Below are 461,373 nucleotides of genomic sequence, written 5' to 3'. Positions count from 1 at the left end.
ATTTTCCTTCTGCTCGGTTCCCGGTGCCGCTTCTTCATTCTTTCTTTCAGGCTTAAGCGGCTCAGGCTGTTCAGCTTGCGCCGGCTCCTCAGGCGGCAGTTTGGAAAACTGAAAAGACAAATCGAGAGGCTTCCCGGTTTCCTCCTCCGGCGGCGCCATCTTCCTTACCTCAATTTCAAACCCTTCTTCATCATGAGCCTCTTCTTCAAGCAGCTTAGGAGCGCTGTAAAACTCCTCTTCCTGCCGTTCCGGAACGAACTCGCGATAAACGGGCGCCTGCTCCTCTTGAAAAACCGCAGGCTCATCTTCGTCTTCTGCCGCCTTATGATCGCTCTGACGGAGAAGCGGCTCGGCCTCTGGCTGCTCTTCTTTTTGAAGGAAGGGCTGTTCCGCAATTTTTGGTTTTTCTGCATGCGGAGTCAGAGTGAAAGCAGGGAAAACCGGTTCGATATCATCTTTCGGCTCTTCCTGCACTTCTGCTGAATCATCCTCAAATACGGGTTCATTCCTCACAGCTGACATGATTGCAGGCTCCTCAGCTTCTTCCGGCTCTTCTTCGTGCTGGAAGGAAACGGGAGGAGGAGGCTCAGTAAAGGAAACAGGTTTAGGCACCTCTTCTTGCTCCCTCAGAATCGGGGCTGCTTCCTGCTCTTCTTCTTCTTGCTCCCTCAAAACCGGGGCTGCTTCCTGCTCTTCTTCTTGCTCCCTCAGAATCGGAGCTGCTTCCTGCTCTTCTTCCTGCTCCCTCAGAATCGGGGCTGTTTCCTGCTTTTCTTCTTCCCGCTCCCTCAGAATCGGGACTGCTTCCTGCACTTCTTCCCGCTCCCTCAGAATCGGAGCTGCTTCCTGCGCTTCTTCCTGCTCTCTCAGAAGCGGGGCTGCTTCCTGCGCTTCTTCCTGCTCCCTCAGAATCGGGGCTGCTTCCTGCTCTTCTTCCTGCTCTCTCAGAATCGGAGCTGCTTCCTGCTCTTCTTCCTGCTCCCTCAGAATCGGGGCTGTTTCCTGCTTTTCTTCTTCCCGCTCCCTCAGAATCGGGGCTGCTTCCTGCTCTTCTTCCTCCTGCCTGAGTAAAGGCGGGATTTCTTCCTCGTTCTTCTCTGTTTCTTGTGCTGCTTCTTCTGATACAGTCAAAGGTATTTCAGGCTCATGGCGTATCATTAATTCTGGTTCATTTTCGTCCTCAGAATGATGTCCGGCAAGATTGATCATTTCTTCTCTGGCAAATTCAGGCGCCACGTACAAAGGGATCTCCGGCTCTTTCGGCTCGGATTCCTCAAGCAGCCCTTCAATTGCCAAATCAGCTTGAATGGTTAAGATCCTTGAATCCGTCAGCTGATAATCAAAGGCATCAATAAATACGAAAACATCATTGAGGTGGCTCACTTTATTTTTCGGAATCGTGATGTCCACCGGGAAACAATGAATGAGCTCGGCCGTGCCATCCTCCCTCGCCCTCACTTCCTCTACATGCCTCAGCTCCCTATCAAGCTCTTCAAAATGACTGCTGTGATCTATGTTGTACTCGCCAGTAAGTTCTAATGATCCTTTAATTGAGACATAATCATTTACTTCCTGCACCCTGATGTCAGGGTCTAATGAAATCGAAAGTAATTCAGAAACTTCCTGTCCTTTTTGGAAACAGATTGATTCTTCAACAGAAAATTGCAATCGGTGATTATGCGGCAAGTTCATATCCTCCTTTCATCTAATCCATACAATTAGATGTCACTAAAGGTGTATGCCGCAATCCGGGAAAATATGATAATGGAGGCATTGAAAAAAGCCGATACAAGTCTTGCTTGCATCGGCTTTTCGGTATCAGCGGCTGATCGCCTGGAACACTTTCTCAGCGGCTTGAATGGTATTTTCAATATCCTCCATTGTATGCGCAGTGGAGAGAAACAATCCTTCAAATTGAGACGGCGGCAGAAATACGCCTGCGTCGGCCATCCCTTTATAATACTTGGCGAACAGCTTTAAATCAGAAGATTTGGCTGCTTCATAGTTAATGACAGGCTCATTGGTGAAAAAGAAGCCGATCATTGACCCCGCCCGGTTAAACGTGTGCGGAATGCCGTGTGCTGCAGCTGCTTTTGAAATGCCTTCTTCAAGCATATCGCCTTTTTTCACAAATTCTTGGTAAGATTCAGGTGTGAGCTGCTGTAACGTCTCAAGTCCCGCTGTCATGGCAAGCGGATTTCCAGACAATGTTCCCGCCTGGTAGATCGGACCGCTCGGCGCGATTCGTTCCATAATGTCAGCTTTTCCGCCATACGCACCGACAGGAAGACCGCCGCCGATGACTTTGCCGAGACACGTTAAGTCAGGCGTCACGCCGAAATACCCTTGCGCGCAGTTATAATCCACGCGAAAACCGGTCATGACCTCATCAAAAATGAGCAGCGCGCCATACTGTTCCGTAATGTCGCGAAGTCCTTGTAAAAAGCCTTCCTGCGGCGGAACAACGCCCATATTGCCTGCTACCGGTTCAACAATGACCCCGGCAATATCTTCACCGTACTCCCGGAATGCGAGTGCAACGCTTTCCAAGTCGTTGTATGGAACGGTAATCGTATTCATTGCTATTCCTTCCGGCACGCCCGGGCTGTCCGGCAGGCCGAGTGTCGCCACTCCGGATCCCGCTTTGATCAGCAGCGAATCACCATGGCCGTGGTAACAGCCTTCAAATTTCAAAATTTTGTTGCGGCCGGTGTATCCTCTTGCCAGACGCAGGGCGCTCATTGTCGCCTCTGTGCCGGAGCTGACCATCCGCACGATTTCAACAGACGGCACACGGTCAATGACCAATTTGGCCAGTTCGTTTTCCACTTCAGTAGATGCCCCGAAACTTGTCCCGTTCTCGGCTACTTTTTTCAGGCTTTCAACGACCCTGTCGTTCGTGTGGCCCAAAATGAGCGGCCCCCAGCTCAGGACGTAGTCGATATATTCATTGCCGTCAATATCAAAAATTTTCGATCCTTTTCCGCGCTGCATAAAGATCGGATCCATATCAACTGATTTAAACGCGCGCACCGGGCTGTTCACTCCGCCCGGCATCAGTTTCTGCGCTTCTTTAAAAGCGGCTTTTGATTTTTCATAGCTTCTCATCTGCCTCAGCTCCCGTCAAATGAAATCGTTACTCAGCAAGCCATTTTGCTGCGTCTTTTGCATGATACGTCATAATCAGATCGGCTCCTGCACGTTTCATGCCCGTTAAAATTTCCAGCACCATTTCTTTTTCTTTAATCCAGCCGTTTTGGGCTGCCGCTTTCACCATGGAATACTCCCCGCTCACATTATATGCGACCAGCGGCAGGTGATGGCGGTTTTTCACATCACGCATAATATCTAAGTATGACATAGACGGTTTGACGATTAAAAAGTCAGCGCCTTCTGCCGCGTCTGATTCAGCCTCACGTAGCGCTTCCAGGCGGTTGGCCGGATCCATCTGATATGTTTTTCGGTCACCGAACTGCGGCGTGCTGTCAGCCGCGTCGCGGAACGGGCCGTAAAATTCACTTGAATATTTCACGGCATAAGACATGATCGGAATATTCGTGAATCCTTCTTTGTCGAGCGCTTCCCTGATCACTGTGACAAAACCGTCCATCATATTTGAAGGAGCGATGATGTCAGCGCCGGCTTTAGCCTGGCTGACGGCTGTCTGCGCCAGCAGCTCAAGCGACTCGTCATTGAGGATTATTCCGTCTTTCACGACGCCGCAATGGCCGTGATCCGTGTATTCACAGAGACATGTATCAGCGATGACGATCATTTCAGGATAATGCTTTTTAATTTCAGCAATCCCTTTCTGCACAATGCCATGATCGTGAAAAGCCTGGGTTCCGCAGGCGTCTTTTTCTTCCGGCACGCCGAAAACGATGACCGACTTAATGCCGAGCGATATCAGCTCAGCCATTTCATCCTTTAACAAATCGAGTGATACATGATAAACCCCCGGCATGGAAGGAACTTCTTTTTTTCCTTCGAGTCCTTCAACGACAAATAACGGGTAAATAAAATCTGAAGGGTGAAGACGTGTTTCTTTTACTAGATCTCTCATCGCAGCGTTCGCGCGCAAACGGCGGTGTCTGTTAAATGTTTGATTCATCATTATCTATCCTTTCCCGACATGCTGCACATGACGTCCAGCATGCCTTCAATCGTATAGGTGTCAGGCACATGGGATGAGATCCCGTATTCCAAGAGCGCTTTCTCTGTCAAAGGGCCGATGCTGATATAGCTCGCACCGCTGTTTTCCCACGCTTTTTCTCCGTCTCCGACCGCGTGCATAAACGTATGCACCGCCGATGAACTGGTAAACGTAATAAAATCAAAATGAGAGCGGGATGCAGCCCGTCTCAGCTCGTCCATGCCTTTTTCATCCTGAATGGTATTGTATAACACCCATTCCCTTATTTGATAGCCAAGCGGCTCAAGCTCCGCTTTTATGACATCGCGTGATAAATTGCCCTTTATCAATGAAACGGGTTCGGCAGCTGATGCGTGCCGTTTTAAAGTATCAGCCAGACATTCCGCCACATACTCGTCAGGCATCGCATCCGTCCGGGCTCCCCGCTCTTTCAGGGCGCGCGCTGTCTTTTCACCGACGGCTGCGATTTTTTTCCGTTCCGGAAGCGCAAGGCCATGCTGATCAAGGTAGGAAAAAAAGAACCGGACACCGTTTACGCTTGTAAACACAAGCCAGCCCGGTTCAGAAAGGTCTTCCCGCAGACTGTCCGCACATTCATCCGGGAGCGCTTCCTGAAAAGCGATCAGAGAGGCGGAAACAGCCGTTCCGCCGAGCGCCTCCACTTTTTTTCGAAACGGTGCTGCCTGTCTTTTGTTCCGGGTGACGAGCACGGTCTTTCCTTGTAAAGGAAGGTCATTTGCCATCCTGTTCGAGCTCCTGTTTCACGCTGTCGATTAGTGCTTTGGCTCCTTTTTCAGACATCATCGCCGCACAGCGTTTCCCGATTTCTTCCGGATCATGTCCCGCCGCTGTTTCTTTATAAATCGTCTTTCCGTCCGGAGACGCGACAAGACCGACCAATTCAACCTCATCCCGGTCATTGACGGACGCATACCCGGCTATCGGCACTTGGCAGCCGCCTTCCATCGCGTGTAAGAAAGCCCGTTCGGCTGCCACCGTGCGCTGCGTATACTCATCGGTAAATTGCGCAAACAGCTTCAAAAGCTCTTCATCCGACTCTCTGCATTCAATGGCAAGAGCGCCTTGGCCGACCGCAGGCAGACAGCGGTCCGGTTCGAGGAATTCCGATACGACATCATCTTTCCAGCCCATTCTCGAAAGCCCCGCAGCCGCTAAAATAATAGCATCGTAATCTTCCGTTTCAAGCTTTTGAAGTCTCGTATCGATATTGCCTCTGATCCACTTAATTGTAAGGTCAGGGCGTTCAGCAAGAATCTGGGCGCTTCTTCTTAAACTGCTGGTGCCGATGATGCCCCCTTCTTTTATGCCGTCCAGCTTTTGATGCCCTTTTGAAATGAGCGCATCACGCGGATCCTCACGTTTCGGTATGCAGCCTATGACAAGACCCTCAGGCAAAACGGCGGGCATGTCTTTCATGCTGTGAACCGCCATATCAATCTCCTGATGCAGCAGCGCCTGTTCAATCTCTTTGACAAACAAACCTTTGCCGCCCACTTTTGACAGTGTAACATCGAGGATGCGGTCGCCTTTTGTGACAATCTCCCGGATTTCAAAGTCATAGGAAGGATTCAATTCCTTCAGTTTGTTAATCACCCATTTTGTCTGGGTCATAGCCAGTTTGCTCCGTCTGGAACCTACCTTAATCGTTCTCATTTTCTTTCCTCCCGAATCTGTTTGGGCGCGTGCGTTAACTGAACCAATGGAATTGTGACAGGCTTCCGAGCAGGAAGTAATTAATCATCAGCACGAGAAAACATGCTGAATTCCATAACGCCGCCACTTTCCCCTGCAGTTCCTTAATCATTCTGATATATAAATAGTAGCTGTATAAAAGCAGCACAATAAACGAGCCGAGCACTTTTGAATCAAACCAGTACAGCGTTTCCAGCGACACATACGCCCAGATCACGCCTAATATCAGGCTCAACAGCAGCATCGGAACCCCGATGACATTTAAAACGTAAGCCATATAATCAAGTTTTGACAAATCTTCAATTCTCAACAGCCATTTTCCCCATTTTTTCTTCTTTAATAAAGAATATTGAAACTGATAAAGAAGCGAAAAGACAAAAGAAAGGGAAAAAGCGCCGTAAGACAGAATCGCCATTGTAATATGAATGACCAAAAGCTCTGAGACCAGCTGGCCGGAAAAGGCGGCCGAATGCTGATCCGTCGGTGAAAACGTATGGATCGCAATCATCGAGAAACCGATGACATTCGTGAAAAACACGATAAAATCAACCCGCAGAATCTGCGTGACCACAAGTGAAAGCGTGACAAGCACCCACGCATAAAAGTAAAGGGCCTCTGTAATATTCAAGACCGGAAATCTGCCCGTCTGCCACATGAAATAAGAAAGATAGACAGTTTGCAGAGTCCAGACAATAGAAAGCAACCAGAAGGCTATTTTTCCAGCCTTCCGGTTGTGTTGAAGAAAATCTATAAAGTAAAAAAGGACGCTTACTGCATAAATAACAATTGTCGCTTCATTAAGTCTTGCCATTGCTGTATCAATCATACAGCCCTCACTCACTTACAAGCGGACGTAAGCCCGTTTTTGCTTCTGCCTTTTGAAACGAATGAACCGTCTGGCGGTTATCCAGGCTTTTGTCCAGCTGGCGGCCGGCCTCTTCCTCAATATCGAAAATCTGCATAAACAGCTTCAGCTTTTCATCTGAATCCGCTTCAGCCGCAAGCTCTTTCGCTTTCAGAATCGGGTCGCGCAGCATTTGGTTAATGATGCTTTTCGTATGTTTGCTGAGAAGTTTTTTCTCTCTTACCGTCAGATGAGGCAGCTTGCGCTCAATGCTCTGCATCGTATCGGACTGGATGGACAGCGCCTTTTCACGCAGCGCCGAAATAACCGGCACGACGCCGAGTGTATTAAGCCACTGCTTAAACTCAACAATTGCCGCTTCAATAAACAGCTCGACTTTTTCAGCGGTTTCGCGGCGTTCTTGTAAGTTGGCTTCAACGATTCCTTCAAGGTCATCAATATCGTACAGAAAAACACCTTCAAGATCGTTAAGCGCCGGATCGAGGTCTCTCGGCACAGCGATATCCACCATAAATAACGGACGGCCTTTCCGCTGTCTGCCCGCTCTCTCCATCATTTCTTTAGACACGACGAAATCACTTGCGCCTGTCGAACTGATTAAAATATCAGCTTCAGCAAGTGCATGTTCAAGCTGGTTTAAGCTGCGCGCTTCTCCGGAGAAACGGTCAGCAAGCGCTTTTGCCTTCAAAAACGTTCTGTTGATGACCGTTACTTTGCCGATACCCTGACCGTGCAGGTTTTCTGCGGCGAGCTCGCCCATTTTTCCCGCACCGAGAATCAAAATGTGCTTATTTGACAATGAGCCGAAGATTTTTTTCGCGAGTTCAACGGCGGCGTAACTGACGGAAACGGCATTGGCGCCGATATCGGTTTCGGCATGCGTGCGTTTGCCGACGGTCACCGCCTGTTTAAACAGCTCATTGAAAATGGTGCCGATCGTCTTTTCTGCCTGCGCCGTTTTAAAGCTCGAGCGGACCTGGCCGAGTATTTGCGTCTCTCCGATGACCATGGAATCTAAACCGCACGCCACACGGAATAAATGCTCGATCGCCGCGTCGCTCTCATAAAATTTCAGAAACGGAGACAGCTCTTCTTTCGGCAGCGAGAACCATTCGGATAAAAATGTCTTTATATAATAACGGCCGGTATGAAGCTGGTCGACCACCGCATATATTTCGGTGCGGTTGCAGGTTGACACGATAATGTTTTCTAGAACGCTTTTTTCTTCTTTTAAGCGGAGCATCGCTTCTGCAAGCTCATCCGGCTGAAAACTTATTTTTTCGCGTATTTCAATAGGGGCGGATTTATAATCTACTCCCACAACAAGAATATGCATCGCTTTCATGCACCCCCGTACATCGCAATTTATTTATAATCATTCTAACATAGAATTTATTATTTATAATAATTATAACATAGTTTCTTCGGGAAAATGTGAACAGATTTCAAAAATGTTATGCTATAGTATAAAAAGCTCGTTCCCACTGTAATCATCATACTAAAAATCCTTTACTGCGGGTAGGTGACAGGATGAAAAAAACATCAATTTTATTACCGGGACTTCTGCTTGCCGCTTCATTATTTGCATGGCTTCAGAGCGGACAGGTTCACCTGTTTGCGAATCAGGGGGAATGGCCGGTGCTCCTTATGCTCTTGGGGGCCGTGCTCTTGTATCAGGGCAAAAAGGAAGCGGCCGGGCCTCACGTCCTGATCGGCATGCTTCTTTTCGGCATAGGTTTACACTTTTTCGCCAAACCTGAGCTCTCATGGTGGCCGGGAGATTTTGAAATGATTCTCTTCGTCTTCGGATTCTCCTTATTTGCGGCTGCCAGAAAAGAATATGTATACGAAGCGGCTGCCATGATTGGTTTTTCCCTCTTTTTATACTTCTTTAAACAAATTACGGCGTGGCTGGAGTCCGTCCATATTCCGACGGAACACTTCAAAACATACTGGCCGTATGTTTTCATCGGAATCAGCCTTTTATTATTGTTTATCAAGCGGAACAAAACTATACGATAAAACCCAAAACGCACTGCGTTTTGGGTTTTTCATTACCGGCTGATCATTTTTTTAATGGCTCCCCATGCTTCATCTTTGCCTTTTTTCGTTTCAGAGGAAAATAAAATCAGCTCATCTTCAGGATCCATATCAAGCGTCTGTTTGACAACCTTTAAGTGCTTGTCCCATTTTCCTTTTGGAATCTTATCCGCTTTTGTCGCAATGACGATGACGGGAATGCCGTAATACTTCAGGAATTCATACATGTTCACGTCTTCAGCAGACGGCGCGTGTCTGAGGTCGACAATCTGCACGCAGGCTTTCAGCTCTTCACGGGTCGTCATATAGGTTTCAATCATTCTCCCCCATGCTTCCCGCTCGCTTTTGGAAACCTTCGCAAATCCGTACCCGGGAACGTCGACAAAATGCAATTCATCATTGATGATGTAAAAGTTTAAAGTCTGTGTTTTCCCCGGTTTTGATGACGTTCTGGCCAAGTTTTTCCGATTGATTAATGAATTGATAAAAGATGACTTTCCTACATTTGATCTGCCCGCCAGCGCGATTTCCGGAAGCCCCCCATCAGGGTACTGTTCGGGTTTGACCGCGCTGATCACGATTTCTGACTTTGTGACTTTCATTTCTTCTCTCCTACTAAGGCATGTTCCAAAACGTCATCCAGGTGAGAAACGAATATAAACTTCAGTCCTTCTCTGACGCTTTCTGGAATATCCTCTATATCTTTTTCGTTATCTTTAGGCGCAATAATAGTGGTCAGGCCCGCTCTGTGCGCGCCGAGCGCCTTTTCTTTCAGTCCGCCGATCGGAAGCACGCGCCCCCGCAGCGTGATTTCTCCCGTCATACCGACTTCGCGTTTTACCGCACGGTCCGTTAATGCTGAAACGAGCGCCGTGGCCATCGTAATTCCGGCAGAAGGGCCGTCTTTCGGCACCGCTCCTTCAGGGACATGGATATGAATGTCATACTTCTCATGGAATTTCGGGTCGATTCCGAACTGTTCCGCTTTCGAACGGACATAACTGAAAGCGGCCTGCGCTGATTCCCGCATGACATCTCCAAGCTTCCCTGTCAGAACCAGCTTTCCTTTTCCCGGTGACAATGACACTTCGATTGACAGCGTATCTCCGCCGACCGTCGTATACGCGAGCCCCGTGACAACCCCGATTTGATCTTCGGTTTCCGCCTGTCCGTATCTGAATATCCGTTTTCCGAGATAGTCGGCCAGATTTTTCTCTGTAACGGTAATGCGTTTTCTCTCCTCAGACACAATGGCTTTCGCAGCCTTTCGGCAAATGGCGGCAATCTGGCGTTCAAGCGTTCTCACGCCGGCTTCCCTCGTGTAGTAGCGGATGATGTCCGTAATCGCCTGATCCCGAATCTGCAGGTTGCTCTTTGTGAGCCCGTGCTCTTTGATTTGTTTCGGAAGCAGGTGATCTTTCACGATCTCCAGCTTTTCGTTTTCAGTGTAGCCTGACAGGCTGATAATCTCCATTCTGTCTCTGAGAGGGCCAGGGATGGAAGCAAGGTTATTCGCAGTCGCGATAAACAGTACTTTCGATAAATCGAACGTCTCTTCAATATAGTGGTCGCTGAATGTGCTGTTTTGTTCCGGATCCAGCACCTCAAGCATCGCCGAAGACGGATCGCCTCTGAAATCAGACGACATTTTGTCGATCTCGTCGAGGAGAAAGACCGGATTTTGTTTGCCGGCTTTTTTCATCCCCTGTATAATACGGCCCGGCATCGCCCCGACGTATGTGCGCCGGTGCCCGCGGATTTCAGACTCATCGCGCACTCCGCCCAGTGAAATTCTCACAAAACGGCGTCCCATGCTCGTACTGATTGATTTTGCAAGAGATGTTTTACCGACTCCCGGAGGTCCGGCGAGACAAAGAATCGGCCCTTTCAGCGTTTTCGTCAGCTGTTTCACGGCCAAATACTCCAAAATCCGCTCTTTCACTTTCTCTAAGCCGTGATGCTCTTTATCTAAGATTTCCCCGGCTTTTTTAATATCAAGTTTATCTTCTGTTTCATCCGACCACGGAAGGGCGATGAGCCAGTCAATATAGTTGCGGATAACAGAGCTTTCCGCTGAGCTTGACGGCACTTTTTCGTAACGGCTTAATTCCTTAAGCGCCGTTTCTTTGACACGCTCAGGCATGCCTGCTTCTTCTATCTTTTCCGTGAGCGACTGAACTTCGCCGGTTTTTCCTTCTTTGTCGCCAAGCTCCTTCTGAATGGCTTTCATCTGTTCGCGCAAATAATATTCCTTTTGAGTGCGTTCCATCGAACGTTTGACGCGCTGACCGATTTTTTTCTCAATCTCCAGCACTTCTTTTTCATTATGAATGGAACGAATGACCTTATTCAGACGTTCTTTAATATCCGCCGTTTCTAAAATGTCCTGCTTGTCCTTTAATTTCAGCGGGAGATGAGAAGCGACGATATCCGCCATTCTGCCGGGCTCTTCAATATCAGTCACAGCCGCATACGTTTCTGCGGAAATTTTTTTAGAAATTTTTATGTACTGGTCAAAATGGTCCAGCAGCGTCCGCATAAGCGCTTCGTCTTCCACGTCTTTTGAATCATCCTCATGCATCAGCTGTATATCGACCGAAGTATAATCTTCGAGTTCGGTGTATTCAAGGATCTGCGCCCGCTGAATTCCTTCTACAAGCACTCTGATCGTACCGTTGGGCAGCTTCAGCATCTGTTTAATTTTTGTATAAGTGCCGACGGCGAAAATATCCTCTTCACCCGGTTCGTCTATCGAAATATCCTGCTGAGTGGCTAAAAAAATCATATGATCATGCATCATTGCCTGTTCAAGAGCCTGAACCGACTTGTCACGGCCTACATCTAAATGTAAAACCATTGTCGGGTATACCAATAAGCCTCTTAAAGGGAGGAGCGGGATGCTGCGTTTTGTATCTTCTGCCATGTGACTGACACCTCCGTGACTTTAGTATGAACCATTATAATACAACTTTTTCATCGTTGTACAATTCCGGGATCGGGCTTTAATCGGCTTATCCGCCTGCCCTGTATATAAAACAGTCTCTTCGTAGTATACCCTTTCTTTCTGTTCTGAAAAAGGAAAAGATGTCCTCCATAAAAAAAACCCCATTATAAAAATGGAGTTTATACGGATTCTTTATTCATTTGAATATCAAACGGTTTTTGTTCTGAAGGAGGGTCAACCAATATGACGTCAAGCACTTCCTGGAACGTTTTTACCGCTTTAATGGTGATTCCGTCTATTCGTTTCAGAATGGACTGCTGATTTTCATATGGGATAATGACCGTTTTTGCTCCGGCCTGTTTTGCGGCTTTAATTTTCGGAATGACGCCGCCGATCGGTTTGACAAGCCCCGTCAGGCTGATTTCTCCCGTCATCGCCACCGTATGGTCGATCGGGATGCGGTGAATCGCGGAAAAAATCCCCGCGGCCATCGCGATACCTGCTGAAGGTCCGTCAATCGGGCCTCCGCCCGGAAAATTGACGTGAATGTCATAGTCTGAAGGTTTGATGCCCATTGTGCGGAGAACCGTCAGCACATTTTCCACAGATCCCTTCGCCATGCTTTTGCGGCGGATCGACTTCGATTGGCTGCCGATGCTTTCTTCCTCTGCAATTCCCGTGATATTCAGGCTTCCTTTGTCCTGCGCAGGTGTGACATTCACTTCGATTTCCAGCAATGCGCCGCTGTTCGGCCCGTAGACGGCAAGTCCGTTCACGATGCCGACTTGCGGTTCATCGGCGATTTTCTGCTCATTTTTAGGTGTGAGCTGACTGGAATGAACAACCCATTCTATATCTTCAGTCGTGATTTCTTTTCTGTCCTCAGTCACCGCCATGCCGGCAGCGATCTGGATCATATTGACGGCTTCACGTCCGTTTCTCGTATATGCGGTCAGCACGCTGAGAGCTTCGTCAGAAATCTCTTTCTGAATTTTGTCGGCTGCTTTTTTTGCAACGATTTTAAGTTCATCCTTTTCCAGCTCGCGGAAAAATACTTCAAGACAGCGCGAACGGATGGCCGGAGGAATTTCAGTCGGCATTCTCGTTGTCGCACCGATCAAACGGAAATCCGCCGGAAGCCCATTTTGAAAAATATCATGGATATGATTCGGTATTTGCGTATTTTCTTCACTGTAATACGCACTGTCTAAAAATACTTTTCGGTCTTCAAGCACCTTCAGCATTTTATTCATCTGAATCGGGTGAAGCTCGCCGATTTCATCAATAAACAATACCCCGCCGTGAGCATGGGTCACAGCCCCCTGTTTCGGCTGCGGAATGCCTGCTTGGCCCATCGCACCCGCTCCCTGATAAATCGGATCATGCACTGAACCGATAAGCGGATCGGCAATCCCCCGTTCATCAAATCGCGCGGTCGTCGCATCAAGTTCAACAAAAACAGCCTGCTTTTGAAACGGTGACTGTTTATGCTTTTTCGCTTCTTCCAATACCAGCCGCGCCGCAGCCGTTTTACCGACTCCCGGAGGACCGTAAATAATGACGTGCTGCGGGTTCGGTCCGCAAAGCGCTGCTTTTAACGCTTTAATTCCGTCTTCCTGGCCGACAATGTCCTGAAAGCTTTTCGGCCGCACCTTTTCTGATAAAGGTTCTGATAAACTGATGGCGCGCATTTTGCGCAGCTGTTCCATTTCCTTTTTTGATTCTTTATCTATCGTCACTTTTTGTGTTCGCTGGTTTTTGAGCAGATTCCAAAAATATAGTCCGATGACTATCCCGAAAAACAGCTGTACAAATAATGCGATCCCTGTCCAACTCATGCTGGTCCCTCCTAAAAAAACGATTTATGTATCCAATTCATTCCTCTGTCCGCTAGTATCTCCCAGCAAAGCCCGGAATAAACATTTTCAGAAGGGTCAGGACAAGAAAAAAAACCTCCTGATTAATTCGGGTCAGGAGGTTTTGTCGTGTTATGCTGATGTTTTATCTTGGCCGACAACAGTGCCGTCTTTTAATACAAGACGCGGCGCTTCACCGTCTGCGACTGTCGCTCCGGTAATGACACATTTTTCAATATCATCGCGGGACGGCAGATCAAACATGACGTCAAGCATGATGCCTTCAATGATAGAACGCAGGCCGCGTGCGCCTGTTTTACGCTCGATCGCTTTTTTCGCAATTTCAGATAATGCCTCGCCTTCAAATTCAAGCTCGACATCATCAAGTTCTAACATTTTCTTGTATTGTTTGACGAGTGCGTTTTTCGGTTTAGTCAGAATTTCAACCAGTGCCGTTTCGTCAAGCTGCTCAAGGCTTGCAATGACAGGAAGACGGCCGATGAATTCAGGAATCAGACCGAAACGGAGCAGGTCTTCCGGAAGAACTTTAGAAAGCAGTTCTTCTTTTTCCAGGTCTGCCGCTTTATTATCAGAGCCGAAGCCGATGACTTTTTGTCCGAGACGGCGTTTGATGATTTGTTCGATCCCGTCAAATGCACCGCCGCAAATGAACAGAATGTTCGTCGTATCGATCTGGATGAATTCCTGATGAGGATGTTTGCGTCCTCCTTGAGGCGGCACGCTTGCAACCGTTCCTTCAAGAATTTTCAGCAGCGCCTGCTGAACGCCTTCGCCTGATACATCGCGTGTAATGGACGGGTTTTCAGATTTTCGCGCTACTTTATCGATTTCATCGATATAGATAATGCCTTTTTCTGCTTTTTCCACATCATAGTCTGCTGCCTGAATCAGCTTGAGGAGGATGTTTTCTACGTCCTCACCGACATATCCGGCTTCAGTCAGAGATGTAGCGTCCGCGATCGCAAACGGAACGTTCAGAATACGCGCAAGCGTCTGGGCAAGAAGTGTTTTCCCGCTTCCAGTCGGTCCGATTAAAGAAATATTACTTTTAGAAAGCTCAACATCATCCACTTTACTGTTGGAATTGATGCGTTTGTAATGGTTGTATACCGCAACCGCAAGTGATTTCTTCGCCTGATCCTGTCCGATGACATATTCATTCAGAATCTCACGGATTTCCTGCGGCTTCGGAACGTCTTTAAATTCGACTTCTTCTTCCGTACCAAGCTCTTCCTCTACGATTTCTGTACAGAGCTCAATACATTCGTCGCATATATATACACCCGGTCCTGCAACCAGCTTACGAACCTGATCTTGCGTTTTTCCGCAGAACGAGCATTTCAATTGTCCTTTTTCCTCGTTGAATTTAAACATTCTTTCACCCCTTAATCTTGTCTCACTTTTTCTTTTACCTGAAGGGCAAAAGAAAACGGTTCTTGCTACGATCGAGTATGTATTGCATTTTACCATACTTTCCAGTAAGACGGTAACAATGTGTTTCGCACTTGCACATTCTATATGTATGACGAAAAACAGCCCGGCAATGACTATCTTGCCCCAAGAAAAAGAGTTATATCATAATTGTACAAAACAAGGCACGAATTAATCGCGCCCTGTTTTATTATGTCTATTATTATGAACCATATTAACGGTTTTCTACAAGAAAATCAATTGCTTTTCGAACTTTTAAGTCTTCTTTCATCGCGTCAGTTGAACCGATTGCCTGCTTGATGTTTTCAACCGGCATGTTGTAAGCTTCAGCCATTTTAGTCAGCTCAGCTTCAACTTCTTCGTCCGTTACTTCAAGGTTTTCTGCTTGAGCGATCGCTTCAAGAGTCAGGTTTGATTTTACGCGTTTTGCGGCATCTTCTTTCATTTGCTCTTTTAACGCGTTTTCGTCTTGGCCTGAGAATTGAGTGTAAAGCTCAAGGTTCATGCCTTGCATTTGCAGACGCTGTTCGAATTCTTTCAGCATGCGGTCAAGCTCAGTGTCGATCATCGCTTGAGGAACATCAGCTTCAGCGTTTTCAGATGCTTTCAGAACAAGCTCTTCACGCAATTTAGCGTCAGCTTCGTTTTCTTTTGCTTCTTCAAGGCGTTTTTTTGTTTTCTCAGTTAATTCAGCAAGCGTTTCAACTTCTTCGTCAATGTCTTTTGCGAATTCGTCGTTAAGCTCAGGAAGCTCTTTCGCTTTGATTTCATGAATTTTCACTTTGAAAACAGCTGGTTTTCCGGCAAGCTCTTCAGCGTGGTACTCTTCAGGGAATGTTACTTCAACATCCTTTTCAGCGCCTGCTTCAAGGCCTGTTAACTGCTCTTCGAAGCCCGGGATGAATGAACCTGATCCTACTTCAAGTGAGTAGTTCTCAGCTTTTCCGCCTTCAAACGCTTCGCCGTCAACGAAACCTTCGAAGTCAAGAACGACTGTATCGCCGTTTTCAACAGCGCCTTCTTCTTTCACGACAAGCTCAGCCTGACGCTCTTGAAGCGCTTTAAGTTCGTTTTGTACATCTTCGTCAGTAACGGCAGTGTCATCTTTTTCGATTCCTAAGCCTTTGTAATCGCCAAGTTTCACTTCCGGTTTTACAGTCACTTTTGCAGTGAAAATTAAGCTTTCGCCTTTTTCGATTTTTTCAACATCGATTTCAGGGCGGTCTACAGGCTCAATGCCGGCTTCTTCAACCGCTTTAGGGTATTCTACAGGAAGTAAAATATCTAAAGCATCCTGGTAAAGAGCTTCAACGCCGAAACGCTGTTCGAATAAACCGCGGGGAACTTTCCCTTTGCGGAATCCAGGAATAGAAACCTGTTTTACTACTTTTTTAAATGCATCATCAAGAGCTGTTTTGAACGTATCCGCATCAACTTCAACCGTTAATACGCCTTCGTTGCCTTCTTGTTTTTCCCATTTTACAGACATGTGTTTCCCTCCAAAAATCTATTCAGGTTGTGTCGGTCTTCCATTCTAAAGCAATCCGCGGCTTTGTCAAAGAAAAAACCGCTTTGAATCAGAATCATTATGTAATGAACTGGCAGCCTGTCCAACCGTAATTCTCATTTCAGTTAAACCGCTATACATAAATACAACCACTATATTATAACATAACGCCTACCGCTTTCAACTATATGGTGTGATTTACAAATAAGAAATTTCTTCAATATCCTTAATCATCGTGCAGGCTTCTTCGAGTTCGCGGCTGTCAAACTCGTACATCATATGAAGTTCCTCCGGCTCAATGTCAATGCCGTGCATCTCGTAACCGACCTTATGAAGCGCCGCCGCCCATAAATCCGCGTTCAAAAACTTCGGCATAAAAGGGTGCAGGACGTACAGATGTCTTCTCCACAGCTCCTCGACGGCAGCATATAATGTAGGGTTTTCATTGCCCAGCGTTTCATCAAGCACCCGGAGAACGCGATGCAAAATCGGAGCCGCATCAGGCTGGACCGTTTCACTCGGTATCGCGGTCATTGAATCGCCGAATTTTGTAATATGAACCGGCTTACTGTAGTCGTGCTCCGCCATCAGTGTCAAAATCATTGTCTTAATAAGAGGATGCGCGCCCGGATCTTGAAGAATCGTTTTTAAGAGACCCGTGTATTTTGCAATATTGCGGTCTTTAAGAGAATGAATCAGATTCATTTGTTCAGCGGGGCTGTTCAGCACTTTTTCCGTATCAAGAATGTCCTCGTATTCCTCCTCCCACGCCTCCTCCTGCTGATCGGGATCGGTCATTTTGCGGCTGAATTCGAGCAGCCGGTAGAATTGCTCCGCACTTTCTGCGGGCAGCTGGTTTTCTTCCAGCACAGCTTCAATTGTGCTTTTGACTTCTTCATATTGTTTCAGCTGAATTAAAATGGTCATGTACACCTGCAGTACGGTGAAATAATGGCCGTACCCTTCATTCAGCATTTTCTCGCAAACTTGTTTTGCTTCTTCCAATTCCCCGAGTTCCAGAAAACAAATCGCCATGCCTAAATGTACGTCGGACTCGGTATCGCCGTGGCTTACCGCCTCTGAAAACAGTTCGAGGGCCTCCTCATACTGTTTATCCTTCATGGCGGCCATCCCTTTATCAACCAAGCGTTCTTTCAGACGGGGGAAAGGAATGATATCAGCTTTTTTCTTGTCATGCGTCATACTTTATTTCCTTTCAGGCGCTATTTTGTTCAAGTGTATCAACACGCGTCATGAAACACAAGAAAGGATGATGCACACGGTAAAAAAAGCCGCCGGACAGATGCCGGGCGGCTTTTTTCAGGCTTGAAGCCATGAACTTCTTTTCGATTCAAACTGCTGAATGTCGTCCTCCAGCAGAAGCGTTAATGAAATTTCATCATAACCGTTAATCAGCATTTCCTTCCAGTGCGGATCGACTTCAAATGAAATCTCTTTTCCTTCACTGTCGTGAATGAGCTGGTTTTCCAAATCAACCGTCATATTTAGAGACTGATTTTCATATTGACCGGCGAGTTTTTTCCACTGATCATACGGCATACGGATGGGAAGCATACCGTTTTTAAAACAGTTCTGATGAAAAATATCGGCAAATGACGGAGCAATGATGATTTTGAAGCCGTAATCATCCAGCGCCCAAGGAGCGTGCTCACGGGATGATCCGCAGCCGAAATTCTCTCCGGCAATTAATATGGACGCGCCTTCATAGACTTTGCGGTTTAATTCAAATTCAGGATCAGGCTCACCGTTCTCAAGGTATCTCCAATCAAAAAACGCGAATCTGCCGTATCCGGTTCTTTCAATTCTTTTCAAAAACTGTTTCGGAATAATCTGGTCCGTATCGACGTTGATCCGGTTTAAGACGGCCGCTTTTCCCGTATGCGTTTTTAAAGGTTCCATCTTTTCGCGCACTCCTTACACAACTGTTTTTTCTTGATAAAACTTTCTTACATCGACGAAATGCCCGTGAATGGCCGCCATTGCCGCCATCGCCGGACTGACAAGGTGTGTTCTCGCGCCTTTTCCCTGTCTGCCTTCGAAGTTGCGGTTGGAAGTGGAAGCGCATCGTTCCCCTTCAGGCACGACATCATTGTTCATACTGAGGCACATGCTGCAGCCTGATTCCCTCCATTCAAAGCCGGCCTCGAGAAACACGCGGTGCAGCCCTTCTTCCTCGGCCTGCTGTTTCACGCTTTGAGAACCCGGCACCACAATGGCTCTGACGCTGTCGGCGACTTTTCGGCCTTTGATCATATCCGCAGCCTGGCGAAGATCGGTCATCCGTGAATTTGTACAGGAGCCGATAAACACATGCTCTACTTTAATATCTTCAATTTTTTGATTCGGCGCGATCCCCATGTATTCGTAAGCGCGGATGGCTTCTTTTTTACCGTCTTCAGAATCAATCGTTTCCGGCGCAGGTATTTGGGCATCGACCGGAAGAACCATGCCGGGATTGACACCCCATGTTACCATTGGAGAAATCTCGCTGCCGTCTAACACGATGGAATGATCGTATACGGCGCCCGGATCGGTTTTTAACGCTTTCCATTCTGCGGCGGCTTTTTCAAATTCCTCGCCTTTTGGCGCGTATTTACGGTTTTTACAGTATTCAATCGTCGTGTCATCAGGAGCGATCAGTCCCGCACGGGCTCCCGCTTCTATTGACATATTGCAGACAGTCATGCGTTCGTCCATAGACATGTTTCTGAATACTTCCCCGGTGTATTCAATGACATATCCGGTACCGAATTTCACCCCGTATTTTCCGATGACCGACAAGATGACATCCTTCGCTGTCACTCCTTTTTGGAGCGTTCCGTCAACGCGGATTTCAAGCGTTTTCGGCCGCTGCTGCCATAATGTCTGTGTGGAAAGAACATGTTCCACCTCACTTGTGCCGATACCGAAGGCAAGCGCTCCGAACGCGCCGTGAGTCGATGTATGGCTGTCTCCGCAAACGATCGTTTTTCCCGGAAGTGTCAGACCAAGCTCAGGCCCGACCACATGAACGATTCCCTGATCTGCGCTGTGAAGATCCGCAAGACGGACGCCGAACTCCTCGCAATTCCGTTCAAGCGCGGTTACTTGGCGCTTTGCGACTTCATCTTTAATGTCAAAACGGTTGACGGTCGGAATATTGTGGTCCATCGTCGCGAATGTGTTCTGCGGCCGTCTGACCTTTCTTCCCTTCTGCCTTAACCCTTCAAACGCCTGAGGAGACGTCACCTCATGAATGAGGTGCAGATCAATATAGAGAAGGTCGGGTTTTCCTTCACCGCTTTTTACAACATGCCGATCCCAAATCTTTTCGATGATTGTTCGAGGCATCATCTTTGTTTCCTCCCTCTACCTATGAACTAAGACCGCTTTCTTTAAAGCGTCACACTATAGATTTTGTATTCGAGCCGGCTAATGCGGCTTTTACTTTTTCAGTAATGTCATGCGTTCCGGCATATTGGCCGTCCCGGGCGATATCACGTGTACGGCTGCCGTCTGCAAGCACCTTTGCGACCGCTTTTTCCACCGCCTGCGCTTCGTTTTCAAGTCCGAAAGATGTTCTCAAAAGCATCGCCGCTGATAAAATCGCCGCAAACGGATTGGCCATCCCTTTACCGGCGATGTCAGGCGCAGATCCATGCACGGGTTCAAACAAGTGAAGACCTGAACTTGATAAACTGGCTGACGGCAGCATGCCGAGCGAGCCTGTCAGCATGGAGGCTTCATCGCTTAAAATATCGCCGAACATATTCTCAGTTACGATGACGTCAAACTGGCTCGGAGCGTAGATGAGCTGCATCGCGGCATTATCGACAAGCATATGTTCAAGCGTCACATCAGGAAATTCTTTTGCGATTTCATCCGCCGTTTCACGCCACAGTCTGCTTGAAGAAAGCACATTCGCCTTATCAACGGACGTCACTTTTCCTTTTCTGCCGGCAGCCATCTTAAAGGCTTCTCTGACAACGCGTGCGATTTCTTCTTTCTTATAAAAAAGGGTATCGACCGCTTCCTTTTCTCCCGCTTCATTGACATACTGTCTGCTCGGTTCTCCGAAGTAGAGGCCGCCCGTCAGTTCCCTGACGATTACAAAGTCGACGCCGCTGATATATTCTTTTTTCAGCGGAGACGCCTCAGACAGGCTTTCAAATACGGTCACAGGACGCAGATTGGCAAACAGGCCGAGCTTTTTTCTGATGCCGAGCAGGCCTTTTTCCGGTCTGAGCTCCGGAGGATTTTGGTCCCATTTCGGTCCGCCGACTGCCCCGAGCAGGATGGCGTCGGATCTTTCACAAAGAGCCACCGTCTCCTCAGGAAGGGGGTTTTGATGGGCGTCAATCGCCGCTCCCCCGATCAGCCCGTTTTCAAATTCAAATTCATGTCCGAATTGTTCGGCAACTCTTTTCAATACATCTGCCGCTGATTCCGCCACTTCCGGTCCGATTCCGTCACCTGGAAGCAAAGCAATGCGTTTTTTCAAATCAAACGTTCTCCTTTCTATTACGAGCCGACCGCAGTCCGTCTCTTTAATCCGTCTATATTGCAATCCAGCACCAACTGCCGGTTCACGGCGTTCAGATAAGCTTTAGCAGAAGCTTCCAGAACATCCTGCGCGATTCCCCGCCCTGATGTTTCTTTTCCGTTCACGGTCACTCTGACATAAACTTGAGCCAGCGCATCTTCGCCTTTCCGGTTGGATTGGATGCGGTAGTCTGTCAGTTCAATATTTTTATCGATGCAGCGCCCGAGCGTATTATAAACGGCTTCTACGCTGCCCGCCCCCGTTGCCGCCTCTTGCATCAGCTGTTCGTTTTCCTGATTTTTCAAAGAGACTGTTGCAGTCGGCACCTGAGACGTTCCGTAATGCACTTGCAGAGACAGAAATTCATAGCCGATTTTTTTGTCCGTCACTTTTTCTTCTAAAATAAGAGAAATCAAGTCATCATCGGTGATTTCTTTTTTCTTTTCGGTCAGTTCTTTAAACATCGTAAAAAATTTATTGATTTCCTCACTATCAAACTGGAATCCAAGCGCATTCAGGCGGTCTTTGAACGCATGGCGTCCGGAATGCTTTCCGAGTACGAGCGCATCAGCAGTCACGCCGACAAGTTCCGGTGAAATGATTTCATATGTTGATTTTTCTTTCAGGAAACCGTCTTGGTGAATGCCGGATTCATGTGCGAAAGCGTTATCTCCGACGATTGCTTTGTTGCGGGGAACGGCCATGCCCGTCAGTTTGCTGACAAGATCACTCGTCCGCTTCAATTCATGAAGATTGAGAGATGAATCGGCTTGATGCGCGTCATTTCTGACATGAAGCGCAACGGCGATTTCCTCTAGCGCGGCGTTCCCGGCTCTTTCTCCTATGCCGTTAATGGCGCATTCAATTTGATCAGCGCCGTTCTCAATTGCCGAAAGTGAGTTGGCAACCGCCATTCCGAGATCATCGTGGCAATGGGCGGAGAGCTTTACCCGGCTGATATTCGGAACGTGTTCCTTCATATATTTAAAGATGTTTCCGTATTCAGCAGGCGTCAGGTAACCTACAGTGTCCGGCAGGTTGATGACGCTCGCGCCGGCATCAATCACTTCTTCTACGATTTCAGCCAGAAACGGAAGTTCGGTGCGGCAGGCGTCTTCTGCCGACCATTGAACGATCGGAAAGCGTTCTTTTGCATACTTCACCATTTCAACCGCTTTTTCCTTAACCTCTTCCCGCGTCATTTTCAGCTTATGCTTCAGATGAATGTCAGAGGTGGCGATAAAGATGTGAATGCGCGGGCTGACCCCGTCTTTCAGCGCTTCCCAGGCTGCGTCAATGTCACCTTTGACAGATCGGGCAAGCCCTGTTACCGAACAATTTTTAATCGTTCTTGCGATTTCCTGCACGGCTAAAAAATCACCTCGGGATGAAGCGGGAAATCCCGCTTCAATAATGTCCACCCCGAGTCTTTCAAGCTGCTTGGCTATCGCCAGTTTCTCCCGGGAATTGAGGTTGACCCCGGGAGATTGTTCACCGTCACGAAGGGTCGTGTCGAAAACATTAATTTTGCGCAACGGAGACCACCGCTTCCTTCTTTTTGCCTTGTTTGACAAACGGCATCATTTCACGAAGCTGTCTGCCGACCTTTTCAATCTGATGCTCGTTTTCGCTTGCATTGATCGCATTGAAACGAGGACGGTTCACTTGGTTTTCCACGATCCATTCTTTTGCGAATGTACCGTTTTGAATATCCGTTAATACTTGTTTCATCGATTCTTTTACCTTCGCATCGACTACGCGCGGTCCTGATACAAAGTCTCCCCATTGAGCCGTATCGGAGATAGAGTATCTCATGCCCGCCAATCCTTCTTCATACATCAAGTCTACGATCAGCTTCAGTTCGTGCAGACACTCGAAGTATGCGAGTTCAGGCTGGTAGCCGGCTTCTGTCAGCGTTTCAAAACCCGCTTTGACAAGCGCCGTTAAACCTCCGCACAGAACAGCCTGCTCACCGAACAAATCCGTTTCCGTTTCTTCCTTAAATGTTGTTTCAAGAACCCCCGCACGCGCTCCGCCGATTCCTTTTGCATAAGCAAGAGCCGTATCTTTCGCTTCGCCTGATACATCCTGGTAGATGGCAAACAATGCCGGTACGCCCGCGCCTTGTTCATATGTTCTTCTGACAAGGTGTCCAGGTCCTTTAGGGGCGACAAGGAATACATCCACATCAGCAGGAGGCACGATCTGATGGAAATGGACGTTAAATCCGTGTGCGAATACCAATGACTTGCCCGCCGTCAATTCATCTTTGATTTCAGCTTCATATACTTTTTGCTGCTGCTCATCCGGAAGAAGAACCATAATGATATCAGCCTGGGCAGCCGCTTCTCTTACCGAAAAGACTTTATGACCGTCTTCTTGGGCCTGTGTAAATGATTTGCCTTGTCTGACGCCGACAATGACATCAATTCCGCTTTCTTTTAAGTTCAGCGCGTGTGCATGACCTTGTGAACCGTAACCGATAATCGCTACTTTTTTACCTGCCAATACGTTCTCTTTGATATCACCGTTATAATATACTTTTACCATTTTAATCTCTCCCTTTTTTGTGTTATACAATTGAAATTGTTTTATTGGATGACGCCTTCTGCTGGGTTCCCCTTGCAAAAGCCGTTGTGCCCGTTCTCGCGATTTCTTTAATTCCGTAAGGTTTGAGAAGCTCTATGAGCGCTTCGATTTTATTAGATTCGCCGGTAACCTGAACGACGATGCTGTCTCTTGAGACATCAACGACGGAAGCTCTGAACGGCTCAATGATTCCATTGATTTCCGTTCTGGCCGACGGTGCGGAAACAACTTTGATTAATGCCAGTTCACGCTGTACAATCGATTGGTTTGTAATATCCGTCACTTTCAGGACGTCAATTTGTTTGTTAAGCTGCTTTGTCAGCTGCTCTACGTCATTTTCGCCTTCCACATGGACGACAAATGTAATCCTTGAAACACCGCTTGTTTCGGTGTGGCCTACAGTGATGCTTTCGATATTATAGTGTCTTTTTGTAAACAGGCCGGTGATCCGGTTTAATACCCCCGAGCGGTTGACCACCGTTAATGTGATAATGCGTTTCAAGGTTTCACCCCCACCATTTCATGAAGTCCTTTACCCGGCGCGATCATCGGGAATACTTTCTCGCTTTTGGCGACCCGGACGTCAATAACGGCCGGTTCTTTTGATGAAAGCGCCTTTTTAAGCTCTTCTTCCGCCTCTTCTTCCGATGAAATCCGAACGCCTTTAATGCCGTAGGCTTCTGACAATTTGACAAAGTCAGGCTGCGCCGAGAATTTGGATTCAGAATAGCGTTCTTCATAGAAGATTTCCTGCCACTGTCTGACCATGCCCAGACATTCGTTGTTCAAGATAACCACTTTGACAGGAAGATTCAGCTGCCGGATGACATCTAATTCCTGAAGGGTCATCTGAAAACCGCCGTCTCCGAGGATGGCAACGACCGTGGCGTTACGATCGGCCAGCTGCGCTCCGATGGCCGCCGGAAGGCCGAAGCCCATTGTGCCGAGCCCCCCCGAGGTCACCCACTTATCAGCCTTTCGGAAAGGATAAAACTGAGCCGCCCACATCTGGTGCTGGCCGACATCCGTCGCCACAATCGCCTCACCGTTTGTGAATTGGTGAATATACTCAATCAGCTTTTGGGGTTTCAAGCCCTCTTCTCTGTCGTCTGTATACCAAAGCGGATATTCTTCTTTCCATTCTGAAAGCTGCTGTTTCCATTCCTCTGTCTGTCCCTGTTTTCCGTTTTGCTTCAATAATTCCTGAAGGACGATTTTACTGTCGCCGACCACCGGAATCTGCGTTTCGATAATTTTTCCGATTTCAGCAGGATCAATATCGATATGCGCTACTTTGGCCGATTTTGCAAAATGCTTCAGATTTCCGGTCACGCGATCATCGAACCGCGCTCCGATGCTGATCAGCAAGTCACAGTGGTAAAGCGCCATATTCGCTGTGTATGTGCCGTGCATCCCCGCCATTCCCAGAAAAAGAGGATGGTCTGCCGGGAAACCGCCCAGACCGAGAAGCGTGTGCGCTACCGGAATTTGCTGCTGTTCGGCATAATTTTTTAAATCTTCTGAAGCTTTACCGTGCAAAACACCCGCTCCGGCTAAAATAACCGGCTTTTTCGCACTGCTGACAGCTTCCACGAGCTTTCGGGTCTGCAGATAGTTAGGCTCTTTTACCGGCTGATAACCCGGAAGATTGATCTCGTGATCATATCTGAATTCTCCTTCAAATGCTGCGACATCCTTCGGTATATCAATTAATACCGGGCCCGGTCTTCCCGTCGTGGCAATATGGAACGCCTCTTTAATCACACGGGGGAGATCTTCCGGACGGCGGACTTGGTAGCTGTGTTTCGTAATCGGCATCGTAATTCCTAAAATGTCGGCTTCCTGGAAAGCGTCGCTGCCGATGACCGAAGTGGCGACCTGACCGGTAAACACTACGAGCGGCAGTGAATCAATCATCGCATCCGCAAGACCGGTAACTAAATTTGTCGCTCCGGGTCCGGAGGTAGCAATCACAACCCCCGGCTTTCCGGAGACTCTCGCATACCCTTCTGCCGCATGAATCGCGCCTTGCTCGTGGCGGGGCAGGATGTGAACCAATCCTGATTGATACAGTTTATCGTAAATCGGAAGGACGGCTCCCCCCGGATAGCCGAAGATCATCTCGACATTTTCTTTCTTTAATGATTCAATCAGCATCAGAGCCCCGTTCATTGTTTTTGTACAATCGGCAGACAAAGAATCCGCCTGTACATTTGTGCCCATTTTCAGTTCCTCCTTTTTCAATGTTCCCTTCTAAAATCCAATTCATAAAACGCAGCGCCGGCTGACGCAAATAAAAAAGCCTTCCCACCCACATTCAGCCAAGCATTTCATGCGATAGCCAAAAGGGGCGAAAAGGCTTTGCTCTCCGCGGTACCACCCTTGTTTACGGTCATATGCAGACCGTCTCATGGATAATGATTATCCGTTTTGATAACGAGTAAACATTGCGTTCACTCGGCCGAGTCCTACTCTTTACATTTCAGACCGGCACTCTGAGGGGAGTTCACTTTGATTTGTTTTACCGGCTCTCAGCGTTACCGGCTCTCTGTGAAAAACTTCAGCAAAGCTACTTATCCTCTTCTGCGCTTTTTATTATGGCAGCTCTTTTATTAAAAAAGAACCTTCATTTGTTTGTTTTTTCAGTGTTTTATGATTTTTCTTTTTAGCGTGAATCATTTATTTATTTTTGTTTGAACTCATATTACGCCCGTTTGCAGACAGTGTCAACAGCATTTTTATAATTATTAGACAATTTAGATTAATCAATCTATTTTGTATACGCTTTCATTACTGATATAAAAGGATCGGCAAATGTTAAAAGTTTTTATATTTTTTTTATTAATCTCTCAAGATTACATGAAATTTTTCCGTTCATATACGAATATGTCACATTTTATTACGCGATTTTTCTCTGTCCTTCCGGCATGCTTGTCAGATATTCCGTTCGATTGAACAGGCTCTTTATACAGACATACGCATACACTGTTCTTATCTCGTAAGAAATGAGTGATGTCATGAATAAGATGTTATCAGGCATGCAGGGCCTGCCTCCTGGATTTCCGCCTTTACCGGTCTTACCGCCGCAGTCTTACTATCCTCCGGCCCCGATGCATACAGCACCATATCAAGGCGGCCCTTCTTTTCAGCAGGGATTTCCGCCATCCGGATACGGACAGCAGACCCCGCAAAGCACACTGTCATTCGCCGGACAGCAATTCGTTCCGTACCCTTATACATCCGGGTACTACGGCCAAACCTTCAGTGACGTCGGCGGAAGCCTCGGCGCCGGGGCACATCCCGGCGCGCTCGGGGGCGGTTTCAGCGGCCATGCCGGGGGCTTCAGCGCTCCGAGCGGATTCAGATGATACAAAAACCGGTCTCACACGGCCGGTTTCTTTTCTTATTCACAGAGTATAACGGTCATTCCACTGATTCATTTCCTGCTCCGTATAGTAATCAGCCCTTGAAACCTCAACAATGATTAAACCGCATTGAGTGATTAAAAATTGTTTCAGTTCCTCAAACAGCTCGTCTTTTCCGCAAAAGATCGTTTCTATATTGTGATTTTTATATGCAAATGCGTACTTCAAAAGCTAATTCCTCCTGCTGTCTTTCTATCAATCATCAACAAAACGTATGATAGAAATCAGATAATTTATCACTCAAGGGCGCCTTAAGTATCTTTATACATATATTTATTACGGTAAATATTACATTAAGTTTCATTTACATTAAAATTACTTTACAATTTTCATCAAATACGGGACTTTTGTTTCGTACAATAAAATACAAAAAAAACCTCAAGCCCATGGGACTGACCCCATAATATGAGACAAATAAAAACACCTTCAAGTTTGAATACGGATGATTGTTATCCGAAATTAGACTTGGAGGTGTTTTTTCTATGGGGACAAGAGTGAGTTATCCGGTTGAAGTGAAACAGAAGGCTGTAGAAATGAGATTGGCAGGCGTACCTATGAAAGAGATCCTGCAGGAATTGAATATAAAGAATAAGACGCAGGTGCAGACATGGGTCAGGTGGTATAAAGCTGGGGACACACATCGATTCGAACAACCTGTCGGAAAGCAATATTCTTATGGAAAAGGTCCGGAGTATTCTTCCGAATTAGAGAAACTGCAGGCAGAAAATCGTTATCTGAGACCACAGAATGAAGTGTTAAAAAAGTACAACGAATTGGAAAGGAAGCTGATAGCGAAACGCCAGTCGAGCTTGTAGAAGCATTGCGCAGCACAATGACCATAAAAGATATCTGTATTCATTTAGGTATCTCACGAGCATCTTATTATCGTTGGAAGAAGAATCTGATGAAAGATAACCCTAAATACCATTTAGAAAAACAAATCGGCACGTTGTGCCGAGAACACAAGTATCGATATGGCTATCGGAAAATCACAGCCATATTAAAAAAGGGAATGCGTATGAATCATAAAACGGTTCAGCGCATTATGCAGAAGAATCAGTGGCAATGCCGGGTTAAGGTGAAAAAGCGCAAGAAGAATGGGCAGCCATATGCCGTGGCCGAGAATATATTGGATCGGAACTTTCAGTCTGATCGCCCTCTGGAAAAGCTAGTAACGGATATCACATATTTGCCTTATGAGCAGAAACAATTGTATCTTTCCAGTATATTGGATTTATACAATGGAGAAGTGATTGCTTTTACGATTGGCGATAGACAGGACACAGACTTTGTCTTACACACACTTGATCAGCTGCCCGCACTGCCAGAGAACTGTGTGTTACATAGTGACCAAGGTTCTGTTTATACATCTTATGAGTATCAGAAAGCTGTTAAAACAAAAGGCATTACCATGAGCATGTCCCGCAAAGGGACGCCCGCTGATAATGCCTCCATCGAATCGTTTCATTCCTCACTAAAGTCTGAAACGTTCTACCTCGACAGGTTGGAAAGCACTACGACGACCATCGTAGAACAAACTGTCGAAACCTATATACACTATTATAACAACATTCGTATTCAAACGAAACTAAACAACCAGCCGCCGGTCACATACCGACAGCTGGCTGCTTAAAGGTGTTTTGATCCCTGTCTCAAAAACGGGGGTCAGTCCCTCAGGGCTTGAGGTTTTTATACGTCCCAGGAGAGATTCGAACTCCCGACCGACGGCTTAGAAGGCCGTTGCTCTATCCGGCCTTCACCCTTTACATATCGCTATCGTTACGTTCATGTATAACGGTCACTTTCCGAACTTTGACCGATTGACTTAATTTCTATTATATTTGCTTATACTGTACAGTTCAAGCATTCATATAGTAGAAAAAAACCCTATTGAAGAGGTAATACAGTTGTACTTAAATCTGCTATGTTAAAAGGTATAGATATTTATTTAAAGAAGTGGTTTCATGAGAGATAACAAAGAATGCTGTCCCTATTGCGATGCTGATGCAACCCACGATAATACCTGTAACACCAAGTCAGCCACGAAAGAACCGATGGATTCATTGTATTTCCGTGTATCCAACATGGCTTATCAATTACAACAATATGTGCTTCGATGTTCTGTGTGATATCTTTCCACTCGTTTAAAATCATCTCTTTGTTACGACCTAGCCTATCTAATGTATGTATAACGTATCTCCTTTTCGCAAACGCAATTTCAAAGCTTGGTATTGAGGTCTATTGAAGTCTTACACGCTTTGCTTATCGATATGAATATCACGCTCATCAATTCCAGGAGCATACACACTATTCAGTTGTCGTGCTTCATTTTGGTCTTTGCTGCTTACTCTAACGTATCCAAATTCTTTGTTGTCCATAATTGATTCCACCTTGAGGCAGCGGTATCTTTTCTTTGATATCACTTATAAGTCTCCACCTCTGCTATCGATACCATTATCGAACTTGAATAGGGTTTCACTGCAATTCTTATTACTTTATCATGCTAAATCATATTGATAATGTGGGTCGTGTCTGAAATTTACCGATTGCCAGTTTGTGAATGAGAGTGGTTCTGTATCAAACCAATACCCAACTTGGCATGTATGCAACCGTAAAAGACATCCAACTAACTTGGATGCCCTCTTACAACTATTTCACTTGCTCTTGTAGCACTTCTTTTAGTAATTCAATCGCATTTTCCTCAGTTGGGTCATTTGTTCCTAATTCACCTCGGAATGCTTTAGAAAGGATAGATTGCTTAAGTTCGTCTAAATTCTTTTCATCAGACACTAGGCTTAACGCAATTTCTTCTCTTTTAATCATTTCCTCTAATTTATTTACTATTTCAGCTTGTTCTTCAAGTGGAGGAATTGGCATAATTAAATTTCTACTTTGAGAAACAGATATATTACTTTGACCTACAACACCTCTGGTTTCATTGATTACATCTCTTAACGTTTCATCATATTGTAGACAGTAATAAAGGTATTTTGGTAATACATATTTTATTGGTCTAAAACGGACAATAGCTTGATTCATGTTCATTTCATAATATTCTTCTGGAATTATGGCTATTTTTTTTAATGGTGGACCAACTATATTCATAATTACATCATTGGCTTTCAAAATTGATTTCTTTAACTTTGATTTATGAACCTCTTTGGGAATATATTGAGGCTTATACGAAAAGGAAACTTTATTATTTACAATGTTATAAACTTTTAAAAATGGAATTTCTCCTTCTTCAGAAATATCTTTTGAAGGTGTACCTCCACAATTTATGTTATAACAAAACATATTTGCCTTTAAATACAACCATTCATTATTATCTATACATTCTTCTGTATTGAGTTCATCAAACATCTCTGTTATTTCTGATATTTCTTTCTTAGTTTCAGCAATGTAAAACCTTTCTTGTTTTATCAACTCAATCCTTTCTAATGCCGACTCGATAGATGAATTTTCTTCTCTCCACTTCCTAGTCAACTCTCCACGAAACGCCTTATCCAAAATAGCCGCTCGACGAAGTTCAAACGTTTCCTTCGCTTCCTCAATCAACTGCTTTGCTTCTTCAATTTTACTTAAAAGACGCTCCACTTTCTCAGCAATCCGTTTTTGTTCATTTAATGGCGGCAAGGGCATTTTAAAATAAGATAAATCATTTTTATTAAAACCCGACTGTGCAGAACGAGATATACCCATTAAAGGAATTTGAAAGTGTTCAGATTTCAATAGCCAAAATAAAAATTTCTTATCAACTTTTCCCTTTGGATAAACGACTTTTGCCAAAGCGACATTATAAGCACCACTTAGTCCTGTTAATATCCTTCCAATTGATGCACCATATCTTGCTATTAGAATATCTTCTTCTTTCATTTTTCTTAGCTTTTGAGTATTCGGAATATATGTCTTATATTTATCAGAAGAAAAGTCCCTAATTTGAACTAACCTAACGTATCCTTCTCTCTCTTCATCAACAAATTGGCTTTTTGGGGGCTGAGTGCCACCTTGTACATCAAATATGGAAGTGAATTTGAAATATACCCAGTTCTCAGGAACTTCATAAGTCTGCTCTTCCTTTGGAACTACAGCTTCTTCTAATAGCTCTTCAATGGTCTTTTTATTTTTGCTCACTGTTTGACCACCTCATCCTCTTCAACAGCACGTAACTCCTCAACTACTTCATTTAATAAATCCATTGCCTGTTGAAGTTTCACAATCGCTTCTTCTGCTGATGCAATTGGGTCTGGCAAGTTGTCGTATGAAGATAATGATTCATCTGCAATTAATCCAATATCTAAACTATCATCTTTTTTTGCGATATCTTCTCGTGTAAACACATTCCAACGCTCATCTTCTATCTTAGAACGGTCTTCAGCTACATATGCCTTCATGAAGTTTTCAAAATGAGCCATTGTTAGCTGATTACGTTTGCCAAATGAAGTCATATTTGTCCGAAGATCATATACCCATACATCCTTCGTGTTATCTTGGTCTGTTGTTCCCCTTGTAAAGAATAAAACATTCGTTTTTACACCTTGCGCATAAAAAATTCCTGTTGGTAAGCGTAAAATCGTGTGTAAGTTACATTTGTTCATCAAGTCACGACGAATTTGTGAGCCAATCCCGCTTTCAAACAAGACATTATCGGGCAAGATAACCGCTGCTCTTGCATTTCCATCATCTTTTAATGCGTTATAAATCAACTGCAAGAAATTCAACTGTTTGTTCGATGTTTCAAACGTTAAATCGTCACGGGATACCCGTTCCCCGCCTTTTTTTGTACCGAACGGCGGGTTTGTTAAAATAACATCAAAGTTCTTCATCCATTTCCCGTTACCCGATAAAGTATCGCCTTGTTCCAAACGTCCTTCGATATTATGAAGCAACGCATTCATGAGTGCCAGACGATGCGTATCTTTAACAAGTTCCATACCTACAAAAGCTTCTTTCTTTTGGAACTCGGCTTCTTGTGGTTCTATATCGAAGTAGTCATCTGTTTGATTCTTTAAATATTGGTCTGCAGCAATCATGAAACCGAATGTTCCAGCTGCAGGGTCAGCGCACCGCTCACCGATTTTCGGGTCGATTAATTGAACCATCACATCAATTAATACACGAGGTGTGAAGTATTGCCCCGCTCCTGATTTCTTTTCACTTGCATTCTTCTCTAATAGACCCTCATAAAGATTGCCTAGCCCTTCTTCTTTTGCATTGTACCAATCAAGGGCATCAATCGATTTAATAATCTTCTCTAAGTTTTTCGGCTCAGCAATACTTGTAGAAGCATCACTGTATATTAGACGCAGCCGCTCATTTTCACTGCTTCCTAATTCAAGTAACAATCGCTGATAAAATGTCTTTAATTCCAAACCTTCTTTATCTAACAAATCATCCCATCGATTTCCTTCTGGAATCACACCTTCTGTTTCCTGCTCCTTCATCATTTTGAGGAATAATAAGTAGGTTAACTCTGTTACATATTGCTGATAGGTAATCCCATCATCACGTAACACATTACATAAATTCCATAGTTTTTGAACGATTTCTTGGTTGTTCATTTTTCAGCCTCCTGCTAACTCCGAGTATATTTTAATGTTGGATTCTCATTCAAACCTCATTAAAGTGAAAATCAAAGATAAAGTAACTTATCTATTATAACTTAAAAAGTGCCCCTATGAAGAGGCACATTGTTAACTAATATAAAGGTTCTCATTTATAGTGGTAACAACCGTATCAATATAGTCACCGAACTCCCGCTTCAGCAATTTATAGCCGCCCGGAGTTTTAAATGGTTCTTCCGAGAATGCCTCTTCTGCAGTCGGTGCTAATACAGGCACTTTAAGTAATTGCTTTTCTATTCTCTCTAACCATTTCTTCTGTCTTGGAGTCCAATCATGCAGTGAATACACTTTTTGCATCGCCTGTTTAATACGTGCTTCATGGGCAACTAGCGCTTCACCTAATGCAGCTTGGCGAATAAAGCTAATAATGTCTGCTGCAATGTCTTCATTTTTTGTCTGCTTCCAAGCTGTCTGCAAATGCGATTGCTTAAAGCCTTTCGTTTCTAGAATGGTAATAAGTTCTCGTAAATCCTGCCTTGTTAAATCTTTCGGTCGTGTGCAAATAAGATGAAGAGCGGGAATTTCATTAATATTTTCTTGGATAAAACGAACGAAACCTTCTAAATAATCTTCTGGTCTCTTGTTTCCTTCACCATATCCCCGAACCACATCTGTTACTTCATCCTCTTTGTTGGAGATATATCGTTTCTCGCCTTTTACCCGATAGGCTTCCATATATTCAAATAACATGTTGTGCTGTTTTGCTTCTTGCGGAGTATATAACTGAATTTCTTTCGCCCACTCATCCACATTTTTTCCATTCGACAATTCTTCAAACTTTTGTTTTCCTTCTTCATTCAGCCTTTGCTTGCGACGCTGAATTTTCGCTGCCAATTGGTTACGATAAAACGAAGCTTCATCTTCTGCAGTAGCATTGGCAAGTGATTCATATAGTTCACCGATACTGTAATTTTGTTTCTTTACAACAGGTTTCATCTCCGTATAGCTTTGCAATTTATCGTAGATGCCCACTGCATCGTAAATGTTAAAGTGTGTTTTTCCAATGTCGGGACAAAGTCGGGTTGCACGTCCAAGCATTTGGTCATAAAGAATACGAGACTGTATACGCCGTAAGAATACTAGATTTGTTATTGGAGGAACGTCAATGCCTGTGGTGAGTAAATCAACCGTTACAACGACATTTGGCAGCCGCTCGTTCTTAAACCTTTTAATGGCATCTAATGGCTTATAGATATAGCCAGTAATTTTCATAATAGCATCATCTTCAATTTCATCGCCACGTTCTTTAAAGGCTTCCTTTAATAACCGAACAACCAAATCTGCGTGTTGGTCAGTGGCTGCAAAGATAAGAGTTTTCTCTTTTCCTGTCGGATCAATGTATTCAACCAGTTTGTTTAGAACCGCCCGATTAAAAGGTTCAGTAATTACCCGTTTATTAAACTGCTCAACCTCAAAATGAATGGTATCTTCCATTTTTTCTAGTTGAATCTCGCCTTTATCAACATCATACACTTCAACTTCTTCGTCTTTTTCAAGAGTAATGCCGACTTGTGAAAGTTCTGTCTTAAACAGATATGGTGGTTCATGGTCAACTAAGTAGCCATCCAGAACCGCTTCACTATAAGAATACTTAAAAATAGGCATACCAAAAATCTCTGTTGTATGAAGAGCTGGTGTTGCAGTAAGTCCTAAACATGCCGCATCAAAATAATCAATTACACGTCGATATTGGCTAATATAATCATTTTGGTCACGGAATTTCAATTCTTCCTCTGACATTTCTTTGTCACTTGTATAGCCACGATGTGCTTCATCTACAATGATGAAATCATACTGCCCGACACTTGGAAGCTTTTCGTTATCGCTATAGAAAAGTCTTCTAACCATTCCCTGCACCGTCGCAATTTGCACCTTCGTTTCAACTTCTGGAGACATGTCTTCTAAAGACTTCACATCGTATATATCAGCAAATGAGTAGCCTTCAATTTTTGTATCCTTAAGTGCATCCTCTGTCTGTTTTCCTAACGAATTACGGTCTACAAGGAAAAGAATACGACGACATTTTTTGGACTTAATTAAGCGATACATGAGGGCGATAGCTGTACGAGTTTTCCCAGTTCCAGTTGCCATTGCAATAAGCATTCTTCGTTGCCCTTCTTTTAATCCCTCTTCAGCGGAAAGTACCGCTCTTTGCTGATAATGACGCAAACCAAACTTCGTAATATCCTCTTCTTCTAACCGTTTATTCGCATCCTTATCATCTTGACTAAGAAGAAGCTGCAAGTCGTCAGGTGAATGCCAGCCTTCTAATGGGCGAGCATGTTCTAACGGTTTACGTGAATCCCAAAACCAGATGCCCGACTCTTCTTGAAGTTGTTTCAAGTATGGTCGGCCGTTCGTTGCGTATAAGAACGGCACCTTATATTCACCTGTTGTAGGTGTGATGACTTCATCTTCGACTTGTGCCGCATTTTTTGCATACACTTTTGTTTGACTTTCTAATGCGCCAGGAATCGTTTTCTTTTTTGCCTTAGCTTCAATAAAGCCAACAAGCTTTAAGCCAATAAACAACGCATAGTCAATCCTGCCGCCATTGACCTTCCATTCAGCAATTGCCATGTTTCGATTTTTCTCTGGCAGCGTTCCGTTCTTTTGATGATTTAGTACAGTTGTGTCTACTTCCCATCCAACAGCACGTAGTTTTCCATCAATAATCGTACGCGTTTCGGCTTCAGTTAATTGCTGTCGACGCATAAAGTTTTTGGATATTTTTTTACGCTCGATTTTTACCTCTTCTTGTTCCACTTCCGCCTGTCGACGAATTGCCTCTAATTCTTCTTCAAGCTTTTTGACTTTCTCCTCATATTCTCGCTGAAGTGTTTCTGTACTCTGTTCTACTTGTTCTTGAAGTTCTGTATACTCTGGTGCTTGAAAATCCCAATCACCATATACCTCCATGAACCAAATGGACAAGCGGAACGTTAATTGCAACAAAGCCTTTGCTTCTTCTACTTTTCCATAATCCGCTTCATGCATCGCTACATTCCCTTTGCGACGAAGAGCCTCTAATATATCAATTAATTCAGGCTCAAGTAACCTTTCCCGACGCAAAGTGTTAATGCGATCCACTTGCGTTGTACCATATGCCTCTTTAATATTTTCAGCGGCAAGAATAAATTTAGTTAGTGTTTCAGCGAACAATCGCAGTTTCATTACTGTTGTATGGGGGTCATGATATACATTTCTCTCAGCTGTCTCTCCCAAGTTAGCAAGTACATCCCATTTCCCTTGAAAAAATGAAAAGTTGCCACTCATTGTTATCACCGTTTTCCTAAAAGGTTGTTTGTGTCTATTATACTATAATCATGCAAAAATTAGGAATAATATGTATCGCTCTTTTTTCTACTCTGCTCCTTAGTTTAGGTTCATTCTTTAACCAAGTGAATAAAAGACGGGTTTTATTAGTTATTGTTTAAATATCGGAGCTGCGACATCAGATTTGATCGATAAAAAGAAGAGCCTCAATTAAGAGACTCCTACAAAGTTTGTGCCTTTTAGGTTATATAAATCGAATAATTGCCGCATCCGCTCCATATATAGATTCTGCAAGTGTAACCTCTTAACTCCCAAGTCATAGCCAGCAAAGTTATCTTCAAGTTCTTGCTGCGTGTAGAAAAGTCTAATAAATATTTCCTCTTCCTCAGTGGCAAATCCAATCTTCTGTTCCTTGTATTCCTGAAGCCTTTGCTTGTGACGTTTCTCAGCCTTTTTCATGATATTTACCCTGCGTTTTAGCACATAGTCAGCTTCATTTTCATTTTCTTTTGATCACAACAAAAAAACCTCCTATACCGAAAGTGATATAAGCCAATAACAGGTGTAATTTCTTACGTGACCGTTATACTGACCGTTTCACTAAACGATATAAGAGGTTGATTTGACGGGCTTTACACCCGATTTCTTAGCGTCCCAGGAGAGATTCGAACTCCCGACCGACGGCTTAGAAGGCCGTTGCTCTATCCGGCTGAGCTACTGGGACATGAAAAACAAATATCTGCTGATTATTTTACCATGATATCAGTGAATTGACAATATAGTCATCCGATAAAAAAGGCCAGCGGCATCAGTTTTCACTCTGATGTCACCAGCTCTTTTTTTGTACGTCCCAGGAGAGATTCGAACTCCCGACCGACGGCTTAGAAGGCCGTTGCTCTATCCAGCTGAGCTACTGGGACAGCTTTTGCTTTATGTATCAGCGACAAGATTTATTATATACAGGTTCAAATCATAAGTCAATATTTTTTTAAAAACTTTTGATGGGGAAGAATGAAATCTCCCCCATCACTTGTTAAAAACTGATTGTATTCCCCAAGTCCTTCAATTCCCGACCCGTTTCGTCGTAAAATGTCACGGCGCCTTCTCTTTCTGTAAGAGTAAGAATGGCATAGCTTTTCACATTGCGGACTCTCGGAAGACGGATGCTGCCCGGATTAATCAAAAGCTTGCCCCGAAGCACTTCACTCCCCGCAATATGTGAATGGCCGAAGCAGACGATATCCGCCCCAAGCTCTTCCGCCCGGTAAAAAACAGTTAAAAGTGACTGTTTAATGCCGTGAAGATGCCCGTGAACGGCCAGAATTTTCTTTGAACCGGCATCCAGAAGGAGTTCATCCTGAAACCCGCCGCCAAAGTCGCAATTGCCTTTCACCTTGTGATACGGCGTGAGTGCCGGATGTGCGGCGTCAAGCTCTGAATCACCGCAATGAATCATCAGATCCGCTTCGTCTTCGTGCCGCTTTGCAATCGTCTCCAGCTCGTCTTCAAGGCCGTGACTGTCACTTATTATCAGCACTTTCATTGCATACGCTCCCCCTTATGAATCAAGCAGCTTTGACAGTTTCTTGAGCGCCTCAGCCCTGTGGCTGATTTTGTTTTTCTCAGCGCTTGTCAGCTGGGCCATGGTTTTATCTTTATCTTTTACAATAAAAATGGGATCATAGCCGAACCCGTTATCTCCTTCGGGTCCTTCTGCAATATACCCTTCAACATGACCTTCGACCGTTTTTGTTTCCTGCCCCGGCATGCTGACGGCAAGGGCGCAGCGGAAACGGGCCGTGCGCTGCTCTTTTTCGATGCCTTTTAATTCTGACAGCACCTTGTCCATATTCGCCTTATCATCTTTTGCTTCTCCGGCATAACGGGCTGAATAAACGCCCGGTCTGCCTCCAAGGTTGTCCACTGATAAACCGGAGTCGTCTGCAATGACCATTTTGTTGACGGCTTTTGCCACGGCTTCCGCTTTTAAGATGGCGTTTTCTTCAAAGGTATGTCCGGTTTCCTCAATTTCTTCCGTAAATCCGATTTCCGCCAAAGAAGAGACGCTGTAGCCTTTCGGTTCGAGTATTTCCTTGAATTCTTTCACTTTTCCCTGATTGTGTGTCGCAATAATGACTTCTTTCACGCTGATCAGGCCTCTCTTTCTTATTTCAGTTCAGGCAATGTTTCTCCCAGCACTTCTTTTTGCTTTTGAATAAGCGTCTGGATTCCTTTTTCGGCAAGGCTTAACAGTCCGTTTAAATCTTCACGGGAGAATGTGGCTTCTTCGCCCGTCCCTTGAAGCTCTACAAAACGTCCGCTTCCCGTCATGATGATATTCATGTCGACTTCAGCCGCCGAATCCTCTTCATAATTCAGATCTAAAAGAAGGCCTTCTTCTTTATCCATCCCGACAGAAATGGCCGCGAGATAATCTGTCACGGGAGAGGTTTTGATAACGCCGCTTTTTACGAGTTTGCCGGTCGCAATGGCCATTGCCAAGAATGCGCCGGTAATGGAAGCCGTTCTTGTTCCGCCGTCAGCTTGAATGACGTCACAGTCGATCCAAATCGTCCGTTCGCCGAGCTTCTCCAAATCAACGACGGCCCGGAGCGCGCGCCCGATCAGCCGCTGAATTTCCATCGTTCTGCCGGAGACCTTTCCTTTTGAAGATTCTCTTATCGTTCTTTGATTCGTCGCGCGGGGAAGCATGCTGTATTCCGCTGTGATCCAGCCTTTTCCTCCGCCGCGTAAAAATGGCGGCACCCGGTCTTCCACAGATGCATTACAAATGACCTTTGTATTTCCCGCTGTAATTAAAACAGAGCCTTCCGGGTGAGTGATAAAATCCAAATCAAATGTGATAGGGCGCAGCTCATCGTGCTGTCTTCCGTCGTGTCTCATATTTTACCTCCGATTATATGTACATAAACCTTTTGTTCCGGATTGTGAATAAAGAAAGAGGCAGCCGGAACGCTAACCTCTTTTTTACTAGTATATCAAAAATCGCAAATTAAAAACTACCCGTATTCACTTGTGCCGGCCTCGAAACTGGTTTTGAAAGGGATTCTCCTTTTTCATTCACCAGTTCTGATTTTCCGTTTACTTTTATAGAAACACTTTTAATCGACGGCTGTTCGGTTAACGTGAGAACGATGCTGTCCAGTACGCCCGATGACACCATTTTTGTTTTTTCGTCGGCGCTTCCGTAAATAGAGCTGTTAAAGTCCAGTGTAACCTGGCCGTCTTTCACTTTCGGCTTGCTGAGAAGCTTAACATCGTTATTAAAGTCCGTCAAAAGCCCGCTTGCTTTGCCCGGTCCGTCGGTGAGCTGTTCAACGGCAGCGGTGATGTCATTTGTTTCCGAATTGTCAATCCGCTTTGTAACAGGCACGTAGTATTCGCTTGTCTCTGTTTCCGCCAGATAATATACAGTCAGCGGATGGGTGTCTGTCAGATCATTCACTCCGGCCGTTTCAATATTAATCCCGTCTTTTCTGCTTAAGTCGCCCGTAATCGGCGTGCCGCCCACAGGCATTTCTTTCAGTTCGTGCCCGTTGATTCTGATTTTGACTTTATCTATTGAGCTGAATTGGGTAAGCGTCCATGTAATCGATTGCAGGATTTTTTGTTCGTCTTCTTTTTTATAGTTTTTAAATTCCTTCGAAAAATCAGCGACGGCAGTGCCGTCTTTTTTAATATCGACATTTACCGTCGTATCCGCAGGGAGCACCGCTCTGAAGCCGTTCGGCAGGATTTCTGATACAGGCCCTCCCTGAACCAAGTACTCAAGGGCCTGCTTTGCGGTTCCCTCACTGTTCGGAAGAGGCAGTGTTTGTGCTGCGACATAGCCGTTTTTATCAATCAGATACAGTTCTCGCATGACTGTATTGGCCGGCTGGTCGGCTTTAGAAGTGCCGTTTTTCTCTGACTGCTTTGGTTTTGCCTGAATTCCCGCTTCATCCTTTACATATGAAATGTCTTGAGGCGGGTCAATTTCCCCGGCTGTTTTATCGGATTGAAATAAACCGCATCCAGATAATACAAAAGCCGAAGTAAGACATGTTGCAGCAATGACTGCAGGTCCTTTTTTCAGCATACTTTTCCCTCCTAAGGCTGTTTGTACTATGATGTATACGAGCCCTGTCCGGGAAATAGACCGGGAAGCGCAAAAAAACCCGCTGTAAACAGCGGGGTTTTTTTGATTTATTTTCTGACCGGCTCTTGAAGGGAGATGCACTCGACATGGCCGATTTCGTGACCGAACCAGTCTTCGGCAATTTTTGCGAAGCCGTTCCGCTCTCCCGTTGTAAGAAATTGATGCTCCGGTGCATGTTTCGATTGGTTTAACAAACCTTTATAAGACAAGATGGTGCTCACTTCTCTCGCCGTCTCGTCTCCGGAGGAAATGATTTTCACATGCTCTCCCATATAATTCTGAATCGGGTCTTTTAAAATCGGATAATGCGTACATCCTAAAATCAAGGTGTCAATTGATGTACCTTTTAAAGGTTCAAGCGATGCTTCAACCGCTTCCTCCGCTGATTCCTGAAGAAACCGTCCGCTTTCCACAAACGGCACGAGCAGCGGACAAGCCGTGTTCTCAACTTGAAGTTCTGCGTTTAACCCGAGCAGCGCCTGCTCATACGCTCTGCTTTTAATGGTATTGACCGTGCCGATGACGCCGATATGCTGGTTTTTCGTGACCTTTATCGCCGTTCTCGCACCCGGCTGAATGACGCCGACAACCGGAATATCCGTTTTGCGCTGAATATCCTCCAAGGCAATGGCCGTGGCCGTATTACAGGCGATCACGAGCATTTTGATATGGTGGTTTTCCAGCAGGTAATCGGTCATTTCCCACGTGTATTGAAGAACTTCTTCTTCAGGACGCGGGCCGTACGGGCAGCGTTTTGTATCTCCCACATAGATGATATTTTCCTTCGGTAGCTGTCTCATGATTTCCTTAGCAACGGTTAACCCGCCAACCCCGGAATCAATGACTCCTATCGGCTGTTCCAACAAAATCGCCTCATTTTCTTTTCATTTCATGCTGCAGTTTCAATAATGATTTTTCGAAAGCGGCTGTTTCTTCTTCGGAAAATGTCGCAAACATATCCCGCAAATAAGCCTGTCTTTTCAAAATCACTTCTTGGATAATGCGCTCTCCTTCAGCGAGAAGATGAATTCTGACGACCCGTCTGTCAGCCGGGTCTTTGACCCGCTCGACAAGCCTATTTTTTTCCATGCGGTCTATCAGATCCGTCGTCGTGCTGCAAGCCAAATACATTTTGCCTGATAATTCGCCTATTGTCATATCCCCCAATTCATAAAGCCATTGAAGCCCCACGAATTGCGGCGGTGTAATTGCATATTGGTTAAGGATTTCTCTTCCTTTTTGTTTAATGATCGCAGCGATATGGCGGAGTGATTTTTCGATATCCGCAACATGCTCTACAGATTTTGATGTCATTTGTCCATCCCTCACTCAAGGATCTTTCTGGGCTATGCGCTCCGTGTCTATTTTCCTTCTTTTTTTAAGAAAATGCAAGACTGACGGAGAAAAAGGAAAAACCGGGATTTTCACCGCATGCCCATCAGCCCGGGCGCCAACGCAAATAACCGGCTCCTTCTCGTAAAGAAGGAAAACCGGCAAGAATCAGAGCTCTAGCTCACCCATTCTAAGAAGCTCGACAACAGCTTGCGAACGCCCTTTCACACCTAACTTCTGCATGGCATTTGAAATGTGATTCCGTACAGTTTTTTCACTGATAAATAGCTCGCTTGCAATTTCCTTTGTTGTCTTGTCTTGAACGAGCAATTCGAATACTTCTCTTTCTCTTTTGGTCAGCAGCGGCTTTGATTGAAAATCTTTCTCCTTCAAGTATTGTAACCCTCCTTGCTAAGGTGAGAGCGAATCTGAAACGAATGGGTTTATATAGTCAAGATATCATATGTAAAGGGCGCTTCGGAGGTGACGTCTCTTAGAGAAATAGTTATCCGTTCAGGCGAGCAGAATGCCTTTCTCCCGCTCCGTCCAGCTGACCGCTTTGCCGCTTTTTTTCGACACTTGAACCATAACGACGGAACCTGTAAAGCACGGCAGGCCCGACTCATTTTCTCCAAGGTAATGAAGGGTGACGGACGCATTTCCGGCAGCGATTGCTTTCACATAAATCCGCAGATTTTCATACGGCATCACCTGACGCATATAGTCGCACTGCTGGCTTGCGACGACCGTCATCGTTTCCGAGTTTTGCGCCGTCATGCCCTGCTGTTTAAAATAAGCGATCCGTGCTTCTTCAAAATAGATGAAAGGGGTTACATTATTCATATGGCCGAACATATCCGTTTCTGAAAAACGAACCGATACTTCAGTAAAGAAAGAAAACGACTGTCTCCATTCTTCAAACGGGATATCAATATATTGCGGTTGTTTCATCACCTTCAGCTCCTTATAAAAAAACCTCTCCCGTGCGGAAGAGGCTCTTTTTCTCTTTCTTATACTCTGTCGCTTCCGAAGAAATTACGGAATGCTTGTAAATTGGTATCTCTGTTCAAAGCAGCGATTGAAGTCGTAAGCGGAATGCCTTTCGGGCAGGATTGAACACAGTTTTGTGAATTCCCGCAATCTCCGAGGCCGCCGTCTGTCATTAAAGCTTCTAAACGTTCTGCTTTGTTCATCGCGCCCGTCGGATGGGCATTAAACAGACGCACTTGTGACATCGGGGCAGGCCCCATGAATTTCGACTTGCTGTTGACGTTCGGGCAGGCTTCAAGGCAGACGCCGCATGTCATGCATTTAGACAATTCATATGCCCACTGGCGGCGTTTTTCCGGCATTCTCGGCCCCGGCCCCAAATCGTAAGTTCCGTCAATCGGCACCCATGCTTTCACTTTTTTCAGTGAATCAAACATTCTGCTGCGGTCAACCTGAAGGTCACGGACAACCGGGAATGTTTTCATCGGCTTCAGACGGATCGGCTGTTCCAGCTTATCAATCAGCGCCGTACACGACTGGCGCGGTCTTCCGTTGATGACCATGGAGCAGGCGCCGCATACTTCTTCAAGACAGTTCATGTCCCATGCGACCGGAGTGGTTTTCTCTCCTTTTGCATTCACGGGATTTCTGCGGATTTCCATCAGGGCGGAAATCACGTTCAGATTCGGGCGGTAATTGATTTCGAATTCTTCATCGTATGGCGCGCTTTCGGGCGTATCCTGGCGTGTAATGATAAACCGTATCTTTTTCTCACTCATGATTATTTCGCCACCTTCTTCTTCGAGTAGTCGCGTTTACGGGGCGCAATCAGTGATACATCGACATCCTGATATTCAAATTCCGGAGCTTCAAACGGACCGGCATGTTTAGCCATCGTCGTTTTGAGCCACTCATCGTCATTTCTTTCAGGGAAATCCGGTTTATAGTGCGCTCCCCGGCTTTCATTTCGGTTATATGCGCCGAGCGTGATGACTCTGGCAAGCTGAAGCATATTGGAGAACTGGCGGGTGAACATCGCCCCTTGGTTGCTCCATTTTGTCGTATCGTTGATATTGATTTTCTTAAAGCGTTCCATCAGCTCTTGGATTTTGTCATCCGTTTTCAAAAGCTTGTCGTTGTGGCGGACCACCGTGACGTTGGCCGTCATCCATTCTCCGAGCTCACGGTGAAGCACGTAGGCATTTTCGTCGCCGTCCATCTTCATGATATCGGCCCATTTTTCTTCTTCTTTTTTCACATAGGAATCAAATAATGAAGAAGACAGGTCTTCCGCTGATGTTTCAAGTCCGGAAACATATTTCACCGCATTCGGTCCGGCCACCATTCCTCCGTAGATGGCGGAAAGCAGAGAGTTCGCCCCTAAACGGTTTCCTCCGTGCATTGAATAGTCACATTCACCCGCTGCGAACAGTCCGCGGATGCTTGTCATCTGATCATAATCAACCCACAGTCCGCCCATCGAATAGTGAACGGCAGGGAAAATTTTCATCGGAAGCTTGCGCGGGTCATCGCCCATGAATTTTTCATAGATTTCGATAATGCCGCCAAGCTTAACGTCAAGCTCTTTCGGATCTTTGTGCGACAGATCGAGATACACCATGTTTTCTCCGTTGATGCCGAGTTTCTGATTCACGCACACGTCAAAGATTTCACGTGTCGCAATATCCCGCGGCACGAGGTTTCCGTAAGCCGGATATTTTTCCTCGAGGAAGTACCAAGGTTTTCCGTCTTTGTACGTCCAGACTCTTCCGCCCTCGCCGCGCGCCGATTCACTCATCAGACGCAGTTTATCGTCCCCCGGGATTGCTGTCGGGTGAATTTGGATAAATTCGCCGTTTGCATAATAAGCGCCCTGCTGATAGACGATTGATGCGGCAGATCCCGTATTGATCATGCTGTTTGTTGATTTTCCGAATACGATTCCGGGTCCTCCCGTCGCCATAATAACGGCGTCAGAACGGAATGACTCGATTTGCATATTGGTCAGATTTTGGGCTACGATACCGCGGCACGTGCGCTCATCGTCAAGAACGGCGCCGAGGAATTCCCAGCCTTCGTATTTTGTGACGAGACCCGCCACTTCATATCTGCGCACCTGCTCGTCCAGTGCGTAAAGAAGCTGCTGACCCGTCGTCGCTCCCGCGTAAGCGGTTCTGTGATGCTGTGTACCCCCGAAACGGCGGAAGTCCAAGAGCCCTTCCGGCGTTCTGTTAAACATAACCCCCATGCGGTCCAATAAGTGGATAATGGACGGCGCCGCTTCACACATCGCTTTTACAGGAGGCTGGTTTGCCAAAAAGTCGCCTCCGTATACCGTGTCATCAAAATGCTCAAACGGAGAGTCTCCTTCCCCTTTTGTGTTGACAGCTCCGTTTATCCCGCCCTGCGCGCAGACCGAGTGAGAGCGTTTGACCGGAACGATGGAAAACAATTTAACGGCCGTGCCTGATTCCGCTGCTTTAATTGTCGCCATGAGGCCGGCTAGACCCCCGCCGACTACGATAATGCTTGATTGACTCATGATAGCCCCTCTCCCTCTAGTAATCTAGTTCTCTTACACAAACGCAAAAATCGCTTTTAAACCTACGTATGAAAGCGCTAAAAATATAATCAGCGTCACGTAAGTCGAAATTCTTTGAGAACGCGGCGTAACCGTGATCCCCCATGTGACCGCAAAAGACCATAAGCCGTTTGAAAAGTGGAAAATGACCGATAAAACGCCTACAATGTAAAAACCGAGCATAAACGGCGAGCTCAGAATATTCGCCATCATATCGAAGTTGACTTCAGCGCCCATCTGCGCGGCAATCCGCGTCTGCCACACATGCCAGCTGACGAAAATAAGGGTGAGAATACCAGTGACACGCTGAAGCACAAACATCCAGTTTCTGAAATAACTGTAGTGGCCAGCGTTGTTTTTCGCAGTAAATGCTATGTACACACCGTAAACCGCATGATAAATTAAAGGTAAGAAAATAATAAAAATTTCTAACGCATACCTGAACGGCAGACTGTCCATAAAGCCGGCCGCCTTGTTAAACGCATCCGCTCCCCTTGCGGCAAATTGGTTGACGACTAAATGCTGGATCAAAAAGATGCCGACCGGAATAACACCGAGCAAGGAATGCAATCTTCGAAAATAAAACTCTCTGTTCCCAGACATTACTTTACCCCCTGTTTGATTTAAGTGCGAAATGTACTAAAATCTCTGCCCCCACTTCGTTTCAATTGTAAGCACTTTATTAAAATTTATTGACAATTTCATTTTACTCCTCCCTCAAAAGGGCGTCAAGAAAACGTGTACATAAATTATAATTTTCGGAATTGATTATCTGGAGGGAAAATTTTATTTTCCTGCGATATCTTTCTCACATTTTTTCGCGTGTTTTATAGGATCATCCTGTAATCCTCCCCCCTGTTTAAGCTATAATAAACGAAGGAGAGAGGGGAATACATAATATGAAGAATAATTATGAAGCAGCTTTAGAACCTTTAACTGAACTCGACGTCAGCGCATACGGCTACGAATTAATCCGGGAAATCGTGCTTCCGGATATCCTCGGCCCGGATCATTCATCGATGATGTATTGGGCGGGAAAACGCCTCGCCCGCAAATTTCCTCTTCAATCGTGGGAAGAAATCCCCGCCTTTTTTGAAAAAGCCGGCTGGGGAACTTTGACAAACGCAGGATCAAAAAAACAAGAATTGGAATTCGAACTGGAAGGACCGCTCGTGTCCAGCAGGCTCAAACATCAGAAAGAGCCTTGTTTCCAGCTTGAAGCCGGTTTTATAGCCGAACAGATTCAATTGATGAACGATCAGATTGCAGAATCTTATGAACAGGTAAAAAAGAGAGCGGATAAAGTCGTCCTGACCGTAAAATGGGATATGAAGGACCCTGTATAATTGAAAAAGGCGGTGACTCAAAAGTCCCGCCTTTTTGCCTGCCCGTTTATACGGCAGACGGCTGTTTAGAAAGCTCAAACGCGTCATGAAGCGCTTCGACCGCTTTCACCATATCATTTTCGCTGACAACCGCTGATACTTTTATTTCGGATGTGCTTACCATTTTGACTTGTACATTTTTTTCCGCCAGTACGGCAAACATGTCCGCGGCGACGCCGGGATTTGAAACCATGCCCGACCCGACAATGGAGACTTTCGCCAGTTTTCTTTCGGTTTCAATTTTTTCATAGTTAAGCGCGTTTTTATATTCTTCAAGTACGGCGACCGTTTGGGCGGCATCTTCCGTTTTCACTGAGAAAGAAATATCCGCTTCCCCATCATCCGACTGTGTCTGAATAATGATGTCAACGTTGATGTTTCGTTTTGCCAGCGCGGTGAAGATTGTTGAAAGTGTTGTCAATCCGCTTGCAAGGCCAGTGACGGACACCCTCGTGATCTGGTCTTCAAATGCAATTCCTCTGACGATTAAATTCTGCTCCATTGATGATTCCTCCTCAATTAATGTTCCGGCTTCATGTTCCGTGCTTGACCGCACTTCTAAAGGCACTTGGTAGTTTTTCGCGAACTCAACCGCCCGCGGGTGAAGAACACCCGCTCCGAGATTTGCAAGTTCCAGCATTTCATCATAAGAAATCCCCGCCAGTTTTCTCGCTGACCGGACATACCGCGGATCTGTCGTAAATACGCCCGGAACATCTGTATAAATGTCGCATTTATCCGCTTCCAGCGCTGCTGAAAGAGCGACCGCCGTCGTATCGGAACCGCCCCGTCCGAGCGTCGTGATGCCGCCGTCTTCCGTTACGCCCTGAAAACCGGCAACGACTGTAATCCTGCCTTCTGCAAGCTGCGAACGAATCGCCGTGATATCAATATCCGTAATTCTCGCATTGCCGTGAACGGCTTCCGTGCGGACACCCGCCTGCCAGCCCGTATAAGAGACGGCGTCATATCCTTTTTCCTGAAGCGCCATGGCCAAAAGCGAAATCGTGACCTGCTCCCCCGTAGACAAAAGCATATCCATCTCGCGTCTGCTTGGTTCAGATGTGATTTCAGCCGCGAGGTTAACGAGCGCGTCGGTTGATTTTCCCATTGCCGAAACGACGACTACGACATCATGGCCTTTTTGCTTTTCAGCAATGGCGCGATTTGCGGCATTTTGAATTTTTTCGGCAGAGCCGACGGAAGTGCCTCCGAATTTTTGTACGATAAGACCCATACTAGACCACCCTTTACATTTTGGTTCGTGCGGGTGAGGAGAAAAGAGCGTTTTGTCCACAATAAAAAAAGCAATGAGAGGAATAGCTCTCATTGCTTTTTCATATCAGTACGATTGATTATGAACAACGAGATAGCCCTCCAAGAAAATGAATTCTTGACAGCCTTACATTTATTTAATGCAAGGCCAGCAAATCACACCGATGGGATGTGATACACTTCGGCGACGCTCCCCTTTCAGCCTTTTTCGCAGAATCCATCATTCTCCAAAGGCTTACTATTGAAGTTCGCACCTCTATCTTCACCATATAACACGATCTTATGAAATTAGTTCACATTCTAGCAGATTTTTCAGAAAAGCACAATACTATTTTTTTAATTTTTCAAACAGCAGCTGGGCCGCCGCGGCCGGCACACCGGCTTTTTTGATATCGTCAAGGCTTGCTTTCTTCATCTTTTTGACAGATCCGAAATGTTTTAAGAGCATTTTTTTGCGTTTTTCGCCGATTCCGGGGATATCATCCAGAACGGATTGAAAGACGCTTTTTCCCCGGATCTGTCTGTGAAAGCTGATCGCAAAACGGTGAACTTCGTCCTGAATGCGCTGAAGCAGGTAAAACTCTTGGCTGTTCCGCTCCAGAAACACCGGTTCAAGCGGGTCGCCGATCAAAAGGTTCGATGTCCGGTGTTTATCATCTTTCGCCAGTCCCGCTACCGGGACATCAAGGCCGAGCTCATTCTCGAGCACGTCGCGCGCCGCGTTAATCTGCCCTTTTCCGCCGTCAATGATGATTAAATCCGGCAGCGGAAGATTTTCGCGGAGCACCCTCGTGTATCTTCTTCTGACGACTTCCCTCATTGAGCCGTAATCGTCCGGCCCTGTTACGGTTTTAATTTTATATTTGCGATATTCCTTTTTATTCGGTTTTCCGTCAATAAAGACAATCATGGCCGATACGGGGTTTGTGCCTTGAATATTGGAGTTGTCAAACGCTTCAATCCGATGCGGCGTGTAAATATTCAGTGCTTCGCCGAGCCGTTCGGCTGCACCGATTGACCGTTCCTCATCCCGCTCGATTAACGAGAATTTTTCCCGCAGGGCGATTTTCGCATTTTTGTGCGCAAGCAAAAGCAGCTCTTTTTTCGGACCTTTTTTCGGCTGATGCACGGCGGTTTCCAACAGCTCGCCGATCATGTCCCTGTCAACGCTGTCAGGCACCAGAATTTCCTTAGGCAGAAAGTGATTGTTTTTGGAATAGAACTGGCCGATGAAGGTCAGAAACTCTTCATCCGCTTCCTGATACATCGGAAACATGCTGACATCGCGTTCGATCAGTTTTCCTTGGCGTATAAAAAAGACTTGAACGCACATCCAGCCTTTATCGTAGGCATATGCAAACACATCGCGGTCCAGAAGGTCATTCATGGTCATTTTCTGCTTCTCCATCGTCGATTCGATGTGAGCAAGCTGGTCGCGGAATTCTTTAGCCCGTTCAAATTCAAGCTTTTCGGCCGCTTCTGCCATTTTCGCTTCAAGCTCTTTTTTGATTTCGTTATGCCCTCCCTTTAAAAAACGGGTGATGTCTTCAACAATCTCGCGGTTTGTCTCCTCAGATATATCCTTTACACATGGGGCGAGGCATTGGCCGAGATGATAATAAAGACAGACGCGGTCCGGAAGCTTTGAGCATTTCCTGAGCGGGTAAAGGCGGTCCAGCAGTTTTTTCGTTTCCCGCGCCGCCTGCACATTCGGATACGGGCCGAAATAGCGTCCCTTGTCTTTTTTGACATTCCGGGTGACAATCAGCCGAGGATGACGTTCATGGGTGATTTTAATAAAGGGATAGGTTTTATCATCTTTCAGCATGACATTGTATTTCGGATCGTATTTTTTAATCAGATTCATTTCCAAAATAAGCGCTTCAAGATTGGAGGAAGTCACGATATATTCAAAGTCCTCAATCTCCGTCACCAGCCGTTGGGTTTTCGCGTCGTGAGAACCGGTGAAATAAGACCGCACCCTGTTTTTCAAGACTTTCGCTTTCCCCACGTAGATGACTGTTTTCTGACGGTCTTTCATTAAATAACAGCCCGGCTGATCGGGAAGGAGGGCCAGCTTTTCTTTCAGTTGTTTATCCATACGTTACCCTTCCTTACATTCATTTCTCGTGTCCATTCAGTGTATCACGAACATTTGTTTTTCTCCATTCTCAGCTTTTGGAAGATCAAAAAAAGGCGACCCCTTTCAAAGGAATCGCCCTGCCGTAACGGAAGCTTTCGGCTTACAGATGTTTGTTTACAAGCTCTTCAAGAGCTTCTTTCGGTTTGAAGCCGACAGATGTTTCAACGACTTCTCCGTCTTTTAGCACGAGAAGTGTCGGGATGCTCATGACGCCGTATTTACCGGCAGTTTCTTGGTTTTCATCCACGTCGATTTTGACGATTTTCAGTTTGTCTCCCATTTCTTGATCAAGCTCTTCAAGAACGGGCGCGATCATTTTACAAGGTCCGCACCAAGGAGCCCAGAAATCAGCCAATACGACACCTTCACTTGTTTCAGCTGAGAACGATTGATCAGTTGCTTTTACGATAGCCATTTGTTATTCCTCCAATTGTCAAATGATGATTTTTAGTATAGCATCTCCCATTCGTTCATGCTAATTTAATGCTTATATTATTTTCCCCCGAACCCGCCGGAAATAATCTTATTTATACAGTGTATTATAACCGGGCGGCGGGCGTTCAAAACTTAAGATGGACCTGCAGGCAGCGTGATTAATACAATCGCCATCGGAGGAAGCTCCGCCTCAAGTTTTCCTCCCTTTTGAGCAAACCCGGAAAACGGCTTCGGTTTGACGTTTTCCGGACTGCTGAATGTATTGTGGGCATTCATTTTTTCCGCGTGCAGAATCGTTCCCGAAGGCGTCCCTGTCTTTTTCATGCCCCGCAGTTCAATCTTCACGTCAGCTTTGTGCAGATGATCGATATTGCAAATGCTGATATGTATGTCTCCGTTTTGCTGTTTGGACGCTGAAATGCTGACTTGCGGGAGCCGGCCGTCATTCCATTCGTACCCGGCTGCATTTGTTTCTGCCGCCAAAAGAGATGCGTCCTGGTGCACCTTAAACATATCGAACACATGATACGTCGGCGTCAACAGCATTTCTTTCCCTTCTGTCAGGATCATTGCCTGAAGCACGTTGACGGTTTGCGCGATATTGGCCATCTGTACGCGGTCTGCGTGCTGATGAAAAATGTGAAAATGCGCGGCGGCGACAAGGGCGTCGCGGATCGTATTCTGCTGATACAGAAAGCCCGGATTTGTGCCCGGCTCAGGATCAAGCCACGTGCCCCATTCATCAATGATCAGCCCGACTCTTTTTTCGGGATCGTACTGATCCATGATGGCGCTGTGCCTTGTGATCAATTCATCCATATGCGCCGCTTTTTTCATCGTGATGAACCATTCATCTTCCGTAAACTCCGTCGCTGATCCTTTCCCCTTCCAGAAGTCGCCCGGTATTGTGTAATAATGCAGGCTCAGTCCGTCTATGAGATCCGCGGCTTTTTTCATTAAAGTTTCAGTCCAGCGGTAATCGTCGACATTCGCGCCGCCGGCAATTTTATAGATTTCATTACCGCTGTAATTACGGACATAGGATTGGAAGTTTCTGTAAAGGTCAGCATAATACTCAGGATGCATGTTTCCGCCGCAGCCCCAGTTCTCATTTCCTATTCCGAAATATTTCAGCTTCCACGGTTTTTCCCGCCCGTTTTCTTTTCTCCAGTCGGACATCGGCGTGCCCGCTTCAAACGTCATGTATTCAATCCAATCAGCCATTTCTTTAACCGTTCCGCTGCCGACGTTTCCGGCGATGTACGGTTCGCATCCGAGCAGTTCACAAAGCATCATAAACTCGTGCGTGCCGAATTCATTAGAATCAATCGTCCCGCCCCAATGGGTATTCAGCATTGTTTTGCGTTTCCCTACGCCGTTTGCCCAATGGTATTCATCAGCAAAACAGCCGCCCGGCCATCTGAGGACGGGAATCTGAAGCTGCTTGAGGGCGGCGGCGACATCCGTCCTGACCCCTCCGGTATTCGGAATATCGGAATCTTTTCCGACCCAGATGCCCTCATATATGCCTCTTCCCAGGTGTTCCGCGAAATGTCCGTATATGTTTTTATTAATGGTTCCCCGTGTGATATCAGTTTGAATGACTGCCGTATTGTGAGACAAACTTGATCATTCCTTCCCCTTAATAAGAATGAAAGCACTACAGCCGATCTATCTGGGATGTATGCTGTATGGATAAGTTTGTAAGCGCTTTACAAAAGCTTATTACATTGGTTCGTACATGTCAATCTGTTGTTTTATTAATCTATAATTTGTACGAACTAATTAACACAAACCAAAACCCTCTGACAAATAAGCCAGAGGGTTTTGATTATGAATGAATATTGGCATTTTTAAATTCCTGAGTCAGAAGCGGAACCACTTCGAACAAATCGCCGACAATTCCGTAGTCCGCTATTTTAAATATTTCCGCTTCCGGGTCTTTGTTAATGGCAACGATGACCTTACTGTTTGACATGCCCGCCAAATGCTGAATCGCTCCGGAAATTCCGCAGGCGATATACAAATCCGGCGTGACGACTTTTCCCGTCTGGCCGATTTGAAGAGAATAGTCGCAGTAGTCCGCGTCACATGCGCCGCGCGAAGCGCCCACCGCTGCTCCGAGCACCTCGGCAAGTTCTTTTAACGGTTCAAATCCATCTTTGCTTTTTACACCGCGGCCGCCTGCTACGATAATTTTCGCTTCTGATAAATCCACGCCGTCCGCCGTTTTTTTGACTACTTCTTCAATGACCGTCCGCAAATCTGCCGGAGGCGCCGCAAGCTCTTCAATATCACCCGTCCGGTTCGCGTCTTTTTCTAATGCCTGAATATTATTCGGACGAATTGTCGCCAGAATGAAAGGATCGGTTGAAATCACCTGTTCAAAGGCTTTGCCGGAATAGATCGGTCTTGTAAAAACGATGTTATCTCCGGTAACGCTTACATCTGTGCTGTCTGAAATCAGCCCCGTTTCAAACCGGGCCGCAAGCTTAGGTGACAAATCTTTTCCCATAGAAGTGTGGCCGAAAATGACCGCATCAGGCTTTTCATTTTCGATCAAATCCCCGAGAATTGCGGCATATCCGTCCGCCGTATACTGAGAAAGCCCCGGCGAATCGGCCGTAAATACTTTGTCGGCGCCGTACTGAATGAGTTCTGATGCTGCATCAGCCGCGCCCTTTCCCATCAGCACGCCGATGACATCTCCTCCGCCGGAAATGGTTTTGCCTGCGGCTATGGCTTCAAAGGTGACGTTCCGTAAGGCGCCGTCACGAATTTCTCCGAGTACGATCACTTTTTTTCCCATTCTGACATCCCCCAGTTTCTTTAATATCAGTTTATACGACTTTGGCTTCTTTTCTCAGCAGTGATACAAGCTCCTTCGCCTGCTCAGCGGCTTCTCCTTCGATCAGTCTGCCCGCTTCTTTTTGCGGCGGCAGAAAACGTTCGATCGTTTTGAGCTTCGGTGCGGCATCATCTTCATCAATGCCGAGATCATCGAGCTCAAGTTCTTCCAGCGGTTTTTTCTTCGCCTTCATAATGCCCGGAAGCGACGGATAGCGCGGCTCGTTTAAGCCTTGCTGTGCCGTGATGACTAAAGGAAGTGAGGTTTTAATGATTTCGGTATCCCCTTCGTTGTCTTTCTCTGCCGCAGCTTCATCGCCGCTGATTGTCAGTTTTGTAATCGTTGTGACGCAAGGAGTGTTCAGCAGTTCGGCAAGCCTTGGAGCCACTTGGCCGGAACCGCCGTCAATCGCGACATTTCCGCCGAGAATCAGATCATATTCCCGGTCCTTGAAATAATGATATAAGATAGTTGAAACGGAGTATTGGTCAGGATCGCTCAGATCATCTTCAATATTGATTAACACCGCCTGGTCACAGCCCATCGCAAGGGCGGTTCTCAGTTCTTTCTCCGCATCTTCTCCGCCGACGGTTACGGCGGTCACGGTTCCGCCGTGCTCTTCCTTCAGCTGAATGGCTTCTTCAATGGCGTATTCATCATACGGATTAATGATAAATTCGGCCCCGTCCTCCTGAATCTTTCCTGCTTCAATGACGATTTTCTCTTCTGTGTCAAACGTCCGTTTCATCAGTACAAATAGATTCATATTCTTATCCCCTTTATCTTCGCCCACCGAATTGAGGCTTTCTTTTTTCGAGAAATGCCTGAATGCCTTCTTTTGCGTCATCTGATGCAAATGCTTCCCCAAAGCGCTTTGCTTCAAGCTTTAAGCCGCCGTCATAAGAATAGACCTTGTTTGAATAAAGGAGCTCAAGCAGAGAAGCCATCGACTGCGGGCTTTTTTCCGCAAACTTGCCCGCGAGCGTTTTCGCTTTTTGCAGCAGCTCTTCTTCATGTTCGGCGCCTATCGTGACAAGACCGAGGCTGAGCGCTTCTTCTCCGGTTACAGGTTCTGAAGTGCCGATCATTTCAAGCGCTTTCGCCGTACCGACGTACCGGGGAAGCCGCTGCGTCCCGGCAAAGCCCGGAATAATGCCGAGATTCAGCTCGGGCAGGCCGAGCTTTGCATCTAATGTAGCGATTCTGATATGGCAGGCCATGGCAAGCTCAAGGCCGCCGCCGAGCGCAGCGCCGTGAATCGCCGCGATAACGGGCTTCGGAAACCCTTCAATTCTTTCCATCAGCTGCTGGCCTTTATCCGCCATGGCAGAAGATTGCTCAAGATTTTCAAGCGACGTAAATTCCTTAATATCAGCGCCCGCCGAGAAAAATTTCCCCTCACCGCGAATAATGATGCTTCTGACGCTGTCATCTGTTTCACAGCGGTCGAACAGACCGGACAACTCATCTAAAACCGCGCCGGACAGTGCGTTGGCCGGCTGATGATTAATGGTGATCACCGCAACAGATTGTTCTACCGCCATCGAAAGGCTGTTCATCCGTCAACCCCCTTTAGTTTTGATGAATCCCTGACACCAACAGCTCCAATACCTTGTCTGACAAATCCGGAAGATCATATTTCTGATCGTTCATCACCCATGTTGTCACTGTTTCATCTATCGTCCCGAATATCATCTGCCGGGCGAGGCGGACGTCGAGATTATCTTTCCATTCGCCCGACTCGATTCCTTCGGTCAAAATGGTGTCCAGCATGTTTAAATAACCTTTTAAAATATCATTGATTTTCAGACGCAGCTTGATATTCGACTGTCTGAGCTCAAGCTGGGTCACAATCGCGAGGTGGCGGTCATTGCCGAGCAGTGTGAAATGCTGCTTAATAACGAGAGCGAGTTTTTCTTTTGCCGTCGTTTTTTCTTTCACTTCTTCTTCCATGCGTTCAATGAACTGGCCCATCTTTTCTTTAAAAAGAGAAATGAGTATATCCTCTTTGTTTTTGAAATATAAATAGATGGTGCCGTCCGCAACGCCGGCCTGCTTGGCGATTTTGGACACCTGTGATTGGTGATAGCCGTTTTCCGCTATGACTTCTACTGCTGCATCAATAATCTGCATATACTTTGGCCGTTTTTGGTTCAATGTCATCGTTCCTTCCTTCGATAAATGAATGACTATTCATTCATAACTTCATGATAAAAAGGAATCCGGATTTTGTCAAGTTTTTCTTTTAAGGCACCTTGTTTTCATGGGAAGCATCTTCCTCTTCGACTAAACGCCTTCTTAATATTTTTCCGACGGCCGTTTTCGGAAGCTCTTTTCTGAATTCGTACAGCTTCGGGACTTTGTACGGCGCAAGCCGCTCTCTTGCAAACGCATCAAGCTCATCGGCATCTGCCTCGGCGCCTTTTTTCAAAACGATAAATGCTTTCACCGTCTCCCCTCTGTAGGAATCAGGGACGCCCGCTACGACGATTTCCTGAACGGCTTCATGCTCATAAAGCGCCTCCTCCACCTCCCGGGGGTAAATGTTATATCCGCCGGCAATGATGATGTCTTTTTTCCTGTCGGCGATGTAGAAAAATCCTTCCTCATCCATATATCCCATATCTCCGGTAAACAGCCAGCCGTCTCTGATGACACGCGCCGTCTCCTCCTGCTTATTCCAATAGCCTTTCATGACCTGAGGGCCTTTTACGATCAGCTCGCCGTGTTCATACGGCTCCGCAAGCCCGCCTTTTTCTTCTGAATAGATTCCCGCATCGGTATTGGGCCAGGGACAGCCGATGCTGCCGGGTTTATTTTTTCCCCAGATGAAGTTTGAATGGGTAACCGGTGATGCTTCGGATAATCCGTAGCCTTCCACAAGCTTTCCTCCGGTCACTTTTTCAAATTTCTGTTTGACCTCAACCGGCAGTGCCGCTGAACCGCTCGGACAGCTTTCAATGGAGGACAGATCATACTTATTCAGCTCCGGGTGATGCAGCAGCCCGATGTAAATCGTCGGCGCCCCGGGGAAAACCGTCGGCTTCAGCCTGTCGATTGTTTTCAGTGTATCCAAAGGATTGAATTTAGGAAGAAGGATCATTTCACATCCCTGCATAATGGAAAAATTGAGCACGGCGGTCAATCCGTACACATGAAAAAAAGGCACGATGCCGAGCACCTTTTCGGCTCCCTTTTTCATTTTGTACATCCAGGCGGCGCACATTTCTGTATTGGCCTGAATGTTTCGGTGTGTGAGCATGACGCCTTTCGGATAGCCGGTTGTTCCGCCCGTGTATTGAAGCACGGCGATGTCATGCGCAGGGTCAATATCAAATGGCTCTGCTTCCTCTGCTTTTTCGTTTTTTAAAATATCCGCTAATTTGTGAATTTGTTCGCAGCCGTCATAATCAATATGCACCTGTTGCTTTTGCGTGAGCGTATAAAGCATATTTTTCGGAAACGGCAAAAAGTCTTTTATACTTGTTGTAATAATGCGTTCGACGAGTGATAACGTTTTCATTTTTATCACTTTCGGAAACAGCATATCGAGGGTGATGATCACGCGCGGCGCACTGTCTTTCAGCTGATACTCAAGCTCGTGTTCCGTGTAGAGAGGATTGGTCTGAACGACAATGCCGCCGGCAAACAATACGCCGTAAAAAGCGATGACCGACTGCGGACAATTGGGCAGCATAATGGCGGCTCTGTCACCTTTTTTCAGGCCTGTTTTGCGTAAAAAAGCGGCAAGCTTTAATGAATCTGTGAGAACGTCTTGGAATGTGAGTTTTTTTCCTAGAAAATAAATGGCGGTATGGTTCGGGAATTGAGCTGCGGAGTTTGTCAGATTGGATGGCAGGGTTTGATCGGTAAATTCAAGCTCATGCGGAATCTCTTCGGGATATTGAGAAAGCCATGGCTTTTCAGACTGCATAATACCTCTCCCTTCTGTTTTCCTATACGCTATTATTATAGCAGAAGGGTGATTGGAATGGGAAAGCGTTTCATGGGAAATTTCGAGTTTCAGGAGGTGTTGAGTTTTCTGGAAACGCTGCATTTTGAAGGGGGAGTTCCTATCCTGCGCCAGCTGCCGAAGCCGATTACGTCGGCCGCCTTTTTGCTCCATCCCTTTGTCCGGATGCCAGATGGTCGGGAAGAGCAAAAGCGCAAACGGCCTTATGAACATATGTATCCGAGTGATGAGGAGATCATCGCGATGGGCAGACCCGTTTCCTGGCAAACCGTCATGAGCATTTGCGGCCTGCGTTCTGAAAAAGAAACGGCGCTTGCGCTTATGACTGCTGTCACGGCATTGCGGGAGGAATATGCACATCCTGAATCCGCCGAGCGGTTAAATCGGCTCCATCATCCCGATCTGTACTTGCCGAGCGATGATGTCACTTCGCCATTTTTGATTCCGGGACTTTTGGATGTGTTCCGTTCAAAAGGCATAAAGCGCTGCACTTATTATGAGCCTGTCGAAGAGAAAGGCCTATTTTCACTCAATCAAACGGCGGCTTCGGATGTATGCGGACTGCTGCGGGCTGACATGATCATTGCCGATGAAAAACGGCGCGCCGCTTTTATGAGCATATATGATTCTTTTACGACACTTTTCTCATGGAAGAACAAGACATTCAGTCTGTCGTCCGCGCCATGAATTGGGAAGCCGTCATTTGCTCTGATACGGCCTGCATAAACTGGTATTCTCAATAAAAAAGGCCGCCGATTTGAGTTCGGCAGCCTTTTTTCAGTATTAAGATGTCATGACCAGATAAATAAGTCCGATGAACAGAAAAATCCCCGCTGCCGACAGCAGCACTTTCGCAAGCTTCTCCATTTTTCCCCGTCCCCTTAAATCCCGGCGGCCACCACAAATGACAGGCCGACTGAGATGACAAATGAAATAAAGCCGACAGCTCTGTTATCTTTTTCAATTTCTTTATCAATTTTAAACCGGGGCGTCAGAAATTCAAAGATAAAATAGCTGATTAAAAGCATAATAAATCCGTATACGCCCCAGCCGATCATTTGCAAAAGCGAATTATGCTGGGCGATGCTGTGCTGAAAGACATTTGCGATACCGAGAATTTTCCCTCCGGTCGCCATTGCCACCGCAAGATTGCCTTTTTGGATTTCCACCCAGTTTTTATAGGATGTCACCAATTCAAACACGGTCAGAAAAATGACGAGACACAAGACGGCAACACTGTAATAAGCCGCGATTTCGACAAGCTCATTTTCCCAAAAAGCATTCATGACGTTTTCTCCCTTTTTATTTTAGTTCGACAATCGTTACGCCTGATCCTCCTTCTCCCGCTTCCCCGAACCGCGAGCTTTTCACGCTGCGGTGGTTTTTCAGAAGATCCTGCACCCCTTTTCGGAGGGCGCCCGTGCCTTTTCCGTGAATGATGGACACTCTCGGATAGCCGGCGAGCACCGCGTCATCTAAATATTTTTCGACGCGGCTGAGGGCGTTTTCGTAACGCTCTCCCCTGAGGTCAAGTTCAAGGGATACGTGATAATCCTTCCCTTTTACGGCGGTGATTGCTTTTTCTTTTTTCGGTTCAGGAGCCGATTTGAGAAACTCAAGATCTTTTTCCTTCACCTTCATTTTAAGGATGCCGATTTGGACGTTCCATTCTTTCTCGCCGGTTTTTTCAAGCAGCGCCCCTTTTTGTCCGAATGTGAGCACCTTTACTTCGTCGCCCGGCTTCAGCTCGCGTTTTTTCTCTGTTTTTCTTTCCGGCTGCTTTGATTTTTCAAAAGCCGGCATCGCGTCTCCGAGACGTTTTTTGGCGTCAATCAGCTCGTGTTCCTTAAAGGATCTGTGTTCTTGCTTGATGGACCTGAGCTCGCGGATAATCTGTTCGGCTTCATTTGCGGCGGCTTCCAGTTTTTCCGCAGCTTTCCGCTCGGCTTCTTCCATCATTTTATCTTTTTGGGCATTCAGCTCAATGATTTGCTGCTGAAGCTCTTTGTGCAGTTTTTCTGCTTCTTTTCTGAGTGATTCGGTTTCAGAAAGCTCTTCATCCGCTCTTTTTTTGCTTTTTTCAAGCGATGCGATCATCAGATCGACTTCGTTATGTTCGGCGGTCATTTCTGACTTCGCCTGGCCGATGATATGCTCCGGAAGCCCAAGGCGTCTTGAGATTTCAAATGCGTTGCTTCGGCCCGGCACTCCGATCAGAAGTTTATAGGTAGGCGAAAGCGTTTCAATGTCAAATTCAACGCTGGCATTCATGACGCCTTGTCTGTTATATCCGTATGCTTTCAGTTCCGGATAATGGGTGGTCGCAAGCACTCTGGCGTTTGTCCGGTGAACTTCGTCAAGGATGCTCATGGCAAGCGCCGCCCCTTCCTGCGGATCTGTTCCGGCACCGAGTTCATCGAACAGCACAAGACTGTTTTCAGACACGTCTTTTAAAATATTGACGATATTGACCATGTGGGATGAGAACGTACTCAGACTTTGTTCGATCGACTGTTCATCGCCGATATCGGCAAACACATTGTCAAATACGGCTGCTTCCGATCCCTCATCAGCCGGTATGTGCAATCCTGCCTGCGCCATTATCGTCAGCAGCCCGAGTGTTTTTAACGTAACGGTTTTACCGCCCGTATTCGGTCCCGTGATGACGATCGTTGAATAATCTCCGCCCAGTTCAATATCGTTGGCCACGACTTGATCTTGGGGCAGCAGCGGATGGCGCGCTTTTTTCAGACGGATAAAGCCGTCTCCGTTCATGAATGGTTTTGTCGCCTTCATTGCTTTTGCGTATCTCGCTTTGGCGAAAATGAAATCCAGTGTCTGCAGCACTTCCACATTTTGAGCGATTTCTTGTGTGTGTTCAGCCGTATGCTCCGTCAGCATCCGGAGAATCCGTTCGATTTCCTGTTTTTCTTTTACTTTCGCCTGCTGAAGCGAGTTGTTCATATCTACGATCGCCTGCGGTTCAATAAACAGTGTCGCACCGGATGAAGATGTATCGTGGACAATTCCGCCGTAGCTTGATCTGTATTCCTGTTTGACCGGGATGACAAAGCGGTCATTCCGAATCGTAACGATGGTGTCAGACAGCATTTTAGAAGCGGAAGATGAACGCAGCATCGATTCAAGCCGGTCTCTGACTCTTGATTCAAGCGTCCTGAGCTGCGTGCGGATTCCCCTTAAAGCGGGAGACGCATGATCAAGCACTTCACCATGGTCATCAATGCAGGAGTTAATCTCCCTTTCCAAATTGCCTAATGTAATCAGCTCTTCTCCATGGGCCTGTATCAGCGGAATGCCGACGCCGTCTTCTGTCATCTGGCTGATAAAATGCTTCATTTGTTTAACGGCATACAGCAGCCCGGACAATTCGGTGAATTCCGCCGGCGTCAGCACACTGCCGATTTCCGCCCGCCGTAAAGCGGATCTTATGTCGGTCAGGCCGCCGAACGGAGCATGGCCTCTCAAGCGCATAACCGCGGATGCTTCTTCGACTTCATCCAGCTGTTTTTGGATGTCGGCGAGATCCGTCAAAGGTTTCAGCTGCAGAAGCTTCTCCCTGCCGAGCGATGAGGCGGCATGTGCGGTAATCTGTTCTTTTACTTTATGAAATTCAAGTGATGATAACACTTTTTGCTGCACGGTTTTATGGTCCTCCTTACTTAATCATTGCGCGTCAGAAATGCTTTGACCTCATGTAACGGCCGGGCGTTTAACACATGTTTTGTCTCCGTCCAGCCTTTGCGCGCAGCGGTCACGCCCGTTTTCATATCATCGAGCATCTCGATATTATGGGCATCGGTATTAATGACCAAAGTCACACCTTTTTCATTTGCTTTGATCAGATGCTCAGTCCGTAAATCGAGGCGCGCGGGGTTTGCATTCAGTTCAAGCGCCGTATTTGTTTTGGCTGCGAGCTCAATCAGCATGTCGATGTCGACTTCATAGCCGGCCCGTCTGCCGATCAGGCGTCCCGTCGGGTGGGCGATAATGTCCACGTGCTTATTCGTCAGCGCCTGTTCAAGCCGTTTCATAATGACATGCTCCGGCTGGCTGAAGCTTGAATGAATAGATGCGATGACAAGATCCATTTCAGACAGAACGCTGTCATCATAATCAAGCGAACCGTCGGGGAGAATGTCCATTTCTACGCCTTTAAAAATATGAAAATTTTCAAATTCAGCGTTTAACGCGTCAATTTCTTCCGCCTGTTTTCTGAGCCGTTCGGCCGTTAACCCGTTGGCTACCTTTAAATATTGGGAATGGTCGGTGATCGCCATGTACTGGTAGCCTTTTGCCATACATGCTTCTGCCATTTCTCTGATGGAAAAAGCGCCGTCACTCCAGGCTGAATGCATGTGGAGATCGCCTTTTATCGCTTTATGCTCCACAAGGTCCGTTTCTTCCCGGTACGTGTCGACCTCCTGCCCGCTTTCTCTGAGCTCAGGAGGAATAAACGGCAGACCGAAGTGGGCGTAAAACGCTTCTTCGCTCGGGAATGTTTTGACGTCTCCCGTTTCTATGGTTTCTACTCCGTATTCACTGATCCGTTCACCGCGCTCTTTCGCCAGCTGGCGCATTTTAATGTTGTGATCTTTAGAACCGGTAAAATGATGCAGTGTGGTGGCAAACTGTTCCTCTGTCACAAGCCGGAAATCCACACTCGTCTCATATTCAAATGTGAGGATAACGGATACTTTTGTATCCCCGCCCGCTATCACGTCTTTTACGTTCGGGAGGGAAAGAAGCTGTTCTCTGACAGCCTCCGGATGATCTGTAGCGATAATGTAATCCAGATCTTTTACGGTTTCCCGCGCTCTTCTGAGACTGCCGGCCCGGGAATATTTCTGAATATCCGTCAGCCGGGCCAAATGTTCTTCAATGACTGAAGCAATGCTGAGCGCATAGCCGATCGGAAACCGTTCCGGCTGTTTTCCGGCTTCTCCGAGAGCCTGAAGGATTTTCTCCTCCGTTTTTTTGCCGAAACCGGCGAGCCCCTGTACTTTTTGCTGCTCGCATGCTTCTTTCAGCGATTCCGCGTCATGAACGCCAAGCTCCTGGTACAGCTTGGCGATTTTTTTGCCGCCGAGGCCCGGAAGCTTCAAAAGAGGAACCAAGCCTTCCGGGACTTCTTTCTGCAATTGGAGAAGCGTGCCGGACACACCTTCCTGCATATATTCACGAATGACGCCGTAGGTGCCTTTTCCGATTCCGGATAAAGACATCATGTCGTCGATTTCCGACAGGCTGCGGTCATCCTGCTCAAGCGCCGCCGCCGCTTTTCGGAAGGCTGATATTTTAAACGGGTTGTCCCCTTTCAGTTCCATATAGACCGCAATCGTTTCAAGCAGCCTGATGATATCTTTTTTATGCATACTGTTAACCCCCAGTCGTTTCCTGCTTTTCATCATACAAATTTTTCTCTTCCGGCACAACTGACGCAGAGCTTGAAAAAAACTTCTCCGGTCAAGAGAAGTTTTTTATGCCCCGTACTGGGCCCACAGTTCTTGCAGGAGCCCCGACAGATACGGCGTATGATGTGTGATGATATTTGCAAGCGTCGATTGTGCGAGCATATCCTGAAGCGCGCTTACCGGCAGTACGGATGCGACGTATAACAGGATAAACGCAAATAAATAGACTTCCAGAAATCCAAGCACCCCGCCCAGCAGTTTGTTGATCTGTTTAATGACCGGAATGCCGGCGATGATATTAAGCGCCGCTCCGATAATCCGGAGCAGGATCTTTGCGATGATAAACAAAATGACAAACGCGATCGCGTTGTAATAAGCCGTCTCCACGTTTCCTTTAATAAAAGACAGAGCCGCCTGCCCGCCGGAAAAATCAGGGGCGGGTATAAAGCTCAGATGCGGGGCCAGGTTTTTGTAAAAAAGCGCCGCAAACGCAATCGAGAGGATGAAACTCGTCAAGTATATAAATTGGAGGATAAATCCTCTTTTTAATCCAAGCAATGTGCCCATTAAGAGCAGAACTAAGATGATGATATCTATCATATGGTGTTCATTCCTTTTCTTTAAGCTGCCGCTCCAGTATTTCATATTTTTCTTGCAGTTTCATATAATCATGCACGACATTGACCGCAGTCAATACAGCGAGCTTATTTATATCAAGATATGGATTTTTCTCGTTGATTTCTCTCATTTTATCATCAACCATTCCGGCCACATGGCGCATGTGCGCTTTGCTTTCTTCCCCGATAATGGTGAAGTGCTGGCCGTAAATGTTTACTGTCGTTTTGGTTTTTTTGCCGTCAGACAACGTTTCTCCTCCATTCCGCGAGAATCCTAGTTCCTATCATACCACGATTATCGTTTGAATGGAAAGACGAGCCTCGGGCTGTTATGATACACTGGTATATACAGTGAAAAGTGCCAAAAAAGGAGATTATATCGTGTCCCATTCTGTTATAAAAGTATCCGCTTCCGCTATGGAACAAATGAAACAATCCTATGCCGGCTCCCTTACTCCCGCCGTTCCGCAGGGCGCCGTCTTCCAGGCCAAGCCCCCGGGCTGTACCATTACAGCCTACCGCTCGGGCAAGGTTCTCTTTCAAGGAAAAAACGCCGGCACAGAAGCGGCCCGCTGGGGAACGGCTGAGGCGCCGAAGGCAAAGAAAACCGTCAAAAAAGCGGCCGACCCGGTTTACGCTCCCCCGGCGGGCATTGCCTCCATGTCAGTGATCGGCTCTGATGAAGTCGGAACAGGCGATTACTTCGGGCCGATAACGGTTGCCTGCGCTTACGCCGACAAAACAAAGCTTTCTTTAATGAAAGAACTCGGTGTGAAGGATTCGAAGGATTTAAAAGATCCGCAGATTATTGAAATCGCCAAACTGTTAATTAAAACCATTCCTTACAGCCTGCTTGTGTTGAAAAACGAAAAATACAATCAGATGCAGGAAAAAGGCATGAGCCAAGGAAAAATGAAGGCGCTCCTTCATAATCAGGCGATTTCCAATCTGCTGAGAAAAATGAACGGCGTTAAACCGGAAGCGATTCTGATTGACCAATTTGCAGAGCCCGGCATTTATTTTAAGCATCTTTCCGGACGGGATATCGTAAAAGAAAAAACGTTTTTCAGCACGAAAGCGGAAAGCATACATCTTTCCGTCGCCGCAGCCTCTATCATTGCGCGATATTCTTTCTTAATTGAAATGGATAAGCTTTCCCGTGAGGCTGGGATGACGATTCCAAAAGGCGCGGGGCCGCACGTCGATGAAGCTGCCGCCAAGCTGATCATCAATAAGGGAGAAGGTGCGCTCAGAACGTTCACCAAACTTCATTTTGCCAATACGCAAAAAGCGAAACGCCTTGTAGAACGGAAACGGTCATAATAAAAAAAGCTTGCAGAATGATCTGCAAGCTTTTTCTTTATCCTCTTAATACCGCCTGATACGTTTCTTCCAGCGCTTTCAGCACGTTTTCATGTACTTTTGTCACTTCTTCTTCTGTCAATGTTTGTTCAGGGTTAACATATTGGAGCGAGAAGGCGACGGATTTTTTGCCCTCTTCCATATGCTCACCTTCGTACACATCAAATACGGTGACTTCTTTCAGCAGCGCGCCGCCGGCTTCTTTGATCACGGCTTCGAGCTGTCCGCTTGTAACGGTTTTATCTGCCACAAGCGCAATGTCGCGCGTGACGGACGGGTACTTCGGAATCGGCGTATACACGACAGGTTCTGTTTCCTCGGTCAGAAGCGCGTGCAGATCAAGCTCGAACACATACGTTTCTTTGATATCCAGCTCTTTTTCCATTGCCGGATGCACCTGGCCGATAAATCCGGCAAGCGAACCGTTCAATAGAATGTTTGCCGTCCGGCCGGGATGCATGTTTTTGCGTTCAGACTGGACAAATTCAACCCGATCTGACACATTCAATTGATGCAGCAGGCCTTCAACGATTCCTTTGGCGACGAAGAAATCAACCGGCTTTTTCTCACCCTGCCATAAATTTTTACGCCACAATCCGGTTACAGCTCCGGCAACCCGTTCTTTTTCAACCGGTTTTGTGTTTTCTTCTTTCGTCAGAAATACAGAACCTGTTTCATATAAAGCAACGGAATCAGTCTGTCTGGCCAGATTGTATGAAACGGCTTCAAGAAGATTCGGTACGAGACTGTGTCTGAGAATGCTTCTTTCTTCGCTCATCGGCAGAGCAAGCATCGTGTTGAATGATTTTTCGATCGCAAAAGCGGCCGCTTTTTTATCATTCGTTAATGAATAAGTGGTCGCTTGTGAAAGACCCGCTCCTTCAAGGAAACGTCTCACTTTCCGGCGTTTTGCCTGATACGGTGTCAAGCCGCCTGTCGTGCCGGCCGTTTCCGGAAGCGTGGACGGAATATTGTCATACCCGTACAATCTCGCCGCTTCTTCAATCAGGTCTTCTTCTATTCTAATATCTCCGCGGCGGGACGGCACTGTTACGACGAGAACGTCTTCAGCTTCACCGACTGCAAACCCGAGGCGCTTGTAAATGCTGATGATTTCTTCTTTAGCGATTGCCATGCCAAGCACGGCGTTCACTTTTTCAACAGACACGTGAATGTTGTTTGCTTCGATTTTCAGATGGTTTTCTTCAACCGTGCCTGAGAGCACTTCTCCGCCGGCATATGCCTGAATGAGACTGCAGGCCCGTTCAGCCGCCAGCAAAACGCGGGCCGGATCAATGCCTTTTTCATATCTGGCGCTCGCTTCGCTTCTCAGTCCGAGGTCTCTCGACGCTTTGCGGACGGTCTGTCCGTCGAAATAAGCGGCTTCCAGTAAAATCGCAGTGGTGTCTTCGCGGACTTCAGACTCAGCTCCGCCCATGACTCCCGCAACGGCTTGCGCTTTTTTTCCGTTTGTGATGACCAAATGGCTGCTTGACAGCTTGCGCTCTTGTTCATCCAGCGTCACGATGGTTTCGTTTTCCGCCGCTTTTCTGACGACGACCTCTTTTGAACCGAACCGGTCGTAATCGAAAGCGTGAAGCGGCTGTCCGTACTCAAGGAGGACGAAGTTTGTAATGTCCACGACGTTATTATGCGGGCGGATGCCTGCATTCATCAGCTTCGTCTGCATCCAAAGCGGTGACGGGCCGATTTTGACGTTTTTAATGATTTTTGCGGCATAATGCGGATTGGCCTGCGTATCTTCAATCTTGACGGAAACAGCATCCGCCGCTTTTTCTGCCGCTTTTTCATATGAAGCCTCCGGAAGCTTTACCTCTGCGCCGAGGATAGCCGCCACTTCATAAGCCACCCCAAGCATGTTCATCGCGTCGGCGCGGTTCGGCGTTAAGCCAAATTCTAAAATCGCATCATCAAGCTGAAGGGCCGCCATTGCGTCAGCTCCCGTTTCAGCATCATTCGGAAAAACGAAAATGCCTTCCGCATATTCTTTCGCCACGAGCTTGCTTTCAATGCCGAGCTCCTGAAGGGAACAGATCATGCCGTGAGACGCTTCGCCGCGCAGCTTGGCTTTTTTAATTTTGAAATTGCCGGGAAGCACGGCTCCGACCGTTGCAACGGCAACCTTCTGTCCTTTATCAACATTTGGGGCGCCGCAGATAATCTGCACGGGTTCCTCCGCACCGATATCAACAAGGCATTTGTTAAGTTTGTCGGCATTCGGGTGCTGTTCACGCTCAAGCACGTGTCCGATGACAACGCCTTTTACGCCTTCCCCTTTATACTCGATACCCTCAACTTCAATACCGGCTCTCGTAATTTTTTCTGCAAGCACGGCCGGATCGATTCCCTGCAAGTCAACGTAATCTTCTAACCATTTATATGAAACAAACATGTGTATCCTCCTCTTACGCCTGTTTAAACTGCGAAATGAATCTGACATCATTGGTATAGAAATGGCGGATATCTTCAATGCCGTATTTCAGCATCGCGATACGTTCCACACCCATTCCGAAAGCAAAACCCTGGTATTCCTCAGGATTGAATCCGGCCATCTTCAGCACGTTCGGGTGAACCATGCCGGCGCCGAGAATTTCGATCCAGCCTGTTTTTTTGCAGACGGAGCAGCCTTGTCCGCCGCACTTAAAGCAGGTCACATCCACCTCGACAGAAGGCTCTGTGAACGGGAAAAAGCTCGGACGGAGCCTGATTTCACGGTCTTGGCCGAACATTTTTTTGGCGACCAATTCAAGCGTGCCTTTCAGGTCGCTCATGCTGATTTTGCGGTCCACGACGAGACCCTCGATCTGCATGAACTGATGGGAATGTGTCGCGTCATCGTTGTCGCGGCGATACACTTTACCGGGACAAATGATTTTGACGGGGCCTTTTCCTTTATGCTTTTCCATCGTTCGCGTCTGCACCGGTGACGTCTGCGTTCTCATCAGCATTTCTTCTGTAATGTAAAAGCTGTCCTGCATGTCGCGGGCCGGATGTTCCTTCGGCAGGTTCAGCGCCTCAAAGTTGTAATAATCCGTTTCCACTTCAGGGCCTTCTTCGACGGTATATCCCATGCCGATAAATAAATCTTCAATTTCTTCAATAACGACCGTCAGCGGATGGCGTCCCCCGATGTTTACCTGACTGCCCGGCAACGTGACGTCAATCGTCTGGCTGCTGAGTTTTTTATTCATCTCTTCTTGTTCAAGCTGTTCATTTTTCGCCGTAATGGCTGCTGCAATGCGCTCTCTCACTTCATTGGCGAGCGCTCCCATTTTCGGGCGCTCTTCGGCGGACAGTTTGCCCATGCCGCGGAGAACTTCTGTAATCGGCCCTTTTTTTCCGAGATATTGCACCCGAATGTCGTTAACTTCTTTTAATGAACCCGCCGCTTCTACTTTTTCTGCAGCTTCCAGTTCGAGCTGTTTAAGCTTCTCTTCCATCATGCATCCTCCTTTTATGTAAACCAAACCGTTCTATGCCTTTTTCAGAAAACAAAAAAACCCGCCCCTTGAGAGAAGGGACGAGTTGTGGCCGCGGTACCACCCTTTTTAAGGCAGACTTCATCTGCCGACAGCTTCATTGACATAACGGAAACGATCGTTCCGGTTCACCTTTACGCGCGTTTGGCACGGTCCCGGTGACAACTCGAGAGGTGAAAATCAATTTCTGTGCTGCGATAAAAATGCTCTCAGTCAGCGGCATTTTCTCCCTGGAAGGCAGCGTGTGCAAAAATTGACGTCCTCTGTCACGGTTTTTACATTATTGCTATCTATTATAGTGAAATCCAAGATTTTTCGCAACCTATCCTCTGAGATGATAAACGAGGATGGCGGCCGCTACCGCCACATTCAGCGATTCCGCCTGTCCGTACAGCGGAACGTACAGATTGAGATCGGTTTTTTGCAGAAGGCCGGCGTCCACTCCCGCCCCCTCGTTCCCAACGATTAACGCGAACGATTCTTCAGGCTTCACGCTTTGATAAGCCGCACCGTTTTCAAGCGCCGTGCCGTAGATCGCGACGCCTTGTGATTTCAGCTCGGCGGTAAACTCATCAAGCGGACGTTTTAAAATGGGAATATGAAAATGAGATCCTTGCGCTGAACGCAGCGTTTTTCCGTTGTACGGGTCTGCCGTTCCCTCACCAAGGACAACGGCGTCGATTCCCGCCGCATCTGCCGTTCTGATCATTGTTCCTAAATTCCCCGGGTCCTGTACGGCATCAATCAGAAGCAGCCGCTTCAGCTGATCAGGCCGCTTATCCGGCATATGGCAGACCGCGGCGATCCGCTGCGGCGTTTCCGTTTCCGTCACGGCTGAAAACGCGTCTTCGCTCAGCACGTAGCACGGAATGCTCATATCCAGATCGGCCGGAATGGCGCTCTCATCGTTTACGAGAATTTCTTTTACCGTTCCCTTTGATTTGAGCGCTTCTTCTGCCAGATGCTCTCCTTCTATCAGAAATGTATTCGTTTTAAGTCTCTCTTTTTTTGTGTGAAGTTTTTTCCAGTCCTTCACTTTTTGGTTTTTTGCAGAGTCGATTCGTTTCACTTTATGTCTGTGCTCTCCTTTTTTCATGCATGTTGTTATTATATCTCAAGAACAGCACATAATAAACCGCGTGCACGGTAAGAATATGCGTATCACATTCAGGAAAAAGGAGCGGTTGTAATGGATCTTAATTTACGCAACGCCGTTATTGCCAATGTAACCGGCAATAACCAGGATCAGCTGGAGCATACTATCGTTGACGCCATCCAAAGCGGTGAAGAAAAAATGCTTCCGGGCCTCGGCGTCTTATTCGAAGTTCTTTGGCAGCATGCGTCAGACTCAGAAAAAAATGAAATGCTCAAAACACTTGAAGGCGGATTAAAACCTGCGCAATAAGCATGAACCGGGTGATGGCACACCCGGTTTTTTTTGTATAATAATGGCGAGGGGGATCGCCATGCAGTTACAGCCGGAACTGGCAAAGAAATTGATTGCCGAAGTCAAACATATGTACAGCCGCGAAGTGATTATTGCCGATACAAAAGGGATGATCATCGCGGGCACCAATGAGGCGCGCGCCGGATGGTTTCATGAAGGCGCACTGATCTGCGCCCGCGAAAAACGGAATGTCATCATTACGAAAGAAGATGAAAAACGCCTCCAGGGCGTAAAAGCAGGACTGAACCTCCCCGTTTTTTCAGGCCATGAGGTAATCGGAGTGTTCGGTCTGACAGGAGACCCTGACGATATCCTGCCTTTCGGAGAATTGCTCAGGAAAATGACGGAGCTGTTTATTAAAGAAACGCGCCATATGGAAGAAGCGCAGTGGCGTGCGAGAATGCTTGAATCCTTTATGGTTGATTGGCTGCAGCTGAAAGAATGGTCTCCGGGCTTTTTAGAAAAAGCAAAGCTCATCGGCGCAGACCTTCACGCATACCGCCGGATCATACTCATTCAAGGACGTTATGAGCAATATAAAGCGGAGGAGCTCGGGCGGCTCTGGCAGAACGAATGCCCTGAAGACCTGTTTGTCCGCTGGGGAAATGAACGCATTCTCATTAATCATGAAGCAAATTCGGCTTCCAAAACACAGCTCATCAAAAAGATCGGCGCCGTTTTTGGGCAGCCTGTCACCGCCGGCATCGGACGGATCGTTCCGGGAGAGCGCCTCGCGGAATCATACGAACAGGCGGATAAAGCACTTTCAGCCGGAATCGGTGACAAGCAGGCCGTCTTTGAAGAAGATTTAAAACTGGATATGTGTATTGCCGATATCGCGCCCGGCACGAGGTCGGAATTTTCACGGCGGGTTCTCGAGCATGTACTCGGCCGGGAAGAACTTCTGGATACGCTGCGCGCCTTTTTCGACCGGCAATTATCGTTAAAGCGCACCGCAGACGACATGCATATTCATATCAATACATTGCGCTACCGTCTTTCCAAACTGGAATCACTGACAAATATGAAGCTTGACCGCCCCGAAGACATAACGGCTTTTTATTTGGCGCTCCGCTTTTTAGATCAACATACAAAAAGCACGTAATCATATCATCATTTTTCATATGTTTCTCCATAGTGTGAAGAATCGTTTTTCTTTACAATGAAATGAAAACGCTTTTCTTATCAGGGAGGTTGGGAGAACATGATTTCACGAGAGGCAAAAGAAGCGTTCATCCGGACGGTCGGGAAGGAGAATTATGATGATTCGGCGGCGGGCCGTCTAGTGTATTCTTATGATGCGGCTCCTCAGCTGCAAGCCATGCCGGATGCGGTAATCGCCCCCCGCAGCGCGGATGACGTGTCCCGTATATTAACGATTTGCAGCAGGCATGACATTCCGATCGTGCCGAGGGGTTCAGGCACAAACTTATGCGGCGGCACATGTCCGTCTGAAGGCGGTCTTGTGCTTTTATTCAAACATATGAACCGCATTCTTGAAATTGATGAAGAAAATTTGACGGCAACCGTCCAGCCGGGCGTGATTACGCAAGATATGATCCGTGCGGTTGAGCAAAAAGGTTTATTTTATCCGCCTGATCCGAGCAGCATGAAAATATCGACGATCGGCGGGAATATTAATGAAAATTCCGGCGGACTGCGCGGTTTGAAGTACGGCGTCACCCGGGATTATGTCCTCGGCCTTGAAGCCGTCTTGGCTTCAGGCGATATCATCCGCACAGGAGGGAAGCTGACAAAGGATGTCGCCGGTTATGATCTGACCCGGCTTTTCGTCGGATCAGAAGGGACGCTCGGCGTTGTGACGGAAGCGACTTTAAAGCTGGTTCCGAAACCGGAAACGAAAAAAACGCTGCTTGCACTCTATGAACATATTGAAGCGGCTGCGGAATCTGTTTCTGCCATCATCGCTGAAAAAATCATTCCGGCGACACTCGAATTTCTGGATCAGCCGACACTGCAGGTCATTGAAGATTACGCCAAGATCGGGCTTCCGACCGATGCAAAAGCGGTGCTGCTGATCGAACAGGACGGTGACATCGAAACGGTCAGACGAGATATGGAAAAAATCGAAGCCATCTGTAAAAACGGAGCAGCCGTATCCGTCCAAACGGCCGAAACCGAGGAAGAGGCATTCGCGCTTACAGAGGCCAGACGGTCCGCGTTATCAGCCCTTGCCCGGCTGAAACCGACGACGATTCTGGAAGACGCGACCGTGCCGAGATCACAAATTGCCGGCATGGTTAAAGCCATTAACGAGATTGCAAAAACATACGGCCTGTCCATCTGCACATTCGGCCATGCCGGAGACGGCAACCTTCATCCGACGTGCACCACCGATATCCGAAATACAGAGGAGATGGAACGTGTCGAAAAAGCTTTTGCCGCCATTTTTGAAAAAGCGATTGAGCTGGGCGGGACGATAACGGGTGAACACGGGGTCGGTATCGTAAAAGCGCCGTATTTAGAAATGAAGCTGAAAACAGAAGGCATCACCGCCATGAAAGCGATCAAACAAGCGCTTGATCCCCAAAACCTGCTGAATCCGGGAAAAATATTCGCCAATTCATCAAGGAAACGCGTGGTGGTGATGAAATGACAACGGCTAAAGAGCAGCAACACATTCAAACAGAATTCAAAACCCGCATGGATGAAGGTGAATTGCTGAACTGTATGCGCTGCGGCTTCTGCCTTCCTTCCTGTCCGACCTATATCGAATCAGGATTTCAAGAATCCCATTCGCCGCGCGGCCGGATCGCCCTGATGAAAGCCGTCACAGACGGACTGATCGAACCGGATGAAGATGTCGAGCGCTCACTTTCGCTGTGTCTCGGATGCCGGGCATGCGAGCCCGTTTGTCCGGCAGGGGTCAATTACGGACAGCTGCTTGAAGAAGCGAGGGATATCATTCATCAAAATAAAAAACATAAGCCCGGCGTGCGCCTCTTGCGGAAAGCCGCCTTCACCGGGCTTTTCCCTCATCAAAACCGCATGCAGGCAGCCGTGAATCTTCTCGGAATATACCAAAGATCGGGACTGCAGACCGCCATCAGAAAAACCGGTATGCTGCGCGTTTTGCCTGAACATCTGCGCACAATGGAACAAGTGCTCCCGCCCGCCCCGAAACGGAAAGACATGAAGGAAAGGCCGCGTTTTCTTCCTGCCGCGGGTCCCGTCCAAAAACGGGCCGCTTTTTTCTCGGGCTGCTTAATGGATACGATGTTTTTAGCAACAAATCATGCGACAACGGCGCTTTTACAGGCGGCCGGGTGTGAAATCGCGGTTCCGGACGGCCAGGCGTGCTGCGGCGCGCTTCACGGGCACAGCGGAGAAAAAGAGATGGGAAAAGAACTGGCCAAGCGGAATATCGCCGCTTTTGAGGCGCTTGACGCTGATTATATCATTACAAACGCCGGCGGATGCGGCGCCTTTCTTCAGGAATATCCGCATTTACTGAAAGATGAACCTGGATGGGCGGAACGTGCCGAACAATTCGTCCGGAAGCTCAAAGACTTTTCATCCGTACTGGTTGATCTGAAGTTCCATCAAAAAAACCTGCGGGCGCAGTCTCCTCATATCGTCACATATCAGGACTCCTGCCATCTCCGCAATGTGATGCATACGTCAGAGGAACCGCGCACGCTTTTGAAAAGCATTAAAGGGGCTGAGTACAGAGAAATGGAAAAGGCCGACAGCTGCTGCGGGTCGGCGGGAATTTATAATATAACAGAGTCAGAAATGTCTATGAAAATATTAGACAGCAAGATGAAAGCCGCCGGAAAAACGGAGGCGGCCGTCATCGTGACAGCCAACCCCGGATGCCTTTTGCAAATGCAGCTCGGCATTTTACGCGAAGGATTAACAGGCCGTGTCCGCGCGGTTCATTTGGCGGATTACCTTTTGGAAGCGGCGGATTTGTCATAAGCCGAAAGCAGAGAGACCGATCGGCTCTCTGCTTTTATGATGCTGCAATGTTCGGGTCGGCCGCGGATTTATCCGGGTATTGAAGCTTCCAGTCTGGCACTCGGATCACGCCATACATTCGCCCATTTTTTCACAGCCGCAATGATAATCACAAGCCCGAGAATGAGCATGATAATGGATAAAACGCCATTCAGCACGCTGTATCCCGCCGCTTCGGGGTTCAAATACACATACCGCACCATCCAATAACCCGCATAGTTGACGGTCACGTACAAATAAGCGAGAGGAATCAGGCATGTCAGCATATAGCGCCGCTTATCCGCTATTTTTAATACGACGGTCGCACCGATGATTAAGCCGACAGATGCCATAAGCTGATTGGATACGCCGAACAGCGCCCAAATGGAACTGATGTCGCCCGAATACAGAAGATAGCCCCACAGCAGGCAGGCGAGCGCGCTTGAGAAAATCGAGCCCGGCAGCCAGTCTGTTTTTTTCAGCGGCTTATAGACCTCTCCGAAAAACTCTTGAATCAAGTACCGGGCGACACGGGTTCCCGCATCAATCGCCGTTAAAATAAACACCGCTTCAAACATAATGACGAATTGAAAAAAGTATGAAGCCAAATGACTGAAAAACGGAATCTCCGTAAAGATATACGTCATTCCGACGGCAAGCGTAACGGCTCCGCCCGTTCTTCCTTCCAGACTGAGCCCGATTTCTTTACTCAATTCAGGCAGATGGACGACATTCATCCCGAGGGCGCGGAATATTTCAGGCGTGCTGTTAATGGCAAAATAGTCGGCGGGCTCAAGAGCGGCGGCTGCAATGAGCGCCATAATTCCGACGAGACATTCCACAAGCATCGCTCCGAAAGCAACCGGTTTTATATCACTCCATTTATCCAGCATTTTCGGCGTTGTGCCGGAACCGACAAATGCATGAAAGCCCGAAATGGCGCCGCAGGCAATCGTTATTGAAATAAACGGCCAGACAGGACCCGCGATCACCGGCCCTCCGCCGTGAATAAACTCCGTTACGGCCGGGAATTTAATGGCGGGATTGACGAAAAAGACGCCTGCGATCAAAGCGGCAAAAACCCCGATTTTCATAAAACTGCTTAAATAGTCACGCGGAGCCAGCAAAAGCCAAACCGGAAGCGCCGCAGCGAAAAACGCATAGACGGGAAGCGCCACTGCAAGCGTTTTCGCATCCAGTGTCAGCATGTCCCCGAGAGCCGTTGTCTGCAGCCGCGGCCCGATTACAACACCGGCCATTAACAAAAGAAACCCGACAGTTGATGCGAGTTTGAGATTGCCCGTTTTTTTATAGTAGAGGCCGACCCCCATCGCGATCGGAATCGTAATCCCCACCGCAAACGTTCCCCACGGGTTTTTCTCAAGCGCGTGCAGCACAACCATGGACAGACCCGCCATCGTGATCGTAATGATAAACAGCATGGAAAGACCGGTGCAAAAGCCCGCCACCGGGCCGAGCTCTTCTTTGGCGACTTCAGAAAGCGTTTTCCCGTTTTTCCGCATTGATGCAAACAATACGACAATATCGTGCACGGCTCCCCCGATCACCGCTCCGATTAACAGCCATAAAAGCCCGGGCAGATAGCCAAACTGAGCTGCCAGAATCGGTCCGACAAGCGGGCCGGCAGCGGCGATTGCCGCGAAGTGGTGGCCGAATGACACCCACTTATTCGTGGGCACATAATCTTTCCCATCCTCAAGCACATGGGCCGGAGTCGGTGTCTGATCATTGATTTTTAATACTTTGACCATCATAAAGGTACCGTAAAGCCGATAGGCGATCGCCAAAATACATATAGACGCTATGACGATTGTAATCGCATTCATTTAATCCCAGCCCCTTTTCTCTTTTTCTAAATATTATCACAATTATCAGATAACAGGAGATGATTTTTGCGTAAAAAAAAGCCGGCAGCGGCAGCCCGGCTTTTCGGAACATTATTTTCCTGATAAACGGATGACATTCCAGGACAGCGGAGTAAAATGTGCCGTTATCCCTTCAGCGTTTGCCGAAGACGTTCCGTTGGAGTGAGGAATGACTTCTTTTCTGTTTTTTTGGTTGGTTGCTTTCATATCCTGATGCTCCAGCACGATATGCTCAATGATGCGGTAATCTTCAAACCCTCTCAATTTGATCTCCGTTTCCATCAGTTCCTTGCTTTTGTTGACGGCAAAAATGGTCAGTGCTTCATCCTCTTCATGGTAAACGGCCGCGGCATCAACATACGGCACATCCGTAAAATCCGCCGAGTCGTATTTCGGGGAGGTGATCAGCAGCTTCATCGAAGTCCCTCTCCCGTAGACTGAGGCGTGCATGTAAGGGTAAAAGATCGGCTGCCTCCATGCTTCTCCGCCCTTTTCAGTCATGATAGGCGCAATCACGTTGACAAGCTGGGCGAGACAGGCGATCTTCAGTCTGTCCGCATGCTGCAGCATCGTAATCAGCAGTGAACCGATCAACAGCGCATCTTCAAAATTGTAGATGTCTTCGAGAATCGGCCGGGCCGTAATCCATGGCTCCACTTTTTTATCCGCTTCATTTGAGTGATACCACACATTCCATTCATCTAAAGAAAGGTGAATCGTTTTTTTGCTGCGTTTTTTCGCTTTCATATAATCACATACGGCTGTGACGGATTTAATAAAATGGTCTAAATCCATAGACTTCGCCAAATAGTTCTCAAGATCATTTTCATGGTTGCCGTAATACGTATGCAGTGAAATGTAATCCACATGCTCGTACGTATGCTCAAGCACCTCGGCCTCCCACTCGATGAAGGACGGCATGCCGCTGTTTGAGCTTCCGCAAGCCACCAATTCGATCGTCGGGTCCGTCCATTTCATCACCTTTGCTGTTTCAGCGGCAAGCCGTCCGTATTCATGCGCCGTTTTATGACCGATCTGCCAAGGGCCGTCCATCTCATTTCCTAAGCACCATGTTTTGATGCCGTAAGGTTTTTCATATCCGTGCGATTTTCGTAAGTCGCTCCAGTATGACCCTTCAGGATGGTTGCAGTATTCGACGAGGTTCCGGGCGGCATCGATTCCTCTCGTCCCGAGATTGACCGCCATATTCACTTCGGCGTTCACTTTTTTCGCCCACGTTAAAAATTCATTCGTCCCCACTTCGTTCGTTTCTGTCGTCTGCCATGCCAAATCAAGCCTCCGCGGGCGGTTCTTCACCGGCCCGACGCCGTCCTCCCAATTGTAGCCTGAGAGAAAATTCCCTCCCGGATAGCGGATGAACGGCACTTGCAATTCCTTGATTAACTCCTGCACGTCTGTTCTGAAACCGTCCTTGTCGGCTTTCGGGTGTCCGGGCTCATAAATGCCTTCATACACCGCCCGGCCCATATGTTCTATAAAAGATCCGTACATCCGTTTGTCCACTTCACCGATGATATATTCTTTATCTGCTGTAATCCCCGCTTTTTTCATTACATTTCCTCCCTCTCTCTATCCCTTCACTCCGCCTACTGTGAGGCCGGAAATGAAGTATTTTTGGAAAAACAAGAATATGATGATCACCGGCAGTATCGCAAAAACGGACCCGGAAATCAGCATGTCATAGTTGTTGCCGTACGGACTCAGCAGCCCTGAAAGTCCGATTGGAAGCGTAAACATTTCTTTCGACCGAAGCACGATCAGCGGCCATAAAAAGTTATTCCAGCTGTTTAAAGATTGAAGAATGATCATTGCTCCGAATGCCGGTTTCATGAGCGGCGCCATAATTCTGAAGAAAATGCCCAATTCGGTGCAGCCGTCCATTCTCGCTGAATCAAGCAGATCTTTCGGAAGTCCGAGCGCATATTGCCGGAAAAAGAACACGGCGACAGGCGACACAATAAACGGCAGAATCACCCCCGTATAAGAATCGATCAAATGAAGACCCACCGTCAATTTGAACAACGGAAGCATCATCACTTCAAGAGGCACCATCATAATGATCAGCACAAGAACAAAAATAATATTTCTGCCTTTAAACTCGTAGACACCGAGTCCGTAGCCGATCAAAGAGGAAAAAAACAGCGTGAGAACCGTGGTGAGGACGCCGAGCAGCAGGCTGTTAAAAAACCATTTAAAATAAATGCTCCCCCCGTTGAACAAATAGGTGTAGTTATCAAGGCTCATCACATCCGGATCAAGACGCAGATTCAGCCCGATGCGCATCAGCTCAGATGACGGCTTTAATGAACCGAGCAATAGACAGATCATCGGAAAGATATACAACAGGCTCAGCATGATAAAAAACAAGGTAAACGCGACTCTGTACACGGAAAACATGTGATTGTTACGCAACGCTTATCCCTCCCCTTTAAACGAACCGGACAGTTTCAGTGAAACAAGGCTGACTAGTAAGATGACAAGCAAAAGGACAATTCCGATTGCTGCCCCGTACCCCATTTCGTTGTATGCAAGCCCCTGCTGATATAAATAACCGACAAGCGTGAGGCCGATATTGCCCGGGGAATTATTCTGCCAAAGCACATAGCTTTCCTCAAACATTCTGAAACCGCCGATCATACTGATCGTTAACACATAAACGGACACCGGCTTTAAAAATGGAAGGGTGATATGCCGGAACTTTTTCCACGTACTCGCCCCGTCAATTTCAGCCGCCTCATACAATTCTTTCGGCACATTTTGCAAACCCGCCAGAAAGTAAAGAATGTTAATCCCCATCCACCTCCATGACGCAAGCAGCACCATTAAAAACATGCCGGTACCTTTGTTGTTGAGCCAGTTTTGGGGTGATGCGCCAAGCTTCATCATCAGCTCGTTTGCAAGCGACGTATTCATTTCTCCGAACATCAGCCGGAAAATAATCCCCGCTACGATCGTCGATGTTAAAGCCGGTACAAACAGAGCCGATTTAAACACATTTCTGAACCTGACGAGCTTTGAATTCAGAATCACCGCTAAAAGAAGCGGCACCGGAATCAGCACGATCAGCGTCCAGAAGGTATATTCCAATGTGTTAAATAATGCCGTATAAAAGGTTGGATTAAGAAGAGCGGTATAATTGGAAAACCCGACAAATGTAATTTCTCCCGGCAGTATCCGCTGAAAGCTCATGATAAACACGCTGATGATCGGATACAAAAAGAAAACGAGAAACGAAATGATAAATGGCGCCGTAAAAAGATAAGGCGCCGCTTTTTTTGAATACAGCACATTGCGCCGGCGCGGCTTCTTCCGGACTGCAGAAACGGTTTGCGCTGTCTCTGTCTTTACAGGTCTCATAAAAGCTCCCCCGCTTTCACTGTTAAATAGGGCGGCTTCTCCTATTTTTCTAATTGCTCTGCCGCCTCGTCCAAGGCTTCCTCAGGTGTTTTTTCCTGCGTCTTCAGCGCATCGAACAGCACCTGTCTGACAACGAGATCAGCCGCTTTAGAGAAGTCTTCGTGCAGATAAATCGGATTGATCTCATCTTTTATTTCAAGGAGCGAGGAAAAAATTGACGTACCGTTCCGGAAGAAATCCGTGTACTTGTTTTTCTCCTTCAATTCTTTTGAATCCCACACGTCCCAGCGGAGCGGGTCAAAGCCGAGCACCGTCCACAGCTTTATGTTCCCTTCCTTTGAACCTTTCGCAAATCCGAGAAATTCTTTCGCGAGCTCCAGATGTTCAGCCTGCTTCGGCACGACGGTGGCTGTTCCGCCTAAACCCGCTGATCTGTCACCGCCTTCTTTCCAGGCCGGCATAGGGTAAATCGCCATTTTTCCTTTTAAATCAGGCATATAATCGATAAACCGTCCCATGTACCAAATGGGCATCAGCACTGAGGCTGCCCCGCCCTGATTCATAAAACCGTAGTATTCTTCGCTGTGATGGCCGCCGCCGGGAGCCGGCAGAAGGGTTTTATCATTTACCATGTCCTTTACATCATTCAGTGTATCTGTATTCGTCTTGCTGTTCAGAATCAATTTTCCGTTTTTGCTGTAGTAGCCTGACCCTTGCTGCGAAATCATGGATAGGAATGTAGCGGAGTCGTTTGTTTCAACCGTTCCCATCGGTTTCCCAGCGGCTTCACGCACTTTTTTTCCTGCCCGCCGGTAATCTTCCCATGTCTTAATGGAGGCGGGATCAACGCCCGCTTTTTTCATGATATCCATGTTGTAAAACATGACGGTCGTCCCCACATGTGTATCAAGGCCGTACAATTTTCCGTTTTTGCTGTATAAGGCCAGACGCGCTTCCACAAACTTATCGCGGTCTTTTTCAATCAGCGGCGTCAGATCGGCAAGCGGGATATCCTTCCCCTTCAGAAAGTTCGAGAACCGGCTTAATTCCACGTCGGCTATATCGGGAAGCCCCTCACCCGCGATCAGCGAAACCGATAAATTATCATGCATTTGTCCATAAGGATAAACAACGGTATTCAGCTTGATTTTGCGATCCGGATACTTCTGATTCCATTCTTTGACCATTTCCTGATAAAACTGTTCGTGCAGACCGTTAAACGTCCAAAACGTCAGCTCCGTTTCTCCCGGCCGGCCGGCAGTCCGTTCTTGTGAACAGCCGGCGGTAAACAAGAAGAGCATCATCAGCACCAAACATACAGCGGTCGTTTTTTTCATGTCATTACCCCTTCCACTTTAGGCCGTGCGGCTATTGATGCAAATGATGTGCAAAGAGCGCTGCATTTTCATTTATGATGGTTAAACCGGTATAACGGTCTCGCAGTGTGTGCGCATGCTTAAGCGCATCGCTGACAAGGTCCTTTTTTACACCGATCTCATCGAAACAGGCGGGACCTCCCGCAGATGAGAGCCACCCGGCAATTGTTTTGCCGTCGGGAAGCCCTTCATATGCGGACTGAATCGCCTCGCGAAAGTGCGGCGGCAGTTCAGCAAGCTTTTCGTGACAAGCCAGTTCTTTGTAAATATCACTCAGCACCGCGCACGCACAGCCGACCTTCGCACCGTGGAGAATCGGAGGCTGTTTTGCCTTCAGCATTTCCATCTCAATCCAATGCGAGATGTGATGCTCTCCTCCTGAGGCGGGGCGGGAGTGGTCAAGAGCAAGCATGACAAGACCCGAAACGATCAGCGCTTCCATCAGTATCTGAATGCCGGCCTCCGTTCCCATGGCAATGTCAGCGCGGTGATCAATGCACTGCCAAAGCGCGTCTTTCACAAGCTTCGCCCCGGCTTCTGAGTACGGCTCACCCGCAAGCCTGCGGGAAATCTCCCAATCAGCCAGCGATGTTATTTTCCCGAGCATGTCTCCGAAGCCCGCGGCTGTCATTGAACGGGGCGCTTCTTTTAATACATTCGTATCGGCAAATAAGGCGATGGGCGCTTTCGTTTGAATCGTCGTTTTGATTCCGTTTAATATGAGCGGCGCTCCCGCCGATGTAAAACCATCGACTGACGGAGCGGTGGGGAATGAGATAAACGGCAATCCGCGCTGATAAGCGGCAAACCGCGTAATATCGTGAATCGTTCCTGAACCGGCCGCTATGATAACATCCGTCTCTTCCGCGAGATTGATCAGCGTATAGACCAGTGTCCTCTCATCAGCCGCGGCGGCCCCGGCTTCATGCTCCGGAATGATGACTTTTGACGCGTTGATTCCGCCTGCCCTTAATTCGTCCGCAAGCAGACGTCCCGCCGCCTCGTACGTGTTCCGGTCACAGACGATGACCGGATGATTCCAGCATTTTTTTTGCAGAAATCTGAGAAGCTCTTCTTTTGCATTCGCCTCGATCACGATATCTTCTATTTGAATCGGTGAGCGGCTGGCCCCTTCCTTGTCAAACTCGGATTGAATGTCCTCAGGAGAACGTTTCATAAAAGGATTCCCTCCTTCGCTAATTCTGTCAGGTCTTTAATAGAATCAAGGACGATGTCAGGTTCATATAGACGGGGCTCCCCAAGTTTGGCCGACCCCGTCAGAACCAATATGCTTTTCATTCCGTACAGCCTGCCCATTGCGATATCAGATTCGAGGCTGTCTCCGATTATGGCGCATTCCTCAGGGGGAAGTCCGAGCGCTTCACATGCCGCCTCAGCCATCAGCCAAGACGGTTTGCCGATGACAAGCTCCGTTTTTGCTCCGGCGGATGCTTCAATGGCCCCGATCATTCCCGCGACATCAATGGCATGACCGCCTTCATTCGGAAAGGAGCGGTCTTTGTTCGTGGCGATGATGCGCGCGCCGGAGGAAGCCGCCTTAAAAGCGAGATTCAGATCCTTATAGGTGACGGTTTCATGCAGGGAGATGACAAGCCAGTCTGCCGCCTGCGGGTTTTGCGCCAGGACGACACCCGCTAAAGCGAGTTCATCAGTCAGCCCTTTCTCTCCTAACACCCAGACCTTTGACAAAGGATAATGCTTCTTTAAAAATGATGCCGTCACACTGGAGGACAGCACGATGCTCCGTTCATCCGTGCGGATACCGGCACCCAGCAGTTTCTTTCGGCACATTGCTCTTGATAGATTGCCGCGGTTGCTTAAAAAGACAACGGCTTTGCCCAGTGACTGAAGGGTATGAACGGCTTCTTTTGCGCCGTCAATCAGCTCCCGCCCCCTGAATACGGTTCCGTCTAAATCAATCAGAAACCCGGCTGCGTCAAGTTTGGCCATAATAAGCATTCGCCCCGTGTTTTCTGTAAAAATGCTTATCATGCAGCACTCTGTCGATCGGACTGAGCTGTTTGTTCAGCATAAGCGAATGGTAGGCCATTTCCGCTACCGTTTCGAGCACAACGGCGTTATGCAGGGCATTCAGCGCGTCCGTCCCCCAGCAGAACGGGCCGTGGCTGTGGACGAGGACACCCGGATTTTGTTCATACGGTTCGTTTTGAAAGGTTTCGGCTATAACTTTGCCTGTATGATACTCGTAATCTTTCACAATTTCTTCTTCATACATTTCCCTCGTGCAGGGTATAGCGCTTTCAAAGTAATCTGCGTGAGTCGTTCCGAGAGCGGGTATGTCTCTTCCGGACTGCGCCCAGCTCGTCGCCCAGCGGGAGTGAGTATGAACGATTCCGCCGATAGCCGGAAACGCTTTATACAGATAAAGATGGGTCGGCGTGTCAGAAGACGGTTTCAGCGAGCCTTCCAAAATGTCTCCGTCCTCATTCAGGACGACCAGTTTGTCAGCGGTCAGCTCACTGTAATCGACACCGCTCGGTTTAATGACGATTCTCCCGCTCTCTCTGTCAATGCCGCTGACATTCCCCCATGTAAACGTGACAAGGTTATGTTCCTCAAGCTTCAGATTGGCGGCGAGCACTTCTTCTTTTAAAGCTTCAAGCATGGCGGCTCCCCCCTTTCGCAAAATCACGGTTTTTAATGGCTTTCAGGCGTTTCATGACATTGTTTTCTTTGCCGAAGTAGTGTACGAGCTCTTTATATTCCGCATATAAGCTGTCATAAATCTCAGCTCTTTCCCGGTTCGGGGCATAAAAGCCGTCTTTTAATTTCCCCATATGCGCGCATGCTTCAGCAATATTGGAGAATCCTCCGTTTTCCCGTCCCGCGGCGAGCGCTCCGAAAATCGCGGAGCCCAGTGCAGGTGCCTGCGGAGATCCGGATAATTGAATGTCCATATTTGTGACGTCTGCGTAAATCTGCATGATAAACGGATTTTTTTCGGCGATTCCTCCAGCTGCGTAAAGCTCTTCGACCGGAACGCCGTTTTCCCGGAACGTTTCGATAATCATCCTTGTTCCGAACGCCGTCGCTTCAATCAATGCCCTGTAGATTTCTTCGGGCTTCGTGTGCAGCGTCATGCCGAGCATCATGCCCGTCAAATCGGCGTCCACCAAGGTTGACCGGTTTCCGTTCCACCAGTCAAGCGCGAGAAGGCCGCTTTCCCCGGGAACAAGTTCTGCTGCTTTTTTGCTGAGCAGCTCGTGAATGTCTATGTGTTTATCCTCAGCTTCCTTCTCATAGTCTCTCGGAACGCACGTTTTGACGAACCATTCAAAGTGGTCGCCGACACAGGACTGCCCCGCTTCATATCCCGCATATCCGGGCAAAATGCCGTTATTGACGACCCCGCACATACCGGGGACGAGATGTTCTTCCTCGCCGAGCAGCACATGGCAGGTAGACGTTCCCATGATCATCAGCATTTTCCCCGGCTCTGTAATACCGACCGCGGGCACTGACACATGAGCGTCGACATTGGCGACGGCAACGGCCGTCCCCGGCAGAAGCCCGGTCAGCTCCGCCATTTTTTCGGTCAAACCTCCTGCTTTTTCCCCGACTGAATAAATCGCGCCGCTTAATTTATCCTGTGTAATCGTTTTCATTAACGGGTTGAGCTTTTCGAAAAAATGATCCGGCGGATACCCCGTCTCCTCATTCCAGATTGCTTTGTAGCCGGCCGTGCAGTTGCTTCGCTTCAATGAACCGCACAATTGATAGACGATCCAGTCTGCCGCTTCCACAATCCGATCTGCCGCCTTGTATATATGCGGCGCTTCTTCCGCGATTTGCATGATTTTCGGGATCATCCATTCAGAAGAAATTTTACCGCCGTATCTTTTAAGGAATGTTTCTTTTGTGTCTTCGGCAATCGTGTTCAAACGGTCTGCATGTTTTTGAGCCGCATGATGCTTCCACAGCTTCACATAACTGTGGGGCTCCCGTTCAAATTCCGGCAGCATACAAAGCGGCTGCCCCGCGCCGTCTATCGGTAAAATCGTGCAGGCGGTGAAATCAATTCCTATGCCGATCACGTCTTTTGGATCAGCGCCCGCCTGCTCAAGCAGGTTCGGAATCGCCGTTTCCAGAACTTCGATATAATCGGCAGGATGCTGAAGCGCCCAGTCCCGAGGGAGTTTTTCACCCGTCTTCGGCAGCGTGCGGTCGATGACGGCATGAGTGTATTCTTTTACCGCAGACGCGATTTCTTCGCCCGTGCGGACATTGACAAGCACCGCCCGGCCGGACAATGTGCCGAAATCAACACCAATCGTATACGCCATATCAATTCCCTCCCAGCCGGTATAATACGTCATTCCATTTCAGCTCTTTTTTCAGCTCATGTATTTCGGTATTGCGGGAAATAAAGATGCTTTCAATGCCTGCCATCTCAGCCCAGTCGAGCATCTGTTCAGCCGTAAGCCGGAAGGACATACAGGTATGGTGGGCGCCTCCCGCCAGAATCCACGCTTCCGCAGCTGTTTTCAGCGATGGCTCCGGCTTCCACAGCACCCGCGCCACAGGGAGATTCGGCATATCATGATCAATTTCCCTGCCTTCCGCTTCATTCAGAATGAGACGGAACCGCCCGCCGATATCAATGATGCTGGCGATGATGGCTGAACCGCCGATTCCGTTAAAAACCAGCCGGGCCGGATCTTCCTTCCCTCCGATTGAGAGAGGGTGGACTTCGATTTTCGGCTGATCAAGGGCGATCGTCGGACATACTTCAAGCATATGTGATCCGAGAATCATCGCACGACCCGGTTCAAAATGGTACGTATAATCTTCCATGAAGGAGGTTTGTTCTCCGTCCGCCATTATTTTCATCATTCGCACAAGGGCAGCCGTTTTCCAATCGCCTTCGCCGGCAAATCCGTACCCTTTTTCCATGAGACGCTGAACGGCAAGACCCGGAAGCTGCTTCATTCCGTGCAAAACTTCAAAGGAGGTCGAAAACGCTGTATATCCGCCCCGTTCGAGAAAGGCCGTTAATCCGAGTTCAATTTTCGCCTGTTCTTTAATGGAAGCAACTTTTGCTTCATCCCGCTTCGTTTCGTCGCTGATGACATACAATTTGTCGTATTCCTCATAAAGCGCCTCAATTTCTGCGTCGGTGACATTGTTCATCACCTCGGTAAGATCGCCGATTCCGTACCCGTCAACCTGCCAGCCGAATTGAATGTGGGCGCCGACTTTGTCTCCGTCAGTAACCGCCACATTCCGCATATTGTCGCCGAACCGGGCTACTTTAATATTCCTGCTTTCATTCCAAGCGGCAGCCGTGTTCATCCATTGCGAAATGTCATGTTTGACTTCCTCATCATCCCAATAGCCTGCGATGACTTTTCTCGTCTGCCCCATTCTTGACTGGATATATCCGTACTCCCGGTCTCCGTGAGCGGATTGGTTGCTGTTCATAAAGTCCATATCAATCGTTTCCCACGGGATGTCGCGGTGATATTGGGTATGCAGATGAAGCATCGGCTTTTGAAAAGCGGAAAGACCTTCAATCCACATTTTCGCAGGGGAAAATGTATGCATCCATGTCACGACCCCGGCACAGTTTTCTTGATACTGCGCTTCCCGCAAAACCTCTCTGATCGTTTCAGATGACGTGACAACCGGTTTATGCCTGATCTTGTATCTTGATGACACCCCGCTGAGACCGTCACATATTCCCTTTGCGTGTTTATCGACAAGCTGCAGCGTTTCCTCTCCGTATAAGTGCTGGCTTCCCGTTACAAACCAAAATTCATATTCTTTGTTCTGAAGCACATTCATTTCCCCTTCCCATCAAAATAAAGCGCTTGCATTTTTAAATAAATATACGTACGAATATAAATAATAAAACTTTTATTCTTTTATTTGTACGAACAACTTTATTATAGTTAAGGAGGAATCAAACTGTCAATCTTTTATTGCAAGTAAAAAAGCCGGACACACATGCCCGGCTGATCAATTAATAGGAAGGCCAGCCTGAACTCCAATCGATATCATTGATGAGCATCTTCGGAATTCCGCTGTTTTCGGCATCATACGCATGACGCACTAAAATATTCCCGTTCACAATGTCTTGACCGCCCGGGCCTTTCCAGCGGTCATTGCCGGAATCAAGAATCGTCCCTCCGCCTTCAGACATGCTTTTCCCGCTTTTATCGAGATATGGGCCGGTGATGCTTTTGGATCTTCCATAAGCGATTTTGTACGTACTATTCACCCCTGAACAGCATTTATCAAACGACACCATTAAGTAATAGTAGCCGTTCTGGTAGGTGATGGCCGGCGCTTCCAAAGCTCCGCCGTTATTCGGTCTGGCAGCGATGGAATAAAGTGATCCCGTCGGTTTCATTGTATTTTTATCAAGCTTTGTCAGCTTAATGCCGCTCCAAAAAGAACCGAAGGCAAGCCAAGGGTTTCCGTCTTTATCAATTGTCAGCTCCGGATCAATTGCATTGTAGTTATTGGCGCTTGTCGAACGGATGACAAGCCCTTCGTCCTTCCAGTTTCCCGAACTGAGGCTTGTAGATGATGCAAGACCGATCGCGGAGGTATTTTTGCCGAATGAAGAAACGGCATAATACAGCCAATACTTTCCGTTAAAATATTGAACATCGGGGGCCCATTGATTCAGCCCGTAATTCGGCACATAATTGCCCCACCATGACAGCGGGGAAGTAAAGATTGATTTCTGAACGGTCCATACGCCGCCGCTGCCCGCCTTTAAGACGCGAAGCCCCCTCTCCCCTTCCAAACCGGTTCCGAAAGCGTACCACGTGTTTCCTTCCTTCGCCATTGTCGGATCGTGAAGCAATTCATTTGATGCCCCCCAAAACGCGGCAGATGCCGGAGATGAAGACATCATCAGCAGCCCGGCTGTAACGGCTGCGCACGAAAAGCGGATCATGCGTCTGAATCTGTTTTTCATTTGTAAACCTCCCTTTTTTTAAAGCGCTTTCAAAAACATGTTGTCAGATTTTTCTATGTCTTTTCTTATTGTAGACGCAAGGCTCATATTTGTACAGACAAAAAAAAGAATCTGCTTAAAAAAGCAGATTCTTCCGTATCTTTATTGATAAGTAATACGGTCAACCGTTTCCCGGTCTAATTTTTTAATCACTTCTGTGATCAATTTTACCGTATTCTCATAATCATCCCGATGCAAAATAGCGGCATGAGTGTGAATGTAGCGCGTCGCGATCGTAATGGACAGCGCCGGCACTCCGTTTGCGGTTAAATGAATGGAACCTGAATCCGTGCCCCCTCCGGCAATGGAATCGAATTGATACGGAATTCCCGCTTCTTCCGCCGTGTTCACGACAAGGTCGCGCAGCCCTTTGTGAGATACCATTGACGCGTCATACAGAATAATTTGCGGCCCTTCGCCGATTTTGCTTTGCGCCTCTTTTTCAGAAATTCCCGGTGTATCTCCGGCAATTCCGACATCCACGCCGAACGCGATATCAGGCTGGATCGTATGTGCCGCTGTTTTCGCCCCGCGCAGCCCGACTTCTTCTTGAACCGTTCCGACCCCGTATACTTCATTCGGGTGATCACTGTTTTTCAGATTTTTTAATACATCGATGGCAATCGCACAGCCGATACGGTTGTCCCATGCTTTCGCCAATAAATGCTTTTCATTGTTCATCACTGTAAATTCAAAATACGGCACAATCTGGTCACCCGGAAGAACGCCCCATTCCATTGCTTCTTCACGGCTGGACGCCCCGATATCGATGAACATCTCTTTAATATCAGCGGCTTTTTTTCTGGCGTCAGGAGGCAGAATGTGAGGCGGTTTCGAACCGATGATCCCCGTGATGTCCCCTTTTTTTGTCACGACGGTGACGCGCTGGGCCAGCATGACCTGAGACCACCAGCCGCCGACGGTTTGAAAGCGGAGAAAGCCTTTATCAGTGATTTGCGTCACCATAAAACCGACTTCGTCTAAATGCCCTGAGATCATGATTTTCGGACCGTTTTCTTTGCCGGTTTTTTTGGCGATTAAACTTCCCAGCCGGTCTGTTGTGACATCATCGGCAAATGGTTCTATGTATGATTTCATCACTTGTCTTACTTCTCTCTCATTTCCCGGTATCCCTTTTGCATCCGTTAACGCTTTCAGCATGGTGAGCGTTTCATCTAATTTTGTCATCAATAAACCTCCTTTTTTTCACTACCCTTCTTATTATACAAAACCAATGCTGAAGCATACGATTAATTCGCCTGAAAAACGGGTAAATGTTTTTATCTATTTCTTTTAAAAAAATGAAACTTTTTGTTTTGTTTTTCGTATTACATCAGATCATGACAAAGGTGAGGAGGTGCCTTCACACATATGGCCATTACAGTATTGAGGATTGTCTTGCTTGCACTTCTTATTTATTTTATTTACATGTGCGTCAAATTTTACGCAAACCCGAAAAGAAGGCTCAGACTGGCGCAATCAAAAGAGAATTTTTATTTTATTGACGAACAGAAAAACACGCGAAAAAATCTCCAGCTTACTTATAAAGGAGTGCTCTTTGAAGGAGAAAAGCATATCCCTTCCAAAGATCATCCGCTGTTTATCCATACAATATTTGTATGGACCGAAAATCCGGAAAAGCTGAACCGCTTTTCTGCAGATGATTTTGAAGAAGTCGAAAAAAAGGTATTGGAGCGGTATCCGAATTGCAAGATTGATTGGGACCAGCCCATCAAAAAAGCGAAAAAAGCAGGCGAGCGATAAGCTCTCCTGCTTTTTATTTTTTATACATCAAATACATGAGCACAAGGGCGGCTTCAGTGAGAAAAAGCAGCGGCACCCCGTATAAAAAGGATTTGTGCTTCGTCTTATGCCTGAAGGTGCGCATGCCGATCCATACGCCGAGTGAGCCGAACATGGCGGCTGTGAGCCATATTCGTTTCTCTGATATTCTCCACCTGTGCGCCTTTGCTCTTCTTTTATCAGCGCCCATGATCCAAAAGCCGTATCCGTTTATCAATACGGCGTAAATGAAGAGAGCCATTGATTGTCACCCTTTACGTAAAAAAACCGCTCCCGGAAAGAGAGCGGCTTTTTCAACTTACTTGTCTAACTGAGCTTTAGCAGCATCAGCAAGCTGATTGAAAGCAGTAAGATCGTTTACAGCAAGATCAGCAAGCATTTTGCGGTTTACTTCGATGCCTGAAAGCTTAAGACCGTGCATTAAACGGCTGTAAGAAAGACCGTTCATACGTGCAGCAGCGTTGATACGAGTGATCCAAAGCTTACGGAAATCACGTTTTTTCTGACGGCGGTCACGGAATGCATAGTTTCCTGATTTCATGACCTGCTGGTTTGCTACTTTGTATAATGTATGTTTTGAACCGAAATAACCTTTTGCTAATTTAAGAACCTTTTTACGACGCTTACGTGTAACAGTTCCGCCTTTTACTCTTGGCATTAGATTTCCCTCCTAATTGTTCCTTGTCCGATTACTTGATGTTGGCAAGCTGTTGTTTGATGCGTTTGAAGTCTCCTGCGCTCACAATAGCACCCTTGCGAAGCTTACGCTTTTGCTTTTGGGATTTGTTGGCGAATAAGTGACTTGTGTATGCATGAGAACGTTTTAACTTCCCAGAACCTGTCTTTTTAAAACGTTTAGCAGATCCGCGGTGAGTTTTCATTTTTGGCATGGGATTTCCTCCTTATTGCTTTTCGTTTTTCGGCGCGAGCATTAAGAACATGCTGCGGCCGTCCATTTTTGGTTTTGTTTCGACTGTCGCAACTTCCGCACATGCTTCAGAGAAACGGTCCAATACGCGCTGGCCGATTTCTTTATGAGTGATTGCGCGCCCTTTAAAGCGGATAGAAGCTTTCACTTTATCGCCTTTTTCAAGGAATTTAATCGCATTGCGCAATTTCGTGTTAAAGTCATGCTCATCGATCGTCGGACTTAATCTAACTTCTTTTAAGTTAATGATTTTTTGATTTTTGCGTGCTTCTTTGTCCTTTTTCTGCTGCTCGAATCGGAACTTACCGTAGTCCATGATGCGGCAGACAGGCGGTTTTGCATTTGCTGCAACTAACACAAGGTCAAGATTTGCGCGGCCGGCGATTTCAAGTGCTTCCTGACGGGACTTGATGCCGAGCTGATCGCCATTTTGTCCGATCAGACGAACTTCACGTGCACGGATACCCTCATTAACCAATTGATCTTTGCTAATAATGAGCCACCTCCATAGTTTCTTCGAATTGATTCACAACGCTTTTTGACTGCATTCTGCAGGCAAACAAAAAGTGCGGGCATGACAACACACCCACACTACGAACATCTGCATAAATAAAAATGTACGGTCAACCTGCCAACTACATGAATGTGTCAATCAGGTGAGAAGCGGGTGCCTCTGCTTGTGATTTATATTCAATTCAATAACTATTCTACACAATACCGGATCATTAGTCAAGAATGACTTCTCCGGATCAACTTTTTCATTTTAACACGATGCCGGGGTGAGCGCAAGGAAAAATGTGAAATTTCGTTCTTTGCCGCCCGCGGACGTGCCAACACAATAAAAAACCCGGGTCTATGACCCGGGTTTATCCTCCGATGAGCTGAACGAATACCGGAATGACCAGCACCGTCACCACTCCTACGACGACAACCGCGATACTTGCCATTGCCGCTTCTACTTCCCCCATCTCAATGCCGACCGCAACACCGAGTGCGTGTCCTGATGTGCCGAGAGCCAGTCCCTTAGAGATTGGGTGCTTTACTTTAAACAGTTTTAAGAATAAAGCGCCAAGAGCATAGACGATAACGGCGTTGAAAATAACGGCGAAAGCGGTGATGTCGGTGATGCCGCCGATCCCTTTTGACAGCGGAAGGGCAATTGCCGTTGTCGCCGCCTGCGGAAGCATGCTTTTCATAACGGCCGCGTCGAGATGAATGCCTTTTGCGATCAAATAGACAATCGTGACTGAGCAGATAGAGCCGACAATGATGGAAGACATGATCTGCCACCAGTATTTTTTCAGCTTGGCACGCTGTTTGTATAAAGGGATGGCAAAAGCGATCGTCGCGGGCTCCAGGAAGAATTTAATAATGTCTCCTCCGCTTTTATAATCTTCATACGAAAAACCGCCGAGCTTCAGAAAAAGAATTCCAAGCACCATCGCAACAAACAGCGGGGTGAAGAGGAAAAAGCCTCTCGTTTTTTTAAATAAATACGTGCCGATGCCAAAGGCCGCAAGTGAAACGACAATACCGAAATATGGACTCATCCGTTTTCCCTCCTAATGCTGCACAAGTTCGTTTTCCTGATTGGAACGGCGCACCGTTTGTTTATCAGCCGGAGCAGCCTTCTGACGTTTTTGGCTGACAGACAAGATCAGCTGAGAAAAAAGGCCTGTCGCCCCTAACAGAATGATGGTGGCGAGTAAGATGACGAGTGCGATCTGCACGCCGTACTGCTGCATGACGCCAAGTGAATTCATCACGGAGATGCCCGACGGGACAAATAAAAATCCGATCAGTGACGTTAATGATGTTCCCAGCGTTTCTACTTGTTCAAGCTTAATCACTTTCAGGCATAAGAGGACAAATAATAACACCAAACCTACTACGGAAGCGGGTATAGGAATGGGGACAATCGCTGCAATCCCATTAGATATGAGCATAATTACGGCAAAAATAAATGCTTGTGTCAGAAATCCGTACACTTTTTTCGCACTCATTTTCTTCACCTCTTTCTCTTTGTTAGGTCCATTATAAAAGAGAAATCGATTTTTAAAGCGCTTTCATAACAAACGGCTGAATATTCATTCTGAAATGCAAAAAACGGCTGCTGAAATGCAAAAGCCGCCTCATATAATATGAAGCAGCTTTTTTAAGTCCTTTGCGTATGTACGGCTGACGGGAATTTTAGAGCCGTCTTTTAAGATCAGATTGTAAGTCGAATTAAACCACGGATGAATTTCCGTAATATGCTCCGTATTCACGATGAACGCGCGGTGCACTCTCAAGAAACCCGTATCAGGCAGTTTTTTCTCAATGACCGCCAAAGTTTCATGAACGGAATAAGACGCGGCAAACGTTTTGACGGAAACGTGTCCGTCCTCCATGCCGGCGTAAATAATGTCCTTCGTATCTAAAATGACAATAGATTCACCGGCTGATACAGCCAGTTTATGCGCTCCGGCTGCGGACGGCTGCTCCGAGACGGCTCCTGCCCTGTCCTGCTTCACTCTTTTAAACTTTCTGATCGTCTGGCGCACTCTTTCTTCATCAAAAGGCTTCGTTAAATAATCGAGTGCGTCGACTTCAAAAGCTTTTAAAGCAAATTGGTCATACGCCGTCGCAAAAACGACGGCCGGCGGATTTTTCATGTTTTTCAGCCGTTTGGCAATATCAAATCCGTTTTCTCCTGACAAATCAACGTCCAAAAACAGCAGATCCGGTTTTTGATCCATCATACTGTCAAAAGCGGATTCAATATTTTCAGCTTCGTTTATGTCACTTACTTCATTCGTCCGTTTCAGCAAATAAGCTAATTCATCTCTTGCCAGCATTTCATCATCAACGATTAACACCTTCAGCATGTTCTTCTCCTTTAGTCATCAGTTTCAAAGGCAGCTCAAATGATACGTCCGTACCTTTGCCGGTCTCACTTTCCAATCGCAGGGCTGCCTTGGGGCCGAACAGCCCGATCAGCCGCTGATTTAAATTGTAAAGCGCAGTTCCCGTCCCTTCTTTAGACGGGAGCGGACGGTTTCCGAGCACGGACAGCAATTCCGGATCAATTCCCCGCCCGTTATCTCCAACCCGCATTAAAACCGACTGACCGGCGGATACCACGCTCACATTGACGGCACAGCTGTCCTGCTTTCTTGAAAATGCATGGCGAAGCGCATTTTCGACGAGAATCTGCAGCACAAAAGGAGGAATTTCGATGTCCTCCAAACCGCGTTCGATTTCAAGACTGATTTTATATTTCCCGGGAAAACGGGCCTGCTCCAATGATAAATACGCCTGCAGATGGTTCAGTTCTTTAGAAAGCGGGATGAGCAGCTGCCTTGCCCCCTGGAGATTGGAACGGAAATAGACGCTGAGCTGCAGCAGAAGCTTTCGGGTTTTTTCTACATCCGTACGGCAAAGAGCAGAAATCGTATTGATCGCATTAAACAGAAAATGCGGATTGACCTGTGCTTGAAGCGCTTTTATTTCTGCGTCTTTCAGCAATTTGCTCTGCAGTTCCGCCTCGCCGAGTTCAAGCTGTGTGGAAAACAGCATGGCGAGTCCTTCTGCAAGCTCTTCTTCAACCCGGCTTAAACCTGACGGGCTTTTAAAGTACATTTTCAGCGTCCCGATCGTTTTGCCGTTTGACGTCAGCGGCAATACAATCGCCGCATGCAGCGGACAGGGATCGTGCGTGCATTCAATTTCTTCCTTTGATGTCGCTTTCATAATATGACCCGTTTTAATGACGCGTTTTGACAATCCGGTAATCAGGCTTTCAGACGGAATATGATGGTCGGCACCCGCGCCGACGTGCGCCAAAATCTTTTCGTTATCCGTAAGCGATACCGCGTCCGTTCCTGTTTGCCTGTGGATGATGGCAGCGACGCTTTTGCATGAGCTTTCATTCAGCCCCTGGCGGAAATACGGAAGCGTCTGATCGGCAATCATCAGCACCCTGTGGGTTTCAAGGGCTCTCGCCCGTTCTTCCTTCCGGATAATCGACTGAATGATCGAAAGAAAAATAAAAGTCCCTGACCCGTTTACCAATATCATCGGGATGCCGATGATGCTCACAAGCGTCCAAGCATCAGAAAACGGCTTGGCCATCAAGAGGATGAGCAGCATTTGCAGCGATTCCATTCCGAGTCCGACAAGCGCGGCCACACGCGGTGTCGGCATCCTGTAGCGTTTTCTGAAATACCGTCCGATCCAGCCGGACAAAATGCCAGCTAAAACGGATGAGACGGCACAGCTGACTGCGGTCGCGCCGCCGAGTGATAAACGATGCAGGCCGGCCAGTATGCCGACGCCGATCCCCACATACGGACCGCCTAAGAGTCCGCCGATTTCAACGCCCATAATTCTTGTATTGGCAATTGAACCGGACGGATTAATTTGAAACACCCAGTCATTATTCATGATTGTATTCTGCTGAATTTCTATTCCCGTATAGTTGCTGATGATACTGAACAGCGAGAAAATTGAAATCAGCACCGCTTTGCCTTTATAGCTCTCAGGCTGCTGGAGCGCCTGTCTGAACAATCTGGTATGAGCCAGAACAAATCCCAATATGACGATAATTCCGACTCTTTCCAGCATCATGATGATCAAATGCAGCATACTTTTCACCTGTTCTTTCAAATTTTATTTTATCACGTTTTAGAGCCCGAGACAGAATCTGACACAAACCTGCCTGTTTTTTTCAAATCATCTGAAAACAAATCTTTCACAGTCTATGTATCTATTGTAGAATAAACGGGAGCCTTGCGGCAGAGAGTTTCAGAATATAACAAAGAGGAGAAGATCATGAAAGCCGTATTTTTTGATTTGGACGATACACTGTTATGGGATGAAAAAAGCGTCAGAACAACATTCAGGGAAACATGTTTACAAGCGGAAAAAAAATATGGCCTTGACCCGCAAACATTTGAAGAGGCGGTACGGAAAGCGGCACGGGAATTGTATATGTCATACGAAACCTATCCTTATACGGTCATGATCGGCATTAATCCGTTTGAAGGATTATGGGCGAATTTTTCCGAGCCGGTCAGCGAAGGATTTAAACAGCTGAATCGGATTGCGCCGGAATACAGACGAAACGCCTGGACGAACGGCTTAAAAAGCGTCGGTATAGACGATGCGGCTTACGGCGAATATTTGGCGGAGTTTTTCGCGGCGGAACGCAGACAGCGCCCGTATGTGTATGATGAAACGTTTGCGGTGCTTGATAAGCTGAAAGGTGTTTATGAATTGCTTCTGCTGACAAACGGCGATCCCAGCCTGCAGAAAGAAAAACTAGCCGGCGTTCCTGAGCTCGCGCCTTATTTTAATGAAATCGTCATCTCAGGCGCTTTCGGAAAAGGGAAACCCGATGCCTCCATATTCGAACATTGCCTCGGCCTCCTGAACCTGAAAAAAGAAGACGCCATTATGGTCGGAGATAACCTCAATACTGATATATTGGGAGCGAAACGGGCAGGCATTACGACAGTCTGGGTAAACCGGACACAAAAGAAAAATGATACGGACATTGCGCCTGATTACGTGATCAGCGATCTTCACGAGCTGTTTGCGATTATAGAGAAACAAAAAGAAAGATAATTTTATACGCAAAAAAACCCCATTCTGAATGAACGGGGTTTTTTGTATTTCCGGTTATTTTTTCGCTTCTGCTACAGCCTTTTTCACAAAATCGTCCAATGAGACGGTTTCTGATTTCTGCTCGCCGTATTTCCGGACGTTTACCGCGCCGTTTTCCGCTTCTTGGTCACCGACCACAAGCATGTACGGGATTTTTTGCATTTGCGCTTCACGGATTTTATAGCCGATTTTTTCGTCCCGGCTGTCAAGCTCGACACGCAGGCCTTCGCGCTGCAGGCGCTCCTGCACTTTTTTCGCGTAGTCAAGATGCACGGACGGTGATACAGGAATGACTTGGAATTGCACCGGCGCAAGCCATGTCGGAAGGGCGCCTTTGTGCTCTTCGATTAAGAAAGCAACGAAACGCTCCATCGTTGATACGACGCCGCGGTGAATAACGACAGGGCGGTGCTGTTTGCCGTCTTCTCCGACGTAAGTGAGATCAAAGCGTTCCGGAAGAAGGAAGTCAAGCTGTACAGTTGACAATGTCTCTTCTTTGCCGATCGCCGTTTTCACCTGCACGTCAAGTTTAGGGCCGTAAAACGCCGCTTCGCCTTCCGCTTCATAATAGTCGTGCCCCATCTCATCCATTGCCGCCTTCAGCATGGATTGCGCTTTGTTCCACATCTCATCATCATCAAAATATTTTTCCGTATCTTCAGGATCGCGGTAAGACAGGCGGAATGTGTAATCACTCAGTCCGAAGTCTTCGTATACGTCTTGAATCAAACGGACGGTGCGGATGAATTCTTCTTTAATCTGATCAGGGCGGACGAAAATGTGCGCGTCATTTAACGTCATGCCGCGTACGCGCTGAAGACCTGAAAGCGCCCCGGACATTTCATAACGATGCATCGTTCCGAGCTCGGCGATGCGGATCGGAAGCTCGCGGTAGCTGTGAATGTCCTGTTTGTAAATCATCATATGGTGAGGACAGTTCATCGGACGGAGCACGAGTGTTTCATTGTCCATTTCCATCGGAGGGAACATTGTATCCTGATAATGATCCCAGTGCCCTGATGTTTCGTACAGGTCTTTGCTTCCGAGGACAGGCGTATACACATGCTCATAACCGAGGCTCAGCTCTTTATCCACAATGTAGCGCTCGATCACGCGGCGGATGGTCGCGCCTTTCGGCAGCCAGAGCGGCAGACCTTGTCCGACTTTTTGAGAGTTGGCAAACAATTTTAATTCTTTGCCCAGTTTTCGGTGGTCACGCTCTTTCGCTTCTTCAAGCATGCGCAAATGCTCTTTCAAGTCATCCTTTTTAAAGAAAGCCGTGCCGTAAATCCGCTGAAGCATTTGGTTTTTGCTGTCGCCGCGCCAGTATGCGCCCGCAAGGCTCAGCAGCTTAAATTCTTTAATTTTGCCTGTAGACGGCACGTGCACGCCGCGGCACAGGTCAAAAAATTCGCCCTGCTCATAAATAGAGACCGTTTCGTCTTCTGGAATCGCATCCAGCAGTTCAAGCTTCAGATTATCGCCGATTTCCGCAAACATGGCTTTTGCTTCATCACGGCTCACTTCTTTTCGGATGATCGGCAGATTTTCACCGATGATGCGTTTCATTTCTTTTTCAATCTTCGGAAGGTCATCCGGCGTCAGCGCCTGCTCCATTTCAACGTCATAATAGAACCCGTTTTCAATGACGGGGCCGACTCCGAATTTCACATCTTTATAAATGCGTTTAATCGCCTGGGCCAATAAATGCGCCGTGCTGTGCCGCATGATGTTCAAACCTTCTTCTGTGCCTTCTGTAATGATTTCTACGGCACCGTCCTCTTGAATCGGCGTTCTTAAATCAATTTCCTGTCCGTTCAGTTTTCCGGCTAAAGACTTTTTCTTTAATCCCGGACTGATGGATGCCGCGATATCTTCTGTTGTTGTTCCTTTCGGAAATTCCTTTACCGCTCCGTCCGGAAATGTGATGTTGATCATATCTGACATCTTCGTCACTCCTTTTTTTATGCAAATCAAAAACCCCGCCCCCTATGAAAGGGACGAGGTTAAATAAACGGAATCGTGGTTCCACCCTTTTTTCCGCGCGGCCGATTGCTTCGGCACTGCGGCTCTAAGCTCTGTAACGGGAGTTCCCGTCAGCTATTACTGGCGCTTATTCCGGCGTTCACAGCTGAAGTTCAAAGGCGGTAAAGACAATGATCCATAGCTGGAAAGCTTTCAGCCTGGGCTCTCCTCTCTTATAAAGCCGGTATCAATGCTTCATGTCCTTATCAATACGTGTAGCAATCATTAATCTTTTATGTATTATAAAATGTCTGTGAGAAAAATGCAACTCGGTTTTCCGTCTGATTTCGCACAGACAGCCCTGCCGCTTACACAAGGCCGTCCGTGCGGCTATCCTTCCGTCTTCTCGGCTGCAAACGCGCCCAGCGGAAAAAGGCGCACCCTCTCCTGAAACACGTTTTGAATGGTTCTTGACATCATATGTTCCGGTTTGTCCGTATACAGTTCGACCGTCTCAGGCGCAATGGAGATCAGCGGCGCAAGGAGATGGGAATCTATATACATCGGGTGCTCCCGCACAAACCGTCTGTCTATGTATTTTTTCTGTTCCCGTTCTGACACATAGCGCAGCTCCCACAGCGTAAAAGCCCGGTCATGTACGATGCGGACTTTCTTCATCCGCGGCGGATTGGATGTCACATAATCTCTCAGAGACTGGATAAAGTTTTGATATTCCTGTTCCATCCGGTATTCATCTATCGCGGCCTCCGCATATTCTCTGAGCCTCTCATAATACCTGCCGAGCCGGAACGTCTGAAACGAACGCACGGAAAAAACACCCGCATCAAGTGAAATCGTCCGGAGCGCATCTGAAATAAACTGTGTGCGCGGCTCTTTCTTCGGCTCAAACGGATGATCCTCAAGCTCTCCTTCCATAATGCTGTGTGCAAGCTGAAGGATTTGCTGCTGTTCATCCTGATCGGTGAAGCAGTATGCGTCCTCAATAAGCGAAAGCATATGCTCGTCTTCTTTGCATTCCAAAAAAAACCTGACAAGTATCGGCTCAATAAAGCGCTGAACGCAAAAAGCCGTTTCAGACCTTGCGATTCCGACTTTTTTTATGCCTTCACGGACAATAAAATGTCTCCGGTCGTCCGATTGCTGAATGAGATGTAAAAAAGCGGCGGTATCGTGGTCATCTTCAAAGATCACTTCAAGCATATTTGTCCCCCCTTACGGCATCTGTTACAAGTATATGGGGGATGTTTTTAAAATAGACGTAAAGGTTAGCTTTCACCGCCGAACAAATGACGCACCTTCTTTTTAAATATAACGGGAAGCGATAAAAATACGATGTAAAGACAGATCACACAGAGTACGGTCAGCACATTGCCGGACATAAAGCTCGCGCCGAGCACATTCAGGACGATCGTCCCCGGAATGATGCCCGCTGCGGTCGCCAAAAAATACGTTACCGGCCTGACTTTCGATAGGCCCGCGGCATAGCTGATCACATCAAAGTTAACAGGCAGAATGCGCAGGATAAAAATATAAAAGAAGCCATTGGTTTTCATCTGCTTTTGAATGGCTTCCATTTTTCCATGACGGCTTTTCTCATTAAAGGCAAACAGCCCCGCCGCAAAAAAAGACGCGGCGGCAGCGCCCATTGAGCCCGCCAGCGTATACATGGTGCCGAAAAACGGGCCGAACGCCAATCCTCCGGCGACGGAAACGATTGATACGGGAAACAGCACAAAAGGCCTGACGATGGAAATTCCGATAAACACAAGCGGCGCAAAAACACCGAACGATAACACCCACAGCCGGATCTCCTTAGGCGACAGATTCAGATATTTGCGGTTTGCCCACAGCAAAAGACCCGCTCCCGCCGCAGCCGCAGCCCAAGTGACAGCCTTCTTATTCCTCATTCCCTCAAATCCTTCCCATTGGACGCCGGCATCATGAACGGCGGCGGTTTTCCCCGTCAAGACGGATGGGCGAAGCCAAATATAAAATCCGCTCCATCAGTCTTGCCGCTTTTACTTCTTCCTTTTCTCCCCGCTGTGAATACGTAAAATGATGCTTCAGCTCGTCTGGTGAAAAATTAGACGAGAAGAAAGTGGGAAGCTGCTGGCTCATTCTGTGCTGAAGCACGGTGCCGATGACTTCATCCCTGACCCAGCTTGTCATTGACTCCGCTCCGATGTCATCAAGCATCAGTACGGGCGTCGTTTTCACCATATTCAGTTTCGCCTCCAGCGACTGATCCTGAAGCGAGTTTTTCAGCTCTCTGACAAATTCGGGAACATATACGATCATTGATGAATACTCTTTTTCCGCCAGTTCGTTGGCAATGGCGGCTAAAATAAATGTCTTTCCGATTCCGAATTTTCCGTACAGATACAGCCCTTTGCCTTTTCCCGTTTCATTATAGCTCTTCAGAAAATCCGTCACATGCTGGAAAATGCCGAGTCTGCTCGGATCGGTAATGTCGATCTGCTGAAACGTCGCGCCGAGAAGATCCTGCTGGATATACATGCTCTTCATCAGGGACTTTTGCCTTTTCTGGCGGTCGAGCTTTCTCTTTTCCGGACATTCGTAATATTCAATATCAATGGAACGCCCGTTGATCACAAGCTTCGGATGGTAGCCTTCAAGCAGGCTGTTCGTCCGGCTGTCTTTCGAACAGAAGGCGCACTGTTTACTTTGCTGAACGAATTCGTACAGTTTATTTAACCCTCTGTCAATCATGCTTTGATTGATAACATCTTTCTGTTCCTTCAAAAAAGCCTGGACGTCTTCGTCGGCCATAACTTGCTGCTGCATTCGTTCCAGGCGTTTTTGAAAGTCAGGTCTTTTCGTCACGCCTTCTAAGGATCGGCTGATCGGTTCCATTCAATATCACCCCGCTTCTCTGTCTCAATAGGCAGAGTATTTTTTCAGTTTTTTCATTTCTTCCATCATTTTTTTCTTCTGTTCTTCAAGATCCTGTGCGGAAAGAGCCGTCTGTTCTTGTTTCTTCCCGGTTTCTTCTTTCATCCAATCAGGGCGCTTTTCTTCCCGGACGGTTTTTTTGCCGCGCGCCGCGCCGTTTGTTTTGCCGTCCGCCCAATCAAGATATTGCCTGTGCTCTTCGATTGCGAGCTTCATTGCTTCCCGTACCGTTTTGACTTTCTTTCTGGCCCAGTGGGCGGCGATTTTTTGGATATAGTTTTTGGACAGCTTCATATCCGTTTTCAGCATGACATAATAAATCAGCACATTGGTGACGCCGGGCTCAAGCTTTTGTTCGAACATAATATCGGCGATAATCTGCAGGTCGGCTTTTGACGGCTCGGTCCCGTCCGCAATGTCCTGGAGAAGCTTTCTCGGTGATATGGTCTCAAGCTGTGCGATGAGTTCGCCGTTCAATGAATCGTCCTTTTCCGTCCGGTTTTCTCTCAAGGTGACAGGCTGTGTTTTATCAATCAGTTCGGGAAGCTTGCCGCTTCTTTCAATTTGGTACCAGTCGCTGGCCGCTTTCCTCAGCGCTTCGGCCGTTATCGTATCCTGCTCATTAATTGCGGTCATGACGACGTGCTGCATGGAGATAGGATCTATTCCGTATAAATATGAAAGCTTTTTAATGCTCTCCCGCACATCCTGTGTGATTGATTTGCGCGGTATCATCGTTTCTGATAACCCCGCCAAAAACAGCTCAAAATCAAACACTTCCTCCGTCACCGTATAGGAAGGCGCTTGTCCGACAGACGCCATCTCATAGTCCTCGGGGAGCTTCATCGCCTCTTCCATATCAGGCGTCATTTTCCATTCACTCGGCTGAAAAGAGGCAAAAGCGTGATTAAACGGACGGGTAATTTCCCTTGCGCCCGCGCCGACGGAAGGGTGCGTGTAAAATTGTCTCAGCTGCTGGTATTTCGTTTTACCGACTCTGTTATAAAGAAAGACATTCAGCATGCCGTCTTCAAAAAAATCATTCGGCCTGAGCGGGGGCAGCAGCTCATAAATAAACATCCGCTCTTTTTGCTCGGACTCCCGGATATACACTTTCAGCAGTCCGATTCCTTCAAGCTTTCCCTGTTCATGATGAATCTTTTTTAAATTTGACTGCATCATGCCCATCAGCTGCCTGTGCGTGGATTCCGCTCCCCACAAGCGGTTCTGCTCAAGCTCCCCCCATAAGGTCATATAAAGGGAGAATGCAAAAGAACCGATCAGCGGCTGGTACAGATGTGTCAAAACCTGTCTGTCGACATCCTGAAGAAGCGAACGGCTTTTGACCGTATAAGGATCTACAGGCAATACGTCATTCCAATAGTCAGCCATGATTCTCAAACCTTCCGATATGTTTCTACTCTCATTTTACACCGTTTCTGCGATCTATCAAATGCCAATTTTGCTCATGAGAAAAGAGCCAGACACAATCTCTTAGCTCTCTCAGCGTTCTTTCTTTATTAAATCTTTCAATTCATCGATAAACACGTTTATATCCTTAAACTGCCGGTAGACGGAGGCAAAGCGGACATAAGACACCTCATCGATTTTCGCCAGGCGGTCCATTACCATTTCTCCGACAAGTTCGCTTTTGACTTCAGATACGCCTTGGTTTCTCAGCTCTTTTTCAATGTCAAAGCACATGTCTTCCAATGTTTTCAAAGGAACGGGCCTTTTTTCACAAGCTTTAATTAACCCGCGCAGCATTTTTTCACGGCTGAATTCTTCCCGGACGCCTTCTTTTTTCACGACGATCAGAGGCATCTCTTCAAACTTCTCAAATGTAGTGAAGCGGTAATGGCAGGCTTCGCATTCCCGCCTTCTGCGGATTGATTTCCCTTCGTCCGCAGGCCGTGAATCAAGTACGCGGGAACCGTTATGCTGGCATGAAGGACATTTCAAATTGGATCAGCTCCCATCTGTTTCGTTGCTGTAATGCGGTTCGCAAGCTTCCGGTAAATGCCCGCCAACGTTTCTAGGATGAGCCTATTTGTTGGGAGAGCCGATAGACCGGCCTTATCTTTTCTATTTTACAAAAAAAATGCTTAAAGAAAAAGCAATGCTGTTTTTTTACATTAGAAAAGGAGCATCAGCTTCAAAGCGCGTAATGGCTTTTTCAGCTTAGCTCCCTTGTGTTTGCGTTTTGAAAATTACAGTACTTTCGCTTGTGCCTGTTTAATCTGTACAGGCCCCATTCCTCTCGGTATTTCAATGTTTTCTCTTGTATCTGCATGTAATGCGTCCGCAATGTAATCCGCAGCTACATTAGGATCCAGGTCTCCACAAGTATAAACATCAATGCTTGCATATCCGTGTTCAGGAAAACTGTGAATCGTTAAATGTGACTCAGAGATAATAACGACTCCGCTTACGCCTTGCGGTGCAAATTTGTGAAATGCGACCTCGCGCACTTCAGCTCCTGATTTCAAAGCAGCATTTACAAACGTTTTTTCAATAAAATCCATGTCATTGAGCTTATCAAAATCGCATCCCCACAGCTCGGAGATGACGTGACGCCCCATTGTTTCCATAATCATGGACCCCCCTTAACAAGAATTAAAAAAGTGAATTTCCGAGAACTGACCCGGCCATTTACCACGGGGGAAAGTTAGTCCGGAGAGGTCCTAACCCTTTAAGTAATTCCGAAGCAGTCACGAGCAAGAAGTTCACGAAAGATAGTATACTGTGTTTAAGTTTATTTTGCAAGGTGTGTTTTTTGCGAATATGCCGTTAAGGGTTTTTTTCTAACAAATGTCCATGAACTTTAGTCTACACAGCTGACGGGTGTTTCATTCGCGCGGCGACGTGACGGATAAGATCAACGACCCGGCAGGAATATCCCCATTCATTGTCATACCAGGCGAGCACCTTTACTTTTCGGTCTTCCATCACCATCGTTGTCAGTCCGTCGATGATCGCAGAGTGTGAATTCGTATTATAATCCGAAGAAACGAGCGGCTCATCCGAATAATCAAGAATTCCGTACATCGACGTTTTTGCGGCTCTTTGGAAAGCGGCGTTCACTTGCTCGGCCGACACATCTGTTTTCAGATCGCAGACAAGGTCCACTAATGACACATTCGGAACGGGAACACGCAAAGCGAGACCGTGAAGTTTTCCTTTCAAATGAGGCAGCACGAGCGACAGCGCTTTAGCGGCGCCTGTAGAAGTCGGAATGATGGATTCTCCGCACGCTCTCGCCCTCCGCAGATCTTTATGCGGATTGTCGATATTTTTTTGATCATTCGTGTAAGCGTGAACAGTCGTCATCAGGCCGCTTTCAATCCCGAATTCCTGATCAAGCACTTTGACGACCGGCGCAAGACAGTTTGTCGTGCAGGATGCATTTGAAATAATGACATGTTCATCGGGATTGAACTGCTCTTCATTTACTCCCATGACAATGGTAACGTCTTCATTTTTGCCCGGAGCCGTTAAAATGACTTTTTTCGCCCCTGCTTCAATATGGCTCATCGCTTTTTCTTTTGAATTAAATTTCCCCGTTGCCTCTACGACGATGTCTATTCCGCATTCTTTCCACGGAAGCTCTCTCGGGTCCCGGCGATTGAACAGCATAATATGTTTTCCGTTGACGATCAGGCTGTCGCCGGCGGTCTCAACTTCTTGATGGTATTTGCCGTGAATTGTGTCATACTTTATCAAATGAGCAAGCGTTTCCGGGGGATAGCTTGCATTAATGGCTGTTATTTGAATTTGATCATCTTCCATTGCTTTTCTGAACACCATTCTTCCGATTCTTCCAAACCCGTTGATTGCTACTTTTACCTTCATGCTCAGGTCACCCCTTTTTAATATGCCACTCTAATTTACCTTTATTTATATATAGTATAACACATTAAAAGAAATCCGCCAGTACAACTTGATAAAAATCCACCCTTATACCGATCAATATGTTGTTCAATCGGTTTTTTTGCATATAAAATGATCTTTCTTCCATAAAAAAAAGCAGGATCAGCGTCTCAGGCTGCCTGCTTTTTTCTTATATTTGTCCCGGTTCTTTAAATTTGTCATTCAAAATGCTGTCCTCTAAAACGGAAGACACCTCGCCGTACCGTTTGGCAATATGCATCGCGCCCCAGTCACACAGCGCATTTAAAATTCTTTCCAGACTGTGCCCGTATTCACTCAGCTCGTATTCCACTTTCGGCGGCACCTGATTGTACACGATCCGGTTGATGACGCCGTCAGCTTCCAGCTCCCGCAATTGCTGTGTCAGCATCTTCTGGGTGATGTCCGGCATAAGCCGCTTCAATTCGCTTGTCCGTTTTTTCCCGCGCATGAGGTGGCAGAGGATCACACACTTCCATTTTCCGCCGATCACTTCAAGCGCCGCCTCTACGGATATATTGTATTTTTTCTTCAGCAACGGTAATTCCTCCTCATCTATAGGAACTAAAAAGTGCCTATGGCACTTAAAAGTACGTTCTTTTCAATGACACTTCTATCAATCATAATGACATTTGCCGGCTGAAAAGGAATGTACTCTTATACTTATATCGTTTACCCGGCATCATTTCAACCATACATTATCGTTTAAGGAGGAAAACAGATGTCTTCACATCGCCAAAGCTATTTACCAGCGCTGCTGGCATTAGCCGTCAGCGCTTTTGCGATCGGCACAACCGAATTTATCAGCGTCGGACTGCTGCCGCTTATATCTCAAGATCTGCATATACCTGTGACAACGGCGGGACTTACCGTTTCCATGTATGCTCTGGGCGTGACATTCGGCGCGCCGGTTTTAACGTCTCTCACATCCGGCATGTCGCGGAAAACACTGCTGCTCTGGGTGATGTTGATTTTTATCGCCGGAAATACACTCGCAGCGAGCGCTTCCTCAATCGGCGTCTTACTGGCGGCACGGGTCATTTCGGCTTTTTCCCACGGCATTTTCATGTCAATCGGGGCAACGATCGCCGCCAATATCGTGCCGGAGCATAAAAGAGCAAGCGCGATTTCCATTATGTTCACGGGGCTGACGGTGGCTACGGTGACCGGCGTTCCGTTCGGCACCTATCTCGGCCAGCAATTCGGATGGAGAATCGCATTTGCCGTGATTGTGGCGGTAGGAATCATCGCATTCCTCACAAACGCGCTTCTCGTTCCGTCTCATTTGCGCAAAGGGACGAAAACCGCATTTTCCGAGCAGGTCAAACTCGTCACAAACGGCCGGTTATTGCTTTTATTTATTATTACAGCGTTAGGCTACGGCGGAACGTTTGTCGTGTTTACGTATTTATCTCCGCTTCTTCAGGAGGTAACCGGTTTTCAGAAAGAAACCGTCGCGGCCATCCTGCTCATTTACGGAATTGCGATTGCCATCGGAAACATGATTGGCGGCCGTTTATCAAACCGTAATCCGCTGAAAGCCTTGTTTTATATGTTCATTGTCCAGGCTGCTGTGCTGTTTGTCCTGACTTTTACCGCGCCGTTTAAAACAGCCGGGCTGATCACCATTATTTTCATGGGGCTGTTGGCGTTTATGAATGTGCCGGGGCTTCAGGTATATGTCGTGATGCTGAGTGAACGTTTTGCGCCAAGCGCCGTTGATACAGCTTCAGCCTTAAATATCGCGGCATTTAATGCCGGAATCGCGATCGGCTCGTTTGCCGGCGGAATCATTACAGACTCAATCGGAATCATTCATACCGCTTGGATCGGGGCGCTGATGGTGCTCAGCGCGGTCGTATTAACCGGATGGAGCAGGAAGCTGGAAAAGCGGGATCGCACTGCCCTTGAAAGGAGGTGAGTTTTTCTTCAGCGCATTTTGATTTTTTTCAACAGACAAATAATAGGAGGAATATATACATGACAACACATTTACAAGCAAAAGCAACATTGCATAACGGAGTAGAGATGCCTTGGTTCGGCATCGGAGTTTTCAAAGTAGAGGAAGGCGCGGAACTCGTCAACGCGGTGAAAACGGCATTGGTGCACGGCTATCGCAGCGTTGATACCGCCGCGATTTACGGAAATGAAGAAGGTGTCGGCGAAGGGATCCGCCAAGGGCTGCAAGAAGCGGGATTAAAACGTGAAGACATTTTTGTCACGTCAAAAGTATGGAATGCCGATTTAGGATATGAAGAAACGTTAAAAGCGTTTGACACAAGCTTAGAAAAACTCGGTTTAGATTATTTAGATTTATATTTGATCCATTGGCCTGTCGAAGGAAAGTACATCGATGCGTGGCGGGCGCTCGAAACCCTCTACCGGGATGGACGCATTAAGGCGATCGGGGTCAGCAATTTCCAAATTCACCACCTGAAACATCTCATGAAAGAAACGGAAATCAAGCCGATGATCAACCAGGTGGAGTACCACCCGCGCCTGACACAGAAAGAACTGCTTGCTTTCTGCACTGAACAAGGCATTCAGCTTGAAGCGTGGTCGCCATTGATGCAAGGGCAGCTGCTTGATCACCCCGTCTTACAGGAGATTGCTGAGAAATACGGCAAATCAGCCGCTCAAGTGATTTTGCGCTGGGATTTGCAAAACGGTGTCATCACCATTCCGAAATCAACTAAAAAACACCGTATTGAAGAAAATGCAAATGTCTTTGATTTCGAACTGTCAGCTGACGATATGAAGCGGATTGATGATCTGAACGAAAATCTCCGTGTCGGTCCGGACCCTGACAATTTTGATTTTTAACCAGAAAAACACCGTTCGGCTTTCCGAACGGTGTTTGTTTATGCCCAGCCGCTCAATACTTCCTCAAGCTGGTGCTTTGTATGTTCAAGACTGCCGCTGTTATCAATGACGGCGTCAGCTTTTTTTGTTTTGTCCGCTAAAGGCATTTGCGACGTTATCCGGCTCATTGCTTCTTCTTCTGTCAGGGAATTCCGCTCCATCAGCCGTTTGAGCTGAATGTCTGCCGGTACGGTGACGACGAGCACTTTGCCGACAAGATAATCAAGCCCGCTTTCATACAAAAGCGGTATATCCAAAACGACGAACTGCTCTTTTCTCGCAATGGCTTCATCCCGCTGTTTCAGCATTTCCGCACGCACTGCCGGATGAACGATCTGATTCAGCTTCAGACGCTTCTGTTCGTCAGTGAAAACGATAGAACCGAGTTTTTTTCTGTCAATATCGCCATTTTCCAGCAGGATGTCTTTTCCGAATGCTTCCACAATTTGTCTGTAAGCCGGCATTCCTTTTTCCACCGCCTGTTTCGCGATGACATCCGCATCAATGACTGTTATTTTTTTGTCGATCAGCATACGCGCTACCGTGCTTTTGCCGCTTGCGATGCCTCCCGTTAAACCGATGACCAAGCTCAAAAAGCCCACTCCTTCTTACATTTTCCAAATCCCGATGATAATCAGCAGGACTCCCGGCAAAAATGTCATTTTATCTATCCAATTCCACCTTGAAAGCAAATGCCCCGCGTTTATGCCGAGTGAAACAAACAGCGAGCTCATCACCCCGACAGTCACGCTCATCATAACCGGAGAAAAGCCGAGAATGGCCGCTCCCAGCCCGGCGCCAAACGCGTCAATGGATAAGGCGATACCGAGCAGAAGCGCCTCGACTCCGTTAATGGTTCCGGATTGATCAATATCGGCGCTGGTCGGTTTTTTCAAAATATGAATGACGATGCCGAGCGATTTCACTTCAAGATTAAGCAGCGTTTTTTCATGCAATAAGTAATCCGGCTCTTTAGCCGGTTTAAAAAATTGCCAGATGACCCATGCCCCTATTCCGATTAAGATCAGCCCGCCCAGTTTCTCCGTGACGGATACGGGAAAAATCTTTGTCAGAAAATGGCCGATCAGCATGGATATAAACATCACAGAGGCTGAACAGCAGGCGATCACGGCAATCGCTTTGAACGGGATTTTCATTTTTCTCAAACCGTACGTAAACCCGACTGAAAAACTGTCCAAGCTGACAGCAAAAGCCAAAAGCAGCAAAGAAACAATCTCCATATCCGTTTCTCCCTTTCTCTTGATCGGCAATTGTGACATATGCCTATTGGGTGAATCACAATATATATATGGAGAAAGGTCATCAACTGTGTTAGAAAAAAGTCATTCTGCTGCCGCCTGCTTGAACAGCTTCAGTTTATGATTTTTTTTGGCAGCGGGCGCAAAAATGAGTGCCCCTTCCGCCGACCACGATTTTAGAAATCATCGTGCCGCACGTTTTGCACGGTTCATCCTTTTTGCCGTAGACGTAATGTTTGAGCTGAAACATTCCGATCTCCCCTTGAGAATTGATATAAGACCGGACGGTGCTTCCGCCCGCGTCAATCGCTTCCTGAAGGGTGTCTTTAATTTCTGTATGAAGCGTTTTTATCTGCCCGTCCGACAGACTGTTCGCTTTTGTCTCAGGATGAATACGCGCCCGGAATAAAGCTTCATCGACATAAATATTGCCGAGGCCGACGACCGCTTTTTGGTCGAGCAGGGCGGTTTTCACCGCGCGGTTCGTTTTTGCAAGCCGCTCTTTTAAATAAGCGGCGGTAAATGCTTCATCATCGGGTTCGGGCCCGAGCTGTGAAAGCGGTAATGCATTCCGTTCCTCTCCCGGCGCAAACAAATGCATCGTGCCGAATTTCCGGACATCCCGGTAGCGGAGCTGTGTTCCGTCCGTCATGTGAAACACGACGTGCACATGTTTATCGTCAGGCTCATCGGCCTGATGAAGACCGTATTTCCCCTCCATACGCAGGTGGGACACCATGACATAATGATCCAAATGGAAAAGCAAAAACTTTCCCCTTCTTCCGATGGATCGGATCGTTTCTCCTGCAATCTGCCGCGCGAATTCCTCCGGCTCGGCGGGTTTTTTGATGATATTCGGCCATCTGATATCCGCCGATTCAATCGTTTTCCCCTTCACAAGACCGGTCAGAGTGCGCCGGACCGTTTCAACTTCTGGTAATTCCGGCACAATCATCACTTCCTTTTTTTCTGTTTATTTTGCATCGTACCAAGACGGCCCTGAAGCATAATCCGCCTTCAGCGGCACGTCTAATGCCAAAGCATGCTCCATTACTTCAGGAACCAGCTTCTCTAATATTTCAATTTCTTCCTTAGGCGCTTCAAAAATCAATTCATCGTGCACCTGAAGCAGCAGCCGCGCCTTCAGGTTTTTTTCTTTCAGCTCAGCTGCCATGTCAATCATGGCTTTTTTAATAATATCGGCGGCGCTTCCCTGAATCGGCGTATTCATGGCCGTCCGTTCCGCAAAGCTCCGCAGGTTGAAGTTGCGGCTGGTCAGCTCAGGGATATAGCGGCGGCGCTGCATAAGTGTCGTCACATATCCTTTTTGTTTCGCTTCCTGCACCGATTCTTCCATATACGCCTTGACGCCCGGGAAGCTCTCCAAATAGCGGTCAATAAAAGCGCCCGCTTCTTTCCGGGTGATGCCGAGGTTTTGCGACAGCCCGTAATCACTGATGCCGTAAACGATCCCGAAATTGACGGCCTTTGCCTGGCGGCGCATCGCTTGTGTCACTTCATCTTCACTGACATGAAACACGTCCATGGCGGTTTTTGTGTGAATGTCCATGTCATTCGTAAACGCTTCGATCAGATTTTCATCTTTTGAAATATGCGCAAGCACCCTTAATTCTATTTGTGAATAATCGGCGGCGAAAATAAGCCAGTCCGGTTCGGACGGTACGAAAGCCTGACGGATTTTCCGCCCTTCCTCCAGCCGGATCGGAATATTTTGCAGGTTCGGATCCGTTGAGCTGAGGCGTCCGGTTTGAGTCAATGCCTGATTGAATCGTGTATGCACCTTATGAGAATCCTTGCGCGTGACTTTCAGCAGCCCTTCAATATAAGTCGATTGGAGTTTGCCGATTTGTCTGTATTGCAGAATGTATGCGACGATATCATGTTTGTCTGCGAGCTTCTCAAGCACATCAGCTGAAGTGGAATAGCCTGTTTTTGTTTTCTTTACTGGCGGCAGACCGAGTTTTTCAAACAGAATGACGCCGAGCTGTTTTGGTGAATTGATGTTAAACGGCTCACCGGCGATGTCATGGATTTTTTCTTCATATTCTTTCAGTTTTGCCTTGAGCTCTTCTCCCATTCGCTTCAGTCTTTCCACATCCACTTTGACGCCCATTGATTCCATTTCTCCGAGAATTAGCGCAAGCGGGAGTTCAAGATCTTCATAAAGCTCAAGCTGATTATTTTCTTCCAAAGCGTCAAGCAGTTTGTCACGGAGGCTGTTAACGGCAGACGCTTTCCGCGCGAGATGATCGGCAAGCTCTTTTTCAGCGGGAACGGCGCGTTTTGCGCCTTTTCCGTATACTGCTTCATCTTTTGAAACGATATTCAGCCCGTATTCTTTCGCTACGCTCGCGACATCGTCGTACGAATTGCCCGGGTTTATAATGTAGGCAGCAAGAAGCGCGTCAAATTCCGTTCCCTTCAGCTCAATTCCCTGCCAGCGCAAAGCGACGACGGAACGTTTGCTGTCGAACACCCACTTTTTCATCGATTCATCTTCAGCCCAAGATTTAAAAGCTTCAGACTGAATGGCGATTTCTTTCGGAATATAATAAAGACCTGTTTCATTCACGATGGAAAAGCCGAGGATCGGTTCTTCGTGATAGTTATCACCGATTTGTTCGACGACCAAAGCGGACGGCGAAACAAGCATATCTTCGGTGATTTCTTCTGCCGTTTCGACATTGATGTCTTCAAAATTTTCTTCCGCCGTTTCCCCGCTTTCTTCACCGAGCCGCTCAAGAAGCGTATTAAAACCGAGGTCTTTAAAAATGGCAACAACTTGTTCACGGTCAAACCCTTGGTAATCTAAATCTTCGGGCTTGACTTCAATCGGCGCATTTGTCATAATCGTCGCCAGCTCTTTGCTCATCAGGGCTTGTTCCTTATATTCTTCAAGCTTTTCTTTTAATTTTTTTCCGCTGACTTCATCAATGGAATCAAGCAGTTTCTCAACCGAATGGAACTGCTTTAAGAGCTTAATCGCGGTTTTTTCTCCGACGCCGGGGACGCCCGGTATGTTATCGGATGAATCTCCCATTAATCCCTTCATATCAATGATTTGCAAAGGAGTCAGACCGTACTTTTCCCGCACGTGCTCCGGCGTGTAATCTTCTACGTCGGTAATGCCTTTTCTCGTAATGGCAACGGTCGTTTTCCCGGTTGCAAGCTGGGTTAAGTCCTTGTCCCCCGAAACGACCTTCACTTCGAAGCCGTCTTTTTCAGCAGATACGGCAAGCGTGCCGATAATATCGTCCGCTTCATATTCAGGAAGCTCGTAGCGGCTGATGTTGTAGGCATCGAGGAGCTCACGGATGAACGGCATCTGTTCTGAAAGCTCCGGCGGCGTTTTTTGTCTTCCGCCTTTATATTCTTTAAACGTGCTGTGGCGGAAAGTGGTTTTTCCCGCATCAAAAGCCACCAGCATATGGGTCGGTTTTTCATCCTCCAGCATTTTCATTAAAATCATCGCAAACCCGTATACGGCATTTGTATGAATGCCTTTTTCATTGCTTAAAAGCGGCAATGCAAAAAACGCCCGGTACGCCAGACTGTTTCCGTCGACAAGCACTAATTTTTTTCGTTCCGTCATTCAATATCCTCCTAAGAGCAAAAGCTCGTCATTCCTCTGTTTTTTAATCTCACAGCTTCTCTTATTTTAACAAAGTTCAATTTGAAAGGAAAATGAGCGGACCCCGTGAAAACGCAAAAAAGGACGGGAACAAGAAAACGCGTTCCCGCCGTCAAAATTGGCTCCTTGGATGAAGGGGTTCTGTTATATCCTAACAAGATAGGTTTAACAGGTCATGAAGAAATTGTTAATCCTTTGTAAAGCTGATCACGCTGCCGGCGGCCGCTTCAGCGTCACAGTGAACACAGTTCCCTGTCCAGGCTCGCTTGTGACTTCGATTTTACCTTCATGGGCTTCTATTAAGTGCTTCACGATGGCGAGGCCGAGGCCGGTTCCTCCCGAGTTGCGGCTTCTGTCTTTATCCACGCGGTAGAATCTCTCAAATATCCGCGGGATCTCTTCTTTCTGAATGCCGATTCCCGTATCGGACACTTTGATATCGACAACGGTTTCTTTCACATGTACCGAAATCCCCACCGTCCCTTTTTCAGGCGTGTAGGTCAGGGCATTGTTCGCCAGATTCAAAAATACCTGCTTCAGCCTGTGCGCATCACCCGTCACAAAAATCGGCTCTTCCGGGAGATCGAGCTGAAAGCTGATGCCTTTTTCCTCAGCCTTATGCTGCAAAAGCGCCTCAATTTCATGCAGAATTTTTGCAGCATCAAAGGACTCTACGCGCATCGTAAAGTTTTGCTGCTCCATCTTGGATAAATCCAATAAATCCTGCACGAGAGATTGGAGCCGCTCACTTTCTTTCAGAATGATAGACAGAAAGTCTGAAAGCGCCTTTTCGTCTTTCATCGCTCCGTCTAACAGTGTTTCCGTAAATCCTTTAATCGAGGTGATCGGTGTTTTCAGTTCATGGGAGACATTGGCGACGAAGTCCTTTCTCATCTGCTCCAATTTTTTAATTTCCGTCATATCGTGAAAAACGAGGACGATGCCCTTCCATTCATCATCAGGGCCCATGATCGGAACGCCGTCAACTTCAAAGTAGCGCCGCTCAATGTTGATGGGAAGTCTGAGCAGCTGGCATTTTTTCGTCTCCGTCATAAAAATGTCTTCGACAAGCCGAATGATCTCCTCATGTTCAAACGCATCGTGGTAAAGGCGCCGAAGCAGACGTTCAGGCTTTGTATGAAACTGCTTCGTGTATGACCGGTTCACGAGATTGATAAAACCTCTCCCGTCTATTAAAATCAAACCGGATCCGATATTTTCAATGACGGTTAACAGACGATCGCGCTGCATATCCTGCGTTCTTGTCATTTCCATTAAATCGACCGCCAGGCTGTTCATCGCACGCCCGAGACGGTCCGACCGCCTTGCGTAACCGCTGTAGGAGCGGGCGTCGTAATTCCCTTTGGACAGCTCCGTCGCCACCTTTGTCGCGGCGTCGATTGATTTTTTGTAACGCGACGTCATGTTTGTATAAAAGAAAACGATAATGATAAAAGCGGTACAAAGACTTGCTGCCAGCATGCCCCACATTTCTCCGGTAACGCTTGAACCGCCGTTGATATCCGAGGAAACGAGTACATACCCCGCAATTTTCCCGGCGTCATTTTTTACGGCAGTGCCGCGGATGACTCTGCTTTTCGACTGTACGGCTTCCTCGCTTTTATTGTGAGAAATGAACTCCTTTACGGCTGAATCATCACCACGACTGCCGGAATGATATACGGCGTCACCCTTCTCGTTGAGCAAGGAGACGTTTATACCGAGGGTGCGGCCGGCGTCACGGATTACCGTTTCATTGCTTTTATTGCCGATTCGGCCGGTGTCAAGAAGGCCCGCTATGTATACCGATTCCTTTTTCAGCTGATCCGCCGTTCTTTCTTCAGCGGATGAAGAAATAAGCTGCTGTAAAAAAAGGCCGAGAACACTGAAAACCAATATGATACATACAACGAGTAAAGCGAACAGACGCACACGGACTTTATTCATTCATTTTTGGCTCCTCCAGTTTATACCCCAAACCTCTGATTGTTTTAATATAGATGGGTTTTTTGGTATTTGATTCGATTTTGTCGCGCAGATGGCTGATATGAACGTCAACAATCCGGGTATCCCCGGCAAAATCATAGTTCCAGACCGCGCTCAGCAGAAGATCTCTCGTCAGCACTCTTCCCTTGTGTTTTCCCAAATACAGAAGCAGTTCAAATTCTTTAGGCGTCAATTCCAGCTGTTCTGACTTGAAGTACGCTTCGTAATGCTCCGGAAGAATTTTCAGCTCGCCGATGAGGATCTGCCCGTCCTTTTCCTCTTCTCTGCCTTGTGACAGCGAAGAAATGTCAGCCCTTCTTAAAATGGCTTTCACCCGCGCAGTGACTTCCCGCGGACTGAACGGCTTTGTCATGTAATCATCCGCTCCGAGCTCCAGTCCCAGCACCTTATCAAATTCCTCATCTTTTGCTGTCAGCATCAAGATCGGAACCATCATTTTCTGCTGTCTGAGCTGTTTACAGACGTCGATTCCGTCCACTTTCGGCAGCATGACATCCAGTACGATTAAATCCGGATTTTCATTCTCTGCCAGCTCCAGAGCCTCTTCACCGTCTGATGCGGTTATGACATCATAGCCGGACCGTTCCAGATTATACTGTAAAAGAGTAACGATAGATTGTTCATCATCTACAACTAAAATTTTTTTGTTCATGCTGCGCCCTCCGCTGTCTATTTTCCCCGACATCCAATTTTCTCTATTTTATGTGCTGCATATCACTTTATGATTTCATTTTATCCAATACTGCCCGTTCAGACAATTCGCCTTTTTGATCATTTTCAGAGAAAGGATCGCTCAGGGAAAAAGAAAACGCTTTCATTAATTGTAAAAAGAGGAAGGCTTCTGATTCGGAAGCCTTCCCTTTTTTCTTATGACAATACTTTCATCACGTTTTTGACAGATTCAACTGATTTACTCAGCTGCGCTTTTTCATAGTCTGTCAGTTCAAGCTCGATGATTTGCTCCAGGCCGTTTCCTCCGATAATCGTCGGTACGCCTAAGTAAATGCCTTCATGACCGTATTCGCCTTCTAAGTAAGCGATGGTCGGAAGCACGCGGCGCTGATCTTTCAAAATGGCTTCTACCATTTCAGTCAGTGATGCAGCAGGCGCGTAGTAGGCGCTTCCGTTTCCGAGAAGGTTGACGATTTCCCCGCCGCCTTTTCTTGTGCGTTCTACAATCGCATCAAGACGTTCTTTCGGGATAAGCGTTTCAAGCGGAATGCCGCCAGCATAGGAATAACGGACGAGAGGAACCATGTCGTCACCGTGTCCGCCAAGAACAAAACCGGTCACATCTTTTACAGACAGGTTTAATTCTTCAGCGACGAATGTTCTGAATCGCGCAGTGTCAAGCACTCCGGATTGTCCGATGACGCGTTCTTTCGGGAAGCCTGATTCTTTGTACACCGCATATGTCATCGCATCAACAGGGTTTGTCAATACAACGATAATGCAGTCAGGAGAATATTTCACGATCTCACGTGTGACGCTTCTCATGATTTTTTCGTTTGTAGATACGAGATCATCACGGCTCATGCCTGGTTTTCTCGCAATTCCGGCTGTGATGACGACGATATCAGAACCGGCTGTGTCCTCGTAGTTGGACGTGCCTGTGATTTTCGCGTCAAATCCTTGAACCGGACTTGCTTCGAGCATGTCTAGCGCTTTTCCTTTTGTCGGGTTTTCTAATTGCGGAATATCAACGAGCACAACGTCCGCAAGCTCTTTTTGAGCTGTAAGAAAGGCTGTTGTCGCTCCCGTAAATCCTGCTCCGATAACAGAAACTTTACTGCGTGTTTTTCCCATGATTCTCTTCTCCTTTTTTGGCTTCATTAGAAGTCTGCTTTAGGTTCAGTCCATGTTTTTGATGAGCTCTTCACCGAACTCTGAACATTTCACTTCGGTTGCACCGTCCATTAATCTAGCAAAATCGTACGTTACTACTTTTGAAGCAATCGTTTTTTCCATAGATTTAATGATCAAGTCAGCAGCCTCATTCCAGTTCAGGTGTTCCAGAAGAAGCACTCCTGAAAGGATGACGGATGACGGGTTGACCTTGTCAAGGCCGGCATATTTAGGAGCAGTTCCGTGAGTCGCTTCGAAAATCGCATGCCCTGTTTCATAGTTGATGTTCGCTCCCGGCGCGATTCCGATTCCGCCTACCTGAGCGGCAAGCGCATCAGAGATATAGTCTCCGTTTAAGTTCATTGTCGCCACGACGTCGAATTCGCTCGGACGGGTCAAGATCTGCTGAAGGAAAATATCAGCGATGCTGTCTTTGACGATGATTTTTCCTGCCGCTTCCGCTTCGCTCTGCGCTTTATCAGCCGCTTCTTTTCCGTCTTTTTCGACAATGCGGTCATATTCAGCCCAAGTGAATACTTTATCTCCGTATTCTCTTTCGGCAAGCTCGTAGCCCCAGTTTTTAAATGCCCCTTCAGTGAACTTCATAATGTTTCCTTTGTGGACAAGCGTGACAGACTTACGGCCGTTTTCGATCGCATACTCAATGGCAGCTCTGACTAAGCGGCTTGTGCCTTCTTCAGAAACAGGCTTGATCCCGATTCCTGACGTTTCAGGGAAACGGATTTTGTTAACGCCCATTTCATTTTGCAGGAAGCTGATCAGCTTTTCAACTTCTTCAGAACCTTTCGCATACTCAATTCCGGCGTAAATATCTTCCGTATTCTCGCGGAAAATGACCATATCCGTATCTTCAGGACGTTTGACCGGAGAAGGCACTCCCGTGAAATATCTGACAGGGCGCAGGCACGTAAACAAATCAAGCTCCTGTCTCAGCGCCACGTTCAGAGAACGGATACCGCCGCCGACCGGCGTCGTCAGAGGACCTTTGATGGCGATGAAGTACTCTCTGATGTCTTCCAGTGTTTCGGCAGGAAGCCACTCACCTGTTTTATTATAAGCCTTTTCACCGGCATAAACTTCTTTCCACGTGATTTTTTTCTCGCCTTTATATGCTTTTTCAACAGCGGCTTCCAATACTTTAGAAGCGGCATTCCAAATATCAGGGCCTGTGCCGTCGCCTTCAATAAACGGGATAATCGGATTATTTGGTACGTTTAATACTCCATTAGAGACTGTAATTTTTTCACCTTGTGACACAATATTACCTCCCAGTATGTAATTCATATTTAGAAAACATTTTATTTTTCTTGTATAAAAAATAAAATGACTTTTCTCAAGATTCTATCAAAATTGTAAACCAATCCGGGCTTGATTAACAAGAGGCTAACGACATGAAAATCACCAGCCTCCCGTTTGATCAGGCTCTTTCATCAATCGGAACAAAAGTCTGCTTATCCGGACCCGTGTAATCAGCGCGCGGGCGGATGAGGCGGTTGTTATCGTATTGTTCAAGAATATGGGCGATCCATCCTGACATTCTGCTGACCGCAAAGATCGGCGTGAACAGATCGTGATCAATGCCGAGACTGTGGTAGACAGATGCGGAATAGAAATCAACGTTAGGCGGAAGTTTTTTCTCCGACGTCACGATTTCTTCGACACGGATTGACATCTCGTACCATTTGCTTTCACCCGTCAGATTCGTCAGGCGTTTGCTCATTTCTTTTAAGTGTTTGGCGCGCGGGTCTCCATGCTTATACACACGGTGTCCGAAGCCCATTACTTTTTCCTTTTTCTCCATTTTGCTGCGGATATAAGGCTCGGCGTTTTCCACTTCGCCGATTTCTGTCAGCATTTTCATGACGGCTTCATTGGCTCCGCCGTGAAGCGGTCCTTTTAAAGCGCCGATGGCGGCAGTGATGCCTGAGTAAATATCAGATAAGGTGGCGACACATACTCTCGCCGTAAATGTTGATGCATTCAGCTCATGATCCGCATGAAGAATGAGCGCTTTGTTAAACGCTTCCACTTCGATCGGAGAAGGCTCTTCACCGTTTAAGGTGTAAAGGAAGTTCTCCGCGATTCCGTACTCTTCCTTCGGTTCAACAGGATCAAGTCCTTTGCGGATTCTTGAGAAAGCGGCGACAATGCCCGGCACTTTCGCCTGCAGACGGATGGCTTTTCTGTAGTTCGCTTCCGGATTCATGACATCGGCTTCACTGTCAGTCAGACCGAGTAATGAAATCGCCGTCCGGAGCGCAGCCATTGGATGTACGTTATTGAGGGGATAGGATTTGAAGTGCTCAATGATTTCTTGTGGAACGGCAGCTTCTTTCGCAAGCTGTTTTTTCAGTTCAGCAAGTTCCGTTTTATTCGGCAGGCGCAGATGCCACAGCAAATAAATGATTTCTTCAAAACTTGCATTCTCTGTCAAGTCGTCAATATCGTACCCTACATATGTAAGGGTATCGTCGATAATAGAGCTTACAGATGATGTTGTTGCTACAACCCCTTCAAGACCGCGTGTTGCTGTCATATTCAACCTCTCCTTTTCAATCAAAATTCCCCTTTAAAGAGTATATAAAACATACGGCTTACTTAAAATGAGTCATGCAAACAATCCCTTTCCCCTTTAAGAAAATGCTTACATTTCACTGGTTGCGGTTACATAACCGGTATGCTTATAGAGGAACATAACAAATTCTTATAAGCTTATTTAAGTTTAAGCCTATTCTTATTATAAACAATAATCTGATTAATTTGTAGACTTTTAACTAAAAATGTTTTAAAAGCCCTATATATCAAGGCTTGGCGTTGATAAATTTAATCGCTTGCTTTCAGATGCTTTGTAAAACCATGTATTCTCATGTTTTCATTTGGGGGAGCTTTGGGGAAACTTTAAAAGGACAGGCGCAACAACTTCACCGCAAATCCCTCCTTCTTTACCGGAGAAGGAGGGATTTTGTTTACTTGACTGAATCAATGTTCGGATCAGCTTCGGAAATCCATGTCTTGGTTTTAGTTGGCTCAAATTTTCTTATAAATATCTTTGTTGTTACTTCTTATTTCGCTTTTGTGTATATAACGATCCATGTGTATTTTTCTGCGGACTTCAAACGAATATCACCCTTTGAAGCAACATAACCTGTTACTATACTTGTAAATGCAACAGCCGAAGCCCCCGCCTAAATTAAAAGTTGCAGTCAAATATCTTGTAATATGGTACATACCTATACCACCTGATGCCGCCGAAGCAACTGCATAAGCCGGTATCGTATAATATGGTTTCAATTGCCCGTCCCATTTCGCCTGAACATAAGCTGCATTTTTCAAGACATTGCTTGAGGCACATTAATTTAATCCAGCAGTATGATAAACCATCAAATTTTCAATACTCACATTAGGGTCTAAATCGGAGGTAACAATATTTCCTCTATTACCCTCTTCCTTTTCTGTGGCAAAAGCCAAAGTAAACCCACTAAACACCAGTGACCAGGAAATAATACCGATCACCAAAGACTTGTTGGTTCTTAAAAACCCACAGGTCTTTCTCCTTTCAAATACACGTTTAAGTTTGTTTTTGAAAACGCTGCCTTTTTTTGAGTTATTTAAGCTATGATTTGAAATAGGGGGGTGGAAAATGAGGGAATTGATTTTGACAATAATAAACGCAATAATTTGTGGTGTCATCGTTTATTATGTTAGTTCCTTAGGTTTTCTGCTGCTAGTCATTTGTTTGTTTATCCCCACCTATATTATTATGAAATTAATGTTTTTTTAATAAGAGAAAAAACAAAAATACTTGACAATAAAAAAAGATGCAACCTTTTAAAAGGCCACATCTTTTTTAGTTTCGAAATCATGTTTGCAGTCGCGCAGCTAGTTGTATTACCTCGTTATCAGTTTTGGCTGCATTATGATGAAGATGAGTCGTGTTTCCTACAAAAGCAATTACACCGAACGTAATAGCGAAAGCAGAGACAGAGAAACAAATTGCTTTTTTAATATTCATACAAACAATCCCCCCGCTGTATTTGAAGTTGAGACTCCACCATCTTATCATAAAAAATTGTAGCCATTTCAAAGTCCTTCATTTCTTTGAAAAAATTTGCTGTTAAAAGTGTTAACTCTTCGACATACGAATACATATGAATATTTTCAAGCTTACTTAAAATTTCCTCAAGGCTTTCTTTGTTAATGGGTTCAGCAAATAAAACGTATAAAAACTCTGTTAATAAGCAAAACAAATTGTCGTCATATTTTACTGCTGTTTTTAAACCTTCTTTTAAAGCTTGGCCTGCCGCGGCTGTTTTCTTTTGTTTAAATAATACTATGGAAAGTGAATAATATGAATGGGGCAGAGTTCTCAATTTCATTTCTTCACCAATCTCAATTGCTTGTCTCAAATACGCTTCGGCCTTTTCTTCTTGTCCCATGTAGTGATAACTTTCACCCAAATTATAAAGAGCAGAGGAAATCAACCTTTTATGACCAAATTCTTGCGAAAGCTTCAAGGCTTCCTTAAGATGCTGTAATCCTTTTTCGTAATGTTTAAAATCAAGATAATTACCCACAATTACAAATAAACTTTGAATTTTTCGGACGGTATAAAGCGGATTTCGATCATAAATTTCTAACGCTTTTAGAATATGATGCATGGATACGTGCGTTTGTTTCATATTATAATAAGCCTCTGCCAACTTAAAATGAAACTCAGCTTGTTCTATTTCATCAGAGACATGATGAATTTCCATCTCTGCTTTACGATAAAAATTAATTGCTTCTACATATTGCTTCTGATCAAATTCGTACATTCCACGAAAAAAATGCGAGTAATATTTTAAGAGGCCGGTAAGTGTTTTTTGTGGTTTCTCAATCTTCTCAAGTAGTTCTGTGGTGGTTGGCCTATCAGACCTATACTTTATTTCTGGGTTTAGATAATCCAGCATAAGTTGATGACGAAAAGTCATGAGCGAGTAATAAATAAGTAAATACTCGTCTTCTTCCATTTCTTTTATTTCGTTTTCCACTTCGGCTTTTAAAATTTCCGCGTCTGGCACACTAAATTGACGAATCATCTTGTACCACTCGTTAATTTTAACGCCTACATGTGAAGACGGTAATACTTGGTCCATGCATTCCCCTCCTCCTCTTTTGATTTATTTTCCACTAATTTCTTATTTTCTGTAAACGAAAAAATACCGCAATTTTCCTAATTAACCGAAAATAACAAAAAGTGATAGCGATTTTGGAAATAGAACATCCATGAATAAAACACTTATATACACCCTTGCGGATGCTAAACTTACGATTTTCGTCAAGTATATTTATGCTATAAAGAGAAACTAGAAGTCTATTTTTTGCCTTAAAAAGGAGTACAGAAATTATCTTCTGTACTCCAAAATCTAAATAAGAAATCAATCTTGAGATAAATAAATCCAATTTATATCGTCAAATTCTTTGATAACATCATCTGATCCTATACTACGTAAAATTCTATTAAAGAAAATGATGTCATCTTCATCATCGTAATCATATAAATTCTTTTGAACATATTCTTTAATAATAAAATTCGTTAAATTTGTATGATTAACAAATTCGGAAAAGTAAGATCTTATAAAAATTGAATCATCTTCATTTAATTTTTCATCATTAACAATTGAAATCTTAAAAACATTTAAAATTGCATTAATATCTTCTTCATCCATATAACACAATGGTGCTATTTTTTTGTCTTCTTCTGTAAATGGCTTTCGAGTATCTTCAATTATTACGTAAGATAAAATGTTACCATCTTTCAGCACACGAAAAACTTCTAAATCATAGCATTATTTCCCCCTACTCAAATATTAAAACCCAAACCTACTGTTACACCTATTTAAAGCTACTATTGTTATCACATATGCAGGATTCAATAATATATCAATCCAACTATATTTAGAAATTTTTTTCGTTCTTTATCTAATTTTTCTTGTTTCTTTAACGCTGATTTTCATCTTTTTCTTTGGTCCATAAATGCCGTCAGCAGTCATGCCGTACATGGACTGGAATCGTTTGACTGCATTTGCGCTGTTGTCGGCCCGTAAATATCCTCATCAAACCGTTCATCAATTGAAACTGACTCATTTACTGATGTAGGTGAAGTTAAATAAATGCAGAAAAACCCTCCTCATCTCGAGAAGGGCTCGATTTCTGCTTCTTTTTTCTAAATCAGTCCGAAGAAAAAACTGATGCCGCTCAACTTTTTAATCGAAGGGCTTCGGGTTCTCCAACTATTTGCCCCTATGCTTTTCTTTTGCTTTTTGTTTTCTGATTAAATATTTTTGTTCCTTTATTTTTTCTCTTTGTTTTCTGTTCAGTTGTTTTTTCTTTTCTTTTCTTGCTTCAAGCTCCTGTTTTATCGCTTTTTGCGCCTTAGTTGATATCCCGATATTTTTCATCTCTTCAGAAGCTTGCCGTTGTAATCTTTTTGGGTTTAACTTCTTAGATTTTGCTTTAACACAAACCCCTGCTTGTTCAGTACGGGAGAGAGTCTGTAAAAGTTGATTATGAACAAAATGCATGATTTCTGAATCCTTGGGCTCTTGTCCAAACAAATGACGAATGGCTCTTAATTTCCCATCATTCACAACTTCAATGACTCCTACCCAAAACTGACCATCGTAGTAAACCGTTAATTTCATAACGATTCCCTCCTCCTAAATTTACTGAAGAATGATGGACATCCCGAGGAGGGGAAGGTTACTGACATTTTAAATAATGCATCCGGACTACCAACCGAATTGTGTTTTTTCATTCTCATTATAAATTTAACAAACTTTCAAATTGAAGGAAAGGGTCTCCGCTTATTTTAACAACACTTCAAGTTTTGATTTGGTTCAAGTGCATAAATTCCATCAGCTTTTAATCCATTCATCAATTGGAACCGCCTTACTGCATCCGCTGTCATCGCACAATATGCGCCGGCGATTCCGAAGTTCTTTGTTACATGGTAAGCCACTTCATTCCTCGGAATAATGCAAATGGCATTTGTCTGAACTACAAAATGCCCTGCAAACTCTTATTTTCACCCGCAAAAAAAAGCAGCTTTACGCCGCTTTTTTACTTTATGAAGTGAATATTTTAACGATTTGCATGGCCAAGTAGGCGATTCCGGCGCCGATTAACGGGCCGACGGCGACGCCTCCGAAAAGCGCGACGGCAAGTATCGTGCCGATGACCAGCGCCGTTGTAATATGAGGGTCGTTTTCCAATAAGGTGAGACCGTTTTTGGCGATTAAGGCAACCGCGATCCCGGCACCGAGAGCGATCCACGCATAATATGATTTCATCGCTTCTCCGAGCTGTTTAAAACCGATATCACCTGTGGCAATCGGCACTAAAACGGCGATTGTAATGACGGTGACCCCCCAGTTGATGCCTTTTGACTGAATAACCGGAAATAGTTTCTGATCAAGACCGACAGCTTTTATCACAATGAGAAAGCCGACGGCAAAAAGCAATGACTGATTTTTGGCTACCAATGCGATGGCCAGCAATAATAGTAAAAATAAATTCGCCTGTGTAAACATCCTGAAAGCACCCTCTTTCATCATATCTGTAATCATATCCTTTTTTTTGACGAATAAACTAATGTAATAGGACGTGCCGACCGAGAGGAGGATCGATGTGAATCCGCACTATGCAACTGTTTTTTTCCGCGCGCTGTTTGTACTCGCTGCGGCCGGCGGCGCTTTAGCGGCCGGTTACGCCTCATTTCCGTTAACTTATCCGTTTCTGATCGCCCTTATTCTGTCATCAGCGATCATTCCCGTTGTTGACTGGCTGGACAAACTGACGGGGCTGCCCCGGTCAGTCAATACAGTCATTGTCCTGGTCTTCTTTTTGCTTATTCTTCTCGGCGCGGCAACATTTCTCGTTGCGGAAATCATTTCGGGAACCGCCTATCTGGCCAAAACGCTCCCTCCCCATATCAGCGCCTTTATGACGTATTGCGAAGAGCTGTTCACTTCCCGCATTCAGCCATTGTACCACGAGCTGACCGTCCTATTTAACGGGCTGGAAACCAATCAGCAGGCCTCCATCGTGACGCATATTCAGACCCTCGGTGATACAGCCGCTAAAAATGCGGGACTCATGCTTTCACATCTTTTGGAGCTGGTGCCGAAATGGATTGCTTTCCTTCCCAATACAGCTGCCGTCTTCATTTTCGCAATGCTGGCGACTTTTTTTATGACAAAGGACTGGCATAAGCTGAAGGCGCTGCTTTATTCCATTTTTCCGGAACGGGTTTCGGCAAACGCCAAGGCCGTATCGGGAGAGCTGAAAAAAGCGATGGCAGGTTTCATTAAGGCGCAGGCCGTGCTCATACTTTTCACGATGATCATTGTCTTTATCGGACTTTTTCTTTTAGGGATTGAGCATGCGGCAACCATCGCCTTTTTTATCGGCCTGGTTGATCTGCTCCCGTATCTCGGCGCCGGGTCGGTCTTTGTTCCCTGGATTATGTATTTGGCCATTGCCGGTCAGCTTCCTCAAGCGATCGGTCTCGGTGTTTTATATATTGTGGTTCTCATTCAGCGCCAGCTGACGGAGCCGAAAATTTTAAGCAAGTCAATCGGACTTGATCCGCTTGCGACCTTAATCGCCCTGTTTGCCGGCTTTAAATTGTTCGGAATTTTAGGACTGGCTGCCGGGCCCGCGCTGCTCGTTTTCATTCAGGCCTTTATCACAACGGGCGCTCTAAAAGAAATATGGGCCTATATTACTGTTCAATCCAAATAAAAACAGCAGCCCTGTAAGAAGGCTGCCGTTTTTTATTTGATAATGATCCGCTTGTTTTTTGACATCCCTCTCAGCCATTTGAACAAAAACGGCTTCATGCGGTTCCGAGTGAACGGAATCAGAAGACAGGCCCCTGCAATATCGGACAGAAAACCCGGAAGCATCAAAAGCAGGCCTCCGAAAAAGACGCATATTCCGTCAAGAAGCGCTTCCCCCGGCATTTTGCCGTGCTGCAGGTCGCGCATCACCCGATGATACACATCGGTTCCCTGTCTTTTTGCCACCAAAGCGCCTAACACGCCTGTCAAAATGATGAGAAGGAAGGTCGGAAAAATACCGAGCCATTTTCCCGCCAGCAGAAACAAACCGATTTCAATTGCCGGACATACGATAAACAGTAAGAATAACACTCTCATTTTTCTGCCCTCCTGCCCTTCTAAAAGCGCGTCACCGCCCGCATGGGAATAGGAAAATCAACCTAAAGACAAAAGAGAAGGGAGAACCCCCCTCTCTTTTTTAAAGCTGTTTAAAGAACGCTTGCGCGGCCTTCATACACAGCGCCACGGGCAGCGTCAACTGTGATAACCTGTCCTTCTGTTAAAACTGAAGTTGCGTTCTCAAGGCCGACGATAACCGGAATGCCCAAGCTTAAACCGACAACGGCTGCATGGCTTGTCAGACCGCCTTCTTCAGTGATGAGCGCTGATGCTTTTTCAAGTGAAGCGATCATGTCGCGGTCAGTGCTTGAAGCAACCAATACTGCGCCGTCTGTCATTTTTTGTTCAGCTTCTTTCGCATTTTTTGCAACAACGACCGGACCGAATGCAGATTTGCGTCCGATGCCTTGCCCTTTCGCGATAATGCTGCCGACAGTGTGGACTTTCATCAGATTCGTCGTGCCTGATTCACCGACAGAACCTGCTGTAATGACAATCAGATCACCGCGTTTCACGATGCCGCTGTCAAGTGATTTTTGAACCGCGTCTTCAAGCATTTCATCTGTAGAATTCGCGTTTTGGCCGCTTGACGGGAATACACCGAATACAAGGCCGAGTTTGCGTGATACAGACTCATTAACCGTAACGGCTACAATCGGAGCCTGCGGACGGTATTTCGCGATCATACGCGCCGTATGGCCGCTTTCTGTAGGCGTCACGATAGCTGCCGCACTCAGATTGATCGCCGTGTGCGCAACTGATTGGCCGATCGCATCAGTAATCGTCATGCCGACCTGATCTCTGCGTTTAGACAGAATTTCTTTATAGTTCAGAGATTCTTCCGTGCGTGTGGCGATGTTAAACATTGTTTGAACCGCCTCAACAGGATATTGTCCCGCAGCCGTCTCACCGGAAAGCATGATCGCATCTGTGCCATCGAAAATGGCGTTGGCAACGTCACTTGCTTCAGCACGTGTCGGACGAGGGTTGCGCTGCATGCTGTCTAGCATTTGTGTCGCAGTAATAACCGGTTTGCCCAGCGCGTTGCATTTTTTGATCATTTCTTTTTGCACGAGCGGCACTTCTTCGGCCGGAATCTCTACGCCGAGGTCTCCGCGCGCTACCATTAGGCCGTCAGATACTTCCAGGATCGCATCCAGGTTGTCCACGCCTTCCTGGTTCTCGATCTTAGGAATGATTTGAATGTCAGACGCGTTATGCTCTTCAAGCAGTTCGCGGATTTCCAGGACATCCGTAGAACGGCGTACAAATGACGCAGCGATGAAATCAACGCCTTGCTCGATACCGAATATGATGTCTTTGGCGTCTTTTTCAGTAATTCCGGGAAGGTTGACGCTGACGCCGGGAACGTTTACGCCTTTTTTATTTTTCAGCGTGCCGCTGTTTAAGATTTTTGTTTTGATTTCGTGTTTTTCCGGATTTGATTCCAGCACTTCCAATCCGATTAAACCGTCATCCAGCAGGATGATAGACCCTGCTGACACGTCGTCTGCCAGGCCTTCATAAGAAACTGAGAATTTTTCAAGCGTTCCCAGCACCTGTTTCGTAGAAACGATAATTTCATTTCCCGCCTGAAGCTCAAGCGCGCCGTTTTCCATATCGTGCGTGCGGATTTCCGGACCTTTCGTATCGAGGAGAATCCCCACGTTTTTGCCGAGCTTTTTGCTGGCTTCTCTGATGTTTTTGATTCTTGCGCCGTGCTCTTCGAAATCACCGTGTGAAAAATTCAGACGAGCAACGTTCATACCCGCTTCCATCAATTTTGTCAGCATTTCTACACTTTCACTGGCCGGACCGATTGTACAAACGATTTTTGTTTTTTTCAACTCGTTCACTTCCTTCTGAAATCTTCAGCTTCTTCCGCCTTAAATAGACAGTTCTTTTGAAAGCTGATACATGTTTGGTTCAACAGTATGTTTTGATTCTAAAATTTCTATAATATCATGGTCTACAAGCTTGTTGTTTTGTATACCTACGCAGCGTCCGCCTTTTCCTTTAAGCAGAAGCTCAACCGCGTAAGCGCCGAGGCGGCTTGCAAGAACCCGGTCAGAAGCGCTTGGAGATCCGCCGCGCTGGATGTGCCCTAAAACGGATACCCGTGTTTCAAGGTTCGTTTCTTCTTCGATGCGTTTTCCGAATTCAACCCCGCTGCCTACCCCTTCTGCAACGATGATGATACTGTGTTTTTTGCCGCGGTCGTGCCCTCTCTTCAAACGGCCGATAATTTCCTCCATATCGTAGTCCGCTTCAGGAATTAAAATTGATTCCGCTCCGCCTGCAAGACCTGCCCATAAAGCAATGTCGCCCGCATGGCGCCCCATCACTTCAATAACGTATGTACGCTCATGAGACGTAGCGGTGTCACGGATTTTATCAATCGCATCAATTACGGTGTTTAACGCCGTATCAAATCCGATCGTAAAATCAGTTCCCGGGATGTCATTATCTATCGTACCCGGTACACCTACACACGGAAACCCGTGTTCCGTTAATTTTTTCGCACCCATGTATGAACCGTCTCCGCCGATGACGACAAGACCTTCAATGCCGAGTTTCTTTAAATTTTCGATTCCTTTTTCACGGCCTTCAACTGTTTTGAATTCAGGACATCTGGCCGTATACAGCTTTGTTCCGCCGCGGTGGATGATGTCACCGACCGAACCCAGCTCCAGTTTTTCTATTTTCCCGCTGATTAATCCTGAATAACCGTTATAAATTCCGTACACTTCGACGTCGTGGTAGATAGCTTTCCGCACAACCGCGCGCACCGCAGCGTTCATACCCGGGGAATCCCCGCCGCTCGTTAAAACTCCTATACGCTTCATTTCCTATTCACCTCAGCAACTATATATGTTAAACATATCATGATCATTGCCCTAAAACAATGAAAAGGGACGCCTGAGCTCCCATGAAACCTTACCTATTATACAATTAAATAAATTGTTTTTAAATAAAATTTAAGGAATATCACAAAAATCACAAAAAATAAACGTGAGCCATAGGCTTCACGTCTATTCAGTTTACCCCGATATATTGATCCTCAACCGAAACTTTCCCGATTGCTTTATATTTTTCATAGCGCTGTGAGATCAACTCTTCGGCGTTCAATCGAAGAAGAGATTTTAACGTTTCTTTAAGAATACCGTCAATGTAGCCCGCCTGCTGCTTGATATCATGGTGAGCTCCGCCCTTCACTTCTTTAATCATATCATCAATAATTCCTAATTCTAACAAATCGGGCGCAGTAATCTTCATGGTTTCGGCCGCTTTTTTCGCAAGGCTGGAGTCTTTCCATAAAATAGATGCGGCTCCTTCAGGAGAAATAACGGAATACGTCGAGTTCTCAAGCATCAGCATGCGGTTGCCCACACCTAACGCAAGCGCGCCTCCGCTGCCGCCTTCCCCGATGACGATACAAACGACAGGCACTGTCAGGCCGGCCATCTCGAACAGGTTCTTGGCGATGGCTTCACTTTGTCCCCGTTCCTCCGCCGCTTTACCCGGGTACGCTCCTTTCGTGTCGATGAAGCAGATAATCGGGCGGTTGAACTTATCCGCCTGCTTCATGAGACGAAGCGCTTTGCGGTAGCCTTCAGGGTGAGGCATCCCAAAATTGCGGACAAGGTTTTCTTTCGTGTCTTTTCCGCGCTGATGTCCGATGACGGTGACCGGCATGCCGTGATATTTGGCGACTCCGCCGACAATCGCAGCATCATCTCCGTATGTTCTGTCTCCGTGGCACTCAAAAAAGTCGGTAAACAGATATTGAATGTAATCAAGCGTCGTCGGCCGGTCGGGAAGGCGTGCGATCTGCACTCTGTCCCACGGCTTCAGGTTTTTATAAATCTCATCCTGGAGCTTGCTGAGCCGGTCTTCAAGCCTTGCGATTTCAGCGCTTAAATCCATCTCCGAATCTTGGGTGAATTTTTTCAGTTCGGCAATTTTCGTCTGCAGTTCAATCACCGGTTTTTCAAATTCTAATCTTGCAGCCACTCATGCTCACCTCCTGTTTGGTGCATGTCCAGCAGAAATGCGAGTTTGTCTTTCATGTCGTTTCGGTGAATCACCGCATCAAGCTGGCCGTGCTTTAATAAAAATTCCGCCGTCTGGAAATCTTCCGGCAGTTTTTCCCCGATCGTCTGTTCAATAATACGTCTTCCTGCAAATCCGATCAAGGCGCCCGGTTCAGCGAAATTATAATCACCGAGAGACGCGAAACTGGCCGATACGCCGCCTGTCGTCGGGTGGGTCATGACAGAAATAATCAGTCCCTGCTCCTCACTGAACAGTTTTAATGCAGAGCTTGTCTTTGCCATTTGCATAAGACTTAAGACCCCTTCCTGCATACGTGCGCCGCCGGAAGCGGTAAAGATGATAAACGGGACTTTTTCCTCTTTTGCTTTTTCAATTGCAAGCGTGATTTTTTCGCCGACAACCGAACCCATGCTGCCCATTCGGAATGTTGAATCCATGATCGCGATCACGGCAGGGAATCCGCTGATGGTTCCTTTGCCGGTAACCACCGCTTCATTCAGCGATGTTTTCTCACGGTCTTTTTCGATTTTTTCTAAGTATTCCGGGAAACCGAGCGGGTTTTCAGATATCATTCCCTGGTTGAATTCTTCGAATGAATCTTCATCCAGGAGGCTTTCAATGCGCTGCTTTGCATTCATCGGGAAATGGTGCCCGCAGTTCATGCAGACGCGCAGGTTTTTATCTAACTCTTTTGTGAGCATGATTTTTTTACATTTGGGGCACTTTGTCATAATGCCTTCCGGAACATCATGTTTTGCCTGCTCAGACGGCACGGAAGCATATTTTTTCTTTTTTGTGAATATATCCTTTAACAAATGATTACCTCCCTTTTGTGAAGGGTTCTCTTCACTGCATGTCTTCCGATTAGATAGACTTAATAATAACTTTACCGAAACTATTGTACTTTTTTTGTCAAACGGTGTCATCCTCCATTCGACATTTTTTGCTGCAAAACAGACGGAAACGGACGGATTTCATACCGTAAAAAGCGTTGTTCAGCCTTATCTGTCAGCGTTTTCAAAAGAAATAAGGATTCTGCTGAAATTTTTTTAAGACCTGCCCTTAAAAAAATGCCAGCAGTCCGTATATTGAACAGCAGCGCGTTGTTTTTTCCAACGCGCTGCCATTTCAATTTTTGTGTTATTATTCGCCGATGACTGTGAGCTGTCTTGTTTTTTCAGCCACTTCTTCAGGATCGACCGTAATTCTGGCGACGCCCGTTTCCATCGCTGCTTTCGCAACAGCTTTCGCAACGGCAGGAGCCACGCGTTTGTCAAACGGAGCCGGGATGACATAATCAGCGCTTAATTCTTCCTCTGAAACAAGGGAAGCAATCGCTTCAACCGCAGCAATTTTCATTTCTTCGTTGATGTGAGTCGCGCGAACGTCAAGCGCCCCGCGGAAAATTCCAGGGAATGCCAGCACGTTGTTAACCTGGTTCGGGAAATCAGAACGGCCTGTTCCGATTACGCTAGCGCCGGCTGCGCGCGCGTCTTCAGGCATGATTTCCGGATTCGGGTTGGCCATTGCGAAGATAATCGGATCTTTCGCCATGCTCTCCACCATTTCTTTCGTCAGCGCGCCTTCGACTGATACGCCGATAAAGACGTCTGCATCTTTAATGACATCCTGCAGCGAACCGTCGTTGCGGTCTTGGTTTGTAAACTTGGCCACTTCGTTTTTCACCGCGTTCATGCCGGCCGGACGTCCTTCGTAAATCGCTCCTTTAGAGTCGCACATCACGATGTCGCGTACGCCGAAATGGTAAAGAAGCTTAATGATCGCGATGCCTGCCGCTCCCGCTCCGTTTGCCACAACTTTAATGGATGACATGGATTTTCCTGATAATTTCAGCGCGTTTACAAGTCCGGCAACGGTTACGATGGCAGTGCCGTGCTGATCATCGTGGAAAACCGGAATGTTTGTTTCTTTTTTCAGGCGCTCTTCGATAATGAAGCAGTTCGGCGCCGCAATATCTTCAAGGTTGACACCTCCGAATGTCGGTTCAAGCAGCTTCACAGTGTCAATGATTTTGTCCACATCGTTTGTGTCAAGCGCGATCGGGAATGCATCCACGCCCGCGAAACTTTTGAACAGCACCGCTTTCCCTTCCATGACCGGAAGTGAAGCTTCAGGCCCGATATTACCGAGACCGAGAACGGCTGATCCGTCTGTTACGACTGCTACCATGTTCCCCTTCATTGTATAATCATATACTTTATTTTTATCGTCATAAATCTCTTTACAAGGCTCAGCTACTCCGGGAGAGTAGGCAAGGCTTAAGTCGTCCGCGTTTCTGACTTCTACCTTTGCTTTTGATTCCAGCTTTCCTTGATTTACTTTGTGTAAATGTAACGCTTCTTCTCTTAATGACATTCTAAACACTCCTTTTAAGTACTTTGTTACATATTCTGCCGCATAGACTGGTACAATCGCTGGAGGTGAAAAATTTCAGAATCTTTAAATAAGATAGCACAATTGTTTCAATTGTATAACAAAACGATTATTGTTACCACTATTTTAACACGACGTTTTCGCGGCCCAGCAGCTCTTTTAAACGGTATAACGCCTGATGGTCCGCCTGAATATGAAAAGTATCCGGCAGCCTGATCGTCTGCTTGTCTTTTTCATAATATAGATAAACGCCGGTTTCCCCTTTATGCTCCAGTAAAATACGCTTCATCTTTTCCAAAAACTCCTGATTGTGCCGGCTGCCTTCGATTTTGATGTAAACAGACGGCGCTCTGTCTGTCTCCGTCTGTTCAAGAAGAGAGGCGGATGACATGATGAATTGTGTCTTCTCCTGACGCTCTTCCATTTTTCCGGCGGCGAATAAAAGCGCGCCTTCTTTTAACAGCGGAGACAGCCTTCTATATTGGTCAGGAAACACGACGGCTTCCATTTCTCCCGTTTCATCGCTTAATGTGAGAAACGCCATATGCTGACCTGTCTTTGTCCGAATCGTTTTAATGCCCGCGAGCAAAGCGCCGATTGACAGCTGTCCCTTCGGCATCTGCCGCGCTGCTGTGATCGTTTGCGCCCCCCGTTTTTTCAGGAGATCCCTGAAAGCAGACAAAGGATGGCTTGAGAAATAAACACCGAGAGCTTCTTTTTCGAACCGAAGCTTGTCCACGAGCGGAAATTCCTCAGCCTCTACATATTTTGGCTTAATGGAAAACGATTCTTCCAAAAACAATCCCATTTGGTCATCGTCTGCACGAAAAAGTTCAGCGTGCTCTAAAGCCACATCAACGGAGGCCAGCAAGGCGGCGCGATTTTGATTGAATTCGTCCATGGCGCCAGAAAATATAAGGGCTTCGATGGTTTTCCGATTCACGCTTTTTGCAGGTACGCGAAAGCAGAAATCGAAAAGATCCTCGAACGGTTTATGTGTTCTTGCTTTATAAATATCTTTCACTGCCGAGACGCCTACGTTTTTAACGGCCCGCAAACTGTATCTGACGGCTCCGTTTTCCGGCGCAAACGGAAAACCGCTTTTGTTTATTGACGGCGGAAGGACTTGAATCCCGCTCCCCTTCGCTTCATGCAGATATTGCGATATTTTGTCCTCATTGCCGATGACGCTCGTCAACAGCCCGCACATAAAATATAGCGGATAATGCGCCTTTAAATAGGCGAGCTGATAGCCGATCATGCTGTATGCGACAGCATGGCTTCTGTTGAATCCGTAGTTAGCGAATTTTACAATCAGATCGTAGACCTCGTTTGCAGTGACTACAGAATACTCCTTTTTTAAGCACCCTTCAACAAAATGGCTTCGCTCTCTGTCCAGAATGTCCTTTTGCTTCTTACTGACAGCCCGTCTGAGCAGATCCGCTTCACCTAATGAAAACCCTGCCATGCGCGAGGCGATCATCATTATCTGTTCTTGATAGACGATGACGCCGTAAGTGTCACTGAGAATATTTCTTACGTCCTCGTGCGGCACTTCCACACGCGCCCGTCCGTGCTTCCGATCGATAAATAACGGAATATTTTCCATCGGTCCCGGCCTGTAAAGCGCGTTAACCGCGACAATGTCTTCCAGTCTTGACGGCTTCAGGCGCTTCAGCACGTTTCTCATTCCTGATGATTCCAGCTGGAAAATACCCGTCGTATCACCGTTTGACAATAGCGAGAACGTTTTTTCATCCTGATAAGAAATCTCGGAAAAATCAATTTTCGTATTCGTCTCTTTTTCAATCATCGTTTTAATGGATTCAATAAGCGTCAGGTTGCGCAAACCTAAAAAGTCCATTTTCAAAAGACCGAGATCTTCCAGGTGATCCATCGCATACTGCGTTAAATACACGCCGTCATGCCCTTCTTGAAGAGGGACAACTTCCGAAAGCGGCTCTTTACTGAGAACGACCCCGGCCGCGTGTGTTGACGTGTGTCTCGGAAGACCTTCGATTTTCCTTGCGATCTGAAACACTTTATGAAGAACGGCGGATTCGGACAGCCGCCTGTTCAGCTGAGCGGACTGCCGCCTTGCCTCCTCAAGCGTCATTCCCGGTTTCGACGGGATCAGGCGGGCAAGCTGGTCGGCTTCTTTCGGGCTGATTCCGAACACTCTCCCGGTATCCCTTAACGCCGCCTTTGCGGCCAATGTCCCGAAGGTGATAATCTGGGCGACGTGCATGGCCCCGTACTTATTTTGCACATACTGAATGACCTCATCCCTTCTCGTATCAGGGAAATCGATATCAATATCCGGCATGCTGATCCGCTCGGGATTAAGAAATCTCTCAAACAGCAGAGAATGTTTAAGCGGATCCACGTCGGTAATGAAAAGCGAGTAAGCGACAAGCGAGCCTGCCGCGGACCCCCTTCCCGGGCCTGTCACAATACCCTTTTCATGCGCGTACTTCATAAAGTCCCATACGATGAGAAAATAATCACTGAATTTCATGCGCCTGATGACGTCCAGCTCATATTCAAGCCGGCGGACAGCGCGCTCATCAGGAGTGCCGAAACGGAGGCGCAGCCCCTCGTGACAGACTTCCGCCAAATAGTCATCGGCTGATTTGCCGTCCGGCGCCGGAAAAGACGGAAGCTGTGTCTGTCCGAGGCTGACATCGACCCGGCATTGCCGGGCGATACGGGCGGCCGCTTCAATCGCTTCCGGATGCCGCGTGTAAAGCTCTGCCATTTCTTCAGGCGTCCTCAAGTATAAGTCCGGCAGATTCCCGCTCTGATCCTCCCATTTCTCTCCGGCTTTAATAGCGCACAGACAGCGGTACGCATCTTGATCTTCTTTCTTGATATAGCGGACATCTCCCGCAGCGCAGACAGCGATTTCCGTCTCGGCTGACAGGCGGAGAATCTCTTCTGATAACGTCTCATGTCCTTTAAACGGCTGGTACCCTAAATAAAAACGGCCGTCTCCGAACAGCTCCCGGAATCCTTCGGCAGCCCGGACCGCTTCTTCAAACTTCCCGGCTTGAAGCAGGCTTTCAATGTACCCGTTTTCACCGGGCGTAATGGCGATCAGCCCCTCATGATAGCTCTTCATCCATTTTCGCTTCATGCCGCCCTTTGCCATGGATTGCAGCGCACTTGAGATTTTCACCAGGTTCTGATAACCGGTGTTTGTCTCCGCTAAAAGAATGAGCGGGTGTGCTTCAAGCTCCGTATCGTCCGTGTATATAGAAGCCGTCAGACCGATAATCGGCTTAATTCCGTTTGATTTGCATGCTTTATAAAACTCAATGGCGCCGTACATCACATTTTCGTCCGTCAGCGCCAATGATGAATATCCGAGTTCCTCCGCTTGTGTAACAAGCTCTTTTACAGAAGCGGCGCTGTTTAACAGGCTGTAGCCGCTATGTACTTGCAGGTGAACAAAAGACAATGCCGCCACTCCTTTCCCATTCGTTCATTTTGCCTTTCTACATTATAAGACGGGTTTTCTTAAGAAACAAATGTTCTTTTTTGACTCATCATCATACTTGTCCGTTTCGCTCAATATGATAGAAAAGTGAGGTGGTGTATATATGGATCAGGAAGCCGGCTTTATGGCGAATTTCATCAGCAGTTATTTTATCGCCCTCGGTGTGTTGCTCGGCGGCGCGCTGATCGGCGGCCTCGGAGCTTATTTATCAGGCGAGCCCCCGCTGACGGCGATCACAAAATTGGCGAACAGGCTGAAGATCTGGGCGCTTGTCGCGGCCATAGGGGGAACATTTGACGCGGTATACAGTTTCGAGCGGGGGCTGTGGGAAGGCAACACGCGCGACATCTTCAAACAGCTTCTTTTAATTATTTCAGCAATGGGCGGCGCGCAGACCGGCTGGCTGATTATTTCATGGCTGACCCAGGAGAATATGTCATCATGAGAATTCCCGAGTATTATAAAAAACCGGGATGGCAGCGTTTTTTTGCGGGAATGATGTGCGGAGCCATCATCAGCTGGCTGTTCTTTCTGTTTACATACGGAACGTTTCAGGAAGAACAGGTGACGTTAATTGAAAAGCAGCGGGAGCACGCGCGGGATTTAAAAAACCAAATCTCCATCTATCAGAAAGATCTTCATAAATTAAATGAGGATAATAAGCAAAGACTTCTCATCCAAAGTGTTGATGTGAAGCTGATTAATTGGGAAAAATACAGAATCGCCCAGCCTGACAAGATGAAATTTGAGGAACAGGTGAAAGATAATATTTCTGAAGTCATCACAAAGGATATTGAAAGCGTGTATAAAACAAAGGAGCTTTTAAAACGGACGATTGAAAACAAAATATACACCATAAATGAGAAGGAATTTAAAGCTGAAGTAAAGGAACTGACGATTTATACGAGATTGTCTGTCGAAATTCATATTTCTTTTGCGACGTAATTATGTCATTTTTAAAAATTTTCCATAGATCTGTCGCTTTTTTCTCCGCTTTTTTATAAACTGTAGATGAGACATTTTCAACGATTCTGAAGGGAGGAAGGGAAAATGGAGGTTTTTAGTGAACGCCGCTTGGCAAAAGATCATGCAGCCCGAATCAGACAAGGCTATTCCGCATATGCAGAAACAGACACACTCGCTTCCCTCATAAAAAAAGAACTCCAAATCTGTAATCTCCGCGTCTACGAAGACCTGACTGAATTCGGCTGCTGGTTCATCCCCGTGACAGATGAACACTAAGAAAGAGGGTCTCCCCTCTACTTGTGTTCGTTACATACCTCTTCCAGATCAGCAAGAATCTGATCGGTTTCATCCCAGCTGAAGATGGATGCGCCGGCCGCAAGCGGATGTCCGCCGCCATTGTATTTCCGGGCAATTCCGTTGATGACCGGACCTTTTGAACGGAACCGGACTCTGATTTGATCGTCTTCTTCTACGAAAAACACCCAAGCGCGGATACCCGAAATATTTCCGAGTGTTCCGACAAGCTGCGACGCTTCAGAAGCGGTGGTTCCATATGTCTCCAAAATGTCTTTTTTAATGAAAACGGAAGCGACGCCGTTTTCAGACAGTGACACATTTTGATAAATAAAGCCGTTAAGCTTCACCACATTTAATTTTGTTTCATACAATTGATTGAACAGCTCTGACGATGAAAATGGGAACTCAATGAGCTCTCCCGCGTATTTTAATGTCTTTTTTGTGGTGTTCGGGAATAAGAAGCGCCCCGTATCACCGACGATACCAGCGTAGATCAGCTCAGCTGCTTTCGTATTCAGTTTCCAGCCGTGCTGCTTTCCTTCCAGGTACAGCTCATAGATCATTTCGCTTACGGAGCTTGCATTCGTATCGACCCATAACAGATCGCCATACGGATCTTCATTTGGATGGTGGTCTATTTTCATGAGCTTTGCGCCGGAATGGTAGCGCTGATCGTCGACCCTGCCTTGGTTTGCGGTGTCGCACACGATGACAAGAGCATCTTTATAGGTTTCGTCATCCACCTCATCGAGGGAATATAAAAAAGACAAGGACGGTTCAGGCTGTCCGACGGCAAAAATATTTTTTTCGGGATACGTTTCCCGCAGGATTTCCGTAAGGCCGCACTGTGAACCGTAGGCGTCCGGGTCAGGCCTCACATGTCTATGTAAGATAATGGTGTCATATAATGATATGGTTCTGATCAGTTCGGATTTCATCGTTTTCTCCTTTTCGTTTTTATTCATTTAATCATACTCTTTATCCATGGAAAAGGAAAATCTTTCAGCAACGGTATAAACGGTTTTGCAAACTCATATAATGGAGGATTTCATTTATGCTGGTTTTTGTTTTTCTCATCGGGCTTTCTGCCTGCTTTTACGTGTATTACAAAGTAAAAGGAATCCAGACGAAACGGGCGCTGGAGAAGGAATGTTTTTCGGCTAAATCAAGTATGGCATTAGGCGCGCTGGTGCTTTTGTACGGAGTAAACCAAATGATTCTGTTCCACTCCGTCCTGACCCTGGTCATCGGCGGCGTCTTCATTTTAATCGGAGCAGGCAGCGCATGGGCCGGGTATAAAGCCTATAAGCATTATGAGCCCATCCATGCAAAGGAAGCGGAGAGGGACCACGCATAATGAATGCCAAGGGACCCGGGTGCGTCCCTTAACTTCTCTCCATCAGCTGCACCATGAGCATCGCTTTTGAAACGATGCCGCTTTGGCTTGACACTTCCACTTCCATTTTCCCGAATTTCCGGCCCGCCTCTAAAATGCGCGGTTTCACTTCAATGACCGACTCCATCTGTACGGGCTTCAGGAAGAAAATCGTAATGCTTTCAATGACCAGCTCGCCGCGTTTGCGGGAGCGTAAAAATCGGCTGGCGGCCTGGGTTAAAATCGTTGTAAACACCCCGTAAGAAATCGTGCCGAGCTGATTGGTCATTTGCGGCGTGACTTCATATTGATAAACGGCCGGCGTTTTGTTATCTTCCTCTTCTTTAAATCCCCTTGAAACAATATCATCCAGCTTTTCTCCGACCTGAGGCTGCTTTTGAACCATCTGAAGCGCTTTTAAGACATCCTGGCGGCTGATCATTCCGATCAGTTTGTGATGCCCGTCTGTCACCGGAAGCACTTCAATTCCTTCCCAAACCATCATTTGAGCCGCTGAGGCGACAGATGTTTTTCCGATCACCGTGACAGGGTTTTTGGTCATTACTTTTTCAATGGGAACTGACCGGTCATGCCCCGCGATATCTTTCGGCGTGAGGATTCCGTGGATTTTCATCTGCTGATCGATAACCGGAAAGCGGCCGTGTCCGGTTTCATAGTTCTTTTCGTACCATTTCTCCAGTTTATCCTTAGGGAACAGCGTCACTGTCCGATCTGCGGGCGTCAAAATATCTTCCACGAGCACAATCTCTTTTTTTATGAGCTGATCATAGATCGCCCGGTTGATCATCGCAGCTACCGTAAAGGTATCGTAGCTCGTGGAGAGAATCGGAAGCTCAAGCATATCGGCCAGCTCGATAATGCTGTCATCGGTATTAAACCCTCCTGTTACCAAAACGGCCGCGCCCGCTTCAAGCGCCTGGCGGTGGGCATTGATTCGGTTCCCGACGATTAACAGGTTCCCCGCGGCCGTATAACGCATCATCGCGTCAAGCTCCATCGCCCCGATCACAAACTTATTCAACGTTTTATGCAGACCGGCTTTTCCGCCGAGCACCTGGCCGTCGATCACATTGACGACCTCGGCGTATGTCAGCTTTTCAATATTTTCTTTTTTCTTCTGTTCAATCCGGATGGTCCCCACACGTTCAATAGTGGAAACGAATCCTTTGTTTTCGGCTTCCTTAATGGCTCTGTAAGCCGTTCCTTCACTGACTTTCATTTCTTTCGCAATTCTTCTGACCGAAATTTTTTCACCGACAGAAAGCGAATCTATGTATGATAGGATTTGTTCATGCTTTGTTGCCAAGCGTTTCACCTCTAAGGACAGTCTTCTGCTTTTATTATAAGGGTACGGGGGATTCATTCGCAATGAGACGCCCGAAAAAAGGCGGCATCACAAAAAAGACCTTCTGAATGCTTGATTCAGAAGGTCTTTGACACATATGTCAGGCAAGCTCAATGGTCTCGCCGACCGCCATGACTTTGCCGACGCCTCCGGGCAGACTTTCAGCGAAAGCGTCAGGGTCCTGTTCAATGACGGGGAATGTATTGTAATGAACGGGAACGACCTGTTTCGCTCTCAGCCATTCAGCCGCGAGTTTCGCATCTTCAGGCCCCATGGTGAAGTTATCACCGATCGGCAGAAACGCCAGGTCAATGTGATTCAGTTCCCCGATCAGTTTCATATCTGAGAACAGCGCCGTATCGCCGGCGTGGAAAATCGTTTTGCCGTCAATCGTTAATAAAATCCCGGCCGGCATCCCGGTGTATGTGATGGTTTTGTTTTCTTCATCAGTGACCGCCGATCCGTGGAACGCCTGTGTCAGTTTTACTTTGCCGAAATCAAATTGGTGCGCCCCTCCGATATGCATCGGGTGGACCTTTAAACCTTTAAAGCCGAGATAAACGGCCAGCTCGTTCGGCGCAATGACGAGCGCATCGTTTTGTTTGGCGATCTGCTCTGTATCTCCGACATGGTCATTGTGTCCGTGAGTAAGCAGGATGACATCCGCTTTCACTTCTTCCGGTTTCAAATTTGTCAGACTGTTTCCGGTCAGAAACGGATCAAAAATAATGTTATGGGTTTTCGTTTCCACTTGAATGACAGAATGTCCGTGATAAGTCACTTTCATCGTTTTCACCTCATAAAAAATTAATATTTATCAAGTTCCCTTTTTGACAAACGAAAAAACTTACAGGGATTGATGCCTGTTAATCACATTCAGCCCGCCTGTTGCTTCAATGACCGTTCCGGTTACAAGATCGGAATCTTCTTCACATAAAAACGCGATGATTCTCGCAATATCCTCTCCGGTTCCGGACCTGCCGATCGGCGTCTTTTCTTTGCCGATTTTCCGTCTTGCTTCCTCTATAGACGCTTCTTTCATATCTCCTACAATATCACCCGGGCAGACCATATTGGCTGTAATGCCTGATTCGGCTTCTTCAATCGCAATGGTTTTCGTTAACGAAGCCAATCCGACTTTAGCCGCTCCGAAAGCGGAACGGTGAAGCCAGCCGGGGGCATGGTCCGCTCCTTGAAAACCGTATGTAATAATCCGGCCGAAGCGCTGCTGTCTCATGACCGGGATAACCGCTTTAAACAGATGGAAAACGGCGCTTAAATTCCCTTCAAGCATGCCATACCATTCGTCATCGGAGTAATCGGCAAGCTTTTTGCGCTCAAATATGTACGGCCCGGCATTGTTAATCAGTATGTCAATCCTTCCAAACCGCTGAAGGGCTGCATCGGCGATCCGCATGAGATCTTCTTTCCGGGTTACATCGCCCTTAACGAATTGCAATCTGTCATGGCACCCGGGATAATCCGCCTTCAGACAAGCGACCGCTTCTTCGTCCTGTCTGTAATTCACTGTGACAGAAAAGCCTTTTTCCAGAAGCATTTCAGTCACTTTTCGGCCCAATCCCTTTGTACCGGCAGTGATTAGAGCATGTCGCACATTGAATACCCTCCCCAGGCAACGTAGCCGCTTCAATAAAATCAAGACGTTTCTCCCTCTACTTTACTATAAACAAACGGCAATATCACTTTTTTGCACTTCGTCCGCACGAAAAAAAAGCCGTCTTTACAGACAGCTTAATTTTCTGAAGGAGCAGAGGCTTCCTCCATGCCGACATAACCGCTTTGGTATGCCTCTGAGATAAGCCTGGCCGTTTCTTCACTTTCTTTTTCATCATAGATGTAACGGTCTTGTTCTTTGCGCATTCCTTCTACCTCCCATCTTTTATAGATGTAGGGTGTCTGATATGACGGGAAAATATGAAGGAAATTTCAGCAAATTAAATGCCGGCGCAGGCTTTTGCTTTTACGAGCGCCTGTTCTACCTGCTGAAAACCCGTTCCGCCGGCGCTCATTCTTTTTTCAACCGCATGATGCGGATCGAGCACGGTATAGATATCTTCTTCAAAGAGACTGCTGGCTTGAAGGAATTCTTCAAATGCCATGTCACTTAAATAGATTCCTTTTTCAATACAGCTGTACACAAGCTTGCCGACCACTTCATGCGCTTCTCTGAACGGCATGCCTTTTTTTGCTAAATAATCGGCAAGTTCCGTCGCGTTTGAAAAATCTTGTTTTGTCGCTTGTTTCATGATGTCTTTGTTTACTTTCATCGTTTCAATCATGCCCGTGAAAATCTGAAGGCTTCCTTCAACGGTTTTCACCGTGTCAAACATGCCTTCTTTATCTTCCTGCAGGTCTTTGTTGTAAGCGAGCGGGAGTCCTTTCATAATTGTGAAAAGACCCATCATATCACCGTATACGCGTCCGGTTTTACCGCGGATCAGCTCCGCCATGTCGGGGTTTTTCTTCTGCGGCATCATGCTGCTTCCCGTGGCGTACGTATCATCCAGTTCAATGAATCTGAATTCCTGCGAGCACCATAGAATGATTTCTTCTGATAAACGTGAAAGATGCATCATCAGCATGCTGCTGCCGCTTAAAAACTCGAGAATAAAATCTCTGTCACTGACTCCGTCAAGACTGTTCTCGTAAATGGAGTCAAAACCGAGCAGCTCCGCCGAATAGTTACGGTCTATCGGAAACGTAGTTCCGGCAAGCGCCCCGCATCCGAGCGGCGATATGTTAATCCGCTTCATAGCATCCCGAAAACGCTCTTTATCCCGTTCAAGCATCCAAAAATAAGCAAGCAGATGGTGGGCGAAAGAAATCGGCTGGGCCCGCTGCAAATGAGTGTACCCCGGCAGAATGGTCTCGACATTGGCCTCCGCTTTTTCGATCAGCGCTTTTTGGAACTGTTCAATCAGCACGATGATATGCGAGACATGATCTTTCAAATATAGATGCATGTCAGTCGCCACCTGGTCGTTCCGGCTTCTTCCGGTATGGAGTTTGCCGCCTAGCGGTCCGATTTCTTCAATCAGCATTTTTTCAATGTTCAAATGGATATCTTCATAATCAACAGAGAATTCAAGCGTTCCTTCCTCTGCTTTTTGCAGGAGGGTCTGCAGCCCTTGACGGATGGCACCTTCTTCTTCTTCCGTCAGAATGCCGCATTTTTTCAGCATTGCCGCATGAGCGAGAGACCCTGTAATATCCTCTTTGACTAAGTTTTGGTCGAATGTGATGGATGCGCCGAACTCATCGACCCACTTTTCCGGTGTTTTTTGAAAACGGCCTCCCCAAAGCTTCTTCATGCTTCAATCTGCTCCTTCTTTTTCACAATGCTGTTTACTTTTGTCGGCAGCCCCCAAAGCTCAATGAAACCGATTGCCGCGTGATGGTCAAACGCATCGTCTTTTGTATATGTCGCAAGTTTTTCGTCGTAGAGAGAATATTCCGACTTACGTCCTTCTACAATGGCATGGCCTTTAAACAGCTTGACGCGCACGACGCCGGTGACGTGTTTTTGGGTTTCTTTCAGGAATGCAAGCAGCGCGTCTTTTAACGGCGAGAACCATAAACCGTTATAGATGATTTCAGACAGTTTTTGTTCAATTGCCGGTTTGAAATGGGCCACTTCTTTCACTAAAGTCAGATCCTCAAGCTCTTTGTGAGCCGTAATCAAAGTCATGGCGCCCGGGCACTCATAAACTTCACGGGACTTAATGCCGACCAGGCGGTTTTCCACATGGTCAATCCGGCCGATGCCGTGTTTTCCGGCAGTCTCGTTCAGCTTGAGAATTAAATCAGCGAGCGGGTAGGTTACGCCGTCGATTGAAACCGGAACACCGGCTTCAAATGCGATTTCGATGATTTCCGGAACGTCCGGCGTGTTTTCAAGAGATGCTGTCAGGTCATATGCCCCTTCAGGCGGCGCCGCCCACGGATCTTCTAGTATACCGCATTCATTAGCGCGTCCCCATAGGTTCTGGTCGATGGAATACGGGCTGTCAAGATTGATCGGAATCGGTATGCCGCGGCTTGCGGCGTATTCAATTTCTTCTTCACGCGACCATTGCCACTCACGGACCGGAGCAATGACCTCCAGATCAGGATTTAATGATTTAATGGATACTTCGAAACGAACCTGATCGTTTCCTTTTCCCGTGCAGCCGTGCGCTACGGCCACCGCGTTTTCCTTTTCCGCCACTTCAACGAGTTTTTTCGCGATTAACGGACGGGATAGTGCAGATACGAGCGGATACTTGCCTTCATACATTGTATGGGCCTGCATAGAAATGAGCGCGTACTCCCGGGCGAATTCTTCTTTCGCATCAATCACATAGGAATTTACGGCGCCAACTTCCAGCGCTTTTTGCTGAACGAATGCCAAATCCTTTCCTTCCCCAACATCTAAGCAGCAGGCAACAACATCGTATCCCTGTTCTTGCAGCCATTTTATCGCTACAGAAGTATCAAGACCTCCTGAGTATGCCAATACAACCTTTTTTTGTTCTGCCATGTTAAAAGCTCCCTTTGTATAAAAATTAGTTTTAATTAATAAAAATGCATTTTGTATGTATACACTGTAACAAGTAAATTCTGTTTTTTCAAGCCTTTTATAAAAAAAACCCCACCCAATTTTTTGAGCGGAGCGGAGCCTTTTTATACATTTATAAATCTTTTCGGATTTCCCGGAGCACATGGGGCAGTTCAGGAATAATCAGTTTACTCATTGCAAGCTTTACGGCGCCTGAGGAGCCTGGCGTGCAGAAGACTGCGGTATTTCGGATCACACCCGCTGCCGCTCTGGACAAAATGGCGGCCGAGCCGATGTCCTCCGTATAGCTCAGCATGCGGAACAGCTCGCCGAACCCCGGGAGTTCTTTTGAAAACAGCGGCGTGACCGCTTCAATTGTGACATCCCTTTCGGCAATGCCCGTCCCTCCGTTTAACAGCACCGCATCTGTATATTCATCCATACAGCCGGATAAAACGGCTTTCTGCAATTCATCTTTTTCATCTTTTACAATGTCATAAGCGACCGTTTCAAATCCCGCTTCTCTGATGAAATCCATCATGACGCGCCCGCTTTTGTCGGTTTCTTTCGTTCTCGTGTCGCTGACTGTTATCACCTTGCAGCGCACGGCTGACGGGGCTTCTTGTTTATGTTCATGCACACTCATTGCTTCACCTCATCGTTTATGTATTAAACATATCGTAACGTTTGATTCTGGGGCATTCAATAAAAAAGCACACCCTAAAGGATGTGCTTTTTTCGATCATTACTGTGCAAGACGGACAACGTCACGTGCGATCATGACCTCTTCGTCAGTCGGAATGATGATGACCTTGACAGGAGAGTGAGGGTAGCTGATAAACGCTTCCTCGCCGCGCACGTTGTTCAGCGCAGGATCCCAATATACACCCATGAATTCTAAGCCGCGAAGCACGCGTTCTCTGACTTCAACGCTGTTTTCACCGATACCCGCAGTGAAAATAATCGCGTCAACGCCGCTCATTCTCGCAGCGTAAGAACCGATGTATTTATGGATTCTGCTTGCAAACACTTCAAGAGCCGTTTCCGCTCTTTCGTTTCCTTCTTTTGAAGCTTCTACGATATCGCGGAGGTCGCTTGAGAAACCGGATATGCCAAGCAGTCCGCTCTTTTTATTTAATGTATTTAATACTTCATCTGCCGTCTGATCCGTTTTTTCCATAATGTACGGGATCAATGCAGGGTCGATGTTTCCTGAACGTGTTCCCATCGCAACACCCGCAAGCGGTGTGAAGCCCATTGACGTATCAATGGATTTTCCGCCTTCTACGGCCGCGATACTTGCGCCGTTACCGAGGTGGCAGGAAATCAGACGCAAATCTTCAAGCGGGCGGCCGAGAAGCTCAGCTGCGCGCTGTGTCACGTATTTATGAGAAGTGCCGTGGAAACCGTATTTGCGGATGCCGTATTTCTCGTAGTATTCGTACGGAAGGCTGTACAGGTAAGATTGCTCAGGCATCGTTTGGTGGAACGCCGTATCAAACACTGCAACCGCAGGCACATCCGGAAGCACTTCTTTAAAGGCTTTAATGCCGACGATGTTAGCCGGGTTATGAAGCGGCGCAAGTTCTGAAATCTCTTCAATCTCACGGATTGTTTCATCCGTAAGCAAAACAGAATCGCTGAATTTTTCTCCGCCGTGAACCACACGGTGGCCGATTCCGTCAATTTCGTTTAAATCCTTTATAATACCGAATTCAGTCAGCTTGTGAAGCAGCATCTTCACCGCAACCGCATGATCCGGAATATCTGTCACTTCTGTATTTTTTTCGCCGTTAACAGAGATAGTGAAAACGCTGTCGGCGATACCGATCCGTTCTACTAAACCTTTTGTTAGCACCTTTTCTGAAGGCATTTCGAATAACTGAAATTTTAAAGATGAGCTTCCTGCGTTAATTGCAATAATTTTAGACATAAATGACGCTCCTATCAAAATTCTTCTTCGTTTGTTCGTTCTTTTTTCCCAGACCATAACTGCGGTCCAAAAAATATCTGACTTTTCCATTTAAACATTGTCAACTCAGCATTTCAAGTCAACATCCACATTGGTACCGCTTACAATACGAAGTCGATATTTTCTGATAAATCTTATTTGTGCCAAATGGACGGCACGGCCTTACGGAATGTTATTTTCTTTCCTTAATTTGTGTTCTCGCCCTGATTTCCATTCATTTTAAAAAGCGAAAAGCAGCGCGGAATTTTGCGTCTCACACTGCTTTTTCGCCATTATTTTTCTTTTTGAATCCACTGATCCAATTTTGCCATCATCTCCCGCATCGCCTGCTGGTTCGCAAAAGAAGGAAGATTCGCCAAAAGCGCTTGTTTCGGCGGCTTTGCGTCTTCGCCTTTTTTCTGCAGGATTAAAATGCTCTTTGCCTGCGCTTCATCTTTAAACATAGTAGCCGGCAGCTGAAGCAGGGCGTTGATATATACTTTTTCCGCAAAAAACCGCTTCAGTTTATCGCTTTGCGCGCTGTCAAACAGATGGTTCGGAATCATAAAAAATAAGTATCCGCCCGGTTTTGTATGTTTGACGCTCTGCTCAATAAATAAGTGGTGGGCAAATGAGTGGCCTTCATCCGCTTTCAGCTCAAACGCTTCAGCGCCTTCGTCATTGGGATAGTAGCCGACCGGCAAATCGCAGATAACCGCATCGGCCGGTTCGATAAATAACGGCTGAAGACTGTCCTGGCAGAACAGCTCCATTTCTTTTTCCTGCAGATTCGCCTGCGCATATGCGATCTTCAGAAGGACATCGTCGATTTCAATGCCGAAGCTTTTTCCCGCTTTGTCAGAAAGCTGGTTTGCCGCGGTCAGCAGAAGATTTCCGGTGCCGCAGGCGGGGTCCAGCAACGTCAGGCCTTTTCGGCCGCCCGTAAATTTATTCACGAGGTAACTGATGAAAAGGCCGATCGTATCAGGCGTCATCTGTCTGTTCGGATGGGACTTATCTTTCAGTCCTTTTAAAATGGCGAGCTGGAACGCCTTGCGGATCCATTCATGCTCCCATTTTCTGAAGTCTGCTTTCGCAAGCAGGCTTTTAAGCTCGCCGGTTTGTTTTTCCTGAAGCGGAAGCTGGTCCGTCGTTTCAAGAAAATACATCTCTCCCGCCTCCGCAAGCCCCTCAATATAAGAAATCTCAAGGCCTTCTGCTATCACTTGGGCGGCTTCATCTAAAAGTTCATAAATCTGACCGACATGGTCGTGTTGCATGCTGTTTCCTCCTTGCCATGAAAAGAGCTCCGCGGCAGCACCCGGAGCTCTTTTCCCCTCTTTACTTGATTAACGCTTTTGCAGCTTCGATAGGCTTTTCATAATTCGGGTGGTTTGTCGCTTCGCTTACGTATTCCGCGTAAACGACTTTTCCGTCCTGATCAAGGACGAATACGGAACGCGCCAAAAGACGAAGTTCTTTGATGTAAACACCGAATGCTTCACCAAATGACATCTCTTTATGATCCGATAATGTTTCCACTTTATCAATTCCGTTCGCTCCGCACCAGCGCGCTTGTGCAAACGGAAGGTCGGCGCTGATTGTATAAACGTTCACATCACCGAGTTTTGCGGCTTCTTCGTTGAAGCGGCGTGTCTGCGCGTCACATACGCCTGTGTCAATGGAAGGAATAACGGATATGATCGTTACTTTCCCTTTCATATCTGCTAATGTCTTCTCTTCTAATCCGTTTGTCAAAACCGTGAAGTCAGGAGCTTGGTCACCCGGTTTCACTTCTTGTCCGATCAGCGTCACGGCTCCGCCTTTAAATGTAATTTCAGCCATTCTGATTCCTCCCTTTATCTATGTATAGCTCTATCATAGTCGAGTTTTATGCAAACTGCAAAGGTTATGCCGCATCGTAAAAAAAGCTAACTGCGGGCGGCAGTTAACTTTTCTGTTATAAATCGATATCCGTTCTTTTTTGGTTCCGGCCTTTTTCATTCTTTTTAAACATATGCTGGATGCGTTCAATCGTTTGAGGCGCGGAGTCTAACAGTTTATCAATCAGATGGGTGTTTTCGTCTAAATGAAGCATACGCACGCCGTTTGTTCCGACAATCAGAAACGCAATCGGCGTAATGGATACTCCGCCGCCGCTTCCGCCGCCGAACGGGAGTTTCTGCTCTTTTCTTTCATCATCATCGGTTCTTTTTTCAGCCGGCTTTCCTCCAAACTCGCTTCCGCCCGCCGCAAATCCGAATCCGACCTTTGAAACCGTTAAGATTACGCTGCCGTCAGGCGTTTCAACAGGATCGCCGATGATTGTATTCACGTCAATCATTTCTTTTAAATTTTCCATAGCGGTTTTCATTAAACCTTGAATGGGGTGGTCTGCCATATGCGCTCCTCCTTAAACTGATGAATCATTCTTTGAAGCAACCGGAACCGGCTGTTTCTTTCGTATGATAGAAAGTCCGTTCCGCCCGTATTTGAGCAATTTGAAAGCTGCACCTATAAGATGTCCAAAACGAAAAAAGAATATACACTGCAAATGCGTCTTGGATGCAGGCACTTGAAAAGACGGAATGACTTCGCACACCGGTTTATGTATGAAACGCAGATGATCATACAGCATCGCCGTAAGGCCTCCCTTTACGGCCCACAATCCGCCGGCGGCGATTCCCGTAACGGCGGCGTCCTTTATTCCGATAACCGTCACCCATTCAAACTTCGTAACACGGACTCCCGCAAGAAATGAGGCGGCGATTTGGCGCATCTGCAAGACTTGGTGCAGAATCATTTCTATTCTGTGAATGCTCTGTTTGACATCTTCATATGTGATTTTTTTCTTCTCTTTTTTCTGACCTTTCATTTCTGATTTCGTGTCCTGTTTGACATCAATAGACGCGTCTTCGCTGTTTACTTTAATGACGGGCAGCGTTTTTTTAAAACGGACCAGCCCGTATAAGGCCGAGAGTTTAAACGTCAGTTTGTCGTTATCTTTATCGTGAAGATATTCGAAAGTCAGATGGATTTTCATCCTCATGAGCAGCCAGACCAAAATGAGAATGAGAATTACAGCTGCTGCGGCATATCCCATAGGCTTCACTTCCTTAGCAGCATTATCGCCAAAACCAAAAAAAATAAACCCGGACGTTTATTCCGGGTTTACTGCATTTATTTGCGGTACAGCGCTTCGTGAATCACCGTTGTGTCGGCGATCAGATCGTGAATGCCCTGCTTTTTGGGCGTAAACGCAATGACGATATAGAGAATCCAGATTTTATCGATATAACGCCCCACCGCTTCTCTGAAAATGACGGTGCTCCAAGTCAGCGGCTTTCCGGGCGTCAAAGAAGTGACCTTTAACCCGAAGACCATCTTGCCGAGTGTCTGATGAAACCATTTCGTCATGAACACAAAATAGGCGAGGTAGACGATCAGGGTTGTGACGGAATAAGCTGAGATTGTAAACATTCCGCTTGTTGCCGGGAGCTTCATCAGCGTGAAAATCGGTGAAACGATGAGATGGTTAAGTCCCCAGACCACCAGCCAATCAAGAAGAAACGCCCAAAACCTGATCCAAAAGCCCGCATATGCCTGCTCGGGCGCCCTCTGTTGTTCGGCTTCCTCTTTTTTGCCGTGAAAGCCTTCGTAAGTCGCGTCCATTCTTTCTTCCCCCCTACTTTGCATAGAGATACATCATCCGCGGCGAACCGGATTGCGAAATGAGTTCTTTCATATTCAGAAAATCAATTTCGCTTTTAAACATTTTCGCTGCGCTCATGGAAAAGAGCGAGCCTAATCCGAATCCTTCCTCGTATGTGATGACTGAAGCGTTTTTCATATTTTTATGGTGCTTTTTCATCGCGCTGATCGTATCATCGTAAAAACCGAGCTCATCAACGAGGCCGATTTTTTTCGCTTGTCTGCCGTCGTAAACACGGCCGTCGGCAATTTTTTTCACATCCGCTTTTGACATGTGCCGGCCTTTTGAAATGACATTGACAAATCCTTCATAAGAATCGTTGACCATTGTCTGCATGATCTTTCTTTCTTCCTTCGTCATGTCGCGGGTCGGGGACATGATGTCTTTATGCGCGCCGCTTTTAATGGTTTCAAACTTGATGCCGAGTTCATCGGCGAGCTTGGAATAATTGACGCTTTCCATGATGACGCCCAGTGAACCCGTGAGCGTTTCCGGTGAAGCATAGATTTTATCGGCGGCCGTTGAAATATAGTAGCCTCCCGATGCCGCCATGGAGCCCATGGATACATAAATCGGTTTCTTCGTTTCTTTCTTTAGTTCTTCCAGTTTTTTATGTATTTCCGCGCTTTCGTACACGCCTCCGCCCGGGGAATTGATTTTCAGTACAATTCCTTTGACGCTTTTATCTTCTTTCGCACGCTCAACCTGTTTTAAAAATGATCTGTGATCATACCCGCCTGAGCTGAGCAGGCCAGCGGACCCGCCGTTATCCTCAATCGTGCCGTCCACTTCAAGCACGGCGATTTTACTGCCGGGGCTGCCCTTATCCAGCGTCACTTCCTCTGTGTCATCTGTCAGTGATGCAAAGTCAGACCCTGTATCTCCGATATTCTTCAGCACCCCGACGGTCACACTTGCAATGACCGATACGCCGAAAATGCCGAGCGCGATGACGAGCGCAATCCATCTTTTTGCATTCATTTGTTCTCCTCCTTTTCTGTCAATATTCGTACGTTCCCCCGTAAAAAAAGATTCATTTTTTTCATGAAGCGCTTTCTCTTAACGGATAAACAGGAAACATGTTACACTATTGCCACAGGTATTTTAACACAATACCTGCTGGGAGAAAAACGTAAATATGACAGCAAAGGGGAATGGGGATATGACCGATCTTCGCCGCAATGTTTATTTTTTTCACAAACAAAACAACGAAACAAAAGAACAAGTCAGCTCTTTGAAGCAGCTTGCTGAATCGCACGGTTTTACAGTTGCGGCTCACCCGGAGGATGCCGGTATTATCGCCAGCATCGGCAGCGACGGCTCATTTCTGCAAGCCGTCAGAAAAACCGGATTCCGTGATGACTGCCTGTATGTCGGCATCGCTAAAAAAGGGAAAGCCCATTTGTACTGTGATTTTCACAGCGATGAGCCTGAAAAAATGGCGGCCAGCATGACCGCGGAACAGCTTGAGGTCAGAAAATACCCGCTCATTCACGTAACGGTGGACGGCAGCAATCATTTTCACTGTTTAAACGAGGTTTCCATCCGTTCAAGCATTATTAAAACGTTTGTGATGGATGTGTTAATTGATGATCTTCATTTTGAGACGTTCAGAGGAGACGGGATGATCATTTCCACCCCGACGGGCAGCACCGCCTACAATAAGTCTGTCTCAGGCGCCGTTGTTGATCCTTTGATTTCCTGCATGCAGGTATCCGAACTGGCGTCGTTGAACAACAACACATACCGTACACTCGGATCTCCGTTTATTTTAAGCTCAGACCGGAAGCTGACACTGCAGGTGGTCCAGGACGGCAATGAGCATCCGATTATCGGGCTTGATAATGAAGCGCTCAGCACGCGGAATGTCAAAAAGGTTGAGATTACACTATCCGATAAAAAAATCAAAACGGTGAAACTGAAAGACAACTCTTTCTGGGAAAAAGTAAAGCGATCATTTTTATCATAAAAAAAGAGGACGGGCATCACTGCCTGTCCTCTTTTTCATATACGATACGGCCGCCGACGACGGTTTTGACAGCTTCCAATTCATGAAGCTTTTTCGGATCCATCCCGAACGGATCACCGCTGAGTACGGTAAAGTCGGCATCATAGCCGGGGGCGATCCGTCCGCGGCTATGTTCTTTATGGATGATGGCCGCGCTTCCCTCCGTGTAAAGCTGAATGGCTTCGTACACGGTCAGGCACTCTTTTTCATAATAGGCCGGACCTTCCGGATGCTGCTTGCTTGTACGGAGCACAGCCGATTGAATGCCCAGAAGCGGATCGGCCGGCTCAATCGGGGCGTCTGAGCCTCCGGCGCACAGCAGCCCTTTTGACAGCAGTGTTTTCCAGGCGAAAGCCGTTTTCATCCGCTCTTCTCCGAGCCGGTCAATCACCCACGGAAAGTCACTGGCCACAAAATGCGGCTGAAGATCAAGTCCGATCGGCAGCCGGGCGGCTCTTTCAATCAATCCGGCATCTAATACTTGCGCATGAATGAGCCTGTCTAGCTGTCCGGGCTTTGCCGGGTATCTTTCGATAACATCGAGCACCTTTTCAAATGCAAGGTCGCCAATCGCGTGCACGGCGATCTCCATCCCTTTCTCTCTCGCTTTATAAACAAGAGCGGCAAGGGTCTCGTCATCGTGCACCTGAACGCCGGAAACTGACGGATCATCATGATAAGGCTTTTTCAACAGAGCGGTTCTGCCTCCGAGCGCGCCGTCAGCAAAAATTTTCATCGCTCCGTATTCCAGGTAAGGTCCGGTCGATTTATCCAGAGCGCTCCAGCTGTCGACGGCTTCGTGATGAACGAGCAGATGGGCGCGAAAAGGATAAAGGCCGCTGCCGGTTAAAGACTCGTACGCGGCAACGGGAACGGACGCGTCTCCGTAGTATGCCAGATCTTCTGAATGCCCGCCGGTCAGGCCTTTTGACCAGCAGTCCGTAATCGCCGTTTGAAGCGCGCGTTTGACATAGTGAAGTGTGACGGGCGGCAGGGCCTGTGTCACAAGCTCTTGGGCTTTATCCAGCAGAAGGCCTGTCGGACCGGTGCCGTCCCGGACGATAATCCCGCCGTTTGGATCAGATGTTTCGTTTGTAATCCCCGCCGCGCGCAATGCGGCCGAATTAACCGCAACGGCGTGCCGGCATACCCGCTTCAGCAGGACGGGGCGGTCGGGAAAGAGCGGGTCAAGGTCATGCTTCGTGACGTAATCCGGCCGTTCAAACAGGTTTTCATCCCAGCCTTCGCCGATCAGCCATTCGCCATCTTCCAATTCACGCTCTGCTTCTTTTGCGGCCCGCAGAATCGCTTCTTTTGACGTCAGCTGCGACAAATCGAGGCGAAGCTGTTTTTCCCCGTGTCCGATTAAATGCATATGACTGTCCGTAAACCCCGGAAACATGACAGCTCCATGTAAATCGATTTCCTCCGTATCAGGCGAACCGTATGTTCCTTGGAGCTCCCGATAGCTGCCCGTCTGCCTGACGACGCCTTCTTCGGTATAAACGGATTCAGTGACATGATTCTTGTCAAGCATTGTATAGATGGTGCCGCCGTGCCAAATCGCTTTCATCCCCGCTCACCCTTTATCCTGTATTATGCTTTTTTATCAGCCTTCAGCCGTTCTTCACGCTGTCTCAGTTCCACACGTCTGATTTTTGCGGACGCCGTTTTCGGCAGGCTTTCGACAAATTCAATTTCTCTCGGATATTTGTAAGGCGCCGTAATCGTTTTTACGTGGTTTTGCAGTTCTTTGACAAGTTCGTCACTGCGCTTTTCATCGTCTTGTAAAACGACATAAGCTTTTACGATTGAACCTCTGATTTCATCCGGGCTTGCCACGACTGCACATTCTTTCACTTCCGGATGCTTCACGAGCGCGTCCTCTACTTCAAAAGGCCCGATTGTATATCCGGAGCTGACGATAATGTCATCATTGCGGCTCTCAAACCAAAAGTAGCCGTCCTCGTCTTTTTTCGCGCGGTCTCCTGTAAGAAAATAATCTCCGCGAATCTGCTTTTTCGTTCTTTCGGGATCTTTATAATATTCCTTGAATAAGGCCGGTGTGCTCAAATGCACGGCGATATCGCCCGTTTCGCCTGTTTCGCATATTTCGCCCTTATCGTTTATAATCTCTACTTGATTTCCGGGGGTCGGTTTGCCCATGCTTCCCGGCTTAATATCCATATCCTTCAGGACGCCGACTAACAGGGTGCTCTCCGTTTGGCCGTATCCGTCTCTCACTTTAATACCGAAATGCTTCCGGAATACGTCAATGACTTCCCGGTTTAATGGCTCACCCGCAGAAACTGCGCTGTGAAGGGCAGAAAGATCATATTTGTCCAACTCCTCCACTTTTGCCATCAGGCGGTATTCCGTCGGGGTACAGCAGAAGACATTTACTTGATGGCGCTCCAGCAGCTCTAAATACGTCTTGGCGTTGAATCTGCCGTGATAAATGAATCCTGTCGCGCCGCTTCCCAGAACGGCGAGCAGCGGGCTCCACACCCATTTCTGCCAGCCGGGCGCCGCGGTGGCCCACACTGTATCGTCTTCGGAAATATCCAGCCATGCACCGGCTGAAGTTTTTAAATGGGCAAAGGCCCAGCCGTGTGTATGTACAACGCCTTTGGGCTGGCCGGTCGTCCCTGAAGTATAGGACAAAAACGCCATGTCCTCTCTTGTTGTATCAGCTGTTTGAAAACTGTTTCCGTCCGCTTCAATCGTTAAGAGGTTTTTCCAGCCGGCATCATTTTCACCGATTGACAATGTCACCAGCTGCTCGGTATTCACCTCGTCAAATGCGTTTATAAATGAAGGATAAACGATAGCGCCTTTCACTTCGGCGTGTTTGATCCGGTATTCAAGGTCTTTGGCGCGCAGCATTTCCGAGCAAGGAATGACGACCATCCCCGCTTTTAAGATCGCTAAATAAACGGCATACGCTTCAAGCACTCTCGGAACCATGACAATCAGCTTATCGCCTTTTTCAAATCCGAGACCTTTCAGGCGGGCTCCGATTTTATTCGTTTCTTCCATCAATTTTTCATACGTCCAGACTTTCTTGCCGCCTGTTTGATCTTCCCAAATAAGCGCGTTCTTCTCTTTGGAACGGCTGAACTTTTCGATTTCATTTACAAGGTTATAGTTCTTTGGGGCGATTAAATCTTCTCGTTTTAACACGAACAACTCCTCACTTTCTTTCCCCATTATACATAAACATAGGCCATTACAATAAAAATATGCATAAATTGCTTCCAGCCTTCTATCTATACTCATGAAAAAAGAGCGGGGAATTCCCCGCTCTCTTAGCCATTATGTGAAGTTGTGATTAAAACTGCTGCTGGCTGCTTCCGCCCATGCTTTGCTGAGCAAAAGAGACAAGACGTTTTGTGATTTCTCCACCGACAGAACCGTTGGCGCGAGAAGTTGTTTCCGGTCCAAGGTTTACACCGAATTCAGAAGCGATTTCATACTTCATTTGGTCGATAGCTTGAGCAGCGCCTGGCACTAAAAGCTGGTTGCTGTTTCCGCTGTTTGATTGTTGTGACATGTGTATCACCTCCTTGTGAGTATAGAATGTGATAAAACACATGTCTTCATTCAAAAAAACTTTGGTAATTGTATACAGTTTTAAAACAGGCCGGCAAACTTATCGTGAGCTTCCTGCTCTGAGTAAACAGTGATGGTTTCGATGCCGGCAGCGGCCTCTGCAATCAGCTGTTCAAAATCAACGAAGCTTTCGAAGTGCTCGATTTTTTCTTTTTTCGGACGTGTTTTCGGACTTGGCGGCGTAAAGATGGTGCAGCAATCCTCAAACGGCTGAATGCTTGTTTCATAAGTGCCGATTTCTTTTGATTTCTCGATGATTTCTGTTTTGTCCATTCCGATTAAAGGGCGCAAAACCGGCGTTGCCGTCACGGCATTGATCGCATACATGCTTTCAAGCGTCTGGCTCGCTACCTGCCCGAGGCTTTCTCCCGTAATGATCGCGAGCGCTTTTCGTTCTTCTCTGATTCTGTCCGCGATTTGCAGCATAAGACGCCGCGTCGCCGTCATCGTATAGTTTTCCGGGATTTGTTTTTGGATGAGTTCCTGCGTCTTTGTAAACGGCACGATATGAAGCGTCATACTGCCGCCGAACTTCGCGAGGCATCCCGCGAGATCCATGACTTTCTGCTTTGCCCGTTCGCTCGTATACGGCGGACTGAAGAAATGTACGGCTTCAACTGATAATCCCCGTTTCATCGCGTAAAAACCGGCGACCGGACTGTCAAAACCGCCGGAAAGCATCAGCATCGCTTTACCCGCGGAACCGACAGGAAGGCCTCCGGCGCCTTTTTCGTTACGAATGGTCAGGAATGTCGCTTCCTCCCTGATTTCAATCCGAAGCGGAATATCGGGATTTTTCACATCGACGGTTAATCCATCCGTGTTTTTCAAAATATGGCCGCCGATTTCAGCGTTCATCGCATTCGTATCTAATTCAAACTGCTTGTAAGCCCGTTTGGTCTCGACCTTAAACGTATTCCCCGGTTTATATTCTCCTTCTATCGCGGCTAAAGCCGTTTTTTTAATGTCTTCCAGCTTGCTTTCGCATTTAATTGCGAGACTGAAACTTTGAATGCCGAATATATTCTTTAATAAGGAACAAATTTCCTCCGGGTTTTCTCCATTAAGTGTAATTGACATCCGGTCCCGGTTTGAAAAGTATTTTACTTTTTTATAATCCTTTAATACCAGGCGGATATTTTGTTTTAATCTTTCAATAAAACTGCGTCTGTTTTTTCCTTTTGTGGATATTTCACCAAAACGGATTAAAATATGATCGTAATTCATATGCTACCTCATCATTTTTTTTAGTTTTTGAACAGCCGGCACCAGCGCGGCCATAAACGGCTCCGTGATGTCAGCCGTATGCATGAAGTTCAGGCTGACTCTGATGCTGCTTGATGCAATCTGTTCGCCTTTATTCATTTGCAGAAGAACACGGCTCGGTTTATGCTCTCTTGCCGAACATGCCGCGGTTGTGGAGACATATATTCCTTTTTCCTCAAGCATGTGCAGCAGCACTTCGGCCTTCACGCCCGGAACGGAAAAATTAATGATATGCGGAGCGCTGTTTTCGGCGGGAGTGTTGATGACGACCCCGTCCGCCCCGCTCAGCCTTTCCATGAGCGCATTCTTGGCAGCCTCCACGGAAGAAAGCCGCTCATTCATGTCACGCGCGGAAAGATTGATCGCTTTCGCAAGGGAAACGGCGCCTGCCGTATGTTCTGTTCCGGCCCGGACGCCTTTTTGCTGCGAGCCGCCCGTTATAAGCGGAATGAGCCGCGTTCCTTTTTTGACGATAAGCGCTCCGGTCCCTTTTAAGCCGTGAAACTTATGCCCTGAAACAGTGCAAAGGTCAATGCCCGCTTCTTCTATAGACAGAGGAACTTTATGAATGCCCTGCACATGATCAACATGAAACAGAATATTCCGGTGCTGCTTCAAAAACCCGCCGATTTCCTTTACGGGCTGAATGGAGCCGACTTCGTTATTGACATGCATGACGCTGACGATTATCGTATCCGGCCTGATAGCAGATTTGACGTCTTTCAAAGAAACGAAGCCGTTTTGATCGGCCGGAAGATATGTGACTTCAAAGCCGAACAGCTCTGTCAGCTGATCAAGCGTCTCCGTCACAGAAGGATGCTCAATCGCCGAAGCAATGATATGTCTTCCTTTACTCATGTTTGCCCAGGCCGCTCCCTTTAACGCAGCGTTATTCGCTTCAGTCGCGCCTGATGTAAATACAATATCATAATTTTTTAAACGTAAGGTTCTTTTTATTTGCTGAGCGGCCGCTTCAAGGAGCTGCTCCGTCTCAGTTCCTAACTGGTGCAGAGACGAAGAATTGCCGAAATAACGGCTGCTCGTCTGTTTATACACTTCCAAAACCTCTTCATACGGCTCGGTCGTTGAGCTGTTGTCTAAATATATCATTTTTTTTACTCCTTTTATGAAAACGGTACATCGTATGATATTTATGCTACCATAACAAAAGTAAATAGAAATTCGCAATAAATCGAGTATTGACTTCTCTGTACATTGCCATATAATAAGTAATGTTCGTTTTGTTATATTATCTGACAATTAATTGACAGAATATTTCAACATAGTATTTAGGAGGACTTTTATGAAACACTCACTACCTGTCAAAGATACCGTTATTATCGGTTTCATGCTCTTCGCACTTTTTTTCGGGGCAGGAAATATGATATATCCGCCGGAGCTTGGGCAAGCGGCGGGGCATAATGTCTGGAAAGCGATGGGCGGTTTCTTACTGACCGGCGTAGGACTGCCGCTTTTAGGTATTATCGCCATCGCATTAACGGGCAAAGACGCGAAAGGACTTGCCGATAAGGCTCACCCGGTATTCGGCACTATTTTCACCGTTGTGCTTTATTTATCAATCGGGCCGCTTTTCGCGATTCCGAGAACCGGAACCGTTTCATATGAAATCGGTGCAGTTCCGTTTTTAAGCGGCATTCCGGAAAGATTATCTTTATTTGTTTTCACGTTGATCTTTTTTTCTATTACGTATTATTTAGCTCTTAACCCGTCCAAAATCGTGGACAGAGTCGGAAAGATTTTGACTCCCATTAAATTCGGTATCATTTTAATCATTGTCGTAAAAGCCATCGTCACTCCGATGGGCGGGCTGGGCGCCGTACATCAGGCATATTCCGGAACGCCGGTGTTCAAAGGATTTTTGGAAGGCTATAAAACAATGGATGCACTCGCCTCAATCGTCTTCGGCGTCGTTGTCGTCAACGCTGTTAAAAGCAGGGGCGTCACCCAGCGTAAAGCGCTCGCGGCCGCTTGTATTAAAGCGGGTCTGATTGCAGCGGCGGGTTTGACATTCATTTATTTATCTTTGGCCTATTTGGGAGCGACAAGCACGGACGCTGTCGGGCCGCTCGGCGAAGGCGCAAAGATTTTATCAGCTTCATCTGATTACCTGTTCGGTTCACTGGGAAACATCGTTCTCGGTGCCGCCATCACCGTTGCGTGTTTAACGACAAGCATCGGGCTTGTCACATCTTGCGGCGAATATTTTTCAAAATTGATTCCCGCTTTATCATACAAAATGGTGGTTACGATTGTCACGCTGTTCAGTCTGGCGATTTCAAATTTCGGACTTGCTGAGATTATTGCATTTTCAGTTCCTATTTTATCAGCCATTTACCCGCTGGCGATTGTCATTATCGTCCTTTCCTTTATTGATAAAATCTTTAAGGAAAGACGCGAAGTCTATATCGCCTGCCTGATCGGAACGGGGCTGTTCAGTATCCTGGACGGTTTGAAGGCAGCCGGCATTCCGCTCGGATCATTAGATTCATTCTTAAACGCAAATCTTCCGCTTTACAGCATGGGAATCGGCTGGGTGCTTCCAGGCATTGCCGGAGCGATCATCGGCTGCATCATCACGTTTTTTATCAGCCCGCCTATCGAATTAAATAAAGCAAAATCGTAACATTCAGCGCCTGCGGTTTGATGTATATCAGCCATAGGCGCTTTTTATATTCCGTGAGAAACAAAAAAACTGCACCTCTGATTTCCATCAGGGTGCAGTTTTTGCTTGTGCGTCTATGAAGCAGATTGATCAGCTTTAATTTTTTTCACGGCGCCGGGAGCTGCTTTTTCAACAGCATCTGCCGCCATCTCATAAGCTTCATTATAGCTGTAAGCGTAAAACAGCCGTTCCGCTTCTTTCAGCTGTTCGGATAAAATATGATTCTGGCTTCGGAAACGGTTGCCGTACTGGATGATCCGCTCAATCAGCTTCACCTGAATCACAAGTTGTTCCGCCTCTTCGCTGACTTCCGCAACCACCTTTTCAGCTTCGGTCAGATGTTTGGCGGCTTCCTCCATGTTTAACGGCAGCTCTTCCAATTGGCTGACGGTCTCTTCTATATGATGATTTGCCGTCTCGAGCTTGTCCTTGACTTGTTCAGGAATTCCCGGCACGTTGCTTTTTTGCAGCATTCGGGCCGTGTCAGAAATGGTTTTCCGAAGATTCATCAGCGTTTCCCGCGCCTGCAGTTCTTCTTTTCTGAGCGCCTGCAGATTTTCACGGTATTCGGCATGTTCTTTCTGAGCTTCTTCCATCTGCTTTTCGATGGCCTCGACTTCTTCAATCAGCAGAGAGTAAGCGACATGCTCACCGTCAAGCTTTTCTCTCGCCTGCTCAAGGAGCCGGCCGATCGTTTCCAGCTGTTTTTCGAAAGCATGCTGTCTGCCGATTTCTCCCGCCGTCAGCTGATAGCTTTCCTTGACGAGCTCCGTTTCGGTTTTTGTGCGGTCTTTTTCTTCCTCAAGCTTCTCATACGCGATGATCAGCTCAGGCATTTTGCTTAATACGGACTGTCCGGCTTCCACTTCGCCTTCCAGCTGTTCATACATCGATTGAATGGTTTCATCAATCAACTGAAGAATGGCGGACGCTTCGTCGACATCTAATTCTTCCAAAAGCGCGCTTTCGGCCCGTTTCAATTGATTGGTGAGTGTCTCCAGCTCTTTTTCGATTTGAATATGCTCCAATTTGTAGCCTTTTTCCGTCATTTCCCGGTAGCCGTCTTTCAGCTTGGCAATTTGGTTAGGCACGGTCTGTTTACAGTCAGCGAGCAGTTTCGGAACGTCATCTATGTATGTTTGAAGCTGATCCAGTCTGCGGTCCTGTTCAAGCAGCACTTTTCTCGCTTTGATGTAATTGCCGCTTTCCGTCTCTTCTTCGAACTTTTTTATGCCGCTCCAGATTTCGTCGAGATCCGTCTCCAGACTGTTATATAGCTCTCCGTAGAGATGGCTGTACGCCAGAAGGTTTTTTCGCGCTTTTGAATACCGCTCACGCACCTGTTCAATCTCTCCGCGGCTTTTTTCCTCGCTCGTCACAAGATCGCTGATCTCACGCAGTATGCCTTCTATATTTGATTCGGCTGCAGTGAGGAGGTCGTCGATGTGGACAAGCACCTGATTCGCTTTTTTAAACCGGTATTTGTCGGCGTTCTCTTCGGCATCATAAAGGAGCTCTTCTACTTTCGGCAGATGGGCTGTGACAATTTCATCCCACTCTTCGCGCCATCTTTCAAAGAACTCTTCCGTCTCTCCGGTCATTTTCAGATGTTTGATCTTGGACATTTCTTCCACTATCGAACGGTTTAAAATTTCAATCTTCCATGACTCCAGCCGGTCAATTTCCGTATAAATTTTTTTCCTGAAAAAGTAGCCCGCCGCAAAGAGCGCGAGCAGTATAACCAATAATCCGATGACTAACTCCATAATGAGCCCCCTTGTTGTTCTCTTAATCTGTCAGGGTGTTTTATGTATTCAGAAAGATTTCAATATATGTATTGAGAAAATCTGTCGTTTTCATTGTTATTATGATACCATGTAACCAACATTTTTTGACCAGAAATCAAAAACTTTTTGCATAATTTCGGCAGGATTCTGCAATTTTTTAATGGAGTGACACAAATGGAAAAACGAGACGCTCATATCCACACGTCTTTTTGCCCTCACGGCTCGAAGGATGCGCTGAAAGAATATGTCGAAAAGGCCCTGGAAAGAGGCTTTGACTCGATCACATTTACAGAGCACGCCCCCCTTCCTCCGTCATTTCAAGATCCCGTACCGCTTCAGGACAGCGCGATGGATCTCAGACAGATGGAGGTTTATTTGGAGCGGCTGTCACAGCTGAAAAAGGAATACGATGGACAAATCAGCATTCTGACCGGGCTAGAAACTGATTTTATCACAGGGTATGAAGAGGAAACCGCGGCGTTTCTGAACACGTACGGCCCCTCACTGGATGACGGCATTTTATCCGTTCATTTTTTGAAGACCGGTCCGTCTTATATCTGCCTCGATTTTGACGAGCACGCCTTTCAGCAGCTCGCCGCGCACTTCGGAAGCGTTGAAGCCGTATATGAACAATACTATGAAACTGTGTATTCTTCCATTGTAACACCGCTCGGCCCCTTTAAGCCAAAACGGGTCGGCCATATCACGCTCGTCAAAAAATTCGCACGCCTTTTCCCTTACAGCATGTCACCTCAAATAAGAGAGCTTGCGGCCCGCTGTCTTGACGCCGTGAAAGAACACGGAATGGAGCTGGATGTGAATACATCCGGGCTCAGAAAGAAGTTTGCCGGGGAAGTATACATGGAGGATTGGATGGCTGAGACGGCGAAGCAAAAAAAAATCCCGCTCATATTCGGGTCGGACGCCCATCAAGCGGAAGATGTCGGCAGTTCCTATGAAACGTACAAAAGCATCATTACTTCATAAGCGCCGCATCAGGCCGTCGGAACACGCTTTCGATCCAGATCTTCACCTCTTCAAAATACCTTTTATAAAAGTACGGTTCATGAGGCTGCATATAGAGCACCTCTGTAATGTATTGAGGCTGAAGATACGGCATCATCAAGAGGGATTTCAATTGCAGAATAAAATGCGGCACGGGCAGCGTCAGCCGTCTGTGGCGTGACTGCCCTTCTTCTATCACCAGCTGGAAAATATATTTTTCTTTCATTAAGTAAGTAGACATAATTTCCCTGATAAGCACGGAATCAATCGTCACTTCCCGGTACACAAACCGCGTTAATTGACGGTTATCGTGCTGATAGGATAAAATATCGAAAATCACCCGCAGGATGCGTTCCTGCGCGTCTTCACCGTTCATACTGACGGCGGCTTTTTCCAGCGCTTCAGTATAGCCTTCGTAAAACTCGGAAACTAAATGTTCCATTAATCCGCCTTTCCCTTTAAAATAGTAGGAGATGTGCGCAACATTTACATCAGCTGACTTTGCGATTTCACGGACGGACGTGCCGGAATAACCTTTTTGGTTAAACAGCTGGACAGCGGCGTTAATAATTTTGTCTTTGGTGCTTACTTTCATACGGCTCACCCCTTTATGTGTAACAATTCAAGCAGAAAGGCGCCGTTCCTGTAAGAACTTCTCGACAAATGCCGGCAGAACGGCCGGAACTTTGTTTGATATTATAGAAAAAGTGAGGGTTTTCCATGTTTCATGTCGAAAAACAATCCGGAGATAAAGAAAAAAGTTATCAGCTTCTGCTTAAACAGCTCGAAGCCATGACAGAAGATGAAACGGATGCGATCGCAAATTACGCGAATGCATCAGCGCTTTTATACCATTCATTACATGAAGTCAACTGGGCGGGGTTTTACTTCGCTAAAGAGGGCGAGCTCGTGCTCGGACCGTTTCAAGGACTTCCTGCCTGTGTGCGCATTCCGTTCGGCAGAGGCGTATGCGGCACTGCCTACTCTAACGGCGCCGTGCAGCGGATTGCCGATGTGAATGCGTTCCCGGGACATATCGCCTGTGACGCGGCTTCCCAGTCAGAAATCGTCCTCCCGATCCGCGTAAACGGTGAAGTGATCGGTGTGCTGGACATTGACAGCCCTGTGAAAAACCGTTTTGATGAAACGGACGAAGCCTATTTAGCAAAGTTTGTTGAAACGCTTGAAAAACGATTAGGATAAAAAAAGGAGCCCGGCCGGCAGGCCGGCTCCTTTTTTATGTCGTCGTGCTGTTTTGATGGATGATCAGCCGGTTTTTGCCGTTCCGTTTGGCGATATAAAGCGCCTCGTCCGCTTGCTGAACGAGCATTTTCAACGGCATCGGGCCGGTCTTTGACCAGCAGGAAACGCCGCAGGAAATCGTCACACGCGGCTCGGTGTTTTCCCGGATGGCGCGAACCAGCCTTTTAGCGATGCGTTCTCCGGATGACACGTTGATATTCGGCAGATAGACAGCCAGCTCCTCGCCCCCCCACCTTGCAGCGACATCATGCTCACGAATATGGTTTTTCATAACGGAGGCCACCTGAATCAGGATCGAATCTCCCGTTTGATGACCGTATGTATCATTAATGGTTTTGAAATTATCGATATCAACGAGGATGAATACACCCCGTTTATGAATTTTCATGCTGTATTGAATTTTCTCATCCAAATAGGTTCTTGAATACAGCTCCGTCAGCTGGTCTGTCTGAACAAGATGCTCAAGCCTGTCACGCAGCATGGAGTTCGTGACCGCCAATGTCGCATGGTGAATGAGCGCTTGAAAAAGCTTATACATTTCAAACGTAAAAGCATACAAATCCTTTTTCAATAAAATCGCGAACCCGAAGACGGTGTCATTTTCGATCATCGGCACCGCCATCAGCGAGCCGAAGCCGTTTTCGCCGAATACAGTCTTTCCGCTGCCGATAAACACGCCCTTTTCTCCCTCGAACAGCTTTTCTTTCACAATGCTGATATAGGGGTTCGCACGTTCTGTCTTAAAAAAAGCGGTATGTCCCGGAAGCAGATTTTGCGTCTCAAAATGATCAATATGAAAAAAAGCCACTTCTTCCGCATGAAATGATTGGGTCATAATAGCGGCGAGTTCCCGCATCGTGTCAGTGAGTCTGAGGCGCTGATTCAGCTGGCGCGATGTTTCATTAATGAGCTCCAGATTCGCAATGCTTTTTTTCGATTGCTCATAGAGCTGCGCATTTTCAAATGCTTTTCCCGCCGCGCCCGCAAGCAGCAGCATTTCACTGAGAGTACTGCACGAAAGAACGGCATCCTGCAGCCCCTCCGTCTTCAGAACCCCGTAAGTCCCCTGCTGGCCTTTGATCGGCAGGTAAGCAGATGACCTGCCTTTTCTGAGCAGTCTCCCCGATAAATAAACCTTCAGGGCAGACGGATCGGCATCTTTTCCGTCCATATGTAATTCTTTTGCGGGAAGCTGTCTGTCCGTATCCTGATCCTGCGTGATAAACAGTGAAAAGCGGAAAGACCGGAAAGCCGTACTCAAACTTGCCTGCAGTTTTTCCAAAACCTCATTTTGATCCAAAAGCGAATGGAACATTTCTGTCATTCTGTGAATTTTCCGCTGATGCTTCGTTTTGTCAAACAGCCCGCTTTGTCTCACAGATTGATTGATAAACTGAGTAACGATCTCAGGCAATGATTCCGGGATCGGCAGCCCGCCTTCCGAGCGCAGATAAAAGGATCTGCCGGACGTCTGATTCCTGATCATAAAACGGCCGTCACTCTCTTTCAGCGGAGCATAATGCGGTTCATCTTCTGTTTTTATGGTGAAACGTGTTGATTCTGCCGGTGAAAGGGTCAATGAAAGAGATGTAAAGCAGGATTCTAGAGCTGAGGCCAGCCATAACAGCGAGTCGGATAATGAGACGGATTCAGATTTCGTTAAGAAAAAAGAAAGCATTTTCTGATGAAAGGCCGTCACTTCATCAATTGTTTGTTTTTTCATTTTTATCACCTAAACATGTACTACTCATTTTTGTACATTATATCATAAACCGGCACTCTTCATGGAGAAATGGTTGACGGCGGCGGGGAAAAATCATATAATGTTCTTTGTGTGAAATATTGCAGCCTTTTTGTTCAGCTTCTGTGTTTGCATTTTGTTCCTTAGCTGTAAGGTGTATCGTGTAACTCTCTGCTGCTGGAGCGAGGATACATGAAAACAAAATGTGCACGGTCGGATCGAACAGACGGTTTTTATTTTCCACAAAATAAAACCAAAGGAGGAGTCACATTATGGCTCGCTATACAGGTCCATCTTGGAAACTGTCCCGCCGTTTAGGAATCTCTCTTAGCGGTACAGGTAAAGAATTAGAAAAACGCCCTTACGCACCAGGTCCCCACGGTCCGGGACAGCGTAAAAAACTATCAGAATACGGTTTGCAATTGCAAGAAAAGCAAAAACTTCGTCACATGTACGGTGTAAACGAACGTCAATTCCGCACATTGTTTGACAAAGCTGCAAAAATGACTGGTAAACACGGCGAAAACTTCATGATTCTTTTAGATGCACGTCTTGATAACGTTGTGTACAAGCTCGGTCTTGCACGCACTCGCCGTCAAGCTCGCCAATTAGTTAACCACGGTCACATCCTTGTTGACGGAAGCCGCGTTGACATTCCGTCTTACCAAGTAAAACCTGGTCAAACAATCGGTGTTCGCGAAAAATCAAGAAACCTTTCTATCATCAAAGAATCTGTAGAAGTAAACAACTTCGTTCCTGAGTACCTTACTTTCGACGCTGAAAAGCTTGAAGGTACATTCACTCGTCTTCCAGAGCGCTCTGAGCTTGCTCCGGAAATTAACGAAGCGCTTATCGTTGAGTTCTACTCCCGTTAAGTAAAACGCTCTTTAAAGAGCATTGGATTAAACCCCGGACATGTTGTGATGACAATGTTTCCGGGGTTTTTCTTTTGGGCTGTTCCCTCTCTTTATTAAAAAAAGCCCCTGTCCGGGGCTTTTTTTATGTGCCAACCGGCTTTTCAGCTACATGTACATTAGAAAACCCCATAATGCCTGCAACAGATAATGCCGCAAAAAGAATTCTCTTTTTCATCAAATTCCTGCCGCAAACGCAGAAATGAGTTTGTTATTTTTTCTGACTCACCTTAATCATTTGACAGGCAGAAGCGATTTTTTACATAATGAATCATCATACTTACAAAAAGGAGAGACGGAATGAACAGCATCCCCTCTATCGTCAGCAAGCACAAAGCCTATTTTGCGGCGGGGCATACGAGACCGCTAGAATCAAGGCTGAACATATTGCAAAAGCTGAAACAAGCCATCAAAACACAAGAAGCCGATATAGCAGCCGCTCTCTATCAGGATCTCCACAAATCCGAACAGGAGGCGTACACGACAGAAATCGGAATTGTTCTGGAAGAAATCAGTTTTGTGATGAAGCGGCTGAGAAAATGGGTCAAACCGAAGCGAGTCAAAACGCCTCTGACTCACCTGGGCTCGAAAAGCATGATTATCCCTGAGCCATATGGAACCGTTTTGGTGATTGCGCCTTGGAATTATCCCTTGCAGCTGGCGCTTTCACCCTTGATTGGAGCCATTGCGGCCGGAAACACAGTCGTTCTCAAACCGTCAGAATATACGCCTGCGGTTTCCGCTGTTCTTTCTAAACTTATCAGCAGCGTTTTTCCGAGTGATTATGTCGCTATGGCGGAGGGCGGGCCCGACGTCAGCACTGTTTTATTACAGCAGCCCTTTGACTATATTTTCTTCACAGGAAGCGTTGCCGTGGGAAAAATCGTTATGGAGGCCGCCTCCAAACAATTAATTCCCGTTACCTTGGAGCTCGGCGGCAAAAGTCCCTGCATTGTCCATAAGGATGCTGATATACAGCTTGCCGCCAAACGCATCGTCTTCGGGAAATTTACAAATGCAGGGCAAACCTGCATCGCACCGGATTATTTATTTGTCCACCAAGATATCAAAACGAAGCTCATAGAAGAAATGAAGCATGCGATCAGTGAATTTTACGGCCCTCAGCCTGAACAAAATCCGCAGTACGGCAAAATCGTCAGTGAACGCCACTATCAGCGGCTGCTCAGCTTTCTGAATGATGGCGTCCCGCTTACAGGCGGACAATTTAATCCTGAACACCACAAAATAGCGCCGACGATTCTAGATCAAGTGAAGGATGACTCTCCAGTAATGCAGGAGGAGATTTTCGGGCCGATTCTTCCGCTGTTTACATACGGCGATATCGATGAAGTCATCGAGAAAGTCCAATCACGCCCAAAGCCGCTCGCTCTTTATGTCTTCACAACAAACAAAGGAATCGAGCGAACTGTTTTAGAGAATCTGTCATTTGGCGGCGGCTGTGTCAATGATACGTTAATGCACGTCGCGACACCGTATTTGCCATTCGGCGGCGTCGGAGAAAGCGGCATCGGCAGCTATCACGGATTTAACAGCTTTAACGCATTTACGCACAAAAAAAGCGTCGTCAAACAAACGAACCGCTTCGACCTCGCTTTCCGTTATCCTTCTTCCAAAAACGGGCTGCGAATGATCCGGAAAATACTTAAATAAAAAAGCGCAGAGTATCTGCGCTTTTTATAAATCATCTATACACCAATTAATCGGTTCGTCTCCCAAATTAAACCTATTTTTAAAAGTTCAAATCGAAGTCTAACCGCAAAAATGAACCAACCCAACTGTAGGAAAGGTTAATCCTTATCACCCTGGTGAGTCCTATAATAATTTTCAGCGGTATAGATATTCCACTCCCAAAAATTTGCTCCTTGACACAAAATATACCGATCTAAAAATATCTCAAAATTAAGTTTCATTGGTTCATACTCAATAAATCCGCGAAACCATAAATAGTTTGGATCTGTGGACATTTTGGTTTTGTCAATTAACAAATAACAACCGTCTAACAGATGTGCTACAGGAATAAACTGAGGCTCTAAAAAACCATTTTGCATATACTTTTCAATCTCTTCTAAATTAAGAATATGCAAACCCCCACCTACATTCTCACCGTAAATCAACAAATCAAATATTCTGGCTCCGTTATGCAATTTTAAAAAGGTTTTATAATCTTCAGGAAGTGAGACTTTTATTTTCTTCTCAAAACTCTCAATCTCCAGATCTGTTGCACCTTTAAAGAAAGTACATTCTGTTTCTAAAAGCGTTCCTTCATTCCCTAAAATGTTCAAGCGGCCTTTTTCATCAATTAATTCTTTTAGACCTTGGAGCGTTTTTTCAACAAAAACTGCCATTGAGCCACCTCTTATTATTAGAGCATTGCTATTTTATTCACAAGAGCAGGAGCCAATGTTCCAGTTGAAGTATCAGGAAGTGAACCTTTCCATCCGGCTACCGAAGTATGTTGGAACATAAAAAACTTTGTCTTTTTAGGATAATACGACTTTGAATATGATTTACCTGCTTTAATATCCTTCCCTAAAAATTCTCTATTATGGAGAAAAAACCTTCCATATTCTCCGCTATAAGTGTTACTTACATATAATCGTTTGTTCCTCCTCCCCACCGCTTCTTTCCGGGTGCTCCCTGTTGTGGCACTCTAAACAGGTCGTTTCAAAATTATCAAGATCAAACGCCAGGCTCGGTTCACCCTTAATGCAATGCTATGGTGAACCGTATTTGCTTCCGTTATCAATCCACGGAGACGTCACTCACAACACAAATAGCCGTCCCTTATCAGAACGACTTTTCTTACCCACTTCCAGCGTGCTGTATTATAGATTTTGTCTAATCCGTCACGTTGCCTTGCCACGCTTATTCCTTTTCTGATTTACCTGAACCGACTACACACGACAAAAAGAAGAACGTGAGCGCAATAAACCATGACGTCTCAAATGGATGCGCATAAATTGTTTCCATGCTCTATCTCCTTTACTCAACATAATAAAAGCTTCACTGGAGAGCGGCTTGGGCGTTGGCATCCTTTCAGCCGCACACCTCAGATTCTTTCCCAATTCCTCAAAGGCTTGACTAATTGTTTTCATGTAATCCCTCCAATCATATTCTTTCTAAACTTCTCCCGTACTCGGACTGTTAACCGCCAGTAGTCTATTCTGAGATTTACCGGACGCAGTTTACAGAGATTATAAAAAGTCTTTCCATTTGGAAAGACTCATAGTGATGTATTATGTTGATTCATGGATTCATTATCTTACTATATTCCATTTCTTCCAAATCTCTTCTGACCTTAAAAAAAGGCTTAGCAAATGGTCTATCTTTTTTCTTCACTAATGTATCTAAATGATTATAGTAAATATCTACACTATAAAAGAAATGAACAAATGGCAAATATCTTATTTCAAAGAAAAAAGATAAATATTTATAAGTAAGTTTGCTATATAGTTTATTTTTCTTGAATATAAATCTGCATTCTAAAAACTGAGCGGCACTTTTCTTTCCATGTAAATATGTTAGTACTTTTAGAAGAAAATACATAGTACGATACTTTGATATCTCTTTCTTAGACTTACGATCATAAGGAGCTATCTTAATTAACTCATTCAGAATTTCTTCAAAAAGATGATATTGGGCAATATCCTCGCCTTTTCCTAACATATCGTCAACATATTCAAATTGTTTCAGTTTATTGTATGCATTAATTATTTTAGGAGATGCATACTTTAGATTTTTACCAATGTGATCATTTATTTCACATAATAGTTGATTTTCATCAATTGGATGTTCATCTTTCAAAATTCTCTTGTTAAATTCCGTAACATAGTCACAATATGTGTACATTTTAAGCAAAATAGGTGCAAATAATTCATTGTAAAAAATTCGCTGATTACTCTTTTTTTCTCTTTTTAACCCAAGCCGATGAGAAAAATATTGTGCAACGCAAGCACCAATAAATGCTCCAATTAGAGTAGTAGCAGAAGTTAAAATAGCTGGCTGCATTTTTTCTGGTATATTGTCGTTTATCCAATTAGTCATCCAAGTAAATAACCATTTAAAATCCAAGTCTTATACCTCCTCACCTTATTATCGGCAATAGAGAGTTAAAATGGAACCATTTACGAAATTTGTCGAACGATTTACCGGAAGCAGTTTACTGAGAATATAAAAAAGCATCTCTATTCAAGATGCTCCTCAATGTGTAACTTTTTAATCCAATGTTGCAATGCATCATATATTTCTCCTGCTACTACTACGCCTTTATCATTCAGTTTGTCATTGTCCTTCAAAATTTTAAAACATTTATAAATTCTAAGGACCTCGGCAACAAACAAAACATCGTTAATTTTATTGAGTGTATGTCTTACTTCATTGTAAGTTTCAAAGCTAAGTTCGGGTTTTATTTTTAAATAAGTTGACACACTTAATTTGTCTTCTGCCCGCTCCCTAATTGATCTAATTTGTTGCGGACTAATCTTTTTTATATTTTCCGTTATTTCCTTGTATAGAAATGACTTTATAAATTTCTTGGCTAATTCCTCTTCTTCCTTCTTAACTCTCTCGGCATCCGCATTGGCCTTTTCAATTTGAAGCTTTGCACCTCTCATTGAGCCTAAATAAGCAACACGAGCTGTGATAATTCCGACTAAAATTGTCACCAAGCCGTTTATTATAGCAACTATTATATCTGTGCTCATAATATCATCTCCTCCCTGATATTATCGGTAAAAGAGTATGATAATGGAACCATTCGCGAATTTTGTCGAACGATCTACCGAACGCAGTTTACAGAGAACATAAAAAAGCACCCCCCGAAGGAGCGCAATTCAAACTAATAATTATTTTTTAATGTTGCCGTTCCTCTACCGAAATCGTATTTTTCATTACATTGCTTACAGTAACAATCAATCTCGGTACTTCTGAAACAGGGAATATTCACATCGCCGCTCCCGGCTCGTTTCATCCTTTGCAAAACCTCTTTCCCCAATACTGGGAAAAGGTCTCAGATTGAACCCTAAGCGTTTATTTTTTGTCGGTTCTTCTAAAAAACAAAAACGGACACCAATCAGAGCACAGTAAATCTGTGCAATGTTCAGTGTCCGCGGGCTTTCCGTCTTGGACTTAGTTATTTAGTTTTTAATAAAATCGGCTCATTATATAAATCTTCCAGTTTTTTCATCTTAGTTTTTTTGCACATTTTAGGATCGCTATCATCCCCCAATAAAATGATTTCCTTGTTTATCGGATGTAAGATAAACCATTTTTTATTATTTTCATCTCTAATATATACAGTTTTTTTAGTAGTCCAATTAATTAATCTTAAAACAGGAATAGATATGAAAGGAACTGCTGAACAAAGGACAAAAAACATAATTATTACTGCCATTAACATTCCAAAATCTTTGAACTGAGGGAATGCTATCAGCAAATAAAATTGAATATAAAAAGTGAATAAAGAAGCTAAATATAAAGTTGCAATTATAATTTTAAATGTTTTTTTTGATTTTAGTTTAAAAAAACAACGATTTGGATTTTGAATTTCATTAACCAATACAAGAAAGATGAATATTCCTCCCACTATTATTTGCGAACAGATAGACACCACTCCGTTATAATCCCATTTTAGTTTGTCTCTAAGAGTCTCAGATATTGAAATAAAAATACACATCCATGCTAAAGCATACAGTAAATATTTACATAACTTCACAAAAAACAATCTTTCTTTTGAGAATAATTTCTGTTCAAATATATTCGAAGACAATAAAGTAATTGGTTGGAATACTTTAAAAAAGTTTATTACTAAGAACACTATAGAAACAACAACAGTGGGTATCCCAAAGAAACCGAATAATTCGCTTAGACTTTCTCCTAAGTTCATCAATAATCACCTTCTTTTTCTTAATCACCCTATTTTATCAATTTGATATTATCTCCTCAACACCCAGAGTAAGCATTAGGGGATTTCCATATGGAAAACGGACTTCAAACAAACAGCGCTCAGGCTGTAAGCTCAGTGCCCGCAGGCTTTCCGTCTTGGATTTATTTAGTTGAATAATTCGCCTTCACCCCACGCAACGCGGGTTACTTTCCCTTTACCCATGACAATTTTTGTTTCCCCATGCTCAGGAAACGACGTCATTTTTGCTTCCCCATTTGAAATAATTACAGCTAATTTTTCATACTGTTTTATGACAAGTTTATCTTTCTCTATTATATAATCTAATTTTATTAGCCCCAAATGGTTGCCCTCCTTTTGGATCATTTATATTCTCGGCAGCGTAGCGGCTCAATTTCTTTTGTGACAATATCCGCTCTTTGGCTTTTGTTCCTGTAAAAACTGCTATCACAAAACCCGAATATATAAATCTCATGGGATCCTGAAACGTTCGTTTCTATCGTTTTTTATATTTAATTTTGAAATACCGGTTTCCCATATTGTCTTTCCTGCTCGAAAGCAAGCAAATAAGCATTCATCCTGTTTTAAATTTCTCTTGCAAATAAAAATTCCAGCGCCTCTTCCGAATCCTGCAGCTGTACCGTTTTTTTCTCACACACCAAAAATTCGATCAGCAGGATAAGTGAGTAATAATTGTGTCGAAGCGCTGCTTCATACCAATCTCTAATCGTCAAAACGCCGCTCCAAGTTGACAAAAAGCCGGTACTCTTTGATGAACGCGAGTGAAACAGTTTCGACCGGGCCGTTTCGCTGCTTGGCTATAATGATCTTAATAATATTTTTGCTTTCGCTTTCTTTGTCGTAATAATTTTCCCGATAAAAAAACCCAATGACATCAGCGTCCTGTTCAATTTGTCCCGATTCTCTTATGTCTGACATCATCGGTCGTTTATCCTGCCGCATTCACCGCCCCGTGAAAGCTGACTGAGTGCAATAACACAAATATGGCATTTAATTCAGCCCTTCTATGCAAGAGAATAAAAAATAGCACCCGATCCGGGTGCTTCATACATTAAAATCATCGTCCTTCCTTCTTCAATCACACCATACTCAGCTGCGGTTCGAATAATTCATAGTGAATCGATTCCGGCGGTGTATTGAATTCAGAAATCAGCTTTTTCATTTCTTTAATGAACGACGGTGATCCGCACAGGTAAAAATCAGCATCTTTATCTGTCATCACTTCTTCTAACAGCTGTTTGTCAATCCGGCCTTCCCGAAAACGAATGTTTTCTGAACGGTCTTGTTCGGACGGTTCACTGTAAATAAAGACGGTGTCAGCGGATGAGTGTTCCGCGGCTTCTTCAGCTTCATGCCGCAGCGCATGATACTCTCCGCTCCTTGCCGCATGGATAAAGAGAACGTTTCGCTGCGGCTGGGTTTTGGCAACCGTCTTTAACATGCTGATCATCGGGGTAATTCCGACACCGGCACTGATGAGAACCAGATTCTTTTTGGAATCAGGGTCTAATACGAAATCCCCGGCCGGAGCGCTGATCTCAATTGAATCCTTTTCGTGTAATTGGTCATGCAGATATGAAGAAACAATTCCGTCTTTTTTCACGGAAATCCGGTAATAATCCTTACCGGATACATCCGACAAACTGTACTGGCGGATATGCGTATAACCCGTGTCCGGAATGTATACTTTTACACTGATATACTGTCCCGCTTTGAATTCGGGGAGAACTTGTCCGTCTTCCGGTTTTAAATAAAACGACGTTATCTCTTTGCTTTCTTTTACCTTTTTATCAATTTTAAACGCCTTATCGTCTTTCCAGCCGCCTTTTTGCGTTTCCGCTTGTTCATACATGTCTTTCTCAATTCCGATAAAAGCGTCTGCAATGACGCCGTATGCTTTTTCCCATGCCTGAATGACCTCAGGAGCAGCCCCGTCTTTTAGCACATCCTTTATCGCGATTAACAAGTACTTTCCAACGATTGGATAATGCTCGGGCTTAACACCGATACTCCGGTGCTTATGGCTGATTTGTTTGACGACGGGGACTATGTTTTCCAGCCGGTCAATATTGGATGCGGCCGCAATCACAGCATTCGACAAGGCCGTACGCTGTGTTTTTTTCTTTTGATTCGTCTGATTAAAGATATTCAGCAGCTCAGGGTGATGCTGAAAAAGCAGGTCATAAAATCGGCCTGTGATTTCTTCACCATGCTCTTCTAAGACCGGCACTGTGCTTTTAATGATTTCAATCGTTTTTTCATCGAGCATTCTGAAATCCCCCTAAAGATGTATGCATCTCGATTGACCTGAGAAAAGAATCGTTTTTGAATTCTTTTTTATAGATTTCCCCGTTCAAAAAGGGTTAGCCATTCCAATTTGAGACGGATTCAGGAAAAACCAGATAAACGAAATTGCAGATGGAAAATTGTGGACTTGCCATAGTGTACTTGTCCGATGCAAAATCCTCCTTTTCAGCATTTAATAAAGTACGGGAGGTGAGATGAATGGGTAAAAAATCGAAAGTGTATTACTGTGACCCTAAGTATATTGTGACTGACAAGTATACTGACAAAGAAGTGGTTTACGTCCATCCCATCAAACACATTAACAGAGAACATATCCGTTATGTTCCCCGCCACGTTTATCAGGAAGAAACAATTCACGAAGTCATTGATCCGGGCGATCCGGGGAAATGCGGGTGTAAAAAGGATAAAAAAAGACGCAAAAAGTAATTGGTTCGATTTCTTGCCTCAGCAGACCTCCGTACCTTTTGGCTCCTCTTTTTCAGAGGGGTCTTTTTTCATGCCGTATCTTCAAGCAAATACGTTGTGAGGCGGCAATCCGCCTGATATTCTTGTCATATACAAATTCACAGAGGCATGATGATGAGCAAAAAAATCGCAGTTCTGATGACAGATCAATTTGAGGATATTGAATATACAAGCCCGGCGGAAGCATTTAAAGAAGCGGGCCACAGTGTGGTGACAATAGATTTAGAAGCAGGGAAAGAAGTGACGGGCAAGCACGGTGAGAAAGTAAAGATCGATCAAGCGATCTCAGACGCAGAGACCCCAAGGAATTCGATGCGTTATTGATTCCCGGAGGCTTTTCACCGGATCTTCTGCGGGGAGATGACCGCCCGGGTGAATTCACTAAATCATTCGTGGAAAATCAGAAACCCGTTTTCGCGATCTGCCACGGCCCGCAGCTGCTGATTGATACCGACCTTCTTAAAGGAAAAGATATCACGGGATTCCGCAGCATCCGCAAAGACTTAATCAATGCCGGCGCACATTATAAAGATGAAGAAGTCGTCGTGAGCCATAACATCGTAACGAGCAGAACGCCTGACGATTTGGAAGCCTTTAATCGTGAATCATTGAACCTGCTGAAATAAGCGAATAAAAATGCACAGACCCGTTCAGTCTGTGCATTTTTTTATGGATAAAGAAACACCAATAGTTAGACCTATTCTCTTCCCCATCCATAATAAGTAAAATAAAGAGTGGGTTTTTCAACACTCGACGGGAGGTTCACTTATGTGGATGATCATTTTGCTGCTGATCATTTTAATCGGTTTTACCGGTAATATCATTTCGCTTTTGAGAGCGCAAAAACACGCATCTCAAAGAATAATTGAGCTTTTAGAAAAGCAAGGCCGAAAATAATCATGCAGCGCTGTGTTACCCGTAATAGTAATAATAATTCCGGCAGATTTCCTGAAAAATGATTTGATGCCCTTTCTCGTTCGGATGAAGACCTTCTGACATGCACATGCTGCGGAAAGCGGGATTATACGGGTCGATGAGATCTGTATCAAACAGGTCGGCATACGGTACAGAGAGGAGTGTGCAGGCTTCTTTTTGGGCTTTCACATAGTCAGCCAGCTTCAGGCCCAGTTTATTTTTATCAGTATCACGGCGGACGATTTTTCCTTTTGATATTTTTGCTTGTCTCGTTGGGGTCACCACAATGATGCTCGCGCCTTTATTTCCGCTTCGCAGCTGCTGAATCACTTGACAGAAGCCTCCGTAAAATGTGGTGATATCCTTTTCATCTGTGCCGATGGGAATGTGGTTGCACCAATCATCATCTGTTCCCTGGACAATGATGACATCATGTCCCTTTGTTTTAAGCGCTTGCTGATAAATGTTATCGCTTCCGTTGTTGCTCATATTAACGCCGCTGACAGACAGATTGGTTATTTCAGCGTCTGTCCGGTCTTTCAGAATGTCACCAAAGCCGTATTCCGCGCGCAGCCCCCGGGCGACGCTGTCACCTAAGATCGCGATTTTTGAAGCCTTCCGCAGCCTGCTTATGCTGATGAAGTCAATGCTGATATGCCCGCTGTCCGTGATATGCAGAAGCTTGCTGCTTATGTTTTGCGAAGAGATTGTCTTTCCTTCAGAGTTATAAAATTCCTCATTCAGCTTCATTTGGCGTCATCCCTTCCTTTTTATCCTCCGGCATCTTTTTTGACATAAAAAACGGACACGAACAAACAGCGCCATGTTGTCAGTTCAGTGTCCGCAGATGATGATACCGGATCTTTTATGCAGTTCTCTTGCCATTATAGCAGATCTCCGTTACTTGTAATAGAGTCTGCTTCAGCATTTAAAACAGCGCTTGCGGGTACGTTTTTGATGGGACCGTCTGCTGCGGGAACGGTGTGTCCGGCGATGCGTCCGTCTTCTGCTGCGGGAACGGTGTGTCCGGTGATGCGTCCGTCTTCTGCTGCGGGAACGGTGTGTCCGGTGATGCGTCCGTCTTCTGCTGCGGGAACGGTGTGTCCGATGATGCGTCCGTCTTCTGCTGCGGGAACGGTGTGTCCGTTTTCTGCTGCGGGAACGGCGCGAACATTTTTTGGAAACCGGTTCTTGGTATAAATACTCCCCTAAACCTTCTCTTTCCGCAACGGCAACTCCATATTCAATTTCTTTAACAGAAATAGCGTTCAATTCTGTTCACCTCCCTTTTTCTTTACAACATAACGTATGAAATGTACCACTCACGTGTATAAGCTTCTCTCTCATATGAGCGAGAAATAGTCATTTATACAACAAAAAGACCCGTGGAAACGGGCCTTTTGCAGGCATTTTGCCGGGAACAAACGCAAACTTAAGATCGATTTATTTCTTCCTCTCGCTCTCCGGCTCGGGGTGAATCATTACCTGTGCTTGTTTGAATTCATTCGTAATATCTCTTTCAATGCGGTCACACAGGTCGTGCACGTCTTTAATCGCCACGTGAGAGGCTACGACCAGGTGAAAATCAATATACTCCTGGGGGCCGGAGCGTCTTGTACGAAAATCGTGAATTTCAATAAATTCCTGTTGAAATGTTTCGATAATCTTTAAAATTGTTTTTTCTTCCTCTTCCGACAAACGGGTATCAATCAGCGGCGGGAATGCTTCTTTCATTAACTTAAACGCTTCATATATGATATAGACCGCCAGCACCATACCTATAATGGGATCAAGTATGTACCACTCCGTTAAGGTAACGACCAAAAGGCTTGCCGCTACGCCTAATGATGTGTACACGTCAGTCAGTAAATGCAGGGCATTCGATTTCATTGCCACGGAATTAACCTTTTCGGCTTCTCTTTTTACGAACTTCGAAACGATCAAATTAATGAGAGCCCCCGCAAGCATTACAACAATTCCCAATACGGGCAGATGAACCGGCGCCGGGTTCACCAGTTTTTGAACGCATTCATATATCATCCAAATCCCTGCCGCAAAAATCAGCATCGTCTCGATGGTCCCCGACAGATTCTCGACTTTTCCATGACCGTACGGATGCCCTGTATCAGCCGGCTTTTTTGAAATCCTGACGGAGATAAAGGCGATGAAGGCGGCGATCAAATCTAAAAAAGAATGAATGGCTTCCGAAAGTATCGCGACAGATCCGGTTATTATCCCCACCACTATTTTGAGCATGACGACCAGGGAATTGCTTATAACCGATAAAAAAGCGATTTTAGAGGTGTTTTCCACCGTGATCCTCCTCTTTTTGACTTCTTGTATTTATCGTATCAAACGGCATTCGTGTGGGTCTACGGCAACGTTTTTCACAAAAGCCATACATGTAACTCACTATAAACTAAGTTGGAAAGCGACAAAACAGGCGAACCTTTCTTTCAGCACTCAAGTCCCATTGACAAGATATAACCGCTTACATTATAGTAGTTTCATGAATAACCACTACGGAGGATGTTTATGGACGATGTTCTGAAAGAATTACAGAAGTTTGGATTTTCTCAATATGAATGTAAAGCATATATCGGCTTGTTGAAACACTCGCCTGTTACCGGATATGAAATCAGCAAAAGGTCAGGCGTCCCCCGCTCAATGATCTATGAGGTATTGGGGAAATTAGTTGATAAAGGCGCTGTCCATATTGTGCCGTCTGATCCGGTTACATATGCCCCGCTGGCCGGAAAGGAATTAATCGATCGGCTCCGGCACGATTTCGAGAGCTCATTCGGCTATCTTGAGGAAAAGTTATTGGCGCTGGAAAGCGAGCAGGAGATGAATGTCATCCGCCGCATCAGCACGAATGATCATGTCATCAATGAGATGAAGGAAATGATTGAAAAAGCTGAGGAAGAGTTGTGGCTGTCTGTCTGGGAACAGCAGATTCCCTTTATTCAAGAAGCCGCTAATAAACGCGCCGCCGAACAATTGCCCGTCTTTTCGATTGTGTTCGGCCCTCCGGAAGTGAAGCTCGGAAATACGACAAATCATAATATGTCTCCTGAAGTGGCGGAGAAACGGATGGGCGGAAGATTAACGATAGCTGCCCGAGATAATAAAGAAGTCTTAATCGCCAATTTTTCTCCGCAGACGAATGCCTGGGCCATTAAATCAGAAGATCCCGCTCTCGTTCTCGTGGCCATGGAATATATGAGGCACGATCTGATGTTCGCGGAGCTTGTGAAAGAAGTCGGGGCTGAAAAAGTTGAAGGCCTGATGACACAAAACCATTCGTTATTTCATGTCGTCACCGGAAATCGGTTCATATAAATGTGAACCGTATTTTCTTTGATTTTTTCATTAGTCGTTATCATTATAATCTCTATGAAAGGAGTATAAAAAATGATTAACACAGAAGTGCAAAAAACCGCCGTTTCCCGGGAAATGAACGATACGTTTTTACAGGGGGTGCGGGATTGTGTGCCTACGCTGCTGGGCTATATGAGCATCGGTTTTGCTTTCGGCATCGTCGGGGTTGCCTCTCATCTAAGCATTCTTGAAATCTGTTTGTTATCCTTGTGTGTCTATGCCGGCGCCGCCCAATTTATTATTTGCTCGCTCCTTGTTTCCGGGAGTCCGATTTCCGCCATTATTTTAACGACGTTTATCGTCAATCTGCGTCACCTTCTGCTGAGCCTGACCATCGCGCCGTATTTCACGAAATACTCTCTGGCGAAAAATATCGGCTTCGGGGCTCTGCTTACTGACGAATCTTTCGGAGTAGCGGTGAACAAAGCGGCTCAGAACGGCAGGTTATACGATAAGTGGATGAACGGCCTCAATATAACCGCTTACATGTGCTGGGTTATTTCCTGCGTGATGGGCGGGCTTCTCGGACAATGGATATCTGATCCTTACGCTCTCGGCCTGGACTTTGCTTTGCCTGCTATGTTTGCGGCGCTGCTTGTGCTGCAATTGCAGTCGTCCGCTTCGGAAAAGCTGAAGCACAGCCTTTCCTTAATTCTCTATATGATCATTTTTATGGTCTTGTTATCGTATTTCGTCCCGTCACACATCGCGGTCATCGTCTCAACCGTGATTGTGGCAACGATCGGGGTGGTGACGGACAAATGAGCATCAGCACACAAATGATCTGGATTATACTCGGCTGCATGATTGTTACACTTGTGCCGCGCATTGTTCCGTTTATATTTGTCCGGAACATTCAGATGCCTGAATTGGCTTTAAAATGGCTCTCCTTTATTCCGCTTTGCATTTTGACGGCTCTGGTAACAGAAAGCATGATTGTGAAAACAAACAGCGCTTTGACCTTTGATTGGAAAGCAATGATCGTTCTCATCCCGACATTGCTTTGCGCGATGCTGACAAAAAGCTTATCCATCACGGTCATCACGGGAGTCGTGCTGATGGCCGCCGTCAGGCTGATATGGTGACAATCAAAAGCCTCCATTCCATAGAATGGAGGCTTTACCTTTATGATGTCGGATTTTCTTCTTCCGTCTCTGATTCCTCGGCTTCGGCGTTTATGCTTTGCTGCTGTTCCCAATGATCCCGCTGCAATCTTTCTTTGGCGATGGTAAACATGAAATTCACGGCGCAGCACCCCTTCCCTGTTTTGCTTATACTATGTACTGTACTCATTTCCCCGTGCAGTATTCACAAAACATAAAAAAGCAGCCTGCCGCATGGAGCGGCCGGACTGCTTTTTATTTTCAGTACGTGATCAGGAAGTATTTTTTCTTTCCGCGGCGCAGTACGGTAAATTGATCTTCAATGCGGTCTTCCGCAGTCAGAAGATGCCCGATGTCCGTCTGGCGCTCGCCGTTAATGTAAACAGCTCCGTTTTGAATGTCTTCGCGGGCCTGCCGTTTTGAAGGCGACAATTTAGATTCCACTAGCACGTCTACTAAAGACAGTTCTTCAGAGCGGTCTTTTTCAAACGAAGGTACATCTTTAAATCCTACCTTGACGTCTTGAGCGGAAAGCTCTTTAATATTGCCGCTGAACAGCGCCTGGGAGATATGAACGGCCTGCTCAAGCGCTTCACGGCCGTGTACAAGAACCGTCACCTCTTCAGCGAGACGTTTCTGCGCTTCTCTTTTCTCAGGAGCTGTCTCCGTTTTTTCAGCATAAGCTTCAATTTCCTCTTTTGACAAGAAAGTAAAGTATTTTAAGTATTTGACGACGTCGCGGTCATCAGTATTGATCCAGAACTGGTAGAATTCGTACGGCGATGTTTTTTCTTTATCAAGCCAAATGGCGCCGCCTTCCGTTTTGCCGAATTTCGTGCCGTCAGCTTTTGTGACGAGCGGAATGGTAAGACCGAAAGCTTTCGCCCCTTCTTCTTCTGATTTTCTGATCAGTTCAAGACCGGCCGTGATGTTGCCCCACTGGTCACTGCCTCCGATTTGGAGTTTGCAGTTCTTTTCTCTGTACAGATTCAGAAAATCGTAGGATTGCAGGATCATGTAGCTGAATTCCGTGTAAGAAATTCCGGTTTCAATTCTTGAGCTTACAGTATCTTTCGCAAGCATGTAGTTAATTCCGAAGTTCTTTCCGACGTCGCGGAGAAATTCAATGATGCTCAGCTTTCCGATCCAATCAAAGTTGTTCGCTATGACAGCGGGGTTTTCTCCCGCCTCGAAATCTAAAAATCGGGAAAGCTGATTTTTAATTTTTTGCGACCATTCGACAACGATATCCTGAGTGTTTAACGTACGCTCCGCTTTTTTTCCGCTCGGATCGCCGATCAGTCCCGTCGCGCCGCCTACAAGCGCAATCGGATGGTGGCCTGCAAGCTGGAAACGGCGCAGTGTCAATATCGGCAGAAGGTGTCCGATGTGCAGGCTGTCAGCCGTCGGGTCAAACCCTGAGTATAAACGGATTTTTTCTTCGCTCAGCTGTTTATTCAGTCCTTCTTCATCCGTCATTTGCTGGATTAAGCCGCGGAATGATAAATCCTCTAATAAGTTAGTCATTTTGTCTGCTCCTTTGTTTATGAAAATAAAAAACGCCCCTTCGTTTAAAACGAAGGGACGATATAATCGCGGTACCACCCTACTAATAAAAACATAAAAAAGCTTTTATCACTCTTTTTGATAACGGACCGTGTCCGTTCTTTCACTACTGAAAGCCTTGGAATAGCTTTGTTCGCAAAAGCGGTTCATGAGTGTATTCGGCATATCTTATGTGCTGATTTTCACCGGCCATCAGCTCTCTGGAACAATCAGATATCCTACTTGTCTCAATCAAAACCTTTTCGTATGAAGCTTACTCATTTTTAACATAAATAAAATACGATGTCAACGCCGTCTTTAATCTTCCATTGTTGACAGGTCGCCTGCCGGCAGGTTCAGCTCCCATGCCTTCAGCACACGTCTCATGATTTTTCCGCTCCGTGTTTTCGGAAGTTTATCTTTGAATTCAATTTCCCGCGGTGCGGCATGCGCGGCAAGCCCCTGTTTTACAAAGAGGCGAATGTCCTCCTTCAGCTGATCGGATGGCTCATGCCCTTCTCTGAGCGCGATAAACGCTTTAATAATTTCTCCCCGGACAGGGTCCGGCTTTCCGATGACGCCGGCTTCGGCAATCGCCGGATGTTCAACAAGTTTGCTTTCGACTTCAAACGGGCCGACGCGCTCGCCGGATGTCATGATGACATCATCGACTCTGCCTTGGAACCAAAAATAACCGTCTTCATCCATATAAGCAGAATCTCCGGAAACATACCAGCCGCCCGGCATAAAATAAGAATCATATTTCTCTTTGTTGTTCCAAATGGAATCCATCATTGACGGCCAGCCCTTTTTAATGGCGAGATTTCCCATTCGGTACGGCGGAAGCTCATTTCCCTGATTGTCAACGATCGCCGCTTCCACTCCCGGAATCGGTTTCCCCATTGAGCCCGGCTTGATCTCCATGCAAGGATAATTGCAGATGAGCTGTCCGCCCGTTTCTGTCATCCACCACGTGTCGTGGATGCGCTTGCCGAATACTTTATGTCCCCACTTGATGACCTCGGGGTTCAAAGGTTCTCCGACACTCAGGACGTGACGAAGTGAAGTAAGGTCAAATTTGGATGCCATTTCATCTCCGGCGCCCATAAGCATTCTGAAAGCCGTCGGAGCGCTGTACCAGACGCTGACACCGAGCTTCTCAATCGTGCCGTACCAGTTTTCCGGACTGAATCTGCCGCCGACGATCACATTCGCCGCTCCGTTCAGCCACGGCGCAAATATCCCGTACACCGTCCCGGTCACCCAGCCCGGGTCCGCAGTGCACCAATAAATATCGTCTTCTTTAAGATCAAGCACCCACTTGCCGGTCTGGTATTGCTGAATCATGGCTTCATGAACGTGGAGCACACCTTTGGGCGTTCCGGTAGATCCTGATGTGTAGTGAAGCAGGTAGCCGTCTCTTCTGTCCATCCATTCAATATCAAGTCTCGTGCTTTCTCCCTCAGCCGCTTTATCATAATGAATGATTTTATCTCCCGCTTCTTTGCTGCCGCCGACAATGAAAATATGCTCGAGGTCGGGCAGGCTGTCCGCCGGAATCCGTTCGGCCAGTTCAGGTGTCGTCACGACAACCTTTGCCTGGCTGTTCAACAGGCGGTCTTTGACGGCGCCTTCCATAAACGCTTCAAATAAAGGGCCGGCGATCGCACCGATTTTAATTGCGCCGAGCATGATAAAGTAAAGCTCCGGCGAACGCGGCATGAAAATAAAAACGCGGTCCCCTTTTTCCACGTTTCCATACCGTCTCAGTACATTTCCCGCCCGGTTCGATTCCTCCATCATTTCTTTAAATGTGTATTTTTCATTCCGATTTGCGTCCTTGTAATACAGCGCTACTTTGTTTTTTCGAAATGATTCGGCATGACGGTCAATTGCTTCGTACGCCGCATTCAGCTTCCCCGTCTGATGCCAGGAAAACTCCGCTTCGACCTCTTTCCAATCGAAGCTGCGGTACGTTTCCTCATAATTTCGCAGATGATAATTCCCCTTTTCCGCCGGCAACGCTTTCAAATTCATGCAACATCCCCCTTTGCTTATCTATAGACTAATTATAGTAGATGTTCACAGTTTTCTCAATTTTTAAAATATAAATTACAACACTATTGAAAACGCTTTATATTTTGTTATGCTTAAGAGAGATGTGTTTTTATTAAGAACCGACAGGCGGTGAATCAGTGAAACATCATAAAACGTACCATTCTTCATCAATTCAGACAGCAGCCGGCCCTCTATTGGTAGAAGGGCCCGTTCCTCCAAAGGACCTAGCACAGTATGAGTTTCATGAAGGCCTGACAGCCTTTCGCCTTCCTCATGAACAGCACAAAGCGTTAATCGAGATCGCCGGGCTTCCTGAAGGTCGGATCATTATCGCCAGGGACGGACAGACGATTATCGGCTATGTGACGTATTTATATCCTGATCCGCTTGAACGGTGGTCTGACGGCAATATGGAAGATCTCCTTGAGCTCGGGGCGATCGAGGTCGCTCCCGGCTACAGGGGCTGTTCTGTCGGAAAAACGTTGCTGACAGTCAGCATGATGGATGAACAGATGGAACGCTACATCATCATGACGACGGAATATTACTGGCATTGGGATTTAAAAGGAATGAAAAAAGATGTGTGGGAATACAGAAAGATCATGGAAAAGATGATGAATGCCGGGGGTCTTGTCTGGTTTGCAACGGATGAACCGGAAATCAGCTCTCATCCGGCCAATTGTCTGATGGCCCGCATCGGCAGGCACGTCAGTCAGGAGTCAATTGAACAGTTCGACAGGCTTCGTTTTTATCAGCGGTTTATGTATTGACTGACATACAAAGGGGATAAAAAGATGATTGCAGAACAAATCATGAAACGGGACGTCATCACCGTCTCAAAACACGACTCCATTGAAACAGCCGTCCGTAAAATGAAGGTATATCATATCCGCCATCTCCCTGTCATCGACGACGAGCTGCACGTCACCGGTATTGTCACAGACAGAGACATTAAACAGGCCGGCCCCGGCAGCTTCGAACAAAAGGAACGCGGCGCGTTTCTGACAAACAAAGTGGAGACCATTATGAAGCGGAATGTCATCTGCGCCCATCCGCTTGACTTTGTGGAAGAAATATCCGCTTCCTTTTATGAGCACGGCATCGGCTGTCTGCCGATTACGGTAAATCATAAGCTGACGGGCATTTTAACGAAAACCGACGTGCTCCGGACTTTCGTCAGCCTGACAGGCGCGGCCCAGCCGGGATCACAGGTGGAAATCCTGGTGACGGATATGACAAAAAGCCTTGCTGATCTCAGCTGCATGTGCCGTGATCTTCAGCTGCAAATCCTGAGTGTGCTCGTCTATCCCCATGATTCCGCCGGGTCGAACATTCTCGTCTTCCGGGTAAAGACGATGAATCCGCTCCCTTTTATCCGTGCCGTTCATGAAGCCGGATACAATGTCTTATGGCCGAAACATTTGAGGGATCAGCCATGAGAGACAGCGTTTTTGTTTACTCGCCTTCTTATCAGACGTATCAATTTCATCAGGATCATCCGTTCAATCAGCAGCGCGTGCTTTTAACATACGATCTGCTTCAGGCGGCGGACGCGTTTGACGATGGAGACATCGTCACACCGCGCACGGCCACTAAAGAAGAGCTGGCTCTCGTTCATACGGAGGATTATATACAGGCGGTGGAACTTGCGGGTGCGGGCCGGCTCCCTGCCGCAGAAGGAGAAAGCTACGGTCTCGGAACGGAAGACACCCCCGTTTTTGCCGGCATGCATGAAGCTGCGTCGCTTCTGGTGGGCGGCACCTTAACGGCGGCAGATTATGTCATGACGGGACAAGCCAGGCATGCCTGCAATTTAGGAGGAGGCCTTCACCACGGCTTCCGCGGCAGGGCGTCAGGCTTTTGTATCTATAATGACAGCGCCGTGGCCATCCAATACATCCAGAAGAACTACGGGGCAAAAGTGTTATACATTGATACAGACGCCCACCACGGCGACGGCGTTCAATTTACGTTTTACGACAGGTCTGATGTCTGCACTGTTTCTTTTCACGAGACCGGGCGTTATTTATTTCCCGGGACGGGGCAGGTACTGGAAAAAGGAAGCGGACAAGGCTACGGCTATTCTTTTAACATTCCGCTGGACGCTTTTACAGAGGACGATTCCTTTCTCCACGCTTACAAAACGGCCGCCTCTGAAATTGCGGCTTTTTTTAAGCCGGATGTAATTCTTACCCAAAACGGTGCGGACGCCCATTATTACGACCCATTGACACACCTGTCCAATACAATCTCCATTTATCAGGAGATCCCGCGGCTCGCTCATTCATTAGCCCATCAATATTGCAGCGGCAGATGGATCGCGGTCGGCGGCGGCGGATACGATATTTGGAGAGTCGTCCCGAGAGCATGGAGCCGCATTTGGCTTGAGATGAAAGGGATTGATCCCGGGGAGCGCATACCGCAGAAATGGATTGATAAATGGCAGAAGCATTCCCCCTGCACGCTGCCCGCTTTTTGGAGTGATCCTGAACAATTATATCCTCCGATTCCACGCAAAGAAGAAATTTCAGAAAAAAATGCCCAAACCGTGGAAAAAGCACTTTTTGCCATCCGGTCTGAGCAGCGGTATAAAACAAAATAAAAAACGACCTTATGAGGAGGTCGTTTTTTTGATCACAATTTCTACACGGCGGTTTTCTTTCATATGTCCGGGACTTTTGTTGTCCTTCACAGGTTTCGTATCCGCATACCCGGCAGAGATAAACCGTTTGGCGGAAAAGTCTTCATTCGCGGTAAAATACCGGATCACACTCGCCGCTCTTGCAGACGACAGCTCCCAGTTCGACGGGAATTGATAGGTGGAAATCCGGCGGCTGTCCGTATGGCCTTCTACCTGTATGTCATTCGGAATTGTTTTTAAAAGCACCGCGATCTGATGCAGAACCGGCTCGGCGTTTTTCAGCACATCCGCTTTTCCCGTCTGAAACAGAACGGCCTCCTGCAGCACAAGAACCACTCCGCGCTCATCGCGCTTCGCCGTCAATTTGGAACTCAAATGATGCGCTTTTATGTATGTCTTTACGTTTTGTAACAGCAAATCCTGTTCTTTATTTTCGTTTGCTTTGTCTGATGACGCCGGTTCACCCCCGCTGCCGTATGTATGAATCGATGAAACGGCAGATTGAAATTTTTCCGCGTCTATTTGCGACATCGAAAAAAGCAAGATAAAGAACACGAGAATGAGCGTGATCAAGTCAGCGAACGTCACCATCCATCTCGGTGAACCGCCGGAATGTTCCGGTTTGTTTCTTCTTTCAAAACGCTCTTTTCTAAGCTTCATGGACAGCGCCCTTTTTCTTGTTCGCAGGCTGTCCTTTACGCCAGTCTTCTCTTGAGCTGAAGACGACGAGCTGACTTTCGAGGTTGCGGGGATTTTTGCCCGATTGGATGCCGACAACCCCTTCGATCATGACCTGTTTGATGAAAATTTCACTTTCCGTTTTTTCTTCAAGCTTTGCCGCGATTGGGATAAACACCAAATTGGCAAGCAGCGCTCCGTACAGCGTCGTCAATAGCGCAACGGCCATGTTCGGTCCGAGGGTATGCGGGTCATTTAAGTTTTTGAGCATGAGAACGAGTCCGACGAGCGTCCCGATCATTCCCCAGGCGGGTGCGAAATCACCGGCTTTTTCAAAAACGCGTCTTCCTTTTCTGTGTCTTTCTTCCATTGCGGCGATCTCAGAATCCATCACCAGCCGGATCGTTTCCTCGTCCCAGCCGTCAATCGCAAGCAAAAGCCCTTTTTTTAAAAACGGATCCTTGATCTCCCGCGCCTGGTCATCCAGAGACAGCAGCCCCTGCCTGCGCGCCTGCTCCGAAAGGCTGACAAATACTCTGACAAGCTCTTTCACATTGTCATCCTGACGGGAGAATACCTGTTTCAGAACAGAAGGGGTTTTCTTTAAATCCCTCGGCGGAAAGCTGATAAAGACCGCCGCGGCAAGGCCGCCTGTGACGATTAAAAAAGAAGTCAGATCCAAAAATGAACTGATTCCCGCCAGTCCCGTCCCTGACAGAATACCGATTGCGACAATAATACAGCCTAACATAAAGCCAACGGGCGTCAGATAATCAAAACGTTTCATATCTTCTCCTTACTCAAGTAAAAAAGCAAGATTCCACCCCTCAGAGTGAAGCTTGCTTTTCCGTTTTTTTATGACTTGGTTGATTGTCTTAATTCGATGCGGTGAGGCAATTCGACGATATGCTCTTCAACCGGCTCTTTGTTCATCAGTTTTGTCAAAAGTCTCATCGCCACGGCGCCGATATCGTACGTAGGCTGCACGACTGTTGAAAGCTGAGGGCGGACCATCAGGCTCAATCTCGTATTGTCAAAACCGATAATATCAAGATCATCAGGTATCGAAAGACCTTGATCTTGGGCCGCATGGATAATGCCGAGGGCCATTTCATCCGTCGCAGAAAGAATCGCCGTCGGTTTCCGGTCAAGGCCCATCAAGCTTTGAAGCGCCTCCATACCGGAATCATAAGTGTAATCGCCTTCCGCTACGAATTGCTCGTTAAACGGAATCGCCGCTTCTTCAAGCGCCCGTTTGTACCCTTGCAGTTTTTTCGAACGGTTGATCGGCTCTTGCATCGGTCCGGAGACGAATGCAATATCGCGATGCCCTTTATCAATGAAAAGCTTAACGGCATCATAAATCGCCTGTTCATAATCAATGGCGACAGAAGGCGTCTCGCCCTGTTCTTCCACTGATGCAGCCAAGACGATCGGCACAGGAGAGCGCTTAAATTCTTCGACATGCTCGTCCGTAATGTTGCCGCCCATAAATACGATACCGTCCACTTGTTTGCCGAGCATCGTATTTAACAGATGCAGTTCTTTCTCAAGATTTTGATCCGAGTTGCTTAAAATAATATTATATTTGTACATCGTCGCGATATCTTCAATTCCACGCGCAAGTTCCGAGTAGAAAATGCTTGAGATATCAGGGATGATGACGCCGACCGTTGTCGTTTTTTTGCTTGCAAGCCCTCTTGCCACCGCGTTCGGGCGGTAGCCGAGCCGGTCAATGGCTTCCAATACTTTTTTTCTGGTCGTCGGTTTTACATTCGGGTTGCCGTTCACGACGCGGGAAACAGTCGCCATACTGACATTTGCTTCTCTGGCCACATCGTATATCGTAATGTTGCTCACTGAAACCACTCCTTTTACTGGATACACTTATCCTTATCTATAGCATAAACACTTTATGTAAAGAAATGTCGTACGATTTCGCATTCTGTCGTTTATGATTGTAAGCGTAAGTCAGTAGTGTACATTATTTTTCATTATTCATCAAATTTAAATATCTCTCATGAAATTATACACGTTTTTCCCAATGATGAAAACGTTCACTTTCATTTTATAATTAAATAAAATGAAGATACGAAAAAAAAGCCGCGCGAGGCGGCCTTTAAAGAGCGGAACGTTGTATTATGCTTTTACTTGCAGCATCGGCTTTAATTCGTTCAGCCATTTCTCGAATTCAGGGATATCCATCTGCTGCGCAGAGTCTGAAAGGGCAACGGAAGGATCAGGGTGTACTTCGGCCATCACGCCGTCAGCGCCGATCGCAAGCGCCGCTTTTGCTGTCGGAAGCAGGAGATCGCGGCGGCCTGTTGAGTGTGTGACGTCAACAAACACCGGCAAGTGAGTTTCCTGTTTCAAAATCGGCACGGCAGAAATGTCGAGTGTGTTTCTCGTTGCCGTTTCGTACGTTCTGATTCCGCGCTCACAAAGAATGATTTGGTCGTTTCCTTGTGACATGATGTATTCAGCTGCATTGATGAACTCTGAAATTGTTGCGGCAAGACCGCGTTTTAACAATACCGGCTTTTTAACGGAACCGGCGGCTTTCAGCAATTCAAAGTTTTGCATGTTCCGCGCGCCGATCTGAATGACGTCAATGTAATCAATCGCTTGCTCAATGTGGGCGGGCGTTACGATTTCACTGATCACCGCGAGGTCATATTCATCAGCGACGCGTTTAAGAATTTGCAGGCCTTCTACGCCGAGACCTTGGAAATCATACGGACTTGTGCGGGGTTTAAACGCGCCCCCGCGCAGGATTTTAATGCCTTGTTTTTTCGCTGCGGCCGCGACTTCGGCAACCTGCTCATAGCTTTCTACGGCACAAGGTCCGACGATGAATCTCTGATCGCCGTCACCGATTTTTTCACCTTTAATGTCAACGATCGTATCTTCTGCTTTTTTCTTCCGGGAGACGAGCAACGCTTTGCTGTGATCCTCTTCTTGAAGTTCAAGTCCGGCTTTGAAAATTTCTTTGAAAATATGCTGGATCGTTGAGTTTTCAAATGGGCCGTCATTGCTTTCAATAATGCGGTTAAGCATTGTACGCTCTCTGACAGGGTCAAATCGGTTGACACCCTGTGCTTCCTTTGCTTTACCGATTTCTTTTACAACGGCTCCGCGTTCATTGATTAATTTAAGGATTTCTAAGTTTAGTGCGTCTGCTTGCTGTCTTAGACTCTCTAATTCCTTGTTGCTCATCTTTTTCATCCCTTCTATGCTATGTTTTATTTTAATGGTTAACATGCATCTTACTACAGTTATGCGAAAATAGGAATATGAAATAATAAATTTTTTCACATTCTACTTTATCACAAAAACGCTTTTAAGCTTTTATGCGTTGAAGCAGTATATATTGATATCCTACATGATCCGGCTGAAATGATCAATAGTTTTTTTCAAAAAAAAACCGCCGGTATCAACCGGCGGCCAGCAATTATGAAAGGTGCTGCTCTATTGCGTTTTTTGTGATTTGTGAATGAGACGCGTGCCATTTCACTTCGCCGTTTGTAATAACGAATACTTGCGGGCTTTCATGTTTCACGCCGTATGCCTCGGCGATATAGTTTGAAAGCGGCCGGCTGTCCTGCACATGCAGGTAATAAGAAGGTACTTCTGAATGCTCCGATGCAAAGGCGTCAAACTCCTGAAACGCGGCTTGGCTGATCGGGCAGGTTGTGCTGTGTTTTAAAAACACGAGCGTGTTTTCTTTCTCAGCGGCATTTTTAAACTCTTCTTCAGACGATATCAGCTGTTTTGTCATGTCGGTTATCTCTCCTTATTGAAGATCAGCGATTTGCCTGACCGGCTTTTTCCCCGGCGTCTTCCGCTTCGGCCTTGATGCTTTGGGCCGTGTCCTGCATTTCGCTTCTCGTCTCTTCGGCTTTCTCGGTTAGTGTGCTCTTAGAACGGTCTTTTAAATCCTTCACTTTATTCATAATCTGACCTGACTGATCAGCTACCAGCTGGGTGATATTAGATGTTTTGTCCTTGGCGATGCTGACATATTGAGAGCCTTTTTCTTTCGCGTCGGCCGTCATTCTGTCCGTCTTATCCTTTAACGCAGAAGCCTGACTGCCGAGATCGTCGCGCAGCTCCTTACCTGATTTAGGCGCCAGAAACAGCGCCGTTGTCGCGCCGATAATTCCCCCGATCAGCGTTCCGATTAAAAAATCCTTACTATTGATTCCATCTTTGCTCATTATGATTCCTCCTTAGTGGATTTTTCTTATGATTAAAGCGATGTTTTTTTCTTTTGCTTCCACTTGTCCCATATTTCCATAGCGGCCTGGCTCCAGGTGACAACCTGACTGATCTTGTCCTGATTCTCTCTTACAGAGGCCGTAACGGAACCTGCTGCCTGCTTTATGGATGTATTAAACTGCTGGACGGAAGTTCCCACTTCCTGGACAGCATGGACAACCGTATTTAATTTCTCTGATTTTTCCTGAATGTCTTCCGCGAGACGGTTTGTCTTATGTAACAGCTCGGCTGTCTCTGCGGTAATGCCTTTCATCTGCCCTTCAAGGCCGTCTAAAGTCGAGGCTACGTTTGTTAAAGTCATCTGCACGGACTTTAATGTTTTGGACAGATAGATGACGAGGATGAGAAATGCAACGGCAATGAGTGCGACGCTTAAGTAAAGAATGATGATCATCTAATACCTCCTTAATGCAGGATATAGTGGTATATACCCAATTCTTAAAATGATAAACATATATGAAAGGTCTGTATGTATACTATTTCTCCGTTTATCGGTAAATCCCTTTGCAGCACGCGCAAAAAAGCAGTGAGAGCCCCACTGCTTTTTCGTTACGCTATGACGTTTTCATAGGCCCTCATATATTTTTGAATGTCTCCGGCGCCCATGAAGATCAGTACTGCGCCTTCATGCGCTTTTAACACGGAAGTGTCATTTTCTTCAATGAGTTCTGCGTTATCGATTTTTTCCTGAAGATCCGTGATCGTGAGCTTGCCGACGTTCTCACGGGCAGAGCCGAAAATGTCGCACAGATACACGCGGTCGGCCGCGCTTAAGCTTTCTGCGAATTCATCCAGGAATGATTGCGTCCGTGTAAACGTATGCGGCTGAAATACCGCGATGATTTCACGTTCGGGATATTTTTGGCGCGCCGCCTCAATCGTGACTTTGATTTCAGTCGGATGGTGGGCGTAGTCGTCGATCAGTACCTGGCTGCCGATCACTTTTTCATTGAATCTGCGTTTGACGCCGCCGAATGATTCAAGTCCGAGCTTAATCATGTTCACGTCTATCTCTTCATAGTGGCAGAGCGCAATGACCGCTAAGGAATTGAGGACATTATGATGGCCGTATGCCGGGATGTAGAACGTATCGTAAAACGTATTGCGGACAAAGACGTCAAATGTCGTGCCTTCCGTATTTTTTACGATGTTTCTCGCTTGAAAATCGTTTTCTTCTCCCGTGCCGTAATAAACGACAGGCACATTGGCGTGAATTTTCGGCAGGTACTCGTCATCACCGCAGGCAATGATGCCTTTGTTGACTTGAAGCGCCATGTTTTGGAAAGCATCAAACACATCGTCAATGTTGGCGAAATAATCAGGGTGGTCAAAATCAATATTCGTCATAATCGCATAATCAGGCTGATAGCTTAAGAAATGACGGCGGTACTCGCAAGCTTCAAATACAAAGTATTCGCTGCTTTCATTTCCTCTGCCCGTTCCGTCCCCGATAAGAAACGAAGTCGGCTTCGCCTGCTGCATCACGTGTGCCAAGAGGCCCGTTGTGGACGTCTTGCCGTGTGCGCCCGTTACCGCGACACTTGTGTATTTTTTCATATATTCAGCTAAAAATTTATGATATCTGATGACAGGAATCCCTTCATCGAGCGCCTTTGCGATTTCCGGATGAGAATCAGGAAATGCGTTTCCGGCGATTACCGTTAAGCCGGGTTTGATGTTATCGGCGCTGAACGGATAGATCGGGATGTTTCTTTTTTCAAGGGCAGCCTGAGTGAAAATCTGCTTCTCGATATCCGATCCCTGCACCTGATACCCCGTATCATGCAGGATTTGAGCAAGCGGGCTCATACCTGTCCCTTTTATTCCAACAAAATGATAAACAGTCATAATCGTACCTCCAACAAACGTCTATCTGTTCCCCAGTATATGACGCTCATTTCATTTTGCGACCGCAGCGGGCGAAAAGCCCGCACAGCGGCGCTTCCATTTATTTTTACGTTATCGTCAGTATCTGTAACTTTCTTTTTGATTAAACCTGCCGCATGATATTTCAGCGCGTGACAGTGATGCAGTTTTGATGGTCCATCCACTATCATACCATGTTTGTGAGAAAAATGAACGATATTCTTATTCTTGAGAAATGTCAGCGGCCGTAATCAGCACTTCACGCGGTTTGCTGCCCTTCGCTTCTGAGATCATGCCTTCGGCTTCCATCATGTCAATCAGCCTCGCGGCGCGGTTATAACCGATTCTGAACCTTCTTTGAAGGCTTGAGGTGCTGGCGCTGTTTTGCTCCACGACGAATTGGCACGCCTCAGGAAACAGTTCGTCTTCTTCCTTAAGGGCGGTTCCCTGCCTGATCAGTTCTTCCTGTTCAAACAAATAAGAAGGCGGCAGCTGCTTTCTGACATGAGAGACGACGCGGTCAATCTCTCTGTCGGATACAAAGTTGCCCTGCAGGCGCACCGGTTTTCCGGTACCGTTTTCCCAGTACAGCATGTCGCCTTTTCCGAGCAGCTTTTCCGCTCCCGCCATGTCGATGATCGTTCTGGAATCTACCTGGCTTGAGACGGAGAATGCAATCCTCGTCGGTATGTTCGCCTTGATCATTCCGGTAATGACATCGACAGACGGACGCTGTGTCGCGACAAGCAGATGAATGCCGCAGGCTCTCGCTTTCTGCGCGATTCTGGCAATGCTTTCTTCCACATCGTTCGGCGCGACCATCATTAAATCGGCAAGCTCATCAATGACCACTACGAGGTAAGGGAGCTTTTCGCCTGTCTTATGATCGGCCGTTAATTCATTAAAGCGTCCGATATCTCTCACACCCGAATGGGCAAACAGTTCATACCGCCGTTCCATCTCTTCCACAACCCATTTTAACGCGGCGGTCGCGGCTTTGGCGTCCGTGATGACGGGGCTGACCAAATGCGGAATTTGGTTATAAGGCGCAAGCTCGACCATTTTCGGATCAATCAGAAGCATTTTGACATCACTCGGATCCGCCTTATAAAGCAGACTGACCAAAATGGTATTGATGCAGACGCTTTTTCCCGATCCTGTCGCACCCGCTATCAACCCGTGCGGCATCTTTTTCAAATCAATGACGACCGGGTTTCCGGAAATATCGACACCGAGCGCGGCTGTAAGCGGAGACGGATTCGTCCTGAAAGCGGCGCTTCTGATCATCTGCCTTAAATCGACGACTTTGCTTACGCGGTTCGGAACTTCAATGCCGATCGTGTTTTTACCGGGGATCGGCGCCTCAATCCGAATATCCTTGGCAGACAGGCTCAGTTTAATATCATCTGCTAAGTTTGTAATTTTGTTTACTTTCACTCCGGGCTCAGGATGCACTTCAAAACGTGTGACGGACGGGCCTTGTGTGACATGAACGACTTGGGCGCGCACATTAAAGTTTTTCAGCGTAACGTTTAAAAGCTCGCGCTGTTCTTCAATCCACGATTGGTCGTCATGTCTTTGCGCCGGCGGTACGTCCAGAAGCGACAGATTCGGAAAGACATAGCTCGCTCCGCCCTCTGGCGTCTTCGTCTGCTTGTGTTTATCGCTTTTAAGCATCATGACGTTAAACGGAACATTGCGCTCTTTCGGCCGCTCCGCTTTTCTCACAGTCTGAGGCTGTCCGTGATGCTCCGTTTTTTCCTCGGCAGGCCGGGACGGGGCATCGGCCGTCTCAATGCTTACAGGTTCAGGCTCGGGGTCTGAATGCCGCTCTGCTTCATTGTACTCAGGCTGAGAGTCTGCTTCCTGTTTCGCGTCGGGTTCAGCTGATTCGGGCTTGTCTTCAGACTGCGGCTGAATTTCCTCGTATCCGGGTTCTGTGTATGTATACACCGGTTCTTCTGCGGTTTCAAAAGGCGGTGCTTTTTCCGGCTCAGGCTCCTGATGTTCCCCCTCCGGCGCCGCTTGTTCCTCTGTGTTTTCAGCCGTGCGGGCTGCTTCATACTCAGGCTCTCTTATAGGCTGCGGGCGGGTTTGTTCATGCTCTTGTTCTTCTGTAAAGCCGGCAGACTCCGCGCTTTCGGTGTGCTCCAGCTCTTCAGCCTGCTGCGGTTCTGGTGCTGCAAACACTTGCTCTTTTGCATTCTCAGCCTCGGTGTGAAGCTCCTCTTTTTTAACGGCCGGAATTTCTTCCGTTTCTTGTTTCGCAAACGGTTCTGGCCGGTCATTCGTCTGTTTTGTTATGGCGGATGTTGTGAAGACGGGCTCTTTTTCCGTTTCCTGACCGGATTTTGGCGGAACAAATTGCTCCTCTGACAGCAATGTTACGTTCTCTTCACGCCGCTTTTCGGAAATAGGCGCTTTTTTGATGCTGTGCTGAGATTGAAAGCCGTAAACCGGTGAAGGAATGGATGACGGTTTAAAGGGCTTTTTCACCGTATCAGGCTCTTTATGTGTATGCTGTTTCCGCTCCGTTTGCTCCTTCCCGGCGGCATAACCCCGGGACGGCTGGCGGCGTTCGTGCCTTTCCCGCTGTCTTTGGTTTTGCTCCGTTCGCTTATAGCCGTCCGGAACGACCGGGAAGCGGAAATTCCCTTTCGGATATTCGTAATATATTTTAGGATCTTCCATGCGCGTTAATTTGCCTTCTGGCTGATCCGGTATGTGCTGTTTCTGGATTTGGGCATGCGTGTTCGGTTCACGTTCATGCTCTTCTTCTTTTTCACCTAAAAATAAGTCAAAAAATTTATTCAGCCAACTCATGTTTAATCACTCTCTAACTCCCTTTTTAGTAGTCTGGGACGATATTTAGTATACCATTGCCGGGCGGCTCAGAAAAGATTAAGCTCCCAACTGAAGAAAGCCGTTAAGCAGGCCTGCTTAACGGCTTTCTCTCACATCATTCGATTCTGTGCGCTTATTTATGGGAGTTAGAATTGAAATGCTTCGCCGGCCTCGCGGCTGTCTTCAAGAACAAGAATCCCTTTTTCCGCGGGCGCATCCGGCAAAGCGAGTTCTTTCGCGGAGCAGATCATGCCGCTTGACGGAACGCCTCTTAATTCAGCGTCTTTAATCACAAGTCCGCTCGGCATTACCGCACCGACTTTAGCGACGACGACTTTTTGCCCTTTGTCCACGTTCGGCGCGCCGCAAACGATTTGAAGGGTTTCCTCTCCGACATTCACTTGGCAGATATTCAGTTTATCCGCATTCGGATGTTTTTCTTTCGATTCAACGTGACCGACAACAAATTTCGGAGAAAGGTCAACCGTCAGCGTTTCTGAAACGCCGTTTCTGTTCAGTATTTCATTCACATCCTGTACGAAAGTCTCAGACAAAGCGACGGGGCCGTTGTCTTCAATCTGTAAGTAAGAAGACACGTTAAAAATGTTAAAGCCCGTCGTTTCTTTTGTTTCTTTGTTAAAGATTCTGACGACATCGCCTTCTCTTTCATAGCCGATTTCTTCGCGTGCTGCATCTTTAAGAGAGATCAGAAGCGTATCTCCCACACCTTCTTTATTGTAAAAAGCGTTCATAAGAAAAATCCTTTCTAATCCTTTTTCGGCCGGCTTTTCGCCATGATAAACACAGGTTCCAGTCTGCCTTCATTATACAGAAATGAAAGGGCCGTAATCGGCACCGTGCCGCTTGCAAAGAAGCTCATGGACATTTGCCCTAAAATATCATAACCCGATTCATTTCGAATGTCAGCAAGTATTAATACATCCTGATGCGGGACGGAAATCGCCAATTCGCCTTCAGCGGCCTGCTTATATTCATGAAGAATCGAATCATTGAGAATCCGGCTGGCGTCATAGCCGTCATTCGCCCTGAAAAAATAAAAATAATTATCCGCAACCGTATCCTGTTTCACGACCGAAGGAAGAGAGCGGAGATTGAATGACGCCGTCTCCCTGATCCGTTCTTTTGTCCAGTTTTCTTTCTCGAGCATACGGCTGTCAATTAAGCGGTACGTCTTGCCGAGGTCAAGCGCGTAGTAGATTCTTGTTTCGGCCGTATGGTCATCATACACGAGCGGAATGCCGTCGCTCGTTTGATCGGGAAATGACGTGGAGCGGATGACCGGATAGATTCCGGCTTCCTTTCCGGACATCTCCTGTCCGCTTCCTTCCATCGCCTCCATCGCTTCTGACACATAGTAGACGATTTCGTCGATCGCTTCTTCTTTTTTCGTCTCCCACTTCGCAATGATCGGCGGGAGCTCCAATGTGATGCCTTTTTTGGTCGTTTGATCCTCAACACGGAGGGTGTCTTTTTCTCTGTCAAAAAAGAAGGATCGGTTCTCGTGCTGCAGGCGCTGTTTTAATAAATCCGCCAGCTTCCTTGACGTCATTTTCAAAGCCCGTGGCCTCCTTTATGCTTTAGCAAGGGAATCGGTTAAAAATTGCTCAATTTCTTCTTTTGTTTTACGGTCTTTGCTGACGAAGCGGTTCACTTCTTTTCCTCCGTTAAACACAACAAAGCTCGGAATGCCGTAAATTTCCCATTCCGCGCATGTATCAATAAATTGATCGCGGTCTACGTAGTAATAAGTGAATTCAGGAAAGTCCGCTTCCAGCTCAGGGAGAAACGGCTCCACAAAGCGGCAGTCCGGGCACCAATCCGCTGAAAACATAAATACCGCCCAATCGTCTTGTACCGCTTTTTGCAATTCTTCCGTGCTTTCAATCTTTTTCATTGTCATTCCTCCATCTGGATTATGAGTTTTTTATATGCTGATGTTTGTCCAATTGGATCATACCAGACTGTTTACGGCAAGACCAACTATATGCAATATCATTATCATATTTCATTTGCATTATCAAGCAAGTTTCGTTTACCATTTTGCTTGTAGCCGTACGAAAATCTGAATATGTACATAAGGAGGGGCAAAAGATGCAGTTTGTCGTGTATTTAGCGGGTGAAATCCACAGTGATTGGCGGGATGAAATCAAACAAAAAGCCAAAGCGCTGAACCTGCCGATTACGTTTGTCGGTCCGATGGAAAACCATGAACGCTCAGACAATATCGGAGAAGAGATTATGGGCGTGCAGCCCGATTCTGTTTTAAAAGACGCCAGAGCTTCTGATATCAACAATTTCCGTACAGAGGTGCTGATGGAAAAAGCCGATTTTGTGATCGCCCTGTTTGGCGAGAAATATAAACAGTGGAATACCGCGATGGATGCTTCTTATGCCATCGCAAAAGGAAAGCCGCTCATTCTCATCCGTCCGAAAGAACTTCATCATCCGCTGAAAGAGCTTTCCGGAAAAGCGAATATCACGGTCGAAACCGTCAATCAAGCGATGAAAGCACTCTCTTATTTATTTGAAACAGAATAAGCAGGCCGCCTTTATGCGGTCCTGCTTACCTACACTCACCACTTCAGTATTAATCAGTTCAAGAGGAAAGTTTATATTTGTCTTTTTTGTCATAATCATACCTTCTTGCAGAACAAATAAAAATGCAAATGACTCGACTTTGTGAAATCGCTGCTCATCTCAATGCTTGCAGCATGTTTTTGATTTAAAAACGTTTATCATTGCAATAAAGGTTCGAAGGTTGTTTATCTGGATCGGAACCATTTTGATAATAATATTGAAAAATAATATGTGTTACCTAATTCTATTTACAATACGCTTTACACTTATATTCACAACAAAGAACTGTCTCGATCATGCGGCTTAAAACAGAATGTAAAAACAGCAGTCAATAAGTATTCAAAGGGACTTATTGACTGCTTATTTTTTTACACATTTTCTCTGATCGTTTCGACCGTCTGTTTGTCACTCGCCATGACCAGCTTAATGAGCATTTCTTTCGCCGCGGCATAATCATCGACATGGATGATAGCGGCATTTGTATGAATGTATCTTGAACAAATGCCGATGACGGCAGACGGAACCCCGCTGTTTGATATGTGGACGCGTCCGGCATCCGTTCCTCCGCCTGAAGCGAAATATTGATAAGGGATATTGTGCGTTTCCGCCATATCAAGGACGAACTCTCTCATCCCGCGGTGCATGACCGTCGTTCTGTCGAGAATGCGGAGCAGCACCCCCTCGCCGAGACGGCCGAACAGCTCCTTATCGCCGCTCATATCATTTGCCGGGCTGGCATCAAGCGCGAAGAAGAGATCAGGCTGAATCATGTTGGCCGCTGTCTGCGCCCCTCTCAAGCCGACTTCCTCCTGAACGGTGGCCCCGGCGTACAGATTGTTCGGCAGGTCTTTTCCGTGCAGCTCTTTTAATAGTTCAATGCTTAACCCGCAGCCGTAGCGGTTATCCCACGCTTTGGACAATATTTTCTTCTCGTTGGCCATCGGGGTGAACGGGCAGACCGGCACGACCTGCTGTCCCGGTCTGATCCCCATTTTGGCCGCGTCCTCTCTGTCATCGGCACCGATATCAATCATCATATTTTTGATCTCCATCGGCTTTGCGCGCTGGGCATCCGTTAAAATGTGGGGCGGGATGCTTGAGATGACGCCGATAATCGGTCCGTTATCCGTCTGCACCTCGACGCGCTGGGCAAGCAGCACCTGGCTCCACCAGCCGCCGAGCGTCTGAAATCTCAGCATGCCGTTATCCGTAATCTGTGTCACCATAAACCCGACTTCGTCCATATGCCCGGCTACCATAACGGTCGGCGCATCTTCAGCGCCGCGCCTTACTCCGAAAACACTTCCGAGTCTGTCCTGCACGATGTCATCCGCATATTTCGCAAGCTCCCGTTTCATAAAAGAGCGGACCTGATGTTCATTTCCCGGTGCGCCGGGAAGCTGCGTCAGCGTCCGGAAAAGCGTTTTCGTTTCCTCATTCATATTTTCCCCTCATTTCTATGTAATGCTTTTATTTTATTAGAAAAACAACCGTTTTCCAAGCGCTCAGATTGAATGGGCTGTAAAACCGCCGCTTTACTTAACACCGTCTGGCATCTTCTGTATAATAAAAACTACGACATAATTGGAGGTGCTTCATATTGAAATTACGTCATTTTCTCTTAGGTGCAGGAGTCGGATTATGCGCTGCCATCGCAGTGAAAAAGTATGCGATGAAACCTTATATCTCTTCAGAAAAAGCGCTCCGTATCGTGAAAGCGGCTTTTAAACAGCGCGGGCCGATAGACGGATCATGGATTTACACAGAGCCGGAGCCCTACCAGGTAAACGGAGAAACCATCCAGGTATACAAAACCGGCGTGACACGTTCGGCATTCGGCGAACTGGAGCAATATGAAGTTATGGTCAATGCAAAAACAGGCCAGATTGTCGATGTCATTGATTCTGTCGCCTCATAATTCGGACAAGCAAAAAATAAAGCCCAAAACCATCAGCGTTTTGGGCTTTATTTGGTTACATCGGCCGAATTCGTTTATATACGGGGTTCCACATCGCGTCCTGCACCGCTTGGATCAGATCCTCGGGTTCCGTTTCCGCTACACCGTCCTGAATCGCAGCTTTAGCTACAGCTACCGCCACGGTTGCCGATACCGTCCTGAGATCCTCCACTTTCGGAAGCATCGGCGCGCCCGGCTTGCCGACGTCCACCATACCGGCGATGGCATTCGCGCAGGCAACGAACATATTGTCCGTAATGAGCCTTGCTTTTGTCACAATCGTTCCGAGCCCGAGTCCCGGGAATACGAGCGCGTTGTTCGCCTGTCCGATATGGTAGGTAACGCCGTTATACGCAACAGGCGGGAACGGACTTCCCGTTGTGACAAGCGCGCGGCCTTCCGTCCATTTAATTAAATCTTCAGGTTTTGCTTCTGATAATGTCGTCGGATTTGACATAGGCAAAATAGCCGGCCGTTTGACATGTGAGGCCATTTCTTTGACGATTTCTTCCGTAAATGCGCCTGAGACGGTGGATGTGCCGATCAGGATCGTCGGCTTGGCCTGACGCACCGTCTCCGCCAGATCAATTGATCCGCCTTCACCGCTGCGGCCGTACTCTTTCACTTCATCAGCAGGGCGGGCGTACGGAACCTGAAAATCACGCAAGTCCTTCATATCATCCGTCAACAATCCGTTTCTGTCGATACACCAAAAGCGGCTGTATGATTCTTCTTCGCTTAATCCGTTATGCACCATAGCTTCGCGCAGCTGCTCAGCAATTCCGATACCGGCCGTTCCCGCGCCGAAGACGACGACTTTATGCTCTTTTAAAGGCACTTTTGATGCTTTCGCACACGCTAAAACAGATGCAAGCGACACCGCGCCTGTTCCTTGAATGTCATCGTTAAACGTACAGACTTTATCTTTATACCGTTTTAATATGCCGCGGGCGTTAGCCGTGCCGAAATCCTCCCAATGAAGCAGCGCATTCGGGAATGTTTCCCGGGCAAGCGAGACATACTCATCAATAAAGCGGTCATATTTCTCGCCGCGCACTCTTGAATGCTGGTTTCCGACATACAGCGGGTCATTTAAGAGGCTTTCTTGATTTGTCCCCGCGTCCAAAACGACCGCAAGCACTCGTGACGGATCAATTCCGGCGGCCGCCGTATACACCGCGAGTTTTCCGACAGAAATGGCGATGCCGCCGACGCCCCAGTCACCGATTCCCAGAATGCCCTCCGCATCTGTCGCAACGATCAAGTCAATGTTTTCATTTTTTCCGAACTGCTGAAATGCGGCGCGCATTCCTTCAGGGTCATCTATTGACAAATACAGACCGCGGGGTTTTCTGTACTCGTGGCTGTAACGCTGGATCGCGGTGCCGACGGTCGGCGTATATACGATCGGCAGCATTTCGCCTAAATGATCATTTAACAGCCTGTAAAATAATGTTTCATTCCGATCATGGAGAGCGGTCAAGTACACATTTTTGCTCAGCTCATCAGGCTGCGAACTGAATTGTTCGTAGGCCCGCCTCGCCTGCTCTTCGATTGTCAATACTTTCGGCGGCAGAAATCCCTCGAGCCCGAGTTCCTTTCTTTCCTCCTGTGTAAAGGCCACCCCTTTATTTAAAAAAGGCGTAGAAAGCACTTCTAATCCGCGCAGAGTTGTTTTGATTTCTCCATCTTTCGTCACTTGAAATTGATTCACCTGTCTCTTCCTTTCAAAGCAATTTGTCTTAGGTTTGCTTTTATTCCCGAAATTCATACAGGTAAATCATCGATCCGCTTATTTTCTCTCCCGTTTGACAGATGCAGCCACTTCGCCGTCTTCTCCCCATTTTACCGCTCTGTAAATCGCGTCGTGATAGAAAATCAGCCAGGCGCCTTTTTCTGCCGCAAACGTCTGCCATTTCTGCTTTTGCGGAATGGAGGTCATCGGATAATCATCATATGCCAGCACCCATAACGGATTTTTATGCGCATTCGTCGGCATCAGGTCGGCAAAATGCACAGCCGTCTCCCCGCCGTCTTCTAAGACGATGACACTGTGGCCGTCGCTGTGGCCGCCGGTGTGGTGCATCGTAATGCCTTCTGTCAGCTGATACTCGTTCTCAAAGGTTTCGACCTGATCTTGTACCGCCTCCCAATTTTCTCTCCAATATGTATTTTTCGATCTGATATTAGGGTTTCTCATTTCGCGCCACTCTGTTGCAGAAGTGATAATGCGGGCATTCGGGAAAACAGAGACAAGCTCCTCTCCGCTGTATTCCGTCAAGCCGCATGCATGGTCAAAATGAAGATGGGTCATCGCCGCAATATGAATGTCCTCACAGGAAAGCCCGAGTTCACGAAGAGAGTGTTTTAAATTGGATTCCTGTGTTACACCGTAATTCCTTTTTTGTTTATCAGAAAATTTCCCTCTGCCGATACCCGCGTCAACCAATATATTCAGGCCGTTTGTTCTGATCAGAATCGGGTCTGTTCTTAATTCAATCTGGTTTTTGTCATTTACGGGGTATTTTCTCGACCATAAAGGCTTCGGGACAACGCCGAACATCGCTCCGCCGTCCATATGCGTTACACCGCCGTCCAGCCATGTTAATGAAATATTCCCAATATTCAATGTCTCCATCTTGATCCCTCCTGATATAATGGTAGCAAATGGCGGCATAAAAAAACAGACTCCCGCATCAGAGTCTGTCTTTTGTTCTCCATTCAACTTCGGCCCGGTAAATCGGCTGGCCGAGTGCGGAGAATTTTTCTTCGTATTCTGTCATAATATTGCCCTTCGGATCGCTGTTGTGCAGATCTAGGCTGACTTCTGTCAGAAGCAGGCCGTATTCGGAAAAGCTTTTCAGAGAGTATTCGAATAAACCGCGGTTATCGGTTTTGAAATGAATCTCACCTGTTTCGCCCATCACTTCTTCGTATTTTTTCAAGAACGTTTTAAATGTTAAACGGCGCTTTTCGTGACGGTTTTTCGGCCACGGGTCAGAAAAGTTTAAATAAACACGCTTGATTTCTCCCCGTTCAAATACGTCATTCAGTGTTTCCGCGTCTATATTTAACAAACGGACATTATGAGCCCCGCTGTCCTTTACTTTTTGGACGGCAGTGACGATGACGCTTTTAAACAGCTCAATTCCGATATAGTTGATATCCGGATTCTGCTTGGCCATTCCTGAAATGAACTGCCCTTTTCCCGTACCGACTTCAATATGGATCGGGTTGTCATTGCCAAAGACCGTATTCCACCGCCCTTTATACTGGGCCGGATCACTGATGGCGATGTCAGCGTTTTCTGCCAGAAAATCATTCGCCCAAGGTTTATGGCGCATTCTCATATGATTGACACCTCTATCTATAATTTCGAGTAACAACATACCATGAAACATAAAGAGCCGCAAGCGCCTTTTAAAGGCGCCGGCCGCATAAAAAAAGAGGCTCCCCGGTCCGGAACACTCATGTGATGCATAAAACCGCACCGCTTTGCACAATGTATGACACAGAAAGGATGTGTATATGAATCATGGGCTTAACAAGCGAACATCAGGTCCGGTTATTAAAGGACATATTGGCCGACCATCAATTGGATTGCTGCGGCACGGTTGCCGAGTATGAACAGCTGGAGCGCGTCATCAAATCACTGATGGCCAACACCGGGCTTGATTCAAATATAAAAAACGTGCTCGAGGATGTCTACCGCTACAGCCAGTCCGGCATCACGGCCGATTCCATCGACACGCATATTCAGGAGCACCAAAACCATTTGTCCCAATGGGTGGAGCAGATGGATTCGTACTCCTGACTACTTGACAATCCGCTTCATCAGGGCATGAAGCTCTTCCATGGCATCATGATACGCTTTGTCGTTTCCTTTTGATTTGTGCCAGGCGATGAAGGTGATGGTCTCCGATAACATGTACCACGCCATCCGCAGCCGAAGCCCTTCCGTGAGCTTCATGCCGTACATCCCAAGCCAGCTGTCCCACGCTGGCTCTTCGACGTAATGATACAATAAAGGGCCGAGATCCATGGCCGGATCGGCTATCATGGCGCCGTCCCAATCTATTAAATACAGCTGGTTGTCTTCAGACAGAAGCCAGTTATTATGATTCACATCACAATGGCAAACGACTTTTTCACCGAATTGCACCTGATCCACATGAGCTTCCAAATAAGCAAGGCCTTCCTGAATAAGCGGCGAAAATTGCCGCACGGCAAAGACGGCCTGCTTCAGCTGCGACAAAAGGGCGCCCGGATCAAGCGGTTCTTTTCCCAATCTTTTCAGCATGTCGAGCAAAGCTTTTGATGTGTGGATTTTGCGGAGCAGCTCAGCCACCGGGCGTCCGCTCATATCCTTTGCCTTCAGCTCCCTGCCCGCCATCCAATGCTGAGCCGTAATGACGTCTCCGTTTTCCATCCGTTTTGTCCAAACCAGCTTCGGAACAATGCCTTCGGCGGATAACACGGCTAAAAAGGGCGAGCTATTACGTTTTAAAAAAAGCTGTTGGCCGTTATGTTTCGCATAATATGCATCTCCTGTAGCTCCTCCGGCGGGGAAGATCTCCCAATCGCTACCTAGTAATTGTCCCAACCAGTTCATATCAATGTTCAACCCATCATTTCTTAAAATATTTTAGAATAGGCCTCCAGCCTTTCTCTATTGGCGGAGCGGCCTGTCATAAACAATTTCATGAGAATAAAAAAGACAGCTATTGAGAGTCTCATATGCTAATCAATAGCCGTCCTATAAATTTTAGCGCTACAGCACAAACTTCGTCAAGCAAAACTAGCAAGAACACCTGTGAATTCTGAAGATTTATGCCGCGAACCGCTCTGTTGCCGTGAAACAATTGACGGGTTTCATTTGTTTATTATGTTTTTATTTTCAATGGCGCACCGCCCGGCATAAGCCGAAACGGCGTCGTTCCGATCAGCTCGCCGTCAGCGTGAAACGGAATTTTCCCATCTGTTTCAAAAACGAATTCCTTCCCCTTTATCATCGTCACTCCGTCCATTTTGATATGCCGGCCGAAGCTCATCGCCCATAAAAAACGATACAGCGAAAAAAAGGACAGGTTTTCTGCAATGACAATATCAAAATAGTTTTGACGGGGATTTGCTGAAGGCGCCGCTTTCATGCCGCCTCCGTAATAAGGGTGATTAGCCGCAATAACAAACCAGACATTGCGGAATTCACGTCTCTGGCCGTCTGCCGTGCAAACAAATCTGAACGGCTGAAACCCCGAGGCCGTATGTAAATGCGCGAGCGGGTAAATCACAAAGCCGAGACGCAAAAACCGAAGAACGCGCGAAAACGGAAAATTCGCGGCTGCCTTCAAAACTGAGGCATCGAAGCCGACAGACAGGTGGTTAATAAAATAGAGTGATTGCGCTTTGTCATGAAAAAAGTTGATGTTTCCCGCAAAAAATTTCCGTGTGAGCGGGCGGTGCAGACTTTTGATTTCTTGGAGGAGCGCCGACTTCTTAATACCGAGCCCTTTGGAAAAGTCATTGTACGAACCGGCGGGCACAAAGGTCAGCTCAATCTGATCCGTTCCTTTCAGTCCGTTAATGACTTCATGCATCGTCCCGTCACCGCCGATGACGAACAGCCGCTTAAGCTTATGATCCTGCATCATTGAAATCTGTCTTGCCAGCACCTCCGCATGTCCGGGATGCCCGGTCAAAAAAGAGCGGTGGCTGACCCCGCGCCTGGTCAGCTCTTTTTGAACTGATTTCCAGACACGCCGGCCCCGCCCGCCTCCTGAGACCGGATTAATAATAAAAAACCATTGACTCATCGTTTGTTTTCACCTGCTTCATAGATGAAGAGACAGCCGGCAAACGTCCGCTTTAATCAAGCCATTCCTGTCTCCGGCTTGAATCGCTCAAGCCGTAAGACAAAAGAGCCTTCGCCGCCTTCAGCTGGTGGTGCTTGATCGGCGCCGTATTTTTCTGCTGCTTTTCCAGCCACCCTGCCGCAGTCCGTTTATCAGCTATTTCCAGCCCGTACGGCGGCTCCGGGTAATCAATATAAGACGTTCTGCTGAGCAAAAGCTTCCGCACGGGAATGTCGGCCTGCTTTTCTTTTACGATTTGCGAAACGACCGAGCCCGTCCGGTGCAGGCTGAGAGACGGATTCAATACTTGGCGCGTGCTGCCGGAGCCTCTTTCTTCCCAAAAACGGTGTTTTGATCCGATATATACACTGTCCTCTTCCGCTTCCATAAAAGCGGCGCAGAAAATCTCCAGCGGCGAGATGATGATAATGCTCAGTTCGACGGACGCCTGCTGAATTTGCAGAACCGGATGATACATCACAAAATAGGAATCGGGCAGTTTTTGAGCCAGCATTTTTAACATCCTGTCCCTTTTGACCGCCTGCGAAAGCTCAGACTTTTGAGAAAGCGTGGAGCTCGCCCATTTTAATTGAAAGTCATACAGCTGATCTTTGAAAAAAGGCGCGAGCTCAGACTTTTGAGACGGAAGATTCCCGAACAGCGCCTCTTCTCCCTCCGGTTCATCAAACCATTGGTGCCTCTTTTCATTTATATCGGCCGTATTTTCTTCTTTTCTCTTTTTTAAGGAAAATTTTTTCCTGGCCGGCGCTTGATCGGTTTCCCCGCCGGCAGCCGTTTCCGTTTCTCCCGTTATCCGGTCAAACGCTTCAAGAAGCGCCTCCCAGCGTTCTTTCTTCAGCCGGATAAACTGGTTCATATAATGGTATGGATCAAGTTCATATCTGGATATGCAGTCGTGAATTTTGATGATCTGTGCCATGTGATTTCTCCACTCCGAATATTTGTTTATGTCAATTGAAACTGTGCGATTTCTTCGTATTTAGGCGACCGGTCAAGATGGGTCTGAAACAGGGAAAACCGGCTGACGGCACTTTGCACCCTGCCGCTTTCAAACGGCACATCGTCAGAAAACGGCCGGTCTCCCGCCCACTTCCGCGCCATCGTCATATGAGGGTGATACGGCCGTTTTTCCACTTGAAAACCGGCTTTCAAAACAGCCTGTTTTGTTTTTTCCCGCAAATCAAAGAGCAGTTCATTCCGTTCGGGCTCAAGGTGAAGCACTCTCGGCTGTCTGCGGTCGCCGAAAATATCCAGATGCTGAAACTGTACGGTAAACGGCTGCGCTGCCGACGCAGCATCTGCGAGCAGAGACGATAATTTCGCAAGCCGTTCTTCATCCGCGGCTCCGAGAAAAATGAGCGTAATATGATAGTCATGCGGGTGCACCCATTTTTTGAATGATAACGCCGGCTCCTTTTTGGCTGCTTCCCAAATCGGTTCAGCAATGTCAGCCGGAATCGGAATGCCGATAAAATAATGCGGCAATGAAGCTTTCATACGAGGATCTCCCCCTCTTTGGTTATGGTGTTATTATAAAACGGATAAGCGGAGAGGAGAACCCTGTCCGCTCATTATGATAGGATATTATGTACCGAACGTTTTATACAGAAAGGAATGAGCCGGCCTTGAAAATCGTAAACAGCACGGCGGAGCTGATCGGCGGCACACCGATCGTAAAGCTCAATCGCCTTCAGCCAGAACATGCAGCACAGGTCTATTTAAAATTAGAATCGTTTAACCCGAGCGGCAGTGTCAAAGACAGAGCGGCTTACAATATGATCATTGAAGCGGAAAACAGCGGGCATTTAAAACCCGGCTCTGTCATCATCGAACCGACAAGCGGCAACACAGGCATCGGCCTGGCGATGAACGCGGCGGCGCGCGGCTACAAGGCAATCCTCGTCATGCCTGACACGATGACGAAAGAACGCATCAACCTCCTGAAAGCGTACGGCGCGGAGGTTGTGTTAACACCGGGGGCGGAAAGAATGCCCGGCAGCATCAAAAAAGCGAAAGAACTCGCCGAACAGATTCCGGGAAGTTTTATCCCGATGCAATTCGATAACGGCGCAAATCCAGATGCCCACCGAAAAACGACCGCCATTGAAATCTATCAGGCCGTTCAGCAGCTCAACAGACCGCTCGGTGCTTTTGTGGCAACGGCGGGAACGGGCGGGACCATTACCGGAACCGGAGAAACGCTGAAAGAGCTTTTCCCGGATATGATTGTTCATGTCGCCGAGCCTGCGGGATCTCCCGTCCTGTCTGGCGGAAAACCCGGCGCTCATAAGCTTGTCGGGACAAGCCCCGGATTTATTCCCGGCATACTGAATCAGGACGTTTACGATGAAATCATGAAAATATCTGATGAAGATGCGTATACGACAACACGTCGTCTGGCCCGGGAAGAAGGCATACTCGTCGGCCCGTCTTCAGGCGCCGCCTGCTTCGCCGCCATTGAAACCGCCAAACGCCTCCCTCCCGAACAGATCGTCATCTGTATGACGGCCGATACGGGAGAACGTTATTTATCCACGGATTTATGGTCATTTGAATGATAAAAAGGGATGCCGCTTTCGGCGTCCCTTTTTATTATCACTTGGCAAGTTCATAAATGGCTTCGGCATATAAAGCCGTTGACCTGAGAAGGTCATCGATTTCAATGTACTCATCCTTTTGATGCGCGCTGTCAGGCCGGCCGGGGAACAGCGGACCGAACGCGACGCCCGCCGAAAGGGATCTCGCATACGTTCCTCCGCCGATTGAAATCAGATCCGCTTTCTTTCCCGTCTGTCCTTCGTAAACCTTTTGAAGCGTCTTTACGAGCGGATGATCGGCAGAAACGTGGTGCGGTTTGCTGTCTTTAAATTCTTCAAGCCGGAATTCTTCAGCAGACGTAAAAGCATCACGGATGACTTTGCTGTCTGAAGTGACGGGATAACGGATGTTGATGCCGAGTTCTCCATCCTCACCCTTTCTGTATGTAAAGGTGCCGACATTCAATGTAAGCTCTCCGCTGATGTCATCCCTGCAATCAATTTTCAGCTTTTTGCCTCGTGTATCATTTAAAAAATAGTCACTGACGGTTTTGACAAAGTGCTTTCCGGCTCCATCCAGCTCTGTTCCGTTAAGGCATTCAGCAAGCTTTAAGCCGGCATTGATACCATTATCCGGTTCCATCGCGTGGCATGATTTCCCGTATACCCGAAGCGTCAGTTTTCCATTTTCCGAAACTGCTTCACCTTGTGTTTTTGACTGCTCAAGCCATTTGCTGAAATATGCGTGCACGCCATCAAGACCGTTCCCTTCAATAACCGCTTCAGCCGCATCCGGCACCATGTTCAAGCGCAGTCCTGAACGGAATGACAGAAGCACGTTTTTTGCGTCTTTGTCAGAAGCGTTTTTTACAATGCGCAGTGACGCATCTATAATTCCTTTTTCCGCGTTAATGATCGGAAAATCTGCGTCAGGAGCAAAGCCGATGTCAGGCATTTTTTCGTGTTTGAAGTAGTGATCCACGCATCTCCAATCACTTTCTTCATCCGTTCCGATGATGATTCTCACGCGTTTGGATAAAGGAAGCTGCATGTCTTTGACGATTTTCAGCGCATAAAACGCCGCCATTGTCGGCCCTTTATCATCAATGGCGCCTCTGGCATATATCCGGCCGTCCCTGATATCGGCTGAAAACGGATCGCTCGTCCAGCCGTCTCCGGGCGGAACGACATCGACGTGGCACAAAACACCGACGATTTTGTCACCCGTTCCCCATTCAATATGGCCCGCATAGCCGTCAAGATTCTTTACGGTGAAGCCTTCTTTTTTACCGAATTCCAGCAGTGACGCCAGGCTGGCATTGACGCCTTCTCCAAACGGCCGGCCGGGACCGGCTGTTGATTCGTCCATTACGCTGTTGATCTGCAAAAACTTCTGCGTGTCACGGATCAGATCTTCTTTGTTTCTGATGACTTCAACTTCCCAGTTCATCACAAATCCCCTTTCTTGATAAAGACTTGCAAAATGTCGATAAAACGAATAATATAGATGATGTTTTGAAAAAATGTTCGTCATTGGAGGTACTTATGTTTCATCTCGACAAGCATCAAACGACAATAAAAAGAGAAATTACCGCGGGATTGACCACCTTTTTCACAATGGTGTATATCATTGTCGTCAATCCGGTGATCCTTTCCAATGCGGGAATTCCGTTTGACCAGGTGTTCACCGCGACGATTATCGCTTCCATTGTCGGAACTTTATGGATGGCTCTCGCTGCGAATTTTCCGATCGCCATTGCCCCCGGCATGGGCTTAAACGCGTATCTCGCCTTTCACGTTGTCGGCACAGGCAGCGGCATTACGTATCAGACGGCTTTCAGCGCCGTTTTTATCGCGGGAGTCATCTTTATTATTTTATCGTTAACGCCTTTAAGAAAACAACTTATAAAAGCGATTCCGGACAATTTAAAATACGGAATTACGACCGGCATCGGCTTATTTATCGCTTTTATCGGCCTACGCCAATCCGGAATCATCACGGCTGATAAATCCAATCTGGTCGCACTCGGCGATCTTCATTCGCCCGCCGTCATTTTAACGCTTATCGGACTTATCATCAGTATCGTGCTGATGGTGCTGAATGTAAACGGCGCTCTGTTCATCGGAATGGCGCTGACCGCCGTCATTGCCTTTTTGACCGGACAGATCCATTTTGCGAAAGGGTTCATTTCATTCCCGCGCCTGCCGGAGGGTCTTTTGATCACAAATCCGTTCGGTGCCCTCGGGGATGTCGTGCATCACGGTCTGTACGCCGTTGTGTTTTCTTTTCTTCTCGTTACGATTTTTGACACAACCGGCACCATGATCGGTGTCGCCGAACAGGCGGGATTGATCAAAAACAATCAGCTGCCGAATGCCAGAAGAGCGCTGTTGGCTGATTCGACGGCTACGACGGTCGGAAGCATCTTCGGCACCAGCCCGACGACCGCGTTCGTTGAATCTTCAGCAGGTGTGGCCGCCGGCGGAAGAACAGGTCTGACGGCGCTGACGATTGCCGTTATGTTTGCCGTTTCCATGTTTTTCAGCCCGCTTGTCAGCGTCTTATCGGAAGTGTCCGCGATTACGTCACCGGCTCTGATTATTGTCGGCAGCCTGATGATGGGTGCTGTGTCGAATATCCGCTGGAATGAGCTTGATGAAGCGTTCCCGGCCTTTCTCGTCATTTTGGCGATGCCTTTAACGTCCAGTATTTCAACCGGAATCGCACTCGGCTTCATTTCATATCCGCTTGTTAAAGCAGCTAAGAAAAAATGGCGCGAGATCCATCCTCTAGTCCTCATCTTCGCCGTGCTGTTTTTTATTCAGCTTTTTATTTTGAACGGACATTAAGAAAAATCCCTTTCCTTTTCGGAAAGGGATTTTTACATATAAAGAACGGAAAGAATCGCGGCAATGAGACACCAGGCGGAACAGATGATTTGAATGACGGTTAATGCACTGTTTCGCGACCGGAAATAGTCATCACTGTCTCTCTTGATACCGCTTAAAACCGGTTTATCCGTGATCCGGTCAAATAAAAGTGACGCGGCATAGCGGCTGACGATCGCAAATAAAATAAGGACTGCCGGCTTCACTAAGAGCGGAAGAACGAGAATAAGAGCCGTAAAAGCCGCGGTTAAAAGGTAAAGCTGCCGGAGATACCCGCCGTTTCGGATCAGCACTTTAAAAAACAATTCTTTCCACGCCGTATACGCCGACCGTTTTGTAAAGATGTGCTTTGAGCCGGGATATAAAAACGGCTTGCTCCGCCCTTTATTTTTACCATTCGGGAGCTGCACATCATGGCTGAGCATCAAAACTGAGGCGGCGAGTGAAAGCTTCCGCCTGTTCTCCTCAAGCACTTCTTCCTCAAAGGCTGATAATGTCTCCGTCCCTTTCCAAGTCAAAAAAGCGGAACAGATGAACAATATACATCCCGCCGGCCAAAGCCAATACCATTCGGCGGCAAAGGTGATCATAAAAAACGCACCCGCCGTCAGAACCATCACTTTCAGCCAGCCCGCCGCCTGATTCCCGAATGTCCGCCTGCTGTTTTTTCTGTGCCGGTGCACCGCTAATATCGCGGTATGGAAGCCGAACAGACAGCAAAACATACCTGAATATGCCGGTAAGGTACAGTCACCGTACTGGCGCCATAAGGGAAATAACAATACGGCAAGCGCACCGCATTTGATAAGGGAAAGGAACATCGAATACAAAAGCGCGTACCGTTTCAGCTTTTGCATCAGATGTTTTGCATGCACCAAAAACACGTGATCCGCTTCCAGCAAAAAGGTATGAATAAAACCCGTGCACAACAGCAGGGCACTGAATACATACAGCCAGCCCCATCCTAATACTCCTGCCGCTCCATTAAGAAGCCCCCTGCCGTTCAGCCATTCAGCATATTGATAAACGGCAAATGCGGCAGCGGGAAGAACGATGTACAGCGCGACCGTCCAATCAATGACCGTCTGAAACACCTTCCATTGATACCGCCAATAATGAAACAGCCTTTGAAAAAACAAAGCCCGACCGGTCATCGCTGACTGCTCCGAACCGCTGAATAAAAGCAATCCAGCAGTGAACGGCTCCCCGTTTTTTCCTGAAGCTCCTCTAACGTGCCTTGAAGAAGCAGAGCGCCCTGATCCAGCAAATAAAACCGGTCGCAGATTTTTTCCGCCGTATCCAGAACATGCGTGCACATCAAAATCCCCGCGCCCCTTTCTTTCTCAGCAATCAGCATGTCGGTAAACAGCTTCGTTGAGATCGGATCAAGTCCGATAAAAGGCTCATCAATGATGTAAATATCCGGATTCGCCAAAAATGCCTGTATGAGCATCAGCTTTTGCTGCATCCCTTTTGAAAAACCGGAAGGCAAATCATGTTTTACAGACGTCAGCGAAAACTCTTCAAGCAGCCGCCCTGCCCGCTCACGGCACTCTTCCCCTTCTATACCCCGCAATGACCCGGTCAGCTCGAGGTGCTCCCAAAGCGTCAGTTCATCGTAAAAACTCGGCCGCTCCGGTATGTAAGCATAAGATGAATCATTCCACTCAATACCGCCTTCAATATCCCGGGACAGCCCGAGAACCGCCTTTATCACTGTACTTTTCCCCGCGCCGTTCGCTCCGATTAAACCGGCAATTTCACCAGCGTTGACTGACAGAGATACATCAGAAATCACCTTCGGCCTGTCAGCATAACCGGCGCAGACAATGTTTGCATTCAATAATTCTCCCAAACTTCTCACTCCCCCGCTTTCATACGGACATGTATAAAAAAAGTTTCAGTTTCCATAATATTAAAAGCGGTCCGGACATAGTAATGCACCAAGGCTGCACCCATTTGGAAAAAATTATCTGCGCTTATTCCTAGATTCATGTCGTCCATATCGTGTATAATGGAGGCAGTTAAAAGAGAAAAAAAACAGAATGTCATCCTTTGTTGCTTATTCGTACGAAGTTTTAGAGTCGAAAGTTGTGGTATATCAAGTCCATCCGATCTTATGATAGGGAGTGGTTTTTTGAAACCTTCAACAAATCGTATGCTGACTCGGATTAAATCAGTTTACATGTTCATCCAGGAAAAAGGCCTTGTGACAACACAGGAACTGGTTGATGAATTCGGCATTACACCTAGAACCATTCAGCGAGACTTAAATGTGTTAGCATACAATGATCTTGTTCATAGTCCTAGCCGAGGCAAGTGGGAGACAACACGAAAAAAAGTGAAAATTACATCTTAAGCGAACAATTACATAAGGCCCTTTTCGGCCTGACATGCTGCAAGGCAAAGCAGCGTCTTTGCCTTGTTTTTTGTTCCTCTATATAAAAAGCCCAAAACAAATCTGTTTTGGGCTTTTCTGATATCGATTACACTTCTGCGCCTCTCAGCGTTTCGAGCTCCTCTTCAGTCAGCTCGCGGAATTCTCCCGGTTTAAGATCCGGGTCAAGAGAAACAGCCCCCATCGAAAGCCGCTTCAAATAAGCCACTTCATTTCCGACAGCCTTTGCCATCAGCTTCACCTGGTGATATTTGCCTTCTGTAATGGTCAAGTGAATCACCGTTTCATCCGGGCTTTCTGTAATGATTTCAACGGCTGCCGGCTTCGTCTTATAGCCTCCTTCAATGACGACGCCTCTTTCCAGATGAACGATGTCTTCCGGTGACAGAGGTGAAGTTAACCGGACCTCATATGTTTTAGGCACATGCTTTTTCGGAGAAAGCAGGCGATGAGCGAGCTGCCCGTCATTGGTGAGAAGCAAAAAGCCTTCCGTATCCTTATCAAGACGTCCCGCCGGAAACGGTTCAAATCGCTGTTCTTCAGGCGTCAGCAGATCAACCACCGTTTGCTGGCGGCTGTCTTCTGTAGCGGACAGCACTCCTTGCGGCTTATTCATCATGACATAAATAAATTCACGATAGTCTGCCGGCTCTCCGTATACCGTGATGTCCTGTTTTTCCGGATCGACATGGGTTTTCACATCTTTCGCCGGCTCTCCGTCAATCATGACAGCCCCGGCCTTGACGATTTTTTTCACATCTTTTCTTGAGCCGAATCCGCTGTTGGCAAGCAGCTTATCAAGTCTCATCCTGATCCTCTCCTTTAAAAAGAAAAGCCCGCGATAAGCGGACTATTCATTATTTCTCAATGGGCGGAATGCCTGCCTCTCCTCAAAACGCGGGGCAGACGGTTTCCAAACATTTTCTGTAAAAATCCGATTCGGTACGCGGCAAACATGTACACCGCACCGCCGACAGCGGCGCAGACAAAGACGACAATCGCCGCATGCACCTGGCCGCTTTGGTATGTTACAAAGAAACTGAGCAGCCATTGAGTCAGCTTGACCGCGACTCCCATCACGACGGACAGGACTGCGATTAAAATGACCCGTTTTATAAGTACCGTATACGAATAGCCCGCATGGCGCTTAATCATGATAAAACCGTACAGAAGAGAAGCGATATAACCGAGCGCCGTTGCCAAGATGGCCCCGTCTCCCTGAAACAGCTTGATCAGCGGCACGTTCAGCACCACTTTTATAATGACGCCGATGAAAAGGCTCACGACAGCAAATTTCTGCTTATTAATCCCTTGCAGGATCGCGGCGTTTACGGTAAACAGAGAAAACAGAATCGCGACAGGCGCGTACCAGAACAATATATCCTGTCCGATATCCGGGCGAAGACTTTCAGAGCCGTAGAAGAACGTATAGGCCGGACCCGATAACACGGACATCCCGACAACGGCGGGAATAACCAAAAACAGAATGATTTGCATCGTCTGGTTAATCTGCTGATTCAAAAGCTTATAATTCCTGCTCGTAAACGATTCAGTAATCGTCGGAATCAGCGTCAGACCGAAAGCGGTCGCCAGAGAAACCGGGATCATCACAAGCTTCGGCACATAAAGGGTGACAATCGCAAGCATGTCCTGGCTGATATCCTTATGGCCCGCCGCGATCATCGCTTTATTAAACGTATTCGTATCGATATATGAATACAAAGGAATCGCCAGTCCGACAAATACGTAAGGAGCGGCATAACTGAAAAGCTCAATGAACATTTTTTTATAACTTAAGTTCGCAGACGGGACGAGATTCGGCTTCATCGCCAGAAGATCGCCCTTCCGCTTATTCCAGTAAATATAAAGGACGACAAGCCCTCCGAATGATCCGATCAGCGCCGCGAAAGTCGCGTATCCGACTGCGATGACAAGGCCTCCGTTGATCACTCTTAAAATCAAATACGTTGCGCCCAATAAAAAGATGATCCGGGCAAGCTGCTCCACAACCTGTGAAACGGCTGTGGGCCCCATCATCTGATGACCTTGGAAAAAACCGCGCACAAGGCTCATAATCGGCACGACCAAAAGTGCCAGACTGACCATCCGGATGACATAAACGACGTGGTCAATCGTAAGTCCGTTGTTACTCGTGCCGCCGAGAGATGTTTCCGCAAAAAACGGCGCCGAAATATAAAGAATTGAAAAAGCGATCATCCCGGTTACGAGCATAACCGACATTCCCGCTCTCAGCATCCGCCTGCTCGTCTCATAGTCTCCTTTGGAGTTATATTTCGAGACAAATTTTGAAACCGCGGCGGGAAATCCCATCGTGGCAATGTTTAAAAACAGTGTATATTGATTATATCCGTATTGAAACAAAGCTCCGCCCGTCGCTCCGACCATCGCTCCGAACGGGATCAGATAAATCATCCCTAAAATCCGCGATATATAGGTGCCGAGCGTCAGCACGAACGTGCCCCTTAACAATTTGCTTGACATGTTTCCTCATCACCATTTTCTACGAAGATTCAACTTTTCTATTTTAACACAACTGGGCAATTAGACGGTAATAATTACAGCGGGAAACTTTTTGGGAAAGCTCTTAAAAACAAAATACGTTTAAGGAATCCCCTTCTTTCGCTATAATAGCAGGAAGCGGACATTTCCGCCTATTATACGTGAAAAAGAAAGTTGTTGATGAAATATGAAACATTATGACGTAATTGTAATCGGCGGCGGCCCGTCCGGTTTAATGGCTGCGATTGCGGCAGGCGAAGAAGGGGCGGACGTATTATTAATCGATAAAGGAAACAAGCTGGGACGGAAGCTGGCGATTTCCGGCGGCGGGCGCTGCAACGTGACCAACCGCCTCCCTGTTGAAGAAATCATTAAACACATCCCCGGCAACGGCCGCTTTTTATACAGCGCGTTTTCCGAATTTAATAATGAAGATATCATCGCCTTTTTTGAAAAACTCGGCATTCAGCTGAAAGAAGAAGACCACGGGCGCATGTTCCCGGTGACGGACAAAGCGCAAAGCGTTGTCGATGCGCTTTTGAACCGATTAAAACAACTGAATGTCACCATCCGCACAAATGAAAAAATCAAAGAGGTGCGGTACGAGAACGGCAGGACAGCGGGCATTACGACAAACAATGACGAACACATTAACGCAGACGCCGTCATTATCGCGGTCGGCGGAAAATCAGTCCCGCATACCGGCAGCACCGGAGACGGCTATGCATGGGCGGAAGCGGCCGGTCATACCGTGACCGAACTCTTTCCGACGGAAGTGCCGGTTACGTCGTCAGAACCGTTTATTAAACAAAAAACACTTCAGGGGCTGTCCCTTAGAAACGCGGCCGTCAGCGTCCTGAATAAAAAAGGCAAACCTATTGTCACACACGTGATGGACATGCTGTTTACCCATTTCGGCTTGTCAGGCCCCGCCATTCTCCGCTGCAGCCAGTTTGTCGTCAAAGAACTGAAAAAGCAGCCCGATGTCAAATTACGCATCGATCTGTTTCCCGGCATCAACGAGGAAGAGTTATTTCAAAAGATGCACAAGGAACTGAAAGACGCACCGAAAAAAGCGCTCAAAAACGCGCTGAAGCCGTGGATGCAGGAACGGTATCTGCTTTTTCTTCTGGAACGGAACGGTCTTGATCCGCAGACAAGCTTTACGGAACTGCCGAAGGATCAATTCAGGGCTTTTGTCAAAGACTGCAAACAATTTACGGTTGCCGCTGACGGAACGCTTTCTTTGGACAAAGCGTTTGTCACAGGCGGAGGTGTTTCCGTAAAAGAGATTGAGCCGAAACAAATGGCGTCTAAAAAAATGGAAGGCTTATATTTTTGCGGAGAAATACTCGACATTCACGGTTATACCGGGGGCTACAATATCACTTCAGCCTTTGTCACGGGGCGTCTCGCCGGTTTGAATGCAGGACGTTTCTCACGCTCGCTGTAAATGGTTTAAAGCGCATTTACCTGAGCGTCCCCGTTGATAATTGACCAAAAACATGATACAGTTTTCTGCGTTTTGTTTCACCTGATTGAGGGAACAGGAAGAAAGGAATGATCTGCAATCGTGCGACCATACTAAAAAAATGGCGTATTGAAAAAAATAGTCAGAGGGTGAGAACGTTTGAAGAAGAACATCTCCAGTGTTTTTTGGATTGTGATTGTCATCACAGCAGCTGCGGTTTTATGGGGGGCCATTTCTCCTGACAGCCTGCAGCAAGTCACTGATACGGCACAAAAATTTATTACGGATTCTTTCGGCTGGTATTATCTGCTGGTCGTTTCTATATTTGTCGGTTTCTGTCTCTTTCTCATTGTGAGTCCGATCGGCACAATAAAACTCGGAAAACCCGGGGAAAAACCGGAATTCGGCTTATTATCATGGTTTGCCATGCTTTTCAGCGCGGGCATGGGAATCGGTTTGGTATTTTACGGGGCTGCGGAACCGATCAGCCATTACGCCATCAGCTCTCCCTCAGGTGAAACAGAAACACCCCAAGCATTTCGTGATGCGCTCCGGTACACGTTTTTCCACTGGGGACTGCACGCTTGGGCCATCTATGCGGTCGTCGCTTTATGTATCGCTTATTTTCAATTCAGAAAAGACGCGCCCGGTTTGATCAGCAGCACTCTGACACCGCTTTTGGGCGATAAAGTAAACGGCCCGATCGGCAAAGCAATTGACTGTATCGCGGTGTTTGCGACCGTTGTCGGTGTGGCGACAAGCTTAGGGCTCGGAGCGACTCAGATCAACGGCGGTCTGCATTATTTATTCGGCATTCCGAAAACATTTTCCATTCAGCTTATCCTGATCGCTGTCGTGACCGTGTTATTTTTGATTTCTGCGTGGAGCGGAATCGGCAAAGGGATTAAATACTTAAGCAATACCAACATGGCGCTCGCGGGTATTTTAATGATCTTTATGCTCATTGCAGGCCCGACGGTGCTGATTATGAACTCATTTACCGATTCTATCGGCCAATACATCCAAAATATCGTGCAGATGAGCTTTCGCTTGTCTCCGAATGATCCCCAAAAACGCGAATGGATTAACAGCTGGACCATTTTCTATTGGGCCTGGTGGATATCCTGGTCGCCGTTTGTCGGCATTTTTATCGCCCGTGTATCAAGGGGCCGGACGATCCGGGAATTTTTAATCGGGGTGTTGGTGACACCTTGTATATTGGCTTTCTTATGGTTTGCGATTTTCGGTGTATCCGCGATGGATCTTCAGCAGAAAGGCGTATTCAATGTCGCGGGAATGTCAACGGATACGATGCTGTTCGGCGCACTCAGCCACTATCCGCTGACAATGGTGACATCCGTATTAACGCTTATTCTGATTGCTGTATTCTTTATTACATCAGCGGATTCAGCGACATTTGTGCTTGGAATGCAAACGTCTTACGGCTCTTTGGACCCGTCAAACCGGGTGAAAATCATCTGGGGCGTCATCCAGTCCGCCGTGGCAGCTGTATTATTATATTCCGGTGGTCTGGCCGCACTGCAAAATACGGCTATTCTCGCCGCGGTTCCGTTTTCAGTCGTGATCCTTCTGATGATCGTGTCTCTGTACAAGTCATTAGCGAGCGAAAGAAAAGGAATCAAACAAGCGGAGAAATACCAAAAACCGAGAAGTCCCCGCGTCAAAAAAGCATAATGCATAAAAAAGCCCGGTATTTCATCCGGGCTTTTTTATTTTCGGTATAAAATCAGAGCGGAAAAACAATAAAGCTGCTCACCTTCAGGATCACAGGCCGCCGCTACCGTATATTTAATATCAACGAGCTGTTCATCAGAAATCCCCTTTAAAAATGTATTGACTTCAGTCTGCAGATCCTTTTCATGCTCCTCATCAAAAACAGCTATCTTCAGCACATCACCCTCTCCTTTCTCTATCAATTTATTCCGGTTCAATTGAAATATGATAGAGAAAAACAGATTTTCTTTTTTACTGATTTTTACTAAAAGTAACCAAAAATAGGTATTGAAAACGCTTACTAACATATGATAATATCATTTTAACAATAACCAGGTCATTTCTGTTTAGTAAATATTTAGTAAAAAGGAGATGCGAAATGGTCCGTCTCAAAGATATTGCCTTACAGGCATCTGTATCCAGCGCGACAGTATCGAGAATTTTGAATAAGGATGACTCTTTGGCCGTGACTGATGAAACAAGAGAAAAAGTTCTGAGGATCGCCGATGAGCTGGGCTATCAGCCGTCGGCAAAAAAACGGAAGAACCGCAGCCGCAGCGATTCAGCCCCCCTGATCGGCGTTGTCAGCTGCCTGTCACCGGAAGAAGAACGGCAGGATCCTTATTTTTCAGCGATCCGAAAAGGCATTGAGGAAGAATGCTTTCGGCAAAAAGTTTTTATCACATCTTCTATCCATCTCGGTTCTTTTCAAGAGCATATGTTTCACGAACTGGACGGCGTGATCGTAATCGGCAGCCTGCAAGACGAGGTGCTTACGAATATCAGCGCCGCTTTCAGGCACGCGGTATTTGTTAACGGCACCCCCGATCCCGCCCGCTACGATTCCGTCAGCGTGGATTTTTATGCCGCAGCGCAAAAGGCGATCGAACATCTTCTGTCGCTCGGTTATCAGCGGCTCGGTTATATCGGCGGCCGGGAGCGGGAGCATACCGTCATAGACGGTGTAAACAGCAATAAAACGATTGAGGATAAGCGTTTGACCGCTTTCTTACAAATGGCCGGCGCCGGGCCGGAGCATGTACTGATCGGCGAATACAGCATGCACGAAGGGTTCCGGCTGATGAATGAAGCCATCAAAGGCGGAAGTCTCCCCGATGCCTTTTTTATCGCAAGTGATTCGATGGCTGTCGGCGCTTTAAAAGCCTTGCAGGAAGCCGGCCTTCAAGTCCCGCGCGATACGGCAATTGTCAGCTTCAACGGAATTGATGAGGCAGAATACGCCAGCACGCCGTTATCAACGGTAAAAGTATACACGGAAGAGATGGGCCGGACGGGTGTCAAATTGCTTCTCGACCGTTTAAACGGCAGAACCGTCCCGCTGGCCGTGACGCTCCCCACTTCATTGATTGTCAGACAAAGCTGCGGCTCACAAGAAAGGAGGTGACATGTCCCCCAGCGTTTATATCATATTTAAAGGAGGAAAAGATGAAACGCTTACTGGCTTTGTTTCTTTCTTTTACTTGCATGATACTACCCGGCTGCTCGGCAGAACAGAGCGGCGCCGGAGAAAAGCAGAAAACATTGACAGTCTATTCCACAATATCCTCAGACAGCGAACGCGCCGTATTCAGAAAGTTGGCTGATTCATTCCAAAAAGAACATCCGGACATTCAAGTAAACGTTCATTTCCCAGGCAATGACTACGAAAATATGATGAGGGTCAGAATGGCAGCCGGTGACATGCCCGATCTTTTCGACACACACGGCTGGGCTAAAATCCGCTACGGAGAATATACCGCCGACCTCAGCGGCATGTCTTGGACGAAGCGGCTCGATCCGAATTTAAACAGCATGCTCAAAGACGCCAAAGGCAGAATATACGCCTTCCCTCTGAATCAGGCAAAGGACGGACTGGCCTACAACCGCACAATGTTGGAAAAATACAGAATCAAACCGCCGGAAACAATGGATGATTTTATGAAGGCACTGAGACAGATTAAAGAAAAAAGCGGCGGAACAGTCACCCCCTTCTGGTTTGCCGGCTATGAGAAAAGCTCATTTGCCCAATATTACGATCAATTCGCCGCACCGCTTCTCATCACAGATCCCGCACACCGTTACAAAAAACAGCTGTTAAACGGAACCTTCCGCTGGACACACTTCACCTATTTATCTGACAAACTGAAAGAGATGCAAAAGGAAAGCCTGCTCAATATAGATGCCGTGACGGCAAAACGGTCCCAGCTCATTGAACTGATGGCGCAAAACAAAATCGCCTTTACGCTGCAGGGCGGCACCCTCGGCCAAGACGTCGCTCAAATCAATCCGAAGGTAAAAGTCGGCATCATACCGACCCCGGCCGTCCACAAGGGAGACGCGCCGGTTTGGATCGGAGGCGAACGTTACACGCTGGCGGCATTCAAGGATTCCCCGCGGCTTGAAGAAGCGAAACAGTTCATCGCATTTATGGCCCGTCCCGAGCATGCGAAATCAATTGCCGAAGCGACCTCGCTTCCGGCCGGATTAGTGAATGTGCAAACGGACATTTTCTACGCAAATGACTATAAGCGCTATCAGCATATTAAGGTGCAGCCTTATTTTGACCGCCTTTATTTGCCGAACGGAATGTGGGATGTGATGGGGACAGCCGGGCAGGAGCTGACGGCCGATATCTTAACCCCCGCGGAAGTTTCGGCGAAACTCGGCAGGGAATATAAGCGGCTCCGTCTTCAATCTGATTCACAAGGAGCTGACAAAGAATGAGTGATCTTGCAAGAGAAACCCAAGGATTTCAGCATCAAAAGCCGGTAAAACCCGCGTCACTGTGGTGGATGTACGTTCCCGCTCTTGCCACGGTTTTTATTTTCATGATTTTTCCGTTTGTCAAAGGCGCTTTTATCACATTCACAAACTGGAACGGCTTCTCACAGACCTATCAATGGGTGGGGGTCACTCAATATAAAAGGCTTTTTACAGATCCGGACACGTGGCTTATTGTGAAAAACACTTTGCTTTACGGCATCGGAAGCACTTTTTTTCAGAATATGCTCGGACTTTTATATGCGCTGCTTTTGAATCAGAGCTTAAAAATGAAGGCGCTCACAAGAACGATCGTCTACCTGCCCGTCATTATCAGTCCGCTGATTATGGGATACATTTGGTATTTTATTTTCTCATATGACGGGGGTGCGCTGAATGATGTACTGGGCGCACTGGGAATCGGTCCTGTCAACGCCTTGGCAAGCCCTGCGGCAAACCCGTGGATTATCGTCATGATTAACACGTATCAATACGCAGGCATTGCGATGATTGTATATTTGGCGGGGCTGCAAAGCATTCCGAAAGATTATTATGAAGCTGCAAAAATGGATGGCGCGGGAGGTCTTCAGCCGTTTTTCACCATCACCCTGCCATTATTGATGCCGGCTGTCACCATCAACATGGTCATCAATATCATCGGCGGGCTGAAGCTGTTTGATGTCATTTTCGCTCTGACCGCAGGCGGGCCGGGCAATTCCTCTCAATCGATGTCGACGTTTATGTATGATTTATATTTTAAACGGCAGGATGCGGGATATGCCGCCGCCCAAGGCGTATTTATGTCCGTCATTATTCTTGTCATCAGCTTTTCGGCTCTCGTGTATTTCAAGCGAAAGGAGACGGAAATGTCATGAAAACAGCCCGAATGCGGATTTTTACGCTGTTGGCCGCCGTTATCTCGTGCGTTCATATTGTCCCCTTTTATATTTTGCTGACCACGTCATTAAAAGCAAAAGGAGACTACAGTTCAAAATGGTCGCTGCCATCCGCCTTTTCATTTCAGAATTTTCGTGAAGCATGGGAGCGTGCCTCTCTCGGGCAATCCTTTCTGAACACGATCATTATTACAGCCGTTTCCGCCGCCTTGCTAATTTTCATGGGTTCGCTTGCCGCATACCCGCTCGCTAGAAGAAATACAAAGCTGAACAAAATCGTCTTCGGCCTTTTGATTTCCATCATGATTATCCCGCCTTTGACTTCCATGGTTCCTTTATACAAGATGGTCGCTGATGCGGGGCTGGTCAATACGCATGCCGCAGCCATTCTCATTAATACGGCTGCATATATGCCGCTGACCGTTTTCTTATATTCAGGGTTTATCCGCTCTTCCATTCCGAAAGAACTTGAGGAAGCCGCCAAGATGGACGGCGCGGGATTGATCAGGACTTTTTATACAATCGTGTTTCCTTTGTTGAAACCGATTACCGCAACGGTCTGCATTATTTCCTGCGTGTTTATCTGGAACGATTACCAATTTGCGATTTTCTTTTTACAAGATCAAAAGGTGCAGACATTGACCGTGGCCATGGCGGGGTTCTTCGGCGAAAACGCGAACAATCTTCACTTAGTCGCCGCAGCCGCAATTATGGCGATGCTGCCGATGGTCGTATTGTTTTTGGCGCTTCAAAAATATTTTATCTCAGGGCTGTCCTCCGGGGCGGTCAAAGGCTGAGAAGAAAAGGGAGGAATTTCTGTTGAAGAAAATTACGTTTATCGGAGCGGGGAGCACGATTTTCGCAAAAAATGTATTGGGGGACTGTTTACTGACTGAAGCATTAAACGGATTTGAATTCGCGCTTTATGATATTGACGCTGTACGGCTGAAAGAATCTCAGCTCATGCTGGAAAACATGAGAGACCGCTACAATCCGAGTATATCCATCATCTCCTACGATGACCGAAAACAGGCGCTTACACACGCCGGCTATGTGATAAACGCCATTCAGGTCGGAGGCTATAAACCCGCGACGGTCATTGACTTTGACATCCCGAAGCGGTACGGTCTCCGCCAGACGATTGCCGATACCGTCGGAATAGGCGGCATTTTCCGTTCCCTCCGCACCATCCCCGTTTTATTTGACATTGCAAAAGACATGGAAGAGGTCTGCCCGGATGCGTGGCTGTTAAACTATACAAATCCGATGGCCTCTCTGACCGGAGCGATGCTCAGACATACAAATGTCAAAACGGTCGGCCTGTGCCACAGCGTCCAGGTCTGTACCAAAGATCTGTTCGACTCACTCGGCATGGATCACGAAGGTACGGAAGAACGCATTGCCGGCATCAACCATATGGCTTGGCTTTTGGAGATTAAAAAAGACGGAATTGATTTATATCCGGAAATTAAAAGACGGGCACGCGAAAAACAAAAGACGAAACATAAGGACATGGTGCGGTTTGAGCTGATGGATAAATTCGGCTGCTACGTGACGGAATCATCTGAGCATAATGCCGAATATCACCCGTATTTTATAAAAAGCCGGTATCCGGAGCTGATAGATGAACTCCAAATTCCGCTTGATGAATATCCGAGGAGATGCGCGGAACAAATCAAAAACTGGGAAACGATGAGAGACGGGATCATCAACAACCAAAACCTGACGCATGAACGCTCGAAAGAATACGGTTCGAGAATTATAGAAGCGATGGAGACGGGCCGTCCGTTCACATTCGGCGGCAATGTGCTGAATACCGGGCTGATACCGAATCTGCCGGCGAAAGCGGTCGTTGAAGTGCCGTGCGCCGCCGTTAAAAACCAAATTATGCCGTGCTATTCCGGCGAACTTCCGGAGCAGCTCGCGGCGCTCAACAGAACAAACATCAACACACAGCTTTTAACCATCGAAGCGGCCGTTACACTAAAAAAGGAAGCCGTATATCAAGCGGCCATGCTTGATCCGCATACGAGCGCCGAGCTTTCCATGAATGACATCATCTCTTTGTGCGATGACTTATTTGAAGCGCACAAAGATCGGCTTCCGGCTTATCACTGATCATTCGCGATCCGGTCCTGGGCGGGCCGGACGCTTTTATATGTTCAGCACCAGTTTGACCGTCTGTAAGGTGTGTCCTTTAAAATCTTCTTCAAATTCACATACCCTTTGAAACCCTTTCGCTTGATAAAAGGATAAGGCGATGCGGTTCTCTTTTTCTGCATGGACATAAAGCTTTTTTACCCCGCCGGACTGCCTGATGCATTCTTTAAGAAGTGCCGTGCCTATCCCGCTTCTCTGGCAATCCGGATCAATATAGATGGCGGTCAGCTCCGCATTTCCGTCTTTTTGAACCGGGATGGCATTTGCAAAACCGAGCACTCGCCCCTCTTCTTCCGCCACAAAGAACAAAGAATGCAAGAGCCGGCGTTCCATCATCTCATCCTGATAGGCGGATTCGAGAAACTGATCCTGAATGTGTCTGGGAATAATCCCTTCATACGTATGATGCCAGCTGCGTTCTGCGACTTGCCGGACCTGTTTGATATCGTTTGTTTTCATCGCGCGGATCATCGGTTTCACCTGATTCGCCTCCCGTTTTTTTATAAAAAAAGAAGAAAAAGACGCACGTCCCTTTTCTTCTTTCACTTCAAAGCGTTATTTCTTCGGCTTTGTTTCGCCTTCCCACTCCAGCATGCCGCCTTCAACATTAACTGTACGGAAGCCCTGCTCATGTAAATACATACAAACGTTCATGCTTCTTTTTCCGGAACGGCAGATAAATACATATTCCTTGTCCTTGTCTAACGCATCCATCTTCTCAGGGATGTCCCCCATGCGGATATGAACGGCCTCCGGAATCATTCCTTCGGCAACTTCTTCGTCTTCTCTGACATCAATCAGATACAGCTCTTCTCCCGCTTTTAATTTTTCTTCCAGTGCGGCTGTGCTGATTTCATTTATTTTCAATGCGTGACACTCCCATTCATCTTTATGGTGTTAAGTATACCAAAGCCCGCGGTGCAATTTCTATGATAGAGGCCTGATAAAAAAGCCCCTCTCTGTAGGAGAGGGGCTTCGTCCGGTCAGTTTGCCACGATATTGACAAGCTTGCCCGGTACGGCAATAATTTTTCGGATCGTTTTTCCTTCAAGCTGCTCTTTTACTTTTTCGTCAGCTTGTGCGAGCTGTTCTAACGCTGCTTTATCAGCATCAGCCGGAACCATTAATTTCGCTTTTACTTTTCCGTTCAGCTGGACGACGATTTCCACTTCATCGTCCACCAGTTTTGATTCGTCATAAGCAGGCCAAGCCTCGTATGCTATCGAACCTTCGTGGCCGAGTTTTTCCCACAGTTCTTCCGCCAAATGCGGCGCAACAGGAGAAAGCAGCTTCACAAAACCTTCGATATATTCTCTCGGCAGTTCATTCGCTTTGTAAGCTTCATTAATGAACACCATCAGCTGAGAAATACCCGTGTTAAAACGAAGGGCTTCGAAGTTTTCTGTCACTTTCATGACCGTTTCATGATAGACGCGCTCAAGAGTTTCGCCCGCGCCTTCTGTCACTTTGCCCGTCAGCTCGCCGTTTTCCTCGATAAACAAACGCCATACGCGGTCAAGGAAGCGGCGCGCTCCGTCAAGGCCTGATTCAGACCAGGCGATAGATGCGTCAAGCGGCCCCATAAACATTTCGTACAGGCGAAGCGTATCTGCTCCGTGAGACGCCACAATTTCATCCGGATTGACGACGTTTCCGCGGGATTTACTCATTTTTTCATTGTTTTCCCCGAGAATCATCCCTTGGTTATACAGCTTTTGGAACGGTTCTTTCGTCGGCACGACACCGATATCATAGAGGAATTTATGCCAGAAACGAGCGTACAGAAGGTGAAGCACGGCATGCTCCGCCCCTCCGATGTAAATATCAACGGGCAGCCATTTATCCAGTTTCTCAGGTGAAGCGAGCTGATCCGGATTTTTCGGGTCGATAAAGCGGAGGAAATACCAGCAGCTTCCCGCCCATTGCGGCATCGTGTTCGTTTCTCTTCTGCCTTTTCTGCCCGTTTCAGGATCAGTGACTTCCACCCACTCTTTAATGTTGGCAAGCGGTGATTCACCTGTTCCGCTCGGTTTGATCTCATCGGTTTTCGGCAGAATCAGCGGCAGCTCTTCCGCCGGAACGGCTGTTGACGTGCCGTCTTCCCAATGAATGACCGGAATCGGCTCGCCCCAATAGCGCTGGCGGCTGAACAGCCAGTCACGCAGACGGTATGTCACTTTCTTCTCACCGTTTTTCGTTTCTTCAAGCCAGGCGATCATTTTTTCAATCGCTTCCGCTTTATTCAGTCCGTTCAGAAAGCCGGAATTGACATGTTCTCCGTCTCCCGTGTACGCTTCTTCTTCCGTGTTTCCGCCTTTTACGACTTCTTTGACAGGCAGGCTGAACACTTTGGCGAATTCAAAATCACGTTCGTCATGCGCCGGCACGGCCATTACAGCGCCCGTTCCGTAAGAGGCGAGGACATAATCCGCTATCCAGATCGGCAGCTTTTCCCCGTTTGCAGGGTTTACGGCATATGCACCTGTGAAGACGCCCGTTTTTGTTTTCGCAAGATCCGTCCGTTCCAGGTCACTTTTCGCCTGAACTTCTTTAACATAAGCGTCTACCGCTTCTTTTTGTTCAGGCGTCGTGATGGCCTCCACAAGCTCATGCTCAGGAGCCAGTACGGCATAAGCCGCGCCGAACAGCGTGTCCGGTCTTGTCGTAAACACCGTAAACGTGTCATCAGTGCCGTCGATCGCGAAATGCACGTTTGCGCCTTCTGAGCGTCCGATCCAGTTGCGCTGCATGTCTTTAATGCTTTCCGGCCAGTCAAGTTCTTCTAAATCTTCAAGAAGCCTGTCCGCATAAGCGGTGATTTTCAGCATCCATTGTCTCATCGGGCGGCGTTCAACCGGATGGCCGCCCCGCTCGCTTTTGCCGTCAATGACTTCTTCGTTCGCAAGCACCGTTCCGAGCGCCGGGCACCAGTTGACCGGCACTTCGTCTACGTATGCGAGCCCTTTTTCGTACAGCTTGGTGAAGATCCACTGCGTCCACTTGTAATAGTCCGGATCAGTCGTATTGATTTCACGATCCCAATCATAAGAAAATCCGAGTGATTGGATCTGGCGGCGGAAATTATCTATATTTTGTTTTGTGAACTCAGCCGGATCATTTCCCGTGTCAAGCGCGTATTGCTCGGCAGGAAGCCCGAATGCGTCCCATCCCATCGGATGAAGCACATTGTACCCTTGCATGCGTCTCATGCGAGAAAGGATATCGGTTGCCGTATAGCCCTCCGGATGTCCGACATGAAGGCCGGCTCCTGAAGGATACGGAAACATGTCAAGCGCGTAAAACTTCGGCTTGTCATTCTCTTCACTGACGGCGAACGTTTTATGATCCAACCAGTAATTCTGCCATTTCTTTTCTATTTTTTCGTGTTGAAAACTCAACGTAAAAACCTCCTTCTGATTGAATACGGCGTATGTAGTCCAAGTATTGACGGGATGAGGAAGATTATATTCAGATTATTCTAAAACTAAAAAAAACTCCCTCATCCCTAAAAGGGACGAGAGATTTTTGTTTCCCGCGGTACCACCCTCGTTAGCGCGGTTTTAAGCCGCACTCACTTGATACTTTTAACGCAGTTATGCGTCAGCGGTTTTGCCGCTGCAACTCTGAGGCGAGTTCGGAAACAGACTTGATTGACTTGCACCGGCCGTCAACTCTCTGAGTGCGAAATCTGCTTCTTACTGCTCCTCTTCACTGTTCTTATCGCTACCGTAATCTTACCTGTATTTTATAGAATTCTGTTCATAAGTGCAAGCAGGTTTGTATACAATGGGAATGTACCCGGAACGGGTCGTGAGCGGGGATATTATTTTGATGGAGGATTTTTTTGCTGGTGTGGTTTTGCTTCGGCCGAATCACTGTTTTGTTCTCTGACAAAATCAAAGCTCCTGAGAACAGCTTCTCCGCCGTAGCCTGCGATTATGGATAAGATGACGAGTTGAATTCCTGAATCGGGGTCCGCGGATAAGACAAGTAAGATGGAAGCAGCCATTCCGATAAAACCATCTTCCAAAAAACCGAGATAGATAAACCGCTTTGTCATTCTGGGTTTCTCCAGCCTGCCTCTCTTTTTCACATGACCGAGAACCCCCATGATGCCTCCAATTACACAAGCAATTATTACCTGATGCAGCATCTTCATCACCTTCCTAAAGCCCTTATTTAGTAAAGCGACTTCAGGCCATCCAGCCCCCTTACGAATACGATGATTTTCGATATCTACATACCGGCGATTGAGCAGGAAAGTAAAAAGCTTGTTTCTTCCATTATATGTGAACACATGATCGGTAAGCTTGATGCATTAGATTCATTTTTCACCCAGTGACAATGACCTAGTCACTTACTTAGCGATGATGTGCCTTCCCCTTATATATTCAGTGTATATGAGGACAAGCCCGAATGACAAATTGCAAACTTCGGCTGCTTGAATCAGAACATATGTTATGCTACGGTTACTGTAGATTCATTTAAAAAGGGGAGAAACAACGGCTGAAAAAAGCGCGCAGCTTTACGGCCAAAAGGGGGTTTTACATGGCTGACTCAAATGTATCCGGAAAACTGGAGCAGCTGGAGCTTATCAAAAAGGCGCTTGATCACGCACGCATCGGCGTGGTGATTACAGACCCCTCTCTTGAGGACAATCCCATCATATATACAAATCAGGGATTTATGGATATGACAGGCTACGCTTCCGAAGAGATATTAGGTAAGAACTGCAGATTTCTGCAAAGCAAAGAAACCGACCGTCAACAAGTCGCGAAAATAAGAAAGAGCTTAAACCAGAAAGAAAAGATCACGGTGCGGCTGAAAAATGTCAAAAAAGACGGCACCCCGTTTTGGAATGAACTCAACATTGATCCTCTGTATGTTGAAGACAAGCTCTATTTTGTCGGTTTTCAAAAAGACATTACAGAGCAGAAAGAATACGAAAAGCTCCTGGAGGATTCCCTCACAGAAATCACGACGCTGTCAACACCGATTGTTCCGATCCGAAACGGCATCTCCGCCTTGCCGTTAGTGGGAAACTTAACGGAAGAACGATTTGATTCAATTGTGACAACTTTGACGGACATATTAACCGCATCTAAAGATGATTACTTAATTATAGACTTATCAGGTTTGGCCGAGGTAAACGAACAGACGGCAGACCGGATTTTCAAATTGCACCACCTGCTTAAATTAATCGGCACAGAACTGATTATCACCGGGATCAAGCCTTCCCTCGCCATGAGAATGAATCAGCTTGATGCCAGCTTTTCTTCATTAAAGACGTATTTAAACGTTAAGGACGCCGTCAACGTGCTTCCGGTCGTATAAACAAAAAAATCCCGCCGAAACAGCGGGATTTTTTATGTCGTCATCGCACTTGGACGTTTTGTTTATTAACGGTTTTCAGGCGTTTGTCGTACAGCACCGTCGCTGCGATGCTGACAACAAGAAGCACCATCAGGATCAACAGCAGCACGCTCATGCCGTACTGATCAACCAGCACGCCGCCAAGGAGCGGCCCGATCATTCTGCCGCCCGTCGCCGCACTGTTGACAAATCCTTGGTAAAACCCTTCTTTCCCCTTAGGCGCAAGCTGATTGGCAATGGTAGGCACGGCAGGCCAGACAAGCATTTCTCCGACGGTTAAAATCACCATTGCGGTGAGGTACATCGGAAATTGCTTGGCGCTAAGAAGCACGCCGAACGAAACGATAAAAATACAAAAGCCGATGACCATCTGCGTTTTTAACGCGCCGGACCATTTTTTCAGAACAGCTCCTATGAGAGGCTGTCCGGCGACAATTAATATTCCGTTTACGGTCCAGAGCACACTGTATAATGAAAGCGGCATACCGATGCTTTGAGTATGTGACGCAACGGTTGTGGACCACTGCGAATAGGCAATCCACCCGAGAACATACCCGCCGCTCAATATGAGAAGCGCCGTAAATTTCGTTCTGCTGCTGACAGGCTCGTAGTCCAGAACAGAAACCTGGCTCGCATTTCCGGTTTTGATATTTCGAAACCCGAAAAATACGATAAGGAAAAACAGCACATACAGCAAAGCATTGGCTAAAAACACGTACGTAAACGAGTACGCCGCAACCATCCCGCCGAGTGCCGAGCCCACGGCGACACCTGCGTTCTGAGCTACATAAATCGCATTAAAAGCTCTCCGCCCGCCTTCTTTCCATACCGCTCCCGCCATGGCGTAACTGGCCGGAAACACGATACCGGAACCGAAGCCGACAATGATGAGCAGCCAAATATAAACGGGCCATTGGTGAAACAGAACGAGTCCGAGAAGACTTGCCAATGTGATCATAATGCCCAGCATAATGGATTTGAATCCGCCGATTTTATCAAACAAAAATCCGCCGCATAAATTCCCCGCCACACTGGCCCCGGAATTCAGCATCAGAACAATCCCCGCAACAGTCAGCGATTTCCCTAAATGATTATGAATATAGATCGTATTCAGCGGCCACAAAAAAGATGCGCCCGTCACATTGATAAACATTCCGATGATTAATATCTTCAAAGCGCGCGGCATACCGATCCCCCTCTCTCTATAAAAAACCCCATGAAAAAACGGAAACCGCAAGCCGCGGCTCCGTATCGATCACGTTATCATAGCACATTCATTCTATCGCCGCGGACGTCTTTTTTCAACATCAGAATCTGAAAAAAATAATGCCGGAATGTTGAAAAAATTACAAATAATCGGATTCGCAAAAACAGCCCGGCTTCATGCTCTTTTCCTCAGCAGCCAAAACGGCATATACAGAATGAAAAAGCTCAATATCACCGCCGCTTCCATTGATAGAAGATACCACGGCCAAGGTCCGAAAACATTCAGAAGCGAAGCGGTCTTCGGTTTTTTCATTAAATATAGATAATTTGCATTCAGCACACGATCAATAAAAAAGACACACGCCCCGTACAGATTTACGATCAGCACCGACACCCACAGCCCGCGCGCCGACGGCCTGTACCTTTCTGAAGCGGCCATGAATAGACAGGTAAGAAAAACACAGCCGTGGGAGACGAAAAACACGATGTATCGAAAATGCGGGAAAGAATACGCCCCTAAATCAGGTGTTGCCATCGCCTGTACGGCGCTGCCCAAACCGGCAAAATAGAGGAAGGCGAATAGCTTTTTGCTTTTTGTCATGACCATCAGCATCGCCAAATAGACGGAAAGGTCGCTCAGCTGCAGCGGCAGAGCTGTTTTCAGCGACCAGGCATGATGACAAAGCAGCCATATATGATAGCTGATCTGCGACACGGCAAGGAGAATGAATAGTACATAGCGGATCATACGGCTCTGGTTGAGCTTTTTCCGGAATACGATCACGCCCGCCCCCAGCAATCCGATGATCAACAATGTGAAAATGTGTTCCTTGGAAAAAAGATGAAAGGCCCCTGTTTCAGATTTCAATTGAAAATACTTCTGCATAAGGCTCCCCCGCGCGAAAAAATGACGTATGTCTATTCTTTTAAAAATCGCTTTCTTCTATTCATACAAAAAAAGCCTCCGCTTATGCGGAGGCTCCTCAATTGTTTTACAAGGCGGATTGAATGACCTTTTTATAATACAGCACCGACAGCATGCCGAAGATGGAGTACAGCAGCGTATACAGCGCCATGACGATGATCATCGGCGTCCACACTTCCGTTCCGAATAAAAACCATCCTGACTGAACGGCAAAATAGCTGTGGAACAGCCCGAGAACGAGCGGAATCCCGAAATGATACGCCTGCTTCCGGCGGATGCCTTTCAGCAGATCTCCCGTTGTGAAGCCGAGCTTCCGCAATATCGTATAATCAGCCTTCTCATCCTCACACTCGCCCATTTGTTTAAAATAAAGGATACAGCCTGAGGTGATCAAAAAGGTTAATCCCAAAAAGCCGACAATAAACATGATCAGCCCCATGTTTTTCTTTTGCGTGTCAGCCGTTTCAAATTGTGAAAGCGCACCGTCTGAATAGTGCTGCGCCTGAAACAGACCATCAGCTTTTTGGATGTCCTCTTCTCGTTTGAGTGTAATGCCGAAAAACCGATTTGATTTTCCCTGGATGGACGGGTCGATATCTTTCTCGATCCGGTCGAATACCTGCTGCGTGACGATAACGGTCGGCAGCCCTCCGCTTGTAAATGTATATGACAGGAGGAAGTCGTTCTTCAAGCCCTTATACGCCAGCGGTATTTTATCCGTTTTGCCGTTTATATCAATGGAACCCGACGTTTTCAGGTCGAGAAATCTTTTCATCATATCATTATATCCGGTAAACACGGCTTCTCCGTCAGAAAGCTCCGTCCCTTCTGCGTCTTTCTCGCTTATAATCGGCAGCGCCAGGCTGGACGGGTCTTGTTGAAAGCTTTTCATGTCGCCGTTTATAATGTTCTTCATATTGACACCGGCTTGAATGGTCTTGATTGTTTTTACTTTGTGTTCAATTCCGTTTTTCTTCAATAAAGCGGTAAAAGAGTCAGTCTCCTTTTGGTTATCAAACGCAAAGTCCGCGGCTGTATTTTGCTCAGCCGATTTTTCCGCGGAGTAGTACGAGATATAGCTTAAAGACAGCAAACCGATTGCCAGCGCCGAAAGAGTCGTAATAATCGTCAGCAATACGGCGTTTGACTTCATCCGGAACATGATGGATGACAAAGACAGCACTTCACTGACATTCAGATACCCGCCTTTTGATTTCCGGATGAGATTTGCCAGAAAGCTGACCGAACCTTTATAAAACAGATAGGTTCCGATAATGACCGAGCCGAGAATAAACACCATGGCCGAAAACAGTTCATTCATGCTCGTAAAACTGCCTCCGAATAAATCCGCGGACACGGCATAGCCGGCGATAATGGCCGCAATACCGACAACGCCGATCAACATCTGCACCCAAGAAAGCCGTCTTATGCCGCTTTCTGACGATGACGCGGTTTTAAATAAAGACAAAATGCTTTGCCGTTTAATAAATAAGTAATTCATCATCATAATCAGCACGTAAATTGCCCCGAACACAATTAACGTCTGAACGAGCGCCTTGCTTGAAAAAAACAGTGATACAGAGGCTTTCACACCGACTGTATGAAACAGCATCATCATACATAATTTCGAGAGGGAAAAGCCGGCAAAAATACCGATCCAAATCGATCCGAAATACAAAATGAAATTTTCTGCGCTGAGTATGCGGAAAATGTGCATTTTCGTCATGCCGATTAATCGGAATAAGCCGATTTCCCGGCCGCGCCGTTTAATAAAAATGGTGTTGGCGTATAAAAGAAATACCGACACGATCGCCACAAGCAGTACAGAGGCGGCCCGGATTGCCGCCGCTCCTTTTATGGAGCTTTTCATTTCATCAAGCGCAGGATCGTATTGCATCGTGACAAACGCGAAATAAAGGGCGGCGCTGAACACCAGCGCAAAAACGTAAAGATAATAGTTTTTCATATTCTTTTTCAGGTTCTGGAAGATCAAATGATGAATACTCATGCCTGAACCCCGCCCAATACACTTTGCGTTTTCATAATATCCTGAAAAAAGTCCGGTCTGTCCTGACCGCCTTTATTCAGCTGCGTATACACACGGCCGTCTTTAATGAAAACCACACGTCCGGAATAGCTGGCGGCAACCGGATCATGCGTCACCATCACAATGGTGGCGCGGCGTTTTTGATTCAGGCGGCTGAGTTTATTCAATAAATCCGTGGCAGCCTTTGAATCGAGCGCTCCGGTCGGCTCATCAGCAAAAATAATGCCCGGCTCGTGAATAACAGCTCTTGCGGCAGACGTCCGCTGTTTTTGTCCGCCGGAAATTTCACTCGGATACTTATGTCTCAAATCATAGATCCCAAGCTCCTCTGCCGTCTCGGCAAATCGCAGGTCCGCCTCTTTCTTAGACATTTTCGTAATGGATAACGGCAGGAGTATGTTTTCCTTCACGGTCAGCGTGTCCAATAAATTATAATCCTGAAAAATAAAGCCGAGATGCCGTTTTCTGAATTCGGCAAGCTGTTTTTCTTTCATGGATGTAATCTCCGTCTCGTTCAGTTTAATGGTGCCCGCGCTCACTTTATCAATGGAGGAAAGCACATTCAAAAGGGTCGTTTTCCCTGATCCTGACGGGCCCATAATGCTGACGAATTCCCCTTTGTGAATCTGAAGATCAATTCCTTTCAGCACCTCTTGTTTATTCAGCTTGTTTCCGTAGCTTTTTTGGATATTGCCTGCTTCTAAAATCATCACGTTATGATTCTCCTTTTACATTGGTTATCTTTATTTTAAAAACAGAAGCCGTTTTTTTCGTTTGATTAAGCGAACAAAAGAGAAAAGCATGTGACACTTTTGTCACACGCTGAACATGCTGACGGCATCGTTCTGTTTTGGAAACACCAAGGTAAAAACCGTGCCGCTTTCCGGCTCAGAGCGCACGCTGATCTGGATGAGAAGCGGAGCCGCGGCTTTTTGAGCCAAATACAGGCCCATCCCCGTTGACGCGTGATCTCGCCTCATTCGCGTCGAGGTAAATCCTTTTTCAAAAATGCGCGGAAGATCTTTGGGCTCGATGCCGATGCCGCGGTCTTCGATATCGACATGCACCCGGCCGTTTTGTTCATAGCTTTTTACGGTAATGTCATCCGCTTCACTGTATTTGACGGCATTGCTTAACAGCTGCCTGATGATGAAGGAAAGCCATTTTCCGTCACTGTGAACGTCCGGCGAATCAAGCTGAATGTCAAACCCGATCCCTTTTTGTATGCACCATGATTGCAGGTTTTTAATTTCTTTGAAAACGAGCGGTCTGAGCTGAATGCGCTGGAATGATAAATCATTTTCAATAAAGGACAATCGTTTCTGATGAAGCTGCTGGTCCAGGAGATGGTGAATCCGCAGCCATTCATACAGCAAAGGGGGTTTCAGCGGCTGTTCATCAAGGCGCTCGATCATGAGATGCATCGCTGTCAGCGGTGTTTTGACCTCGTGAATCCATGACATCAGATCATCCTTTTCATGCTCTGACGCCGCCTGAAGATCAAGTGAGCTTTTTCGTAATTGCTCTGTCTGCCCTTCAATGCTTTCTTCAACGATAGACTCAAACGGACTGTCAGGCGCTTTAAGATAAGACATGTCTAAATTGGCGTCCCACTCTCTTAAGCTTTTATAATAGGCGGTCTCTTTACGATAGCGGAACAAGAGAAATACAAGAAACACAAGAAGCGACAGGTAAACAAAATACAGCACCGAAAAAAACGGAATAGACGGATCAATATATGCCGCAAAAAGGAGCACAGCCTGCTGCAAAAGAAACATCGCGATCCAGCTTTTTCTTTCAAGCAGAAATGATTTAATCATAAAGACCGTCTTCTTCCTTTGCGATGTATCCCTGTCCCACCTTGGTTTCAATCATTTTCCCGATGCCTAATTGATCGAGTTTTTTCCGCAGCCGGTTGACATTCACCGTCAGCGTATTATCACTGACGAAACGCTCATCATTCCATAGGCTTCTGATGAGTTCTTCCCGGCTGACGATTTTATTTTTCTGCTCAGCCAGCAGTTTTAAGATCAGCATTTCGTTTTTGGTCAGTTCGACCGAACCGTTTTTACGGCTGACCGTGTTGGTTTCTGTGTCAATGACCGCCCCGCACCATCTTTTCATCAGCGCCGGTTCTGTGCCGTATTGGTGCACACGGCGGAACACCGCCTGTATTTTCGCGATTAACACATCAAAGTGAAAAGGCTTCTGAATAAAATCATCTGCTCCGAGCTGCATCGACATGACCATATCCGCGGGATGATCGCGCGAGGACAAAAAGAGAATCGGCACGTTTGATTGGGAGCGTATCATTCTGCACCAATGAAAGCCGTCAAATTTCGGCAGCTGTACATCAATGATCACCAAATCAGGCTTAATTTCGGTAAACTCCCGGATGACCCGGCTGAAATCCTTTATTCCGTGCACCGCAAATGACCAGCCCGTTAATCTCTCCTTCATCTCGTGAAACAAAGTGTTATCATCTTCTATTAACAAAATGTGAAACATGGTATCCGCCCTTTTCTGATAGATAGAGGAAAAACCGGCTGATGTCCAGCCGGCTTTTTTCCTTTACAGTTCTCTTCTTAATGCGGTCAGAACGTTGGTTTTTGTCGCTTTGCGGGCCGGATTCATACCGGAAATCACCGCGACCCCCGCACAAATGACAACTGCGATCACAACGAGGCTGAGCGGGATGTAGGAGAAGGTATAATGAAGATCTTCAGCTCCGGTATTTCCCCCTACCGCTTTCAAAATAACCGGCACAGCCAGATTGACGGCAAAACTCACTCCGTAAGAAATGATAATCCCGATGACAGAACCTAATATCCCGATATAGGCGCTTTCCATCAGGAACATTCTGCGGATGATGGACGGGCTTGCGCCGATCGCTTTCATAATCCCGATTTCCTGCGTTCGTTCCGTCACCGCCATCGTCATCGTATTGAAAATACCGATGGCTGAAATCACGACGGCGATAAAGCCGACAAAGATCAGGCCGATTTTAAAGACGAGGAAAAAGGTGTTGACGCCCTTCAGCTCGGTTGTGACAGATCTGACATAAAAGCCGTCATCCGTGAGGTCATGGGTAAGCTGATCGACATGATCGAATTTGTCCGCATACACATTGATGCTTTTTTCCGCATTTCCATTCTTCAGATCCAAGAATGTCGAGAAGTCTTTCTTGAATTGATCACTCACAAAAATATTTGTATCCTCCATCCAATCTTGGGACGGTTTTTTTGTAATTCCGACTACTTTGAAGTCGTACGTTTTCGTTTTTTCAACGTCTCCGTCTTTGTTTGTTTTGGAGATGCTCAGCTGTATCGTTTTATTAAGCAGGTCTTTCGTATAGCCTTTTGGTTTTTTCACCTCCGACATGTCGCCTTGGTGATCCTTTAACTCTTTGTCGTAAGCGTCAGCCTCTTTTTTCGTCAATAGGTTCTTCGCAAAATCATAGCCGACCACGATTTCATTCTCTGTACGGGCGACTCTTCCCTGATCAAGCTCCATATTGGCTTTGACTTCATCTTTCATGTTTGTCAGCACAATGGCTGAATCTTCATTTGTTCGGTTTCCCAATGACGCTTTGTTCGGTTCATACACTTGTGTTCTCTCAACGACAGACTTGACATTTTTATACTTTTCCAAGTCTGATTTCTTCACGGCTTTTCCGTTCTCTTGGCCGAGCACATTGATTTCCGTAACAATCTGCTGGCTCATCGTAATGTCTGTAATCGTTTTTTGGATGCCGAATCCGACGGAAGCCAGCACCACTAAAAACGCGCACGCCATTGTCGTCGCCAGCACCGTCATGAAAACACGCAGCCGGTTTTTCTTCATATTTCTTCTGATAAAGTGAATCTGATCCTTAAATCTCAACAGTAACGCCCCCTTTTAATACACCGTCATGCAGCTGGAATTTTGAATGCGCGATCGAAGCGACTTCATCGTCATGCGTAATGATGACAAATGTAATCCCGCGCTCCCGGTTCAGCTGCTGAATTAAAGCAAGCACCTCAAGTTCCGTTTCTGAATCGAGGCTTCCCGTCGGCTCATCGGCTAAAATAATTGACGGATTTAAAATGAGGGCTCTTGCGATACTGACACGCTGCTGCTGGCCGCCTGACAGCTCATTCGGATAATGATTCGCATGATTTTCAAGTCCGACCCGTTTCAGCATATCCGCGACTTTCTGCTTGCGTTCAGACGGTTTGACGCCTTTTAAGGCAAGCGGCATTTCAACATTTTCATAGGTTGTCAGACTCGGGATGAGCTGAAAGCTTTGAAAAATAAAGCCGAAATGCCCGAGGCGGAACTGCGCCCACTCTTTTTCATTGAAACCCGTCACATCAGTGCCGTTAATGACGATACGGCCCTTTGTCGGCGCTATGTATCCCGAAATTAAATTCAGAAGCGTTGATTTTCCGGAACCGCTCCGCCCGACGATACAGGCAATTTCCCCTTTTTCAACGGTCAAAGAGACATCCTTCAGTACCGGAACCTCACTCTCTCTGCCTTTCCTGCCGATTTTAAATGAATGATCGATATGCTGTACCTCTATCACGTACACCACTCCCCCTTATATCTGTTTCGTTTTTTTATAGATGAAGTAATAACTGATGAAAAACCCGATAATCGCACCGATGAGCATGCCGAATATGTAACCGGTATACGAACCGTTATAAGCATATCCGCATACCCCCGCACTTCCCAGCATACTGAGCGACATGACGAGCACTTGAATGATGCGTTCAATGTGTTTGCTCAGGATAAAATGTCCGCTTCGTTCATTCGGCATTTTCAGGAAATTCACATAGCCGAATAGATAGAAACAAAATCCCATTAATGCGGAGATGAACAATGCGTGTTTCATGTAATACATCCATGATGTATGGATGTAAGCGGCAGGCATGAAATAGATCAGAAATCCGCTCCAAGGGAAATCAATATCCGGCACAGCCTGCCTGCCAAAAAGGAACTCGGCGTTTAACAGATAAATCGTCATAACCACGATCGGAAAGACGGAAACCGTGAACGCTGTGATCAGCTGCGCCGCTAAATTGCCCGTTATCGTGCCGGCAGCTGTCACTAATGCGTAAATCATCAAGCTGATGACCAGCATCCCTGCGCTGAATGATTGAAAATGATGGACAGCGTCAGGTTTAAGCGCTAGGAACAATATGTCGGATACTCCGTAAGAAACAAACTGCGAGCCGGCTAACACGGCTGCTCCCAAGAAAAACTTCGTATGAAATATCCGGCTTCTCGAATACGGAAGACTCAGTGTAAACATCCTTTCAGACCGGCTTCCTCTTATCAGAAAAAGCCCCATAACAACCGGCGGAATGAAATGAAGCCCAATCAAATTCCGATAATTGATGTAATCGATGCTGAATGTACAAACTGACCCCGGGTACAGCTGAAGTGCACGTAAACAATCCTTATAGTGAAAATACTCATTTATAATTGCCAAAGGGCCTAAGATAGATAAGAACCCCGCTGTAAGCAGCAGCAGCGTCTGCCGCTGCTTACATTCTTTATAAAGCAAACCGCTAATCGGCACCTTGCCTTCCTCCAAACTGCTCATTTTCAAACGGATCTACATATGCTTTGACTGTCTGTAAACCGTAAAATAACTGATGAAAAACCCGATAACCGCGCCGAAGATAATGCCGGCTAAATAGCCGAACATCGTGTCTGTGACCCCATATCCGAAAACGCCGAAACCCATAACGGCAAACGCAATCACCAAGATCTGCACCGGCCGGTCCAATTTTCTCCAAAGAAAGAATCTGCCGTTCCGTTCATTCGGATGTTTCAGAAAGCTGACGTAACCGATCAGATAAAAGACAAGGCTCATCACAATCGGAATGATTAAAATCAAATCTCTTTCTCTGATCCAGTCGTTAAACACATATCCAATAGGGGTTATAAATATAAAAAGACGGGATTCGATATAACTGCTGATAAAAGAAAATTGATCTCCGACACTAAAATCGAAAACGACCTCCAAATTCGCGGCCGGCAGACCGATGAGTAAAAAAGGCAGAATCGTTACGGTAAACGCCGTTAACAGCTGGGCGAATATATGTCCCGTTATTGCTCCGGATGCCATTAACAAGGCGTAAGCCATAAAACTGATGACAATCATTCCGATTGAAAAATGATCAAAATCGTACGTATGGCTCGGTTTCAGCAAAGATATCAGCAATGACGCCGCTCCATAGCCTATCGCCTGAGGAACAACAATGACTGCCCCGCCGAGCCAGAATTTCGTCTGAAAGATTTGGCCTCTGCTGTAAGGCATGCTTAACAAAGCATCCATCGTTCCCTTTGTCCGTTCCAAGCCTAATAAGAAGACAGCAATGATGACACTCACAACCCAGCTGAAGGAAAGAGGCGACCCATTCGTATAATTGACAACGAATTCACAATCTTGAAGAGCTGGGTTATTCAAACATTCTTGATATGTTGAGTAGTTGTTATAAACCATAAAAGGGTTTGCCGCCATTAAAAGAATGCCGCTGCATAAAAACAACCACTGATTTTTTTTCCATTCTGTGTACAACAATCCCCGCGGTATCATTCCGGTCCTCCTCTCTTACACATGCTTCGTTTTTTTATAAATCACAAAATAACTGACCAAAAATCCGATCGCTCCTCCGACCAGCATCCCGGCCACATACCCTGTCATCGTATGTCCCGTCGAGTACCCCGCCAGGCCAAAACCGAGAACGGCGATGATGATCACCACAATCTGAATGGGCCGGTCAAGCTGTCTCCAGAGAAAAAAACGGCCGTTCCGTTCCACCGGCTGCCTGACATAGCAAAAGTACCCGATGGCATAAAATACAATGCTCATCACTGCCGGAATGATTAATATATACTTGCTGGCAGATACCCAGTCCGTATTAACATACATGATCGGAATCAGATATTGAAACGAATCGTTTAGGTAAGCATTGACTGATGGCATCAGCTCATGCATGCCGACCCTGAAGATAACTTCCGCATTTGTCAGCGGCAACGTAATAATCAGGTAAGGCGCTATCGACACGGCAAACGCCGTTAACAGCTGGGCAAAAGTATTCCCCGTTAAGCAGCCCGCGCTCGCAACCAATGTAAAAGCCAAAACACTCACAATAATCTCTCCGACGCTGTAATGGTGGAAGAAATATACGCGCTCAGGCTTTAACAGAAGAATGAGCAGCTCAGCCAGCCCGTAGCCGATCACCTGAGCGCCGGTAATGACCGCCGCTCCGAGCCAAAATTTAGTGTGAAACACCTGAGCGCGGGAATAAGGCAGACTGAAAAGCGCATCAATCGTTCCTTTCGTACGTTCCAGTCCGAATAAGCAAACCGCCAAAATCACAGCGGGCGCCCAGTTTAAGTTCAGCATTCCGCTATCCAAAGAATTCACATAAAACTTACAATATGCTTCGTGGGTGTCCAGACAGCCTTGATAAACCAGATAGGTATTTAACACTTCAAATGGATTGACCGCCGCTAAAAAAATGCCGACCATCACAAGAACAGTTCGATTCTGCACCCATTCCCTGTACAGCAATCCCCTGTCTACCATCTCCGGTTCCCTCCAAACTTCGCGATGAAGACTTCTTCTAAGTTCACAGGAAGTTCGTTCCATACTTTCGGCTGCAGCTCTTGCAGAAAGTTCTTTTTCTTGTCATCGTTCTTTTGAATCAGCACCGTATAAAACACACCGGCATGGTCGAGAATCGGTATATTTTGTTCTCTGATCTTCAAGGCGACGTCCTCTTCAAATGCCATTTGGATTTTCATGTACTCTTCCTTCATATCATCCAAGTCCATCACATTCGTCAGCTGATTTCCTTCCAAAAACCCGATCCGGTTGCACATTCGCTCAATATCTTCTAAACGGTGTGAGGTAATCAGAATGCTCGTTTCCCGTTCAGCTACTTCATCCACCATAAGCTGAAGCACGTCATGACGCGTTACGGCGTCAATTCCGTCCGTCGGTTCATCCAAAAGGATAAGAGCCGGGCGTGAAGCAAAGGCAAGGACGAGCGCAAGCTGTTTTTTCAGGCCTGTGGATAATTCACGATATTTCTTCGTTTCCGGAATGCCGTACCTGTTCATCAGCTCATTGGCGTAAGTCACATCAAAATTCGGATAGATTCTGCTTACAATCGCAACAAGCTGTTTATATGTATACTTGTCATAAAAAGGATTTTCAACAGGCATATAAATAATGTTCTGTTTGACTTTCGGATGACGCTTTATTTCCACCTGATTAAATAAAACCGTCCCTTGATCCGGAAGCAGAATCTGCTGAATGAGCCGGAGCAGTGTTGTTTTCCCTGATCCGTTCCGCCCGAGCAGTCCGAAGATTTCCCCTTTTCCGATGGTGAGCGAAATATCCTTGAGCACTTCTTTACCGTCTATCGTTTTTGAGAGATTCCGCAATTCAATCATGATCCTTTCCTCCTTTCACATCAGCGCTGATTTCCTTTATCCATTCCTGCAGCTTCTCCAGCTCAACTCCCGCGTAATGGGCATCGATGATGAGCTGTTTCAATTGCTCTTTTATCATCGTCATCTTCCCTTCAACCAATGTCGTTTTTGCATTCTCCGATATATACGTTCCTCTTCCCCTCAGCGTTTCAATGACACCATCGCGTTCGAGCTCCTTGTACGCTTTGCTGACTGTGTTCGGATTGGCGATAATGATCGTTGCCAATTCCCTGACAGAAGGAAGTTTATCCCCCGGCTTCATGATCCCTTTTAAACAAAGCTCTTTCAATTGCTGTATGATCTGCTCATAAATCGGAGTTGAGCTTCTCGGATCGATTTGAATCATTTACTTCCCTTCTTTCTTTTACGAGCTGCTCTCTTTCTTTAAATGTTCTGCCATTGAAAACCGATGACGACAAGAACGACAAACAGACTGCTGGCTAAAACCGAAGCGGCGATAATAAGAGGCACATCTTGTTTTACGGATCTTTTGTTTTTCATGAAAGTTCCCCTTCCCTATGCTTAACATTTATATGTCGATTCATTTTTTGAGTGTTTTATGTGTATTACATCAAGTAGTACACGTAATACAATAAACACACTCAGGCCTATTGTCAATTCTTTTTTAAAAGAAATACAAAAAAACCCGCCGGGATTCCGGCAGGTTTGCTGAACCATTTGAAACGGCGCGGTCAGTAATCAAAATTACGCTGCAAAATCATGTTGTTTTGCAAGGTCTGCAGCTGCAATCTCATTCGGTAAAGCTGCTCTCTTTGCTGATCATTCGCAGATAATGACAGCTTGTTTAATTCATTCACCGCGTTTTCAAGCATCATTTGCGCTTCACTGTACTCATTATCATTATAATGCTCTTGTTTTGAAGCGGTCATAAATTGCTCATTCGCAAATTCATACGCCTGTTCGCTTCTTTGGAGATGTTCATCTACTGATTGTCTTGTTGCCATTAAACAGTCCTCCTATTGATAATGTCATATCAATAGTATTTCTTATTCCAAATTAATTCTCACAAGAAATATCAGGTAATTCATTCACAAGACAGAGATGGCATAAAATACGATTAAATGTAAAACTTAATCAAGACAGAATGAAGTCTTTATAAAAATCCTTCATTTTAAAACGATAACTTAATTCTTCTTTTATTAAAAACATCATAATTTTTCCACATCACCCACAAGATCTTCGGTTCGCTTTAAATTGTTCACCATTAAATTATCTTTTTTGTGTAAAACACCCGGGATTCATCAAATTTTTTAGATCTGTTTTTATTAGCTTTAATTATCATCCCGAAACTAACACCAACTATAAAACTTACTCATCCCCATCTAAGACTGGAACAGCTTTAAATTTTTTCAACAAACCGTTCAAAAGTGAATCGAATTTTGAAGAATTAAGATAATAGTATGTTTTATTTTGATTTCTCGTACTTTCAACTAAACCTTGCAATGTTAAAATTCTCATATGGTGTGAAATGGTTGCGTTGGTTAAATTTAGCTGTTCAGCAATCTCATTAGCATACATTTTTTTATGACTAAGTAAGATTAATATCTTGAACTTACTTTTATCCGATAAAAGCTTCAAAAAATCAATGATGTGATTAATCTCTGCTTTCTCTAATGTATTTTCAAATATTTTATCAACTTTATAACCCAGTCCAACATAAATGTTATCTTCACTTTTCGTAATAGTTGCAGTGCAAGGTAAAAGTGTTGGATATATATTAATATAATTACAAGATAAGTATTCCTTACCTTTTAACGTACTGATTATCTTTTTTGGAAAATCTATATTTATGTTTTTTAATTGATTCATCCACTCATCTCTGAATTTAATTAAATTATAAATCGCCTCGTTAAGATAACCATTCACCAACATTAATTTATTGCAAAATTGATCTACATAAGTTTTAGGAGATTTCATTACCTTAAATATGATCCACTTGTATCCGGGCTTTATATTTAGATTATTAAGTAGCTCAAATAAACTTTCCCTATCATTTAAATACTGTTGGGTAGATGTTTCGGTTTTAAGATCTCCTTGTAAATAAATTAGAGACTCTAAAATATTTTTTCTTATCTCTTCTTCTGTAACTGCAGACAAATAATCAATAATTTCAAAAAAATCTTTCGTGTAAATTTGTGGTATTTTAAAAAATGTTGTGGCTAAACAAAAAATATTTGCATTCCTAACATCTTTGTAGTCGCAAAAGCTGCCAAAATAAAAATTTAAAAACTCACTATCTAACTCTTTTATTCTTTTAAGATCATCTAATAATACAAAATATTCATTATCTAAATTCAAACCCAATTTGGTTGTATAATCTTTGAAGAATTCCTCGTGTTTTAAGAATAGAATAGAGGATATCTTGTCAAAGAATTCTGAAACACTGTCATTTATTATTAACCGCACTTTTTCACACCCCATAAAGTCTTTTTCCACAAAGGAAAACGTTGTACTATCTTCATGCCAGACATTTTACATTTTTAATATTATCAATCAAAAGGAAACTTTCAAAGAATATTCATTTCTAATTAGCACTTACCTGACTGAGCATTATCATGAGCAGTCCTAGATTTATTAGACTTGCTTCACCTCATGCTAAGTATTCTCCTCATGTCATACTCTTCAGAAATCCTTAATCATCTCAGCTAGTTTACAGGTCCATTTAAGCTCTTATTGAGTTATTTCAAGTTACAAAATTGTTGAATTATAAAAATATGATTTCGAGATAAGTAGATGAAAAAACAATTTATGAATAATATTGACACCTCTTAAGATTGCATTTATCATGTTTTTAGATATATATCGAATTTTAATTTAGATTAATATCTGATGGAGGTTGTAGTTTTGAATTTCAAAAAATTAATTATGTTATCTGCATTATTATTAGGTACATTCATTTCGGTAATGGACACCACTATAGTAAATATTGCATTACCTAAGATGCTGGATTACTTTTCGAGCAACCTTTCTCAAGTAGCTTGGGTGGCTACAGGTTATACTTTAGCTTTTGCAGTTTTATTAGTAGGTGCATCAAAGCTGGCAGACCATTTTGGAAGAAAAAAAGCTTTTATGTTTGGATTAGCACTTTTTATTTTGACATCAGTTATTGCCTGTTTGAGCACTTCAATTGAAATGCTTATCACAATTAGAGTGATTCAGGGATTATCTGCTGCTTTCATTGTGCCAGTTACAATGCCTATTGCTTTGGCCATCGTTCCTCAAAATAAAAAAGGATTGATCATTGGAATCTGGGGGGCTTTCTCAGGATTAGCAGCTACTTTAGGACCTGTACTTGGAGGATTATTAACTGAAAATTTTAATTGGCAAGCTATCTTCTTCATAAATATTCCTTTAGGCCTGATTTCTCTTTTTTTAGCAGCATTTTTTATTACTGAGAGTTATGATGAAACAGTGAGTAAAAAAATTGATTACATGGGGATTCTTATTTTATCCGGAGCTCTCTTCTGTTTAACCTTTGGCTTTGCAAAAGTATCTGATTTAGGCTGGTCATCACCATTAATTATCTCTCTTTTTGTAATCTCTGTATTATTATTCTGTTTGTTTTTCTTTATTGAATCTAAAATTAAAAACCCGATGATTCCCTTATCCATGCTGAAGATACGTACGTTTAGTTTCAGTTCTTTCACCCTCTTTATGCAGGGCCTTGGATTAACAAGCGGTACCCTTATTATTACTTTACTCCTCACGAATTTAATGGGAAAAACTGAATTAGAAGCGGGGTTAATTGTTTCTACATTAGCTCTATCATCTATGTTTACCTCTGTACTTTCTGGAAAGCTATCTGATAAACTCGGGGGCATTTGGCTTTCGGGTCTAGGTATGCTCGGTTTAACAATCACAACATATTTATATGGATACATACGATACGACAGTTCTGTAACAACGGTAGTTATTCTGTTATGTTTGACCGGCTTAGCTTTAGGGCTTGTGATAGGACCGGCAATGAGTTCAGGGATACGGCTTATTCCTCCTGAGAAAGTAGGTATTGCCTCAGGTATTCTTAATATGATGCGGACAGTTGGACAAGCGCTAGGCATTGCCATACTTACATCTGTGCTTACAATGAATATAAATGATCACACAGCTTCTGCAAAAAAAGAAGCCATAACAATTGTGGAAAACAATCAGGTTTTTGATAAAAATGCAAAAAACGAGATAATAACTCACTTAAAGCATTCAGACAGTAAAGGTTTCGATCGAAGAAAAAGTATTGCTGAATTAAACAAAAAAGAGGAAGAAATTCTTTCTATAACCCCGGATCCATATAAAGAAAAGGTACAAAAAAGTTTCAATACTCAAAAGAAGGAAGTTATCGCTATCCAGAAAAAAATTTCAAATTTATATAATGAAAAAATAAGTGACAGTTTTAATAATACATTCAAAGTAGGCAGTGTAATTCTTATTTTAGGAATTATTTTTGCATTGTTCAGTGATATTTCTCCAAAACGATTAAAACAACAACAGAAAAACCAGGTAGATATTACGCCTTGACCGTTCCATAATTGTTTCATTGTTCCGCCCCATCATTCATGCTACAATTTTAGGATGCATCTGATGTGAGGGAGGCTTTTTGAACATTGAACGAGAATAACCCTTTTCCTTATTCAAATACGGAAAAACGGTACCATACATTAAATTATCATCTGCGGGAGCATTTCGGGCATAAAGTGTTTAAAGTCGCGCTTGACGGCGGTTTTGACTGCCCGAATCGGGACGGCACGGTTGCACACGGCGGCTGCACATTCTGCAGCGCGGCGGGCTCCGGCGATTTTGCCGGCAACCGGGCCGATGACTTACTCACGCAATTTCACGATATCAAAAACCGTATGCACGAAAAGTGGAAAGACGGTAAATATATCGCATATTTCCAGGCGTTCACGAATACGCATGCCCCGGTAGAGGAGCTGCGTGAAAAATTTGAATCCGTCCTCAAGCTTGACGGCGTTGTCGGCATGTCTATCGCGACCCGTCCGGACTGCCTGCCGGACGATGTCGTGGAATATTTGGCAGAACTGAATGAGCGGACCTATTTGTGGGTTGAACTCGGGCTGCAGACCGTGCATGAACGGACCGCACTCCTGATCAACCGCGCCCATGATTTTGACTGCTATGTTGAGGGTGTCAATAAACTGAGAAAACACGGCATCCGCGTTTGTTCCCATATCATTAACGGGCTTCCGCTTGAAAACAGGGACATGATGATGGAGACGGCCAAAGCCGTCGCTGATTTGGATGTGCAAGGCATTAAAATTCACCTGCTTCACTTATTAAAAGGCACACCGATGGTGAAGCAATATGAAAAAGGAAAGCTGGAGTTCCTTTCTCAAGAAGAATATGTAAGTCTTGTATGTGATCAGCTCGAAATCATTCCCCCGGAAATGATCGTTCACCGCATTACGGGAGACGGGCCAATCGAATTAATGGTCGGGCCGATGTGGAGCGTCAATAAGTGGGAAGTACTGGGCGCCATTCAAAAAGAGCTGGAAACACGGGGAAGCTATCAAGGAAAGCTCTTCAGAAAGACCGGGGAGGAGACCGCCCTATGACCTTGATGCACATCCTCCCTTTCAGTAAAGAATTGCTGAAGTCCGCCGCACAGGAAGGTGATATCACGGTTGACGCGACGATGGGCAACGGACATGATACATATTTTCTGGCCGGCCTTGTCGGTGAGACAGGACATGTCCATGCCTTTGATATTCAAGCGGACGCACTCGCTAAAACGAAGGAGCGGCTCGGTGCCGACTTCGGCCCGCGCGTCACGCTTCACCATAAAAGCCATGATCAAATAAAGGCATCGCTGCCTGAAGATGCGCACGGTCGTGTGGCTTGCGCCGTCTTTAATCTCGGCTATCTGCCAGGCGGCGATAAAAGCATTACGACAAACGGTCACTCAACCATTTCCGCGATCGAACAGCTCCTTGAACTGCTGAAGGAGAACGGGCTGATCGTTCTCGTTGTGTACCACGGGCATCCTGAAGGCAAGACGGAAAAAAGTGCATTACTGGAATACTGCAGCAATCTTGATCAGGAAAAAGCCCGCGTGCTGAGCTACGGCTTTCTCAACCAGCAAAACGACCCGCCGTTTATTATAGCGATTGAAAAGAAATCTGCCGGCAAATAAAGAATCGGCCTGTCATAAGCGGGCCGATTCTTTTTGTATTTACTTTTCAAGAAAAATCAATTACTATGAAATAATGGAAAAAAGTTCATCTTTTAAGTGTAACATCTGGGAGGAGCGGCAATTTGAATATTCTTCGCATCATATTTTCAAGTGTTCCCTATGTGATGTTTGTCATCATTTTATCAAGACATTTAGGATTTGAGTTCGCGAAAACCTATTACTGGTGGTTTGCTGCATTTTTTGTCATCGGGCTGATCGGCAAATTCGCAATGCACCTTGCGGCAAAAAAGAAACCGTTAAAAAAAGAGACAGCGTAAAATGCGCATGTCTCTTTTTATTTACTGTTTTGCAGCACGCTGCGTGTATAAGCGGGATTGTTCGTAAAGACACCATCTGCTTTTTGTTTCAGCATAATAGGCGTCAGCGTATGCTCGTCTTCCTTATCAAAAAACACGTGCACTTTCATCTTATTGTGATGAATGCGCTTCACGACTGCTTCATTTGCCAATTTGGCGTTGATCCCGACTGTATCAGCATACGTTCTGATGGTTTGCAGCTGCTTATCATTTATCTCCTCAGCCTCGTTATCTTTTAATAATCGAACAAGAGGAACTTTTTTATTCATAGAACGAACTTTCTTTAAGCTCTTCCCGCTAAAAGACTCAATGACTGCTTTATGGCCGGAAATCAGCTTATGTTTTTGTAATATGTCAATCAGTTTCTTTTCCATCACCAGGCTGCCGTTGCTTTCTCTTGTCTCAATATAGTAATTGGCAGTTTGTCCGAATTTCTGTATGATTTCTTCTAATGTTAAAATCTTTTCTCCTTTTCCCGCATTCAGTTTCTTAATCTGAGCCAAAGACAGATCATCTGTCATCCCTTTACCATCTGTTGTCCGGTCTACCGTTTTATCGTGAATTGCAATCAGACGGCCGTCCTTCGTCTCCCGTAAGTCTATCTCAATATAATCTGCTTTGTCTTTAATCGCACGTGCATAAGACAAAGCGGTATGTTCCGGCTCAATCGCAGAAGAGCCCCTGTGCGCTATCAAGACAGGATGATAGCCGGCGGAAGCATGGGTGACGGAGCAGCCTCCGGAAATGGAAAGTAATGCTATGACCGCTAAATACTTTAATTTTTTCATAAAATTAAAGTATCATATTCTGCAGGCGCACACAATGTTTCATTCTTCACATCATAAATAAAAAACTGCGCCGTCATGATGTACACGAGAGGCGCAGTTCACCCATTACGAACTTTTCGTCCAAGCCATCTTCTGAAATTTGCGGTAGGCTCTTCCGTTGATATAAAAGAAAAATGACGTTTTTCCGCTTGCCCTGATCAGCTTTCGCGCGAGGCGGCCCATTTCTTTTTGGCCGGCGACTTTGTCATCGGATAAATAGACGCCGAGCAGCCCCCTGTTGATCAGCCGGTGAAAATTTTCATGCGGAATGCCTTGCAAATGTTCATCCGCTTTTTCAATAAAATGCTGCAGTCTCTGCATCATTTCTTCATGAGACTGATAATACGTACAGAAATTCAGATCGCCTTCAAGCAGATCTTCTTCCTGGTCAATTAAATAATCAAGCAGTATATGCAGGCCTTGTATGTACGGAAAATAACTGCTGCGGATTTTCTCAGCGGTATGTTCGTTAAAATCAGGCTGGAATGAGTAAGCAACGAGACAGAAAATGCCTAACGTCGATCCGGCGCAGGCCGAGAATTCAAACCACTCCATTTCCGGAAGCTGCGACCTGTACTGCTCAAACCAGGCTTTAAGCCTCGGAACCCGTTCATGCTCAACGACATGCTTATGAACCTGAAGATCGCAATAATAATCACACAGTTCAAGCAAATAAGGTTTAATGATACCGTAATGTTCTATTGACCCGAGCACCCGCTGGCATGTTCTGACCAGTTCATGAAGATAACCGCCGTCATCCCGCTCCTCTCTGTACTGATAGTACGGCCGCACCTCGGCACCGACCGTCAGCGCGTCACGCATGGAAAGATGAAGCATGCGGAAGTCCTCCGGATCAAGCGAGGTGCTGCGGTCGCACAGATTGTCCAGATAATCACTGATTGTCTGATACGCGATGATAAATTGCACGCATTTCTGTTTCTGCTCTCCCGAAAGCAGGGCTAAAATGCCGCCTCCTTCACAATGAAACGACTTATCGCGGATACTTGCGGCCGCCTGCTGCCGCAGTTCGGTATTTTTAATGGAATCTGATTTTTCCCGCCACATGTTCAATTCCTGATGAACGAGCGGAAAAATTTCCCGATACACTTTTGCCATAAGGTTAAAAGGATGTTCCGGTACTGTCAACATATGCACCCCCAGCGAATTCAAATATACTGATCTGTAAAGGCTTTTGCCGCCTTAAACACAGTTTCTCTTTCCGGTTCATTAAAAATTTCATGATAAAGCCCTTCCCATTCCCGGTACGATTTATTATGGGAAGCCACACCGGAAAACCATTTGCGGACCTTCATTTTATCGACGATTTTGTCATCACCGCCCTGCATAAGCAAAAGCGGCACCTTTAAAAACGCATCAGTCGGCACCATAGCGGCATCAATGGTTTTTAAAAGCTCTCTGTACCATCTTACGGATACCTTCGTGACATATAAAGAATCGTTTTGATCCGCTTCAATCATATCCGCATTCCTCGTTGCCATATCAGGTGATAAGCCGGAATCCACTCTGAGGGACGGAGCGAGGACGTTCAGTCCTTTAGACGCAAAATCAAGGACTTTATTGACTTTTATTTGCAGACCCAGACAAGGTGATGATAAAATGAGTGCCGTAATGCGGGGATTTCTCTGCTGCTTAAACCATTCTATCGCAATCAGTCCGCCCATGCTGTGGCCCAAAAGGAAAACGGGCGCTTCAAGCGTTCTCGCTTTATCAATCCATATATCTACTTCATCAATGTATTCTTGGAAAGAGCGAATATGCCCTCTGGCGCGGGTCGACGTTCCCTGACCGGGCAAATCGCCCATCACCACGTTATATCCGGAAGATCTCCACATTTCAACGAGCCATTTATAACGCCCGTGGTATTCGCTCGCCCCGTGGATAATGACAATGGTACCGACGGGCCTGTCTGCTTTCCAAGTCCACATGCAGTTCACCTCTTACATAAATTTAGAGAAAGAAGGATGAGACATGATAATCTACCCTTATAAACAATTTACGCCGGACATACATCCTGAAGCGTTCATTGCAGATAACGCCGTCATAACGGGCGACGTCGTGATCGGAGAACAATCGAGCATCTGGTTCTCGGCAGTCATCCGGGGGGATGTTGCGCCGACAAGGATCGGAAAAAGAGTCAGCATACAAGACTTGAGCTGTCTGCATCAAAGCCCGAACCGCCCGCTTCTTATTGAAGATGACGTCACGATCGGCCATCAGGTTACACTGCACAGCGCAATCATCAGAAAGAATGCTTTAATCGGTATGGGCTCCGTCATTCTTGACGGGGCGGAAATCGGAGAAGGCGCGTTTATCGGCGCCGGAAGTCTCGTTCCTCCGGGCAAAACCATTCCTCCCGGCTGTCTTGCGTTCGGCCGGCCCGCAAAGGTTATCCGCCGGCTGACAGAAGAAGACATACGGGACATGGAAAGAATCAGAACGGAATATGTTGAAAAAGGCCGATACTATAAAACAATGCAAGAGAAATAAAAAAGATCAGCTTTGTTTTACTACTGTACCATTTTTCAAAATATTATTTAAGTAAAAACCATTTGCATTCTCCCGATTGTCAGGAAACAGAAGCAAAATGTTCAGGAATTTGTTTTATTCTTCCCCCTTTTACCCGATCCTATGAAAAAAGAGCCCATTTCAGCGGGCTCTTTTTTTACGCTTTTTCGGCGAATGTCTGTCCGTTTTCCAGATCTATGTCTTTTCTTTTATGGAAACCTTTGCCGTAATAGGCGGCTAATAATATGCCGAACCAGACAGGACCGATGATGACGGCCACCCTGGTCTCTGCATCAAAAGCCATCAGCACAACGACAAAAGCCAGAAATGCCAGCGAGATATATGAGGAAAAGGGGTATAAAGGCATTTTATATTTGAGTTTTTTCCGTTCTTCCGGCTGTAAGCTTTTACGGTATTTCATTTGGGAAAGCAAAATAATCGACCATGTCCAAATTGCTCCGAACGTCGCAATGCTCGTCACCCACGTAAACACTTTCGCCGGCACCACGTAGTTCAGCAAAACGCCGATGCATAACGCACCCGCTGAAACCAATACCGCTTTTCCCGGCACACCGCCTTTTGTGACCGTACCGTATGCTTTAGGCGCTTCATTTTGCTCCGCCAGATTGAACAGCATACGCCCCGTGCTGAAGATCCCGCTGTTGCAGGAAGAAAGAGCCGCCGTCAATACGACAAAATTAATGATTCCGGCTGCAGCGGGTATTCCGATTTTTTCAAATGTCAAAACAAACGGGCTTCCGCCTGAACCGATTTCCTGCCACGGATAAATTGACATAATGACAAACAAAGCTCCGACGTAAAAAATGAGAATGCGCCAAAAAACAGTATCTATGGCCCGCGCCAGTGATTTTTCCGGATTTTTGACCTCACCGGCTGTGACACCGATCAGCTCAATCCCGAGATAAGCAAACATGACCATCTGAAGCGACAGCAGCACCCCTTTAATCCCATTCGGGAAAAAGCCGCCGTGGCTCCATAAATTGCTGATTCCGAGCGCAACGCCTCCGTTTCCGAGACCGAATACGATCATCACCAGACCGATCGCGATCATTGACAGAATCGCCAAGACTTTAATGAGCGCAAACCAGAATTCAAGCTCACCGTACGCTTTGACCGCCAGAAAGTTGACAGCCGTCATAATGACGAGTGCACAAAGCGCCCAGATCCATGACGGCACGTCAGGGAACCAGTAGCCCATATAAATGCCGACCGCGGTGATTTCCGCCATGCAGGTAACGACCCATAAAAACCAATAATTCCAGCCTGTTAAAAACCCGGCAAGCGGGCCGATATAATCTCTGGCATACCGGCTGAATGAACCGGCTACAGGCTTTTGAATCGCCATTTCCCCCAATGCCCGCATAATAAAAAACATAATCAGTCCGCTGCAGGCGTAAGCGGCTAAAATCCCCGGCCCGGCAAGCTTTATGGCAGAAGCAGACCCGAGAAACAGCCCGACTCCAATCGCGGCGCCCAACGACATAAGCGAGATATGCCGCTCTTCCAAGCCGCGGTGAAGCGTTTTTTCTTTGTTTTGCATAACTCTCCCTCCCCCTGATTTTGACAAAGAAACAACAAACCGAGACGAAATAGCCAGAAAACTTTTTCCGGAATCTACCCGATTAGTCCTATTATAACCTTTTTCTGAATATTGCGTAATACTTTGTCGAAAACAGAGCGGAATAGACGGTTTACAAAAAACAATAGAAAAAAGGCTTTCGATAACTCGAAAGCCTTTTGGATTAAACGAAAATGACTTCTTTCGGCTGATGATTCAGCTCTTCCGGCACCAGTCTTTTTTCGACATTGATGCTGTGCCAGATCATGAAGATCAGCACGGTCCAGATTTTGCGGCTGTTGTCCGCTCTGTCGGCACAATGATCTTCCAGAAGCTGAAGGACATAATCCTTTTCAATATAAGCATCTGTTTCACTTTCGCGAATGATGTTGCGAACCCATTCGTTCATTTCATTTTTCAGCCAGTGGCGGATCGGCACAGGGAAGCCGAGTTTTTTGCGGTTAAGCACATGATCAGGCACTACCCCTTCAGCAGCTTTGCGCAGAAGGTATTTCGTCGTGCCGTTTTTCGTTTTCAATTCATCCGGAATTTTTGAAGCTACGTCAAACACGACTTTATCAAGGAACGGCACGCGCAGTTCCAATGAGTTGGCCATCGTCATTTTGTCAGCCTTTAACAGGATGTCGCCGCGCATCCACGTATGGATGTCAACATACTGCATTTTATTAATGTCGCTGTATGAACGGCTTTCCGTAAAGTACGGCTTCGTGACATCACGGTATGAAAGCTCTGGATTGTAATGTTTGAGCAGCTGTTTTTTCACGGGCTCTTCAAAAATCTTCGCATTACCGATATAGCGCTCCTCAAGCGGTGTGCAGCCGCGGACTAAGAGGCTTTTCCCTCTCATTCCTTCAGGCATGACGGACGCCACATGAAGAAGCATTTTTTTCAGACCGGACGGAATGCGTTCAAACGGTTTAAGCGAAAGCGGTTCGCGGTAAATATTGTACCCGCCGAACAGCTCGTCCGCGCCTTCCCCGGATAACGCGACCGTTACATGCTTTTTCGCTTCTTTCGCGACAAAGTACAAAGGAATCGCCGCCGGATCTGCAAGCGGGTCATCAAAGTGCCAGACGATTTTCGGAAGCTCGTTCATATACTCCTCAGGAGAAATGACTTTGCTGATATTTTCAATACCGAGCGCGGCAGCCGTTTCCTTCGCTACGTCAACCTCACTGAAGCCCTGCTGCTCAAAACCGACGGAAAATGTTTTAAGGCTCGGGTGAAATTCTTTCGCAACTGAAACGATAAAAGAAGAGTCGATACCGCCGGATAGAAACGAACCGACAGGAACGTCACTTCTCATGTGAACTTTGACAGAGTCAAAGATTGCGTCTCTGACTTCTTTCACCAATTTATCTTCATCAGACTGAACAGGCTTGAAGTTCGCTTTGAAATATGTTTTAAACGCGATGTCGCCTTCCGGGCGGATCGTAAACTGGCTGCCCGGCTCGACTTTTTTCACTTCAGCGTCAAGCGTGCTCGGTTCAGGAACGAATTGGAAAGACATATATTGCTGTAAAGAAGCTGTATCAAGATCAATACCGTTTTGAGCGGCCATTAAACTCTTTCTTTCAGATGCAAAATATACTTTGTCCCCGATGGTTGTGTAATACAGCGGTTTAATTCCGAACGGGTCTCTCGCGCCGTACATGACGCGGTCAGCTTTGTTCCAGATTAAAAACGCAAACATTCCGCGAAGCTTTGAAGCGGCTTCTTCTTTATAATGACGGTATGTCGCAAGGAGCACTTCGGTATCGGAATCTGTATTGAAAGTGTAGCCTTTCGCTTCAAGCTCTTCTCTCAATTCAATGTAGTTATAGATTTCGCCGTTAAAAATGATCCAATATTTTTCGTCTTCATATGATAAAGGCTGTCCGCCGTTTTCTACGTCAATAATACTGAGCCGTCTGAAGCCGAATCCGACGTGCTCGTCATGATAATACCCATCGCTGTCAGGACCGCGGTGAACGATCATTTGGTTCATTTGTTTGATTAGCTCTTCTTGATCTGCGGTTTGAGTTAATGGATGCTTATTAAAAACACCGACAAATCCACACATAGTATAGCCTCCATAAGTGTAATTTTCTAATTGGACCCCCTTTTTATAGACGCTTTGTTACGCCATTGGTTTCACGCTATGTAAAAAATAAGCATGGCAGCATCTACAAAAAGGGAAAGCCGCTTAGTAAGCGGCTATAAAATTATTCTCCTAGTGCTTCTTTGCGAAGCGCATCCGCCTTGTCAGTACGCTCCCAAGGAAGATCCACATCATGACGTCCGAAGTGGCCGTAAGCAGCTGTCTGCTTATAGATCGGGCGGCGCAGATCAAGCATTTTAATAATGCCGGCAGGTCTCAGGTCGAAGTTATTCCGTACGACTTCGATCAGTTTTTCTTCAGAAGCTTTTCCTGTATCAAATGTATTGATGGAAATAGAAACAGGCTGTGCCACGCCGATTGCGTATGCAAGCTGCACTTCACAAGAATCAGCAAGACCTGCTGCCACGATGTTTTTCGCTACGTATCTCGCAGCGTATGCCGCAGAACGGTCTACCTTCGTCGCATCCTTACCGGAGAATGCGCCGCCGCCGTGGCGTGCATATCCGCCGTATGTGTCGACGATGATTTTACGGCCGGTCAGACCCGCATCACCTTGAGGTCCGCCGATTACGAAACGTCCCGTAGGGTTGATGAAGTATTTTGTTTCTTCATCGATCAGTTCCTCAGGCACGACAGGGTTAATGACATGCTCTTTCAGATTGCGCTGAATCTGCTCAAGCGTAATTTCCGGGTGGTGCTGAGTTGAGATGACGATCGCGTCGATGCGGACCGGCTTGTTGTTTTCATCATATTCAACGGTAACTTGCGTTTTGCCGTCAGGGCGAAGGTACGGAAGAATGTCTTCTTTGCGGACTTCGCTCAAACGGCGGGCTAGTTTATGCGCCAAAGAGATCGGAAGCGGCATAAGCTCTTTCGTTTCGTTACACGCATAACCGAACATCAGGCCTTGGTCTCCCGCTCCGATTGCTTCGATTTCAGCATCGCTCATTGTGCCTTCACGCGCTTCAAGTGCCTGATCGACACCCATTGCGATATCCGCAGACTGTTCGTCAATTGATGTTAAAACAGCGCAAGTCTCCGCATCAAATCCGTATTTGGCGCGTGTGTAGCCGATTTCTTTAATCGTTTCACGGACTGTTTTCGGAATGTCAACGTAGGTTGACGTAGTAATCTCTCCGCTTACCAGCACAAGTCCTGTCGTTACAGATGTTTCGCAGGCCACGCGCGCGTTCGGGTCATTTTTTAAAATCTCATCTAAGATACTGTCAGAAATTTGGTCACAGATTTTGTCCGGATGACCCTCAGTAACAGATTCAGATGTAAATAGTCGACGGTTTTTACTCATTCACTTTTCCTCCTGAAAAAAGATCTCTTGCAAGACCTTCTCATATGATACGGAACTCGCTCCCTCTTAATACAATGTCATACTATATCAGAGAATGTTAATTGGCATATTTTATGAAATAAAAAAACCTTTTCCACTCGAGGAAAGGGTTTGGTCTGTGTGCCTTTCACTCTTATCGCTCAAGGAAAATATTAAACCTTGCATCAGGTTAGCACCTTGGTTTCCCACAGTGTTTTCACCTGCTTTTTTACAGAGAAACCGGTTGCTGGGCTTCATCGGGCCTGTCCCTCCGCCAGCTCGGGATAAGAGTATCCGCTCAATGAAATATCTTATCGTAAAAGGGCGGAAAGTGTCAATATGAATTAAAGCGATTGCGCGCCTTTATTTCGGGAAGCAATGGAAAAACACAAACAAAAAACCGTAAATAGTATAGACTATTTTCAGATATATGTTATACTAATTCCACATTCAGCGAAATACAAATAAACCGGCAAAGGAAGGTTTTTATGAAATTAGTTGATTTAACCGCAGATCTTCAAGCATTACTTGCAAGTCCGAATGTGCATCATAATTTATCGGCTCCAAAACTTACCGAAAAAGTGATCAGCCGAAATGAAGGAACGCTGACATCAACGGGCGCCGTACGCGCCACCACCGGCGCATATACAGGCCGGTCACCTAAAGATAAATTTATCGTCCGTGAACAAAGCACAGAAAATCAAGTTGATTGGGGCGCGGTGAATCAGCCCATTTCTGAAGAGGCGTTTGAAAAGCTGTACGCCAAAGTCGTCAGCTACTTAAAACAGCGGGATGAACTGTTTGTGTTTGAAGGATTCGCGGGAGCGGATGAAAAATACAGACTGCCGATTACGGTCGTAAATGAATTTGCGTGGCACAATTTATTCGCGCGCCAGCTGTTTATCAGACCGGAAACGGATGAAAGAGACCCGCAAGCGCAGCCTTTCACCATTCTCTCAGCTCCGCACTTTAAGGCAGACCCGGAGACGGACGGGACGCATTCGGAAACATTTATCATTGTCTCTTTCGAAAAGCGCGTCATTTTAATCGGCGGTACCGAATACGCCGGAGAAATGAAAAAATCAATATTCTCCATTATGAACTTCCTGCTTCCGCAGCAGGATATACTGCCGATGCACTGCTCAGCCAACGTCGGTGAAAAAGGCGATGTCGCCCTGTTTTTCGGCCTTTCCGGCACAGGGAAAACGACGCTTTCAGCCGATGCGGACCGCAAACTGATCGGAGATGACGAGCACGGCTGGTCAGATTCCGGCGTTTTCAACATTGAAGGCGGATGTTACGCTAAATGTATCAATCTGAGCGAGGAAAAAGAACCGCAGATTTTTCGTGCGATCCGCTTCGGGTCTGTTCTTGAGAATGTCGTGCTTGATGAAAAAACGGGTGAAGCGGATTACGACAATTCCTTCTACACGGAAAACACAAGAGCCGCATATCCGATTGAGATGATCGGCAATATCGTGCAGCCGAGCATTGCCGGCCATCCGCAGGCGATCGTCTTTCTAACGGCGGACGCATTCGGCGTGCTTCCTCCGATCAGCAAACTGACGAAGGAACAGGCGATGTATCACTTCTTAAGCGGATACACCAGTAAACTCGCGGGAACCGAACGCGGCGTGACATCTCCGCAAACGACTTTCTCGACGTGCTTCGGTTCACCGTTCCTTCCGCTTCCGGCGCATGTATATGCCGAAATGCTCGGGCATAAAATCGACGAACACGGCGTTCAAGTCTTCCTGGTCAACACAGGCTGGACCGGCGGAGGGTACGGAGTCGGAGAACGGATGAAACTTTCGTATACAAGAGCGATGGTCAAGGCCGCTATTGACGGCAGACTGAACCAGACTGACATGACGGCAGACAGCATTTTCGGCCTGCACAGTCCCGTTCATGTTCCGGGCGTGCCGGATGAAGTTCTTCAGCCTGAAAACACATGGAGCGATAAACAAGCATACAACGAAAAAGCGCTGTTTTTAGCCAATGAGTTTAAAGAAAACTTTAAAAAGTTTTCCCATGCAGACTCGATTGCCAAAACCGGCGGACCTCTCGTGTAATCAAAAAAGCCAAGGGCGTTTATGCCCTCGGCTTTTATTTTTTCAGTTTGTCGAATGAAGCGAAGTGAGTCTGTATGTAATGCTTGTCCGGCCGTTCGCCCATTCGAGCTTTTGGACCTCGCCGGTGCCGGATTTCTCTCCGGTTTTCGTTTTGCGCACGTCCATCGGAATATCAAGAGGATAGACGCGGTAGCCCTCTTTCTCCAATAAAAAGATATTTTCCTCTATCCGTTTTTCATTGCCTTTTGTCACAATCATGGTATTAAATTCAACAGGCATTCCCAAAATGAAAATCCCCTTTCATTCTCTTATTCTTTATTATCATATCATAAATCAGGCATCTTACCGTGTCTTCATCCATTCCGCCAGCCGCCGGACAATGCGTCTGTTTTCCTGCGGCGGAAAATAATGCGTAAAACCGCTGTAATACCAAGTTTCCACCGGTTTTCCCGCCTCTTTCAGCTTGTCCTCGATCATCCGAGCGTGTTCGATCGAAACATTTTCATCATTCTCTCCATGGATGAGCAGCACAGGGGCCTGAATGCGGTCTGCTTTTTCAAACGGCGAACGCCATCTGTATTCATCCGGCACCTTTTTCGGCGTGCCGCCGATCACCCGCTTCATCATCCGCCGCATATCCTTCCGCTCTTCATAAGTCAGCACCATATCGCTCACACCGCCCCATGAAACGAGTGAAGCCGCTTGATGCCCCATTTCAATCGCGGTCAAAAGCCCCATGATTCCGCCCCGGGAAAAACCGAAAATATGCACCCGCCCTTCCCTGACGTTCGGATGCTCCCGAAGAAGGCGGAAAGCGGAAAACGCGTCCTCTCTGTCCTCTCCCGCAAAATCTTCATTTCCCTCGCCGCCCTGGTTGCCTCTGTAATAAGGCGCAAACACGACAAAGCCTTGGGAAGCGAATTGAACGATTCTTCCGGGGCGTACCATGCCGACATTTTTTATGCCGCCGCGCAAATATAAAAAACCGTCATATGTTCCCGGTGCCGCAGGTTCGGCAAGGAGCCCCTTTACCTTCAGCCCTTCTGACTCATAGCATACCGCAAAGAGGCGGACATGCGGACTCGGAGACGGGAACCTTTTCTTTTCTACCAGCAATACAATGCGCCTCCTTAGATCATCAGTTTTTTTATTCTTTCCCAACGTGAATATGGGCACTCACACATTTTTTATACCCATCATACGATATGTAAAGCAGAAAAGGTTATTTTAACGCTTAAAACAAGGAGGTTACACCGTGAACAAATGGCTCAAAGCGGGCTGCGTTTTTGTCATATGCGCCTTTTTCCTGCTCATTCTTCCGGCTTGCAGACAGGAAGAAAGTCTGACGAAGGTAAAGGTGGCGGAAGTCACACACTCCATCTTCTATACGCCTCTGTATGTCGCTGAAGCAAAAGGTTTCTTTAAAAAAGAAGGGCTCCAAGTGTCACTTCAAACAACATGGGGCGGAGACAAAACGATGACATCGCTTTTGTCAAACGGGTCAGACATCGCGCTGGTCGGTTCTGAAACATCCATTTACGTGGAGGCGCAGGGAGCAAAAGATCCGGTCATCAATTTCGCGCAGCTGACGCAGACGGACGGCACATTTCTCGTGTCGCGGAAGGATGAGAAATCATTCAAATGGAACGATTTAAAAGGAAAAACATTTCTCGGCCAGCGAAAAGGCGGCATGCCCCAAATGGCCGGTGAGTACGTCCTGAAAAAGAATCACATAGAGCCGAAAAAAGACATTAACCTCGTTCAAAACATTGATTTCGCCAATATTTCCAACGCATTCGCATCCGGAACGGGTGATTATGTGCAGCTGTTTGAACCGACGGCATCCCAATTTGAAAAAGAAGGCATCGGTCATATCGTCGCATCCTTCGGAGAAGCTTCCGGCCAAGTGCCATACACAACCTTTATGGCAAAAGAAAGTTATTTGAAAAACAATGAAAAGACGGCGGAAAAATTCACCCGCGCCATCTATCGCGCCCAGCAATGGGTGGAAAGCCATCCGGCCAAAGACATCGCAAAAACGATTCAGAAGGAATTTGCCGATACAGACCCGGCCATTATCGAAACATCGATAGAGCGCTATAAAAAACAAAAGTCATTCTCTGCAGACCCAGTTCTGCAAAAGGATGAATGGGAACTGCTTCAATCTATTATGGATGAAGCCGGAGAGCTCCCGAAACACATTCCGTACAGCAAACTCGTCAACACAAAAATCGCCAAAAAAGTCACCTCAGAACAATAGGAGGAACATGAATGTCTTTTTTACATGTGGATCATGTAACACATACTTACTTCTCGCTGAAAGAAAAGACAACCGCCGTGAAAGATATACATTTTCAGATTGAAAAAGGGGATTTCATCTCCTTTCTCGGGCCGAGCGGATGCGGAAAAACAACACTCCTGTCCATTCTGGCCGGCCTTATCACCCCTGCGCAAGGCCGGGTGCTGATCGAAGGAAGCGTGCCGAACCATAAAGAACACCAAATCGGTTATATGCTTCAGCAGGATTATTTATTTCCTTGGAAATCAATTGAGGAAAACGTGCTGCTCGGTTTACACATTTCAAAAACATTAACAGAAGAAAAAAGAGCTGAAGTTCTCAGCCTTCTGCCTAAGCTCGGATTAATCGGCGTTGAAAAGAAATATCCGAAAGAGCTCTCAGGCGGAATGCGGCAGCGGGCGGCACTTGCCAGAACTCTTGCGCCGGACCCTGGACTGCTGCTCCTTGATGAACCGTTTTCCGCGCTGGACTTTCAAACGAAGCTTTCTTTGGAAAACCTTGTCTTCAGAACATTAAAGGATTTTCAAAAAACCGCCGTGCTCGTCACCCACGATATCGGTGAAGCCATCGCCATGAGCGATACGATCTATTTATTTTCGAATCAGCCGGGCACCATCCACCAAATATTCACCGTGCCTAAGGAGCTCGCGGCTTTAGATCCGTTTGACGCGCGTCAGGATCCGGCCTTTCAGCCGCTGTTTCAAACCATATGGAAGGAGCTGAATTCCCTTGAAAAACAGCAGCGGCACGATTGAACAGCTTCATCAGCAGTTTAAGAAAAGACACCAAAAAGAAAAGCTCCGGATCCGTGCGTATCAGGCCGCCATTTTCATCGTATTTTTTGCCGGGTGGGAAATATCGAGCAGGGCGGGCTGGATCGATCCGTTAATCTTCAGCTCACCCTCCGCCGTTTGCAGGCTTTTAGTTGAAAAGATTGCGGACGGATCCCTTGCGGCGCACATCGGCGTAACCTTAGGAGAAACCGTTCTCGGCTTTTTGCTCGGCACACTTCTCGGCACATGCCTCGCCGCTCTGTTATGGTGGTCAAACCGGCTCGCCCGGGTTTTAGACCCGTACCTCGTCATTTTAAACGCGATGCCGAAGGTCGCACTCGGACCGATTCTCATCGTGGCACTCGGACCGAATTTCACAAGCATTGTCGCCATGGGAGCAGTCATCAGTGTCATTATCACGACAATCGTCGTCTTTACGGCTTTTCAGGAAGTGGATGAAAACTATATTAAGGTGATGAAAACATTCGGAGCGAAAAGAAGCATCATGTTTAAAGAAGTCATTCTGCCGGCATGCGCCCCCGCGATTATTTCCGCGCTTAAAGTGAACGTCGGTTTATCCTGGGTCGGTGTCATCGTCGGCGAGTTTCTCGTTTCCGAAAAAGGTCTGGGCTACATGATCATTTACGGATTCCAGGTTTTCAATTTCACTCTTGTGTTCTTAAGCCTTCTGATCATCGCGATTTTTGCGACATTGATGTATCAGGGAGTCGAACTGTTAGAAAGAAAATGGACGAAAGGAAAAATATAAAAAAGACCCGTGCGTAAGCGCCGGGTCTCCGTTTTTTATGATTGAAATACGCCGTCCTCTTTCAGCTTTTTCATACTGATCGGAAGCACCGAATCTTTCATAATGAAACTGAATTTTTTATTTCGGGGGAGATTCTCCGGCAGTTCGCTGAACAGCACCGGCCCCTTTGTTTCAAAATAGTTCGCCTGTTTTTCAAGCTTTTCAATATCGGCAAAATAAATATTCTTCACGATTACCTTTTCCCTGCCGAGAACTTTATACTGTCCGACGTACTTCAGATGTCTTACCGCGGCGCCGGTTTCTTCTTTCACCTCGCGCAGGGCCGCTTCCTCCGCACATTCCATCGGCTCCACTTTTCCGCCCGGAAATTCAAACCCCCGGTCTTCGTGCTCAGTCAAAAGCCACTTATCTCCATATCGGCATATGACCCATACATGCTTCGGGCTGTCTGAAAAAGGCTGGTGTTCAAAGGAGAGCTGAACAGTATTCTGATAATAGTCTTTAAACTCGTACATGTTTATCCCTCTAATCCGTTCCTTCATATCTTCCATACATCATACCACAGTTGCGTTTGTTCGGAAGCCCTTTATCAAAAATTCAGAGGAAAACCATCATACCCGCTAGTATAGCCTCCTTTGAAGCAAATGTTACGGTTTGCGCTTGAATTTATTTTTCAAAGTATCCAATAAGTCGACGAGCACCTGCGGAACCGGGATGCCCAGCGAGCTTGCCGTTATCACGATCTGAACCGATTCGTATAAGATATAAAACATAATAGCCAAATTGCGGATGGCGCCTTCTGAATGAAGCAGCTGATCAAAAAAATGGCAAACTGAGACTAATGCCAGGGTCACGATTTTTTTGACCAGCCGCGCAAAAAGCTTTCTTGCGCTCAGCTGCTGCAAAAGAGATTCTTTTAAGCTTGTACTGATAAACTCAATCGCCATGACCGATAGCAAAATCAGAAACGAATACTGAAAACCGCCAAAGAAAAACCCCGCTGCCGACACGATCACTGCAAAAAACGAAAAGATGCCAAAGTCTTTGCCCACTTGATCCAACATCCTTTCACAGAAACGGCCTTACATTATTCTATGAAAAGTGAATGGAACGGACTGGATTTTTCAGAAAAATGGACAACACCTCTCTTCGGCAGCCAAATAAAAGACCGAGTGCTTTATAGCCCCGGTCTTCCCTTGTTGATTATCCTAAATACGCTTTCAGCATCCAGTTATGTTTTTCGATATTCTGGTGAATGGCAAGCAGCATATCTCCGGTCGTTTCGTCTCCGACCTCATCTGCGAGATCCATGCCGCTTTTCAGCTCTTCCGCAATGACAGTGAAATCATCATAAATGTTCTGTACCATTTGTTCTGCGCTCTCATTGCCTTCCGCTTCTTTTATAGAAGCAGTCTTCAATGATTCCGTCATTGTGCCGATCGGCTTGCCGTTCAATGCCAGCAGACGTTCTGCCAGATCGTCAATATATGTAGCCGTTTCGTTATACAGCTCCTCGAACTTTTCGTGCAATGTGAAAAAGTCCTTCCCTTTGACGTACCAATGATAGTTATGTAATTTCACATACATGACCGTCCAGTTTGCAACTTGTTTATTGACCGCTTCCAATAGTTTTTCTGACATGCCTATCTTCCTCCTTTGATTTACTATTGATATACCCTATATATCGTGTGTTAAAACATAAATTTTTAGCCCTTGATTTTACGGATGGAAAATATGTTATGATTTGTTAAAAAGGAGGGATTTCATGCTGCTTCTTCTGAGCTTCGGCTTTCTTATCGTGCTCGCCGTGCTGCTTTTATCCATCTGGTCGACTGTAAGAGCTTATAACGTAAAACATACGATTGACCCGCCGGAGGACGCATCAAAAGGCTTGACGGATAAAAACAATCCTTAATGATGATGCGTCTGTTCCTCATGGCCGGAGGAATCATCGGCAGCTTCAGCATCCCCGACACGCACTTTTACAGTCGGCATATTATGCTGCTGTTTTGCCGTTACGTGGGATTGAACGGTATACACACCCTCTTCATCAAATTCAGTCCGCAGGTGATACGCCCCTTTTTCCTCCTTGGCCTTGCTTGTTTTGCTGCTGCCTTTTTTTCCTTCTTTCCATACTTCAAACATGACTTCATCCGCATCCGTGACACGCTTGCCGCCGTAAAAAACCTCCGCCTTGTATTCCGTTTTTTCATGCAATGCTGCCTTTTCCGGTCCTGTAAGCTTGACCTCAAGCGCTTTAGGCTCCTCATCCGCGGCGGTTTTGTCCGAATTGCCCCCGCAGGAAGATAATAGAAATACCATACCGCACATACCTGCCAATACAGCCCGTTTCATCCTATCACTCCTTCATGTTTGCTTCTATTTTAGCAAACGCTTACACATAAGGTGTGACATTTTTTAGAAATATGTAAAAAAGCCTTTTTGCATGTCAGCAAAAAGGCCTGTTTTTTATCCGAACACTTTCAGCAAATCTTCTTTATCTTGTGACAGCCAGAAACGCATCAGCCGTTTCGCGCCTTCTAAATCATGAAGTTTCGCCTGGCCGCACTGTTTTTCGTTGGCCGCCGGAATCTCCGTAATATCGATGGCTTCTTTCAGCGTAGCGTCAAGCAGGTCTACAATTTCTTCCGCTGTCGGCTCGCCGCTGACAACAAGATAATAGCCTGTCTGGCAGCCCATCGGTGAGATATCTATGATGTCGAAGTGATCGTATTTCTCAGAATGTGTGCGAATCGTAAACGCAAGCAAGTGCTCAAGCGTATGAATCGTATCCGGCTTCATCGCCTGTTTGTTCGGCTGGCAGAAGCGAATGTCAAACTTATTCACGACGCCGTCTGTTCCGACTTTATGCACTCCGCAATGTCTTACATACGGAGCCACAACCGCATTATGGTCTAGCTCAAAACTTTCTACTGAAGGCATAATGGCACTCCCTTTTTTTCAGAATATGCATCCATTATAACACAGTTTTCCGATAAGAATTGTGGCGGAAGCTTTTCAATCTGAAATTTTTTTTCTATACTAGCATCAGAAAGGTGGTTTTTTAATGAAAACCATAATGATTGCGCTCATCCGCGGATACCAGAAGTTCATCTCTCCGCTGACGCCGCCGTCATGCCGCTTTTATCCGACGTGTTCGCAGTACGGAATCGAAGCCGTCAAGACTCACGGCGCATTAAAAGGCGGATGGCTGACACTGAAGCGGATTTTAAAGTGCCACCCTTTTCATCCGGGCGGTGTTGATCCCGTACCGGACAAAAAACAAAAACATTAGTCCATATGCTGGTAGCCGTCGATCACCAGATCAAGTTTACCGGTTTCAGGATCAATCACCAGACCGTGCACTGGGACATTGTCAGGGAATAGCGGATGGTGTTTAATGACGTTTACGCTGTCTGTAACACTCGCTTCTACTGAATCAAAGCTTTTCAGCCATTGATCAAGATCAACACCTGAGTGCTTCAGCATGTCAATCCGCTCTTTCGGAATACCGCGGTCGATAATTTTATCAAGCATATCCTCGCTGTTGATTTTGCTCATGCCGCAATCATGGTGGCCGATAACGCAGACTTCATCAGCGTTTAATTCGTATACGGCCACTAAAAGGCTGCGCATGATGCTTCCGAACGGGTGGGCGACAAGCGCGCCGGCACTTTTAATAATTTTCACATCGCCGTTTCGCATGTTCATCGCATGCGGAAGCAATTCTACAAGACGTGTGTCCATACAGGACAAAATCGCCATCTTTTTATCCGGGAATTTAGATGTTTGGTATTTTTCATAATCTTTGTTTTTAGTGAACTGCTCATTAAATTGCATGATATCGTTTAGAAGACTCATCTTGGTGTTTCCTTTCTGCTTTTTTATTCACAATATAACATAAGGCGGGGCATTTCGTCACTCCCCGCACGAGATGATAAAGTGCTCAATAAATAAGACAAACCCTATTGGGCTTGTCTTATTTCCCCATATTGTATTTTTTGTTGAACTGTTCGACTCTCCCGCCTTTTTCGTTGAATTTTTGGCGGCCCGTATAAAACGGATGCGTATCTGAGCTGACTTCCACTTTAATCAGCGGGTATGTTTTTCCGTCTTCCCACTCTGCCGTTTCCTCTGACGTTTTCGTAGAATGGCTTAAAAAGCGGTAGCCGCTGTTCACATCTTGAAAAATCACTTGGTGGTTATCCGGATGAATATCTTTTTTCATGGTGATCTCCCTTTCTTAAATCGTAATAATTACGTTTTATTCTAAACCTTAAATAGGCGCTTGTCAATCATATATGCCCTGATCCCTTGATTTCTAAACCCTGTACATATATGGAATCGGAAGAATAATCTAATCGCTTCAGCAAATAATATAACCACATTACATAAAACGGTAATTTAGAAAGGCGGTTTATGATCGTGGATGATTTAGTATTAGCCAGAAGTCTGTTCGGGACAACAATGGGCTTTCATATTATTTTTGCGACGCTTGGTGTCGGCTTGCCTCTGATGATTTTAATGGCCGAATTGATTTATCAAAAAACAAAAGATCCGCATTATGCCATTATGGCGAAAAGGTGGACGAAGGCGCAGGCTGTTCTGCTCGGCGTGGCGATACCGACCGGAACGATCGCGGGTACACAGCTTGCCCTTTTGTGGCCCGGATTCATGGAGGTCATCGGCAGGGTGATGTCACTTCCGTTTCAGATTGAAATTTATGCTTTCTTTATTGAAGCGCTGTTTATGTCCATTTATGTCTACGCCGCTGACCGGCTGACTCCGGCGATGCGCATCATTGCCGTTATTTTCGTTTTGATCGGCGCCGCGGCATCAGCCGTCTTAATCACAAATGTTCACGCATTTGAAGGAACGCCGGCCGGCTTTAAAATTTTAAACGGCAAAATCACTGACGTCGAACCGTGGGCAGCGTTTTTTAATCCAAGCTTTTTCACCACCGCGGGCCATGTCGTACTGACGGCTTTCATGACCGGTGCATTTATCGTCGCGTCAGTTGCGGCTTATAAAATGCTGAGAACGAGAAAACAGGAGCAGGTATACCGCTTTCACCGAAAAGCGCTGCTGCTCGCTTTAACGATCGGCGGGATATTCTCTATTATTGCTTCTTTAAACGGTCACGAGTCAGCCCAGCTTCTTTACGAATACCAGCCTGAGAAGCTTGCGGGCGCAGAAGGGCTGTTTGAAACTAGATCACACGCTCCGCTTGCGATCGGGGGTTTTACTGATGCAAAAGAAGAAAAAGTAAAATGGGCGATAGAAGTGCCGTGGGCTTTAAGCTTTTTGGCCGCAAACAGCTTTGATACCGTCGTCAAAGGATTGAACGCGTTTCCTAAAGACGAATGGCCGCCTTTATTCATCCATACACTGTTTAACGGAATGGTCGGCATCGGGATGCTGCTCATTTTGTACTCCATCATCGGCATCGTGTGGAGAAAAATTTTAAAGAAAGACAGCTTTCCGACTTGGCTTTTGATTTTATTTTTAACCGCAGGACCGCTCAGTCTGATCGGAATTGAATTCGGGTGGATATTCGCTTGTACGGGGCGGCAGCCATGGGTGATTTACCATCTCCTGAAAACGTCTGATGTCGTCACGACAACCGGTTCAATCGGTTTGCTGTTCATCCTGTTCACAGTGGTTTACGCCATTTTGGCAGCCGCAGTCATTTATGTGCTGCTTTATTATTTCCGCAAACATCCTGTTGAGGAGGATGTAAAAGCGGCGGAATCCTAACAATAGAAAGGGCTGAATTGAAATGGACATTACCATGGATGCTCTCATTGCGATATCAATCGTATGGGGCTTCGTGTTTATCTACGCGGTCATGGCAACGATGGACTTCGGAGCCGGCTTTTGGTCGATGATATATTTAAATAAAGAACAAACAAAGGCGACAAACATCGCCAACCGTTATTTGTCCCCGACATGGGAAGTGACCAACGTCTTTATCGTCGCGATCGTTGTCGCCCTATTCAGCTTCTTTCCCGGGGCAACCTTCGTGCTGGGAACCGTTTTATTGATCCCGGGAAGTATTATTTTGCTGCTCTTAGCCATCCGCAGCGGCTTTCTCGTCTTCTCCAATACGGCGAAGGAAAGAAAAATCATGAGATATATCTCCGGAATTTCAGGCTTCATTATTCCCGCTGTGCTGATTTTGGTCCTTCCGGTCACACACGGAGGGTTTATTGAGAAGACGGGCGGAGTGTATCACCTGAATTTGGCAAATGTCTTTACAAGCCTTAATGCGTATGCGTTTATCGGCTTTGCCATTTTAAGCACTTTATTTTTATCTTCACTGCTTCTGGCCGATTTTTCAAATGTTGCGGAAGAGGAGCATGCGTACCGCATCTACAGACGGAGCTCTTTAATAACAGGGCCGCTGTCGCTTCTGTTTGCCTTCTTCATTATGCTGACATTACGCTCTGAAGCCGGCTGGCTGTATACGGGGATGATGAAAGACAAGACATGGCTCATTCTGTCTGTCATTACATTTATCATTGCCGGCGTGGCTCTGTTTTTGCCGAATAAGCGCTTCGGCCGCAACCTCGGCAAACCGAGAATCGCCATGATCGCCATTGCGCTTCAATACTTTCTGGCAAGCTATGCATACGGACGGGCTCATCTTCCTTATATGATTTATCCGGATATTACGGTCATGTCAGGATTTACGGAGCCGGCAACCTTCAGGGCGCTGTTTATGACGTATATCGTCGCTTTCATCATTTTGTTCCCCGGGTTTTATTTCTTCTGGAAGCTCTTTATGAAAGACAGACGTTATATCCGCCAGGAGGAATAACAAAAATCAGGGCGGCTCATACTAATGGCGTACCTTTTATCTTGGAGGGGAGCCAGCATGGACCAAAAAATTCTGTGTGAAGTCAATAACTGTTCATATTGGGGCAGAGGAAACAAATGCACGGCCGACGCTATTTATGTGGTCAGCCATACAGGCGAAACCGCTGAAAAAAGTGAAGAAACGGATTGCAAAACCTTTAAACCGCAAGATTTATAAAAGAAAAGAGCTGTTTTATACAGCTCTTTTTCATTTCCGCCGCAAGCCTCCCTGAGCCGGGGAAAACCGCGCGGATGAGAAGCATCGCAGAAAGGCGGTTAGGCGGCAAATATAGGCGGCGGCATGCGATACAATCAGTATCGCATTCATGACAAGCTCAGAATTTTTTATCAAGATGTACATGTTTGCCCCAGCCGGAAAGCAGCACCTGTGTTGTAAAGCCGACACTGTTTGAAGAATAAAAAAATCATCGCATCCGCCTATTAAAAAAACCGGCTGATACAGCCGGTTCAAACGGGGGAAGGGGTGATAATGAACAGCTTCAATATAACAGCAGCGTACAGGCAGCTCAACTCGCTGAAATGTCTTTTTATCAGTTGTTTGTCGTAAAAACGTCCATTTGGGTGACGTATTTTCTCATTATTTCCTGATTGACTTCAACACCTAGTCCGGGACCGTCCGGGACAGAGATGAATCCCTCTTCGATACGGATATCGGGAGTGACAATATCCTCCTCCCAGTATCGGTCTGATGAGGAAATATCACCCGGTATCGTAAATTGCGGCAGCGAAGCAAGCGCGACTGTCTGCGCTCTCGAAATGCCGGTTTCAAACATTCCGCCGCACCAAACCGGCATGTGATGCTCTCTGCATAAGTCATGTATTTTTAATGCCTCTGTCAGGCCTCCTACACGCGCCGGTTTTATGTTAATGATTTTACAGCTCCCAAGCTCAATCGCCCGCCTTGCGTCATCATAAGAGCATATGCTTTCATCAAGGCATACCGCGGTTCTTAAGTGTTTCTGCAGATGGCGGTGATCGACAATATCATCTGCCTGAAGCGGCTGTTCTATCATCATGAGCTGGAATTCATCCAACTCTTTCAGCCTGCTGATGTCTTTCAGTTCATAAGCCGAGTTGGCATCCGCCATCAGCGGCACGTTCGGAAAACGGCTGCGGATGGCTCTGACCAGATCAACGTCATGGCCGGGCTGAATTTTTATTTTTATACGTTGATAACCTTCTTTTACGTATTGCTCAATTTCCCGAAGCATCTCATCAGCCGAAGCCAGACCCACCGCCACGCCGGCGGGCACTTTATCTCTTTTGCCCCCTAAGGCTTCTGCGAGAGATATCCCCTTTTTCTTGGCATATAGATCCCACACGGCTGATTCAAGCCCCGCTTTTGCCATGCGGTTTCCTTTGAAACGCGCGAGACTGTCAGGCACTTCTGACGGATGGAAAAACTCGCGGCCTACGACATTTGGGATGAAAAAATCTCTCAGCATATGCGCGCATGTCTGAATCGTTTCTTCTGTATACCACGGAGAAGAAAACGCCGATACCTCCCCCCAGCCGGTTCTCCCGGTTTCATCGATCGCTTCCACGATCAAAAATTTACGATCCTGCAGCGTTTCAATACTTGTTTTAAACGGTTTTTTCAGCCTCATACTTACATGATAAAGGGTGATTTTTTCAATCTTAATCATGACAATTCTCCTTTACGAAGCTCATTCAGCCGATGCCTCATCAGTTTATTGGACGCGTTCCGCGGGAGCCCGTCAACCTTGAAAAAAGCAGCCGGTATTTTATATTTAGCAAGCCGCTCACGGCAAAAGGCGGTCAGCTCCTCAGAATTGACAGAAGAAGTCAGCACGAGAAAAGCATGCGGCACTTTCCCCCACTTCGGATCTTCGGCTCCCGAAACACCGGCCTCCGCTACAGCCGGATGGGCAAGCAGCGCCGCTTCCACTTCTGCGGGGTAGATGTTCTCTCCGCCTGAAATGATGAGGTCCGACCGCCTGTCCAGCACGTATAAAAACCCTTCATCATCCAAATAGCCAAGATCGCCCGTTTTAAACCATCCATTATGAAAAGCGGCCTGGTTCGCGTCGTCACGATGATAATACCCTTTCATTACATTCGGGCCTTTCACCGTAATTTCACCATGTTCAAACGGCGCACAAGGGTTTCCGTCTTTTTCAATTCTAATTTCGCATGAAAACAGCGGTTTACCGGCCGAGCCGAGCTTGTCCATGCTGAATTCCGGAGAAAGTGTGACAATCTGTGAGCAGGTTTCAGTCAAGCCGTAAGATTGGAATACCGGAAATTGTTTCCTGCGGCATTCTTCAAGGAGCGGCAGCGGTGCCGGACCCCCGCCAAGCAGAATGCAGCGCAGTGATTCAGGACATTGTTCAGTTTCCGCAAGCAGGCCCGAGAGCATGGTCTGCACCGCTGAAATGATCGTGACCTGATGGGAGCTGATGCTGTCCAGCACATCAGTGACAGAGAATTTTTGATGAAGCACGACGGGCATGCCGTAAATGACCGACTTAAACAGCGCAGACAGACCGCTGATATGAAACAGCGGCAGCGCAATAAGCCAGCGGTCCCGCTCCGTGACCCCCAGATTCAGCGCAGACGATACAGCGCTGGAATAATGATTACCGAAAGTCTGCTGCACCCCTTTCGGCCTTCCTGTTGTTCCTGACGTATACATAAGAGTCGCCGTATCATCAAGCGTTACATAAGCTTCCGGCTCCATGTCACCCGCCTCTTCAGCCTGCAGCTCGTCCACATCTGCGGTGGCGACCGCAGATTCATATTCTTCGCGGCAAAAACCGTCCTCCGTTAATAAAAGCTTTGCCTGTGAATCTTCGAGCTGAAACAACCGTTCCTGTTTTGAGAGCTTCGTATTCAACAGCACAGCTTCCGCCCCTAATAAGAAGCAGGCGTGAACGGCATAAACCATTTCCGGTCTGTTAGAAAGCAAAATCGCGGCGCGGTCTCCTTTTTTAAGCGAACAGTATTTGGACAGCCGCGCGGCCATTTGTTTAGAAGCATGATATAATTCTCTGAATGTCATCTGTTTGTTTTCAAATATGAGAGCGATTCTCTCCGGTGTCAGCTGAGCCCTTTGAATGAGCCAATTCGGCTGTTCTGTCAGCATGTTATCATCTCCGAGGTAAAAGTACTGTTTTTGAAAAGAAAACAGCTTGGACCAGAGCGGCTCAAGCTGTTTCGTAGTGTCATCTGATCACGGAAAACGAGGGAATTGACCGAAATCGGGACTGCGTTTCTCTTTAAAGGAATCACGGCCTTCTTTCGCTTCGTCAGTCGTGTAATAAAGAAGCGTTGCATCTCCTGCAAATTGCTGAATTCCGGCGAGGCCGTCTGTATCAGCGTTAAATGCCGCTTTAAGGAAACGAAGGGCTGTAGGGCTTTTCTCAAGCATTTCTTCACACCATTTAATTGTTTCCTCTTCAAGTTTCTCTAATGGGACAACCGTATTGACAAGCCCCATGTCGAGCGCTTCCTGCGCGTTGTATTGACGGCACAGGTACCAGATTTCACGGGCTTTCTTATGTCCGACGATACGCGCCAGGTAACCTGAGCCGTAACCGGCATCAAAGCTTCCCACTTTCGGGCCGGTTTGACCGAAAATCGCGTTATCGGCCGCAATCGTTAAATCACAGACGATATGAAGCACATGGCCTCCGCCGATGGCATAGCCTGATACCATCGCTACGACCGGTTTAGGAATCACACGGATCAAACGCTGAAGATCAAGCACATTCAGACGCGGGATTTGATCGTCTCCGACATATCCGCCGTGACCGCGGACTTTTTGGTCTCCGCCTGAACAGAATGCTTTATCTCCCGCTCCCGCAAGAACGATGACACCAATATTGGAGTCATCACGCGCACAAGCAAACGCGTCAATCATTTCTGATACCGTCTTAGGAGTAAATGCGTTATGTACCTCCGGGCGGTTAATTGTTATTTTTGCAATACCGTTATACGTCTCGTACAGGATTTCATCGTACTGACGTTCACTTTTCCATTCTGCAGCCATTGATATGACCTCCTTCATTTTTGCCTGAGTCCGGCCGAAAAGCTATTTTCTTTATGCTTTACAAGCCGTATAAAAACTCACTTACTATCTTACCAAAAATTCGCGGCTGTTCCACATGTACCGTGTGCCCCGCCTGTTTGACAACCTCTATTTTACTTGATGGGAGCAGGTTATGCACCTTTTGATTAATAGCGCAAAACTTTTCATCCCATTCACCGCATATGAGCAGGACGGGCGCCTTGATGCGGTGTAATGCCTCCCACCAGGAAGGCTGTGAGCCTGTCCCCATTCCGAGCAGGCTTCCTGCAAGTCCGGACGGATTATTCTTCAGCCTGCCGGCACGGATGGACGCCTTTACGCTGTCCGGAAGAGAAAGCTGCGTGGCAAACAACGGAATGCTCTCCCAATAATCAACAAACGATGTTACACCTTCCCGCAATATAAAGTCAGCAAGCTTCCGGTCTGACTGAATCCGTTTTTTGCGTTCCTGAAGCGTGCTGAGGCCCGGGGTTGTACTTTCCAAAACAAGCGCTGACACCCGATGCGGAAATGCCTGTGCAAAGGAATACGCAAGTCTTCCCCCCATAGAATAACCAATAAGTTTCACTTTGTGAAGTTTTAATTGATCAAAAACGGCGGCAAGGTCCGCAACCTGCCGGCTCGCACTATACCTTGCCGCTTGCACAGGCGCGTCTGTCTCCCCGTGACCCAGGCAGTCAATCATCACCAATCGCTCGCCGGGAAACATGCCGCGTAAAAACATCCATGATTCTTTGCTGCCCGTAAATCCATGCAGACAAACAATAGCTTCACACGATTCGTGTCCGCTATCAGCAGCACGATAGCATACGCTGTCGGCCGTTTTAACTGTTACAGTTTCCATTCTTTTTTCACTTCCCGCACTGCGGCCTGCAGCAGATCGCGATGGAATTGAACTCTTGATGTCCGATCTGTTTTCAGCTCGATTATATGAAGTCCGGGCTTGTCCGCCTGCGGCTGATACGCATCCTTAAATGCTTCCCATGTCTCAGGACAAGTATACGTCCCGCCATACAGTGCGGCGGCATGCCGGAAATCAAGACCCGTCGGCGTACCGAACAGTTCTTCAAAATGAGTCTTATCAGATGCCTGCGGCAAAAACGAGAAAATCCCGCCGCCATCATTGTTTATTAAAATAACCGTAAGCGGAATTCCAAGTTTTTTAGCCGCTAACAGCCCGTTTAAATCATGATAAAACGATAAATCTCCAATGACAAGCGTGACAGGAGCTTTTGTACCTTCACACAGTCCCATAGCCGAGGAGACAACTCCGTCAATGCCGTTAGCGCCGCGGTTGGCATAAACACGGAAGGAACGATCTTGTTTTTCAAAGAAAGTATCCACGTCGCGGATCGGCATGCTGTTGCCGACAAAAATCGAACTGCCTTCAGGGACAAGGTGCTGAAGCTGACGATATACATTTCCTTCAAATGATAAATCATCCATGCTCGCGGCCTGTAAATGACTCCGGAACCGGTCATTGACAAATTGCCATTTCTCAAGCCATCCGGACGGCCGTTTTCCGGTTTCAGCTGAACGGACCGCTTCCAAAAACACAGACGGATGGCAATGAATCATATGCGCGCCGGCCTGGGTGGGATCTCTCCATCCTCCGTCTTCATCGACGATAAACTGCTCAATGGCAGGATCGTCTCTGAGCCATAAAAAGAGCGGTTTGGAAACCGGCATCGGACCGAAGCGGATCACAGCGTCAGGGCGCAGAGCCTCTTTTATTTCTTCATCTTTTAAGAACGAGTCATAAGCATCAATAATCAGCGTCTTATCATGCTCCCCGTTTCGGAGGTTTGAAAGCGGATCAGCCAAAATCGGGAACTGAAGCATCTCGGCAAGCGCGATGATTTGCTGCTTTTCTGCTTCACCGTGAATTTCGCCGCAGACGATCATACCTCTTTCGGTACCCGCGAGACGCTCTGTAATATGACAGAGAGAGTCTTGATCAGCTGACTGAATCCCTGTTGTGACTGAGACATGCTTCCCCTTTCTCATTCTTTCAAAAGGTCCGGCTGATAAATCCGGCATCAAAGGCTCTCTGAGCGGCACATTGATATGGACTGGCCCCATCGGGCGCTTCCCGGCTTCACTTACGGCTCTGCCGGCCAATGTTCTGACATAGCTCAGCATTTGAGGATTTTCCTCAGGCAGAGCTGAGTCTGTGAAAAACTTAACAAAGTTACCGAACAGAAAATGCTGGTTAATCGCCTGAGGCGCCCCCACTTCCCTCAATTCATGAGGCCGGTCAGCAGTCAGGACAATAAGAGGCACTCTTGAATAATGAGCTTCAATCACGGCCGGATAGAAGTTAGCCGCTGCCGTTCCTGACGTACAAATCAGCATGACCGGACGCTGGCGGGCTTTTGCAAGACCGAGTGCGAAAAAACCTGCGGATCGTTCATCAATCTGTATATGGACTTGAATATCCGGGTGGGCCGCCGCCAAAACCGCCAGGGGAGTTGACCTCGATCCCGGGCAAACAACCGCGTCGGTGACACCAGATAGAGCGAATTCATCAATAAAGCTTCCGATATAATGTGTAATCGGGTTTGTCAAAGCCTTTCACCTCCTAAAGCAGAGATCATCGGCTTTAGTTTAATTTGTGTTTCTTCATATTCTGATTGCGGATCTGAATCTTCAACAATGCCGCAGCCTGCGAAAAGCCGCGCACTTTTGCCTTCAATCAGCCCTGATCGGATAGCCACGACAAATTCTCCGTTTTCCCTGCCGTCCATCCAGCCGATCGGAGCCGCGTACCATCCGCGTGTCATCGGTTCAATATCAGCGATAACTTCAACAGCTTTCTGCTGGGGAGCTCCTCCCAATGCCGGAGTGGGATGCAGCTTTTCAATTAAATCAAACAGCGAAGCGGACGTTTTCAGATGGCCTGTGATCGGCGTATATAGATGCTGAACACTTTTTGTTTTATATAATTGCGGGCCTGCAGGCTTTTTCACATCACTGCAGCTCGACAAGAAAGAATCGTGTATCATCTTAACCACAAAATCATGTTCCGCGAGATTTTTTTCGTCATGCAGCAGCTCTTTGCCGAGACGGTCATCTTCTTGTTGATTTTCTCCGCGCTTAATTGAACCTGCCAGACAGGTGGACATAACGTCTTTGCCTGATTTTTTGATCAGCCGTTCCGGTGAAGCGCCGACAAAGCATTTATCTCCCTGCTCAATCGCAAAAACATAGCTTGTCGTTTGGTCCGTCAAAAGCTTGCGGACAACGCTCTCAGCCGGAATAGGCCCATCATATGACAAAACGACTTCCCTTGCCAGCACGACTTTATCATATTGATTTGCCTTCATATCATTTGTTGCTGTTTTAATGGCTTCAAGCCAGTTTTCCACATCAAGTTCTTCCGCTTTTGTTAAAACAGGATATTCTTCATACTCAATTGAAGAAACTGCAAAAGCTTCTGAAAAAGATTTCAGACGTTTCAGCGTATCTTCTGCCTGATTACCGTCTGCCGCCCATTGATTGACGGTTAAATAATCGCCATCTGCCGTCTTTGTCAGCATGAGTGAAGGGATAAAGAACAGTCCTTCTTCAAACCCGTTCCATTCGTCTCCTCTCTCTTCAGCGGGATTAAATGAAAAACCGCCGAATAAGACAGGGCCGACCGCGGTATGCGCCGCCTCTTCTTCTTCATGAATATGAAAAGCCGTCTTTTTAAAGCGCTCCCATTGTTCAAAAACGTCGTGATAACGTTTTCCATTTTTTTCATTCGATTGGAACAGCGCTTCTGTGCCAAGACCGACTATTGTTAATTCACTACCGGGTTCTGACCAAAAAAATCGTTTGCCTTTATATTTTTTTGCTCCGTCTTTGAAAAATGATAGAGGGTCTAAAGACGCAATACGTCTTGAATAGCTCAATAAGACAGCATGGTTGACTTGTTTGGCTTTATGTAATGCATGATCTGCTTCCTCTCGGAACGTATGCTGCACCGTTGTCACCATGAGACATTCCTCCATAATCCGTTAAATGCTTTTAATACAATACACCTGTGATGAATTTGTGTCAAACACACAGATTTGAGCACGACAAAATGCCTGCATTTCTTATTATAAACCTTTTTGCGCAAATGAATAAAGAAACAAACTTGAATTTTCTTTCCCCACTCTCGGCAATCACTGTATCCTTTTACTTCCTCGTGGGAAAATGACTATTTTTATCCACCATTTTTCTGCGTAAAAACGTTCATACTAACAGTAAGCATCACATAGAAACGAGGGATCGATGTGCTTACAAACGAACAGATCACACACTTAAAAAAAGAATTGGAAGAAGCCAGAGATGATATTTTAAGCCGCTTTAAAGAAAATGATCAATTTCAGTTAACTTATGAATTCCCGTATCAATCATCCGGCGAATTGTCTTCCTATGACAATCATCCCGGCGATCAGGCGACCGAATTATACGAGCGGGAAAAAGACCTGGCTCTGCTCGACCATGAAAGGGAGCACCTTCGCGATATTGATTACTCTCTGAAACAAATTGAAAACGGCACATACGGCACTTGTGAAGTCAGCGGCAAGGACATTCCTTATGACAGACTCGAAGCTCTGCCGACGGCTACGACATTGGCGGAATATTCCTCGCAGGATGCCGTTTCCAAAGACAGGCCGATTGAAGAGGAAACACCGTTCGGACAGTTTGAATTTGATGATGATGAATCAATCCGGGCGGCTTACGATAGTGAAGATGCTTATCAGGATGTTGAGGAATACGGAAACTCAGAAACGCCTCAGGATTTAGAAGATCCGCCGCTCAGCTATGGGGATATGACAATGAACTCAGAAGAAAACATCGGCTATGCCGAGGATTATGAAAACTTTATCGCAACAGATATTACCGGAAAAAACATTTCCGTGTATCCAAGCAAAGCACATGAAAAATATGAGCAGGAACTGGACGAAGAAGGAATTATGACGACCTTTGGCGACCTTCATGCTGATTAAAACCCCGGCAGGCCGGGGTTTTTGAATACAAATAATTGGTTTGCTGCATTTTCACACCGAAAACTCATACACTTAATGGTGCATGAACCTTTTGAACGGTTTAATCTTTCCAAGAAAGGGAACTAACGTATTGACATTGAATGACGGAGGGAACAAATGAAAAAGAAGTATATCGGTGCGATTATTGTATTTATCATTACATATGTCTTGTTTTCTTTAGCAGGGTTTCTCTTTCCCATCGACCGGGAATGGTACGACGCGCTGCAAAAACCTGACTGGACGCCGGGCGGATCAGTGATCGGCATCATATGGGCGGTTTTGTTTGCGCTTATTTCGCTCTCAGCAGCCTTAATATATGCAAAGTTTTCATGTAAAGAATCCAAAGCTTTTTGGGTGATGCTTCTCATCAATTATATCGTGAATCAAGGATTCAGCTATTTTCAATTCACACAGAAAAATTTGCTTGCTGCATCTATCGATTGCCTGCTTGTGGCTGTGACAACACTCATTCTGTTGCTCATTGCCGGTAAATACAGTAAAGCTTCAGCCTGGCTTCTGGTTCCTTATTTATTATGGAGCGCTTTTGCCACATACCTGTCTTTTACCATTTACGCTATGAACGCATAATAAAAAACCTTGCATAGTATGCAAGGTTTTTTAATGACCCGTACGGGATTCGAACCCGTGTTACCGCCGTGAAAGGGCGGTGTCTTAACCGCTTGACCAACGGGCCTTATGGCGGAGAAGGAGGGATTTGAACCCTCGCGCCGCTTACACGACCTACACCCTTAGCAGGGGCGCCTCTTCAGCCACTTGAGTACTTCTCCGTATGGCTCCACAGGCAGGATTCGAACCTGCGACCGATCGGTTAACAGCCGATAGCTCTACCACTGAGCTACTGTGGAAAAATCATCATGGTGGGCCTGAGTGGACTCGAACCACCGACCTCACGCTTATCAGGCGTGCGCTCTAACCAGCTGAGCTACAGGCCCATGACAATATAAAAATGGAGCGGGTGATGGGAATCGAACCCACGACATCAGCTTGGAAGGCTGAGGTTTTACCACTAAACTACACCCGCATGTTGTTTGGGGCGATTGATGGGAATCGAACCCACGAGTGCCAGAGCCACAATCTGGTGCGTTAACCACTTCGCCACAACCGCCAAAACAATATTAAATTAAATGGTGGCTCGGGACGGAATCGAACCGCCGACACACGGATTTTCAGTCCGTTGCTCTACCAACTGAGCTACCGAGCCTTTTTATAAATGGCGGTCCGGACGGGACTCGAACCCGCGACCTCCTGCGTGACAGGCAGGCATTCTAACCAACTGAACTACCGGACCATTTTTTTGGTTGCGGGGGCAGGATTTGAACCTGCGACCTTCGGGTTATGAGCCCGACGAGCTACCGAACTGCTCCACCCCGCGATGATAATTAAATTAGATATGGCGGAGGAAGAGGGATTCGAACCCCCGCGGGCTTTGACACCCCTGTCGGTTTTCAAGACCGATCCCTTCAGCCAGACTTGGGTATTCCTCCGTATAAGTGGTGGACCTTGTAGGACTCGAACCTACGACCGGACGGTTATGAGCCGTCTGCTCTAACCAACTGAGCTAAAGGTCCAATGGTAGCGGCGGAGGGGATCGAACCCCCGACCTCACGGGTATGAACCGTACGCTCTAGCCAGCTGAGCTACACCGCCAAAAACAATTAAAATCAAGTGGAGCCTAGCGGGATCGAACCGCTGACCTCCTGCGTGCAAAGCAGGCGCTCTCCCAGCTGAGCTAAGGCCCCAAAGTGGTCGGGAAGACAGGATTCGAACCTGCGACCCCATGGTCCCAAACCATGTGCTCTACCAAGCTGAGCTACTTCCCGTTTTTCAAAAGTATGTATGGCGCGCCCGAGAGGAGTCGAACCCCTAACCTTTTGATCCGTAGTCAAACGCTCTATCCAATTGAGCTACGGGCGCAACAATAAGTGCCGAGGGCCGGACTTGAACCGGCACGGTAGTCACCTACCGCAGGATTTTAAGTCCTGTGTGTCTGCCAATTCCACCACCCCGGCATGGATGGTATAGTATAGTTGGAGCGGAAGACGGGATTCGAACCCGCGACCCCCACCTTGGCAAGGTGATGTTCTACCACTGAACTACTTCCGCGTTTGGCAATGCGGATGAAGGGACTTGAACCCCCACGTCTGTAAAGACACTAGAGCCTGATTCTAGCGCGTCTGCCAATTCCGCCACATCCGCAAGAAAAACATGGTGAGCCATGAAGGACTCGAACCTTCGACCCTCTGATTAAAAGTCAGATGCTCTACCAACTGAGCTAATGGCTCTTATTACAAGAGACTTATATAGTATAACATATAAAAGTGGTGCCGGCAAGAGGACTTGAACCCCCAACCTACTGATTACAAGTCAGTTGCTCTACCAATTGAGCTACACCGGCCTAATACGCCAACTTATGTATGATAGGAATGGTGGAGGATGACGGGCTCGAACCGCCGACCCTCTGCTTGTAAGGCAGATGCTCTCCCAGCTGAGCTAATCCTCCGTATATTACACTTACGTGTAATAGCTTGGCGGCGTCCTACTCTCACAGGGGGAAACCCCCGACTACCATCGGCGCTGAAGAGCTTAACTTCCGTGTTCGGCATGGGAACGGGTGTGACCTCTTCGCTATCGCCACCAAACCATTGAGAGTGTTCTCTCAAAACTAGATAACAGTAAGCATACATTCAAATTGGTTAAGTCCTCGATCGATTAGTATCTGTCAGCTCCATGTGTCGCCACACTTCCACCTCAGACCTATCAACCTGATCATCTTTCAGGGATCTTACTTCCTTGCGGAATGGGAAATCTCATCTTGAGGAGGGCTTCATGCTTAGATGCTTTCAGCACTTATCCCGTCCGCACATAGCTACCCAGCGATGCCCTTGGCAGAACAACTGGTACACCAGCGGTGCGTCCATCCCGGTCCTCTCGTACTAAGGACAGCTCCTCTCAAATTTCCTGCGCCCGCGACGGATAGGGACCGAACTGTCTCACGACGTTCTGAACCCAGCTCGCGTACCGCTTTAATGGGCGAACAGCCCAACCCTTGGGACCGACTACAGCCCCAGGATGCGATGAGCCGACATCGAGGTGCCAAACCTCCCCGTCGATGTGGACTCTTGGGGGAGATAAGCCTGTTATCCCGGGTAGCTTTTAATCCGTTGAGCGATGGCCCTTCCATGCGGAACCACGGATCACTAAGCCCGACTTTCGTCCCTGCTCGACTTGTAGGTCTCGCAGTCAAGCTCCCTTGTGCTTTAACACTCTGCGAATGATTTCAACCATTCTGAGGGAACCTTTGGGCGCCTCCGTTACCTTTTAGGAGGCGACCGCCCCAGTCAAACTGCCACCTGACACTGTCTCCCGCCCGATAAGGGCGGCGGGTTAGAAGGTCAATACAGCCAGGGTGTATCCCACCGATGCCTCCACCGAAGCTGGCGCTCCGGTTTTCCAAGGCTCCTACCTATCCTGTACAAGCTGTACCAACACTTCAATATCAGGCTGCAGTAAAGTCCACGGGGTCTTTCCGTCCTGTCGCGGGTAACCTGCATCTTCACAGGTACTATAATTTCACCGAGTCTCTCGTTGAGACAGTGCCCAGATCGTTGCGCCTTTCGTGCGGTCGGAACTTACCCGACAAGGAATTTCGCTACTTAGGACGTTATAGTTACGGCCGCCGTTTACTGGGCTTCAATTCGCACTTCGCTTACGCTAAGCGCTCCTCTTAACCTTCCAGCACCGGGCAGGCGTCAGCCCTATACTTCGCCTTACGGCTTCGCAGAGACCTGTGTTTTTGCTAAACAGTCGCCTGGGCCTATTCACTGCGGCTCTCTCGGGCTTGCACCCTAACAGAGCACCCCTTCTCCCGAAGTTACGGGGTCATTTTGCCGAGTTCCTTAACGAGAGTTCTCTCGATCACCTTAGGATTCTCTCCTCGCCTACCTGTGTCGGTTTGCGGTACGGGCACCTCTCACCTCGCTAGAGGCTTTTCTTGGCAGTGTGGAATCAGGAACTTCGCTACTATAATTCGCTCGCCATCACAGCTCAGCCTTCACGGGAAACGGATTTGCCTATTTCCCAGCCTAACTGCTTGGACGCGGATATCCAATACCGCGCTTACCCTATCCTCCTGCGTCCCCCATTGCTCAAATGGTGAGGAGGTGGTACAGGAATATCAACCTGTTATCCATCGCCTACGCCTTTCGGCCTCGGCTTAGGTCCCGACTAACCCTGAGCGGACGAGCCTTCCTCAGGAAACCTTAGGCATTCGGTGGAGGGGATTCTCACCCCTCTTTCGCTACTCATACCGGCATTCTCACTTCTAAGCGCTCCACAAGTCCTTCCGGTCTTGCTTCACAGCCCTTAGAACGCTCTCCTACCACTGTTCGAAGAACAGTCCGCAGCTTCGGTGATACGTTTAGCCCCGGTACATTTTCGGCGCAGAGTCACTCGACCAGTGAGCTATTACGCACTCTTTAAATGGTGGCTGCTTCTAAGCCAACATCCTGGTTGTCTAAGCAACTCCACATCCTTTTCCACTTAACGTATACTTTGGGACCTTAGCTGGCGGTCTGGGCTGTTTCCCTTTCGACTACGGATCTTATCACTCGCAGTCTGACTCCCAAGGATAAGTCATCGGCATTCGGAGTTTGACTGAATTCGGTAACCCGGTAGGGGCCCCTAGTCCAATCAGTGCTCTACCTCCGAGACTCTTACCTTGAGGCTAGCCCTAAAGCTATTTCGGAGAGAACCAGCTATCTCCAGGTTCGATTGGCATTTCACCCCTACCCACACCTCATCCCCGCACTTTTCAACGTGCGTGGGTTCGGGCCTCCATTCAGTGTTACCTGAACTTCACCCTGGACATGGGTAGATCACCTGGTTTCGGGTCTACGACCACGTACTCAATTCGCCCTATTCAGACTCGCTTTCGCTGCGGCTCCGCATCTTCTGCTTAACCTTGCACGGGATCGTAACTCGCCGGTTCATTCTACAAAAGGCACGCCATCACCCGTTAACGGGCTCTGACTACTTGTAGGCACACGGTTTTCAGGATCTCTTTCACTCCCCTTCCGGGGTGCTTTTCACCTTTCCCTCACGGTACTGGTTCACTATCGGTCACTAGGGAGTATTTAGCCTTGGGAGATGGTCCTCCCGGATTCCGACGGAATTTCACGTGTTCCGCCGTACTCAGGATCCACTCAGGAGAGAACGAAGTTTTGACTACAGGGCTGTTACCTCCTATGGCGGGCCTTTCCAGACCTCTTCATCTACCTCGTTCCTTTGTAACTCCGTACAGAGTGTCCTACAACCCCAAGAGGCAAGCCTCTTGGTTTGGGCTGGTCCCGTTTCGCTCGCCGCTACTCAGGGAATCGCATTTGCTTTCTCTTCCTCCGGGTACTTAGATGTTTCAGTTCCCCGGGTCTGCCTTCTCATATCCTATGTATTCAGATATGGATACCACTCCATTACGAGTGGTGGGTTTCCCCATTCGGAAATCTCCGGATCAAAGCTTGCTTACAGCTCCCCGAAGCATATCGGTGTTCGTCCCGTCCTTCATCGGCTCCTAGTGCCAAGGCATCCACCGTGCGCCCTTTCTAACTTAACCGTTAAAAAGAATCACTACGTGATATCTTGCATTACTAATTGAATGTGAATTACTTCTGTTATCTAGTTTTCAAAGAACAACATCTCGAAGAATCGAATGATCCTTCAAAACTAAACAAGACAGGGAACGTTCTGTTTATAAGACCCAAGGTCTTATATTCCGTTAAAATCCTTAGAAAGGAGGTGATCCAGCCGCACCTTCCGATACGGCTACCTTGTTACGACTTCACCCCAATCATCTGTCCCACCTTCGGCGGCTGGCTCCATAAAGGTTACCTCACCGACTTCGGGTGTTACAAACTCTCGTGGTGTGACGGGCGGTGTGTACAAGGCCCGGGAACGTATTCACCGCGGCATGCTGATCCGCGATTACTAGCGATTCCAGCTTCACGCAGTCGAGTTGCAGACTGCGATCCGAACTGAGAACAGATTTGTGGGATTGGCTTAACCTCGCGGTTTCGCTGCCCTTTGTTCTGTCCATTGTAGCACGTGTGTAGCCCAGGTCATAAGGGGCATGATGATTTGACGTCATCCCCACCTTCCTCCGGTTTGTCACCGGCAGTCACCTTAGAGTGCCCAACTGAATGCTGGCAACTAAGATCAAGGGTTGCGCTCGTTGCGGGACTTAACCCAACATCTCACGACACGAGCTGACGACAACCATGCACCACCTGTCACTCTGCCCCCGAAGGGGACGTCCTATCTCTAGGATTGTCAGAGGATGTCAAGACCTGGTAAGGTTCTTCGCGTTGCTTCGAATTAAACCACATGCTCCACCGCTTGTGCGGGCCCCCGTCAATTCCTTTGAGTTTCAGTCTTGCGACCGTACTCCCCAGGCGGAGTGCTTAATGCGTTAGCTGCAGCACTAAGGGGCGGAAACCCCCTAACACTTAGCACTCATCGTTTACGGCGTGGACTACCAGGGTATCTAATCCTGTTCGCTCCCCACGCTTTCGCTCCTCAGCGTCAGTTACAGACCAGAGAGTCGCCTTCGCCACTGGTGTTCCTCCACATCTCTACGCATTTCACCGCTACACGTGGAATTCCACTCTCCTCTTCTGCACTCAAGTTCCCCAGTTTCCAATGACCCTCCCCGGTTGAGCCGGGGGCTTTCACATCAGACTTAAGAAACCGCCTGCGAGCCCTTTACGCCCAATAATTCCGGACAACGCTTGCCACCTACGTATTACCGCGGCTGCTGGCACGTAGTTAGCCGTGGCTTTCTGGTTAGGTACCGTCAAGGTGCCGCCCTATTTGAACGGCACTTGTTCTTCCCTAACAACAGAGCTTTACGATCCGAAAACCTTCATCACTCACGCGGCGTTGCTCCGTCAGACTTTCGTCCATTGCGGAAGATTCCCTACTGCTGCCTCCCGTAGGAGTCTGGGCCGTGTCTCAGTCCCAGTGTGGCCGATCACCCTCTCAGGTCGGCTACGCATCGTCGCCTTGGTGAGCCGTTACCTCACCAACTAGCTAATGCGCCGCGGGTCCATCTGTAAGTGGTAGCCGAAGCCACCTTTTATGTCTGAACCATGCGGTTCAGACAACCATCCGGTATTAGCCCCGGTTTCCCGGAGTTATCCCAGTCTTACAGGCAGGTTACCCACGTGTTACTCACCCGTCCGCCGCTAACATCAGGGAGCAAGCTCCCATCTGTCCGCTCGACTTGCATGTATTAGGCACGCCGCCAGCGTTCGTCCTGAGCCAGGATCAAACTCTCCGATAAATGGATCACAGACTAAGTTCACTGCATCCTGCAGTAACGTCTGTGTGATCTGCATCGTGCAGACCTTAGTTTGACTGACTACGCACATCGCTGTGCGATTTATTTAAAACTTTGAATTAACAGGTACGTTTTGTCTTGTTTAGTTTTCAAAGATCATGACCGCTTGTTGAAGCAGCTTTATTATCTTACCACTCAGCTTCTTTTATGTCAACAACTTTTTTCAAGTTGTTTCCGAAGCTTTTCGTTGTTGTCTGCTGTTCATCAGCGACGTTTAATAATATAACACCCTTTTGAAAATATGACAATAGTTTTTTTAAAAAAATCATTAGTTATTTTCTTTCATACTTATTTCAGTTTCTCTTCTATAGAAAGATAAGCTGTCTTGTGGTTTGGCCTATTTTCTTGTATAGTAAGATTGAACTAAATACTTGATGACCACAAGGGGAGCATTAAAGCTGAGAGTGAACGTTTTGTTCTGACCCTTTGAACCTGTTAGTTAACGCTGGCGTAGGGATGTGGCAAAGCCAAATGATTTGCAGTTTATGTAAGCAGCGCACGGACCTTTTCCCATCCTTCCCCGCGCTGCTTTTTTGTTTATCCTTGATACGGTTGTCTGACCAGGGGGAAAACTATGAATCATTCAACACAGCTTGTGCGCTTAATTGAAATAGCGATTATGACCGGGGCGGCTGTCATTCTGGACATTGTCTCAGGCATGTTTCTCCGGATGCCCCAAGGCGGTTCGGTCTCTATTATGATGATTCCGATTTTTTTGATTTCATTCCGCTGGGGAGTGAAGGCCGGGCTTACGACAGGCTTTTTAACAGGGATTGTCCAGATCGCCATCGGCAATTTGTTTTTGCAGCACCCGGTGCAGCTATTTCTTGATTACATCGCGGCATTTGCAGTTCTCGGTTTCAGCGGCTTGTTCGCTTCCGGTGTACGAGCATCGGCATTGAATAAAAAAAGAGGCGCTTTAACGATGTATGTTATAGGCGGTGTTTTCATCGGCAGTGTGCTGCGGTATGCGGCGCATGTGGTCTCCGGAGCGGTCTTTTTCGGAAGCTATGCTCCGAAGGGTACGCCGGTCTGGATTTATTCATCCGTCTATAACGCGACTTACATGATTCCTTCTTTTATCCTTTCGGCCATTGTCCTTATCTTATTATTCATAACTGCGCCGCGGCTTCTTGAAGCTAAGCGGACGAACTGAAACAGCAGGCGGTTTACGCCTGCTGTTTTTTTATTCCGGGCTGTGCCGTTCGTTAGAATCACTCAGTTCTTTTGTAAGTTCATTTATGCTTTGTTTTATGTTTCCTTTGCCTGAAAAATTCTCAATCAGCTCTTTTACATTGATTCCGGAAGATGCTTTTAAGCTTTCCTGGAGACCGGCCATTAAATTGGTTGCGTAGCCTGTGACTTTATTGGCCCCGCCGTTTTCACCGCTTCCTCCCGTATCCACGACGGTAATTTTATCAATGTTTGAAAGAGGCGCTGAGACTTGTTTTGCGTATTCAGGCAGCATTTTCACAATCATATCAAGGATTGCAGCCTGCCCGTATTTTTCGAATGCGTCGGCGATTTTTTCTTTAGCTTCCGCTTCTGCGAGACCTTTCAGGCGGATGACTTCCGCTTCGGTTTCTCCTCTCGCCTTTTCAGCCTCCGCTTTAGCAAGACCGTCAATTCTCACGCGTTCCGCTTCCGCCTTGGCCATTGCTTCGATGCTGTACTGCTCGGCATCGGCTTCGGCGAGCTGCTTCGCTTTTGCGGCCGCGGCCGCTTGTTCCACCGAGTAACGGTCAGCATCGGCTTTTTTCTTCACTTCAGAGTCATATTGGCGCTCACGGCGCAGAATTTCTTTTTCCTCCAATTCAATCTGCTTTTGCCGCTCAATAATTTTAATTTGCATTTCCTGCTCTGTCACCTGCTGGCGCGCTTTTGCGGTTTCAAGATCATATGCCTGGTCGGCATTGGCTTTTGCTGTATCCTGCTCTCTTCTGTATTCCGCCATTTTCAGCTGATTGATTTTTTCCGCTTCAGCTATTTCCGTCGCCCGCTCCAGCTCTGATTTTTTTGCGTCTTTATCAGCGGCCGCGCGTTTAATCCTCGTCTCTTTATCTGCTTCTGCCGTGGCAATGTCCGCATCCCGCTTGACTTGGGCGATTCTCGGCTTGCCTAATGATTCAAGATAGCCGTTTTTATCCCGGACGTCTTTAATCGTAAAAGAAACGATCATCAGCCCCATTTTAGCAAGATCCTGAGACGCGACCCGCTGGACTTCCTGAGAAAACTTTTCCCTGTTTTTATAAATCTCTTCAACGGTCATGGAGCCGAGGATGGAGCGCAGATGGCCTTCCAGCACTTCCCGCGCCTCCTGCTCACGGTCGTCCTTGGATTTCCCCAAAAATTGTTCAGCTGCTGTGGCGATTTCACCGATGGAGCCTCCGATTTTAATAATGGCGGTTCCGTCGGCCATTACCGGCACCCCTTGCTCTGTATAGACTTCAGGTGTAGAGACATCAAGTTTGCTTGACAGTAAACTGAGAGGTTCTGCCTGCTGGAATACCGGGAGCACGAACGTTCCCCCGCCCCGGACGATTTTCAGACGATTTCCGCCTTCATCAATGTGGACGTTCTTATTTCCCAAATAACTTCCGGTCACGATAAGGGCTTCGTCCGGCCCCGCTGTCCGGTACTTCGTAATAAATACAGCAATAAGTGCGATGAGTAAAAAGAATACGATTCCGATAACAATGATAATCGGCATAGTCATAACAGTTCCCCCTTAGATATCAGATTGGTTCATGCGGCGTCACAAAAAGCACTCCGTCTTTCACGTCAATCACTAATACGGCCGTTCCGTACCTGATCTGTTCTTGATCAAAGCTGACGGCTGATTTAGAAATGGCGCCCCCTATTCCCTCTATGATCACTTCCCCATAGCCGTCTTTCGGGACGGAAGTAATGACCCTGCCGACCCTGCCCTTTAAATCTGTTTCCCGATATGCGAGCGATTCTTCCGCTGATGAAAGCGGGACAAGGACGAAGAAGTGAAGCAGGCTGACCAAAAGAACCGAAAGAACAAATGAAAGCAACGCAATGACAGGACTTGATAGCGGAGCGGCAATTTCGCCGATATAACCTGAGGCTGAAAAGATTGTTAAAAAAGACAGAATCAATGCAGGGTTTAAAAATGAAACAGGAATGGCTTCCGAGAGGCCGTGAAACACATCTTGAAAAAACAGAATCAAAAGCGTGAGACTTCCCGAAATAATCAATGTGTAAAGATAGACCGTTTCAAGCGGCAGATGAAATATGTCCACATTCTATCCTCCTTTCGGCTGAGGTGTCGGAGTGTTACTTTATATACGGATGTAAAGGTAAATGGTTTCAATTTTCTGATAAGTAAGGCTGATTACATGATTATCCAATCCGGATATGATATGTTTACTCTAAAGGAGGAGATAGGATGAGCATTTTTAATGAAGCCAGACAGCAGACCTGGGAAGTACTGAAAGGGCTCTCTGATGAGGAATTCAACCGAAAGCCCGCGGCTGATGAATGGAGCGTGCGGGAAGTCCTTGACCATTTAAAGAAAATTGACGAAACAGCGCAGACCCTTTTATCAAAGCAGGCAAAAGACGCACCGTTTAAAAAAATCGAAGACAAACCGATGGAGTTTATAGAGGACAGATCAAATAAACGGCCGGCGCCGTCACACCTCGAACCTGAGCAAAACCGAATCTCAGTCATTGAAGCAAAACAAGAATTAGATACGGCAAGACAGCAGCTGACCGCAGTTATTTCATCATTAAACGAGGAAGACTTTGAACGTGTGCTTCCGCATCCCGTTTTTCAAGAACTGACGATCCGCCAGTGGATTGATTTTATCGGCCATCATGAAAAGCGTCACATCGATCAAATAGAAGAAATCAAACAAAAAATCGAGAAGGTCTGAGTCAGACCTTCTCAATTTTTTTCTTGGCGCGTTTCGGTTCATAGGAATGGATGGTGACCGCATCGCCCGTGCATATATCACCCGGGCGTTCAACAATACAGACAATTCCTCTTCTGCCCATCGCGTGCCTCACAAACGCCGCGGCGAGTTTTGGCTGATCCGGATAAAAGGATTGAATGACTTCTCCCGGCTGAATGCACGGATCATTTTCTCCCTCGCACAACAGAGACGCACCGCTTGGAAATATCATTCTGCTTCCTTCTTTAAGCGGCGTCAGCGCAGAAAAACCGCTGATTGCTATATTAGCGCCGAGCCATTCGGGAAAGATATGAGAAATCCCCATCTTCTCCGCAATGTCATCACATTCCTCCATGGACACGATTGAAATTTGTCTCCGGTTAAAAATTTCTGTTCCTCTTTCATACATCGGCTCACGCGCGCCGGCCTTTTTTGTCAGTCCGAAATGCAGGTCACCGGGAAACCCGCCGTATTCCGCGCGAAGCTTGTCCATCTTTTTGGTAACAAATTGTTCGGTATCCGCTATATATACGCCTTCCGTCTTTGCTGTTATGCGTTTCCACATCAGCCACCACCGCCTTTTTCTTGACATTATCCTTAAAAAACCCCGCTCTGTAAAGGAGCGGGGTTCATTTATTATACCGTTTTCGGCGTTAAGTCAAAGCAACGTTTGTAAATCCAGTTGTATGCTTTCTCATTCAAATCTCTTGGATTTCCGAATGTTTGCGGATCTTTCATGGCTTCTTTTGATAACCGTTCAATCATGTCCGGAGACACACCTTGTTCTTCTAAACTCGGCACCTCTAAATCTTTTACAAGATCATACATCCAGTTGACGGACGCTTTTGCCGCTTCTTCAGTTGTCATGTTGCTTGTATCGATTCCGAATGCTTTGGCGATGCGGGCGAATTTTTCAGGATAGCCTTTCCAGTTGTATTCCATTACCGGTCCCATCATAGCTGCGACGCATTGTCCGTGAGCGACAGGGATGATGCCGCCGAGCGTCTGGCTCATCGCATGCGCCGCGCCTGCTGATTCACTGCCGTATGAAAGGCCGGCAAGCATCGCCGCCTGCGCCATGCCGTATCTTGCTTCCAAATCCTCTCCGTCCGCAAACGCGCGCTTAATATAATGCGCCGCATATTCAATGGCCATTAAAGCGACGGCATCAGTGATCGGCTGCGCGAATTTCATCGTATAGCACTCGATGGCGTGCGCAAGTGCGTCAATACCTGTCATGGCCGTCACATGCGGAGGCATGGACGTGTGCAGCTCAGGGTCAATGACCGTTAAATGCGCAGCGATAAGCGGTCCGCCCGTATTGAATTTAAATTCTCTTTCCTCATCTGTAATGACCGCCCATTGTGTGACCTCTGAACCTGTTCCCGCAGTCGTCGGGATCGTTGTCAGCGGAGGAATGCGGTTTTCCAGCGGCTTTTTGCCTTCCGCGGCTTCATAATCAAGCACGCTTCCTTCGTGTGTCGCTTCTACCCCGATCGCTTTCGCCGTATCCATGGAGCTTCCGCCGCCGACAGCCACAAGACCGTTGCAGTTTTCTTTTTTATACAGTTCTGATCCTTCGTTTACAAGACGTACAGGCGGGTTCGGCTCCACTTTGTTAAACAGGACGACTTCGATGCCCGCTTCCTGCAAAGATTCAATGACCGGGTTTGCCACTCCCGCGTTATAAATTCCCGGGTCTGTTACGAGCAGCGCTTTTGTGACGCCAAGCGCTCTGACTTCACTTCCCGCGTGCTGAATCGCGCCGATTCCGTGTTTAATGACTGTCGGGATTTCGAATGTATGGAATTTATGCATGCTTTCTACTTTCATATTTAATGTCATATTGTATCTCCTCCTAATTATGCTTGAAACCAGTTCACAGCCGCAGGTTTCGTATTGCGGTAAATATGTTTGATTTCCGTGTATTCTTCCAGGCCGATTTTGCCGAGTTCGCGGCCGAAGCCCGATTGTTTGTACCCGCCCCATGGCGCTTGCGCGAAATACGGGTGGAAATCATTGATCCATACCGTTCCCATCCGCAGTTTGGCGGCTACGCGTTCGCATTTTTCAATATCCTTTGACCATACCGCTCCGGCCAGCCCGTAAATGGTATCGTTGGCAAGTCTGATCACTTCTTCTTCTGAAGAGAATGACTCGACTGTTAAAACGGGGCCGAAGATTTCCTCTTGGACTATTCGCATATCAGACTTGCAGTTTGAGAAAATAGTAGGTTCATAGAAGAAACCGTTTTGAAGGGCGGGATCATCAGGACGTTTGCCGCCTGTTTCCAGTTTTGCCCCTTCTTCGATACCGATTTCTACGTATTTTTCGACTTTGGCCCGATGCTCGGCGGAAATCAGCGGACCGCTTTCCGTATCTTCATGAAAACCGTTTCCTAATTTGATGCGTTTCGTGCGCTTGATCAGCTCGGCTAAAAATTCATCATGAATGGCTTCGTCCACCAAAAGACGTGACCCGGCCGAACAAACTTGACCGGCATGGAAAAACACGGCGTTCAGCGCTTGATCTGCAGCTGTTTCGAGATCTGCATCTTGAAATACGATATTCGGATTTTTGCCGCCAAGCTCCAGGGCAATCTTTTTCACGTTGCCGCTTGCCGCCTGCATGATTTTTTTGCCTGTTTCAATTCCGCCCGTAAAAGAGACCAAATCGACGTCGAGGTTTCTCGCCAGCTCATCGCCGACAGAGGCGCCCGGCCCCAGCACGAGATTGGCGGCCCCTTTCGGAATACCGGCTTCTTCTATTAATTGAAAGACTTTAATGGTTGTAAGCGGAGTAATCTCGCTCGGCTTTAAAACGATCGTGTTTCCGGCCGCAAGAGCGGGAGCGATTTTCCAGCTCGCCTGAAGGAGCGGATAGTTCCACGGCGTAATTTGTCCGCATACGCCAATTGGCTCTCTGACGATTTTACTTACTGAATCGGGAATCGGAGATGAAATGACTTCGCCTCCGTCTTTATCCGCCAAACCGGCATAATATTGAAATACATTTGCGATATCATCCATATCGGCTTTACTTTCTTCAATCGTTTTTCCTGTATCAAGCGATTCCAGCTCAGCTAATTCGTTCAGATCGCGTCTGATTAATTCCGCAATTTTCAGAACAAATTGTCCGCGCTCGAGCCCGGAAAGCACCGGCCATTCCCCTTCATCAAATGCTTTTCTGGCTGCGGCGATGGCTTTCACCGCATCATTCCGGTCTCCTTCGCATACCGTTGCAATTTCTTCTTGATTAAATGGATTAATGATGCGGCGGGTCTGTTTTTTTTCTGCACTGATCCATTCGCCGCCGATATAAAGCGTTTTGCTCATAAGAGTCCTCCTTACCGAGAAGTAAGTTTGTTAAATAAAAATTTAATGTTTTTAACAATGTTAATTTAACACATGTTTTTTTGCCTGTCAAAACCCGGTCAGTCCGTTTAGATTTTGACATTTTGTCATGATTCGTTAAGATTAAGAACATAAAGAAATGACTTAACAAATTTAAACTTCAAGAGGAAAAGAGGGACAGTATGGATGAGAATCCAGAATTCGCAGCTATAGAACAAGCCAGGGATCTTGTCATTGATTCCATTGCAGAGACGATGGATCTTTACGGAATCACACGGAGTGTCGGGATTTTATACGGAACAATGTATATGAGGGATGAAATGACGCTTGACGAAATGCGTGAGGAGCTGCAGATGAGCAAACCGAGTATGAGCACGGGCGTTAAAAAGCTGCAGGATTTAAATGTGGTCAAAAAAACCTTTCACCGCGGCACACGGAAGCATACATTTGTAGCGGAAAAGGATTTCTTTACGTTTTTCACGAATTTCTTTCCGCCGAAATGGGACCGTGAAGTTCAGGTGAATTTGTCCGCCATCGTACAGGCTCAGGCGGATTTGCAGTCCGTTTTGCTGGCCGAGGAAGGCAGCGCGGAATTACAGGAAGAAGCGCGGCAGTTATATGATCAGCTTGAAAGCTCGAAAGCTTATTATCATTGGCTGAAGCGGCTCGCCGACTCGGTTCAGAGCGGGGAGATTTTTAAATTTATTCCGATAGAAACGGACGAAAAAAACGCCTGATTTTGATTCAGGCGTTTTTTGTCGTGATTTGATTATTTTTGAGAAAATATAGGAACATAACCCCATTTACTTCCATTAAAATTGATGGTAAATTTTTATAGGTATGGTCGTTCTTTTTTAAGAACAATCAGCAAATTTTTTTTAGGGGGATTTATAAAAATGAAACACAAGTTTTTCTCAACTGTCATGGCAAGTTTATTCGGCCTGGTTTTGCTTCTTTCTCTGCCGACAGCGTCATTCGCCGCTGAGTCAGGCTCAACCGTTCACGAGCCGGAAATGTCCACGAAAGCGACTGCTACCTTATTTGCAAAATATACAGGTGCCAGCCAGCAGGAATGGTCATTTTCTGATATCGAATTGACGTACCGTCCGAACACGATCCTGAGCTTAGGCGTTATGGAATTTACCCTTCCTAGCGGATTTGCGGCTACAACAAAAGATACAGTCAACGGACACGCTTTGCGCGAAAGACAGATTCTGAATAACGGCAAAACAGTCAGACTTCCGTTAAACATTGATTTGCTCGGCGCAGCGGAATTTAAGCTTTCTCTTAATAATAAAACATTGCCTGCTGCAGGTACATATAAGTTCCGTGCAGAAAATAAATCATTAAGCATCGGCTCTAAATTCTATGCTGAGGACACAATTGTTGTTCAAAAACGCAGCACACCGCCGACACAGCCATGCAACTGCAAATAATTGCGAAAAACGGACCGGCACAAGCTCATCGCTTGTCAGCCGGTCTTTTTTTGTGCTGTTTTCTTTCTTCCGGCCCTCGCATTGACAAACCCCTGAAACAGGAGTACATTCTTGTTTGTTGTATTTGGAGTGACGAAAACAGTTTCTTAAGGAGTTATGAGGATTGGGAAAAATCAAAAATAAACAATTTGCCGTCATCGGACTCGGCCGTTTCGGCGGAAGCATCTGTAAAGAGCTTTTTAAAATGGGGCATGAGGTGCTTGCGATCGATATCAGCGAAGAGCGGGTCAACGCATACTCCTCTTATGCCACGCATGCCGTGCGGGCAAATTCAACGGAAGAAAGCGAGCTTCAGTCGCTCGGCATCAGAAATTTTGAATATGTCATCGTAGCAATCGGAGCCAATATACAGGCAAGCACGCTGACGACGCTGTTATTGAAGGAGCTGAACATCCCTAATATTTGGGTGAAAGCGCAAAACTATTATCATCACAAAGTGCTTGAAAAGATCGGTGCTGATCGTATTATCCATCCTGAAAAGGATATGGGCGTGCGGATTGCGCAAAGCCTTTCAGATGAAAACGTCTTAAATTACATCGATTTGTCAGATGAATACAGCATTGTGGAGCTTTCAGCCACGAAAAAGCTGCATTTAAAATCCATTCTTGATCTCGGCGCCCGCGCCAGATTCGGCTGCACCATTCTCGCCGTGAAACATAATGGAGACATTCAGCTGTCCCCTTCTCCGGAGACTGTCATTCATGAATGTGACTGCCTTGTGCTGATGGGGCATAAACGTGATATTAAAAGGTTTGAAACTGAAGGAATGTAAAAAAAGCCGGCAAGCTGCCGGCTTTTTTTGATGCTTATGTTTCTTCACTTAACTGGACGGCGGTTTGGTCAACCCAGCCGATCAGCTTATCTTTCACTTGAATTTGGTACCAGACGGATTCTCCGTTTTGTTTTTCAGATACGACTTTAATATGCTGGCCGGTAAACTTTTGCGCCGATGCCAGTTTAATAGAATGCTGCTCTTTCGACGGCTTGGACCACACGTCTTCAATGGCGTGGTCTTTGATGGCGCCTTTCTTATCAACTGCTTTAAGAGAGGCATTGATTTTGTCATATTCATTCAGGTTATAGGTTTCTATGACATCTTTAATTTTTTCAGCATAGCCGGGGTCTGTGGCGTAGCCGGATTTTTGAAGGGCAGCCGCCGCTGTTTTATAATTGTCCGCTTCAATGACGGGCTTGTACTTCTTTTTATTCCAAGACGTTCCGTTGACAAATAATTTGGCATGGTCATCCATTGATTCAAAAAACGTGCTGTATTTACGGAATTTTGCCCGAATCGTTTTTCGTTTTCCTTTTTCAAATTCATCCGTTTTCATTGTGACGTGTTTTCCTTTATAATCACCTTTTACACCGAACAGGTTGCGCGCTTTCCCCGCAAGCTCACTGTTCCCCCAGTCCGATTCGAGAATGGCCTGTGCGAGGGTGATGCTCGGAAGGACATGATATTTCTCATATAAAATTTGAGCATGCCCGGAAAGGCTGTCAATAAAGACCTGCTGCTCGTCCACCTCTTCAGGCGGTTTTTCTTCCGTCACTATGAATTTCGAAAATACCGTTGATACCAGAAATAATCCGAATATAAGAGATACAGCAAAAAGGCACCCAAGCACCCTTTTGGTCTTTGCTTTCTTTTTCATATCAACCTTCCTTTAATTCCGGAATCACTAGATTTATAATTTTACTGGTCATTGATGAAAATTTCAATAAAATAGGGAAAAAGACGGAGAAAGAACACATCGTGCAAATAAAAAAGACTCCTCTTTGAGGAGTCTTTTTTTGTTATGCCATGCTCAGCTGAGGGCCGAACAATTCAAATTGAACGGAATCAGAGTCAAACCCGAGTGCAAGAATCATATCTTTCATTTGCGTCATAAACTGCGCTGATCCGCACAAGTAACATTCAGCATCTTGATTCAGATGAAGCTGCTCCAAGAAGGTTTGATCAATCCGGCCGCTGTAAAAAGGCTTGTCTCCTGAGCGGTCTTGTTCTGCCGGTTCACTGTATACATAAATGACGTTAATATTCGGATGATTCTCCGCAGCTTGTTCAGCCTCTTTGCGGAACGCGGCGTACTCTCCGTTTTTCGCGGCATGAATAAAAGTAACGGAACGCTCGGGCTGTTTTTCGGCGGCTGTTTTCAGCATGCTCATCATCGGCGTGATTCCGGAACCGGCACTGATAAGAACAACCGGTTTTTCGGAAGAAGACAGCTTGAAATCCCCGGCGGGTGCACTGACTTCAAGTTTATCTCCCTCTTGAACTTCATTGTGGAGATGAGAAGAAACCGCTCCGTCCTTTTTCACAGATATCCGATATGCGCCTTTTCGAGAAGCATCAGACAGGCTGTACTGGCGAATGTGCGTATAAGGAGAATCCGCAATCCTCACTTTAATGCTGATATATTGTCCCGCTTCAAATCCAGGAAGCGAAGAGCCGTCACTCGGTTTGATATAAAATGATGTGATATCTTTGCTTTCTTTTGTTTTCTGTATAACCGTAAATTCTTTATACCCCTGCCATCCGGCTTCATTGTACATGTCTTTTTCAATGCCGATAAAAGCCTCCGCAATAACACCGTAAGCTTTTTCCCATGCCTGCATAATTTCAGGAGTTGCGGCATCCTGCAGCACATCCTTAATCGCCAGAAGCAGATACTTTCCGACAATCGGATAATGTTCCGGTTTTACACCGATGCTTGTGTGTTTATGGCCGATCTGTCTGACCGCCGGAATGATTTGTTCTAATTGATCAATATTCGCCGCAGCCGCAATGACTGCATTTGCCAATGCTGCGCGCTGAGTCTGTTTCTTTTGGTTCGTTTGGTTAAACATATTTAACAGTTCGGGATGATCTTGAAACATCAGGTTATAAAAGCGTCCGGTGATGTTTTCTCCATGTGTTTTTAATACGGGTACTGTGCTTTTGATGATGTCTACTGTTCTCTCATCCAGCATGTTCATCCTCAACCCTTCTAAAGATGTATTTTTAATATATCTTTATAGTAAGAGATATTTCGAATAAAAGATATATCTATAATGAATCTTTAAAAAAGTCGTCACAATATTGTGTTGGATTTGGAATTTATGGATTTCACCTCCTTTTTTATCACCCGGTGAAACAGGGACACATATATTTGGGAATATACGTTTAAAGATGAAAGCGGGGGATTGCATGGTTTCCGATATCGATTACACGTCTCCGAATACACAGTTCACTTATGATGTAAATGAGAGCCGTTTTTTTACGAAAGATGCTCGGAACTTTATCAATGTATTGGGGATTAAACAGTTAAACACGCTTGAAAATATTTCATTATTAGATATCTTTCTGAGTAAAACAAATGTGATTGAACCGCATACCCATCAAAACGCCGCTGAATTGGTGTACTGTATTTCGGGTTCCGCGGTGGTGTCGATGCTGAATCCGTTCACCCAGAAAATACGGAATTATCCGATCTCTCCAGGACAAGTGGCGAATGTTCCGCAGGGGTGGTGGCATTATGAAGTCGCCACTTCAGACAAAACCCACCTTTTGGCCATATTTGACGCCCCTTCGCCTGAAGTGATATACGGCTCGGATATTCTCCGTCTGACGCCGCCTGAGATCATGGCGCATACGTACTGTCTGAATGAGCACGAGTGGGAAAAAGCCGTTTCACCGATCCGGCAATCAACTGTGATAGGTCCCGATAAATACTGCGGACAGTCTGAAAACACGGGTATTCATGATATGAATAAACCTTATCAGCCAAATACGCATTATCCGAATGATCCGTATCGGCATTATGTTCAGCCGTTCTATAGGGGGTATTAAGCGGATCCGCATCGACAGAAAGAGCCCCTCATTGGAGAGGGGCTCTTGATCATTACGGTCCGGTTCCGCAGCTTACTTTGTACTCGCCTTCGGACGATTTTTTTGAATAACATACGTGCGGCGTCTGTCCGGTTTCATCTTTCCAATTGAACCAATTTACATAATAAAGGTTCCCGGCCTCTCCGCCTCCTTCTTCTTTTGAAGAATCGCAAAGTAGCTTTGATACGGATATCCTTTTTTATAAATGTCATGCCTGATGGCTCCTTTTTCTGAAGCAGACGTGAAGATGACAGGAGAAAGAACCGGGAGCGCTGTTAAAAGAAGTGCCAGTGCAGCTGACAGAGATAATATAAGATAGATTTTCTTTTTCATTTTCTCTCTTTCCTTTTTTTTGAGTTGTTAGAAATGAAGCGGAACACAGAGGCTGCTGCAGAGGATTAAAAACTTATAAAGGTATGGGCCAAGGGGCTCGCACCCCTGACCTCTACGCTGCCGGTGTGGAGATGCTTTTCTGATAGGAACAGACGTTTTGTTTCAAACCCTAATCTTTTATTTGGCTAAAAATGAATAAGCTGGTCCCCAAATAGGATAATAAATTAAAGGTTAATTTTCCACTAGACCTGCCATCAAAACGCCCATCACAATCAATAATAATAGTAAAAGTAAACAAAGTGCTAGGATAACAAAAGAAATATTCTTTGCAATTCCTTTAGGCGATTTGATTGCTAGAATACTCCCCACGACAATTCCTAGGATTCCAAGCGCCCAATGAATATGAGGCAGAAAGCACAATACGAATAAAAGAATGATAAGCGACACGATCCCAAAATACTTTCTCATTTCTCTCCTTTCTATTTTCCCTCCATTAAATTGAAAAGAAAATTGAACTTATAAATATTGAGTGCCATATTTTTTAAATATTAGCATAGAATTATCGTTCGAGCTTTATGACGGCGGATACATACGCGAGGTTATCTGCGCAGTTCATTACGGGACCACCTACGGAAGGAATTTCGTGTGAAGAACTTAAAGGGGGATACATTATTGTATTTGATTCTCTTTTATCCGTTGAGACTTATGAAGTTAAGAGATGATCAAATGACTGATTTTGAACGAAAAGTGTACCGGATTATCTTTAGATCCAATTCAGGAAAAACCCCTCCTTGGATGAATTGAAGAGAAAAACCGGCAAGGATAAACGCGCTATCCGGGAAGCAGTGAAGAACCTCATGAGGCAGTGTGTGCTGAAGTGGGATAAGCATAAAAACAAGTGGATGTTTTGAAACAATATAATGAAGAAAGGAAAAAAGCCTTTTCCGAAGAAAAGGCTTAAGCTGTTCAAGTTTGAAGGCGATCTGAAGCTACTTTGATTGTATCTTGTGCTTGTTTTTCTACTGAGTTCACACCCACTTCGCATATAAAAGATAACGACAGACCCAAAATAATGAAGATGCTTTTTTTCATACTGGCACTCTCCTTCTTAGGTTTGATTACGATCAGATGAAACTTGATAAGATCCATCAAATGAAACAGACGATGCCGTTAGACCGGCCCCTGACATTAAAACAACAGCCGATACAATGATAAATACGCCTTTTCTAAAATTCATACAGGCATTCTCCCCTCTGAATTTGTTTTTGCGTTTGAATCATTTTTTGATGATAAAAATAAGATTTGTCATATTGCTTTGATTCTGCATAAACAGCAGCCGTATCAAGAGCAATATCTTCTACATACGAATAGATTTTATTTTTCTCAAGGTAATCAATTGTTTTTTTGATTCCCAATTGGTCTATTGCATTAATATATAAAGCCTCCAAATATTTTTGCAGAGATTCAAACAGCTTATCCCCTTGATATATCGCTGATGAAAGTCCCTTTTTACTGATTTGAATCGCCTCGCTTGTTTTCCCTTGTTTAAATAGAAGCTTTGCGTATGTAAACAAGGAATGCGGAAGGTTACCCAATTTATACTTTTCAGATATCTCCGCTGCTTTTTTTAAGTAGATTTCAGCCTTTACTGTATTCTTCTAGGTCTCTCGTAATTCTTTCCTATGTTGTAATAAGCAGAACTGAGCAGCCTTTCATTATTGTTTACTTGTTTCGACAACTCTAAAGCTTTTTCTAAATGAGGCAAACTTTTTTCAAAGCGTTTAAAGTCAACATAATTCCCAGAGATGACGAATAGACATTGAATTTTCCGGACTTTATACAACTCATACTGCTCGTAAATATCGAGTGCTTGCTTTACGTGATGCATAGAGACGTGACTTTGTTTCATACCGTAATATGCTTCAGCCAGTTTAAAATGAAATTCCGCTCTCTCAATTTCATCATGCACATGAACGAGTTGTTTTTCAGCCTCTCTATAAAAGCCGATCGCCTTTACATACTGCTTTTGATCAAATTCATACATGCCGCGGAAAAATAAAGAGTAATAGCACAGCAGGCCGGAAATTCCTTTATTTGATGCTTCGATTTTTTCCAGCAACTCGTCAATTGTCGGTCTCACACGGGTAGTCACCGGTTCTAAATAATCCAGCATGAGCTGATGGCGGAATTTCATGAGGGTGTAGTAAATCAGTAGATACTCGTCTTCTTCCATCTCATTTATTTCTTGTTCCACTTCCGCTTTCAAAATCTCCGCATCCGGAACACTGAACTGACGTATCATTTTGTACCATTCATTAATCTTAACGCCTACCTCTGATGAAGGTAAAACAGAACTCACAAGGCCACTCCTCCTTTTATATAATATTCTAACATTTCCATAATATGTTTAGTCAAATAAACACAGTTTTTTGCGGTATACCGGAAAATGATCATGGTTTTGTTGAATAAAGGGAACATCATTTCTATACTATTAGACTTATTACAGATTACTTATTTTCACTTAAATGTTGGAAATGTCCTTTCAATTTGCGATAATAAAACTAATGTATGGGGAATATAAATGGGAGGGATTAAGGATGTGTCATTTTAAAATGAGCATTACTTTATCACTCAAATGCTTTAAGCTCTATGAAAGTGTTTACTTTGGAATAGGTTTATAAGTAGACTCTCTACAAGTCTACTTTATTTTTTTCTCATAAATAAACGAGGTGAAAATCAATGGATGGTATAAAATTTTTGGAAAATGTGTCTCGACTCGGAGTAATCATTTTGGTGTTCTCCGGCTATGCTCTTTACTGGAAATTAGGTAAAACAAAAAGAGAGCGAGGGCTTACAAAATTTGAAACTTGTCTTAGGTTCTCTGTGATGTTCGGTATATTAGCTTGGGGTCTTTCGTTTCTTGCTTTGAATTTGTGGTCATAATCTTTTTTGTCGATATTTGACTTATCCTGTCTAAACAGATTAAAACTAGATAAATGCACCCTTATTTGTCACTTGTGCAATTTTCCAAAAGCAGGAGTTATAATATGGCGTTTATACTTTTTAGGCGCGATGATTGGCGGTTTTCGGCATGGTGAAGGACTTGCCCAATGTACTAAAATTATCGCTTAGCCAATACCGATGCCGACCCTTATCTTTAGGTAAAGTCATCCCAAGCTTTTTTTCTAAATTGCTAACTTCTTGAGGACTGGCCGGATCTCTGAATTGAAAAGCAGCGTCTTCCATGACATGCCCCTATGTTGGAACATAGGAAAAGTTCCGTATTTAGAAACAGCATCCTTTATTCCATTAAGAGTCATGTGAATTAACTTCCCTTCTTCCATATAAATTCCCTCCTCTAAGGTTATACTACTAAATTTAACCACACAACTGTATTTGATTGTCCTAAAATGCCAAAATGAAATTTTGCAATATTTGGTTTTATAATTATAATTAGGAAGGTTTGTCCGATATAGAGACAGAACAAACAAATTTGGAGGAATTACAATGAAGAAATGGTTATATTGACTCTTTGCAAATAAGCGGGTAATGATGTCAGCAAAAACTCCGAATAAAGCAAGCCACATTCCAGGTATGTTGTCATGATTAGCTAAAACCACGGCAGTAATAAAACAAATGAATGCACTTAAGCTCCCATAAACAAATGGGGTATGGGTACACTTCCTTTGGGTAGAGAAATATTTTTCACACTAAGCTTTTTTCCATGTACTCCTAACAATTCCCATGATCACTATGTATACAATCGCGATACCAACAGTTACACCCTCAATTTTTATAAAAAAACTATTCAAAATTATTAATAAAAACGCTAGTACTGACGTAAACCAGTGTATAGATTCATATTTTTTGTCACTCATTGCTGATCCCCTCACTCTTTCTGTTAAACACTTTATCTACCAAAATCCATCATGACACAATTTCTACCATGGAATAAAGCGGTAAAATAATTTATAATTTACAAGGTAATTTTATTATCGTACGAAAACGGTCAAGTCTTTGCATAAAAGAAGAATTTTATTTAGAAAGAAAGTTGAAACAAAAAAGGGAATCAGTTTTAATCAAGTTTTTTAATATAGCGGGTATAAACCCATCCGCTTTGATCCTCACCAGCTTCATTACGAAAGAGAACCTTGCTCCAATTCTTTTTCTTTTCTTCAACAAAGACAATTGATGACTTGTCTAATACGTACGCTACATTTGATTTTGTTTTGGGATGTGTTCTAACTACTAATGTATCTTTTATAACCATTCTGTAATTGATTTTAAGTTCTTTATTCATTGGGATGTCTTTTAAAACGTTTTTAGCTTCAGTTACTGTATCTGGGTTTTTCTCAGTGAATTCATCTATTATATGCTTTTGTGTCAACGCTTGGTTAACAGGAGATACTACGTCATTATAAAAGATATTTATAAAAATTATAAAAGTATGGATTAGATACGGCTTAATTTTTGATAAGACGGATAAAAATGAATTCCATATGAAATTTAATTCTCTAAAATACTCTTCTCTTGTGATCACATCATTATTAGATAATGCGTCTATTGTTTCTTGGACTTCATTGATTATTGGATGATCTTCTAATTCATTAAATAGTTCATCATTGGATAGTCCCTCACCATTTACAACATTTATTTGTGCTTGAAGATCATCACTTGATCTGTTTAATGCGTTGAAAATTAGCTTTAAATCTCTTTCAATTTGTACTCTATGCTTATTGATACCAGCGTTCATTAAATTTTTTTTAGAGATTTCAAGTTTGTTTTTAATGTCTTGAAAATATATTTCTTTATAATTTGTTGCTTTTAAGGTCATTCGCAGCTGAGCCATGGCAGATTCAATTCCTGATGATTTTAAGATATCTGAAGTATACATCTTAGGCAGGAAGCTTATTCTGTTTAAAGCAACATTTTGTTTTTTATAAGATTTAATTAGCTCTAATTGTGATTCGGAAACTGCTTTCATGGCATCTTGTAAAGGACGAGAGTTGATATTAAATTGATATTTTAAAGATGATGTATTCAATAAAGATTGCCCCTTTGTTTTTTATTTATAATTTTACCACAAAGTGGGCTTTAATAGATAAAAAGGAGTATCCAATAAGGATACTCCTTTTTAATGTACATGCCTATATGCTTCCCAGATATACTTTGTATTTAATTTATTCCCTCTTTGATTGCTGTCTGAGCCTGTTATAAATCCTAGTTCATTTATGCTTCCGTAGGTAGAGTTTCCACCAATTAGGGATATTCCCATTTCATTTACCTGATACGTATAACCTCCTGTCTCATCAATTAATAACATGGAATCATTAGAAGAGACTGGCCACACTTTCACATGTGTTGGAGTGAAAGGCAGCAATATTTGTTTACTAATTGTTCCATCACCTACATACGTTCCTTTTGCCATCTGAGGAACATCAGAGGATAACGCATATTCTGAGTGTAGTTTACCACTAAAACTCAGCGTTGCCATCTATGGAACCTGTAATGATTCCTTGGTCATTACGTACAGGTATTGGATTAGGCGTGGATACTGGTGAAGCCGTATAACCATTTAATGAATCAGCCTAGCCCGCAGAAGACACAATCCACTCTTCACCATTAAAAAGCTCTTGTTTATTAGTCTTTGGATCGACCCAAATTGTTCCGGCTTCTGGCGCAATAGGCTTTGTCTCTGTAGATATTGTATAAAGTCCGTTAACTTTTCCGCTGAGACTTCCTTTCACCTCAACTGAATTAGAGGGGAGGTAGGGGTTTTCTGGACTTGGACATGCAAAATCGGGCTTTACTTATGACACCTATGTAACACATTATGTCTAAACCCAAAAGAAACTTATAGATAACCTGCAGCGATCAATGAAACTGTCCACCTATGATGGGGGTCATTTTTTTGTTTCTTTTCTTAAAATAAGATACAGTGTTGCCACTTTAAAAACTCAGACACAAATGTTGCCGTTTTGTTGCTAATAGAGATTAGAGCAAATAAAAAACCACTCTTGAAAGTATCAAGAATGGCTTTAGATCAAGCTTTATTAGTATGGAGCCAAGGGGGCTCGAACCCCTGACCTCTACGCTGCCAGCGTAGCGCTCTCCCAGCTGAGCTATGGCCCCGTGCTGTAACGTCATGTTTTATTATAGATGACTCTTCTATGAATTTCAAGCAGAAAATTCAGTTTGCTCATATTTTCCTGAGACGTTTTTCGAACATAAAAAGAAGACCCTCCGGGGGGCCTCTTCGTTTATCGCACGAGCATGATTAAAATGATGCCGAGGATGACACGGTAAATGGCGAACGGGACAAGCTTAATCCGGTTAATGAGCCGAAGAAAAAACTTGACGACTAAGAGGGCGACGACAAAGGCGCAGATAAAGCCGACAAGAAAAAACGGAATCATGTCATAAGAAAGACTGCTCCAGTATTTCACCAGCTTCAGAAGGCTTGCGCCCGCCATAATCGGAATCGCCATAATAAATGTGAAGTCTGCGGCTGCCCGGTGATTCAAGCCGACAATAACACCTCCGGCAATCGTTGAGCCTGATCGGGAAAATCCGGGCCATAAGGCGAGACACTGGAATAATCCGACACAGAAAGCCTGTTTGTAGGTGATTCTGTCCACCGTATCGATCGTTTCTTTCCTTTTATTGATCCAGTCCGCTATAAGCATAAGCACGGCTCCGGCAATTAATCCGTAAGCGACCGTTCTGACGGAGAATAAATAGCGGTCAATGAAATCCTCAAATAAAAAGCCGAGCACCGCCGCCGGAACAAGACCGACGGCGATTTGCGCGATGGTCAGCCTGTATCCCTTCTGCTGATCGCGCGTGACGTTTTTTTTGAGGCCGAGTAAATGTAATATCCGATCCTTAAACACAATGGCCACCGCCAGAATCGAACCGAGCTGAATCACCACTTTGAAGGAATTGGCGGCTTCCGGATTCATCAGGCTTCCGGATTTCAGCCAGATGTCATCCGCTATGATCATATGTCCCGTGGAAGAAACCGGCGCGTACTCCGTCAGCCCTTCCACGATTCCCAAAACGGCTGCTGTGAACATTTCCCATAGTGTCATCCCATTCTTCCCTTCATTCATCATTTACAAAAGAGAAGCTCTCCTTTGAAGGAAAGCCTGTCTTATAATAAATATCATGTCCGTTCCGATTTTATGACTTCGATACAGCATCATTTTTTTCTTCTTCATATAAATGCGAGCGCATTTTGAACCAATCAAACAGATGGGTCGTGACCACTTTGATGACCGCATACCCCGGGATGGCTAAAATAATGCCGACAACCCCGAACAGCTTTCCGGCAGTTAAAAGAACAAAGATGATGGTAATCGGGTGAATGTGAAGATTTTTCCCCATGATCTGCGGCGAAATTAATTTCCCTTCCACGAGCTGGACAACGGTCCAGACAATCGCAAGTTTCAGCAGCATAAGAGGCGAAGTGACCAACGCGATAATAATCGCCGGCGTGATGGCAATGGTCGGCCCTAAATACGGAACAACGCTCGTACAAGCGGCAATGACCGCAAGCAGGGAAGCATAATCAAGTCCGATAATCAGATAGCCGATAAATAATAAAAACCCGATGCAGAAGCTGACGATGACCTGTCCTCTGATATAGGAGCTTAATCTGTGGTTCATTTCACTCAGCATCGTATACGTTTGTTCTTTCAGACGGGTGGGCACAAACTTTAAGATATAGATCGGCAGTTTTTTGCCGTCTTTCAGCAAATAGAACAGAATAAACGGCACGGTCACAATTGAAATAATCACTTCAGTCAGCGCGCCGATAAAATTCCCGACTCCGGTAAATGTGCTGTTTGCAATTGTCGCCGCCTGCGCCGATACTTTATTGGCAAGATCGGAAATGTTGATATTCATCGTCTTTTGCGCCTGATTTACAAAATCGCTTCCGATCAGGCTTTTCGTCTGATCTTCAACGATGTCCACATATTTCGGCAGGTTGTCGATCAGGCTCATGATCTGTTCCTTTAAAAACGGAATAATTGAAACGACCGTAATCGAAATCAGCCCTATAATAATGAGGTAAAGGAGCAGGATGGAATAGACTCTTTTCACTCTTATTTTTTCCAATATATCTACGATCGGATTAAGCAGATAATAAACAATTCCTGTCAAAATGACGGGGAGCGCAATCGTTTTGAGCAGGACGATAATGGGTGTGAAAATAAATGATGTCTTCATAAAGACAAGGATATTGAGACCGATGAGCAGCAATACGAGCAAAAACAAGACAAATTTATTGTCTAAGAAAAACTGTTTAAATCTGCCGCCCCATGTTTGCAATGTTTCCACTATTGTTCCTCCATCATATGTATTTTACTTAAATTGTACACTATCGTTCCTGTAATGAAAAATAATAACCGGTCTCTATGGGAATTTTTCCTATCCGTTTAGCTGGCAGCCTTTTTTCCATTTATGTTTCTTTGAAAAAAAGCTATAATGTAAGCCAATACATAGAAGGAGCGATAGCAATGATTCGATTTGCAACAGTCGGAACGAATTGGATTACAGAACGATTTCTGGAGGCGGCTTCTGCTATTGATGATTTTCAATTAACGGCGGTTTATTCCAGAACTGAGGAACGTGCGGCGGAATTCGCCGGCAAACACGGCGCTGCTCATTATTTCACCAGCCTGAAAGAAATGGCGGAAAGCAAAGCCTATGACGCGGTGTATCTCGCCAGCCCGAATTCATTTCACAAAGAGCAGGCGGTCCTTTTTATGGAACACGGCAAGCATGTACTATGCGAAAAACCGTTTGCGTCTAACGCAAGGGAAACGGATGAAATGATTCACGCAGCCAAAACGAACGGCGTTCTCTTGATGGAAGCCATGAAAACGACGTTCCTGCCGAACTTCAGCATGCTTCAAAACCACTTACATAAAATCGGACCCGTCAGGAGATTCACGGCAAGCTACTGCCAATATTCATCACGATATGATGCATATAAAAACGGTACGGTGCTTAACGCGTTTAAGCCTGAATTATCGAACGGTTCGTTAATGGACATCGGCGTGTACTGCATTTATCCGGCCGTCGTCCTGTTCGGCAAACCGAAAAACGTCATTGCGACCGGTCATAAACTAGCATCCGGCGTTGACGGCGAAGGCACGGTCATTCTGTCATACGACGGATTTGAAGCGGTGCTGATGCATTCGAAAATCTCAAATTCGTTTGCCCCGGCGGAAATTCAGGGGGAAGACGGCACGATCGTTCTGGACAGCATTCACGGACCGGAACGGGCGGAAATCCGCTATCGTGACGGCCGGACGGAAGACATTTCAGTCCCTGATCTGAAACCTTCGATGTACTACGAAACGGCTGAATTCATCAATCTTCTTCGAAACGGACAGCGGGAGTCTTCCGAAAATACATTTGAACGTTCTTTCATTACGGCAAACATTATGGAAGAAGCGAGAAAACAAATCGGAATCGTCTTTCCCGCCGATCAAAACTAAAAACATCCGCCCGGATTCGGGCGGATGTTTTTTATTTGGACGCTAACAGGTCAGCAAACGCTTTTGCATACTGCGGAAGGTCGGGCGGGCGGCGGCTTGATACAATGTGGCCGTCAGTTACGACTGCTTCATCCAGCCACTGTGCCCCTGCATTTGTCATGTCGTCTTTGATGCCGGGCGTGCTCGTTACTTTTTTTCCTGCGAGAATTCCGGCAGATATAAGCACCCAGCCCGCATGGCAGATCTGGCCGATCGGCTTTTTCTGCTCGTTCATCGTACGGATGATGTCCAAAACTTCGGGATATCTTCGCAGTTTGTCAGGAGCCCAGCCGCCAGGCACGAGCACGGCATCATACTCCTGAATAATCAGGCTCTTAAAATCGTAATCCGCCGTCGCGGGCACGCCGTATTTTCCTTTGTATGAACGGCCCGCTTCTTCTCCTATTAAATGAACGATCGCGCCTTCCTCTCTCAGCCGATAGACGGGATACCAAAGCTCTAAGTCTTCAAAATCGTCACTGACAAGCGCTATAACTTTTTTGCCTTCTAATCTCATCACTGCCACTCCCTTCTTTTATATTAGTGTATCGCTTTTTTCAGATGAGGAAAAGAAACAGCTCGTTACAGCTGTTCTTCGTCTTCAGACTGAATCGTAAATTTCCGTGTGACCTGCTGCAGTTCTTCAGCCATATGCGCAAGCGTTTCGGCGGATGAACTGATTTCTTCCATGGAGGCCAGCTGCTCTTCAGCTGAGGCGGCGATGTCTTGAATGCCGGCGGACCCTTCTTTGGCGACTGAGGTAATGTCCTCCACTGCGTTTGTCACATTTTGCGACCCGGCTGCAAGCTGCTCAAGCGTTCCGTTCATATGCTGCAAGGCGCCTGAAATCTGAGTCGTCATTTCTGAGATTTTTTTGAAGCTTTCGGCCGTTTGATCCGTAATATCGAGGCCTTCCTTCACATCTTGATTCACCGCTTGGAATACGGAAAGCGATGTGGCGATTTCTTTGACGATTTCCTGAATCAGCGTTTCGATTTCCTTTGCGGAGCCGGCTGATTGTACGGCAAGCTTCCTCACTTCTTCCGCAACGACGGAGAAGCCCCGCCCGTATTCGCCTGCTCTTGCCGCTTCAATGGCCGCGTTTAAGGCAAGCAGATTTGTTTGATCGGCAATGCCGTTAATAACGTTCAGAATGCTCTTAATGTCGTGCGACTTCGTTTCCAGCCCTTTTACGACGGCTTCCGCCTGCTGTACGGAACGATCAATTGTTTTCATCTGGCCGACCGTTTTCGCCACTAATTCTTCTCCGCTTCCGGCCGTTTCAGAGGTTTGGATGGCGGATTCAGTGATTTCCGCCGATACATTCGCCGTCTCGGCAATGCCGGCATTCATTTGGGAAAGGTGATCGGCACTTTCTTCCAATTTCTCGCTTTGTGATTCGTTTCCGTTTGAGAATTGTTCAATCGCCAGAGTAATATGCTCTGTCGCCTTGCTTGTCTGTCCGGCGGATGCCGTCAGCTCTTCGGATGAAGAAGCGACATGTTCGACGGATGATTGGATGACGCCGATGACAGACCGGAGTGATGCCGACATCTCATTGAAGCTTTGGCTGAGCTGCCCGAATTCATTTTTTGACTTGATGTCAATGACTTCCGTTAAATCGCCGTCACTGATTTTAGCTGATGTCGAGACAAGTTTTTTGAGCGGTTTTGCAATCGAGCGAATGATAAAGAAGATTAAAATACCGCCGACGATAAGAGAAACCGCCAGGATGATCAGCGCCATTTTCATGACAGGCGAGGCTGCGTCATGGATCTCACTGACAAAAAATGTGCCGGCGATTTTCCAGCCCGTCAGTTTGTTTGTCGTGAAAGCCATTTTCTTCTGCTGTCCTTCAAACATGTATTCAAACGATCCGCTTGATTTGGAAAATACTTCTTTCGTCCACTCTCCGGAGCCTTCCGTTCCCGCTTTTATAGTCGGATGGGCGATGTATTTTTTATCCCCCGTTGTAATGAAGGCAAATCCTTTATGACCGATCTGGACGCGTTCGGAAGCGTTCAGCAGGTCGCCCAGATTAATATCAAGCGCCACAACGCCTGATCCGTCTTTTGTCTGCTGGGCAATCGTAACGACCGTCTGTCCGGTTGCAGCGTCTTTATAAGGCTCGGTAAACACCGGCTGTCCGCTTTTTTCAACCGCCTTTGTATACCACTCGCGCGTGAGCGGATTATAATCGGACGGCATGTCAGCGGACGGATATTTCACAAACGCTTTGTCGCGAGACGCGGCGTAAATTGACGCGACATCGCCATTTACGGTGACATACTGCTTCATATTGTCGAGCAGTACCGATTTATTTTTCGTGTTCAGTTTTTCCTTTGTGATTGATTCGCTGTAGTAGTCAATCGCTTTCAGCTTACCCTCAAGCATGTTTTCCAGCACGCTGTTCAGTTCACTGACATTTCCCTGGGCGCTGTGGGTCAGTTCGCTTTCTAATGTACTCCCCGCCGTTTGGTAGCTGAAGTAGGCGAGTATGCCGACCGGAAGCACCAATACGGCTAAAAATGCCGCGATCAGCGGCTTGCTGATGGATGGCTGTTTGATCCAATGTATCAGTTGTTTCATTTTTTCAGTCTCCTTCTTTGAAAAGCTAAATCTAATATCGTCAGATAGGACAAAAGATTTATTAAAAAAACTAAAAAAAACACCCAAACAGCACATTTGGGTGTTCTATGATCTATTAATCTATTTTAAATCGTTTCGTCATATCACGTAATTCTTCCGCCATTTGGGATAACGTTTCCGAAGACGAACTGATTTCTTCCATTGAAGCCAGCTGTTCTTCGGCAGAGGCCGCGATATCCTGAATGCTGGCGGAGCTTTCTTTTGCGATGGACGCGATTTGCTCAGAAGCTCCTGAAATCTGCTGTGATCCTGCTGTCAGCTGTTCTACCGTCGCATTCATATTTTGAATTTCTCCGGCGATCTGGTTCGTCATTTCAGAAATCCGTTTGAAGCTCGTTTCGGTCTGATTCGTAATATCCAGTCCGCTCTCCACCTCTTTGTTGACGGATTGGAACATGCCGAGAGATGTATTGATTTCGTTGACGATTTCTATAATTAAGCTTTCGATTTCTTTCGCTGAATCGGCAGACTGGACCGCAAGTTTTCTGACCTCTTCGGCGACGACTGAGAAGCCCCGGCCGTATTCACCCGCACGCGCGGCTTCAATTGCCGCGTTCAGCGCAAGAAGGTTTGTCTGATCAGCGATTCCGTTAATGACACCGAGAATGTTTGTAATGTCTTTTGATTTTGTTTCAAGTCCGCGCACCACTTGTTCAGCTTCTTTCACTGACCGGTCAATGACGTTCATTTGGCCGACCGTCTGGTGGACGAGCTTTCCGCCTGAATTGGCGACTTCCGCTGATGTGGCGGAGGATTCGGTAATGACGGCAGATGCTTTCGCCATATCTTTAAGCCCGCTGTTCATTTGATAAATATGTTCCGCCGCGCTTTCGATATTTTCACTTTGGCTTTCATTTCCGTTAGAAAATTGTTCGATCGCCAGTGTGATATGTTCCGTTGCCTTGCTTGTCTGCTCCGCTGAAGCCGTCAGCTCTTCTGAGGAAGATGCGACGTTATTCACGGAATCCTGAATGGCATGGATGAGAGACCTGAGTGAAGCGGCCATATTGTTAAAGCTTTTGCCCAGCTCGCCTAATTCATCTTTTGACTGAATTTCGATCGTTTCTGTTAAGTCGCCTTCACTGATCTGTTTCGATGATGTCACAAGCTGCTTGAGCGGTTTTGTGATTGAACGGATAATCAGCACCATGACGATGGTTCCGATGACAATCGCTAATACGAGAACGAGCAGGGACAGATGAAGGATCGGCAGGGCCGCTTCATGAATTTCGTCCAGATACATTGTTCCGGTAATCTTCCAGCCTGTCAGCCCGTTCGTATCATAAGCCATTTTCTTTTCCTGGCCGTCGTATTTGTATTGAAAATCACCTTTTTTGCTGGTGAACAGCTGTTCAGCCCACTCCCCGTTTAATACTGTGCCTGACGCACGGTTCGGGTGGGCGACCACTTTTTTGTCTTTCGTCAGGATAAAAGCGTAGCCTGATTTTCCGATGTTCACTTTCTTTGTCGTTTTCAGAAGCTCATCGATTTTCATATTGATGGCGACGACCCCTGAGCCGTCTTTCGTCTGCTGAACGACCGTCACGACCATCGTATTGGTGGAAGCCGTGCGGTAAGGATCTGTTACAACAACTTTCCCCTTATTTTCCACGGCCTTTTTATACCAGTCTCTTTCAAGCGGATTATATCCTTTAGGCATCTGCAGATCCGGATACCGTGTGAAATGTCCTTCCGTGTCACTCGTATAGATGGATTCCACGTCTTTATTAATCTTCATGTACTCTGTGAATTTATCGGTAATTTGCGATTGGTTTTTCGGCTTGTACCGATCCTTTGTGAGCCAGTCGCTGAAATATGCCGTTCCGTCTTCCTTTTGGCTGATGCTTGTGTTGATCATATCGTTAATCTGCTGCACATTATCTAATGCGCTTCCCATCATCTGCCTGTCAAGCGTACTTACCGCCGATTGATAGGCGATAAAAGCCAGCGTTGAAATAGGAAGAATGAGAATGGCCAAAAAAGAAATGAGCAGTTTTCTTGTAAGCGATCTCTGCTTGATGATTTGCACAATTTTTTTCATCTGCTATATCTCCTCTTGCGTGTTTACCCTTCATATCGGCAATTATGGGTAAATATACACATCCAAAAAGAAGAAATATAACGAAACATACTTTTTACCTATTGCAAAATTAGTCTTTTAGACTTAATTAAGAGTTTATCTTAAAACGCTTTGTCAGTTCGCGTAATTCTTCCGCCATTTTTTCCAGCGTGACGGCTGAGGAACTGATCTCCTCCATGGACGCAAGCTGCTCTTCAGCTGAAGCCGCGATGTCCTGAATGCCGGCCGCGCTTTGTCTGGAGACTGCCGCGATATCCTCTGAAGCGTTTGATACTTCCTGAGATCCGGCAGAAAGCTGTTCCACGGTTGCATTCATATTTTGCAGTTCACCGGCAATCTGACTTGTTTTAGCGGAAATGTCCCGGAAGCTTTTTTCCGTTTCGTCCGTTAACTGAAGTCCGCTTTTCACCTCGTGATTGACGGATTCCAGCATTCCGAGCGAAGTATGAATTTCTTTGACGATTTCATGAATTAAGGATTCGATTTCTTTCGCTGAATCGGCGGATTGGACGGCAAGCTTTCTCACTTCTTCGGCAACAACTGAAAAACCGCGTCCGTATTCTCCCGCTCTTGCCGCTTCAATGGCTGCATTTAAAGCAAGGAGATTCGTTTGATCGGCAATGCCGTTAATGACGCGCAAAATGCTGGTGATGTCCTGCGATTTGAGTTCAAGCCCTTGTACGACTTGCTCCGCTTTACTTACGGATTGGTCAATGGCGCCCATCTGGCCGGCTGTTTTCTTGACAAGCCGCTCACCGGCGCCGGATATCTCCGCCGATTCAATTGAAGTTTCCGTCACAACGGCTGCCGCTTCCGCCAGATCGCTGAGCCCGTCTTTCATCTCATTCACTTGTGCTGTCGCTTTATCAATACTCTCACTTTGGTCTTCCGTTCCATTAGAAAACTGTTCAATCGCAAGGGTGATATGTTCCGTTGCTTTGCTCGTCTGCTCAGCCGAAGCCGTCAGCTCCTCTGAGGAAGAAGCGACATGTTCAACAGAGTCCTGAATTCCCTGAATAAGCGAACGGAGTGAATCTGTCATATGATTAAAACTTTTACCGAGCACGCCGAGCTCATCTTGAGAGCTGACATCAATGGTTTCCGTCAGATCTCCGCTGCTGATTTTTTCCGCTGAAGCTACGAGACGTTTTAACGGTTTGGTAATTGAGCGGATGACAAAATAAATGAAAATCATCCCTGCGGCAACGGCTATCGCCAATATGATAACGGCCAGAGTCAGAACCGGTCTTGCCGCATCCTTGATTTCATCCACGGACATGGTTCCGCTGATCTTCCAGCCCGTCGCTTCATTGGTCACGTACGCCATTTTTTTCGCTTTCCCGTTCAGCGTATATTCATAGTCGCCTTTTTGCCCGCTGTATAATGTATCAACCCATTTTCCCGATACCGCCGCGCCGGCTTTTTCATCACTGTAGGCAACGGCTTTTTTATTTTTGCTGAGGATAAAGGCGTATCCTTCTTTTCCGATGTTCACTTCTTTTGTCATCGTGATGAGATCGTCGATTTTTATATCAATGGCGACGACGCCTGATCCGTCTTGCGCCGCGCGGGCCATGGTGACGACCATCTTTTTGTTTGAGATGGACTCATAAGGGTCCGTGATGATGGTTTGGCCTTTATTCTCCATGGCTTCCTGATACCAGCTTCTTTCAAGCGGATTGAAATCGGCCGGCATATCGGCATGCGGATAACGGGTAAACGTTCCTTCCTTGCTGCTTGAAAATATGGCGGACGCTTTATCATTGCTTTCAATAAACTGTTTGAACCTTTCTTGCATTTCCGTTTGGTTTTTTTCTTTAAATTTAGCGCTTGTCGCCCATTCGCTGAAATATGCAGAGCTTTTTGTAAACATTCCGATCCGGTCATCAATCATATTGTTTAAGATTTGCACATTTCCTTCGGCGCTTTCCATCATTTGCTTTTCAACGGATGAAGCCGCCGAACGGTAGGCGCCGGCGGCCAATACTGCTACCGGAATAATTAAGATCAGTAAAAATGAAATGATAAGTTTTTTGGCTATTGATTTTCTGGCGATTTTTTTTGCTGTTTTTTTCAATTTTGTAAACCTCTTTCAATCATTTACTGTTTATATCGGCCGACTCCCTTTTTATTACATTGAAAATTAAGTCATAAATGAAAAATAGTTCTATGTACTCCCTTTGTATGCAAGACTTTTTATTTAATTATCCGGCTGTCACTATAAAAAAGGACGCCTTCCACCTGGAAAGCGTCCTTTTTTACTAGTTGATTTTAAATTGTTTCGTTAATTCCCGCAGTTCTTCGGCCATTTGCGCCAAAGTATCGGCGGATGTGCTGATTTCTTCCATTGATGCAAGCTGTTCTTCTGCGGATGCGGCAATATCCTGAATGCTTGCTGCGCTTTCCCGTGATACGTCCGCAATATCGGTCACTGCGGCTGAAACGTGCTGAGAGCTGTCTGACAGCTGTTCAACCGTGCCGTTCATTGATTGCAGTTTTTCGGCGATGTCGTTCGTCATGCCGAAGATATTCTGGAAGCTTTCTTTCGTGCGATCCGTTACGGCAAGTCCTGATTGCACTTCTTCATTAACGGATGTAAACATGTGAAGCGAAGTATTAATTTCAGCCGTGATTTCCTGAATGAGTTTTTCAATCTCTTTGGCAGAACCGGCGGATTGGACGGCAAGCTTTCTCACTTCTTCGGCTACTACTGAGAAGCCCCGCCCGTATTCACCGGCTCTTGCCGCTTCAATGGCTGCATTTAACGCAAGCAGGTTTGTCTGATCGGCAATACCGTTGATGACTCTTAAAATATGAGTAATGTCTTTTGATTTGGCCTCAAGGCCTTTTACAACCGCTTCCGCCTGCTGGACCGATTGATTGATGAGATTCATCTGCCCGACGGTTTGCTGCACATATTCTTCCCCGGTGCCGGCAGCTTCCTTCGATTGTTTAGATGCCTCCGTAATGGATGATGATGTGCGGGAAACGGCGGCGAGTCCGTCATTTATATGATTCAGCTTGGCTGAGCTTGAATCGACTTTTTCGCTTTGCTCTTCGTTCCCGTTTGAAAACTGCTCGATCGCCATTGTAATATGTTCCGTCGCTTTGCTTGTCTGAGAAGCTGAAGCGGTCAGCTCTTCCGATGACGCGGCCACGTTATCGACAGAGTTTTGGATCGCGCTGATCAGTCCGCGCAGAGATTCTCCCATTTCATTAAAGCTCGCGCCGAGTTCGCCCAATTCATCTTTCGAGCGGATATCAATGGTTTCAGTCAAGTCTCCGCCGCTGATTTGTTTAGAAGAGCGGACAAGCCGTTTCAGCGGTGACGTAATGGATCTGACAATCAACAGAATTAAAATTCCCCCGATGATAATAGATGCTGCAAGGACAATCATCCCCATCGTCAGCACCGGTTGTGAGGCGTCTTTAATTTCGTTGAGCTCCATGCTCCCCTCTATTTTCCACCCGGTCAGTTTATTTGTCGTAAACGCCATTTTTTTATTTTGATCATCGAGCTTGTATGAAATAATGCCGCTGTCTTTGCTGTATACCTCATTCAGCCACGGGGTTGAAACTTTATCGCCCGGTTTGTGGTCTTTATGCGCGACATAGGTTTTATTTTTGGACGTGATAAACACGAATCCTTTTTGCCCGATTTTGATTCCCTGCATCTGCTTCAGCAGCTGGTCAATCGTAATATCCATGGCCACTACGCCTGTTCCGTCCTGCATCTGCTTTGCCACGGTAATGACCATGCTGCCGTCGCTTGCCGCGGTGTAAGGGTCGGTGACAACGAGCGTGCCGCCGGCCTTCACAGCGTCTTTATACCAAGTGCGTGTTCTCGGATCGTAATCAGCCGGAGTATTTTCTTTCGGCGCCTGTGCGTAGCTGCCGTCTTCCGTACCTCCGTAAATGCGGGCTACGTCCTTATGAATAGACGTGTATTGCCCGAACTTTTCTTCAAGAGCAGACATGTTTTTCTTTGAGAAGGATGATCCTTTTAACGTTTCACTGAAAAATTCAATCGCCTTTGCTTTTGCGCCGATATCATTTGTAATCGTTGTGTTAAAAGATTCGATGTTATTTTTCGCGTTGCCTGAAATCTGATCATCCAGCGAATTGCTCGCCGTATGGTATGAACTGAATTCTAACACGAGAATCGGTATGATTAAGATCACGATAAATGAAATGATTAATTTCCGTGAAATCGATGCCTTTGTGCACCAATTAATGAATTTTTTCATATTAAGCTGCTCCCTCAAGTGTGATACCTTATATATCGGCTCAGTCTTCACATTTTGTTAACATTTCCTCCTTTTTTATCACTTGATTTTCATTGCCCAAGCTTCCTGCATATCTTATAAAAAAAGATAGGGGGCGCGCAGATGATTATCATATCCGGCCAAGTGCTTCGGCCTCAGGACATCGCGAACTGGCAGACGGAAGAAAGCCTTGTTCCGTATATAAATGAACTGCTCAATTCTCCCGTACAATTCGATTACGGGTCGATTGCTGAACTGATGTTCGAGGTGCGGCTGCGCCGCCATATTGTGGAAGCCGCAAGAGAACTGCACGGATCAGGTGTGAAATTTGCAACTTTCGCCAAAACATACGGAAATACGGCTTATTGGAGACTGACGCCGGAAGGAGCCCTGGAGCTGAAGTACAGGATTCCCGCTTCAAAAGCGATTCGGGATATTATTGAAAACGGGGCGTTTTACGCATTTGAATGCGCTACCGCCATTGTTGTGATTTATTATCTGGCCGTCTTAAAGACAATCGGTGAAGAACGGTTTAACCGGCGTTTCCGGGATATCACTTTGTATGACTGGCACTATGAGCACCTGCCGATCTACACGGAAACCGGCAGCCACTTTTTACGGGGAGATTGTTTATATTTTAAAAATCCTGATTTTAACCCTGCAAAGGCTCAGTGGCGGGGAGAAAATGTCATTGTGATGGGGAATGATCAATATTTCGCCCACGGTCTCGGGATTCTGACCGCTGAACAAATCATCCAGAGATTGAATTCTTTAAGAAAAAAAAATGCCGTGCAGCCGGCTTATCTGCTTAACCAGGCAACAAGGCTTGATGCACCCGCGCTTTATCAGATCATGCATTAAAAAAATCCCATCGTCTGTCATTGTGACGATGGGATGTGAAATGCTTTTCTTTTCCGGTAAAAAGCCGTCGTGCCGAGCGCTTGGTTTGCAGCCCATTCAAACTTCTCTAAATCATGGCGGGTGACGGCTCTGTCCCGTCTGCTCCATTTAATGGCGCGGACAAAGTAATACCCTTTAATCGGCGCCATGGTGACTTTGGAATGCGGAAAATCTTCAAAGACAAACTCAATAGTCCCTCTTTTTTTATAGGACATTTGAAGAATCTTCATCATCCATCACCTCACGATTTCTGGATTATGATTCGCACAATCTGTCCAAAACGGTTTTCACGTCTGTCGGCCCCTCAAGTTTCGCGGCGGACTGGCCGGCCCATAAAGACATATGCTCCGCGTCTCCTGATTGAGCCGCGTGCCCGCGCATCGGCTTTGTCAGCGTATTATGCAGCGGATAAGGCAGCGTTTTTCCCTCGTCAGCTTGATATGTTTTCATGAACTGATTCACGATTCCCCGCGCCTGTTTTCCTGAAAACAGGGTGGTCAGCCGCGTATCGGCTCCTTTTGATTCGGCAATGGCTTTTTGATATGCCGGTGAGGCGCTGCTTTCTTCACAAAGGAGAAACGGTGTTCCTACTTGAACGCCGTCCGCACCCAAACATCGGGCCGCCTGCACCCCGCGGCGGTCAAAAATGCCGCCTGCCGCAATCACCGGGATATTCATCGTGTCTTTAGCCTGCGGAATCAGCGCCATAAGGCCGAGAGCCGGTTCTCCTTTAACCGGCAGAAACGACCCGCGATGCCCGCCGGCTTCTATTCCCTGAAGGATAACGGCGTCCATTCCCCGTTCTTCAAAAGCCTTCGCTTCCTCCGGCGTTGTCGCCGTGCCGAAAAGGAAACAACCGCTTTTCTTCAGCTTTTCCGCCGTTTTTTCCGGCGGCAGGCCGAAGGTGAATGAACATGCTTTGACTCCGTAACGGATCAGAAGCTCCGCTTTTTCCTCGAAATCATTCCATTCTTCTTTCAGATCAGAGAACGGCTTGGCGTCTTTTGCCCTCGGAATGCGGGCTTTCCATTTTTCAACAAGTTCCGCCTCAGGCATCTGTCTTTCTTCCGGGACGAAAAGATTTACTTGAAAGGAGCGGTCCGTCAGCTCTTTCATCTCGATAAGCTGTTTTTCAAGCGCTTGCGGGCTGACGTATCCTGAAGCGAGGCTTCCGAGCGCCCCTTCATTTGATACCGCCGAAGCCAGACGCGGCGTGACCAGCCCGCCGGCCATCGGGGCCTGAATGACGGGCTTTGTTAATGATAACGGACTCATCCACTCACTCATTTGTTTTCCTCCGTTTCAGCCAGTATTTTGATATAACATGTTCTGTTTCGCGGACCGTCAAATTCGCAAAAATAAACGCCCTGCCATGTTCCGAGTATCAGGCGCCCGTCTTCTATGATGACATGCTGGGAGGCGCCGGTTGTACTCGCTTTCATATGTGCCGCCGTATTTCCCTCCATATGCCGGTCCAGTTCGTGCTCCCACGGATACATTTCATCAAACCTTCTGAGCATATCCCTCTTCACATCCGGGTCGGCATTTTCATTGATGGTAATGCCGGCGGTGGTATGGGGACAGTATATGAGCGCCAAACCGTTTCTTACGCCTGTTTCGCGGAGAAACGATTCGGCTTCATGTGTGATGTCGATCATTTCATCCCTTTTGTTTGTTTGAATCTGCAATTTTTTCAGCATATGAATGCCTCCTTTCTTTTTCTCTTCCTTTCCCATATTCGTTTCTGTATTTGTCTTTTCCTGTCGGATCGCGATGATAAACGCAGATCACAAAAAACTTCAGCCTCGGGACTGAAGTTTTCACCATATATATACGCGGGCCTCATAAGGCTTTAAGAGGAAGGATGTCACATGGCGGTGCGATTCTGTTTCCGCGTTTGCAAGCACGAGAGAATCGGAGTCAAGCGGATAACCGGGATGCCTGTATAAAGCGGGGGTTCGGGACAGATTTGTGATGATCAGGGCGGATTTTGTTCCGTTTTTTCTTAGATAGGCATAAATCTGCCGGTCATTCGGAAGCAGCAATTCATATGTGCCGCTGATCAATACGCCGTGTTCTTTTCTGAGGGCGAGCAGCCGTTTGTAGAAATGGTATACGGATGTTTCATCCTGCAATTGTGATGCAGCGTTCAGCCATGTGTGATTCGGATTCACTCCGAGCCACGGAGAAGCATCAGAAAACCCGCCGTTCGCCTCACCGCTCCATTGCATCGGTGTCCGTGAATTATCCCGGCCCTTCTTCCAGATGATCTTCATCACTTGTTCATGCGGAACGCCGCGGGACGTCTCTTTTTCATACAGATATTTAATTGCGGCGTCATCATAATCTTCAATGGATGGGAACGAAACATTGGTCATGCCGAGCTCCTGTCCCTGGTAAATAAACGGCGTGCCTTTCATCAGCATATACATCACGGCGAGTGCCTTGGCGCTTTCTGTCAAAAACCGTTCGTCACCCCATACCGAAACGGAACGGGGCTGGTCGTGATTTTCCATAAATAACGCATTCCAGCCCTTTCCTTCAAGGCTGTTCTGCCAGCCGGACAAGACGCGCTTAAGCGCCGGAATGGAGATGCTTTGATCATCTTCCGTATCCCAGAGGCCGAGATGTTCAAATTGAAAAATCATTTGAAAGACGCCGTTTTCTTCACCGGCCCAATCAGCCGCCTCCCAAGCCGCCACTCCGTTCGCCTCGCCGACCGTCATGATCGGATAGCGCGAAAATGTTTCCCGCTTCAGCTCTTTTAAGAGATCCATTATGCCTTCCCCATTCATATGATACGGGAAAGACGGGACGTACGGGAGACCGTCCGGGTTCGGCATGTCAGGGAGCCCTTCTTTTTTCTTAATGTGAGAAATGGCATCCACCCGGAAGCCGTCTATGCCTTTATCAAGCCACCAGCGAACCATCTCATAAACGGACTGCCTCATCGCTTCGTTTTCCCAATTTAAATCAGGCTGTTTTTTGTCAAACAGGTGCAGGTAATACTGGCCGGTCTCTTGATCATATTCCCACGCCGATCCGCCGAAAATGCTTTCCCAATTATTCGGCTCTTTGCCGTTTTTTCCGTCTCTCCAGATGTACCAGTCCCGTTTTTCGGAATCTTTCGCTGAGCGTGATTCGATAAACCAAGGGTGCTCATCGCTTGTATGGTTGATGACGAGGTCTATAATCAGCTTCATGCCGAGCGCATGGACATCCGCAAGGAGCCGGTCAAAATCCTCCATCGTCCCGAATTCGCCGGCAATTTGTTTATAATTCCGAATATCGTAGCCGTTGTCCGCGCCCGGCGAGTCAAAAACGGGACAAAGCCAGATCACATCCGCCCCCAACTCTTTTATGTAATGAAGCTTTGCTCTGATGCCGTTAATATCGCCGATTCCGTCCCCGTTCGAATCCATAAAGCTTCGGGGATAAATTTGATAGACGGCCGCCGTTTTCCACCAATCCGTTTTCATACCGCCACTCCTTTCTTTACAGCATATGAAGGATCGGGACGAAGAAGCATTTTTTCCATAAAAAAAGCCTCATTGCAAAAGCAGGAGGCTCAGAAATCAGTTTTTTTAATCTCAACGAAGCGGATATGATGGTCTTCCGCTTCCAGCACCTTAAATTCACACCCTTCGGCATGAAACACATCACCATTTTTCAGCTCCATTTTTTGTGTTAAGAGCCAGCCGGCAATCGTGTCAATGTCTTCATTTTCGATGGCGATATCAAGGAGATCATTCACCTCTTCTATGAGCGCCTTGCCGTCCATCACATAATGGTGTTCACCTTTTTTGACGATGTGGGGCATTTCATCCTGGTCATATTCATCACGGATTTCCCCGACGATTTCCTCCAATATGTCTTCGACGGTCACAAGTCCCGCCGTGCCGCCGTATTCGTCAACGAGAATCGCCATATGAATCCGCTCCTTCTGCATGCGGATCAAAAGCTCCTGAACGGGGATGCTTTCAATGACTCTGATGACCGGGCGCATCATTTCTTTTAATTCAATGGAGCGGCCGAGAAAATACGCTTTAAATAAATCCTTATTGTTAATAATGCCGAGAATGTGATCTTTGTCTTCCTTAATAACCGGATATCGCGTATACCGTTCGTTGATGATCAAATGTATGGCTTCATCAACTGACTGTTCAAGCGAGATGACGGCGATTTCGGTGCGCGGCACCATGATTTCTCTGGCGACTCGGTTATCGAATTCAAATATTTTATTGACGTAACGGAATTCAGATTGATTGATTTGACCTTTTTTATAGCTTTCGGATAAAATCAGCCGCAATTCTTCTTCACTGACCACGACCTCATGTTCTTTCACCGAATGAAAACCGAACAGCTTGACCAAAAATCCGGCTGAGCCGTTTAACAGCTTAATAAACGGATACATCACTTTATAAAACAGAATGAGCGGTTTCGCCGTCCACAGACTGACGGCTTCGGCTTTTTGAATGGATATCGTTTTCGGCGCAAGCTCTCCGATGACGACGTGCAGATACGTGACGGCGATAAACGCCGCAATAAACGTGACGACGTGCGTAATAGATGACGGCATTCCGATCAGGCTGAAAACAGGATGAAGAAGCCGCTGAATCGTCGGTTCACCGAGCCAGCCGAGTCCGAGCGCCGTAATCGTAATGCCGAGCTGGCACGCTGATAAATATTCATCGAGATTTGAAATCACCCTGTGCGCCGCGAGCGCCCGGCTGTCTCCGGTTTCAACCAGCTCCGCAATTTTTGAACCGCGGATTTTGACAATCGCAAATTCCGCAGCGACAAAGATGGCCGTTAATCCGATTAACAGCATAATGAGAATCAGTTTTAATATAAGCAAAAAAACCCCTACCGCAAACGGTAAGGGGCCACCTCCTTCGTGTTAATTCTCATCACGACCATTTAAGAAAATCATCACAAAACGAAGCAGCTCGAATAATGAAACGAGCGCCGCAGCCACATACGTCAGCGCGGCGGCGTTCAGCACTTTATTCACGCCGTGTTCTTCACTGTTGCGAATGAATCCTTCCGACACGATAATCCGCTTCGCCCTCGCGCTGGCATTAAACTCGACAGGCAGTGTGACAAGCTGGAAAAAAACAGCGGCCGAAAACAAAATAATGCCGAGTCCGATTAAGTTCAAGCTGCCCAGGAGCATCCCGCCCAAGAAAAGCAGAGGGGCAACCCCGGAGGCAAAATTGACGACCGGAAAAATTTTGTGCCTCAGCACAAGCGCGCCGTATGATTCCTGATGCTGCAAAGCATGTCCGACTTCATGGGAAGCGACGGAAATGGCGGAAATGGAGCGGCCGTAATATACCGGCTCAGATAAACGCACCACCCGCTCCGTCGGGTCGTAATGGTCTGTTAAAGTGCCTCTTACCGGTTCTACCGGCACATCATATAAACCGTTAATATCAAGAATCCGTCTTGCCGTTTCCGCCCCCGTCCGCTGACTGGAGGCTTCCACGTCTGAGTATTTCTGAAAATTGCTTTTCACTTTAAATTGTGCCCAAAACGACAAACCCAATGCAGCAATTGTTAAAAAGATAAACAGCATATTATCCTCTTCCTTTTTCTCTTATATCGTACGATCTGCTTATATATTATTTTAATGATTGCCCGCTTTCCTGTACAGAAATCCGCTTCTTTTTTCTGACAGGAATCAACCCTCCGAGCATGATGAGGATACACCCGGCCATTCCGATGTAAAACGGAAACGTGCCTGCGGTCTCTTTTGCAAAAACAAGCCATGAAAATCCGCCGGACATGTGATTGTATCCATTCAAATCGAAAATAAGCAATACGGCCGCCGAAGCAAGCAGCTGCGCTCCGGCCAGCGCCGCCAACAGTTTTTGAATGACCGTCATTTGACTCACCCTTTTTCGGTCCGCTTTCTTTATCATATGAAAAAATAAGGGTGAATATGTTTTCGGCGATTTTTGAAAGACATCAAACGAACTGGGACATACTGTATAAAAAAAGATACAGGTGTGATCGACATGAAAGTGACAAATGGCGAGAAAGAACAGCTGAGCAATGCGATAGACAGAATGAACGAAGGGCTTGACGCCTTCATCCAGCTCTATAATGAATCAGAAAACGACGAACCTCTCATTCAGTTTGAAGATGAGACGGCCGATTTAATCAGACATGCGCGTGACTCATACGGCCAGGAACAGCTGGACGAAAAACTAAACACCATTATTAAGCAGATTTTATCCATCTCTCTGTCGAAAGAAGAGCCGGACGAATGAAATCAAACCGTATTTTTATTTCCTGGCTGAGATGGCCGTTATATGTTCGGATCGGGCTGATCATTATCGCCTTGATTTTATTGTTCGGCCAACTCATTTACATGCTCGAACCGAAGCAATTCACGTCTGTGTTTGAAGGGGTTTGGTGGGCGGTCATTACGGTGGCCACAGTCGGCTACGGCGATTACGTTCCGCAGACGCCGCTCGGGCAGATTGCCGGCATGGTGCTTGTATTAAGCGGAGCGAGTTTTGTGACCGCCTATTTCGCCACGCTTTCTTCAGCCGTGTTCAGCAAACAGCACCGCTATGTCGAAGGGAAGGTCGCCTTTAAAGGCAAGGGGCACGTCATTCTTATCGGATGGAACGAAAAATCGCATATGCTGCTGAAAGAGCTGCAGCACATCGCACCGTCAAAAACTGTCGTCCTGATTGATGATTCATTAAGGGAAGGTCCGCTTATTGAAAACGTCCATTTCATCCGCGGACATGCCGCTGATGACAGCACGCTCAATAAGGCGAATATTACGGAAGCTGATACCGTCATTCTGACAGCGGACCAGCAGAAAAATGAATCCGAAGCTGATATGCTGTCGGTATTAACGCTTCTCGCCATCAAAGGGCTGCATCCGTCTGTTTATTGTATCGTAGAAATTTTAACGGAACGGTATGTCAAAAACGCCGAGCGCGCAGGAGCCAATAAGATTCTGTGCACATCACACCTGTCGAGCCGGGTGATGTTTGAGCATTACCGGGTCAAGCTGCAGCTTGCCAAACCGCAAACGCTGTCAGATCTGACGCTGGAGAAAAAGGTGCGCATCATTCCTGTCCCCGAGGAACTAAAGGGCTCATCTTATCATGACTGCGCGCTCTATTATCTCAGACGGAATACCACGATCATCGGCATACAAAAAGAAGAGGGGCCGATGCTGACCCCTCCCCTGTCATACCAGGTGCTCGATACTGATCTGTTTTTGGCTCTTTAATGCAGCAGGACGTCTTCCAGCTCTTTCACAAGCGAGATGCCGATATCTGTATATGAGCGGTCAATTGCCGCATCCCGCCGTTTCGGCTCGGAGAATTGGTTGAATAATGACTCAAAAACACCGCCGCCTGCTGCATCATCCGTTTCCTGCTGATAAACGTGCCTCAGCAAAAAGGGTGTGCCGATTGTAACGGCGGCCCCCCGTTCATCCAGGTGTCCCTTATTTGCTTCAACAGGGATACGGAGAAATAAATAGCCGTCCTGATCGGAAATTTTGTAATCAAAAAACCCGCGGTCATACTCCCAGCCGCCTCCGATGGTATAACCGATCGGTTTCATCACCTGTTCCAGTTCGCGGAGTAAAAACGATTGACCTTCAAGTGAAGATGGTATGCTGATCATGTGCATATGCTCCTTTTTGTCTTTAGCGTCCCCGCTCTGCGGTATCTTCATACGGCGTCCGGGAAGAACCGGGAGCGGCAGACAGACGCTGAAAAGAGGTGACGGCGCATTCAATCAGAACATACGTCACAATTGCGGAGAGAGCGGCTTCCGTTGAAATATAGAAAACGGCGGCATAGAGACAGCACTTCGTGATCAGCGTATGCATCCGGCCAATCTTCAGTTTCAGCCGGACCATGTCCGTAAACAAGCCGAGAGGGAAAGCGAAAAACAGGATGGTTTGCAAGAGGGATTCGGGAGACAGTTTTAGTGCCGAATAGACGATAGCGGCGGAACAGACGGAAATGAAGACATGCTTACATAAAAGCCGCATCAATTCATCATCACACCTTTCACGGTTTAAAAAAGGCTGACCCGTCATGCTGAGGGCCAGCCCTTCTTTTTATTTTTCAAGGCGTTTTTCAAGCTCTGCTTTTTTCTCTTCAAAGCCCGGTTTGCCGAGAAGCGCGAACATATTCACCTTATAGGCTTCAACACCCGGCTGATCAAACGGGTTGACTCCGAGCAGATAACCGCTCATCGCCACCGCTTTTTCAAAGAAATAAACGAGATATCCAAATGTATATGCGTTAAGCTCCGGAACATTGACAATTAAGTTAGGCACTTTTCCGTCTGTATGGGCAAGCATCGTGCCTTCGAACGCTTTTTTGTTGACGAAATCGACCGTTTTGCCGGCTAAGTAATTTAAGCCGTCGAGATCATTTTCCGCTTCTTCAATTGTCAGCTCATGCTTCGGTTTTTCAACGTTTAATACGGTTTCAAACAGATCGCGTCTGCCTTCCTGCACGTATTGACCGAGAGAGTGAAGGTCTGTTGAGAAGTTAGCGGAAGAAGGATAGATGCCTTTTTCATCTTTTCCTTCACTTTCGCCGAAGAGCTGCTTCCACCATTCAGCAAAGTATTGCAGCGCAGGCTCATAGTTGATGAGCATTTCAATGGTTCTGCCTTTATTATACAGAACGTTGCGGACGACGGCGTATTGGTAAGCCGCGTTCTCTTCTAATTCCGAGCTGGAAAAGTCTTTGCTTGCATCAAGAGCGCCTTTCATCATTTCATCGATATCAGCCCCGCTTACCGCAATCGGCAGAAGGCCTACCGCAGTCAGAACGGAGAAACGTCCGCCGACATCATCAGGAATAACGAATGATTCGAAGCCTTCTTCATTAGAAAGCGTTTTTAAAGCGCCGCGTTCTTTATCTGTTGTCGCGTAAATCCGCGCTTTCGCTTCTTCTTTTCCGTATTTTTCTTCAAGAAGTTTGCGGAAAATCCGGAAAGCGATTGCAGGTTCCGTCGTCGTGCCTGACTTAGAAATGACATTGATAGAGAAATCAGCGTCTTCCAAAAGGTCCATAACATCTTTCATATAAGTTGAGCTGATATTGTTGCCGATAAAGATAACTTGAGGGTTTTTGCGCTTATCTTTCGGCAGAACATTATAGAAAGAATGATTGAGCGCTTCAATCGCCGCGCGGGCGCCTAAGTATGAACCGCCGATACCCACGACGAGAAGCACGTCTGAATCTGATTTGATTTTTTCAGCGCTTTTTTTAATGCGCGCGAATTCTTCTTTATCATAGTTTTCAGGGAGGTCCACCCAGCCTAAAAAGTCGCTTCCGGCGCCTGTTTTTTCATGGATATTATGGTGTGCCGTTTTTACGAAATCACGTGCGTATGTAAGTTCATGTTCATTGAAAAAAGGTAACGCTCTTGAGTAATCAAAGCGTACATGCGTCATTTGCTTGTCCCTCCATCACGGTGAATTGTTTTCTCTTTCACTTTATATGAACTCACCCGCTAAATCAAGTCATGAAGAAGGCATGATGAATACGGGATTTGCGCTGAAGATGCGTTCATTTTTTATACAATATCCCGGATTCGAAATAGTTATATTTGTAATAATCGTGAAAGAGGTAACGAATCGAATGTTGGTGATCCAGGAACGTATCACTTTTACTTTGGAGCAGGATGACATCCATCGCCAATACCCATGGGACGGTTCTTTTTATATAGTACTCCTCTTGAGAGGCTACTAAGCAGGCATATTGAGGTATAAATGTCCATTTTTAAAAATAGTGTCTATATTTGGGTTATCATGTTAAGATGAAAATAATTTTAAACCGGGAGGTGATTTTATGACTAAAACCATTGGTCTTATTTGTGGAAGTTTACGAAAAAAATCGTATAATCGAGTGATTGCTCAATCATTGATTGACTTCGATAATGCGGCTCAATTTCGCTGGGTTGAAATAGACAGTCTTCCTTTTTTTAACGAAGATTTAGAAATCGCCGGAGCACCAGACTCCGTAACATCCTTTAGAGCTGATATACGAGACGTTGACGGCGTCATCATTGTAAGTCCAGAGTACAATTCCGGAATCCCGGGGGGTATTAAAAAATGCATTGGACTGGGCATCGAGACCGCGGACCTCTTCCGTTTTAAACAGAAAACCGGTTGGCTTAATCGGAGCAACCCCCGGAGGGTTCGGCACCTCTTTTGGTCAAATGCAAATGAGAGAAGTACTCGAAGCTATGCAAGTCAATGTTCTGCCCTTTCAAAAAATGCTGATTTCGCAAGTCCATGAGAAAATTGATTCCGCTCAACACATACTTACGGATGAACAAACAAAACGTTATCTTCAACGCTATTTACAACAGTTCATCCATTGGATTGATCATGCTCCGGTTCCCGTTCCGGATTAATTGAAAGATCATCACCCTCACGAAAAGTCACCTCAGAAATAACTTTCTACCTATACAGTATATGAATAGATTTACCGTTTTCAATTGACAAACTGACTTGCCTTAATTCAAGGAGGATGATAAAATGTCTGATCTTTATTCCCGTCTTTCAAAAGATGATGCTGCCGTGCTTTTAGTTGACCATCAAACCGGCCTTATTTCCGGTCTCGTGCGTGACTATGGCGTTGATGAATTTAAAAACAATGTATTGGCTCTCGGTGATACGGCTAAATTCTTTGATTTACCGGTTATTTTAACAACCAGCTTTGAAAATGGACCCAACGGACCGCTCATGCAAGAACTCGTTGATCTCTTTCCTGATGCGCCAAAAATAGCCCGTCCCGGACAAATTAATGCATGGGACAATGAAGACTTTGTTAAAGCCATTGAAGCGACCGGCAAAAAACAGCTGATTATCGCGGGGGTGGTAACAGACGTCTGCGTTGCTTTTCCTGCGCTTTCTGCCATTAAAGCAGGCTACGAAGTGTTTGTTGTGACAGATGCTTCGGGGACGTTTAATAAGCAAGTAGCAGATGCATCATTAACCCGTATGGCTCATGGCGGCGCGCAGCTTATGAACTGGTTCAGCACAGCATGCGAGCTTCAGCGTGATTGGCGCAACGATGTTGAAGGTTTTGGCGCATTAATCTCCAGTCATCTTCCCGGTTATCAAAACTTAATGGGAAGCTATATGGGGGCGCAGCGGGACCTTAGTACACAAAATGCATAAAAAGGAGCGCTGATTGAATCAGCGCCCCTTTTTTAAATTCGCGGCTCTTCATCTTCGTGATTTAGATTTCGTGTAAATAGATGACAGGCAATCGCAAAGTTAATTGGTCCTTTACGGATGAAACGATTTCCATAGTTGTCTCATGGAAAAGGGTGTTTCACTTGCTCCTAATGAACTAATAGAAAATCCGGAAAGAGGGACTCCCAAAACGGTTACATCTGCAGCTTGAAAATCACTCCGGCCGGGAATGTATCTTACAGTGACGCCTTTAAGATGGCAAGTACGTCATCTTTGTTCAGTTTTTGGAAATTGCCGAATCCGCCGTATTCCATTTCTTTTGCGGCGATGTCTGCGATCAGCTCAAGCTTGTCTTCACCGATGTCATAATCCGCAAGGCGGGACGGTGCGCCGAGGCTTGTCCAGAACGCGGACAATTTATCGATCCCTTCAAGCGCAATTTCTTTATCCGTTTTGCCTTCAGTATCAATGTCAAACATATTAAGCATGAGGTTTTTAAAACGGTCTACATTTGTATCAAGCGTGTATCTCATCCAGTTCGGGAACAGAATCGCAAGTCCTCCCGCGTGAGGGATGTCATAAACCGCTGATACGGCATGCTCCATCGTATGGGAAGCCCAATCGCCGAAATAGCCCATTTGCAGCGTGCCGTTTAATGCGATCGTACCCGCGTATAAAATCGTTTCGCGGTGCTTATAGTTCTCAAGGTCTTCCAAAAGTTTCGGCGCTGTTTCAATTACCGTCTGAAGGACCGCAAAACACATTCTGTCCTGAAGCGGCGTGTTTTCAACATTGTGGAAGTATTGTTCAAATACGTGGCTCATCATATCCACCATGCCGTATACGGTTTGGTTTTCCGGAACGCTGAAAGTATTCTCGGGATCTAAAATGGAGAAACGCGGATGAGTGACATTGCTGCCCCATACGAATTTTTCGTTTGTTTCCCAATTTGTGATAACGGAATCAGGGTTCATTTCAGAGCCTGTCGCCGCAAGCGTCAGCACCGTGCCGAACGGGAGCGCGTCCTGCGCCGTTACTTTTTTGCTGTAAATGTCCCATGCGTCGCCGTCATATTTCGCACCGGCCGCAATCGCTTTTGTACAGTCGATGACACTTCCGCCGCCGACTGCGAGAAGGAAATCAATCTCATGCTGTCTGCACAGCTCAATTCCTTTATTTACCGTTTCCAGACGCGGGTTCGGTTCAACGCCCGCAAGTTCATGAACGGCTGCGCCTTCTTCTTTTAAAATGCCTGTTACTTGGTCATACAGGCCGTTTCGCTTAATGCTGCCGCCTCCGTAAACAAGCAGCACGTTTTTCCCGTATTGCTTCAGCTCTTTTTTCAATTGGTCGATTTGACCTTTTCCGAAAATCAGTTTCGTCGGATTGCAGTACGTAAAGTTCTCCATTTATCATGACCTCCAAAAAAATCGTAAGGGAATTACTATAACACAGAAAAAAAGGAGCTGCCAATCCGGCCGCCCCCCTTTATGTTATTACAATGATGCTTTCAGTATCGCAAGCACATCTTCTTTCTGCAGTGACTTGAACTGTCCGAATGCTCCGTTTGCCATCGCTTTATCTGCAATCGTATCCAGCTTCTCATCAGAAATATCGTAATCAGCGAGTCTGTTCGGAGCGCCGAGGCTCGTCCAGAATTCAGACAGCCTGCTGATTCCTTCAAGTGCGATCTCTTCATCTGATTTGCCTGTCTCGTCAATATCGAAAACACGGACGGCAAGCTGTTTAAAGCGGGCCGGATTTTCTTTGAGCACATGTCTCATCCAGTTCGGGAACAGAATCGCTAAACCTCCGGCGTGCGGTATATCGTATACCGCTGATACCGCATGCTCGATGTTGTGTGTGGCCCAATCCCCTCTTGCGCCCATTGACAGCATTCCGTTTAATGCGATCGTGCCTGTATATAAAATCGTCTCACGAAGCTCATAGTTCTCCAGATCGTTGATCAGCTTCGGCGCTGTTTCAATCACCGTGCGCAGAAGCGATTCACACATCCGGTCCTGATACGGCGTGTTTGACGTGTGGTGGAAATATTGTTCAAACACATGGCTCATCATATCGACCATGCCGTAAATGGTGTGGTCTTTCGGAACGGTAAATGTGTTTACCGGATCGAGAATAGAGAATTTAGGGTAAACGAGCGGGCTCCCCCATCCGTATTTCTCTTGTGTCTCCCAGTTTGTGATGACTGATCCGGAGTTCATCTCTGAACCGGTCGCCGCAAGTGTCAGCACTGTTCCGAACGGCAGCGCTTCTTTCGGCTGGTGTTTTTTCGTGACGATATCCCACGCGTCGCCGTCATATTTAGCGCCCGCCGCGATGGCTTTCGTGCAGTCAATGACACTTCCGCCGCCGACGGCCAATAAGAAATCGATGCTGTTTTCTTTACAGATCGCAACACCTTTGTTCACCGTTGAGACACGCGGATTCGGCTCTACGCCTGCCAATTCATGTACGGTAACTCCTGCTTTTTTCAGCAGGTCGGTTACTTGATCATAAAGACCGCTGCGCTTAATGCTGCCGCCTCCGTATACGAGCAGTACGTTCTTTCCGTACGGCTTGATTTCTTCAGGAAGTTTTTCGACCTCTCCCTTTCCGAAAATCAATTTGGTCGGATTCCAATATGTAAAGTTTTGCATGACATCTCCTCCTTTGGATTTATATTATGCAGAAAGTTGACGTTCAATGTAAAGCAATCCGCTTTTTTGACGGCACATCACACGGTTTACAGACAGCGGTTTCCCGGGAAAGGCACTTGTACAGCTTGAGACAGTGTGTGATTTACACGGCGGAGAATGTAGTATGCATAGATTCTTTGCTTTGTCACAATCTATAACTGTTTCACGAATTTATAGAGGAGGTTGTTTACATGAGTGTTATTCAGCGTATCTGTCTCGTATTAACGATTATCGGCGCTATTAACTGGGGACTGATCGGATTTTTCCAATTTGATTTAGTAGCAGCCATCTTCGGCGGCCAAGGATCAGCTCTGTCGCGGATTATTTACGGTCTTGTCGGCATCGCCGGTCTGATCAATCTCGGCCTGCTGTTTAAGCCGAACGAAGAAACATCCCGCGAGGAAGCGGCAAATCCGGAAGTCAGATAAACATAAAAAAAGCACCGAACATACATATCCGGTGCTTTTTTTGATGGTTATTTTTTGATAAGGTCTTTGCGGTTGGACTGTTCGATCCACTCTTCAAGCTTATCTTTCAATGTGTTGAAACCTTGCGGAGCAGATGTTTCTTCAGAAACTTGTGCCGCTTTCGGTTTTCTTGGTTTGCTTTCTTTTCTTTCAGGCGCCGCTTGAGTCGCACGGATAGAAAGGCTGATTTTGCCTTTTTCTTCGTCAACTGCAAGTACTTTTACTTGTACTTCGTCACCGATAGAAAGGTGTTCATTAATGTCTTTTACGAAACCGTGAGTGACTTCAGAAATGTGAACAAGTCCTTGAGTTTCTTCATCTAATGCAACAAACGCACCATACGCTTGTAATCCTGTTACTTTACCAGTGTAAACACTGCCCACTTCAAATTTTGCTGCCATTCATAACAACTCCTAAGTTAAATTAAATACAGATTATACGCAATTTAAAATTATATCATACAAGTTTGTTTTTCGCAAAGAGAACTTTTTTACATCATCATGTTTAAGCGCAGATAAAGGGGGGTATACTATGATTACGAAGGCTTTCTAGTATTCCCCCCCTTTTATTTGGATGCGAACCGGGTTCGTATCTTTTTTTATGCCCTTTTTTCAACAAACCGTTTGATTCTGACGAGCGCTTCCTGAATCTGCTCAATGGATGTCGCATAGGAACATCTGATGTAGCCTTCGCCGCTCGGGCCGAATACATTCCCCGGAACGACGGCTACTTTTTCTTCAATGAGCAGCTGTTCCGCGAATTCTTCTGAACTCATGCCGGTCGACTGAATGGAAGGAAAGGCGTAAAACGCTCCGCCGGGGTGGTGGCAGCCGAGTCCGATTTCGTTCAATGTTTCCACAATCAGGTTTCGGCGTCTCCGGTAGCTTTTTTTCATTCTTTCGACGTCTTCCTGACCGTTTTTCAGCCCTTCAAGCGCCGCGTACTGAGCCATGGAAGGCGCGCACATCATCGCGTGCTGATGAATTTTGAGCATGGCATCCCTGATCACGGGAGGCGCCGCCGTAAACCCGAGTCTCCACCCCGTCATGGCAAACGCTTTGGAGAAACCTGAAATCAAAATCGTGCGTTCCTTCATGCCGCGGATGGCTCCCATGCTCGTGAATGGCTCATCATACGTCAGCTCGGCATAAATTTCATCGGCAAGCACGATCAAGTCATGTTTTTCAGCGAAGGAAGCGATGGATTCAAGCTCTTCTTTCGAATAGACGGAACCAGTCGGATTTGACGGCGAGCATAGAAGCAGCGCTTTTGTTTTGTCCGTCAGGGCCGCTTCAAAATCGGCTGCTGATGCTTTGAAACCTTTTGCAGCTACAGTCTGAATCGGCACCGGCTTCGCCCCCGTCAGGGTCACGAGTGATTCATATGCGACAAAACACGGTTCGGGAATTAACATTTCCTCTCCGGGATTCATAATGGCGCGGACAGCGAGATCAAGCGCCTGGCTTGCCCCTACCGTAACGATCAGTTCACTGTCAGGCGAATAACTCAGGCCGAACCGCTGATCTAAATAGCGGCTGATTTCTTCTCTCAGTTCATAAAGACCCGCATTTGCCGTATAAGCCGTATAACCCTGTTCTAAAGAAAGAATACTCGCTTCCCTCACGTTCCAGGCCGTCACAAAGTCAGGCTCTCCCACTCCCAGTGAAATGACGCCTTCCATCGTAGCAGCCAGATCAAAGAATTTGCGGATGCCTGACGGTTTAATCTGCTGCACGTAGTCAGATAAATAAGAAGTCTTCGTTTCCATTTACGGAGACACCACGATTCTTTTGTCATCGTCTCCGCTTTCAAAGACTTTGCCGTCATGCTTATATTTTTTCAGGATAAAGTGCGTCGTCGTGGAAACGACGGACTCAAGGGTGGACAATTTTTCAGACACGAAGCTTGCCACGTCTGACATCGTGTTGCCGCGAATAACGACAGATAAGTCATACACCCCTGACATCAGGTACACTGATTCAACTTCCTGGAATCTGTATATCCGTTCAGCGACTTCATCAAAGCCGACATTTCGTTTCGGAGTGACTTTTACGTCAATCATCGCCGTGACGCCTTCCAAACCGTCGACTTTGCGCCAGTCGATCATCGCCGCATAATCAATGATGACTTTTTCCTTTTCAAGCTTTTCAATGATGCTTTTGACTTCTTCGGCGGGAATGTTCGCCATTTTCGCGATCGTTTCCGCATCAACGCGGCTGTTTTCGTCTAAAATTTCTAATATTTCTGTTTCTTTTTCCGTCAGCTTCATACGTTTCACACCTTTGCATTATCAAAAATCTTCATGACATTATATCACGATTTTCGACAAATGCTAAGAAAAACCCGAAAGAAACCAGAACTAAAATCTGACAATCAAAAAAGCCTTTACATTACAACAAAGAAAGGACGGCGAAGGCTCTCATGGAAGCTGTTTCACCGATTAAACGGGCCGCGATAGACGGAGTTGAACTGTATTACGAGCATTATGAAAATCCCGGCAGACAGACACTCGTCTGCGTACACGGTTTTTTATCTTCGGCATTCAGCTTCAGAAAACTGATCCCGCTGCTCAGAAACCATTATGATATTATCGCCGTTGACCTGCCTCCTTTCGGGCAATCGGAAAAGTCACGGACTTTCGTATATACTTACGCAAACCTCGCCAAGCTTCTGATCGGACTTCTGGAAAAGCTCGGTATCAGCCGGGCCGCACTCATCGGCCATTCGATGGGCGGCCAGATTTCCTTATCCGCGTCTCTTCTCAGACCCGAGCTTTTTTCTAAAATCGTCCTGCTGTGCAGCTCGGGGTATTTAAAGCGCTCGCACCCGTCGATTATATTCGGGACGCACCTCCCTTGTTTTGACCTGTATCTTAAGTATTGGCTTTCAAAAGACGGTGTGCTGAAAAACCTGTTAAATGTCGTTCACGACCGGACGCTTATCGATCAGGAAATGATTGACGGTTACGAAAAACCATTTACAGACCGCCAGATTTTCAAAGCGATGACAAGGTTCATCAGACACAGGGAGGGCGATTTAGAGCCCGAGGATTTGAAGAAAGTGCAAAACCCCGCTCTTTTAATATGGGGAGAAGAAGACCGGGTCGTTCCGGTCTCAGTCGGAAAACGGCTTCATGACGACCTGCCGGATTCCATTCTGTATTCACTCAAGGATACGGGACACCTCGTACCCGAAGAGCGCCCGGAGTTTGTTTCGGAGCGGATTTTTGAATTTATTCAATAAAAAAAACCGGCGGAACCGCCGGTTTTTAAGGGGTGCAGGAGCTGCTTTCTTTTATGAACAGAAGCTGCTCGGCGGCCTTTTGGCAGCCTTCGATCGGTAGCTTTTGCTCAAATGAAGCTTCAAAGATATCCTGAATGGCTGCTGCCAGCTTGTCGGCACGGTCTTCACTGTAGACGGCCTGAACGATGTCGACGGCTTCTGTCTCATAAAAATCTTCTCCATATTTAAACGGGTCCCACTTGGCAATGATTTTCATCATTTCCATGACCGCTTGGCTTTCTTCCATTTTCATCACCGCTTATAATAAAGTTTGCAAATCTATTTTATCATAGATACGCTGTGCAAAATAATGATACTACAGGAGTGACATACATGAACTTTGATCTTCGAGAAAACCGTCTTGGCACACAATCGGTGAAATGGGACAAGGCGGAAGCGTTATTCGGCGTATCGGATGCACTTCCGATGTGGGTTGCCGATATGGATTTCCGCGCTCCCGAAGCGGTCACTGACGCCTTAAAAGCCCGCCTTGACCACGGCATATTCGGTTATACGTCTCCTGACGAAAACACAAGAGAAGCCGTCGCTTCATGGCTTGAGACACGGCACGGCTACCGGCCCGATCCCGCAAGCATCACGTTCAGTCCCGGGGTTGTCACGGCAATCAGCATGGCAGTACAAGCCTTTACCGAACCGGGCGATCCGGTGTTGATTCAATCACCGGTGTATACGCCTTTTTATCAGATGATCAAGGAAAACAAACGGCAGGTTTTACATAACCCATTACGGGAAGAAAACGGCGTCTACTGCATGGATTTTGAGGATCTTGAGAAAAAGCTGAGCGATTCTGAGGTCAAGCTGATGATTCTTTGTAATCCCCACAATCCGTCCGGCAGAGCGTGGAGCCGGGATGAGCTCATCCAGCTCGGATCGCTGTGCGCCGCCCATAACGTCACCGTCGTTTCTGACGAGATACATTCCGACTTGATGCTGTACGGAAAGCCGCATACGCCTTTTGCTTCTCTGTCTGAGGAGTTTGCGCGGATTTCCATTACTTGTGTCGCGCCGAGCAAGACGTTTAATATTGCCGGCATTCAGGCATCCGCCATTATCATTCCCGACCGTTATAAGCGGGCGAAATTCTCCGCCGCATTGCATCAGAACGGGATTTCCAGCCTCAACACATTTGCGGTTGCAGCAATCGAAGCGGCTTATACAAAGGGAGGCCCTTGGCTTGACGCACTGATTCCTTACATTGAAAGGAATATGAAATTGGCTGAGGACTTTTTAAGAAAAGAATTGCCGAAAGTCCGCATGATGAAACCTGACGCTTCCTATTTGATCTGGATGGATTTCAGCGGATACGGATTTTCGGATGCCGAGCTCAAAGAAAGAATGCTCAAAAAAGGGAAAATCATATTAGAGCCGGGAACGAAATACGGACCGGGCGGCGAAGGATTTATGAGACTTAATGTCGGCTGTTCAGCCGCCGCCGTAAAAGAAGGGCTTAAGAGAATGAAAGCAGCGCTCTCTTAGCAGCGGAAAGAACGCCTTTATCAGATGAGATAAGGGCGTTCGCTTTAGAGAAATAAATACTTTTTTTGCCGGTAAAGATGTTATAATAGATTCATATTTACATAGGAAAGGATTTCGCATAAATGGAGATTGTAAAGGATTACCTGCTTCACTTCTCTTTTATTTTATTCCCTATTTTTCTCTATCAAGTCTTCTGGCTCAGCAAGCCCGATTTGCTTGTGCCGAGAGCGAACCGCCTGCTGGTCGCCGTATTTGCAGCGTCATCTTCCTTATTATGTACGGCTTTTCCCATCCAGGAGCTTCATTCCGTCCGTTACGGTTTGCAGCTGATTCCCATTATCGTCTGCCTGCTTTATTCCGGTACCGCAGCAGGACTTGCCGCAGGGGCGGCATCCGTTTTTTTTCAGCTCATATGGTTTGAACCTTCCGCTCTTTTTTTCTTATCCTTAATTCCTTTTTTAATCATCATCCCTATCCAGCTCCAAACGAAATGGCCTTTTTTCTCAAAGCGGAAGAAACTGCTTTTCGCTCTTCTCATCGGCTGCACTGAAACCGCCTTATTAACCGCATCTGTCTTCATCTATTCCGCGACCAATATTTTCAATTTTCAAAATCTATCTTCCGTTTATTATGAGGCGGCAGTATCCGTTTTTTTTCAAGTCAGCGCCCTTTTGCTGTGCATTTATTTGATTGATATCATTGATGAGAATGCGTCCATGCGGGCAAGACTGATTCACTCAGAAAAAATGGCCGTCGTCAGCGAGCTTGCGGCAAGCGTCGCCCATGAAGTCCGCAATCCGCTTACGGTCGTCAGAGGTTTTGTGCAGCTGCTGTTCAGCGGCGAGCAGCTTCAGGACAAATCCCACTCCGGATATCAGAAACTTGTGCTGTCCGAACTCGACCGGGCTCAGACGATCATTACGAATTATCTCGATATGGCGAAGCAGGATGACTATGAAAAAGAAAAGTTTGATATTTCACTGCTCGTAAAGGAAACAGGTTCCTTAATGGAGTCTTATGCCAATTTTAAATCGGTGACCGTGACTGTTCAAAGCGAGCCTGATTTATATGTGTTCGGCGATGTAAAAAAACTGAAACAGGCCTTCATTAATCTGATTAAAAACAGTATTGAAGCCGTGCCCTCTGAAAACGGCCGAATCGAGGTCTCCGTCCAAAAACAGGAAGAGATGATTCTCATTCAGATTACGGATAACGGAATCGGCATGTCCGATGAAGAACTGCAGAAACTCGGCAAACCGTATTATACGCTGAAAACGAATGGCACCGGGCTCGGGCTTACCGTGACATTCTCGATTATTCAGCATCATGAAGGCTCCGTCTATTTCACCAGCGGCGAGCACTCGGGCACAACGGCTTCAGTCAGGCTTCCGGCAGCTGTTCACTAGCCAATCGCGTTGATCTTTTATAGAATAACTAGAGAGAGGTGAACGCTATGAATTCGTTTGAAATCGGCACAATCGTAAAAGGGTTTTATAAAACAGGAGCATACATAGGGGAAGTGACAGACGTCAGGCCCAATCACTATTTAGTGAAAATTAAAGCCGTTCTGACGCATCCCGCTCAAGGAGATCTTCATCATCCGAAGCAGGCGGATGTTCCGTTCTTTCATGAAAGAAGAGCGCTTGCATTCGGGGAACAGACAAACATACCGCATCAGATGGTCAAACCGTTTGATGGCGAAGTTCCTGATTATACGGCTTCCTTACAAGCGGCGTCTGCCCGGCTGAAAGATCAGCTTACAGCGGACGGCTCAGAATGGGCGGAACGTTCGCTCGCCAACTTGGCCGCGTTAGAGCGTGACTATTTTAAAAGAACTTGACCCAGTCGGCATGATTGGGTTTTTTTATGTGGCCCGGCGAAACAGTTCAGTCAGATCGACGCGATCACCGATCGTCGGAGGTTTCGGTTTTTCAAGATATTGTTTATCCCGCTCGACAAGCTTGAATAATTTGTATGTCGTCCGCGCATCATCCAGCGCTTTATGATGCGTGCCCGTCCCTTTATCGCCATACTCCTCCGCCGCTTTCCAAAGGCCGGTCAATGTTCTGTCGCCAAAGAAGTTTTTATATTCTAGGGACAGATCCCGAAGTTCTCCTTTGAACGGAAAAGGGATGTGGTTAAACATGCAATTTTGCTTTAACACTTTCATATCCATATTGCCCCAGGTGACGATCGTGCAATTTTTATCAGGATCAAGCTCATTTAATTTGCGGATGAATTCATTAAACGTGATTCCGCCGTCCACGTCTTTTTGGGTGATGTTCAGAAAGGTTTTGCATCGTTTCGTCAGCTTTGGAAATTTTTTCGGTTTGATATAACTCGAAAACGTTTCAGTCACTTCATCATTCACCGTCTTGACAATCCCCGCTTCAATAATCTCGGGAAAGAAATTTTGCGGGCTGTATTTTCCGTCAGGCATCGTAAATTCAAAATCAATAATGAGCAGACTGCGCTGATCCACTTTTTTACACCTGCCTTTCCTCCGATCAAAAATGATATTTTATGATAGTATATCAGTTTCCCCTCTGAAACTTTCTTCATTTTCTAAAAATAATGAATTTTCCTATATCCGCATCGAAAATACAAATACCGGATTCATTCCTATATACTAATGATTAGACACACGAAAATTAAAGAAGGTGATGTTATTTCTGTCCGTAAGAAGAACTTCGTCGTCATTTGGATTACAAATTTCTTTATTTCCGCCAGCATGACCATGATTGTTCCGTTTCTTTCGTTATATATCGAAACGATCAGCCCCCATTCGGGCGGGTATGTGCAGAGATGGAGCGGGTATGTGTTCGGCGTCACGTTTTTAATGGCGTTTGTGATTTCCCCGTTTTGGGGCAGATTCGGCGATAAGCGCGGCTACAAAAAAATTCTCTTGATCACAGGCACCGGCATTGCCGTCAGCATTTTATTGATGGGGTTTGTGACATCCGTTTATCAGCTGTTTGTCCTCCGGCTGCTTATGGGCCTTGTAACGGGCTTTGTTCCGACTTCGCTTGCCATGATTTCGGCGCAGACGCCGAAAGAGACTGCCGGGAAAACGCTCGGCACGCTGCAGATGGGTCAGGTGTCAGGCACTTTATTCGGACCGATGCTGGGCGGGCTGCTCGCTGACAGCTTCGGATTTACGTACACATTTTTTATTACGTCTTTTGTCATTTTCGCATCTGTGCTTCTCGTTTTATTTCAGGTGAATGAGCAGCCGCTCGGCGAGAAACAAAACAAGCGGAAAACCTATTCCAGAAAACAGGTGCTCTCCTATATTTTTCACCAGCCCGCGCTTTGGGCGATGATGGTGCTTACCATGATCGTGCAGACCGGCAATTTCAGCATCCAGCCGCTGCTCGCTTTATATGTCAATGAGCTGCACGGACCTGTTAATTTAGCCTTTTTCTCCGGAATGGCGTTTTCAGCGACCGGACTCGGAAGCTTATTGCTTGCCCGGAAATGGGGGGACTTCGGCGACCGCTTCGGCCACAGCCGGATCTTAATCGTGCTTTTGATTGCATCAGCGGTGTTTTTTATTCCGCAGGCGCTCGCCTCCTCCCTCTCCATTCTGTTAGTCTTCAGATTTCTGTTCGGCATGGTCATGGGCGGCACGCTCCCCTGCATTACGGCCGCGATCCGCGTCAGGGCTCCGGGCAGCATCCAGGGAGAGGTGCTCGGCTATAACGTCAGCTTTCGTTTTCTCGGAAACGTGCTCGGCCCTCTGCTCGGAGGTGCGGTCTCAAGCGGTTTTTCTATTTCGGCTGCTTTCTACGTCACCGCCTTTCTCTTTTTAATAGGCGCGGGGCTTTTATGGATGGCGGGACATCTGCAAAAGGATACAGCGTCAAATGCGGGCTGACCGGCAGCGATCACGATTTCTTCTAAATTTAACCTTCTCGTATTCTTAAAAGAATGATACGATATGGCTAGAAATCAGGAGAAAAGAGAGTGACCATGGTACGTAAAATAATCGGATGGATTTTGCTGCTCGGCATTATCCCGTTGTGTGCATTTACAGTTATTGCTTCCGGCAAAGAGGTAAAACAAATCAAGCCTTTTGATCAGGTGCTCGATAAACATATTGATTTAAAAGCGATCAACCTGGTTCAAAACAGTTACATGTATGACAGGGACGGAAGCCTTGTTTCTGAGATTGTCAGCGATCATGAGAACCGCGTGATCGTGCCCTTTAATAAAATACCGAATGAGGTAAAACAGCTGTTTTTAACCTCTGAAGACCGCCATTTTTATGAGCATAAAGGGTTTGACTTTATGGGGATGGTCAGGGCGGCCGCCTCCAATTTCAAAGATCATAAAATTGACCAGGGCGCCAGCACCATCACCCAGCAGCTGGCAAGGAATGTGTATTTAAGCCATGAACGCACCTTCAGCCGAAAACTGACGGAGCTGGCCTATTCCTATCAGCTTGAGAAAAAATACAGCAAAGATGAGATTTTAGAAGGCTACTTAAATACGATTTATTTTAATAACGGTGTATACGGTGTCGGTTCGGCGGCACAATTTTATTTCAGCAAGCCGCTGAAATCTCTCACTTTGGGAGAGATGGCCTTTATCTGCGCCATCCCTAATAACCCTACATTATATGATCCTCTCAAGCATTTTGATTATACGAAAAAACGACAAGTCAGATTGCTTAACGGATTGAAAAAAGCAGGCGTTATATCCGGGAAACAGCTGAAAAAAGCCGAAAAGGAAAAGATCAAGCTTGATATAAACGAAAAAACAAATAAATATCCTGACTATGTTTCCTATGTAAATGATGAATTCACACAGCTTGTTTCCTCATCCGAAGGCTATGACAAACGTCTTGAAAAAGCTTCCGGAAAGGCGAAACAAAAAATACAGGGTGAGCTTTCCGACAGAGTCAGCACATTGTTAAAAGACGGTGTGAAGATTTATACGGCGCTGAATCCGTATATGCAAAACCAGGTCGTCGCCCAAGTGAATCAAAATCTGCCGTATGCAGGTGTCCAGGGCGGAGCGGCCGTGATTAATCATCAGACACATCAGATTATCGCGCTTTCAGGCGGGAAAGATTATCATAAATATGATTTCAACCGCGCCTATCAAGCATACAGACAGCCCGGTTCATCCATTAAGCCGCTGCTTGATTACGGACCTTACATTGAAAAGACCGGCGCAACGCCACACAGCAAAATTGACGCAAGCAAATTCTGCAGTGCGGATTACTGCCCGCAGAACTATAATAACCGCACATACGGCACGGTTACGCTGGAAACGGCGTTTAAATACTCGTACAACACACCGGCCATCAGAATCATGGACCGCGTCGGCGTCAATAAGGCGTTCAGCTACCTTGAACCGTTTCATTTCGCGAAGCTGGTCAGCGCGGATTACCGTCTGCCTGCGGCGCTGGGCGGTTTTACAAACGGCATGACGCCGCTTGAAATGACCAATGCGTATACCACGTTCGGCAACAACGGCGTTTATACGCCGAGTCACGCGATTACAAAAGTGACTGATTTAAAAGGAAAAACGATATTAAAATGGAAAGATGAGCCGGCGCAGGTATTCAGCGTGCGGACCAACATGCAGGTCAAAGAAATGATGAAAGCCGTCGTCAAAAGCGGAACAGGAAAGAAAGCGAACTTTAAAGCTCCGTACGTCGGCGGAAAATCAGGAACGTCAAATGACTATCACGATATGTGGTTTGTCGGCCTGACGGACGCTTATACGATGGGGGTATGGGTCGGCAAGGATACACCGTCAAGCGTCGAATACCTTCATGACGCAAGCCCTCAGCTTTCGATCTGGAAAAACACGCTGCAGGCAGCTTATTAAAGATAACGGAGGGGATCCGCTTTGAAACCAGCTCAGCTTCCGGACCGCGTGCTTTTGTTTGACGGCGTCTGCAACTTATGCAGCGGCGCCGTTCAATTCATCATTAAACGCGATCCGGCCGGCAAAATCTCATTTGCTTCATTGCAATCAGATACCGCCCGGGAGCTTTTGGCATCAGAAGGACTTCCGACAGAACAATTTGACAGCATGATTTTTATCGAAAACGGGCGGATATACAAAAAATCCGCAGCCGTGTTAAAGGTTTCGCGTCATCTCCGCGGAGCCTGGCGGCTGTCAGCGGTTTTTTTCGCAGTGCCCCGCCCCCTCAGGGACAGAGCCTATTCTTTCATCGCCCGGCGCCGTTACAAATGGTTCGGAAAAAGGGAAGCATGCATGCTCCCCTCCCCTGAGATCAAAAACAGATTTCTGTCTTAACAAAAATGGCTAGCTTACACAGGTAAGCTAGCCATTATGCTATTATAAAGCTTGATAAAGATGTACAAAATACCGATAACAAAAGTAAACCAAAACAGAATCTCAAGCAATATAAAACCGATCAGCGAAACGATCGAGAGTGTCGAATAGATTCTGTACACCATGAAAATCAAATAAATGAGCGTAACAACGGCAAATAACGCCGCAATCCAAAAACCATTCTGCACGAGCGCAAAGGAAAGAATTCCTCCGCCTACATAAATTAAAGAGCCTAATCTGATTTTTTTCAGATTGTCCCCCTCAGGGTCATTTGTGAAAAACAAAAGAGACAGCTCTGTCACTGTGTTTGCAATCAGCTTCAAAGCCGAAAAAAGCATAAAATACACAAGGGCGAACGCTGCAAAAAGCGCCAGTCTGATCCCTTTCTCAGAGAAATAATCCAGCATCCCCTGATACATGCCGAGCGTCTGAAGTATCTTCATGACATAAAGCGAGGTAGAAATGGATAATGACGAACTAAAAAGCAGAATCGCAACGAGCGGAAAATAACCCGTCCAATAAGTATTTTTCATATAAAAAGTCCCTTTCTGTAATCTACCTCACTTATTATGGAGGACTTAAAACACATTGACAAGATAAAAAATTCCATTTTTCCTCACTTTTACGAAATAAGGGCCTGATCTTCACAAACCGGCTTTTTCGGAGTAAAGTAGAACGCGGGAATGATAAACGTAAGGAAGGCTGTTATGAAAAAAACATTAAAATTGCAAACCCGGTTAACGATATTCGTCTGTATTGTCGTCCTTATCGCACTTTGTATCACCTTTTTCACGATCAGCGTCCAGACCGCGGACCGCGTGAAAGAAGAAGAACGGACAACCGCGCTGCGAACCGCAAAGCTGGTCGCGGAAACACCGAGTGTCGCGCAGGCATTGCAAACAAGAAAAGGGCTGAAAGAGCTCCGAAATTATACACTGGATGTCCAGCATACGACAGGAACCGAATTTGTCGTGGTGATGGATATGAACAGCATCCGCCTCACCCACCCCGACGCAAATAAAATCGGGAAGAAATTCACCGGCGGAGACGAACAGCCGGCGTTGCACGGCCATATCAAAACGAGCACATCAGCGGGAACTCTCGGAAAATCCATGAGAGCCTTCGTACCGATCTATGGAAAAGATAAAAAACAAGTGGGCGTCGTTTCGGTCGGAATTTCGCTTAACAAAATACAGGATGTCGTCAGCCACAGTTTGAGACCGCTTTATTTCATTATCTGCGTAAGTATTTTTGTCGGCGTCATCGGAGCCGTCATTGTCGCCCGCACCGTCAAAAACATTATGTACGGTCTTGAGCCTTATGAAATCGCCACCCTCCTGGAAGAGCGGAGCGCCATGCTCGAATCAACGAAGGAAGGCATCCTGGCGGTTGACGCGCGGGGAAAAATTAAGCTTGCCAATGCAGAGGCGAAACGACTTTTTATTAAAATGGGTATTCCGACTAATCCGGTCGATCAAGATGTGAACGATATTCTCCCGAAAAGCCGGCTGAAACAGGTGATTGAAACGAAAAAACCGCTTCAGGACAGAGATATCCGCATTAACGGACTTGAGCTGGTCTTTAATGAAGTTCCGATTCATCTGAAAGGACAAACCGTCGGAGCGATCGCCACGTTCAGGGACAAAACGGAGGTCAAACATTTAGCAGAACAGCTGTCCGGTGTTAAAATGTATGCAAACGCATTAAGAGCCCAGTCTCACGAATTCATGAATAAGCTTCATGTCATTTTAGGGCTTGTCCAGTTAAAAGAATACGATGATCTCGGCACTTACATTAAAGACATTGCCATTCAGCAGAAGACGGAAACAAGCGAGATTATAAGTGATGTCAAAAGTCCGGTTCTCGCAGGGTTTCTTCTGGGAAAACAAAGCTACATACGCGAGCAGGGCGCTGATCTGGACATTCAGCTCGGCAGCCTGATTCCGAATGCGGCGGATCCGGCCGTCATCCATGAGCTCATTACGATTATCGGAAACCTGTTAAACAACGCGCTCGACGCGGTGGCGCAGATGCCGAAAAAAAACATTACGTGCTCGATGCGGTTTCAGGATCGCCAGCTTGACATAGAGATTACGGACACGGGAGCCGGAATGTCTGCGGCAGACCAAGCCCGTATTTTTGAACAAGGTTATTCCACGAAAGGGACAAACCGGGGGTTCGGCCTCTATTTCACCCAGCAGGCAACAGAAAATTTAAAAGGCCATATGATTGTGACAAGTGAAAAGAATGAAGGAACGACTTTCAGTCTTCGCATTCCGTATGAACCGAAGGAGGAAAATGATGATTAATGTACTCATAGTTGAAGACGACCCCATGGTGGGTGAATTAAATAAGCGCTACCTCAGCCAGATTGAAGGATTTCAGCTGAAAGGGATCGCATCATCCTTTCAAAGCGCGCTGCACGTGCTGAGCGAGCATCATATCGATCTCATCCTTCTTGACATTTACATGCCGGGAAAAAACGGGCTTGAGCTTTTAACGGAAATCCGCAAGCAGAATGAATCGGTTGATGTCATCGTCATTTCGGCCGCAAGCGAGCTGGACGTCATTAAAAAAACGCTTCGGTACGGCGCCGTCGATTATTTAATCAAACCATTTGAATTTGACCGCTTTCAAACCGCTCTTTCCGACTACAGACGCAAGCAGAAAGTTTATCAATCACACAGAAGCATGACACAGAAAGAATTGGATGCCGAGCTTTTTCAAAAGAAAGAAGCAGCGGAAAAGGTTCACCTTCCGAAGGGATTGACAAAGAGCACGCTTAAACTCATCTGGGCGAGCATTGAGTCTTTCGGCGACGGCTCTTTTACCACGGAAGATCTCGCCAAGCATACTGAAATCTCGCAAGTCTCCATCCGGAAATACCTTAAATTTCTGGAAGACATACAAGTGCTGAATGTAGAGATGGCGTACGGCACGATCGGCAGACCCGTCTTTCAATATCATATCAACACCGGCAATGTCAGCAGCATCAAACAATATTTATAATGTCAAAAAGCGCCGTTTCGCTGTGAACGGTGCTTTTTTACTGTCATATCCCGTGACAAAAGGCTTGAGATTCCTTTTTGATATGCTATATAAGGATAATGACCCGGCTGATCCTCCTCTGTTTTAACCAGATGAGGAAGCCGATTCATAAAATTGATATTTTTTAAAAAATAAGCAAATTTCTATTTATTTATGGCGGGTAAAATGATAAATTATGATTGGTTAGCAGATCTTTTCAGATAAGTCATAAGTCCCGAACCCGGAAGAGACAGCCGCTCAAGGCGGGAAAAAGAGAGACGTCTCATCATTATTATCAGAAAGTTTTTTCGATTCTGCATCCGGCACGGGGACTCAAGTCTGAATTGAACGGCACAGCCATATTTTACAGGGGGGGTTATATCTTTGAAAAAACGCAAAATCGGAATGGCGATGGCGCTCATCGCAGCGGCCGGAACCATATTAAGCGCATGCGGTTCAAGTGACAAAGCAAACGGCTCCGGCAGCAAAAACTTTACCGTCGGCATGGTAACGGATATCGGCGGTGTTGATGACAAATCATTTAACCAGTCCGCCTGGGAAGGCATCCAGGCATTCGGAAAAGACAACGGGCTTACAAAAGGCAAAAGCGGTTTTGACTATCTTCAATCAAAATCAGATGCAGATTATACAACGAACTTAAATAAATTAGCGCGGGAACACTTTGACCTGATTTACGGCGTCGGGTATCTGATGCAGGATTCCATCAGCGAAATCGCCGATCAGCGCAAAGACACACATTTTGCGATCATTGACGCCGTTGTCAAAAAAGACAACGTGGCGAGCCTTACATTTAAGGAACAGGAAGGTTCATTCCTCATGGGAGCGGCCGCTGCGCTATCGAGCAAAACGGGAAAAGTCGGATTCGTGGGCGGAATGGAGTCCGAATTGATCAAAAAATTTGAAATCGGCTTCCGCGCGGGTGTACAAGCCGCAAATCCGAAAGCGACCGTCGAAGTGAAATATGCGGGCGGGTTTGACAAAGCCGATGTCGGCAAGGCGACGGCTGAAAGCATGTACAAATCAGGCGTTGACGTCATTTATCACGCGGCCGGCGCAACGGGAACGGGCGTCTTCACAGAAGCGAAAAATCTGAAAAAAGAAGATCCGAAGCGGAACGTATGGGTTATCGGTGTCGATAAAGACCAGTATGCGGAAGGCCAAGTCAAAGGAACAAAAGACAATGTCACTCTCACATCAATGGTCAAAAAAGTGGATACTGCCGTGGAGGACTTAACGAAAAAAGCGAGTGACGGTAAATTCCCGGGCGGCAAAACATTAACATACGGTTTGGCGCAAGATGCAGTCGGCATCTCGGATCACAAGGAGAACCTTTCTGACGATGTCATCAAAGCAACAGACGATTGGAAGAAGAAAATCGCGGACGGACTCGTGATCCCTTCAACTGAAAAAGAATTGAAATCCTTCAAGGCTGAGTAAGAACCAGGGGATAAGGAGACTTTCGTGCTTATCCCCTCTCTTTTTTGAAAAGAGCGGTGAAGGAAAAGCTGCATCTCTTGCAGCTTTTCTTTTGCCAAGCTCTTTCTCATCAAAGTATCTCTGAAAAGGAGCGACAAATCGGTGGATTATATCATTGAAATGCTTAATATACGCAAGGAATTTCCCGGAATCGTCGCCAATGATGACGTCACGCTTCAAGTGAAAAAAGGCGAAATACACGCCCTTCTCGGTGAAAACGGCGCCGGAAAATCGACACTCATGAACGTTTTATTCGGCCTGTATCAGCCGGAAAAAGGCGAGATCCGGGTGCGTGGCGAACGCGTTCACATCAACAGTCCGAACAAAGCCAACGATCTCGGCATCGGGATGGTGCACCAGCATTTTATGCTTGTGGATACCTTCACCGTCTCAGAAAATATCATTCTCGGAAAAGAGCCGAAAACTTTCGGCCGAATTGACAGACAGCGCGCCGCCCGGGACGTGCGTGATATTTCCGACCGTTACGGCCTGCACATTGATCCTGAAGCCAAAGTTGCCGATATCTCCGTCGGTATGCAGCAGCGGGCGGAAATATTAAAGACCCTCTACCGGGGCGCCGACATTCTCATTTTTGACGAGCCGACCGCGGTGCTGACTCCGCACGAAATTCAAGAACTGATTCAGATTATGAAAAATCTTGTCAATGAAGGAAAATCAATTATCCTCATCACCCACAAATTAAAAGAGATTATGGAAGTCTGCGACCGTGTCACCATCATCCGGAAAGGAAAAGGCATTACAACACTTGATGTCGCACATACGGATCAAGATGAACTGGCAAGCCTTATGGTCGGACGCGAAGTGTCATTCAAGACGGATAAACAGCCGGCTGAACCGAAACAAGAAGTGCTTTCGCTTTCTGATGTAACGGTGAAAGACGCGCGCGGCGTTGAGGCGGTCAAACAGCTCTCCCTCTCTGTCAGAGCCGGTGAAATCGTCGGCATTGCGGGCGTTGACGGAAACGGCCAGTCTGAATTAATTGAAGCCATTACAGGTCTCAGAAAAACAAATGCCGGCACGATCATGTTAAACGGCAAACAGCTGCAAAATATGCCGCCCAGGAAAGTCACTGAATCCGGAATCGGGCATATTCCGCAGGACAGACATAAACACGGGCTCGTCCTTGATTTTCCGATCGGAGAAAATATCGTGCTGCAAAGTTATTACCAAAAGCCCTACTCTTCTTTCGGCATATTAAATAAACACACGATTTATGACAAAGCGCGAAGCCTGATTGAAGAATACGATGTCAGAACACCTGATGAATATACGCCTGCGCGCGCTCTCTCCGGGGGGAATCAGCAAAAGGCCATTATCGGCCGGGAAGTGGACAGAAATCCGGATCTTTTAATTGCGGCCCAGCCGACGCGGGGACTCGATGTCGGCGCGATTGAATTCGTCCATAAAAAGCTCATTGAGCAGCGTGATGCCGGTAAAGCGGTGCTTCTGTTATCTTTTGAACTTGATGAAATAATGAATCTCAGCGATCGCATCGCCGTCATCTTTGAAGGCAGCATCATCGCAAACGTCAATCCGCTTGAAACAAACGAGCAGGAGCTCGGACTTTTAATGGCGGGAAGCAAGCAAATGGAGGTGGGGAAAACACATGATTAATCGACTTTCTCATCTGGCTGTGCCGCTGATTGCGATCATCCTTGGATTAGCTGCGGGTGCGGTCATCATGCTCGCCAGCGGCTACAATGTCGTAAGCGGGTATTCGGCTCTTTGGAGCGGCATTTTCGGTGAAGTGTATTACATCGGGGAATCGATCCGGCAGATTACGCCATATATTCTGTCCGGATTGGCCGTGGCATTCGCATTTCGGACCGGCCTGTTTAATATCGGGGTTGAAGGACAGCTCCTTGTCGGCTGGACCGCCGCGGTGTGGGTCGGCGTTTCCTTTGACGCCCCCGCTTACATCCACCTTCCGCTTTCGTTATTGGCGGCTGCGGCTGCGGGCGGCATTTGGGGCCTGATTCCCGGATTTTTAAAAGCCCGTTTTTTTGTCCACGAAGTGATTGTCACGATCATGATGAATTATATCGCTCTTCATTTAACCAATTATCTCATTTCCGATGTCATGACGGACCACCGGGACAAAACAGACAAAATTCATGAAAGCGCGTCGCTCCGCTCGCCGTTTTTAGAGCAGCTGACAGATTACTCCCGCCTTCATTGGGGCATTCTGATCGCTCTGTTTGCGGCAGTCCTCATGTGGTTTATCATTCATAAAACAAAAAGCGGATTTGAATTCCGGGCTGTCGGCTTTAACCAGCACGCCGCACAATACGCCGGAATGAGCGTCAGAAAAAATATGATGTACGCCATGATGATTTCCGGGGCCTTCGCAGGGCTTGCCGGCGCGATGGAAGGACTCGGAACCTTTCAATATGCGGCGGTTAAGGGCGCCTTTACCGGCGTCGGCTTCGACGGCATTGCGGTTGCGCTTCTCGGCGGCAGCACGGCAATCGGCGTTGTTCTGGCGGCATGTCTTCTCGGCGGCCTTAAAGTCGGGGCATTAAATATGCCGATTGAATCCGGGGTGCCTTCTGAAGTCGTTGACATCGTCATCGCCATTATTATTTTGTTTGTGGCATCAAGCTACGCCATCCGTCTCATCCTTGATAAATTGAAGAAAAAGGGGGCGAAGTAAGTGGACTTCCTGCAGATTTTATCCATTATTGTTCCGGCAACACTCGTATATGCGGCTCCGCTTATTTTAACCGCTCTCGGCGGCGTGTTTTCTGAAAGATCGGGGGTTGTCAACATCGGTCTTGAAGGACTGATGATTATCGGCGCCTTTACAAGCGTCATGTTCAACTTATTTTTCGGACGCGAGCTTGGCGCCGCCGCTCCGTGGCTCGCTCTGGCTGCGGCTATGATTGCCGGCGGACTGTTCTCACTGATCCACGCGGCTGCCGCGGTTTCTTTCCGCGCCGATCAGACGGTAACCGGTGTGGCGATCAATATGCTCGCGTTAGGAGCGACACTGTTTATCGTCAAACTGATTTACGGAAAGGCGCAGACTGATAAAATCCCGGAGCCCTTTTACAAAACGAACATTCCCGGGTTAAGCGACATTCCGGTTTTAGGAAAGATTTTCTTTTCAGACGTATATTATACGTCGATTTTAGCCATCGTCCTGGCCTTTGTTTCCTGGTTTATTTTATTCAAAACGCCGTTCGGCCTTCGCATCCGTTCTGTCGGGGAACATCCGATGGCGGCCGATACGATGGGAATCAACGTGTTCGGCATGCGCTATATCGGCGTCATGATCAGCGGGCTGTTCGGCGGGCTCGGCGGCGGTGTGTATGCTTCCACGATCGCGCTTGATTTCACGCACTCCACCATTTCCGGACAAGGCTTTATCGCTCTCGCCGCGCTGGTTTTCGGCAAATGGCATCCGATCGGCGCGCTCGGGGCTGCGCTGTTCTTCGGGTTTGCGCAGAGTTTGAGCATTATCGGCTCGCTTTTGCCCCTGTTCAAAGACATTCCGAATGTATACATGCTGATGGCTCCTTACATTCTGACCATTCTCGCGCTTGCCGGCTTCATCGGCCGCGCGGATGCGCCTAAAGCCAACGGCATCCCTTATATTAAAGGAAAACGCTGATTGCCACACAAAAAGAGTTCCGCACCCTGGTGCCGGAACTCTTTTCATCTATATACGATTCTGATATACTCACGCGGCTGAAACGGCGTTTGCATTGATTCAGCCGCACTCAGCTTGTCTTCTGCGTATTCCGCACCGAGAAAAAAATGCTCCCAATCATCTGCTTCCGTCTGCTGCCGCGTTTTGCAGAAATCATCAACTATGAATGTTCCTGCAATAATAGAACAAAATATTCCAATACAGGCCGCCGCCTTTCTCTTCATCTGACCAGCTCCTTTTGTAAAGCTTGATCTGAAAAAGAAATGTATATACAAAGATCCGGATATTTGATAAATTTATTTTGGGTTCAAAAGACCACAAAAACACAAAGAGGAATACATTATGCCGTAGCAGGGTAAAAAAAAGTGCGATATAATTTGTACTGGGTCCTATGACCGTGAATTGATTGATTCATTCTTACATAAAGCAGTTGCTTGATGAAAAAACAAGCAAAGGAGGTCTTCTGTTGCAGCTGTTACATTTCGCGATTTTGGCGCCTTTTTTATTTGCATTTATCGTTCCCTTTCTTTATAAACGGGTAAAACAAGTCCATACAGGCTGGTTTGTGCTGATAGTGCCCGTTGTGCTGTTTGTTTACTTTATCAGCAAGCTCCCTGTCACAATGGCTGGAGAAACCGTCCGGTATGCGGCCGAATGGATTCCGTCCCTCGGTATTAACTATACCGTTTATATTGACGGACTCGGGCTGTTATTCGCTTTATTGATTACGGGCATCGGCTCTTTGGTGACGCTTTACAGTATTTTTTACTTATCGAAGGACAAAGAAAAGCTCGGCCCTTTTTATGTGTACCTGCTGATGTTTATGGGCGCGATGCTCGGCGTTGTGCTCGTCGATAACGTCATCGTGCTTTATATGTTCTGGGAGCTGACAAGCCTGTCATCCTTCTTATTAATTGGGTATTGGCATAAGCGGAAGAAATCACGCTACGGGGCGGAAAAATCACTGCTGATTACCGTCGGCGGCGGGCTGTGCATGCTCGGCGGCTTTATCCTGCTGTATCTGATGACGGATTCTTTCAGTATCAGGGAAATGGTCAACCAGGTGCATATTATCGCAGGCCACCCGTTCTTTATTCCGGCGATGGTTCTCCTGTTATTGGGGGCCTTTACAAAATCAGCGCAGTTTCCGTTTTATATCTGGCTTCCTGATGCCATGGAGGCGCCGACTCCTGTCAGCGCCTATCTGCACTCGGCTACAATGGTGAAAGCGGGTATTTATCTGATTGCCAGATTCAGTCCGGTTTTTGCTTTTTCACCCGTCTGGTTTTGGACGGTTGCCTCAGTCGGTCTGATCACGATGGTATGGGCTTCCTTTAATGCGATTAAACAAACCGATTTAAAAGCGATTCTGGCATTTTCCACAGTCAGCCAGCTCGGTATGATTGTATCGATGCTCGGCGCAGGAGCCGCCGCGCTTCATTATGAGCATTCAGAGTATTTTACGGCGGCTGTCACCGCGGCTGTGTTTCACTTAATTAACCATGCTACTTTTAAAGGAAGTTTATTTATGGCGGCCGGCATTATCGACCATGAAACGGGAACGCGGGATATCCGCAGGCTCGGCGGCCTGATGGCGCTCATGCCGGTAACGTTCACCGTTTCACTGATCGGAACGTTTTCCATGGCCGGTCTCCCTCCGTTTAACGGCTTTTTAAGTAAAGAAATGTTCTTTACAAGTATGCTGCGGATTGCTCATGCAGATATTTTCAGCCTGGATACGTGGGGCGTGCTGTTCCCCGTTCTCGCATGGATCGGGAGCGTCTTCACTTTCATCTACAGCATGAAGCTGTTTTTCAGAACGTTCAGCGGCGCGCGCAAAACGGATCAGCTTGAAAAGACGCCGCATGAAGCTCCGCTCGGCATGCTGATTTCGCCGGTGATTCTTGCCGCTTGCGCCGTCAGTCTGTTTTTTGCCCCGAACGTTTTGTCTTACAGCCTGATTGAACCGGCGATGAACTCCATTTATCCCGCTCTGTTAACCGGCGGAGATACATTCCATGTCCATATTTCCCAGTGGCACGGGGTGACGGCTGAGGTAATGATGACCCTCGGCATCATCATTGTCGGCACGATCGGTTACGTAACGCTGTCTAAATGGGAGCGTCTGTACGGTCTGTTTCCGAAAAAACTGACGCTGAACAAGCTTTACGATGCGGTGACGGGCAGTATGGAAAAAAGATCTTACCAGCTGACGTCATCTTATATGACCGGATTTTTGCGGGATTATCTGCTGTATATCTTTGCGTCGTTTATCATTCTCATCGGAGCGGCGTTCGTCATGAAAGGCGGCTTTTCCATGACAGCGAAAGGAATGGCTGAGATCGGCCTGTATGAAATCGTGCTGTCCCTCGTTATGGTGAGCGCAACGATTGCGACTGTGTTCGCCAAATCACGGCTGACGGCCATTATCTCACTCGGTGTTGTCGGGTACACACTCGCGCTGTTTTTCGTGATTTTCAGAGCGCCCGATCTGGCGCTCACGCAGCTCGTCATTGAGACGATATCCGTCGCCTTGTTTCTTCTTTGTTTTTACCATCTGCCGAAAATGCGGCGGAAAAAGAAGACAAGAACATTCCGGATGACGAATTTTATCATTTCTCTCGGTGTCGGCGTCATCGTGACAATGCTCGGAATCGCGTCTTCCAGCGAAAAAACAAAAGACAGCATCTCCTCCTTTTTCACCGCTTACAGCCATAAGCTCGGGGGAGGAAACAATATCGTCAACGTCATCCTCGTTGATTTCAGGGGATTTGACACGATGTTTGAAATTACGGTGCTGTCGATTGCCGCACTCGGGATTTACGGCATGATCAGAACAAAAGTAACAGAGGAGGGAGAAAAGCGTTGAGACAGCCAAAAACAAACGACATCATCCTTCAGACGGCAACGAAGCTTGTATCTTTTATCATTCTGCTTTTCTCTTTCTATTTATTTTTATCGGGGCATAACGCCCCCGGCGGAGGATTTGTCGGCGGACTGATTACGTCTTCGGCCATCGTGCTGCTGCTTTTGGCCTTTGATTTAAAAACCGTCAAATCGATTTTGCCCGTCAATTTTATTTATGTGGCGGGCGCGGGTCTGCTTATCGCGATTGCAACGGGTGCAGGTTCGTTCTTATTCGGAGCGCCCTTTCTCACCCATACATTCGGCCATTTTCATCTCCCGGTGCTCGGGAATACGGAGCTTGCGACGGCCACTTTGTTTGATTTAGGTGTGTATCTCGTTGTTGTCGGCGTGACGATGACCATTATTCAAACGATTGGAGAGGAAGAATAGTGGAAATCTTAATGTCTGTCATTGCCGGTATTTTGTTTATGGCGGCAACCTACCTGCTGCTTTCTAAAAGTCTGCTGCGCGTGATTATCGGCACCGCGCTTTTGAGCCACGGCGTCCATTTGCTGCTCCTGACCATGGGCGGACTGAAAAAAGGCGCTCCCCCCATACTGGGCGGAAAAAGCACGTCCTTTGTCGATCCGCTGCCGCAGGCACTCATACTGACGGCGATCGTTATTTCGTTCGGCGTCACGTCCTTCCTGCTTGTGATGGCGTTTCGCGCCTATCAGGAACTGAAAACGGACGATATGGATCGAATGAGGGGAAATGATCAACATGAATAACTTTGTGATATTGCCTATTCTGGTGCCGCTGCTTGCCGCAGTGCTGCTGATTTTTATGAACAGGCACGTGATGCTGATGCGGATATTCAGCACTGCCGCTTCCTGTGTCTCCATCGTCATCAGCGCCGCTCTCGTTCAGACGGTTTTCACACACGGGATTCAGACGCTGACACTCGGCGGCTGGAAAGCGCCGTACGGCATTGTGCTCGCCGCGGATCAGCTTGCCGCACTGCTTGTTTTGACAACCGCCATAATCGGGCTGCTCGTCACCCTGTACTCCTTCCGCTCCATCGGAGAAAAAAGGGAGCGCGCTTTCTATTATTCAGGGGTGCAGTTTCTTCTGGCCGGCGTAAGCGGAGCGTTTTTGACGGGTGACCTGTTCAACATGTACGTCTTTTTTGAGCTTCTGCTTATCGCGTCCTACATGCTGATCGTGCTTGGCGGAACGAAAATTCAATTAAGAGAATCATTGAAGTATATCGTGTTTAACATTGTGTCATCCGCGTTTTTTGTCATCGGCGTCGGTTACTTATATGCGGTGACGGGCACGCTGAATATGGCTGATCTAAGCGTAAAAATAAGCGAATCGGGCCAGACCGGGCTGATAACCGTGATCAGCGTCCTTCTTCTCGTCGTTTTCGGTTTAAAGGGCGGGATATTCCCGCTGTATTTCTGGATGCCGGGCTCTTATTACGCCCCGCCGGCTGCAATTTCGGCTTTATTCGGGTCTCTTTTGACGAAAGTCGGCCTGTATGCCATTTTAAGAGTATTCACCCTGATCTTTATTCACGATACGGGCTTTACCCACCAATTGATGATGTGGCTTGCGATGCTGACGGTGCTATTCGGCGTAATCGGATCTATCGCCTTTTCGGATGTCATGAAAATCGTCATCTACAATATTATTACAGCCGTCGGCGTGATTTTGTTCGGCATTGCCATGAACACGCCGGCCTCCATTCAAGGAGCGGTTTATTACTTGATTCACGATATGCTGATTAAAGGAGCGCTGTTTATGCTTGCCGGCACGCTTATCGCATTGACAGGCACTGCCAGCCTGCATAAAATGGGCGGACTGATCACCCGTTATCCCGTTTTAGGATGGATGTTCTTTATTTCAGCCATATCTTTGGCCGGCATCCCGCCGTTCAGCGGATTTGTGGGCAAGCTGAAGATCGCGGAAGGCGGGTTCGATAAGGGGGAAACATTGTTTTCCGTATTGATTCTTGTATCAAGCCTGCTTGTGCTCTATTCGGTGCTGAAGGTTTTTACGACGGCTTTTTGGGGCGAAGAAAAAGAAATCCCCGGCGCAGGCGGACGGTCCGCAAAAGGACTTCTTTATCCGGCAGCCGCTTTTCTCCTTTTGTCGCTTCTGTTCGGGCTCGGAACCGAATGGGTTTCACCGTATGTCAATCAGACGGCTGAGAATCTGCTGAATCCGGAAAAATACATTGAAGCTGTTTTGAAGGAGTAGATGGCATGGCTTTTCAACTATTATTAAACGTTCTTCTCGCTGTTTGCTGGATGTTTCTCACAAACAGCCTCAGCACGGCGGGTTTTATAACCGGATTTATCGCAGGCTTGGCGGCGCTGTTTTTTTTCCGGCGCTTCTTCTCGCGGCCGTTTTACATTTGGAAAATATGGTCAGTCATCAGACTGGTGCTGATCTTTATAAAGGAACTATATTTGGCCAATGTCAGCGTGCTGAAAACCGTTATAGCGCCGAAACTGAACATCCGCCCGGGCATTTTCGCGTTTAAGACGGAATTGACGGAGGATTGGGAGATCACGCTGCTCTCGCTGTTAATCACTTTAACACCGGGTACGCTCGTGATGGATATCTCCGATGACCGGTCGATTCTCTATATACACGCCATGGATATTGAAGATGCGGAGAAAGCGATCCACGACATCCGCGTCTCTTTTGAGAAAGCCATTCAGGAGGTGAGCCGCTGATGTTTACGTTTATTCTGCAATTATCACTCGGCATTATGGCGGTTTCGACTCTTCTGTACGTCATTCGCGTCATGAAAGGGCCAACGATACCGGACCGGGTCGTCGCGCTTGATGGGATCGGCATTAATCTGATTGCCATGACCGCGCTTGTATCCATTCTCTTAAACACATCGGCCTTTTTGGACATCATTCTGCTGCTCGGCATTTTATCGTTTATCGGCACGATTGCCTTTGCTAAGTTTTTGGAGAAAGGAGAGATTATCGAAAATGATCGAAATCGTTAAATGGGCCGTCGCCGTTTGTATTCTGATGGGATCGCTGATCTGCCTGGTCGCGTCTTTCGGCACACTCAGGCTTCCTGATGTGTATACGCGCGCCCACGCCTCTTCAAAAGGCTCGACACTCGGCGTTAATTTGGTATTGCTCGGGGTGTTAGGCTACTTGTGGATGCTGACCGGAGAAATTTCTGTAAAAATACTGCTCGGCATCATTTTTATCCTGCTGACGGCGCCGGTCGGAGCGCACCTCATATGCAGGGCCGCGTACAATTCGGGAGCGGCGCTTGATAAAAGAAGCGTTCAGGATGATTACAAAGGGATCAGAAACTTTGTGATCAAACGAAAAGAAGATTCATATTTGTAAAAACAAACAGCCGGACGATTCAGGGTTCCGGCTGTTTGTTTATTTTGTTATAACAGCCAGCGTACAGCGGGAAACACAGATCAGCCTTTCTCGTTCATCGAAAATGTTAATCCCGTACACAATGGTTGCCCTGCCTGTGTGAACGGGTTCCGCTATCGCCGTGACCGTTCCGCCCTCTTTCACGGACTTTAAATGATTGGCATTAATCTCAAGCCCGACACACGCCTGTTTCGACCGGTCGATAAAATGCTGGGCCCCGACACTTGCAGCAGTCTCCGCCAGCGCTGCTGACGCGCCCCCATGCAGATATCCGAAAGGCTGCACCGTCCTCTTATCCACCGGCATCACCGCCACGCATCTCTCCGGCGTGTTTTCAGTGATTTCAATACCGAGTGCGCCGAGCAATGTATTGTTCAGATTCATAGGTCATTCTCCCTTCAAGATTTATAGTACGTTATCTGACTTGGCGATCAGCACCGCTTCAGTTCGGGAGCCGACATTCAGCTTATTAAAAATGGATGTCAGGCTGTATTCAATCGACCGCTTGCTTAAGTGAAGCGCATCTGCGATTTCCTGATTGGTCAAACCTTTTTCGACCTCTTGGAGAATATGGCGCTCTCTCGGGGTTAACCGATCCTGCTCACTTTGAGGGGAAGAAGACGTTTTTGTTTTTTGCTGGGTCATCAGCTGTTTGAAATAGGAGAAATCAACTAAAATCTGTCCGTTGAGCACGTGATATATGTATTGCATGATTTTCTCTTTAGATTCGGTTTTGCTGATGGCGCCATGCAGGCCCGCGCGGATGGATTCTTCAAAATAATCTTCAACCTCATAGCCTGTGTAGACAATGATTTTACAGAGAGGATTCTCTTTTAAGATTTTCTTGGAAAGCTCGATGCCGCTGATGTCATCACCCAGATTTAAATCCATTAATATGAGATCGTAAGCTGAAAAATCATGCCGGAGAACGAATTGTTCACTGGCATCAGGACTGAGGCAATCGACAGAAAGATTCGTGTCCGTTTCCAGAATCGTCTTGGTGCCCTCCATGACAGCCGGATGATCATCAATCACTAGTATCTTTTTCATGGTTTCCTCCCTTTTACTCACTCATTTCCATTTTATTAAAAAGACTTGGCTTCTGCCAAGTCGATTTGGTGATAAAATGGTTACAATTCCATTTCAATATCCGCTTTAAAACCGTTTCCTTCACTTGTGTCGATTTTCATCCGTCCGTCAAGCGCACGGACGCGCTCCTTAATACCCGAAAGACCCATGCTCATCGACTGTCCGCCGCCTTCTTCCTGATTGCAGCCGACACCGTCGTCTTCATAATGCAGAATCACTTTATTTTGAATGCTGATCAGCATAATCAGCACCTCATTCGCCTGTGAATGCTTCATGGCGTTCGAAAGAAATTCCTGAATAATGCGGTACAAATTCAGCTGCGTATCCAAATCCAGCGCCGCCGTAAACCGGCCCGTATTCAGACGGATATGAAACGGCGCACGCTCCTGCTGCTGCGCGGCAAGCTTGGATACCGCCTTGACCAGACCCAAATCATACAGTAGCTGAGGCCGAAGCTCATGGCACGTCTCCCGGGTCATCAAAATGACATCCGACATCTGCTCATTCATCTGATGAAGCTTGTCCTGCACCTCTAACTGGCAAGGCTCCTCTTTCTTAAAATCGGCCAGAAACAGCTCACACTGGCGCTTCAAAGAAATCAAATCCTGCAGCACTGAATCATGCAGATCACGGGCCAAATCCGAACGCTGCTTTTCCTCGATCGTAAACATCAGCTTTTTGAGCCAGACCGGGTTTGTCTCCTGTTTCTTTAAATCTTCGAGGTGATTCATAAGTTCTTCGATTTTAAGCACATTCTCCATCGTAATACTGGTGTAGAATGATAAGGTTTTTAACCAAGAAATCTCATCCCAGGTTAGTTTCGGAGTATTCATAAATGATAAACACAGTACAATGTATGATTTACTGCCCCGTTCCCCTATTTTCATTAAAAACCCTTTATCCACCTGAACTATTTTGCCAATTTCGCTTGTCGTTTCAGCTAATTGATGAGAATACGGCTCCCATAATTTTTTCTCATTATCATTAAAAAAACACCTTATATTTAAGTCTCCTTCTACTTCTAAAACACATACTTTACTAATCATCAAAACTTCAAGTAGAGTAGATTCAAGTTCAGTGAATACTTGTTTTAATGATGAAGCTCCTTTAATTATTTGAGTAAACTTGAATATGCTATCCTGATAATTATGTTTTTCAGAAAAACGCTTTAAACGGAAACGAAAATCTAAGATCTCTTTTGAATAAAACACAGCCAACATAATAATATATGTCAGCAAAGTTAGTTTAAACGTATAAAACTCTGAGTTTGGATCTTGTACAAGATCATAAATTGTAATAATAAGTAAAGTAGGAGTGACAGCTAAAAGACTATAATATTTCAACCGCCCAATAATAAAATCAATTTCATAGATTTTATTAGTCATAAATTGATAAACTAAAGAAAAAGGAATTAATAAAAGAAAAGGCGCAACTAAAAAAGAAGAAACATAATAGTCATTAAAAATGATGTAGGGTGCCACATACAAGAATACAAATGGTGAGAAAGCAAAAATATTAATTAAAAGAAAAGTCTTAAGAATATTTGCTTGCTCTGTTTTTTTGTACTTTATTAAACCTATGGTAATGAAAAATAAAGCTATTAAATAAAGGAGAGATATTGATACTAAATTAACTTTCCCCACTACTCCTCTTTCAAAGCAATGCCTAAAAAACTCTAGTATTATATTAATAACAGGGACTGTATATAAAGCAACAAAAACTTTCCCGTTAAAAATCTTGTATCCAAATTCTTTGATATATTGATAAATAAACAAGAGATAATTTACCGGTACGGATATTAAAGTTATGACATTTACGTATCGGCTTATTATATCTCCTTTTGATGAACCTCCCGCACTCACATATGCTATACCTGTAGTGAGTAAAAAGATGATCAATATAAAAGCTGAAACTGAATCTTGCTCCTTATTAATTTTTAAAATAAGGATAATACAACTAAGGCATACAAAGAAAAAAATAACAGGTATTAAATAAACAAATAAGTTGTCTTCACTTAATAAACTTAAATTTTTGAGATCAACTATTTCACCAGATCTTTCAACTGTCATAGATCTAACGTTTTTCAATGTATTTTGTTTTAAATCTTTTGGTTCAACGCTCTTATTCTGATTAATTTTTATTACAATGTCACCTTTTTTAACACCAGCATAATAAGCAATTGTGTAATCTGATACTTTGGTAATCTCTATTTGATTCTTGTTATTAACATTTGCGGTGGCTCCTACAAACAAATTATTTACATTTATATAAGTTAAATAGAAAATATAAGACAAGCTGAGTAAAATCAATAAAATGGAATACGTATTTTTAGATAACTTCATATTTACCCCTGTTTCATGACGGTTTCCAATATATCTCGTCTTTTGAACTCATTGAGATTAATTGATCAAATCCAAGCAATACCCCTTTCACCTCTTCTTTATCTAAACCTATAATACTGACTTCTTCTCTTCTCAATTTTTGAACAATTTCGGGATTACGAACTAAATAATTTACTATTTCCTGCATCTTTATCCACCTTCTCATTTTCGCAAATTTTTTTAATTAAATAGTTTTTGTTCTCTAAAGTCAAATTTAAATTTTCGAGTCCATTTTTCACTTTCAAATTATATACATTAATCATAACTGACATATAATGGATAACGCCAGATTCTAAGAGAAGCCGTTTTAACTCTGATTGTTGAAAGTTGTTGTTTAACAATTCTGTGGACACTGTGTTGAATTTTTTCTCTAAGAACTGAATTGCCAAATTTGTCTTTTTGAAAAAGGTTTCCGTATTATTCATATACATTATTTCAAATAAATCATTTTTTAATTGAGCTGCAACCCCTATATAGAAAGCATACTGCTCCACATCTGATTGATAACGTTTAGTTGCAAGTACAGCACCCAGCATACTTGGTAAAGCTGTCAAAGCCCCTGACTTTTTCTTAATCATTTCAATGCATTGATTTTCAGTTAAAGTATTATCAACCAAATCAATGTGTTGCCCTTCCATAGCTTGAACTGTATACTTTAGAGCTGTCTTGAGTAATAACCCGTCCGGATCTCGAGATGATATAACTTGGAGAGCTATTGTATAAATTAAGGTTGCAATATTTAAAGATACAGCCTGATCCATTTTCATCCACTCTGCATTTGGACGATCCTTATCTTGTATGTCATCAAAAATATCAGCCGCTAAGATAAGCAGTTCAATCCCTGTTCCTAAATCTAGTATTTCTTCAAAATCATTCCCTCCAAAAGCTAAATAATGATCTAAAGCTAACTCAGCAAATGGAAAGTTGTTTTTTGTATCAGCAAAATTCAAAACATGTTTACTTACTTCTTTATTCACATCATTTTTTTTGAGAATATGGTTTATTGTGTCCTTTACATCTTCTGCTTCTAGAGTTAATTTCTTAGCTATATGAATCCCTCACTTTATTTTACTAAACCCTTTTGTTCAAATACAGCATGTTTATTGTTTTTTAACAATCATATAATACTTTATCCATTAATTGTATAACAAATGCACAAAAAAAAGACTTGTTTCCAAGTCTTTTTAAGAAATTTTCATTGCATATGAGAATTTATCGAGCTGATCAATGCTTTTGTTAATGTTTCGTAATGAGTCGGTTGTTTCTCTGATATCATTTTCAAGTCGGAATAATAATTGCTTTACTTCTTCTAATTTGTTTTCCACCGTTTCCACACTCCTTTTTTTGAAAGATCAATGAATTGTGTATGGTGAACGAGTCCTAGGTATTTGATCTGTTACTAATAGTGTAAACGTTTTTGCGGGATTTTTCACCGAAAAGTATGTGTAAAAGTATCTGCGTGACACCGCAAACTATGGTAATTCCATAGTCCCGAACAGGGCATTTAGCGAACGGGACTATATAACTACCACAAAGGCAGACGTTTAGGATAAAGCAGACCAATCTGGCGGTTCTGCTGTTTTTTCAACGGTTTTCCGACAAACCGGCAGGGACTATAGTCCCTGCCGTCACAATTTCAAAACAGAATGGGCGAACAGCGTCGCATAACCACCGACAAACACCGAAAAGACCGCAACCCCCGCATTGTGGTCTTTTTGCATGTCATAACTCATTATCACGCCGCCTATACTCATGTATAACGAATGTTTTCTCAGGAAGGAGGCCGCCGTATGCATTATGTGTATCCATGCTGCCCTGTTTTCGCCGCGCCATACCGGCATCCAGCGCCCAGTGCCCCGGTTCACGCAGATATTTTGACAGCGTCCGCAAAAGAAGCTGCGGGCATGCTGGAGGATGCGCGCCTGCTCCTTGCGCGGCTGTCGGCGTCAAAAGAGCTTGCGCGCAGCATCCTCACCGCAGCGCAATCATCTGACACCGCAGCGGTCAAGCGGCTCATTAAGCAGACCGGCATCAAAAATGACTTTGACGTGACGTATAATCCCGACGGCATCCGTGTCAGTCTGATCAGAGAGCAAAGCCGGTTTATCATCGCCCTCAGATGGTCGGCTTAAAGCGGCTCAATCGATCAGCTGCCGGCACCATTCGATCGCCTGTAAGTAACATTCATACGCTTCTTCTTTGTTCAGTTCTTTTCCCCACTCGTCACAGTCCCAGTTGTTGCATTCAATGGCTTTGACGAGCGCGAGCATCTTATAATAATCGTTTTCATAACCGAGCAGCGCCTGTCCGACTTCATCGATTAAAGGCAGTTCTTTGATGATATCCTCCAGTTCCCTGTGGAGAAGCGTATCGATGAGCGAAAACATGCCGATCAGCATGTAAGAAGAGGGCTGGGGCCTTCCGGTTCTTTTCGCCAGCAGTTCGCACAGTTTGGCCCTGATTAAGGAAATCTTAATGATTTCTTTTTGGCTTGAGTGGCTTTTCGCCGTTAAATCTCTGAATGAAAGAATGTAAATCAAGCGCTTAATCTCATTCAGCCCGAGCATCATGATGGCCTGCTGGATGCTGTCTATCTTTTTTTTCAGCCTTGTTTGCGATCCGTTTAAAAAACGCAGAATCTGATACGATAAGCTGACGTCACGCTCTATGTATTCCGTCACGCGCTGTATATTTGGCTGGTCATTGTTTAATTCGCTTAAAAGCTGGTAGTAAGAATGAAAATGAAACGTCAGATCATTTCCGCTGATGACACGCGGTTCACTGAAAAAATATCCTTGAAACAGGTGAAAGCCGTCTATGGCCGCCTGTTTATAATCTTTTCTCGTCTCCACTTTCTCCGCTAAATAAATCAGACTTTTACAGCTGTACGTCTGAATGATTTTTTTGCGCTCCAGACGCGAGGATTGCAAAAAGTCGATTTTTAAAATATCAATATATTTCATCAGCTGTTCCACTAACTCTTCATTTTCCGGATTGATGGCGTAAAAATCATCAAGTGCTAATGTATATCCTAATTTCTTCAGCTGTCTGCATCTTGAGATGAGCGCCGGAGTGATCGGTATGTCCTCAAGAATTTCGATAATAAGCTGGTCAGGATCAAAGGAGGTAGGGAGATCTGAAAACATCAGGCTTTCTGTAAAATTCACAAAGCAGCGTTTCCCCTCAGTCAGCTTTTCGATTCCGATGTTGATAAAGCTGTTAATAATGAGATCCGTCGTAGCTTTATCTCCGTCCGCGGCCGAATAACGGTTCTCTTCGCTCTCCCGGTAAAGAAGTTCATAAGCAACAACCTGTTCGTTTCTGTTGAAGATAGGCTGTCTCGCAACAAACACCTTCATTCATTTACCCCCTTAGATGCGGCCTTCGAACATAAGTATATCAAATAACTTGACGAAATTTGTCTAAATGTGAAAAATATTATCACAACAAAAAAGCCTTTCCAGAGATAGGAAAGGCCGCTTTGTTTTCTATTCAAGTTCCCGTTTCAGCTTGCTTTTGATTTCATGAATCCGCTGCATCTTGTTGCTCCAGCAGTCTTCGCTTAAATCGACCGGATATTCTTCCGGCTTGCTGATCCGTTTGTATTCCTCCCACAGAAGTTTGAGGTTATCCTGCACGTATTGCTGGATGTCGGTAATTTCGGGATTATCATAGCATAAAACGCCGTTTTCAAAGATCGGCTCATGCAAGTCTTTCGCATAGAAGTCAGTGACGAATTTGCTGACGAACGTGTGGACGGGATGGAACATTTTTAAGCGTTTCTGATCATTTACCCGCTCGTCATAAAGCGCGATATAATCACCTTCCGAGTGGTGATTCAGCTTGTTGATAATCCGGTATACTCTCTTTCTTCCCGGCGTTGTCACTTTTTCAGGGTTTGACGAAATTTTAATGGTGTCGGTCAGTTTGCCGTCCTCTTCAATGGCGACAAGCTTATAAACCGCGCCGAGAGCCGGCTGATCGTATGCGGTAATCAGCTTCGTGCCGATGCCCCACGTATCGATTTTCGCTCCTTGGGATTTCAGATTTAATATCGTGTGCTCATCAAGATCGCTTGAAGCAATGACCTTTGCGTCTGTGAAACCCGCTTCATCAAGCATTTCACGCGCTTTTTTTGACAGGTACGCCAAGTCCCCGCTGTCCAGGCGGATGCCGATGAAGTTGATCCGGTCGCCGAATTCCTTTGCGACTTTAATCGCATTCGGCATGCCTGAACGGATCGTATCGTACGTATCTACGAGAAATACGCAGTCTTTGTGGGTCTCCGCATATTTCTTAAATGCCGTATATTCATCGCGGTACGCTTGTACGAGCGCATGAGCGTGCGTGCCGGATACCGGTATATTAAAACGCTTTCCGGCTCTTACATTACTCGTCGCGCTGAAGCCGCCGATCAAAGCCGCTCTCGCTCCCCACATGGCCGCATCCATTTCATGGGCGCGCCGCGTTCCGAATTCGAGGGCGTCTTCGTCACCGACAACGCCTTTAATGCGGGCCGCTTTCGTGGCGATTAATGTTTGGTAATTCACAATGTTAAGCAGAGCCGTCTCAATCAGCTGCGCTTCAATCAGGGGCGCTTCGACCCGCATAATCGGTTCGTTGTTAAAAACGAGCTCGCCTTCTTTCATGCTGTAAAGAGATCCGGTAAAAGAAAGATCCCGTAAATAATCAATGAAATCATCAGCATAGTGCAATTCCGTTTTTAAATAATTCAGATCGCTGTCGGTAAATTTGAAGTTCTCCAAGTATTCGATTGCTTTTTCTAAGCCCGCAAATACCGCATAGCCGTTTTCAAAGGGAAGCTTTCTGAAAAAAAGCTCAAAAATCGCTTTTTTCTCATGAATGCCGTCTCTCCAGTACGTTTCGGCCATATTAATTTGATAAAGATCTGTATGTAAAGACAAACTGTCGTCTTTAAAACCATGCTCCACCAAAATTGTTTTCCCCTTCCTTACTCTGCCACTTGCGCTCCGATGCTGTTCTTAAAATGGGACAGGGCCCATTCATGCCCTTCCGGATTAAAGCTGGCCACAGCGTTTTGATGAATGACGATCTGAAAGCCCTTGTTGTAGGCGTCAACCGCCGTGTGAAGAACGCAGATGTCGGTGCACAGGCCCGCAAGATGCAGCTCAGTGATCTGCCGTTCCCGCAGTTTCAGCTCTAAATCCGTTCCCGCAAAAGCAGAATATCTCGTTTTTTCCATATAATTTACGTTTTTTGCGTGTTTATGTTTCTCATAAAGAGGCGATAGCCTTCCGTACAGCTCTTTGCCCTCCGTGCCGTTAATATTATGCGGAGGAAACAGGCGTGTCTCGGGATGAAAGTCATCGTCTGCATCATGCGAATCTACCGCAAAGACAACGTAATCACCGTTTTCTATAAATGCTTGCGTCAAACTGACAATCGTATCTTCAATCTGTCTCGCGGGTTCTCCGCAGGTTAATGCCCCGTTCTCAGCTGCAAAATCATTCGTATAATCAATGCATATAAATGCTTTTTTCATAGCCGGCCTCCCCGCCATTCATATGAAAACCATTATATCCTATCTCCACTTGTAAGTGAATTGGCATTGTAAAATGACAAACGGTGTTTTGCCCTTTTAAGATTTCAGGAGTGAGCGCTGAAAAATGTCATCCTGCACGTAAATGCCGTCAAGGTTCACGGCATAATCGGCGGCAAAAACCAGGCCGAGCGGCGTTTCGAATTGAAGGTCCGAGATGACGGAGCTTCGGACACCGGCAAGTGCGGCAAGCTTCATATATGGTGAATAAGCATGATACGGGAGCCTTCCGTTTATATAGAGCACCGCGTCTTTTCGGCTTTTCAGCGCCTGTTTCACTTCTTCATACGGCTGCTTTTGCAGCACCTGTCCCTTCGTCAGGGCAATGATGACTCTTTCACGCAGCGAGCCTAAAAATAAATGGCGTTCATCCGGTTTCGTCTGCAAAGGGCCGTACATCCCCTGCTGTAAATAAAGGTCAACCGTTTTGTCGCTCATCGGCCTGTCCCTCCCAGCTTGTTTTACAATTATCGCCCCGGACGGGACGCGGTAAACCGTTTTCGTTACATTTCAGCCACCCAATGGGAGATCTTGCCGGCGAGCTCTCCGGCGGGTTCTTCTTCAATCAGCTTGCTGAATGATTGTAAAAGCCGCTGCGCCAGCGCCTTTTTCTCTTCCTCATAGGAAATGATCGTGCTCCACTCAAGTTCCGGAACGGCTACAAGGGTATGCTGTTCTTTTTTATTTTCATGCAGATATACATCACCGATCATTCCGGACTGCACGGTAATATTCGCTTTTCTGATTTTCATAAAACATTCCCCTTTTATAAAGACTGATTCTATTATACTACAAAAAAGCGACAGCCTCCTAAAAGGAGGCTGTCACGCGTTAAACCAATCAGGTTCGTCAAACACATCAATGTCTTCAAAGCGCGTTTTGCTGAATTTATTAGTAATTTTGACAAAATCTCCGGAATGAAACGCCCCTGCCCCCGCGCCTGAGTGGTCAACGGCTTTGGGAGAAATGGCAAACACGTCACCGAAGCTCGCCGCAGCGTCTCCGGCTAAACTCATAATATAAATCGGTCCCACAATTGCAGGCATACCCACACCTCCGCTTTTCTTTACAGCATTTTATGCGCTGCACCGGGAGTTGTGCCCGTTTTTATTTCGGCTTGCGGCTGTCTTCGAGCTTTGACCGCTGACGAAGTTTGATAAGCCGGACGATATTTAAGACGAAAGCTTTTAAAACCGCGTAAACCGGCACGGCCAGGATCATTGCGAGAATGCCGCCGAAACTGCCCGCTCCGATAAGCAGAAGAATAATGGTGAGCGGGTGGGTATTCAGCCGTTTTCCAATCACAAGCGGAGAAAGCAGGTTCCCGTCAAGCTGCTGGACGACAACGACAACAATAACGGCAAACAGCGCCTTAGCCGGCGAATCCATAAACGCGATAATCACCGCGGGCGCCGCCCCGAGAAACGGCCCCAGGTACGGAATGATATTGGTGACGGCGATCACCATCCCGAGAATTAACGCATACGGCAGGCCGATGATCCAATATCCGATAAAACATGCCGTTCCGACAAAGAGACAAATCAGCAGCTGGCCTTGGAAATAGGCGGCCAATGTGACATATAAGTCGTTAAATATTTTCCGACCTTCCGCCCGGTAGGAAGAAGGCAGAATTTTGACCGCCAAGAGCGGAAACCGCCGGCCGTCCTTCAGCATATAAAACAAAATGAACGGAACGGTGATCACGACAAGCGTGATATTCGTAACGACGCCGAACACGGCCGACAGGCTTGCCGTAATATTTTGCGGAAGGCTTTGTAAAAATCCCGTCAGAGACTGCTGGATTTTTTCTATCGACACATAATCCTGCGTCATCATCCACGTAAACCATTTGGAATGGGATAATTGCGCCGTCAAGACTTGAATCTGATGAATGTAATCAGGGAAATTGTTAATCAGCCCCGTGACCTGGGAAGCCACAATCGGCCCGATGGCAGTGAACATAAAGGCAATCAGACCGATGAAAACGAGATAAATGAGCAGGATCGCCAATGTCCGGGGGATTTTTTTCTCAAGCAGGCGCACGATCGGATTAAAAATGAAAAACAAAATGCCCGAGATCAAAATCGGAAAAAACAGAGTGGTGATAAAACCGAAAAACGGCTGAAATATAAACGAGACTTTCGTTGATACGTAAATAATGAGCAAAACGAGCAAAATTTGCAGCGTCCAAAAATGGACCTTTGATTTCAACAAGCGGTTTCCTCCTATTGTCGTGTGAACTTGTACTGTGATTGTACCAAAAAAAGCCGCCGTGCATCTATGTATCTCAAAAAAGAAGACGCACCGGGGTTCTATAGTGCCGCCTCCGGTTTGCGCCTTTTCGGGCTGTTACACGCGTTCGGTATAATCAGGCATGACGGAAACCACATGGCGGTTTCTGATATAAAATACACGGTCATGCGTCTCTTCAATGGCGATGTGATCCGGAGTGGCATCAATCAGCCGTCCTCTGACAATGCGTCTGACGGTTTGAATGATAAACCTTGAGCCGATAAGCTTATGGATGGTCTGATAAACGTAAGGATCCACTAACGAGACGATTTGCGGGCTTCCTTGATGGGCCATTTTCGCTGATCCCCTTTACTATGTTTTCCTTCAGCATATGCAGCGGACAAAGGCTTTGACACAGTACGTCTATCAGAGCGGAAAAGGTGTTAGTGAGCATGCGGAGTTATGTAAGCGGAAAAGGCCGCATGAGTGGCCTAGACTGAGCTTCTTATGGGATATTGGGCTCGGTCAATTAACTGATCAAGCTTTTGGATTTGTTTGAGCGCGGCCGTGTGATCCATTTGGCGGTAATGGTGATGTCCGCCGGGTTCTTCATCGAGTTCATCCGCTTGTTTCACGATTTGCTGGAGCGTATTCTTGTCCAGTTCGCCTTCAGGCAGATAGGAATCGGTGTGAAGCAGAATCGCCAGCGCAATGTCCTTCGCCGCTTTCGGTTCTTCACCGAGCCGGATGAGCAGCTTATGCGCCCGTTCCGCGCCTTTAATGGCATGGATATCATTTCTTCTGTACTTTTCATAATCCCATTTGCCGTCTGTGTACCATTCATAATGGCCGACATCATGCAGTAATGCCGCTTTCGCCGCCAGATCCGGGCTGACACCTGCTTTTACGGCAAGACGGTATGCATGAAACGCGCAGGCGATCGCATGGGCGACACCGGAACGCTGTAAATACTTTTGTGCGATTGGATGGGTGAAGACATCCATTAACGTTACATTTCTCATGGAAACCCCTCCTTCATATATTTTTAGAATCCTAACATAAATCGAGAAGAAACTCAATTCATCTGATACATTTCTTATACCCCTTATATGTTGTTTCATTCATCATATGCCGCCGGACCCCTAAGTGATTGTACAAACAAAAAAAGAGCAGCGTGAAAGCTGCTCTACAAAAATTCTTTGATATCGTATATCCGTCCGTTTTCCGGCTCGCCCGCGATCAGTGAGTGAATGACGCCGGCGATGTATTCAGGACTTCTGAGGTTTTTCGTTTCTTTCAGATTGCGGAACCGTTCGATGTCATGGAAATCTTCTTTTGACGAAGAACGGATGACCGACTGCATGTCTGTATCCATCACTCCCGGCGAGAATGATATCATGCGGACCGGCAGCTCTTCATCTTCCTGTTCAAACCCGAATGTTCTCGTAAACATATCAAGCCCCGCTTTTGAGCTGCAATACGCGCTCCAGCCTTTATAAGGATTTTTCGCCGCGCCCGATGTGATGTTGACAATTGTTTTGCTGCCGCTGAACGCTTCGAAGCGCTTTGTGAACATTTGGCTGAGCAAAACGGGCGCCGTCAGGTTAAGGGTGTAATGGCGGTTCAATTCTTCGGCGGAAGCCTCTTTCGCCCGCTTGATCGGTTCCACCATTCCGGCATTGTTGATCAGTGTGACGGCGGAGTACCCCTTCTCCTCTGCTTGATCAAGAATCGCCTTCATCTGCCGCCCGGTATCTGCGAGATCGGTTAAATCAACACTGTATTCTGTCAGCCCCTCGCGCTTTTCCCCGCTTATCGTTCTTGAAAGCGCGGCGACTTCGGCTCCTTCTTGAAGCGCCTGTTCCGTAAGCGCCCGGCCCAAGCCTTTTGACGCGCCTGTTATAAGAAAAAACTGCATGAAACTCCTCCTTTTTTTCTTATTTTACGGGCTGTCTTCCCGCAAACACAAGCGATCCGTTTTACCGCTTTGCCTTTTCCTGCGCCGTGACTTTCGGGATCAGATAGATCATTGCCGCAATCCCGAGGAGGATCAAGACGGCATAAATAGCAGGAAGCAGATAAGAAGTCTTTTTCTCTTCCGTTTCCATATCTGCTATAGAGCGTTACCGGTAAATCATTATCTTTCAGTCTGAAAAGCAAGATGGTAAGATCAAGATATGAAGCTATGAAAAAGTAGGGATACAGATGACCAATCCAAAAGATCCATTTAAGTACAGTTTCGACAGGCTTGAAGATGTTGCCGACCATATCAGTGAAGTTCTTCAATGCCCCATTACAATAGAAGACGTTAATCATAAACTGCTTGCATACAGCACGCACAGCGATTGTACAGATCCGGCCCGGACGTCGACGATTATCGGGCGGAGGGTGCCGGAAAAAGTCATCAACAAACTGTGGAAAGACGGAACCATTCCGGCCCTTTTAAAAACGGACCAGCCGATCAAAGTGAAAGAAATTGACGAGGTGGGCCTAAGCAACCGCGTGGCGATTTCCATCTGGAAAAACAGTCAGGTTCTCGGATTTATTTGGGCGCTTGAGATCAAAAAAAAGCTCAATGACGAAGATCTGAAGACACTTCAGCTGGCAGCCAAAGCGGTGCGGAACAAGCTTTTGCACCTGCAGATCCGCAAAACGAAAATCGAAGAGCGGGGCCAGGAGTTTTTTTGGAAAATGCTGACCGGCCATATTTATCAGGAAGCCGAGATGGCCGAAGGGTTTCATAAGCTCGGAATGGCGCTGCCGTCCGTGTTCAGCGTCATGATCATCCGTTTACATGATGAGCTGACTGAAAAGACGGAACAGCAGCTGCAATATTTGCAGGAAACGACACAGCAGATTCATGTCATGCTGGCGACTGTTGATTCAAATGAATTAATCTTATTAGCCGCGCCGAAAACCGATCAGCCTTTTAAAGATTTAAAGCACTTCGCTCTTCATATTCAAAAACAGCTGAAGGAACGATATAAAATTGAGGATGCGTCGATTGCGATCGGCGGTATTTACGAATCGATTTCTTACGTTTACCGATCCTATCAGGAAGCGCTTTCCGTATTAAAAGCGAAAGAGCGGTTTGTGAGAGAAACCAAACACCTTTTCAGCTTTTCTGAACTCGGCATTTATCAGTACCTTGATGTGTTGGATGAAAAACGCAAGCACAGCGGCTATATGAACTATTCCCTGTCAAAGCTTGAGCAGTATGACAGGGAGCACCAAGCCGATATGGTAAAAACGCTCGAACATTTTATTGATGCCGACAGCAATGTCAACACCGCCGCTAAAGCGCTTAACATCCATGTCAATACATTGAATTACAGGCTGAAAAGAATCAGCCAGATCGCAGAAATCGACTTAAAAAATGTGAATGAGAAGTTTACGATTTACCTGGATATCAAACTTCGCAGCATGGGTTCGTGAAATTTCACAAATCCGTGTTTTTTTATTTTCTGTTTCAAACAAAGAATTTTCGCAAAAATCGCGCTACACTTGAAGCATCACACAAACATTGGGGGAAACAGACATGATTATCGGGGTTCCAAAAGAAATCAAAAACAATGAAAATCGAGTGGCATTAACACCTGGAGGCGTTTCACAGCTTATCGGAAACGGCCATCGGGTTCTTGTGGAATCCGGAGCGGGGCTCGGAAGCGGCTTTACAAATGAAGATTATGTATCAGCAGGGGCGGAAATTCTGGAGGACAGAAAGCTAGTATGGGATGCGGAAATGGTCATGAAGGTAAAAGAACCGCTGGCTGAAGAGTATGCGTATTTCCGTCAAGGTCTGGTCTTGTTCACTTACCTTCATTTAGCCGCAGAGCCGGAATTAGCTAAAGCGCTTACAGAAAAAGGCGTGACAGCTATCGCGTACGAAACGGTAACGGACGGACGTTCCCTTCCGCTGCTTACGCCGATGTCCGAAGTGGCCGGCAGAATGGCCGCGCAGATCGGAGCACAGTTTCTTGAAAAACCAAAAGGCGGAAAAGGAATTTTATTAGCCGGCGTACCGGGTGTATCCCGCGGAAAAGTCACGATCATCGGAGGGGGCGGCGTCGGAACAAATGCCGCGAAAATGGCTGTCGGACTCGGTGCCGATGTGACAATGATCGATTTGAACGCAGACCGCCTGCGTCAGCTTGATGATATTTTCGGGCATCAGATTAAAACATTGATGTCAAACCCTGTAAATATTGCAGATTCCGTCGCGGAAGCGGATCTTCTGATCTGCGCCGTGCTCATCCCGGGAGCCAAAGCGCCGACTCTCGTTACGGAAGAAATGGTTAAACAAATGAAACCGGGTTCCGTCATTGTTGATGTTGCCATCGATCAGGGCGGCATTGTGGAAACCGTTGATCATATTACAACCCACGATAATCCGACTTACGAAAAACATGGCGTCGTTCACTACGCTGTCGCCAATATGCCGGGCGCCGTACCGCGTACGTCTACGCTCGCATTAACGAATGTAACCGTTCCTTACGCGCTTCAAATCGCCAATAAAGGCGCGGCACAAGCCATTGCAGACAGCCCTGCGCTTAAAGCGGGCTTAAATACGGCTAACGGACATGTCACGTATGAAGCGGTAGCCAAAGACTTAGGCTATGACTACGTGCCTGCTGAAAAAGCAATGCAAGGTTCGGCTGCAAAAGCTTAATAGAGATGAAGAGGACAGCCTGATCAGCGGGCTGTCCTTTTTTCTTTCTCACAAAAGGAAAAACGGCCCCCTGTCTCGAATATCAATTCATATCCCGGAAGAAAAAGGAGGATTCATATGGCTGTTCAGCACTATGGTGTATTAAAAGGCACTGTGTTAGATATGAAAAGGGAAACAGATGATGATTCTCCGCATTTTCAAGTCGAGGTGCTAGGCGAGCCTGATACGCGCTATCGCTGTGCGATCAATGTCATGTCAAGTTCAAAAGAATCAGAGGTGCTGTATGCGGCACGCGATCATTTTGACGCAAGCGCGATCACCCTGCTGCCGAACATTCCGTACGGATATACCCCAATTGATGAAACCAGACGTGAGCTGGCGCTGGATTATGTCCGCGGCGGATTGTTTGATCCCCGGAACATGGTGCCCCTTCCGCATGAAGTCACCGGGCCGGATAATGACTTAAATGACTTTATTGAGACGTACATGCAAAAAGCCAAATCAGAAAAAGCCACCGTCTATATTTACGGCTCTAAATTCGGGCCGGAGCCGGGCGCTGATAAGATTTTCGGGTTCAAGCCGACAAACGGCATGCATAATATTCATATGAATCAGGGAAACCCAATTGATACACGCTGGAAGAAGGATAACGGAACGTGGCACGACGGCGGTATTTTAATCCAGTTTGCAGACCAGTGGGCCGCGGTCTTTTTGGCTTTTCTGTCTCAGTCATGGTGCACGGATGAAGAAGGCCACCCTTATACATTTTGTGATCATACACAGCTTAACGGCTGATGTCCGCATAAAAAGCCTGCCGAAATAACGGCAGGCTTTTCTTATTACATTTTAGCAGCTTCGGTCCGCTTCAGGCTTTCCGGCCTCATATCACGCCAGTTTGTTTCAATATATTCGAGACAAACGGGGCGGGTTTCATTCGTCAGGCGGGTTTCCCAGCCGTCCGGCACATCCAGATAGGCCGGCCACAGTGAGTACTGGCCTTCAGCATTGACGAGCACATGGTATGAACCGTCTTCCCGTTCAAATGGATTTGTCATATCATCTCTTTCCTTTCTTTACCGGACTGTACGCCGTCCGTTTAATTTCTCTGCCAGAATCGCGCCGATGTCGGCAAGCGGGCCCGGCTGGCACATATCTTTATGGCGGCAGTCTAAGTCATACCGCTCGATTTTCCCCGTAATATACGGTTTCCAAGTATCCGGCTCGATCGGGTCAAACCACTCCGGAATAATCGTGGATCTGAAGAACAGCACATCTCCGTGGAACGGCTTTGGCTTGTATGTTCCTAACAGCCCGACAGAATTTACGTACGTGTCTTTCAGATTCATCATCACTGACTCGTCCAGGCTGGCTAATGCGCTTCCCTCACGGCGGAGAATGGTCAGCGCGGTGTCAAAATCAAGCGGCTGATCCCCGAGGCTGTCCGGGTCGTACCCTCCCAGGGCAAGCAGCGCAATAACGGCTTCCTCGTCATCAGGCGCATTTTTTATCGGCAGAAAATGATTCGGATACGCGTCAAGCATCACCAAAAGCGAAACCTCTTCGCCCCGGCTCTGTAATTGTGTCGCCATGGCCTGAATGACATTCCCTCCGAGAGACCAGCCGAGCAGACGGTACGGCCCTTTCGGCTGCACGGTGCGGATTTTTTCAATATAATCAGCCGCCATGTCATCTAAGCTTTGCGGAAGCGGTTCTTTTTTTCCGATGCCTCTCGCCTGTAAGCCGTATATCGGATAATCAGCCTCTAAAGAAGACATCAGCCCGGCATAACACCAGCTGAGACCGCCGGCCGGATGGACACAGAACAACGGTGTTTCTTCTCCTGCCGTTCTGAGCGGAAGAAGAACATCAAGCGCGCTTGTGCCCGTTCCTGACTCAAGTCTTTCAGCAAGGCTTGCCACCGTAGGAGCTTCAAATAGTGTTCCGATACTGAGCTCGGCTCCCATCGCTTCCCGAATACGGCTCATTAAATGAACCGCAAGCAAAGAATGGCCGCCTAAATCAAAAAATCTGTCATCAATACCGACACGCGGCAGATGAAGCACCTCTGCGAACAGCTCACACAGCATTTCTTCCTGCGGCGTTCTCGGTCCCCGGCCGGTGACCTCCGTTTGGAAGTCAGGCGCAGGGAGCGCTTTTCGGTCAAGCTTTCCATTCGGTGTCAGCGGCAGTTCATTCATTTGGACAAAAGCTGACGGAATCATGTAATCCGGCAGGCTTTCTTCGGCAAACCGGCGCATGTCCCCCGTGTCCAAGGTGCTGCCGGCAGATCGGACAAGGTAGACAGCCAGCCGTTTATCTCCCGGCCGGTCTTCACGGACGACTGCGGCGGCATCCTCGACATCCGGATGTTTGACGAGAACCGCTTCGATTTCCCCCAATTCAATCCGGAACCCGCGGATTTTAATCTGGTGGTCCGCCCTGCCCATATAATCAAGAGAACCGTCCGTCCGCAGGCGGGCTAAATCCCCCGTCCGGTACATTCTCGTTCCCGGCGGGCCGTACGGATCAGCCACAAAGCGTTCGGCGGTCAGGCTTTGCCGCCCTAAGTAGCCTCGTGCCACGCCCCCTCCGGCAACATACATTTCGCCCGTGATCCCCGGAGGCACAGGCTCCAGCCGGTCATCAAGCACATATACGTTCAGATCAGGAATGCCGCAGCCGATGAGGCTGTTTGCTCTCAGTTCGGCAATGTTTTTGTCTAATTCAAGGTAACTGACGTGCACCGTCGTTTCCGTAATGCCGTACATATTCACGAGCACCGGCTGATTGTCCGCGTGGCGGCTGTACCAATCCTCAAGCCGGCTCAGCTCAAGCGCCTCGCCGCCGAAGATGATATATCTGAGTGCGAGCTGATGCCCCAGCTCTTTGTGTTCTTTTTCCGCATGCATCAGCTGGTAAAACGCTGACGGCGTTTGGTTAAGTACGGTCACTCGCTCTTTCACGAGAAGATGCAGAAACGCTTCCGGGGATCTGCTGATGTCATGCGGCACGACGACGAGACGTCCGCCGTGGAGCAGCGGCCCCCATATTTCCCAGACAGAGAAATCAAAAGCGTAGGAGTGAAACATCGTCCATACATCATCAGAATTAAAGTGGTACCAATGCCGCGTCGACTCAAACAGCCGGATAACATTGCTGTGCGGAATGATGACACCTTTCGGCACGCCTGTTGATCCCGACGTGTAAATGACATAGGCCGGGTGAAGCGGTCTCAGCGGACGAATCCGGTCGGCATTCTCAGGGTTCGTGACGGCATATTGCCGAAGTGTTTCCTTATTCTGCGGATCATCCAGGATGAAGGCCGGCATGCCGTTTTCGCCAGAGAGCTTACTTGCGCCTTCACGGTTGGTGAGCATAAATACAGGCTTGGCATCATGTAACATAAAAGCGATGCGGTCCGCGGGATAATCAGGATCAAGCGGCAAATACGCTGCCCCCGTCTTCAGGACGGCTAACAGCCCGACAATCATATCTAAAGAACGCGGCATTGCCAGTGCGACAAACTGCTCCGGGCCGACGCCGAGGGCAATCATCATGTGCGCGAGCTGATTGGCTCTTTTATTCAGCTCTTGATAAGTGAGTCCGCTCTCTTCAAATACTGCCGCCGTTTCATCCGATTTTGCGGCGGCCTGTATTTCAAACAGTTCAGGCAGTGTCTGCCGAGGCTGAATATGCTGTTTTGCCCGTTTAACCGGCAAAAGCTTCCGGCGCTCTTCATCAGAAAGAATGGTTAAGCTTCCGATCGGTTTATCCGGATGTGATACGGCATCTTCGAGCAGAAGAAGCAGGCGTCCCGCAAGTGCTTCAGCCGTTTCTTTTCTGAATAAGTCTGTACTGAACTCCAGAAGGCCTTCAATACCGGCAGGCGTGCCGTCATCATGGCGCTGTTCAGCCAATTCCAATGTCAAATCAAATTTGGACGATCCGACACTGCTGATTTGCAGGCTTGTTTCCATATCAGGAAGACTGAGTACAGGGTCAGGCGTATTTTGGAATGCGAGCATCACTTGGAACAGCGGATGTCTTGACCGGGAGCGAACCGGATTCAATTCTTCCACGAGACGTTCAAACGGCACGTCCTGATGTTCATATGCTGCGAGATTCATTTCCCTGACCCTTTCAAGAAGCTCACAAAAGCTCGGATCGCCAGAGGTATCGGTTCTCAGTACGAGTGTATTAATGAACATACCCACAAGGTCTCCTAATGCGTCATCACTGCGGCCGGCTATCGGACTGCCGATCGGAATATCGGTTCCCGCCCCGAGCCGGGTCAGCAGTGCGGAAAGCCCTGATTGAAGCACCATAAACAGGCTTACGCGCTGATTTCTGGCAAGTGAGAGAAGACGGGCATGAAGCTCTTGGCCGATGTTGACCGGAATGACGCCGCCCCTGTAGCTTGATTCAGCGGGACGCGGAAAATCAGACGGCAGCTCCAGCTGATCCGGTACATTTTCAAGCGTTTTCTTCCAGAAATCCAGCTGGCGCGCAATTAAGCTCTCAGAATCAGACGCGCTGCCTAAAAGCTGCTGCTGCCAAAGCGCATAATCCGCATATTGAACCGCCAGCGGCGCCCATTCTGCTTTTTCACCTGTTTGCCGGGCGATATAGGCTATGGATAAGTCACGCATGAGCGGATTCAAGGACCAGCCGTCGCCTGCGATGTGATGCAGGAGAACCATCAGCGTATATTCGCCGTCACCAAGATCAAACAGCTCAGCCCGGACGGCCGGCTCTTTAGCGAGATCAAACCGATATCTTGCCGCAGCGGCAAGCATGTCTTGGAGCTCGTTTTTGTCTGCACGTGTCACTGTAAACACAGGGCGGGCTTCTTCAGCAGGTAAAATAAGCTGATGAGATGATCCCTTATTTTCCGGAAAAACGGTGCGCAGGCTTTCATGACGGCTGACAACATCGTAAAAGGCGTGTTTCAGCGCTGATTGGTCAAGCTTGCCTGACATGCGGACAATCACCGGAATGTTGTAAGTCGGGCTCGGCCCTTCAAGACAGTAGAGAAACCAAAGACGCAGCTGCGCAAATGACAGCGGGATGTGCTCCGGCCGGTCAAACGGCTTGAGCTTAGGCCGCGCACTCTTTGCGGTGTCAAGCTGTGCGGCGAGCCCGGCAACGGTCGGCGTATCAAACAGACGGCCGATGCCAAGCTCTGCGCCCATCGTCTCCCGGATCCGGCTCATCAGGCGTCCGGCTAAGAGCGAATGTCCGCCCAATTCAAAGAACCCGTCATCAATTCCGACCCGCGCGAGACCGAGAACCTCGGCAAACAGGTCGCATAATATTTCTTCCTGCGGCGTCCGCGGCCCTCTGTCAGACAGGACAGCTGAAAAATCAGGTGCAGGCAGAGCGCTGCGATCGAGCTTCTTATTCGGCGTCAGCGGCAATTCTTTCAGCTGTACAAACGCGCCCGGCACCATATAATCCGGCAGGCTTTCGCCCATATATTCACGAAGTCCGCCGATATCAAGGGGCTGATCCGCGACAGCATAAGCCGCCAGGCGCTTATCTCCCGGCTGGTCTTCACGGACAATAACAGCGGCCTGCGAAATACCCGGGTATTTCGACAGCACTGACTCAATTTCTCCTAATTCTATCCGGAACCCGCGGATTTTAATTTGGTGATCGGCTCTGCTGATATAATCAAGCGAGCCGTCCTCACGCCAGCGCACGAGATCTCCCGTCCGGTACATCCTCGCGCCCGCGGGCCCGTACGGATCGGCAATAAATCTTTCAGCTGTTAAATCAGGACGGTTATAATAACCTCTGGCAAGCCCCTCGCCCGCTATATAAAGCTCGCCCGCAATTCCCGGCGGGACTGGCTGCAATGCGGCGTCCAGCACGTATACCCGCGTGTTCCAAATCGGCTTTCCGATCGGAGGCGCCCCTGTATGGTCTTTTGCAAGCGGCTGTGCGGCCGACCAGATTGTTGTTTCAGTCGGCCCGTACAGATTCGTCACCGTACAGCCTGATTCAAGCAGAGCATGCATAAGCGCGTTCGGAAGCGCCTCACCTCCGACAAGCACCTGCAGCGCCCGGAGGGAATCAGGTTCATTGGTGACTAATGAATGCCACAATGTCGGCGTTGCCTGCATGATTGAAATACCGTATGAGTGAATCATGTTCGCAAGCGCCCGCGGTTCCTGAATCGTCTCTTTACGTGCGATGACGCACCCTGCCCCGCTGATGAGCGGAAGGAAGAGCTCAAGTCCGGAAATATCAAACGCCGCAGTCGTAACGGCAAGCAGACGGTCTTGTGCGCCGAGCGGGAACATTTCCCGCATGGATAAGAGGAAATTGCTTACGCTTTTTAATGTCACGACTACGCCTTTCGGTTTGCCCGTTGAACCCGACGTATATATGATATAAGCGGGGTGCAAAGGCGAACATTCAGCCTGAGCGGGACAGTCAGCATTTTGAGCGGCAACGGTTTTTACCGTATCCGGGTCATCGAGAATGATCCTTTTTGCATCACTGTCTTCCGGCATGCGGCCGGATAATTCCATCGTTGTAATCAGGCATGCAGGCTGTGCATCTTTGAGCATGTATGTGATCCGCTCAGAAGGAAAATCAGGATCAAGCGGCAGGTATGCGGCTCCCGTTTTCAAAACGGCCAGCATGCTCACGGCCAACTCCTGTGACCGCGGAAGCAGCAAAGCGGCAAATTGTTCCGGTCCGAGCCCCTTTTCCTTTAGCATGCCGGCAAGCTGGTTCGCGCGCTTGTTCAATTCGGCATAGCTGAGCTCTTCGTTTTCGGTGATGATTGCCGGCCAGTCCGGTGTTTTTACGGCCTGTTCGTAAAACAGCTCCGGCAGACTTTTCTGCTTCTCGGCCTTGCGCGTGTCATTCCAGCTTTCCAGTACGCGGAGACGTTCACTTTCAGGCAGAAGGTTGAGTGTGCCGATTTTTTGTGTCTGGTCTTTCACAGCGGATTCCAGCAGAAGCAGGAATCGTTTTTGATGGTTTTCAATATCTTCGGCGCTGTACACTTCCGGATTCGCATCAAAGTCCACACGCATTCCGCTTCCGTCCGCTCTGTCGTAAACGTTAATTGACAAATCATCAACGGGCCCGGCTGATAAGTTATGGACGGTGCCTGGCGCTCCGGCGAAATCAAGCGCGTAGTCAAACGGCATCACATTGACTTGCGGGCCGAACAGCCTGCGGTTTTCTCCGAGCAATTTAAGATCGCGGCGCATGTCTTCATGGCGGTATTTCTGATGGCGCCGGATGTTTCGGATTTCTTTTGCCACTTGGCTGACGGCCTCATGAAAATTCATATCCGGACGGAGAGAAAGCCGCAAAGGCAGAAGATTCATGACCATACTCGGAATATTCAGTGAAATTGAGCCGATCCGTCCCATCATCGGTAAACCGAGCACGATATCCCCTGCGTTTGTCATCCGGTGGACATATACCGCCGCTGCGGCTGTGACGGCTTCATGCCAGTTCGGAATCGCTTTTACATGCTGCAAAGCCGTTTCAGAAAGATAAGCCGTGCTTCTCCGAAAGCTTGTTGACGTTCTCGGCGCTCTTTCTGCCAAACTGACGACATCAGGTTCATCCGCAAATTTCTCCATCCAAAATTCCCGATCTTTCAGGAATTGATCAGACGCGCGGTATTCTTGATCTTCTTTTACCAGTTCCTCCAAAGAGCCGAAGGAGCGCCCGTTATCCGGACGTCCTTCCCGTATTGCGGTGTATATTTGCGCCGTACGCCGTGCCAGCAGTGAAAAACCGTAGCCGTCTATCGCAATGTGGTGAATGCGCTGATACCAGAAAAAGCGTTCCGGTCCCGCCTGAAATAAAATGTCGCGGAACAAAGGCCCGGCCGCCATATCAACGGGCTCAGCCAAATCTGTCTGCATGAGTCTGAGTGCGGCCTGCTTCGGATCAGCTTCTGAACTCACATCTATGACATCGATCGCAGCTTCAAATGGAGGATTGATGATCTGCTTCGGCCCGTCTGCTCCCTCTTCGAAGCGGGCGTGTAATGACACGGCTTCCGTCAGCACACGTTCGAGAGCTGTTTTAAATATGTTCACATCGATCGCGCCGTTTATCTCAACATACTCGCCTGTATTGTAAATCGCATTATCAGGATCAAGCTGCTGCGCAAACCAGATACCGGCCTGTGCGCCTGTCAGAGGCAGCTGTTGTGTATCATGCATTCTATTCTCTCCCTTTATAAATAATCTGCGTTCGGCAAGACTTTTTGAGATCGGGAAGAAAGAAGTCTCCACCACTCTTCAAGCGTCGGGTTCTCCGCCAGTTCAACAAACGTCACTTCAGCTCCGTCACGGCGCCATTGTTCGACAAGGCTCATGATTCTGACGGAATCAAGGCCTCTGTCCAGCAGGTCTTCATGATCCGGAATATCAGACGGTGATTCTTGAAGAATCGCCGCAATTTGTTCCCGCACCCGGTCTTTTGTCAATACGGCGGAAGTCTTCCCTTCTCCTTCAGAAACCGGCGCGCCGCCCAGCAGCTCCAGCACTTCGTTTGTCAAAGCCGTGTAAGCGCAGCGCTGAGACGCATATTCGATGGCCATCTTATGTTTTTCTGAAGAAAAATCAGCAACGGCGTCTCCGATAAAGAAGCTTTGGATATCATCCATAAATGCTTCACAGGCTGTGACGAGACAGCCGATGTGTGCATAAATTCCCGTAATCATGAGCTGGTCTCTGCCGCTTTCACGCATGATGTCAAGGAGATTCGTCCGTTTAAACGCGCTGTATCTCCACTTTGTGAGGACAATGTCCTGATCATCCGGGGCAAGCTCCGGAATGACCTTTTCTTCATAAGGCCCGCTTTTCAGCCCCGGTCCCCAAAAATCCGTCAGCAGCGCGCGGTCCGCCGGGTCTTGGCTGCCCGGCTGCGCGGTGTACACCACCGGAATGCCGAGCGCTTTGCATTGCTCTTTTATTTTCTTGATATTCTGAGCCGCCTCCGTGATCGGAGCCTTCCCTTTCTCAAAAGCATCGACGAAATAATTCTGCATGTCATGGATCAGAAGCACCGCGCGTTTCGGGTTCAGCGTCCACGATACTTTATTTTCAGGCATATCTGACGCTGTCGGCAGCGCATATGCGAGAATAGACGGTATAGCCAATGTAAACACTTCCTTTTTTAAGATTGTTTGATTTCAGAAGGCTTCAATTTTTGGGCGATCGTTTCGCGAAGGTCCTTTTTGCTGACCTTGCCGACGCCGGTTTTCGGGAAAGAAGCGATAAATTCAACCCGGTCGGGAATTTTATATGCCGCCAGCCCGCGCTCCCGTAAAAACGCTTTCAGCTCTCCCGGTTTCGGCGCTTCTCCTTTCGGAATGACGAACACACAGGACCGCTCTCCGAGAAAGTCATCCGGCATTGAAACCATGGCCGCATCATGAACGGCAGGATGAGCCAGAAGGTGATTTTCCACCTCTTCAGCGGCAATCTTTTCGCCGCCCCGATTGATTTGATCTTTCGCACGTCCTTCGACGATGATATAGCCGTCCGCCGTCAGTTTGACGATATCGCCGGTCTGATAAAATCCGTCGGCTGTGAATGATCTTTCATTATGTTCAGGCGCTTTATAATACCCGCGAATCGTGTAAGGGCCGCGTGTAAACAAATGTCCCGCTTCTCCGGGGGCGACATCCCGCCCGTCATCGTCTAAAACCCTTACCTCATCAAAAGGTGACATCGGTCTGCCTTGCGTATTGACAATGATCTCTTCAGGATCATCCAGTCTCGTATAATTCACCAATCCTTCCGCCATTCCGAAAACCTGCTGAAGGGTGCATCCGAAAGCGCTCTTTACGCGGCGGGCCGCCTCAGCACTGAATTTGGCCCCTCCCACCTGCAGCACTTGAAGGCTTGATAAATCATCACTTCGCGAACCGGATGCGTCCATCCACACCATCGCAAGCGGCGGAACGAGCGCTGTAATCGTGACACGTTCTTTTTCAATTAACGGGAAGCAGTCATCCGGACTCGGCGTCGGTGACAGAACAACCCGGCCTCCGGCATATAAAGTTCCCAGCACACCCGGCGAGCTGAGCGGATAATTATGCGCTGTCGGCAGAGCGGCCAAATAAACGCTGTGATGATCCAAGCCGCATATTTCCGCGCTGAGGCGCAAGCTGTATATGTAATCGTCGTGTGTTCGCGGAATCAGCTTGGACAGCCCCGTACTGCCTCCTGAAAGCTGTAAAAAAGCGACTTCCGCCGGGCTTACCTCTTCCAGCTGAACAGGCTCTCTATGCAGGCTGCTCAGTTCCTGAAACTCTTCAGCTTCGCCGGCCACAATGACATGCGCCAAATCCGGAAGTTTGTCTTTCACCTGTCTGGCAAGCGCCCTGTAATCAAAACCTGAATGCATATCAGGAATGATGTATGCTTTCGCCTCTGCAAACTCGCAGAAATACGTAATCTCACTGCTTCTATGAGAAGGCAGCGCGAAAACGGGCAGTGCTCCGAGTCGGAACAGCGCGAAAATCACTTCAAAAAACTCAGCGATATTCGGCAGCTGAACGACAACGCGGTCTTCCTTTTGAATTCCGAGCTTATGCAGCCCCGCCGCTAAACGATCGGCCCTTTCATCTAATTCTTTGTAGGTCCAATGTACATCTTTACACGTCACGGCAGTTTGATTTCCGTATAAAGCCGCGCGCTCTTTCAGCATTCCTCCGAACGTCTCACCCTTCCAGCAGCCGTCTTTTCGGTATTTGTCAGCCCATTCTTCCGGCCATGGCGTAAATCCAGTCAGCACGATCCGTTCCCTCCTTTTTTACAACTCATCTTGGTAAAGCCCCATCGCCCGGAGCATGGTGCGGAATTTCGCCGATGTCTCGTCCAGTTCATCCTGCGGCTTTGATCCGGCGACAATCCCGGCACCCGCAAAGAGCCGGAGAGACCTTGTTTCCGCTTCGGCGCAGCGAAGTGCGATAATCCATTCTCCGTCACCTTCAGCATCACACCAGCCCGCCATTCCCGTGTAGAAATTGCGGTCAAACGGCTCTATATCCTGAATCGCTTCTCTCGCCGCATCCGTCGGCGTTCCGCATACAGCGGGCGTCGGATGAAGAGCAATGGCCAGCTCAAGCGATGTCGTTGACGGATCACTAAGCTCTCCCTTTACCTCGGTGGACAGGTGCCACATCGCCTCAGTTTTAATGAGTGACGGTTTTTCCGGCACATCAAGCACACGGCAGAACGGTTTTAGGGCGGCGGCCACGGCGGCCACGACTACGGCATGTTCATGCAGATCTTTTGCTGATTGCAGCAGTTCTTCCGCTCTTCTCTGATCCTCGGCGGGATCTGTGCTGCGCGGTCTGGAACCTGCCAGCGGATTGGACAGAATCGATGTTCCGTTTTTGGACAGCAGCAGTTCAGGACTTGCGCCGAAAAGCGTTTTTCTTGTTTCTGACGTTCCCGTCACATCCGCAGCGAATGTATAGCCGCGCGGGTTGTGCTGCGCCAAATGCTTGACGGCCTGAGGAATGTCGATATCCTTTTCAGCGGTCAGATGAAGCGTCCTTGACAGCACGATTTTGCTGAGCGGACCGTCCGTAATGTTGAATACGCCTTGTTCCACACCGCTCATAAAGCCCTCAGGCTCCGGAACGGGACGGATGTCATATGTATTGGATTGCGGCTTTTCTGCGGAAGATTCCGCAAACGAAAGCGGGCCTGCCGTATGGACAATCTTCGGTACAAAAAGCCGGGAAGCTTTTCTTCCGTCAAAAGGAATGGCGCCGGCCGCAATCGGATGTTTGATGCCGGCTTGCTTTGCCTCAAGAAGCGTCTGTCTCACACGTTCAGGCAGTGAATCCAGCTGATTCTCCGCGTCTGCATCCGGCACTTTTGCAAACAAACCTTCCGCAAGCATCGTCCTTTTCGGGGAAGCTAAAAAGAACGCCCCGGGCTTGTAAGTATCCAGCACCTTTTTTGCAGCCACTTCCGTCAATACAGGTTGATTTGTCATGTTTGTCCCTCCTTTTCGTTACATCAAACGCCTAAAGTAGCGCCGCCATCAACGCATAAATCATGCATCGTGATATGGCTTGCCTGTTCAGAGGCCAGAAACAAAACGGCATTTGCAATATCAGAAGGCTTTGCCAGCTTTTGAAGCGGAATTCCCGTTTTATATGTATCAAGCGAACCTCTGATAACGTCCTGTGCTCCGTTTTCATCCCGCCACAGCGCCCGCTGCATGTCGGTTTCCGTTGAACCGGGAGATACGATGTTGCAGCGGATATGATAGGCCGCAAGCTCCAGTCCGAGGCATTTCGTAAACATGGCGGCAGCCGCTTTCGACGCCGCATAAGCTGCCATGGAAGCACGCGGAACGCCGGCTGCATTCGAACCGACCGTTATGATGGCGCCTTTTTTCCGCTCCATCATGTACCGGCTGACAGCCCGCGATACATGAAATACGCCGGTCGTATTAACAGAAAATGTTTGATCCCAATCTTCATCACTGAGGGATTGCACCGGACCCGGCCGCAGCACGCCCGCAACGTTCGCCAATATTTCAATAGGCCCCATGTCACGTTCAACGGCAGCGATGATATCATTGACAGCCGCACTGTCAGATACATCTGCGGCAAACCCCTGCGCCTGCACGCCTTTTTGCCGAAGTCTGTCAGTTAGCCCGGGAAGCAGGTCTTCATTTGTATCTATAGCTGCCACATTTACGCCTTGTTCAGCAAGGGCAAGCGCTGTTGCTTCTCCGATGCCTTGAGCGGCGCCGGTGACAACGGCCGTTTTCCCTTTCATTCCCAATGCGTCCATATTATCATTCCCTTTCTGCATTGATAATGATTATCATTATCAATTATGATTCAAGACAATCATATCCAAATCAAAACACGCAGTCAATTAGAAAATTAGAATCAGCCGCATTTAGTTCGAAGGGCCTGTTTTTTCTCATGCGGGAGAATACGGGGTATGCGGCCCTCCCGGATTCAGGCAGAAACGAAGGGCTCTGCTGATTAAAACGGGCAGGACAGAAATATGGCCCTCTCCTTCAAACTCGCTGTATTCAGCACGAACTCCATCATCTTCAAATCCGGATAATAAAGAGTACAGCGCCTCTGCGTGCTGCGGGATTCTGCTTTTATGTGTTTTTTCAATTTCTCCCGCAGCCAGCAATACACTGACTTGAAGATTTTCCGCAGAGAGCCGGTCTGACAAACGTTCTGCGTTTTCCTGAATAAAACGCTTGTTCCAATGAATTGACGGACTTCCCGCAACATAGGTCTGGAACATGTCCGGCCTCGTCAAAAGCACTTGCAGCACAAAAAGACCGCCCAGCGAATGGCCGAAAATCGTCTGCCTGCCTCTGTCGATCGGATAATCCCGCTCCATCGCGGGCTTTACTTCTTCTTCTATAAACTCCAGAAACGCTTCCGCCCCTCCCTGTTCGGGCCATGCCGCGCCGCGCGGATGCACCGGCAGTTCCGATTCAGATAGCGGCATCGTAAAATCACTGTGCCGTTCGGCGGAAAACGGCTGATCTGTCGGGTAGCCGATTCCGACAATCACCGCCGGCACAACGCCTGTTTTTTCAGGCCGCCGGCTTTGCACCCGCAAAGCTTCGGCCATAGTGCCGAACACGGAATTTGCATCAAGCAGGTAGATGACGGGGAAGCCGGAGGCAGGCGGTTCTTCCTGAGGAAAAGAGACAAAGATACGATACGTACGGCCTCCTTTTGAGCGCATTTCTTTTACTTCTGTGCCCGGAACCGCGTATCGGCCGGCCGGCGCGAACCCCCGGTTTATTTGTTTTCCGTCCATTATGTGTTCATCCCCTTTGTGGCAATTGCTTTATCTATCCTTATTGATAATGATTTTCAATATCAAAAGACACCTCAAATAATAGGTTTTTTGCCAAACAAAGTCAATGGATTTTTGATATAAAAAAAGCACCTTATTTTAATAAGGTACCTAAGAACTATATAGGGATAGGGGCTTAATCCCATGTAAAGCGCTCATTCTTCCATGGATCTCCCCTCATATGGTAGCCGTTTTTCTCCCAAAAGCCGGGGTGGTTTTCCTTTGTAAACTGAATGCCGCGCAGCCATTTTGCGCTTTTCCAGAAATAAAGATGGGGGAAAACGCCTCTGAGCGGATAGCCGTGCTCTGGCGTTAACGGCTCGCCGTTATGCGCATATGCCAGCAGGGATGTTTCCCGCGTAAAATCAGAAAGCGGCAGGTTGGCCGTCCAGCCCTCTTCAGCGTGCAGAATGACGAATCCCGCTTCTTTGTGCACACCCGCTTTCTCAGCGATGTCTTTGGCGCGTATTCCCTGCCAGATATTATCAAGACGGGACCAGCCCGTGACGCAATGAATATCATTTTTCACTTCGGCTTCCGGAAAGGCTTTGATATCTTTAAAGCTTAACAGCATAGGACGGTCAACAAGCCCGTACACTTGCAGATTCCATTTTGACATATCTTCATAATAAGGAACATTTCCGGCGTGAAGCACGGGAAACTTCGTTGTGACATTTTGATTTGGCGGAATCCGTTCCGACTGTTTTGTTTGCTTCGTTTTCCCGAAAAACATATGGCTCCCTCCATTTAGTAAACCTGTATTAAATCTTTGTTGACAATCAATCACCCTTCGATTACGCTAATCTGGTACAAGTGTAAGGGGGAAAAACAAATGAAACAACGCAACCTTCGCGCGGGCGATATGGCGCTGATCGGCATGTTTGCCGCCCTGATGGCCGTCGGCGCCAACATTACATCAATGGCTCCTTTTTTGCAAGTTGCGGGAATTCCGTTATCGCTGCAGCCTTTCTTTTGTCTGTTAGCCGCGATGCTTCTCGGCGCCAGACGGGCAGCCATTGCCATGACGGTATACGCATTGGCCGGACTCGCTGGGGCGCCTGTTTTCGCTCAATTCTCAGCAGGCTTTGCGCCGTTTATCGGAAAGAGCGGCGGGTTTATTCTCGCTTACATCCCGGCGGCATTTGCAGCCGGATGGCTGCTGGAAAAAACAAAAAAACCCGGCCGCCTGCATTATGCATGGGCCTCTTTGATCGGTACCGCCGTCATTTATATCATTGGCACGACCTATACGTATATTGCGCTGAAATTATGGCTTCATGCTCCGATCAGCTACGGAATGGCCTGGTTTTACATGATATGGTTTTTCATAAAAGATATCATTTTAGCACTGTTATTGGCATCTATCGCGCCTGCCGTATACAGGTCTATTCATAAAGCGACGGGGTTCAGCAGAAATCCGGCGTAAGATGTTCTCAGCATACAAAAAGGCTCCCCTTTCCGGGAGCCTTTTTTTACAGAACAAGTGCGGCAATCCAGCCGAATATCACAAGCGGAATGTTATAGAAAATAAATGTCGGTACGCACGTATCCCAAATGTGGTGGTGCTGTCCGTCGGCGCTGAGGCCTGACGTCGGCCCGAGCGTACTGTCACTTGCAGGAGAACCCGCATCACCGACCGCGGCGGCCGCTCCGATTACGGCGATCGTCGCCATCGGGCTGAATCCGAGCTGAGCGCACAGCGGGACAAATATGGTCGTAATGACGGGTACGGTTGCAAATGATGATCCGATTCCCATCGTGATTAATAAACCGACCACCAGCATCAAGAGCGCGCCTAATGATTGACTGTGACCGATAAAGCCTGTTGATGCTTTGACCAAGGAAGCCACATCGCCCGTTTTGTTCAATACATTTGAAAAACCGGCCGCAATAAGCATGACAAACCCGATAAAAGCCATCAGAATCATGCCGTCCGTGATCAGCTTATCCGCTTCATTGCGCTTCATGACTCCGCTGATAAACAGCGTAAACAAGCCGGCAAGCGCGCCCATGATCATACCTTCCACTCCGAGCACTTGTGACAGATAGAGCTGAACGGCAAGCGACACGGCAATGGAGATCAGGGCGATGGCAATGCTTTTTTTCGTATAAGGAGAAGACGACAGTCCGGCAATCTCCTTCGTCTCATATTTCTTCGGTTTCCGGAAGACGATGACGGATAAAATTAAACCGACTACCATCCCGGCCGTCGGGATGATTAAAGCATACGGAATATCACTGAGCGGCACCTTTAAACCGGCTGACGCCATATTATCTCTCAGCATCCCCTGGAAAATCTGTCCGAATCCGACAGGCAGAACGATATACGGCGCAGTCAGTCCGAATGTCATCACACACGCGATCAGCCTGCGGTCTATTTCAAGTTCGTTAAATATTTTTAAAAGCGGCGGAATCAATACCGGAATAAACGCAATGTGAACGGGCACCACGTTTTGCGAGAAACAGGATATGATTAAAATAACCAGTACGATTAACACTTTTGACAGTGCTTTTTTCCGCGAATCTTCCTTTTTTCCGATTAGTTTGACAGACGCTTCCACCATTGCATCGGGAAGCCCCGTCTTCGTCAGCGCCGCGGCAAATGCTCCGAGCAGCGCGTAGCTGACCGCGACGGTGGCATTTCCGCCGAGACCGTCCGTAAAAGCCTTCACCGTCTCTCCGAGGCCTAAGCCGCCGGTCAGCCCGCCGGCAAGCGCGCCGATCATTAAAGCTATAATAATATTGACACGCAGCAGGCTTAAGACGAGCATAAGCAATACTGCGACAACAACAGCATTCATTGATGAGTCCCTCCAAAAATCCTTTAGTTTGCTAATGTAGTAGATAATTAAAGTTAACATACATTCCGCGCTTTAGTCAACTAAAGATTCTGGAAATCAAAAAACCCGCTGCATCAAGGCAGCGGGATGCTGTTATCTTTCGGGCGTAAACCGCTCAGTCAAAACAGCCAACGTCCTTGCCATGACGCCTGTTGCGCCGGCAGGGCCGAAGCATGTCGCTTTATTCGCCGTCGCGGTTCCCGCAATATCGAGATGAACCCACGGCGTGTTTTCCGCGAATTCACCAAGGAATGCCCCCGCCATAATCGCGTGGCCTTCTCTTCCCGGAGAATTGTTCAAATCAGCCATCTGACTGTTTCTCACCCGTTTTTTATCCTTTTCTGTAATCGGAAGCTGCCAGATCGGCTCGCCGGATTCTTTCGCCGATTCCGCCACCTGTTCATAAAACGCGGCGTGATTGGTCATGGCGCCCGTCATTTCGTTCCCTAAGGCGACAATGACACCGCCCGTTAACGTTGCGACGTCTACAAGGACAGAGGCTCCGTGCTGCTTGGCGTATGTGATGCCGTCGGCAAGCACGAGACGCCCTTCCGCATCGGTGTTCAGGATCTCAATGGTTTTTCCGCTGAGCGAAACGATGACGTCATCCGGCTTCATAGCATCGGACGAAATCATGTTGTCCGTAGACGGTATGACGGCGAGCACGTTTTGTTCAGGCCGGAGTTCGCCGATAATTTCCATTGCGCCCAATACTGAGGCGGCCCCTCCCATATCGCTTTTCATGCCGACGATGCCGGTTTTCGGCTTAATTGAATATCCGCCCGTATCAAAGGTAATTCCTTTACCGACCAGGCCGATGACGTCTTCCCACTGATCTTTGCCCTGATACTTCAGAACGATCATTTTCGGCGGTTCGGATGAGCCTTTGTTAACGGCAAGCAGCCCGCCCATGCCGAGCTCTTCCATTTCATCTTTTTCTAAAATTTCACACTCGAAATCGTATTTTGCCGCAAGCTCAGCGGCATATGACGCCAAATCAGTGGCCGTCAGCATATTACCCGGCATATTCACAAGCGTGCGGGCTGAATTCGTCCCTTGGCCGTATGCCGCGCCGACGTTCAGGCCGGCCTGCACTTCCCTCAGGTCTTCTTCGGTCACGGCGCAGACTGATTTCAGTTCCTGATCCGGCTCATTCGATTTATGTTTATAATCCTGCACCTCATAAACCGCAAGCAGACAGCTTTCCGAAAGCGCATGAGCGGCATCGGCGGCAGGCACTTCCCCGGAGACGAATGTATCGAGCAACACGGATACTTCCTGTTTTTTATCTTGATGAATCTGCTGAAATACTCGTGCAAAGCATTCTTTCGTATCTTCAAACGAATAATCCGCTTCTCTTCCCAGGCCGATAAAATAAATACGTTTCATACCGGTCGCAGCCGGAGGGTATACTTTTGATACACGATTGCGTTTGGCGGACACATCACCATCCTTTAACAGCTGGGTCAGATGACCGTCTAATTTATCATCCAATTCCTTCGTAAATCCGTTCAGCGTGCTTTTTTGAAAAAGACCGATGACCAGTGTTTCGGGATGCCGCAGTTGATCAGATGCATAAAACATGAGTACACACTCCTTATGTGGGTATTTGTTATGTAAAGTGGTATAATGAAAAAACATTTTTCATTGATTTTATTTTACCAAACTAAGGGCGTTTTCTGCAGTTTTTCGATACGATCGGAATCAGCAGATACAGAAAGGATGTCGCATATGGATGTACTTATGAATTTTCCTTTACTGGCGAGTTTTGCCGCCATTATTTTTGCCCAAGTTGTAAAAGTGCCTATTCAATTTATCGTATCCAAAAAACTTGACTGGTCTCTTGTGACGAGCACCGGCGGCATGCCGAGCTCCCATTCCGCCGCCGTCACCGCGCTGTCAACCGGAATCGCTTTGGAACAGGGACTGGACTCGCCCCTGTTTGCAGTCGCCGCGATTTTCGCCGTCATTACGATGTTCGATGCTACAGGTGTCAGGCGGCATGCGGGTGAACAGGCGACAGTCATTAATAAACTTGTCATCGACTTTAATCGGTTTGTCAGCGAAGCGAAGGACTTTCAGAAAGCGGAAGAGAAAGAAAAACAGAAGAAACTGAAAGAACTGCTCGGCCATCAGCCGATTGAAGTGTTCTTCGGCGGCGTCACCGGTATTGTGCTGACATTGATTTTAGATTATTTCTTTATGTAAAAACGCTTCAGCGGATGCTGAAGCGTTTTTATTCTTTTACCGTTTTGTATTGATTTCTGAACACTTGCAGCGACTTTGTTTCGTTCAGCTTTACAAGTTCGTCCTCGGTCACTGTGCCGTTCCCTTTTTTAATAATGTAGACCTCAAGTGTTTTTTTGCCCCAATTGTTATAGACGTCCTTGACGGTGTCAAAGTAGAGGTCAAGGCGGCTGCCTTTAATTTTTGAGCCGGTATCGGCGACAACCCCGTAACCGTAATTCGGTATAAACAGAATCGTCCCGATCGGGAAAACAGACGGATCGGCCGCAACAGTTGAATATAAATCGCGTTTGACCTTCACACCTGAATATGTAATTCCGTACTGCGGATGACCCGGAGATTTTCCGGTAGATTCCGCTCCGGCGGTATAACCGGTGGCCGTCACTTTTTGTGACGGATAGCGTTCCCAGTCAAAAGCTTCTTCCAGCGGCTTTACCCTGCCTGATGCCTTCTTTTCCGGCTGATTCTGTAAGGATTGAAACGGAGTGCCGATGTTTTTCAAAACGGCGCCGCGATGTTCCGTCATCCAATTTGTCAGATCCTTTGCTTCAACACCGGTTATAGAAAAGTATGTCGCATGGCATGCGCCCAAAAAGAGCACGATCATGAATACGCGTCTGATTATCGTCAATCTGAAATCACTCTCCTCCGAGTCATTGTTCCCAACTCGGTGAGGTGCTATACAAAAAGCGCCGTGACACAAAAAAAGCTTTCTTGAATAAGAAAGCGGTTTAAAACATTTGATATCCTCTTTTTCTGAGCGCCTTTATGGCAATGCCTGACATGATGGCTCCCGCCAGTCCGCCCGCCAAAATCACGACATCCGCAACCGCTAATGACATGATGCGCTGAAACAGGCTTTGAAAGGATTCCCCCGGCGCCTGCACGTAACTGATCATCTTTTTATTGCTGATAATGAAAAGGCATACAATCGGATAGACAACAGCCATAATCCACGACATTCTAAGCAGCATGTTCAACAGAAAGCCTATGCCGAAAAACAGTACAAAAAATAGTACGATTGAGATCAGGACAACCGGCAAACTAATCACAAACATCCACCCCCTACAGCACTTTCAGTGTACCTCGGGGGCGGTAAAAAAGTCAACGTCTGGAAAAATCAGCGTCTCTCTTTGCCGCTTCCCTGGCAGGAGGGACATGTTTCGGAGCCGCCAAGAAGCAATTGAAAATACCCTTTACCTGAGCAGAACGGACACGCCGCCGTGCTTTTTGCTGTCGTTTTCATGCGGATCACCCTTTTTCTTAATTTTCTGATAATATATCATATTTACTTGTCAAGCAACAAGTCAGAATATGTAACATAACAACTCATGTAAGCGGAAACATTCATTTTTTTCTTTTACATGCTTTTTATAGCGCTCTTTTTTAAAAGAAGAGAAAACCCGCGGCTGCGGGTTTTCAGAAGAATTTAAACTTCCCTTTTTTCAGCGTCAGGCCCAGCCCGCCGATCATAAAGAGCGAGCGGTTATCAATGACCTTTTTCATAAAGGACGCCGGCGTGCCTTTGAGCTTCCTGCCGTATACGACTCCGACGGCGTTATGCTCACCGAGGGAGGCGACCGTTCCTTTAATGTCAGGCTTGAACTCTTCAAGCTGGCCTCCTTTAATCAAACCGCCCAGATTTTTGGCGACCGTTTCTCCTTGCTGCATCGCGATCTGAGCAGTCGGCGGGTACGGCCGTTCCGTCTCTTCATTGATAAAGAGCGAGCTGTCGCCGAGAATAAAAACGTCATCATGTCCCGGCGCCCGAAGATCAGGGTTGACTTTGACACGGCCGCGCATATTTTCAAAACCCGCTTCCTCCACGATCGGATGTCCGCGCACACCCGCGGCCCAGACAACGGTCTGCGATTTGATTTCTTCCGGCTCTTCATCTTTCTTGCCGACTGTGACACCGTCTGCGCGGCATTCTTGAACCGCGGTGCCGATTTTAAATTCAACGCCTTTGCTCTCAAGGTATTGAACGGCGTAATCGACAAGCTCCGGATCAAATCCCGGCAAAACCGTCGGGGCGGCCTCGACACAGACGATCCGGACGAGACTTTCATCTATATCATAATATCTGCATAACTCCGGCTTGCGGTTCGCAAGTTCACCGAGAAATTCAATTCCCGTAAAGCCCGCTCCGCCGACAACGATGGTTAAGCGGTCAGGGCGTTTTTCGGCCTCCGTATTGTATGTCGCAAATTGGAGCTCAATATGGTCTTTCAGCTGTCGCGACGTATTAATATTCGCGATCGGAAAAGCGAATTCTTTTAAACCTTTAATCCCGAATGTTTCAGGGACGGCGCCAAGCCCGATGACGAGATAATCATAAGGGATGTCCCCTTGTGAAAGCGTCACCTTTTTATTTTGCACATCTATCGCTTTTACGGTATCCTGCACAAATTTAACCCGTGATTCATTGATTACATCTTTTATTTGATATCTGCAGCGGTCATGATGCAGCGTTCCTGCGCTCGCTTCATGCATCCATGTCGTTTCATAATGATAATTGTGTTTATTGACCAAAGTAATGTCGGCGTCATTTGCCCCGATATGCTTCGGAAGCCTTGTTACTGTCATTAATCCACCATAACCTGCACCTAAAACCACGATTTTGGGTTTATTCAATGCCATCACATCCACCTTCTTTTTTTTGCTGTTAGACGCATAATCAAATCAACATTTGTATTAGCTTCAGCTTATTGGCGGGATTTTATGAAATGAAATATAAAATTTTTTAGAAAACCGCACATGTCTGCATATCACCATACTATCCGGAAGAATCGGAAAACATTCAGGAAAAAACAGATTGGAATTTGTCCCCATCTTAGCGGCGGCCGCAATTTTTTTAAAGAATGAAGCGGCCGGGCGGTTTTCGGCACTCGTCATCCTTTCAAATTGTATGTTATAATTAATAACAATTTTCAATTAGGAGGCAATTTGGTATGCAAGAGGATTCAAAGGTTTATGATATTACGGTCATCGGCGGCGGCCCGGTCGGCCTGTTTACCGCTTTTTACGGGGGAATGAGACAGGCGAGCGTCAAAATCATCGAGAGCCTGCCTCAGCTTGGCGGCCAGCTCAGCGCGCTGTACCCTGAAAAATATATTTATGATGTAGCCGGATTCCCGAAAATCCGCGCCCAGGAACTTGTGAACAACTTAAAAGAGCAAATGGCAAAGTTCGATCAGACCATCTGCTTAGAGCAGGCCGTTGAATCTGTTGAAAAACAGGCGGACGGTGTGTTTAAGCTTGTCACGAATTCAGAAACGCATTATTCAAAAACGGTCATTATCACCGCAGGAAACGGCGCATTTAAGCCGAGAAAGCTTGAGCTGGAATCAGCGGAACAATATGAAGGCAAAAACCTGCACTACTTCATTGACGACCTCAATCAATTCGCAGGCAGACGCGTTGCCGTTCTGGGCGGCGGCGATTCCGCTGTTGACTGGGCGCTCATGCTTGAGCCGATTGCCAAAGAAGTCAGCATCATCCACCGCCGTGATAAATTCCGCGCGCATGAGCACAGTGTCGAAAACCTGCATAATTCTAAAGTCAACGTGCTGACACCGTTTGTTCCCGCTGAACTTGTCGGTGAAGACCGGATCGAACAGCTCGTTCTCGAAGAAGTGAAAGGCGACCGTAAAGAAATCATTGAAATTGATGACCTGATCGTAAACTACGGCTTTGTTTCTTCTCTCGGCCCGATTAAAAACTGGGGCCTTGACATCGAGAAAAATTCCATCGTCGTCAAAAGCACGATGGAAACGAATATTGAAGGCTTCTTTGCCGCCGGAGATATCTGCACATATGAAGGCAAAGTCAAGCTGATCGCCAGCGGTTTCGGCGAAGCTCCGACAGCCGTGAACAACGCGAAGGCTTACATGGACCCGAAAGCGCGCGTCCAGCCACTGCATTCTACAAGCATGTTTGAAAAATAATATAAAAAAGAGTCTGTGTCATACCGGCACAGACTCTTTTTTATTTAAACATCCAAATATAATTCATGACGGTTCCGACAACGAGCGCAATGACAAGCGCCGACACGACCCAAATCGTGCCTAAAATAATCCGGTCCTGAATTTTCTGGGCTTTCGGACTGTGCCCGGGCTGTTTTTGTTCCATACCGGCCCCTCCCTTCTTCTGCAAATCTATCTATCGTAACAAATGTCTTACAACAACCAATACTACTATGATAACCAAACTGCAAATGGATGACAAGCTGACCGCATATGAGGCAGCATGAAATCATTTGACATTCCTGACAAAACAAAGTACATTATAAAAAGACGAACATTTTAATTTTATTTAATTATATTATTCGCTTTTAGGGGTGTTATATATGGAAAATGTATTTGATTACGAAGATATTCAGCTGATTCCTGCAAAATGCATTGTTGAAAGCCGATCTGAATGTGATACATCAGTTACGTTGGGCGGACACACGTTTAAACTTCCGGTCGTACCGGCCAACATGCAGACGATTATAGATGAAAACATCGCGGCCTGGCTCGCGGAAAACGGGTATTTTTATATCATGCACCGCTTCGAGCCGGAAAAACGTCTGGCTTTTGTCCGGGATATGAAAGCGCGCGGACTGATTTCTTCCATCAGTGTCGGCGTGAAGGAAAATGACTATGAATTCATCCGGGAGCTGAAAGAACAGGAGCTGGTGCCGGATTATATTACCATTGATATCGCGCACGGCCATTCCAATGCCGTGATCAGCATGATTGAATTTATTAAAGAACATGTCCCGGAAAGCTTTGTCATTGCAGGGAATGTCGGGACGCCTGAAGCCGTAAGAGAGCTGGAACGCGCGGGCGCTGACGCGACAAAAGTGGGAATCGGCCCCGGGAAAGTCTGCATCACAAAAATTAAAACCGGCTTCGGAACCGGCGGGTGGCAATTAGCCGCGCTTCGCTGGTGCGCAAAAGCGGCGAGCAAACCGATCATTGCTGACGGCGGCATCCGCACGCACGGCGATATCGCGAAATCCATCCGATTCGGCGCGTCTATGGTCATGATCGGATCATTATTCGCCGGCCACGAAGAATCACCGGGACAAACGATCGAAATCGACGGAAAGCTGTACAAAGAATATTTCGGCTCCGCTTCTGAATTTCAAAAAGGCGAAAAGAAAAACGTCGAGGGCAAAAAAATGCATGTCGAACATAAAGGGTCTTTGCAGGACACGCTGGTTGAAATGGAGCAGGATCTGCAATCTTCCATCTCTTACGCCGGCGGCAATACACTCGAAGCCATCCGTAATGTCGACTATGTAATCGTAAAAAACTCTATTTTCAACGGCGACAGATTTTAACACGCAGCAGAGCCGCTCGAAGATAAAAAAAAATGACATTCATATTGAATGTCATTTTTTTATTAAATACCGAAATAAAGAGCCGCACTGGCTAACAGATTAATCACAAAAATAAACAAAAAGATGTAACGAATGAATTTATTTTGCACCGGAGCAAATATAAAGAGATATAGTCCTGCCACCCCAAAAGTAAGAACAGGAAACAGCCACTCAAAGGATAAAGAAATGATATAACCGATAATCATAACAATCGGCACACCGATTAATGATAATTTACTTCTCATATGATTTCTGCCCCTTTTACTTAAAAATTGGTGTGATGTAAGCTTCAATAACGGCAGCGGCGATCAGCAGACAAATAATAAGCAGCACCAATATTCCAATATGCCTGAACATTGAAGCCATTATCTTTTTTTCCTTAGAAAAACACAGCCTGATGACCAATTCAACGCCCTTAAAACCAATGGCGCCACTTAATAATAACGCAGGAACTTCAAATATACCATGAGGAATTAGCAGTAAAAAAATCTGATAAAAAGGAACCCCGCTATGCAGATTTTCTATAATAGAGCCGCTTAAAATAAACCCATTGGTGAATAAATAAAAGATTGAGGTCAACCCAAAGGTAAAAAAACCCGCGGCTAAAAACAGACAAGCGATTGCATTGTTTTTCAGCAGTTCAACCGCGCCTGACGAGCCGTTGTAAGACGCTGATGAAACAAAGTGATCGGAAAAAAACGCAGCGATCACACCGCCTGAAAAAAACAGCACTGACGCGGTTAACGGAATGGCGGACGTTCTGATTGCCGGCAACATGCGGTTCATCATGTATAGATACGCTCAGCCAATTCTTCAATCTCTTCTAATGAATGCTCGGATGACTGATACTCCGCCGCAAAAACGCCTTCATGTATAATACCGATCGTATCGCACAGCGAATGCGCCAGCTCCAGCAGGTGAGTCGATAACAGGACTGTATTTCCCTGCTTGACGTACTCCTTTAATAACGTCCGTATCGTTTTACCGCTGATTAAATCAATGCCCGTCAGCGGCTCGTCAAGAATTAATATCTTTGGCTGATGAATGAGCGCTGCCGCAATTGATAATTTTTGTTTCATTCCATGTGAATAAGTTTTAATCAGCTGATTTCCGTCTTGAGAAAGCTTCAGCGTCTCCAACATATTCTTTATATAATCATTTGTCCGCTGAGACGGAACTTGAAACATCTCCGCTGTAAAGCGCAAGTATTCGACTCCCGTTAAATAATCATACAAAAAGGCATGGTCGGGCACAAAACCGATATCAGCCGATATTTGCCCCCCCTCTTCTGAATCCAGTTCCTTGCCGTCAATCATGACGCGGCCTGAAGTCGGTTTAAGCAGGCCCGAAATGATTTTCAAAGTCGTTGTTTTCCCGACTCCATTAGTCCCCAGCAAAGCATAGATTGAGCCTTTTTTCACCTCAAACGAAATATCTTTCAATACCTGTTTTTCACTATAGTTTTTTTGTATATTCACTAATTTAATCATTGTTCGCAAACCTTTCCGCCATATTGATTCTGCGAAGAAACAGAAACATGACTCCATAGTTTAATAGTGTGAACAGGACAAAAATACCTGATGCAGAATGAATAAGCATCGTTTCAAGTTCCGGCTTTTTATAGATAAAATACGACGTGATCGCAGCGATTTGAAGCGACACAATGAAAATGAAAGAACTGTATAAGTTGTTATACGTCTTTGCTTTCCCCGCTTCTCCAATTTCGTACAGATGCTCCCAGTTTTTCTTAGGATACAGGGCGGTGCTTGAAATCTGGACAAGACTGTATAAAAAACCCGAACATAAAAACACAATAAACAGGTAAATCGTCAGCGCCGCGGAAGACGGAAAAAACACCGTAATCAAAATGGTAATGATGAACGAATAGATAAGAGCGGCGAGATTATAAATACATACTTTCGGAAACACCAGCTGCCACGCATGTTTGATATTCCGGTGAAACAGATGCTGATTTTTTATTTCCCCGTCAACTGATAATACTGTTTTGAGCGCATCTCCGACGAGCTGATACGAAAAGTTCGCAATGATAACCGCCGCAGACACGATGGCGGCTGCCGAATACCCGATAAAGTGATGCGATAGAAGCGGAATACAAAAACCTAAAAACAGCATGAACAAATACAGCATACTGCCGAAGTTCCTGATAAAAAACCCGTCAATTCTCGATAAAAACAGCAGATCCTTTTGAAAAACGGCATGAAATATTTTGTTATTTCTATATAATTTCAGCTTTGGCGCAAAATCAGCGTTTGTCAAAAACATATAAGGAATAAGGTCCATTTTCTTCAGCGTGGCCGACCACAGTTTAAACATCCCCGCCGTTAAAAGGACGGCGGCCGCAAACACCGCAGCGAAAACGAGCACGGAATGTGAGCGGAATGCTAACCATACATACGGCGTATTCATGAGGATGTTCCGGAAAGCCGGTGACTCCGTAAAGCTTGAAATATCCTTTGCGGTATACTCCCCAAACACGAGAAGATAAACGGCATACCCGACTGCAAGCGGAACCAGCAGGCTGACGCTGAATAAAATGCCTTTCAGGATTTTCAAGTAAAACAATTTGCTCCATATATTTGTAAGAAGATAAACAACATAAGAAAACAGCATAGATAAAAATAAATTGAGAAGAAAATAAACGAAGCCCAAGAAAAATACGATGATCGCCGCAGACCCGGTCATGCCTGCGCTTGATAAAAACAAAAAGACCGGAAAAACAAAAAGATACCATACGAAAATGGTTTTTTTGATCGCCTGGCCGGCAAAAACAGAAAACAGCTGTAAAAAACGCACCTTTTTTAATTGATGAATGACCTTGCGCGTATCCAGCAGAAAGGCATTGTGATGTTCTTTAAAGAAGCCGGCAGCCCAAAAAAGCTGCTCAAGTGAAACGGCGATTAAAACAAATTGCCCCCATGCGCTGAGGGGCAGCTGAATCAGTTTTGTCCCGAATACAACACCGCATCCCAGGAAAACGAGATATAAACATAACAGAGAAATAATAATGGCAGACAGCAGTTTGCTGTTGAGTTGAGGAATGCCCCAATCTTCCTTTCTTTTTCGAAACGATGACAGGGTATTATATTTGATAAGAGCCGCAATTTGTTTGACTATCATACTTTCAATCCTTACATATGTATTTGGGAGAGAGGCTCTTTTTGCAGCTTGTACAAAAAGAGCAATTATTTATTGGTCGATTTTACCAAGCAGCTGCGTATTTTTTGCCGTATTTCTTAATCATTGTTTTTGCTGTTGCAACGATTGCATAAGAAATCGCGCCTGCGCCTGTAACGATACCGATGAGAGAAATGATAGAAGCAATTGTTGATGCCGCATCAATAATATCAATTGCTTTTTTAGCTGCTGCTGTAGAGATGCCCAGAGTCGAAGCTAATTCAGCATTGGCTGAGAATGCATGAGCCGCCGCCACGTTTAATTCAGTTCCCGTTAATAATAGTGCATAAACCAATGTTGCTGCAGCAAGAGCCGCGCCAAACAAAATGAAAGACTTTTTATTAGATTTTACTAAGTTCATCATAACATCTCCCTACTCTGTTTTTTTAATTTATAATAAAATTCAGCTTAATTGACTCTCTCCCGAGCTAAATTTTATCCGCCATAAAATAATTAAAGAAAATAGTAAAGAGTTTTAATAAAACAAAACATCCAGTCAAAATGATTCTCTTGCCTTTACTGAGATCGGTCAGTTTTCCTGCGGCAGCATAAAGAGCCGCAATTGATATGAGCAGAAATGGATCCAGCAGCTGCAGACTCAAGCTGGTGCCGCCGGCAGAATATATAAGCGAGGAATCAGCCGTTAAGTAGTTAACAACTGAAAGAATCAACATTTTAAATGCCGAAATTAAAGAAGTCAGTGTATATAGAAGCAAATATATTTTTTTCGGTTTTTTTGTACCGAGAATAAAAGCGGCAACGAATAACAGAAATCCGCCTATCAGAATTTCCACAAAAGTTGTGAAGATCATAAACCCTTGCAGAAACATGACAATCGTACGAACACTTTTCTCCCCGATATCGTAGGTACTTTCTCCGACGGAAGAATAATACGACTGCAGAACTTTATCGGAAATACTGAATTGGAAGAGTAATGAACAGATCAAAATGATGAAAAAAGAACTTAAAAATATTTTTTTACTGCTCAATTGACCTATCATATTATCATCCTTTTCTTACAAAATAAATTAACTATTCTATACTTTTACAATTTAGTTTATTCCTATCAAAAAATCAATATCCTTTCGAAAAATATGACTTTAGAACGTGTTGACTAAGAGCACATCTTTCAGATTTTTTGATTCTATATACCCTTTATTTTTTTTCGAATTTGCAAATAGTATGATTTGAACCGTTGATTTGAGGATTTTTGTGAAGGCCGTCACTCCTAAACCTATTGAAAATCTGCCCATTTCCTTTTGTGACATATGTCTGAATTCATCACATTTTTTTTATTGACTTAAAACATGGTTTAAGTCGTATCATCACCCAGTGACAAGGAAAAAATACTGTTGGAGGTCTTTCGAAGACATGTTGTTCAATTCGTGAAGCAGCAGCAAAGTGTAATATGACAGAATCAACGTTACGTTATTATGAAAAAAAGGGACTGCTGCCGCTGATTGAACGTGATGAAGCCAGCCGGCGGTTATTTTCAGCAGATCAAATGCCGCTCCTTGAAATCGTGATTTGTTTAAAAAATACCCGCATGACCATCAAAGGCTTTAAGCAATATATTGATTGGGTAATTGAAGGAGAGAGTCCTATTAAACTCCGGCTTGACATGATGAGGAGACACAAGCGGTCAGTACTGGATGAAATGTCGTCAATGACAAAGGCTTATATCAAAAGCTCTGTTCAAGAGACGTAAGTTTGTTGAAGTAAAAACAATCGGAAAAGAGGAGTTAATATGAAACTGACGGGAAATACAATACTGATCACAGGCGGAAATGCCGGAATAGGATTGGCTTTCGCAGAACGGTTTTTAAAAGCGGGAAATAAAGTCATCGTGACCGGACGGCGTGAGCACGCTCTTCAAAAAGCAAAGGAAACATTCCCGGATCTTATTACCTATGTCAGTGATTTGAGCATTCCATCTGAACGTATATCACTGTTTGATTGGGTGAAAGAAAATTATCCGGAAGTGAATGTGTTAGTAAACAACGCGGGGATTCAACAACGTTTTCATGTGCTGAAAGCGGACGCGAAGGACAATTGGGACTATTTTAATAAAGAAATCACAACGAACATTGAAGCTCCCTTCCACCTGTCTATGCTGTTCGCTCCGTTTTTTGCCGGAAAAGAAGATGCGGCTGTCATTAACGTCTCTTCGGGATTGGCTTTTACACCGCTTGCCATTGCACCGATCTATTCAGCAACGAAAGCGGCGCTTCACTCATTTACAATGAGTCTGAGACATCAGCTTTCTGATTCATCTGTAGAAGTGATTGAAGTTGCGCCTCCGGCGGTGAATACAGATTTAGGCGGAGCAGGGCTGCATACTCAAGGAGAACCGCTGGATGAATTCGCTGATGGGATTTTTAAAGGACTGAAAGAGGGCAAACTAGAAATCGGTTACGGTTCTTCAGCGGAACGGCTGCGCATGTCACGGGATAAAGCCGATGAACATACGGCAAATATGTACAATGCGATGAAACATACAATTGAATAGCCTCTTTGAAAAAGCAAAACCCGCTTCTGTTGAGCGGGTTTTGCTTTTATTAAACAGATAAACGCCTTTTTTAACAATGGTGCAAGCGCCATCGAAAAGAAAGACGTCCTATTTTTTCACCCTGAGAATGGCGGGCTGACCCTTAGCACTCTTCCGGCGTACCGGCGTTTTTGGCCGTGCGGAAAGAAGATCCGCAGCCGCAGGAAGCGATGGCATTCGGGTTGTCAATGGTGAAACCGCCGCCCATCATGGACTGTTTGAAGTCAATGATCGTGCCGGTCATAATATCAAGGCTTTCGCTGTCAACCAAAACGGTGATTCCGTGCTGTTCAAACATGCTGTCTTTTTCGCCTTTTTCGTGCTCAAATCCCATTCCGTAAGACAGGCCGCTGCAGCCGCCGCCTTTTACGCCCACACGGAGAAACGCGTTTTCTTCTTCATGCTCTTTCATCATATCTTTTATATGCAAAGCCGCTGCTTCAGTAATAGTTACTGGAACACTCATAGGTAGACCTCCTTTTTTAAAAACGGATGCTGATATCTATTATAAACCTTGAGGAGCGTATTTCTCAAACGAGCTGTTTACAAATAATAGACGCCGCTGCATACGGTTTCGGCGGGTCCCGTCATCAGCACGTGCCCGTTGTCCTGCCAATTAATCACAAGATCGCCCCCCGCTAAATGAACGGTGATATCCCGGTTTCGTTCGGAAACACCGTTCAATACGGATGCAACAGCCGCCGCACAGGCGCCCGTTCCGCAAGCCTGTGTAATGCCGGAGCCGCGTTCCCATACGCGGAAATGAAGTTCATCGGCGCTGACGGTTTCCACAAATTCGACATTGACGCCTTCCGGAAATCTCGGGTCTTTTTCAATGACGGGACCGAGCGTTGTAAGAGGCGCTTGATTAATATCCGCAACCGGAAAAACAATATGGGGGTTTCCCATTGATACGGCTGTTCCGGAAAGCTCCGTTTCTCCAAAAACAAAGGTTTCATCGATCGTCCGTTCATCTTCATTGCCGTGCATCGGCAGCTCTTTTTTGGTGAGGCGCGGTTCGCCCATATCGACGGCGACTTCACGCACAATCCCGTTTTCTTCCGTAATATCTGCTTTCACAAGGCCTGAAAGCGTCTCAATGAAAAAGGACGTTTCTTCTGTCAGCTTATGTTCGTATGCATACTTTGCCACACAGCGAAGGCCGTTGCCGCAATTTTTCCCTTCTGAGCCGTCATTATTAAAAATCCGCATTTTGACCGGCGCTTTTTCTGACGGACAGATGAGGATCATTCCGTCAGAGCCGATGCCCGTGTGAATGCTGGACACTTTAACGGCAATCTCAGCCAGCCGTTCTTCCGGCAGCTGTTCTTCAAATTGATTTACATATATATAACTGTTTCCAAGACCGTGCATCTTGGTAAAACGGAATGAATTCATATCGGCCTCCAACTTTTTTTCTTTTACTTAGTATAAAAGCTCTTCCCCTCGGACACAATACAAATATCCCCCGTTTTTCATACATAAAAGCTCCCTGCATATGCAGGGAGCTTTTATCGTTTACTAAATAAACATGCCGGCAATCGCCGCGCTGAGAAGGTTTGCGAGTGTTCCCGCAATAACCGCTCTTAATCCGAGGCGCGCAATGTCCGAACGGCGGCTTGGGGCCAAACCGCCCAGTGTGCCGAGCATAATCGCAATCGAAGAGAAGTTGGCAAATCCGCACAGCGCAAAGCTGATAATCGTAGACGTTTTTTTAGAAAAGTCCGCAATATGCGGACCGAAGTTTGAATAAGCGACAAACTCATTCAGCACAAGTTTCTGTCCGATATAGCTTCCCGCTCCGAGCGCCTCATGCCAAGGAACGCCGATTACAAATGCGATCGGTGAAAACACGTAACCGAGAATGGATTCTAATGTAATATGTTTGAAACCGAACCAGCCGCCGATTCCGCCGAGAATTCCGTTCACTACGGCGATGAGCGCGACAAACGCAAGAAGCATGGCGCCGACATTCAGAGCAATCTGAAGGCCCGTGGACGCGCCTTTTGCCGCTGCATCAATCACATTAGCGGCGCCTTCGCCTTCTTCGTCCATATTAAAATCGCCTTTTATCGTCTGCGTTTTTTCTGTTTCAGGTATTAACATTTTTCCGAACACGAGACCGGCGGGAGCCGCCATAAAGCTGGCCGCCAGCAGGTATTCAATCGGAATGCCTAACAGGGCGTAACCGAAAAGCGTCGAACCCGCTACAGCCGAAAGGCCGCTCGTCATAATCGTAAACAGCTCGGAACGGGTCAATCCCGCAATCAGCGGTTTAATGGCAAGCGGTGATTCAGACTGTCCGACAAAAATATTCGCAGCCGCCGCAAGCGATTCCGTTCTGCTTGTCCCAAGAAGTTTTGACAGTCCGCCTCCGATGACGCGAAAGATGAGCTGCATGATTTTCAAGTGATACAAAACGGCAATCAGCGCTGAGAAAAAGATAATGACCGGCAGAACGCTCAGCGCGAAAGCCGGGCTGCTGCCCACTTTTAACAGCGGGCCAAAAATAAAGCTGATGCCTTCGTTCGCATAATCAATGAGAAGCTGCACACGGCTTGAGAACCATAAAAATACGGCCCGGCCGGCGTCCCACTTTAATACGATGAATCCGAAGGCCATTTGTAAACATAAACCCACAATGACGGTTCGCAGGTTAATTTTGCTTTTCTTCTCTGATAACAAAAAAGCAATGGCTAATATAGCAACTGCCCCGAGCAGCCCCCAAACGATATTCAATGAATCCACCTCTAAAATTTTATTTAAAAAAAGTCTTTATTAAGATAACAATATTTATTTTTGCTGTCTACAAATTTTTTATTTTGCCAAAACCCGGGCGCAATAAAAAAGAGACCCCGTTCGGAGCCTCTGATTAAAACATCGGATTTTCTTCTATGAATGTATATATGTTGTCAACCAACTCAGCAGGCGTGCCCCCCGTGACCACTTCGCCGTTAACCAGGGCGAACAGGGACTCCATGCATTTTCCGCAGTAGCTTAAACAGCCGTACTCAAGCACGTCCAAGTTCGGATCCTTCTCTAAGATCTCAAGTGCTTCCTGGGAACCGCGCGCTAAATTGCTGACACAGAATTCAATCATCGGATTCATGCGGTTTCACCTCACATATGTACCTTATCCTAACGGAATTTCCTCTATTCGTCAAAGATCCGGTTTCACGCTCAATGTTATCGTAACATATTAATTCAGGTTAAAGGTTTTACTATTGCGTGTTTTCTGGTCAATTTGTAGGTTATTTTAAAACTATTATTGTGGTTTTAGATCAAATTCGATATAATTCTAGATGTTATTTTACATAGTTCGTTATTTTGTAACAATATTGACTACCATATTTTTCGGGCAAAAGGGGAATCATTATGAAAAAATTGGTCTTGATCGGCGGGGGTTACGGAAACATGCGGGTGCTGCACCGCTTACTGCCGAACCAGCTTCCGTCAGATGTATCCATCACGCTGATTGACAGAAACCCGTATCACTGCTTAAAAACAGAATATTATGCGCTCGCAGCCGGCACGATTTCTGATCATCATATCAGGGTGTCTTTTCCTGAGCATCCGAATCTGGATGTTCAGTACGGTGAGGTGGCTTCCATCGACACGAAAAACAAACAGGTTCTGTTTCATGACCGCGAACCGATTTCTTACGATGACGCGGTGATCGGACTGGGCTGTGAGGATAAGTATCATAACGTGCCCGGCGCGCCGGAACATACTTACAGCATTCAGACCATTGATCAGTCACGCGAAGCCTATCAAAAGCTGAACAACCTCGGCGCCAATGCATCTGTCGCTATCGTCGGAGCGGGATTAAGCGGCGTGGAGCTTGCCAGTGAATTAAGAGAGAGCCGTGACGATCTGAAGATTATGTTATTTGACCGGGGCGACCTGATTTTATCAAGCTTTCCGAAAAGACTCAGCAAGTACGTTCAGAAATGGTTTGAAGAACACGGCGTCACCATTATCAATAATGCGAATATTACAAAAGTGGAAGACGGCATCGTTTATAATCATGATGAAGGAATACCGGCCGATGCCATCGTGTGGACGGCGGGAATTCAGCCGAATAAAGCCGTCAGAGAACTGGACGCTGAAAAAGACCCGCAAGGCCGCATCGTTTTAACACCGCATCACAATCTTCCGGGCGATGAGCATGTTTACGTCGTCGGTGATTGCGCGAGCCTGCCGCATGCGCCGAGCGCCCAGCTGGCTGAAGCGCAGGCGGAACAAATTGTGCAGATCCTCCTGAAACGCTGGAACAATGAAGAGCTGCCGGAAACAATGCCGCAATTTAAGCTGAAAGGCGTCCTCGGTTCACTCGGAAAAAAAGCGGGCTTCGGTCTTGTCAACGACCGTCCGCTCATCGGGCGTGTGCCCCGTTTATTAAAATCAGGCCTTTTATGGATGTACAAGCATCATAACGGCTGATAAGAAAAAAGCCGCTGATTGCGATCAGCGGCCATTTTTAAGAGCCCGCCACATAGCCGCGCTTTTCCATTTCTTCATATATATCTTTTAAATGCGGATTCCCTTCCCCCACAATGACATCCTCCACCAGCACGAGCGGATAGAAAAATTCATCGTTCTTGATGCGCTCCGCAAGCTCTTCTGTCTCCTTTTGCTGAGGCGGTGCCTCAATATCAATATACCGCATGTTAAAAGGCTGCTCCGGGTATTTCCGTTTCAGCGCCGCCTCCAGCCATTCAAACGTATCTTTGGCGCTCGGCATATTCACGCAGCTTGCGCAAAGCGTTTCAGCGCCGTAAACACTGAGCGTAACCGGCTTTGTCATGTATATCATCCCCTTTACACCAGTATACAAAGGACGGGGCAGCTTTTGTATAAAAAACGGTTTTTATGTTCAAGTTTAAATATGCTATAATGGAGAAAGCAGCTTTGCAAACCAAACATTAGATTTTTACCGTTACTGTGAATATAATGGTTTTATGTATATGAAAGGAGCGAATCTCATGACTGAGGTTGAAATGAAAGAGCAAGTACAGGAAGTATTGGATAAATTACGTCCGTTTCTGCTTCGTGACGGCGGTGACTGTGAGCTTGTTGATGTAGACGAAGGCATTGTAAAGCTTCGCCTCCTTGGCGCATGCGGCAGCTGCCCAAGTTCAACGATTACGCTGAAAGCCGGAATTGAACGCGCCCTTCTTGAAGAAGTACCGGGTGTCGTTGAAGTAGAACAAGTATTTTAATCATAAAACCAGGCTGCATGACAGCCTGGTTTTTTTATTTTTACAAATAGTCATCAAACCATGAACAAATATAACGGATGCGTTTCATCCGCTGTTCGGGATGGCCGCTTCTCGACAGCTCATGCGTAGCTTTCGGAAATCGGATGAACGACGTCGTTTTGTTCAGTTTCTTCAATGCGGTAAAGAGCTGCTCCGCCTGCTCTATCGGACAGCGGTCATCTCGCTCACCGTGCAGGATCAAAAGCGGCGTCGAAACGCGGGATGCATATTTTACAGGAGAACGATCCCAAAGCTTATCCGCTTCCTCAAACAAATCATGTCCGAGCTGCCAGTCGGTAAAAAAGAAGCCGATATCGCTGACACCGTGGAAGCTGAACCAATTTGAAATAGAACGCTGCGTGACGGCAGCTTTAAAACGGCCTGTCTGTCCGACAATCCAATTCGTCATAAACCCTCCGTAGCTTCCGCCCGTCACACCGAGACGGCCGCTGTCTATAAACGGATACGCCTGAACGGCTTCATCCACCGCCTGCATGACATCACGGTAATCTCCGCCTCCGTAATCACCCCTGACACGATTGACAAAATCCTGTCCGTAGCCGTGGCTTCCTCTCGGGTTGACATACACGACAGCATATCCTTGTGCGGCCAGCACTTGGAATTCGTGAAAATACGTATGGCCGTACATCATGTGAGGCCCGCCGTGTATGTATAGAATGAGGGGATATGTTTGATCCTCTTCAAAAACGGCAGGCTTTAAAAACCAGCCGTTTACCGTCAGCCCGTCCTTTGTTTCATATTGCAGCTTTTCCGGCACGGATATGATACGCTCCTCTATAAACCGATCATTGTAAAATGTCAATTGCCTCTCTTCCCCATTTTCAAGTGAAATGCTGTAAAGCTCGGAAGGCTGTGCGGGTTTGGCAATGACAGCGATACAGCTTTTCTGATCAGGATGAAAAGCAAAACCGTTCACGTACTCTTCTTCTAATCGGATCGGATATACGAGGCCGTCAATCGAGATATAATAAATACCGGTGCTTCCCTGCTCGCTCCCGAGAACGTAAAAGCCCTGCCCGTCGTTTGTCCATACCGGCCGGGGCGTCACTCCTCCTATGATTGAATCCGCAATCAGCGCATCGCTCAAATGAACATCCAGCATGTCGGTCAGGCAGGACAGCCGCTCAGTTTTCACGTCGTACAGCCACGCTTTCTCTAAAGTCGCATTGCGAAATTCATTCTCATGGCCCAGCATCGCGATATAAGAACCGTCCGGTGAAAACACGCAGGAACCGAAAGAACCGCGGTGCGGCGTAATCTGCTTCAGGCTTCCGTCCGCCAGATTCATCAGATAGACATCGCTCGGCTTTCCGGCGTCACCCGGCTCGCATAAATTGGCGGTAAACGCAAGCTGCCTGCCATCCGGTGAAAAGGCCGCGCCATAATGATCAGCTTCATGATCCGTCAGCTGCTGAATCTCCCCCGTTTCAAGATGAATCAGCACAAGCTGTGTCCGGCTTCCGTTCAGCAGGCCCTTCCCGTCACGTTTATATGTTAATGATTGAATCTCAACCGGCTCATACTCGTCATGCTTCTTTTTTTCTTTCTCATCGGCGCGCTCCGCTGATGTCAGACTGACGGACACAAGCACGGATCTGCCGTCGGGCGCCCATATCGGATCTGATACGCCCCAAGGAATATCGGCAGCCTGTTCCGCCTCTCCGCCGGCAGCGTCGATGATGTACAGCTGAGGGATGCCGTCCTCCCTGTCAGAAACAAAGGCGAGGCGCCGACCGTCAGGCGACCACCGCGGACTTGTATGTTTATCGTCCCCGAAAGTCCACGGGTTTGAGATGCCGGATTCTGTGTCATATACCATAATGGCTGAGGAATAGGAATCACGCTTATGATTGACTGTTGTCCGGACGTAAGCGGCTCTTCTGCCGTCAGGGGCATATTGCGGGTCTGTCACGGATACGAGTGACGCAATGTCCTCCTCGGTTATGAGTTTTTTCAATCGTATCTCCTCCTTTTCTTTTTTATTTCGCTTCCCTAAATAAAAATCCTTCTCCAGAAAAAGAAAGCGTCCTTCTCTGATGGGAAGAACGCTTTTTTATCATTATACACTTTTCACCTGCTCTAAAGGATTCCGTTCAATTACGCTTCCTTCTGACGGGACGGTAAGCGCCGCAATCTCACAGTGAGGGAAATGCTCAGAAAGCTGTTTTCTCAGCCCTTCTCCCTTTCCTTTTTCAATCAGGACAAGAATCGTCGGTCCCGCTCCGCTCAGCGCCGTTCCGTAAGCGCCTTTCATTTCGGCCGCATGTTCCACCTTTGAAAGCTCAGGAACAAGCATGGCGCGGTACGGCTGATGGAGGATGTCTTTTCTCATCATTTTCCCGGCGAGCGCCCAGTCATTTGACATGATCGCAGCAACGAGAAGGTTGCTGACGGCGCTTGCTTTAACGGCGCGTCGGTACGGCAGCTCTTTCGGGAGCACGTCTCTTGCGTCCCTGGTCAGAACTTCGTAAAACGGAATCACTGCCACAACATCGATATCCGCTTCGGCAACACGCACGATATGTGTTTCATCTTCTTCGTGAAGGCCGATTACAAGCCCTCCTGCAAGGGAAGCAGCGGCATTATCAGGGTGCCCCTCTTCAAGACTGGCTAAGTGCAGCTTGTCGCTTTCCGACAGCTGCAGGCCGCATAACTCATCCGCAAGCTCAATGGCGGCGACGATAGCGGCCGCACTGCTTCCGAGACCCCGCGCAAGGGGGATGTCACTCCAAACTTTGACATGGGCGGGCGGCAGCTCTTTCTGATAGCGGTCAGCCGTCCGTTTGGCGACTTGGTAGATGAGGTTGTCCGTTCCTTGAGGGATGCCCGCGACAGTTTCGGTTTCCGCCGAGAACTGCCATTCATCGTTTCGGAAAACCGAAAGCTTCAAATATCTGCTGAGCGCCATTCCGATGGAATCAAACCCAGGTCCTAAGTTGGCGGTGCTTCCCGGAACCGTAATGGAAAACAGCATCTCCGCCTCATTCATACACGCGCCGCTCCATTTAAGTATTCCAGAATACTGTCCTCATCTGTCGGCAGCGTGATCGGTTTTATGTCAGATACGTCCACAGCCGTATTCGGATCTTTCAGGCCGTTTCCGGTCAAAACTGCGACAACCTTGCTTCCTTTTGGAATTTCACCGGATTTCACCTGTTTCAAAACGCCGGCGATGGATGCACAGGAGCCCGGCTCGGCAAATACGCCTTCTTCACGGGCAATCAGCTGATAAGCGTGAAGGATTTCTCCATCTGTGACTTCATCAATTTTTCCGGCTGATTCTTCCGCAGCGAGCACGGCTTTGTCCCAGCTGGCAGGATTCCCGATCCGGATTGCCGTCGCAACGGTTTCTGGATTTTTAATGACTTCGCCGCGGACGATAGCCGCAGAACCTTCCGCTTCAAAACCGCGCATCTTCGGAAGTCCGGTGCCGTTTTTCTCATGATATTCTTTGAACCCTTTCCAGTAGGCCGTGATATTCCCGGCATTTCCTACCGGGATCGCCAGAATGTCCGGCGCTTCGCCGAGCTGTTCGCATACTTCAAAGGCCGCTGTTTTTTGCCCTTCAATCCGGTAAGGGTTTACTGAATTCACTAATGCAATCGGTGATTTTTCACAAATCGACCGGACGATGGCCAGCGCGTCGTCAAAGTTTCCGTCAATCGCGATGATTTCCGCACCGTACATGACGGCCTGCGCAAGCTTTCCGAAGGCGATTTTCCCGTCCGGGATGATGACGATGCATTTCATGCCGGCTCTCGCCGCGTATGCGGCAGCCGCAGCGGATGTGTTGCCTGTTGAGGCGCACATGATGGTATCATTGTCTTCTTCTTTCGCTTTGGCGACCGCCATGACCATGCCGCGGTCTTTAAAAGATCCCGTCGGATTAACGCCTTCTGTTTTCACATGCAGTTCAATTCCGAGCTTTTCAGAAAGCTTCGGGAGGTGAATCAGCGGCGTATTGCCTTCATGCAATGTCAGGACCGGCGTCCGATCCGTCACCGGCAGAAATTCTTTATATTGATGGATGAGTCCTTTCCACATTAGCTCCAACCGTTCCCTTCTACACGATATGTGCTTTTTACTTCTTGTACAACTTCTAGATCATTTAAGTTTTGCAGAATGTCACTGAAATCTTCTTCCGATGTATGATGCGTGACGATGACGATTTCCGCGAGATCGTCATGTCCTTTGATCGGCAGCTGCAGAATTTTTTCAAAGCTGACGCCGCGCTCTGAGAAGGCCGATGTGATTTTTGAAAAAGAGCCCACCTGGTCTTTGACATGAATTCTTAAAAACTGCTGGGCGTAGATATCAGACGGCTGCTTCAGATTTCTTTCAAACTGCGGGGCGACAAAGCTGTTTCCGTTTACGCCGAGACGCATGTTTTTCATGACCGCGACCAGATCGGAAACGACTGATGTCGCAGTCGGCATGCTTCCGGCTCCGGGGCCGTAAAACATCGTTTCGCCTACGGCTTCTCCGTACACGTAAACGGCATTAAACTCGTTATGCACGGCAGAGAGCGGATGATGATCCGGGAGCAGTGTCGGCTGAACGCTGACTTCGATTTTATTGTCATCACGCTGGGCGATGCCGATCAGCTTCATCGTATAGCCGAGCCGTTTGCTGAAGCTGATGTCTTCATCCGTAATCCGGGAAATTCCTTTTACCTTGACATCGTCCAGATCGACGTTCATAGAGAAGCCGAGACGGGCTAAAATCGCCATCTTGCGTGCGGCATCGAGTCCTTCTACATCGGCGGTTGGGTCCGCTTCCGCGAATCCGAGATCCTGCGCTTCCTTCAGCACTTCTTCATACGGGCTTTTTTCTTTAATCATTTTCGTTAAGATGAAGTTCGTCGTTCCGTTGACGATTCCCATCATTTTTGTGATCCGGTCAGAGGAAAGGCCTTCTTCGAGCGTGCGTAAAATCGGGATTCCGCCGGCGACACTCGCTTCATAATACAAGTCACAGCCATTTTCCTTTGCGGCGGCTAAAAGCTCTGACCCGTATACGGCGATCAGATCTTTATTTGCGGTCACAACATGTTTTTTCGCTTTCAAGGCATCAAGAAGATATTGCTTCGTCTGTTCGACACCGCCGATGACTTCAATAATCACGTCGACCTCAGGGTCATCGATCACATCATAGACTTCTGTCGTCAGCACTTCTTTCGGCAGGTCTGCGTCTCGTTTTTTATCAATATCTTTAACCAGCACTTTTTTAATCGTCACCGGACAGCCGACCTGGTGCATAAGCTTATCCTGATGATCTTGTATAATTTTGACGACTCCGCTTCCCACGGTTCCCAGTCCTAACAGTCCAATACGAATCGCTTCCAAAGAGAAACTCCACCTTTCTTCCTTTTGTCCACTAGAAAAGGACAATTGTTAACCCTTCACAGACATTTAAGTTACAAATATTATATAAGCCCGTATTTGTTTTGACAAGCGGCTGAATATTGTTTCTACGGCCATGAAAACGCTTAACACATTGATATGACAAGATTCCTTATTTTCTAAATATTTTTACGTTATATTTTCTTACGAACTGATTCCTTTTCCGAGCCACGCCACAGGCGGGACAAAAACCTGCGCCGACCTGACATTCATCATGTCGTGACATGTCTGTAAAAACTGTTCATAGCGGGTGCAGTCTGCAAGAATGTAGTCAAGCTGCTCTTCGTAAAACTGTTTTTCAGAATCATGAGAAATGTAATAGCTCTCCACCGTCTCAAAGAAATGAAGCGGAAACAGCAGGCGGCTGTAAAACAGGCGCTTGGAAAAGGAGGATAACGGCGTAACTTGCTCATATTCCTGCAAAAACAAAAACCCTTCGTTAAGCAAGTCGTCACGATGATACAAATATGTGCTGCGCATATATTCCGCAATATCACGGGCGGCATGGTCGAATACCCAATCGCCCGGAATGCGGATCAATGATTCCTCCGACCAGGTATCCCGTTCCATCCGCTGATGGCAGATTGTCCCCGAGTCTTCTGCGCCGGGATTGTCATCCAGCTCCGTATCCACTAAATATTGAATCGCATTTTCCGCTAAGCCTGAATAATAAGGAAATGCTTCGATCATTTTCTTTTCGAACGGTTCAAGCGGAGACATATGAATTTTCTGCATCCAGAATGATTCCAGCTGATCCACCCGTTTTCCCCATAAGTCCTTCCATTGGCCGATCCTGCCCGCTTCTTTCACTTCGTACGGAAAACCCCGTCCTTTTCTGTGAAATTCGGCAAGCTCCCCTCCGACAGAGAACGACCGGTTTGCGACGGGGATCGGCGCTTTTAAGAGCGCATACGTTTTGCCTTCGTCCTCAAAGGTCAGTTCTCCTTCCTTCGTAAAGATAAACACTGAAACGTATGGGTCACTTTGTTCTTGTAAATACTGACTCATGTAGTAAAGCTCCGTCAGCTCTGATTGCGAAAACCCGGAAACGGGAATAATAAGAAAGAAGGAATTAGGCGTCTGGAAGCATTGGTATTTCTGATAAACGGAAAGCTGTCTGACGTGGATGCCGTACTTTTCTTTAATGATGCTTTTCATCATAATCACCTGCCTGAAAAATTAGAGCTATTCACATCGTAGTCATACGCCGGCGGAATTATGAATACATATTGTAATCCTTTGAATCAAGTGGAGAAACATCGTACACATCGGAAGGGTGTTGTATAAACTAGTAAAAAAAGATTGGGTGAAGCAAATGTCAGAAAAGGAACAACTGAATCAGGTGGAAGCTGTCGCCAGAGCGCGTTTAAAAGAACGGGGGGTTGAGACGGACGATATTGCCGAGCTGGTGTATTTCCTTCAGAAAAAATATCATCCTGATTTGACGATGGAAGTATGCAGGCTCAATGTGGACCGTGTCATCGCAAAACGCGAGGTGCAAAACGCCATTTTAACGGGAATAGAATTAGATGTGCTCGCCGAACAAAAAAAACTGTCTGAACCGCTTCAGACCATTCTGGCGATTGATGAAAGCCTGTATGGGGTTGACGAGGTGCTCGCCTTCTCTATCGTGAATATATACGGCTCAATCGGCTTTACGAATTACGGCTACATTGACAAAGAAAAACCCGGCATTCTCGGGCGGTTAAATGATAAATCTACGGGGGAATGCCATACGTTTCTTGATGATATCGTCGGCGCAATCGCAGCAGCGGCTTCAAGCCGGCTTGCCCACAGCGCCAGAAATACAGAATAAGGACGGCCGTCATGGCCGTCCCTTTTTTTTATAGATGTTCAATCCATTCGGTTAAAGAGTCAATCGCATATGTCGGCTTCCGGTCGTAATCTGCCATATGCTCACGCTTTGTCACTCCGGTATGAACCAGCAGCGTATCCATGCCCGCATTGATGCCGGCCATAATATCCGTTGCATAGTTATCGCCGACCATGAGTGTTTCTGAAATATCCGTTCCGAGCACACGCATCGCCTGTTCCATAATAATGGATTCAGGCTTGCCGATAAAGACAGGCTCAACGCCCGTTGACACCGTCAAGACGGATGTGAGCGAACCGTTCCCTGGTAAAAGCCCTCTTTCAGTCGGAATGGCGACGTCGCCGTTTGTTGAAATGAACCGGGCGCCGTTTCTGATCGCAAGGCATCCCGTTGCCAACTTTTCATATGTAATGCCGCGGTCGATTCCCACAACGACAAAGTCCGCGTTTTCTTCTCCGAAGCTCAGCCCGTTTTCTTCAATGGCCTGGCGGATGCCTTCTTCGCCGATCACATACACCGACGCGTCTTTTTTCTGCTGGGCGATATGCTGCGCAGTCGCCATGCTCGTCGTGAAGACCTGCTCTTCAGTTGCCGGGATGTCAAAGCTCATCAGCTTGTCCGCCACCTGCTTCGGCGTCCGGGAAGAATTGTTCGTCACGAATAAATACGGAATGCCGCGCGCTTTAAGCGTTCTCACGAATTCACACGCTTCTTCGATTTTTTCCGTCCCGTTGTACATTGTGCCGTCCAAATCTATCAAATATCCTTTATAATCCTTCATACTCAACACTCCTGTGGATTTTCTCACTCGTTGTTATTTAAATGCGGAAACAGGCCCTAATTCTGTTTCCAGGTAGGTTCTTACACGGGCCGGAAAGGCTTTCAGCACATCCCTATTTGACGTGATCAGCGTAAACAGCTCCTGATGATCGGCTTGCTGATATTCCTGAACAAGCCGCTTTCTGGAAGAGATCAGCTGCTTGAGCTTATTCGCTTCATCCTCAGCTACCACCTTTTCATCCGTCAGAATATCCATGATGTCGTCATAACTCCCCGGATCGCGCATGATAAAGCCGTCAATCATATCATTTCCGACATCGAGAATGCATTCGATCATAAGATGGCTGATCCGCTCAAGCGCTCTTTTTTCGATTTCGCTCTGCCATGCGGGCGTGCTGTCAAACAGCGCCAGCTGGGTCTCAAAAAAACGGAGTGTTTGTTCGATATTATTTCTGTCAACAAAATACACGTGACAGCATCCCCTTCTGCATCAATTATTTTCTGATTCGTTTTAAAACAAAATACGCGCAGCCGAAATTGCAGTATTCATAAATGTATTCGTCCAATGTGCTGATTTTCGTTTCAAAGGTTGCTTTTTGATTCTGGTCATCAAAGAAGCCTTTGAGCCGCAGCTGACTGTATCCCCAGTCTCCCACAATGTAATCATATTTATTTAATATGTCCGAATAGCGGGCTTTGAACGCTTCTTCATTAAAGCCGTTTTTAAAATCGTGTACGAGTTCAAACTCGGCATTTTGAATAAGAATCATGTCTTCACCTCTTTTATCACTCTTTACTATCATAATTCATTGACTTCTGTCCATCAATTGCAAAATGAGACGGTTCGGACGGACGGAAAAATTTTCCCCTTTTATATCCAGTGTAGCGGTTCTGACGATCCTTATTCAAGAATGACTTTTTCCCTGCACAGACGGCTCCATCACAAAAAACCCAAAACCTGCGGCGTTTTGGGTTTTTTCGGCTTATCTTATGCTTGGGCCTGGCGTTTTTTAGACGCTTCGTTCACTTGTTCATCCGCATGATAGGAAGAACGGACAAGCGGGCCTGCTTCACAGTGGCTGAAGCCTTTTTGCATCGCGATTTCTTTCAGTTCGGCAAATTCGTCCGGATGATAATATTTTTGGACTTTTAAATGTTTTTTCGACGGCTGCAGGTATTGGCCGATCGCCATGATGTCGACATTGTTCGCAAGCAGGTCGTCCATCACTTCAATAATTTCTTCCTTCGTTTCGCCGAGACCGATCATAATGCTTGATTTCGTCGGGATGTCAGGCTGCATTTCTTTCGCACGGCGCAAGAATTCCAAAGAACGGTCATATGTTGCGCGGGCCCGGACTCTCGGTGTCAGGCGGCGGACGGTTTCAATGTTGTGGTTCAGAATATCAGGACGGGTATCCATTAATGTTTTCAGGTTGTCGTAATTTCCGCCCATATCGGATGGCAGCACTTCAATTGTCGTGAACGGGCTTTTTCTGCGGATCGCCCGGACCGTTTCCGCAAAGACGCCTGCTCCGCCGTCTTTCTGATCATCACGCGCCACGGCCGTGATGACGGCGTGCTTTAAGTTCATCAGTGCAACCGAATCAGCTACGCGTTCCGGTTCCTGCAGATCCAGCTCAGTCGGCAGACCCGTTTTGACAGCGCAGAAGCGGCATGCTCTCGTACAGACGGAACCGAGAATCATGAACGTCGCCGTACGTCTGACAGCCCAGCATTCATGGATGTTCGGGCATTTTGCTTCTTCACATACGGTATGCAGATTATTTTCACGCATTAATTTTTTCAGACCCGTATAGTTTTCATTCGTGTTCAGCTTTATTTTGAGCCATTCCGGCTTTCTCAGATGCTCGTCTTTCTTTGCCATTTCCCCATCATCTCCATTATCCCTTTATTCATGTTCGTGTGCGAAAAATTTCTATTTCACGATGGATATAAAACTTGCAGATTTCTATTCAATAGTCACTTTAACATAGGAAAAATTTCTCGACAAGGGAAGAGAATTACTTACATTTTCTCGGATTGTTGCCGCAAACTAGTTGTATTAATCCTGAAAGGAGATCATGTTGTGAAAGTTCTGTTATCTGCTCTTCTCCTTTTATCATTTTTCTGTCCGGCTGCAAGCGGGAAAGAACAATCGGCTCCTGTTTACGGTGAACGGATGCAGTTGTACCGCAAAGCCGAAGCAGTCACGCAGATTCCTTGGTATGTGCTTGCGGCGGTTGATCAATATGAAGAAAATGTCCGCTCGAACCGAAAGGATCTGCCGGAAAAAGCGGGAATCATCAGCATTTATATTCCGGATCATTTGTGGAGCGGGCCTGAAAATCCAAATCCTAAGGACGAGGCGCCCCTCAGCATTAAAGTATTTGACGGGATCGGCCTGGACGGCGACGGCGACGGAAAAGCCGAGGTCAGCAATGATGAGGATATCCTTTATACATTTGCACAGTATTTAGCGGGATTCGGAACGGATCTTGACCATATCCGCATCGGCCTCTGGAATTATTACCGCCGTGATCAGACGGTCGGCATTATCACCGAATTCATGACACTGTTTAAAACGTTCGGCCGCCTTGATCTCGGAGAGCACGCTTTTCCGCTTCCCGTGAAGACGGATTACAGCTACCGCAGCACATGGGGCGCCGCACGGGGTTTCGGCGGGCGCCGGATTCACGAAGGAACGGATCTGTTCGCTCATTACGGACTTCCCGTCAGATCGACCTGCTACGGTATTGTTGAAATGAAGGGCTGGAACCGTTTCGGCGGCTGGAGAATCGGCATCAGGGATATCAATAATACGTATCACTACTTCGCTCACCTGAACGGCTTTGCAAAAGGTGTGCATAAAGGCCAGATCGTCAAACCCGGAGAGGTGATCGGCTCTGTCGGCAGTTCCGGATACGGACCGCCGGGCACCGCGGGAAAATTTCCGCCGCATCTTCACTACGGGATGTATAAAGATAACGGCAGATCGGAATGGTCTTTTGACCCGTATCCCCATTTAAGGGCATGGGAGCGAAAAGAAATCCGCAGGAAAAAGTAAACACACAGCCGCCAGGAAAGATTGCGGCTGTGTGTTTTTATTTATCTTTCTTCTGTTTTTCACTCGGCAGCTGGACAGAAGGCGTCACACCTGATCCGCCGCTTCCGTTATAAAACTGCGGCACCTCTCCTTGAATCGCTTTAATGGAGACCGGAATATTATTTGTGACGACTGATGTCTTACTGGCAAACGGAATAATGACCTTCACTTTAATTTCCACAAAAATACTGATATCGATCAGGGCATTGTTAATGCCGTACGGCTTTATTTTTGTTTTCACATCAGTTAACGCATCACCGATCAGGTTAAAGCGCACGGGGATTTTCGGCCCCAGATTTCCGAGAACGCTGTTTCCCGTGACCTGCCCTAAAGGGATGTTAATCATAATTTCATCGGCCGTTTTCGCGCCTTTTTCCGTTTCATGCTGCTTATTGTTCGACTCCGCTTCCTTCAAATGAGCCTGAAGCTGCTTTGTCACTTTCGCCTTCATGCTGTTGACCATTTGTGTATTAAAATCCATCGTTGTGACTTTTCCGTTTTCATCCGTTTTCATATCGACCATATCTTTCACATTGTCGCTGTGAGACATGTATTCTTCAATGGATTCCGTAATGACCTCTGTCGCCACCCGTTTGGTTTCCATTTCTCCTATGTTCATCAGCACCGGTTTGATTGAGGAGTTGATCATCCAGAGGCTGATGACCGTCGATATGATAAAAAAAGCAAACGACAGAAGAAGCACATATCGAAAAGGCAAAGGCCCTCTCTTGCGAAGAGCGCTCCGGTATCTAGGCAAGAAAAATCCCCCCTTACATATCACAATGTATGCTTGTAAGAGGGGACATAGTATTTTATTTTTACTCTTAAAAAGTCCCGCTTACCTTCATTCGGGTGAGATGGAACGGCCGGCGGATATTTGACATTACGGCTGCCGCGCGAGCTTCCAGGCGAGCAGATCTCTTAAAAACTCCGGCATAAAGTATTGTTTTTCTTTTGAATCGCGGATGTAAGGGAACAGCTTGCCGAGTGTAAACATGTCGAGAACGGCAACCGAGTATATCCGCTCCGGATCCACCTCTTCTCCGTTCACTTTCACATTGAGGAGATGCGTCACACCGTCTTCAAGGATGCCGGCCTCTGCCTCCGCTCCGGCATATACCATCCTGCCCATCACTTCCCCGCGGAAGCCGAGGCCTTTAATCCGCAGCTGCTCCATTTGTTCCGAGGCGGCCTGGCTGATTGTTTCCCGGAGTTCCCTGCCTGAAAGACGAACGGCGACCGGATTGATCGGATGAGGGCAGATGCGGTGCAAGTCAAGTTTTGTGACAGGCCCCTTCTGTAAAGGCCCCAAAATGACGCCTGAATTCACCATGCTGACTTCACAGCCGCACCAGCTTTTCAGCGCTTCGGCTAATAGAAGCGGGAGCGGCGATTCCTCAAACCACTTCACGCCGGCTTCTTCATTCAGATTGGCGACTTGTACGGAGAGCAGGTTTTCCGCTTCCCGTTCTTTCTCTTTCAGAAAAGCCGCCGTATCTTCAGATTCACCGTGCCAATCAGCCATTTTCTGTACAGATGCCTGTTTGCTGACAATGGTCCGTGATTCACTTTCTATCGTCAGCTCGACACAGCCGACATAGTTCCCGTATTTCTCCGCACATGCAAGCAATACGCCGTTTATGTCCTGTCCGTCCTCAAGAAGGTGGTGCGTATGTGATTCAAGAATGACATCGATGTCGGGAAATTTTTCCGCTGCGGCCCGGTCATCGATCAGGCCTAAATGAGAAAGCAGAATGATGATGTCCGCTTTGCCCTTGATATCGTCAAGTGATTCTTGAATGCTTTTTTCCGCATCCGTCACCGTCCAGCCGAGTTTTTGATAGACGGGATAATACGGCACCGTGACCCCGAGTATGCCGGCGGTCATCCCGTTTTTCAGCGTTTTGATCACGTAGGGCTCGGCCCATTCCGGCCGATGTCCGTCCGCGTCAAACAGGTTGGACACAATGACGGGAAACGCGGCATGAGTATATAAACCCGCCAGCTCATCGTGAGGCAGCGTAATTCCTTCATTATTCCCGACGGCAGCCGCATCGATCTCAAGCCGGTTTAACAAGTCGACATTCGCTTTGCCGAAGGTCGCTTCCGTTATCATTTGAAATCGGTCCATATGATCGCCGATGTCGAATACGAGTGTTTCCTCCCCGTTTTTTTCATGCTCTTTTCTCTTCTGCTCAATATAATGTACGATTTTCGGCCAATTTTCGAAATGGCTGTGCAAATCATTCGTATGATATAAACGGAGTTTCTCTAACATACCATCTCTCCTACCTTTTAGCTGAATATCCCTTGATAAATCAATTCACAGCCGATCAAAATCAAGACGACCCGCATGAAAAGCACGATCGTTTTCGTCTGCACCCGCTTATTGACCCACGCGCCCATTTTCCCGCCGAACCACGCGCCCGGAACGAGGCACAGCGCATACAGCCAATTGACATGGCCCTCTGCGATATGTGACACGGAACCCGTCACGGAGGATAAGAAAATGATGAGCATTGACGTCGCCACAGCCACTTTCGGCGGGAACAAAAATAACAGCATCATGGCCGGAACCATAAGAGAGCCGCCGCCGATGCCGAAAAGACCGCCCAATAAACCGACGAAAAAGGCAATGGCGATACCGGTAAAAATACGGTACGAATATGTATAAAGCTCACCCGTTTCATCCTCATATGTCCGGATCATGCCTTTATGCGCTTTATTGACCGGTTTTGCTTTCGCCTTCAGCATTAATGTAATAGAAATCAAAATCATAAAAAGTCCGAACCAGACGGAAAACGTATGCGCATTAAAAAGTTTAGACAAATACGCGCCGATGATGCTTCCCGGGCCGGAACCGATAAAAAAGATCAGTCCGCTTTTGTAGTCAACGGTTTTATATTTCATATAGGCCAGAGTTGATGACAGGCCCGTAAAAATAATCACCAAAAGGGACGTGCCGATGGCAGTCTGCGGTGTTACGTCATGGAAAAACGGGGTCATCGTGCTTAAATAGAGCATCGCCGGCACGATGATAATTCCTCCCCCAAGCCCGATCAGGCTGCCGACCGTTCCCGCGATAAATCCCAATATAATCAAAATAAGATAAGACATGTGTCTTGAAACCTCTTTTCTAGCTGAATAGGTCGAGCTGCTTCGGAGCAAGCCCGGTATATGAGATATCTAACATTTCAAGCATCTCAAGCCCGTTATCGGCGGCGTCTCCGCCTGAGTTATTGTTGAAGAGCACATACAGATTGCGCGACTGCTTTTTCAGCTCCTGAAGATTGTTTTTCCAATCTTTGAGCTCCTGTTTGTTATAGCGGTATAAATATCTGACCTCACGCCAGTTTTGTCCGCCGTCAGGTTTAATCCAGCCCTGCTTGTTCCGTCCATGAAAACGGACAAGCGTTTTTTCTTCATCCGTTGCTTTCAGGACGGTCGGAATGCTGCCCTCGCCGATTTGCGGCTCGTCACATATGCTGTGAATCCAGCCTTCCTCCTTCATAAAGGAAAGCGTCTGTTCGTAAAATGGCGGGGAAAACCAAGATCGGTTGCGGAATTCAAGCGCGCACGGGATATCGCCCATCTGCTTCCTGCACCATCTTAAATATGCGACGTTTTCTTTCTTGCAGTCAAACCACGGCGGGAATTGGAACAGCACCATGGCAAGCTTTCCATGCTCTATATACGGCGATAATGACAGCTTAAACGCCTCAAACATTTCTTCCTTCGATTCAAAGGGAATATCACCGCGCTGATGGCCCGTCATTCCTTGAAATGCCTTAATGACAAATTGAAAAGATTCCGGCGTCTCTTTGACCCATCTTTCGTTATTGCGGGCGGGCTGTATCGCGTAAAAGCTCGCGTCCAGCTCAACGATGGGAAAATGGGAGGAATACGCCTGCAGTTTTTGCGGGCCCGCTGTTTTAGGCGGATAGATGCTGTCATGATCCCCCCACCCCGTCAGTCCGATATAAATCACAATCCTTCACCTCTCATTCTAGTTTATCACAGGTGTTTTTCTCTTTCCGTTTCCATGTTTTTTCTGAATGCACTTTGCAGGTAACGGTACTGATGTTCATTGGTGTCCGAAAATGCCTCATCTCTGGAAGAAAGAATATGCTGATAGACGATCGGCTCTGAAAACTGACCGCTCGTGAAATCATATATCTCCCCGTCTATTCGATTATAAAAATGCCAGCTTGTGCCGGTTTTTGTTTTGAGAATGTCACCGCCGTAAACATCTTGGATGACTAAAGCCGTCACGCCGCACTGGCCTGTGGCCGGGCAATCTTCCGTCCATTTTGTACTGGTCTTGCGCGACCAGGATGCCGTTAATATGTTCAAGATTTGATCATACAATGTGTTTTACTCCTTTTTATAAAAAGATACCACGAGACCCGCTTTCCAAACGACAAAAAAAGCCGATTCTCATCAGAGAATCGGCTTTTTTATTTCACAAGGCTTCAGGAATGTTCCGAAAGACCCGCTCTGCTTACGACCGCCATCCTGATACACACAGCACCCCTTGCTGTAGGTCGCAGCAATTCGGTATGGAAAGGTGCGGCCTTCATACAGGCTTTGCTTATGTTTGGAAAACATCGTTTCTTTTGTGACGGTAAAAGGTTCCGGCCGGACAATGGCAAAATCAGCGTCAAATCCTTCTTCAAGCCGGCCTTTATTCGTTAAACCGAAACGCTTGGCAGGTGCTTCGGCCGTCCATCGGGCCACATGTTCAAACGGAATCCCATGATCGATCGCTAATTGAATCATGCCGAGAAGCGTAAATTGGCCTCCGCTGATCCCGCCCCACGACAGGAACATATTATCCTCGCGTTTCAAAGCCGGATGACAGGGAGAATGATCCGAAGACACCATATCAATCAGGTCTTCAGCCAAAACCCCGATCAATTCCTCTTTATCAGCCTCTGAGCGGAGCGGCGGAGCGCATTTGGCAGCCGCCCCTTTTTTGAGGAAGTCTTCAAAGCTGAATAATAAGTAGTGCGGACACGTTTCAACGGTGACATCCAATCCGTCTTTTTTCGCCTGCTGAATGGAGAGCACGGCCCGTTTCGTGCTGATATGTACAAAATGAAGCGCGCATCCCGTCGCTCTTGCATATTCAATCGCCCGCTGCACAGCCTCGCATTCGGCTTCTTCCGGACGGGAGGAAGCGTAAGCGCGGGCATCAATTTTCCCTTGGAGCGCGTACTCGGCTTCAAGGAATCGGGTGAGGGCGTCGCTTTCTGCGTGCAGGGCCAAAATCCTGCCGCACGCCGCGATTTCCTTCATTCCCTTTAAAAGAGTCCGTTCATCGGCTGATTGAAATTCATCCGTTCCCGATTTAGACAGAAACGCTTTAAACCCGATTGCCCCCGCTTCTGCCATCGGCCGGATATGTTCGGTATACCCGGGCATCAAACCGCCCCAAAGCGCAAAATCAACCGCTGACTTCCGTTCGGCGATTTCCGCCTTTGCCAGCAGGTTTTCAGCAGTTACCGTCGAAGGAATGCAGTTAAGCGGCATGTCAAAATAAGCCGTACAGCCGCCGGCAGCAAGCATGTTTGAGCCGGTTTCAATGCCTTCCCATTCTTCGCGTCCGGGTTCATTGAAATGCACGTGACAATCGACCGCGCCCGGAAACACATACATGCCGTCTGCCTGCACCACTTGTTCCGCGTTTTCGTCAATGCCGGGCTCGATCAATGCAATTTTCCCGTCCTTGACGGCGATATCGGCCCGCTCTGTCCCGCCTTTTCGCACAGCTTTCGCACCCTTTACAATTACGTCATAGGCCATTTTATCTTCCTCCCTGTAAGGATGACGATTTTCTGTCAGTTTTTATCACAACATGCGTCTATGATTGCCAGTTTACTGCTACTATGATCGTAATACATCAGCAAAACCGCTATAATTTTTGATGATTTTTATTCATATTAACCAATGGTTGTCTTTAGAACCTGAAAGGAGATTGACTGATGAATATTTATGATGTGATGAAGATTCCCGCTTATGAGCGGGCCGCATTAATCGCAGGCAGATCCGGCGGCTGGAGGGAGGTGCAGCACGTCAACATGATGGATGCGCCGGACATCGCTGATTTTTTACATAAAAACGAATTGCTCGTCACGACGGCTTACCACTTGAAGGACCGCCCGCAGCTGTTGAAAGATTTAATCCGCCTCATGGCAAAACGGGGATGCGCGGGACTGGGGATCAAAACGAAGCGCTATCTTAATGTCATTCCGAAAGATGCCGCGGAGCTTGCCGACCGGTATGAATTTCCGATTATTGAGCTTCCGGAAGACATCAGGCTGGGAGATATCGTCAATGCTACACTGAGCCATATTCTTGATATGCGTTCAAATGAGCTGCAGCAGGCCATTTACGCCCATAAAAAATTTACAAACCACATCATGAGCGGCAAAGGGCTGCAATCCCTGCTTAAGAAGCTCTCAGACATCCTCCGGCTTCCCGTGCTGCTTTTGGATCAGCATACAAAACTCTTATCATCGTCCCACAGCATACCCATTGACACGTCTTTATTGAAAAACATCTGTTATTCCCTTTCCGGTCCTTATTTCACCTGCTTTTCCATGCTCTCCGACAGAAAGGCGTATTCTGTCCTGCCGATTCTGAATGTTGAAAAAAACTGCGGTTATCTGGTGATTCCGGAGCTGGTGCAGACCGCTGATAAAGGCATGATTTTGACAATTGAACAGGCGGCCAACGTCATTTCCTTTGAACTGCTGAAAGAAAATGCCGTCAAACAATTCGGCAGACGGGCGCGCAATGAATTTTTCAGCAATTTCATCGACCGCTCGTTTACCGGCCATGAAGAAATCAAAAGCCGCGCCAAAGAATTCCGGCTTCGCTGGGATCAGAAATACATGTGCATTTGCGGAAAACTCGACCGAAATGAGAAAACGATCAGCTTTACCGAAAATCAGCTCGTTTCCGATCATGTATTTGATCTGCTTGAAGGGGAGCTGTCATCCTTTCCGTTTCCCCCTCATCTCTTTATTAAAGGAAATGTCGGTATTCTTTTAATTGAAGCGACAGACAGCTGGAATGAAATGCACGCGTCTGTCATCAGCTTTTTGGAGCAGTTTCAGAAACAGGTCCGGACGCAGTTTAAACGGACTGTCTCCTTCGGCATCTCAAACATATGCCAAAAGCTGATCGATGTCCCTGACGCTTTTACTGAAGCTTCAGACGCCATTTCATCCGGGCATTTGTCCAGAAGCGCGGAGTTTATTCAAATCTATCATGCCAAAGACGTGCCGGAGCTGCTCGGCCTGCTTCCGGCGGAAGATGTGAAAAAGTTTTACGAAGCCACCCTCCAAAGCCTGGCCGACCGGCAAAAGGAGGACCAGAGCCTGCTTCATACACTGTCTGTTTACCTGGAAACCCACTGCCAGATTTCAGAAACGGCTAAGCGCCTGTACGTCCATCGAAATACGGTGATCTATCGTTTAGAAAAATGCGAGGAACTGCTCGGCAAAAGCTTAAAAGATCCAGAGACGACGATGCGCCTGCGGCTCGCGCTGAGAATGCAGCGGCTGATCGGTTAAAATTTAGCCATAGACCAGGATGCGGGTGTTCTCCCGCATCTTATTTAAGGGAGAACATTCAGCTAAATCCTCAAAAAATGCTGCCATTGATATCATCAGGCTTTTTCGATATTCGGGATGCAACCGATAATCTCACCCTTTTTGATTTCATCCTAAACTGCCTCGGAACCTTTGTCACAAGTATCCATGACCCTTTTTTGATGGTTTCGCCATTCATTTGAAAATCAGCGGGGAGCGACACAAGACTCAACCACTTCCCCAACGCCGCCCTGAAAGTCATGCTGCTTTTCCTTTTCTGATTTCATAAAAAAACCGCTTTTGATTAGCAGCCTTATCTACGTAAGAAACATGTATGATGTTTGCATTTATCAATTCACTTGGCATGTGTTCACTCATTTCAAAGAATATTTAACAATTTCTCCATCGTTATATTTCCATTAAGTGTTATTGTTATCCTATAAATACCAAAAGGAGGTTTTACGTTGAAACTAGCTAAAAATGCTTTGTTATCACTTGCAATTGTTTCATTCGTTTTCGCGCCTTTTTTTAACTCTTCAGCATCAGCCGTCGGTCCCTCTACTAAAGTGAATAAGAATTTGTTTCAATCTCAGTCTGAAACCCGCGTCAATTTAAAAGTAGGAGAGATAAGGAATTATTCTACTTCTGGTAATCGCATTACCTTTAATCCTATGGGTTATAACCCTCCTGCTGTGACATGGAAAGCTTTAGGTACTGACTACAAAACCATTCAGGTATTTGCAGTCGCTAAAGGAGAAGCCTGGATTGAATTCTATGATGATTCCTCCACTTGGAAAACCCGATACCATTTTGTAGTTCAGTAATAATCCGAAGAGATAGATTCTATCTCTTCTTTTTAATTAAACGATTGCGACGTTTTGAATTTTTTATTTTTCCTCAACTGACAGTCCCAAAATCTCGTTATCTACTACAGCGAGACAGAACGCAGTGACAATGAACCCGCTCAGCGGCGGAAAGCTTTGTGTCTCGCGGATACATACAGGTTTCGCTGCTTCCTGGTATCTTGAATTCTTCGTCAACACCAACAGTCGAACACATCAAGACCAAAAACCGCTTCTGACAGGCCGCGCAAGGGGATTTTATAAAATTTCTGAAAAAGGAGGGGCGCTTCCCCTCCGTGAACCGTAATAAAGCTTCGTGTGTTGGCTAATGGCTGTCTGGATAATGGTCTCACTGTCATCCTGGAAAGATCACTTACTTCTATAAGTCTTTCTTTTTAACAGAAACCGCAGATATAGCAGCAGAAATAACTATCCGCTCCGCTTCTTATGCACTCTCTGTAACATGGGGAATTATAAAAAGGAGGGCGCGCGGAAACATAGGGGGAGCCCCCTGAATGAGTCAATTGATGGGCCCATGGATAATAATTAAATTCTTGCCGCTGATACAAATGGAATGACGGGTAATAATACAACATTTTCAACTCCTTTTCCGTACACCATATTGTACTTACCGACACCCTTTTTAGATGATTGTCTCTTGCATAATTGTGTGTTGGCCTAATTGCGGGTTTTAATCTGCAAAATTCGTACAGGAGAACCGACACAACATCTTCCGTGAGAGGTTTTATAAGATAACCTCTCCTTGTTGTCACCAATCGCCCCCTTCTGAACAGTTCGTATTATTTCAATGACCCGTTTTATCAGAATGCTCTCCCCCTGCATACGAAACAGCAAGTTCCAAAACCCTGCTTTTTCCTTCTCAGCATTTACGCCGCTCAATGTTGTCCCTGCCTGCCTGACTGCCTTCTTTTTTGATCAACTTCCGGCAGATCAAATTCATCAGACTCGTCAAGCGATAAAGCTGGTTTTACTTTATCTACACCTGTTCCGGTTTCCATTCGCCCCATGCTTGAGCATACGGAACAACTGTTTTTCCTATATGATTTTCCCTCTATGCGCATCTCTGCAATTTCAGAGATGCAGACAGCCGCAGAATAAACAACAATCAGCAAAAAGCCTCCGGATACCCGGAGGCTTTTGATTCTTATCCTTGCTGCGTGAACGGCCGGGTCTGTGTCTTTTTGCCCCAGCCAAGCGCGGCCAGAAAACTGATGGCGAGAATGGCCGCTCCCAGCATATACGGAAATTCCATATTTACATCAAAGAGAAAACCGGCGGCTGACGGTCCGGCGATATTCGCTAAGCTGATGAATGAGGTGTTCATCCCGCCGGCAAACCCCTGCTGGTCACCGGCGAGCTTCGACAGCATCGTATTAACGGCCGGCCGGAGCAGCGATGTCAGCGTCAGGAAAAAGATTGCCGCGGCAAAAACGGCCCAATATGAACCCGCAAACCGGCACCACACAAGTCCTGCAGCAGCCCCGATCAACGTCACGTTAATGACGCGCTTTTCCCCGAACCTGCGGACGAGATAACTGACGCCGACCGCCTGCACAAACACGCCGATGAGACCCGCAGCCGTAATAATAAAGGCAATATCAGAGGCTTTAAATCCGTGTTTATGGTCAACGTAAAGGCCGAAAACGGATTCAAAGTTCATAATTCCGAAGTTCAGCACAAAAACCAGAATCAGCATAAACGCGAACGGCGATTTGAGCGCGCGTGACATTTGCTTAAACAGATGCTCACGTTTTTCCGTTTTTGACCGGGCTTCCAGCTGCTTTTCACGCCCCAGCGTTTCGGGCAGAAAGAAAAATGAAAGAACGGTTGAAAAGCAGGCGAGACTTGCGGACACGATGAACGGCACAGACATGCCGTAATGAACCAAATAACCGCCGACACCGGGCCCGATGACGACACCGAGCGTCATCGCCGCGCTGAACAGCCCCATTCCTTTCCCGCGTTCTTCCTCGGTCGTAATATCCGCAATGTAAGCGAACATTGACGGCATTAAAAACGCCGCGCCCATTCCGCCCAAAAGGCGGGATGCGAACAATTGCCACAGGCTTCCGGCAAAGGCGAAGATCAATTGTGACACGGCAAAGGCGGCAATGCCGAAAATAATCAGTTTCCGCCGTCCGTATTTGTCGGTTATTTCCCCGGCAATAGGCGCAAATAAAAGCTGTGTAAGCCCCGCCGCCGCAACAAGCAGACCCATCGTGCTCCCCGTCGCTCCGAATTCGGTAATATATGCGGGCATAATCGGAATAATCAATCCGATCCCAAGCATCGCAATAAACATATTCAGCATTAAAATTGACAATCGCCCCATGTACGCCATGATTTCTTACCTTCTCCCCAGACAAACAGATGATCATTCCATATTTGTCATTTTTTATACCATTCAGTATAACGGGGAAAAGGGAAAAAAGTCCAGATGATTTCAATCTCGTTTTCATATCTCATGACAGCACACCGGTTTCAGCCGGCAGATCATATATGTTAAGGGCCGCCTGCAGCGCTTCCCCGGCTTTAACTGCAACTCCGTGTCTGATCAGAACCGCTTCAAGTCCGGCCAGCACAAACAGCACATTTTCCTTTCTGCAGCTGTAGCCCATCGTTCCGATTCTCCAAATTTTCCCCTGCAGCGGACCGAACGAGCTGGCGATTTCAATTCCGAATTGAGACAAAAGCATACTCCTGATCGATTCGCCGTCTGCTTCCGGCGGAATCTTCACACATGTGACGACAGGCAGCTTCGCCTCCGGATCGCCGAATAAATCAAGGCCCATCGCTGCAAGTCCCGCCGTAAGCGCTTTTTCATGGCCCTGATGCCTGCGGAACCGTTCTTCAAGTCCTTCTTCCAGGACAAGGCGCACACCCTCCCGCAGCGCATAAAGCATTGCTGTCGCTTCTGTATGGTGATTCAGCCTTCTTTCACTCCAATAATCTTCGAGCTGGCTCAGATCAAAATAGTTGCTCGTAACCGGCCGATGACCGGACAGCATTTTACCGTCAGCTGCCGTTGCAATGCCACGTTCTACCTTTTTACGCGCGGCAATGACTGCGGCCGTCCGGTCATTATAAGTAATCGGCGCCATTCCGGAAGGGACCGATAGGCATTTTTGCGTTCCCCCGATGACTGCGTCAATCTTCCATTCATCCGTTTTTACGGCGCATCCGCCAATCGTGGCCACAGCATCCACGATAAAGAGTGCATCTTGGGCGCGGCACGCTTCCCCGATTTCTTTCAGCGGATGAATCCGCCCCGTTGATGTTTCTCCGTGCACCATAGCGACGATTTTCGGGGAAATCTTTTTCATCTCGCCGATAATCTCTTCAGGCCGGAAGACCGTTCCCCATTCACACTCGATCGTATGAACGTCCGCTCCGTACCGCTCGGCGATTTCAGTCAGCAGGTGTCCGAAGCGTCCGTATATCGGAACGAGCACGCTGTCGCCAGGTTCTATCAAACTTGCGAGAACAGCCTCAATCCCCGCTCTTGATGTGCCGTCAATCGGATAGGCCCAGCGGTTTTCCGTTTGAAACAATTCACGGAGCATTTGCATCGTTTCGTTCATGATGCCGGTAAATGCCGGGTCAAACTGGCCGAGGATCGGAGCGCCCATCGCCCTCAGCACTCTCGGTTCAGCTTCAGTCGGTCCCGGTGTCATAATCGTTCTTTGCGGAATGCACAATTCTTTTCTGGTCGGCACGCCGATTCCCCCTTTACGTTAATAGGCAAGTTTATGTAATACATTCGCCAGCGTAAGGACGCCGGTTTCAAGCTGATGTGCGGGTGTGAATTCAAGCGGGGAGTGGCTGATCCCGCCACGGCTCGGCACAAACAGCATGCAGGCCGGAAAGGTTCTGCCGAGCATCTGGGCGTCATGTCCCGCTCCGCTTACGATCTTCTCCGGGTCCGCCCCCTGCTCTTTTGCAGCCTCTGCTGCGGTTCGTGTCAGTGTCTGATCCATTTGAACCGGCTCTATCCTCATATATTCATCAATAAAGGGTCTGACTCCTTTGCTGCGGCTGATGTTTTCAATAATCGACACCAGTTTCTGATGGAAGGCTGCCAGCACGTCTTCCTGCTGGTGGCGAATATCAACGGAAAACTGGATACGGCCCGGAATGACATTCGCCATATTCGGCTCAACCGTCATTTTTCCGCACGTCAGGCGGAGCTCTTCCGGCTGTCTTTCCGCTGAGAGCATGAGTTCGTGGATGATGCTGCTTCCCGCCGCGAGCGGATCTTTCCGCCATTTCATTGAAGTGGTCCCCGCATGGTTGCATTCACCGTCAAGCGTAACGGTATAGCGTCTCTGTCCGGCAATCCCGGTGACAATCCCGATATCCTTTCCCGATCGTTCAAGCGTTTGCCCCTGTTCTATATGAATTTCCAGAAAGGCACTAATATCAGTGCGCAGCGGCGCCGGATAACGGCCTGCACCGAAGCCGTTCTGCCGCATGGCTTCTTTCAGAGAAATGCCGGACGCGTCTTTCGGCGTTTCCGCATCTGAAAGCGAGAAAGCACCGGTGATATTGCCTGAGCCCCAATAGGTGATGGGAAAACGGCTCCCTTCCTCTTCACAGAGCGACACAGCCTCCAGCGTTTTTTTCGGACGCCCGCACGTCTCATGCAAATGCCGGATCGCCAGCATGCCCGCCAGCACGCCGAACGCACCGTCATATTTGCCGCCGTCAATAACGGTGTCAATATGCGACCCGGTCAGAATCACCTCATCAGGCGATTCTGTGCCGTTCAGACGGCCGAACACGTTACCGACATCGTCAAATGCCGTTTCCAGCCCGAACGCCTCCATTTTCTTTTTGACGGCAAGCTGGGCGTCCATCCATTCTTTCGTATATAAAAGCCTCGTCACTCCGCCGGAAGCGGAAGCGCCGAATTGAGACAGCCATTGTATGTCATCGGAAATCCCGATATTCGCCGCCGAAAGCTGCTGATGTTCCATACACGCCCTCCTTTTAAACTGAAAAACTGACAAGATGATCTTCATTATAGAAGGAGCGCATAACGAGTTCATTATCATATCTTCCAAAAAATCAATGATTTTCCGGATACTTTGACCAAGAAACCGCCCCTCTGTCCCATAAGCCGAAGGAACCATTTTTCAAAAAAGATAGAATATTAGATTTATTTTTTGGATAATAGAGGTAAAGGAGGGCAAGTCATGACAAAAAAACTTTGGTTTCTGCCGATTGTCTGCCTGTTTTTCATTTTGGGTTGGACCGCGCCGTCAGCCTCTGCGGGCGCGCCGGCTGACACGAATCTGTACAGCCGGCTGGCGGTTTCAACTGCCGGCGGCACAACTCTTTTTCCGCAAACTTCCTCAGCTGTCATCACTCCGTCTGCGGATACGGAGACATATTACAAAGAAGCTTCCGGAAAAAGCGGAACAGCCTTAAAGAGCGCCCTGCACCGCATCATCAGCGGACATACAAAGCTGTCTTACAGCCAAGTATGGAATGCATTGAAGGAAACTGACGAAGATCCGGCAAACCCGAACAATGTCATCTTGCTCTACACCCAGGAATCACGGGCCAAAAGTAAAAACGGCGGCAGCGTCGGGGACTGGAACCGTGAACACGTGTGGGCAAAGTCACACGGAAACTTCGGAACAGCTGCCGGCCCCGGGACGGACATTCATCATCTGCGCCCTGCAGACGTCCAGGTGAACAGCGCCAGAGGAAACATGGATTTTGATAACGGCGGCTCAGAATACCCGAAAGCGCCGGGCAATTATTATGACGGTGATTCCTGGGAGCCGCGCGATGAGGTCAAAGGAGACGTCGCCCGCATGCTGTTTTACATGGCGGTGCGTTATGAAGGCGGCGACGGGTATCCCGACCTTGAGCTGAATGATAAAACCGGAAACGGCTCAGCTCCTTACATGGGAAAACTGTCCGTTTTGCTCAAATGGAATAAACAAGACCCCGTCGACAGTAAGGAAAAACGGCGGAACGAAATCATTTACGAAGACTATCAGCATAACCGCAATCCGTTTATCGACCACCCGGAATGGGCGGACGAAATCTGGTAATCGTATCATAAGAAGTGATAAGGGAGCCCCATCATCAGGCTCCCTTTTTCAATATACGGCGTTTTCAGTGTCGGCATCAAAAAACACGGCCCGGTTCATATTGACCGCAAGCAGAATGGCATCGCCGGGTTTCACCTCTGAAGCGCCGTCAAGGCGGATCGTCATGCGGTCATCTCCGCTCACCGCATGAACGTACATCTCCGCGCCTAAGTTCTCACATACTTCCGCCACAGCGCGGCACACCGCTTCAGGCGGGTGCTCTGATTGTCCGGCAAGCGTCAAATGCTCCGGACGCAGCCCCGCAGTCATCTCCTGACCGCTGTATCCTTTCTGCACAAGAACGGCCGCTTTTTCTTTCGGAATGGGCAGACGAACGGACGAACCGGCAAAATACCATTGCCCGTGACTTTCTTCTATGACGCCTTTTATAAAATTCATACTCGGAGAACCGATAAAACCCGCCACAAACATATTTGCCGGATAATGATAAATCTCATGGGGGCTTGCGGCCTGCTGAATATCTCCTTCATTCATCACGACAATCCGGTCGCCCATTGTCATCGCTTCCGTCTGATCATGCGTCACATAAACGATGGTCGCTTTCAAACGCTGATGGAGCTTGCTGATTTCGGCGCGCATCGTCACACGCAGTTTCGCATCTAAGTTGGAAAGCGGCTCGTCCATCAGAAACACTTTCGGCTCCCGCACGATCGACCGGCCGAGCGCAACCCGCTGCCGCTGTCCGCCTGAAAGAGCCTTCGGTTTCCGCTTGAGCAGATGCCCGATTTCCAAAATATCAGCGGCCGTCCGGACTCGCTCTGCGATTTCTTTTTTCGGCAGCTTTCTGAGCTTCAAACCGAACGCCATATTATCAAACACCGTCATGTGGGGATACAGCGCGTAATTCTGAAAAACCATTGCGATATCACGATCCTTCGGGGGCAGATCGTTCACCGCGTCTCCATCGATATAAAGCTTCCCTTCAGAAATGCTCTCCAGTCCGGCAATCATTCTGAGTGTCGTAGATTTGCCGCAGCCGGAGGGACCGACAAGCACCAGCAGCTCCTCATCCTTTACATCTAAGTGAAAATCCTTCACTGCCGCCGATTGGGCGCCGTATGTTTTTTTGATATGGTCAAATGTTAATGATGCCATTCGAAACCTCCTCCAATACTGGAAACCGCCACATCTTTCTGTTATGTTAAAAATGTTCGGGGTTTCTGACAGATTCATAAATGAAAAGCAAATTTGTATTATAACGTCATAATACATATAATAGTACTACTACTTGACAAAGGAGGTCCGTCCCATTGTTAAATAACGGGAGCTCGAAACCTTTATATATTCAGCTGAAACAAATTATCGCGGACGATATCAAGAAGGGCGTTTATTCGCCGTCCGTAAAACTGCCGACTGAAAATGAGCTGTGCGAAACGTACAACGTCAGCCGCATAACAGTCAGGAAGGCCATCCTTGATCTTGTGGAAGAAGGCTGGCTCGTCCGGCAGCAGGGAAAGGGAACGTTCGTTAAAAGCCCTAAACTGAAGCGGGAGCTCATCGCGGTCAACGGCTACTCTGAATTTATGGAATCAACGGGAAAAAAACCGAAACACCAGATCCTTTCCCATGAAATCATTGAAGCGCCTAAATCCATCGCTCAAAAACTTCGCGTCGCTTCCGAAAGTCCCGTTCTTGAATTAAAACGCATTTTATTTCACGACGACCAGCCGCTCTCATTCGAAATCGCCCACTATCCGCTCAGTTTATTTCCCGACATCGGCAAGCATATTAAAGGCGGCGTGTCGATGCATGACATTTTGAAACAGCACTATCAGGTGGTGCCCACCCATAATACGAAACTGTTAAATGTCGTATACGCCAAGCAGGAAGAAAGCCGCTATCTGGCTTGTGATATCGGGGATGCGCTTTTTGAAATTGACAAAACCGCTTTTATGTCAAAAGAACAGCCGATATACAGCTCGCTGTTTTTAATGCATACCGACCGCGTCACGTTTACCATTAACAGCCCCTATGCGTAACAAGTATAAAAAACGAGACAATGCTTATCGTATTCTCGTTTTTTCACTGCTTTTCCCGCCGTCCGGCCTGTAGGGATGCCCGTAACCGAACGCTCCGAACCCCCCGCATGTTTTGGCAGCCGTCCCGGCGGCCGCAGTAAGCGCTCGCCGAATATCCTGATGTTCGAAGAAATCGGTAAGAAACCCGGCGATAAAAGAATCACCCGCCCCCAATGTATCTATGATATCAGCTCTTACCACCGGCTGATGATAGACGCGTTCCCCATCCGATAACACCGCGCCATGTTCTCCCCTTGTCAGACAAACGATTTTCGCTCCGAAACCGCGGGCTTTTTCGGCAAGCCGCACACATTCACTTTCACTCAAATCACTCCCGGAAAAAAACGCATACGTCACATACGGACAGACCGCTTCTAAATAGGCTTTGTCACGTTTTACAGAGAAATCAAAGGAAATCGGCACATGGCCGCTCAGCATCGGAAGGTCACGTTCTATCCTGCTGTATACGCTCGTATGCAGCAGATCATGTCCGGCGATAAATGAGATGTCATTCTCCTGAAAAGCGAGCGTCAGACGCGATTGCACGCCGCCTTTATTTGATCCGGCAAATATCCTGTCCCCTCTTTCATCAAGCGTGACGACCGCCATCCCGTTTTCTCCGTATGCCCGGCGGATCAGATCGGCATTCACCTTCTCCAGTTTCAGCACATTCAATACGTGATCCGCCGCTTCATCACTGCCGAGAATCCCGATATAAGAAGTTTCGTGGCCTAAGCGCCGGGCAAGCACGGCTACATTTAACGCATTTCCGCCCGGGTAAAACGTCTCCTGATCCTGATAATAATCTACTACATTATCTCCGGCCGCTATCAGTTTCATCTTTTCATCCCCCTTATCCTTTCACGCTTCCCGCTGCAATGCCTCGGATAAAATATCTCTGCATTAATAAAAACAGCGCGATGATCGGAGCAGCAGAAATCGTCAGCCCGGCCAGCAGCACGCCCCAATCCGTCTGCAGCGCATCTCTGAACTGCATCAGCCCGGCCGGAATCGTCCGTAAATTTTCATCATCGATAAAAATAATCGCAAACATAAACTCATTCCATGTATGGTAAGCCGTCAAAATGCCTGATGTCACCAGAATCGGCACGCTCATAGGTAAGAATATTCTGAAAAATATTCCGAAACTTGTACATCCATCCAGATAGGCCGCTTCCTCAAGCTCTTTGGAAATCGACAAAAAATAGGAACGGATCAGAATCACGGTAAACGGAATACGGTAGGCTGCGTACGGAAGAATCAATGCCCAATACGTATTGTACAGTCCCAATGACTGGATAATGGAGTACAGCGGCACAAGACTGACCTGCGGCGTCAGCATCAAGCCGCCAAGACAAATGATCAGCACAAACCCTTTTCCTTTAAATTGAAAACGGGCCAGCCCGTATGCCGCCCAGGCACTCACAAATACGGTGATGAGACAAGTCAGCACGGTCACAATGACGCTGTTCATAAAATAAGCGGAAATCCCTTGGTTCCATGCGGATACGAAGTTTTCGGGATGCCAGACAGAGGGCAGCGACCAGCTGTGCTCAAAAATCTCATCCGAGCTTTTAAAGGCGCTGACCGCCATCCATAACAGCGGATAAGCAACGGCAATGAGGTAGATAAAGAGAAACAGCCACACAGACGTTTCCCCGACATACCATTTTCTCGGTTTTCCGCCTGTTCTGACGGCCTGACGGGCATGACGCAAGTCCGTCTTTTCAGGAAGCATCGGCCTACTCCTCCTTTCCGGTCTTAAAGAATTTCATCTGAATAAGCGACAGAGCAAGCGTCAGCAAAAGCACCACCGTCGCGATCGCAGAAGCGTAGCCCATCATATCCTTTGTAAAAGCGCTCTTATACAAAAATGTGCTCAGCACTTCTGAAGCATTGCCCGGCCCTCCGCCGGTCAGAATATACGGTTCATTAAATACGGTAAATGCGCCGGTCAGCGTCATCACCACGGCAACAAACGACATTTCTTTCGTCTGCGGCACCGTAATGTGAAAAAACTGCTGGATTTTTCCGGCTCCGTCCAGCTGCGCCGATTCATATAATTCAGCGGGAATGCTCTGAATCGAGACAATGTACAGCATGGCGATGTAACCGACAGACTGCCATTGAGACACAAAAATGACAGACAGCATAGCGGTGTTTTCATCGCCCAGCCACGCCCGGGTCAGTTCATCAAGTCCGACGGCTTCCAGCAGCTGATTCAAAAGCCCGATTTCCGGGTTATAAATAAAATCAAACAACAGCGCAATGACGGTCATGGAAATGACGACCGGAAGAAAAAATACCGTACGGAAAAACGGCGACCATTTTCTTACCAATCTGTCTTCCAGCACGGCCGCCAGAATTAAGCCGCCGCCAACCTGGCAAATCAGCGATATGACCGCATACAGCACATTGTTGCGGAGTGCTGTAAAAAACACGGGATCGTGGAACAGGTCAATATAATTTTTCAAACCGATAAACGTCTTTTCGGGTTGAAATGAACTCCATTCAAACAGACTGAAAAACACATTCTCAATAATCGGAATGTAAACGAACAGCAGAAAAACCAGCGCGGGCGCGAGAAACAGATACGGAATGAAACGTTTTCGGCTGACCAAGGAAATCCTCATCTCCTTTCTCCAAAGAAATCTGTTCTATTCAGATGACGCTTTGACCTGACGCGCCGCTTTCTGCACGGAATTCATCACCTCGCGCGGTGTCATTGTGCCGCCGAGCATCTGCTGAACGCCTGCCGCATACACATCGGCGATTTCAACGTCAACATCCATATCAAACCACGGCACCATTGTTTCGGCGCGGACGATATCCTGCACGGCTTCGCGCTGGATCGGGGTGGAATTGTTTTCTGTCGCCGTCCCCTGAACCGCGCTGTATTTACCGACGTCTTTTATCAGCTTCTCTCCCATTTTTTTCGAGGTTAAAAACTGAAGAAATTCCATGGCTTCTTTCGGGTGCTTCGTTTTTGAGGAAATCATAAATCCTTCGGGAGATCCGGTCAGTGCACGGGGAGATCCCTTTTCGCCGCTGATTTTCGGGAAAGGAAACAAGCCCAGATTGACCGGTTCGACGAGCTTAATTTCTGCCGTTTCCGCATAAATCATCGCCGCTTTGCCGCTCGTAAACTGCTGGCGCACATATTCGTGATCGACGGAGTTCACGTGCTTTGTAAAGTACGGCAGAAGTTCCTGAAGCTTTTCAAGCGCTTTGACATAGCCTTCGTCCGTAAACTCCCCGGTTTCCGGACTGTAATCCTTCGCCCGCGTTTTCTCATCCACCATACGCTGGTTCAGCGTCCCGATATAATGAGAAATGGTCCAAGGCGCTTTTGTGCCGAAACTGATCGGAATATATCCGTTCTCTTTCAATTTCTCACAGACTGTGATCAGTTCATCCCATGTCGCCGGGGGCTTCAAATGTAATGTATTAAAAATGTCTTTATTATAAAAGAATGATTTAGCGTCCATTTGCCACGGAACACCGTACTGTTTTCCGTCATGCGTAAAGGGTTTGATTTGTGACTGCACAAGCTGTGAGGACCAATCTTTATCCTGCTGATAGTAAGACGACAGATCGAGGGCTTTATCTCCTTTGATGAATTTATAAGCAAACCGGTCGCTCCATGAAAAGAAAATATCAGGGGGGCTCGTTGTTCCGAGCATGACTTTCACCTTGTCTTTATAAGAATCGTTTAAGACCGCTTCCGTTTGGATATGAATATCCGGATGAGCGGCTTCAAAATCTTTGACCGCTTCTTCAAAATAGCTTTTTTCCGGCTCCTTCGGCCACCTGTGAAAAAACTTCAGGGTCACTTTTCCGTCAGAGGAACTGCTTTGGCTTGAACAGGCGGCGGCTGACAGACATACAGCTAACAGAACGAACAGGCAGATGAGCTTTTTCAGATGCTTTTCCTCCTTTGTCACCGGACTATAACGTTATATATCATTATAGTCCGGTGAAATATAATGCGCGTTCTTAATATTCGACTTTCCACATGTAACGCCGCTGGCTTAACGGATGGTTCCTTGCTTCCGCCAGCGCATCCGCATAGCTTCTGAGCACCCGGTTTAATACGAGAGGAGCCAGGTAGCCTTTTACAGAATCGTCAATTCCGGAAAAATCATATGCTGCCGCATCAAGCACAGTCAGTTTTTTGCCGTATCTTTTTGAGAAGGAAAGCGCCCGCTCTTCAAGGGGTCTTGTTTCGTCTAAGCCGAGCAGGATAATAAATGGAACGGATTCATCAATGATTTCGAACGGTCCGTGAAAATATTCTCCGGCATGAATGGCGTGGGAATGAATCCATTGCATTTCCATGAGAATGCAGATGCTGTAGGAGTAAGCGACGCCGTAGTTCGCACCGCTTGCCATCGTGTAAATGATATCTTCTTTTTCGTGGGCTTTCGCGAATGCCTTTGCGTGATCCGCTTCTTGTTTAAGCGCTTTGTCATATACGGTCTGGAGCTTATTGAGTCCGTCGATCGCCTGCTCAAACGCGGGATGGTTTTCCAGCACGTGTAAAGCGCCGAACACGATTTGATACAGAACCCCGTAATTCGTATTTATCGCTTGTGCGTTCTCACCCCAGTCATACACCGCGACATATTCGGCTTCTTTCGCTAACGGCGAATCAGGCTCAAAGGTCATTGCAATCGTAAGCGCGCCTTTTTTTCTGGCGAAACCGGCGGCTTTCACCGTTTCCGGCGTATTGCCTGACTGAGAACATAAAATCACCAGAGAGTTCTCTCCGAGCTGAATGGGATTGCGCTGAATAAATTCATTTGAACTGTAGAGATCAGAGCTGATGGCTTTCGCCTCTCTGTCAAACACGTACTTGCTCGGATACATAATGGCTGAAGAACCCCCGCAAGCGACGAAAAAGACGTGGTCAATCGTTTTTCCTTTCAGATCATCCAAGAAAGCCTGAACCTTGTGATTCACTTGTGCGGCAGTTTGACTCAAATCCTTCACTCCTCAGTGTTTTATTATATAATGTTATATAACATTATATAACGTTATATTAATCGCAACAAAGGTGCGTTGTCAATCATATTTTCTGAAATTTCTAAAATATAGAATAAACCCGTCTAATTTCCCGCCCTCTCTTGACCTGACCCTTAGAGACACGTTTAGAATGAAAAGCAGGGAGTGATTCAGAATGAATATAAAAGAAGCCGCCAGGCAGACGGGTCTCACGAAAAAAGCCATCAAATATTATGAGCAGGAAGGTTTAATCACCGTCAGCAAAAACCCTGATAACGGATACCGTGAGTATTCCGCTCAGAACGTGAATACGCTGAAAATGATTGCCGCCCTCCGAATGCTGGCACTGTCTGTAAGCGATATTAAAGCGTTCCTCTTAGAGGGCAGCAGTCTGCATGATATACTGCGCCAGCAGCATCAAAAGCTCAGCCGGCAGATTGAAGAGCTTGAGCAGGAACGGAAACTGACTGAAATGCTGATCAAGCGCGTGGAAGATGCGGAAAATGTCGATTCAATTCTGCATGATATCGGCGAGGTCAAAATAGATGAACCGAAGTATATGGGACTTCAGCTGAAAAAACTGTTCCCGGGAGATTTCGGAGAATTTATCGCCGCGCTGTTTGAACCGTTCCTCGACTTTTCTATTGATACAGATGAGAAAAAAACGATATGGGCAAAGCTTATTAAAGTATTGGATGATATGGAAGAAGTTCCGGCTGCACACCCGATGATGCAGCTGGTCGGTAAGGAGGACCCGGCTCAGCTCCAGCAGCACAAAGTCCAGCATGACCAATTTATCGAGCGGATTTTGGAGAGAGACCCCGCCACTTGGGACACTCATAAAAACATCATCATTCAGCTTGTGAAAAGAGTGGAGACAGATGAAGAGTACAGAGAAAGCCTGATCAAGATCGGAGAATCCGCTTCTGATCTGCCCGCGCTGAAGGAAGGATCGCCTTTCAGCAATCTACTTCAAAAGCTCAGCCCGAAATATGACACGTATGTGCGACTTCAGCTTGAACTGAAAAAAGAAGCCGACGAGGAACTCGGCTTTGATTCAGAAGCATATTTAAAACAGATGCTTCAATCAAAAAAACGCTAAGGCTCGTCTCCTTAGCGTTTTCTTTCTTCATCCTCAGTGCTGTGCGTTAATGCGGTCAACGACATTAGCGATGAGCTGCTCTTTTCCTAAATCGGAATCTTCGTCAACGCTTGCTACTGTCAAAATGATGGCCGCTACCGCAAGAGCGATCGTCTCAATGGCGGCCGCCGCGTTTAAAAATACCCATACAGCACACAGCCATCAAATAAATACTGAAAAATGAACTTTTTCACACTAAAATACTATTATAGGTAAAAAAGGGAGTGTTCATATGTTTTTGATGAATGATAAGGTGCTGTGGGGAGCTGTGGTTCTCGCCTTTATTCTGTCGATTGTGTTTTATCCGTTTCTTCCTGCTGATATGGCCATTCACTATGACGTGTCGAACCGTCCGAATACATCAATCAATAAAACGGCCGGCGTCCTGATTTTTCCTGTGCTCATGATGATCTGCATGTTATTCAGAAAAAAGGTCGTCCAGCTGTTCCTCGTCGTTTACTGTCTGCTGATCGTGCATATTGCAGTGATGTGGCTGGCACTGTAAACATAAAGAAAACCGGAGCCCTTAAGCTCCGGTTTTTCTTATTTATAAAATACTTTCTCAATGTTGTATTTCGACTGAAGGGTATTGATCGCGTACGTTTCGTAAATCTCCCTTTCCATCGGATCATGGACGACACATACTTCAATTTTATACACTTCGTCCCTGTGATGTTTAACAGGCGACACATTGTCTTCAAAATGCTTTTTGATTCTTTGTCTTAATTTACGGGCTTTCCCGACAAACAGCAGCTCATCATGAATGTTATAAAACATAAAGATGCCGCCTTTGTCTCTCGGAATTTGGTGAAAATCAATGAAACCGTAAATCGCTTTAATCGCCGGTTCATTTTCCGACGGTGACTGCTGCCGTTCCGTAATGGTTACATCAGGAACAGGAAGGTTTATTTTTATCAAAATGGGTCACGTCCTCTTATTCATTAAAGCTCCATCCTATCATAAGAATGCGCCAAAAGCTATTTTTTATTCAAGCGCCCCGGCCGGATCATAAAGGCTCAAATCAATTTCCGTCTGCTGGCCGAGTGCGAGTTTTGCCAGTTCCGCCCCCAGATACGGCCCGCTCGTCAGCCCTGAGGCGCCCAGCCCGTTGGCAACGAGGAGTCCGCTGATATTCGGCACTTTGCCGATGACGGGAAGAAAACCGGGAGTAAACGGCCTGAAACCGACTCTTGTCTCTATCACAGTACTGTCTGAAAGGCCCGGCGCCACGGTTAATGCTTTGTCAAAAATCTCACGGAGGCCGCCGGCCGTCACCCGCAAATCCATGCCGGTATCGTTTTCATGAGTCGCGCCCGCTACAATCCGACCGTTTGCAAACGCGAGAATGTATTGATCGTTTGGGGGCATGACGACGGGCCAGCCGCCCGTATCCTCTCCCTGAAGCTCTAAATGAACGATCTGTGCCTTTTGGTATGATACTGAAAAACGGATGCCGAGCGGTTCAAGCAGCTCTCTCGCCCAAGCGCCGGCCGTTACGAGAACCTGGCCGGCAGTAAGCGTGCGTTCTGCGGTTTTCACACCGATAACGGCACCGTCCTCTGTCAATATTGACGCTTCTTCATTGTAAACAGCCGCGCCGTGCTTAACGGCCGCGTTTAACAGCGCCTTACGAAGCGCCCTCCCGTTCACCCGGGCCGCGCCGCTGACATGAACCGCCCCGTATTCCTCCGACAGCGCGGGGAACAGTGCCTTCGTTTCTGCCGGAGTCAGTCTCGTAATGTCACCGATTTCAGGAGCGTCCTCTCTTCTTTTATAAGCTCTTTCCTCCATTTGGCTGAGCTTTTTTTCATCCGTATGGAGACTGACGGCACCGACCTTTTGATAGCCGGTGTCCGTTTCTCCGTCAGCTTCAAGCTGCTGTATCAATTGGTTATAATAGCGGGCTCCGCCTTTTGCGATCGCATACCATGCCTGATTGCGGCGCTGCGACAGCCACGGGCAGACGATCCCTGCCGCGGCGTCAGTCGCCTGCCCCGGGTGTTTCCTGTCAAAGACCGTTACATCCGCACCTGCCTTTGCGAGATGATAAGCCGCGGACGCACCGAGAATGCCGGCTCCGATAATCATATAAGACTTCATGTGTAACACCTTTTCTATCTGTTTTGTCTTATTTATTTTAACAAATAGAGCGCCCGGTTCCTACCGGAGTCCTGACGGCAATGATAAGTTTCGAAAACGGAAACGTATAATAAAAGGAATACGTTCTTGTCTGAAAGCCGTTTTCCTCAAGAATTGCTCTGTATTGTGATGTATTTTTTATATCTGACACGGCCAATGTGCCGCCAGGCTTCAGCACCCTCACCATTTCCGTGATCGCCCGTTCCCTCTCTTTTCTGCCTGAAATGTTGTGTAAGGTAAAATGTGAAATGACAAGGTCAAACGTTTTATCAGGAAACGGCATGGCTTGCGCGAGTCCGTCATACAAATCAATTTCCGGCGCTCCTTCTGCCCGTCTGTTCTTTTCAAATGCGTCTCTCCCGTTTCCGCCCAGATCCCAGCTTGACCATTTGTCAATCGCTGAGACGTCAGCGCCTTTTTGAGCCGCGGCGATGGCTAGCAGCCCCCGTCCCGTCCCAATATCAAGCACCTTCATGTCCGGCCTTAAACCGGAAAGCGCAAGAATGCGATGGCGGTGTGAAAGTTTAATGGCCGTTGAATACAAGAGCATCCAAAGACCGAGCAATAAAAACAAGGTGCCCGTCAGCCAGCCCCAGTAAGGAGGAATCATACCGCATAACGTGGCTGCAGCATAAAGGAGCGCAAGAAAGATAAATCCAAACGCTCCATAAGGCGCATCAATTCCGTATCGTGTTGTCATACTGTCAAGTCCTTTCAATTTTTATCCAACTATTATACCATAATATTCAAAAGCCGAAAGGAGATACGACCATGTGAAACGCGGCATTACATTTAACATCCCAAATCAATTCGGACGGTTTGCGGCAGATATATTACAACCGTTCCCCATCTCTTCCTATACGTGGTTTATCGGTGATGGAGAGGCGTATACTGAATTCAAAGAAGACACCGATACAGACCTGTTTACGCAAAATCAGGCATCATTCAGGGTCAAGAACTCCGTCATCGTCTGAAAGGAAACCCTTATTATATGATTTTTGCTGAATTGAAAGCTTTCCCGAGCGGAATGGTACGGAAATCAATACGTATGAGGAATATTTGGATAGTTCCTGTAAACTTGTGCTTCTCATCGCAGATTGCTCGTATGTAACGTTATATTGCAAAGATCCGGACATGCTCGAAGCCCTTTTTCAGCAGGCTGTACAATGCGGGTTTCACCGCGTTGACTATGTTACAGATAAGAATGATGCGAGAACGGGATTGTCTGTCTGGTGAAGGTGGTGCGTTCTTTTTATGAAGCGCTGGATAGGGCTTAGGATTCAAAATATTGACAAATTCGTGTGTTTTCAACAAAAAAATCACCCCCTCATGTATACTGAGTGCGTAACTTACATATGAAAGGGGTATGGCAATGAAAATCAGTTTGAAGAAAAAAGCAGGTTTTTGGAAGAAGACGGCGGTTTCATCTCTTATTTTCACCATGTTTTTTACCCTGATGATGAGCGGTACGGTTTTTGCGGCCGGGCTGAATAAGGATCAGAAGCGCCGGGCGGAACAGCTGACCAGCATTTTTGAAAACGGAAAGACGGAAATCCAATACGGATATGTTGAAGCGTTGGATGACGGAAGAGGTTACACTTGCGGGCGGGCCGGCTTTACGACGGCTACCGGAGATGCGCTGGAAGTAGTCGAAGTATATACGAAAGCGGTGCCGAATAACAAATTGAAAAAGTATTTGCCTGAATTGCGCCGTCTTGCGAAGGACGAAAGCGATGACATCAGCAATCTGAAAGGATTCGCTTCTGCCTGGCGCTCACTTGGCAATGATAAAGCCTTCCGCGCTGCCCAGGATAAGGTAAACGACAGCTTGTATTATCAGCCGGCGATGAAACGTTCAGAAAATGCCGGACTGAAAACGGCCTTGGCCAAAGCGGTGATGTACGATACGGTGATTCAGCATGGTGACGGTGATGATCCAGACTCCTTTTATGCCCTGATTAAACGCACGAACAAAAAAATGGGCGGGTCACCGAAAGACGGAACGGACGAGAAGAAATGGCTCAATAAATTCTTGGATGTACGCTATGACGATCTGATGAATCCGTCAGATGAGGACACCCAGGATGAATGGAGAGAATCGGTTGCCCGTGTCGACGTTTTCCGCGATATTGTCAAAGAGAAGAACTACAATTTAAACGGGCCGATTCATGTCCGGTCAAGCGAATACGGAAATTTCACTATTCAATAAACAAAAAAACCCCGCCATATGGCGGGGTTTTACTATTAACCGATGGAGCCTTCCATTTCGAACTTGATCAAACGGTTCATTTCAACTGCGTATTCCATCGGAAGTTCTTTTGTGAATGGCTCGATGAAGCCCATAACGATCATTTCTGTTGCTTCTTCTTCAGAAATACCGCGGCTCATCAAGTAGAAAAGCTGTTCTTCAGAAACTTTTGATACTTTCGCTTCGTGCTCCAATGAAATGTTGTCGTTCAGGATTTCATTGTAAGGGATTGTATCAGAAGTTGATTTATTATCCATAATGAGCGTATCACACTCGATGTTTGAACGGGCGCCGTCCGCTTTCCGTCCGAAGTGGACGATACCGCGGTATGTTACTTTTCCGCCCTGTTTCGAAATCGATTTTGATACGATTGTGGATGACGTATTCGGTGCAAGGTGAATCATTTTCGCACCTGCGTCCTGATGCTGTCCTTTGCCCGCAAGAGCGATAGAGAGCGTCATGCCGCGCGCGCCTTCACCTTTCAGAATGACAGCCGGATATTTCATCGTTAATTTAGAACCGATGTTTCCGTCAACCCATTCCATCGTCGCGTTTTCTTCACAAACCGTACGTTTCGTTACTAAGTTGTAAACGTTGTTCGCCCAGTTTTGAATTGTTGTATAACGGCAGTAGCCGCCTTTTTTGACGATGATTTCAACAACCGCGCTGTGAAGCGAGTTTGTTGTGTACACAGGAGCCGTACAGCCCTCTACGTAATGAACGCTTGCTTCTTCGTCAACGATGATCAGCGTACGTTCGAACTGACCCATGTTTTCAGAGTTGATGCGGAAGTAAGCTTGAAGCGGTGTTTCAACCTTCACGCCTTTAGGCACGTAGATGAAAGATCCGCCGGACCAAACAGCTGAGTTCAGCGCCGCAAACTTGTTATCAGTCGGCGGAATGACTTTCGCCCAGTGCTCGCGGAAAATGTCTTCATTTTCTTTCAGCGCGCTGTCTGTGTCTTTGAAGACAATGCCTTGCGCTTCAAGATCTTCTTTCATATTGTGGTACACAACTTCGGATTCGTACTGTGCAGAAACACCGGCAAGGTATTTTTGCTCAGCTTCAGGAATACCGAGTTTGTCAAATGTCTGTTTAATTTCCTCAGGCACTTCATCCCAAGAACGCTCTGAACGCTCAGACGGCTTTACGTAATACGTAATTTCGTCAAAGTTTAAAGAGTTTAAATCCCCGCCCCACTGCGGCATCGGCATGTTGTAGAAATGCTCAAGAGATTTCAGGCGGAAATCAAGCATCCATTGAGGCTCTTCTTTCATGCGTGAAATTTCTTCTACGATTTCTTTTGTCAATCCGCGCTCTGAACGGAAAATGGAAACGTCCTTATCGTGAAAACCGTACTTGTATTCACCAATTTCAGGCATTTTTTTAGCCATCCATTTTCACTCCAATCTTTTAATTGCCGCCTTTTTCGCCAGCGACTCCTTTTTCAAGTGCTTTCCATGAAAGGGTGGCACATTTAATCCGGGCCGGGAATTTCGAAACGCCTTGAAGGGCTTCAATATCCCCGAGATCTATTGAGTCGTCATACTCTTTCCCTTGCATCATGTCTGAGAAAATCTTAGACATGGAAAGGGCGGTATCAATATCTTTTCCTTTAATGGCCTGCGTCATCATGGAAGCTGAAGCCATGGAGATGGAACAGCCTTCCCCTTCAAACTTCGCTTCCTGAACGGTATCGCCGTCAAGCTTCATTGTCAGTCTGATCCGGTCGCCGCAAGTCGGGTTGTTCATATCGACGACGATGCTGTCATCCAAAACCCCTTTGTTGCGCGGATTTTTGTAATGATCCATGATCACTTGTCTGTATAATGTATCTAAATTTGCATTAAAAGACATTTGTAAAGTACTCCTTTGTCTTTTGGAGGGCTTCCGCGAGCTTATCGATCTCTTCCTCTGTATTATACAGATAAAAACTCGCTCTCGCAGTAGCAGATACATCCAGCCATTTCATGAGCGGCTGGGCGCAATGATGGCCGGCTCTGACCGCAATGCCCTCAGCATCGAGGACAGTCGCGACATCATGAGGGTGAACCTCATCAAGATTAAATGTCACAAGTCCCGCCCGCTCTTTCGGACCGTATACCGTCACGCCGTCCAGCTGCTCGAAACGGTCAAGCGCATAGGCTGCAAGCTTATGCTCATGCCGGGAAATCTCGTCGAGTCCGATCTCTTCAAGAAAATCAATCGCGGCTCCCAATCCGATCGCGCCTGCGATAATCGGCGTGCCTGCTTCAAATTTCCACGGAAGCTCTTTCCAAGTTGATTCATAAAGCCCTACAAAGTCGATCATTTCGCCGCCAAATTCGGCCGGTTCCATATTCTCAAGCAGTTCTTTCTTGCCGTACAGCACGCCGATTCCCGTCGGGCCGCACATTTTATGGGAAGAAAGCGCGAAGAAGTCGCAATCCAGGTCCTGAACGTCAATTTTCATGTGCGGTGTGCTCTGCGCCCCGTCCACCACGATGACAGCGCCATTGTCATGAGCGATTTTGGCGATCTCTTTAATCGGGTTAATCGTGCCGAGCACGTTTGACACATGAGCGACTGCCACGATCTTCGTATGGCTTGTGACAGTCTGCCGGACGTCGTCCAGCGAAAGCGTGCCGTCTTCCTGCATCGGGATATATTTTAAAGTCGCGCCGGTTGCTTTTACTGCCTGCTGCCACGGAATGATATTCGCATGATGCTCCATTTGGGTGATGACCACTTCATCACCGGGTTTTAAGCTGGCGCGGGCATAGCTCAGCGCCACCATATTCAGTGAAGTTGTCGTGCCTTTTGTGAAAATGACCTCAGCCATTGACTTCGCGTTGATAAACTTACGGACTTTTTCACGCGCACCTTCATAGCCGTCTGTCGCTCTCGTGCCAAGAGTATGAACGCCTCTGTGAACATTGGAATTGTATTTGCTGTAATACTGATCCACTGCTTCAATGACAGCACGCGGCTTCTGGGAAGTCGCCGCGCTGTCAAGGTACACGAGGTCATGTCCGTTCACTTGCTGATGAAGGATCGGGAACTGTTCACGAATATCGGTGATATTCATTATTTTACTTTCCTTTCGATGACGGAGACGAGCTGTTTCTTAACTCCTTCAATCGGAAGCTCTTTTACCACCGGAGCAAGGAATCCGTAAATGACTAAGCGCTCCGCTTCTTCTTTCGGAATTCCGCGGCTCATTAAGTAGTAAAGCTGGATCGGATCCACACGGCCGACAGATGCCGCATGTCCTGCAGTTACATCGTCTTCATCAATTAAGAGAATCGGGTTTGCATCTCCGCGTGCTTTTTCACTCAGCATCAGGACGCGGGATTCCTGTTCAGCGTTTGCTTTAGACGCGCCGTGCTCGATTTTGCCGATTCCGTTAAAGATGGAAGATGCGGCATCTTTCATGACTCCGTGCTTCAGGATATAGCCTTCAGAAGCCTTACCGAAGTGGATGATCTGCGTCGTAAAGTTTTCCGTCTGTTCTCCTCTTCCGACAACTACGGTTTTCGTATCGCCGTATGTGCCGTCTCCGTAGAGGTTTGTCGTGTTTTCAGAAATCGTGTCGCCGTCGTTCATCAGTCCGAGCGCCCACTCGATTTTGCTGTCTCGTCCGCGCGCGGCTCCGCGGCGGTTGACGTATGTTGTGACACCTGCTGACAGGTTGTCAACGGCGCCGTACGTCACGCTGGCATTATCACCTGTGACCACTTCACTGATAATGTTGAATACCGCTTCTTTCGGATTCACCGTGCTGATGTAGTTCTCAACGTAAGTGACGGAGCTGTGGTCTTCAGCGACGATCAGCACGTGGTTGAACAATGCCGTGTCATTGCTTTCATGAACGTAAACGGCCTGAACAGGCGTCTCCACCTGAACGTTTTTAGGAACATAAAGGAATGCCCCGCCGTTCATTAATGCCGCATGAAGCGCAGTCAGTTTATGCTCGTCGACCTTTACGCCGTCTTTCATGAAGTATTTCTCAACGAGGTCGCTGTGCTCACGGGCAGCCGTTAAGATGTCCGTGAAAATAACGCCTTTGTCTTTCAGTTCTTTTGAAAGAGAAAGGAAAGCAGGCGTTTGATCACGCTGCACATATAACGTTTTATCTTCGTTTTCGATATCGATCAGCGCTTTTGCTTCATCAGCTAAATCTTCTAAAGAAGCAAGCGGCGCGTTTTCTACTGTATGCTTGTTGAACTTTGTAAAGTTCCAATTTGTGATTTTTGTTTTATCAGGCTTAGGCAGCGGCAGATCTTCAGCTTTTTCAAGAGCCTGTAAGCGCAGGTTTTTCAGCCAGGCAGGTTCTTGATGCTTTTCGGAAAAGCCTTTGACATATTCCTGATCTACGGATAGTTTCGTTTCCAATGTCATGATTATCCCCCTAACGCTTACGCTTCTTGGCCTACAGTTTCGTCTTCAATGCCTAGTTCCTGTTTAATCCAGTCATAACCTTCCGCTTCAAGGCGCTGTGCAAGCTCCGCGCCGCCGGATTTCACTACGCGTCCCTGCATCATAACGTGAACGACATCAGGCGTGATGTAGTTCAGAAGGCGCTGGTAGTGAGTGATCATTAAGCAGCCGAAGTTTTCGCTGCGCATTTTGTTGATTCCTTTAGAAACGACTTTAAGCGCATCGATATCAAGACCTGAATCGATCTCGTCAAGAATGGCGATTTTCGGCTCGATCATCATAAGCTGAAGGATTTCGTTGCGTTTTTTCTCCCCGCCTGAGAAACCTTCGTTCAGGTAACGCTGCGCCATTTCAGGGTCCATTTCAAGGAACTCCATGTTTTCGTCCATTTTGCGGATGAATTTCATAAGAGAAATTTCATCGCCTTCTTCACGGCGTGCGTTAATCGCAGAGCGAAGGAAATCGGCATTTGTCACACCGCTGATTTCGCTTGGGTACTGCATCGCAAGGAAAAGACCCGCCTGAGCGCGCTCGTCCACTTCCATTTCCAGTACATCTTTGCCGTCAAGCGTGATGCTGCCTTTTGTAACTTCGTATTTCGGGTGTCCCATAATCGCTGCTGAGAGCGTGGATTTACCGGTACCGTTCGGCCCCATGACAGCGTGGAATTCGCCGCCTTTTATTTCAAGGTTTACACCTTTTAAGATCTCTTTTCCTTCGATTTCAACGTGAAGATCCTTGATCGTTAATGTTGAAGCAGCCATATCTATACCTCCAAAATATATAATCATTATTCTCAATTTATTCTCATTCTAATTTTATAACAAATGAAAAGTAAATACAACTTTTTATATTACCCGGAACATTCCTAAAGTTTATCAAAGATCAAGGCGTAATTAAAGCTGTTTGAAACAGAAAAAGGGCGGAAATCCACCCTTTTTTACTGACCGATTTTCTCATTAAGCTGCGCTGCGAGGAACTTGCTTTTTTGATATTCAAGCTCCCTCTGCCGTTCGACTTCCATCCTTTTTGAAAGACGCCGTCCGTATTCCTCGTAGCCGATGCCGTGTGACTTCTGCATCGCTTTTTCCATTTCAGGCGTATAGTCAAGGTCCAGTCTCTCGTGGCTGGTGCAGATAATGAATCAATCCCTTCATATATTTGTTTCTATTGTAACAATGATCCGCTGCTCCGGCCAAAGAGGGTGTGCCCCTGAATCCTTTCGAATGTGCCGGAAACCGGCGCTCGCTTTATCTGAAAAACGGTATTCACACGATTGCTCATTCTAATGCGTCGTATGTCCGAATTCCTGAATACACTGCTGCACGAGGGTCACTCCCTGACTGAGAGCCGCGCCGCCCCCGAATGCCGCCGCGACGCTGATGACCTCAAGGATGTTTTCTTCTGTGGCCCCTTGGTCAAGGCAGCCCTTCGTATGATAAATCATGCAAAATTCATCTTGAGCGCTGATGCTGATGCCCAGAGCGATTAATTGTTTCTCTTTTTCAGTTAATGAATCCGCTGAGAAACACTGCTCTGTAAATTCATTAAACTTCCGCCCCATCATCGGCATTTTTTGCTCGAATATGCCTAAACCTTCTTTATATTGTTTCAATGCGTCATGCACGCTTTTTCCGTTATCCTGGTATTGAGCCACTGCCATTCCCTCCAATCGTTAACCTTCCTTTTTATTATGGACAGTTCTCCGATTAATACCCGAAAAAAAACCCCGGATGATTCATCCGGGGTTTTCGCTTTATTCAGATACGGGAAGCACGGCTCCGTCGTATTTTTTCTCAATAAAGTCTTTGATTTTCTTAGAGTGAAGCACTTCCATAAGCGCTTTGATTTTCTCTGATTTTTCGTCACCTTTGCGTACGGCGATGATGTTTGCGTACGGGTTGTTTTTCGTTGATTCCACTTGAATCGCATCTTTTAACGGATTCAGTTTGTTTTGAATCGCATAGTTGACGTTAATGAAGACTGCATCGCCTTCTTCTTCATTATATGCTTTCGCCGTTAATTCAGGGGCGATTTTTTTGAATGTCAGGTTTTTCGGGTTTTTCGTAATGTTTTTCGTAGTCGCTTCAATCGTTTTTACCTTCGGATCAAGTGTGATCAGTCCGGCTTTTTCAAGCATCGCCAGCATACGGCCTTGTTCAGCGACATTGTTAGTCATGATGATGGTCGCGCCTTTAGGCAGGTCTTTCAGTGATTTGTATTTTTTCGTGTAAACTCCGAACGGCTCAAGGTGAACGGCTCCGGCATTCACGAGTTTGTAATCTTTATTTTCTTTCATTTCCTGTTCAAGGTAAGGAACGTGCTGGAAGTAGTTCGCATCCACTTCATTATCAGCTAACGCTTTGTTGTACATTTTGTAATCGTTCAGCACTTTTACTTTTAATGTGTAGCCTTTTTCCTTCAAGAGCGGTTCCGCTTCTTTTAAGATTTCAGCATGCGGTGTTTTTGTCGCGGCGACAACGATTTCCTTTTTATTCGAGCCGTTTGATCCGCAGGCGGCTAAAACTCCCGCGAACACAAGCAGCAGCGCACTTAATACAATCTTTTTCAATGTAAATCCTCCCTTATCTTTTGTCTATTATATTTGTAATTACATCACCGATAATCTGAATGATAAAGACGATGATGAGTATAAATACTGTCGCTACAAACGTTACATCCGTATTATTGGACTGGTAGCCTTCTACATATGCAAGGTTTCCGAGTCCGCCTGAACCGATGGCGCCGGCAATGGCGGTAGATCCGATCAGGGCGATGGCCGTCACGGTGATGCCTGAAATTAACGCAGGCATTGATTCAGGAATCAGCACTTTGAAGATAATCGTCGATGTCTTTGCTCCCATTGATCTGGCAGCTTCGATGACTCCTTTATCGACTTCCCGGAGCGCAATTTCCGCAAGACGGGCGTAAAACGGCGCGGAGCCGATAATCAGCGCCGGCAATGCGGCATTCGGTCCTAAAATCGATCCGACCAGAATCTTAGTAAAGCCGAGAAGCAGAATAATTAAAATAAGAAACGGAATAGACCTGAAAATATTAACGACCGCCGCAATCACGGTGTTAATGATTTTATTTTCCCATAAGCTTCCCTTGCCCGTTAAAAAGAGCAGAAGACCGAGAATCGCTCCGATGATAAATGAAAAAACTAAAGCGATGACCGTCATATAAAGGGTCTCATATGTGGCCGTCCACAGCTCGGTTATATCAACGTTCGGGAACCATTTTTCAAACATTTGTGATCACCTCTGCTTCTACCTGTTTGTCTTTGATGAACCGGATCACGTTTTCTACTTCTTTTTCCTGACCGTCAATATGAATGAATAATGAACCGTAAGCTCCGTCCTTCGTCTGTGAAATTTTCCCCTGCAGAATATTGACGTCCACATCAAAGTTTCGGATCATTTCCGTAATGAGGGGCTGCTCGGCGGCCTGCCCGACAAATGAAAGCTGAATCGTTTTCCCTGTCGCTGTTTCCTGCAGAAAATGCTGGATGGTTTCTTTCGTCTCCTCCGGTTCTGTCACCTGCTGAACGAAACGCTTGGTCATCGGTTCGCGCGGGTTTCTGAAAACTTGGAGTACTTCGCCTTCTTCAACGACTTTCCCGTTTTCCATGACGGCGACTCTGTTGCAGATTTTTCGGATGACGTGCATTTCATGGGTAATGAGCACGATCGTCAGACCGAGTCTGTCGTTTATATCGGATAAAAGATCCAAAATTGAATCGGTCGTCTGCGGATCGAGCGCTGATGTCGCTTCATCGCACAGAAGGACTTTCGGATTATTGGCGAGCGCCCGGGCGATGCCGACACGCTGCTTTTGACCGCCGCTCAGCTGCGACGGATAAGATTTTTCTTTCCCCTCTAATCCGACCAGTTTAATCAATTCATCAGCGCGGCGGACCCGTTCGCTTTTTTTCACGCCGGCGATTTCCAGCGGGAACATAATGTTCTCCCGGACGGTGCGCGACCACAAAAGGTTAAAATGCTGGAAGATCATGCTGATTTCCTGGCGCGCTTTTCTCAGCCCGCGGCTGCTTACTTTATTTAATTCCGTCCCCGCGACTTCCACGGTTCCCGACGTCGGCTTTTCAAGGCCGTTCAGGAGACGGATTAAGGAACTTTTACCAGCTCCGCTATATCCTATAATTCCAAATATTTCGCCCTTTTTGATATCAAGAGTGACATCTTGGACAGCATTGACATCCCCGTGCTTCGCTTTGTAAATTTTTGAAACATTTTGAAGATGGATCAAAGCAATCACCCGCCTTACACTATTCTAAGAAATCTTCCGGGTTTCTCCGCAAAAGAAAAGCCTTTCTGCAAAAATGAGCAGAAAGGCTTATTGAAAAAGGCCTTTCTCTCATCTTTCAAAGCAGACCGCTTTGAGTGAATTGGCACCATTTCAACATTGTTGATGGTTGCCGGGCTTCATAGGGCACTTCCCTCCACCTCTCTTGATAAGAGAAAACATATCGTATTTTCGTCCGGAAATTCTTACTGTAGAATAGCACGGCGAATGATAAAAAGTCAATAAAATAAATATTGGAAGCTATTGTCACATAGTAGATTGGCAGTTACGGCCGTTTACTGATCGCCTGAAAAAATCCGTTTGTCAGCCAGAGGATGGCCTCCAGCTTCAGCAGGGCTCTGAATGATCCTTTCACTTTGAGTTTTCCGCTTTGGATAAGCTTTTGCAAAGAGACATCACCATGCAGGAGATGGATGATTTCCGTCTGGTTTCCGTAAAAGGTCAAATTAGATTTCTCCTTTGAAGCCGACGTTTTTCTCATTTCTCCCTGTCCGTTAATTGAGACCGTTAAGGCTTCTGTTTCTCCTTGGAATGTAATCAGCAGCGTTGAGGCGTTTAATAGCGGTTTCAAAAACAGATGCTGTCCGTCATTCTCTGAAACTTCTATTTTCTCCACTCGTATAACCTCCCGTTTTAATGGCCATACATACACTTTCTCTTTTTAACGGACAGAACCCTTTATAAACCGCACGACATTTTCCTGTAAATATTGTCACATCGGGAACGTTTGCGATGTTTTTTGTTTAATCAGCTCATATAAATAGGAAACGGAGCGGAAGGCGTATCCTTTCTCAACAAGCTCTCCGCCTTTAAACAGCAAAAAGCACGGAACGCTTTCAATCTGATAGGCTTTGGCGAATGCGGGGGAATAATTCACGTTGTTTTTATAGAAGGCGGCACCGGGCAGCATTTCTTCGACGACAGTAAGCATTTTGGACGCCAGCTGGCATGTGCCGCAAAACGGGGTGTACAAATACAGGAGATAAACGTCATCCTGAATCGATTCGAGTTCATTTTCTTGGAGTTCTTTCATGATTACCACCTCAGGTCGTTCTTTTTCAAAAATACAGTGTCAGCATCAAAGCCGGCTCTGATCAGCACAGATGCGAGATGATGGCCCGGGCACGACTCGACTTGCCTGTATGTTCTGTCTATATAAATATGGCGCGCTTCGGGAAGCTCCCGTTTCAGCTGTTTTCTTAATTTTTCTCCGGAGTCATCTGCGTCCGTTAAAATATAGACGTCTCTGTCAAACAGGCGGTCCGCCAACTCTTCCAGTTCGGTTTGGCCGATCGTCCCGTTTGTACAGACGATTTCCGCGGGTTCGATGAGCACTTCCCTGACTTTGATTTTATCAGATTTTCCTTCTACGATAATGACCTTTTCATCTCCGTTGTACATAAGCGCGTCACCTGCCGATTGTTTTAGCGTCAGATTGAAAAAGAAGGCAGTGAAATTCACCGCCAACTGTTAACACCAGCCATTCTCATAATCGCAATCGACATATTTCGGATCGCTGCCGTTTATGACATCGGCTGTTTTATAAAATTTTTGATTTTCAAATGAAAAGCCCTGTTTGAGCTCGTACTGGTCCATGCCTGTCATCTCGCCGATGGCTTCATTTTCATGAAACAAGGAAAACCGGCCGTTTTGAAAGCGGCCCGTGACGTTCTCCGTCACATCGACCTTTTGTTTATCAAAAGCCATTTTAGACACCTCCCGTTACAGATAGAGTGTCCAAATGGCCCCTTTGCTATCCGATCAGTCTTCCTGTGTCATTTCGTCATATTGCTCAGAAGTCATGAGGTTTTCGATTTCTTCAGCATCAGCCGGTTCCACGACGATCATCCACGCTTTTTCATACGGAGACTCGTTTACGAATTCAGGACTGTCATCAAGGTCTTCGTTCACTTCCGTCACCGTTCCGTTAATCGGTGCGTACAGTTCGGATACGGTTTTGACGGATTCCACGCTGCCGAATGGCTCGTCCGCTTTAATTTCGGCGCCGACTTCCGGAAGCTCGACAAATACGATGTCGCCAAGTTCGGCTTGCGCGAAATGTGTAATCCCGATACGGGCTTTTCCGTCCTCAACTTTGACCCATTCGTGCTCTTTGGAATAACGCATATCTTTCGGTGTGCTCATCTAAATCCCTCCATTTTTTTCTTATAATAAGAAGATACCATAATTCTTTGAACCTGGCATTACATCCAATATTTTTCGAATTGGTCTTCTTTAAAGCCGACAGTGACTTTTTCGCCGTCTGTCGTAATCGGGCGTTTCAGGAGCATACCGTCTGATGCCAGAAGTTCGAGCTGTTCATCCTCTGACATATGGTACAGTTTTTCCTTTAAGTTCAGCTCGCGGTATTTCATTCCGCTCGTGTTGAAAAACTTTTTGAGCTCAAGACCGCTCTTTTCATAGAGGTCTTTAATTTCTTCTTTCGACGGAGTTTCCTCCGCGATATGTATTTCGTTTATTTCCTTACCGCGGTCTTCCAGCCATTTTTTCGCATTACGGCACGTTCCGCATTTAGGGTACCAGTAAAAATTTAACGACATCTTCTTCACCCCTTGTAAATGATCGTCGTTATTTTAACACAATCACTTGTAAAAACCTATAACGTTGCTTCATGAAAAAGCGCCCCTGATGAAGGAGCGCTTTCAGCATGTAATCAGACTGTATATTTTTCTTCACGGAAGACGGCGGCTGCCGCTTCACGTTTTTTCTGAATGAGGTTTTTCGGCGTCAGGCGCGTCAGTTTGCGCAGCACGGAAAGCATCATGCGGAGGGAATCTCCTTCCTCCATGGCGATCAGTGATTCTTTGGCGTGCGCTTCAATGTTCTGAAGGGCTTCCTGGGCAAAGATTTCCGTATATAACAGCTTCTGCGCGGCTTTTTCGGCACCGTCCGCCGCAATTGCTTTTTCCGTTCTGAGGACGGCGGATTCCAAAGCGTACAGCGCGCTGACAATATCGGCAATGTTCACCATGATTTCCTGCTCGCCTTCAATCTCTTTGCCGTATTTCTGCGCCGCGAGACCCGCTGTCAAGAGGGCGATCTTTTTCGCCTGTCTGACAATGTATTTTTCCTGTTCAAGAGGTTCTGAGCCCGGC

Annotated in this window: 444 protein-coding genes, 24 tRNA genes, 3 rRNA genes, 17 pseudogenes, 4 riboswitches and 4 other annotated features (2 of these 496 cut by a window edge); of the genes and pseudogenes, 121 read left to right on the top strand and 367 right to left on the bottom strand. The window is 46.7% G+C overall.

Features of this window, described 5'->3' with window-relative positions; translation table 11 throughout:
• The 7 genes from C5I45_RS06590 to hemA form a co-directional block, all read right to left on the bottom strand.
• On the bottom strand, positions 1 to 1,686 hold the 5' portion of the coding sequence (locus C5I45_RS06590; RefSeq protein ID WP_107994285.1) for a LysM peptidoglycan-binding domain-containing protein. Its footprint begins 222 nt before the window's first position; the window shows 1,686 of its 1,908 coding nt (coding positions 1–1,686); the start codon lies at positions 1,684 to 1,686; its stop codon lies beyond the left edge, outside the window.
• A 132-nt stretch (positions 1,687 to 1,818) separates the two neighbouring features.
• The gene (gene hemL / locus C5I45_RS06585; RefSeq protein WP_003152633.1) at positions 1,819 to 3,108 is read right to left on the bottom strand and encodes a glutamate-1-semialdehyde 2,1-aminomutase; all 1,290 of its coding nucleotides are present in this window, start codon (positions 3,106 to 3,108) and stop codon (positions 1,819 to 1,821) included.
• 28 nt (positions 3,109 to 3,136) lie between these two features.
• Positions 3,137 to 4,111, bottom strand: a complete 975-nt coding sequence (gene hemB / locus C5I45_RS06580; RefSeq protein WP_103695114.1) for a porphobilinogen synthase — start codon at positions 4,109 to 4,111, stop codon at positions 3,137 to 3,139.
• 2 nt (positions 4,112 to 4,113) lie between these two features.
• On the bottom strand, positions 4,114 to 4,896 hold the full coding sequence (locus tag C5I45_RS06575) for a uroporphyrinogen-III synthase (RefSeq protein ID WP_014305519.1): 783 nt from the start codon (positions 4,894 to 4,896) through the stop codon (positions 4,114 to 4,116).
• A complete protein-coding gene (gene hemC / locus C5I45_RS06570; RefSeq protein ID WP_003152630.1) occupies positions 4,886 to 5,827 on the bottom strand; it encodes a hydroxymethylbilane synthase in 942 nt (313 codons plus the stop codon). Before hemC ends, C5I45_RS06575 begins: the two co-directional genes overlap by 11 nt.
• 34 nt (positions 5,828 to 5,861) lie before the next feature.
• Positions 5,862 to 6,692 (bottom strand): cytochrome c biogenesis protein, encoded by an 831-nt coding sequence (locus tag C5I45_RS06565; RefSeq protein ID WP_003152629.1) that lies wholly within the window; start codon positions 6,690 to 6,692, stop codon positions 5,862 to 5,864.
• Between the two features lie 7 nt (positions 6,693 to 6,699).
• Positions 6,700 to 8,067: a glutamyl-tRNA reductase gene (gene hemA, locus C5I45_RS06560; RefSeq protein WP_003152628.1), complete on the bottom strand. Its 1,368-nt coding sequence runs from the start codon at positions 8,065 to 8,067 to the stop codon at positions 6,700 to 6,702.
• Between the two features lie 194 nt (positions 8,068 to 8,261).
• Between hemA and C5I45_RS06555 the strand changes: the two genes are divergently transcribed.
• Positions 8,262 to 8,753: a hypothetical protein gene (locus C5I45_RS06555; RefSeq protein WP_014305520.1), complete on the top strand. Its 492-nt coding sequence runs from the start codon at positions 8,262 to 8,264 to the stop codon at positions 8,751 to 8,753.
• A 32-nt stretch (positions 8,754 to 8,785) separates the two neighbouring features.
• Here C5I45_RS06555 and yihA read toward each other — a convergent pair whose 3' ends face one another.
• The 13 genes from yihA to ilvB form a co-directional block, all read right to left on the bottom strand.
• On the bottom strand, positions 8,786 to 9,373 hold the full coding sequence (gene yihA / locus C5I45_RS06550) for a ribosome biogenesis GTP-binding protein YihA/YsxC (protein WP_003152626.1): 588 nt from the start codon (positions 9,371 to 9,373) through the stop codon (positions 8,786 to 8,788).
• Positions 9,370 to 11,694: an endopeptidase La gene (gene lon, locus C5I45_RS06545; protein ID WP_107994284.1), complete on the bottom strand. Its 2,325-nt coding sequence runs from the start codon at positions 11,692 to 11,694 to the stop codon at positions 9,370 to 9,372. The genes yihA and lon overlap by 4 nt, the downstream gene beginning before the upstream one ends.
• A 200-nt stretch (positions 11,695 to 11,894) precedes the next feature.
• Positions 11,895 to 13,553, bottom strand: coding sequence for an ATP-dependent protease LonB (lonB, locus tag C5I45_RS06540; RefSeq protein ID WP_003152622.1), 1,659 nt, complete (start codon positions 13,551 to 13,553; stop codon positions 11,895 to 11,897).
• Positions 13,554 to 13,703: 150 nt separating this feature from the next.
• Positions 13,704 to 14,966, bottom strand: coding sequence for an ATP-dependent protease ATP-binding subunit ClpX (clpX, locus tag C5I45_RS06535; RefSeq protein WP_003152620.1), 1,263 nt, complete (start codon positions 14,964 to 14,966; stop codon positions 13,704 to 13,706).
• A gap of 271 nt (positions 14,967 to 15,237) precedes the next feature.
• Entirely contained in the window at positions 15,238 to 16,512 is a 1,275-nt protein-coding gene (gene tig, locus C5I45_RS06530; protein ID WP_003152618.1) for a trigger factor, read from the bottom strand.
• A 216-nt stretch (positions 16,513 to 16,728) separates the two neighbouring features.
• Entirely contained in the window at positions 16,729 to 17,733 is a 1,005-nt protein-coding gene (gene ddcA, locus C5I45_RS06525; protein WP_025853137.1) for a DNA damage checkpoint antagonist DdcA, read from the bottom strand.
• Between the two features lie 117 nt (positions 17,734 to 17,850).
• The gene (gene leuD / locus C5I45_RS06520; RefSeq protein WP_007408146.1) at positions 17,851 to 18,450 is read right to left on the bottom strand and encodes a 3-isopropylmalate dehydratase small subunit; all 600 of its coding nucleotides are present in this window, start codon (positions 18,448 to 18,450) and stop codon (positions 17,851 to 17,853) included.
• A gap of 15 nt (positions 18,451 to 18,465) precedes the next feature.
• A complete protein-coding gene (gene leuC, locus C5I45_RS06515; protein WP_003152606.1) occupies positions 18,466 to 19,884 on the bottom strand; it encodes a 3-isopropylmalate dehydratase large subunit in 1,419 nt (472 codons plus the stop codon).
• A 49-nt stretch (positions 19,885 to 19,933) separates the two neighbouring features.
• On the bottom strand, positions 19,934 to 21,031 hold the full coding sequence (leuB, locus tag C5I45_RS06510; RefSeq protein WP_024085663.1) for a 3-isopropylmalate dehydrogenase: 1,098 nt from the start codon (positions 21,029 to 21,031) through the stop codon (positions 19,934 to 19,936).
• A 20-nt stretch (positions 21,032 to 21,051) separates the two neighbouring features.
• Positions 21,052 to 22,608, bottom strand: coding sequence for a 2-isopropylmalate synthase (locus C5I45_RS06505; protein WP_107994283.1), 1,557 nt, complete (start codon positions 22,606 to 22,608; stop codon positions 21,052 to 21,054).
• Entirely contained in the window at positions 22,595 to 23,623 is a 1,029-nt protein-coding gene (gene ilvC, locus C5I45_RS06500; protein ID WP_003152600.1) for a ketol-acid reductoisomerase, read from the bottom strand. Before ilvC ends, C5I45_RS06505 begins: the two co-directional genes overlap by 14 nt.
• A gap of 22 nt (positions 23,624 to 23,645) precedes the next feature.
• On the bottom strand, positions 23,646 to 24,164 hold the full coding sequence (ilvN, locus tag C5I45_RS06495; protein WP_003152598.1) for an acetolactate synthase small subunit: 519 nt from the start codon (positions 24,162 to 24,164) through the stop codon (positions 23,646 to 23,648).
• Positions 24,161 to 25,885: an acetolactate synthase large subunit gene (ilvB, locus tag C5I45_RS06490; protein ID WP_107994282.1), complete on the bottom strand. Its 1,725-nt coding sequence runs from the start codon at positions 25,883 to 25,885 to the stop codon at positions 24,161 to 24,163. The genes ilvN and ilvB overlap by 4 nt, the downstream gene beginning before the upstream one ends.
• 120 nt (positions 25,886 to 26,005) lie before the next feature.
• Positions 26,006 to 26,257, bottom strand: a binding site (T-box leader).
• Between the two features lie 422 nt (positions 26,258 to 26,679).
• Here ilvB and C5I45_RS06485 point away from each other — a divergent pair.
• Entirely contained in the window at positions 26,680 to 27,030 is a 351-nt protein-coding gene (locus C5I45_RS06485) for a hypothetical protein (RefSeq protein ID WP_014305527.1), read from the top strand.
• Between the two features lie 39 nt (positions 27,031 to 27,069).
• Here the strand turns inward: C5I45_RS06485 and C5I45_RS06480 are convergent, their stop codons facing one another.
• Entirely contained in the window at positions 27,070 to 27,255 is a 186-nt protein-coding gene (locus C5I45_RS06480; protein WP_007408136.1) for a hypothetical protein, read from the bottom strand.
• A 314-nt stretch (positions 27,256 to 27,569) separates the two neighbouring features.
• Here C5I45_RS06480 and C5I45_RS06475 point away from each other — a divergent pair.
• Positions 27,570 to 28,720 (top strand): IS3 family transposase gene (locus C5I45_RS06475; protein WP_095324137.1). Its coding sequence is split into 2 segments (ribosomal slippage): positions 27,570 to 27,843 and positions 27,843 to 28,720, totalling 1,152 coding nucleotides; the frame shifts between segments, so codons are not numbered across the junction.
• Positions 28,721 to 29,092: 372 nt separating this feature from the next.
• Here the strand turns inward: C5I45_RS06475 and C5I45_RS19890 are convergent.
• The 18 genes and pseudogenes from C5I45_RS19890 to sdhC form a co-directional block, all read right to left on the bottom strand.
• A pseudogene (locus tag C5I45_RS19890) lies at positions 29,093 to 29,465 on the bottom strand (recombinase family protein); the annotation flags it as partial.
• A gap of 271 nt (positions 29,466 to 29,736) precedes the next feature.
• The gene (locus tag C5I45_RS06455; protein WP_071543358.1) at positions 29,737 to 31,221 is read right to left on the bottom strand and encodes a restriction endonuclease subunit S; all 1,485 of its coding nucleotides are present in this window, start codon (positions 31,219 to 31,221) and stop codon (positions 29,737 to 29,739) included.
• Positions 31,218 to 32,648, bottom strand: coding sequence for a class I SAM-dependent DNA methyltransferase (locus tag C5I45_RS06450; protein WP_025853159.1), 1,431 nt, complete (start codon positions 32,646 to 32,648; stop codon positions 31,218 to 31,220). Before C5I45_RS06450 ends, C5I45_RS06455 begins: the two co-directional genes overlap by 4 nt.
• Positions 32,649 to 32,780: 132 nt before the next feature.
• On the bottom strand, positions 32,781 to 35,987 hold the full coding sequence (hsdR, locus tag C5I45_RS06445) for a type I restriction-modification system endonuclease (RefSeq protein WP_025853160.1): 3,207 nt from the start codon (positions 35,985 to 35,987) through the stop codon (positions 32,781 to 32,783).
• Positions 35,988 to 36,197: 210 nt separating this feature from the next.
• On the bottom strand, positions 36,198 to 36,446 hold the full coding sequence (locus C5I45_RS19745) for a hypothetical protein (protein WP_025853161.1): 249 nt from the start codon (positions 36,444 to 36,446) through the stop codon (positions 36,198 to 36,200).
• Positions 36,447 to 36,637: 191 nt separating this feature from the next.
• A tRNA-Arg gene (locus C5I45_RS06435) sits at positions 36,638 to 36,711 on the bottom strand.
• A 122-nt stretch (positions 36,712 to 36,833) separates the two neighbouring features.
• A tRNA-Arg gene (locus C5I45_RS06430) sits at positions 36,834 to 36,907 on the bottom strand.
• A gap of 113 nt (positions 36,908 to 37,020) precedes the next feature.
• A complete protein-coding gene (locus C5I45_RS06425; protein ID WP_003152586.1) occupies positions 37,021 to 37,530 on the bottom strand; it encodes a YfcE family phosphodiesterase in 510 nt (169 codons plus the stop codon).
• Between the two features lie 15 nt (positions 37,531 to 37,545).
• A complete protein-coding gene (locus tag C5I45_RS06420) occupies positions 37,546 to 38,142 on the bottom strand; it encodes an XTP/dITP diphosphatase (protein ID WP_095315571.1) in 597 nt (198 codons plus the stop codon).
• Positions 38,143 to 38,153: 11 nt separating this feature from the next.
• Complete coding sequence (gene rph / locus C5I45_RS06415; protein WP_003152583.1) at positions 38,154 to 38,891, bottom strand: ribonuclease PH; 738 nt, start codon at positions 38,889 to 38,891, stop codon at positions 38,154 to 38,156.
• A 109-nt stretch (positions 38,892 to 39,000) separates the two neighbouring features.
• Positions 39,001 to 40,086: a GerMN domain-containing protein gene (locus tag C5I45_RS06410; RefSeq protein WP_003152582.1), complete on the bottom strand. Its 1,086-nt coding sequence runs from the start codon at positions 40,084 to 40,086 to the stop codon at positions 39,001 to 39,003.
• Between the two features lie 107 nt (positions 40,087 to 40,193).
• Positions 40,194 to 41,012, bottom strand: coding sequence for a glutamate racemase (racE, locus tag C5I45_RS06405; protein WP_012118125.1), 819 nt, complete (start codon positions 41,010 to 41,012; stop codon positions 40,194 to 40,196).
• 7 nt (positions 41,013 to 41,019) lie between these two features.
• Positions 41,020 to 41,460 (bottom strand): MarR family winged helix-turn-helix transcriptional regulator, encoded by a 441-nt coding sequence (locus C5I45_RS06400; RefSeq protein WP_107994281.1) that lies wholly within the window; start codon positions 41,458 to 41,460, stop codon positions 41,020 to 41,022.
• Positions 41,461 to 41,646: 186 nt separating this feature from the next.
• Positions 41,647 to 41,871 carry a spore germination transcription factor GerE gene (gene gerE / locus C5I45_RS06395; protein ID WP_003152579.1) on the bottom strand — a complete coding sequence of 75 codons (225 nt, stop codon included), beginning with the start codon at positions 41,869 to 41,871 and terminating at the stop codon, positions 41,647 to 41,649.
• A 120-nt stretch (positions 41,872 to 41,991) separates the two neighbouring features.
• Positions 41,992 to 42,429: an acyl-CoA thioesterase gene (locus C5I45_RS06390; protein ID WP_107994280.1), complete on the bottom strand. Its 438-nt coding sequence runs from the start codon at positions 42,427 to 42,429 to the stop codon at positions 41,992 to 41,994.
• A 59-nt stretch (positions 42,430 to 42,488) separates the two neighbouring features.
• Positions 42,489 to 43,247: a succinate dehydrogenase iron-sulfur subunit gene (sdhB, locus tag C5I45_RS06385; RefSeq protein WP_003152575.1), complete on the bottom strand. Its 759-nt coding sequence runs from the start codon at positions 43,245 to 43,247 to the stop codon at positions 42,489 to 42,491.
• Between the two features lie 2 nt (positions 43,248 to 43,249).
• Positions 43,250 to 45,010: a succinate dehydrogenase flavoprotein subunit gene (gene sdhA / locus C5I45_RS06380; RefSeq protein WP_003152573.1), complete on the bottom strand. Its 1,761-nt coding sequence runs from the start codon at positions 45,008 to 45,010 to the stop codon at positions 43,250 to 43,252.
• A gap of 33 nt (positions 45,011 to 45,043) precedes the next feature.
• Positions 45,044 to 45,652 (bottom strand): succinate dehydrogenase cytochrome B558, encoded by a 609-nt coding sequence (sdhC, locus tag C5I45_RS06375; protein WP_003152571.1) that lies wholly within the window; start codon positions 45,650 to 45,652, stop codon positions 45,044 to 45,046.
• 296 nt (positions 45,653 to 45,948) lie between these two features.
• Here sdhC and C5I45_RS06370 point away from each other — a divergent pair, with 296 nt between their 5' ends.
• Positions 45,949 to 46,395 carry a YslB family protein gene (locus C5I45_RS06370; RefSeq protein WP_003152568.1) on the top strand — a complete coding sequence of 149 codons (447 nt, stop codon included), beginning with the start codon at positions 45,949 to 45,951 and terminating at the stop codon, positions 46,393 to 46,395.
• Positions 46,396 to 46,441: 46 nt separating this feature from the next.
• On the opposite strand, the gene C5I45_RS06365 is transcribed toward C5I45_RS06370, so the two are convergent.
• The 9 genes from C5I45_RS06365 to C5I45_RS06320 form a co-directional block, all read right to left on the bottom strand.
• Positions 46,442 to 47,671, bottom strand: coding sequence for an aspartate kinase (locus tag C5I45_RS06365; protein WP_043867329.1), 1,230 nt, complete (start codon positions 47,669 to 47,671; stop codon positions 46,442 to 46,444).
• Between the two features lie 125 nt (positions 47,672 to 47,796).
• Positions 47,797 to 47,976: riboswitch (Lysine riboswitch) on the bottom strand.
• Between the two features lie 61 nt (positions 47,977 to 48,037).
• Positions 48,038 to 49,810, bottom strand: coding sequence for an excinuclease ABC subunit UvrC (gene uvrC, locus C5I45_RS06355; protein ID WP_107994279.1), 1,773 nt, complete (start codon positions 49,808 to 49,810; stop codon positions 48,038 to 48,040).
• A 142-nt stretch (positions 49,811 to 49,952) separates the two neighbouring features.
• Positions 49,953 to 50,267 (bottom strand): thioredoxin, encoded by a 315-nt coding sequence (gene trxA / locus C5I45_RS06350; protein WP_003152560.1) that lies wholly within the window; start codon positions 50,265 to 50,267, stop codon positions 49,953 to 49,955.
• Positions 50,268 to 50,419: 152 nt separating this feature from the next.
• Positions 50,420 to 51,910 (bottom strand): alpha-N-arabinofuranosidase, encoded by a 1,491-nt coding sequence (locus C5I45_RS06345; protein WP_107994278.1) that lies wholly within the window; start codon positions 51,908 to 51,910, stop codon positions 50,420 to 50,422.
• 208 nt (positions 51,911 to 52,118) lie between these two features.
• Complete coding sequence (locus C5I45_RS06340) at positions 52,119 to 53,096, bottom strand: electron transfer flavoprotein subunit alpha/FixB family protein (protein WP_015387882.1); 978 nt, start codon at positions 53,094 to 53,096, stop codon at positions 52,119 to 52,121.
• 31 nt (positions 53,097 to 53,127) lie between these two features.
• Positions 53,128 to 53,901, bottom strand: coding sequence for an electron transfer flavoprotein subunit beta/FixA family protein (locus C5I45_RS06335; protein WP_032858056.1), 774 nt, complete (start codon positions 53,899 to 53,901; stop codon positions 53,128 to 53,130).
• 13 nt (positions 53,902 to 53,914) lie between these two features.
• A complete protein-coding gene (locus C5I45_RS06330; RefSeq protein WP_003152548.1) occupies positions 53,915 to 54,694 on the bottom strand; it encodes an enoyl-CoA hydratase in 780 nt (259 codons plus the stop codon).
• Positions 54,695 to 54,707: 13 nt separating this feature from the next.
• A complete protein-coding gene (locus C5I45_RS06325) occupies positions 54,708 to 55,292 on the bottom strand; it encodes a fatty acid metabolism transcriptional regulator FadR (protein ID WP_014470798.1) in 585 nt (194 codons plus the stop codon).
• A gap of 88 nt (positions 55,293 to 55,380) precedes the next feature.
• On the bottom strand, positions 55,381 to 57,069 hold the full coding sequence (locus tag C5I45_RS06320) for an AMP-binding protein (RefSeq protein ID WP_003152545.1): 1,689 nt from the start codon (positions 57,067 to 57,069) through the stop codon (positions 55,381 to 55,383).
• Here C5I45_RS06320 and C5I45_RS06315 point away from each other — a divergent pair.
• Positions 56,950 to 57,851, top strand: a pseudogene (locus C5I45_RS06315) (DUF2711 family protein). The gene C5I45_RS06320 and the pseudogene C5I45_RS06315 overlap by 120 nt on opposite strands.
• A 138-nt stretch (positions 57,852 to 57,989) precedes the next feature.
• Here the strand turns inward: C5I45_RS06315 and C5I45_RS06310 are convergent.
• The 5 genes from C5I45_RS06310 to zapA form a co-directional block, all read right to left on the bottom strand.
• Positions 57,990 to 58,394, bottom strand: coding sequence for a DUF350 domain-containing protein (locus C5I45_RS06310; RefSeq protein ID WP_003152541.1), 405 nt, complete (start codon positions 58,392 to 58,394; stop codon positions 57,990 to 57,992).
• A 16-nt stretch (positions 58,395 to 58,410) separates the two neighbouring features.
• The gene (locus tag C5I45_RS06305; RefSeq protein WP_003152538.1) at positions 58,411 to 60,768 is read right to left on the bottom strand and encodes an endonuclease MutS2; all 2,358 of its coding nucleotides are present in this window, start codon (positions 60,766 to 60,768) and stop codon (positions 58,411 to 58,413) included.
• Positions 60,769 to 60,788: 20 nt separating this feature from the next.
• A complete protein-coding gene (gene polX, locus C5I45_RS06300; protein WP_046560235.1) occupies positions 60,789 to 62,501 on the bottom strand; it encodes a DNA polymerase/3'-5' exonuclease PolX in 1,713 nt (570 codons plus the stop codon).
• 105 nt (positions 62,502 to 62,606) lie between these two features.
• Positions 62,607 to 63,140, bottom strand: a complete 534-nt coding sequence (locus C5I45_RS06295) for a CvpA family protein (RefSeq protein ID WP_003152534.1) — start codon at positions 63,138 to 63,140, stop codon at positions 62,607 to 62,609.
• A gap of 7 nt (positions 63,141 to 63,147) precedes the next feature.
• Positions 63,148 to 63,405 (bottom strand): cell division protein ZapA, encoded by a 258-nt coding sequence (zapA, locus tag C5I45_RS06290; protein ID WP_003152533.1) that lies wholly within the window; start codon positions 63,403 to 63,405, stop codon positions 63,148 to 63,150.
• Positions 63,406 to 63,538: 133 nt separating this feature from the next.
• On the opposite strand from zapA, the gene rnhC reads away from it, so the two are divergent.
• Positions 63,539 to 64,480, top strand: a complete 942-nt coding sequence (rnhC, locus tag C5I45_RS06285) for a ribonuclease HIII (protein ID WP_003152532.1) — start codon at positions 63,539 to 63,541, stop codon at positions 64,478 to 64,480.
• Between the two features lie 37 nt (positions 64,481 to 64,517).
• Here rnhC and pheT read toward each other — a convergent pair whose 3' ends face one another.
• The 3 genes from pheT to C5I45_RS06270 form a co-directional block, all read right to left on the bottom strand.
• Positions 64,518 to 66,932 (bottom strand): phenylalanine--tRNA ligase subunit beta, encoded by a 2,415-nt coding sequence (gene pheT, locus C5I45_RS06280; RefSeq protein ID WP_003152531.1) that lies wholly within the window; start codon positions 66,930 to 66,932, stop codon positions 64,518 to 64,520.
• A gap of 13 nt (positions 66,933 to 66,945) precedes the next feature.
• On the bottom strand, positions 66,946 to 67,980 hold the full coding sequence (gene pheS / locus C5I45_RS06275) for a phenylalanine--tRNA ligase subunit alpha (protein WP_003152530.1): 1,035 nt from the start codon (positions 67,978 to 67,980) through the stop codon (positions 66,946 to 66,948).
• Between the two features lie 361 nt (positions 67,981 to 68,341).
• On the bottom strand, positions 68,342 to 69,088 hold the full coding sequence (locus C5I45_RS06270) for a TrmH family RNA methyltransferase (protein ID WP_003152529.1): 747 nt from the start codon (positions 69,086 to 69,088) through the stop codon (positions 68,342 to 68,344).
• Positions 69,089 to 69,208: 120 nt separating this feature from the next.
• On the opposite strand from C5I45_RS06270, the gene sspI reads away from it, so the two are divergent.
• The 4 genes from sspI to C5I45_RS06250 all read left to right on the top strand — a co-directional run bounded on the left by sspI (position 69,209) and on the right by C5I45_RS06250 (position 73,408).
• On the top strand, positions 69,209 to 69,424 hold the full coding sequence (gene sspI / locus C5I45_RS06265) for a small acid-soluble spore protein SspI (protein WP_003152527.1): 216 nt from the start codon (positions 69,209 to 69,211) through the stop codon (positions 69,422 to 69,424).
• 61 nt (positions 69,425 to 69,485) lie between these two features.
• On the top strand, positions 69,486 to 70,571 hold the full coding sequence (locus C5I45_RS06260) for a CdaR family transcriptional regulator (protein WP_014305544.1): 1,086 nt from the start codon (positions 69,486 to 69,488) through the stop codon (positions 70,569 to 70,571).
• Between the two features lie 99 nt (positions 70,572 to 70,670).
• The gene (glcD, locus tag C5I45_RS06255; protein ID WP_107994277.1) at positions 70,671 to 72,083 is read left to right on the top strand and encodes a glycolate oxidase subunit GlcD; all 1,413 of its coding nucleotides are present in this window, start codon (positions 70,671 to 70,673) and stop codon (positions 72,081 to 72,083) included.
• Entirely contained in the window at positions 72,080 to 73,408 is a 1,329-nt protein-coding gene (locus tag C5I45_RS06250) for a (Fe-S)-binding protein (RefSeq protein WP_107994276.1), read from the top strand. The genes glcD and C5I45_RS06250 overlap by 4 nt, the downstream gene beginning before the upstream one ends.
• Before the next feature lie 68 nt (positions 73,409 to 73,476).
• Here the strand turns inward: C5I45_RS06250 and cstA are convergent, their stop codons facing one another.
• From cstA to C5I45_RS06190, 12 genes are all read right to left on the bottom strand, one after another.
• Complete coding sequence (gene cstA / locus C5I45_RS06245; protein ID WP_044053510.1) at positions 73,477 to 75,273, bottom strand: carbon starvation protein CstA; 1,797 nt, start codon at positions 75,271 to 75,273, stop codon at positions 73,477 to 73,479.
• Positions 75,274 to 75,384: 111 nt separating this feature from the next.
• Positions 75,385 to 76,884 carry an arabinosylfuranosidase ArfA gene (gene arfA, locus C5I45_RS06240; protein WP_044053511.1) on the bottom strand — a complete coding sequence of 500 codons (1,500 nt, stop codon included), beginning with the start codon at positions 76,882 to 76,884 and terminating at the stop codon, positions 75,385 to 75,387.
• Positions 76,885 to 76,902: 18 nt separating this feature from the next.
• A complete protein-coding gene (locus C5I45_RS06235; protein ID WP_107994586.1) occupies positions 76,903 to 77,730 on the bottom strand; it encodes an arabinooligosaccharides ABC transporter permease AraQ in 828 nt (275 codons plus the stop codon).
• 18 nt (positions 77,731 to 77,748) lie between these two features.
• Positions 77,749 to 78,690: an arabinooligosaccharides ABC transporter permease AraP gene (locus C5I45_RS06230; RefSeq protein ID WP_003152513.1), complete on the bottom strand. Its 942-nt coding sequence runs from the start codon at positions 78,688 to 78,690 to the stop codon at positions 77,749 to 77,751.
• A gap of 41 nt (positions 78,691 to 78,731) precedes the next feature.
• Positions 78,732 to 80,027, bottom strand: coding sequence for an arabinooligosaccharides ABC transporter substrate-binding protein AraN (locus C5I45_RS06225; protein WP_003152512.1), 1,296 nt, complete (start codon positions 80,025 to 80,027; stop codon positions 78,732 to 78,734).
• A gap of 31 nt (positions 80,028 to 80,058) precedes the next feature.
• Entirely contained in the window at positions 80,059 to 81,243 is a 1,185-nt protein-coding gene (locus C5I45_RS06220; RefSeq protein WP_025853202.1) for a sn-glycerol-1-phosphate dehydrogenase, read from the bottom strand.
• The gene (locus tag C5I45_RS06215; RefSeq protein ID WP_373448476.1) at positions 81,240 to 82,046 is read right to left on the bottom strand and encodes a sugar-phosphatase AraL; all 807 of its coding nucleotides are present in this window, start codon (positions 82,044 to 82,046) and stop codon (positions 81,240 to 81,242) included. The genes C5I45_RS06220 and C5I45_RS06215 overlap by 4 nt, the downstream gene beginning before the upstream one ends.
• Complete coding sequence (araD, locus tag C5I45_RS06210; protein ID WP_003152509.1) at positions 82,024 to 82,713, bottom strand: L-ribulose-5-phosphate 4-epimerase; 690 nt, start codon at positions 82,711 to 82,713, stop codon at positions 82,024 to 82,026. Before araD ends, C5I45_RS06215 begins: the two co-directional genes overlap by 23 nt.
• The gene (gene araB / locus C5I45_RS06205) at positions 82,706 to 84,391 is read right to left on the bottom strand and encodes a ribulokinase (RefSeq protein WP_003152507.1); all 1,686 of its coding nucleotides are present in this window, start codon (positions 84,389 to 84,391) and stop codon (positions 82,706 to 82,708) included. Before araB ends, araD begins: the two co-directional genes overlap by 8 nt.
• 1 nt (position 84,392) lies before the next feature.
• Positions 84,393 to 85,886: an L-arabinose isomerase gene (gene araA, locus C5I45_RS06200; RefSeq protein ID WP_022552845.1), complete on the bottom strand. Its 1,494-nt coding sequence runs from the start codon at positions 85,884 to 85,886 to the stop codon at positions 84,393 to 84,395.
• A 184-nt stretch (positions 85,887 to 86,070) separates the two neighbouring features.
• Positions 86,071 to 87,036 (bottom strand): arabinan endo-1,5-alpha-L-arabinosidase AbnA, encoded by a 966-nt coding sequence (locus C5I45_RS06195; RefSeq protein ID WP_003152504.1) that lies wholly within the window; start codon positions 87,034 to 87,036, stop codon positions 86,071 to 86,073.
• 141 nt (positions 87,037 to 87,177) lie between these two features.
• Complete coding sequence (locus tag C5I45_RS06190) at positions 87,178 to 88,263, bottom strand: M42 family metallopeptidase (protein ID WP_007408096.1); 1,086 nt, start codon at positions 88,261 to 88,263, stop codon at positions 87,178 to 87,180.
• A 183-nt stretch (positions 88,264 to 88,446) separates the two neighbouring features.
• On the opposite strand from C5I45_RS06190, the gene C5I45_RS06185 reads away from it, so the two are divergent.
• The gene (locus C5I45_RS06185; RefSeq protein WP_014305553.1) at positions 88,447 to 88,839 is read left to right on the top strand and encodes a hypothetical protein; all 393 of its coding nucleotides are present in this window, start codon (positions 88,447 to 88,449) and stop codon (positions 88,837 to 88,839) included.
• Between the two features lie 13 nt (positions 88,840 to 88,852).
• On the opposite strand, the gene C5I45_RS06180 is transcribed toward C5I45_RS06185, so the two are convergent.
• The 8 genes from C5I45_RS06180 to C5I45_RS06145 all read right to left on the bottom strand — a co-directional run bounded on the left by C5I45_RS06180 (position 88,853) and on the right by C5I45_RS06145 (position 94,432).
• On the bottom strand, positions 88,853 to 89,119 hold the full coding sequence (locus C5I45_RS06180; RefSeq protein WP_003152496.1) for a DUF1294 domain-containing protein: 267 nt from the start codon (positions 89,117 to 89,119) through the stop codon (positions 88,853 to 88,855).
• A 57-nt stretch (positions 89,120 to 89,176) separates the two neighbouring features.
• Positions 89,177 to 89,536: a 50S ribosomal protein L20 gene (gene rplT, locus C5I45_RS06175; protein ID WP_003152495.1), complete on the bottom strand. Its 360-nt coding sequence runs from the start codon at positions 89,534 to 89,536 to the stop codon at positions 89,177 to 89,179.
• A gap of 31 nt (positions 89,537 to 89,567) precedes the next feature.
• Positions 89,568 to 89,768 (bottom strand): 50S ribosomal protein L35, encoded by a 201-nt coding sequence (gene rpmI / locus C5I45_RS06170; protein ID WP_003152493.1) that lies wholly within the window; start codon positions 89,766 to 89,768, stop codon positions 89,568 to 89,570.
• A 12-nt stretch (positions 89,769 to 89,780) separates the two neighbouring features.
• Positions 89,781 to 90,302: a translation initiation factor IF-3 gene (gene infC, locus C5I45_RS06165; protein ID WP_071543361.1), complete on the bottom strand. Its 522-nt coding sequence runs from the start codon at positions 90,300 to 90,302 to the stop codon at positions 89,781 to 89,783.
• A gap of 58 nt (positions 90,303 to 90,360) precedes the next feature.
• Positions 90,361 to 90,491, bottom strand: a sequence feature (ribosomal protein L20 leader region).
• Between the two features lie 181 nt (positions 90,492 to 90,672).
• Positions 90,673 to 91,356, bottom strand: a complete 684-nt coding sequence (gene lrgB, locus C5I45_RS06160) for an antiholin-like protein LrgB (RefSeq protein ID WP_003152487.1) — start codon at positions 91,354 to 91,356, stop codon at positions 90,673 to 90,675.
• 12 nt (positions 91,357 to 91,368) lie between these two features.
• Positions 91,369 to 91,809: an antiholin-like murein hydrolase modulator LrgA gene (gene lrgA, locus C5I45_RS06155; protein ID WP_003152485.1), complete on the bottom strand. Its 441-nt coding sequence runs from the start codon at positions 91,807 to 91,809 to the stop codon at positions 91,369 to 91,371.
• Between the two features lie 129 nt (positions 91,810 to 91,938).
• The gene (locus tag C5I45_RS06150; RefSeq protein ID WP_014305554.1) at positions 91,939 to 92,673 is read right to left on the bottom strand and encodes a LytR/AlgR family response regulator transcription factor; all 735 of its coding nucleotides are present in this window, start codon (positions 92,671 to 92,673) and stop codon (positions 91,939 to 91,941) included.
• Positions 92,651 to 94,432 (bottom strand): sensor histidine kinase, encoded by a 1,782-nt coding sequence (locus C5I45_RS06145; protein WP_060387086.1) that lies wholly within the window; start codon positions 94,430 to 94,432, stop codon positions 92,651 to 92,653. The genes C5I45_RS06150 and C5I45_RS06145 overlap by 23 nt, the downstream gene beginning before the upstream one ends.
• Positions 94,433 to 94,618: 186 nt before the next feature.
• On the opposite strand from C5I45_RS06145, the gene C5I45_RS06140 reads away from it, so the two are divergent.
• The gene (locus tag C5I45_RS06140) at positions 94,619 to 95,413 is read left to right on the top strand and encodes an HAD family hydrolase (protein ID WP_014305556.1); all 795 of its coding nucleotides are present in this window, start codon (positions 94,619 to 94,621) and stop codon (positions 95,411 to 95,413) included.
• Between the two features lie 54 nt (positions 95,414 to 95,467).
• Here C5I45_RS06140 and thrS read toward each other — a convergent pair whose 3' ends face one another.
• The 9 genes from thrS to C5I45_RS06095 all read right to left on the bottom strand — a co-directional run bounded on the left by thrS (position 95,468) and on the right by C5I45_RS06095 (position 104,798).
• On the bottom strand, positions 95,468 to 97,399 hold the full coding sequence (thrS, locus tag C5I45_RS06135) for a threonine--tRNA ligase (protein ID WP_003152480.1): 1,932 nt from the start codon (positions 97,397 to 97,399) through the stop codon (positions 95,468 to 95,470).
• A gap of 408 nt (positions 97,400 to 97,807) precedes the next feature.
• Positions 97,808 to 98,638 carry a putative sporulation protein YtxC gene (gene ytxC / locus C5I45_RS06130; RefSeq protein ID WP_003152478.1) on the bottom strand — a complete coding sequence of 277 codons (831 nt, stop codon included), beginning with the start codon at positions 98,636 to 98,638 and terminating at the stop codon, positions 97,808 to 97,810.
• Positions 98,639 to 98,703: 65 nt separating this feature from the next.
• Entirely contained in the window at positions 98,704 to 99,345 is a 642-nt protein-coding gene (locus C5I45_RS06125) for a TVP38/TMEM64 family protein (RefSeq protein ID WP_003152477.1), read from the bottom strand.
• A gap of 31 nt (positions 99,346 to 99,376) precedes the next feature.
• A complete protein-coding gene (gene dnaI, locus C5I45_RS06120) occupies positions 99,377 to 100,312 on the bottom strand; it encodes a primosomal protein DnaI (protein ID WP_003152475.1) in 936 nt (311 codons plus the stop codon).
• 24 nt (positions 100,313 to 100,336) lie between these two features.
• Positions 100,337 to 101,743, bottom strand: coding sequence for a replicative helicase loading/DNA remodeling protein DnaB (locus C5I45_RS06115; protein ID WP_107994274.1), 1,407 nt, complete (start codon positions 101,741 to 101,743; stop codon positions 100,337 to 100,339).
• Positions 101,744 to 101,854: 111 nt separating this feature from the next.
• A complete protein-coding gene (nrdR, locus tag C5I45_RS06110; protein ID WP_003152473.1) occupies positions 101,855 to 102,313 on the bottom strand; it encodes a transcriptional regulator NrdR in 459 nt (152 codons plus the stop codon).
• Positions 102,314 to 102,561: 248 nt separating this feature from the next.
• The gene (speD, locus tag C5I45_RS06105; RefSeq protein WP_003152471.1) at positions 102,562 to 102,942 is read right to left on the bottom strand and encodes an adenosylmethionine decarboxylase; all 381 of its coding nucleotides are present in this window, start codon (positions 102,940 to 102,942) and stop codon (positions 102,562 to 102,564) included.
• 238 nt (positions 102,943 to 103,180) lie between these two features.
• Positions 103,181 to 104,203 carry a glyceraldehyde-3-phosphate dehydrogenase gene (locus tag C5I45_RS06100; RefSeq protein WP_015387868.1) on the bottom strand — a complete coding sequence of 341 codons (1,023 nt, stop codon included), beginning with the start codon at positions 104,201 to 104,203 and terminating at the stop codon, positions 103,181 to 103,183.
• 208 nt (positions 104,204 to 104,411) lie between these two features.
• Positions 104,412 to 104,798, bottom strand: coding sequence for a winged helix-turn-helix transcriptional regulator (locus C5I45_RS06095; RefSeq protein ID WP_003152469.1), 387 nt, complete (start codon positions 104,796 to 104,798; stop codon positions 104,412 to 104,414).
• Positions 104,799 to 104,981: 183 nt separating this feature from the next.
• On the opposite strand from C5I45_RS06095, the gene C5I45_RS06090 reads away from it, so the two are divergent.
• Both C5I45_RS06090 and C5I45_RS06085 read left to right on the top strand, forming a co-directional pair.
• On the top strand, positions 104,982 to 106,181 hold the full coding sequence (locus C5I45_RS06090) for an MFS transporter (protein ID WP_014305559.1): 1,200 nt from the start codon (positions 104,982 to 104,984) through the stop codon (positions 106,179 to 106,181).
• Between the two features lie 59 nt (positions 106,182 to 106,240).
• Positions 106,241 to 107,083 (top strand): aldo/keto reductase, encoded by an 843-nt coding sequence (locus tag C5I45_RS06085; RefSeq protein ID WP_003152464.1) that lies wholly within the window; start codon positions 106,241 to 106,243, stop codon positions 107,081 to 107,083.
• Positions 107,084 to 107,121: 38 nt separating this feature from the next.
• Here the strand turns inward: C5I45_RS06085 and coaE are convergent, their stop codons facing one another.
• The 17 genes and pseudogenes from coaE to C5I45_RS06010 all read right to left on the bottom strand — a co-directional run bounded on the left by coaE (position 107,122) and on the right by C5I45_RS06010 (position 123,477).
• Positions 107,122 to 107,715, bottom strand: a complete 594-nt coding sequence (gene coaE, locus C5I45_RS06080) for a dephospho-CoA kinase (RefSeq protein ID WP_043867342.1) — start codon at positions 107,713 to 107,715, stop codon at positions 107,122 to 107,124.
• Positions 107,716 to 107,730: 15 nt separating this feature from the next.
• Positions 107,731 to 108,363 carry a sporulation membrane protein YtaF gene (ytaF, locus tag C5I45_RS06075; protein ID WP_014305562.1) on the bottom strand — a complete coding sequence of 211 codons (633 nt, stop codon included), beginning with the start codon at positions 108,361 to 108,363 and terminating at the stop codon, positions 107,731 to 107,733.
• A gap of 136 nt (positions 108,364 to 108,499) precedes the next feature.
• Entirely contained in the window at positions 108,500 to 109,330 is an 831-nt protein-coding gene (gene mutM / locus C5I45_RS06070) for a DNA-formamidopyrimidine glycosylase (protein WP_015387866.1), read from the bottom strand.
• A 24-nt stretch (positions 109,331 to 109,354) separates the two neighbouring features.
• Entirely contained in the window at positions 109,355 to 111,994 is a 2,640-nt protein-coding gene (polA, locus tag C5I45_RS06065) for a DNA polymerase I (RefSeq protein WP_014305564.1), read from the bottom strand.
• A 246-nt stretch (positions 111,995 to 112,240) separates the two neighbouring features.
• A complete protein-coding gene (gene pnpS / locus C5I45_RS06060; protein WP_015387864.1) occupies positions 112,241 to 113,980 on the bottom strand; it encodes a two-component system histidine kinase PnpS in 1,740 nt (579 codons plus the stop codon).
• Positions 113,973 to 114,692 carry a response regulator transcription factor gene (locus C5I45_RS06055; protein ID WP_003152457.1) on the bottom strand — a complete coding sequence of 240 codons (720 nt, stop codon included), beginning with the start codon at positions 114,690 to 114,692 and terminating at the stop codon, positions 113,973 to 113,975. Before C5I45_RS06055 ends, pnpS begins: the two co-directional genes overlap by 8 nt.
• A 215-nt stretch (positions 114,693 to 114,907) precedes the next feature.
• Entirely contained in the window at positions 114,908 to 115,846 is a 939-nt protein-coding gene (gene mdh, locus C5I45_RS06050; RefSeq protein ID WP_058906275.1) for a malate dehydrogenase, read from the bottom strand.
• A gap of 45 nt (positions 115,847 to 115,891) precedes the next feature.
• Positions 115,892 to 117,163, bottom strand: a complete 1,272-nt coding sequence (gene icd, locus C5I45_RS06045; protein ID WP_003152454.1) for an NADP-dependent isocitrate dehydrogenase — start codon at positions 117,161 to 117,163, stop codon at positions 115,892 to 115,894.
• A 160-nt stretch (positions 117,164 to 117,323) separates the two neighbouring features.
• Positions 117,324 to 118,442 carry a citrate synthase gene (gene citZ / locus C5I45_RS06040; RefSeq protein ID WP_003152453.1) on the bottom strand — a complete coding sequence of 373 codons (1,119 nt, stop codon included), beginning with the start codon at positions 118,440 to 118,442 and terminating at the stop codon, positions 117,324 to 117,326.
• An 815-nt stretch (positions 118,443 to 119,257) separates the two neighbouring features.
• The gene (locus C5I45_RS19630; protein ID WP_032859290.1) at positions 119,258 to 119,596 is read right to left on the bottom strand and encodes a hypothetical protein; all 339 of its coding nucleotides are present in this window, start codon (positions 119,594 to 119,596) and stop codon (positions 119,258 to 119,260) included.
• Between the two features lie 169 nt (positions 119,597 to 119,765).
• Positions 119,766 to 119,918: a hypothetical protein gene (locus tag C5I45_RS19740; protein WP_017418344.1), complete on the bottom strand. Its 153-nt coding sequence runs from the start codon at positions 119,916 to 119,918 to the stop codon at positions 119,766 to 119,768.
• Positions 119,908 to 121,041, bottom strand: coding sequence for a Rap family tetratricopeptide repeat protein (locus C5I45_RS06035; protein ID WP_025853231.1), 1,134 nt, complete (start codon positions 121,039 to 121,041; stop codon positions 119,908 to 119,910). Before C5I45_RS06035 ends, C5I45_RS19740 begins: the two co-directional genes overlap by 11 nt.
• A 282-nt stretch (positions 121,042 to 121,323) precedes the next feature.
• A complete protein-coding gene (locus C5I45_RS06030) occupies positions 121,324 to 121,710 on the bottom strand; it encodes a terpene synthase (RefSeq protein ID WP_107994273.1) in 387 nt (128 codons plus the stop codon).
• 153 nt (positions 121,711 to 121,863) lie between these two features.
• A pseudogene (locus tag C5I45_RS06025) lies at positions 121,864 to 121,977 on the bottom strand (peptidoglycan-binding domain-containing protein); the annotation flags it as partial.
• Between the two features lie 201 nt (positions 121,978 to 122,178).
• Complete coding sequence (locus C5I45_RS06020) at positions 122,179 to 122,589, bottom strand: YjdF family protein (RefSeq protein WP_025853235.1); 411 nt, start codon at positions 122,587 to 122,589, stop codon at positions 122,179 to 122,181.
• A gap of 162 nt (positions 122,590 to 122,751) precedes the next feature.
• Positions 122,752 to 122,888 (bottom strand): annotated as a pseudogene (locus C5I45_RS19735) (peptidoglycan-binding domain-containing protein); the annotation flags it as partial.
• Between the two features lie 124 nt (positions 122,889 to 123,012).
• Positions 123,013 to 123,477, bottom strand: coding sequence for a DUF441 domain-containing protein (locus C5I45_RS06010; RefSeq protein WP_003152447.1), 465 nt, complete (start codon positions 123,475 to 123,477; stop codon positions 123,013 to 123,015).
• Between the two features lie 97 nt (positions 123,478 to 123,574).
• Between C5I45_RS06010 and ytvI the strand changes: the two genes are divergently transcribed.
• Positions 123,575 to 124,690, top strand: a complete 1,116-nt coding sequence (ytvI, locus tag C5I45_RS06005; protein ID WP_003152446.1) for a sporulation integral membrane protein YtvI — start codon at positions 123,575 to 123,577, stop codon at positions 124,688 to 124,690.
• A 32-nt stretch (positions 124,691 to 124,722) separates the two neighbouring features.
• On the opposite strand, the gene C5I45_RS06000 is transcribed toward ytvI, so the two are convergent.
• The 7 genes from C5I45_RS06000 to dnaE all read right to left on the bottom strand — a co-directional run bounded on the left by C5I45_RS06000 (position 124,723) and on the right by dnaE (position 135,037).
• Positions 124,723 to 125,106: an FxsA family protein gene (locus C5I45_RS06000; RefSeq protein ID WP_003152445.1), complete on the bottom strand. Its 384-nt coding sequence runs from the start codon at positions 125,104 to 125,106 to the stop codon at positions 124,723 to 124,725.
• Between the two features lie 110 nt (positions 125,107 to 125,216).
• On the bottom strand, positions 125,217 to 126,974 hold the full coding sequence (gene pyk / locus C5I45_RS05995; protein ID WP_014305569.1) for a pyruvate kinase: 1,758 nt from the start codon (positions 126,972 to 126,974) through the stop codon (positions 125,217 to 125,219).
• Positions 126,975 to 127,013: 39 nt separating this feature from the next.
• Positions 127,014 to 127,973 carry a 6-phosphofructokinase gene (gene pfkA / locus C5I45_RS05990; RefSeq protein ID WP_003152443.1) on the bottom strand — a complete coding sequence of 320 codons (960 nt, stop codon included), beginning with the start codon at positions 127,971 to 127,973 and terminating at the stop codon, positions 127,014 to 127,016.
• A gap of 190 nt (positions 127,974 to 128,163) precedes the next feature.
• On the bottom strand, positions 128,164 to 129,141 hold the full coding sequence (gene accA, locus C5I45_RS05985) for an acetyl-CoA carboxylase carboxyl transferase subunit alpha (protein WP_003152442.1): 978 nt from the start codon (positions 129,139 to 129,141) through the stop codon (positions 128,164 to 128,166).
• Positions 129,126 to 129,998: an acetyl-CoA carboxylase, carboxyltransferase subunit beta gene (accD, locus tag C5I45_RS05980; RefSeq protein ID WP_003152441.1), complete on the bottom strand. Its 873-nt coding sequence runs from the start codon at positions 129,996 to 129,998 to the stop codon at positions 129,126 to 129,128. Before accD ends, accA begins: the two co-directional genes overlap by 16 nt.
• Positions 129,999 to 130,326: 328 nt before the next feature.
• The gene (locus tag C5I45_RS05975) at positions 130,327 to 131,559 is read right to left on the bottom strand and encodes an NADP-dependent malic enzyme (protein ID WP_003152440.1); all 1,233 of its coding nucleotides are present in this window, start codon (positions 131,557 to 131,559) and stop codon (positions 130,327 to 130,329) included.
• Positions 131,560 to 131,698: 139 nt separating this feature from the next.
• Entirely contained in the window at positions 131,699 to 135,037 is a 3,339-nt protein-coding gene (dnaE, locus tag C5I45_RS05970; RefSeq protein WP_107994272.1) for a DNA polymerase III subunit alpha, read from the bottom strand.
• Positions 135,038 to 135,179: 142 nt separating this feature from the next.
• Between dnaE and C5I45_RS05965 the strand changes: the two genes are divergently transcribed.
• From C5I45_RS05965 to C5I45_RS05955, 3 genes are all read left to right on the top strand, one after another.
• Complete coding sequence (locus tag C5I45_RS05965) at positions 135,180 to 135,521, top strand: sporulation membrane protein YtrH (protein WP_017418353.1); 342 nt, start codon at positions 135,180 to 135,182, stop codon at positions 135,519 to 135,521.
• On the top strand, positions 135,518 to 136,021 hold the full coding sequence (gene ytrI / locus C5I45_RS05960; RefSeq protein WP_003152437.1) for a sporulation membrane protein YtrI: 504 nt from the start codon (positions 135,518 to 135,520) through the stop codon (positions 136,019 to 136,021). Before C5I45_RS05965 ends, ytrI begins: the two co-directional genes overlap by 4 nt.
• A 105-nt stretch (positions 136,022 to 136,126) precedes the next feature.
• On the top strand, positions 136,127 to 136,318 hold the full coding sequence (locus C5I45_RS05955) for a YtzJ family protein (RefSeq protein ID WP_003152436.1): 192 nt from the start codon (positions 136,127 to 136,129) through the stop codon (positions 136,316 to 136,318).
• Positions 136,319 to 136,335: 17 nt separating this feature from the next.
• Here C5I45_RS05955 and C5I45_RS05950 read toward each other — a convergent pair whose 3' ends face one another.
• Positions 136,336 to 137,277 (bottom strand): DHH family phosphoesterase, encoded by a 942-nt coding sequence (locus C5I45_RS05950; RefSeq protein WP_003152435.1) that lies wholly within the window; start codon positions 137,275 to 137,277, stop codon positions 136,336 to 136,338.
• A 116-nt stretch (positions 137,278 to 137,393) separates the two neighbouring features.
• Here C5I45_RS05950 and C5I45_RS05945 point away from each other — a divergent pair, with 116 nt between their 5' ends.
• Positions 137,394 to 137,696, top strand: a complete 303-nt coding sequence (locus C5I45_RS05945) for a YtpI family protein (protein ID WP_003152434.1) — start codon at positions 137,394 to 137,396, stop codon at positions 137,694 to 137,696.
• 28 nt (positions 137,697 to 137,724) lie between these two features.
• On the opposite strand, the gene C5I45_RS05940 is transcribed toward C5I45_RS05945, so the two are convergent.
• The 14 genes from C5I45_RS05940 to sppA all read right to left on the bottom strand — a co-directional run bounded on the left by C5I45_RS05940 (position 137,725) and on the right by sppA (position 150,282).
• Positions 137,725 to 139,041, bottom strand: a complete 1,317-nt coding sequence (locus tag C5I45_RS05940) for a CBS domain-containing protein (RefSeq protein WP_044053521.1) — start codon at positions 139,039 to 139,041, stop codon at positions 137,725 to 137,727.
• A gap of 139 nt (positions 139,042 to 139,180) precedes the next feature.
• A complete protein-coding gene (locus tag C5I45_RS05935; RefSeq protein ID WP_003152432.1) occupies positions 139,181 to 139,867 on the bottom strand; it encodes a metal-dependent hydrolase in 687 nt (228 codons plus the stop codon).
• Between the two features lie 60 nt (positions 139,868 to 139,927).
• Complete coding sequence (locus tag C5I45_RS05930) at positions 139,928 to 140,695, bottom strand: SDR family oxidoreductase (protein ID WP_003152431.1); 768 nt, start codon at positions 140,693 to 140,695, stop codon at positions 139,928 to 139,930.
• Between the two features lie 137 nt (positions 140,696 to 140,832).
• Positions 140,833 to 140,961 (bottom strand): hypothetical protein, encoded by a 129-nt coding sequence (locus C5I45_RS20100; RefSeq protein ID WP_003152430.1) that lies wholly within the window; start codon positions 140,959 to 140,961, stop codon positions 140,833 to 140,835.
• A 74-nt stretch (positions 140,962 to 141,035) separates the two neighbouring features.
• Positions 141,036 to 142,412 (bottom strand): argininosuccinate lyase, encoded by a 1,377-nt coding sequence (gene argH, locus C5I45_RS05925; protein WP_003152429.1) that lies wholly within the window; start codon positions 142,410 to 142,412, stop codon positions 141,036 to 141,038.
• Positions 142,409 to 143,620: an argininosuccinate synthase gene (locus tag C5I45_RS05920; protein ID WP_003152428.1), complete on the bottom strand. Its 1,212-nt coding sequence runs from the start codon at positions 143,618 to 143,620 to the stop codon at positions 142,409 to 142,411. Before C5I45_RS05920 ends, argH begins: the two co-directional genes overlap by 4 nt.
• Positions 143,621 to 143,771: 151 nt before the next feature.
• Entirely contained in the window at positions 143,772 to 144,284 is a 513-nt protein-coding gene (locus C5I45_RS05915) for a MogA/MoaB family molybdenum cofactor biosynthesis protein (RefSeq protein ID WP_003152427.1), read from the bottom strand.
• A 99-nt stretch (positions 144,285 to 144,383) separates the two neighbouring features.
• The gene (locus tag C5I45_RS05910) at positions 144,384 to 145,571 is read right to left on the bottom strand and encodes an acetate kinase (protein ID WP_003152426.1); all 1,188 of its coding nucleotides are present in this window, start codon (positions 145,569 to 145,571) and stop codon (positions 144,384 to 144,386) included.
• 311 nt (positions 145,572 to 145,882) lie between these two features.
• The gene (locus C5I45_RS05905) at positions 145,883 to 146,869 is read right to left on the bottom strand and encodes a class I SAM-dependent methyltransferase (protein WP_003152425.1); all 987 of its coding nucleotides are present in this window, start codon (positions 146,867 to 146,869) and stop codon (positions 145,883 to 145,885) included.
• Between the two features lie 61 nt (positions 146,870 to 146,930).
• Entirely contained in the window at positions 146,931 to 147,434 is a 504-nt protein-coding gene (tpx, locus tag C5I45_RS05900) for a thiol peroxidase (protein WP_007408050.1), read from the bottom strand.
• Positions 147,435 to 147,549: 115 nt separating this feature from the next.
• Entirely contained in the window at positions 147,550 to 147,990 is a 441-nt protein-coding gene (gene ytfJ / locus C5I45_RS05895) for a GerW family sporulation protein (protein ID WP_003152423.1), read from the bottom strand.
• A 12-nt stretch (positions 147,991 to 148,002) separates the two neighbouring features.
• Positions 148,003 to 148,692: a DUF2953 domain-containing protein gene (locus tag C5I45_RS05890; protein ID WP_003152422.1), complete on the bottom strand. Its 690-nt coding sequence runs from the start codon at positions 148,690 to 148,692 to the stop codon at positions 148,003 to 148,005.
• 77 nt (positions 148,693 to 148,769) lie between these two features.
• The gene (locus tag C5I45_RS05885; protein ID WP_003152421.1) at positions 148,770 to 149,261 is read right to left on the bottom strand and encodes an RDD family protein; all 492 of its coding nucleotides are present in this window, start codon (positions 149,259 to 149,261) and stop codon (positions 148,770 to 148,772) included.
• Between the two features lie 13 nt (positions 149,262 to 149,274).
• A complete protein-coding gene (sppA, locus tag C5I45_RS05880) occupies positions 149,275 to 150,282 on the bottom strand; it encodes a signal peptide peptidase SppA (RefSeq protein ID WP_032858463.1) in 1,008 nt (335 codons plus the stop codon).
• A gap of 181 nt (positions 150,283 to 150,463) precedes the next feature.
• Between sppA and C5I45_RS05875 the strand changes: the two genes are divergently transcribed.
• Positions 150,464 to 151,270: an NAD kinase gene (locus tag C5I45_RS05875; protein ID WP_003152418.1), complete on the top strand. Its 807-nt coding sequence runs from the start codon at positions 150,464 to 150,466 to the stop codon at positions 151,268 to 151,270.
• Positions 151,271 to 151,286: 16 nt separating this feature from the next.
• Here the strand turns inward: C5I45_RS05875 and C5I45_RS05870 are convergent, their stop codons facing one another.
• The 5 genes from C5I45_RS05870 to C5I45_RS05850 all read right to left on the bottom strand — a co-directional run bounded on the left by C5I45_RS05870 (position 151,287) and on the right by C5I45_RS05850 (position 157,297).
• Positions 151,287 to 152,882, bottom strand: coding sequence for an amidohydrolase (locus C5I45_RS05870; protein ID WP_107994271.1), 1,596 nt, complete (start codon positions 152,880 to 152,882; stop codon positions 151,287 to 151,289).
• Positions 152,883 to 152,905: 23 nt separating this feature from the next.
• The gene (mbcS, locus tag C5I45_RS05865; RefSeq protein ID WP_015387856.1) at positions 152,906 to 154,492 is read right to left on the bottom strand and encodes an acyl-CoA synthetase MbcS; all 1,587 of its coding nucleotides are present in this window, start codon (positions 154,490 to 154,492) and stop codon (positions 152,906 to 152,908) included.
• A 148-nt stretch (positions 154,493 to 154,640) separates the two neighbouring features.
• Positions 154,641 to 154,862 carry an alpha/beta-type small acid-soluble spore protein gene (locus tag C5I45_RS05860; protein WP_007408043.1) on the bottom strand — a complete coding sequence of 74 codons (222 nt, stop codon included), beginning with the start codon at positions 154,860 to 154,862 and terminating at the stop codon, positions 154,641 to 154,643.
• Between the two features lie 80 nt (positions 154,863 to 154,942).
• Positions 154,943 to 156,148 (bottom strand): tRNA uracil 4-sulfurtransferase ThiI, encoded by a 1,206-nt coding sequence (gene thiI, locus C5I45_RS05855; RefSeq protein ID WP_073982011.1) that lies wholly within the window; start codon positions 156,146 to 156,148, stop codon positions 154,943 to 154,945.
• Between the two features lie 3 nt (positions 156,149 to 156,151).
• Positions 156,152 to 157,297, bottom strand: coding sequence for a cysteine desulfurase family protein (locus C5I45_RS05850; protein WP_107994270.1), 1,146 nt, complete (start codon positions 157,295 to 157,297; stop codon positions 156,152 to 156,154).
• 193 nt (positions 157,298 to 157,490) lie between these two features.
• On the opposite strand from C5I45_RS05850, the gene brnQ reads away from it, so the two are divergent.
• The gene (gene brnQ / locus C5I45_RS05845; RefSeq protein WP_003152412.1) at positions 157,491 to 158,831 is read left to right on the top strand and encodes a branched-chain amino acid transport system II carrier protein; all 1,341 of its coding nucleotides are present in this window, start codon (positions 157,491 to 157,493) and stop codon (positions 158,829 to 158,831) included.
• Positions 158,832 to 158,944: 113 nt separating this feature from the next.
• Here brnQ and ezrA read toward each other — a convergent pair whose 3' ends face one another.
• Positions 158,945 to 160,636, bottom strand: coding sequence for a septation ring formation regulator EzrA (gene ezrA / locus C5I45_RS05840; protein WP_044053525.1), 1,692 nt, complete (start codon positions 160,634 to 160,636; stop codon positions 158,945 to 158,947).
• A gap of 195 nt (positions 160,637 to 160,831) precedes the next feature.
• On the opposite strand from ezrA, the gene hisJ reads away from it, so the two are divergent.
• A complete protein-coding gene (gene hisJ / locus C5I45_RS05835; protein WP_107994269.1) occupies positions 160,832 to 161,644 on the top strand; it encodes a histidinol-phosphatase HisJ in 813 nt (270 codons plus the stop codon).
• On the opposite strand, the gene refZ is transcribed toward hisJ, so the two are convergent.
• On the bottom strand, positions 161,634 to 162,257 hold the full coding sequence (gene refZ / locus C5I45_RS05830) for a forespore capture DNA-binding protein RefZ (RefSeq protein WP_007408038.1): 624 nt from the start codon (positions 162,255 to 162,257) through the stop codon (positions 161,634 to 161,636). The genes hisJ and refZ overlap by 11 nt on opposite strands.
• Positions 162,258 to 162,382: 125 nt before the next feature.
• Here refZ and C5I45_RS05825 point away from each other — a divergent pair, with 125 nt between their 5' ends.
• A complete protein-coding gene (locus C5I45_RS05825; protein ID WP_025853271.1) occupies positions 162,383 to 162,865 on the top strand; it encodes a GAF domain-containing protein in 483 nt (160 codons plus the stop codon).
• Positions 162,866 to 162,899: 34 nt separating this feature from the next.
• Here C5I45_RS05825 and C5I45_RS05820 read toward each other — a convergent pair whose 3' ends face one another.
• Entirely contained in the window at positions 162,900 to 164,648 is a 1,749-nt protein-coding gene (locus C5I45_RS05820; protein ID WP_003152407.1) for a sensor domain-containing diguanylate cyclase, read from the bottom strand.
• 290 nt (positions 164,649 to 164,938) lie between these two features.
• Between C5I45_RS05820 and rpsD the strand changes: the two genes are divergently transcribed.
• Both rpsD and C5I45_RS05805 read left to right on the top strand, forming a co-directional pair.
• Complete coding sequence (gene rpsD / locus C5I45_RS05810) at positions 164,939 to 165,541, top strand: 30S ribosomal protein S4 (protein WP_003152406.1); 603 nt, start codon at positions 164,939 to 164,941, stop codon at positions 165,539 to 165,541.
• A 339-nt stretch (positions 165,542 to 165,880) separates the two neighbouring features.
• Positions 165,881 to 167,251, top strand: a complete 1,371-nt coding sequence (locus C5I45_RS05805) for an aldehyde dehydrogenase (RefSeq protein ID WP_014305579.1) — start codon at positions 165,881 to 165,883, stop codon at positions 167,249 to 167,251.
• A gap of 137 nt (positions 167,252 to 167,388) precedes the next feature.
• Here C5I45_RS05805 and C5I45_RS05800 read toward each other — a convergent pair whose 3' ends face one another.
• The 8 genes and pseudogenes from C5I45_RS05800 to hmpA (C5I45_RS05760) all read right to left on the bottom strand — a co-directional run bounded on the left by C5I45_RS05800 (position 167,389) and on the right by hmpA (C5I45_RS05760) (position 173,793).
• Positions 167,389 to 167,946 carry an SMI1/KNR4 family protein gene (locus C5I45_RS05800; protein ID WP_025853279.1) on the bottom strand — a complete coding sequence of 186 codons (558 nt, stop codon included), beginning with the start codon at positions 167,944 to 167,946 and terminating at the stop codon, positions 167,389 to 167,391.
• Positions 167,947 to 168,847: 901 nt separating this feature from the next.
• Positions 168,848 to 169,672: a hypothetical protein gene (locus C5I45_RS05785; RefSeq protein ID WP_058906282.1), complete on the bottom strand. Its 825-nt coding sequence runs from the start codon at positions 169,670 to 169,672 to the stop codon at positions 168,848 to 168,850.
• A gap of 113 nt (positions 169,673 to 169,785) precedes the next feature.
• Entirely contained in the window at positions 169,786 to 170,304 is a 519-nt protein-coding gene (locus C5I45_RS05780) for a hypothetical protein (protein ID WP_025853282.1), read from the bottom strand.
• Positions 170,305 to 170,732: 428 nt separating this feature from the next.
• Positions 170,733 to 171,485 (bottom strand): hypothetical protein, encoded by a 753-nt coding sequence (locus C5I45_RS05775; RefSeq protein WP_058906283.1) that lies wholly within the window; start codon positions 171,483 to 171,485, stop codon positions 170,733 to 170,735.
• Positions 171,486 to 171,650: 165 nt separating this feature from the next.
• Entirely contained in the window at positions 171,651 to 171,845 is a 195-nt protein-coding gene (locus C5I45_RS05770) for an XtrA/YqaO family protein (RefSeq protein ID WP_025853286.1), read from the bottom strand.
• A 242-nt stretch (positions 171,846 to 172,087) separates the two neighbouring features.
• A complete protein-coding gene (locus tag C5I45_RS19730; protein ID WP_162918036.1) occupies positions 172,088 to 172,237 on the bottom strand; it encodes a hypothetical protein in 150 nt (49 codons plus the stop codon).
• Positions 172,227 to 172,501 (bottom strand): annotated as a pseudogene (locus C5I45_RS05765) (DnaB-like helicase C-terminal domain-containing protein); the annotation flags it as partial. The pseudogene C5I45_RS05765 and the gene C5I45_RS19730, both read right to left, overlap by 11 nt.
• 101 nt (positions 172,502 to 172,602) lie before the next feature.
• The gene (hmpA, locus tag C5I45_RS05760; RefSeq protein WP_015387849.1) at positions 172,603 to 173,793 is read right to left on the bottom strand and encodes an NO-inducible flavohemoprotein; all 1,191 of its coding nucleotides are present in this window, start codon (positions 173,791 to 173,793) and stop codon (positions 172,603 to 172,605) included.
• A gap of 236 nt (positions 173,794 to 174,029) precedes the next feature.
• Between hmpA (C5I45_RS05760) and C5I45_RS05755 the strand changes: the two genes are divergently transcribed.
• From C5I45_RS05755 to C5I45_RS20095, 3 genes and pseudogenes are all read left to right on the top strand, one after another.
• On the top strand, positions 174,030 to 174,257 hold the full coding sequence (locus C5I45_RS05755; RefSeq protein ID WP_003152402.1) for a hypothetical protein: 228 nt from the start codon (positions 174,030 to 174,032) through the stop codon (positions 174,255 to 174,257).
• Between the two features lie 153 nt (positions 174,258 to 174,410).
• A pseudogene (locus tag C5I45_RS05750) lies at positions 174,411 to 174,922 on the top strand (type 1 glutamine amidotransferase domain-containing protein).
• A gap of 142 nt (positions 174,923 to 175,064) precedes the next feature.
• Positions 175,065 to 175,193, top strand: coding sequence for a hypothetical protein (locus tag C5I45_RS20095; protein WP_003152400.1), 129 nt, complete (start codon positions 175,065 to 175,067; stop codon positions 175,191 to 175,193).
• Between the two features lie 15 nt (positions 175,194 to 175,208).
• Here C5I45_RS20095 and C5I45_RS05745 read toward each other — a convergent pair whose 3' ends face one another.
• From C5I45_RS05745 to C5I45_RS05735, 4 genes and pseudogenes are all read right to left on the bottom strand, one after another.
• On the bottom strand, positions 175,209 to 175,961 hold the full coding sequence (locus tag C5I45_RS05745) for an SGNH/GDSL hydrolase family protein (protein WP_003152399.1): 753 nt from the start codon (positions 175,959 to 175,961) through the stop codon (positions 175,209 to 175,211).
• Between the two features lie 178 nt (positions 175,962 to 176,139).
• Positions 176,140 to 176,385, bottom strand: coding sequence for a hypothetical protein (locus C5I45_RS19625; protein ID WP_060387099.1), 246 nt, complete (start codon positions 176,383 to 176,385; stop codon positions 176,140 to 176,142).
• A 47-nt stretch (positions 176,386 to 176,432) separates the two neighbouring features.
• Positions 176,433 to 176,483 (bottom strand): annotated as a pseudogene (locus tag C5I45_RS20200) (hypothetical protein); the annotation flags it as partial.
• 171 nt (positions 176,484 to 176,654) lie between these two features.
• Entirely contained in the window at positions 176,655 to 177,524 is an 870-nt protein-coding gene (locus C5I45_RS05735; RefSeq protein WP_003152397.1) for a cation diffusion facilitator family transporter, read from the bottom strand.
• A gap of 222 nt (positions 177,525 to 177,746) precedes the next feature.
• Here C5I45_RS05735 and C5I45_RS05730 point away from each other — a divergent pair, with 222 nt between their 5' ends.
• The 3 genes from C5I45_RS05730 to C5I45_RS05720 all read left to right on the top strand — a co-directional run bounded on the left by C5I45_RS05730 (position 177,747) and on the right by C5I45_RS05720 (position 179,677).
• The gene (locus C5I45_RS05730; protein WP_024085694.1) at positions 177,747 to 178,553 is read left to right on the top strand and encodes a TrmB family transcriptional regulator; all 807 of its coding nucleotides are present in this window, start codon (positions 177,747 to 177,749) and stop codon (positions 178,551 to 178,553) included.
• A 72-nt stretch (positions 178,554 to 178,625) separates the two neighbouring features.
• The gene (locus C5I45_RS05725; RefSeq protein ID WP_003152395.1) at positions 178,626 to 179,357 is read left to right on the top strand and encodes an AzlC family ABC transporter permease; all 732 of its coding nucleotides are present in this window, start codon (positions 178,626 to 178,628) and stop codon (positions 179,355 to 179,357) included.
• Positions 179,354 to 179,677, top strand: coding sequence for an AzlD domain-containing protein (locus tag C5I45_RS05720; protein WP_003152394.1), 324 nt, complete (start codon positions 179,354 to 179,356; stop codon positions 179,675 to 179,677). The genes C5I45_RS05725 and C5I45_RS05720 overlap by 4 nt, the downstream gene beginning before the upstream one ends.
• A 40-nt stretch (positions 179,678 to 179,717) precedes the next feature.
• On the opposite strand, the gene sr7p is transcribed toward C5I45_RS05720, so the two are convergent.
• From sr7p to acsA, 3 genes are all read right to left on the bottom strand, one after another.
• Positions 179,718 to 179,837 carry a small protein SR7P gene (gene sr7p, locus C5I45_RS20195; RefSeq protein ID WP_003152393.1) on the bottom strand — a complete coding sequence of 40 codons (120 nt, stop codon included), beginning with the start codon at positions 179,835 to 179,837 and terminating at the stop codon, positions 179,718 to 179,720.
• Between the two features lie 119 nt (positions 179,838 to 179,956).
• Positions 179,957 to 181,222, bottom strand: coding sequence for a tyrosine--tRNA ligase (gene tyrS, locus C5I45_RS05715; protein WP_025853300.1), 1,266 nt, complete (start codon positions 181,220 to 181,222; stop codon positions 179,957 to 179,959).
• Positions 181,223 to 181,272: 50 nt separating this feature from the next.
• Positions 181,273 to 181,505, bottom strand: a binding site (T-box leader).
• A 53-nt stretch (positions 181,506 to 181,558) separates the two neighbouring features.
• Positions 181,559 to 183,277, bottom strand: a complete 1,719-nt coding sequence (gene acsA, locus C5I45_RS05705; protein ID WP_003152391.1) for an acetate--CoA ligase — start codon at positions 183,275 to 183,277, stop codon at positions 181,559 to 181,561.
• A gap of 158 nt (positions 183,278 to 183,435) precedes the next feature.
• On the opposite strand from acsA, the gene C5I45_RS05700 reads away from it, so the two are divergent.
• Genes C5I45_RS05700 through C5I45_RS05690 form a run of 3 tightly spaced genes read left to right on the top strand, consistent with a single transcriptional unit; the run spans position 183,436 to position 185,900 of the window.
• Positions 183,436 to 184,068, top strand: coding sequence for a GNAT family N-acetyltransferase (locus C5I45_RS05700; protein WP_003152390.1), 633 nt, complete (start codon positions 183,436 to 183,438; stop codon positions 184,066 to 184,068).
• 24 nt (positions 184,069 to 184,092) lie between these two features.
• Complete coding sequence (locus tag C5I45_RS05695; protein ID WP_003152389.1) at positions 184,093 to 184,737, top strand: acetoin utilization AcuB family protein; 645 nt, start codon at positions 184,093 to 184,095, stop codon at positions 184,735 to 184,737.
• Entirely contained in the window at positions 184,734 to 185,900 is a 1,167-nt protein-coding gene (locus C5I45_RS05690; protein WP_014305595.1) for an acetoin utilization protein AcuC, read from the top strand. The genes C5I45_RS05695 and C5I45_RS05690 overlap by 4 nt, the downstream gene beginning before the upstream one ends.
• 9 nt (positions 185,901 to 185,909) lie before the next feature.
• Here C5I45_RS05690 and motS read toward each other — a convergent pair whose 3' ends face one another.
• The 12 genes from motS to C5I45_RS05630 form a co-directional block, all read right to left on the bottom strand.
• A complete protein-coding gene (gene motS, locus C5I45_RS05685; RefSeq protein ID WP_107994268.1) occupies positions 185,910 to 186,599 on the bottom strand; it encodes a flagellar motor protein MotS in 690 nt (229 codons plus the stop codon).
• A complete protein-coding gene (motP, locus tag C5I45_RS05680) occupies positions 186,589 to 187,404 on the bottom strand; it encodes a flagellar motor protein MotP (RefSeq protein WP_003152386.1) in 816 nt (271 codons plus the stop codon). The genes motS and motP overlap by 11 nt, the downstream gene beginning before the upstream one ends.
• Before the next feature lie 68 nt (positions 187,405 to 187,472).
• Positions 187,473 to 188,477 carry a catabolite control protein A gene (ccpA, locus tag C5I45_RS05675; protein ID WP_003152385.1) on the bottom strand — a complete coding sequence of 335 codons (1,005 nt, stop codon included), beginning with the start codon at positions 188,475 to 188,477 and terminating at the stop codon, positions 187,473 to 187,475.
• Between the two features lie 279 nt (positions 188,478 to 188,756).
• Entirely contained in the window at positions 188,757 to 189,833 is a 1,077-nt protein-coding gene (locus C5I45_RS05670; protein ID WP_107994267.1) for a bifunctional 3-deoxy-7-phosphoheptulonate synthase/chorismate mutase, read from the bottom strand.
• A 235-nt stretch (positions 189,834 to 190,068) separates the two neighbouring features.
• Positions 190,069 to 190,395: a bacillithiol system redox-active protein YtxJ gene (ytxJ, locus tag C5I45_RS05665; protein ID WP_003152382.1), complete on the bottom strand. Its 327-nt coding sequence runs from the start codon at positions 190,393 to 190,395 to the stop codon at positions 190,069 to 190,071.
• A 25-nt stretch (positions 190,396 to 190,420) separates the two neighbouring features.
• Positions 190,421 to 190,834: a YtxH domain-containing protein gene (locus C5I45_RS05660; protein ID WP_003152380.1), complete on the bottom strand. Its 414-nt coding sequence runs from the start codon at positions 190,832 to 190,834 to the stop codon at positions 190,421 to 190,423.
• A 32-nt stretch (positions 190,835 to 190,866) separates the two neighbouring features.
• A complete protein-coding gene (locus C5I45_RS05655; protein ID WP_003152378.1) occupies positions 190,867 to 191,289 on the bottom strand; it encodes a DUF948 domain-containing protein in 423 nt (140 codons plus the stop codon).
• A gap of 155 nt (positions 191,290 to 191,444) precedes the next feature.
• Positions 191,445 to 192,743: a UDP-N-acetylmuramate--L-alanine ligase gene (gene murC / locus C5I45_RS05650; protein ID WP_003152377.1), complete on the bottom strand. Its 1,299-nt coding sequence runs from the start codon at positions 192,741 to 192,743 to the stop codon at positions 191,445 to 191,447.
• A 240-nt stretch (positions 192,744 to 192,983) separates the two neighbouring features.
• Entirely contained in the window at positions 192,984 to 195,584 is a 2,601-nt protein-coding gene (locus tag C5I45_RS05645) for a DNA translocase FtsK (protein ID WP_107994266.1), read from the bottom strand.
• 167 nt (positions 195,585 to 195,751) lie between these two features.
• On the bottom strand, positions 195,752 to 196,357 hold the full coding sequence (gene ytpR, locus C5I45_RS05640) for a YtpR family tRNA-binding protein (RefSeq protein WP_003152375.1): 606 nt from the start codon (positions 196,355 to 196,357) through the stop codon (positions 195,752 to 195,754).
• Between the two features lie 14 nt (positions 196,358 to 196,371).
• Positions 196,372 to 197,181, bottom strand: coding sequence for a DUF1444 domain-containing protein (locus C5I45_RS05635; protein WP_012118213.1), 810 nt, complete (start codon positions 197,179 to 197,181; stop codon positions 196,372 to 196,374).
• A 15-nt stretch (positions 197,182 to 197,196) separates the two neighbouring features.
• Positions 197,197 to 197,520 (bottom strand): thioredoxin family protein, encoded by a 324-nt coding sequence (locus C5I45_RS05630; RefSeq protein WP_003152373.1) that lies wholly within the window; start codon positions 197,518 to 197,520, stop codon positions 197,197 to 197,199.
• Between the two features lie 197 nt (positions 197,521 to 197,717).
• Between C5I45_RS05630 and C5I45_RS05625 the strand changes: the two genes are divergently transcribed.
• On the top strand, positions 197,718 to 198,164 hold the full coding sequence (locus C5I45_RS05625; protein ID WP_003152372.1) for a YtoQ family protein: 447 nt from the start codon (positions 197,718 to 197,720) through the stop codon (positions 198,162 to 198,164).
• A gap of 407 nt (positions 198,165 to 198,571) precedes the next feature.
• On the opposite strand, the gene C5I45_RS05620 is transcribed toward C5I45_RS05625, so the two are convergent.
• Positions 198,572 to 199,645, bottom strand: a complete 1,074-nt coding sequence (locus C5I45_RS05620) for a M42 family metallopeptidase (RefSeq protein WP_043867352.1) — start codon at positions 199,643 to 199,645, stop codon at positions 198,572 to 198,574.
• Between the two features lie 158 nt (positions 199,646 to 199,803).
• Between C5I45_RS05620 and C5I45_RS05615 the strand changes: the two genes are divergently transcribed.
• Positions 199,804 to 200,121 carry a PepSY domain-containing protein gene (locus tag C5I45_RS05615; RefSeq protein WP_003152366.1) on the top strand — a complete coding sequence of 106 codons (318 nt, stop codon included), beginning with the start codon at positions 199,804 to 199,806 and terminating at the stop codon, positions 200,119 to 200,121.
• A 55-nt stretch (positions 200,122 to 200,176) separates the two neighbouring features.
• Here C5I45_RS05615 and C5I45_RS05610 read toward each other — a convergent pair whose 3' ends face one another.
• The 3 genes from C5I45_RS05610 to trmB form a co-directional block, all read right to left on the bottom strand.
• A complete protein-coding gene (locus C5I45_RS05610; protein WP_063174658.1) occupies positions 200,177 to 201,874 on the bottom strand; it encodes an NAD-dependent malic enzyme in 1,698 nt (565 codons plus the stop codon).
• Between the two features lie 78 nt (positions 201,875 to 201,952).
• A complete protein-coding gene (locus C5I45_RS05605) occupies positions 201,953 to 202,798 on the bottom strand; it encodes a YtnP family quorum-quenching lactonase (protein ID WP_003152361.1) in 846 nt (281 codons plus the stop codon).
• Positions 202,799 to 202,856: 58 nt separating this feature from the next.
• Complete coding sequence (gene trmB / locus C5I45_RS05600; protein ID WP_003152359.1) at positions 202,857 to 203,510, bottom strand: tRNA (guanosine(46)-N7)-methyltransferase TrmB; 654 nt, start codon at positions 203,508 to 203,510, stop codon at positions 202,857 to 202,859.
• 185 nt (positions 203,511 to 203,695) lie between these two features.
• Between trmB and C5I45_RS05595 the strand changes: the two genes are divergently transcribed.
• A complete protein-coding gene (locus C5I45_RS05595) occupies positions 203,696 to 203,974 on the top strand; it encodes a YtzH-like family protein (RefSeq protein ID WP_003152357.1) in 279 nt (92 codons plus the stop codon).
• On the opposite strand, the gene C5I45_RS05590 is transcribed toward C5I45_RS05595, so the two are convergent.
• The 4 genes from C5I45_RS05590 to thpR all read right to left on the bottom strand — a co-directional run bounded on the left by C5I45_RS05590 (position 203,975) and on the right by thpR (position 207,530).
• Positions 203,975 to 204,772, bottom strand: coding sequence for a phosphotransferase family protein (locus C5I45_RS05590; RefSeq protein WP_003152355.1), 798 nt, complete (start codon positions 204,770 to 204,772; stop codon positions 203,975 to 203,977). It abuts the gene before it with no gap.
• 271 nt (positions 204,773 to 205,043) lie between these two features.
• Positions 205,044 to 205,973 (bottom strand): YegS/Rv2252/BmrU family lipid kinase, encoded by a 930-nt coding sequence (locus tag C5I45_RS05585; protein WP_003152353.1) that lies wholly within the window; start codon positions 205,971 to 205,973, stop codon positions 205,044 to 205,046.
• Positions 205,974 to 206,025: 52 nt separating this feature from the next.
• Complete coding sequence (locus C5I45_RS05580; protein ID WP_046559984.1) at positions 206,026 to 206,952, bottom strand: hypothetical protein; 927 nt, start codon at positions 206,950 to 206,952, stop codon at positions 206,026 to 206,028.
• Between the two features lie 26 nt (positions 206,953 to 206,978).
• Positions 206,979 to 207,530 (bottom strand): RNA 2',3'-cyclic phosphodiesterase, encoded by a 552-nt coding sequence (thpR, locus tag C5I45_RS05575; RefSeq protein ID WP_003152349.1) that lies wholly within the window; start codon positions 207,528 to 207,530, stop codon positions 206,979 to 206,981.
• 89 nt (positions 207,531 to 207,619) lie between these two features.
• Between thpR and cysK the strand changes: the two genes are divergently transcribed.
• A complete protein-coding gene (gene cysK / locus C5I45_RS05570; RefSeq protein WP_014305602.1) occupies positions 207,620 to 208,591 on the top strand; it encodes a cysteine synthase A in 972 nt (323 codons plus the stop codon).
• 37 nt (positions 208,592 to 208,628) lie between these two features.
• On the opposite strand, the gene pepV is transcribed toward cysK, so the two are convergent.
• Positions 208,629 to 210,020 (bottom strand): dipeptidase PepV, encoded by a 1,392-nt coding sequence (pepV, locus tag C5I45_RS05565; protein WP_046559985.1) that lies wholly within the window; start codon positions 210,018 to 210,020, stop codon positions 208,629 to 208,631.
• Positions 210,021 to 210,115: 95 nt separating this feature from the next.
• Between pepV and C5I45_RS05560 the strand changes: the two genes are divergently transcribed.
• Positions 210,116 to 211,420 (top strand): NCS2 family permease, encoded by a 1,305-nt coding sequence (locus C5I45_RS05560; protein WP_107994265.1) that lies wholly within the window; start codon positions 210,116 to 210,118, stop codon positions 211,418 to 211,420.
• Positions 211,421 to 211,452: 32 nt separating this feature from the next.
• Here the strand turns inward: C5I45_RS05560 and C5I45_RS05555 are convergent, their stop codons facing one another.
• Positions 211,453 to 212,613 carry an ABC transporter permease gene (locus tag C5I45_RS05555; RefSeq protein ID WP_107994264.1) on the bottom strand — a complete coding sequence of 387 codons (1,161 nt, stop codon included), beginning with the start codon at positions 212,611 to 212,613 and terminating at the stop codon, positions 211,453 to 211,455.
• Positions 212,610 to 213,314: an ABC transporter ATP-binding protein gene (locus C5I45_RS05550; protein WP_014305606.1), complete on the bottom strand. Its 705-nt coding sequence runs from the start codon at positions 213,312 to 213,314 to the stop codon at positions 212,610 to 212,612. The genes C5I45_RS05555 and C5I45_RS05550 overlap by 4 nt, the downstream gene beginning before the upstream one ends.
• Before the next feature lie 282 nt (positions 213,315 to 213,596).
• Here C5I45_RS05550 and C5I45_RS05540 point away from each other — a divergent pair, with 282 nt between their 5' ends.
• Positions 213,597 to 213,818 carry a DeoR family transcriptional regulator gene (locus C5I45_RS05540; protein WP_003152337.1) on the top strand — a complete coding sequence of 74 codons (222 nt, stop codon included), beginning with the start codon at positions 213,597 to 213,599 and terminating at the stop codon, positions 213,816 to 213,818.
• Between the two features lie 127 nt (positions 213,819 to 213,945).
• On the opposite strand, the gene C5I45_RS05535 is transcribed toward C5I45_RS05540, so the two are convergent.
• A complete protein-coding gene (locus C5I45_RS05535; RefSeq protein ID WP_007408795.1) occupies positions 213,946 to 214,665 on the bottom strand; it encodes a pseudouridine synthase in 720 nt (239 codons plus the stop codon).
• Between the two features lie 56 nt (positions 214,666 to 214,721).
• Positions 214,722 to 216,359 carry a putative polysaccharide biosynthesis protein gene (locus C5I45_RS05530; protein ID WP_003152313.1) on the bottom strand — a complete coding sequence of 546 codons (1,638 nt, stop codon included), beginning with the start codon at positions 216,357 to 216,359 and terminating at the stop codon, positions 214,722 to 214,724.
• Positions 216,360 to 216,564: 205 nt separating this feature from the next.
• Here C5I45_RS05530 and C5I45_RS05525 point away from each other — a divergent pair, with 205 nt between their 5' ends.
• Both C5I45_RS05525 and opuD read left to right on the top strand, forming a co-directional pair.
• A complete protein-coding gene (locus tag C5I45_RS05525; RefSeq protein ID WP_003152311.1) occupies positions 216,565 to 217,830 on the top strand; it encodes a BaiN/RdsA family NAD(P)/FAD-dependent oxidoreductase in 1,266 nt (421 codons plus the stop codon).
• Between the two features lie 177 nt (positions 217,831 to 218,007).
• Positions 218,008 to 219,543 carry a glycine betaine transporter OpuD gene (opuD, locus tag C5I45_RS05520; protein ID WP_003152310.1) on the top strand — a complete coding sequence of 512 codons (1,536 nt, stop codon included), beginning with the start codon at positions 218,008 to 218,010 and terminating at the stop codon, positions 219,541 to 219,543.
• A gap of 35 nt (positions 219,544 to 219,578) precedes the next feature.
• Here opuD and C5I45_RS05515 read toward each other — a convergent pair whose 3' ends face one another.
• On the bottom strand, positions 219,579 to 219,761 hold the full coding sequence (locus tag C5I45_RS05515; protein ID WP_003152309.1) for a sporulation protein Cse60: 183 nt from the start codon (positions 219,759 to 219,761) through the stop codon (positions 219,579 to 219,581).
• A gap of 200 nt (positions 219,762 to 219,961) precedes the next feature.
• Here C5I45_RS05515 and C5I45_RS05510 point away from each other — a divergent pair, with 200 nt between their 5' ends.
• Genes C5I45_RS05510 through melA form a run of 5 tightly spaced genes read left to right on the top strand, consistent with a single transcriptional unit; the run spans position 219,962 to position 225,356 of the window.
• Complete coding sequence (locus tag C5I45_RS05510; RefSeq protein ID WP_060387103.1) at positions 219,962 to 220,987, top strand: LacI family DNA-binding transcriptional regulator; 1,026 nt, start codon at positions 219,962 to 219,964, stop codon at positions 220,985 to 220,987.
• A gap of 41 nt (positions 220,988 to 221,028) precedes the next feature.
• Entirely contained in the window at positions 221,029 to 222,306 is a 1,278-nt protein-coding gene (locus tag C5I45_RS05505) for an ABC transporter substrate-binding protein (protein ID WP_015387831.1), read from the top strand.
• A complete protein-coding gene (locus C5I45_RS05500; protein WP_003152306.1) occupies positions 222,303 to 223,217 on the top strand; it encodes a carbohydrate ABC transporter permease in 915 nt (304 codons plus the stop codon). Before C5I45_RS05505 ends, C5I45_RS05500 begins: the two co-directional genes overlap by 4 nt.
• A complete protein-coding gene (locus C5I45_RS05495; RefSeq protein WP_025853350.1) occupies positions 223,214 to 224,035 on the top strand; it encodes a carbohydrate ABC transporter permease in 822 nt (273 codons plus the stop codon). The genes C5I45_RS05500 and C5I45_RS05495 overlap by 4 nt, the downstream gene beginning before the upstream one ends.
• Positions 224,036 to 224,057: 22 nt before the next feature.
• On the top strand, positions 224,058 to 225,356 hold the full coding sequence (gene melA / locus C5I45_RS05490) for an alpha-galactosidase MelA (protein ID WP_003152304.1): 1,299 nt from the start codon (positions 224,058 to 224,060) through the stop codon (positions 225,354 to 225,356).
• Between the two features lie 36 nt (positions 225,357 to 225,392).
• On the opposite strand, the gene C5I45_RS05485 is transcribed toward melA, so the two are convergent.
• From C5I45_RS05485 to C5I45_RS05470, 4 genes are all read right to left on the bottom strand, one after another.
• The gene (locus C5I45_RS05485; RefSeq protein WP_226565934.1) at positions 225,393 to 225,869 is read right to left on the bottom strand and encodes a GNAT family N-acetyltransferase; all 477 of its coding nucleotides are present in this window, start codon (positions 225,867 to 225,869) and stop codon (positions 225,393 to 225,395) included.
• Between the two features lie 84 nt (positions 225,870 to 225,953).
• The gene (locus C5I45_RS05480) at positions 225,954 to 226,265 is read right to left on the bottom strand and encodes a rhodanese-like domain-containing protein (RefSeq protein WP_003152299.1); all 312 of its coding nucleotides are present in this window, start codon (positions 226,263 to 226,265) and stop codon (positions 225,954 to 225,956) included.
• 116 nt (positions 226,266 to 226,381) lie between these two features.
• Positions 226,382 to 228,796 carry a leucine--tRNA ligase gene (gene leuS, locus C5I45_RS05475; protein WP_003152297.1) on the bottom strand — a complete coding sequence of 805 codons (2,415 nt, stop codon included), beginning with the start codon at positions 228,794 to 228,796 and terminating at the stop codon, positions 226,382 to 226,384.
• A gap of 109 nt (positions 228,797 to 228,905) precedes the next feature.
• Positions 228,906 to 229,119, bottom strand: a binding site (T-box leader).
• Positions 229,120 to 229,221: 102 nt separating this feature from the next.
• Positions 229,222 to 229,557 carry a DUF4257 domain-containing protein gene (locus tag C5I45_RS05470; protein WP_015418038.1) on the bottom strand — a complete coding sequence of 112 codons (336 nt, stop codon included), beginning with the start codon at positions 229,555 to 229,557 and terminating at the stop codon, positions 229,222 to 229,224.
• Between the two features lie 389 nt (positions 229,558 to 229,946).
• Between C5I45_RS05470 and C5I45_RS05465 the strand changes: the two genes are divergently transcribed.
• Positions 229,947 to 230,732, top strand: coding sequence for a YtvA family blue-light photoreceptor (locus C5I45_RS05465; protein ID WP_107994263.1), 786 nt, complete (start codon positions 229,947 to 229,949; stop codon positions 230,730 to 230,732).
• A gap of 40 nt (positions 230,733 to 230,772) precedes the next feature.
• On the opposite strand, the gene C5I45_RS05460 is transcribed toward C5I45_RS05465, so the two are convergent.
• The 15 genes from C5I45_RS05460 to C5I45_RS05390 all read right to left on the bottom strand — a co-directional run bounded on the left by C5I45_RS05460 (position 230,773) and on the right by C5I45_RS05390 (position 245,887).
• Positions 230,773 to 231,957 (bottom strand): MDR family MFS transporter, encoded by a 1,185-nt coding sequence (locus C5I45_RS05460; RefSeq protein ID WP_014305612.1) that lies wholly within the window; start codon positions 231,955 to 231,957, stop codon positions 230,773 to 230,775.
• Positions 231,958 to 232,152: 195 nt separating this feature from the next.
• Positions 232,153 to 232,863 carry a YwaF family protein gene (locus C5I45_RS05455; protein ID WP_025853358.1) on the bottom strand — a complete coding sequence of 237 codons (711 nt, stop codon included), beginning with the start codon at positions 232,861 to 232,863 and terminating at the stop codon, positions 232,153 to 232,155.
• 106 nt (positions 232,864 to 232,969) lie between these two features.
• The gene (locus C5I45_RS05450) at positions 232,970 to 234,910 is read right to left on the bottom strand and encodes an FtsX-like permease family protein (protein ID WP_003152291.1); all 1,941 of its coding nucleotides are present in this window, start codon (positions 234,908 to 234,910) and stop codon (positions 232,970 to 232,972) included.
• Positions 234,907 to 235,662, bottom strand: a complete 756-nt coding sequence (locus C5I45_RS05445; protein WP_015387828.1) for an ABC transporter ATP-binding protein — start codon at positions 235,660 to 235,662, stop codon at positions 234,907 to 234,909. Before C5I45_RS05445 ends, C5I45_RS05450 begins: the two co-directional genes overlap by 4 nt.
• Before the next feature lie 102 nt (positions 235,663 to 235,764).
• Positions 235,765 to 236,769: a sensor histidine kinase gene (locus C5I45_RS05440; protein ID WP_024085706.1), complete on the bottom strand. Its 1,005-nt coding sequence runs from the start codon at positions 236,767 to 236,769 to the stop codon at positions 235,765 to 235,767.
• Positions 236,762 to 237,457 (bottom strand): response regulator transcription factor, encoded by a 696-nt coding sequence (locus tag C5I45_RS05435; protein WP_014305616.1) that lies wholly within the window; start codon positions 237,455 to 237,457, stop codon positions 236,762 to 236,764. Before C5I45_RS05435 ends, C5I45_RS05440 begins: the two co-directional genes overlap by 8 nt.
• Positions 237,458 to 237,520: 63 nt before the next feature.
• Positions 237,521 to 238,831 (bottom strand): ABC transporter permease, encoded by a 1,311-nt coding sequence (locus C5I45_RS05430; protein WP_003152283.1) that lies wholly within the window; start codon positions 238,829 to 238,831, stop codon positions 237,521 to 237,523.
• Positions 238,821 to 239,516: an ABC transporter ATP-binding protein gene (locus tag C5I45_RS05425; RefSeq protein ID WP_003152281.1), complete on the bottom strand. Its 696-nt coding sequence runs from the start codon at positions 239,514 to 239,516 to the stop codon at positions 238,821 to 238,823. Before C5I45_RS05425 ends, C5I45_RS05430 begins: the two co-directional genes overlap by 11 nt.
• Positions 239,517 to 239,531: 15 nt before the next feature.
• On the bottom strand, positions 239,532 to 240,515 hold the full coding sequence (locus C5I45_RS05420) for a hypothetical protein (protein ID WP_025853362.1): 984 nt from the start codon (positions 240,513 to 240,515) through the stop codon (positions 239,532 to 239,534).
• 36 nt (positions 240,516 to 240,551) lie between these two features.
• The gene (locus C5I45_RS05415) at positions 240,552 to 241,538 is read right to left on the bottom strand and encodes an ABC transporter permease (protein WP_032857344.1); all 987 of its coding nucleotides are present in this window, start codon (positions 241,536 to 241,538) and stop codon (positions 240,552 to 240,554) included.
• 15 nt (positions 241,539 to 241,553) lie between these two features.
• Complete coding sequence (locus C5I45_RS05410; protein WP_043867359.1) at positions 241,554 to 242,534, bottom strand: ABC-2 transporter permease; 981 nt, start codon at positions 242,532 to 242,534, stop codon at positions 241,554 to 241,556.
• The gene (locus tag C5I45_RS05405; protein ID WP_025853367.1) at positions 242,528 to 243,406 is read right to left on the bottom strand and encodes an ABC transporter ATP-binding protein; all 879 of its coding nucleotides are present in this window, start codon (positions 243,404 to 243,406) and stop codon (positions 242,528 to 242,530) included. The genes C5I45_RS05410 and C5I45_RS05405 overlap by 7 nt, the downstream gene beginning before the upstream one ends.
• The gene (ytrA, locus tag C5I45_RS05400; RefSeq protein WP_003152275.1) at positions 243,399 to 243,791 is read right to left on the bottom strand and encodes a GntR family transcriptional regulator YtrA; all 393 of its coding nucleotides are present in this window, start codon (positions 243,789 to 243,791) and stop codon (positions 243,399 to 243,401) included. Before ytrA ends, C5I45_RS05405 begins: the two co-directional genes overlap by 8 nt.
• A 346-nt stretch (positions 243,792 to 244,137) precedes the next feature.
• On the bottom strand, positions 244,138 to 244,410 hold the full coding sequence (locus tag C5I45_RS05395) for a YtzC family protein (protein ID WP_003152272.1): 273 nt from the start codon (positions 244,408 to 244,410) through the stop codon (positions 244,138 to 244,140).
• Between the two features lie 364 nt (positions 244,411 to 244,774).
• Complete coding sequence (locus tag C5I45_RS05390; RefSeq protein ID WP_071543366.1) at positions 244,775 to 245,887, bottom strand: ArsR/SmtB family transcription factor; 1,113 nt, start codon at positions 245,885 to 245,887, stop codon at positions 244,775 to 244,777.
• A gap of 423 nt (positions 245,888 to 246,310) precedes the next feature.
• On the opposite strand from C5I45_RS05390, the gene C5I45_RS05385 reads away from it, so the two are divergent.
• The 4 genes from C5I45_RS05385 to C5I45_RS05370 all read left to right on the top strand — a co-directional run bounded on the left by C5I45_RS05385 (position 246,311) and on the right by C5I45_RS05370 (position 249,928).
• Positions 246,311 to 247,978 (top strand): MFS transporter, encoded by a 1,668-nt coding sequence (locus tag C5I45_RS05385; RefSeq protein WP_063174653.1) that lies wholly within the window; start codon positions 246,311 to 246,313, stop codon positions 247,976 to 247,978.
• 86 nt (positions 247,979 to 248,064) lie between these two features.
• Positions 248,065 to 249,033, top strand: a complete 969-nt coding sequence (locus C5I45_RS05380) for a tRNA modification radical SAM protein MnmL/YtqA (RefSeq protein WP_003152268.1) — start codon at positions 248,065 to 248,067, stop codon at positions 249,031 to 249,033.
• On the top strand, positions 249,030 to 249,611 hold the full coding sequence (locus C5I45_RS05375; RefSeq protein WP_025853375.1) for a tRNA 5-(aminomethyl)-2-thiouridylate-methyltransferase MnmM: 582 nt from the start codon (positions 249,030 to 249,032) through the stop codon (positions 249,609 to 249,611). The genes C5I45_RS05380 and C5I45_RS05375 overlap by 4 nt, the downstream gene beginning before the upstream one ends.
• Before the next feature lie 122 nt (positions 249,612 to 249,733).
• Entirely contained in the window at positions 249,734 to 249,928 is a 195-nt protein-coding gene (locus C5I45_RS05370) for a hypothetical protein (RefSeq protein ID WP_003152265.1), read from the top strand.
• A 17-nt stretch (positions 249,929 to 249,945) separates the two neighbouring features.
• Here the strand turns inward: C5I45_RS05370 and C5I45_RS05365 are convergent, their stop codons facing one another.
• The 3 genes from C5I45_RS05365 to C5I45_RS05355 all read right to left on the bottom strand — a co-directional run bounded on the left by C5I45_RS05365 (position 249,946) and on the right by C5I45_RS05355 (position 252,740).
• Positions 249,946 to 250,755 (bottom strand): glycerophosphodiester phosphodiesterase family protein, encoded by an 810-nt coding sequence (locus C5I45_RS05365; RefSeq protein ID WP_003152264.1) that lies wholly within the window; start codon positions 250,753 to 250,755, stop codon positions 249,946 to 249,948.
• 105 nt (positions 250,756 to 250,860) lie between these two features.
• On the bottom strand, positions 250,861 to 251,940 hold the full coding sequence (locus C5I45_RS05360) for a tetraprenyl-beta-curcumene synthase family protein (protein WP_003152263.1): 1,080 nt from the start codon (positions 251,938 to 251,940) through the stop codon (positions 250,861 to 250,863).
• A 20-nt stretch (positions 251,941 to 251,960) separates the two neighbouring features.
• The gene (locus tag C5I45_RS05355) at positions 251,961 to 252,740 is read right to left on the bottom strand and encodes an alpha/beta hydrolase (protein ID WP_003152261.1); all 780 of its coding nucleotides are present in this window, start codon (positions 252,738 to 252,740) and stop codon (positions 251,961 to 251,963) included.
• A gap of 46 nt (positions 252,741 to 252,786) precedes the next feature.
• Between C5I45_RS05355 and C5I45_RS05350 the strand changes: the two genes are divergently transcribed.
• The gene (locus C5I45_RS05350) at positions 252,787 to 253,302 is read left to right on the top strand and encodes a gamma carbonic anhydrase (protein ID WP_025853382.1); all 516 of its coding nucleotides are present in this window, start codon (positions 252,787 to 252,789) and stop codon (positions 253,300 to 253,302) included.
• A gap of 175 nt (positions 253,303 to 253,477) precedes the next feature.
• Here C5I45_RS05350 and alaP read toward each other — a convergent pair whose 3' ends face one another.
• The 3 genes from alaP to metK all read right to left on the bottom strand — a co-directional run bounded on the left by alaP (position 253,478) and on the right by metK (position 258,327).
• Positions 253,478 to 254,881: an alanine permease AlaP gene (alaP, locus tag C5I45_RS05345; protein WP_003152257.1), complete on the bottom strand. Its 1,404-nt coding sequence runs from the start codon at positions 254,879 to 254,881 to the stop codon at positions 253,478 to 253,480.
• 202 nt (positions 254,882 to 255,083) lie between these two features.
• Positions 255,084 to 256,982: an asparagine synthase (glutamine-hydrolyzing) gene (gene asnB, locus C5I45_RS05340; RefSeq protein ID WP_003152255.1), complete on the bottom strand. Its 1,899-nt coding sequence runs from the start codon at positions 256,980 to 256,982 to the stop codon at positions 255,084 to 255,086.
• A 142-nt stretch (positions 256,983 to 257,124) separates the two neighbouring features.
• Positions 257,125 to 258,327 (bottom strand): methionine adenosyltransferase, encoded by a 1,203-nt coding sequence (gene metK / locus C5I45_RS05335; protein ID WP_003152253.1) that lies wholly within the window; start codon positions 258,325 to 258,327, stop codon positions 257,125 to 257,127.
• Positions 258,328 to 258,496: 169 nt separating this feature from the next.
• Positions 258,497 to 258,636: riboswitch (SAM riboswitch) on the bottom strand.
• A 197-nt stretch (positions 258,637 to 258,833) separates the two neighbouring features.
• Here metK and pckA point away from each other — a divergent pair.
• Positions 258,834 to 260,417, top strand: coding sequence for a phosphoenolpyruvate carboxykinase (ATP) (gene pckA / locus C5I45_RS05330; protein ID WP_107994262.1), 1,584 nt, complete (start codon positions 258,834 to 258,836; stop codon positions 260,415 to 260,417).
• Between the two features lie 42 nt (positions 260,418 to 260,459).
• Here pckA and C5I45_RS05325 read toward each other — a convergent pair whose 3' ends face one another.
• Together C5I45_RS05325 and C5I45_RS05320 are read right to left on the bottom strand one after the other, a co-directional pair.
• The gene (locus C5I45_RS05325) at positions 260,460 to 260,702 is read right to left on the bottom strand and encodes a DUF2584 domain-containing protein (protein ID WP_003152249.1); all 243 of its coding nucleotides are present in this window, start codon (positions 260,700 to 260,702) and stop codon (positions 260,460 to 260,462) included.
• Positions 260,703 to 260,759: 57 nt separating this feature from the next.
• Entirely contained in the window at positions 260,760 to 261,533 is a 774-nt protein-coding gene (locus C5I45_RS05320; RefSeq protein ID WP_015418056.1) for an alpha/beta hydrolase family protein, read from the bottom strand.
• 139 nt (positions 261,534 to 261,672) lie between these two features.
• Here C5I45_RS05320 and C5I45_RS05315 point away from each other — a divergent pair, with 139 nt between their 5' ends.
• From C5I45_RS05315 to C5I45_RS05305, 3 genes are read left to right on the top strand one after another with little or no spacing between them, the layout of a single operon-like run.
• Entirely contained in the window at positions 261,673 to 262,677 is a 1,005-nt protein-coding gene (locus tag C5I45_RS05315) for an ABC transporter substrate-binding protein (RefSeq protein WP_014305628.1), read from the top strand.
• 11 nt (positions 262,678 to 262,688) lie between these two features.
• Positions 262,689 to 263,471, top strand: coding sequence for an ABC transporter ATP-binding protein (locus C5I45_RS05310; RefSeq protein WP_003152246.1), 783 nt, complete (start codon positions 262,689 to 262,691; stop codon positions 263,469 to 263,471).
• Positions 263,446 to 264,258, top strand: a complete 813-nt coding sequence (locus C5I45_RS05305) for an ABC transporter permease (RefSeq protein ID WP_014418698.1) — start codon at positions 263,446 to 263,448, stop codon at positions 264,256 to 264,258. The genes C5I45_RS05310 and C5I45_RS05305 overlap by 26 nt, the downstream gene beginning before the upstream one ends.
• 35 nt (positions 264,259 to 264,293) lie before the next feature.
• On the opposite strand, the gene ytkD is transcribed toward C5I45_RS05305, so the two are convergent.
• The 3 genes from ytkD to C5I45_RS05290 form a co-directional block, all read right to left on the bottom strand.
• Positions 264,294 to 264,773 carry an RNA deprotection pyrophosphohydrolase gene (ytkD, locus tag C5I45_RS05300; RefSeq protein ID WP_107994261.1) on the bottom strand — a complete coding sequence of 160 codons (480 nt, stop codon included), beginning with the start codon at positions 264,771 to 264,773 and terminating at the stop codon, positions 264,294 to 264,296.
• Positions 264,774 to 264,905: 132 nt separating this feature from the next.
• A complete protein-coding gene (locus C5I45_RS05295; RefSeq protein WP_003152243.1) occupies positions 264,906 to 265,310 on the bottom strand; it encodes a phage holin family protein in 405 nt (134 codons plus the stop codon).
• 151 nt (positions 265,311 to 265,461) lie between these two features.
• Positions 265,462 to 265,899 carry a Dps family protein gene (locus C5I45_RS05290; protein ID WP_003152242.1) on the bottom strand — a complete coding sequence of 146 codons (438 nt, stop codon included), beginning with the start codon at positions 265,897 to 265,899 and terminating at the stop codon, positions 265,462 to 265,464.
• 124 nt (positions 265,900 to 266,023) lie between these two features.
• On the opposite strand from C5I45_RS05290, the gene ytzI reads away from it, so the two are divergent.
• A complete protein-coding gene (gene ytzI / locus C5I45_RS05285) occupies positions 266,024 to 266,173 on the top strand; it encodes a YtzI protein (RefSeq protein ID WP_003152241.1) in 150 nt (49 codons plus the stop codon).
• Here ytzI and C5I45_RS05280 read toward each other — a convergent pair.
• Both C5I45_RS05280 and C5I45_RS05275 read right to left on the bottom strand, forming a co-directional pair.
• Complete coding sequence (locus tag C5I45_RS05280) at positions 266,170 to 266,613, bottom strand: FixH family protein (protein WP_015387819.1); 444 nt, start codon at positions 266,611 to 266,613, stop codon at positions 266,170 to 266,172. The genes ytzI and C5I45_RS05280 overlap by 4 nt on opposite strands.
• Before the next feature lie 114 nt (positions 266,614 to 266,727).
• On the bottom strand, positions 266,728 to 267,201 hold the full coding sequence (locus C5I45_RS05275; protein WP_003152237.1) for an S-ribosylhomocysteine lyase: 474 nt from the start codon (positions 267,199 to 267,201) through the stop codon (positions 266,728 to 266,730).
• 124 nt (positions 267,202 to 267,325) lie between these two features.
• Between C5I45_RS05275 and yidD the strand changes: the two genes are divergently transcribed.
• Positions 267,326 to 267,553, top strand: a complete 228-nt coding sequence (gene yidD / locus C5I45_RS05270; RefSeq protein ID WP_003152235.1) for a membrane protein insertion efficiency factor YidD — start codon at positions 267,326 to 267,328, stop codon at positions 267,551 to 267,553.
• Here yidD and C5I45_RS05265 read toward each other — a convergent pair.
• Together C5I45_RS05265 and C5I45_RS05260 are read right to left on the bottom strand one after the other, a co-directional pair.
• Positions 267,550 to 268,119 (bottom strand): beta-class carbonic anhydrase, encoded by a 570-nt coding sequence (locus C5I45_RS05265; protein WP_003152233.1) that lies wholly within the window; start codon positions 268,117 to 268,119, stop codon positions 267,550 to 267,552. The genes yidD and C5I45_RS05265 overlap by 4 nt on opposite strands.
• A gap of 118 nt (positions 268,120 to 268,237) precedes the next feature.
• Positions 268,238 to 268,486, bottom strand: coding sequence for a type B 50S ribosomal protein L31 (locus C5I45_RS05260; RefSeq protein ID WP_003152229.1), 249 nt, complete (start codon positions 268,484 to 268,486; stop codon positions 268,238 to 268,240).
• A 197-nt stretch (positions 268,487 to 268,683) separates the two neighbouring features.
• Between C5I45_RS05260 and C5I45_RS05255 the strand changes: the two genes are divergently transcribed.
• From C5I45_RS05255 to C5I45_RS05245, 3 genes are read left to right on the top strand one after another with little or no spacing between them, the layout of a single operon-like run.
• Positions 268,684 to 270,015, top strand: a complete 1,332-nt coding sequence (locus tag C5I45_RS05255; RefSeq protein WP_003152226.1) for a cytochrome ubiquinol oxidase subunit I — start codon at positions 268,684 to 268,686, stop codon at positions 270,013 to 270,015.
• Between the two features lie 22 nt (positions 270,016 to 270,037).
• On the top strand, positions 270,038 to 271,078 hold the full coding sequence (locus C5I45_RS05250) for a cytochrome d ubiquinol oxidase subunit II (protein WP_003152225.1): 1,041 nt from the start codon (positions 270,038 to 270,040) through the stop codon (positions 271,076 to 271,078).
• 57 nt (positions 271,079 to 271,135) lie between these two features.
• Positions 271,136 to 271,294: a DUF1540 domain-containing protein gene (locus C5I45_RS05245; RefSeq protein WP_003152224.1), complete on the top strand. Its 159-nt coding sequence runs from the start codon at positions 271,136 to 271,138 to the stop codon at positions 271,292 to 271,294.
• Between the two features lie 373 nt (positions 271,295 to 271,667).
• Here C5I45_RS05245 and menC read toward each other — a convergent pair whose 3' ends face one another.
• From menC to C5I45_RS05210, 6 genes are all read right to left on the bottom strand, one after another.
• Positions 271,668 to 272,783 carry an o-succinylbenzoate synthase gene (gene menC / locus C5I45_RS05235; protein ID WP_003152223.1) on the bottom strand — a complete coding sequence of 372 codons (1,116 nt, stop codon included), beginning with the start codon at positions 272,781 to 272,783 and terminating at the stop codon, positions 271,668 to 271,670.
• A complete protein-coding gene (locus C5I45_RS05230; RefSeq protein WP_003152222.1) occupies positions 272,780 to 274,243 on the bottom strand; it encodes an o-succinylbenzoate--CoA ligase in 1,464 nt (487 codons plus the stop codon). Before C5I45_RS05230 ends, menC begins: the two co-directional genes overlap by 4 nt.
• A gap of 87 nt (positions 274,244 to 274,330) precedes the next feature.
• Positions 274,331 to 275,149: a 1,4-dihydroxy-2-naphthoyl-CoA synthase gene (gene menB, locus C5I45_RS05225; RefSeq protein WP_003152221.1), complete on the bottom strand. Its 819-nt coding sequence runs from the start codon at positions 275,147 to 275,149 to the stop codon at positions 274,331 to 274,333.
• 58 nt (positions 275,150 to 275,207) lie between these two features.
• Positions 275,208 to 276,032: a 2-succinyl-6-hydroxy-2,4-cyclohexadiene-1-carboxylate synthase gene (gene menH, locus C5I45_RS05220; protein WP_025853397.1), complete on the bottom strand. Its 825-nt coding sequence runs from the start codon at positions 276,030 to 276,032 to the stop codon at positions 275,208 to 275,210.
• The gene (gene menD, locus C5I45_RS05215) at positions 276,020 to 277,756 is read right to left on the bottom strand and encodes a 2-succinyl-5-enolpyruvyl-6-hydroxy-3-cyclohexene-1-carboxylic-acid synthase (RefSeq protein WP_003152218.1); all 1,737 of its coding nucleotides are present in this window, start codon (positions 277,754 to 277,756) and stop codon (positions 276,020 to 276,022) included. The genes menH and menD overlap by 13 nt, the downstream gene beginning before the upstream one ends.
• Positions 277,753 to 279,168: an isochorismate synthase gene (locus C5I45_RS05210; RefSeq protein ID WP_003152215.1), complete on the bottom strand. Its 1,416-nt coding sequence runs from the start codon at positions 279,166 to 279,168 to the stop codon at positions 277,753 to 277,755. The genes menD and C5I45_RS05210 overlap by 4 nt, the downstream gene beginning before the upstream one ends.
• Positions 279,169 to 279,450: 282 nt before the next feature.
• Between C5I45_RS05210 and C5I45_RS05205 the strand changes: the two genes are divergently transcribed.
• Positions 279,451 to 280,170, top strand: coding sequence for a TraR/DksA C4-type zinc finger protein (locus tag C5I45_RS05205; RefSeq protein WP_025853400.1), 720 nt, complete (start codon positions 279,451 to 279,453; stop codon positions 280,168 to 280,170).
• 156 nt (positions 280,171 to 280,326) lie between these two features.
• The gene (locus tag C5I45_RS05200; RefSeq protein ID WP_014305638.1) at positions 280,327 to 280,797 is read left to right on the top strand and encodes a TspO/MBR family protein; all 471 of its coding nucleotides are present in this window, start codon (positions 280,327 to 280,329) and stop codon (positions 280,795 to 280,797) included.
• A gap of 34 nt (positions 280,798 to 280,831) precedes the next feature.
• Here the strand turns inward: C5I45_RS05200 and C5I45_RS05195 are convergent.
• The 24 genes from C5I45_RS05195 to C5I45_RS05080 form a co-directional block, all read right to left on the bottom strand.
• Positions 280,832 to 280,903: transfer RNA gene (locus C5I45_RS05195), tRNA-Glu, on the bottom strand.
• 3 nt (positions 280,904 to 280,906) lie between these two features.
• Positions 280,907 to 280,997 (bottom strand) — tRNA-Ser (locus tag C5I45_RS05190).
• A gap of 3 nt (positions 280,998 to 281,000) precedes the next feature.
• Positions 281,001 to 281,075 (bottom strand) — tRNA-Asn (locus C5I45_RS05185).
• 10 nt (positions 281,076 to 281,085) lie between these two features.
• A tRNA-Ile gene (locus tag C5I45_RS05180) sits at positions 281,086 to 281,162 on the bottom strand.
• 15 nt (positions 281,163 to 281,177) lie between these two features.
• Positions 281,178 to 281,251 (bottom strand) — tRNA-Gly (locus C5I45_RS05175).
• An 8-nt stretch (positions 281,252 to 281,259) separates the two neighbouring features.
• Positions 281,260 to 281,335 (bottom strand) — tRNA-His (locus C5I45_RS05170).
• A gap of 20 nt (positions 281,336 to 281,355) precedes the next feature.
• Positions 281,356 to 281,431: transfer RNA gene (locus tag C5I45_RS05165), tRNA-Phe, on the bottom strand.
• A 10-nt stretch (positions 281,432 to 281,441) separates the two neighbouring features.
• Positions 281,442 to 281,518: transfer RNA gene (locus C5I45_RS05160), tRNA-Asp, on the bottom strand.
• A 7-nt stretch (positions 281,519 to 281,525) separates the two neighbouring features.
• Positions 281,526 to 281,602: transfer RNA gene (locus tag C5I45_RS05155), tRNA-Met, on the bottom strand.
• Positions 281,603 to 281,621: 19 nt separating this feature from the next.
• Positions 281,622 to 281,714, bottom strand: a tRNA-Ser gene (locus C5I45_RS05150).
• 7 nt (positions 281,715 to 281,721) lie between these two features.
• Positions 281,722 to 281,798 (bottom strand) — tRNA-Ile (locus C5I45_RS05145).
• 2 nt (positions 281,799 to 281,800) lie between these two features.
• Positions 281,801 to 281,877 (bottom strand) — tRNA-Met (locus C5I45_RS05140).
• A 19-nt stretch (positions 281,878 to 281,896) separates the two neighbouring features.
• A tRNA-Ala gene (locus tag C5I45_RS05135) sits at positions 281,897 to 281,969 on the bottom strand.
• A gap of 4 nt (positions 281,970 to 281,973) precedes the next feature.
• Positions 281,974 to 282,050, bottom strand: a tRNA-Pro gene (locus C5I45_RS05130).
• Positions 282,051 to 282,067: 17 nt separating this feature from the next.
• A tRNA-Arg gene (locus C5I45_RS05125) sits at positions 282,068 to 282,144 on the bottom strand.
• A 9-nt stretch (positions 282,145 to 282,153) separates the two neighbouring features.
• A tRNA-Leu gene (locus C5I45_RS05120) sits at positions 282,154 to 282,239 on the bottom strand.
• A gap of 19 nt (positions 282,240 to 282,258) precedes the next feature.
• A tRNA-Gly gene (locus tag C5I45_RS05115) sits at positions 282,259 to 282,333 on the bottom strand.
• A gap of 9 nt (positions 282,334 to 282,342) precedes the next feature.
• Positions 282,343 to 282,426, bottom strand: a tRNA-Leu gene (locus tag C5I45_RS05110).
• A gap of 10 nt (positions 282,427 to 282,436) precedes the next feature.
• Positions 282,437 to 282,512, bottom strand: a tRNA-Lys gene (locus C5I45_RS05105).
• A gap of 37 nt (positions 282,513 to 282,549) precedes the next feature.
• Positions 282,550 to 282,625, bottom strand: a tRNA-Thr gene (locus C5I45_RS05100).
• A 29-nt stretch (positions 282,626 to 282,654) separates the two neighbouring features.
• Positions 282,655 to 282,730, bottom strand: a tRNA-Val gene (locus tag C5I45_RS05095).
• Between the two features lie 23 nt (positions 282,731 to 282,753).
• Positions 282,754 to 282,869, bottom strand: a 5S ribosomal RNA gene (gene rrf / locus C5I45_RS05090).
• A 50-nt stretch (positions 282,870 to 282,919) separates the two neighbouring features.
• Positions 282,920 to 285,838 (bottom strand): 23S ribosomal RNA (locus C5I45_RS05085).
• 175 nt (positions 285,839 to 286,013) lie between these two features.
• Positions 286,014 to 287,563: ribosomal RNA gene (locus C5I45_RS05080) — 16S ribosomal RNA — on the bottom strand.
• The 16S, 23S and 5S rRNA genes sit together here with 21 tRNA genes alongside, the layout of an rRNA operon.
• Positions 287,564 to 287,993: 430 nt before the next feature.
• Positions 287,994 to 288,094, top strand: a riboswitch (TPP riboswitch).
• Between the two features lie 100 nt (positions 288,095 to 288,194).
• Here C5I45_RS05080 and thiT point away from each other — a divergent pair.
• Positions 288,195 to 288,776 carry an energy-coupled thiamine transporter ThiT gene (thiT, locus tag C5I45_RS05075; RefSeq protein WP_003152189.1) on the top strand — a complete coding sequence of 194 codons (582 nt, stop codon included), beginning with the start codon at positions 288,195 to 288,197 and terminating at the stop codon, positions 288,774 to 288,776.
• 30 nt (positions 288,777 to 288,806) lie between these two features.
• Here thiT and C5I45_RS05070 read toward each other — a convergent pair whose 3' ends face one another.
• Both C5I45_RS05070 and C5I45_RS05065 read right to left on the bottom strand, forming a co-directional pair.
• Positions 288,807 to 290,336 (bottom strand): flotillin lipid rafts scaffold protein FloT, encoded by a 1,530-nt coding sequence (locus tag C5I45_RS05070; protein WP_024085720.1) that lies wholly within the window; start codon positions 290,334 to 290,336, stop codon positions 288,807 to 288,809.
• Between the two features lie 19 nt (positions 290,337 to 290,355).
• On the bottom strand, positions 290,356 to 290,886 hold the full coding sequence (locus C5I45_RS05065; protein WP_003152186.1) for an NfeD family membrane protein: 531 nt from the start codon (positions 290,884 to 290,886) through the stop codon (positions 290,356 to 290,358).
• A 146-nt stretch (positions 290,887 to 291,032) separates the two neighbouring features.
• On the opposite strand from C5I45_RS05065, the gene C5I45_RS05060 reads away from it, so the two are divergent.
• The gene (locus tag C5I45_RS05060) at positions 291,033 to 291,521 is read left to right on the top strand and encodes a DinB family protein (RefSeq protein ID WP_024085722.1); all 489 of its coding nucleotides are present in this window, start codon (positions 291,033 to 291,035) and stop codon (positions 291,519 to 291,521) included.
• A gap of 1 nt (position 291,522) precedes the next feature.
• Here the strand turns inward: C5I45_RS05060 and C5I45_RS05055 are convergent, their stop codons facing one another.
• From C5I45_RS05055 to betB, 3 genes are all read right to left on the bottom strand, one after another.
• Positions 291,523 to 292,104, bottom strand: a complete 582-nt coding sequence (locus C5I45_RS05055) for an MOSC domain-containing protein (RefSeq protein WP_003152182.1) — start codon at positions 292,102 to 292,104, stop codon at positions 291,523 to 291,525.
• 71 nt (positions 292,105 to 292,175) lie between these two features.
• Positions 292,176 to 293,384, bottom strand: a complete 1,209-nt coding sequence (gene gbsB / locus C5I45_RS05050) for a choline dehydrogenase (RefSeq protein ID WP_003152181.1) — start codon at positions 293,382 to 293,384, stop codon at positions 292,176 to 292,178.
• Positions 293,385 to 293,401: 17 nt separating this feature from the next.
• A complete protein-coding gene (gene betB, locus C5I45_RS05045; RefSeq protein WP_014305644.1) occupies positions 293,402 to 294,874 on the bottom strand; it encodes a betaine-aldehyde dehydrogenase in 1,473 nt (490 codons plus the stop codon).
• A gap of 200 nt (positions 294,875 to 295,074) precedes the next feature.
• Between betB and cudC the strand changes: the two genes are divergently transcribed.
• The 3 genes from cudC to C5I45_RS05030 all read left to right on the top strand — a co-directional run bounded on the left by cudC (position 295,075) and on the right by C5I45_RS05030 (position 297,160).
• On the top strand, positions 295,075 to 295,629 hold the full coding sequence (cudC, locus tag C5I45_RS05040) for a transcriptional regulator GbsR (protein ID WP_003152179.1): 555 nt from the start codon (positions 295,075 to 295,077) through the stop codon (positions 295,627 to 295,629).
• A gap of 159 nt (positions 295,630 to 295,788) precedes the next feature.
• Positions 295,789 to 296,328 carry a biofilm surface layer hydrophobin BslA gene (gene bslA, locus C5I45_RS05035; protein WP_003152178.1) on the top strand — a complete coding sequence of 180 codons (540 nt, stop codon included), beginning with the start codon at positions 295,789 to 295,791 and terminating at the stop codon, positions 296,326 to 296,328.
• A 163-nt stretch (positions 296,329 to 296,491) separates the two neighbouring features.
• The gene (locus C5I45_RS05030) at positions 296,492 to 297,160 is read left to right on the top strand and encodes a potassium uptake protein KtrA (RefSeq protein WP_014305646.1); all 669 of its coding nucleotides are present in this window, start codon (positions 296,492 to 296,494) and stop codon (positions 297,158 to 297,160) included.
• Positions 297,161 to 297,194: 34 nt separating this feature from the next.
• Here C5I45_RS05030 and C5I45_RS05025 read toward each other — a convergent pair whose 3' ends face one another.
• Both C5I45_RS05025 and hmpA (C5I45_RS05020) read right to left on the bottom strand, forming a co-directional pair.
• Positions 297,195 to 298,040 carry a glucosaminidase domain-containing protein gene (locus tag C5I45_RS05025; protein ID WP_107994260.1) on the bottom strand — a complete coding sequence of 282 codons (846 nt, stop codon included), beginning with the start codon at positions 298,038 to 298,040 and terminating at the stop codon, positions 297,195 to 297,197.
• 142 nt (positions 298,041 to 298,182) lie between these two features.
• On the bottom strand, positions 298,183 to 299,358 hold the full coding sequence (hmpA, locus tag C5I45_RS05020; protein ID WP_069449160.1) for an NO-inducible flavohemoprotein: 1,176 nt from the start codon (positions 299,356 to 299,358) through the stop codon (positions 298,183 to 298,185).
• Positions 299,359 to 299,575: 217 nt separating this feature from the next.
• On the opposite strand from hmpA (C5I45_RS05020), the gene C5I45_RS05015 reads away from it, so the two are divergent.
• Positions 299,576 to 300,217, top strand: a complete 642-nt coding sequence (locus tag C5I45_RS05015; protein ID WP_003152172.1) for a cupin domain-containing protein — start codon at positions 299,576 to 299,578, stop codon at positions 300,215 to 300,217.
• Between the two features lie 52 nt (positions 300,218 to 300,269).
• On the opposite strand, the pseudogene C5I45_RS05010 reads toward C5I45_RS05015, so the two are convergent.
• A pseudogene (locus C5I45_RS05010) lies at positions 300,270 to 300,589 on the bottom strand (hypothetical protein).
• A 726-nt stretch (positions 300,590 to 301,315) separates the two neighbouring features.
• Between C5I45_RS05010 and C5I45_RS19880 the strand changes: the two are divergent.
• Positions 301,316 to 301,500, top strand: a pseudogene (locus tag C5I45_RS19880) (hypothetical protein).
• A 55-nt stretch (positions 301,501 to 301,555) separates the two neighbouring features.
• Here the strand turns inward: C5I45_RS19880 and C5I45_RS20090 are convergent.
• Both C5I45_RS20090 and C5I45_RS05000 read right to left on the bottom strand, forming a co-directional pair.
• Complete coding sequence (locus C5I45_RS20090) at positions 301,556 to 301,681, bottom strand: hypothetical protein (protein WP_015387808.1); 126 nt, start codon at positions 301,679 to 301,681, stop codon at positions 301,556 to 301,558.
• A 134-nt stretch (positions 301,682 to 301,815) separates the two neighbouring features.
• Positions 301,816 to 302,948 (bottom strand): annotated as a pseudogene (locus C5I45_RS05000) (response regulator aspartate phosphatase).
• Positions 302,949 to 303,328: 380 nt separating this feature from the next.
• Here C5I45_RS05000 and C5I45_RS19875 point away from each other — a divergent pair.
• Positions 303,329 to 303,532, top strand: a complete 204-nt coding sequence (locus C5I45_RS19875; RefSeq protein ID WP_107994259.1) for a hypothetical protein — start codon at positions 303,329 to 303,331, stop codon at positions 303,530 to 303,532.
• Positions 303,533 to 303,742: 210 nt separating this feature from the next.
• On the opposite strand, the pseudogene C5I45_RS20140 reads toward C5I45_RS19875, so the two are convergent.
• From C5I45_RS20140 to C5I45_RS04965, 6 genes and pseudogenes are all read right to left on the bottom strand, one after another.
• Positions 303,743 to 303,933, bottom strand: a pseudogene (locus tag C5I45_RS20140) (SMI1/KNR4 family protein); the annotation flags it as partial.
• A 731-nt stretch (positions 303,934 to 304,664) separates the two neighbouring features.
• The gene (locus tag C5I45_RS04985) at positions 304,665 to 305,633 is read right to left on the bottom strand and encodes an SH3 domain-containing protein (protein WP_234415025.1); all 969 of its coding nucleotides are present in this window, start codon (positions 305,631 to 305,633) and stop codon (positions 304,665 to 304,667) included.
• 90 nt (positions 305,634 to 305,723) lie between these two features.
• Positions 305,724 to 306,399 (bottom strand): annotated as a pseudogene (locus C5I45_RS04980) (DUF7361 domain-containing protein); the annotation flags it as partial.
• A 249-nt stretch (positions 306,400 to 306,648) separates the two neighbouring features.
• Positions 306,649 to 306,721: transfer RNA gene (locus C5I45_RS04975), tRNA-Ala, on the bottom strand.
• 128 nt (positions 306,722 to 306,849) lie between these two features.
• On the bottom strand, positions 306,850 to 307,680 hold the full coding sequence (locus C5I45_RS04970; RefSeq protein ID WP_007613337.1) for an undecaprenyl-diphosphate phosphatase: 831 nt from the start codon (positions 307,678 to 307,680) through the stop codon (positions 306,850 to 306,852).
• Positions 307,681 to 307,771: 91 nt separating this feature from the next.
• Positions 307,772 to 308,932, bottom strand: a complete 1,161-nt coding sequence (locus tag C5I45_RS04965) for an AI-2E family transporter (RefSeq protein ID WP_014305691.1) — start codon at positions 308,930 to 308,932, stop codon at positions 307,772 to 307,774.
• 179 nt (positions 308,933 to 309,111) lie between these two features.
• Between C5I45_RS04965 and C5I45_RS04960 the strand changes: the two genes are divergently transcribed.
• Entirely contained in the window at positions 309,112 to 310,098 is a 987-nt protein-coding gene (locus C5I45_RS04960; protein WP_107994258.1) for a Gfo/Idh/MocA family protein, read from the top strand.
• A 31-nt stretch (positions 310,099 to 310,129) separates the two neighbouring features.
• Here C5I45_RS04960 and C5I45_RS04955 read toward each other — a convergent pair whose 3' ends face one another.
• From C5I45_RS04955 to tlpB (C5I45_RS04935), 5 genes are all read right to left on the bottom strand, one after another.
• Entirely contained in the window at positions 310,130 to 310,654 is a 525-nt protein-coding gene (locus C5I45_RS04955; RefSeq protein WP_003152143.1) for a type 1 glutamine amidotransferase domain-containing protein, read from the bottom strand.
• Positions 310,655 to 310,719: 65 nt separating this feature from the next.
• Complete coding sequence (tlpB, locus tag C5I45_RS04950) at positions 310,720 to 312,726, bottom strand: methyl-accepting chemotaxis protein (protein ID WP_003152141.1); 2,007 nt, start codon at positions 312,724 to 312,726, stop codon at positions 310,720 to 310,722.
• 115 nt (positions 312,727 to 312,841) lie between these two features.
• Positions 312,842 to 314,827, bottom strand: a complete 1,986-nt coding sequence (tlpB, locus tag C5I45_RS04945; protein WP_003152139.1) for a methyl-accepting chemotaxis protein — start codon at positions 314,825 to 314,827, stop codon at positions 312,842 to 312,844.
• A 127-nt stretch (positions 314,828 to 314,954) separates the two neighbouring features.
• Entirely contained in the window at positions 314,955 to 316,943 is a 1,989-nt protein-coding gene (tlpB, locus tag C5I45_RS04940; protein WP_015387801.1) for a methyl-accepting chemotaxis protein, read from the bottom strand.
• Positions 316,944 to 317,127: 184 nt separating this feature from the next.
• Positions 317,128 to 319,113 (bottom strand): methyl-accepting chemotaxis protein, encoded by a 1,986-nt coding sequence (gene tlpB / locus C5I45_RS04935; protein ID WP_003152135.1) that lies wholly within the window; start codon positions 319,111 to 319,113, stop codon positions 317,128 to 317,130.
• Between the two features lie 141 nt (positions 319,114 to 319,254).
• On the opposite strand from tlpB (C5I45_RS04935), the gene C5I45_RS04930 reads away from it, so the two are divergent.
• Positions 319,255 to 319,992, top strand: a complete 738-nt coding sequence (locus C5I45_RS04930; RefSeq protein ID WP_003152133.1) for a protein-glutamine gamma-glutamyltransferase — start codon at positions 319,255 to 319,257, stop codon at positions 319,990 to 319,992.
• A gap of 17 nt (positions 319,993 to 320,009) precedes the next feature.
• Here C5I45_RS04930 and C5I45_RS04925 read toward each other — a convergent pair whose 3' ends face one another.
• The 7 genes from C5I45_RS04925 to C5I45_RS04895 all read right to left on the bottom strand — a co-directional run bounded on the left by C5I45_RS04925 (position 320,010) and on the right by C5I45_RS04895 (position 325,919).
• Positions 320,010 to 320,261, bottom strand: coding sequence for a hypothetical protein (locus C5I45_RS04925; RefSeq protein ID WP_014305693.1), 252 nt, complete (start codon positions 320,259 to 320,261; stop codon positions 320,010 to 320,012).
• 25 nt (positions 320,262 to 320,286) lie between these two features.
• Entirely contained in the window at positions 320,287 to 321,318 is a 1,032-nt protein-coding gene (locus C5I45_RS04920) for an NAD(P)H-dependent flavin oxidoreductase (protein ID WP_107994257.1), read from the bottom strand.
• On the bottom strand, positions 321,315 to 321,731 hold the full coding sequence (locus C5I45_RS04915; protein ID WP_025853931.1) for a secondary thiamine-phosphate synthase enzyme YjbQ: 417 nt from the start codon (positions 321,729 to 321,731) through the stop codon (positions 321,315 to 321,317). Before C5I45_RS04915 ends, C5I45_RS04920 begins: the two co-directional genes overlap by 4 nt.
• A gap of 120 nt (positions 321,732 to 321,851) precedes the next feature.
• Positions 321,852 to 323,510, bottom strand: a complete 1,659-nt coding sequence (locus C5I45_RS04910; RefSeq protein WP_107994256.1) for a glycoside hydrolase family 13 protein — start codon at positions 323,508 to 323,510, stop codon at positions 321,852 to 321,854.
• Positions 323,511 to 323,599: 89 nt separating this feature from the next.
• Positions 323,600 to 324,889, bottom strand: a complete 1,290-nt coding sequence (locus tag C5I45_RS04905) for a hemolysin family protein (RefSeq protein WP_014305697.1) — start codon at positions 324,887 to 324,889, stop codon at positions 323,600 to 323,602.
• Between the two features lie 42 nt (positions 324,890 to 324,931).
• Positions 324,932 to 325,609: a zinc metallopeptidase gene (locus tag C5I45_RS04900; RefSeq protein ID WP_003152125.1), complete on the bottom strand. Its 678-nt coding sequence runs from the start codon at positions 325,607 to 325,609 to the stop codon at positions 324,932 to 324,934.
• Positions 325,610 to 325,655: 46 nt separating this feature from the next.
• Positions 325,656 to 325,919 (bottom strand): YuzI family membrane protein, encoded by a 264-nt coding sequence (locus tag C5I45_RS04895; protein ID WP_014305698.1) that lies wholly within the window; start codon positions 325,917 to 325,919, stop codon positions 325,656 to 325,658.
• A gap of 132 nt (positions 325,920 to 326,051) precedes the next feature.
• Here C5I45_RS04895 and C5I45_RS04890 point away from each other — a divergent pair, with 132 nt between their 5' ends.
• Together C5I45_RS04890 and C5I45_RS04885 are read left to right on the top strand one after the other, a co-directional pair.
• Positions 326,052 to 326,306, top strand: coding sequence for a protein mistic (locus C5I45_RS04890; protein WP_003152123.1), 255 nt, complete (start codon positions 326,052 to 326,054; stop codon positions 326,304 to 326,306).
• A complete protein-coding gene (locus C5I45_RS04885) occupies positions 326,303 to 327,289 on the top strand; it encodes a potassium channel family protein (RefSeq protein WP_014305699.1) in 987 nt (328 codons plus the stop codon). Before C5I45_RS04890 ends, C5I45_RS04885 begins: the two co-directional genes overlap by 4 nt.
• On the opposite strand, the gene C5I45_RS04880 is transcribed toward C5I45_RS04885, so the two are convergent.
• From C5I45_RS04880 to C5I45_RS04870, 3 genes are read right to left on the bottom strand one after another with little or no spacing between them, the layout of a single operon-like run.
• Entirely contained in the window at positions 327,286 to 327,690 is a 405-nt protein-coding gene (locus tag C5I45_RS04880; RefSeq protein ID WP_003152121.1) for a YugN-like family protein, read from the bottom strand. The two genes, C5I45_RS04885 and C5I45_RS04880, sit on opposite strands and share 4 nt — an antisense overlap.
• A 22-nt stretch (positions 327,691 to 327,712) precedes the next feature.
• The gene (locus tag C5I45_RS04875; RefSeq protein ID WP_060387121.1) at positions 327,713 to 328,111 is read right to left on the bottom strand and encodes a hypothetical protein; all 399 of its coding nucleotides are present in this window, start codon (positions 328,109 to 328,111) and stop codon (positions 327,713 to 327,715) included.
• A gap of 21 nt (positions 328,112 to 328,132) precedes the next feature.
• Positions 328,133 to 329,485, bottom strand: a complete 1,353-nt coding sequence (locus C5I45_RS04870) for a glucose-6-phosphate isomerase (protein WP_024085732.1) — start codon at positions 329,483 to 329,485, stop codon at positions 328,133 to 328,135.
• 397 nt (positions 329,486 to 329,882) lie between these two features.
• Here C5I45_RS04870 and C5I45_RS04860 point away from each other — a divergent pair.
• Positions 329,883 to 330,450, top strand: a pseudogene (locus tag C5I45_RS04860) (NADPH-dependent FMN reductase).
• Positions 330,451 to 330,574: 124 nt separating this feature from the next.
• A complete protein-coding gene (ycaC, locus tag C5I45_RS04855) occupies positions 330,575 to 331,219 on the top strand; it encodes an isochorismate family cysteine hydrolase YcaC (protein ID WP_014305702.1) in 645 nt (214 codons plus the stop codon).
• A gap of 254 nt (positions 331,220 to 331,473) precedes the next feature.
• Here the strand turns inward: ycaC and C5I45_RS04845 are convergent, their stop codons facing one another.
• Positions 331,474 to 332,646, bottom strand: a complete 1,173-nt coding sequence (locus C5I45_RS04845) for an iron-containing alcohol dehydrogenase (protein WP_014305703.1) — start codon at positions 332,644 to 332,646, stop codon at positions 331,474 to 331,476.
• Between the two features lie 87 nt (positions 332,647 to 332,733).
• Positions 332,734 to 333,897 carry an iron-containing alcohol dehydrogenase gene (locus C5I45_RS04840; protein WP_014305704.1) on the bottom strand — a complete coding sequence of 388 codons (1,164 nt, stop codon included), beginning with the start codon at positions 333,895 to 333,897 and terminating at the stop codon, positions 332,734 to 332,736.
• A 230-nt stretch (positions 333,898 to 334,127) separates the two neighbouring features.
• Between C5I45_RS04840 and C5I45_RS04835 the strand changes: the two genes are divergently transcribed.
• Positions 334,128 to 334,364, top strand: coding sequence for a DUF378 domain-containing protein (locus C5I45_RS04835; protein WP_003152104.1), 237 nt, complete (start codon positions 334,128 to 334,130; stop codon positions 334,362 to 334,364).
• Positions 334,365 to 334,411: 47 nt separating this feature from the next.
• Here the strand turns inward: C5I45_RS04835 and yugI are convergent, their stop codons facing one another.
• The 3 genes from yugI to C5I45_RS04820 form a co-directional block, all read right to left on the bottom strand.
• Positions 334,412 to 334,804 carry a S1 domain-containing post-transcriptional regulator GSP13 gene (gene yugI / locus C5I45_RS04830; protein WP_003152102.1) on the bottom strand — a complete coding sequence of 131 codons (393 nt, stop codon included), beginning with the start codon at positions 334,802 to 334,804 and terminating at the stop codon, positions 334,412 to 334,414.
• A gap of 197 nt (positions 334,805 to 335,001) precedes the next feature.
• Positions 335,002 to 336,171 (bottom strand): aminotransferase, encoded by a 1,170-nt coding sequence (locus C5I45_RS04825; RefSeq protein ID WP_014305705.1) that lies wholly within the window; start codon positions 336,169 to 336,171, stop codon positions 335,002 to 335,004.
• The gene (locus tag C5I45_RS04820) at positions 336,172 to 336,672 is read right to left on the bottom strand and encodes an Lrp/AsnC family transcriptional regulator (protein WP_003152098.1); all 501 of its coding nucleotides are present in this window, start codon (positions 336,670 to 336,672) and stop codon (positions 336,172 to 336,174) included. It abuts the gene before it with no gap.
• 152 nt (positions 336,673 to 336,824) lie between these two features.
• Here C5I45_RS04820 and C5I45_RS04815 point away from each other — a divergent pair, with 152 nt between their 5' ends.
• Positions 336,825 to 337,646: an alpha/beta fold hydrolase gene (locus tag C5I45_RS04815; RefSeq protein WP_003152096.1), complete on the top strand. Its 822-nt coding sequence runs from the start codon at positions 336,825 to 336,827 to the stop codon at positions 337,644 to 337,646.
• A gap of 25 nt (positions 337,647 to 337,671) precedes the next feature.
• Here C5I45_RS04815 and C5I45_RS04810 read toward each other — a convergent pair whose 3' ends face one another.
• A complete protein-coding gene (locus C5I45_RS04810; RefSeq protein WP_003152094.1) occupies positions 337,672 to 337,932 on the bottom strand; it encodes a DUF1871 family protein in 261 nt (86 codons plus the stop codon).
• Between the two features lie 86 nt (positions 337,933 to 338,018).
• Here C5I45_RS04810 and C5I45_RS04805 point away from each other — a divergent pair, with 86 nt between their 5' ends.
• From C5I45_RS04805 to C5I45_RS04795, 3 genes are all read left to right on the top strand, one after another.
• Positions 338,019 to 339,182 carry a MalY/PatB family protein gene (locus C5I45_RS04805; protein ID WP_069448947.1) on the top strand — a complete coding sequence of 388 codons (1,164 nt, stop codon included), beginning with the start codon at positions 338,019 to 338,021 and terminating at the stop codon, positions 339,180 to 339,182.
• Between the two features lie 122 nt (positions 339,183 to 339,304).
• A complete protein-coding gene (locus C5I45_RS04800) occupies positions 339,305 to 340,588 on the top strand; it encodes a sensor histidine kinase (RefSeq protein WP_069448948.1) in 1,284 nt (427 codons plus the stop codon).
• A gap of 47 nt (positions 340,589 to 340,635) precedes the next feature.
• Positions 340,636 to 341,022, top strand: a complete 387-nt coding sequence (locus C5I45_RS04795) for a kinase-associated lipoprotein KapB (RefSeq protein WP_003152087.1) — start codon at positions 340,636 to 340,638, stop codon at positions 341,020 to 341,022.
• Between the two features lie 24 nt (positions 341,023 to 341,046).
• Here C5I45_RS04795 and kapD read toward each other — a convergent pair whose 3' ends face one another.
• Entirely contained in the window at positions 341,047 to 341,664 is a 618-nt protein-coding gene (kapD, locus tag C5I45_RS04790; RefSeq protein ID WP_003152084.1) for a 3'-5' exonuclease KapD, read from the bottom strand.
• A 150-nt stretch (positions 341,665 to 341,814) separates the two neighbouring features.
• Between kapD and C5I45_RS04785 the strand changes: the two genes are divergently transcribed.
• The 3 genes from C5I45_RS04785 (at position 341,815) to C5I45_RS04775 (ending at position 345,458) form a co-directional block, all read left to right on the top strand.
• Complete coding sequence (locus C5I45_RS04785; RefSeq protein WP_015387791.1) at positions 341,815 to 343,059, top strand: multidrug efflux MFS transporter; 1,245 nt, start codon at positions 341,815 to 341,817, stop codon at positions 343,057 to 343,059.
• Positions 343,060 to 343,148: 89 nt separating this feature from the next.
• Positions 343,149 to 345,023 (top strand): transglycosylase domain-containing protein, encoded by a 1,875-nt coding sequence (locus tag C5I45_RS04780; protein ID WP_107994254.1) that lies wholly within the window; start codon positions 343,149 to 343,151, stop codon positions 345,021 to 345,023.
• Positions 345,024 to 345,044: 21 nt separating this feature from the next.
• Complete coding sequence (locus C5I45_RS04775) at positions 345,045 to 345,458, top strand: thiol-disulfide oxidoreductase DCC family protein (protein WP_014305710.1); 414 nt, start codon at positions 345,045 to 345,047, stop codon at positions 345,456 to 345,458.
• 14 nt (positions 345,459 to 345,472) lie between these two features.
• On the opposite strand, the gene C5I45_RS04770 is transcribed toward C5I45_RS04775, so the two are convergent.
• Positions 345,473 to 346,030, bottom strand: coding sequence for a YufK family protein (locus C5I45_RS04770; RefSeq protein ID WP_014305711.1), 558 nt, complete (start codon positions 346,028 to 346,030; stop codon positions 345,473 to 345,475).
• Positions 346,031 to 346,204: 174 nt separating this feature from the next.
• Between C5I45_RS04770 and malK the strand changes: the two genes are divergently transcribed.
• The 6 genes from malK to nupQ all read left to right on the top strand — a co-directional run bounded on the left by malK (position 346,205) and on the right by nupQ (position 353,655).
• Positions 346,205 to 347,806 carry a malate sensor histidine kinase MalK gene (malK, locus tag C5I45_RS04765; RefSeq protein WP_015387789.1) on the top strand — a complete coding sequence of 534 codons (1,602 nt, stop codon included), beginning with the start codon at positions 346,205 to 346,207 and terminating at the stop codon, positions 347,804 to 347,806.
• Positions 347,799 to 348,506 carry a response regulator gene (locus C5I45_RS04760; RefSeq protein ID WP_003152077.1) on the top strand — a complete coding sequence of 236 codons (708 nt, stop codon included), beginning with the start codon at positions 347,799 to 347,801 and terminating at the stop codon, positions 348,504 to 348,506. Before malK ends, C5I45_RS04760 begins: the two co-directional genes overlap by 8 nt.
• A 402-nt stretch (positions 348,507 to 348,908) precedes the next feature.
• The gene (locus tag C5I45_RS04755) at positions 348,909 to 349,982 is read left to right on the top strand and encodes a BMP family lipoprotein (protein ID WP_107994253.1); all 1,074 of its coding nucleotides are present in this window, start codon (positions 348,909 to 348,911) and stop codon (positions 349,980 to 349,982) included.
• A gap of 141 nt (positions 349,983 to 350,123) precedes the next feature.
• Entirely contained in the window at positions 350,124 to 351,656 is a 1,533-nt protein-coding gene (locus tag C5I45_RS04750) for an ABC transporter ATP-binding protein (RefSeq protein WP_107994252.1), read from the top strand.
• Positions 351,649 to 352,695: an ABC transporter permease gene (locus C5I45_RS04745; RefSeq protein WP_046560008.1), complete on the top strand. Its 1,047-nt coding sequence runs from the start codon at positions 351,649 to 351,651 to the stop codon at positions 352,693 to 352,695. Before C5I45_RS04750 ends, C5I45_RS04745 begins: the two co-directional genes overlap by 8 nt.
• Entirely contained in the window at positions 352,696 to 353,655 is a 960-nt protein-coding gene (gene nupQ, locus C5I45_RS04740) for a guanosine ABC transporter permease NupQ (RefSeq protein ID WP_003152071.1), read from the top strand.
• A 44-nt stretch (positions 353,656 to 353,699) separates the two neighbouring features.
• Here the strand turns inward: nupQ and C5I45_RS04735 are convergent, their stop codons facing one another.
• Positions 353,700 to 353,918: a hypothetical protein gene (locus tag C5I45_RS04735; RefSeq protein WP_003152069.1), complete on the bottom strand. Its 219-nt coding sequence runs from the start codon at positions 353,916 to 353,918 to the stop codon at positions 353,700 to 353,702.
• Positions 353,919 to 354,160: 242 nt separating this feature from the next.
• Here C5I45_RS04735 and C5I45_RS04730 point away from each other — a divergent pair, with 242 nt between their 5' ends.
• Genes C5I45_RS04730 through mnhG form a run of 7 tightly spaced genes read left to right on the top strand, consistent with a single transcriptional unit; the run spans position 354,161 to position 359,930 of the window.
• Positions 354,161 to 356,563 (top strand): Na+/H+ antiporter subunit A, encoded by a 2,403-nt coding sequence (locus C5I45_RS04730; protein WP_024085739.1) that lies wholly within the window; start codon positions 354,161 to 354,163, stop codon positions 356,561 to 356,563.
• On the top strand, positions 356,560 to 356,991 hold the full coding sequence (locus C5I45_RS04725) for a Na(+)/H(+) antiporter subunit B (RefSeq protein ID WP_003152066.1): 432 nt from the start codon (positions 356,560 to 356,562) through the stop codon (positions 356,989 to 356,991). The genes C5I45_RS04730 and C5I45_RS04725 overlap by 4 nt, the downstream gene beginning before the upstream one ends.
• Positions 356,991 to 357,332 (top strand): Na(+)/H(+) antiporter subunit C, encoded by a 342-nt coding sequence (locus C5I45_RS04720; protein ID WP_003152063.1) that lies wholly within the window; start codon positions 356,991 to 356,993, stop codon positions 357,330 to 357,332. The genes C5I45_RS04725 and C5I45_RS04720 overlap by 1 nt, the downstream gene beginning before the upstream one ends.
• Positions 357,325 to 358,806 carry a Na+/H+ antiporter subunit D gene (locus C5I45_RS04715; protein ID WP_014305717.1) on the top strand — a complete coding sequence of 494 codons (1,482 nt, stop codon included), beginning with the start codon at positions 357,325 to 357,327 and terminating at the stop codon, positions 358,804 to 358,806. The genes C5I45_RS04720 and C5I45_RS04715 overlap by 8 nt, the downstream gene beginning before the upstream one ends.
• Positions 358,807 to 358,811: 5 nt before the next feature.
• A complete protein-coding gene (locus C5I45_RS04710) occupies positions 358,812 to 359,288 on the top strand; it encodes a Na+/H+ antiporter subunit E (protein WP_003152059.1) in 477 nt (158 codons plus the stop codon).
• On the top strand, positions 359,288 to 359,572 hold the full coding sequence (locus C5I45_RS04705) for a Na(+)/H(+) antiporter subunit F1 (RefSeq protein ID WP_003152057.1): 285 nt from the start codon (positions 359,288 to 359,290) through the stop codon (positions 359,570 to 359,572). Before C5I45_RS04710 ends, C5I45_RS04705 begins: the two co-directional genes overlap by 1 nt.
• On the top strand, positions 359,556 to 359,930 hold the full coding sequence (gene mnhG, locus C5I45_RS04700; protein ID WP_003152056.1) for a monovalent cation/H(+) antiporter subunit G: 375 nt from the start codon (positions 359,556 to 359,558) through the stop codon (positions 359,928 to 359,930). The genes C5I45_RS04705 and mnhG overlap by 17 nt, the downstream gene beginning before the upstream one ends.
• 39 nt (positions 359,931 to 359,969) lie before the next feature.
• Here the strand turns inward: mnhG and C5I45_RS04695 are convergent, their stop codons facing one another.
• From C5I45_RS04695 to degQ, 6 genes are all read right to left on the bottom strand, one after another.
• Positions 359,970 to 360,353, bottom strand: a complete 384-nt coding sequence (locus C5I45_RS04695; protein WP_003152054.1) for a hotdog fold thioesterase — start codon at positions 360,351 to 360,353, stop codon at positions 359,970 to 359,972.
• Between the two features lie 21 nt (positions 360,354 to 360,374).
• Positions 360,375 to 361,019 carry a two-component system response regulator ComA gene (locus C5I45_RS04690; protein WP_003152052.1) on the bottom strand — a complete coding sequence of 215 codons (645 nt, stop codon included), beginning with the start codon at positions 361,017 to 361,019 and terminating at the stop codon, positions 360,375 to 360,377.
• Positions 361,020 to 361,099: 80 nt separating this feature from the next.
• Positions 361,100 to 363,400, bottom strand: a complete 2,301-nt coding sequence (locus tag C5I45_RS04685) for a sensor histidine kinase (RefSeq protein ID WP_107994251.1) — start codon at positions 363,398 to 363,400, stop codon at positions 361,100 to 361,102.
• 13 nt (positions 363,401 to 363,413) lie between these two features.
• Positions 363,414 to 363,587, bottom strand: a complete 174-nt coding sequence (gene comX, locus C5I45_RS04680; RefSeq protein ID WP_012118314.1) for a competence pheromone ComX — start codon at positions 363,585 to 363,587, stop codon at positions 363,414 to 363,416.
• Positions 363,556 to 364,416 carry a polyprenyl synthetase family protein gene (locus C5I45_RS04675; RefSeq protein ID WP_159073777.1) on the bottom strand — a complete coding sequence of 287 codons (861 nt, stop codon included), beginning with the start codon at positions 364,414 to 364,416 and terminating at the stop codon, positions 363,556 to 363,558. Before C5I45_RS04675 ends, comX begins: the two co-directional genes overlap by 32 nt.
• A 207-nt stretch (positions 364,417 to 364,623) precedes the next feature.
• On the bottom strand, positions 364,624 to 364,764 hold the full coding sequence (gene degQ, locus C5I45_RS04670) for a degradation enzyme regulation protein DegQ (RefSeq protein WP_003152043.1): 141 nt from the start codon (positions 364,762 to 364,764) through the stop codon (positions 364,624 to 364,626).
• 465 nt (positions 364,765 to 365,229) lie between these two features.
• Between degQ and C5I45_RS04665 the strand changes: the two genes are divergently transcribed.
• Complete coding sequence (locus tag C5I45_RS04665) at positions 365,230 to 365,571, top strand: YuzC family spore coat inner layer protein (protein ID WP_014305721.1); 342 nt, start codon at positions 365,230 to 365,232, stop codon at positions 365,569 to 365,571.
• A 6-nt stretch (positions 365,572 to 365,577) separates the two neighbouring features.
• Here C5I45_RS04665 and C5I45_RS04660 read toward each other — a convergent pair whose 3' ends face one another.
• From C5I45_RS04660 to essA, 11 genes and pseudogenes are all read right to left on the bottom strand, one after another.
• Complete coding sequence (locus tag C5I45_RS04660; protein ID WP_003152038.1) at positions 365,578 to 366,798, bottom strand: EAL and HDOD domain-containing protein; 1,221 nt, start codon at positions 366,796 to 366,798, stop codon at positions 365,578 to 365,580.
• 129 nt (positions 366,799 to 366,927) lie between these two features.
• The gene (locus C5I45_RS04655) at positions 366,928 to 368,394 is read right to left on the bottom strand and encodes a nicotinate phosphoribosyltransferase (RefSeq protein ID WP_014305722.1); all 1,467 of its coding nucleotides are present in this window, start codon (positions 368,392 to 368,394) and stop codon (positions 366,928 to 366,930) included.
• Positions 368,395 to 368,411: 17 nt separating this feature from the next.
• On the bottom strand, positions 368,412 to 368,963 hold the full coding sequence (locus C5I45_RS04650) for a cysteine hydrolase family protein (protein WP_003152033.1): 552 nt from the start codon (positions 368,961 to 368,963) through the stop codon (positions 368,412 to 368,414).
• Positions 368,964 to 369,059: 96 nt separating this feature from the next.
• Positions 369,060 to 369,458, bottom strand: a complete 399-nt coding sequence (locus C5I45_RS04645) for a YueI family protein (RefSeq protein WP_003152031.1) — start codon at positions 369,456 to 369,458, stop codon at positions 369,060 to 369,062.
• Between the two features lie 65 nt (positions 369,459 to 369,523).
• Positions 369,524 to 369,772, bottom strand: a complete 249-nt coding sequence (locus C5I45_RS04640) for a YueH family protein (protein ID WP_003152028.1) — start codon at positions 369,770 to 369,772, stop codon at positions 369,524 to 369,526.
• A 72-nt stretch (positions 369,773 to 369,844) separates the two neighbouring features.
• Positions 369,845 to 370,066, bottom strand: a complete 222-nt coding sequence (locus C5I45_RS04635; RefSeq protein ID WP_003152026.1) for a spore germination protein — start codon at positions 370,064 to 370,066, stop codon at positions 369,845 to 369,847.
• A gap of 61 nt (positions 370,067 to 370,127) precedes the next feature.
• Complete coding sequence (locus C5I45_RS04630) at positions 370,128 to 371,234, bottom strand: AI-2E family transporter (protein WP_014305723.1); 1,107 nt, start codon at positions 371,232 to 371,234, stop codon at positions 370,128 to 370,130.
• A gap of 135 nt (positions 371,235 to 371,369) precedes the next feature.
• Entirely contained in the window at positions 371,370 to 371,606 is a 237-nt protein-coding gene (locus tag C5I45_RS04625) for a DUF2642 domain-containing protein (protein ID WP_003152023.1), read from the bottom strand.
• A 137-nt stretch (positions 371,607 to 371,743) separates the two neighbouring features.
• On the bottom strand, positions 371,744 to 372,274 hold the full coding sequence (locus C5I45_RS04620) for an HD domain-containing protein (protein ID WP_003152022.1): 531 nt from the start codon (positions 372,272 to 372,274) through the stop codon (positions 371,744 to 371,746).
• A 164-nt stretch (positions 372,275 to 372,438) separates the two neighbouring features.
• Positions 372,439 to 373,170 carry a (S)-benzoin forming benzil reductase gene (locus C5I45_RS04615; RefSeq protein WP_015387781.1) on the bottom strand — a complete coding sequence of 244 codons (732 nt, stop codon included), beginning with the start codon at positions 373,168 to 373,170 and terminating at the stop codon, positions 372,439 to 372,441.
• Positions 373,171 to 373,231: 61 nt separating this feature from the next.
• Positions 373,232 to 373,366, bottom strand: a pseudogene (essA, locus tag C5I45_RS04610) (type VII secretion protein EssA); the annotation flags it as partial.
• Between the two features lie 91 nt (positions 373,367 to 373,457).
• Here essA and C5I45_RS04605 point away from each other — a divergent pair.
• From C5I45_RS04605 to C5I45_RS04595, 3 genes are all read left to right on the top strand, one after another.
• Positions 373,458 to 374,687: a sporulation transcriptional activator AdeR gene (locus C5I45_RS04605; protein ID WP_003152012.1), complete on the top strand. Its 1,230-nt coding sequence runs from the start codon at positions 373,458 to 373,460 to the stop codon at positions 374,685 to 374,687.
• Positions 374,688 to 374,790: 103 nt separating this feature from the next.
• Positions 374,791 to 375,921: an alanine dehydrogenase gene (gene ald, locus C5I45_RS04600; protein WP_015387777.1), complete on the top strand. Its 1,131-nt coding sequence runs from the start codon at positions 374,791 to 374,793 to the stop codon at positions 375,919 to 375,921.
• A 117-nt stretch (positions 375,922 to 376,038) separates the two neighbouring features.
• The gene (locus tag C5I45_RS04595; RefSeq protein WP_015387776.1) at positions 376,039 to 376,716 is read left to right on the top strand and encodes a YukJ family protein; all 678 of its coding nucleotides are present in this window, start codon (positions 376,039 to 376,041) and stop codon (positions 376,714 to 376,716) included.
• 44 nt (positions 376,717 to 376,760) lie between these two features.
• Here C5I45_RS04595 and C5I45_RS04590 read toward each other — a convergent pair whose 3' ends face one another.
• The 8 genes from C5I45_RS04590 to C5I45_RS04555 all read right to left on the bottom strand — a co-directional run bounded on the left by C5I45_RS04590 (position 376,761) and on the right by C5I45_RS04555 (position 390,507).
• Positions 376,761 to 376,976 (bottom strand): MbtH family protein, encoded by a 216-nt coding sequence (locus tag C5I45_RS04590; protein WP_003152009.1) that lies wholly within the window; start codon positions 376,974 to 376,976, stop codon positions 376,761 to 376,763.
• 18 nt (positions 376,977 to 376,994) lie between these two features.
• Positions 376,995 to 384,122, bottom strand: a complete 7,128-nt coding sequence (locus C5I45_RS04585; RefSeq protein WP_071543370.1) for an amino acid adenylation domain-containing protein — start codon at positions 384,120 to 384,122, stop codon at positions 376,995 to 376,997.
• A gap of 14 nt (positions 384,123 to 384,136) precedes the next feature.
• The gene (locus tag C5I45_RS04580) at positions 384,137 to 385,063 is read right to left on the bottom strand and encodes an isochorismatase (RefSeq protein ID WP_025853915.1); all 927 of its coding nucleotides are present in this window, start codon (positions 385,061 to 385,063) and stop codon (positions 384,137 to 384,139) included.
• Between the two features lie 17 nt (positions 385,064 to 385,080).
• The gene (locus tag C5I45_RS04575) at positions 385,081 to 386,706 is read right to left on the bottom strand and encodes a (2,3-dihydroxybenzoyl)adenylate synthase (RefSeq protein ID WP_024085746.1); all 1,626 of its coding nucleotides are present in this window, start codon (positions 386,704 to 386,706) and stop codon (positions 385,081 to 385,083) included.
• Positions 386,707 to 386,724: 18 nt separating this feature from the next.
• Positions 386,725 to 387,921, bottom strand: coding sequence for an isochorismate synthase DhbC (gene dhbC / locus C5I45_RS04570; protein WP_003152002.1), 1,197 nt, complete (start codon positions 387,919 to 387,921; stop codon positions 386,725 to 386,727).
• Between the two features lie 23 nt (positions 387,922 to 387,944).
• A complete protein-coding gene (locus C5I45_RS04565) occupies positions 387,945 to 388,730 on the bottom strand; it encodes a 2,3-dihydro-2,3-dihydroxybenzoate dehydrogenase (RefSeq protein ID WP_014305732.1) in 786 nt (261 codons plus the stop codon).
• A 135-nt stretch (positions 388,731 to 388,865) separates the two neighbouring features.
• The gene (locus C5I45_RS04560; protein WP_025853914.1) at positions 388,866 to 389,735 is read right to left on the bottom strand and encodes an alpha/beta hydrolase; all 870 of its coding nucleotides are present in this window, start codon (positions 389,733 to 389,735) and stop codon (positions 388,866 to 388,868) included.
• Positions 389,736 to 389,910: 175 nt separating this feature from the next.
• Entirely contained in the window at positions 389,911 to 390,507 is a 597-nt protein-coding gene (locus C5I45_RS04555) for a sulfite oxidase-like oxidoreductase (RefSeq protein ID WP_003151997.1), read from the bottom strand.
• 99 nt (positions 390,508 to 390,606) lie between these two features.
• Here C5I45_RS04555 and C5I45_RS04550 point away from each other — a divergent pair, with 99 nt between their 5' ends.
• Positions 390,607 to 391,200, top strand: coding sequence for a biotin transporter BioY (locus tag C5I45_RS04550; RefSeq protein WP_003151994.1), 594 nt, complete (start codon positions 390,607 to 390,609; stop codon positions 391,198 to 391,200).
• Positions 391,201 to 391,246: 46 nt separating this feature from the next.
• Here the strand turns inward: C5I45_RS04550 and C5I45_RS04545 are convergent, their stop codons facing one another.
• Together C5I45_RS04545 and C5I45_RS04540 are read right to left on the bottom strand one after the other, a co-directional pair.
• Complete coding sequence (locus C5I45_RS04545; RefSeq protein WP_025853913.1) at positions 391,247 to 392,575, bottom strand: Na+/H+ antiporter NhaC family protein; 1,329 nt, start codon at positions 392,573 to 392,575, stop codon at positions 391,247 to 391,249.
• A gap of 132 nt (positions 392,576 to 392,707) precedes the next feature.
• Positions 392,708 to 394,198, bottom strand: a complete 1,491-nt coding sequence (locus C5I45_RS04540) for a leucyl aminopeptidase (protein WP_003151992.1) — start codon at positions 394,196 to 394,198, stop codon at positions 392,708 to 392,710.
• A 147-nt stretch (positions 394,199 to 394,345) separates the two neighbouring features.
• On the opposite strand from C5I45_RS04540, the gene C5I45_RS04535 reads away from it, so the two are divergent.
• The gene (locus C5I45_RS04535) at positions 394,346 to 394,822 is read left to right on the top strand and encodes a divergent PAP2 family protein (RefSeq protein ID WP_003151991.1); all 477 of its coding nucleotides are present in this window, start codon (positions 394,346 to 394,348) and stop codon (positions 394,820 to 394,822) included.
• Positions 394,823 to 394,850: 28 nt separating this feature from the next.
• Here C5I45_RS04535 and C5I45_RS04530 read toward each other — a convergent pair whose 3' ends face one another.
• The 4 genes from C5I45_RS04530 to C5I45_RS04515 form a co-directional block, all read right to left on the bottom strand.
• Positions 394,851 to 395,492, bottom strand: a complete 642-nt coding sequence (locus C5I45_RS04530) for a 3D domain-containing protein (RefSeq protein ID WP_003151990.1) — start codon at positions 395,490 to 395,492, stop codon at positions 394,851 to 394,853.
• A gap of 100 nt (positions 395,493 to 395,592) precedes the next feature.
• Positions 395,593 to 395,913, bottom strand: a complete 321-nt coding sequence (locus tag C5I45_RS04525) for a YuiB family protein (RefSeq protein ID WP_003151989.1) — start codon at positions 395,911 to 395,913, stop codon at positions 395,593 to 395,595.
• Between the two features lie 68 nt (positions 395,914 to 395,981).
• Positions 395,982 to 396,107 carry a YuiA family protein gene (locus tag C5I45_RS04520; RefSeq protein ID WP_007408708.1) on the bottom strand — a complete coding sequence of 42 codons (126 nt, stop codon included), beginning with the start codon at positions 396,105 to 396,107 and terminating at the stop codon, positions 395,982 to 395,984.
• 173 nt (positions 396,108 to 396,280) lie between these two features.
• Positions 396,281 to 397,501 (bottom strand): NAD(P)/FAD-dependent oxidoreductase, encoded by a 1,221-nt coding sequence (locus C5I45_RS04515; RefSeq protein WP_012118337.1) that lies wholly within the window; start codon positions 397,499 to 397,501, stop codon positions 396,281 to 396,283.
• 311 nt (positions 397,502 to 397,812) lie between these two features.
• Between C5I45_RS04515 and yumC the strand changes: the two genes are divergently transcribed.
• Positions 397,813 to 398,808, top strand: a complete 996-nt coding sequence (gene yumC / locus C5I45_RS04505) for a ferredoxin--NADP reductase 2 (RefSeq protein WP_003151984.1) — start codon at positions 397,813 to 397,815, stop codon at positions 398,806 to 398,808.
• Between the two features lie 40 nt (positions 398,809 to 398,848).
• Here yumC and C5I45_RS19725 read toward each other — a convergent pair whose 3' ends face one another.
• On the bottom strand, positions 398,849 to 398,992 hold the full coding sequence (locus C5I45_RS19725) for a hypothetical protein (protein WP_003151982.1): 144 nt from the start codon (positions 398,990 to 398,992) through the stop codon (positions 398,849 to 398,851).
• A 217-nt stretch (positions 398,993 to 399,209) separates the two neighbouring features.
• On the opposite strand from C5I45_RS19725, the gene guaC reads away from it, so the two are divergent.
• Positions 399,210 to 400,190 (top strand): GMP reductase, encoded by a 981-nt coding sequence (gene guaC, locus C5I45_RS04500; RefSeq protein ID WP_020954302.1) that lies wholly within the window; start codon positions 399,210 to 399,212, stop codon positions 400,188 to 400,190.
• A gap of 62 nt (positions 400,191 to 400,252) precedes the next feature.
• Here guaC and C5I45_RS04495 read toward each other — a convergent pair whose 3' ends face one another.
• From C5I45_RS04495 to C5I45_RS04470, 6 genes are all read right to left on the bottom strand, one after another.
• On the bottom strand, positions 400,253 to 400,474 hold the full coding sequence (locus C5I45_RS04495) for a DUF5970 family protein (protein WP_003151978.1): 222 nt from the start codon (positions 400,472 to 400,474) through the stop codon (positions 400,253 to 400,255).
• Positions 400,475 to 400,490: 16 nt separating this feature from the next.
• On the bottom strand, positions 400,491 to 401,018 hold the full coding sequence (locus C5I45_RS04490) for a stage II sporulation protein M (RefSeq protein ID WP_003151976.1): 528 nt from the start codon (positions 401,016 to 401,018) through the stop codon (positions 400,491 to 400,493).
• On the bottom strand, positions 401,015 to 401,719 hold the full coding sequence (locus tag C5I45_RS04485) for an ABC transporter ATP-binding protein (RefSeq protein WP_003151975.1): 705 nt from the start codon (positions 401,717 to 401,719) through the stop codon (positions 401,015 to 401,017). Before C5I45_RS04485 ends, C5I45_RS04490 begins: the two co-directional genes overlap by 4 nt.
• On the bottom strand, positions 401,712 to 403,367 hold the full coding sequence (locus C5I45_RS04480) for a hypothetical protein (protein WP_003151974.1): 1,656 nt from the start codon (positions 403,365 to 403,367) through the stop codon (positions 401,712 to 401,714). Before C5I45_RS04480 ends, C5I45_RS04485 begins: the two co-directional genes overlap by 8 nt.
• An 82-nt stretch (positions 403,368 to 403,449) precedes the next feature.
• Complete coding sequence (locus C5I45_RS04475) at positions 403,450 to 403,785, bottom strand: uberolysin/carnocyclin family circular bacteriocin (RefSeq protein ID WP_003151973.1); 336 nt, start codon at positions 403,783 to 403,785, stop codon at positions 403,450 to 403,452.
• Positions 403,786 to 403,852: 67 nt separating this feature from the next.
• A complete protein-coding gene (locus C5I45_RS04470) occupies positions 403,853 to 404,425 on the bottom strand; it encodes a hypothetical protein (protein ID WP_015387771.1) in 573 nt (190 codons plus the stop codon).
• Positions 404,426 to 404,805: 380 nt separating this feature from the next.
• Between C5I45_RS04470 and C5I45_RS04465 the strand changes: the two genes are divergently transcribed.
• Both C5I45_RS04465 and C5I45_RS04460 read left to right on the top strand, forming a co-directional pair.
• A complete protein-coding gene (locus tag C5I45_RS04465; protein WP_224979408.1) occupies positions 404,806 to 405,132 on the top strand; it encodes a MerR family transcriptional regulator in 327 nt (108 codons plus the stop codon).
• Between the two features lie 39 nt (positions 405,133 to 405,171).
• A complete protein-coding gene (locus C5I45_RS04460) occupies positions 405,172 to 405,933 on the top strand; it encodes an SDR family oxidoreductase (RefSeq protein WP_015387769.1) in 762 nt (253 codons plus the stop codon).
• A gap of 142 nt (positions 405,934 to 406,075) precedes the next feature.
• Here the strand turns inward: C5I45_RS04460 and C5I45_RS04455 are convergent, their stop codons facing one another.
• From C5I45_RS04455 to C5I45_RS04440, 4 genes are all read right to left on the bottom strand, one after another.
• Entirely contained in the window at positions 406,076 to 406,438 is a 363-nt protein-coding gene (locus C5I45_RS04455; protein WP_003151967.1) for a HesB/IscA family protein, read from the bottom strand.
• A gap of 77 nt (positions 406,439 to 406,515) precedes the next feature.
• Positions 406,516 to 407,370 carry a diaminopimelate epimerase gene (gene dapF, locus C5I45_RS04450; RefSeq protein WP_014305744.1) on the bottom strand — a complete coding sequence of 285 codons (855 nt, stop codon included), beginning with the start codon at positions 407,368 to 407,370 and terminating at the stop codon, positions 406,516 to 406,518.
• Positions 407,371 to 407,493: 123 nt separating this feature from the next.
• Positions 407,494 to 408,711 (bottom strand): NupC/NupG family nucleoside CNT transporter, encoded by a 1,218-nt coding sequence (locus C5I45_RS04445; protein WP_024085753.1) that lies wholly within the window; start codon positions 408,709 to 408,711, stop codon positions 407,494 to 407,496.
• 133 nt (positions 408,712 to 408,844) lie between these two features.
• Positions 408,845 to 409,081: a YuzB family protein gene (locus C5I45_RS04440; protein WP_007408721.1), complete on the bottom strand. Its 237-nt coding sequence runs from the start codon at positions 409,079 to 409,081 to the stop codon at positions 408,845 to 408,847.
• Between the two features lie 266 nt (positions 409,082 to 409,347).
• Here C5I45_RS04440 and C5I45_RS04435 point away from each other — a divergent pair, with 266 nt between their 5' ends.
• The gene (locus tag C5I45_RS04435) at positions 409,348 to 410,415 is read left to right on the top strand and encodes an NAD(P)/FAD-dependent oxidoreductase (protein WP_003151959.1); all 1,068 of its coding nucleotides are present in this window, start codon (positions 409,348 to 409,350) and stop codon (positions 410,413 to 410,415) included.
• Between the two features lie 37 nt (positions 410,416 to 410,452).
• Here the strand turns inward: C5I45_RS04435 and C5I45_RS04430 are convergent, their stop codons facing one another.
• Positions 410,453 to 410,779, bottom strand: coding sequence for a YuzD family protein (locus C5I45_RS04430; RefSeq protein WP_003151957.1), 327 nt, complete (start codon positions 410,777 to 410,779; stop codon positions 410,453 to 410,455).
• Positions 410,780 to 410,858: 79 nt separating this feature from the next.
• Here C5I45_RS04430 and C5I45_RS04425 point away from each other — a divergent pair, with 79 nt between their 5' ends.
• Positions 410,859 to 411,194, top strand: a complete 336-nt coding sequence (locus C5I45_RS04425; RefSeq protein WP_169510385.1) for a NifU family protein — start codon at positions 410,859 to 410,861, stop codon at positions 411,192 to 411,194.
• Between the two features lie 40 nt (positions 411,195 to 411,234).
• Here C5I45_RS04425 and C5I45_RS04420 read toward each other — a convergent pair whose 3' ends face one another.
• The 5 genes from C5I45_RS04420 to yutH all read right to left on the bottom strand — a co-directional run bounded on the left by C5I45_RS04420 (position 411,235) and on the right by yutH (position 417,817).
• Positions 411,235 to 413,211, bottom strand: a complete 1,977-nt coding sequence (locus C5I45_RS04420) for a S9 family peptidase (protein ID WP_094760616.1) — start codon at positions 413,209 to 413,211, stop codon at positions 411,235 to 411,237.
• A gap of 102 nt (positions 413,212 to 413,313) precedes the next feature.
• Positions 413,314 to 414,243, bottom strand: a complete 930-nt coding sequence (thrB, locus tag C5I45_RS04415) for a homoserine kinase (RefSeq protein ID WP_014305746.1) — start codon at positions 414,241 to 414,243, stop codon at positions 413,314 to 413,316.
• Positions 414,240 to 415,298 (bottom strand): threonine synthase, encoded by a 1,059-nt coding sequence (gene thrC, locus C5I45_RS04410; protein ID WP_003151939.1) that lies wholly within the window; start codon positions 415,296 to 415,298, stop codon positions 414,240 to 414,242. Before thrC ends, thrB begins: the two co-directional genes overlap by 4 nt.
• The gene (locus tag C5I45_RS04405) at positions 415,298 to 416,599 is read right to left on the bottom strand and encodes a homoserine dehydrogenase (protein WP_003151938.1); all 1,302 of its coding nucleotides are present in this window, start codon (positions 416,597 to 416,599) and stop codon (positions 415,298 to 415,300) included. Before C5I45_RS04405 ends, thrC begins: the two co-directional genes overlap by 1 nt.
• Before the next feature lie 201 nt (positions 416,600 to 416,800).
• Entirely contained in the window at positions 416,801 to 417,817 is a 1,017-nt protein-coding gene (yutH, locus tag C5I45_RS04400; RefSeq protein WP_031306537.1) for a spore coat-associated protein CotNH, read from the bottom strand.
• Positions 417,818 to 417,971: 154 nt separating this feature from the next.
• Between yutH and C5I45_RS04395 the strand changes: the two genes are divergently transcribed.
• Entirely contained in the window at positions 417,972 to 418,472 is a 501-nt protein-coding gene (locus tag C5I45_RS04395; RefSeq protein WP_003151934.1) for a phosphatidylglycerophosphatase A family protein, read from the top strand.
• Between the two features lie 28 nt (positions 418,473 to 418,500).
• Here the strand turns inward: C5I45_RS04395 and C5I45_RS04390 are convergent, their stop codons facing one another.
• The 4 genes from C5I45_RS04390 to lipA form a co-directional block, all read right to left on the bottom strand.
• Positions 418,501 to 419,271, bottom strand: a complete 771-nt coding sequence (locus C5I45_RS04390; RefSeq protein WP_003151932.1) for a TIGR01457 family HAD-type hydrolase — start codon at positions 419,269 to 419,271, stop codon at positions 418,501 to 418,503.
• Between the two features lie 33 nt (positions 419,272 to 419,304).
• On the bottom strand, positions 419,305 to 419,739 hold the full coding sequence (locus C5I45_RS04385; protein ID WP_003151930.1) for a DUF86 domain-containing protein: 435 nt from the start codon (positions 419,737 to 419,739) through the stop codon (positions 419,305 to 419,307).
• 25 nt (positions 419,740 to 419,764) lie between these two features.
• Positions 419,765 to 420,040: a YutD family protein gene (locus C5I45_RS04380; RefSeq protein WP_003151928.1), complete on the bottom strand. Its 276-nt coding sequence runs from the start codon at positions 420,038 to 420,040 to the stop codon at positions 419,765 to 419,767.
• Between the two features lie 218 nt (positions 420,041 to 420,258).
• On the bottom strand, positions 420,259 to 421,155 hold the full coding sequence (gene lipA, locus C5I45_RS04370) for a lipoyl synthase (RefSeq protein ID WP_003151923.1): 897 nt from the start codon (positions 421,153 to 421,155) through the stop codon (positions 420,259 to 420,261).
• Positions 421,156 to 421,356: 201 nt separating this feature from the next.
• On the opposite strand from lipA, the gene lytH reads away from it, so the two are divergent.
• Entirely contained in the window at positions 421,357 to 422,334 is a 978-nt protein-coding gene (gene lytH, locus C5I45_RS04365; protein WP_003151918.1) for an L-Ala--D-Glu endopeptidase, read from the top strand.
• Between the two features lie 37 nt (positions 422,335 to 422,371).
• Here the strand turns inward: lytH and yunB are convergent, their stop codons facing one another.
• The 6 genes from yunB to C5I45_RS04335 form a co-directional block, all read right to left on the bottom strand.
• On the bottom strand, positions 422,372 to 423,130 hold the full coding sequence (gene yunB, locus C5I45_RS04360) for a sporulation protein YunB (protein WP_024085756.1): 759 nt from the start codon (positions 423,128 to 423,130) through the stop codon (positions 422,372 to 422,374).
• 126 nt (positions 423,131 to 423,256) lie between these two features.
• On the bottom strand, positions 423,257 to 424,651 hold the full coding sequence (locus tag C5I45_RS04355; RefSeq protein ID WP_107994249.1) for a bifunctional metallophosphatase/5'-nucleotidase: 1,395 nt from the start codon (positions 424,649 to 424,651) through the stop codon (positions 423,257 to 423,259).
• A 17-nt stretch (positions 424,652 to 424,668) separates the two neighbouring features.
• The gene (locus C5I45_RS04350; RefSeq protein WP_015387760.1) at positions 424,669 to 425,490 is read right to left on the bottom strand and encodes a sulfite exporter TauE/SafE family protein; all 822 of its coding nucleotides are present in this window, start codon (positions 425,488 to 425,490) and stop codon (positions 424,669 to 424,671) included.
• Positions 425,491 to 425,509: 19 nt separating this feature from the next.
• Entirely contained in the window at positions 425,510 to 426,361 is an 852-nt protein-coding gene (locus tag C5I45_RS04345; RefSeq protein ID WP_073981925.1) for a DUF72 domain-containing protein, read from the bottom strand.
• A 26-nt stretch (positions 426,362 to 426,387) separates the two neighbouring features.
• Complete coding sequence (locus C5I45_RS04340) at positions 426,388 to 426,741, bottom strand: YunG family protein (RefSeq protein WP_043867390.1); 354 nt, start codon at positions 426,739 to 426,741, stop codon at positions 426,388 to 426,390.
• A gap of 72 nt (positions 426,742 to 426,813) precedes the next feature.
• Positions 426,814 to 428,178, bottom strand: coding sequence for an allantoinase (locus C5I45_RS04335; protein WP_043867391.1), 1,365 nt, complete (start codon positions 428,176 to 428,178; stop codon positions 426,814 to 426,816).
• A 179-nt stretch (positions 428,179 to 428,357) separates the two neighbouring features.
• Between C5I45_RS04335 and C5I45_RS04330 the strand changes: the two genes are divergently transcribed.
• Positions 428,358 to 429,953, top strand: a complete 1,596-nt coding sequence (locus tag C5I45_RS04330) for a PucR family transcriptional regulator (RefSeq protein WP_043867392.1) — start codon at positions 428,358 to 428,360, stop codon at positions 429,951 to 429,953.
• 122 nt (positions 429,954 to 430,075) lie between these two features.
• On the opposite strand, the pseudogene C5I45_RS04325 reads toward C5I45_RS04330, so the two are convergent.
• Positions 430,076 to 430,337: pseudogene (locus C5I45_RS04325) on the bottom strand (XkdF-like putative serine protease domain-containing protein); the annotation flags it as partial.
• A 98-nt stretch (positions 430,338 to 430,435) separates the two neighbouring features.
• Here C5I45_RS04325 and C5I45_RS04320 point away from each other — a divergent pair.
• On the top strand, positions 430,436 to 430,795 hold the full coding sequence (locus C5I45_RS04320; protein ID WP_043867394.1) for a hypothetical protein: 360 nt from the start codon (positions 430,436 to 430,438) through the stop codon (positions 430,793 to 430,795).
• Positions 430,796 to 430,858: 63 nt separating this feature from the next.
• Here the strand turns inward: C5I45_RS04320 and C5I45_RS19865 are convergent.
• The 5 genes and pseudogenes from C5I45_RS19865 to allC all read right to left on the bottom strand — a co-directional run.
• A pseudogene (locus C5I45_RS19865) lies at positions 430,859 to 431,024 on the bottom strand (hypothetical protein); the annotation flags it as partial.
• 685 nt (positions 431,025 to 431,709) lie between these two features.
• Positions 431,710 to 431,832, bottom strand: a complete 123-nt coding sequence (locus C5I45_RS20085) for a hypothetical protein (protein ID WP_254900094.1) — start codon at positions 431,830 to 431,832, stop codon at positions 431,710 to 431,712.
• A 146-nt stretch (positions 431,833 to 431,978) separates the two neighbouring features.
• Entirely contained in the window at positions 431,979 to 433,175 is a 1,197-nt protein-coding gene (locus C5I45_RS04305; protein ID WP_003151906.1) for an MFS transporter, read from the bottom strand.
• A 121-nt stretch (positions 433,176 to 433,296) separates the two neighbouring features.
• Positions 433,297 to 434,508: a pyridoxal-phosphate-dependent aminotransferase family protein gene (locus C5I45_RS04300; protein WP_221419340.1), complete on the bottom strand. Its 1,212-nt coding sequence runs from the start codon at positions 434,506 to 434,508 to the stop codon at positions 433,297 to 433,299.
• Between the two features lie 60 nt (positions 434,509 to 434,568).
• Positions 434,569 to 435,810, bottom strand: coding sequence for an allantoate deiminase (gene allC, locus C5I45_RS04295; protein WP_069013179.1), 1,242 nt, complete (start codon positions 435,808 to 435,810; stop codon positions 434,569 to 434,571).
• A 219-nt stretch (positions 435,811 to 436,029) separates the two neighbouring features.
• Here allC and C5I45_RS04290 point away from each other — a divergent pair, with 219 nt between their 5' ends.
• Positions 436,030 to 436,899 (top strand): endonuclease I family protein, encoded by an 870-nt coding sequence (locus C5I45_RS04290; protein ID WP_003151902.1) that lies wholly within the window; start codon positions 436,030 to 436,032, stop codon positions 436,897 to 436,899.
• A 48-nt stretch (positions 436,900 to 436,947) separates the two neighbouring features.
• On the opposite strand, the gene C5I45_RS04285 is transcribed toward C5I45_RS04290, so the two are convergent.
• Positions 436,948 to 438,054, bottom strand: coding sequence for an ABC transporter ATP-binding protein (locus C5I45_RS04285; protein ID WP_043867399.1), 1,107 nt, complete (start codon positions 438,052 to 438,054; stop codon positions 436,948 to 436,950).
• A 155-nt stretch (positions 438,055 to 438,209) separates the two neighbouring features.
• On the opposite strand from C5I45_RS04285, the gene C5I45_RS04280 reads away from it, so the two are divergent.
• Positions 438,210 to 438,938 (top strand): transcriptional regulator FrlR, encoded by a 729-nt coding sequence (locus tag C5I45_RS04280; protein ID WP_003151898.1) that lies wholly within the window; start codon positions 438,210 to 438,212, stop codon positions 438,936 to 438,938.
• A gap of 24 nt (positions 438,939 to 438,962) precedes the next feature.
• On the opposite strand, the gene C5I45_RS04275 is transcribed toward C5I45_RS04280, so the two are convergent.
• From C5I45_RS04275 to C5I45_RS04255, 5 genes are all read right to left on the bottom strand, one after another.
• Positions 438,963 to 439,817, bottom strand: coding sequence for a PfkB family carbohydrate kinase (locus tag C5I45_RS04275; RefSeq protein ID WP_043867400.1), 855 nt, complete (start codon positions 439,815 to 439,817; stop codon positions 438,963 to 438,965).
• Between the two features lie 13 nt (positions 439,818 to 439,830).
• A complete protein-coding gene (locus tag C5I45_RS04270) occupies positions 439,831 to 440,715 on the bottom strand; it encodes a carbohydrate ABC transporter permease (protein WP_003151895.1) in 885 nt (294 codons plus the stop codon).
• A gap of 4 nt (positions 440,716 to 440,719) precedes the next feature.
• Positions 440,720 to 441,610, bottom strand: coding sequence for a carbohydrate ABC transporter permease (locus C5I45_RS04265; protein ID WP_014305765.1), 891 nt, complete (start codon positions 441,608 to 441,610; stop codon positions 440,720 to 440,722).
• 24 nt (positions 441,611 to 441,634) lie between these two features.
• Positions 441,635 to 442,900 carry an ABC transporter substrate-binding protein gene (locus C5I45_RS04260; protein ID WP_032861971.1) on the bottom strand — a complete coding sequence of 422 codons (1,266 nt, stop codon included), beginning with the start codon at positions 442,898 to 442,900 and terminating at the stop codon, positions 441,635 to 441,637.
• Positions 442,901 to 442,973: 73 nt separating this feature from the next.
• Positions 442,974 to 443,960 (bottom strand): SIS domain-containing protein, encoded by a 987-nt coding sequence (locus C5I45_RS04255; RefSeq protein WP_003151892.1) that lies wholly within the window; start codon positions 443,958 to 443,960, stop codon positions 442,974 to 442,976.
• A 196-nt stretch (positions 443,961 to 444,156) separates the two neighbouring features.
• Here C5I45_RS04255 and C5I45_RS04250 point away from each other — a divergent pair, with 196 nt between their 5' ends.
• Positions 444,157 to 445,083, top strand: coding sequence for a MerR family transcriptional regulator (locus tag C5I45_RS04250; protein WP_015387752.1), 927 nt, complete (start codon positions 444,157 to 444,159; stop codon positions 445,081 to 445,083).
• A 271-nt stretch (positions 445,084 to 445,354) separates the two neighbouring features.
• Positions 445,355 to 445,627: a DUF1648 domain-containing protein gene (locus tag C5I45_RS04240; RefSeq protein ID WP_007410095.1), complete on the top strand. Its 273-nt coding sequence runs from the start codon at positions 445,355 to 445,357 to the stop codon at positions 445,625 to 445,627.
• Positions 445,628 to 445,665: 38 nt separating this feature from the next.
• Here the strand turns inward: C5I45_RS04240 and C5I45_RS04235 are convergent, their stop codons facing one another.
• From C5I45_RS04235 to C5I45_RS04225, 3 genes are all read right to left on the bottom strand, one after another.
• Positions 445,666 to 446,040 carry a nucleotide excision repair endonuclease gene (locus C5I45_RS04235; protein ID WP_057080195.1) on the bottom strand — a complete coding sequence of 125 codons (375 nt, stop codon included), beginning with the start codon at positions 446,038 to 446,040 and terminating at the stop codon, positions 445,666 to 445,668.
• Between the two features lie 66 nt (positions 446,041 to 446,106).
• A complete protein-coding gene (locus C5I45_RS04230) occupies positions 446,107 to 447,222 on the bottom strand; it encodes an NAD(P)/FAD-dependent oxidoreductase (protein WP_057080196.1) in 1,116 nt (371 codons plus the stop codon).
• Positions 447,223 to 447,259: 37 nt separating this feature from the next.
• Positions 447,260 to 447,961, bottom strand: coding sequence for a class I SAM-dependent methyltransferase (locus C5I45_RS04225; protein WP_014305767.1), 702 nt, complete (start codon positions 447,959 to 447,961; stop codon positions 447,260 to 447,262).
• 73 nt (positions 447,962 to 448,034) lie between these two features.
• On the opposite strand from C5I45_RS04225, the pseudogene C5I45_RS20135 reads away from it, so the two are divergent.
• Positions 448,035 to 448,425 (top strand): annotated as a pseudogene (locus C5I45_RS20135) (DUF2691 family protein); the annotation flags it as partial.
• Positions 448,426 to 448,633: 208 nt separating this feature from the next.
• Positions 448,634 to 449,470 (top strand): chitosanase, encoded by an 837-nt coding sequence (gene csn / locus C5I45_RS04215; protein WP_003151879.1) that lies wholly within the window; start codon positions 448,634 to 448,636, stop codon positions 449,468 to 449,470.
• 35 nt (positions 449,471 to 449,505) lie between these two features.
• Here csn and sufB read toward each other — a convergent pair whose 3' ends face one another.
• From sufB to C5I45_RS04130, 17 genes are all read right to left on the bottom strand, one after another.
• Entirely contained in the window at positions 449,506 to 450,903 is a 1,398-nt protein-coding gene (gene sufB, locus C5I45_RS04210) for a Fe-S cluster assembly protein SufB (RefSeq protein ID WP_003151878.1), read from the bottom strand.
• A 19-nt stretch (positions 450,904 to 450,922) separates the two neighbouring features.
• Positions 450,923 to 451,366, bottom strand: a complete 444-nt coding sequence (sufU, locus tag C5I45_RS04205) for a Fe-S cluster assembly sulfur transfer protein SufU (protein ID WP_003151877.1) — start codon at positions 451,364 to 451,366, stop codon at positions 450,923 to 450,925.
• Positions 451,356 to 452,576 (bottom strand): cysteine desulfurase SufS, encoded by a 1,221-nt coding sequence (sufS, locus tag C5I45_RS04200; protein WP_007410089.1) that lies wholly within the window; start codon positions 452,574 to 452,576, stop codon positions 451,356 to 451,358. Before sufS ends, sufU begins: the two co-directional genes overlap by 11 nt.
• Positions 452,576 to 453,889: a Fe-S cluster assembly protein SufD gene (gene sufD, locus C5I45_RS04195; RefSeq protein WP_003151874.1), complete on the bottom strand. Its 1,314-nt coding sequence runs from the start codon at positions 453,887 to 453,889 to the stop codon at positions 452,576 to 452,578. The genes sufS and sufD overlap by 1 nt, the downstream gene beginning before the upstream one ends.
• 17 nt (positions 453,890 to 453,906) lie before the next feature.
• Entirely contained in the window at positions 453,907 to 454,692 is a 786-nt protein-coding gene (gene sufC / locus C5I45_RS04190; protein ID WP_003151872.1) for a Fe-S cluster assembly ATPase SufC, read from the bottom strand.
• A 176-nt stretch (positions 454,693 to 454,868) separates the two neighbouring features.
• On the bottom strand, positions 454,869 to 455,021 hold the full coding sequence (locus C5I45_RS04185; RefSeq protein ID WP_003151857.1) for a YuzK family famiily protein: 153 nt from the start codon (positions 455,019 to 455,021) through the stop codon (positions 454,869 to 454,871).
• 192 nt (positions 455,022 to 455,213) lie between these two features.
• Positions 455,214 to 455,591, bottom strand: a complete 378-nt coding sequence (locus C5I45_RS04180) for a carboxymuconolactone decarboxylase family protein (RefSeq protein WP_031306536.1) — start codon at positions 455,589 to 455,591, stop codon at positions 455,214 to 455,216.
• 93 nt (positions 455,592 to 455,684) lie between these two features.
• A complete protein-coding gene (metQ, locus tag C5I45_RS04175) occupies positions 455,685 to 456,500 on the bottom strand; it encodes a methionine ABC transporter substrate-binding lipoprotein MetQ (protein ID WP_003151853.1) in 816 nt (271 codons plus the stop codon).
• A gap of 13 nt (positions 456,501 to 456,513) precedes the next feature.
• On the bottom strand, positions 456,514 to 457,182 hold the full coding sequence (locus C5I45_RS04170) for a methionine ABC transporter permease (RefSeq protein WP_003151851.1): 669 nt from the start codon (positions 457,180 to 457,182) through the stop codon (positions 456,514 to 456,516).
• A complete protein-coding gene (gene metN / locus C5I45_RS04165) occupies positions 457,175 to 458,200 on the bottom strand; it encodes a methionine ABC transporter ATP-binding protein MetN (RefSeq protein WP_003151850.1) in 1,026 nt (341 codons plus the stop codon). Before metN ends, C5I45_RS04170 begins: the two co-directional genes overlap by 8 nt.
• Before the next feature lie 105 nt (positions 458,201 to 458,305).
• Positions 458,306 to 458,412, bottom strand: a riboswitch (SAM riboswitch).
• Between the two features lie 110 nt (positions 458,413 to 458,522).
• Positions 458,523 to 458,873, bottom strand: a complete 351-nt coding sequence (locus tag C5I45_RS04160) for an SCP2 sterol-binding domain-containing protein (protein WP_003151848.1) — start codon at positions 458,871 to 458,873, stop codon at positions 458,523 to 458,525.
• Positions 458,874 to 458,969: 96 nt separating this feature from the next.
• Positions 458,970 to 459,290, bottom strand: coding sequence for a thioredoxin family protein (locus tag C5I45_RS04155; protein WP_003151847.1), 321 nt, complete (start codon positions 459,288 to 459,290; stop codon positions 458,970 to 458,972).
• 2 nt (positions 459,291 to 459,292) lie between these two features.
• The gene (locus C5I45_RS04150) at positions 459,293 to 459,658 is read right to left on the bottom strand and encodes a toprim domain-containing protein (RefSeq protein ID WP_003151846.1); all 366 of its coding nucleotides are present in this window, start codon (positions 459,656 to 459,658) and stop codon (positions 459,293 to 459,295) included.
• Positions 459,659 to 459,727: 69 nt separating this feature from the next.
• A complete protein-coding gene (locus C5I45_RS04145) occupies positions 459,728 to 459,964 on the bottom strand; it encodes a YusG family protein (RefSeq protein WP_003151845.1) in 237 nt (78 codons plus the stop codon).
• 54 nt (positions 459,965 to 460,018) lie between these two features.
• Positions 460,019 to 460,402 carry a glycine cleavage system protein GcvH gene (gene gcvH / locus C5I45_RS04140; protein ID WP_003151844.1) on the bottom strand — a complete coding sequence of 128 codons (384 nt, stop codon included), beginning with the start codon at positions 460,400 to 460,402 and terminating at the stop codon, positions 460,019 to 460,021.
• A 59-nt stretch (positions 460,403 to 460,461) separates the two neighbouring features.
• Positions 460,462 to 460,818, bottom strand: coding sequence for an arsenate reductase family protein (locus tag C5I45_RS04135; RefSeq protein ID WP_003151843.1), 357 nt, complete (start codon positions 460,816 to 460,818; stop codon positions 460,462 to 460,464).
• A 113-nt stretch (positions 460,819 to 460,931) separates the two neighbouring features.
• A protein-coding gene (locus C5I45_RS04130) for an acyl-CoA dehydrogenase family protein (RefSeq protein WP_014305769.1) crosses the window boundary here: on the bottom strand, positions 460,932 to 461,373 show its 3' end. It continues 1,343 nt past the right edge of the window; the window shows 442 of its 1,785 coding nt (coding positions 1,344–1,785); the start codon falls outside the window, past its right edge; it ends in the stop codon at positions 460,932 to 460,934.

This window comes from Bacillus sp. ZY-1-1, from assembly GCF_003047165.1.
GTDB classification, from domain to species: domain Bacteria; phylum Bacillota; class Bacilli; order Bacillales; family Bacillaceae; genus Bacillus; species Bacillus velezensis.
The sequence above is the reverse complement of the archived record's forward strand: the minus strand, read 5'-3'. Positions and strand labels throughout refer to the sequence as shown.

Coding starts and splice junctions, on each gene's coding strand:
- hemL (WP_003152633.1), bottom strand. CDS start 3,108: ATGAGAAGCTATGAAAAATCAAAAGCCGCTTTTAAAGAAGCGCAGAAA.
- hemB (WP_103695114.1), bottom strand. CDS start 4,111: ATGAATCAAACATTTAACAGACACCGCCGTTTGCGCGCGAACGCTGCG.
- C5I45_RS06575 (WP_014305519.1), bottom strand. CDS start 4,896: ATGGCAAATGACCTTCCTTTACAAGGAAAGACCGTGCTCGTCACCCGG.
- hemC (WP_003152630.1), bottom strand. CDS start 5,827: ATGAGAACGATTAAGGTAGGTTCCAGACGGAGCAAACTGGCTATGACC.
- C5I45_RS06565 (WP_003152629.1), bottom strand. CDS start 6,692: ATGATTGATACAGCAATGGCAAGACTTAATGAAGCGACAATTGTTATT.
- hemA (WP_003152628.1), bottom strand. CDS start 8,067: ATGCATATTCTTGTTGTGGGAGTAGATTATAAATCCGCCCCTATTGAA.
- C5I45_RS06555 (WP_014305520.1), top strand. CDS start 8,262: ATGAAAAAAACATCAATTTTATTACCGGGACTTCTGCTTGCCGCTTCA.
- yihA (WP_003152626.1), bottom strand. CDS start 9,373: ATGAAAGTCACAAAGTCAGAAATCGTGATCAGCGCGGTCAAACCCGAA.
- lon (WP_107994284.1), bottom strand. CDS start 11,694: ATGGCAGAAGATACAAAACGCAGCATCCCGCTCCTCCCTTTAAGAGGC.
- lonB (WP_003152622.1), bottom strand. CDS start 13,553: ATGAGTTGGACAGGGATCGCATTATTTGTACAGCTGTTTTTCGGGATA.
- clpX (WP_003152620.1), bottom strand. CDS start 14,966: ATGTTTAAATTCAACGAGGAAAAAGGACAATTGAAATGCTCGTTCTGC.
- tig (WP_003152618.1), bottom strand. CDS start 16,512: ATGTCTGTAAAATGGGAAAAACAAGAAGGCAACGAAGGCGTATTAACG.
- ddcA (WP_025853137.1), bottom strand. CDS start 17,733: ATGACGCATGACAAGAAAAAAGCTGATATCATTCCTTTCCCCCGTCTG.
- leuD (WP_007408146.1), bottom strand. CDS start 18,450: ATGGAACCTTTAAAAACGCATACGGGAAAAGCGGCCGTCTTAAACCGG.
- leuC (WP_003152606.1), bottom strand. CDS start 19,884: ATGATGCCTCGAACAATCATCGAAAAGATTTGGGATCGGCATGTTGTA.
- ilvC (WP_003152600.1), bottom strand. CDS start 23,623: ATGGTAAAAGTATATTATAACGGTGATATCAAAGAGAACGTATTGGCA.
- ilvB (WP_107994282.1), bottom strand. CDS start 25,885: ATGGGCACAAATGTACAGGCGGATTCTTTGTCTGCCGATTGTACAAAA.
- C5I45_RS06485 (WP_014305527.1), top strand. CDS start 26,680: ATGAATAAGATGTTATCAGGCATGCAGGGCCTGCCTCCTGGATTTCCG.
- C5I45_RS06450 (WP_025853159.1), bottom strand. CDS start 32,648: ATGAACAACCAAGAAATCGTTCAAAAACTATGGAATTTATGTAATGTG.
- hsdR (WP_025853160.1), bottom strand. CDS start 35,987: ATGAGTGGCAACTTTTCATTTTTTCAAGGGAAATGGGATGTACTTGCT.
- C5I45_RS19745 (WP_025853161.1), bottom strand. CDS start 36,446: ATGAAAAAGGCTGAGAAACGTCACAAGCAAAGGCTTCAGGAATACAAG.
- C5I45_RS06425 (WP_003152586.1), bottom strand. CDS start 37,530: ATGAAAGTGCTGATAATAAGTGACAGTCACGGCCTTGAAGACGAGCTG.
- rph (WP_003152583.1), bottom strand. CDS start 38,891: ATGAGACACGACGGAAGACAGCACGATGAGCTGCGCCCTATCACATTT.
- C5I45_RS06410 (WP_003152582.1), bottom strand. CDS start 40,086: ATGCTGAAAAAAGGACCTGCAGTCATTGCTGCAACATGTCTTACTTCG.
- C5I45_RS06400 (WP_107994281.1), bottom strand. CDS start 41,460: ATGACATCAAAATCTGTAGAGCATGTTGCGGATATCGAAAAATCACTC.
- C5I45_RS06390 (WP_107994280.1), bottom strand. CDS start 42,429: ATGAAACAACCGCAATATATTGATATCCCGTTTGAAGAATGGAGACAG.
- sdhB (WP_003152575.1), bottom strand. CDS start 43,247: ATGAGTGAGAAAAAGATACGGTTTATCATTACACGCCAGGATACGCCC.
- sdhA (WP_003152573.1), bottom strand. CDS start 45,010: ATGAGTCAATCAAGCATTATCGTAGTCGGCGGGGGTCTAGCCGGCCTC.
- sdhC (WP_003152571.1), bottom strand. CDS start 45,652: ATGTCTGGGAACAGAGAGTTTTATTTTCGAAGATTGCATTCCTTGCTC.
- C5I45_RS06370 (WP_003152568.1), top strand. CDS start 45,949: ATGAAGAATAATTATGAAGCAGCTTTAGAACCTTTAACTGAACTCGAC.
- C5I45_RS06365 (WP_043867329.1), bottom strand. CDS start 47,671: ATGGGTCTTATCGTACAAAAATTCGGAGGCACTTCCGTCGGCTCTGCC.
- uvrC (WP_107994279.1), bottom strand. CDS start 49,810: ATGGATAAACAACTGAAAGAAAAGCTGGCCCTCCTTCCCGATCAGCCG.
- trxA (WP_003152560.1), bottom strand. CDS start 50,267: ATGGCTATCGTAAAAGCAACTGATCAATCGTTCTCAGCTGAAACAAGT.
- C5I45_RS06340 (WP_015387882.1), bottom strand. CDS start 53,096: ATGGGAAAAAAAGTGATCGTACTCGGAGAAATTCGTGACGGCGCCTTA.
- C5I45_RS06335 (WP_032858056.1), bottom strand. CDS start 53,901: ATGAATCTATTTGTACTGATGAAACGGACGTTTGACACAGAAGAGAAA.
- C5I45_RS06330 (WP_003152548.1), bottom strand. CDS start 54,694: ATGAACAGCCTTTCGATGGCGGTAGAACAATCTGTTGCGGTGATCACC.
- C5I45_RS06320 (WP_003152545.1), bottom strand. CDS start 57,069: ATGCAGTCTGAAAAGCCATGGCTTTCTCAATATCCCGAAGAGATTCCG.
- C5I45_RS06310 (WP_003152541.1), bottom strand. CDS start 58,394: ATGAATGCTTTTTGGGAAAATGAGCTTGTCGAAATCGCGGCTTATTAC.
- polX (WP_046560235.1), bottom strand. CDS start 62,501: ATGCATAAAAAAGATATCATCAGGCTGCTTGAAACGATTGCGGTCTAT.
- C5I45_RS06295 (WP_003152534.1), bottom strand. CDS start 63,140: ATGATAGATATCATCATCTTAGTTCTGCTCTTAATGGGCACATTGCTT.
- pheT (WP_003152531.1), bottom strand. CDS start 66,932: ATGTTTGTTTCATATAAATGGTTAGAAGATTACGTTGACTTGCAGGGA.
- pheS (WP_003152530.1), bottom strand. CDS start 67,980: ATGGAAGAGAAGCTTAAACAGCTCGAACTGGAAGCTGCAGAAAAAGTA.
- sspI (WP_003152527.1), top strand. CDS start 69,209: ATGGATCTTAATTTACGCAACGCCGTTATTGCCAATGTAACCGGCAAT.
- C5I45_RS06260 (WP_014305544.1), top strand. CDS start 69,486: ATGCAGTTACAGCCGGAACTGGCAAAGAAATTGATTGCCGAAGTCAAA.
- glcD (WP_107994277.1), top strand. CDS start 70,671: ATGATTTCACGAGAGGCAAAAGAAGCGTTCATCCGGACGGTCGGGAAG.
- C5I45_RS06250 (WP_107994276.1), top strand. CDS start 72,080: ATGACAACGGCTAAAGAGCAGCAACACATTCAAACAGAATTCAAAACC.
- cstA (WP_044053510.1), bottom strand. CDS start 75,273: ATGAATGCGATTACAATCGTCATAGCGTCTATATGTATTTTGGCGATC.
- arfA (WP_044053511.1), bottom strand. CDS start 76,884: ATGAAAAAAGCGGGGATTACAGCAGATAAAGAATATATCATCGGTGAA.
- C5I45_RS06235 (WP_107994586.1), bottom strand. CDS start 77,730: ATGTTTTCCGTGTACAGAGTCGCGTTTACCTTGTTTTTTATCATGCTG.
- C5I45_RS06230 (WP_003152513.1), bottom strand. CDS start 78,690: ATGAGACCTGTAAAGACAGAGACAGCGCAAACCGTTTCTGCAGTCCGG.
- C5I45_RS06225 (WP_003152512.1), bottom strand. CDS start 80,027: ATGAAAAAAACGACCGCTGTATGTTTGGTGCTGATGATGCTCTTCTTG.
- C5I45_RS06220 (WP_025853202.1), bottom strand. CDS start 81,243: ATGAAACGTTCTCCTGAGGACATTCAATCCGAGTTTGACAAGGAAGGG.
- C5I45_RS06215 (WP_373448476.1), bottom strand. CDS start 82,046: ATGCTTATTATGGCCAAACTTGACGCAGCCGGGTTTCTGATTGATTTA.
- araD (WP_003152509.1), bottom strand. CDS start 82,713: ATGCTTGAAGCTTTAAAAGAAGAAGTGCTCGCCGCCAATCTGAAGCTT.
- araB (WP_003152507.1), bottom strand. CDS start 84,391: ATGGCGTATACGATTGGTGTTGATTTCGGCACATTGTCCGGCCGGGCG.
- C5I45_RS06195 (WP_003152504.1), bottom strand. CDS start 87,036: ATGAAAAACAGATTCAGACGCATGATCCGCTTTTCGTGCGCAGCCGTT.
- C5I45_RS06190 (WP_007408096.1), bottom strand. CDS start 88,263: ATGACAAAATTAGATGAAACGCTCACCATGCTGAAAGCGTTAACGGAT.
- C5I45_RS06185 (WP_014305553.1), top strand. CDS start 88,447: ATGGCCATTACAGTATTGAGGATTGTCTTGCTTGCACTTCTTATTTAT.
- C5I45_RS06180 (WP_003152496.1), bottom strand. CDS start 89,119: ATGGCTCTCTTCATTTACGCCGTATTGATAAACGGATACGGCTTTTGG.
- rplT (WP_003152495.1), bottom strand. CDS start 89,536: ATGCCAAGAGTAAAAGGCGGAACTGTTACACGTAAGCGTCGTAAAAAG.
- rpmI (WP_003152493.1), bottom strand. CDS start 89,768: ATGCCAAAAATGAAAACTCACCGCGGATCTGCTAAACGTTTTAAAAAG.
- lrgB (WP_003152487.1), bottom strand. CDS start 91,356: ATGAGTCCATATTTCGGTATTGTCGTTTCACTTGCGGCCTTTGGCATC.
- lrgA (WP_003152485.1), bottom strand. CDS start 91,809: ATGAGTGCGAAAAAAGTGTACGGATTTCTGACACAAGCATTTATTTTT.
- C5I45_RS06150 (WP_014305554.1), bottom strand. CDS start 92,673: ATGCTGAAGGTGTTAATCGTTGATGATGAAATGCTGGCAAGAGATGAA.
- C5I45_RS06145 (WP_060387086.1), bottom strand. CDS start 94,432: ATGCTGCATTTGATCATCATGATGCTGGAAAGAGTCGGAATTATCGTC.
- C5I45_RS06140 (WP_014305556.1), top strand. CDS start 94,619: ATGAAAGCCGTATTTTTTGATTTGGACGATACACTGTTATGGGATGAA.
- thrS (WP_003152480.1), bottom strand. CDS start 97,399: ATGTCAGATATGATCAACATCACATTTCCGGACGGAGCGGTAAAGGAA.
- ytxC (WP_003152478.1), bottom strand. CDS start 98,638: ATGCTTGAAGTGATCTTTGAAGATGACCACGATACCGCCGCTTTTTTA.
- C5I45_RS06125 (WP_003152477.1), bottom strand. CDS start 99,345: ATGAGGAATAAGAAGGCTGTCACTTGGGCTGCGGCTGCGGCGGGAGCG.
- dnaI (WP_003152475.1), bottom strand. CDS start 100,312: ATGGAACCGATCAGCCGATCCTTAGAAGGCGTGACGAAAAGACCTGAC.
- C5I45_RS06115 (WP_107994274.1), bottom strand. CDS start 101,743: ATGGCTGACTATTGGAATGACGTATTGCCTGTAGATCCTTATACGGTC.
- speD (WP_003152471.1), bottom strand. CDS start 102,942: ATGGAAACAATGGGGCGTCACGTCATCTCCGAGCTGTGGGGATGCGAT.
- C5I45_RS06100 (WP_015387868.1), bottom strand. CDS start 104,203: ATGAAGGTAAAAGTAGCAATCAACGGGTTTGGAAGAATCGGAAGAATG.
- C5I45_RS06090 (WP_014305559.1), top strand. CDS start 104,982: ATGTCTTCACATCGCCAAAGCTATTTACCAGCGCTGCTGGCATTAGCC.
- C5I45_RS06085 (WP_003152464.1), top strand. CDS start 106,241: ATGACAACACATTTACAAGCAAAAGCAACATTGCATAACGGAGTAGAG.
- ytaF (WP_014305562.1), bottom strand. CDS start 108,363: ATGGAGATTGTTTCTTTGCTGCTTTTGGCTTTTGCTGTCAGCTTGGAC.
- polA (WP_014305564.1), bottom strand. CDS start 111,994: ATGACGGAACGAAAAAAATTAGTGCTTGTCGACGGAAACAGTCTGGCG.
- pnpS (WP_015387864.1), bottom strand. CDS start 113,980: ATGAATAAAGTCCGTGTGCGTCTGTTCGCTTTACTCGTTGTATGTATC.
- C5I45_RS06055 (WP_003152457.1), bottom strand. CDS start 114,692: ATGAACAAAAAAATTTTAGTTGTAGATGATGAACAATCTATCGTTACT.
- mdh (WP_058906275.1), bottom strand. CDS start 115,846: ATGGGAAAAACACGCAGTAAAGTTTCTGTTATCGGAGCAGGATTTACG.
- citZ (WP_003152453.1), bottom strand. CDS start 118,442: ATGACAGCAACACGCGGTCTTGAAGGGGTTGTAGCAACAACATCATCT.
- C5I45_RS19630 (WP_032859290.1), bottom strand. CDS start 119,596: ATGACACCACAAATTATTGCGTTTATTATTGTCAAAATCAATTCCCTC.
- C5I45_RS19740 (WP_017418344.1), bottom strand. CDS start 119,918: ATGAATATTAAAAAAGCAATTTGTTTCTCTGTCTCTGCTTTCGCTATT.
- C5I45_RS06035 (WP_025853231.1), bottom strand. CDS start 121,041: ATGGACCAAGTATTACCGTCTTCACATGTAGGCGTTAAAATTAACGAG.
- C5I45_RS06020 (WP_025853235.1), bottom strand. CDS start 122,589: ATGAAATTAACGGTTTACTACGATGGTCAGTTTTGGGTAGGAGTCATT.
- C5I45_RS06010 (WP_003152447.1), bottom strand. CDS start 123,477: ATGTTTACACAGGCGAATTTATTTTTACTATTATTGCTGGCCATCGCA.
- C5I45_RS06000 (WP_003152445.1), bottom strand. CDS start 125,106: ATGAGAGTGTTATTCTTACTGTTTATCGTATGTCCGGCAATTGAAATC.
- pfkA (WP_003152443.1), bottom strand. CDS start 127,973: ATGAAGCGTATAGGAGTTTTAACGAGCGGCGGGGATTCCCCGGGTATG.
- C5I45_RS05975 (WP_003152440.1), bottom strand. CDS start 131,559: ATGTCATTAAGAGAAGAAGCGTTACATTTACACAAAGTAAATCAAGGA.
- C5I45_RS05965 (WP_017418353.1), top strand. CDS start 135,180: ATGGATCAGGAAGCCGGCTTTATGGCGAATTTCATCAGCAGTTATTTT.
- ytrI (WP_003152437.1), top strand. CDS start 135,518: ATGAGAATTCCCGAGTATTATAAAAAACCGGGATGGCAGCGTTTTTTT.
- C5I45_RS05955 (WP_003152436.1), top strand. CDS start 136,127: ATGGAGGTTTTTAGTGAACGCCGCTTGGCAAAAGATCATGCAGCCCGA.
- C5I45_RS05950 (WP_003152435.1), bottom strand. CDS start 137,277: ATGAAATCCGAACTGATCAGAACCATATCATTATATGACACCATTATC.
- C5I45_RS05945 (WP_003152434.1), top strand. CDS start 137,394: ATGCTGGTTTTTGTTTTTCTCATCGGGCTTTCTGCCTGCTTTTACGTG.
- C5I45_RS05935 (WP_003152432.1), bottom strand. CDS start 139,867: ATGAAAGTGACTTATCACGGACATTCTGTCATTCAAGTGGAAACGAAA.
- C5I45_RS20100 (WP_003152430.1), bottom strand. CDS start 140,961: ATGCGCAAAGAACAAGACCGTTACATCTATGATGAAAAAGAAAGTGAA.
- argH (WP_003152429.1), bottom strand. CDS start 142,412: ATGAAGAAGCTTTGGGGAGGCCGTTTTCAAAAAACACCGGAAAAGTGG.
- C5I45_RS05920 (WP_003152428.1), bottom strand. CDS start 143,620: ATGGCAGAACAAAAAAAGGTTGTATTGGCATACTCAGGAGGTCTTGAT.
- C5I45_RS05915 (WP_003152427.1), bottom strand. CDS start 144,284: ATGAGTGTGCATGAACATAAACAAGAAGCCCCGTCAGCCGTGCGCTGC.
- C5I45_RS05910 (WP_003152426.1), bottom strand. CDS start 145,571: ATGTCTAAAATTATTGCAATTAACGCAGGAAGCTCATCTTTAAAATTT.
- C5I45_RS05905 (WP_003152425.1), bottom strand. CDS start 146,869: ATGCAACACGACCATGTCGGTCAGATTTATGAACTTTTAGATGAAGCC.
- tpx (WP_007408050.1), bottom strand. CDS start 147,434: ATGGCTGAAATTACATTTAAAGGCGGAGCCGTGACGCTGATCGGACAA.
- ytfJ (WP_003152423.1), bottom strand. CDS start 147,990: ATGGCAGACCACCCCATTCAAGGTTTAATGAAAACCGCTATGGAAAAT.
- C5I45_RS05890 (WP_003152422.1), bottom strand. CDS start 148,692: ATGGGATATGCCGCAGCAGCTGTAATTCTCATTCTCATTTTGGTCTGG.
- C5I45_RS05885 (WP_003152421.1), bottom strand. CDS start 149,261: ATGGACGCGACTTACGAAGGCTTTCACGGCAAAAAAGAGGAAGCCGAA.
- sppA (WP_032858463.1), bottom strand. CDS start 150,282: ATGAATGCAAAAAGATGGATTGCGCTCGTCATCGCGCTCGGCATTTTC.
- C5I45_RS05875 (WP_003152418.1), top strand. CDS start 150,464: ATGACCGATCTTCGCCGCAATGTTTATTTTTTTCACAAACAAAACAAC.
- C5I45_RS05870 (WP_107994271.1), bottom strand. CDS start 152,882: ATGAAAGCGATTTGGCACGGCGGCACCATCTATACAATGCTTGACAAG.
- C5I45_RS05860 (WP_007408043.1), bottom strand. CDS start 154,862: ATGTCACAACAATCAAACAGCGGAAACAGCAACCAGCTTTTAGTGCCA.
- thiI (WP_073982011.1), bottom strand. CDS start 156,148: ATGAATTACGATCATATTTTAATCCGTTTTGGTGAAATATCCACAAAA.
- C5I45_RS05850 (WP_107994270.1), bottom strand. CDS start 157,297: ATGATATATTTAGACAACAGCTCAACGACCGAGCCGTATGAAGAGGTT.
- brnQ (WP_003152412.1), top strand. CDS start 157,491: ATGAAACACTCACTACCTGTCAAAGATACCGTTATTATCGGTTTCATG.
- ezrA (WP_044053525.1), bottom strand. CDS start 160,636: ATGGAGTTAGTCATCGGATTATTGGTTATACTGCTCGCGCTCTTTGCG.
- hisJ (WP_107994269.1), top strand. CDS start 160,832: ATGGAAAAACGAGACGCTCATATCCACACGTCTTTTTGCCCTCACGGC.
- refZ (WP_007408038.1), bottom strand. CDS start 162,257: ATGAAAGTAAGCACCAAAGACAAAATTATTAACGCCGCTGTCCAGCTG.
- C5I45_RS05825 (WP_025853271.1), top strand. CDS start 162,383: ATGTTTCATGTCGAAAAACAATCCGGAGATAAAGAAAAAAGTTATCAG.
- C5I45_RS05820 (WP_003152407.1), bottom strand. CDS start 164,648: ATGAAAAAACAAACAATTGATGAAGTGACGGCCTTTCATCAGAAAATG.
- rpsD (WP_003152406.1), top strand. CDS start 164,939: ATGGCTCGCTATACAGGTCCATCTTGGAAACTGTCCCGCCGTTTAGGA.
- C5I45_RS05805 (WP_014305579.1), top strand. CDS start 165,881: ATGAACAGCATCCCCTCTATCGTCAGCAAGCACAAAGCCTATTTTGCG.
- C5I45_RS05800 (WP_025853279.1), bottom strand. CDS start 167,946: ATGGCAGTTTTTGTTGAAAAAACGCTCCAAGGTCTAAAAGAATTAATT.
- C5I45_RS05780 (WP_025853282.1), bottom strand. CDS start 170,304: ATGAGCACAGATATAATAGTTGCTATAATAAACGGCTTGGTGACAATT.
- C5I45_RS05775 (WP_058906283.1), bottom strand. CDS start 171,485: ATGAACTTAGGAGAAAGTCTAAGCGAATTATTCGGTTTCTTTGGGATA.
- hmpA (WP_015387849.1), bottom strand. CDS start 173,793: ATGCTCGATGAAAAAACGATTGAAATCATTAAAAGCACAGTGCCGGTC.
- C5I45_RS05755 (WP_003152402.1), top strand. CDS start 174,030: ATGGGTAAAAAATCGAAAGTGTATTACTGTGACCCTAAGTATATTGTG.
- C5I45_RS20095 (WP_003152400.1), top strand. CDS start 175,065: ATGTGGATGATCATTTTGCTGCTGATCATTTTAATCGGTTTTACCGGT.
- C5I45_RS05745 (WP_003152399.1), bottom strand. CDS start 175,961: ATGAAGCTGAATGAGGAATTTTATAACTCTGAAGGAAAGACAATCTCT.
- C5I45_RS19625 (WP_060387099.1), bottom strand. CDS start 176,385: ATGTTCGCGCCGTTCCCGCAGCAGAAAACGGACACACCGTTCCCGCAG.
- C5I45_RS05730 (WP_024085694.1), top strand. CDS start 177,747: ATGGACGATGTTCTGAAAGAATTACAGAAGTTTGGATTTTCTCAATAT.
- C5I45_RS05725 (WP_003152395.1), top strand. CDS start 178,626: ATGATTAACACAGAAGTGCAAAAAACCGCCGTTTCCCGGGAAATGAAC.
- C5I45_RS05720 (WP_003152394.1), top strand. CDS start 179,354: ATGAGCATCAGCACACAAATGATCTGGATTATACTCGGCTGCATGATT.
- tyrS (WP_025853300.1), bottom strand. CDS start 181,222: ATGACTAACTTATTAGAGGATTTATCATTCCGCGGCTTAATCCAGCAA.
- acsA (WP_003152391.1), bottom strand. CDS start 183,277: ATGAATTTGAAAGCGTTGCCGGCGGAAAAGGGGAATTATCATCTGCGA.
- C5I45_RS05695 (WP_003152389.1), top strand. CDS start 184,093: ATGATTGCAGAACAAATCATGAAACGGGACGTCATCACCGTCTCAAAA.
- C5I45_RS05690 (WP_014305595.1), top strand. CDS start 184,734: ATGAGAGACAGCGTTTTTGTTTACTCGCCTTCTTATCAGACGTATCAA.
- motS (WP_107994268.1), bottom strand. CDS start 186,599: ATGAAGCTTAGAAAAGAGCGTTTTGAAAGAAGAAACAAACCGGAACAT.
- motP (WP_003152386.1), bottom strand. CDS start 187,404: ATGAAACGTTTTGATTATCTGACGCCCGTTGGCTTTATGTTAGGCTGT.
- C5I45_RS05670 (WP_107994267.1), bottom strand. CDS start 189,833: ATGAGCAACAAGGAATTAGAGAGTCTAAGACAGCAAGCAGACGCACTA.
- ytxJ (WP_003152382.1), bottom strand. CDS start 190,395: ATGACAAAACAGCTGATATCGTCTGAAGAAGAGTTTAAAAATGCCGCT.
- C5I45_RS05660 (WP_003152380.1), bottom strand. CDS start 190,834: ATGAGCAAAGATGGAATCAATAGTAAGGATTTTTTAATCGGAACGCTG.
- C5I45_RS05655 (WP_003152378.1), bottom strand. CDS start 191,289: ATGATCATCATTCTTTACTTAAGCGTCGCACTCATTGCCGTTGCATTT.
- murC (WP_003152377.1), bottom strand. CDS start 192,743: ATGACTGTTTATCATTTTGTTGGAATAAAAGGGACAGGTATGAGCCCG.
- C5I45_RS05645 (WP_107994266.1), bottom strand. CDS start 195,584: ATGAGTTGGCTGAATAAATTTTTTGACTTATTTTTAGGTGAAAAAGAA.
- ytpR (WP_003152375.1), bottom strand. CDS start 196,357: ATGAACGCTTTTTACAATAAAGAAGGTGTGGGAGATACGCTTCTGATC.
- C5I45_RS05630 (WP_003152373.1), bottom strand. CDS start 197,520: ATGAAAAAGATTGAAAGCACGGAAGAATTGCAAAAAGCGGTACAAGAC.
- C5I45_RS05625 (WP_003152372.1), top strand. CDS start 197,718: ATGCAGTTTGTCGTGTATTTAGCGGGTGAAATCCACAGTGATTGGCGG.
- C5I45_RS05620 (WP_043867352.1), bottom strand. CDS start 199,645: ATGAATGAGGAAACGAAAACGCTTTTCCGGACGCTGACGCAGCTTCCC.
- C5I45_RS05605 (WP_003152361.1), bottom strand. CDS start 202,798: ATGGAGACATTGAATATTGGGAATATTTCATTAACATGGCTGGACGGC.
- trmB (WP_003152359.1), bottom strand. CDS start 203,510: ATGAGAATGCGCCATAAACCTTGGGCGAATGATTTTCTGGCAGAAAAC.
- C5I45_RS05595 (WP_003152357.1), top strand. CDS start 203,696: ATGGGCTTAACAAGCGAACATCAGGTCCGGTTATTAAAGGACATATTG.
- C5I45_RS05590 (WP_003152355.1), bottom strand. CDS start 204,772: ATGAACTGGTTGGGACAATTACTAGGTAGCGATTGGGAGATCTTCCCC.
- C5I45_RS05585 (WP_003152353.1), bottom strand. CDS start 205,973: ATGAGTCAATGGTTTTTTATTATTAATCCGGTCTCAGGAGGCGGGCGG.
- C5I45_RS05580 (WP_046559984.1), bottom strand. CDS start 206,952: ATGGCACAGATCATCAAAATTCACGACTGCATATCCAGATATGAACTT.
- thpR (WP_003152349.1), bottom strand. CDS start 207,530: ATGAAAGCTTCATTGCCGCATTATTTTATCGGCATTCCGATTCCGGCT.
- cysK (WP_014305602.1), top strand. CDS start 207,620: ATGTACCGAACGTTTTATACAGAAAGGAATGAGCCGGCCTTGAAAATC.
- pepV (WP_046559985.1), bottom strand. CDS start 210,020: ATGAACTGGGAAGTTGAAGTCATCAGAAACAAAGAAGATCTGATCCGT.
- C5I45_RS05560 (WP_107994265.1), top strand. CDS start 210,116: ATGTTTCATCTCGACAAGCATCAAACGACAATAAAAAGAGAAATTACC.
- C5I45_RS05555 (WP_107994264.1), bottom strand. CDS start 212,613: ATGACCGGTCGGGCTTTGTTTTTTCAAAGGCTGTTTCATTATTGGCGG.
- C5I45_RS05535 (WP_007408795.1), bottom strand. CDS start 214,665: ATGAGACTTGATAAGCTGCTTGCCAACAGCGGATTCGGCTCAAGAAAA.
- C5I45_RS05530 (WP_003152313.1), bottom strand. CDS start 216,359: ATGTCAAGCAAATTGTTAAGGGGCACGTTCGTGCTGACGCTCGGCACC.
- C5I45_RS05525 (WP_003152311.1), top strand. CDS start 216,565: ATGAAACATTATGACGTAATTGTAATCGGCGGCGGCCCGTCCGGTTTA.
- C5I45_RS05510 (WP_060387103.1), top strand. CDS start 219,962: ATGGTCCGTCTCAAAGATATTGCCTTACAGGCATCTGTATCCAGCGCG.
- C5I45_RS05505 (WP_015387831.1), top strand. CDS start 221,029: ATGAAACGCTTACTGGCTTTGTTTCTTTCTTTTACTTGCATGATACTA.
- C5I45_RS05500 (WP_003152306.1), top strand. CDS start 222,303: ATGAGTGATCTTGCAAGAGAAACCCAAGGATTTCAGCATCAAAAGCCG.
- C5I45_RS05495 (WP_025853350.1), top strand. CDS start 223,214: ATGAAAACAGCCCGAATGCGGATTTTTACGCTGTTGGCCGCCGTTATC.
- C5I45_RS05485 (WP_226565934.1), bottom strand. CDS start 225,869: ATGATCCGCGCGATGAAAACAAACGATATCAAACAGGTCCGGCAAGTC.
- C5I45_RS05470 (WP_015418038.1), bottom strand. CDS start 229,557: ATGAAGATGCTGCATCAGGTAATAATTGCTTGTGTAATTGGAGGCATC.
- C5I45_RS05465 (WP_107994263.1), top strand. CDS start 229,947: ATGGCTGACTCAAATGTATCCGGAAAACTGGAGCAGCTGGAGCTTATC.
- C5I45_RS05460 (WP_014305612.1), bottom strand. CDS start 231,957: ATGCCGCGCGCTTTGAAGATATTAATCATCGGAATGTTTATCAATGTG.
- C5I45_RS05455 (WP_025853358.1), bottom strand. CDS start 232,863: ATGCAGAAGTATTTTCAATTGAAATCTGAAACAGGGGCCTTTCATCTT.
- C5I45_RS05450 (WP_003152291.1), bottom strand. CDS start 234,910: ATGAGTATTCATCATTTGATCTTCCAGAACCTGAAAAAGAATATGAAA.
- C5I45_RS05440 (WP_024085706.1), bottom strand. CDS start 236,769: ATGATTAAATCATTTCTGCTTGAAAGAAAAAGCTGGATCGCGATGTTT.
- C5I45_RS05435 (WP_014305616.1), bottom strand. CDS start 237,457: ATGTTTCACATTTTGTTAATAGAAGATGATAACACTTTGTTTCACGAG.
- C5I45_RS05415 (WP_032857344.1), bottom strand. CDS start 241,538: ATGATACCGCGGGGATTGTTGTACACAGAATGGAAAAAAAATCAGTGG.
- C5I45_RS05410 (WP_043867359.1), bottom strand. CDS start 242,534: ATGGTAGACAGGGGATTGCTGTACAGGGAATGGGTGCAGAATCGAACT.
- C5I45_RS05405 (WP_025853367.1), bottom strand. CDS start 243,406: ATGATTGAATTGCGGAATCTCTCAAAAACGATAGACGGTAAAGAAGTG.
- ytrA (WP_003152275.1), bottom strand. CDS start 243,791: ATGATTCAAATCGATCCGAGAAGCTCAACTCCGATTTATGAGCAGATC.
- C5I45_RS05395 (WP_003152272.1), bottom strand. CDS start 244,410: ATGGCAACAAGACAATCAGTAGATGAACATCTCCAAAGAAGCGAACAG.
- C5I45_RS05390 (WP_071543366.1), bottom strand. CDS start 245,887: ATGGGGTGTGAAAAAGTGCGGTTAATAATAAATGACAGTGTTTCAGAA.
- C5I45_RS05375 (WP_025853375.1), top strand. CDS start 249,030: ATGACCTTGATGCACATCCTCCCTTTCAGTAAAGAATTGCTGAAGTCC.
- C5I45_RS05365 (WP_003152264.1), bottom strand. CDS start 250,755: ATGAAAAAATTAAAGTATTTAGCGGTCATAGCATTACTTTCCATTTCC.
- C5I45_RS05355 (WP_003152261.1), bottom strand. CDS start 252,740: ATGTGGACTTGGAAAGCAGACAGGCCCGTCGGTACCATTGTCATTATC.
- alaP (WP_003152257.1), bottom strand. CDS start 254,881: ATGCAAAACAAAGAAAAAACGCTTCACCGCGGCTTGGAAGAGCGGCAT.
- asnB (WP_003152255.1), bottom strand. CDS start 256,982: ATGTGTGGATTTGTCGGTGTTTTTAATAAGCATCCATTAACTCAAACC.
- metK (WP_003152253.1), bottom strand. CDS start 258,327: ATGAGTAAAAACCGTCGACTATTTACATCTGAATCTGTTACTGAGGGT.
- pckA (WP_107994262.1), top strand. CDS start 258,834: ATGAAATTAGTTGATTTAACCGCAGATCTTCAAGCATTACTTGCAAGT.
- C5I45_RS05310 (WP_003152246.1), top strand. CDS start 262,689: ATGTCTTTTTTACATGTGGATCATGTAACACATACTTACTTCTCGCTG.
- ytkD (WP_107994261.1), bottom strand. CDS start 264,773: ATGTACGAGTTTAAAGACTATTATCAGAATACTGTTCAGCTCTCCTTT.
- C5I45_RS05290 (WP_003152242.1), bottom strand. CDS start 265,899: ATGTCAGAAAAACTATTGGAAGCGGTCAATAAACAAGTTGCAAACTGG.
- ytzI (WP_003152241.1), top strand. CDS start 266,024: ATGCTGCTTCTTCTGAGCTTCGGCTTTCTTATCGTGCTCGCCGTGCTG.
- C5I45_RS05280 (WP_015387819.1), bottom strand. CDS start 266,613: ATGAAACGGGCTGTATTGGCAGGTATGTGCGGTATGGTATTTCTATTA.
- C5I45_RS05275 (WP_003152237.1), bottom strand. CDS start 267,201: ATGCCTTCAGTAGAAAGTTTTGAGCTAGACCATAATGCGGTTGTGGCT.
- yidD (WP_003152235.1), top strand. CDS start 267,326: ATGAAAACCATAATGATTGCGCTCATCCGCGGATACCAGAAGTTCATC.
- C5I45_RS05265 (WP_003152233.1), bottom strand. CDS start 268,119: ATGAGTCTTCTAAACGATATCATGCAATTTAATGAGCAGTTCACTAAA.
- C5I45_RS05260 (WP_003152229.1), bottom strand. CDS start 268,486: ATGAAAAAAGATATTCATCCGGATAACCACCAAGTGATTTTTCAAGAT.
- C5I45_RS05250 (WP_003152225.1), top strand. CDS start 270,038: ATGGACATTACCATGGATGCTCTCATTGCGATATCAATCGTATGGGGC.
- C5I45_RS05245 (WP_003152224.1), top strand. CDS start 271,136: ATGGACCAAAAAATTCTGTGTGAAGTCAATAACTGTTCATATTGGGGC.
- menC (WP_003152223.1), bottom strand. CDS start 272,783: ATGATTAAGATTGAAAAAATCACCCTTTATCATGTAAGTATGAGGCTG.
- C5I45_RS05230 (WP_003152222.1), bottom strand. CDS start 274,243: ATGCTGACAGAACAGCCGAATTGGCTCATTCAAAGGGCTCAGCTGACA.
- menB (WP_003152221.1), bottom strand. CDS start 275,149: ATGGCTGCAGAATGGAAAAGTGAACGTCAGTACGATGAAATCCTGTAC.
- menH (WP_025853397.1), bottom strand. CDS start 276,032: ATGGAAACTGTAACAGTTAAAACGGCCGACAGCGTATGCTATCGTGCT.
- C5I45_RS05210 (WP_003152215.1), bottom strand. CDS start 279,168: ATGGTGACAACGGTGCAGCATACGTTCCGAGAGGAAGCAGATCATGCA.
- C5I45_RS05200 (WP_014305638.1), top strand. CDS start 280,327: ATGAAAAAGAAGTATATCGGTGCGATTATTGTATTTATCATTACATAT.
- thiT (WP_003152189.1), top strand. CDS start 288,195: ATGAATCATTCAACACAGCTTGTGCGCTTAATTGAAATAGCGATTATG.
- C5I45_RS05070 (WP_024085720.1), bottom strand. CDS start 290,336: ATGACTATGCCGATTATCATTGTTATCGGAATCGTATTCTTTTTACTC.
- C5I45_RS05060 (WP_024085722.1), top strand. CDS start 291,033: ATGAGCATTTTTAATGAAGCCAGACAGCAGACCTGGGAAGTACTGAAA.
- C5I45_RS05055 (WP_003152182.1), bottom strand. CDS start 292,104: ATGTGGAAACGCATAACAGCAAAGACGGAAGGCGTATATATAGCGGAT.
- gbsB (WP_003152181.1), bottom strand. CDS start 293,384: ATGACATTAAATATGAAAGTAGAAAGCATGCATAAATTCCATACATTC.
- betB (WP_014305644.1), bottom strand. CDS start 294,874: ATGAGCAAAACGCTTTATATCGGCGGCGAATGGATCAGTGCAGAAAAA.
- cudC (WP_003152179.1), top strand. CDS start 295,075: ATGGATGAGAATCCAGAATTCGCAGCTATAGAACAAGCCAGGGATCTT.
- bslA (WP_003152178.1), top strand. CDS start 295,789: ATGAAACACAAGTTTTTCTCAACTGTCATGGCAAGTTTATTCGGCCTG.
- C5I45_RS05025 (WP_107994260.1), bottom strand. CDS start 298,040: ATGAAAAAGAAAGCAAAGACCAAAAGGGTGCTTGGGTGCCTTTTTGCT.
- hmpA (WP_069449160.1), bottom strand. CDS start 299,358: ATGCTGGATGAGAGAACAGTAGACATCATCAAAAGCACAGTACCCGTA.
- C5I45_RS05015 (WP_003152172.1), top strand. CDS start 299,576: ATGGTTTCCGATATCGATTACACGTCTCCGAATACACAGTTCACTTAT.
- C5I45_RS20090 (WP_015387808.1), bottom strand. CDS start 301,681: ATGAAAAAAAGCATCTTCATTATTTTGGGTCTGTCGTTATCTTTTATA.
- C5I45_RS19875 (WP_107994259.1), top strand. CDS start 303,329: ATGGATGGTATAAAATTTTTGGAAAATGTGTCTCGACTCGGAGTAATC.
- C5I45_RS04970 (WP_007613337.1), bottom strand. CDS start 307,680: ATGACACTATGGGAAATGTTCACAGCAGCCGTTTTGGGAATCGTGGAA.
- C5I45_RS04960 (WP_107994258.1), top strand. CDS start 309,112: ATGATTCGATTTGCAACAGTCGGAACGAATTGGATTACAGAACGATTT.
- C5I45_RS04955 (WP_003152143.1), bottom strand. CDS start 310,654: ATGAGATTAGAAGGCAAAAAAGTTATAGCGCTTGTCAGTGACGATTTT.
- tlpB (WP_003152141.1), bottom strand. CDS start 312,726: ATGAAACAACTGATACATTGGATCAAACAGCCATCCATCAGCAAGCCG.
- tlpB (WP_003152139.1), bottom strand. CDS start 314,827: ATGAAAAAAATTGTGCAAATCATCAAGCAGAGATCGCTTACAAGAAAA.
- tlpB (WP_003152135.1), bottom strand. CDS start 319,113: ATGAAAAAATTCATTAATTGGTGCACAAAGGCATCGATTTCACGGAAA.
- C5I45_RS04930 (WP_003152133.1), top strand. CDS start 319,255: ATGATTATCATATCCGGCCAAGTGCTTCGGCCTCAGGACATCGCGAAC.
- C5I45_RS04925 (WP_014305693.1), bottom strand. CDS start 320,261: ATGAAGATTCTTCAAATGTCCTATAAAAAAAGAGGGACTATTGAGTTT.
- C5I45_RS04920 (WP_107994257.1), bottom strand. CDS start 321,318: ATGAGTGAGTGGATGAGTCCGTTATCATTAACAAAGCCCGTCATTCAG.
- C5I45_RS04915 (WP_025853931.1), bottom strand. CDS start 321,731: ATGCTGAAAAAATTGCAGATTCAAACAAACAAAAGGGATGAAATGATC.
- C5I45_RS04910 (WP_107994256.1), bottom strand. CDS start 323,510: ATGAAAACGGATTGGTGGAAAACGGCGGCCGTCTATCAAATTTATCCC.
- C5I45_RS04900 (WP_003152125.1), bottom strand. CDS start 325,609: ATGCTGTTTATCTTTTTAACAATTGCTGCATTGGGTTTGTCGTTTTGG.
- C5I45_RS04895 (WP_014305698.1), bottom strand. CDS start 325,919: ATGACGGTCATTCAAAAACTGTTGGCGGCGCTGGCCGGAGCGCAGCTG.
- C5I45_RS04890 (WP_003152123.1), top strand. CDS start 326,052: ATGAAAGTGACAAATGGCGAGAAAGAACAGCTGAGCAATGCGATAGAC.
- C5I45_RS04885 (WP_014305699.1), top strand. CDS start 326,303: ATGAAATCAAACCGTATTTTTATTTCCTGGCTGAGATGGCCGTTATAT.
- C5I45_RS04880 (WP_003152121.1), bottom strand. CDS start 327,690: ATGATCAGCATACCATCTTCACTTGAAGGTCAATCGTTTTTACTCCGC.
- C5I45_RS04875 (WP_060387121.1), bottom strand. CDS start 328,111: ATGACGGGTCAGCCTTTTTTAAACCGTGAAAGGTGTGATGATGAATTG.
- C5I45_RS04870 (WP_024085732.1), bottom strand. CDS start 329,485: ATGACGCATGTACGCTTTGATTACTCAAGAGCGTTACCTTTTTTCAAT.
- ycaC (WP_014305702.1), top strand. CDS start 330,575: ATGTCTGATCTTTATTCCCGTCTTTCAAAAGATGATGCTGCCGTGCTT.
- C5I45_RS04845 (WP_014305703.1), bottom strand. CDS start 332,646: ATGGAGAACTTTACGTACTGCAATCCGACGAAACTGATTTTCGGAAAA.
- C5I45_RS04840 (WP_014305704.1), bottom strand. CDS start 333,897: ATGCAAAACTTTACATATTGGAATCCGACCAAATTGATTTTCGGAAAG.
- C5I45_RS04835 (WP_003152104.1), top strand. CDS start 334,128: ATGAGTGTTATTCAGCGTATCTGTCTCGTATTAACGATTATCGGCGCT.
- yugI (WP_003152102.1), bottom strand. CDS start 334,804: ATGGCAGCAAAATTTGAAGTGGGCAGTGTTTACACTGGTAAAGTAACA.
- C5I45_RS04825 (WP_014305705.1), bottom strand. CDS start 336,171: ATGGAAACGAAGACTTCTTATTTATCTGACTACGTGCAGCAGATTAAA.
- C5I45_RS04820 (WP_003152098.1), bottom strand. CDS start 336,672: ATGAAGCTGACGGAAAAAGAAACAGAAATATTAGAAATTTTAGACGAA.
- C5I45_RS04815 (WP_003152096.1), top strand. CDS start 336,825: ATGGAAGCTGTTTCACCGATTAAACGGGCCGCGATAGACGGAGTTGAA.
- C5I45_RS04810 (WP_003152094.1), bottom strand. CDS start 337,932: ATGGAAGAAAGCCAAGCGGTCATGGAAATGATGAAAATCATTGCCAAG.
- C5I45_RS04805 (WP_069448947.1), top strand. CDS start 338,019: ATGAACTTTGATCTTCGAGAAAACCGTCTTGGCACACAATCGGTGAAA.
- C5I45_RS04800 (WP_069448948.1), top strand. CDS start 339,305: ATGGAGATTGTAAAGGATTACCTGCTTCACTTCTCTTTTATTTTATTC.
- C5I45_RS04795 (WP_003152087.1), top strand. CDS start 340,636: ATGAATTCGTTTGAAATCGGCACAATCGTAAAAGGGTTTTATAAAACA.
- C5I45_RS04785 (WP_015387791.1), top strand. CDS start 341,815: ATGATTAGACACACGAAAATTAAAGAAGGTGATGTTATTTCTGTCCGT.
- C5I45_RS04770 (WP_014305711.1), bottom strand. CDS start 346,030: ATGAAAAATACTTATTGGACGGGTTATTTTCCGCTCGTTGCGATTCTG.
- malK (WP_015387789.1), top strand. CDS start 346,205: ATGAAAAAAACATTAAAATTGCAAACCCGGTTAACGATATTCGTCTGT.
- C5I45_RS04760 (WP_003152077.1), top strand. CDS start 347,799: ATGATTAATGTACTCATAGTTGAAGACGACCCCATGGTGGGTGAATTA.
- C5I45_RS04745 (WP_046560008.1), top strand. CDS start 351,649: ATGATTAATCGACTTTCTCATCTGGCTGTGCCGCTGATTGCGATCATC.
- C5I45_RS04735 (WP_003152069.1), bottom strand. CDS start 353,918: ATGAAGAGAAAGGCGGCGGCCTGTATTGGAATATTTTGTTCTATTATT.
- C5I45_RS04715 (WP_014305717.1), top strand. CDS start 357,325: ATGAATAACTTTGTGATATTGCCTATTCTGGTGCCGCTGCTTGCCGCA.
- C5I45_RS04710 (WP_003152059.1), top strand. CDS start 358,812: ATGGCTTTTCAACTATTATTAAACGTTCTTCTCGCTGTTTGCTGGATG.
- C5I45_RS04705 (WP_003152057.1), top strand. CDS start 359,288: ATGTTTACGTTTATTCTGCAATTATCACTCGGCATTATGGCGGTTTCG.
- mnhG (WP_003152056.1), top strand. CDS start 359,556: ATGATCGAAATCGTTAAATGGGCCGTCGCCGTTTGTATTCTGATGGGA.
- C5I45_RS04695 (WP_003152054.1), bottom strand. CDS start 360,353: ATGAATCTGAACAATACATTGCTCGGCGCACTCGGTATTGAAATCACT.
- C5I45_RS04690 (WP_003152052.1), bottom strand. CDS start 361,019: ATGAAAAAGATACTAGTGATTGATGATCATCCGGCTGTCATGGAGGGC.
- C5I45_RS04685 (WP_107994251.1), bottom strand. CDS start 363,400: ATGAAGTTATCTAAAAATACGTATTCCATTTTATTGATTTTACTCAGC.
- comX (WP_012118314.1), bottom strand. CDS start 363,587: ATGCAGGAAATAGTAAATTATTTAGTTCGTAATCCCGAAATTGTTCAA.
- C5I45_RS04665 (WP_014305721.1), top strand. CDS start 365,230: ATGCATTATGTGTATCCATGCTGCCCTGTTTTCGCCGCGCCATACCGG.
- C5I45_RS04660 (WP_003152038.1), bottom strand. CDS start 366,798: ATGAAGGTGTTTGTTGCGAGACAGCCTATCTTCAACAGAAACGAACAG.
- C5I45_RS04650 (WP_003152033.1), bottom strand. CDS start 368,963: ATGAAAAAAGCATTTATATGCATTGATTATACGAATGATTTTGCAGCT.
- C5I45_RS04645 (WP_003152031.1), bottom strand. CDS start 369,458: ATGAGCGACAAAACGGTTGACCTTTATTTACAGCAGGGGATGTACGGC.
- C5I45_RS04640 (WP_003152028.1), bottom strand. CDS start 369,772: ATGAAAATCAGAAAAGCGAATATTACCGTGCAGTCCGGAATGATCGGT.
- C5I45_RS04635 (WP_003152026.1), bottom strand. CDS start 370,066: ATGCCTGCAATTGTGGGACCGATTTATATTATGAGTTTAGCCGGAGAC.
- C5I45_RS04625 (WP_003152023.1), bottom strand. CDS start 371,606: ATGGCCCATCAAGGAAGCCCGCAAATCGTCTCGTTAGTGGATCCTTAC.
- C5I45_RS04620 (WP_003152022.1), bottom strand. CDS start 372,274: ATGAGAAATGTAACGTTAATGGATGTCTTCACCCATCCAATCGCACAA.
- C5I45_RS04615 (WP_015387781.1), bottom strand. CDS start 373,170: ATGCAGTTTTTTCTTATAACAGGCGCGTCAAAAGGCTTGGGCCGGGCG.
- C5I45_RS04605 (WP_003152012.1), top strand. CDS start 373,458: ATGACCAATCCAAAAGATCCATTTAAGTACAGTTTCGACAGGCTTGAA.
- ald (WP_015387777.1), top strand. CDS start 374,791: ATGATTATCGGGGTTCCAAAAGAAATCAAAAACAATGAAAATCGAGTG.
- C5I45_RS04595 (WP_015387776.1), top strand. CDS start 376,039: ATGGCTGTTCAGCACTATGGTGTATTAAAAGGCACTGTGTTAGATATG.
- C5I45_RS04590 (WP_003152009.1), bottom strand. CDS start 376,976: ATGACAAATCCATTTGAACGGGAAGACGGTTCATACCATGTGCTCGTC.
- C5I45_RS04585 (WP_071543370.1), bottom strand. CDS start 384,122: ATGCATGATACACAACAGCTGCCTCTGACAGGCGCACAGGCCGGTATC.
- dhbC (WP_003152002.1), bottom strand. CDS start 387,921: ATGACAAATCAACCTGTATTGACGGAAGTGGCTGCAAAAAAGGTGCTG.
- C5I45_RS04565 (WP_014305732.1), bottom strand. CDS start 388,730: ATGGACGCATTGGGAATGAAAGGGAAAACGGCCGTTGTCACCGGCGCC.
- C5I45_RS04560 (WP_025853914.1), bottom strand. CDS start 389,735: ATGGACGGAAAACAAATAAACCGGGGGTTCGCGCCGGCCGGCCGATAC.
- C5I45_RS04555 (WP_003151997.1), bottom strand. CDS start 390,507: ATGTTTTTCGGGAAAACGAAGCAAACAAAACAGTCGGAACGGATTCCG.
- C5I45_RS04550 (WP_003151994.1), top strand. CDS start 390,607: ATGAAACAACGCAACCTTCGCGCGGGCGATATGGCGCTGATCGGCATG.
- C5I45_RS04545 (WP_025853913.1), bottom strand. CDS start 392,575: ATGAATGCTGTTGTTGTCGCAGTATTGCTTATGCTCGTCTTAAGCCTG.
- C5I45_RS04540 (WP_003151992.1), bottom strand. CDS start 394,198: ATGTTTTATGCATCTGATCAACTGCGGCATCCCGAAACACTGGTCATC.
- C5I45_RS04535 (WP_003151991.1), top strand. CDS start 394,346: ATGGATGTACTTATGAATTTTCCTTTACTGGCGAGTTTTGCCGCCATT.
- C5I45_RS04520 (WP_007408708.1), bottom strand. CDS start 396,107: ATGAAAACGACAGCAAAAAGCACGGCGGCGTGTCCGTTCTGCTCAGGT.
- C5I45_RS04515 (WP_012118337.1), bottom strand. CDS start 397,501: ATGGCATTGAATAAACCCAAAATCGTGGTTTTAGGTGCAGGTTATGGT.
- yumC (WP_003151984.1), top strand. CDS start 397,813: ATGCAAGAGGATTCAAAGGTTTATGATATTACGGTCATCGGCGGCGGC.
- C5I45_RS19725 (WP_003151982.1), bottom strand. CDS start 398,992: ATGGAACAAAAACAGCCCGGGCACAGTCCGAAAGCCCAGAAAATTCAG.
- guaC (WP_020954302.1), top strand. CDS start 399,210: ATGGAAAATGTATTTGATTACGAAGATATTCAGCTGATTCCTGCAAAA.
- C5I45_RS04495 (WP_003151978.1), bottom strand. CDS start 400,474: ATGAGAAGTAAATTATCATTAATCGGTGTGCCGATTGTTATGATTATC.
- C5I45_RS04490 (WP_003151976.1), bottom strand. CDS start 401,018: ATGATGAACCGCATGTTGCCGGCAATCAGAACGTCCGCCATTCCGTTA.
- C5I45_RS04485 (WP_003151975.1), bottom strand. CDS start 401,719: ATGATTAAATTAGTGAATATACAAAAAAACTATAGTGAAAAACAGGTA.
- C5I45_RS04480 (WP_003151974.1), bottom strand. CDS start 403,367: ATGATAGTCAAACAAATTGCGGCTCTTATCAAATATAATACCCTGTCA.
- C5I45_RS04475 (WP_003151973.1), bottom strand. CDS start 403,785: ATGAACTTAGTAAAATCTAATAAAAAGTCTTTCATTTTGTTTGGCGCG.
- C5I45_RS04470 (WP_015387771.1), bottom strand. CDS start 404,425: ATGATAGGTCAATTGAGCAGTAAAAAAATATTTTTAAGTTCTTTTTTC.
- C5I45_RS04460 (WP_015387769.1), top strand. CDS start 405,172: ATGAAACTGACGGGAAATACAATACTGATCACAGGCGGAAATGCCGGA.
- C5I45_RS04455 (WP_003151967.1), bottom strand. CDS start 406,438: ATGAGTGTTCCAGTAACTATTACTGAAGCAGCGGCTTTGCATATAAAA.
- dapF (WP_014305744.1), bottom strand. CDS start 407,370: ATGAATTCATTCCGTTTTACCAAGATGCACGGTCTTGGAAACAGTTAT.
- C5I45_RS04440 (WP_007408721.1), bottom strand. CDS start 409,081: ATGAATCCGATGATTGAATTCTGTGTCAGCAATTTAGCGCGCGGTTCC.
- C5I45_RS04435 (WP_003151959.1), top strand. CDS start 409,348: ATGAAAAAATTGGTCTTGATCGGCGGGGGTTACGGAAACATGCGGGTG.
- C5I45_RS04430 (WP_003151957.1), bottom strand. CDS start 410,779: ATGACAAAGCCGGTTACGCTCAGTGTTTACGGCGCTGAAACGCTTTGC.
- thrB (WP_014305746.1), bottom strand. CDS start 414,243: ATGAATGAGGCGGAGATGCTGTTTTCCATTACGGTTCCGGGAAGCACC.
- thrC (WP_003151939.1), bottom strand. CDS start 415,298: ATGTGGAAAGGACTCATCCATCAATATAAAGAATTTCTGCCGGTGACG.
- yutH (WP_031306537.1), bottom strand. CDS start 417,817: ATGATGAAAAGCATCATTAAAGAAAAGTACGGCATCCACGTCAGACAG.
- C5I45_RS04395 (WP_003151934.1), top strand. CDS start 417,972: ATGTCAGAAAAGGAACAACTGAATCAGGTGGAAGCTGTCGCCAGAGCG.
- C5I45_RS04390 (WP_003151932.1), bottom strand. CDS start 419,271: ATGAAGGATTATAAAGGATATTTGATAGATTTGGACGGCACAATGTAC.
- C5I45_RS04380 (WP_003151928.1), bottom strand. CDS start 420,040: ATGATTCTTATTCAAAATGCCGAGTTTGAACTCGTACACGATTTTAAA.
- lipA (WP_003151923.1), bottom strand. CDS start 421,155: ATGGCAAAGAAAGACGAGCATCTGAGAAAGCCGGAATGGCTCAAAATA.
- C5I45_RS04355 (WP_107994249.1), bottom strand. CDS start 424,651: ATGTTAGAGAAACTCCGTTTATATCATACGAATGATTTGCACAGCCAT.
- C5I45_RS04350 (WP_015387760.1), bottom strand. CDS start 425,490: ATGTCTTATCTTATTTTGATTATATTGGGATTTATCGCGGGAACGGTC.
- C5I45_RS04335 (WP_043867391.1), bottom strand. CDS start 428,178: ATGGCCTATGACGTAATTGTAAAGGGTGCGAAAGCTGTGCGAAAAGGC.
- C5I45_RS04330 (WP_043867392.1), top strand. CDS start 428,358: ATGAATATTTATGATGTGATGAAGATTCCCGCTTATGAGCGGGCCGCA.
- C5I45_RS20085 (WP_254900094.1), bottom strand. CDS start 431,832: ATGGAAACCGGAACAGGTGTAGATAAAGTAAAACCAGCTTTATCGCTT.
- C5I45_RS04305 (WP_003151906.1), bottom strand. CDS start 433,175: ATGGCGTACATGGGGCGATTGTCAATTTTAATGCTGAATATGTTTATT.
- C5I45_RS04300 (WP_221419340.1), bottom strand. CDS start 434,508: ATGACACCGGGACCGACTGAAGCTGAACCGAGAGTGCTGAGGGCGATG.
- allC (WP_069013179.1), bottom strand. CDS start 435,810: ATGGAACATCAGCAGCTTTCGGCGGCGAATATCGGGATTTCCGATGAC.
- C5I45_RS04290 (WP_003151902.1), top strand. CDS start 436,030: ATGACAAAAAAACTTTGGTTTCTGCCGATTGTCTGCCTGTTTTTCATT.
- C5I45_RS04285 (WP_043867399.1), bottom strand. CDS start 438,054: ATGGCATCATTAACATTTGACCATATCAAAAAAACATACGGCGCCCAA.
- C5I45_RS04275 (WP_043867400.1), bottom strand. CDS start 439,817: ATGAAACTGATAGCGGCCGGAGATAATGTAGTAGATTATTATCAGGAT.
- C5I45_RS04270 (WP_003151895.1), bottom strand. CDS start 440,715: ATGCTTCCTGAAAAGACGGACTTGCGTCATGCCCGTCAGGCCGTCAGA.
- C5I45_RS04265 (WP_014305765.1), bottom strand. CDS start 441,610: ATGAGGATTTCCTTGGTCAGCCGAAAACGTTTCATTCCGTATCTGTTT.
- C5I45_RS04250 (WP_015387752.1), top strand. CDS start 444,157: ATGAATATAAAAGAAGCCGCCAGGCAGACGGGTCTCACGAAAAAAGCC.
- C5I45_RS04240 (WP_007410095.1), top strand. CDS start 445,355: ATGTTTTTGATGAATGATAAGGTGCTGTGGGGAGCTGTGGTTCTCGCC.
- C5I45_RS04230 (WP_057080196.1), bottom strand. CDS start 447,222: ATGAAGTCTTATATGATTATCGGAGCCGGCATTCTCGGTGCGTCCGCG.
- C5I45_RS04225 (WP_014305767.1), bottom strand. CDS start 447,961: ATGACAACACGATACGGAATTGATGCGCCTTATGGAGCGTTTGGATTT.
- csn (WP_003151879.1), top strand. CDS start 448,634: ATGAAAATCAGTTTGAAGAAAAAAGCAGGTTTTTGGAAGAAGACGGCG.
- sufB (WP_003151878.1), bottom strand. CDS start 450,903: ATGGCTAAAAAAATGCCTGAAATTGGTGAATACAAGTACGGTTTTCAC.
- sufU (WP_003151877.1), bottom strand. CDS start 451,366: ATGTCTTTTAATGCAAATTTAGATACATTATACAGACAAGTGATCATG.
- sufS (WP_007410089.1), bottom strand. CDS start 452,576: ATGAATATCACCGATATTCGTGAACAGTTCCCGATCCTTCATCAGCAA.
- sufD (WP_003151874.1), bottom strand. CDS start 453,889: ATGACATTGGAAACGAAACTATCCGTAGATCAGGAATATGTCAAAGGC.
- sufC (WP_003151872.1), bottom strand. CDS start 454,692: ATGGCTGCTTCAACATTAACGATCAAGGATCTTCACGTTGAAATCGAA.
- C5I45_RS04185 (WP_003151857.1), bottom strand. CDS start 455,021: ATGGAAAAAGCGATGCAGAAGTCACACGGCATCGGCTACGAGGAATAC.
- C5I45_RS04180 (WP_031306536.1), bottom strand. CDS start 455,591: ATGGCAGTGGCTCAATACCAGGATAACGGAAAAAGCGTGCATGACGCA.
- C5I45_RS04170 (WP_003151851.1), bottom strand. CDS start 457,182: ATGTTTGAAAAATGGTTCCCGAACGTTGATATAACCGAGCTGTGGACG.
- C5I45_RS04155 (WP_003151847.1), bottom strand. CDS start 459,290: ATGAAAGAACTCCAAGAAAATGAACTCGAATCGATTCAGGATGACGTT.
- C5I45_RS04150 (WP_003151846.1), bottom strand. CDS start 459,658: ATGTACAACGGAGATGAAAAGGTCATTATCGTAGAAGGAAAATCTGAT.
- C5I45_RS04145 (WP_003151845.1), bottom strand. CDS start 459,964: ATGGCTTTTGATAAACAAAAGGTCGATGTGACGGAGAACGTCACGGGC.
- gcvH (WP_003151844.1), bottom strand. CDS start 460,402: ATGAGCACACCGAAAGATATGCGTTATTCCAAAGAGCACGAATGGGTC.
- C5I45_RS04135 (WP_003151843.1), bottom strand. CDS start 460,818: ATGTCGTTAAATTTTTACTGGTACCCTAAATGCGGAACGTGCCGTAAT.